426 protein-coding genes, 3 tRNA genes, 12 pseudogenes, 5 riboswitches and 1 other annotated feature (2 of these 447 running past the window's edge) are annotated in these 461,373 nt (G+C 37.3%); of the genes and pseudogenes, 300 read left to right on the top strand and 141 right to left on the bottom strand.

Annotated features, from left to right (window positions below):
* The 11 genes and pseudogenes from PYW42_RS05055 to PYW42_RS05105 form a co-directional block, all read left to right on the top strand.
* Nucleotides 1–887 carry the 3' portion of a UDP-N-acetylglucosamine 1-carboxyvinyltransferase gene (locus PYW42_RS05055; RefSeq protein WP_002409855.1) on the top strand. 406 nt of this gene lie to the left of the window's left edge, so 887 of the gene's 1,293 nt are visible here — the last part of the coding sequence; its start codon lies beyond the left edge, outside the window; its stop codon occupies nucleotides 885–887.
* Entirely contained in the window at nucleotides 884–2,176 is a 1,293-nt protein-coding gene (gene rho, locus PYW42_RS05060; RefSeq protein ID WP_002357968.1) for a transcription termination factor Rho, read from the top strand. Before PYW42_RS05055 ends, rho begins: the two co-directional genes overlap by 4 nt.
* A gap of 99 nt (nucleotides 2,177–2,275) precedes the next feature.
* Complete coding sequence (locus PYW42_RS05065; protein ID WP_002357967.1) at nucleotides 2,276–2,545, top strand: type B 50S ribosomal protein L31; 270 nt, start codon at nucleotides 2,276–2,278, stop codon at nucleotides 2,543–2,545.
* 316 nt (nucleotides 2,546–2,861) lie between these two features.
* Nucleotides 2,862–3,974 carry a teichoic acid biosynthesis protein TagB gene (gene tagB, locus PYW42_RS05070; RefSeq protein WP_002378198.1) on the top strand — a complete coding sequence of 371 codons (1,113 nt, stop codon included), beginning with the start codon at nucleotides 2,862–2,864 and terminating at the stop codon, nucleotides 3,972–3,974.
* On the top strand, nucleotides 3,964–4,710 hold the full coding sequence (locus PYW42_RS05075) for a WecB/TagA/CpsF family glycosyltransferase (RefSeq protein WP_002360559.1): 747 nt from the start codon (nucleotides 3,964–3,966) through the stop codon (nucleotides 4,708–4,710). The genes tagB and PYW42_RS05075 overlap by 11 nt, the downstream gene beginning before the upstream one ends.
* Nucleotides 4,711–5,304, top strand: a complete 594-nt coding sequence (locus PYW42_RS05080) for a hypothetical protein (protein ID WP_002363732.1) — start codon at nucleotides 4,711–4,713, stop codon at nucleotides 5,302–5,304.
* 53 nt (nucleotides 5,305–5,357) lie between these two features.
* Entirely contained in the window at nucleotides 5,358–5,768 is a 411-nt protein-coding gene (tagD, locus tag PYW42_RS05085) for a glycerol-3-phosphate cytidylyltransferase (RefSeq protein WP_002384695.1), read from the top strand.
* Nucleotides 5,769–5,906: 138 nt separating this feature from the next.
* Nucleotides 5,907–6,972 (top strand): annotated as a pseudogene (locus PYW42_RS05090) (DUF916 and DUF3324 domain-containing protein).
* Nucleotides 6,965–7,177, top strand: coding sequence for a hypothetical protein (locus tag PYW42_RS05095; RefSeq protein WP_002357965.1), 213 nt, complete (start codon nucleotides 6,965–6,967; stop codon nucleotides 7,175–7,177). The pseudogene PYW42_RS05090 and the gene PYW42_RS05095 overlap by 8 nt, the downstream one beginning before the upstream one ends.
* Before the next feature lie 226 nt (nucleotides 7,178–7,403).
* Nucleotides 7,404–8,282, top strand: coding sequence for a fructokinase ScrK (scrK, locus tag PYW42_RS05100; protein ID WP_002357964.1), 879 nt, complete (start codon nucleotides 7,404–7,406; stop codon nucleotides 8,280–8,282).
* Between the two features lie 90 nt (nucleotides 8,283–8,372).
* Nucleotides 8,373–8,621: a YtxH domain-containing protein gene (locus tag PYW42_RS05105; protein WP_002357962.1), complete on the top strand. Its 249-nt coding sequence runs from the start codon at nucleotides 8,373–8,375 to the stop codon at nucleotides 8,619–8,621.
* Between the two features lie 57 nt (nucleotides 8,622–8,678).
* On the opposite strand, the gene nfsA is transcribed toward PYW42_RS05105, so the two are convergent.
* Both nfsA and PYW42_RS05115 read right to left on the bottom strand, forming a co-directional pair.
* On the bottom strand, nucleotides 8,679–9,413 hold the full coding sequence (gene nfsA / locus PYW42_RS05110) for an oxygen-insensitive NADPH nitroreductase (protein WP_002409400.1): 735 nt from the start codon (nucleotides 9,411–9,413) through the stop codon (nucleotides 8,679–8,681).
* A gap of 83 nt (nucleotides 9,414–9,496) precedes the next feature.
* On the bottom strand, nucleotides 9,497–9,955 hold the full coding sequence (locus PYW42_RS05115; protein WP_002357960.1) for an S-ribosylhomocysteine lyase: 459 nt from the start codon (nucleotides 9,953–9,955) through the stop codon (nucleotides 9,497–9,499).
* Between the two features lie 206 nt (nucleotides 9,956–10,161).
* On the opposite strand from PYW42_RS05115, the gene PYW42_RS05120 reads away from it, so the two are divergent.
* The 17 genes from PYW42_RS05120 to PYW42_RS05205 all read left to right on the top strand — a co-directional run bounded on the left by PYW42_RS05120 (nucleotide 10,162) and on the right by PYW42_RS05205 (nucleotide 27,564).
* Nucleotides 10,162–11,229 (top strand): aspartate-semialdehyde dehydrogenase, encoded by a 1,068-nt coding sequence (locus tag PYW42_RS05120; protein ID WP_002381968.1) that lies wholly within the window; start codon nucleotides 10,162–10,164, stop codon nucleotides 11,227–11,229.
* A 33-nt stretch (nucleotides 11,230–11,262) separates the two neighbouring features.
* Complete coding sequence (gene dapA / locus PYW42_RS05125; RefSeq protein WP_002361644.1) at nucleotides 11,263–12,135, top strand: 4-hydroxy-tetrahydrodipicolinate synthase; 873 nt, start codon at nucleotides 11,263–11,265, stop codon at nucleotides 12,133–12,135.
* Between the two features lie 30 nt (nucleotides 12,136–12,165).
* Nucleotides 12,166–13,854, top strand: a complete 1,689-nt coding sequence (locus PYW42_RS05130) for a ribonuclease J (RefSeq protein ID WP_002357956.1) — start codon at nucleotides 12,166–12,168, stop codon at nucleotides 13,852–13,854.
* Between the two features lie 124 nt (nucleotides 13,855–13,978).
* Nucleotides 13,979–15,361, top strand: a complete 1,383-nt coding sequence (locus PYW42_RS05135) for a bifunctional metallophosphatase/5'-nucleotidase (RefSeq protein ID WP_002409401.1) — start codon at nucleotides 13,979–13,981, stop codon at nucleotides 15,359–15,361.
* A 34-nt stretch (nucleotides 15,362–15,395) separates the two neighbouring features.
* Complete coding sequence (locus tag PYW42_RS05140; protein ID WP_002369593.1) at nucleotides 15,396–16,031, top strand: YutD family protein; 636 nt, start codon at nucleotides 15,396–15,398, stop codon at nucleotides 16,029–16,031.
* 5 nt (nucleotides 16,032–16,036) lie between these two features.
* Nucleotides 16,037–16,807: a TIGR01457 family HAD-type hydrolase gene (locus PYW42_RS05145; protein ID WP_002409402.1), complete on the top strand. Its 771-nt coding sequence runs from the start codon at nucleotides 16,037–16,039 to the stop codon at nucleotides 16,805–16,807.
* On the top strand, nucleotides 16,795–17,448 hold the full coding sequence (locus PYW42_RS05150; RefSeq protein ID WP_002381967.1) for a TIGR01906 family membrane protein: 654 nt from the start codon (nucleotides 16,795–16,797) through the stop codon (nucleotides 17,446–17,448). The genes PYW42_RS05145 and PYW42_RS05150 overlap by 13 nt, the downstream gene beginning before the upstream one ends.
* 126 nt (nucleotides 17,449–17,574) lie before the next feature.
* Nucleotides 17,575–18,144: a DUF1836 domain-containing protein gene (locus tag PYW42_RS05155; RefSeq protein ID WP_002357951.1), complete on the top strand. Its 570-nt coding sequence runs from the start codon at nucleotides 17,575–17,577 to the stop codon at nucleotides 18,142–18,144.
* Nucleotides 18,137–18,997, top strand: coding sequence for a DegV family protein (locus PYW42_RS05160; RefSeq protein WP_002409403.1), 861 nt, complete (start codon nucleotides 18,137–18,139; stop codon nucleotides 18,995–18,997). The genes PYW42_RS05155 and PYW42_RS05160 overlap by 8 nt, the downstream gene beginning before the upstream one ends.
* Before the next feature lie 117 nt (nucleotides 18,998–19,114).
* Complete coding sequence (locus PYW42_RS05165) at nucleotides 19,115–19,816, top strand: MIP/aquaporin family protein (RefSeq protein WP_002410958.1); 702 nt, start codon at nucleotides 19,115–19,117, stop codon at nucleotides 19,814–19,816.
* A gap of 173 nt (nucleotides 19,817–19,989) precedes the next feature.
* The gene (gene yycF, locus PYW42_RS05170) at nucleotides 19,990–20,694 is read left to right on the top strand and encodes a response regulator YycF (protein WP_002357947.1); all 705 of its coding nucleotides are present in this window, start codon (nucleotides 19,990–19,992) and stop codon (nucleotides 20,692–20,694) included.
* Nucleotides 20,695–20,700: 6 nt separating this feature from the next.
* A complete protein-coding gene (walK, locus tag PYW42_RS05175) occupies nucleotides 20,701–22,530 on the top strand; it encodes a cell wall metabolism sensor histidine kinase WalK (protein WP_002409405.1) in 1,830 nt (609 codons plus the stop codon).
* Nucleotides 22,527–23,837 carry a YycH family regulatory protein gene (locus PYW42_RS05180; RefSeq protein WP_002391610.1) on the top strand — a complete coding sequence of 437 codons (1,311 nt, stop codon included), beginning with the start codon at nucleotides 22,527–22,529 and terminating at the stop codon, nucleotides 23,835–23,837. The genes walK and PYW42_RS05180 overlap by 4 nt, the downstream gene beginning before the upstream one ends.
* Entirely contained in the window at nucleotides 23,837–24,691 is an 855-nt protein-coding gene (locus tag PYW42_RS05185) for a two-component system regulatory protein YycI (protein ID WP_002365516.1), read from the top strand. Before PYW42_RS05180 ends, PYW42_RS05185 begins: the two co-directional genes overlap by 1 nt.
* A gap of 56 nt (nucleotides 24,692–24,747) precedes the next feature.
* Complete coding sequence (locus PYW42_RS05190) at nucleotides 24,748–25,554, top strand: MBL fold metallo-hydrolase (protein WP_002357943.1); 807 nt, start codon at nucleotides 24,748–24,750, stop codon at nucleotides 25,552–25,554.
* Between the two features lie 210 nt (nucleotides 25,555–25,764).
* The gene (locus PYW42_RS05200) at nucleotides 25,765–26,679 is read left to right on the top strand and encodes a permease (RefSeq protein WP_002357942.1); all 915 of its coding nucleotides are present in this window, start codon (nucleotides 25,765–25,767) and stop codon (nucleotides 26,677–26,679) included.
* An 18-nt stretch (nucleotides 26,680–26,697) separates the two neighbouring features.
* Nucleotides 26,698–27,564, top strand: coding sequence for a TIGR03943 family putative permease subunit (locus PYW42_RS05205; protein ID WP_002357940.1), 867 nt, complete (start codon nucleotides 26,698–26,700; stop codon nucleotides 27,562–27,564).
* A gap of 52 nt (nucleotides 27,565–27,616) precedes the next feature.
* Here the strand turns inward: PYW42_RS05205 and PYW42_RS05210 are convergent, their stop codons facing one another.
* Both PYW42_RS05210 and PYW42_RS05215 read right to left on the bottom strand, forming a co-directional pair.
* The gene (locus tag PYW42_RS05210) at nucleotides 27,617–28,117 is read right to left on the bottom strand and encodes a threonine/serine exporter family protein (RefSeq protein WP_002382172.1); all 501 of its coding nucleotides are present in this window, start codon (nucleotides 28,115–28,117) and stop codon (nucleotides 27,617–27,619) included.
* 5 nt (nucleotides 28,118–28,122) lie between these two features.
* Nucleotides 28,123–28,875: a threonine/serine exporter family protein gene (locus PYW42_RS05215; protein WP_002379344.1), complete on the bottom strand. Its 753-nt coding sequence runs from the start codon at nucleotides 28,873–28,875 to the stop codon at nucleotides 28,123–28,125.
* A gap of 435 nt (nucleotides 28,876–29,310) precedes the next feature.
* Here PYW42_RS05215 and ireB point away from each other — a divergent pair, with 435 nt between their 5' ends.
* The 4 genes from ireB (at nucleotide 29,311) to PYW42_RS05235 (ending at nucleotide 31,691) form a co-directional block, all read left to right on the top strand.
* Nucleotides 29,311–29,580 (top strand): regulatory phosphoprotein IreB, encoded by a 270-nt coding sequence (gene ireB / locus PYW42_RS05220; protein ID WP_002357937.1) that lies wholly within the window; start codon nucleotides 29,311–29,313, stop codon nucleotides 29,578–29,580.
* Nucleotides 29,577–29,999, top strand: coding sequence for a Holliday junction resolvase RuvX (ruvX, locus tag PYW42_RS05225; RefSeq protein ID WP_002357936.1), 423 nt, complete (start codon nucleotides 29,577–29,579; stop codon nucleotides 29,997–29,999). The genes ireB and ruvX overlap by 4 nt, the downstream gene beginning before the upstream one ends.
* Before the next feature lie 37 nt (nucleotides 30,000–30,036).
* The gene (locus PYW42_RS05230; protein ID WP_002357933.1) at nucleotides 30,037–30,342 is read left to right on the top strand and encodes a DUF1292 domain-containing protein; all 306 of its coding nucleotides are present in this window, start codon (nucleotides 30,037–30,039) and stop codon (nucleotides 30,340–30,342) included.
* 500 nt (nucleotides 30,343–30,842) lie between these two features.
* Nucleotides 30,843–31,691, top strand: a complete 849-nt coding sequence (locus PYW42_RS05235; protein ID WP_002385984.1) for a helix-turn-helix domain-containing protein — start codon at nucleotides 30,843–30,845, stop codon at nucleotides 31,689–31,691.
* A gap of 71 nt (nucleotides 31,692–31,762) precedes the next feature.
* Here PYW42_RS05235 and PYW42_RS05240 read toward each other — a convergent pair whose 3' ends face one another.
* A complete protein-coding gene (locus tag PYW42_RS05240) occupies nucleotides 31,763–32,932 on the bottom strand; it encodes an NAD(P)-dependent malic enzyme (RefSeq protein WP_002409407.1) in 1,170 nt (389 codons plus the stop codon).
* Nucleotides 32,933–32,963: 31 nt separating this feature from the next.
* Nucleotides 32,964–34,289 carry a 2-hydroxycarboxylate transporter family protein gene (locus PYW42_RS05245; RefSeq protein ID WP_002363749.1) on the bottom strand — a complete coding sequence of 442 codons (1,326 nt, stop codon included), beginning with the start codon at nucleotides 34,287–34,289 and terminating at the stop codon, nucleotides 32,964–32,966.
* A 147-nt stretch (nucleotides 34,290–34,436) separates the two neighbouring features.
* Between PYW42_RS05245 and PYW42_RS05250 the strand changes: the two genes are divergently transcribed.
* From PYW42_RS05250 to PYW42_RS05260, 3 genes and pseudogenes are all read left to right on the top strand, one after another.
* Entirely contained in the window at nucleotides 34,437–35,987 is a 1,551-nt protein-coding gene (locus PYW42_RS05250; protein ID WP_002378211.1) for a Spo0B domain-containing protein, read from the top strand.
* Nucleotides 35,968–36,661 (top strand): annotated as a pseudogene (locus PYW42_RS05255) (response regulator). The gene PYW42_RS05250 and the pseudogene PYW42_RS05255 overlap by 20 nt, the downstream one beginning before the upstream one ends.
* A 185-nt stretch (nucleotides 36,662–36,846) precedes the next feature.
* On the top strand, nucleotides 36,847–38,190 hold the full coding sequence (locus PYW42_RS05260; protein ID WP_002357926.1) for an NADH peroxidase: 1,344 nt from the start codon (nucleotides 36,847–36,849) through the stop codon (nucleotides 38,188–38,190).
* 52 nt (nucleotides 38,191–38,242) lie between these two features.
* Here PYW42_RS05260 and PYW42_RS05265 read toward each other — a convergent pair whose 3' ends face one another.
* Nucleotides 38,243–39,154, bottom strand: a complete 912-nt coding sequence (locus PYW42_RS05265; protein ID WP_002385983.1) for an LCP family glycopolymer transferase — start codon at nucleotides 39,152–39,154, stop codon at nucleotides 38,243–38,245.
* A 277-nt stretch (nucleotides 39,155–39,431) separates the two neighbouring features.
* On the opposite strand from PYW42_RS05265, the gene alsS reads away from it, so the two are divergent.
* From alsS to PYW42_RS05280, 3 genes are all read left to right on the top strand, one after another.
* Nucleotides 39,432–41,084 (top strand): acetolactate synthase AlsS, encoded by a 1,653-nt coding sequence (gene alsS, locus PYW42_RS05270; protein WP_002357923.1) that lies wholly within the window; start codon nucleotides 39,432–39,434, stop codon nucleotides 41,082–41,084.
* Between the two features lie 11 nt (nucleotides 41,085–41,095).
* Nucleotides 41,096–41,800, top strand: a complete 705-nt coding sequence (gene budA / locus PYW42_RS05275) for an acetolactate decarboxylase (RefSeq protein WP_002409410.1) — start codon at nucleotides 41,096–41,098, stop codon at nucleotides 41,798–41,800.
* A 157-nt stretch (nucleotides 41,801–41,957) separates the two neighbouring features.
* A complete protein-coding gene (locus tag PYW42_RS05280; protein ID WP_002409411.1) occupies nucleotides 41,958–43,040 on the top strand; it encodes a PA2928 family protein in 1,083 nt (360 codons plus the stop codon).
* 113 nt (nucleotides 43,041–43,153) lie between these two features.
* Here the strand turns inward: PYW42_RS05280 and PYW42_RS05285 are convergent, their stop codons facing one another.
* Nucleotides 43,154–43,915 carry a WxL domain-containing protein gene (locus PYW42_RS05285; RefSeq protein ID WP_002409412.1) on the bottom strand — a complete coding sequence of 254 codons (762 nt, stop codon included), beginning with the start codon at nucleotides 43,913–43,915 and terminating at the stop codon, nucleotides 43,154–43,156.
* Nucleotides 43,916–44,145: 230 nt separating this feature from the next.
* On the opposite strand from PYW42_RS05285, the gene PYW42_RS05290 reads away from it, so the two are divergent.
* The 23 genes from PYW42_RS05290 (at nucleotide 44,146) to PYW42_RS05400 (ending at nucleotide 71,848) form a co-directional block, all read left to right on the top strand.
* The gene (locus PYW42_RS05290) at nucleotides 44,146–44,526 is read left to right on the top strand and encodes a hypothetical protein (RefSeq protein WP_002392180.1); all 381 of its coding nucleotides are present in this window, start codon (nucleotides 44,146–44,148) and stop codon (nucleotides 44,524–44,526) included.
* A 207-nt stretch (nucleotides 44,527–44,733) separates the two neighbouring features.
* Entirely contained in the window at nucleotides 44,734–45,570 is an 837-nt protein-coding gene (locus tag PYW42_RS05295; RefSeq protein ID WP_002382189.1) for an ABC transporter permease, read from the top strand.
* Nucleotides 45,563–46,342, top strand: a complete 780-nt coding sequence (locus PYW42_RS05300) for an ABC transporter permease (RefSeq protein WP_002357916.1) — start codon at nucleotides 45,563–45,565, stop codon at nucleotides 46,340–46,342. Before PYW42_RS05295 ends, PYW42_RS05300 begins: the two co-directional genes overlap by 8 nt.
* A 38-nt stretch (nucleotides 46,343–46,380) precedes the next feature.
* Nucleotides 46,381–47,421 carry an ABC transporter ATP-binding protein gene (locus PYW42_RS05305; protein ID WP_002413403.1) on the top strand — a complete coding sequence of 347 codons (1,041 nt, stop codon included), beginning with the start codon at nucleotides 46,381–46,383 and terminating at the stop codon, nucleotides 47,419–47,421.
* 26 nt (nucleotides 47,422–47,447) lie between these two features.
* Entirely contained in the window at nucleotides 47,448–48,512 is a 1,065-nt protein-coding gene (locus PYW42_RS05310) for an ABC transporter substrate-binding protein (protein WP_002357914.1), read from the top strand.
* Nucleotides 48,488–50,272 (top strand): adenine deaminase, encoded by a 1,785-nt coding sequence (locus PYW42_RS05315; protein ID WP_002409413.1) that lies wholly within the window; start codon nucleotides 48,488–48,490, stop codon nucleotides 50,270–50,272. The genes PYW42_RS05310 and PYW42_RS05315 overlap by 25 nt, the downstream gene beginning before the upstream one ends.
* The gene (locus PYW42_RS05320) at nucleotides 50,256–51,584 is read left to right on the top strand and encodes an amidohydrolase (RefSeq protein ID WP_002403222.1); all 1,329 of its coding nucleotides are present in this window, start codon (nucleotides 50,256–50,258) and stop codon (nucleotides 51,582–51,584) included. Before PYW42_RS05315 ends, PYW42_RS05320 begins: the two co-directional genes overlap by 17 nt.
* 184 nt (nucleotides 51,585–51,768) lie before the next feature.
* Nucleotides 51,769–52,659 carry a helix-turn-helix domain-containing protein gene (locus PYW42_RS05325; protein ID WP_002382193.1) on the top strand — a complete coding sequence of 297 codons (891 nt, stop codon included), beginning with the start codon at nucleotides 51,769–51,771 and terminating at the stop codon, nucleotides 52,657–52,659.
* Between the two features lie 219 nt (nucleotides 52,660–52,878).
* A complete protein-coding gene (locus PYW42_RS05330) occupies nucleotides 52,879–53,814 on the top strand; it encodes an FAD:protein FMN transferase (RefSeq protein ID WP_010708654.1) in 936 nt (311 codons plus the stop codon).
* Nucleotides 53,815–53,840: 26 nt separating this feature from the next.
* Nucleotides 53,841–54,449 carry an NADPH-dependent FMN reductase gene (locus PYW42_RS05335; protein WP_002357907.1) on the top strand — a complete coding sequence of 203 codons (609 nt, stop codon included), beginning with the start codon at nucleotides 53,841–53,843 and terminating at the stop codon, nucleotides 54,447–54,449.
* Between the two features lie 18 nt (nucleotides 54,450–54,467).
* On the top strand, nucleotides 54,468–55,724 hold the full coding sequence (locus PYW42_RS05340; RefSeq protein ID WP_002360528.1) for an NADPH-dependent oxidoreductase: 1,257 nt from the start codon (nucleotides 54,468–54,470) through the stop codon (nucleotides 55,722–55,724).
* A gap of 411 nt (nucleotides 55,725–56,135) precedes the next feature.
* Nucleotides 56,136–57,626, top strand: coding sequence for a helix-turn-helix domain-containing protein (locus PYW42_RS05345; RefSeq protein WP_002410961.1), 1,491 nt, complete (start codon nucleotides 56,136–56,138; stop codon nucleotides 57,624–57,626).
* Nucleotides 57,577–58,251: an AP2/ERF family transcription factor gene (locus PYW42_RS05350; protein WP_002410962.1), complete on the top strand. Its 675-nt coding sequence runs from the start codon at nucleotides 57,577–57,579 to the stop codon at nucleotides 58,249–58,251. The genes PYW42_RS05345 and PYW42_RS05350 overlap by 50 nt, the downstream gene beginning before the upstream one ends.
* A gap of 257 nt (nucleotides 58,252–58,508) precedes the next feature.
* Nucleotides 58,509–59,399, top strand: coding sequence for a metallophosphoesterase (locus PYW42_RS05355; RefSeq protein WP_002409418.1), 891 nt, complete (start codon nucleotides 58,509–58,511; stop codon nucleotides 59,397–59,399).
* 291 nt (nucleotides 59,400–59,690) lie between these two features.
* Nucleotides 59,691–60,602 carry an ABC transporter permease gene (locus PYW42_RS05360; RefSeq protein ID WP_002382199.1) on the top strand — a complete coding sequence of 304 codons (912 nt, stop codon included), beginning with the start codon at nucleotides 59,691–59,693 and terminating at the stop codon, nucleotides 60,600–60,602.
* A 14-nt stretch (nucleotides 60,603–60,616) separates the two neighbouring features.
* Nucleotides 60,617–61,498, top strand: a complete 882-nt coding sequence (locus tag PYW42_RS05365; protein WP_002357901.1) for a carbohydrate ABC transporter permease — start codon at nucleotides 60,617–60,619, stop codon at nucleotides 61,496–61,498.
* A gap of 17 nt (nucleotides 61,499–61,515) precedes the next feature.
* On the top strand, nucleotides 61,516–63,114 hold the full coding sequence (locus tag PYW42_RS05370) for an ABC transporter substrate-binding protein (RefSeq protein WP_002357899.1): 1,599 nt from the start codon (nucleotides 61,516–61,518) through the stop codon (nucleotides 63,112–63,114).
* Nucleotides 63,115–63,170: 56 nt separating this feature from the next.
* On the top strand, nucleotides 63,171–63,764 hold the full coding sequence (locus tag PYW42_RS05375) for a YesL family protein (RefSeq protein WP_002371283.1): 594 nt from the start codon (nucleotides 63,171–63,173) through the stop codon (nucleotides 63,762–63,764).
* Nucleotides 63,757–64,674, top strand: coding sequence for an acetylxylan esterase (locus PYW42_RS05380; RefSeq protein ID WP_002382200.1), 918 nt, complete (start codon nucleotides 63,757–63,759; stop codon nucleotides 64,672–64,674). Before PYW42_RS05375 ends, PYW42_RS05380 begins: the two co-directional genes overlap by 8 nt.
* Nucleotides 64,655–65,419, top strand: a complete 765-nt coding sequence (locus PYW42_RS05385) for an endonuclease/exonuclease/phosphatase family protein (RefSeq protein ID WP_002409420.1) — start codon at nucleotides 64,655–64,657, stop codon at nucleotides 65,417–65,419. The genes PYW42_RS05380 and PYW42_RS05385 overlap by 20 nt, the downstream gene beginning before the upstream one ends.
* A 4-nt stretch (nucleotides 65,420–65,423) precedes the next feature.
* Nucleotides 65,424–67,574, top strand: coding sequence for a glycoside hydrolase family 3 N-terminal domain-containing protein (locus PYW42_RS05390; RefSeq protein WP_010708657.1), 2,151 nt, complete (start codon nucleotides 65,424–65,426; stop codon nucleotides 67,572–67,574).
* A 17-nt stretch (nucleotides 67,575–67,591) separates the two neighbouring features.
* Nucleotides 67,592–70,867, top strand: a complete 3,276-nt coding sequence (locus PYW42_RS05395; protein WP_002410963.1) for a GH36-type glycosyl hydrolase domain-containing protein — start codon at nucleotides 67,592–67,594, stop codon at nucleotides 70,865–70,867.
* Between the two features lie 15 nt (nucleotides 70,868–70,882).
* Entirely contained in the window at nucleotides 70,883–71,848 is a 966-nt protein-coding gene (locus PYW42_RS05400; protein ID WP_002357893.1) for a LacI family DNA-binding transcriptional regulator, read from the top strand.
* Nucleotides 71,849–71,880: 32 nt separating this feature from the next.
* Here PYW42_RS05400 and PYW42_RS05405 read toward each other — a convergent pair whose 3' ends face one another.
* Both PYW42_RS05405 and PYW42_RS05410 read right to left on the bottom strand, forming a co-directional pair.
* A complete protein-coding gene (locus tag PYW42_RS05405) occupies nucleotides 71,881–72,411 on the bottom strand; it encodes a DUF5067 domain-containing protein (protein WP_002384665.1) in 531 nt (176 codons plus the stop codon).
* 270 nt (nucleotides 72,412–72,681) lie between these two features.
* Nucleotides 72,682–73,395 carry a GntR family transcriptional regulator gene (locus PYW42_RS05410; RefSeq protein ID WP_002363775.1) on the bottom strand — a complete coding sequence of 238 codons (714 nt, stop codon included), beginning with the start codon at nucleotides 73,393–73,395 and terminating at the stop codon, nucleotides 72,682–72,684.
* Nucleotides 73,396–73,637: 242 nt separating this feature from the next.
* Here PYW42_RS05410 and PYW42_RS05415 point away from each other — a divergent pair, with 242 nt between their 5' ends.
* From PYW42_RS05415 to PYW42_RS05425, 3 genes are all read left to right on the top strand, one after another.
* On the top strand, nucleotides 73,638–75,071 hold the full coding sequence (locus PYW42_RS05415; protein WP_002409423.1) for a glycoside hydrolase family 1 protein: 1,434 nt from the start codon (nucleotides 73,638–73,640) through the stop codon (nucleotides 75,069–75,071).
* 24 nt (nucleotides 75,072–75,095) lie between these two features.
* Nucleotides 75,096–76,145, top strand: coding sequence for an oxidoreductase (locus tag PYW42_RS05420; protein WP_002409424.1), 1,050 nt, complete (start codon nucleotides 75,096–75,098; stop codon nucleotides 76,143–76,145).
* Nucleotides 76,146–76,618: 473 nt separating this feature from the next.
* On the top strand, nucleotides 76,619–77,077 hold the full coding sequence (locus PYW42_RS05425) for a DUF441 domain-containing protein (RefSeq protein WP_002363780.1): 459 nt from the start codon (nucleotides 76,619–76,621) through the stop codon (nucleotides 77,075–77,077).
* Between the two features lie 38 nt (nucleotides 77,078–77,115).
* On the opposite strand, the gene PYW42_RS05430 is transcribed toward PYW42_RS05425, so the two are convergent.
* The 3 genes from PYW42_RS05430 to efbA form a co-directional block, all read right to left on the bottom strand.
* Nucleotides 77,116–77,457 (bottom strand): iron-sulfur cluster biosynthesis family protein, encoded by a 342-nt coding sequence (locus tag PYW42_RS05430; protein ID WP_002391631.1) that lies wholly within the window; start codon nucleotides 77,455–77,457, stop codon nucleotides 77,116–77,118.
* Nucleotides 77,458–77,530: 73 nt separating this feature from the next.
* The gene (locus PYW42_RS05435) at nucleotides 77,531–77,794 is read right to left on the bottom strand and encodes a hypothetical protein (RefSeq protein WP_002381957.1); all 264 of its coding nucleotides are present in this window, start codon (nucleotides 77,792–77,794) and stop codon (nucleotides 77,531–77,533) included.
* A gap of 155 nt (nucleotides 77,795–77,949) precedes the next feature.
* Complete coding sequence (gene efbA, locus PYW42_RS05440; protein WP_002410031.1) at nucleotides 77,950–79,662, bottom strand: fibronectin-binding protein EfbA; 1,713 nt, start codon at nucleotides 79,660–79,662, stop codon at nucleotides 77,950–77,952.
* A 219-nt stretch (nucleotides 79,663–79,881) separates the two neighbouring features.
* Here efbA and PYW42_RS05445 point away from each other — a divergent pair, with 219 nt between their 5' ends.
* The 4 genes from PYW42_RS05445 to PYW42_RS05460 all read left to right on the top strand — a co-directional run bounded on the left by PYW42_RS05445 (nucleotide 79,882) and on the right by PYW42_RS05460 (nucleotide 84,067).
* Nucleotides 79,882–80,541 (top strand): hypothetical protein, encoded by a 660-nt coding sequence (locus PYW42_RS05445; protein WP_002386659.1) that lies wholly within the window; start codon nucleotides 79,882–79,884, stop codon nucleotides 80,539–80,541.
* A gap of 860 nt (nucleotides 80,542–81,401) precedes the next feature.
* On the top strand, nucleotides 81,402–82,391 hold the full coding sequence (trpX, locus tag PYW42_RS05450; protein ID WP_002391629.1) for a tryptophan ABC transporter substrate-binding protein: 990 nt from the start codon (nucleotides 81,402–81,404) through the stop codon (nucleotides 82,389–82,391).
* 24 nt (nucleotides 82,392–82,415) lie between these two features.
* Entirely contained in the window at nucleotides 82,416–83,303 is an 888-nt protein-coding gene (locus tag PYW42_RS05455) for an ABC transporter permease (protein WP_002357879.1), read from the top strand.
* The gene (locus PYW42_RS05460) at nucleotides 83,300–84,067 is read left to right on the top strand and encodes an ABC transporter ATP-binding protein (RefSeq protein WP_002357878.1); all 768 of its coding nucleotides are present in this window, start codon (nucleotides 83,300–83,302) and stop codon (nucleotides 84,065–84,067) included. Before PYW42_RS05455 ends, PYW42_RS05460 begins: the two co-directional genes overlap by 4 nt.
* A 31-nt stretch (nucleotides 84,068–84,098) precedes the next feature.
* Here the strand turns inward: PYW42_RS05460 and PYW42_RS05465 are convergent, their stop codons facing one another.
* Both PYW42_RS05465 and PYW42_RS05470 read right to left on the bottom strand, forming a co-directional pair.
* Entirely contained in the window at nucleotides 84,099–84,560 is a 462-nt protein-coding gene (locus PYW42_RS05465) for a threonine/serine exporter family protein (RefSeq protein WP_002377734.1), read from the bottom strand.
* 11 nt (nucleotides 84,561–84,571) lie between these two features.
* Nucleotides 84,572–85,348, bottom strand: a complete 777-nt coding sequence (locus tag PYW42_RS05470) for a threonine/serine exporter family protein (RefSeq protein ID WP_002363785.1) — start codon at nucleotides 85,346–85,348, stop codon at nucleotides 84,572–84,574.
* 231 nt (nucleotides 85,349–85,579) lie between these two features.
* On the opposite strand from PYW42_RS05470, the gene PYW42_RS05475 reads away from it, so the two are divergent.
* Nucleotides 85,580–85,786: a hypothetical protein gene (locus PYW42_RS05475; protein ID WP_002357875.1), complete on the top strand. Its 207-nt coding sequence runs from the start codon at nucleotides 85,580–85,582 to the stop codon at nucleotides 85,784–85,786.
* Nucleotides 85,787–85,803: 17 nt separating this feature from the next.
* Here the strand turns inward: PYW42_RS05475 and PYW42_RS05480 are convergent, their stop codons facing one another.
* Entirely contained in the window at nucleotides 85,804–86,583 is a 780-nt protein-coding gene (locus PYW42_RS05480; RefSeq protein WP_002404496.1) for a Cof-type HAD-IIB family hydrolase, read from the bottom strand.
* A 214-nt stretch (nucleotides 86,584–86,797) separates the two neighbouring features.
* Here PYW42_RS05480 and PYW42_RS05485 point away from each other — a divergent pair, with 214 nt between their 5' ends.
* Nucleotides 86,798–87,517 (top strand): response regulator transcription factor, encoded by a 720-nt coding sequence (locus tag PYW42_RS05485; RefSeq protein WP_002381953.1) that lies wholly within the window; start codon nucleotides 86,798–86,800, stop codon nucleotides 87,515–87,517.
* Nucleotides 87,517–88,986, top strand: a complete 1,470-nt coding sequence (locus PYW42_RS05490; protein ID WP_002366540.1) for a sensor histidine kinase — start codon at nucleotides 87,517–87,519, stop codon at nucleotides 88,984–88,986. Before PYW42_RS05485 ends, PYW42_RS05490 begins: the two co-directional genes overlap by 1 nt.
* Nucleotides 88,987–89,023: 37 nt before the next feature.
* On the opposite strand, the gene PYW42_RS05495 is transcribed toward PYW42_RS05490, so the two are convergent.
* From PYW42_RS05495 to PYW42_RS05505, 3 genes are all read right to left on the bottom strand, one after another.
* Nucleotides 89,024–89,575: a hypothetical protein gene (locus PYW42_RS05495; protein ID WP_002360506.1), complete on the bottom strand. Its 552-nt coding sequence runs from the start codon at nucleotides 89,573–89,575 to the stop codon at nucleotides 89,024–89,026.
* Nucleotides 89,576–89,589: 14 nt separating this feature from the next.
* Nucleotides 89,590–90,291, bottom strand: a complete 702-nt coding sequence (locus PYW42_RS05500) for a hypothetical protein (RefSeq protein ID WP_002360505.1) — start codon at nucleotides 90,289–90,291, stop codon at nucleotides 89,590–89,592.
* Nucleotides 90,292–90,396: 105 nt separating this feature from the next.
* Nucleotides 90,397–92,505, bottom strand: a complete 2,109-nt coding sequence (locus PYW42_RS05505; RefSeq protein WP_002363788.1) for an LTA synthase family protein — start codon at nucleotides 92,503–92,505, stop codon at nucleotides 90,397–90,399.
* A 257-nt stretch (nucleotides 92,506–92,762) separates the two neighbouring features.
* On the opposite strand from PYW42_RS05505, the gene PYW42_RS05510 reads away from it, so the two are divergent.
* The gene (locus PYW42_RS05510; protein WP_002410029.1) at nucleotides 92,763–93,935 is read left to right on the top strand and encodes a class I SAM-dependent rRNA methyltransferase; all 1,173 of its coding nucleotides are present in this window, start codon (nucleotides 92,763–92,765) and stop codon (nucleotides 93,933–93,935) included.
* 66 nt (nucleotides 93,936–94,001) lie between these two features.
* Here the strand turns inward: PYW42_RS05510 and rnhC are convergent, their stop codons facing one another.
* Complete coding sequence (gene rnhC, locus PYW42_RS05515; RefSeq protein ID WP_002410028.1) at nucleotides 94,002–94,919, bottom strand: ribonuclease HIII; 918 nt, start codon at nucleotides 94,917–94,919, stop codon at nucleotides 94,002–94,004.
* A gap of 218 nt (nucleotides 94,920–95,137) precedes the next feature.
* On the opposite strand from rnhC, the gene PYW42_RS05520 reads away from it, so the two are divergent.
* The 9 genes from PYW42_RS05520 (at nucleotide 95,138) to PYW42_RS05560 (ending at nucleotide 105,320) form a co-directional block, all read left to right on the top strand.
* Nucleotides 95,138–97,558: a cation-translocating P-type ATPase gene (locus PYW42_RS05520; protein ID WP_002410965.1), complete on the top strand. Its 2,421-nt coding sequence runs from the start codon at nucleotides 95,138–95,140 to the stop codon at nucleotides 97,556–97,558.
* A gap of 141 nt (nucleotides 97,559–97,699) precedes the next feature.
* On the top strand, nucleotides 97,700–99,586 hold the full coding sequence (locus tag PYW42_RS05525) for an Ig-like domain-containing protein (RefSeq protein ID WP_002410026.1): 1,887 nt from the start codon (nucleotides 97,700–97,702) through the stop codon (nucleotides 99,584–99,586).
* Nucleotides 99,587–99,791: 205 nt separating this feature from the next.
* The gene (gene rimP / locus PYW42_RS05530; protein WP_002357863.1) at nucleotides 99,792–100,265 is read left to right on the top strand and encodes a ribosome maturation factor RimP; all 474 of its coding nucleotides are present in this window, start codon (nucleotides 99,792–99,794) and stop codon (nucleotides 100,263–100,265) included.
* 143 nt (nucleotides 100,266–100,408) lie between these two features.
* A complete protein-coding gene (gene nusA / locus PYW42_RS05535) occupies nucleotides 100,409–101,608 on the top strand; it encodes a transcription termination factor NusA (RefSeq protein ID WP_002357862.1) in 1,200 nt (399 codons plus the stop codon).
* 20 nt (nucleotides 101,609–101,628) lie between these two features.
* Nucleotides 101,629–101,928: an RNase P modulator RnpM gene (gene rnpM / locus PYW42_RS05540; protein WP_002363794.1), complete on the top strand. Its 300-nt coding sequence runs from the start codon at nucleotides 101,629–101,631 to the stop codon at nucleotides 101,926–101,928.
* The gene (locus PYW42_RS05545; RefSeq protein ID WP_002357860.1) at nucleotides 101,918–102,223 is read left to right on the top strand and encodes a YlxQ-related RNA-binding protein; all 306 of its coding nucleotides are present in this window, start codon (nucleotides 101,918–101,920) and stop codon (nucleotides 102,221–102,223) included. Before rnpM ends, PYW42_RS05545 begins: the two co-directional genes overlap by 11 nt.
* 12 nt (nucleotides 102,224–102,235) lie before the next feature.
* Nucleotides 102,236–104,632 carry a translation initiation factor IF-2 gene (infB, locus tag PYW42_RS05550; protein ID WP_002357859.1) on the top strand — a complete coding sequence of 799 codons (2,397 nt, stop codon included), beginning with the start codon at nucleotides 102,236–102,238 and terminating at the stop codon, nucleotides 104,630–104,632.
* Between the two features lie 24 nt (nucleotides 104,633–104,656).
* Nucleotides 104,657–105,007: a 30S ribosome-binding factor RbfA gene (gene rbfA, locus PYW42_RS05555; protein ID WP_002360497.1), complete on the top strand. Its 351-nt coding sequence runs from the start codon at nucleotides 104,657–104,659 to the stop codon at nucleotides 105,005–105,007.
* 82 nt (nucleotides 105,008–105,089) lie between these two features.
* Nucleotides 105,090–105,320, top strand: coding sequence for a hypothetical protein (locus tag PYW42_RS05560; protein WP_010708660.1), 231 nt, complete (start codon nucleotides 105,090–105,092; stop codon nucleotides 105,318–105,320).
* A 59-nt stretch (nucleotides 105,321–105,379) separates the two neighbouring features.
* Here PYW42_RS05560 and PYW42_RS05565 read toward each other — a convergent pair whose 3' ends face one another.
* Both PYW42_RS05565 and PYW42_RS05570 read right to left on the bottom strand, forming a co-directional pair.
* Nucleotides 105,380–105,865: a toxin gene (locus PYW42_RS05565; RefSeq protein WP_002382232.1), complete on the bottom strand. Its 486-nt coding sequence runs from the start codon at nucleotides 105,863–105,865 to the stop codon at nucleotides 105,380–105,382.
* 34 nt (nucleotides 105,866–105,899) lie between these two features.
* Nucleotides 105,900–106,382, bottom strand: coding sequence for a helix-turn-helix domain-containing protein (locus tag PYW42_RS05570; RefSeq protein ID WP_002360496.1), 483 nt, complete (start codon nucleotides 106,380–106,382; stop codon nucleotides 105,900–105,902).
* Between the two features lie 169 nt (nucleotides 106,383–106,551).
* On the opposite strand from PYW42_RS05570, the gene PYW42_RS05575 reads away from it, so the two are divergent.
* The 23 genes and pseudogenes from PYW42_RS05575 to rodA2 all read left to right on the top strand — a co-directional run bounded on the left by PYW42_RS05575 (nucleotide 106,552) and on the right by rodA2 (nucleotide 126,205).
* The gene (locus tag PYW42_RS05575; RefSeq protein WP_002410022.1) at nucleotides 106,552–106,734 is read left to right on the top strand and encodes a hypothetical protein; all 183 of its coding nucleotides are present in this window, start codon (nucleotides 106,552–106,554) and stop codon (nucleotides 106,732–106,734) included.
* A 45-nt stretch (nucleotides 106,735–106,779) separates the two neighbouring features.
* Entirely contained in the window at nucleotides 106,780–107,535 is a 756-nt protein-coding gene (locus PYW42_RS05580) for a DnaD domain-containing protein (RefSeq protein ID WP_002410021.1), read from the top strand.
* 18 nt (nucleotides 107,536–107,553) lie between these two features.
* Nucleotides 107,554–108,396, top strand: coding sequence for an ATP-binding protein (locus PYW42_RS05585; protein ID WP_002384644.1), 843 nt, complete (start codon nucleotides 107,554–107,556; stop codon nucleotides 108,394–108,396).
* 66 nt (nucleotides 108,397–108,462) lie between these two features.
* Nucleotides 108,463–108,855, top strand: a complete 393-nt coding sequence (locus PYW42_RS05590) for a hypothetical protein (protein WP_002360492.1) — start codon at nucleotides 108,463–108,465, stop codon at nucleotides 108,853–108,855.
* A gap of 19 nt (nucleotides 108,856–108,874) precedes the next feature.
* A complete protein-coding gene (locus tag PYW42_RS05595; RefSeq protein WP_002360491.1) occupies nucleotides 108,875–109,282 on the top strand; it encodes a RinA family phage transcriptional activator in 408 nt (135 codons plus the stop codon).
* A 221-nt stretch (nucleotides 109,283–109,503) separates the two neighbouring features.
* A complete protein-coding gene (locus PYW42_RS05600) occupies nucleotides 109,504–109,920 on the top strand; it encodes a hypothetical protein (protein WP_002382237.1) in 417 nt (138 codons plus the stop codon).
* A gap of 12 nt (nucleotides 109,921–109,932) precedes the next feature.
* Nucleotides 109,933–110,445: pseudogene (locus PYW42_RS05605) on the top strand (phage major tail protein, TP901-1 family).
* 32 nt (nucleotides 110,446–110,477) lie between these two features.
* Complete coding sequence (locus PYW42_RS05610; protein WP_002357848.1) at nucleotides 110,478–110,837, top strand: tail assembly chaperone; 360 nt, start codon at nucleotides 110,478–110,480, stop codon at nucleotides 110,835–110,837.
* Nucleotides 110,838–110,854: 17 nt separating this feature from the next.
* Entirely contained in the window at nucleotides 110,855–111,211 is a 357-nt protein-coding gene (locus PYW42_RS05615) for a hypothetical protein (protein WP_002363802.1), read from the top strand.
* The gene (locus tag PYW42_RS05620; protein WP_002410969.1) at nucleotides 111,212–114,145 is read left to right on the top strand and encodes a phage tail protein; all 2,934 of its coding nucleotides are present in this window, start codon (nucleotides 111,212–111,214) and stop codon (nucleotides 114,143–114,145) included.
* A 1-nt stretch (nucleotide 114,146) separates the two neighbouring features.
* Nucleotides 114,147–115,073 carry a distal tail protein Dit gene (locus tag PYW42_RS05625; RefSeq protein ID WP_002410017.1) on the top strand — a complete coding sequence of 309 codons (927 nt, stop codon included), beginning with the start codon at nucleotides 114,147–114,149 and terminating at the stop codon, nucleotides 115,071–115,073.
* 12 nt (nucleotides 115,074–115,085) lie between these two features.
* Entirely contained in the window at nucleotides 115,086–116,543 is a 1,458-nt protein-coding gene (locus PYW42_RS05630; protein WP_002363805.1) for a phage tail protein, read from the top strand.
* Nucleotides 116,544–116,575: 32 nt separating this feature from the next.
* Nucleotides 116,576–118,345 (top strand): hypothetical protein, encoded by a 1,770-nt coding sequence (locus PYW42_RS05635; protein WP_002410016.1) that lies wholly within the window; start codon nucleotides 116,576–116,578, stop codon nucleotides 118,343–118,345.
* Nucleotides 118,346–118,368: 23 nt separating this feature from the next.
* The gene (locus tag PYW42_RS05640) at nucleotides 118,369–118,764 is read left to right on the top strand and encodes a phage holin family protein (RefSeq protein ID WP_002357842.1); all 396 of its coding nucleotides are present in this window, start codon (nucleotides 118,369–118,371) and stop codon (nucleotides 118,762–118,764) included.
* A 118-nt stretch (nucleotides 118,765–118,882) separates the two neighbouring features.
* Nucleotides 118,883–120,007, top strand: coding sequence for an SH3 domain-containing protein (locus PYW42_RS05645; RefSeq protein ID WP_002410015.1), 1,125 nt, complete (start codon nucleotides 118,883–118,885; stop codon nucleotides 120,005–120,007).
* Nucleotides 120,008–120,160: 153 nt separating this feature from the next.
* A complete protein-coding gene (gene truB / locus PYW42_RS05650; protein ID WP_002406331.1) occupies nucleotides 120,161–121,081 on the top strand; it encodes a tRNA pseudouridine(55) synthase TruB in 921 nt (306 codons plus the stop codon).
* 25 nt (nucleotides 121,082–121,106) lie between these two features.
* On the top strand, nucleotides 121,107–122,057 hold the full coding sequence (ribF, locus tag PYW42_RS05655; RefSeq protein ID WP_002361698.1) for a riboflavin biosynthesis protein RibF: 951 nt from the start codon (nucleotides 121,107–121,109) through the stop codon (nucleotides 122,055–122,057).
* A complete protein-coding gene (locus PYW42_RS05660; RefSeq protein WP_002410014.1) occupies nucleotides 122,057–122,653 on the top strand; it encodes a GNAT family N-acetyltransferase in 597 nt (198 codons plus the stop codon). The genes ribF and PYW42_RS05660 overlap by 1 nt, the downstream gene beginning before the upstream one ends.
* Before the next feature lie 149 nt (nucleotides 122,654–122,802).
* Nucleotides 122,803–123,126, top strand: coding sequence for a PadR family transcriptional regulator (locus PYW42_RS05665; RefSeq protein ID WP_002357837.1), 324 nt, complete (start codon nucleotides 122,803–122,805; stop codon nucleotides 123,124–123,126).
* A gap of 3 nt (nucleotides 123,127–123,129) precedes the next feature.
* Nucleotides 123,130–123,471, top strand: a complete 342-nt coding sequence (locus PYW42_RS05670; RefSeq protein ID WP_002357836.1) for a DUF1048 domain-containing protein — start codon at nucleotides 123,130–123,132, stop codon at nucleotides 123,469–123,471.
* A 25-nt stretch (nucleotides 123,472–123,496) separates the two neighbouring features.
* Complete coding sequence (locus tag PYW42_RS05675; protein WP_002360471.1) at nucleotides 123,497–123,757, top strand: DUF2087 domain-containing protein; 261 nt, start codon at nucleotides 123,497–123,499, stop codon at nucleotides 123,755–123,757.
* A 158-nt stretch (nucleotides 123,758–123,915) separates the two neighbouring features.
* A complete protein-coding gene (gene ftsW2, locus PYW42_RS05680) occupies nucleotides 123,916–125,091 on the top strand; it encodes a peptidoglycan glycosyltransferase FtsW2 (protein ID WP_002357834.1) in 1,176 nt (391 codons plus the stop codon).
* A complete protein-coding gene (gene rodA2 / locus PYW42_RS05685) occupies nucleotides 125,057–126,205 on the top strand; it encodes a peptidoglycan glycosyltransferase RodA2 (protein WP_002357833.1) in 1,149 nt (382 codons plus the stop codon). The genes ftsW2 and rodA2 overlap by 35 nt, the downstream gene beginning before the upstream one ends.
* 61 nt (nucleotides 126,206–126,266) lie before the next feature.
* Here rodA2 and PYW42_RS05690 read toward each other — a convergent pair whose 3' ends face one another.
* Entirely contained in the window at nucleotides 126,267–127,154 is an 888-nt protein-coding gene (locus PYW42_RS05690; RefSeq protein ID WP_002357832.1) for a LysR family transcriptional regulator, read from the bottom strand.
* 23 nt (nucleotides 127,155–127,177) lie between these two features.
* On the bottom strand, nucleotides 127,178–128,053 hold the full coding sequence (locus PYW42_RS05695; RefSeq protein ID WP_002382245.1) for a LysR family transcriptional regulator: 876 nt from the start codon (nucleotides 128,051–128,053) through the stop codon (nucleotides 127,178–127,180).
* A gap of 252 nt (nucleotides 128,054–128,305) precedes the next feature.
* A riboswitch (M-box (ykoK) riboswitch) is annotated at nucleotides 128,306–128,476 on the top strand.
* Between the two features lie 113 nt (nucleotides 128,477–128,589).
* Between PYW42_RS05695 and mgtA (PYW42_RS05700) the strand changes: the two genes are divergently transcribed.
* The 12 genes from mgtA (PYW42_RS05700) (at nucleotide 128,590) to PYW42_RS05755 (ending at nucleotide 143,222) form a co-directional block, all read left to right on the top strand.
* The gene (gene mgtA, locus PYW42_RS05700) at nucleotides 128,590–131,250 is read left to right on the top strand and encodes a magnesium-translocating P-type ATPase (RefSeq protein WP_002410013.1); all 2,661 of its coding nucleotides are present in this window, start codon (nucleotides 128,590–128,592) and stop codon (nucleotides 131,248–131,250) included.
* A 243-nt stretch (nucleotides 131,251–131,493) separates the two neighbouring features.
* On the top strand, nucleotides 131,494–132,642 hold the full coding sequence (hemW, locus tag PYW42_RS05705; protein WP_002410012.1) for a radical SAM family heme chaperone HemW: 1,149 nt from the start codon (nucleotides 131,494–131,496) through the stop codon (nucleotides 132,640–132,642).
* A gap of 225 nt (nucleotides 132,643–132,867) precedes the next feature.
* A complete protein-coding gene (gene hrcA, locus PYW42_RS05710; RefSeq protein ID WP_002357828.1) occupies nucleotides 132,868–133,911 on the top strand; it encodes a heat-inducible transcriptional repressor HrcA in 1,044 nt (347 codons plus the stop codon).
* 54 nt (nucleotides 133,912–133,965) lie between these two features.
* Complete coding sequence (gene grpE / locus PYW42_RS05715) at nucleotides 133,966–134,505, top strand: nucleotide exchange factor GrpE (RefSeq protein WP_002357827.1); 540 nt, start codon at nucleotides 133,966–133,968, stop codon at nucleotides 134,503–134,505.
* 59 nt (nucleotides 134,506–134,564) lie between these two features.
* Nucleotides 134,565–136,394: a molecular chaperone DnaK gene (gene dnaK / locus PYW42_RS05720; protein WP_002357825.1), complete on the top strand. Its 1,830-nt coding sequence runs from the start codon at nucleotides 134,565–134,567 to the stop codon at nucleotides 136,392–136,394.
* Nucleotides 136,395–136,508: 114 nt separating this feature from the next.
* A complete protein-coding gene (locus PYW42_RS05725; RefSeq protein ID WP_002357824.1) occupies nucleotides 136,509–136,631 on the top strand; it encodes a hypothetical protein in 123 nt (40 codons plus the stop codon).
* Between the two features lie 54 nt (nucleotides 136,632–136,685).
* Nucleotides 136,686–137,855: a molecular chaperone DnaJ gene (dnaJ, locus tag PYW42_RS05730; protein ID WP_002357822.1), complete on the top strand. Its 1,170-nt coding sequence runs from the start codon at nucleotides 136,686–136,688 to the stop codon at nucleotides 137,853–137,855.
* Nucleotides 137,856–138,093: 238 nt separating this feature from the next.
* Entirely contained in the window at nucleotides 138,094–138,828 is a 735-nt protein-coding gene (locus tag PYW42_RS05735; protein WP_002361705.1) for a metallophosphoesterase family protein, read from the top strand.
* Nucleotides 138,829–138,925: 97 nt separating this feature from the next.
* Nucleotides 138,926–141,118: a Tex family protein gene (locus PYW42_RS05740; protein ID WP_002366578.1), complete on the top strand. Its 2,193-nt coding sequence runs from the start codon at nucleotides 138,926–138,928 to the stop codon at nucleotides 141,116–141,118.
* Nucleotides 141,119–141,144: 26 nt separating this feature from the next.
* Nucleotides 141,145–141,606, top strand: a complete 462-nt coding sequence (locus PYW42_RS05745; protein WP_002365561.1) for a SprT family protein — start codon at nucleotides 141,145–141,147, stop codon at nucleotides 141,604–141,606.
* Between the two features lie 68 nt (nucleotides 141,607–141,674).
* A tRNA-Leu gene (locus PYW42_RS05750) sits at nucleotides 141,675–141,758 on the top strand.
* 246 nt (nucleotides 141,759–142,004) lie between these two features.
* Complete coding sequence (locus PYW42_RS05755; protein WP_002357817.1) at nucleotides 142,005–143,222, top strand: pyridoxal phosphate-dependent aminotransferase; 1,218 nt, start codon at nucleotides 142,005–142,007, stop codon at nucleotides 143,220–143,222.
* A 65-nt stretch (nucleotides 143,223–143,287) separates the two neighbouring features.
* On the opposite strand, the gene PYW42_RS05760 is transcribed toward PYW42_RS05755, so the two are convergent.
* Nucleotides 143,288–143,464 carry a hypothetical protein gene (locus tag PYW42_RS05760; protein WP_002357816.1) on the bottom strand — a complete coding sequence of 59 codons (177 nt, stop codon included), beginning with the start codon at nucleotides 143,462–143,464 and terminating at the stop codon, nucleotides 143,288–143,290.
* Nucleotides 143,465–143,641: 177 nt separating this feature from the next.
* On the opposite strand from PYW42_RS05760, the gene PYW42_RS05765 reads away from it, so the two are divergent.
* Together PYW42_RS05765 and nagA are read left to right on the top strand one after the other, a co-directional pair.
* Nucleotides 143,642–144,469, top strand: coding sequence for a helix-turn-helix domain-containing protein (locus PYW42_RS05765; protein WP_002381942.1), 828 nt, complete (start codon nucleotides 143,642–143,644; stop codon nucleotides 144,467–144,469).
* 100 nt (nucleotides 144,470–144,569) lie between these two features.
* Complete coding sequence (nagA, locus tag PYW42_RS05770; RefSeq protein WP_002363827.1) at nucleotides 144,570–145,718, top strand: N-acetylglucosamine-6-phosphate deacetylase; 1,149 nt, start codon at nucleotides 144,570–144,572, stop codon at nucleotides 145,716–145,718.
* A 43-nt stretch (nucleotides 145,719–145,761) separates the two neighbouring features.
* On the opposite strand, the gene PYW42_RS05775 is transcribed toward nagA, so the two are convergent.
* Together PYW42_RS05775 and PYW42_RS05780 are read right to left on the bottom strand one after the other, a co-directional pair.
* Nucleotides 145,762–146,148, bottom strand: coding sequence for a hypothetical protein (locus PYW42_RS05775; protein ID WP_002360464.1), 387 nt, complete (start codon nucleotides 146,146–146,148; stop codon nucleotides 145,762–145,764).
* A gap of 13 nt (nucleotides 146,149–146,161) precedes the next feature.
* On the bottom strand, nucleotides 146,162–146,821 hold the full coding sequence (locus tag PYW42_RS05780; protein WP_002388942.1) for a DNA/RNA non-specific endonuclease: 660 nt from the start codon (nucleotides 146,819–146,821) through the stop codon (nucleotides 146,162–146,164).
* Between the two features lie 160 nt (nucleotides 146,822–146,981).
* Here PYW42_RS05780 and PYW42_RS05785 point away from each other — a divergent pair, with 160 nt between their 5' ends.
* From PYW42_RS05785 to PYW42_RS05820, 8 genes are all read left to right on the top strand, one after another.
* A complete protein-coding gene (locus PYW42_RS05785) occupies nucleotides 146,982–147,683 on the top strand; it encodes an ABC transporter ATP-binding protein (protein ID WP_002363831.1) in 702 nt (233 codons plus the stop codon).
* A 9-nt stretch (nucleotides 147,684–147,692) separates the two neighbouring features.
* Nucleotides 147,693–150,329 (top strand): FtsX-like permease family protein, encoded by a 2,637-nt coding sequence (locus PYW42_RS05790; protein ID WP_002388781.1) that lies wholly within the window; start codon nucleotides 147,693–147,695, stop codon nucleotides 150,327–150,329.
* 183 nt (nucleotides 150,330–150,512) lie between these two features.
* On the top strand, nucleotides 150,513–151,046 hold the full coding sequence (locus tag PYW42_RS05795; protein ID WP_002357809.1) for a hypothetical protein: 534 nt from the start codon (nucleotides 150,513–150,515) through the stop codon (nucleotides 151,044–151,046).
* Between the two features lie 16 nt (nucleotides 151,047–151,062).
* Entirely contained in the window at nucleotides 151,063–152,532 is a 1,470-nt protein-coding gene (locus tag PYW42_RS05800) for a flotillin family protein (protein WP_002357808.1), read from the top strand.
* A gap of 146 nt (nucleotides 152,533–152,678) precedes the next feature.
* On the top strand, nucleotides 152,679–152,912 hold the full coding sequence (locus tag PYW42_RS05805) for a DUF2969 domain-containing protein (protein WP_002357806.1): 234 nt from the start codon (nucleotides 152,679–152,681) through the stop codon (nucleotides 152,910–152,912).
* A gap of 96 nt (nucleotides 152,913–153,008) precedes the next feature.
* Nucleotides 153,009–153,089: transfer RNA gene (locus PYW42_RS05810), tRNA-Tyr, on the top strand.
* Nucleotides 153,090–153,098: 9 nt separating this feature from the next.
* Nucleotides 153,099–153,170 (top strand) — tRNA-Gln (locus tag PYW42_RS05815).
* Nucleotides 153,171–153,324: 154 nt separating this feature from the next.
* Complete coding sequence (locus tag PYW42_RS05820) at nucleotides 153,325–153,504, top strand: hypothetical protein (protein WP_002357804.1); 180 nt, start codon at nucleotides 153,325–153,327, stop codon at nucleotides 153,502–153,504.
* Between the two features lie 55 nt (nucleotides 153,505–153,559).
* Here PYW42_RS05820 and PYW42_RS05825 read toward each other — a convergent pair whose 3' ends face one another.
* Nucleotides 153,560–154,171 (bottom strand): TetR/AcrR family transcriptional regulator, encoded by a 612-nt coding sequence (locus PYW42_RS05825; protein WP_002357803.1) that lies wholly within the window; start codon nucleotides 154,169–154,171, stop codon nucleotides 153,560–153,562.
* 175 nt (nucleotides 154,172–154,346) lie between these two features.
* Between PYW42_RS05825 and PYW42_RS05830 the strand changes: the two genes are divergently transcribed.
* The 8 genes and pseudogenes from PYW42_RS05830 (at nucleotide 154,347) to PYW42_RS14150 (ending at nucleotide 165,132) form a co-directional block, all read left to right on the top strand.
* Nucleotides 154,347–158,594: a 2-hydroxyacyl-CoA dehydratase gene (locus PYW42_RS05830; protein ID WP_002410008.1), complete on the top strand. Its 4,248-nt coding sequence runs from the start codon at nucleotides 154,347–154,349 to the stop codon at nucleotides 158,592–158,594.
* Nucleotides 158,595–158,799: 205 nt separating this feature from the next.
* Entirely contained in the window at nucleotides 158,800–159,507 is a 708-nt protein-coding gene (locus tag PYW42_RS05835; RefSeq protein ID WP_002357800.1) for a GntR family transcriptional regulator, read from the top strand.
* A 659-nt stretch (nucleotides 159,508–160,166) separates the two neighbouring features.
* A pseudogene (locus tag PYW42_RS05840) lies at nucleotides 160,167–161,164 on the top strand (ThiF family adenylyltransferase).
* Complete coding sequence (locus PYW42_RS05845; RefSeq protein ID WP_002363835.1) at nucleotides 161,128–162,000, top strand: hypothetical protein; 873 nt, start codon at nucleotides 161,128–161,130, stop codon at nucleotides 161,998–162,000. Before PYW42_RS05840 ends, PYW42_RS05845 begins: the two are co-directional and overlap by 37 nt.
* Nucleotides 162,001–162,022: 22 nt before the next feature.
* Entirely contained in the window at nucleotides 162,023–162,967 is a 945-nt protein-coding gene (locus tag PYW42_RS05850) for an ABC transporter ATP-binding protein (protein ID WP_002388944.1), read from the top strand.
* Nucleotides 162,945–163,703 (top strand): ABC transporter permease, encoded by a 759-nt coding sequence (locus PYW42_RS05855; RefSeq protein WP_002388867.1) that lies wholly within the window; start codon nucleotides 162,945–162,947, stop codon nucleotides 163,701–163,703. Before PYW42_RS05850 ends, PYW42_RS05855 begins: the two co-directional genes overlap by 23 nt.
* An 8-nt stretch (nucleotides 163,704–163,711) precedes the next feature.
* Nucleotides 163,712–164,426: pseudogene (locus tag PYW42_RS05860) on the top strand (ATP-binding cassette domain-containing protein).
* A complete protein-coding gene (locus PYW42_RS14150; protein WP_002382255.1) occupies nucleotides 164,398–165,132 on the top strand; it encodes a hypothetical protein in 735 nt (244 codons plus the stop codon). The pseudogene PYW42_RS05860 and the gene PYW42_RS14150 overlap by 29 nt, the downstream one beginning before the upstream one ends.
* Nucleotides 165,133–165,153: 21 nt before the next feature.
* On the opposite strand, the gene PYW42_RS05865 is transcribed toward PYW42_RS14150, so the two are convergent.
* Both PYW42_RS05865 and PYW42_RS05870 read right to left on the bottom strand, forming a co-directional pair.
* Nucleotides 165,154–166,464 carry a sensor histidine kinase gene (locus tag PYW42_RS05865; RefSeq protein ID WP_002388830.1) on the bottom strand — a complete coding sequence of 437 codons (1,311 nt, stop codon included), beginning with the start codon at nucleotides 166,462–166,464 and terminating at the stop codon, nucleotides 165,154–165,156.
* Nucleotides 166,464–167,168, bottom strand: coding sequence for a LytR/AlgR family response regulator transcription factor (locus PYW42_RS05870; protein ID WP_002399975.1), 705 nt, complete (start codon nucleotides 167,166–167,168; stop codon nucleotides 166,464–166,466). Before PYW42_RS05870 ends, PYW42_RS05865 begins: the two co-directional genes overlap by 1 nt.
* A 574-nt stretch (nucleotides 167,169–167,742) precedes the next feature.
* Here PYW42_RS05870 and PYW42_RS05875 point away from each other — a divergent pair.
* The gene (locus tag PYW42_RS05875; protein WP_002388871.1) at nucleotides 167,743–168,165 is read left to right on the top strand and encodes a cupin domain-containing protein; all 423 of its coding nucleotides are present in this window, start codon (nucleotides 167,743–167,745) and stop codon (nucleotides 168,163–168,165) included.
* A gap of 178 nt (nucleotides 168,166–168,343) precedes the next feature.
* Entirely contained in the window at nucleotides 168,344–169,258 is a 915-nt protein-coding gene (trxB, locus tag PYW42_RS05880) for a thioredoxin-disulfide reductase (protein WP_002357780.1), read from the top strand.
* 42 nt (nucleotides 169,259–169,300) lie between these two features.
* On the opposite strand, the gene PYW42_RS05885 is transcribed toward trxB, so the two are convergent.
* From PYW42_RS05885 to PYW42_RS05895, 3 genes are all read right to left on the bottom strand, one after another.
* Entirely contained in the window at nucleotides 169,301–169,762 is a 462-nt protein-coding gene (locus PYW42_RS05885; protein WP_002388803.1) for a hypothetical protein, read from the bottom strand.
* A 196-nt stretch (nucleotides 169,763–169,958) separates the two neighbouring features.
* Nucleotides 169,959–170,459, bottom strand: a complete 501-nt coding sequence (camE, locus tag PYW42_RS05890; RefSeq protein ID WP_002355961.1) for a plasmid sex pheromone cAM373 precursor — start codon at nucleotides 170,457–170,459, stop codon at nucleotides 169,959–169,961.
* A 118-nt stretch (nucleotides 170,460–170,577) separates the two neighbouring features.
* On the bottom strand, nucleotides 170,578–172,917 hold the full coding sequence (locus PYW42_RS05895) for an ABC transporter ATP-binding protein/permease (RefSeq protein ID WP_002360456.1): 2,340 nt from the start codon (nucleotides 172,915–172,917) through the stop codon (nucleotides 170,578–170,580).
* Between the two features lie 124 nt (nucleotides 172,918–173,041).
* Here PYW42_RS05895 and PYW42_RS05900 point away from each other — a divergent pair, with 124 nt between their 5' ends.
* Nucleotides 173,042–173,551: a MarR family winged helix-turn-helix transcriptional regulator gene (locus PYW42_RS05900; RefSeq protein WP_002365578.1), complete on the top strand. Its 510-nt coding sequence runs from the start codon at nucleotides 173,042–173,044 to the stop codon at nucleotides 173,549–173,551.
* A 37-nt stretch (nucleotides 173,552–173,588) separates the two neighbouring features.
* Here the strand turns inward: PYW42_RS05900 and PYW42_RS05905 are convergent, their stop codons facing one another.
* From PYW42_RS05905 to PYW42_RS05915, 3 genes are all read right to left on the bottom strand, one after another.
* A complete protein-coding gene (locus PYW42_RS05905; protein WP_002360454.1) occupies nucleotides 173,589–174,452 on the bottom strand; it encodes a sugar ABC transporter permease in 864 nt (287 codons plus the stop codon).
* Nucleotides 174,453–174,455: 3 nt separating this feature from the next.
* Nucleotides 174,456–175,799 carry a carbohydrate ABC transporter permease gene (locus tag PYW42_RS05910; protein ID WP_002357775.1) on the bottom strand — a complete coding sequence of 448 codons (1,344 nt, stop codon included), beginning with the start codon at nucleotides 175,797–175,799 and terminating at the stop codon, nucleotides 174,456–174,458.
* An 85-nt stretch (nucleotides 175,800–175,884) separates the two neighbouring features.
* A complete protein-coding gene (locus tag PYW42_RS05915) occupies nucleotides 175,885–177,135 on the bottom strand; it encodes an extracellular solute-binding protein (protein ID WP_002382263.1) in 1,251 nt (416 codons plus the stop codon).
* Nucleotides 177,136–177,394: 259 nt separating this feature from the next.
* Here PYW42_RS05915 and PYW42_RS05920 point away from each other — a divergent pair, with 259 nt between their 5' ends.
* From PYW42_RS05920 to lpdA (PYW42_RS05960), 9 genes are all read left to right on the top strand, one after another.
* A complete protein-coding gene (locus PYW42_RS05920) occupies nucleotides 177,395–179,161 on the top strand; it encodes a glycoside hydrolase family 13 protein (protein ID WP_002389026.1) in 1,767 nt (588 codons plus the stop codon).
* Between the two features lie 27 nt (nucleotides 179,162–179,188).
* The gene (locus PYW42_RS05925) at nucleotides 179,189–180,814 is read left to right on the top strand and encodes a glycoside hydrolase family 13 protein (RefSeq protein WP_002389254.1); all 1,626 of its coding nucleotides are present in this window, start codon (nucleotides 179,189–179,191) and stop codon (nucleotides 180,812–180,814) included.
* Between the two features lies 1 nt (nucleotide 180,815).
* Nucleotides 180,816–182,429 carry a glycoside hydrolase family 13 protein gene (locus tag PYW42_RS05930; protein ID WP_002389169.1) on the top strand — a complete coding sequence of 538 codons (1,614 nt, stop codon included), beginning with the start codon at nucleotides 180,816–180,818 and terminating at the stop codon, nucleotides 182,427–182,429.
* 170 nt (nucleotides 182,430–182,599) lie between these two features.
* A complete protein-coding gene (locus PYW42_RS05935; RefSeq protein ID WP_002389019.1) occupies nucleotides 182,600–183,181 on the top strand; it encodes a TMEM175 family protein in 582 nt (193 codons plus the stop codon).
* 81 nt (nucleotides 183,182–183,262) lie between these two features.
* Nucleotides 183,263–183,430: riboswitch (M-box (ykoK) riboswitch) on the top strand.
* 223 nt (nucleotides 183,431–183,653) lie between these two features.
* A complete protein-coding gene (mgtA, locus tag PYW42_RS05940) occupies nucleotides 183,654–186,266 on the top strand; it encodes a magnesium-translocating P-type ATPase (RefSeq protein WP_002388982.1) in 2,613 nt (870 codons plus the stop codon).
* A 598-nt stretch (nucleotides 186,267–186,864) separates the two neighbouring features.
* Nucleotides 186,865–187,980, top strand: a complete 1,116-nt coding sequence (gene pdhA, locus PYW42_RS05945; RefSeq protein WP_002357768.1) for a pyruvate dehydrogenase (acetyl-transferring) E1 component subunit alpha — start codon at nucleotides 186,865–186,867, stop codon at nucleotides 187,978–187,980.
* Nucleotides 187,981–187,982: 2 nt separating this feature from the next.
* Nucleotides 187,983–188,960, top strand: coding sequence for an alpha-ketoacid dehydrogenase subunit beta (locus tag PYW42_RS05950; RefSeq protein WP_002357767.1), 978 nt, complete (start codon nucleotides 187,983–187,985; stop codon nucleotides 188,958–188,960).
* Between the two features lie 142 nt (nucleotides 188,961–189,102).
* Nucleotides 189,103–190,722, top strand: coding sequence for a dihydrolipoyllysine-residue acetyltransferase (locus PYW42_RS05955; protein WP_002357766.1), 1,620 nt, complete (start codon nucleotides 189,103–189,105; stop codon nucleotides 190,720–190,722).
* Between the two features lie 7 nt (nucleotides 190,723–190,729).
* Nucleotides 190,730–192,136 (top strand): dihydrolipoyl dehydrogenase, encoded by a 1,407-nt coding sequence (gene lpdA, locus PYW42_RS05960; RefSeq protein ID WP_010816110.1) that lies wholly within the window; start codon nucleotides 190,730–190,732, stop codon nucleotides 192,134–192,136.
* Nucleotides 192,137–192,249: 113 nt separating this feature from the next.
* Here the strand turns inward: lpdA (PYW42_RS05960) and PYW42_RS05965 are convergent, their stop codons facing one another.
* Nucleotides 192,250–193,236 (bottom strand): PocR ligand-binding domain-containing protein, encoded by a 987-nt coding sequence (locus PYW42_RS05965; protein ID WP_002389077.1) that lies wholly within the window; start codon nucleotides 193,234–193,236, stop codon nucleotides 192,250–192,252.
* Between the two features lie 160 nt (nucleotides 193,237–193,396).
* On the opposite strand from PYW42_RS05965, the gene PYW42_RS05970 reads away from it, so the two are divergent.
* From PYW42_RS05970 to PYW42_RS05990, 5 genes are all read left to right on the top strand, one after another.
* Nucleotides 193,397–194,536 carry a glycerol dehydrogenase gene (locus tag PYW42_RS05970; protein WP_002363858.1) on the top strand — a complete coding sequence of 380 codons (1,140 nt, stop codon included), beginning with the start codon at nucleotides 193,397–193,399 and terminating at the stop codon, nucleotides 194,534–194,536.
* A 12-nt stretch (nucleotides 194,537–194,548) separates the two neighbouring features.
* Nucleotides 194,549–194,947: a dihydroxyacetone kinase phosphoryl donor subunit DhaM gene (gene dhaM / locus PYW42_RS05975; protein ID WP_002357762.1), complete on the top strand. Its 399-nt coding sequence runs from the start codon at nucleotides 194,549–194,551 to the stop codon at nucleotides 194,945–194,947.
* Nucleotides 194,948–195,931 carry a dihydroxyacetone kinase subunit DhaK gene (dhaK, locus tag PYW42_RS05980; protein WP_010816111.1) on the top strand — a complete coding sequence of 328 codons (984 nt, stop codon included), beginning with the start codon at nucleotides 194,948–194,950 and terminating at the stop codon, nucleotides 195,929–195,931.
* A gap of 12 nt (nucleotides 195,932–195,943) precedes the next feature.
* Entirely contained in the window at nucleotides 195,944–196,546 is a 603-nt protein-coding gene (dhaL, locus tag PYW42_RS05985; RefSeq protein ID WP_002360441.1) for a dihydroxyacetone kinase subunit DhaL, read from the top strand.
* Between the two features lie 123 nt (nucleotides 196,547–196,669).
* The gene (locus tag PYW42_RS05990; protein WP_002389139.1) at nucleotides 196,670–197,452 is read left to right on the top strand and encodes a peptidylprolyl isomerase PrsA family protein; all 783 of its coding nucleotides are present in this window, start codon (nucleotides 196,670–196,672) and stop codon (nucleotides 197,450–197,452) included.
* A gap of 72 nt (nucleotides 197,453–197,524) precedes the next feature.
* Here PYW42_RS05990 and PYW42_RS05995 read toward each other — a convergent pair whose 3' ends face one another.
* Nucleotides 197,525–198,676 carry a hydroxymethylglutaryl-CoA synthase gene (locus PYW42_RS05995; RefSeq protein WP_002361740.1) on the bottom strand — a complete coding sequence of 384 codons (1,152 nt, stop codon included), beginning with the start codon at nucleotides 198,674–198,676 and terminating at the stop codon, nucleotides 197,525–197,527.
* A 185-nt stretch (nucleotides 198,677–198,861) separates the two neighbouring features.
* On the opposite strand from PYW42_RS05995, the gene PYW42_RS06000 reads away from it, so the two are divergent.
* A complete protein-coding gene (locus PYW42_RS06000; RefSeq protein ID WP_002389149.1) occupies nucleotides 198,862–201,273 on the top strand; it encodes a hydroxymethylglutaryl-CoA reductase, degradative in 2,412 nt (803 codons plus the stop codon).
* 19 nt (nucleotides 201,274–201,292) lie between these two features.
* Here PYW42_RS06000 and PYW42_RS06005 read toward each other — a convergent pair whose 3' ends face one another.
* The 7 genes from PYW42_RS06005 to PYW42_RS06035 all read right to left on the bottom strand — a co-directional run bounded on the left by PYW42_RS06005 (nucleotide 201,293) and on the right by PYW42_RS06035 (nucleotide 207,462).
* Nucleotides 201,293–202,345 carry an AI-2E family transporter gene (locus tag PYW42_RS06005; RefSeq protein WP_002357754.1) on the bottom strand — a complete coding sequence of 351 codons (1,053 nt, stop codon included), beginning with the start codon at nucleotides 202,343–202,345 and terminating at the stop codon, nucleotides 201,293–201,295.
* A 16-nt stretch (nucleotides 202,346–202,361) separates the two neighbouring features.
* Nucleotides 202,362–203,567, bottom strand: a complete 1,206-nt coding sequence (locus tag PYW42_RS06010; protein ID WP_002409998.1) for a YdcF family protein — start codon at nucleotides 203,565–203,567, stop codon at nucleotides 202,362–202,364.
* Between the two features lie 155 nt (nucleotides 203,568–203,722).
* Nucleotides 203,723–203,923 (bottom strand): cold-shock protein, encoded by a 201-nt coding sequence (locus PYW42_RS06015; RefSeq protein ID WP_002357750.1) that lies wholly within the window; start codon nucleotides 203,921–203,923, stop codon nucleotides 203,723–203,725.
* Between the two features lie 297 nt (nucleotides 203,924–204,220).
* A complete protein-coding gene (locus tag PYW42_RS06020) occupies nucleotides 204,221–205,342 on the bottom strand; it encodes a baeRF6 domain-containing protein (protein WP_002365588.1) in 1,122 nt (373 codons plus the stop codon).
* 288 nt (nucleotides 205,343–205,630) lie between these two features.
* Nucleotides 205,631–206,434, bottom strand: a complete 804-nt coding sequence (locus PYW42_RS06025; protein WP_002389147.1) for a hypothetical protein — start codon at nucleotides 206,432–206,434, stop codon at nucleotides 205,631–205,633.
* 20 nt (nucleotides 206,435–206,454) lie between these two features.
* Nucleotides 206,455–206,766: a hypothetical protein gene (locus PYW42_RS06030; protein WP_002389141.1), complete on the bottom strand. Its 312-nt coding sequence runs from the start codon at nucleotides 206,764–206,766 to the stop codon at nucleotides 206,455–206,457.
* A complete protein-coding gene (locus tag PYW42_RS06035) occupies nucleotides 206,767–207,462 on the bottom strand; it encodes an ATP-binding cassette domain-containing protein (RefSeq protein ID WP_002389056.1) in 696 nt (231 codons plus the stop codon).
* Nucleotides 207,463–207,605: 143 nt separating this feature from the next.
* Here PYW42_RS06035 and PYW42_RS06040 point away from each other — a divergent pair, with 143 nt between their 5' ends.
* Nucleotides 207,606–207,974: a hypothetical protein gene (locus PYW42_RS06040; RefSeq protein ID WP_002389200.1), complete on the top strand. Its 369-nt coding sequence runs from the start codon at nucleotides 207,606–207,608 to the stop codon at nucleotides 207,972–207,974.
* Nucleotides 207,975–208,134: 160 nt separating this feature from the next.
* On the opposite strand, the gene PYW42_RS06045 is transcribed toward PYW42_RS06040, so the two are convergent.
* A complete protein-coding gene (locus PYW42_RS06045; protein ID WP_002365589.1) occupies nucleotides 208,135–208,485 on the bottom strand; it encodes a helix-turn-helix domain-containing protein in 351 nt (116 codons plus the stop codon).
* Between the two features lie 191 nt (nucleotides 208,486–208,676).
* Between PYW42_RS06045 and PYW42_RS06050 the strand changes: the two genes are divergently transcribed.
* The 5 genes from PYW42_RS06050 to PYW42_RS06070 all read left to right on the top strand — a co-directional run bounded on the left by PYW42_RS06050 (nucleotide 208,677) and on the right by PYW42_RS06070 (nucleotide 213,737).
* Complete coding sequence (locus PYW42_RS06050; protein ID WP_002389187.1) at nucleotides 208,677–210,110, top strand: MFS transporter; 1,434 nt, start codon at nucleotides 208,677–208,679, stop codon at nucleotides 210,108–210,110.
* Between the two features lie 204 nt (nucleotides 210,111–210,314).
* Nucleotides 210,315–210,989: a metal-dependent hydrolase gene (locus PYW42_RS06055; protein ID WP_002409994.1), complete on the top strand. Its 675-nt coding sequence runs from the start codon at nucleotides 210,315–210,317 to the stop codon at nucleotides 210,987–210,989.
* A gap of 9 nt (nucleotides 210,990–210,998) precedes the next feature.
* The gene (locus PYW42_RS06060; protein WP_010816112.1) at nucleotides 210,999–212,318 is read left to right on the top strand and encodes a DRTGG domain-containing protein; all 1,320 of its coding nucleotides are present in this window, start codon (nucleotides 210,999–211,001) and stop codon (nucleotides 212,316–212,318) included.
* A gap of 13 nt (nucleotides 212,319–212,331) precedes the next feature.
* Nucleotides 212,332–213,285 carry a DHH family phosphoesterase gene (locus PYW42_RS06065; protein WP_002389219.1) on the top strand — a complete coding sequence of 318 codons (954 nt, stop codon included), beginning with the start codon at nucleotides 212,332–212,334 and terminating at the stop codon, nucleotides 213,283–213,285.
* A 113-nt stretch (nucleotides 213,286–213,398) separates the two neighbouring features.
* A complete protein-coding gene (locus PYW42_RS06070) occupies nucleotides 213,399–213,737 on the top strand; it encodes a zinc ribbon domain-containing protein YjdM (RefSeq protein WP_002357741.1) in 339 nt (112 codons plus the stop codon).
* 60 nt (nucleotides 213,738–213,797) lie between these two features.
* Here the strand turns inward: PYW42_RS06070 and PYW42_RS06075 are convergent, their stop codons facing one another.
* A complete protein-coding gene (locus PYW42_RS06075; protein WP_002382283.1) occupies nucleotides 213,798–214,196 on the bottom strand; it encodes a hypothetical protein in 399 nt (132 codons plus the stop codon).
* Between the two features lie 55 nt (nucleotides 214,197–214,251).
* Between PYW42_RS06075 and PYW42_RS06080 the strand changes: the two genes are divergently transcribed.
* The 33 genes and pseudogenes from PYW42_RS06080 (at nucleotide 214,252) to PYW42_RS06245 (ending at nucleotide 251,532) form a co-directional block, all read left to right on the top strand.
* Nucleotides 214,252–215,433 (top strand): VanZ family protein, encoded by a 1,182-nt coding sequence (locus PYW42_RS06080; protein ID WP_002357739.1) that lies wholly within the window; start codon nucleotides 214,252–214,254, stop codon nucleotides 215,431–215,433.
* A gap of 53 nt (nucleotides 215,434–215,486) precedes the next feature.
* Nucleotides 215,487–216,845: a DEAD/DEAH box helicase gene (locus PYW42_RS06085; protein WP_002385937.1), complete on the top strand. Its 1,359-nt coding sequence runs from the start codon at nucleotides 215,487–215,489 to the stop codon at nucleotides 216,843–216,845.
* 547 nt (nucleotides 216,846–217,392) lie between these two features.
* A complete protein-coding gene (locus PYW42_RS06090; protein WP_002389199.1) occupies nucleotides 217,393–218,073 on the top strand; it encodes a helix-turn-helix domain-containing protein in 681 nt (226 codons plus the stop codon).
* Nucleotides 218,074–218,421: 348 nt separating this feature from the next.
* Nucleotides 218,422–221,064, top strand: coding sequence for an alanine--tRNA ligase (gene alaS / locus PYW42_RS06095; protein WP_002389036.1), 2,643 nt, complete (start codon nucleotides 218,422–218,424; stop codon nucleotides 221,062–221,064).
* Between the two features lie 202 nt (nucleotides 221,065–221,266).
* A complete protein-coding gene (locus PYW42_RS06100) occupies nucleotides 221,267–221,983 on the top strand; it encodes a tRNA (adenine(22)-N(1))-methyltransferase (protein WP_002357733.1) in 717 nt (238 codons plus the stop codon).
* Nucleotides 221,967–223,085, top strand: a complete 1,119-nt coding sequence (locus PYW42_RS06105) for a Nif3-like dinuclear metal center hexameric protein (RefSeq protein ID WP_002374954.1) — start codon at nucleotides 221,967–221,969, stop codon at nucleotides 223,083–223,085. Before PYW42_RS06100 ends, PYW42_RS06105 begins: the two co-directional genes overlap by 17 nt.
* A 29-nt stretch (nucleotides 223,086–223,114) precedes the next feature.
* The gene (gene pepT, locus PYW42_RS06110) at nucleotides 223,115–224,344 is read left to right on the top strand and encodes a peptidase T (RefSeq protein WP_002360428.1); all 1,230 of its coding nucleotides are present in this window, start codon (nucleotides 223,115–223,117) and stop codon (nucleotides 224,342–224,344) included.
* A 145-nt stretch (nucleotides 224,345–224,489) separates the two neighbouring features.
* Nucleotides 224,490–224,756 carry a DUF1294 domain-containing protein gene (locus PYW42_RS06115; protein WP_002360427.1) on the top strand — a complete coding sequence of 89 codons (267 nt, stop codon included), beginning with the start codon at nucleotides 224,490–224,492 and terminating at the stop codon, nucleotides 224,754–224,756.
* A 19-nt stretch (nucleotides 224,757–224,775) separates the two neighbouring features.
* Nucleotides 224,776–225,804, top strand: coding sequence for a lysylphosphatidylglycerol synthase transmembrane domain-containing protein (locus PYW42_RS06120; RefSeq protein ID WP_002357727.1), 1,029 nt, complete (start codon nucleotides 224,776–224,778; stop codon nucleotides 225,802–225,804).
* Nucleotides 225,805–225,944: 140 nt separating this feature from the next.
* Nucleotides 225,945–226,520: a molybdenum cofactor guanylyltransferase gene (gene mobA, locus PYW42_RS06125; protein ID WP_002357726.1), complete on the top strand. Its 576-nt coding sequence runs from the start codon at nucleotides 225,945–225,947 to the stop codon at nucleotides 226,518–226,520.
* Between the two features lie 15 nt (nucleotides 226,521–226,535).
* Nucleotides 226,536–227,360 carry a formate/nitrite transporter family protein gene (locus tag PYW42_RS06130; protein WP_002410981.1) on the top strand — a complete coding sequence of 275 codons (825 nt, stop codon included), beginning with the start codon at nucleotides 226,536–226,538 and terminating at the stop codon, nucleotides 227,358–227,360.
* Nucleotides 227,350–227,931, top strand: a complete 582-nt coding sequence (locus tag PYW42_RS06135; RefSeq protein WP_002389158.1) for a hypothetical protein — start codon at nucleotides 227,350–227,352, stop codon at nucleotides 227,929–227,931. Before PYW42_RS06130 ends, PYW42_RS06135 begins: the two co-directional genes overlap by 11 nt.
* Nucleotides 227,919–228,407, top strand: a pseudogene (locus tag PYW42_RS06140) (NADH-quinone oxidoreductase subunit NuoE family protein). Before PYW42_RS06135 ends, PYW42_RS06140 begins: the two are co-directional and overlap by 13 nt.
* A gap of 11 nt (nucleotides 228,408–228,418) precedes the next feature.
* Entirely contained in the window at nucleotides 228,419–229,717 is a 1,299-nt protein-coding gene (locus tag PYW42_RS06145; protein WP_002410982.1) for a complex I 51 kDa subunit family protein, read from the top strand.
* Nucleotides 229,718–229,719: 2 nt separating this feature from the next.
* Nucleotides 229,720–232,448 (top strand): annotated as a pseudogene (gene fdhF / locus PYW42_RS06150) (formate dehydrogenase subunit alpha).
* An 18-nt stretch (nucleotides 232,449–232,466) separates the two neighbouring features.
* Nucleotides 232,467–233,669 carry a molybdopterin molybdotransferase MoeA gene (locus PYW42_RS06155; RefSeq protein WP_002389343.1) on the top strand — a complete coding sequence of 401 codons (1,203 nt, stop codon included), beginning with the start codon at nucleotides 232,467–232,469 and terminating at the stop codon, nucleotides 233,667–233,669.
* Nucleotides 233,670–234,134: 465 nt separating this feature from the next.
* On the top strand, nucleotides 234,135–234,644 hold the full coding sequence (gene moaC / locus PYW42_RS06165; protein WP_002389148.1) for a cyclic pyranopterin monophosphate synthase MoaC: 510 nt from the start codon (nucleotides 234,135–234,137) through the stop codon (nucleotides 234,642–234,644).
* Nucleotides 234,641–235,615, top strand: coding sequence for a GTP 3',8-cyclase MoaA (gene moaA / locus PYW42_RS06170; protein WP_073340157.1), 975 nt, complete (start codon nucleotides 234,641–234,643; stop codon nucleotides 235,613–235,615). Before moaC ends, moaA begins: the two co-directional genes overlap by 4 nt.
* Before the next feature lie 2 nt (nucleotides 235,616–235,617).
* Nucleotides 235,618–236,052 (top strand): MOSC domain-containing protein, encoded by a 435-nt coding sequence (locus tag PYW42_RS06175; RefSeq protein WP_002357714.1) that lies wholly within the window; start codon nucleotides 235,618–235,620, stop codon nucleotides 236,050–236,052.
* Nucleotides 236,045–236,527, top strand: a complete 483-nt coding sequence (locus PYW42_RS06180) for a MogA/MoaB family molybdenum cofactor biosynthesis protein (RefSeq protein WP_010816113.1) — start codon at nucleotides 236,045–236,047, stop codon at nucleotides 236,525–236,527. The genes PYW42_RS06175 and PYW42_RS06180 overlap by 8 nt, the downstream gene beginning before the upstream one ends.
* 3 nt (nucleotides 236,528–236,530) lie before the next feature.
* Nucleotides 236,531–237,502 (top strand): molybdopterin-binding protein, encoded by a 972-nt coding sequence (locus tag PYW42_RS06185; protein ID WP_002389186.1) that lies wholly within the window; start codon nucleotides 236,531–236,533, stop codon nucleotides 237,500–237,502.
* An 18-nt stretch (nucleotides 237,503–237,520) separates the two neighbouring features.
* Nucleotides 237,521–238,321: a molybdate ABC transporter substrate-binding protein gene (gene modA, locus PYW42_RS06190; protein WP_002357711.1), complete on the top strand. Its 801-nt coding sequence runs from the start codon at nucleotides 237,521–237,523 to the stop codon at nucleotides 238,319–238,321.
* An 8-nt stretch (nucleotides 238,322–238,329) separates the two neighbouring features.
* Nucleotides 238,330–239,001 carry a molybdate ABC transporter permease subunit gene (modB, locus tag PYW42_RS06195; protein WP_002389208.1) on the top strand — a complete coding sequence of 224 codons (672 nt, stop codon included), beginning with the start codon at nucleotides 238,330–238,332 and terminating at the stop codon, nucleotides 238,999–239,001.
* A complete protein-coding gene (locus PYW42_RS06200; protein WP_002409985.1) occupies nucleotides 238,998–240,002 on the top strand; it encodes an ATP-binding cassette domain-containing protein in 1,005 nt (334 codons plus the stop codon). Before modB ends, PYW42_RS06200 begins: the two co-directional genes overlap by 4 nt.
* Nucleotides 240,003–240,123: 121 nt before the next feature.
* Nucleotides 240,124–242,226, top strand: coding sequence for a heavy metal translocating P-type ATPase (locus tag PYW42_RS06205; RefSeq protein ID WP_002389213.1), 2,103 nt, complete (start codon nucleotides 240,124–240,126; stop codon nucleotides 242,224–242,226).
* Nucleotides 242,227–242,494: 268 nt separating this feature from the next.
* Nucleotides 242,495–242,938, top strand: a complete 444-nt coding sequence (gene zapA, locus PYW42_RS06210) for a cell division protein ZapA (protein WP_002357706.1) — start codon at nucleotides 242,495–242,497, stop codon at nucleotides 242,936–242,938.
* 19 nt (nucleotides 242,939–242,957) lie between these two features.
* Entirely contained in the window at nucleotides 242,958–243,506 is a 549-nt protein-coding gene (locus PYW42_RS06215; protein WP_002357705.1) for a CvpA family protein, read from the top strand.
* 110 nt (nucleotides 243,507–243,616) lie between these two features.
* The gene (locus PYW42_RS06220) at nucleotides 243,617–245,983 is read left to right on the top strand and encodes an endonuclease MutS2 (RefSeq protein ID WP_002366632.1); all 2,367 of its coding nucleotides are present in this window, start codon (nucleotides 243,617–243,619) and stop codon (nucleotides 245,981–245,983) included.
* Nucleotides 245,984–246,080: 97 nt separating this feature from the next.
* Nucleotides 246,081–246,395: a thioredoxin gene (gene trxA, locus PYW42_RS06225; RefSeq protein ID WP_002389349.1), complete on the top strand. Its 315-nt coding sequence runs from the start codon at nucleotides 246,081–246,083 to the stop codon at nucleotides 246,393–246,395.
* A 164-nt stretch (nucleotides 246,396–246,559) separates the two neighbouring features.
* On the top strand, nucleotides 246,560–248,356 hold the full coding sequence (uvrC, locus tag PYW42_RS06230) for an excinuclease ABC subunit UvrC (protein WP_002357701.1): 1,797 nt from the start codon (nucleotides 246,560–246,562) through the stop codon (nucleotides 248,354–248,356).
* Nucleotides 248,357–249,015: 659 nt separating this feature from the next.
* Nucleotides 249,016–249,273, top strand: coding sequence for a DUF3884 family protein (locus PYW42_RS06235; protein ID WP_002384565.1), 258 nt, complete (start codon nucleotides 249,016–249,018; stop codon nucleotides 249,271–249,273).
* 104 nt (nucleotides 249,274–249,377) lie between these two features.
* Nucleotides 249,378–250,277 (top strand): ABC transporter ATP-binding protein, encoded by a 900-nt coding sequence (locus PYW42_RS06240; RefSeq protein WP_002357699.1) that lies wholly within the window; start codon nucleotides 249,378–249,380, stop codon nucleotides 250,275–250,277.
* Complete coding sequence (locus PYW42_RS06245) at nucleotides 250,270–251,532, top strand: ABC transporter permease (protein WP_002389296.1); 1,263 nt, start codon at nucleotides 250,270–250,272, stop codon at nucleotides 251,530–251,532. The genes PYW42_RS06240 and PYW42_RS06245 overlap by 8 nt, the downstream gene beginning before the upstream one ends.
* Before the next feature lie 35 nt (nucleotides 251,533–251,567).
* On the opposite strand, the gene PYW42_RS06250 is transcribed toward PYW42_RS06245, so the two are convergent.
* Complete coding sequence (locus PYW42_RS06250; protein WP_002363900.1) at nucleotides 251,568–252,566, bottom strand: LacI family DNA-binding transcriptional regulator; 999 nt, start codon at nucleotides 252,564–252,566, stop codon at nucleotides 251,568–251,570.
* A gap of 141 nt (nucleotides 252,567–252,707) precedes the next feature.
* On the opposite strand from PYW42_RS06250, the gene PYW42_RS06255 reads away from it, so the two are divergent.
* Nucleotides 252,708–254,102: a 6-phospho-beta-glucosidase gene (locus PYW42_RS06255; protein ID WP_002389128.1), complete on the top strand. Its 1,395-nt coding sequence runs from the start codon at nucleotides 252,708–252,710 to the stop codon at nucleotides 254,100–254,102.
* A gap of 25 nt (nucleotides 254,103–254,127) precedes the next feature.
* On the opposite strand, the gene PYW42_RS06260 is transcribed toward PYW42_RS06255, so the two are convergent.
* Nucleotides 254,128–254,634, bottom strand: coding sequence for a hypothetical protein (locus PYW42_RS06260; RefSeq protein WP_002357693.1), 507 nt, complete (start codon nucleotides 254,632–254,634; stop codon nucleotides 254,128–254,130).
* Between the two features lie 245 nt (nucleotides 254,635–254,879).
* On the opposite strand from PYW42_RS06260, the gene abc-f reads away from it, so the two are divergent.
* Nucleotides 254,880–256,346 carry a ribosomal protection-like ABC-F family protein gene (abc-f, locus tag PYW42_RS06265; RefSeq protein WP_002409983.1) on the top strand — a complete coding sequence of 489 codons (1,467 nt, stop codon included), beginning with the start codon at nucleotides 254,880–254,882 and terminating at the stop codon, nucleotides 256,344–256,346.
* Between the two features lie 40 nt (nucleotides 256,347–256,386).
* On the opposite strand, the gene PYW42_RS06270 is transcribed toward abc-f, so the two are convergent.
* Entirely contained in the window at nucleotides 256,387–257,673 is a 1,287-nt protein-coding gene (locus PYW42_RS06270) for a BaiN/RdsA family NAD(P)/FAD-dependent oxidoreductase (RefSeq protein ID WP_002357691.1), read from the bottom strand.
* A 137-nt stretch (nucleotides 257,674–257,810) separates the two neighbouring features.
* Between PYW42_RS06270 and gdhA the strand changes: the two genes are divergently transcribed.
* Together gdhA and PYW42_RS06280 are read left to right on the top strand one after the other, a co-directional pair.
* A complete protein-coding gene (gdhA, locus tag PYW42_RS06275) occupies nucleotides 257,811–259,157 on the top strand; it encodes an NADP-specific glutamate dehydrogenase (RefSeq protein ID WP_002360402.1) in 1,347 nt (448 codons plus the stop codon).
* Between the two features lie 181 nt (nucleotides 259,158–259,338).
* Nucleotides 259,339–260,688, top strand: a complete 1,350-nt coding sequence (locus tag PYW42_RS06280; RefSeq protein ID WP_010816114.1) for a glucose-6-phosphate isomerase — start codon at nucleotides 259,339–259,341, stop codon at nucleotides 260,686–260,688.
* Nucleotides 260,689–260,753: 65 nt separating this feature from the next.
* On the opposite strand, the gene PYW42_RS06285 is transcribed toward PYW42_RS06280, so the two are convergent.
* Both PYW42_RS06285 and nrdI read right to left on the bottom strand, forming a co-directional pair.
* Nucleotides 260,754–260,933 carry a hypothetical protein gene (locus PYW42_RS06285; protein ID WP_002357684.1) on the bottom strand — a complete coding sequence of 60 codons (180 nt, stop codon included), beginning with the start codon at nucleotides 260,931–260,933 and terminating at the stop codon, nucleotides 260,754–260,756.
* A gap of 58 nt (nucleotides 260,934–260,991) precedes the next feature.
* A complete protein-coding gene (nrdI, locus tag PYW42_RS06290) occupies nucleotides 260,992–261,435 on the bottom strand; it encodes a class Ib ribonucleoside-diphosphate reductase assembly flavoprotein NrdI (protein ID WP_002389303.1) in 444 nt (147 codons plus the stop codon).
* 208 nt (nucleotides 261,436–261,643) lie between these two features.
* Nucleotides 261,644–261,691, top strand: a sequence feature (sodium ion sensor (DUF1646 type); this cis-regulatory element may regulate processes involved in with the transportation of sodium ions).
* A 116-nt stretch (nucleotides 261,692–261,807) separates the two neighbouring features.
* Between nrdI and PYW42_RS06295 the strand changes: the two genes are divergently transcribed.
* From PYW42_RS06295 to PYW42_RS06350, 12 genes are all read left to right on the top strand, one after another.
* The gene (locus PYW42_RS06295) at nucleotides 261,808–262,131 is read left to right on the top strand and encodes a V-type ATPase subunit F (protein ID WP_002381927.1); all 324 of its coding nucleotides are present in this window, start codon (nucleotides 261,808–261,810) and stop codon (nucleotides 262,129–262,131) included.
* Entirely contained in the window at nucleotides 262,121–264,100 is a 1,980-nt protein-coding gene (locus PYW42_RS06300; RefSeq protein WP_002389054.1) for a V-type ATP synthase subunit I, read from the top strand. Before PYW42_RS06295 ends, PYW42_RS06300 begins: the two co-directional genes overlap by 11 nt.
* A gap of 27 nt (nucleotides 264,101–264,127) precedes the next feature.
* The gene (locus PYW42_RS06305; RefSeq protein ID WP_002363905.1) at nucleotides 264,128–264,601 is read left to right on the top strand and encodes a V-type ATP synthase subunit K; all 474 of its coding nucleotides are present in this window, start codon (nucleotides 264,128–264,130) and stop codon (nucleotides 264,599–264,601) included.
* Nucleotides 264,602–264,617: 16 nt separating this feature from the next.
* On the top strand, nucleotides 264,618–265,199 hold the full coding sequence (locus PYW42_RS06310; protein ID WP_002389295.1) for a V-type ATP synthase subunit E: 582 nt from the start codon (nucleotides 264,618–264,620) through the stop codon (nucleotides 265,197–265,199).
* Nucleotides 265,200–265,215: 16 nt separating this feature from the next.
* On the top strand, nucleotides 265,216–266,217 hold the full coding sequence (locus PYW42_RS06315; protein WP_002389115.1) for a V-type ATPase subunit: 1,002 nt from the start codon (nucleotides 265,216–265,218) through the stop codon (nucleotides 266,215–266,217).
* Entirely contained in the window at nucleotides 266,207–266,518 is a 312-nt protein-coding gene (locus PYW42_RS06320) for a V-type ATP synthase subunit F (protein WP_002357676.1), read from the top strand. The genes PYW42_RS06315 and PYW42_RS06320 overlap by 11 nt, the downstream gene beginning before the upstream one ends.
* A gap of 17 nt (nucleotides 266,519–266,535) precedes the next feature.
* Nucleotides 266,536–268,317 carry a V-type ATP synthase subunit A gene (locus PYW42_RS06325; RefSeq protein ID WP_002357675.1) on the top strand — a complete coding sequence of 594 codons (1,782 nt, stop codon included), beginning with the start codon at nucleotides 266,536–266,538 and terminating at the stop codon, nucleotides 268,315–268,317.
* Nucleotides 268,310–269,686, top strand: a complete 1,377-nt coding sequence (locus PYW42_RS06330) for a V-type ATP synthase subunit B (protein WP_002357674.1) — start codon at nucleotides 268,310–268,312, stop codon at nucleotides 269,684–269,686. Before PYW42_RS06325 ends, PYW42_RS06330 begins: the two co-directional genes overlap by 8 nt.
* 4 nt (nucleotides 269,687–269,690) lie before the next feature.
* Entirely contained in the window at nucleotides 269,691–270,326 is a 636-nt protein-coding gene (locus tag PYW42_RS06335; protein WP_002357673.1) for a V-type ATP synthase subunit D, read from the top strand.
* A 74-nt stretch (nucleotides 270,327–270,400) separates the two neighbouring features.
* The gene (locus PYW42_RS06340; RefSeq protein ID WP_002360394.1) at nucleotides 270,401–270,790 is read left to right on the top strand and encodes a hypothetical protein; all 390 of its coding nucleotides are present in this window, start codon (nucleotides 270,401–270,403) and stop codon (nucleotides 270,788–270,790) included.
* A gap of 138 nt (nucleotides 270,791–270,928) precedes the next feature.
* Nucleotides 270,929–271,438, top strand: coding sequence for an RNA polymerase sigma factor (locus PYW42_RS06345; protein WP_002360391.1), 510 nt, complete (start codon nucleotides 270,929–270,931; stop codon nucleotides 271,436–271,438).
* Complete coding sequence (locus PYW42_RS06350; protein ID WP_002389013.1) at nucleotides 271,439–272,536, top strand: hypothetical protein; 1,098 nt, start codon at nucleotides 271,439–271,441, stop codon at nucleotides 272,534–272,536.
* Between the two features lie 110 nt (nucleotides 272,537–272,646).
* On the opposite strand, the gene PYW42_RS06355 is transcribed toward PYW42_RS06350, so the two are convergent.
* Nucleotides 272,647–273,534, bottom strand: a complete 888-nt coding sequence (locus PYW42_RS06355; protein ID WP_002357668.1) for a serine hydrolase — start codon at nucleotides 273,532–273,534, stop codon at nucleotides 272,647–272,649.
* A gap of 154 nt (nucleotides 273,535–273,688) precedes the next feature.
* The gene (locus PYW42_RS06360; protein ID WP_002380260.1) at nucleotides 273,689–275,569 is read right to left on the bottom strand and encodes a fructose-bisphosphatase class III; all 1,881 of its coding nucleotides are present in this window, start codon (nucleotides 275,567–275,569) and stop codon (nucleotides 273,689–273,691) included.
* 197 nt (nucleotides 275,570–275,766) lie between these two features.
* Between PYW42_RS06360 and lysA the strand changes: the two genes are divergently transcribed.
* Together lysA and PYW42_RS06370 are read left to right on the top strand one after the other, a co-directional pair.
* A complete protein-coding gene (gene lysA / locus PYW42_RS06365) occupies nucleotides 275,767–277,077 on the top strand; it encodes a diaminopimelate decarboxylase (protein ID WP_002360386.1) in 1,311 nt (436 codons plus the stop codon).
* A gap of 145 nt (nucleotides 277,078–277,222) precedes the next feature.
* Entirely contained in the window at nucleotides 277,223–278,215 is a 993-nt protein-coding gene (locus PYW42_RS06370; protein WP_002389103.1) for an alpha/beta hydrolase, read from the top strand.
* Between the two features lie 15 nt (nucleotides 278,216–278,230).
* On the opposite strand, the gene PYW42_RS06375 is transcribed toward PYW42_RS06370, so the two are convergent.
* Complete coding sequence (locus PYW42_RS06375) at nucleotides 278,231–278,764, bottom strand: hypothetical protein (protein WP_002360384.1); 534 nt, start codon at nucleotides 278,762–278,764, stop codon at nucleotides 278,231–278,233.
* Nucleotides 278,765–279,049: 285 nt separating this feature from the next.
* Between PYW42_RS06375 and PYW42_RS06380 the strand changes: the two genes are divergently transcribed.
* Together PYW42_RS06380 and PYW42_RS06385 are read left to right on the top strand one after the other, a co-directional pair.
* Nucleotides 279,050–279,904, top strand: coding sequence for a hypothetical protein (locus PYW42_RS06380; protein WP_002389293.1), 855 nt, complete (start codon nucleotides 279,050–279,052; stop codon nucleotides 279,902–279,904).
* Nucleotides 279,905–280,116: 212 nt separating this feature from the next.
* On the top strand, nucleotides 280,117–280,656 hold the full coding sequence (locus tag PYW42_RS06385; protein ID WP_002389346.1) for a GNAT family N-acetyltransferase: 540 nt from the start codon (nucleotides 280,117–280,119) through the stop codon (nucleotides 280,654–280,656).
* Between the two features lie 97 nt (nucleotides 280,657–280,753).
* Here PYW42_RS06385 and PYW42_RS06390 read toward each other — a convergent pair whose 3' ends face one another.
* Nucleotides 280,754–281,098 (bottom strand): metal-sulfur cluster assembly factor, encoded by a 345-nt coding sequence (locus PYW42_RS06390; RefSeq protein ID WP_002357660.1) that lies wholly within the window; start codon nucleotides 281,096–281,098, stop codon nucleotides 280,754–280,756.
* Between the two features lie 275 nt (nucleotides 281,099–281,373).
* Between PYW42_RS06390 and PYW42_RS06395 the strand changes: the two are divergent.
* The 18 genes and pseudogenes from PYW42_RS06395 (at nucleotide 281,374) to fur (ending at nucleotide 304,207) form a co-directional block, all read left to right on the top strand.
* Nucleotides 281,374–282,439: pseudogene (locus tag PYW42_RS06395) on the top strand (dipeptide epimerase).
* Nucleotides 282,440–282,455: 16 nt separating this feature from the next.
* Nucleotides 282,456–283,832, top strand: coding sequence for a transglutaminase-like domain-containing protein (locus PYW42_RS06400; RefSeq protein WP_002389165.1), 1,377 nt, complete (start codon nucleotides 282,456–282,458; stop codon nucleotides 283,830–283,832).
* A 17-nt stretch (nucleotides 283,833–283,849) separates the two neighbouring features.
* Nucleotides 283,850–285,502, top strand: coding sequence for a peptide ABC transporter substrate-binding protein (locus PYW42_RS06405; RefSeq protein ID WP_002389253.1), 1,653 nt, complete (start codon nucleotides 283,850–283,852; stop codon nucleotides 285,500–285,502).
* A gap of 309 nt (nucleotides 285,503–285,811) precedes the next feature.
* Entirely contained in the window at nucleotides 285,812–286,645 is an 834-nt protein-coding gene (locus PYW42_RS06410; protein ID WP_002357655.1) for a PRD domain-containing protein, read from the top strand.
* Between the two features lie 36 nt (nucleotides 286,646–286,681).
* Nucleotides 286,682–288,679, top strand: a complete 1,998-nt coding sequence (nagE, locus tag PYW42_RS06415) for an N-acetylglucosamine-specific PTS transporter subunit IIBC (RefSeq protein ID WP_002389273.1) — start codon at nucleotides 286,682–286,684, stop codon at nucleotides 288,677–288,679.
* 240 nt (nucleotides 288,680–288,919) lie between these two features.
* The gene (locus PYW42_RS06420; protein WP_002389096.1) at nucleotides 288,920–290,401 is read left to right on the top strand and encodes a BglG family transcription antiterminator; all 1,482 of its coding nucleotides are present in this window, start codon (nucleotides 288,920–288,922) and stop codon (nucleotides 290,399–290,401) included.
* Nucleotides 290,391–290,843: a PTS sugar transporter subunit IIA gene (locus tag PYW42_RS06425; RefSeq protein WP_002389217.1), complete on the top strand. Its 453-nt coding sequence runs from the start codon at nucleotides 290,391–290,393 to the stop codon at nucleotides 290,841–290,843. The genes PYW42_RS06420 and PYW42_RS06425 overlap by 11 nt, the downstream gene beginning before the upstream one ends.
* Nucleotides 290,843–291,160 (top strand): PTS fructose transporter subunit IIB, encoded by a 318-nt coding sequence (locus tag PYW42_RS06430; protein WP_002357651.1) that lies wholly within the window; start codon nucleotides 290,843–290,845, stop codon nucleotides 291,158–291,160. Before PYW42_RS06425 ends, PYW42_RS06430 begins: the two co-directional genes overlap by 1 nt.
* Before the next feature lie 19 nt (nucleotides 291,161–291,179).
* Entirely contained in the window at nucleotides 291,180–291,629 is a 450-nt protein-coding gene (locus PYW42_RS06435; protein ID WP_002389129.1) for a PTS sugar transporter subunit IIA, read from the top strand.
* A gap of 109 nt (nucleotides 291,630–291,738) precedes the next feature.
* Nucleotides 291,739–292,839 (top strand): PTS fructose transporter subunit IIC, encoded by a 1,101-nt coding sequence (locus PYW42_RS06440; protein WP_002369426.1) that lies wholly within the window; start codon nucleotides 291,739–291,741, stop codon nucleotides 292,837–292,839.
* A gap of 137 nt (nucleotides 292,840–292,976) precedes the next feature.
* On the top strand, nucleotides 292,977–293,666 hold the full coding sequence (alsE, locus tag PYW42_RS06445; protein WP_002389188.1) for a D-allulose 6-phosphate 3-epimerase: 690 nt from the start codon (nucleotides 292,977–292,979) through the stop codon (nucleotides 293,664–293,666).
* 290 nt (nucleotides 293,667–293,956) lie between these two features.
* Nucleotides 293,957–294,574, top strand: coding sequence for a lysozyme family protein (locus PYW42_RS06450; protein ID WP_002357646.1), 618 nt, complete (start codon nucleotides 293,957–293,959; stop codon nucleotides 294,572–294,574).
* A gap of 128 nt (nucleotides 294,575–294,702) precedes the next feature.
* Nucleotides 294,703–297,039 carry a cation-translocating P-type ATPase gene (locus tag PYW42_RS06455; RefSeq protein WP_002366662.1) on the top strand — a complete coding sequence of 779 codons (2,337 nt, stop codon included), beginning with the start codon at nucleotides 294,703–294,705 and terminating at the stop codon, nucleotides 297,037–297,039.
* A 316-nt stretch (nucleotides 297,040–297,355) separates the two neighbouring features.
* Nucleotides 297,356–299,242 carry a DNA primase gene (gene dnaG / locus PYW42_RS06460; protein ID WP_002380276.1) on the top strand — a complete coding sequence of 629 codons (1,887 nt, stop codon included), beginning with the start codon at nucleotides 297,356–297,358 and terminating at the stop codon, nucleotides 299,240–299,242.
* A 108-nt stretch (nucleotides 299,243–299,350) separates the two neighbouring features.
* Complete coding sequence (gene rpoD, locus PYW42_RS06465; protein ID WP_002360364.1) at nucleotides 299,351–300,457, top strand: RNA polymerase sigma factor RpoD; 1,107 nt, start codon at nucleotides 299,351–299,353, stop codon at nucleotides 300,455–300,457.
* 151 nt (nucleotides 300,458–300,608) lie between these two features.
* Nucleotides 300,609–302,687 (top strand): cell division site-positioning protein MapZ family protein, encoded by a 2,079-nt coding sequence (locus PYW42_RS06470; protein ID WP_002409976.1) that lies wholly within the window; start codon nucleotides 300,609–300,611, stop codon nucleotides 302,685–302,687.
* Nucleotides 302,688–302,760: 73 nt separating this feature from the next.
* Nucleotides 302,761–303,642 (top strand): CvfB family protein, encoded by an 882-nt coding sequence (locus PYW42_RS06475; protein ID WP_002361792.1) that lies wholly within the window; start codon nucleotides 302,761–302,763, stop codon nucleotides 303,640–303,642.
* A gap of 115 nt (nucleotides 303,643–303,757) precedes the next feature.
* Nucleotides 303,758–304,207: a ferric iron uptake transcriptional regulator gene (fur, locus tag PYW42_RS06480; protein WP_002357640.1), complete on the top strand. Its 450-nt coding sequence runs from the start codon at nucleotides 303,758–303,760 to the stop codon at nucleotides 304,205–304,207.
* Nucleotides 304,208–304,257: 50 nt separating this feature from the next.
* Here the strand turns inward: fur and gap are convergent, their stop codons facing one another.
* Nucleotides 304,258–305,268 carry a type I glyceraldehyde-3-phosphate dehydrogenase gene (gene gap, locus PYW42_RS06485; protein WP_002389291.1) on the bottom strand — a complete coding sequence of 337 codons (1,011 nt, stop codon included), beginning with the start codon at nucleotides 305,266–305,268 and terminating at the stop codon, nucleotides 304,258–304,260.
* A 287-nt stretch (nucleotides 305,269–305,555) separates the two neighbouring features.
* On the opposite strand from gap, the gene obgE reads away from it, so the two are divergent.
* The 5 genes from obgE to PYW42_RS06510 all read left to right on the top strand — a co-directional run bounded on the left by obgE (nucleotide 305,556) and on the right by PYW42_RS06510 (nucleotide 309,919).
* Entirely contained in the window at nucleotides 305,556–306,872 is a 1,317-nt protein-coding gene (obgE, locus tag PYW42_RS06490) for a GTPase ObgE (protein ID WP_002384537.1), read from the top strand.
* Between the two features lie 138 nt (nucleotides 306,873–307,010).
* Nucleotides 307,011–307,313 carry a hypothetical protein gene (locus tag PYW42_RS06495; RefSeq protein ID WP_002374891.1) on the top strand — a complete coding sequence of 101 codons (303 nt, stop codon included), beginning with the start codon at nucleotides 307,011–307,013 and terminating at the stop codon, nucleotides 307,311–307,313.
* Between the two features lie 26 nt (nucleotides 307,314–307,339).
* Entirely contained in the window at nucleotides 307,340–308,638 is a 1,299-nt protein-coding gene (locus PYW42_RS06500) for a PTS sugar transporter subunit IIC (RefSeq protein ID WP_002363934.1), read from the top strand.
* A gap of 218 nt (nucleotides 308,639–308,856) precedes the next feature.
* Complete coding sequence (locus PYW42_RS06505) at nucleotides 308,857–309,402, top strand: TetR/AcrR family transcriptional regulator (protein ID WP_002409973.1); 546 nt, start codon at nucleotides 308,857–308,859, stop codon at nucleotides 309,400–309,402.
* Nucleotides 309,403–309,544: 142 nt separating this feature from the next.
* The gene (locus PYW42_RS06510) at nucleotides 309,545–309,919 is read left to right on the top strand and encodes a YxeA family protein (protein ID WP_002357632.1); all 375 of its coding nucleotides are present in this window, start codon (nucleotides 309,545–309,547) and stop codon (nucleotides 309,917–309,919) included.
* 43 nt (nucleotides 309,920–309,962) lie between these two features.
* On the opposite strand, the gene PYW42_RS06515 is transcribed toward PYW42_RS06510, so the two are convergent.
* On the bottom strand, nucleotides 309,963–310,712 hold the full coding sequence (locus PYW42_RS06515) for a peptidylprolyl isomerase (RefSeq protein ID WP_002374887.1): 750 nt from the start codon (nucleotides 310,710–310,712) through the stop codon (nucleotides 309,963–309,965).
* 181 nt (nucleotides 310,713–310,893) lie between these two features.
* Between PYW42_RS06515 and PYW42_RS06520 the strand changes: the two genes are divergently transcribed.
* From PYW42_RS06520 to PYW42_RS06555, 8 genes are all read left to right on the top strand, one after another.
* Nucleotides 310,894–311,985 carry a DUF871 domain-containing protein gene (locus PYW42_RS06520; protein WP_002360357.1) on the top strand — a complete coding sequence of 364 codons (1,092 nt, stop codon included), beginning with the start codon at nucleotides 310,894–310,896 and terminating at the stop codon, nucleotides 311,983–311,985.
* A gap of 194 nt (nucleotides 311,986–312,179) precedes the next feature.
* Nucleotides 312,180–313,109, top strand: coding sequence for an alpha/beta hydrolase (locus tag PYW42_RS06525; RefSeq protein ID WP_002357629.1), 930 nt, complete (start codon nucleotides 312,180–312,182; stop codon nucleotides 313,107–313,109).
* 168 nt (nucleotides 313,110–313,277) lie between these two features.
* Entirely contained in the window at nucleotides 313,278–314,168 is an 891-nt protein-coding gene (gene xerD, locus PYW42_RS06530) for a site-specific tyrosine recombinase XerD (RefSeq protein ID WP_002360354.1), read from the top strand.
* A 64-nt stretch (nucleotides 314,169–314,232) separates the two neighbouring features.
* Nucleotides 314,233–315,027 (top strand): segregation/condensation protein A, encoded by a 795-nt coding sequence (locus PYW42_RS06535; RefSeq protein ID WP_002390627.1) that lies wholly within the window; start codon nucleotides 314,233–314,235, stop codon nucleotides 315,025–315,027.
* On the top strand, nucleotides 315,024–315,629 hold the full coding sequence (gene scpB, locus PYW42_RS06540; protein ID WP_002357625.1) for an SMC-Scp complex subunit ScpB: 606 nt from the start codon (nucleotides 315,024–315,026) through the stop codon (nucleotides 315,627–315,629). The genes PYW42_RS06535 and scpB overlap by 4 nt, the downstream gene beginning before the upstream one ends.
* A 3-nt stretch (nucleotides 315,630–315,632) precedes the next feature.
* Nucleotides 315,633–316,349, top strand: coding sequence for a pseudouridine synthase (locus PYW42_RS06545; RefSeq protein WP_002357624.1), 717 nt, complete (start codon nucleotides 315,633–315,635; stop codon nucleotides 316,347–316,349).
* A gap of 151 nt (nucleotides 316,350–316,500) precedes the next feature.
* A riboswitch (FMN riboswitch) is annotated at nucleotides 316,501–316,620 on the top strand.
* A gap of 71 nt (nucleotides 316,621–316,691) precedes the next feature.
* Nucleotides 316,692–317,357 carry an ECF transporter S component gene (locus tag PYW42_RS06550; protein ID WP_002409971.1) on the top strand — a complete coding sequence of 222 codons (666 nt, stop codon included), beginning with the start codon at nucleotides 316,692–316,694 and terminating at the stop codon, nucleotides 317,355–317,357.
* Nucleotides 317,358–317,612: 255 nt separating this feature from the next.
* Nucleotides 317,613–318,944, top strand: a complete 1,332-nt coding sequence (locus tag PYW42_RS06555; RefSeq protein WP_002394441.1) for a zinc ribbon domain-containing protein — start codon at nucleotides 317,613–317,615, stop codon at nucleotides 318,942–318,944.
* A 22-nt stretch (nucleotides 318,945–318,966) separates the two neighbouring features.
* On the opposite strand, the gene PYW42_RS06560 is transcribed toward PYW42_RS06555, so the two are convergent.
* The gene (locus PYW42_RS06560; RefSeq protein WP_002357617.1) at nucleotides 318,967–319,185 is read right to left on the bottom strand and encodes a ferredoxin; all 219 of its coding nucleotides are present in this window, start codon (nucleotides 319,183–319,185) and stop codon (nucleotides 318,967–318,969) included.
* Between the two features lie 35 nt (nucleotides 319,186–319,220).
* On the opposite strand from PYW42_RS06560, the gene PYW42_RS06565 reads away from it, so the two are divergent.
* The 10 genes from PYW42_RS06565 to PYW42_RS06610 all read left to right on the top strand — a co-directional run bounded on the left by PYW42_RS06565 (nucleotide 319,221) and on the right by PYW42_RS06610 (nucleotide 329,811).
* Nucleotides 319,221–320,255 carry a YpbB family protein gene (locus PYW42_RS06565; protein WP_002389101.1) on the top strand — a complete coding sequence of 345 codons (1,035 nt, stop codon included), beginning with the start codon at nucleotides 319,221–319,223 and terminating at the stop codon, nucleotides 320,253–320,255.
* Nucleotides 320,256–321,698, top strand: coding sequence for a RecQ family ATP-dependent DNA helicase (locus PYW42_RS06570; protein WP_002409970.1), 1,443 nt, complete (start codon nucleotides 320,256–320,258; stop codon nucleotides 321,696–321,698).
* 75 nt (nucleotides 321,699–321,773) lie between these two features.
* Nucleotides 321,774–322,400, top strand: coding sequence for a LysM peptidoglycan-binding domain-containing protein (locus tag PYW42_RS06575; RefSeq protein ID WP_002360346.1), 627 nt, complete (start codon nucleotides 321,774–321,776; stop codon nucleotides 322,398–322,400).
* Nucleotides 322,401–322,636: 236 nt separating this feature from the next.
* Nucleotides 322,637–323,317 (top strand): (d)CMP kinase, encoded by a 681-nt coding sequence (cmk, locus tag PYW42_RS06580; protein WP_002357612.1) that lies wholly within the window; start codon nucleotides 322,637–322,639, stop codon nucleotides 323,315–323,317.
* A gap of 113 nt (nucleotides 323,318–323,430) precedes the next feature.
* Nucleotides 323,431–324,642 carry a 30S ribosomal protein S1 gene (rpsA, locus tag PYW42_RS06585; RefSeq protein ID WP_002389025.1) on the top strand — a complete coding sequence of 404 codons (1,212 nt, stop codon included), beginning with the start codon at nucleotides 323,431–323,433 and terminating at the stop codon, nucleotides 324,640–324,642.
* Between the two features lie 173 nt (nucleotides 324,643–324,815).
* Complete coding sequence (der, locus tag PYW42_RS06590; RefSeq protein WP_002357608.1) at nucleotides 324,816–326,126, top strand: ribosome biogenesis GTPase Der; 1,311 nt, start codon at nucleotides 324,816–324,818, stop codon at nucleotides 326,124–326,126.
* Nucleotides 326,127–326,373: 247 nt separating this feature from the next.
* On the top strand, nucleotides 326,374–326,649 hold the full coding sequence (locus PYW42_RS06595) for an HU family DNA-binding protein (protein ID WP_002357604.1): 276 nt from the start codon (nucleotides 326,374–326,376) through the stop codon (nucleotides 326,647–326,649).
* Between the two features lie 306 nt (nucleotides 326,650–326,955).
* Nucleotides 326,956–327,996: a hypothetical protein gene (locus tag PYW42_RS06600; protein ID WP_002389276.1), complete on the top strand. Its 1,041-nt coding sequence runs from the start codon at nucleotides 326,956–326,958 to the stop codon at nucleotides 327,994–327,996.
* A 9-nt stretch (nucleotides 327,997–328,005) separates the two neighbouring features.
* Nucleotides 328,006–329,262 carry a tetratricopeptide repeat protein gene (locus PYW42_RS06605; protein ID WP_002409969.1) on the top strand — a complete coding sequence of 419 codons (1,257 nt, stop codon included), beginning with the start codon at nucleotides 328,006–328,008 and terminating at the stop codon, nucleotides 329,260–329,262.
* Nucleotides 329,263–329,271: 9 nt separating this feature from the next.
* Entirely contained in the window at nucleotides 329,272–329,811 is a 540-nt protein-coding gene (locus tag PYW42_RS06610) for a ReoY family proteolytic degradation factor (RefSeq protein WP_002389031.1), read from the top strand.
* Nucleotides 329,812–329,848: 37 nt separating this feature from the next.
* Here PYW42_RS06610 and PYW42_RS06615 read toward each other — a convergent pair whose 3' ends face one another.
* Nucleotides 329,849–330,733, bottom strand: coding sequence for a YitT family protein (locus PYW42_RS06615; RefSeq protein WP_002357595.1), 885 nt, complete (start codon nucleotides 330,731–330,733; stop codon nucleotides 329,849–329,851).
* Between the two features lie 123 nt (nucleotides 330,734–330,856).
* On the opposite strand from PYW42_RS06615, the gene PYW42_RS06620 reads away from it, so the two are divergent.
* The 23 genes from PYW42_RS06620 (at nucleotide 330,857) to queG (ending at nucleotide 352,888) form a co-directional block, all read left to right on the top strand.
* Nucleotides 330,857–331,207: a nucleotide pyrophosphohydrolase gene (locus tag PYW42_RS06620; protein ID WP_002363944.1), complete on the top strand. Its 351-nt coding sequence runs from the start codon at nucleotides 330,857–330,859 to the stop codon at nucleotides 331,205–331,207.
* The gene (dapB, locus tag PYW42_RS06625; RefSeq protein ID WP_002389245.1) at nucleotides 331,200–331,979 is read left to right on the top strand and encodes a 4-hydroxy-tetrahydrodipicolinate reductase; all 780 of its coding nucleotides are present in this window, start codon (nucleotides 331,200–331,202) and stop codon (nucleotides 331,977–331,979) included. Before PYW42_RS06620 ends, dapB begins: the two co-directional genes overlap by 8 nt.
* Nucleotides 331,976–333,196, top strand: coding sequence for a CCA tRNA nucleotidyltransferase (locus PYW42_RS06630; protein WP_002389070.1), 1,221 nt, complete (start codon nucleotides 331,976–331,978; stop codon nucleotides 333,194–333,196). Before dapB ends, PYW42_RS06630 begins: the two co-directional genes overlap by 4 nt.
* Nucleotides 333,196–333,570, top strand: a complete 375-nt coding sequence (locus tag PYW42_RS06635) for a thioesterase family protein (RefSeq protein ID WP_002361804.1) — start codon at nucleotides 333,196–333,198, stop codon at nucleotides 333,568–333,570. The genes PYW42_RS06630 and PYW42_RS06635 overlap by 1 nt, the downstream gene beginning before the upstream one ends.
* An 89-nt stretch (nucleotides 333,571–333,659) precedes the next feature.
* On the top strand, nucleotides 333,660–334,115 hold the full coding sequence (locus PYW42_RS06640) for a hypothetical protein (RefSeq protein ID WP_002389317.1): 456 nt from the start codon (nucleotides 333,660–333,662) through the stop codon (nucleotides 334,113–334,115).
* Between the two features lie 488 nt (nucleotides 334,116–334,603).
* Nucleotides 334,604–335,470 (top strand): shikimate dehydrogenase, encoded by an 867-nt coding sequence (gene aroE / locus PYW42_RS06645; protein ID WP_002357585.1) that lies wholly within the window; start codon nucleotides 334,604–334,606, stop codon nucleotides 335,468–335,470.
* A gap of 36 nt (nucleotides 335,471–335,506) precedes the next feature.
* Nucleotides 335,507–336,532 (top strand): 3-deoxy-7-phosphoheptulonate synthase, encoded by a 1,026-nt coding sequence (gene aroF, locus PYW42_RS06650; RefSeq protein ID WP_010816116.1) that lies wholly within the window; start codon nucleotides 335,507–335,509, stop codon nucleotides 336,530–336,532.
* Between the two features lie 22 nt (nucleotides 336,533–336,554).
* Nucleotides 336,555–337,631, top strand: coding sequence for a 3-dehydroquinate synthase (aroB, locus tag PYW42_RS06655; protein WP_002369401.1), 1,077 nt, complete (start codon nucleotides 336,555–336,557; stop codon nucleotides 337,629–337,631).
* A gap of 1 nt (nucleotide 337,632) precedes the next feature.
* A complete protein-coding gene (gene aroC, locus PYW42_RS06660; RefSeq protein ID WP_002357582.1) occupies nucleotides 337,633–338,799 on the top strand; it encodes a chorismate synthase in 1,167 nt (388 codons plus the stop codon).
* A 33-nt stretch (nucleotides 338,800–338,832) separates the two neighbouring features.
* Complete coding sequence (locus PYW42_RS06665; RefSeq protein ID WP_002389318.1) at nucleotides 338,833–339,927, top strand: prephenate dehydrogenase; 1,095 nt, start codon at nucleotides 338,833–338,835, stop codon at nucleotides 339,925–339,927.
* Nucleotides 339,928–339,933: 6 nt separating this feature from the next.
* Entirely contained in the window at nucleotides 339,934–341,220 is a 1,287-nt protein-coding gene (aroA, locus tag PYW42_RS06670; protein WP_002374853.1) for a 3-phosphoshikimate 1-carboxyvinyltransferase, read from the top strand.
* A 19-nt stretch (nucleotides 341,221–341,239) separates the two neighbouring features.
* Nucleotides 341,240–341,746 (top strand): shikimate kinase, encoded by a 507-nt coding sequence (locus PYW42_RS06675; RefSeq protein ID WP_002389048.1) that lies wholly within the window; start codon nucleotides 341,240–341,242, stop codon nucleotides 341,744–341,746.
* Nucleotides 341,747–341,753: 7 nt separating this feature from the next.
* Nucleotides 341,754–342,602 carry a prephenate dehydratase gene (gene pheA / locus PYW42_RS06680; RefSeq protein ID WP_002389216.1) on the top strand — a complete coding sequence of 283 codons (849 nt, stop codon included), beginning with the start codon at nucleotides 341,754–341,756 and terminating at the stop codon, nucleotides 342,600–342,602.
* A gap of 143 nt (nucleotides 342,603–342,745) precedes the next feature.
* Complete coding sequence (locus PYW42_RS06685) at nucleotides 342,746–343,918, top strand: LCP family protein (RefSeq protein WP_002411182.1); 1,173 nt, start codon at nucleotides 342,746–342,748, stop codon at nucleotides 343,916–343,918.
* A 75-nt stretch (nucleotides 343,919–343,993) separates the two neighbouring features.
* Complete coding sequence (locus PYW42_RS06690) at nucleotides 343,994–344,842, top strand: DegV family protein (protein WP_002382324.1); 849 nt, start codon at nucleotides 343,994–343,996, stop codon at nucleotides 344,840–344,842.
* Nucleotides 344,843–345,035: 193 nt separating this feature from the next.
* Nucleotides 345,036–345,230 (top strand): hypothetical protein, encoded by a 195-nt coding sequence (locus PYW42_RS06695; protein ID WP_002357574.1) that lies wholly within the window; start codon nucleotides 345,036–345,038, stop codon nucleotides 345,228–345,230.
* A gap of 11 nt (nucleotides 345,231–345,241) precedes the next feature.
* Nucleotides 345,242–345,718 (top strand): hypothetical protein, encoded by a 477-nt coding sequence (locus PYW42_RS06700; RefSeq protein WP_002357573.1) that lies wholly within the window; start codon nucleotides 345,242–345,244, stop codon nucleotides 345,716–345,718.
* A gap of 77 nt (nucleotides 345,719–345,795) precedes the next feature.
* Nucleotides 345,796–346,128: an ACP phosphodiesterase gene (locus PYW42_RS06705; protein ID WP_002357572.1), complete on the top strand. Its 333-nt coding sequence runs from the start codon at nucleotides 345,796–345,798 to the stop codon at nucleotides 346,126–346,128.
* A gap of 35 nt (nucleotides 346,129–346,163) precedes the next feature.
* A complete protein-coding gene (locus PYW42_RS06710; protein ID WP_002360309.1) occupies nucleotides 346,164–348,218 on the top strand; it encodes a cation:proton antiporter in 2,055 nt (684 codons plus the stop codon).
* Nucleotides 348,219–348,328: 110 nt separating this feature from the next.
* Nucleotides 348,329–350,218: an ABC-F family ATP-binding cassette domain-containing protein gene (locus tag PYW42_RS06715; RefSeq protein WP_002398297.1), complete on the top strand. Its 1,890-nt coding sequence runs from the start codon at nucleotides 348,329–348,331 to the stop codon at nucleotides 350,216–350,218.
* Nucleotides 350,219–350,235: 17 nt separating this feature from the next.
* On the top strand, nucleotides 350,236–351,183 hold the full coding sequence (locus PYW42_RS06720) for a thymidylate synthase (RefSeq protein ID WP_002384508.1): 948 nt from the start codon (nucleotides 350,236–350,238) through the stop codon (nucleotides 351,181–351,183).
* A 17-nt stretch (nucleotides 351,184–351,200) separates the two neighbouring features.
* A complete protein-coding gene (dfr, locus tag PYW42_RS06725) occupies nucleotides 351,201–351,695 on the top strand; it encodes a trimethoprim-sensitive dihydrofolate reductase (protein WP_002360302.1) in 495 nt (164 codons plus the stop codon).
* A gap of 23 nt (nucleotides 351,696–351,718) precedes the next feature.
* The gene (gene queG, locus PYW42_RS06730; protein WP_002389298.1) at nucleotides 351,719–352,888 is read left to right on the top strand and encodes a tRNA epoxyqueuosine(34) reductase QueG; all 1,170 of its coding nucleotides are present in this window, start codon (nucleotides 351,719–351,721) and stop codon (nucleotides 352,886–352,888) included.
* 13 nt (nucleotides 352,889–352,901) lie between these two features.
* On the opposite strand, the gene lexA is transcribed toward queG, so the two are convergent.
* Nucleotides 352,902–353,522, bottom strand: coding sequence for a transcriptional repressor LexA (gene lexA / locus PYW42_RS06735; RefSeq protein ID WP_002389348.1), 621 nt, complete (start codon nucleotides 353,520–353,522; stop codon nucleotides 352,902–352,904).
* A 150-nt stretch (nucleotides 353,523–353,672) separates the two neighbouring features.
* Between lexA and PYW42_RS06740 the strand changes: the two genes are divergently transcribed.
* Nucleotides 353,673–353,915 carry a DUF896 family protein gene (locus PYW42_RS06740; RefSeq protein ID WP_002382327.1) on the top strand — a complete coding sequence of 81 codons (243 nt, stop codon included), beginning with the start codon at nucleotides 353,673–353,675 and terminating at the stop codon, nucleotides 353,913–353,915.
* A 71-nt stretch (nucleotides 353,916–353,986) separates the two neighbouring features.
* Nucleotides 353,987–355,981, top strand: coding sequence for a transketolase (tkt, locus tag PYW42_RS06745; RefSeq protein WP_002389001.1), 1,995 nt, complete (start codon nucleotides 353,987–353,989; stop codon nucleotides 355,979–355,981).
* A gap of 51 nt (nucleotides 355,982–356,032) precedes the next feature.
* Here tkt and PYW42_RS06750 read toward each other — a convergent pair whose 3' ends face one another.
* Complete coding sequence (locus PYW42_RS06750) at nucleotides 356,033–357,223, bottom strand: MFS transporter (RefSeq protein WP_002389157.1); 1,191 nt, start codon at nucleotides 357,221–357,223, stop codon at nucleotides 356,033–356,035.
* Nucleotides 357,224–357,577: 354 nt separating this feature from the next.
* On the opposite strand from PYW42_RS06750, the gene PYW42_RS06755 reads away from it, so the two are divergent.
* The 4 genes from PYW42_RS06755 (at nucleotide 357,578) to PYW42_RS06770 (ending at nucleotide 361,819) form a co-directional block, all read left to right on the top strand.
* Nucleotides 357,578–358,438, top strand: a complete 861-nt coding sequence (locus PYW42_RS06755; RefSeq protein ID WP_002357562.1) for a glucosaminidase domain-containing protein — start codon at nucleotides 357,578–357,580, stop codon at nucleotides 358,436–358,438.
* A gap of 228 nt (nucleotides 358,439–358,666) precedes the next feature.
* Nucleotides 358,667–359,599, top strand: coding sequence for a cysteine synthase A (cysK, locus tag PYW42_RS06760; protein WP_002366697.1), 933 nt, complete (start codon nucleotides 358,667–358,669; stop codon nucleotides 359,597–359,599).
* Between the two features lie 138 nt (nucleotides 359,600–359,737).
* Nucleotides 359,738–360,181 carry a Fur family transcriptional regulator gene (locus PYW42_RS06765; RefSeq protein WP_002357560.1) on the top strand — a complete coding sequence of 148 codons (444 nt, stop codon included), beginning with the start codon at nucleotides 359,738–359,740 and terminating at the stop codon, nucleotides 360,179–360,181.
* Nucleotides 360,182–360,478: 297 nt separating this feature from the next.
* On the top strand, nucleotides 360,479–361,819 hold the full coding sequence (locus PYW42_RS06770; protein WP_002369384.1) for an NADH oxidase: 1,341 nt from the start codon (nucleotides 360,479–360,481) through the stop codon (nucleotides 361,817–361,819).
* A 47-nt stretch (nucleotides 361,820–361,866) separates the two neighbouring features.
* Here PYW42_RS06770 and PYW42_RS06775 read toward each other — a convergent pair whose 3' ends face one another.
* The gene (locus PYW42_RS06775; RefSeq protein ID WP_002389166.1) at nucleotides 361,867–362,475 is read right to left on the bottom strand and encodes an NUDIX hydrolase N-terminal domain-containing protein; all 609 of its coding nucleotides are present in this window, start codon (nucleotides 362,473–362,475) and stop codon (nucleotides 361,867–361,869) included.
* Between the two features lie 176 nt (nucleotides 362,476–362,651).
* On the opposite strand from PYW42_RS06775, the gene PYW42_RS06780 reads away from it, so the two are divergent.
* Both PYW42_RS06780 and PYW42_RS06785 read left to right on the top strand, forming a co-directional pair.
* Complete coding sequence (locus PYW42_RS06780) at nucleotides 362,652–363,152, top strand: GNAT family N-acetyltransferase (RefSeq protein WP_002409964.1); 501 nt, start codon at nucleotides 362,652–362,654, stop codon at nucleotides 363,150–363,152.
* A 19-nt stretch (nucleotides 363,153–363,171) separates the two neighbouring features.
* Complete coding sequence (locus PYW42_RS06785; protein ID WP_002357555.1) at nucleotides 363,172–363,699, top strand: GNAT family N-acetyltransferase; 528 nt, start codon at nucleotides 363,172–363,174, stop codon at nucleotides 363,697–363,699.
* A 54-nt stretch (nucleotides 363,700–363,753) separates the two neighbouring features.
* Here the strand turns inward: PYW42_RS06785 and PYW42_RS06790 are convergent, their stop codons facing one another.
* The gene (locus PYW42_RS06790; protein ID WP_002357554.1) at nucleotides 363,754–364,572 is read right to left on the bottom strand and encodes a helix-turn-helix transcriptional regulator; all 819 of its coding nucleotides are present in this window, start codon (nucleotides 364,570–364,572) and stop codon (nucleotides 363,754–363,756) included.
* Between the two features lie 136 nt (nucleotides 364,573–364,708).
* Here PYW42_RS06790 and PYW42_RS06795 point away from each other — a divergent pair, with 136 nt between their 5' ends.
* The 5 genes and pseudogenes from PYW42_RS06795 to PYW42_RS06815 all read left to right on the top strand — a co-directional run bounded on the left by PYW42_RS06795 (nucleotide 364,709) and on the right by PYW42_RS06815 (nucleotide 371,630).
* Nucleotides 364,709–366,457 (top strand): ABC transporter ATP-binding protein, encoded by a 1,749-nt coding sequence (locus PYW42_RS06795; protein WP_002389362.1) that lies wholly within the window; start codon nucleotides 364,709–364,711, stop codon nucleotides 366,455–366,457.
* Nucleotides 366,450–368,228 (top strand): ABC transporter ATP-binding protein, encoded by a 1,779-nt coding sequence (locus PYW42_RS06800; RefSeq protein WP_002363967.1) that lies wholly within the window; start codon nucleotides 366,450–366,452, stop codon nucleotides 368,226–368,228. Before PYW42_RS06795 ends, PYW42_RS06800 begins: the two co-directional genes overlap by 8 nt.
* 88 nt (nucleotides 368,229–368,316) lie before the next feature.
* Nucleotides 368,317–368,742, top strand: coding sequence for an 8-oxo-dGTP diphosphatase (locus tag PYW42_RS06805; RefSeq protein ID WP_002385906.1), 426 nt, complete (start codon nucleotides 368,317–368,319; stop codon nucleotides 368,740–368,742).
* A gap of 139 nt (nucleotides 368,743–368,881) precedes the next feature.
* A complete protein-coding gene (locus PYW42_RS06810) occupies nucleotides 368,882–369,892 on the top strand; it encodes a hypothetical protein (protein WP_002389351.1) in 1,011 nt (336 codons plus the stop codon).
* A gap of 302 nt (nucleotides 369,893–370,194) precedes the next feature.
* Nucleotides 370,195–371,630, top strand: a pseudogene (locus tag PYW42_RS06815) (catalase).
* A gap of 212 nt (nucleotides 371,631–371,842) precedes the next feature.
* Here the strand turns inward: PYW42_RS06815 and PYW42_RS06820 are convergent.
* The 4 genes and pseudogenes from PYW42_RS06820 to PYW42_RS06835 form a co-directional block, all read right to left on the bottom strand.
* A complete protein-coding gene (locus PYW42_RS06820; RefSeq protein ID WP_002389161.1) occupies nucleotides 371,843–373,276 on the bottom strand; it encodes a cryptochrome/photolyase family protein in 1,434 nt (477 codons plus the stop codon).
* Between the two features lie 132 nt (nucleotides 373,277–373,408).
* Nucleotides 373,409–374,290: a helix-turn-helix domain-containing protein gene (locus tag PYW42_RS06825; RefSeq protein WP_002378272.1), complete on the bottom strand. Its 882-nt coding sequence runs from the start codon at nucleotides 374,288–374,290 to the stop codon at nucleotides 373,409–373,411.
* 272 nt (nucleotides 374,291–374,562) lie between these two features.
* A pseudogene (locus tag PYW42_RS06830) lies at nucleotides 374,563–376,492 on the bottom strand (sucrose-specific PTS transporter subunit IIBC).
* A gap of 16 nt (nucleotides 376,493–376,508) precedes the next feature.
* Nucleotides 376,509–378,182: a glycoside hydrolase family 13 protein gene (locus tag PYW42_RS06835; RefSeq protein ID WP_002389053.1), complete on the bottom strand. Its 1,674-nt coding sequence runs from the start codon at nucleotides 378,180–378,182 to the stop codon at nucleotides 376,509–376,511.
* A gap of 242 nt (nucleotides 378,183–378,424) precedes the next feature.
* Here PYW42_RS06835 and PYW42_RS06840 point away from each other — a divergent pair, with 242 nt between their 5' ends.
* Both PYW42_RS06840 and PYW42_RS06845 read left to right on the top strand, forming a co-directional pair.
* Complete coding sequence (locus PYW42_RS06840; RefSeq protein WP_002409961.1) at nucleotides 378,425–379,885, top strand: sucrose-6-phosphate hydrolase; 1,461 nt, start codon at nucleotides 378,425–378,427, stop codon at nucleotides 379,883–379,885.
* Between the two features lie 18 nt (nucleotides 379,886–379,903).
* A complete protein-coding gene (locus PYW42_RS06845; protein WP_002409960.1) occupies nucleotides 379,904–380,884 on the top strand; it encodes a LacI family DNA-binding transcriptional regulator in 981 nt (326 codons plus the stop codon).
* A 59-nt stretch (nucleotides 380,885–380,943) separates the two neighbouring features.
* Here PYW42_RS06845 and PYW42_RS06850 read toward each other — a convergent pair whose 3' ends face one another.
* The 8 genes from PYW42_RS06850 to PYW42_RS06885 form a co-directional block, all read right to left on the bottom strand.
* A complete protein-coding gene (locus PYW42_RS06850) occupies nucleotides 380,944–381,105 on the bottom strand; it encodes a hypothetical protein (RefSeq protein ID WP_002361843.1) in 162 nt (53 codons plus the stop codon).
* A gap of 109 nt (nucleotides 381,106–381,214) precedes the next feature.
* Nucleotides 381,215–382,624 carry a glycoside hydrolase family 1 protein gene (locus tag PYW42_RS06855; protein WP_002389221.1) on the bottom strand — a complete coding sequence of 470 codons (1,410 nt, stop codon included), beginning with the start codon at nucleotides 382,622–382,624 and terminating at the stop codon, nucleotides 381,215–381,217.
* Nucleotides 382,624–384,504, bottom strand: a complete 1,881-nt coding sequence (locus PYW42_RS06860) for a beta-glucoside-specific PTS transporter subunit IIABC (RefSeq protein WP_002389331.1) — start codon at nucleotides 384,502–384,504, stop codon at nucleotides 382,624–382,626. The genes PYW42_RS06855 and PYW42_RS06860 overlap by 1 nt, the downstream gene beginning before the upstream one ends.
* A gap of 338 nt (nucleotides 384,505–384,842) precedes the next feature.
* Nucleotides 384,843–385,661 (bottom strand): metallophosphoesterase family protein, encoded by an 819-nt coding sequence (locus PYW42_RS06865; RefSeq protein WP_002389125.1) that lies wholly within the window; start codon nucleotides 385,659–385,661, stop codon nucleotides 384,843–384,845.
* Nucleotide 385,662: 1 nt separating this feature from the next.
* Nucleotides 385,663–386,445: a PhnE/PtxC family ABC transporter permease gene (locus PYW42_RS06870; protein ID WP_002381897.1), complete on the bottom strand. Its 783-nt coding sequence runs from the start codon at nucleotides 386,443–386,445 to the stop codon at nucleotides 385,663–385,665.
* The gene (gene phnE / locus PYW42_RS06875) at nucleotides 386,442–387,221 is read right to left on the bottom strand and encodes a phosphonate ABC transporter, permease protein PhnE (RefSeq protein WP_002360273.1); all 780 of its coding nucleotides are present in this window, start codon (nucleotides 387,219–387,221) and stop codon (nucleotides 386,442–386,444) included. Before phnE ends, PYW42_RS06870 begins: the two co-directional genes overlap by 4 nt.
* The gene (gene phnC, locus PYW42_RS06880; protein WP_002381895.1) at nucleotides 387,218–387,991 is read right to left on the bottom strand and encodes a phosphonate ABC transporter ATP-binding protein; all 774 of its coding nucleotides are present in this window, start codon (nucleotides 387,989–387,991) and stop codon (nucleotides 387,218–387,220) included. The genes phnE and phnC overlap by 4 nt, the downstream gene beginning before the upstream one ends.
* 38 nt (nucleotides 387,992–388,029) lie before the next feature.
* On the bottom strand, nucleotides 388,030–388,953 hold the full coding sequence (locus PYW42_RS06885) for a phosphate/phosphite/phosphonate ABC transporter substrate-binding protein (protein WP_002381894.1): 924 nt from the start codon (nucleotides 388,951–388,953) through the stop codon (nucleotides 388,030–388,032).
* A 196-nt stretch (nucleotides 388,954–389,149) separates the two neighbouring features.
* Here PYW42_RS06885 and PYW42_RS06890 point away from each other — a divergent pair, with 196 nt between their 5' ends.
* Nucleotides 389,150–389,815, top strand: coding sequence for a cyclic nucleotide-binding domain-containing protein (locus PYW42_RS06890; RefSeq protein ID WP_002389190.1), 666 nt, complete (start codon nucleotides 389,150–389,152; stop codon nucleotides 389,813–389,815).
* 94 nt (nucleotides 389,816–389,909) lie between these two features.
* Here the strand turns inward: PYW42_RS06890 and cls are convergent, their stop codons facing one another.
* Nucleotides 389,910–391,370: a cardiolipin synthase gene (gene cls / locus PYW42_RS06895; RefSeq protein WP_002381891.1), complete on the bottom strand. Its 1,461-nt coding sequence runs from the start codon at nucleotides 391,368–391,370 to the stop codon at nucleotides 389,910–389,912.
* Between the two features lie 180 nt (nucleotides 391,371–391,550).
* Between cls and PYW42_RS06900 the strand changes: the two genes are divergently transcribed.
* Nucleotides 391,551–392,102, top strand: a complete 552-nt coding sequence (locus tag PYW42_RS06900; protein ID WP_002361848.1) for a DUF2179 domain-containing protein — start codon at nucleotides 391,551–391,553, stop codon at nucleotides 392,100–392,102.
* A 58-nt stretch (nucleotides 392,103–392,160) separates the two neighbouring features.
* Here the strand turns inward: PYW42_RS06900 and PYW42_RS06905 are convergent, their stop codons facing one another.
* The 29 genes from PYW42_RS06905 to PYW42_RS07045 all read right to left on the bottom strand — a co-directional run bounded on the left by PYW42_RS06905 (nucleotide 392,161) and on the right by PYW42_RS07045 (nucleotide 421,457).
* Nucleotides 392,161–393,045: a DUF1803 domain-containing protein gene (locus PYW42_RS06905; protein ID WP_002388980.1), complete on the bottom strand. Its 885-nt coding sequence runs from the start codon at nucleotides 393,043–393,045 to the stop codon at nucleotides 392,161–392,163.
* A gap of 71 nt (nucleotides 393,046–393,116) precedes the next feature.
* Nucleotides 393,117–394,043, bottom strand: a complete 927-nt coding sequence (locus tag PYW42_RS06910; protein WP_002389230.1) for a manganese-dependent inorganic pyrophosphatase — start codon at nucleotides 394,041–394,043, stop codon at nucleotides 393,117–393,119.
* Nucleotides 394,044–394,138: 95 nt separating this feature from the next.
* The gene (gene pflA, locus PYW42_RS06915) at nucleotides 394,139–394,903 is read right to left on the bottom strand and encodes a pyruvate formate-lyase-activating protein (protein WP_002357530.1); all 765 of its coding nucleotides are present in this window, start codon (nucleotides 394,901–394,903) and stop codon (nucleotides 394,139–394,141) included.
* A gap of 76 nt (nucleotides 394,904–394,979) precedes the next feature.
* Complete coding sequence (gene pflB / locus PYW42_RS06920; RefSeq protein WP_002389267.1) at nucleotides 394,980–397,226, bottom strand: formate C-acetyltransferase; 2,247 nt, start codon at nucleotides 397,224–397,226, stop codon at nucleotides 394,980–394,982.
* 289 nt (nucleotides 397,227–397,515) lie between these two features.
* Complete coding sequence (gene parC, locus PYW42_RS06925; RefSeq protein WP_010816118.1) at nucleotides 397,516–399,978, bottom strand: DNA topoisomerase IV subunit A; 2,463 nt, start codon at nucleotides 399,976–399,978, stop codon at nucleotides 397,516–397,518.
* Nucleotides 399,979–399,990: 12 nt separating this feature from the next.
* Nucleotides 399,991–402,048: a DNA topoisomerase IV subunit B gene (parE, locus tag PYW42_RS06930; RefSeq protein WP_002409957.1), complete on the bottom strand. Its 2,058-nt coding sequence runs from the start codon at nucleotides 402,046–402,048 to the stop codon at nucleotides 399,991–399,993.
* A gap of 204 nt (nucleotides 402,049–402,252) precedes the next feature.
* The gene (locus tag PYW42_RS06935; RefSeq protein ID WP_002389215.1) at nucleotides 402,253–402,681 is read right to left on the bottom strand and encodes a CoA-binding protein; all 429 of its coding nucleotides are present in this window, start codon (nucleotides 402,679–402,681) and stop codon (nucleotides 402,253–402,255) included.
* A gap of 88 nt (nucleotides 402,682–402,769) precedes the next feature.
* Entirely contained in the window at nucleotides 402,770–403,213 is a 444-nt protein-coding gene (locus PYW42_RS06940) for a cupin domain-containing protein (RefSeq protein ID WP_002357522.1), read from the bottom strand.
* 12 nt (nucleotides 403,214–403,225) lie between these two features.
* Entirely contained in the window at nucleotides 403,226–404,326 is a 1,101-nt protein-coding gene (eutH, locus tag PYW42_RS06945; RefSeq protein WP_002357520.1) for an ethanolamine utilization protein EutH, read from the bottom strand.
* A 12-nt stretch (nucleotides 404,327–404,338) separates the two neighbouring features.
* On the bottom strand, nucleotides 404,339–404,602 hold the full coding sequence (locus PYW42_RS06950) for a EutN/CcmL family microcompartment protein (RefSeq protein ID WP_002389016.1): 264 nt from the start codon (nucleotides 404,600–404,602) through the stop codon (nucleotides 404,339–404,341).
* A 12-nt stretch (nucleotides 404,603–404,614) separates the two neighbouring features.
* A complete protein-coding gene (locus PYW42_RS06955; protein WP_002366718.1) occupies nucleotides 404,615–405,214 on the bottom strand; it encodes a TIGR02536 family ethanolamine utilization protein in 600 nt (199 codons plus the stop codon).
* A gap of 14 nt (nucleotides 405,215–405,228) precedes the next feature.
* The gene (gene eutD, locus PYW42_RS06960; protein ID WP_002357516.1) at nucleotides 405,229–405,864 is read right to left on the bottom strand and encodes an ethanolamine utilization phosphate acetyltransferase EutD; all 636 of its coding nucleotides are present in this window, start codon (nucleotides 405,862–405,864) and stop codon (nucleotides 405,229–405,231) included.
* 3 nt (nucleotides 405,865–405,867) lie between these two features.
* The gene (locus PYW42_RS06965; RefSeq protein WP_002378263.1) at nucleotides 405,868–406,437 is read right to left on the bottom strand and encodes a hypothetical protein; all 570 of its coding nucleotides are present in this window, start codon (nucleotides 406,435–406,437) and stop codon (nucleotides 405,868–405,870) included.
* Nucleotides 406,438–406,504: 67 nt separating this feature from the next.
* Nucleotides 406,505–406,795: a BMC domain-containing protein gene (locus PYW42_RS06970; RefSeq protein ID WP_002357513.1), complete on the bottom strand. Its 291-nt coding sequence runs from the start codon at nucleotides 406,793–406,795 to the stop codon at nucleotides 406,505–406,507.
* A 123-nt stretch (nucleotides 406,796–406,918) separates the two neighbouring features.
* Nucleotides 406,919–408,397: an acetaldehyde dehydrogenase (acetylating) gene (locus tag PYW42_RS06975; protein WP_002357511.1), complete on the bottom strand. Its 1,479-nt coding sequence runs from the start codon at nucleotides 408,395–408,397 to the stop codon at nucleotides 406,919–406,921.
* The gene (locus tag PYW42_RS06980) at nucleotides 408,388–408,906 is read right to left on the bottom strand and encodes a BMC domain-containing protein (RefSeq protein ID WP_002357510.1); all 519 of its coding nucleotides are present in this window, start codon (nucleotides 408,904–408,906) and stop codon (nucleotides 408,388–408,390) included. Before PYW42_RS06980 ends, PYW42_RS06975 begins: the two co-directional genes overlap by 10 nt.
* 13 nt (nucleotides 408,907–408,919) lie before the next feature.
* Entirely contained in the window at nucleotides 408,920–409,573 is a 654-nt protein-coding gene (gene eutL / locus PYW42_RS06985; protein WP_002357509.1) for an ethanolamine utilization microcompartment protein EutL, read from the bottom strand.
* 13 nt (nucleotides 409,574–409,586) lie between these two features.
* Entirely contained in the window at nucleotides 409,587–410,498 is a 912-nt protein-coding gene (gene eutC / locus PYW42_RS06990) for an ethanolamine ammonia-lyase subunit EutC (RefSeq protein ID WP_002363986.1), read from the bottom strand.
* Between the two features lie 17 nt (nucleotides 410,499–410,515).
* The gene (locus PYW42_RS06995; RefSeq protein ID WP_002357506.1) at nucleotides 410,516–411,880 is read right to left on the bottom strand and encodes an ethanolamine ammonia-lyase subunit EutB; all 1,365 of its coding nucleotides are present in this window, start codon (nucleotides 411,878–411,880) and stop codon (nucleotides 410,516–410,518) included.
* A 17-nt stretch (nucleotides 411,881–411,897) separates the two neighbouring features.
* Nucleotides 411,898–413,346 carry an ethanolamine ammonia-lyase reactivating factor EutA gene (eutA, locus tag PYW42_RS07000; RefSeq protein WP_002409955.1) on the bottom strand — a complete coding sequence of 483 codons (1,449 nt, stop codon included), beginning with the start codon at nucleotides 413,344–413,346 and terminating at the stop codon, nucleotides 411,898–411,900.
* A 66-nt stretch (nucleotides 413,347–413,412) separates the two neighbouring features.
* Nucleotides 413,413–414,846 (bottom strand): sensor histidine kinase, encoded by a 1,434-nt coding sequence (locus PYW42_RS07005; protein ID WP_002357504.1) that lies wholly within the window; start codon nucleotides 414,844–414,846, stop codon nucleotides 413,413–413,415.
* A complete protein-coding gene (locus tag PYW42_RS07010) occupies nucleotides 414,847–415,419 on the bottom strand; it encodes an ANTAR domain-containing response regulator (RefSeq protein WP_002357503.1) in 573 nt (190 codons plus the stop codon).
* 27 nt (nucleotides 415,420–415,446) lie between these two features.
* Complete coding sequence (gene eutS / locus PYW42_RS07015; RefSeq protein WP_002345864.1) at nucleotides 415,447–415,794, bottom strand: ethanolamine utilization microcompartment protein EutS; 348 nt, start codon at nucleotides 415,792–415,794, stop codon at nucleotides 415,447–415,449.
* Nucleotides 415,795–415,953: 159 nt separating this feature from the next.
* A complete protein-coding gene (locus PYW42_RS07020) occupies nucleotides 415,954–417,084 on the bottom strand; it encodes a 1-propanol dehydrogenase PduQ (protein ID WP_002409953.1) in 1,131 nt (376 codons plus the stop codon).
* A 292-nt stretch (nucleotides 417,085–417,376) separates the two neighbouring features.
* Nucleotides 417,377–417,526: riboswitch (adenosylcobalamin (AdoCbl) riboswitch) on the bottom strand.
* Between the two features lie 44 nt (nucleotides 417,527–417,570).
* The gene (locus tag PYW42_RS07025; protein ID WP_002409952.1) at nucleotides 417,571–418,152 is read right to left on the bottom strand and encodes a cob(I)yrinic acid a,c-diamide adenosyltransferase; all 582 of its coding nucleotides are present in this window, start codon (nucleotides 418,150–418,152) and stop codon (nucleotides 417,571–417,573) included.
* Nucleotides 418,149–418,592, bottom strand: a complete 444-nt coding sequence (locus PYW42_RS07030; RefSeq protein WP_002363995.1) for a EutP/PduV family microcompartment system protein — start codon at nucleotides 418,590–418,592, stop codon at nucleotides 418,149–418,151. The genes PYW42_RS07025 and PYW42_RS07030 overlap by 4 nt, the downstream gene beginning before the upstream one ends.
* A 141-nt stretch (nucleotides 418,593–418,733) precedes the next feature.
* Nucleotides 418,734–419,501, bottom strand: coding sequence for an ABC transporter ATP-binding protein (locus PYW42_RS07035; protein ID WP_002409951.1), 768 nt, complete (start codon nucleotides 419,499–419,501; stop codon nucleotides 418,734–418,736).
* Nucleotides 419,498–420,505 carry a FecCD family ABC transporter permease gene (locus tag PYW42_RS07040; protein ID WP_002360246.1) on the bottom strand — a complete coding sequence of 336 codons (1,008 nt, stop codon included), beginning with the start codon at nucleotides 420,503–420,505 and terminating at the stop codon, nucleotides 419,498–419,500. Before PYW42_RS07040 ends, PYW42_RS07035 begins: the two co-directional genes overlap by 4 nt.
* Nucleotides 420,498–421,457, bottom strand: a complete 960-nt coding sequence (locus PYW42_RS07045) for an ABC transporter substrate-binding protein (RefSeq protein ID WP_002391812.1) — start codon at nucleotides 421,455–421,457, stop codon at nucleotides 420,498–420,500. Before PYW42_RS07045 ends, PYW42_RS07040 begins: the two co-directional genes overlap by 8 nt.
* Before the next feature lie 187 nt (nucleotides 421,458–421,644).
* Nucleotides 421,645–421,804, bottom strand: a riboswitch (cobalamin riboswitch).
* Between the two features lie 205 nt (nucleotides 421,805–422,009).
* Here PYW42_RS07045 and plsY point away from each other — a divergent pair.
* Nucleotides 422,010–422,639 carry a glycerol-3-phosphate 1-O-acyltransferase PlsY gene (gene plsY, locus PYW42_RS07050; protein WP_002360243.1) on the top strand — a complete coding sequence of 210 codons (630 nt, stop codon included), beginning with the start codon at nucleotides 422,010–422,012 and terminating at the stop codon, nucleotides 422,637–422,639.
* A gap of 41 nt (nucleotides 422,640–422,680) precedes the next feature.
* Here plsY and PYW42_RS07055 read toward each other — a convergent pair whose 3' ends face one another.
* The 12 genes from PYW42_RS07055 to PYW42_RS07110 form a co-directional block, all read right to left on the bottom strand.
* Nucleotides 422,681–423,556, bottom strand: a complete 876-nt coding sequence (locus PYW42_RS07055; RefSeq protein ID WP_002411055.1) for an aldose 1-epimerase family protein — start codon at nucleotides 423,554–423,556, stop codon at nucleotides 422,681–422,683.
* Between the two features lie 33 nt (nucleotides 423,557–423,589).
* The gene (gene codY / locus PYW42_RS07060; protein WP_002357492.1) at nucleotides 423,590–424,372 is read right to left on the bottom strand and encodes a GTP-sensing pleiotropic transcriptional regulator CodY; all 783 of its coding nucleotides are present in this window, start codon (nucleotides 424,370–424,372) and stop codon (nucleotides 423,590–423,592) included.
* A 20-nt stretch (nucleotides 424,373–424,392) separates the two neighbouring features.
* Nucleotides 424,393–425,796 carry an ATP-dependent protease ATPase subunit HslU gene (gene hslU, locus PYW42_RS07065; RefSeq protein ID WP_002409948.1) on the bottom strand — a complete coding sequence of 468 codons (1,404 nt, stop codon included), beginning with the start codon at nucleotides 425,794–425,796 and terminating at the stop codon, nucleotides 424,393–424,395.
* Nucleotides 425,797–425,810: 14 nt separating this feature from the next.
* Nucleotides 425,811–426,359: an HslVU peptidase proteolytic subunit gene (gene hslV / locus PYW42_RS07070; RefSeq protein ID WP_002357489.1), complete on the bottom strand. Its 549-nt coding sequence runs from the start codon at nucleotides 426,357–426,359 to the stop codon at nucleotides 425,811–425,813.
* Between the two features lie 28 nt (nucleotides 426,360–426,387).
* A complete protein-coding gene (xerC, locus tag PYW42_RS07075) occupies nucleotides 426,388–427,287 on the bottom strand; it encodes a tyrosine recombinase XerC (protein WP_002357488.1) in 900 nt (299 codons plus the stop codon).
* Between the two features lie 211 nt (nucleotides 427,288–427,498).
* Nucleotides 427,499–428,806: an FADH(2)-oxidizing methylenetetrahydrofolate--tRNA-(uracil(54)-C(5))-methyltransferase TrmFO gene (gene trmFO, locus PYW42_RS07080; RefSeq protein WP_002409947.1), complete on the bottom strand. Its 1,308-nt coding sequence runs from the start codon at nucleotides 428,804–428,806 to the stop codon at nucleotides 427,499–427,501.
* 107 nt (nucleotides 428,807–428,913) lie between these two features.
* Nucleotides 428,914–430,992, bottom strand: coding sequence for a type I DNA topoisomerase (gene topA / locus PYW42_RS07085; protein ID WP_002357484.1), 2,079 nt, complete (start codon nucleotides 430,990–430,992; stop codon nucleotides 428,914–428,916).
* Between the two features lie 184 nt (nucleotides 430,993–431,176).
* Nucleotides 431,177–431,830: a CPBP family intramembrane glutamic endopeptidase gene (locus PYW42_RS07090; RefSeq protein ID WP_002407055.1), complete on the bottom strand. Its 654-nt coding sequence runs from the start codon at nucleotides 431,828–431,830 to the stop codon at nucleotides 431,177–431,179.
* Nucleotides 431,831–431,920: 90 nt separating this feature from the next.
* On the bottom strand, nucleotides 431,921–432,784 hold the full coding sequence (dprA, locus tag PYW42_RS07095; RefSeq protein ID WP_002409946.1) for a DNA-processing protein DprA: 864 nt from the start codon (nucleotides 432,782–432,784) through the stop codon (nucleotides 431,921–431,923).
* Nucleotides 432,785–432,844: 60 nt separating this feature from the next.
* A complete protein-coding gene (locus tag PYW42_RS07100) occupies nucleotides 432,845–433,612 on the bottom strand; it encodes a ribonuclease HII (RefSeq protein ID WP_002409945.1) in 768 nt (255 codons plus the stop codon).
* A 1-nt stretch (nucleotide 433,613) separates the two neighbouring features.
* Nucleotides 433,614–434,465: a ribosome biogenesis GTPase YlqF gene (gene ylqF / locus PYW42_RS07105; protein ID WP_002357480.1), complete on the bottom strand. Its 852-nt coding sequence runs from the start codon at nucleotides 434,463–434,465 to the stop codon at nucleotides 433,614–433,616.
* A gap of 276 nt (nucleotides 434,466–434,741) precedes the next feature.
* Nucleotides 434,742–435,683, bottom strand: coding sequence for a 2-dehydropantoate 2-reductase (locus PYW42_RS07110; RefSeq protein WP_002357479.1), 942 nt, complete (start codon nucleotides 435,681–435,683; stop codon nucleotides 434,742–434,744).
* A gap of 176 nt (nucleotides 435,684–435,859) precedes the next feature.
* Between PYW42_RS07110 and PYW42_RS07115 the strand changes: the two genes are divergently transcribed.
* Entirely contained in the window at nucleotides 435,860–436,750 is an 891-nt protein-coding gene (locus PYW42_RS07115) for a LysR family transcriptional regulator (protein ID WP_002378358.1), read from the top strand.
* 8 nt (nucleotides 436,751–436,758) lie between these two features.
* On the opposite strand, the gene PYW42_RS07120 is transcribed toward PYW42_RS07115, so the two are convergent.
* The 8 genes and pseudogenes from PYW42_RS07120 to ptb all read right to left on the bottom strand — a co-directional run bounded on the left by PYW42_RS07120 (nucleotide 436,759) and on the right by ptb (nucleotide 444,625).
* Complete coding sequence (locus PYW42_RS07120) at nucleotides 436,759–437,811, bottom strand: PTS sugar transporter subunit IIC (protein ID WP_002409472.1); 1,053 nt, start codon at nucleotides 437,809–437,811, stop codon at nucleotides 436,759–436,761.
* 143 nt (nucleotides 437,812–437,954) lie between these two features.
* Nucleotides 437,955–438,890: pseudogene (locus PYW42_RS07125) on the bottom strand (dihydrolipoamide acetyltransferase family protein); the annotation flags it as partial.
* Between the two features lie 192 nt (nucleotides 438,891–439,082).
* Nucleotides 439,083–439,253 (bottom strand): annotated as a pseudogene (locus tag PYW42_RS14175) (biotin/lipoyl-containing protein); the annotation flags it as partial.
* A 23-nt stretch (nucleotides 439,254–439,276) separates the two neighbouring features.
* A complete protein-coding gene (locus tag PYW42_RS07130) occupies nucleotides 439,277–440,263 on the bottom strand; it encodes an alpha-ketoacid dehydrogenase subunit beta (RefSeq protein WP_002357475.1) in 987 nt (328 codons plus the stop codon).
* A gap of 21 nt (nucleotides 440,264–440,284) precedes the next feature.
* Complete coding sequence (locus tag PYW42_RS07135) at nucleotides 440,285–441,277, bottom strand: thiamine pyrophosphate-dependent dehydrogenase E1 component subunit alpha (RefSeq protein WP_002360226.1); 993 nt, start codon at nucleotides 441,275–441,277, stop codon at nucleotides 440,285–440,287.
* A 10-nt stretch (nucleotides 441,278–441,287) separates the two neighbouring features.
* Complete coding sequence (gene lpdA / locus PYW42_RS07140) at nucleotides 441,288–442,697, bottom strand: dihydrolipoyl dehydrogenase (protein WP_002391793.1); 1,410 nt, start codon at nucleotides 442,695–442,697, stop codon at nucleotides 441,288–441,290.
* A 5-nt stretch (nucleotides 442,698–442,702) separates the two neighbouring features.
* Nucleotides 442,703–443,785 (bottom strand): butyrate kinase, encoded by a 1,083-nt coding sequence (gene buk, locus PYW42_RS07145; protein WP_002365701.1) that lies wholly within the window; start codon nucleotides 443,783–443,785, stop codon nucleotides 442,703–442,705.
* Nucleotides 443,786–443,803: 18 nt separating this feature from the next.
* The gene (gene ptb, locus PYW42_RS07150; protein WP_002409471.1) at nucleotides 443,804–444,625 is read right to left on the bottom strand and encodes a branched-chain phosphotransacylase; all 822 of its coding nucleotides are present in this window, start codon (nucleotides 444,623–444,625) and stop codon (nucleotides 443,804–443,806) included.
* Between the two features lie 281 nt (nucleotides 444,626–444,906).
* Here ptb and PYW42_RS07155 point away from each other — a divergent pair, with 281 nt between their 5' ends.
* Nucleotides 444,907–445,941, top strand: coding sequence for a YdcF family protein (locus PYW42_RS07155; protein WP_002409470.1), 1,035 nt, complete (start codon nucleotides 444,907–444,909; stop codon nucleotides 445,939–445,941).
* Nucleotides 445,942–446,000: 59 nt separating this feature from the next.
* Here PYW42_RS07155 and PYW42_RS07160 read toward each other — a convergent pair whose 3' ends face one another.
* Entirely contained in the window at nucleotides 446,001–446,723 is a 723-nt protein-coding gene (locus PYW42_RS07160; RefSeq protein WP_002409469.1) for a TraX family protein, read from the bottom strand.
* 253 nt (nucleotides 446,724–446,976) lie between these two features.
* Nucleotides 446,977–447,522, bottom strand: a complete 546-nt coding sequence (locus tag PYW42_RS07165) for a DUF7006 family protein (RefSeq protein ID WP_010708704.1) — start codon at nucleotides 447,520–447,522, stop codon at nucleotides 446,977–446,979.
* Nucleotides 447,523–447,772: 250 nt separating this feature from the next.
* Here PYW42_RS07165 and PYW42_RS07170 point away from each other — a divergent pair, with 250 nt between their 5' ends.
* The 4 genes from PYW42_RS07170 to PYW42_RS07185 all read left to right on the top strand — a co-directional run bounded on the left by PYW42_RS07170 (nucleotide 447,773) and on the right by PYW42_RS07185 (nucleotide 450,712).
* A complete protein-coding gene (locus tag PYW42_RS07170) occupies nucleotides 447,773–448,567 on the top strand; it encodes an SDR family NAD(P)-dependent oxidoreductase (protein WP_002409468.1) in 795 nt (264 codons plus the stop codon).
* A gap of 128 nt (nucleotides 448,568–448,695) precedes the next feature.
* Entirely contained in the window at nucleotides 448,696–449,124 is a 429-nt protein-coding gene (locus PYW42_RS07175; RefSeq protein ID WP_002380343.1) for a MarR family winged helix-turn-helix transcriptional regulator, read from the top strand.
* A gap of 10 nt (nucleotides 449,125–449,134) precedes the next feature.
* Nucleotides 449,135–450,097: a ring-cleaving dioxygenase gene (locus PYW42_RS07180; protein WP_033627148.1), complete on the top strand. Its 963-nt coding sequence runs from the start codon at nucleotides 449,135–449,137 to the stop codon at nucleotides 450,095–450,097.
* A gap of 12 nt (nucleotides 450,098–450,109) precedes the next feature.
* Nucleotides 450,110–450,712, top strand: coding sequence for an alpha/beta hydrolase (locus PYW42_RS07185; RefSeq protein ID WP_002361880.1), 603 nt, complete (start codon nucleotides 450,110–450,112; stop codon nucleotides 450,710–450,712).
* Between the two features lie 78 nt (nucleotides 450,713–450,790).
* Here the strand turns inward: PYW42_RS07185 and PYW42_RS07190 are convergent, their stop codons facing one another.
* From PYW42_RS07190 to PYW42_RS07205, 4 genes are all read right to left on the bottom strand, one after another.
* Nucleotides 450,791–451,759, bottom strand: coding sequence for an NADP-dependent oxidoreductase (locus PYW42_RS07190; protein WP_002409467.1), 969 nt, complete (start codon nucleotides 451,757–451,759; stop codon nucleotides 450,791–450,793).
* Nucleotides 451,760–451,849: 90 nt separating this feature from the next.
* Entirely contained in the window at nucleotides 451,850–453,133 is a 1,284-nt protein-coding gene (locus PYW42_RS07195) for an ABC transporter permease (RefSeq protein ID WP_002357458.1), read from the bottom strand.
* Complete coding sequence (locus PYW42_RS07200) at nucleotides 453,134–453,814, bottom strand: ABC transporter ATP-binding protein (protein WP_002357457.1); 681 nt, start codon at nucleotides 453,812–453,814, stop codon at nucleotides 453,134–453,136.
* 192 nt (nucleotides 453,815–454,006) lie between these two features.
* Nucleotides 454,007–454,774 (bottom strand): hypothetical protein, encoded by a 768-nt coding sequence (locus tag PYW42_RS07205; protein WP_010816120.1) that lies wholly within the window; start codon nucleotides 454,772–454,774, stop codon nucleotides 454,007–454,009.
* A 57-nt stretch (nucleotides 454,775–454,831) separates the two neighbouring features.
* Here PYW42_RS07205 and PYW42_RS07210 point away from each other — a divergent pair, with 57 nt between their 5' ends.
* Complete coding sequence (locus PYW42_RS07210; RefSeq protein ID WP_000221326.1) at nucleotides 454,832–455,791, top strand: IS30-like element IS6770 family transposase; 960 nt, start codon at nucleotides 454,832–454,834, stop codon at nucleotides 455,789–455,791.
* Nucleotides 455,792–455,807: 16 nt separating this feature from the next.
* On the opposite strand, the gene PYW42_RS07215 is transcribed toward PYW42_RS07210, so the two are convergent.
* From PYW42_RS07215 to PYW42_RS07255, 9 genes are all read right to left on the bottom strand, one after another.
* Nucleotides 455,808–456,662 (bottom strand): ATP-binding cassette domain-containing protein, encoded by an 855-nt coding sequence (locus tag PYW42_RS07215; RefSeq protein WP_002409464.1) that lies wholly within the window; start codon nucleotides 456,660–456,662, stop codon nucleotides 455,808–455,810.
* Nucleotides 456,659–457,027: a GntR family transcriptional regulator gene (locus PYW42_RS07220; protein WP_002365712.1), complete on the bottom strand. Its 369-nt coding sequence runs from the start codon at nucleotides 457,025–457,027 to the stop codon at nucleotides 456,659–456,661. Before PYW42_RS07220 ends, PYW42_RS07215 begins: the two co-directional genes overlap by 4 nt.
* Nucleotides 457,028–457,175: 148 nt before the next feature.
* A complete protein-coding gene (locus PYW42_RS07225) occupies nucleotides 457,176–457,625 on the bottom strand; it encodes a hypothetical protein (RefSeq protein WP_002380347.1) in 450 nt (149 codons plus the stop codon).
* A gap of 114 nt (nucleotides 457,626–457,739) precedes the next feature.
* A complete protein-coding gene (lepB, locus tag PYW42_RS07230; RefSeq protein WP_002382369.1) occupies nucleotides 457,740–458,294 on the bottom strand; it encodes a signal peptidase I in 555 nt (184 codons plus the stop codon).
* Between the two features lie 18 nt (nucleotides 458,295–458,312).
* Nucleotides 458,313–459,755, bottom strand: a complete 1,443-nt coding sequence (locus tag PYW42_RS07235; RefSeq protein WP_002411057.1) for a S41 family peptidase — start codon at nucleotides 459,753–459,755, stop codon at nucleotides 458,313–458,315.
* Nucleotides 459,756–459,842: 87 nt separating this feature from the next.
* Nucleotides 459,843–460,061: a YozE family protein gene (locus tag PYW42_RS07240; protein ID WP_002364020.1), complete on the bottom strand. Its 219-nt coding sequence runs from the start codon at nucleotides 460,059–460,061 to the stop codon at nucleotides 459,843–459,845.
* 5 nt (nucleotides 460,062–460,066) lie between these two features.
* Entirely contained in the window at nucleotides 460,067–460,582 is a 516-nt protein-coding gene (msrA, locus tag PYW42_RS07245; protein WP_002357448.1) for a peptide-methionine (S)-S-oxide reductase MsrA, read from the bottom strand.
* A 16-nt stretch (nucleotides 460,583–460,598) separates the two neighbouring features.
* The gene (locus PYW42_RS07250) at nucleotides 460,599–461,252 is read right to left on the bottom strand and encodes a YpmS family protein (RefSeq protein ID WP_025189133.1); all 654 of its coding nucleotides are present in this window, start codon (nucleotides 461,250–461,252) and stop codon (nucleotides 460,599–460,601) included.
* On the bottom strand, nucleotides 461,245–461,373 hold the 3' portion of the coding sequence (locus PYW42_RS07255) for an SGNH/GDSL hydrolase family protein (RefSeq protein ID WP_002365717.1). The gene runs 771 nt beyond the window's last position; 129 of the gene's 900 nt are visible here — the last part of the coding sequence; the start codon falls outside the window, past its right edge — the gene reads right to left on this strand; the stop codon is at nucleotides 461,245–461,247. The genes PYW42_RS07250 and PYW42_RS07255 overlap by 8 nt, the downstream gene beginning before the upstream one ends.

A 461,373-nucleotide genomic window follows, 5' to 3' on the forward strand; every position in this document is an offset into this window, starting at 1 on the left:
ATGTAACCAACGAACATGGGGCGATGTACTTGAGAACAGACGAAGCTGGCTTACAAGGAACACGAATTTTTATGGATATGGTATCTATTGGCGCTACAATCAATGTCATGTTAGCCGCAGTTAAAGCCAAAGGCAAAACGATTATTGAAAATGCTGCGCGTGAGCCAGAAATTATTGATATTGCTACATTATTAAATAACATGGGTGCAAAAGTTCGAGGAGCTGGAACGGATGTTATTCGGATTGAAGGAGTCGAAGAATTACATGGCTGTCGTCACTCGATTATTCCAGATCGAATTGAAGCTGGGACTTATTTAGCTATGGCAGCAGCTATGGGTGAAGGAATCAAGGTTCGAAATGTTATTTATGAGCATTTAGAAAGCTTCATTGCGAAATTGCAAGAAATGGGCGTTAAGATGACAATTGAAGAAGACATGATTGAAGTTCATCCGTCACATGATCTGAAAATGACGACGGTGAAAACCTATCCGTATCCTGGTTTTGCCACAGACTTGCAACAACCGTTAACGCCATTAATTTTAAAAGCGCAAGGAACTGGTGAAATTATTGATACGATATATGCTCAACGAAATAAGCATATCCCTGAGTTAGTGCGGATGGGGGCTGATGCTTCGGTTGAAGGCAATATGATTATCTTAAATGGCCCAAATCAATTGCACGGTGCAGAAGTAGTCGCCTCTGATTTACGGGCAGGCGCTTGCCTAGTCACTGCCGGCTTGATGGCTGAAGGTACGACCACGATTTATAATGTAGAATATATTTTACGTGGGTACGACCACATTATCGAAAAGTTAACTGCTTTGGGTGCTGATATTCAAATGCTAGAAACCGAAGAACAAGAAGGTCCGTTTGAGGTGGATCAATGAGCGACTATTTAACAATGGCTGAATTGGAAAACAGTACGTTAAAAGATATTTATGCGTACGCGAAAGAGTTTAAAATTCCTTATTATAGCCAAATGAACAAAAAAGAATTGTCTTTAGCTGTGATTCGTGCACAAGCTGAGAAGCAAGGGTTTTTCTTCATGGAAGGAATTTTAGATATTGTTTCTCAGGATGGTTATGGCTTTTTGCGGCCAATTAATTATGGACCAAGTGCAGAAGACATTTATATTTCTTCTTCTCAAATTCGTCGTTTCGGATTGAGAAATGGGGACAAAGTAGCTGGCAAGGCGCGTCCGCCAAAGGAATCAGAACGTTACTATGGACTCATGCATGTTGAAAGTGTCAATGGGAAAGATCCTGAAGAAGCGAAAGAGCGGCCACATTTTCCAGCGCTAACACCGTTGTATCCTGAAAAACAATTAACGTTAGAAACAACGGCTGGCAGATTATCAACACGAATGATTGATGTATTTGCCCCAATTGGTTTTGGGCAACGTGGTTTAATTGTAGCGCCGCCAAAAGCGGGGAAAACAAGTGTTTTAAAGGAAATTGCTAATGGGATTACAGAAAATCATCCTGATGTGGAATTGATTCTGTTGTTAATTGACGAGCGTCCTGAAGAAGTGACTGATTTAGAGCGAAGCGTTAAAGGCGATGTAGTTTCTTCAACTTTTGATCAACAACCACAAAATCATACGCGAGTTGCTGAATTGGTTCTGGATCGAGCAATGCGCTTAGTTGAAGACAAACGGGACGTAGTTATTTTAATGGACAGCATCACTCGTTTAGCAAGGGCCTATAATTTAGTGGTCCCGCCTAGTGGTCGAACCTTAAGTGGCGGAATAGATCCAGCTGCGTTTTTCAAACCTAAACGATTTTTTGGTGCTGCCAGAAATATCGAAGAAGGGGGCAGTCTGACTATTTTAGCCACGGCATTGGTGGATACAGGTAGCCGAATGGATGATGTCATCTATGAAGAATTCAAAGGCACAGGCAACATGGAGCTCCATTTATCTCGTGAATTAGCAGAGCGCCGTATTTTCCCAGCAATTGATATTAAAAAATCAAGTACGCGAAAAGAAGAGTTGTTAATGACACCAGAACAACTAGAAGAAACGTGGAAATTGAGAAATAATATGTCAGGAGACTCGCTGGAATATACGGATCAATTCATAAAAATGTTGAAACGGACCCAAAATAATCAACAATTATTTGAAGTTTTCCATGATGTTTCGTTTGGCAAACAAATTAAAAGAAATCCAAAAAGATAATTGCATACCAACTGAAAACATGGTAAGATAGCATTGTTGTATACCGACAAAATAACTCTGATACAGCAAATGGATCAGGGCAAAGGAGCGAAAAAACGTATGAAACAAGATATCCATCCAAATTACCAACCAGTAGTATTCATGGATTCAACAACAGGTTTCAAATTCCTTTCAGGTTCAACTAAAGGATCTTCAGAAACTGTTGAATGGGAAGATGGCAACACTTATCCATTATTACGTGTTGAGGTTACTTCAGACTCACACCCATTCTACACTGGTCGTCAAAAATTCACACAAGCCGACGGACGTGTGGACCGTTTCAACAAAAAATACGGTCTCAAAGACGAAAACGCAAATCCAGACGCATAGTCTTTCAAAACATTGTTATGACAAGGTTTATAGAGGTTTTCCACTGTGGTGGGAAACCTCTTTTTTTGTTGGATAGGCAGTTTTAAATTCAGAGAAATTATTTAAATATTATTTTATTTAACTGAAAGTATAGCTAGTCCGTATACCGTATAATTTAAATTATTTGGATAGTATACATATTGTAAAGTGCAATTGTCTTTTTAGAATCTTTAAGGTATAATTTGTTTTAATGAGTTTATATGTAAGCTTTTTCTTTTTAAAGACTTTGATCATATCTTTTTTATAAGAAAACTATTGTTTGTGAAAGGATATAAAAGTGCTAAAACAATTGTACTTAACAGTATTAAGATGGAGACCGTACAAGCATAAAAAAGTAAAAATTGTGTACATAATGAGTTTCCCAAGAAATGATGGACATTTAATTGAACAATTAGAACAACAATATCACGGAATGATAATAGTACTTTATACAAAAAATTGTCAATCATACGCAGCATCCTTAAATCAAAAAGGCATAAAGACGATACTTTTTGATAAGAAAACTTTGTTGATTACAACGGCGATTTCATACTTGAAGTCAGCGCCGTTAATTTTTGTAGATAATTATTTTCCAGAATTGGCAATTTTAAAAAAAAAGCAAGTAGTTATCCAATTATGGCATGCTAATGGGGCTTTAAAACAGTTTGGCTGGGGTGCTTATCACACGAAACATAGAAGTAGCAAGGATCAAATCAGGTTTCAAAAAGTTTACGATAAAATGAATTATTTTATCGTTAATTCACTAAAAATGGAAGCAATTTTTAGAAACAATTATCGTCTCGAGAATGCTCAATTTTGTCATTTTGGTTCGCCGCGTCTTGCTTATCTTGAAAAATTAGAGGTAGGAGAAACAAATCAGAATAATAAAGTTTTATATGCACCAACTTATCGAGAGGGAATGAATGAAATGATGCTTGTGATAAATCAAGCAATAAAGGCTTTTTCTGCTATGCCAAATTTTCATTTTTATATGAAATTACATCCATCAATCCAGTTAGATGCCATTGAACTACCGAGAAATGTTTCTATTTGGGAAAAGCATATTTTTGAAAGCTTTAGTGAAATAGGCTACTTGATTACTGATTATTCGAGTGTGGTCTTTGAATACATGCATGTTAAAGAGCAACCGAATATTTTATTTTTTTGTCCAGATTTAGAAAAATATGCATTAAATCCTGGAATTGAGCCTGATTTTTTTGAATATTTACCAGGACCGTTAGTTGAAAATGAAAAACAGTTGATTGTGGCATTGTCAAATTTTTCAATAAATAGTTATAAAGATAATATTACTAGAATTAACGAAGAATGGAATCAATATCAGTCAAAAGAGACCATTAATAAAATAGTAGAGTTGGTAGAGAGAATCTTGGGGGGATTTTGTGAAAAGTAAGGTACGCACTGAATATATTGGGGGATTACCAGTTGACGTATTAACACATCAAGAAATTATGGATGACTTAGAAAGTTATCTCAAAGCTAAAGAGAAAATGATTGTAACTAGCGTTAATCCGCAGATTTCATTGTTAGCATTTGAACATCCAGAAGTTAAGTTATATTTGAAAAGAGCAACTCATCGGATTGCAGATGGGATAGGTGTGGTCAAGGCATCGAAGCTAATGGGTGGGTCTATTCGTGAAAGAGTTACAGGAATTGATGTCATGGATAATTTTTTAGAGTATGCAAATCAACATAAGGAACGAATCTTCTTGTATGGTGCAAAGCAAGAAGTAGTTGAAGCAGCAGCTAAAAATATTCAACGACAATATCCAGGGATTGTTATTAGCGGTATTTTACATGGCTATACAAAGAAAAAACAGCAAGAAATTGTGGAACAAATTAACAAAGCTGAACCAAGGTTTGTCTTTGTAGCATTAGGTTCACCGAAACAAGAGATTTTTTTGGAACAAACAATTGATCACCTGACAGCTAATGTATTTTTAGACGTAGGCGGTACTTTTGACGTATTAGCTGGATCAGTAAAAAGAGCGCCAGAATTTTATATAAATCACAATTTGGAATGGTTATATCGTTGTTTGACAATGAAGAGATACGATCGGTTAATGCAAATTCCTAAATATATTTATTTGACTATTAAGTATCGGAACAACAAGTCTAGGGGGCAGTAAATGATTATTTTGTTTATTTGGGAAAATGACTTAGACACAACTTTTTATATCGTGAAAATAGAGAAAGATGAGAAGTTCATTTTACGAGTACCACCTATTCACAAACTAAGTAAATTTGTTCAAAATAATCAATGGAATAGTTTGATAGAAGAATTAAGAAAATTGTCTTCATATGAAGTAACTGAGTACATAATTATAAAAAAAGCAATGCTTTTTTCGTATCTTTTTGAAGACGATAAAGAAATTGTTATTTCAAATCAAAGTGAGCGGCATCTAATAGATCAAAATGGCAAAGAATGGTTTTTACCAAAAGGAAAAGTTGCTGTAAATCAAGAGGTGCTTTCAGAATATCTTCGTTTTAGTCATTCAGATGCTGAACGTTCATTTGAGCATCAGGAACACATTTTTCGTTTAACGAAAATTAAATTATTAAAAGATAAAAATCCGTTAAAATTGCAAAAGCAGTTAAAGCAATTAAAAAAAGCTACAACAACGTCTTTCTCTATAAAATCTCTGAGTAAGTTATTACTAATCTATACTGCTACAGAAAATAAAAAATTTGATCGAAAAACCATCAAAGTCAATCAAGAGTAGCCTTTTTTCTATTCATAAAAATTGATAATTAACGAAGAAATATCAAAGTACAAATGGAGGTTTTTATGAAAAAAATACTTACTTACGGCACATTTGACCTCCTGCACTATGGTCATATTAATTTGTTGAAAAAAGCGAAACAACAAGGGGACTACCTGATTGTTGGACTATCAACAGATGCTTTTAATTTAGAAAAAAAGAAACAAAGTTATTTTTCATATGAAAAACGTAAACAATTATTAGAGGCAATTCGTTATGTTGATTTAGTTATTCCTGAAACTAGTTGGAAACAAAAAGTTTCCGATATTGCTGAATTTAAAATTGATACTTTAGTCATGGGCGATGATTGGCAAGGGGCTTTTGATTTTCTAGAAGTTGAAACAACCGCAAAGGTTCTTTATTTGCCACGAACGCCAGAAGTATCAACCACACAGATAAAAAAAGAATTATATTATAGTGAATAATAAAAAGTCTCCTTGGTATTTTTCAAGGAGACTTTTTTCAAGATTATCCTTCCCAAAAGTCAAAGATTAATCAGCATTGTTTCGCTGATTTGTTAGACTAGTAGGTACATTCAGCTTTATAAAGGAGATCTTGAAGAAATGAGTAGAAAAAAAGTCGGTGTTTTCTGTCTATTTCTGTTTTTCACATTTTTTATTATTGTTCCAAAAGTAGAAGCTACAGAAGAAATGAAGACTAAATTTACAGTAACGCCTGTTTTACCAGAAAATCAAGTGTCAGGAACATCAAGTTATTATGATTTAATTCTGGCACCAAAGCAATCTTCCACTATTGTCTTAGATATAAAAAATAAGACAGACGAAAAATTGTCCCTCGTATTGACTCTAGCAAATGCATCAACAAATGATAACGGGTTGATTGTGTACAATGATTTTGATAAACCACTTGATTCATCGTTAAAGGTTCCGCTGACAGACTTGGTTACTTTAGAAAATGAGGAAGTGAGTGTGCCGCCTCATCAAACAGTATCAGCAAAGATGAAGGTGAAGGGACTTGATCAGCCTATCAAAGGAGTTGTTTTAGGCGGGGTTTATGCGCATCTCAAAGATGAAAAAACAGAGGAAGAGAACCAAACAACGGGATTAACCAGTCGCTACGGGTTTAATGTTGCGATTGCCATGAGGAGTGCTGAGAATGCTCCTTTAACAGAGGTGAACCAACTGAAATTAGCGAAAGTAACACCTACAATTGCTTTAGGGGCCAAATCACTAAAGGCGGTCATTCAAAATCCATATGCTGCTATTTTTCCAGAAGTTCGTTTAGAAGGTCAAGTGATAAAAAAAGAATCCTCTAAAAAAATTGCACAACGGACACTAAAAAAATGTTCGCTTTGCCCCAAATAGTTCCATGAATTTTCATCTTGATTTGGGTAAACAACCGCTAGATGCTGAGACTTATATATTTACAGGACGTGCTATTTTACAACAAGATGAACAACAGTCTTGGCCTTTTCAACAAGAATTTACGATTAACACTCGTGAAGCAAAAAAATTGAATCAAGAGGCTACGGTCAAATGGGTCCTACCTACATGGTGGTTACCGACTTTCTACACGTTGTTAGTAATCACAATTGGGGCAATTTATAGTGTCATTTGGCGCAATAATTATCAAAAAACAAGCGAAAAGGAGAGTGAGAATAATGGCTAGTTGGTTTTGGTTATCTGGCGGTTTAGCGGTCATTTGTTTTATGTTTTTCCTCTTTTCTTTGCTGACTAGTATGAGTTTTATTCAGCATGCAAAAGAACCCAGAAGTATTCTAAAAGAAACGCTTTTAAGTTGGTTAATGCTTTTACTTAGTGGTGGGTGGATTACAATCGGACTATTGTTATATTTTTCGCTAAAGAATCAATAAACAAAAAACGAGCATTCATTGTTAGATAACCGTGAATGCTCGTTTTTTTGTTTTAGGAAAATGCTCTTTAGCAACTTGCCAGATTTCATTGGGCAACCTGACTGAAATTGTTAAATTGTTCTGTCGAAACGACAAAAAAGTGGTAAACTAAACGTGTATGTTAGTTATTTAATCAAAAGTAATGTATCCGCTTACTTATAAAATGGAAACGAAGGAGCATATTGCAATGACAGAAAAACTTTTAGGAAGTATCGAAGCCGGTGGCACAAAATTTGTATGTGGCGTTGGGACAGATGATTTGACCATCGTAGAACGTGTCAGTTTTCCCACAACAACCCCAGAAGAAACAATGAAAAAAGTAATAGAATTTTTCCAACAATATCCTTTAAAAGCGATTGGGATTGGTTCGTTTGGTCCGATTGATATTCACGTTGATTCTCCTACGTATGGTTATATCACTTCTACACCAAAATTAGCTTGGCGTAACTTTGACTTGTTAGGGACTATGAAACAACATTTTGATGTGCCAATGGCTTGGACAACGGATGTGAATGCTGCGGCATATGGTGAGTATGTTGCTGGAAATGGGCAACATACATCTAGTTGTGTATATTATACAATTGGAACTGGTGTTGGCGCTGGAGCGATTCAAAACGGTGAGTTTATTGAAGGCTTTAGCCACCCAGAAATGGGGCATGCGTTAGTCCGTCGTCATCCTGAAGATACGTATGCAGGAAATTGTCCTTATCATGGAGATTGTTTAGAAGGGATTGCAGCAGGACCAGCAGTTGAAGGTCGTTCTGGTAAAAAAGGACATTTATTGGAAGAGGATCATAAAACTTGGGAACTAGAAGCTTATTATTTAGCGCAAGCGGCGTACAATACTACTTTATTATTAGCGCCAGAAGTGATCATTTTAGGCGGCGGCGTCATGAAACAACGTCATTTGATGCCGAAAGTTCGTGAAAAATTTGCTGAATTAGTCAATGGATATGTGGAAACACCGCCTTTAGAAAAATACTTGGTGACGCCTCTTTTAGAAGATAATCCAGGAACAATTGGTTGCTTTGCCTTGGCAAAAAAAGCTTTAATAGCTCAAAAATAACCATTTATTCGCAGTTCATGCATTATATTTGAAGGAAATGGCTAAGAATGATACTCTTATTATGTAATTAATTATTTAGGAGGGATTAGCATGGCAGATTTAAAAGGACGTTTTGACGATGCAAAAGATAAAGTAGAAGGTACTGCAAAAGAAGCGCAAGGCAAAGTTACGGATGATAAAGGCAAAGAACTTGAAGGAAAAGCTCAATCAACCTTTGCTGACGTAAAAGACAAAGCACGTGATGCCGGCGATGACCTTAAAGAAGGCGCTGAAAAATTAACTGATAAAGTTAAAGAAGGCTTTGAAGACTTAAAAGACAAATTTAGTAAAGATAAATAAAAATTAACAAAAGAGCGTGGGCTTACGTTGAAATAACGTAAGCCCACGCTCTTTTGTTTAGATATCAAATCCTTGCTTCTGTAAAAATGTTTTTACTTCTGGCCGACGATTATAAGAAAAATAGGACAAAGACTTCTGTGACCAATCCGCTGTTTGGGCGTTACTTGAGCGGCTGGCATAATAATCTTTTAATAATTCATCATATGTGTGCATATCTGTCAATTTGTCTGATTGGTAGTGATTTTCGCTTAAAATATTTTCAAAAGGCATCCGTGGTTTTACACCATTTAACGTTTCTGGTACACCGATTGTTAATCCGAAAAGTGGTACAGTTAATTCAGGCAAAGATAAGCGTTTGGCTACTGTGTCTAAGTCATTTCGAATGCCGCCAATATAACAAATCCCTAAATCCATAGATTCAGCCGCAATGGCCATGTTTTGGGCAGCAATCGTTGTATCAACGGCAGCTACTAATAATGATTCTGGTGTCTTTAAGGGTTCCAATGATTGCCCCTCTTTTGACAAAATCGTTGCATGACGATACAAATCAGCAACAAAAACATAGAACAAACCAGTGTTAACGACATAGTCTTCACAATTCGCTAAACGTCCCAATTCTCTTCGTAGCTCAGGATCTTTGATTTCTATAATTGTATAAGCTTGTAAAAAATTGGAGCTTGATCCTGCTTGAGCTGCAGTAATTAACTGTTGTTTCTGCTTGTCCGTTAACGCTTGCTTTTTAAAATGACGAACGGAACGGTGACTTAGTAATTGTTCGATTGTTTGATTCATAAAAAACCTCCGTTTAAATTAAGAAAGAGGACAGAAAAACCCACAGCTTAATAGTGGGTTTCTCTGTCGTTAATTGCTAAAGATTACAGAATACGTTCAAATGGATCTAAACTAATTCCTTGGTCTAAGACGATTTTTGCGTATTCTTTCGCTGCAAATAAAGAATGATCTTTGTAGTTTCCGCACTCTTTTGCAGAGACTGCTGGAACAACTTCTGTATTGATTACTTTGTTTAAAACGTTGACTAATGCATCACGGATTTCTTGTGGTGAATGTTGATCCCACATAATCATATAAAAACCAGTGCGGCAACCCATTGGCGAAATGTCAATGATTCCTTTTAATTCATCACGCATGTTAACTGCTAATAAATGTTCCAACGTGTGTAATGCGCCTGTTGGTAGGGCATCTTTGTTTGGTTGTAAGAAACGTAAGTCATATTTTTCGACTAACGCATCACCATTTTGTTCTGTGCCAGCAAGGCGAACATATGGTGCTTTTACTGTGTTGTGATCTAATTCAAAACTTTCTACGCGTGCCATGAAATTTCTCTCCCTTTATAATTAAATTCGTTTTAACTATAACAAATTTAAGTCAAAAGTCAATGGATAGTCCTTTGATGGGTAATAGTTTTAAAATATCATGGGAAAATAAAAAAATCATTTTTTTGACTATGTAGGTTTTTTCAATACTATGGTAAAATAGGACAAGTAGCTTTTACAAGAAGGTAAGAGGGGAGTATGAAAATATGGGAAAAGAATATCATGTTGCCGTGGTAGGAGCAACAGGTGCTGTCGGGACAAGAATGATTGAATTGTTAGCAGAGACAAGTTTGCCAATTGCCAGTGTGAGGTTATTGGCGTCTAAGCGTTCTGCTGGACAAGAGATTCAGTTTAAAGGACAACCTCTTATCGTGGAAGAATTAGTCCCGGAATCATTTGAAGGAATCGATTTAGCATTATTTAGTGCTGGTGGGAGTATTTCCGAAAAGTTTGCACCAGAAGCAGTTAAGCGCGGAGCTGTCGTTGTTGACAACACTAGCCATTTTAGAATGGCAAAAGATGTTCCTTTAGTTGTTCCAGAAGTGAACCCGGAAGCCTTGAAAAATCATCAGGGAATCATCGCAAATCCCAATTGTTCTACGATTCAAATGATGGTGGCCTTAGAACCAATTCGGCAAGCGTTTGGCTTAGAACGAATCATCGTTTCAACGTATCAAGCTGTGAGTGGCGCAGGTATCCGTGCAATTAATGAGCTAAAAGAACAAGCCGAAGATTTTTTAGAGGGAAAACCTGTCAGTGAATGGTCAGCTGAAATTTTACCAGCTGGCAGTGACGAAAAACATTATCCAATTGCTTTTAATGCGTTGCCTCAAATTGATGTTTTTTCAGAAGCAGGGTATACCTACGAAGAATGGAAAATGATGAATGAAACAAAAAAAATCATGGGAGACAACAAGCTAAAAGTCGTTGCCACCTGTGTCCGTATTCCGGTAATTTCAGGACATTCTGAATCTGTTTATATAGAAGTGAAACAAGCAGATGCATCGGTCTCAGCCATCCAAGAATTAATGGCGCAAGCTCCAGGTGTAATTTTGCAAGATGAGCCAAGTGAACAACTATATCCACAAGCGCTAAATAGCGTCAACCAGAAAGAAACATTTGTCGGCCGTATTCGTCAAGACGTTGACGTGAAGAACGGTTTCCATTTATGGATTGTGTCAGACAACCTATTAAAAGGAGCTGCTTGGAACTCGGTCCAAATTGCTGAAACGCTACACGAAATGAATTTGCTTCGTGTACCTGAAAACGACTAGAAGGTTTGTATTGTATACTCGGGAGGGAATAGGATGGATTTAACGAATGCAACAATTATTACGGCAATGGTTACGCCGTTTCAAGAATCGGGAGAAATAGATTTTGATAAACTACCGCAATTGGTAGACTATTTATTGGCCAATCATACAGAAGGCGTTATTTTAGCAGGAACAACTGGTGAATCACCCACGTTAACTCATGAAGAAGAATTACAATTATTCCAGCGAATTATTGAACTGATCGATGGACGTATTCCGATTATTTGTGGTGTAGGTACGAATGATACACGTGACTCAGTCGCTTTTGTGAAAGAGTTAGCGACAATCGCTGGTATTGATGCTGTTTTGGCGGTTGTTCCTTATTATAATAAACCAAATCAAGAAGGTATGTATCAACATTTTAAAACCATCGCAGAAGCAAGTGAACTGCCAATTATTTTGTACAATGTTCCTGGTAGAACGGCTGCATGCCTAGAAGTGGAAACTACTTTGCGCTTAGCACAATTGGAAAAAATTGTGGCGATTAAAGAATGTGCAGGGTTAGATGCAATTACTGAGTTGATTGAAAGAGCGCCAAAAGACTTTCTAGTGTATACTGGAGAAGACGGGTTGGCTTTTGCCACCAAGGCACTTGGCGGACAAGGGGTTATTTCGGTAGCCAGTCATGTCTTCGGTTCGTCAATGTATGAGATGTATCAAGCGCTGGAGCAGGGGAACTTGCCGGAAGCGGCTAAAATTCAACGACAGTTATTACCAAAAATGAATGCATTGTTTTCAGTGCCTTCGCCGGCACCCGTGAAAGCTGCCTTAAATCATTTAGGTATTCCTGTTGGAAATTTACGGTTACCTCTAGTTGCTTGTACACCAGAAGAAGAGCAAAGAATTATTCGCACGTTAGAGATTTAAAGAACGTGTAATCATAGAGAGGTGAAAAGAGTGAGTACAATAAAAATCGTTCCATTAGGCGGCGTTCGTGAAAATGGAAAAAATATGTACGTTGCTGAAGTGGAAGATGAAATTTTTGTACTGGATTGTGGATTACAATATCCAGAGAACGAACTTTTAGGAATTGACGTTGTCATTCCGGATTTTACGTATTTAGAAGAAAATAGTGAACGAATTGCAGGGGTCTTTTTAACACATGGCCATGCAGATGCAATTGGGGCCTTACCGTATTTGCTTTCAAAAATTCAAGTGCCTGTTTTTGGGACAGAATTAACGATTGAACTAGCAAAACTAAGTGTCAACAGTCATGCGGAAACGAAGAAATTTAAAGATTTCCATGTGATTGACCCGCATACAGAAATTGATTTTGGTCAAGCAACGGTGAGCTTCTTTAAAACAACGCACACCATTCCAGATTCGATTGGTGTTAGCATCAAAACAAAAGAAGGTAACATTGTTTATACTGGTGATTTTAAATTTGATCAAAGTGCGATTGAGATGTATCAAACCGATTATGGCCGCTTGGCTGAAATTGGGAAAGAAGGCGTCTTGGCGCTACTTAGTGATTCATCAAATGCTGAAAACCCAGCCCAAGTTGCATCGGAAGCCCAAATCGCTGATGAAGTGTTCGACACGATTCGCTATTGGGAAGGACGAATCATCGTGGCATGTGTGGCAAGTAATTTGCAACGGGTTCAACAAGTATTGAATGCAGCGGATCGTTCTGGTCGTAAAGTCGTTTTGACAGGCCAAGATTTTGAACGGATTATTCGGACGGCGATGAAATTAGAAAAATTACAATTGCCAAGTGAAGATCTATTAGTGAAACCAAAAGAAATGAAAAAATATGCACCCGAACAGTTATTAATTTTAGAAACAGGCCGGATGGGAGAACCTATTAAGTCACTTCAAAAAATGGCTAATAATACACATGGTGTCGTTCGAATTGAAGAAGGCGATTTAGTTTATATTACGACAACGCCGACAACGGCCATGGAAACAACGGTTGCCAAAACAGAGGATATTGTCTATCGGGCCGGTGCTACGGTGAAGCAAATTTCCGACAATTTACGTGTGTCTGGTCACGCTAATCCGAATGACTTGCAATTGATGTTGAACTTAATGAAACCAAAATATTTCATTCCTGTCCAAGGTGAATACCGTCAGTTAGCTGCGCATGCGGACTTAGCACACGAAATTGGCATGCCTTATAAAGATATCTTTATTACAGGTCGTGGGGACATTTTAGAGTATACAAAAGGTAGAATGTCGGTAGCTGGCAGCACAACGGCCGAAAATATTATGATTGACGGGATTGGTGTCGGCGATATTGGTAATATCGTTTTACGAGATCGTCGTATTCTTTCCGAAGATGGTATTTTTGTGGCTGTTGTGACAATTAATCGCCGAGAAAAACGAATTGTTTCACCAGCTAAAATTACTTCTAGAGGTTTTGTTTACGTTAAAACAAGTAAAGACCTAATGAAAGAAAGTAGCAATATTGTCACAGAAATTGTTGAAAAGCATTTAGAAAGTGACGATTTCGAATGGAGCAAACTGAAACAAGAAATCCGCGAAAACTTAAGCCGTTATTTATTTGAACAAACCAAACGTCGTCCTGTGATCTTACCAGTTATCATGGAAGCGACGCAACGCAAGCGTCCCAAAAATAACGCATAGTTCGTCCTGATCAAAGCAGGTGATTTTAGGAGAAATTCTTCTAAAGTCATCTGTTCTTTTTTGTAACTTTCTTCTATAAATATGGTACTATTAATCAGAGCGCTGAATAAAGGAGGCGATTTTAGTGGAAGAGATTGTGTTGTTCCATACCAATGATCTTCATTCTCACTTTGAAAATTGGCCCAAAATACGGCGTCTGGTTAAAGCCAAACGTTCGCTGTACCAAAAAGAGGGCAAAACAGTCGTAACCATTGATTTAGGTGACTTTTCAGATCGGTGTCATCCTTTGACCGAAGCAACAGATGGTCGAGCAAATGTAGCTATAATGAATACATTAGCGTATGACCTGGTTACAATTGGAAATAATGAAGGAATCGGCAAATCAAAGAAACAATTAGAGCATTTATATGATCAGGCAACATTTGAAGTGGTCTTAGCTAATTTAGAAGAACCAAAAACCCAAACGTTACCAGATTTTTGTCAAGCATATAAAATTATGACAACTAAAGAAGGCACAAAGTTAGGGTTTATTGGCTTAACCGCACCATTTCCTTTAACGTATAATCCCAATGGCTGGACAATCAAACAAGTGGAAGCAGTCCTTCCTCAACTGATTACAGAAGTTGCGCCTCAATGTGATGTTCTCATTTTGCTTAGTCACTTGGGGATAGATACTGATTTTATGATTGCGGCGAATTATCCTGAAATTCAAGTGATTTTAGGTTCCCATACACATCATTTATTTAAAGATGGTGAAAAAATTAATCATGTGCAACTAGCAGCTGCTGGCAAATATGGACAGTATATTGGTGAAGTGCATCTGTTTGTGGATGCCGACACGAAGCAAGTCACAAGTTATGCGAAAACGATTGAAACAGCAAGTTTAGAAGAGCAAGCAACGGATGCCAAGGAAATTGCGGGTTACTTAACGGAAGGTCATCGACTATTGCAAGCGCAGCAAATTGCACAAATCCCTGAAACCTTGTCAACGGACTTACGGCAACCGCATGCCTTTATAACTGTTGCCTTGAAGGCGTTAAAAGAAGCGGGGCAGACCGAAGCGGCTGTGTTGAACAACGGGTTATTTTTAGCAGATTTACCAGAAGGAATAATCAATGCAGACCAATTACATGAGGCCTTGCCTCATCCAATGCATTTAATCAAGGTTACCTTGAAAGGGTCAGACATGAGCCGTTTGATTCGTGAAATGGAAAAAAGTCGTCAATTTCTGCGGAAATTTCCGATTCGCGGGATGGGCTTCCGCGGGAAAATTTTTGGCGAATTATGTTATGATGGGATTCGTTTTGAGCGAAATAGCCAGACCGTTTTTTGGCAAGGGAAACCTATTCAGCCAGAGCAGAAGTATACGCTGACAACAGTGGATCACTTTCAATTTGTTCCGTTTTTCCCAACGATTGAGTTAGTTGGAGAAGTCGAATTTTTATTTCCAGACGTTTTAAGAACTGTCGTGGCGAACTATCTGCATGCCCACTATCCAATCAAATAAAAACAAGGTATAATAAAAACTAGGTGGTGAAAAAATGACAGACAAAAAGACAACCGAAAAAAAAGAAAAAGAAACAGAAACTGCTGCAACCTTTACAGAAGAACTAACAGCAGTTCTTGAAGAAATAAAAGAAGAACCTGTAAAAGAAAAGAAAAAAGGGGAAATTGTCACCATTGTGAATGAAACAGATATTCAAATTGGTGAAAGAGAGTACCGAATTGTTAAAAATCATCGTGATGCCTTTGATCCTGAACGCTTAGGTGAACGGTTTAGTGAAGTATTAGCGCGTTATGATTATATCGTAGGAGACTGGGGCTATGAACAGTTACGCTTGCGTGGCTTTTTTGATACTTCTAATCGTCGGGCAGCGCCGGATCAACGCATTGATACACTAGAAGACTATTTGTATGAATATTGTAATTTTGGCTGTGCCTATTTTGTAATTGAACGAACAGGGGAACGTAAAGAAAAAACAACGCATCGTCGTCGTCGCCATAAAAAGAATAATCGTTCTAACGCGTTTGTCGAGGAAAAGAGTGCGCCCGCTAATAAAAATAGCAAGCCAGTGATTCGTACGCGAAAAGAAGAAAATAAAAAAACGACTACACCCAAACAGCCTAGTTCCAAAAAATCTGGCAAAGGCTTTACGATTCGTCAACGTGAGGAGTAAACAGAGTGAAAAAAGACTATCAAGGATATTTAATTGATTTAGATGGAACGATTTATTTAGGAAAAGAACCAATTCCAGCCGGAAAACGTTTTGTCGAGCAGTTACAGGAAAAAGATTTGCCTTTTTTATTTGTAACGAATAATACCACTAAATCTCCTGAAACAGTGGCACAACGTTTAGCAAATGAATTTGATATTCATGTCCCAGCATCCCTTGTTTATACAGCGACTTTAGCGACGATTGATTACATGAAAGAAACCAATCGAGGCAAGAAAGTCTTTGTCATCGGCGAGGCTGGTTTAATTGACTTAATTTTAGAAGCAGGTTTTGAATGGGATGAAACAAATCCTGATTATGTTGTCGTGGGACTTGATACAGAATTATCTTACGAAAAAGTGGTTTTAGCTACCTTAGCCATTCAAAAAGGGGCGTTGTTTATTGGGACCAATCCAGATAAGAACATTCCGACAGAAAGAGGCTTATTACCTGGTGCAGGTTCAGTTGTGACGTTTGTGGAGACAGCTACTCAAACAAAACCAGTTTATATTGGCAAACCAAAAGCGATTATCATGGAACGAGCGATTGCGCATTTAGGCGTGGAAAAAGAGCAAGTAATTATGGTTGGAGATAATTATGAAACCGATATTCAATCAGGGATTCAAAATGGTATTGATAGCTTGTTAGTTATATCAGGTTTTACCCCTAAGTCAGCTGTTCCAACTTTGCCAACGCCACCAACCTATGTTGTTGATTCCTTAGATGAATGGACTTTTTGAGTATGATGAGGTCGAAATTGCGTTTAAGGGAAACACTTGGACTCATTTGTTTGTTTTTAACGATTGTGGCTTTAAGTATCACGATCACGATTAATTTTCGTCCATTGTATCTTTTTGATATCCAACACTTAAATATTTTAAAAGACGTAGAGGTTGATCGTGTGACCTTGATTAAAAATTACGATCATTTAATGATGTACTTAAACAATCCTTTTGAAAAAACATTAGTATTTCCTGATTTTCCAATGTCTGATAGCGCGGCTTTTCATTTTTATGAAGTGAAAAAATTGTTTTTATTGTGCTATGGCGTATTACTAGTTACGTTGATGCCTAGTGTCCTTTATTTAAAATATTTGGTAAAAAATCAGCGTTTATGGACATTGATACGGCCATTTCAGTGGGGAATGTTTTTGCCTGTGCTTTTTGGCTTTTTCATGCTGATTGGCTTTGATCAATTTTTTATTGCGTTTCATGGATTATTTTTTAACAACGATGCTTGGTTATTTAATCCGCTGACTGATCCGATTATCAATGCCTTGCCTGAAGCCTACTTTATGCATTGTTTTATCTTGTTTTTTGTTTTATTAGAAGGCCTGTTTTTGATAGGTGTTTTAATCGGAAAACGTTCTTTAAAAAAATAAAGAGAGAAAAGTGAACAATTCCAAAATTGCTCGCTTTTCTTTTTTATTCAATCTAGTTTTAAAAACTAGATTGAATAATTGTCAAAAGTATGATATTCTTTTTTAGAAATGGTTAGGAGGGTTTTTATGGACGAGATAGAAAAATCACTACAAAATTGGGGCCAACAATTGGAAAACGTTCATTTGCCAAGATGGCATGAGTTACCAGACATTGAATTATATATGGATCAAGTGATTACTCTGATAGAAAAATACTTATCCCCATTGATTACACTGGAAAAACATACTTTGTTAACGTCCTCAATGGTTAATAATTATGTCAAACACGGGTTAATCCCGGCCCCAGTGAAAAAGCGCTACAATCAAAAGCATTTAGCGTTTTTAATTGCGATTACGTTGTTGAAACAAGTGTTAACATTGCCAGAAATTAAGCAAGGCATTTTATTCCAAGGAGCCACGGTTGGTATTCGTGAAGCGTACAATTTATTTTGTCAAGAACAGGAGCGAGCGATTTATGTGATTGCTGCTCAAGCGCAAGAAAAAGAAGTTCAGGCCAAATCACAAGAACCTATGGGGATTGAATATTTGGCTGTAAAAGCAGCGACAATGTCTTTTGCTACTAAAATGTTTAGTGAAAAAGTGATTGAATTGGAACAAGAATACTTAAAAGAAATGGATGAGATGACACATGAATAAAGAAAAGATCGCACTACTGGTTGATTCTGGGACAGATGTTCCAGAGGCATTAGTCAAACAATACGGCATGTATGTCTTGCCTTTACAGATTATTTATCCTGAAAAAACCTATACAGATAAGGTAGATATTACACCAGAAGAAGTGTATCAACGTTTAGAGAAAGAAATCCCTAGTACTTCATTACCTGATGGTGCAACAATCCAAGCTATTTTTGACAAAATTAAAGAAGTGGGTTACGAAAAAGTCTTAGCGGTGACCATTTCTAGTGGTTTAAGTGGAACGTATAATGTGGTTCGCTTGCTTGGAGAACAAACCGAAGGACTAGATGTATTTGTTTTAGATACAAAGAACATTGGTATCGGGGCTGGCATTCAGGCGATACGAGCAGCAGAATTAATTGAAACAGGATTAGGATGGCAAGAATTACAACAAAAATTAACAGAAGAAGTAGCCAACGCAAAAGTATTTTTTAATGTAGCCACTTTAGAATATCTACAAAAAGGTGGACGAATTGGTTTAGTCACTTCTATTTTAGGGAATGCGCTAAAATTAAACCCCATTATTTCTTGTAATGAAGAAGGCATTTACTATACGGTGGCTAAGTCTCGCGGCCGTAAAAAAAGTCTTGATAAAACGTTTGAGTTGGTGACGAACTTTATAGGTGAGGCACCCCGTTTCCGTTTGGCAGTCGCTCACGGTGCGGCAGAGGAAGAAGCAAAAGCAATGATGGAACGCTTGAAAGCAGCTTTTCCACAAGCAGAAGAAATTTACTTTGGAACAATTAGTCCGGCATTAGTTGTTCATACAGGACCAGGACTTTTAGGTGTTGGCATACAGTTATTAAATGATTAATTAAATGAAAAATCCCCTCAAATTTTTTTGAGGGGATTTTTCATTTAAGATTTCTCTTTTTCATAGAAATATCATTTTGCTGGAAAAACAACGAAAATTATATTGAAAATTTCACGAATGTGTTACAATTCATCTACAAAGGGGGAATTTTTTGTGAAAAAAGCAATAGCAGAATGTTTAGGAACATTTATTCTTGTCTTTTTTGGGACAGGAACAGCCGTTCTAGGAAATGGTATGGAAGGGATTGGAACAACGGGGATTGCCTTAGCATTTGGGTTAACAATCGTTGCTGCTGCCTATAGTATTGGCACAATTTCAGGTGCACATCTAAATCCAGCTGTTTCTATAGGAATGTGGCTTAATAAACGAATAACAACAATGGAACTAATCTACTATGTAGTGGGACAAATTGTTGGCGGCTTGATTGCCTCATTTGCATTATTAAGCATTCTAAAAGGTGCTGGTAAAAGTATTGAGAACTTAGGTCAAAATGGCGTAGGGGAATTAAGTGTTGCTGGTGCAATGACAGTCGAAATTATTTTAACATTTATTTTTGTTTTAGTTGTCATGACAGTTACAAGTGCTAAGAAAGGCAATGCTTCATTAGCAGGAATCGTAATTGGGTTAACACTAACAATGATTCACTTAGTCGGCATTCCTTTGACAGGAACTTCTGTCAACCCAGCTCGTAGCATCGCGCCAGCCGTTTTTGCGGGTGGTTCAGCATTATCTGAGTTGTGGATTTTTATCGTTGCGCCATTAATTGGTGGATTATTAGCCGCTCTTGTAGCTAAATTCGTCTTAGATACGGAAGAATAGATTAGCGGAAGAAGAATCTTTGATAACAAGCGTCAATTGTTGTCAGAGATTCTTTTTTTGTTATACTAGGAGAACCTAAAGGCGCATTTTTAACCAAAGATGAAAACATCATCAAAATAAGGTATAATAGGAAAGTATCAAATAAGATTAGAAGGAAAAAGAGGTGTCTCTTTGTGAAGAAAATTTTAGTAGTTGATGACGAGAAGCCAATTTCAGAGATCGTTAAATATAATTTGGTTAAAGAAGGATATGAAGTATTTACTGCTTACGATGGAGAAGAAGCACTTGAAAAAGTGGAAGAAGTGGAACCAGACTTAATTATTTTAGACTTAATGCTCCCTAAAATGGATGGCTTAGAAGTCGCGCGAGAAGTGCGCAAAACACATGATATGCCAATCATTATGGTGACTGCCAAAGATTCTGAAATTGATAAGGTTTTAGGATTGGAATTAGGAGCCGATGACTATGTAACGAAACCATTTTCAAATCGTGAATTAGTTGCTCGTGTAAAAGCCAATTTACGGCGAGGTGCAACCAATGCGAAAGAAGCCGAGGTGACAACGCAATCTGAATTAACGATTGGTGATTTAACCATTCATCCTGATGCATACATGGTCTCAAAACGGGGTGAAAAAATTGAATTAACCCACCGTGAATTTGAGTTACTTTATTACTTAGCAAAACATATCGGACAAGTGATGACTCGTGAACATTTATTACAAACCGTTTGGGGTTATGATTATTTTGGTGATGTGCGGACAGTGGACGTAACCGTACGTCGTTTAAGAGAAAAAATTGAAGATAGTCCAAGTCATCCAACGTATTTAGTTACTCGTCGTGGGGTTGGTTATTATCTAAGAAATCCTGAACAGGAGTAATCAGGTATGAAGAAAAAAGTTCACTTTTTTCAATCTGTTAATTTTAAGATTGCTTTATCATTTATTCTGCTGTTACTGATTGCGATTCAAATCATTGGTGGCTACTTCATTCGTGAATTGGAAGCCACTACAATTTCCGATTTTAAGAAAAATATGGATTCCCAGGTTGTCCAATTGTCAAATACGTTAAGCACGCAGATGAGCAATAAAGATCTCGAACGTAGTGACGTTGATGCAAATTTAAAAAAAGCGTTATCTGATTTTTCAAATGCAGACATTTCTGAAGCGAGAATTGTCGATGATAAAGGGATTATTCGGGCAACCAATGATTTAAATCAACAAAATATTATTGGGAAAAAGAATGATTATCGTGATTTAAATGACTTTACGAGTAAAAAATATCAAGCTTTAGATAATGATAAACGCGTGTATGTGAATGTCCAGCCGATTCAATCGCCTACTGGAGAAACAGTGATTGGTGTCCTTTATGTGAAAAGTAATTTAGAAAATAAATACCAAGAAATTACTAACACAGCAAGTATCTTTTTCACTGCTTCTATTATTGCCGCAGCAATCTCGATTATTGTGACCCTACTGATTGCACGATCAATCACGAAGCCGATTGGTGAAATGCGCGAGCAAGCCATTCGAATCGCTCGTGGTGATTACGCTGGAAAAGTAGAAGTCCATGGAAAAGATGAATTAGGCCAATTAGCAGAAACATTTAATCAATTATCAGAACGGATTGAAGAAGCACAAGAAACAATGGAAGCAGAAAGAAATCGTTTAGATAGTGTCTTAACGCATATGACAGATGGTGTCATTGCGACGGATCGCCGCGGAAAGGTGATTACGATTAATGAGATGGCCCTTTCATTATTAAATGTAAAAAATGAAAATGTGATTGGGACCTCGTTATTAGAGTTGTTAGATATTGAAGAAGATTACACATTGCGGAAGCTGTTAGAAGAGCCAGATGAACTGCTGATTGATCGCTCAACGTCTGATCGTGAAGAAGACCAAATGATTATCCGGGTAGACTTTACGATGATTCGTCGGGAATCAGGATTTATTACTGGCTTAGTTTGCGTACTTCATGACGTCACAGAACAGGAAAAAAACGAACGGGAAAGACGGGAATTTGTTTCCAATGTTTCTCATGAGTTGCGAACGCCTTTGACAAGTATGCGTAGTTATATAGAGGCTTTGAGTGAAGGAGCTTGGGAAAACCCTGAGATTGCGCCGAATTTCTTAAAAGTCACGTTAGAAGAAACCGACCGGATGATTCGTATGATTAATGATTTGTTAAATTTATCTCGGATGGACTCTGGGAATACACATCTTCAATTAGAGTATGTGAATTTTAACGAATTGATTAATTTTGTCTTGGATCGCTTTGATATGATGATTGAAAATGAGCAAAAAAATTACAAAATTCGCCGTGAATTTACTAAACGCGATTTATGGGTAGAGTTAGATACAGACAAAGTAATTCAGGTTTTTGACAACATTTTGAACAATGCGATTAAGTATTCGCCAGATGGCGGCGTCATTACCTGCCGACTAGTTGAAACACATAATAATGTCGTCTTTAGTATCTCGGACCAAGGTTTGGGCATCCCTAAAAAAGATCTCGGGAAAGTCTTCGAGCGTTTTTATCGTGTGGATAAAGCACGTGCGCGAGCACAAGGTGGGACTGGTTTAGGTTTAGCAATTTCTAAAGAAGTAATTCGGGCCCATAACGGGAGTATTTGGGTGGAAAGTACAGAAGGTGAAGGATCAACTTTCTATATTTCACTACCATATGAACCTTATGAAGAGGATTGGTGGGAATGATGAAATTATCAGAATGGATTACAAGAATTGGCTTGATTTTGATGGTCATTTTAAGTATATATTTTTCAGTCAATATCTGGCTGAATTCTGCCAAAAAAATACCAGAAATGAAGTCGGGAAGCCAAGTCACAACAGCTGTCAATGAAAAAGCCATTGGCGATGTCTATTTACCTTTGCAATTGATTCGAATAGCCGATGGAAAAGCGATGCAAAGTAATCGTGAAACATTAATTAGTAATGTTCAAAATGATATTAAAATGGCTACGTTTGGTAAATTGACACAAGTTGTGACAAAAAATGCAGAGCAACTTAAGCGCTACAACCAAATGGAACAAGGCATTGAACTTCTTTATCAAGGTCCCTTTTTAATCTCGGACTATGCTTCGATTTATAATCTATCCATTAATTTTACTAACTTTAATGAGTTGACGGACCAGTATTTTACGAAAATTCAATTGGATTTTAACGAAAATAAGATACGTTTTTTAGATTATGATCAATCCAACGTCTATGAAGCGCCCATGACTGTTAATAAGGCGCGCTTAATGGGAATTATCAATAAAGAGGGATTGCAATATCAAGACGTTTCCGAAAATACGCTAACCAAACAAGGACAATGTTATTTAACCAATGATATGAAGTTGAAAAAGTACAGTTATATCTTAGCTTCGCAACCAGTTACTCGTTTTAGGAATGCTTTTTTCAATGAAACGGAAGATATCCAAACCAATGAAGACAGTCAAGACTTAACCTATACGAGTAAAGAAGAACGATTGTTTGCAGAAGAAAAACTGGGGAAAATCGATTTTAAAGGGACCTTGCCAGAAGAGAATAAACGGGACTCAATCTATAATCAAAGCTTTTCTTATGTAAAACGTTTAGGAACCAATATGGGGAATTTACGTTACTTTGATCGAACGAAAGATAGTGTCAATTATCGGACTTTTGTGGAAGGTTTCCCAGTGTTCAGTAATGATTTAAAAGGCCAAGTGGATATTCGCATCACGAACAACGATGGTGCTGCACCAAGCGTAACCATTAACACAAGTGTGAATACGATCCAAGTGCCGATTCCTTCAGAAGAAGAAGTGACGCTGGAAAGCACGGAAAAATTGATTAAGCGTTTAGAAACGGCTGGTGCTAAAAAGGAAAAAATCCAATCGGCTGTTATCGGTTATACGTGGCAGACAATTGAAGAAGTCAAACAAGTCGTTGATTTAAGTCCGGAATGGTATGTCCTTTATAACAACAATTGGTACACTGCAACGGACTTGGTAAAACAATTACCAAGCTTGGAGGTGGGCTAATGGATTTTAAACGAATTGAGTGGATTTTCTTCTTAGCGTTTTTAGGATTAAATATCTTTTTATTTGGAATTTATCGGGAAGGTCAACAAGAGGAGAGCAACGTCTCTTCTTCCAGCCAAACAGAATCGATTGAAAGTCGGTTGGAAAAAGATAACATCTCGTATAAAGGGACACTTTCTTCAGAACGATTGGAAGGCTATTATTTAAGTGGCGAACAAACCAATTTTTCTGCTGCTTTAAAAATCCAACGTGAAAAGAATAAAAACTTTTTGAGAAATGGGCTGCAAATTGCGGATAATACTTTAACGAGTGTGCCTAGTAAAAACTATTTTATTGATCCTAAGAAAATTGATAAAGATTTAAGTACCTTTTTAAATGAAAAAAATGCTTTATTATTCGGAGACGAATATCAATACTTACCAGAATTTTCTCATTTAAAAGAGCCGACGGCAGAAATTGTGGCTGCACAATCGTATAAAGGAATTCCTTTTAGAGACGACACGGCAAAATTAAGTATTTTAGCAGATACGTCAGGTGAATTATGGAAAATTAGTAAATATTCGCAAACGCACATTGAAAATATTGAAGAGTTACGGGACAAAACGGATTTATATTCCAATCGTGATGCGATAGACACGCTCTATATGAATAACCGGATTCCTAGTAATTCCAAAATAACATTCATTAAATTGGCCTATTCAAGAATTTATAAAATTCGTGAGAAAAATGTATACGTTCCAGTCTGGTTTGTAGGAATTTCTACTGGTGAAGATTCAGTTGAAATTGAACAGGTGAATGCCGTAAGTAATACCATCATCACAAATAATACTGTGCCAAAGGTGGAAAAACATTAAGGTCCGTTGTATAATGAAACACGTTAATGTTGTAATGTAGAAGGGAAGAGTTTTAAATGGATTCAGAGTTTGCTTTTAATATCAGTGTTCTTGCCAGTGGCAGTACAGGCAATTCCCTTTTTATTGAAACCAACCAAAAGAAAGTATTAGTAGATGCGGGTTTAAGTGGCAAAAAAATCACTTCACTGTTAGCAGAAGTCAATCGCAAACCAGAAGATTTAGATGCGATTTTAGTTACACATGAACATCGGGATCACATTCATGGCGTTGGCGTGTTAGCGCGAAAATATAAGTTAGATGTCTATGCCAATGAAAAAACGTGGCAAGCGATGGATCCCATGATTGGCAAAGTCGATGTCGCTCAAAAACATATTTTTGAAATGGGCAAAGTTTTGACCTTGGGAGATATGGACATTGAAAGTTTTGGTGTCTCACATGATGCGATTGCGCCTCAATTTTATCGTTTTCATCGCAATAATCGTTCCTTTGTTGTTCTAACGGATACAGGTTATTGTAGCGATCATATTCGTGGTACGATTGAAAATGCAGATGCTTATTTAGTCGAAAGCAATCATGAAATTGAAATTTTGCGAGCAGGACCTTATCCATGGAGTCTTAAACAACGGATTTTAGGAGATAAAGGCCATTTATCCAATGATGATGGTGCTCTTGTGATGGCGGATGTGTTAGGTGATAAAACAAAACGCATTTATTTAGGTCATCTTAGCAAAGAAAATAATACGAAACTTCATGCGCGAATGGCAATGGAGTCTACTTTGAAGCAAAAGGATTTAGGCGTCGGTGAAGCATTTAAGGTATATGATACAGACCCCGATTCAGCCTCAGAGTTATTTCAAATTTAGAATAATGGTGGTTTATCAGTTTTTGAGCGTGGAGCAAAAATCCAAAGTGATTTTTGTCCCATGCTCATTTTTTGTTCTTTTATCCAGCTGGTTTGACAGAGACATCGGTGATAATACTTTTAAACTCTTAGTTAATTTTTTGACAAATACTTGTGTTTGTCTGGTGTTAGGAGTATAGTTAACTAGATTTTTACTAGTGGGAGGTCTATGATGTTTCAATTTTTACCAAACTCTGTTTTACAGATGAGCACTATTTTTCTTTCGATTATTATCGAAGCATTGCCTTTTGTCATGTTAGGTTGCTTGATTTCAGGCGCTTTACATGTTTTTTTAACACCAGAACGAGTAAAAAAAGTGTTACCTAAAAATAAATTTTTATCAATTTGTGTAGGTAGTTTCCTAGGGTTTTTCTTCCCTTCTTGTGAATGCGGGATCGTCCCAATTGTGCATCAATTTGTTAAAAAAGATGTACCAACACATACCGCTTTTGCTTTTATGTTAACGGCACCAATCATTAATCCAATTGTGCTATTTTCAACATACGTAGCCTTTAGTGGCGCAACAAAATTTGTGATTTGGCGAGTTTTAGGCAGTATGATTGTCGCGTGGGTTATCGGCATTTGGTTAGCTTATTTTCGAAAAGAATCAATTTTAACAGAAAAAGAGTTGGCGCAGATTAAAGAAGAGCAGGTTGCTCATACGCATGAACACGTTGATGAAGCTCGTTCATTTTGGAAAAACGGCTGGTCAGCGTTAACCCATAGTATTGATGAATTTTTTGATACGGGTCGTTATTTAATTTTTGGTTCTTTGTTGGCAGCAATCATGCAAACCTATATTCCAACTGGTGCGCTTATGCAATTGGGCCATTCAAAGATTTTAGCGATTCTAGTCATGTTAGTCATCGCTGCCACTCTATCACTTTGTTCAGAAGCAGATGCATTTATTGGTTCTTCTCTTTTGAGTTTGTTTGGAACAGGACCAATTGTCGCCTTCCTAGTTTTTGGTCCAATGGTAGATATTAAAAATTTATTGATGATGAAACGTTATTTTAAGATGTCATTCATTGTACAATTTGTTTTGATAGTGGCGCTTGTCGTAACTATTTATGCGGCAGTAGTTTAGAAAGGAGGCCTACAATCGATGATACGATTTATTATTTTAATTGGATATATGGGGTTGATGATGTATCTTCAAATTTCAGGTGAACTGAACCAATATATCAATATTCATTATAATTACTTAGCTGTTTTATCAATGGTTTTAGCTTTTATTATGGCGATTGTCCAATTGATTTTGTGGAACCAAGCAGATCCATCAATGCAAAAAAAACATGAAGACATGCACCAACATGGGGGACATGAACATCATGGCCATCAGCATAATTTGGAAAAACCCAGCCAAAGAGGGCTTGCCTATTTACTACTTTCTTTACCATTGATTGTTGGCTTATTATTTCCGACAGTTAGTTTAGACACAACAATTGTTGAAGCAAAAGGATTTAACTTTCCAGTAAGTAAAGAATCAGTAGGGGATCCTGATATGCAAACGCAATATTTGAAACCTGATACAAGTATGTATTTCAATAAGACGGATTATGACAAGCAGATGGCAAAAGCCATGAAACAATATGATGGCCAATCTGTGATTTCAATTACGGATGAAAACTATTTGGAAATTATGGAACTAATCTATAATTATCCAAGTCAATTTGCAGGGAAAAGGATTTCTTATAAAGGCTTTGTCTATAATTCAAAACGAGAAGAAAGTGTTGACCAGTTTGTCTTCCGTTTTGGGATTATTCATTGTGTCGCTGATTCTGGCGTTTTTGGCTTGTTGGTTCATTTTCCTGAACATACGCAATTTCAAAACAATGATTGGGTAACGATTACCGGAACGGTTGAGTTATCCTATTATCCACCGTTTAAACGGCAAATACCAACTGTGCAAGTGGAGAAAGTCAAAGCAGATCAAGCACCAAAAAATCAATATGTCTATCGTTCCTTTTAAAAAAAAGTTGGTTGCTTCCTTATCAAATGGAAGCAACCAACTTTTTTGCTGTCTATTTTTTAATTTTGTTGCGCTTACGACGAATAAAACCCAAAGATTCTCTTTTTTCCCGAAAGCTGCGGATATTCTGATTGAAAACCTCAGAAGCGACTAAGCCTAACGCAATTGCCCCAGCAATCATTACAGCTTGCACGGTAAAATAGGCGCCTTTTTCATAATTGCCAATTACGATATTCCGAACAGCTTGATAGGCTAAGCCACCAGGTACCAATGGAACAATACCAGGAATATTAAAAATCGTGACAGGCATTTTTAATATTTTTGAGAATAGATAGCTTACTGCCGCAACACCGACAGCACCGATGAGGGAACCTAATGCCGCATTCCCACTAAAAACTTCAACGATTACCCAATAAAGCATCCAGCTTACACTACCAGTTAGACCACAAGCCACCAGTGATCGTCGAGGAACATTAATAATAATCGCAAACGCCGCAGAAGCTAAAAAACTAAAGATAAATTGTACCAAAACGATTCCTAGCAAGTAAGTCACTCCTTTTAATAGAAAAGTTGAAAGACAAAAGCAATGCCAAAACCAATCATTCCTGAAGTCATTAATGCTTCAGTCCCACGAGAAACACCCGATAAGTAGTGTCCAGCTAGCAAATCGCGAAGAGCATTGGTAATTTGCACACCAGGCACTAAAGGCATGACACAACCAATGATGATTAAATCTTGTGATTGTCCGAGTCCCAATTTGACTGAAAGAATAGCGGCTGCACCAATGAACAACGAAGCTAAAAATTCAGATAAAAATTTAATCTTGAGAAACTTTAAACTAAAATAATAAAGACTATAGCCGCAACCACCAATCAGAGAAGTCAAGAATAAATCGGACCATACACCACCAAAAAGAATCATAATTGTAGCGCTGACAACGGCCGCACTAACAATGCGTGCGCTAATTGGAAAATGTCGGTGTTCACTATCAATCACTTTTAGTTTATTCAGTAATTCCTCTAAAGAAAAATCACCAGCCACATAAGCACGAGACAGCTGATTCACACGAGAGATTTTTTCTAAATCAATGCCACGTTTCATTACTTGAACCATACGAATCGTGGAGGTTCCATCTATGCCAACAAATAACCCGGTTTGTGTCACATAGCTAACCATTCGATAGTTGCCAGAAGCAAGCGCAATTCGGCTCATTGTATCTTCAACACGGTACATTTCTGCATCGCTTTCTATCATAATTTTACCAGCTAACAAACAGGTTTCTAAAAGTAAATCCAAATGAGCAGGAGTCATTGAGCAAGCCTCACTTTATGTATTTTCTTCTAGTGTACTACAAACGAACCAAAAAGAGGAAATAAATAACAGCTGCAATCGAAAATTTACATCGTAAACAGATTGTTAGCGAATTGTAACATTAAAAGGCTGATATTATTTAATCATAGATATTTAAAAGTTTTTAAAAGAAAAACGTCGATTTTTTCGCAAAATGAATTGGAGGGAAAGGTGATATTCTGGCGATTTAGCAGAGCTTTATTCTTGTTTTATAAAGTTGTGTATTTGTTTTTATAATTTTAAAATTATTGATGGCTGTCATTTTTTTACGAAGCCTTTATTAATAAAAGACTAAGAAATAACAAAAAAGAGAGAAGGAGAAGAAATTTTGTTTGTAGTTTCGGTTCTTTTCTAGTAAAATGAAATTGTATAAAAGTAGAAGTGAGGTGTAGTAAAATGGGTTTTACAGACGAAACAGTACGCTTTGATTTTGATGATAATCGAAAAAAAGCAATCAGTGAAACGTTAGAAACCGTATATCGGGCATTAGAAGAAAAGGGATACAATCCTATTAACCAAATAGTAGGGTATTTACTTTCTGGGGACCCGGCTTACATTCCTCGTTATCAAGATGCTCGAAACTTAATTCGTCGTCATGAACGTGATGAAATCATGGAAGAATTAACCAAATATTACTTAGCGAACCACGGAATCGATATCAAATGAGGATCATGGGGCTAGATGTAGGTTCACGGACAGTCGGTGTGGCTGTTAGTGATTTATTAGGTTGGACAGCACAAGGCATCGAAATTATTCGCATCAATGAAGAGGAAGAGAACTTCGGTTTTGAGCGATTAGGTGAATTGGTGAAAGAATACGAAGTCACGAAATTTGTCGTAGGTTTACCGAAAAACATGAATAATTCCATCGGTCCTAGAGCTGAAGCATCCATGGCATATGGTGATAAGATTCAAGAATTATTTCAATTACCTGTTGACTATCAAGATGAACGATTAACAACTGTCCAAGCAGAGCGTTTCTTGGTGGAGCAAGCAGATGCTTCAAGAGCCAAAAGAAAGAAAGTCATTGATAAACTAGCGGCAGTAATGATTCTACAAAATTATTTAGATGCACATAGCCGATAATTATCGAGCTTTGAATACATCAAGGGAGAGAAGAAGAATGACAGAACACAACCACGATCATGATCACGAAGGACATGAACACATTACTTTAGTAGACGAACAAGGAAATGAAACATTATACGAGATCTTACTAACTGTTGACGGTCAAGAAGAATTCGGTAAAAATTATGTTTTATTATATCCAGCAGGAATTCCTGAGGATGAAGATGTTGAATTGCAAGCTTACTCATATGTGGAAAACGCAGAAGGTACAGAAGGCGATTTACAGCAAATCGAAACAGACGCTGAATGGGATATGATTGAAGAAGTTTTCAATACATTCATGGCTGAAGAAGAAGAGTAAAACTTTAACGAGAGAAGCGCTACTTCTCCTATTGAGAAGTAGCTTTCTTAATAATAATTGTTATAATGTACATGTTGTTTCTATCATAAGATACTATCACTATCATTGAGTGTGGTGGATAAAGAAGGACAGCATTGTCTAGTTTTACAAGATGTTGTAAAAACGTAACATCCTTGTAATGACGTTAATTTGGCAACTATCTAGCATAATTTATAATTTGTGTTATACTAAGTATGAGGTTTTGGAAATACTGTTAATTTTATAATATTAAATAAAAAAATGGCTCCACCTACTGGCATAGGTAGAGCCGTCAGAAATTCAGTTAAACAAACACGTAATTATTGGTGTGGTGCATTGCCACGAACTGAAATTCCAGTTAATAAAGCAAGTAAATCAAACATATATTTCACCTCCTTTATTATGATAGCTTCATTATAACATTATCTGTAAAATGATGGTATGTTTAATACAAAAAAAATAGAAAGATTGGAGTTTTGACTGTGAGAGTAGCGGGAGAAAAAATCAAAACAGCGCGTAAAAAGAAAAAATTATCGCAAGCTGAATTGGCAAAAGGAATTTGTACACAAGCAACAATTAGTAACATTGAAAACAAAAATGTGTGTGACAGTTTAGACATTTTCTCATCTGTATGTCTACGTTTAGACTTACAAGTAGAAGAATGTATCGAAGGTTCTAGTGAGAAAAAACTCGAAAGCTTATTAAATAAAGTAGAAGAATTATGCTTTTACTTTAAGCACGATGAAGCCTATGATTTGTTGAAAGACTATCCAGATGATATCGAAAGTTCAAACAGAATTTTAGAAACAAAATTTTTCTATTATAAAGGAATTACGAGTTTATTAGGTAAGAAAAATAATAGCGAAGCATTGTTCTATTTACATCGTGGTTCTGAAATTAGTCGTGATATTAATATTTATAATATTTTGAGTATGAATGCGATCGGTATTTTATATGAATTAGAAGATGATATTGAAAAAGCAAAAGTTTATTACGATAAATCTTTACAATTGCTAAGCGAATTCAAATTAGATTATCCATTAGAGCAATGCCGTATTTATTATAATACCGCAAAATTCTATTCATTAATTAAAGACTATGCAAAGAGTATTGAATTAAGTGATAAAGGAATCGAAATTAATCGGACGCACAGTTCTATTTACTCTTTAGATTGCTTATTATACGAAAAAGCGTTTAATAAACAAATGCTAGGACTAGATGCTGTTGAAGATTATCGTATTGCGTACTACTTTACACGTTTCTTTGAAAATAAAAAATTACTTACTTATATTGAAAAAGATATGCAAGAGTTTAATATCAGTTTTAAATAATAAATTATTGTTTCAGATTTTAAAAAGAACAACCTAACTCAAGAGGAGTTAGGTTGTTCTTTTTTCTCTTTTTAATTTGTTTCTTTGACAGCGTTACGGACGCTTTCGGCGACGACTTTTGCGACTCCTTCTTGGAATGGATCGGGAATAATATTGGTCGGCGTGAGTTCATTATCGGGAATCAATTTTGCAATACCTTTGGCAGCGGCAATTTGCATTTCAATCGTAATCTTTTTCGCTCGAGCATCTAAGGCACCGCGGAAGATACCAGGGAAGGCCAACACATTATTAATTTGATTCGGAAAGTCACTACGACCAGTTCCGACAATATAAGCGCCTGCCGCTAAAGCTTCATCAGGAAAAATTTCAGGAACTGGGTTAGCCATTGCAAAAATAACTGGCTGCTCATTCATCTGTTGAATCCACTCAGGTTTTAAAACACCTGGTGCCGAAACACCAACAAAGACATCAGCTCCTTCAAGAGCAGTAGCTAAATCACCGGTACGGTGTTCCCGATTGGTTAGCTTCGCAATTTCTGCGTGGTGTGGTGGCAGAGCTGTATCTGTTTCGCTCAGAATCCCTGTACGGTCAACAATGATAATATGTTTTACGCCAGCAGCTAAAAATTTTCTTGTGATCGAAAGACCAGCGGAGCCACCACCGTTGATTACCACATGAATGTCCTCTATTTTCTTGTTGATTAATTTTAAGCTGTTGTACAAAGCCGCTAGAACAACAATCGCTGTCCCGTGTTGATCATCATGGAAAACGGGAATATCTAGTTCATCGATTAAACGCTGTTCAATTTCAAAACAACGAGGAGCGCTGATATCTTCCAAGTTAATTCCCCCAAAGGTTGGAGCCAAAAATTTCACCGTTTGAATAATTTCTTCGGTATCTTGTGTATCTAAAACAAGGGGAATCGAATCCACACCAGCAAAGCGTTTAAACAATGCAGCTTTTCCTTCCATGACAGGCATCGCTGCTTCAGGACCAATGTTACCTAAACCTAAAACTGCTGAACCATCACTGATAACGGCGACGGTGTTTTTCTTTGTCGTTAATTCGTAAGCGCGTTCTTTTTTTTCATATATGGCAGAAGAAACAGCCGCAACACCTGGTGTGTAGGCAATTCCTAAATCTGCTTTTGTTTCAATCGGAACTTTAGGACAGACTTCTAATTTTCCCCCAAATTTTTTTGCTTGCTCAATCGCTAATTCTTTTACATCTTTTGTTGACATATCATTTTCCTCCTAAATAATTCACTTATAGTTAAAAAAGCATTCTAAAAATAGCAGTCATTGTTATTACTGTAATGGCACCGCCTAAACGTGTCGCAACTTGTGCAAACGGCATTAAGTTCATTCGATTGGCTGTACTTAAAATAGCCACATCGCCAGTCCCACCCATACCACTCTGACAAGCGGAGACAATGGCAGCCTCGACGGGATTCATATTCATGAAGCGTGAAACGAAAAATCCTGTAGCAATAACAGTGAAAACGACACTAATTACCACAACAAAATATTGCCAGCTAAGCATTCCTACGACATCTTTTAAAGGAATATATAACATACCTAAGCCGACCATTAACGGGAACGTAAAATTGCCAGAGATAAATTTATAAAGCTGTTTTGATCCGCGTTGGGTTTCTTTCGGTACTACGTTTAAGTATTTTAAAAAGGCTGCGACAACAATCATCAAAACAGGACCAGGAAAGCCTGTTAAGTGTTGCAATAAACCGCCTGTAATAAATAAGGTACATGCAATTAAAACACCAGCGCCCATTAATTTTACATCAATTGGTGCTTTGTCTTCTTCTAAAGCATCACTTAAATCATCTGAATTGGTAATTTTAATCAACTGACCTTGTCCAGAAAGTTCAGGGCGTTTTTCTCCTAAACGACTAAGTAAACCTGAACACATGATAGCAAAAAAATTACCAATAATGGTTGCGGGAATTAATTGCCCCACTAATTGTTCACTTGGCAACCCAGTAATGGCACTATAACCAAGGGATAAAGGAAGAATACCTTCACCGATTCCACCAGCTAAAACAGGAGTGACGATATAGAAAAGGCTATGTTTCCAACCGAGACCTAACAGTGTTCCAACAAGGGTCCCAACGCCCATTGCTAAAATCATTCCTAATGCCATCGGGACAATCATGCGCATTAAACCTTGGACTAAAATTTTGCGATTCATTCCAAGGATACTTCCACAAACTAAACAAGCAATATAGAAATAGAGAAAGTTTGCTTGTTTCATTAAAATATCTGTTGAGTCTAAGACATTTTGGTTGAGTAAATTGAAAAAGACCATAATTGATGGTACTAATAAAGATAAAATTGCGGGACCGCCAAAATGTTTCAAAATAGGAATATTTCCACCAATTGTTCCAAGTAACCAACCCATTGTTAAAATTACGGCAAAACCACCTAACATATTGACTGGTAGTTGTTCTAATAGAGCCGTAACAAGAATAATGCTAGCTGTTACAAGATAAACAGGTAACGTAACCGAACCAATCCTCGTTTTGGTTAATTTGTTGCGCCAATCTGTTTCATTAGCAGCTGTTGCGGGCAATTTCTTTTCCATGCTATTTCCTCCTATAACTTTAATCTATATTCATCTTAATGTAAACGTTTTCTGTAGAGTAGATTATTTAATTAATTTAACTAAAGAAAAGTTTTTTAACCAAATCTTCCTATGCTATACTTTATTTGAAGAGAAAAGAGGGATGGCATGAAGCGTGGCGGGAAATTATGGTGCTTCTTATCAGTGATTTTTATTGCAACATTAATTATTATGATTACTTTCTTTTACGGAGTAACGACGGTTCAAACAATTAAAGAAGTTCGTAAAAACCAAGAGCAAGCACTTTTAGCCGTCGGGGAACAGTTGGCTATTGAACCGAATGTTATTGAAGCCTTAAAGAATGATCACTATTCAGATGAATTGGAAGCGTATACGGTTCGTTTAGGTGAAATCCATCAGTTGGATTTTATCGTGATTATGAATATGCAGGGGATTCGTTTAACACATCCTGATCGCCAAAAAATAGGTAAGCATTTTGAAGGTGGCGATGAAGTGCGAGCATTAAAAGGGGAGGAACATTTGTCTGTTAGTCAAGGGAGTTTAGGAGAATCATTACGAGGTTTTGTCCCAGTCTATGATCAAGGAAAACAAATTGGGGTTGTGGCAATGGGCATTAAAATGACCTCGCTTTCACAATTGATTGAACGAACAAAAAATGATTACACAGTGAGTGTCCTTTTAAGTGTTGGTTTTGGCTTTATATTAGCCATCGTAGTTTCTTATTATTTAAAAAAACAACTTCACGATTTAGAGCCAAGAGAAATTGCTCGTCTATTAGAAGAGCGAAACGCCATGCTTGAGGAAACGAAAGACGCAATCCTTGTGATTGATACCGATCAAAATATTTTATTAGCAAATATTGAAGCAACTAAAATGTATCATAATATAACAAATAGTGAAGAAAATTTACTAGGAAAGAAACTTTCAGCATTGGTTTTATCTCCTGAAAAATTAATCGTACATTCAAAAACAGAGCAATTCTATCGCCAAAATGGCCAGGATTATTTCGTCTCAATCGCCCCGATTAATGTCCGTAAAAAAACAATTGGGCATGTTATCTTTCTGAAAAATGCGACGGAAACGTTTATTGTCGCAGAACAGCTTGTCAGCACAACAACATATGCTTCGGCATTACAAAGTCAATCACACGAATTTATGAATAAGATGCATGTCATTTATGGCTTAGTCGATTTAGAAGATTATGAGGCGCTAAAACATTATCTAGCCGATTTATTGAAACCAGAAAAGGAATTTGCACAGCGCTTAGCTATTTTGGTCAGAAATCCTATTCTAGCAGGTTTTTTAAGTGGGGAAAGAATCAAGTTTGCAGAAATTAAAACACAATTAGCTATTGAAATTTATCCAGAAATTCCACCAAATAAACGAGATGAAGATACGCAAAATTTGATTGCTATCTACCGTTATATTCATCGTTTCCTGATGGAGCAAACGTTGCCAGAAGAGATCATTGAAACCATTGATTATCAGCCAGGAAGTTTGACGACGACTTATTCGTTTGCTTATCCAAAAGAACAACTGGAACGCTTTGAGCAAGAGTTTTTCACTTCTTATTTGGCAAGATTATTAGAGAATGCGGAAGCGACATTGACTTGGGAAAACCAACAAAACAATTGGCTTGTCCTTCGCATAAATGTTCATTACGAAGGAGCAGAGGAAAATGAACCTATTGATTATTGAAGACGATCCTATGGTTGCATATATACATCAAAAATATCTTGAAAAATTAATTCACCAACCGACTATTTTTACGGTTGCAACAATTGCTGAAGGTCTACAATTAACGAAAGAAAAACAACCAGTACTTGTTTTATTAGACGTTCATTTAAAAGATGGCAACGGCTTGACCTATCTGGCAACAATTAGAGATGAAAAAATTGATACAGAAGTTATCCTGATTACGGCTGCCAACGAGTTGGAAAATGTTAAACGAAGCTTACATTTAGGCGTTTTAGACTATTTAGTTAAACCCTTTTCTTTTGAGCGATTTCAACAAAGTATCGAAAACTATCAGAAAAAAGCTGCTCAATTCACGCTGGAAACGAAGGAGCTTTCGCAAACAAAAGTGGACCAATTGTTTCATTCTTCACAGACAAACGCACGTAAAAATGAACAAGCTCTTCAAAACCTGTCCTTAGAAAAAGGACTAACACAAGCAACATTACAATTATTGTTAAAAAAAAATAGACGAATTTACCGACTATTTTACGATTCAAGAATTATCAGAAGCGAGTCAGCTTTCACATGTTTCTGTTCGCAAATATGTGTTGTTTCTAGAAAAAAATAACCTTTTAGAAAGTAAAAATAGCTATTTAAAAGTGGGGCGTCCCTATCAATCGTATCGGAGAATTTAGTATTTTTTATTTTTTAGTAAATAAAAAAAGTAATTGAAAAGTGGCGAAATACAGCGGATACTCCTTTTTATTCTCATTTAAAGAACTTAATTGAGAATGGAAAAGAGGATATTATTTGTTATTTTTTGAGAATATATGATATTCTTTATTATGTAAGAAATAATATTATATGGGAGGAACGAGCGATGAAAGTTATTGTTTTAGGATCATCACATGGAGGTTATGAAGCGGTAGAGGAATTACTAAATCTTCATCCTGATGCAGAAATTCAATGGTATGAGAAAGGTGATTTTATCTCATTCTTGTCTTGTGGCATGCAGTTGTACCTAGAAGGAAAAGTGAAAGATGTTAATTCTGTTCGCTATATGACTGGCGAAAAAATGGAGAGTCGTGGTGTGAATGTCTTTTCTAATACTGAAATTACAGCGATTCAACCAAAAGAACATCAAGTGACAGTGAAAGATTTAGTGTCAGGTGAAGAACGTGTTGAAAATTATGATAAATTAATCATCAGTCCCGGAGCTGTCCCATTTGAATTAGATATTCCAGGTAAAGATTTGGATAATATTTACTTGATGCGTGGTCGTCAATGGGCCATTAAATTAAAACAAAAAACAGTAGATCCAGAAGTCAATAATGTGGTTGTGATTGGTAGTGGTTATATTGGGATTGAAGCTGCCGAAGCATTTGCAAAAGCCGGCAAAAAGGTTACTGTTATTGATATTTTAGATCGTCCATTAGGGGTGTATCTAGATAAAGAATTTACAGATGTTTTAACAGAAGAGATGGAAGCTAATAATATTACCATTGCAACTGGTGAAACAGTTGAACGTTACGAAGGCGACGGTCGTGTGCAAAAAGTCGTTACAGATAAAAATGCGTACGATGCTGATTTGGTCGTTGTAGCGGTGGGTGTCCGTCCAAACACTGCTTGGTTAAAAGGTACCTTGGAATTACATCCGAATGGCCTAATCAAGACGGATGAATACATGCGGACAAGTGAGCCAGATGTATTTGCAGTAGGGGATGCTACGTTAATTAAATACAATCCTGCAGACACAGAAGTAAATATTGCCTTAGCAACGAATGCTCGTAAACAAGGTCGCTTTGCTGTGAAAAACCTAGAGGAACCAGTTAAACCTTTCCCTGGTGTTCAAGGATCTTCTGGCTTGGCCGTCTTTGATTATAAATTTGCTTCAACAGGGATTAACGAAGTCATGGCTCAAAAATTAGGAAAAGAAACAAAAGCGGTGACAGTAGTAGAAGACTACTTGATGGACTTCAATCCAGACAAACAAAAAGCTTGGTTTAAATTAGTGTATGATCCTGAAACAACACAAATTTTAGGCGCTCAATTAATGTCGAAAGCAGATTTAACTGCAAACATTAATGCTATTTCATTAGCGATTCAAGCCAAAATGACAATTGAAGACTTAGCCTATGCGGACTTCTTCTTCCAACCAGCGTTTGACAAACCTTGGAATATTATTAATACAGCGGCTTTAGAAGCGGTGAAACAAGAACGTTAATAGAAGAGAAAATAAAACCCATGAGTATTTATAGTACTCGTGGGTTTTATTTTTATTTTGTATTCAATTGATTTTTCAACTCTTGTTGGACACGAGTTAATTCTTGTTCATCCACACGTTGATAGGAAACACCATCTTGCATAAAACCAGTACCTTGAAGTTGGTCTTGTTTCACTTTACCAAAGGCACTGCGATAATCTAAGGCAATTTTTTTCATGTCATCAAAACTTAAATCTGTCTTCATATTATCAGAAACAGCTGTTAAAATTTCTTGATAGTTGCTTACGCTGTTAAGACTTAAGACTTTTTGGACGATGCCTTCAATCACTTTTCTTTGACGTTCTTGGCGGCCGTAGTCACCATTAGGGTCTTCGTAACGCATTCTTGAATAGGAGAGTGCTTGTTCACCATCCAATGAAATTTTACCAATCGTAAAATCATATCCGTCTTGAGAAAAAGTCAGATTATTGTTCACTTCGATTCCGCCAACCGCGTTGACTAATTCTTTTAAACCAGCCATATTAATTGAAACATAATGATTAATAGGTATGTTTAAATAGTTTTCAACTGTGTCCATTGCTAAAGATGCCCCACCAAAAGCATAGGCGTGATTCAATTTATCTTGTTTTCCTTGACCTGGAATATCTACATAGGTATCGCGAGCAAGACTGACTAAGGTTGTTTGCTTGTCACGAGGATTAACTGTTGCAACAATTGTTGTATCCGAACGACCTTGCTCGACACGCCCATCATCGCCTGTATCGATCCCTAATAATAAAACAGAAAAAGGCTCCTTATTGTTTAAATTGACCTGACTTTTTTTAGATCGTTCTACTGTTTCATAGGTTTTATCCATTGATTTAGAAACATCCCAATAAAGTTTTGCTCCCATTCCAACAACTGCAAGAAATAGAACCAAGATAATTCCAAAGATAATGGCAAAAATTTTCTTCCCTTTTGACATATTTTTCCTCCAATAATTTATCACAGGTTGTGATTTTTTTCTTATAGGTTAATCTTACTAATTTTTAGTGAAGAAGTATATAATAATTGTTGAAAGACTATAAAACTTTAAGGTATTTTGCATTATTTTTGCTTAATCTTTTGAAATATCTCAATTCTATTAAAATATGCGAATTAGTATATTACACGTTTTCAAGGTGTTTCATTGTTGATTAATTAGAATTTTAGTGGTATTTTTGTATTTGTAATTAGTACAGATTTTAATTGGAGGTATAACAGTGAGTAAAAAAGGATCAGATATCATAGTAGAAAGTTTAATCAATCACGAAGTGCCCTATATTTTTGGGATTCCCGGTGCAAAAATTGATGGGGTTTTTGATGCATTAGTTGATAAAGGCCCAGAATTAATTTTAGCTCGACATGAACAAAATGCAGCCTTTATGGCACAAGGGATTGGTCGTTTGACGGGAGAGCCTGGCTTAGTTATTGCAACTAGTGGACCTGGTGCCAGCAATTTAGCAACTGGGTTAGTAACTGCGACTGCAGAAGGGGACCCTGTTTTAGCATTGGCTGGACAGGTGAAACGGTCCGATTTGTCAAAATTAACTCACCAAAGCATGAATAATGCTGCATTATTTAGTCCAATAACAAAATTCAGTACAGAAATTCAAGATCCAGAAACATTATCTGAAAATATTGCCAATGCTTACCGTATCGCCAAAACAGCGAAAAAAGGCGCAACATTCTTATCGATCCCACAAGATGTCACAGATAGTCCGGTGACAGGCGAAGCAATTAAGCCTTTGTCGGCTCCGAAACTGGGCCATGCATCAGCAGAAACAATCGCAGCTTTAGCTGAACGAATCAAGCAAGCGAAATTACCTGTTTTACTTTTAGGAATGCGGGCCTCTGCACGAAAAGTTACCGCAGCCATTCGTGAATTGGTTGCTATAACTGGTTTGCCAGTCGTGGAAACGTTCCAAGGAGCAGGAATTATTTCAAAAGAATTAGAAGAACATTTCTTTGGGCGTGTTGGTTTATTTCGAAACCAACCTGGGGATCGTTTGTTAAAAAGAAGTGATTTAGTGATTGCGATTGGCTATGACCCAATTGAATATGAGGCACGTAATTGGAATGCAGAAAAAGATGCGCGCGTTATTGTTATTGATGAAGTTCAAATGGAAATTGACCAATATATGCAACCGGAAGAAGAGCTAATTGGTGATATGTCTAAAAATATTTTGAAATTATCAGAAGCATTTAGTGAACCAATATTAACAGAAGATGCGCAAGATTATTTAGAAACGCTTCAAGAAAAATTAACGATTAAAGAAGTAAAAACAAGTACAATTGAAAATCGATTACATCCATTAGAAATTGTTCAAACGCTTCAAGAAAAAACCACGAATGAAATGACAGTTACTGTTGATGTAGGGAGCCACTACATTTGGATGGCTCGCCACTTTAGAAGTTATGAACCGCGTCATTTATTATTTAGTAACGGTATGCAAACATTAGGTGTCGCTTTGCCTTGGGCAATCTCGGCTGCGCTGGTTCGTCCGAATACACAAATTATCTCTGTTTCTGGGGATGGCGGTTTCCTATTTTCAGCGCAAGAATTAGAAACAGCGGTTCGGTTAAAGCAAAATATCGTGCATATTATTTGGAATGATGGTAGTTATGATATGGTTAAATTCCAAGAAGAAATGAAATATAATCGATCCTCTGGCGTAGATTTTGGTCCAGTTGATTTTGTGAAATATGCTGAAGCTTTTGGAGCCAAAGGGGTTCGAGTACATTCACAAGCAGAATTTGCCGCAGCTTTAGAAGAAGGAATGCAAACAGAAGGCCCAGTGATTATTGATGTTCCTGTGGATTATTCAGATAATCAAGAATTAGGTAAAACATTGTTACCAGATCAACTTTATTAGGAGATGGAAAAATGAGCGAACAATATGTTTATCAACATGGTACGCTAGGCGGTTTAATGGAAAGTTTGATGGCAGGAACGGCAGAAATTGGTACGTTACTCACGCAAGGTGATTTTGGAATTGGGACATTAGAAGGCTCAAATGGCGAAATTATTTTATTGGACGGTACATTGTATCATGCAAATCAAACTGGCGAAATTACTATTCTAGAAGGCGAAGAATTAACGCCATATGCCGCAGTTACTCGTTTTCAAGAAGATGGCGCATTCCCTGTATCAACAGAAACCGATGAAAATATTAAAGCACAAATTTTAGAAAAAATTAGTCCTAATTTTTTTGCGGCAATTAAAATTAGCGGTCTTTTTGCGAAGATGCATGTCCGTGTGGCACCTAAACAAGAAAAACCGTATCCACCATTTGTAGAAGCAGCACGCAATCAACCTGAATTTACAGCGGAGAATATTCAGGGAAAAGTTGTAGGGTTCTTTACACCTAAATTATTTCATGGTGCCTCTGCCGCAGGGTTTCATTTGCACTTTATCAGTGAGGATCACCAATTTGGTGGGCACATTCTTGATTTTGGCATTAAACAAGGGACTGTTTCGTGGATGGAAACAGCAGAATTGCGACAGCATTTTCCAGTTCATGATGCTGATTATCGGAATAAAGAAATTGATATTGCAAAAGCTTTGTCCGCAATTGAAGAAGCGGAATAACTGAATAACAAGGCACATTTCTCCACGCCCATTCAAGTTGACTAACTAGGTCAACTTGAATGGGCTTATTGCTGTTCGTCGCTTTTTGTTGTTATTTTTCAAAAAAAAATAGTATCCTTTTTATAATAAGCAAATAACAATTGGAAAGGATGGCGTAATGGACACACTTTATAGAAGTTGGCAATTGTCTGGTTGGCTCTATCATGATATTTTTGTTATCATTGTAGCAATTATTTTTATAGTAATTAGTGGTATTTTGGTTATTTCCTTAATAAGAAGGCGGAGTACAAGGAGACTGGTTCCCTATGCGTTAATTTTGTTGGTTTATCTTGCAGTGATACATTTTGCTGGTTTAATATTTTTCGGAATGTTTCGTTCAGTAACGATTGAAGAGAAAAGTGCGACGTTTTATTCTGAAAAAACGAAAGGCTTAACTTCAATCGAGCGAATGATTATTCCAAATGGACGAACGAATGGCATTAGCACTAGTAACTCATTGTTCCAAGTGATTTCTGTTAATAGTCAGACGGGCGAACGAATGTGGAGTAAACGTTTAGGCTGGCGTGATTATTTAATTGGTCAAACAGATCAATATGTGGTTTTGAATAATGCTGATAACGAGGCCATTTACTTACTAGATACAAAAACAGGGAAAAAACAGTTTTCTGAAGCGGATTTAGTGAAGAAATTCCCTGAATTAAAAGACTATTTAAGCTCTGATTTCGTTGATTATCGTTTTATGGATAATCGCTATCTCTATATTTATGGATTAAACAATCGATATTATCAATTAGATTTGAAAAATTGGCAGTTAAAACAAGACCCAACTTTCAAAGAAGTCTTTCAAACACAAGAAGCGCCTAAATGGACGGTAGATTCAAATGAGAGTCAAATTGGTCAAGAGCTGTCATCGGAAGAGCGTACAACAGTGCAAGGAAAACTAGAAGAGCAACTAATAGCACCAGTTTTATTAGGCAAGAAAGATGAAGCAAATTATTATGTTCTGTCATATAAGAAAAGACAAAGTAATCAAGCGATAGTTGGCTTATACAATTGGCAGAAAAAAACATACGAGTGGCAAACACCGTTGCTTTTAACTAAAGAAAATGTACCTATTGAAGCTTTTCAAGTAGAGGATGCGTTATTCATTAAAGTCCCGCGTTATTTATACAAAATTAACCTGAATAATGGTAATCAAGAGTATCAGTTTGATTACCGTTGGGGCCAAGTGATTCGTTAAACGAAAAGTGGTAAAGCATGCTTAGACAAATAGAAGGAGCAAATAGTCCTTATGATATAAAAAAACGCTTAGAAGAGTAGTGATTCCGCTAGTTTTCTAAGCGCTTTTTTATTTTATGCAGGTCCAGAGATTAAATTCCAGATAATCGAACCTGTATATGCGCCAGGAAATAATTGTGAAACAGGGGTTTGGATTGCAAGAGAAATATCGGTCATGCGGCCGCTCCACATTCCTTGTCCTTTTTTATCACCAGCGTTACTCATTAAAGTGGCACCGTTACCGATAATAATTGGGTTGGTCGGGAAGTCGGGTGCAGCAGGATCTTCTGAAAAATCCAGTCCATACATTGTATTTGTCATAAAGAAACGCCTTAACGTTTTGTCATAGCGAGCATAGCCGCCTGTTAATTGAAACGTAATGATGCCTAGTAAAGAATGAGCTTCGTTTCGCATGTGTGGGATTTCAGCAGTGACATGCCAACCAGTTAAGGCTCCGCGAACATCCCCCATCCCGAAGTGTCTCATTGTATGAGTATTGCCTTCAGAAGGTCGTATAGGAACTGCCGTTAAATCACCAGAAATCGCTTGGGTTTCAAAAGTAAATTCTTTCGGAATAAAGAGCAAGTCAAAACTAGTGTTAGGATTTTCTAAATCAGGATAAATGGCATCGTCAACCGATTCATCACCAGGCAGCCCTCCAATTTCTAGTTCAACTGAAACGGGCGTTTTTCCAGAACGGGTGGCAAAAGAAACCGATGGGTCAAAACTAAAGAGACTGAATACTAGCAACAAGGCTGCAAGTGATTGATAAGTGAGTAGATTTTTTTGTTTCAAGAAAGTTCCTCCTTTAGGTGCTGATAATATAAGTATACGCAAAAGGAGCTGTTTTTATTTATCAGTAATTTACAGGGAATTCGAAAATATTGAGACAGATAGTGTTTAATATTAGTAGAGAAAGATGAGTCGACAATTTTTACTTGTTGATTCTGTCTTTTTTGAGCACAATTCGTTATATCAAGCATGCTAAAATATAAAAGAAATCATCAAGTATCACTAATCAAAATGGAGAGGAGGAGAAAACTTTGAGTAAGTGTTTCGGGTTGTTGATGATTTTATTTGTATTATCTGGCTGTTCAGGAAGTAGGAATTCGCAACAGGAAGTCGTTATAGAAAAGTCTGCTAATAATGACAAAGCAAGACAATTTGTTGATCAAAAAAATCCGCATTTAGGAACGCAATTAGAAGCAGAATCTTATACTAAACAGGAAGCGATTGAATTTTTACAAAATGGTTTAGGGATACCAACGAATGACTCGGCGTTTCATTATACGTTTAAGCAGTCAAATAAAGGAAGTTATGTTGTTCAAATTATATCTGAAAAGAATAGTGTCTCAAAAGAGAATGAATTGTTCGGATATTATCAGGTGTATCAAGATGGTATTATAGTGAAAATGATGGAAAAGGATCAAACGTTCCAAGAAAATTAAGTGATAAATAAAAAAGTTGACAAAAAACACAAACAGTCTTGTTTGTGTTTTTTTGTTTAATGTTCGTGTTTTATTTTTTAATAACCTTTTTCGAAAAAATATACGAACGTTCGGGTTTAAAAACGAACAAAAAGATGAAAATGTGTTGAAATATACGTTTTCCTTGCGTATACTGATGAAGTGAAAAAACGAACGAGGAGTGTACGAATGAACAAGAAAGTTCCTTATTTAATTGTGGCACCGGGGCTAGTACTATTATTATTTTTCTTAATGATTCCATTAATTACTAGCATTTTGCCAACCATTTTTACTGATCATGGCTTGACACTAAATCAGTATGTTACTTTTTTTAAAGATGACTATAATGTTTCAATTTTCTGGCGAACGATAAGAGTTTCGTTAATTGTGACGGGTATTTCAATCGTGTTGGGCATTCCAACGGCATACTTTATTGCTGGGGTTTCCAAAAAATGGCGTGGGTTTTTAATGGCTATGACCTTGTTTCCACTATTAACCAATTCAGTTATTCGAAGTTTTGCTTGGATTAACATTTTAGGAAAAAACGGTGTAGTGAATACGTTGTTATTAAAAACAGGCTTAATTGAGCAACCGCTGAATTTATTGTATACAGAATTTGCAATTATTATCGGTTCAGTGTATTTATTTTTACCAACAATGATTATGACCTTAGTTGGGGTTATGGAAAACATTGAAGGAGAAATGCTAGAAGCGGCTGAGACGCTAGGCGCCAATCCAATGACGGCTTTTCGGAAAATTGTTTTACCTTTATCAATTCCAGGCACCATCGTAGGAAGTATATTAGTGTTTACAGGAACTTTAACGGCTTATACGACGCCACAGCTGTTAGGTGGTAACCAAAAAATGATGATGTCGACCTTCTTATATCAAAAGGCTAATACTTTAGGTGATTGGCAATCGGCGAGTGTTCTTGCATTTATTATGATTTTAACAACATTAATTGTGATGAAAGGCCTAGACATGGTCGCTAAGAAAGTAGATCGGAGAGAAGCAAATCATGCGTAAGCAAAAAGGACTATCTGTTATTGCAATTCTAGTTTTTCTGTTTTTATTTTTACCATTATGTTTGATTGTGGTGACTTCTTTTGGAACAGCCGCAGCGATTCAATTTCCGATTAAAGGATTTACTTTAGATTGGTACGCCAAAGCATTACAATCGGAAACGTTTATGGACAGTTTTAAGTTAAGCTTGTTGATTGGGGTATTAGCGACTGTTTTAGCATTAATAGTAGGGATTCCGGCTTCCTATGCGCTGGCACGTTATTCCGTTCGCGGGCGCAACTTTATTAAAAGCTTTTTCTTATCCCCAACTGTGATTCCAGGAATTGTGGTCGGGTATACGTTATTTCAATATATTGTTATTAAATTAGGTTTGCCTGTCTTTCAAGGATTATTAATGGGGCATTTTTTAATTAGTTTGCCTTATATTATTCGAGTGGTTGGGTCAAGTATGGAACAACTAGATTATTCAATGGAAGAAGTAGCTTGGACATTAGGTTGTACAAGATTGCGAGCTTTTATTCAAATTGTTTTACCCAATGTGTCTTCAGGAATTTTTGCAGCCTTTATGTTAGCATTTGTCAATTCGTTTAACAATGTTCCTGTATCGATGTTTTTATCAGGTCCCGGTGTGACGATGCTGCCTACTTCTTTATTAAGTTATATGGAATACAATTATGATCCAACTGTTTCAGCAATTTCTGTATTGTTGATGCTACTAACAATGGGCTTAATGTTTTTAATTGAAAAAACGTTGGGACTAGCTTCCATTGCCTAAAACATGGAAGAAGCACGAGATAGAAAGAGGAGAAAATTTTGACTTTTGTGGATTTAAAAGATATTCGCGTCAGCTATGACGGAAAACAAGATATTTTAAAAGATTTAAATATTTCAATGGAAAAAGGAGAGTTAGTTTCTTTATTAGGACCGAGTGGTTGTGGTAAAACGACTACGTTAAGAGTGATTGCTGGATTAATTAAGCCAAACGACGGACAGTTTTTCGTTGACCAAGAAGAACTAACAAAGGTTCCTGTCCATAAAAGAAACTTCGGGATGGTTTTTCAAAGCTATGCGTTATTTCCCCATTTAACGATTGCAGAAAATGTCGCTTTTGGGCTGAAATTACGCAAAGAAAACAAACAAACCATGGACCAAAAAGTCACGGAAATGCTAAAAGTATGTGGTTTAGAAAGCTTGGGCGACCGTTATCCAAAACAATTATCTGGTGGTCAAAGACAGCGGGTTGCGCTAGCACGTGCTCTGATTATTGAACCTAAACTATTACTACTAGATGAACCGTTGAGTAATTTAGATGCAAAATTGCGAGTGGCAATGCGGATTGAAATCAAACGGATTCAACAACAATTAGGCATTACGACAGTTTTTGTCACACATGACCAAGAAGAATGTTTTTCTATTTCAGATAAAGTGGCCATTATGAATAATGGCGTGATTGAACAATATGATTCACCAGAAACGATTTATCGTTTGCCTCGTACTAAGTTTGTTGCAGAATTTATCGGTTTTGAAAACTTTTTCTCTGTCGAAAAAATGGAAGCCGGTCATTATCGGACACAAACAAATCAAATAGTGAAAACGACTAATCCTGAACCAAATGTTACAACGACGGTGGCAACGATTCGTCCAGAGGACATTGAGATTGTTTCAGAAGCTGCTACTAATACTGTCGCAGGTACTGTCGCTGTCCGAACATTTTTAGGGAAAAGCTATCAATATGAAGTGGAAACAGCGTTAGGTACATTGCTGGTTAATGGAACAAGTGAACAGTTATATGAAACAAACGAAACCATTCACTTGGCTTTTCCAGCTGAGAAATTAGTTATTTTAGAAAAATAAAAACCATTTTGGAGGAAGATTTAAAAATGAAAAAACGCGTAATTTTAGGGACATTAGTCGCTGCAACGTTATTAATGACTGCTTGTGGAAACAGCGAAGCAACTACGAAAAGCGAGAGCAAAGGTGGAAGTAATGCTTTAGTCGTTTCAACTTTCGGATTAAGTGAAGATATTGTCAAAAAAGACATCATCGCTCCATTTGAAAAAGAGAATGAAGCGAAAGTTACCTTAGAAGTAGGCAATAGCGCAGACCGCTTTACGAAATTAAAAAATAATCCCAATGCGGGAATTGATGTCATTGAATTAGCACAAGCAAATGCAGCACAAGGTGGAAAAGAAGGGTTATTTGAAAAAATTACAGAAAAAGAAGTACCTAATTTAAGTCAGTTAACGCCGGGAGCAAAAGAGGTTTTTGAAAGTGGTGCTGGCGTACCAATCGCTGTAAACAGTATCGGGATTGTTTACAACAAAGAAAAATTAGGCAAAGAAATTAAGAACTGGGATGACTTATGGTCAGCTGATTTGAAAGGTAAAATTTCTGTTCCAGACGTTGCCACGACGGCAGGTCCTTTAATGTTATACGTTGCTAGTGAACATGCTGGTCAAGATATTACAAAAGATAACGGGAAGGCCGCTTTTGAAGCGATGAAAGAATTAAAACCAAACGTTGTTAAAACGTATTCAAAATCGTCAGACTTAGCTAATATGTTCCAATCTGGTGAAATTGAAGCAGCTGTGGTTGCTGATTTTGCGGTTGATATTATTCAAGGCGCAGCAGAAAACGTGACGTATGTCGTCCCAGAAAGCGGCACGTATGCCAACTATAATACAGTCAATATTCCTAAAAAAGCACAAAACAAAGAAACCGCCTTTAAATTTGTTAACGCACGGATTAGTGAAGAATCACAAAAGGCCAAAGCGATTTCATTAAATGAAGGACCTACAAATCAACAAGTAACGCTAAGCGAAAAAGAAGCGAAAAATAAAACATATGGTGCCATTGCCGAACGTGCCAAAACAGTCGATTTTAATTTTATTAATAGTCAACTAGCGGATTGGATTGATCAATGGAACCGGACGATGAATCAATAGTTTTAGAAAAGAGGGACAAAATGAACGTCGATGTATTACTAAAAAATGTGTGGCTGTATCAAACAGTCACTCAAACATTCGTTCAACGAAATGTTGCGATTAAAAATGATAAATTTTATTACATTTATGAAGAAGAGAACGTCAATTTGCAGCCCAAAAAAACAATTAATGCCGAGAATCAATGGATGATTCCCGGCTTAATTGATGCACACATGCATATTGAAAGTTCCATGACGACACCTACTATTTTTTCTAAAGCAGTAGTGCGTTACGGTGTGACAACGGTGATTGCCGATGCCCATGAAATGGCTAACGTATTTGGCTTAGAAGGCTTAAAAGCTTTTATGGCCGCTGAAACAGAACTAGATATCTTTCACGCAATTCCTTCCTCGGTTCCTTCGACCACTCCCGAATTAGAAACAACTGGTGGGATTATCGGCTTAGCAGAAGTAGCAGAATTACTCAAAGAGCCAAAAGTGATTTGTTTAGGGGAAGCCATGAATTTTAAAGGGATTTCCTATGAGCCAGATTCTTTAATTCGTCAAATTATCGATTTGTGTCAAAAACAACGACCAACCATGCCTTTAGAAGGCCACTGTCCTAAAATCGAAGATCAAGAGTTAGCAGATTTTCTATATAGTGGTATCACTTCAGATCATACCCATCAATTTCCTAAAACGTTAAAAGAAAAAATTGAAGCGGGCGTCTTTATTCAATTTCAAAATAAATCAATCACTCCTGAAAACATTCAGGTGATAGTAGACAATGACTTCTACAATTATGCAAGTATTATCACGGATGACGTGATGGCTGATGATTTGCTAAAAGGTCATCTAAATGAAAATGTCAAAAAAGCCGTTCAAGCAGGGTTGCCTATCGAAAAAGCCATTTATATGGCAACTTATACGCCGGCCAAACGAATGGGTCTCCATGATCGTGGCGAAATTGCACCTGGTAAAAAAGCTGACTTTTTGTTATTAAATGACTTAGAAAGTTTTGATATTAATACGGTTTATAAATCTGGAAAGGTCGTTTTTGAAAAAGGCGAGCCCTTCCATTATCCAGAAAAAATCGAAGAGTTTCCAGCCACTTATCAACAAACCATCCAATGTAAAAGGTTAACAGAAGAAGATTTACTTTTAAAGGTGGCTACAACAAAAGAAACAGTTCGTTGTAATGTGATTCAAAAACAAGAAATTGGCACATTTACAGAGCGAATTACAAAAGAAATTCCTGTTGAAAATGGATTGTTGCAATGGCAAAAAGCCAACTGTGCCTTATTAATTGTGATGGAACGTTACGGAAAAAATGGTAATATTTCTTTTTCTTTAATGGATCAACCCCTTTCCGAGAAAGGAGCCATTGCGACAACCTGGGCCCATGATCATCATAATTTAATGGTGATGGGTAATACGATTGAGGATATTCTGTTAGCGCAGAATGAATTATTAGCGATGCAAGGCGGCTATTTGGTTGCTTCGGATCAGCAAGTGATGGCAACTTGTCCTTTACCAATTGGTGGGATTTTATCGCAAGCACCGATTGAACAATTAGGCGCTTCTTTACAAAAAGTTCGACAAGCTATGCAAGCGTTAGGCTATCAAAATATGAATGAAATCATGTCCTTTTCCACACTATCATTGCCTGTCTCGCCAGCCATTAAAGTGACAGATTTTGGGATGATGGATACGAAGTCACAACGTTTCTATCCATTAGTTTTTCCAGAGGATGGAGTTCTTTTGCATGAAAACACTCATTAAAAATGTGCATATACTAACAATGGATGAGCAATTTTCAGAAATCAAAGCCGGCTATTTAGTGATTGAAGAAGACACAATTGTGGAATTAGCACCAATGACCACACTTGATGAAAAGCGAATGGCTGCAAATCAAGTAATCGATGGTCAAAATGGAATTTTAATGCCTGGGATGATTAACACCCATACCCATGTAGGCATGATTCCGTTTCGTTCGTTAGGAGACGATGTGCCAGATCGACTCCGGCGTTTTCTTTTTCCATTAGAACAATTCATGACAAAAGAATTAGTAGGATGCAGTAGTGATTATGCAATTGCCGAAATGTTACTGAGTGGTATTACGAGCTTTTGTGATATGTATTATTTTGAAGATGAAATTGCTAAAAGTTGTGAAAAAATGAGTGTTCGTGCTTTGCTCGGAGAGACGATCATTGATATGCCCACTTGTGATAGTCCGGAGCCTTCAGGCGGTCTTTTTTACGCGGAAACCTTTATTCGCAAGTGGCAAGGCCATCCGTTGATTACGCCTATACTTGCGCCACATGCACCGAATACCAACTCACCAGAAGTGTTGGCAAAAATTATTGAACTTAGTCGGCGATACCAAGTTCCTGTGACCATGCACGTTGCTGAAATGACTTATGAAATGGCTGAGTTTGAAAAAGCCTATCAAAAAACACCAATTGCTTTCTTAGAAGAACTGGGTTATTTGAGCGAGCCGTTTATTTTAGCGCATTGTATTTTGGCAACAGATGAAGATCTTGCGAGTTTAGCTGCGACTAATGGAAAAGCGCGTGTCGCTCATTGTATCGGTGCGAATACTAAATCAGCCAAAGGCGTAGCGCCGATTAAGCAAATGCTTGATCAAGGGATTATTGTCGGTTTAGGCACGGATGGACCTAGTAGTGGGAATACATTAGATTTATTCACCCAAATGCGCATGGTTGCGAATTTTCATAAGACAGCACACCAAGATCGCTCCTTGTTTCCTGCGAAAGAAATTGTTTATCTGGCAACGATGGGGGGCGCTAAAACATTAGGTTTGGCGGAGCAAGTCGGCTCATTGGAAGTGGGCAAAAAAGCGGATATAACATTAATTGAAACGCAATCAGTTAATATGTTTCCGATTTTTGATGCCTATTCAGCGTTGGTTTATTCAGCAAATGCTAGCAATGTTGAAGCCGTTTGGGTGAACGGTCAACAGTTAGTTGCCAATAAAGAATTACAACAAGCTAATCTCAAAGAAATCAAGGAAAAATTATATCAGGCCATGAATACGTTTGTGAAAGAAGCTAAAAAAAGAGCTGCTCTCTAAACAAAGCAAGTATGACGTATCGGATTGATTAAATAACGCTGAATTGACGTTTAGTGATTCAGGTTCTAATAGAGCTCAGACAAACTTTTAATGAAAGAGTTGTCTGTGTTCTTTTTTGTTATAAACATTTTTCTTTTTCTATATATATTTTTAAGGTAAGTTGTATTATAGTAAGTTTGAGAAGATGAGAATGAGAGGAAAAGCAATGAATATACAACGGTTTATAGAAAAACGCAAAGCACGTGGTTTGTCGCAAAGTGAATTAGCTAAAGGGATTTGTACGCAAGTTACGGTTAGTCGCTTTGAAAAGAATGGTCAAGTCCCAACTTTAAAAATATTGATCCAACTATGTAATCGTTTAGAGCTACCTTTGGGGGAACTCTTCCCGCGCGTAGGGATTAAACAACCTGAAATTCTTGAAAAAATGGAAGAAGCAGAATTCTTCTTGATTACCAGCGAACATGACCAATTGCAAACAATTTTAAAAAATATTCCTTTTGATGAAATCAAAGATTCCCAACTGTTATTAGAATATTATTATTTACAAGGCTTTGTCATGATTTTTCAAAATGCTTCGTTGATGGATTGCTTATTTACCTTTGAAAAACTTCTGTTTGAAGAGCAAAAATACACGAGCGATATTTACCGTTTGTTAGCTTTTACTGGAATTGGCATGGCCTATGCCAAAGAAGGCGAAATTGAGAAAGCGGAATTTTATTTCAATAAGGTCTTCAAGGAAATATATCTTTATACTATTCAATCAATGGAAGATACTTGGCGAGTATTAAATGTTGTCTTTCACTGTGGTGTTTTTTATGCAGAAAAAGGCGATTTAGAAACAAGTGATGCTTTGTTAGAGTATGCGATTTCCATCTGTTCTGATAATCACGTCACATATTACTTGGCAAGAGCAGCTTTCCAACTTGCGAAAAATGCCTTAGCTGAAGAAAAGCCGCAAGAGCAAATTTTAGAACTACTACAAGATGCCCGCGCGTATGCAAAAATCAATAAAAACCGCATCTTGTTGGAAGCAATTCAAACATTGAAAGAAACAATTTTATCTAAGAATAATTAGTTTATATAGAAAATTATATATTTATTTTCAAAATATAATAAAAAAAGCGTTTTTTAAAAGAGTTCAAGACATGTTACGACCTTAAATGAAAATTTTAAGGTCGTTATTTTATATAAAAAAATATATAAACGACTTGACTGGCATCAAATAAAGGCGTATGATTCATTTGTGAATAAATGTGAAATAAAACACAATCTTTCGTGGAGAGGAAGTCTTGAGGTGCAACAAAGTCAAACTATTTATTTGATGGGCACAGTAATAGATGTATTTGTAGACCATGAAGAACCTGAAAAAATTCTAGAAGAAGTGCATCAACGATTGATCACTTATGAACAACGATTTAGTGCAAATGATTCCACTTCGGAACTGATGGCTGTCAATCAACAAGCTGGGCAAAAACCAGTCAGCGTTCATCCAGAGTTGTATCAATTAATTGCATTAGGGAAAAAACATAGTTGTGATCCAGCTAGTCATTTGAATGTTACCATTGGCCCGTTAGTTCAAACATGGCGAATCGGTTTTAAAGATGCCCGTGTCCCGTCAGAAGAGGAAATTAAAGCCTGTTTGAAAAAAATTAATCCAGAAAAGATTCACTTAAATCCCTTAAAACAAACGGTTTTTTTGGAAGAAGAAGGAATGAAATTAGATCTGGGGGCTTTAGCAAAAGGCTATATCGCTGATTTACTAATTGCCTATTTGAAAGAAGTCCATGTGACGTCTACTTTGATTAATCTGGGCGGCAATATTGTGACATTGGGGCCCTCTACGCATCAAAACAAAAAATGGCGAATTGGTATTCGCAATCCGCAAAAATCCAGAGAAACAATCAGCTTACTTGTCGAAGTGGCTAATCAATCGGTTGTGACGTCGGGCATTTATGAAAGAAGTTTAACCGAAGCTGGGCGAGTCTATCACCATTTGTTGGATCCGACAACCGGTTACCCATTGGAAACTGAAATGGCCAGCCTTACAATTATCTCGGATGCTTCAGTGGATGGTGAGATTTGGACAACGCGTTTATTTGGCTATCCAATTCCAGAAGCGCTTGAAATCCTCAATCAACTAGATGGGATTGAAGGAGTCATCATTACACAAGACCAGCAAATTTTATATAGCAGCGGGTTAGCAGATACTCTTCACATTATCCATTCATAGAACCGAAAAAGAAAGGACAGCTCATTATGAAAAAAATTATCGGCTTAGTAGGAACGAACTCAGAGCAATCAACCAATCGTCAACTTTTGCAATTTATGCAACACTATTTTGCGCAGGAGGCTGATATTGAACTAGTTGAAATTGTTGACTTTCCTATGTTTAACAAGCCAGAAGACAAAGTTTTGCCAGAAATAGTTAAAACGGTTGCTGAAAAAATTGAAGCAGCAGATGGCGTCATTATCAGTACGCCTGAATATGACCATGCGGTGCCGGCTTCTTTGATGAATGCCCTAAGTTGGTTATCTTACGGGATTTTTCCGTTTGTTGATAAACCAGTTATGATTACTGGTGCATCCTATGGCACGTTAGGTTCCTCTAGAGCACAAGCACATCTACGTCAAATTTTAGATGCTCCTGAATTGAAAGCACGAATTATGCCAAGCTCTGAATTTCTATTAGCGCATTCCTTACAAGCTTTTGATGAAAACAATGCGTTAAAAGATTCAGAACAAATAGATAAACTAGCTGGTTTGTTTGCAGATTTTTGTGTATTTATTGAAATTACAGAACAGCTGAAACATGCGCATGCGCAAAATAAAAAAGAAGCAGAAAATTTCTCATGGGAAACGATTTAACGAAATGGAGTGAATAAAATGAAATTAATTGGGATCGTCGGATCAAACGCTGATTCTTCTTATAATCGGTTACTACTGCAATATATTGGCAAAGAGTTTTATAAAATGTTCGACTTGGAAATTTTAGAAATTAAAGATATTCCAATGTTTAATCAAAGTAAGGATCAAACGAACAGTGTCTTGATTCAGAATATGAATCGCAAAATTTTACAAGCAGACGGCGTAATTATTGCGACGCCCGAACATAACCATACCATTCCTGCCGGTTTGAAAAGTGTGTTAGAATGGTTATCTTTCAAAATTCATCCGCTGGAAAATAAACCAGTAATGATTGTTGGTTGCTCTTATTATGATCAAGGAACCTCGCGTGCGCAATTACATCTCCGTCAAATTCTTGATGCACCTGGTGTCAATGCAATCGTGATGCCTGGAAACGAGTTTTTATTAGGAAAAGCGAAAGAAGCATTTGATGAAAACGGCAACTTAATTGCGGAGGGAACACGTCAATTTTTAGAAAGCACATTACAAAAATTCGTGGAATTCATTGATGTGATTTCAAAATTAGAAGGGGCTAAGCCAAAAGACTTACCTGAGGATTTACATGCAAAAGGAACCATTGAAACAACGATCGAAGGGGTTGATATGGCAGCAGATGATTGGGTAGAACAAGCAGCAGAAGCGGTTCAGGCTGTGGAAGGCGACACATATGTAAAATTAGATCGAGGCATTTTAACCGTAGATCAGCTAAATTATTTCTTAAAATCAATGCCAATGGAATTGACTTATGCAGACAGTAACAATCAATTTTTATATTACAATAAAAAAATGGCTGCTGAAGAAATGTTTGCTAAACGGCAACCAGGACAAGTTGGTAATCCATTAGCGAATTGCCATCCGCCAAAAGCATTGAAAAATGTAGAATGGGTGATTCAACAATTACGGTCAGGAAAAACAGATGCTATTCGCGTTCATGTTCCAATGCACGGACCAGATACCTATGTAGTGCATAATTATCAAGCGATGTATGATGATAATGGAAATTACGCGGGAATTAATGAGTATATTTTAGACTTTAAACCAATTGTTGATTGGTATTTAAAACAAACTGGGCAAGAATTAGTCGGTGGAAAAAACGTCGATGCAGTCAGTGGTGCCTCCAAAAAAGAAGCGCCAGAAACGGCAGATAGTGTATCAAGTGCATCAGTCCATGAAGAAGAGTCAGCGACCGAAAAGCCAACAGTTGACAGCGTTTCTAGCGCTTCAATTAAAGAGTAAAATAACAGCAAAAAATAGCGGCAACAAGTAGTCATACTGTATTCAGATTAGCAATGCCAAATGAGGACTTTTATTGACAGAAGCTGATACTTAAAAGAGTAAGAACTTTATAGGAAGATAGTATAGAAGACGAACCAAAAGTTTCAATCATTTTTGACGAATAGGCTAGAAAAGAAACAGAAAATTAGTCAAACAAATCAGCTTTTCTTTAAATTTAAAGTAAAAAAATAACAAAAAAAGCCTCCTTGGTGACGCAAGGGGGCTTTTTTTGGTTAAAATAATACTTTTCTATGAAGATTCCTAAATATTGAAAGAATCATTTTTAAATTTGTGGAAAAAATAAGCAAGATTGACACTCACGTCTTGTTAAAAAAATAGATACTTAAGGCGTGATAGTTTGGAGTTGAAAATGTGACTACTTTGTTAGATGAATTATTAGACCAAGAATTCCGAGATAAATTACTTATTTATCAAACTTTTATGAATAGTGAAGGTCCATTATTAAAAGAAGAATTTTATGGATATTTTGATTTATCCACTCAAAAGTTAGAATCGTTGTGCCGTCAAATAAATTATGAATGTACACAGATTTCTTCAAGGAGTCAAATTCTTTTTCCAGCTAAAGGACTGATTAGTGCGCAAAAATTATCGCAAATTGATTATCAAGCCTTAAGAAAATATTATTTTGATCAATCACTAATGGCCAAGTTGTTTCTTGATGTGGGCCTCTATCAAAAGCACACGATTCAAGAATTTTCTCAAATTCATTTTATGAGCAAAAGCAAAATTTATGCCTTCTCGTATAAACTAAATCTGATTTTAGCTAATTGGCGTATTAAATTAAAGTCAACAGGCTTGGTTGGAGAAGAGAAAAATATCCGAAGTTTTTGTTTTCAATGCTTGTATTATTTTTATGGAAGTAATCAAGAAAGGCTGCCTAACATTTTGCTGGAAAATAGTCCTGGCATTAAACAATTTATAAACGATCTACAATTGATGTATCAAAGAACGTTTAGTCTTAATCAAAGCGCACAACTATTTATTCTTTTAACGATTCAACGTTTTCGTGTATTTTCTGATCATGTAGTGGACTCTTTTACGGAAGTTCATGTGCCTAGCTGTTTACAGCATGCGTTTGAAAAAATTTATACAAGCGAAACCCCTCTTTTTAAAGAGGATTTTGGCAAAGAGACTTCATATATTTTTCTTTTTTTAAGTTTAAATGAATACATTGATAGTCCGATTGTTTTTCCAGACAAGTTAACCATGTTAGACGAATTTATTGATCATATGAATAGTGTTATTCCTTTCTTTGAAAAGCGAATTACGGTGGAAACAAAAGAAAAATTAAAGTTGATTTGTTATCGCTGGGACCGCCTATACTTTTCAGTGGCTGCATTTATTCCCGCCAAGCAGAGCAGTTTCTTTGAAGAGCGGTTTCCTCAAATTCATCGCGCCTTAGATGGTTTTATACAAAAGACAGAGTCGCTGTATCAAAAACGATTTTTAATGTATGAACGCGTGCATCTATACTATGATTTTATGTTTTGTTTGTTAAATGATCGGTCTTTTTGCGCAATTGAAAAAACGATTCATGTATTTGTTGATTTTTCTGGTGGGGAGGATTATAACCGCTTTATTGCAAAAATTATTGCTTCTTTCAATTATATGGATGTGATGATTGATCACAAATTAACCTTAGAAACCGATTTGTATTTGTCCGATTTTTATAGTTCGAAAGTACGGTGTCGTCAATTGACATGGCGTCATTTGCCGGAAACAAAAGATTGGCAAGTATTTGCTGAGGTAGTCAGAGAACTAAGAAAGGGAGAGACTCAGAAAAATGAGCACTATGGGAGAGACCCAATCGAGATGTGGCGAGAACAAGAATACGAAGGATAGTCAATTGAGACAAGCAGGTAACTATAAAGATTTAACTGGTCAAAAGTTTGGTGAGTTGACAGTAGTAGCACCAACGGCAAAAAGAAAAGAAGGGCTAATTGTTTGGGCCTGTCGCTGTTCTTGTGGGAGCTATACAGAAGCTTCAAGAAGACAACTAATTCGTGGGTATCGAACCAAATGTGCGCACCATCGCTATCAAACAATGTTGAAAAAAAACTATCATGAATTAGTCGTGGTACGGATCGAAAGTATTCAACAGACAATGAAAGCGTATTGTCTGTGTTCGTGCGGACAATCTTGCTGGGTTCGCTGTGAAAATTTGTTGAATGGCCATACCAAAAGTTGCGGTCATCGTAAAAAGAAGGATTACCGACAAAGAGTTGCTGGTGTAATTCCAGGGAAGTTGCAAAGTAAACGCCCCAAAAATAATAGCAGTGGACACAAAGGGGTGAGCCAGACCGCTTCTGGGAAATGGCTGGCTTATATCTCTTTGAAAGGCAAGCGCCATAACTTAGGTATCTTTACGAAAAAAAGTGAAGCAATTTTAGCAAGAAAATTAGCAGAACGTCGTCTATTTCAACCAATTTTACAACAAGAAATAGTGACTATAAATAAGGAAGATTAGCAACAGAGAGGATGCGAAAGATGTTAGCAGGCTTATTTTCAGTAACTGGAATGATTTTATTGGGGATTTTATTTTGCTTAATTGGTTATCAAACGTTTCGAAAACATCATCATTAAGAGAAGAATGTTCTAGCTAGATAATTTCATCGACAGATGAAATTATCTAGCTTTTTTTATAAAAAAGCTAAGAAAAGGATAAGAGATTGTGGAAATTCTTTAGGTTGTTTAACAAAGCCTTAATTTCCTTTGTTTTAGATTGTGGTTAAAAAGATTTTTCTCTATACTAAGTCTTCGGAAATCAAAGAAAAGAAAGGAGCGAGTGATGTGGTTAAAAAAATTGGTTTAAGTATAATGCTCTTATTTTTTTTCTTAATTATCGCACTCCCAATCTATGCGTGGAAGATTGAGCCGAATTTAGTTCACGTTAATCAGGTGACTTTGGGAAAGAAAAATCAACGAGAACCATTGAATGTTGTGCAACTTTCGGATATACAAGTTTCAGAATTTTATGAGACGAAGCGGTTAGATAAAGTCATAAAAAAAGTCAATCGTGAAAAACCAGATATTATCGTTTTTACAGGTGATTTATTTGACAATTATGCCAAAAATCCGCAACAAAAAGAACCGATGATTGAAAAATTAAAACAGTTGCAAGCGACAATTGGGAAATATGCAGTTTGGGGAAATCATGATTACGGTGGCGGTGCTTCTTCGGTGTATGATGAAGTCATGGAGGCCAGTGGCTTTACCGTTATGAAAAACCAAGGAGAAACAGTAACCTTAGCAGATGGACGCCGTCTTTTTATTGGTGGTTTAGATGACTCGTTATTAGGAAATCCTTCCGTTTCAGAAACATTGTCCTATCGAGAAACGTATGACTATGCGTTATTAATGACCCATGAACCAGATGTCGCGGATGCATTTGTTGGTACGGGTACACAGTTAGTTTTAGCAGGACATAGCCATGGCGGACAAATTTGGATTCCTTTATATCCAATCACAAATGTTTTAGCTGAAAAGTATACCAGAGGATTGTATCAGTTGGATCAAGAAACGCAACTATATGTTAATACAGGCTTAGGGACGACCGCCATTCATGCCCGTTTTGGGGTGATCCCTGAAATTACACATTTTACTATCTATATTTAAAAAGTCTGGTCAATCCGACCAGACTTTTTTCTGTTATTTAACAGAATTATTTTTAAGAAAAAGATGTTCATATTTTGGTGAAACGTTTCTATAAAATGCTTTAAAATATCTAGAAAAGAGTATTTTTATGGAAAAAGAAGCAGGGGAAATAATTTCTTTATAAATGGTCTATAGCGCTTTTTAATGCTGTTATTTTTAAATAAAACCACAATGTAAGGGTTTACAACCGTTTGAAGTGAATGTATAATCTGTTTGTAGAAACGTTTCACTAAAAAGAAAGGAACCCTGCTTATGAAAAAACTAAAAAAGTTTTATGATCAGCGGCAATTGCATTGGATGGTACTTCCGGGTGTAGCATTCATGATTGTCTTTAACTACATTCCAATTTATGGAATTATCATTGCTTTTAAAAATTATACGATTGTTGACACGGTTTCTTCTGCACCATGGGTTGGACTTGAAAATTTTCGAATCATTATGGAAGATAGTTTTTTTTGGGAAGCAGTTCGTAATACCTTAGCGATTAGTTTAATGAAACTTTTTTTAGGATTCGCTATTCCGATTATCTTAGCGGTAATGATTTTTGAAATGAGAGATGGACATTTAAAAAAAGTGATTCAGACAATTTCTTATATTCCGCACTTTTTTTCTTGGATCGTTTTAGGCGGGATGTTGATTTCGTGGCTTTCAACAAATGGCTTTATCAACCAAGTCATGATGTCGTTAGGCTTAATGAATCAGGGCGTCAATCATTTGTTAGATCCTGATAAGTATTGGTGGATTGCTGTTCTTTCTGATTTGTGGAAAGAAGTAGGTTGGGGCACGATTCTCTATCTTGCTGGTATGTCTCGCATTGATCCAACGTTTTATGAAGCCGCGAGAATTGATGGTGCTTCAAAATTAACACAAATCCGAACGATTACTTTGCCCTTATTAGCGCCGATTATTTCGTTGAACTTAATTCTAAATGTTAGCGGTTTATTGGGATCGAACTTAGATCAAACGTTGGTTTTAATGAATGCTCAAAACCAAAACAAATCAGAAGTAATTAATTCATTTGTTTATCGTATGGGGCTAACGCAAGGGGACTTTTCTTATGCGACGGCAGTTGGTTTAGGGATTTCTGTTATTTCAATTGTTTTATTAGTCATTACAGATCGCATTACTAGAAAAATGAACAATGGTCGGTCGGTTATTTTATAAAGGAGGCAACAGCTGTGATTAAAAGAAAATCAAAAGAAAACAAATGGTTTTACTTTTTCAATACGTTAATTCTTGTGTTGTTTTCTTTATTAATTATCGTGCCAATTTGGAATATTTTAGTTTCCTCAGTTTCGTCAAGTTCGGGTTTAGCCGGTAAAGGCTTGGTTTTATGGCCGAAAGGATTTACGCTAGAAAATTATCGGAAAGTTTTTTCGGATAGTAGCATTCCGCGAGCGTTTTTGATTTCTGTTTTAAAAACAGTCATCGGTGCGTCGACGCATACGCTGTTCTGTGCAATTGTTGCTTATGGACTTAGTAAATCTAGACTAGTCGGGCGTAATATTTATACAACGATGGGTGTCATTACAATGTACTTTGGTGGGGGCATGATTCCCACGTATCTTTTGATTAAGTCATTAGGACTCTTAGATACCTTCTGGGTATATATCATTCCAGCTTTATTTAGCTATTATGATGTAGTTATCTTAATGAACTTTTTCCGAGAAATTCCACCATCTTTAGAAGAATCCGCCAAAATAGACGGCGCCAGTGAATTTCAAATTTTTTATAAAATCTTTTTACCTTTAACAAAACCGGCATTAGCCACCATTATTTTATTTAACGGGGTAGGTCAATGGAATGACTTTATGACCACGAAATTATACATTACCAAAGAATATCTGTATCCATTGCAGATGAAAATTTATGAAATTATTGTTCAATCCAACTTGAGTACCATGACAGAGAGCGGCAGTACAGATATGGTGGTGCAGGCAACGACACGTGGTGTTCAGCTGGCAACAATTGTCATTACAACGATACCAATTTTAATCATTTATCCATTACTACAAAAACACTTTATCGGCGGTATGATGGCCGGTGCAGTAAAAGAATAAAGAAAGTAGGGAACAATATGAAAAAAGTTTTAGGCGGTTTATTGGTGGCAACGGCGGTCGTTAGTTTAGCGGCCTGTAGCGGTGGGGAAAAGAAAGCTAGCTCAGATGTCTCAATTAAGGATCGGTATGAATTAGATGAAAAGACGCCTGCTTGGAAGTTAGATAAGAAGAAAGAACCGACCAAGATTAAATGGTATATTAACTCAGATTGGACGGCATTGCCTTTTGGAAAAGATGTGACCACCGCGCAGATTAAAAAAGACTTAAATGTGGATATTGAATTTATTTCCGGCGATGATTCAAAATTAAATGCCATGATTTCAAGTGGAGATATGCCTGATATCGTGACATTAACTGAAAAAACTGGACAAGCAGCATTGAAAGCAGATTCTTGGGCCTATTCTTTAAACGATTTAGCTAAAAAATATGACCCCTATTTAATGAAAGTTGTTAACCAAGATACGTTTAAATGGTATGCCTTAGAGGATGGAAAAACATATGGTTACCCTAATTACTCTAATACAAAAGCGGATTATGAAAGTGGAAATATCCCAGTAAATGATAATTTTGTTATTCGTGAAGATGTCTATAATGCATTAGGCAAGCCAGACGTTTCAACACCAGAAAATTTTGAAAAAGTCATGCAACAGATTAAAGAAAAATATCCTGAGATGACCCCAATGGGCTTCACCACAGTGGGCGATGGTGCAGGACCATTTTTAGACAAATTACAAGACTTCTTAGGTGTTCCTTTAGAGGATAAAAATGGTAAATACTATGATCGAAATTTAGATAAAGAATACTTAGAATGGTTAAAAACATTTAATGATGTTTACCGAGCAGGCAATATTAGTGATGATAGCTTCACAGATGATGGGGCAACGTTTGATGAAAAAGTGAAACAAGGAAATTATGCAACCATGCTCGTTGCTGGAACCAGTGGTCAAGGTGGGAACTTTACAGAATTTATGAAAAAATCTGGCACACGTTATATAGCCATTGATGGACCAAGTAGCACTTCTGGCCGAAAACCAACATTAAATCAAACCGGCATTTCAGGTTGGTTAAGTAATTACATTACGAAAGATGCGAAAGATCCAGCGAAAGTCACTCAACTATTCACATATTTAATTGATGAACCGGGACAAATTTTAACAAAATATGGCGTTGAAGGAGTTACTTATGCGTACAATGATCAAGGGAAAATTGATTATTTACCAGAAGTGAAAAAATTAGAACAAACAGACAATGATGCCTACAACAAAAAATATGGCATTAGTCGTTTCCTATACTTTAACAATGACCGTGTTAATAAACTAAAAGTGCCAATGGAAAGTGCCTTAACGCAAATGCAAGAATGGGGCAAAGGAAAATTAGTCCCACATTTCGTAATTGAAAATATTAATCCAGATGCAGGAACGCCGGAAGCTCGGGCGAATGAAGCGATTGAAACCAAACTAAATACAACCGTTATTTCAATGATTCGTGCGAAAGATGATAAAGCCTTTGACAAATCTTTAGAAGACTACAAAGCATTCTTAAAATCAAATAAATGGGATGCAATTGAAAAAATAAAATCTGAGAAAATGGCGGAAAACAGAGACAAACTTAAGTAAGAGAGGAGGAGAGAAAAGCGGATAAAGCAACGAGAAATCCGCTTTTCTCTTTTAATATGAATAAGCTATTTGCATATGAAGGTTGGTATTATCGGATTTTTTCTTTTATTGCCAACTTGATCATTATTAATTTTCTCTTTTTAATTACCTGTATAACAGGCATCTTTAGCGGTGTCGGCTTAATTGCGTTGTATCGAACGATTTATCGTTTGTATCGTGAAAAAGATATTCCTGTTTTACGAACGTTTTGGACAGCGTTAAAAAATAATATCATGCGAGGTTTTATTTTAACAGGTGTCTTGTTCGTTGCTTTTTTACTAGGCGGTATTGCCGTAACAAGTTTATTTAAAATAGCCACCAGTTTAGGTTTCTTAGCTATTTTTCTATTAAGTTTTGTTGCATTATTTTTGACGAGTTTTCTTTTTCTCTTTTCCGTTTTTAATTGGTCCGTTAAAAAGACACTAGGTGAGACGGTTTATGTGGTCTTAAGTAATAGTGCCAATGCGATTATTTTGTTTATTTTACCTCTTTTAACGTTTGTTTTTTTCTATAAGCTTAATTTGTTTTTATATATTGCGTTAGGATTCGGGACAACGGCTTTTCTTCAAGTTGCGTTTTTTCAGAAAGTGTTAGGTGTGGAACATGAATGAGTATTTTGAGTTTTGGCAAAAGACCAAGGAAGAACTTCAAAAAATACCGCTAGATATCCATCGGCGGGTCATTGACTATCCATTGGAAAATGTTCAAGTGGAACAGGTCGACTTTTTAAGTTTCCTAGGTGAGCGCATCTTTGGCTATTTGTTACTTCCTAAAACGGCGGGGAAACAGCCAATAGTGATTGACTGTTTAGGCTATATGAATCATATTCAAGAACCTTGGCAATTTGCTCATTGGACACAAATTGGTTGTGCTTGTTTTGTCATTGATAATCGAGGTCAAGGGGGATTAACCAAAGATCGCGTGCCATATCAAACAATTTGGCATGAAGCACCAATGGGACGAGGATTTCTAGACAAAGAAGATTGGTACCAACGCCGCTTGTTTGCCGACCATTTACGTAGCGTAGAAGTGGTGCGTACCTTTACTGAAATTAATCAGGACCAAATCATTCTTCGTGGTGGTTCCCAAGGGGGTGGCGTAGTGTTAATGGTGAACAGTTTAGTCGACTTCCCGATTTTAGCTACTTTTGCAGATGTTCCAAGTCATTCTTGTTTAGAAAATCGAGTAGCAGAAGGAACGGGTTCGTATCAAATTATTCATCAGTACTTACAAGAGCATCCTCAAGCGCATGAAAAAATTGCCGCGGTTCTTCCTTATTTTGATAGTCGCCACTTTGTTTCGCAAATTAAAAATCCAGTCTTTGCTTCTGTTGGGAGTCACGATCCGATATGTCCAATGAAAGATTTTTTCCCTTCTTATCATCAGATAAAGGCAAGAAAAGCAGTCAGAGTGTATTGGAAAAAAGGCCATGGTGGCGGTGAAACAACTCAGATCCGTCGTGAAATGCGTCAAATTCAACAACTATTGCAGGAGGTTAAAAATGAAAATAGCTACGTATAATGTCCGGGTAGATACAGAGTATGACCAAGATTGGCAATGGTCTTTTCGTAAAGAGGCTGTTTGTCAGTTAATCAATTTTCATGATTGGAGCCTTTGTTGTATTCAAGAAGTACGACCGAATCAAGTCAGGGATTTAAAGGCGTATACAACATTCACCTGTCTTTCTGCGGAAAGAGAAGGGGATGGTCAAGGAGAAGGACTAGCGATTCTCTATAACGAACAAAAAGTTCAGACTATTGATACAGGGTATTTTTGGTTATCTGAAACACCTCAGCAGCCAAGTATCCATCCTGAAGCTGGCTGTCCAAGAATTACTTTGTGGGGACTATTTAAGGAAACGACTCAAAATACGCCTTTTTTAGTCATCAATGTTCATTTGGATCATATTTCAGCTCATGCTCGTTTAGCAGGAATGACCGTTATCTTAGAGGAGTTACATGACAAAATTGCACAGTATCCAACTTTATTAATGGGAGATTTTAATGCAGAGTCGGGGGAAGAGGTTCATCAACTTGTTCAAAAAAAATTTCAAGATAGCAAAAATTTAGCTACTCATTATGGCCCAAGAGGAACATTTCAAAATTTTACTTACACAAAACCTTGGGCGGAATTAGAAGAAATTGATTATATTTATGTAAAAGGTTGGCAAGTACAGCAAACCGCAAGTTTAACAGATAGTATTGATGGACGTTTTCCCTCCGACCATTTTCCTTTAGAAGCAGAAGTATGTATTGAAGAAAGGTGAGAGTATGAAAGAAAATCAACTGATTCAATTAGTCGAAGAAATGACAATTGATGAGAAAATTAATCAATTATTACAATTAGCAGCAGCGTTTTATTCAGATAAAGCAGAAGAAAAGACCGGCCCTATGTCAGAGCTAGGACTAAGTCAAGAAACGATTGATACGGCGGGGACAACACTGGGTGTTTCTGGTGCAAACGAAGCAAAACGTGTTCAAAAAGAATATATGCAAAATCATCGATTAAATATTCCAACACTTTTAATGGCGGATATTATTCATGGTTTCAGAACCATCTTTCCGATTCCTTTGGCTTTAGGAAGCACTTGGGATGAAGCAGCGGTTGAAAAAATGGCGGAGATTTCAGCAAAAGAAGCTGCTGTTTCAGGATTACATGTAACCTTTTCACCAATGGTTGATTTAGTGCGCGATCCACGTTGGGGACGTGTCATGGAGTCAACAGGTGAAGATCCATTACTCAACAGCCGCTTAGCTGCTGCAATGGTTAGAGGTTACCAAGGAGAAAATTTAAAAGAAGACAATTGGCGAGTAGCCGCGTGCGTGAAGCACTTTGCGGCATATGGTGGTGCCTTAGCTGGTCGGGATTATAATACGGTAGATATGTCTGAACGGCAGCTAAGAGAAATGTATTTACCTGGCTATAAAGCTGGATTAGATGCGGGTGCAAAACTTGTCATGACGTCCTTCAATACAGTGGATGGGATTCCTGCTACAGGCAACCAATGGCTGTTTAGAGACGTATTACGAAATGAATTTGGATTTGAAGGGGTTGTGATTTCAGACTGGGGAGCGATTAAAGAATTAATTCCTCATGGCGTTGCCAAAGATGAAAAACAAGCGGCAGAATTGGCTATCAAAGCTGGTGTAGATATTGAAATGATGACCACGTGTTATCCAGATTATTTAAAAGAATTACTTGAAGAAGGCCGGATTGCTGAAACACTTATTGATGAAGCAGTTATGCGAATTTTAAAACTAAAAAATGAGCTAGGCTTATTTGAAAATCCCTATCGTGGTGCGGATGAACAAGCGGAAGCAGAAGTGATTTTAAGCAAAGAACATCGAGAAATAGCTAAAAAGATTGCTCAAAAATCAATGGTTCTTTTAAAAAATGAAAATATTTTGCCTTTTACACCGCAAGAAAAAATCGCGCTTGTCGGCCCAGGGGCCCAATCACAAGATATTTTAGGGGCTTGGTCATGGCAAGGAAAGAAAGAAGAAGCCATTTCCCTCGTGGCTGGGGCCCAAAAATTAACCACAAATCTTCTAGTTGCCCAAGAACCCTTTGATTACTTTGAACCGACCGCGGCGGCCATTGAAGAGGCTTTAACGTTAGCTAGTCAAGCAGATAAAGTAGTAGTGGCACTAGGCGAAACAGATTGGATGAGTGGGGAAGCTGCCAGTCGCAGTGATATTCGTCTACCCGAAAAACAATTAGCGGTAGTTGCACAAATTATTGAGAAAAATCCCAATGTTGTTGTCACGGTCTACAGTGGCCGGCCCTTAGATTTGCAAGGGATAGATGTTGCAAAAGGAATTGTGCAAGCTTGGCAACCTGGAACAGAAGGGGGCAATGCGCTAGCAGAAATTTTGTGGGGACAGTACAATCCAAGTGGTCGTTTAAGTATGTCGTTTCCAGAAACGGTTGGTCAAGTGCCAATTTTTTACAATGTCGACAATACTGGGCGTCCTTATGAGTCAGCACCAGAAGAAAAATATGTTTCTAAATATTTAGATGTCTCTAATTACGCTAAATATCCCTTTGGATTTGGCTTAAGTTATAGTCATTTCTCTTATCAACCAATTCAACTAAGTGCATTAACATTTACCAAAGAACAACCAGTCACGGTCTCTGTTTTAGTAAGAAATAACAGTCCAATCGCTGGAGAGGAAACCGTGCAATTTTATGTACGTGATTTGGTGGGACAAGTGGTTCGCCCAATTAAAGAGTTAAAAGATTTCCAAAAAGTTTGGCTGGAACCAAAGGAAGAAAAAGAAGTTCAGTTTCTTCTTTCAGAGGATATGGTGTGCTATGTTCATTCAGACAATCAGGTAACCAGTGATGCAGGTGAATTTATCGTAATGATTGGTGGAAATAGTCGCGATGTACAAACCGCAACAGTCACGTTAAATGAATAAGATGGGAAGGATAAGTTATGCAGATAAAGAAGCTTAAGCAAGCAGACACAGTTGCTACATTTCTAGAGACAGGTGATTTAAAAGAATTGAATAGCTGTGGCATGATGATTAATCAATTAGAAGGTAATCCTTTAGACGGCAGTATGAACCAACTCTATTTGCGGATAATTACAGGGGACACAATTAATTATCGACCAATGATTGGTTCCAACAGTCAAAGTGATTTTTATCTTTCAGATAATCAATTGACATGGCGGGGTGAATTTGAAGCGGTTCGTTACCAAGTTGACTTTCGTTTGGGGCCAAGCAATCAATGGTTCTGGCGGGTTAATGTCACTGGAACTGGCTTAGTAGATATTGTTTATGGTCAAGATATTGGCTTAGCGACAAAAGGAGCCGTTCAGTCAAATGAAGCGTATGTGTCGCAGTATCTTGATCATCACATTTGGCAAGAGGGCGAAGAGCTTGTTGTTTTATCAAGACAAAATCAACCGCAAAATGAGAAGTTTCCAGCCCTTATTCAAGGGAGTTTTCAAAAATTAGTAGGCTACTCAACGGACGGCTATCAATTTTTCGGACGTTCATTTAAACAAACAAACACACCAGAAGCATTGGGGAAAAGATATTTAGCAAATGAAGTCTATCAATATGAATTTGCTTACATCGCTTTACAAACGGAAGCCGTCCAATTAACGAATGAAAGTAAGGAATTTGTTTTTTATGGTGCGGTAACAGAAACACATCCGCAAGCATTAGCTGAACCTTTTTTATCGAAAGAAGCCTTACAAGCTATTTATGAAACTGTGACATTCGATTCATTAGAAGGAACACAGGACTATCCTCCGAAACTTTTAGGAGAACCTATCACAGGAAATCCATTAACAGAAGAAGAATTGGCCGCACTTTATCCCCTTCAGACACAAATTGAAAAAGTAGGAGGTCAGACGTATTCCTTTTTCACGGAAAATTACCATCATGTTGTTCTTCAAGAAAAAGAAATTGCCATGGAAAGAGCGCATGGCCACATTTTATTAAGTGGTAAAGGCTTAACGGTTGATGAACCTTTGCTTAGTACGACAGTGTATATGTATGGCATTTTCAATTCACAAGTAGTTTTAGGAAATACGACCATGAACAAATTAATGAGTAATAGCCGAAACGCTTTAAACGTTATGAAACGCTCTGGTCAACGAATCTACATTTTAGAGAATGGCTTATGGCGCTTACTAACAATGCCTTCTGCTTTTGAAATGGGGTTGAACTCTGCTACGTGGTATTATAAGTTGCCAAAGGATACAATTCGTGTACGCACTTTCACTTCGCCTGATTCAAGAGTGATTCAATTGGAAGTGACCAGTCAAAAGGATGTATATATGTGGGCTGTTTCTAACCATTTGTTATTAGGACCGGAAGAAGTACCAACCTATCAATTAGAACAAGCTGGCAAAACGCTTCGAGTGACGGGAAATCATTCTGCTACAGAAAATTATTACCCAGAACTAACCTATGCATTGACAGTTGATAAATCATTTCAAGTAACCGATAGCACATTATTTGGTGGAGCTGAAGCGGACTTATTAGTCTTGGCAATCGAAAAGACCCAAAAATTTTCACTACTTATTACGGGCAGTATAGAGGACCAAGCATTAGTTAATACACCATTAGATTTTGAAAAAGCAGAAAGTCAATATTTGGCATTCATTAATGGCTTGTTGCATCATTTTGAGTTAACACACACAGACTCAAGTGTGCAGCAAATGAATCAATTAACTCGTTGGTATACTCATAATATGCTCGTTCATTATTTGTCGCCACATGGCTTAGAACAATATGGTGGAGCAGCTTGGGGCACACGAGATGTGTCGCAAGGACCGACAGAATTTTTCTTTGCGACGCAACAGCCTAAGATCGTGGCCTCCATTATTCAGCATCTATTTGAAAATCAATTTGAGGACGATGGCAACTGGCCGCAATGGTTTATGTTTGACCGATACGAAGAACAAAAAGCCAGTGAAAGCCATGGCGATATTATCGTCTGGCCATTGAAAGTAGTGACTGATTATTTGGAACAAACTGCAGATTATTCAATCTTAGCTACGGAAATCCCTTATACAAGTCGCAAAGATAATCACAAAACAAAAGAAACAGCATCTTTATTTGAACATTTGAAAAAAGAAATAAATTATATTGAACAACATTTTTTACCAGAAACTTTTCTATCCTGTTACGGTGACGGCGATTGGGATGACACGTTACAACCTTATGATAATCGTCTTAAAGAGCAAATGGCTAGTAGTTGGACCGTTGCCTTAACGTATCAAGTGTTGAAAAAATTTGCGGCTTTAATTACGGAAATCGATGCTACTTATAGTCAGCACTTAACAATTTTAGTCGCAGGAATAAAGAACGATTTTCAAAAATATATGTTGGCGGATGAAACGATTCCAGGGTTTATTTATATGGAAACGCCAGAAACTTTTGAACAAATGATTCACCCAAATGACCAAAAAACAGGAATTCAATATCGATTATTGCCAATGACTCGTAGTATGTTAGCTGAATTATTAACACCGGAACAAGTAAGTCATCATTTAGAAATTATTGAAAAAGAATTAACGTTTCCTGATGGCGTGCGCTTAATGAACAAACCAGCGAACTATCGAGGCGGTGTGAGTACTAATTTTAAACGAGCAGAACAGGCGGCTAATTTTGGTCGCGAAATTGGCTTACAGTATGTTCATGCGCACATTCGCTATACAGAAGCGATGGCGAAAATTGGTCAGCGAGACAAAACCTGGCAAGCATTAATGCAAATCAATCCAGTTCAATTAAAAGAAGTGGTACACAATGCAGAGTTACGCCAAGCCAATGCCTATTTTAGTAGTTCCGATGGCGATTTTAAAACAAGGTATGAATCACAAGAAAATTTTGGTAAACTAAAAGATGGAAGTATTGGGGTAAAAGGTGGTTGGCGAATTTATTCAAGCGGGCCGGGAATTTATTTAAATCAATTAATTACAGCTGTTTTAGGGATTCGGCAAAAGGCCCAAAGTGTGGTTTTTGATTCCATGTTACCAGAAAAATTGTCTGGTTTAACACTAACTTACCAATTGTTTGATAAACCTGTCACATATAAATTTTACCCAAATCAGTCAGCGAAAATAGTTATCGATGGTCAAGAAGTTCCGTTTAAGTTTGAAGAAAACCCTTATCGAGAAGGGGGAATGGAAGTTCAAAAAGACGAGGTGCTTTCATTATTAAATGAAGCAAGTGTTATTGAAATTTACCATTAGAAAGGAGAGTAGTCCATGGTAGGAATTAAAGATATTGCAAAAAAAGCAGGCGTATCAATCTCGACCGTTTCTTACGCATTGAATGGTAGTTCAAAGGTAACTGAAGAAACACGAACGCGCATCCAAGCAATTGCTGAAGAGCTAAACTATGTTCCTAACATGGCCGCTCGCACATTAAAACGTCGTCAAACCAATATTATTGGTGTCTATTTGGCCGATTATGGCGGTAGTTTTTATGGTGAATTGTTGGAGGGAATTAAGAAAGGCTTAGCACTGTTTGATTATGAGATGATTGTCTGTAGCGGTAAAAAGTCACATCTTTTCATTCCTGAAAAAATGGTGGATGGGGCAATTATTTTAGATTGGACATTTCCAACAAAAGAAATTGAAAAGTTTGCTGAACGTGGCCATTCGATCGTTGTCCTTGATCGAACCACTGAACATAGGAATATCCGGCAAGTTCTCTTGGATAATCGTGGCGGTGCCACGCAGGCAATTGAGCAATTTGTCAATGTGGGTTCAAAAAAAGTTCTTCTGCTTTCTGGACCAGAAAAAGGTTATGATAGCCAAGAACGATTGGCTGTTAGTACACGAGAATTAACTCGTTTTGGGATACCTTATGAAATTATCCAAGGCGATTTTACCGAACCTTCTGGCTATGCGGCTGCTAAAAAAATTTTGAGTCAACCACAGACAGAACCAGTCGATGTTTTTGCTTTTAATGATGAAATGGCGATCGGTGTCTATAAATATGTTGCAGAAACAAATTACCAAATGGGGAAAGACATTCGGATTATTGGTTTTGATAATTCTGAACTAGGTGCGTTTGTGCAACCGCGATTAGCAACAATTGCCTATTCTAAACATCGATGGGGCATGGTGGCTGCAGAGAAAATTATTCATTTAATGCGGGGAGAACTTGCTGAGAGCGAACACATTTACACACGTTTTATAGAAGGAGAATCTTTTCCATCTGAATAATAAATAAAAAGTTTGGTCCAATGCTAGCTAAGCTAGCGGACCAAACTTTTTTCTGTAATGGTAATTTCTTCTGATGCAATGGGTTCATCCAGACTGAGAAGGCGATCTCTAAATTTAAAATGGACCGGCTTGTTCTCATTAATAAATTCATACGGGTAAGCGCCTTGGATTGTTTCACCAGGATTGATTTCATCTGCTAAACGATCTAATTTGTCTTGGAAAGGTGAATCTGTTAAGACTGCATATTGTAAATTTTGGGCTTTTCCGTGGACAGTTTGACTAACTTCCATAAAACTTTGAATCATTAGCTGAATATTTTGTGTTTTTTCGGTTGTATTGGTTAATTCAAACAGGACATAAAACATTGGTTTGCCTTGATAATCTTTTCCTTTATGCAAGGCAGTTAAGGCTAAACGCCCATCTGGAACCAACAATGTTCGATTTTCATACGTCCCAATACTTGTCGCCAACACTTCATCAGGTGCGGGCGCACTTTGACTTGCTGGGCTGCCACTTACAGTTGAACAAGCACTTAATAAGGTACTTAGAACGAGTAAGCTCATTAAAATGTAGGGTTTCCTCATATAAAGTCCTCACTTTGGTTGATTGACTATGTAAAAAACAAATTGCTTGTATCTATATAAAAAAGAGTGCTACAAGCAATATTTTAATCGTAGTTCTAGTAAATAGCAATACTTTTATCAAAATTCATGTTTGGAAATATAATTTGAAAAATATTTTTAACTAGCAGAAAAACATTTCTAACAAAAAGTATTGGCTCAAAGTAAAGAGATCATTTTGTTAGAAATGAGAAATGGCAACATAAAAGTTTTCTATTTTTCTGCAATTAAGACAGTTTCAAAAGTGAATTCACTAGGAATATGATTCGCAATTGAGTATTCAAAAATATGTCCATTGCCTAGGTAAGCAATTTGTTCTGCACGCATCAGGAAATCATTATCGGTTAAGTTTAAATATTTTTTTTCCAACGGAGAAGGACGGATCCCAGAAATGCTGACCCGCGCACTTTGAATTTTTTGATGCAATTGTTCCGAAATATATTGATAAATGGAGACTTTCAATTCTTTCATTGTCAAGTTCGGAATTAAAGCAACGGGCATCCAAGTGTATTCAATAATTGAGGGCACATCTTCGATAATCCGTAAGCGAATAATTTTGTAGACTAACTCTTCTTCTGTAATACTTAATTTTTCAGTCACCCAAGGCTCAGGTACTTCTGTTGCAAAGCCTAAAACCACGGATTCAACTTTTCCATCGTAGGTTGAGTAAGTGCCGGTTAACGGAGAAAATTTAGTAATGGTTCGATTTTGAAAGTCTTGAACAAAGCTGCCCGAGCCACGTCGTCTGACAACATAACCTTCTTGCACAAGCAAATGTAAGGCTTTTGTAATGGTTAGTTCGCTGACTTGATATTTTTCTGCAAGAAGACGACCTTGGGGTAACTTTTGATTAATTGGATAAACACCTGCTTCAATATCCTGTTTTATAGCTGCATAAATTTCTTTATAACGTGTATTTGTCCGCATCAGAGTCCTCCTTTATCACCAGTATTTCTCTCATTATACCATGAATTTAACATGTTAAAACTATATATTTATTTTTAACGTAACCACTTAATAATCAAGTACTTAAATAAAAGTAGTTGACTTATTCTTTTTAAAACTATATAGTTTTAAAAGTAAACAGAAGAACTTATTGATCTGATTGGTACTTTTTGTGAAAACCTTTTACAATAAAAGGGCAGCACAGAAAAGAGGGAGGTATGACAATGGAACATCACCAACTAAAAGCATTTCCGCAAGATTTTTTATGGGGCTCTGCTTCGGCCGCTTATCAAGTAGAAGGTGCTTGGAATGAAGACGGCAAAGGCGCATCTGTTTGGGATGAATTTGTTCGGCTACCAGGAAAAACGTTCAAAGAGACAACTGGCGATTTAGCCGTCGATCATTATCATCGTTTTAAAGAAGATGTGGCTTTAATGAAACAACAAGGTTTAAAAGCATATCGTTTCTCGATTGCATGGACACGAATTTTACCTGAAGGGCGTGGTCAAGTAAATCAAGCGGGACTGAAATTTTATTCAGATTTAATTGATGAGTTATTAGCGGCAGGAATTGAACCAATGGTAACTTTATATCATTGGGATTTGCCAGCTGTTTTGCAAAAAGAATATGGTGGCTGGGAATCAAGAAAAATTATTGCTGATTTTGTGGCCTATGCGAAAATTTTATTTGACGCTTTCCGTGGCAAAGTTCGCTATTGGATTAGTTTAAACGAACAAAATGTGTTTACTTCGTTAGGTTATCAATTAGCCGTGCATCCTCCCGGCGTAACAGACAATAAACGGATGTATGAGGCCAATCATATTGCTAATTTAGCCAATGCAGCAGTGATTAATGCGTTTCATGAATTAGAAATGCCTGGCAAAATTGGCCCTAGCTTTGCTTATACGCCTGTTTATTCCGTTGATGCGCATCCTGCCAATGTTTTAGCGGCTGAAAATGCAGAAGATTTGCTGTCGCATTTTTGGTTAGATGTCTATCTTTGGGGAGAATACCCAGTTGCCGCATTAAATTACTTACAGGAGCAAGGTGTGGCCCCAACGATAAAAGAGGGCGATTTAGCGTTACTACGTTCAGCCAAACCTGATTTTCTAGGTATTAATTATTATCGGACGGATACGGTTGCTGCTAATCCATTAGATGGCGTCGGAATAGGGAAGATGAATACAACGGGTGAAAAGGGTTCTGAAACGGAATCTGGGGTACCGGGTTTATTTAAAAAAGTAAATAATCCATATGTTGAACGAACGAACTGGGATTGGGCCATTGACCCGCAAGGTTTGAGAATTGCCTTACGACGATTAGCTAGTCGCTATCAAGTGCCTATTTTAATTACTGAAAATGGGTTAGGCGAATATGATACCTTAACAGAAGATAAACAAATTCACGATACGTATCGCATTGATTATTTGCGAAGCCATATCCAAGCGATTCAAGAGGCGATTACGGATGGCGTTTCAGTTATTGGTTATTGTACATGGAGTTACACCGATTTACTGTCGTGGCTTAACGGCTATCAAAAGCGTTATGGTTTTGTCTATGTGGATCAAGATGAAACACAAAAAGGTTCCTTAGAAAGAATCCCGAAGGACAGTTATTATTGGTATCAAAAAGTCATTGAAACAAATGGACTTATCTAATTATAAGAAAAGAGTGTGGAAAATATGACAGTAAAAATGGGGTTTATTGGATTTGGTAAAAGTGCCAACCGCTACCATTTACCTTACGTAATGATTCGAGAAACACTAGAAGTGAAAACGATTTTCGATTTACATGTTAATGAAAAAGCAGCAGCGCCCTTTAAAGAAAAAGGCGTAAATTTTACCACTGATCTTAATGAATTATTGACGGATCCAGAAATTGAATTGATCACAATCTGTACACCTGCGCATACACATTATGATTTAGCCAAACAAGCCATTTTAGCTGGTAAATCAGTGATTGTGGAAAAACCATTCTGTGATACGTTAGAACATGCAGAGGAATTATTTGCTTTAGGGCAAGAAAAAGGGGTAGTAGTGATGCCTTATCAAAATCGACGTTTCGACGGCGATTACCTAGCGATGAAGCAAGTAGTAGAGCAAGGCTTTTTAGGAGAAATCAATGAAGTGGAAACGCATATTGATTATTATCGACCAGGAAGTATCACGGAACAAGGACCTAAAGAAAATGGTTCGTTTTACGGACTAGGCATTCATTTAATGGATCGCATGATTGCTCTTTTCGGGCGTCCAGATCAAGTCACTTATGATATTCGTAATAATGAAGTGAGTGAGGCAGTCGATAATTATTTTGACGTTGATTTACATTATGGTTCAAAATTAAAAGTAAAAGTTAAAACGAATCATTCTGTCGCTAGTCCGTATCCACGTTTTATTGTTCATGGCAGCAATGGCTCGTTCATCAAATATGGCGAAGATCAACAAGAAAATGATTTAAAAGCCGGAATCATGCCGGATGCACCAGGCTTTGGAGAAGATTCACCAATGTATTATGGAGAAGTGACCTACCGTAATGGCAATGGCGACTGGATTAAAAAACAAATTAAAACGCCTGTAGGTGATTACGGTCGTTATTATGATGCCGTCTATGAAACGTTGAAAAATGGTGCACCGCAACTAGTAACTAAAGAGCAAGCATTAACTAACATCGAAATTTTAGAAGCAGGTTTTCTTAACTCAAGTCCAAGTGTTTATCGTTTGAAAGAAAACTAAAGCGTGTTTAAATGACTTGAAAAGCGCCTGCCCCACAGTCCAGACAACTGTGGGGCAGGCGCTTTTATTTATAAAGAATTGTGAATTTTAATATAAGAAACGTATATTGTTAGTAAAAATAAAAAAAGGAAAGACATCTTAGTAGCACTACTTCCCCAAGAATTGCTACTAAAATGTCTTTTGTGATGCTCGCTCAATTGAAGAGCCTTAAATAGGATATCGAATATCCAGTATAAATGCAAGTAAACTACTTTATAGTTAATATTAGTATACTTCATAAAATAATTTTTCAAAGAGAAAAAGGCTTGTTATGAGAAAAAATTAATTTTTAACTCGTTTTTTCTAAACAAGATTCGGGTGAAAAAGACAATAATTACTGAAGCTGAATGGTAATTAAAGAGGTTCTTTGCTAAAATAGGAAAGACAAGAAAGTTTGGTTAACGAAAGAACCAAATCAGAAAGGAGGACAACCAGTGGAGAGTTGGCTTTTTTTACTACTGATTGCCTTGATTGCGTTTGTTGCAAAAAATCAAAGTTTATTAATTGCGTCAGTTGTTGTGCTTGCTTTAAAAGCTTTACCAAATAGTGCGAAAATCATGTCGTGGTTGTCAGATAAAGGCATTAATTTAGGCGTCACAATTATTTCAATTACCATTTTAGTCCCGATTGCTACAGGACAAATTGGCTTAAAGGATTTAATCCAATCATTCAAAACACCGATGGGATGGCTGGGGATATTTTGTGGAATTCTGGTGGCTGTTTTATCCTCAAAAGGAGTAGGTTTAATTAATCAATCGCCTGAGATTACGGTGGCCTTAGTTTTTGGAACGATTCTTGGCGTCGTTTTTTTAAAAGGAATTGCAGCTGGTCCGATTATTGCATCGGGGATGATGTACGTAATCATTACTACCTTTCAAGCCTTTCAACACTAAAAAAGCAAACAAAACGCGTAAACGTTTTGTTTGCTTTTTTAGTGTTGATAAATGTCCACATTACTATCTAATATGCCACTTTCATTTTTTAAAGTAATGGTTCCCGCATTCGGATGAATCACTAGCTGTAAATGCCCTGTTAAAAACATTTGGTCATACGTCGAAGTATAGACGTGAAAAGAATCATTAGCAATTGTTTCGGTATAAGGCGCTTCCGCTTGATCAACAGGAACGATAATGAAACGATCGCCAATCATACAACAACCTTCTGCGGAAGAATAAGGATTAGAGCCGTCATTTGCTACCAACAAGAAGGTGTTCGTTTCAGTTAAGAAAGGGGCTAAACGTTGTTTTACTTCTTCAGAAATAGTCAGAGACATTTGCCTCACTCCTTTAAATAGTATATAAAAGGAAGAGGGTAGCTTGTCGCTATGCCGCTCTTCAAAGGTTTTGTTATTTGCTTGTTTCTTTACTGCTTTTTTTGAAAAGAGCAATAGAAAAGGCGACAACTAAGACAACTGTTGCAGCTAAAACAAATGGATTTTTTGTTGCTGATGTGAACCCTAGGACTGTTGAACCAATCGCACCTACGTAAGATAAAATAATCGCTGCTTTCTTTGGTGTTGAAAGTTCTGTAAAGCTATCGCGGAAGGCGACACCTAAACCTAAAGCGCCAATAAAGGCAAACATCCCAAAAATAATGTGTAAAAAGACCATGAATTTCACCTCCAACAGTCAGTATAGAGAGAAATGGCTAGTTTGTAAACTAATTGAGCTTACTTGTGTTATTTATCACTTGATAAATGTCTTTGCCAATGCAAAAAAACAACGTACGATCAATCGGCAGTACGTTGTTTTTTAGTTTAATATAATTAGGAAGCAGAATCCTTATTTTGCTGGATTTTTTTGATCGATTTTTCTGTTGGCGTCACATATAACGTTCGTTGGTTTTCATAAATCACATAACCTGGTTTTGCTCCATTGGGTTTGTGCACATGTTTTACTTTGACATAGTCGACAGGCACTTGTGAAGAAAGTCGATATTTTGAAAAATAAGCTGCTAGAAGTGCGGCTTCAGTAAGGGTTTCTTCGCTAGGATGTGCGTCACGAATAATTACATGAGATCCAGGAATATCTTTGGCATGGAGCCAATAATCAGTTTTTTTAGCGGTTCGTAAAGTCAATTGATCATTTTGCAAATTGTTTTTTCCAACGAGAATAGGTGTGCTATCTGTGGCATAAAAAAGATCGGGTTGGCTTTTTTTCGGCTGTTTTTGTTTTTTATTTTTTTTACGTTTTAAATAGCCTTGCTCAATCAGTTCTTCACGAATCACTTCAATGTCCATTGGTGTCGCAATTTCAAGTTGTGCCACAACTGACTCTAAATAAGAAATTTCTTGTTGCGTTTGCTGAATTTGTGTCTTAACAACTCGGACAGCATTTTTCAATTTTTGATATTTTTGAAAATATTTTTGTGCATTTTGATTAGGTGAAAGTGCAGGATTTAGCGAGATACGCAACGGTGCATTTTCTTCATAATAATTTGGTAATTCCACCTCGGTGGCTCCTTTTGGGACTTGTGCCATGAAGGTTGTTAATAGTTCTCCGTCGCGACGGTAATTTTCAGCGTTTTCTGTATCGGCTAAGGTTTGCTGTAATTTTTTAAGTTTCTTTTGATTTCTTTTTAATTCATTTTCAATTTTGCGAATTAGTTCGCCGCCTTGTTGTTTGACACGGTCTTTCTCTGCTTTACCAGAATAAAAGGCATCTAGTAATTCACTGAGTGTCGGATACGTTGTTTGTTCACCAACTAATGATTGATAAGGAATGGGCGTAAAATATTCTTTTTTTTCAGTGACTGTTAATGTCGGTACAACAGCTTCAGTGACTGAGGACCAAAATTCCGTCCAGATGGCCATTTTTTCATTTGGTTGTGCAAGTAAACGGGCGCTTAATTCGTCTGCTGTATCTTTGCCTAGACCTTGGAAATGCTGTTGTAAATAGCGTCCGTTTAATTCAGGAGCTGTAGAAAGAAGCGCAAAGACTTCTTCTTTTGAGGCCGTGAGCGGATTAAGTCCCAGTGGTTTTGGCGGTTCAATATAAGTTGCTCCAGGAAGCAACGAACGATAACTATTTTGGCTCATTCCAATGTGTTTTATCGCATCTAAGATTTTTCCAGAAGATTGGTTAACTAAAACGATTGTACTGTGACGTCCCATTAATTCAACAATCAAAACAATATTTTGTAAGTCACCTAGTTCATCTCTTTTTGAAAAGGTGAAGTGAATCACGCGGTCATTTTCTATTTGTTGAATCGTTTCTAAAATGGCACCGTCCAGAAATTTTCGTAACATCATCACAAAATTAGGAGGTGTTTCTGGATTGCTATAGGTAATTGTAGATAGTTGTATGCGCGCATAACTAGGATGTGCTGATAATAGTAATTTATGGTTTTTACCTTTCGCACGAATGACTAAAACGACTTCGTTTTCATAAGGCTGATGGATTTTTGAAATCCGGCCACTTACGAGTGTTTCTGTCAACTCATGAACCATGCTATGAGTAAATACGCCATCAAATGACATAATAAATCCCTCGTTTCTTTCCGACTAATAGCTTTATTATAGCGGAGTTTTTGAATTTAAGAAAGAAGCTTGTTAAAAAGGAGTTGGGTTTTCCTTAGAAAGCTGGGGAAGTTTGCTGGTTTTTTTAGTAATTAAAGCGCAAGGGTAGGCAAGAAAGAAAATGATTAGTATAATAGATAAGAACTAAAAGCGAGGAGCGATTAGAAGTTGAATAATTTTATGGAAGAACTAAAAGAGGCACTTTATGAATTAAGACAAAGAAAACTGTTAATGATTACCGCTATTGTAGCATTAGTATTAATAATTGGCTCAATCATTTTTATTCCAACGATGCAAAAAAATATTCGAGCTGCTCAAGTTGAATCGTTAGTCGCAGGACCCATCAAATCAGAGAAAGTCAGTGTCTTAGATTACAAAACAGCAGACAAGAAAATCCAAGAAACAGGAGCCATGTCAGTCATGTTTGCTAAACCATCTGGCAAGCAATACGATCAAATGGTGAAGCTGTTTAATTCAGATAAAATGAATGAATTTCATCGTTCGCTGTATATCTATCCGTTAATTTATAATGCTGGCAAAGCACAAGAGCAATACAATGTTAGCGGCGATGAGATTACGCTTGTTTTCTTTGAAAACGGCAAAGAAAAGACACGGACGGTTGTCGAAAAATCTATGGATTTAAAAACACAATTAATACCAGAATTAAATCGATTACCAATGGCTGGCGTTTTGAAAGACCAGCAAAAAGCGGCGCAAGAAGCTGAAAAAGAAGCAGCAAAGACCGCTGAAACACAGACGACGACCAGCACGACTGGCGTTGCTCAATCTACTGAAACGACGACAGAAAGCACTGATACAGTACCAGAAACTGGTGAATAATAGCTAGCTATGTTAAACTTAGATTGTAGAAAGTTTTAAGGAATTAGAAAGAGGGGATTTTCGATGGCATTAGTAATTTCAATGACGATTTTAGTAAGTTTATGGCTGATTCAATCGCAAAAACAAGCAGTTAAAGTTCCCGTGAAAATTGAAAGAAACCGAAACAATTAAGTGGTAAATATGCTGAAATAAAGAAAAACGAGCCTCTCATAAGAGTGGCTCGTTTTTTAGAAGTAAAAGAAATGCAAGAAAATAAAAACTTTTTCTTGACGAACAAAATCAATATAGTGTAGACTACCTTTAACAACATAACTAGGAGGGAAAATACATGACACAATTATCTAACGTAAAAGAAATGCACCAATCATGGCAAAACTGGCGTAGATAGTTGTATGTATGATTCTTTCATAGATACAACTTTAGAAGACTTATTCTAAAAAGTGTATCTATGCTGGTTATATTCAAGAAGAAAAAACGACCACATAGAGGACCCATCTATGTGGTTTTTGTTTTGCATAAAAACAACGACCACTCCTAAACACTTAGGATAAGTCGTTGTTTTTTTGCTACGAATCACTACGATTGGCACGAAGTGACAGAGTAGATGATGAGTAGCACAAGGTGAGCGAAGAGAACGTTGTCCCATTCGTAGAAAAAGTGCTCCTGCGATTCTCACCAAAGTTGCGATTCTCGTCGCAGTTAAATCCTGACATTTGTAAAAAAGTGTTCCTAGGATTTTGACTAAGCAGAGGATTACGAATCTCAGTTTCACTTTCAACGGAAGAAACGCCCTATAGATAATGGTTTTATTATTAAAAAGAAAAAGTTGCCAAACAAAAGGGCAGTTAGGAGAATGCAAAATGAAAAATAAACGTTTAACGTTTGTCGTGTCTTTATTAGCTATTTATTTAATTGGTGCTTTTTTTGTGAATCAAAAAGTGACAAATTCAAAGAAAGAAACAGTTACTGTAGGGGTTTTGCAGTTTGTCAGTCACCCCGCATTGGATGAAATTTATAAAGGTGTTGAAGAAGGGTTAAAGGAAAATGGCTACGACAAAGGCAAAAACTTAGAAATTATTTTTCAAAATGGTCAAGCCGACCAGAGTAAGTTAGCAATCATGAGTCAACAATTAGTACAAAAAAAGGCAGACGTTTTAATTGGTATCGCCACGCCAGCTGCGCAAGCGTTAGCCAACACTACCCAAGAAATCCCGATCATTTTAGGCGCCATTACGGACCCTGTTAGTGCTGGATTGGTGAAAGACAATCAAAAGCCAGGCGGTAACATCACGGGTGTTAGTGATCAATCACCTTTGTCAGCCCAGATGGATTTACTAAAAGAATTGATACCAGCTGCCAAAAAAATAGGTATTCTCTATGCTTCCTCAGAAGAAAACTCTCGATACCAAGTAGCTGAAGCGCAGAAAGCAGCTGAAGCCAAAGGATTGACAGTGAAAACATATGCTGTGCCATCAAGTAATGAAATAGCACAAACGGTTCAAGTGATGACTAAGGAAACAGATGTGATTTATATACCAACTGATAATACGATTGCTAATGCTATGCAAACGGTAGTCGGAGAAGCAAATCGAACCAAGACGCCGATTATTCCTTCGGTGGATACAATGGTAGAACAAGGCGGTTTAGCAACTGTTGGGATTAATCAACATGCGTTGGGGGTACAAGCCGGCAAAATGGCAGCAGAGGTTCTGTCTGGGAAAAGTCAACCAGCAACTACACCCATTTATACCTTTAATACAGGCGACACAATTATCAATGAAAAACAAGCTCAAAAGTTAGGGATTACGATTCCCGCAGAGTTAGCAAAAAAATCGAAATTGATTAACTAATTATCAAAGAAAGTAGGAGAAGCGATGATTGTTTCAGCAATTGGACAAGGAATGTTATGGGCCTTGTTAGGACTAGGTATTTTTATGACTTATCGTATTTTAAATTTTCCAGATATGACCACAGAAGGTTCATTTCCGTTAGGAGGGGCGGTTTGTGTAACTGCCATTACAACAGGGGTTTCACCATTTGTAGCGACTCTTTTAGGGGTCGGAGCAGGAATGCTTGCCGGTTTAGTGACTGGTTTACTATTTACAAAAGGAAAAATTCCAATTATTTTAGCAGGAATTTTAGTGATGTCTGGTTTAAATTCCGTGATTTTATTTGTGATGAAATCGCCAAATAAGTCTTTATTAAACCAACCGAAGATTCAAGATGTTTTTCAAAAAATGGCCTTACCAGATTATTATGATACTATTTTTTTAGGGATTAGTGTTTTGGCTGTGGTAATGATTTTACTGTTATTTTTCTTTAACACTAGTTTAGGACAAGCCTATATTGCGACAGGTGACAATGAAGAAATGGCTCGCTCGATTGGCATTCAAACGGATCGCATGAAAATTTTAGGATTGGTTTTATCGAATGGCTTGATTGGCTTATCTGGCGCTTTGATTGCTCAAAATGATGGATATGCGGATGTAAGTAAAGGAACCGGTGTCATTGTGATTGGCTTAGCTTCACTCATTATTGGTGAAGTACTGTTTGGAGAATTAACGTTTGGTGAACGGTTGATGGCGATTGTTGTAGGGAGTATTATTTATCAACTATTGATTTTATTAGTGATTAAATTAGGCTTTGATACGACATATTTGAAAATCTTCTCAGCAGTGATTTTAGCAATCTGTTTAATGATCCCACAATTGAAAAAAGCATTACGACTACATGGCTTTTCTGATAAGGGGGAAACGAAATGAAACCAGTTGTTGAATTAAAAAATGCGACAAAAATCATTGATAATGGGATGAATGAAAAAAAAGTGATTTTGGATCATGTGAACTTAGCCATTTATCCTGGAGACTTCATTACTGTTTTAGGTGGAAATGGCGCAGGCAAGAGTACGCTATTCAATAGTTTAGCAGGAACTTTGACACTAACAGAAGGACAATTTTTAATTGAAGGAGTCAATCGCACCAATCTTTCTGAAGTCAAACGGGCCAAATCTCTAGCGCGTGTTTTTCAAGATCCTAAAATGGGGACAGCACCAAGAATGACTGTGGCAGAAAATTTATTGCTTGCCATGAAACGCGGACAAAAACGTCCCTTAACATTACGGAAGATAAATGAGCAACGCGCCTTGTTTACAAAAATCTGCCAAGAAGTTGGCAATGGCTTGGAAAATCATCTGGATACACCGACAGGTAACCTTTCTGGCGGTCAACGCCAAGCCTTAAGTTTATTAATGGCCACTATCACAAAACCAGAATTATTACTTTTAGATGAACATACTGCTGCCTTAGATCCCAAAACATCCAAGCAGTTGATGCACTTAACGGAACAACGGATTGAAGAAGGGAACTTAACTTGTTTAATGATTACCCATCGAATGGAAGATGCTTTACGATATGGCAATCGTTTAATTGTTTTACAAAAAGGTAAAATTGTTCAAGATTTAAACGCTGCTGAAAAAGCACAATTAACGCTACAAGATTTGTTGCTGTTCTTTGAAGAAGTAGAGTAAAAAAACAAGCTCAGAAAATGAGCTTGTTTTTTTATTTTTTGACCAATCGGAAGAGTCGCTTTGGGAAAAAACGTTTGACAATTCGTTCCAGTAGCGATGTCACCATAAAGCCCGCTGCGATAGCTGCAGCAGTAAAGACAACTTTTAAAATCAACTGCAAACCGTCATCAATATTTCCTAACAAAATGCTCCGAACTGCTTGATAGGCAGGGCCTCCTGGCACTAAAGGAACCAAACTCGGAATATAAAAAATAATCATCGGCATTTTTTTGTAACGGGAAAAAAAGATACTAGCGATTCCTAACCCGACCGTTCCTAAAAAGTTTGCAAAGGTTTGACTAGCATCAAAAGTTTGCGTTAAGAGATAATAAATCATCCAGCCTGTCATGCCAGTAATGCCACAAGCCACCAGTGCTTTACGAGGAATGTTCGTAATAATACCAAACGTCACAGTCGCTAAAAAACTAAAGAGAAGATGAAAAATTAGTTCCATTTGAACACTCCTTACATAAATAATTTAAAAATCAAGGCAATTCCCAGGCCAACAGACCCAGCAATAAAAATAGCTTCTGTCCCTCGCGCCGTCCCGCTGATGAGGTGGCCCGCTAAAATGTCGCGAAAAGAGTTCGTAATCGCCACACCTGGAACTAACGGCATTACCGCACCAATAATAATATTATCGATGTTGACCGCTAAGTGAAAATGCACAGCCAAATAGGCCAACAAACCAATGACAAAAGCGGCTGCGAATGAATCGAGGTAAGGAACTTGGAATAACTTTTGGGTAAAAAGATAACTGGCATACCCAATCACGCCAACAAAAAAAGTTGCAATAAAATCTTGCCAAGTGCCACCAAAAATGTACATTAACGTACAACTAACAATCCCGGCTGCTAACAAGCGTAACGAAATTGAAAAAGTGGGGGTATCTGTTTCTAATAGAGTTAAGCGCTGATAAAGCTCTGGCAAAGTAATCTCCTTTTGCGCAAATTCTCTTGATAATTGATTGACAAGGCTAACTTTTTCCAAATTAATCGAGCGCTGGGGGATGTTTTCTAATTGCGTATAATTACTGGAACGAAAGCCCACGAAAATCCCTGTAGCCGTCGTGTAACAAACGCTCTCTGGCTCGCCAGCATTTGTAGCAATCCGAGTAATTGTATCTTCGGTTCTATATACTTCAGATCCGCTTTCCAGCATAATTTTTCCAGCTAAAATGCATGTATCAATAATTAATTGTTTTCTTTTTTCGCTATTAACCAAAGGAATGGCTCCTTTCATTTCGAGTTCACTTTTAGTGTATCATTTTTTTTAAGAACTGTACGCAATTTAAAATAGAGATAGAAAAAAAGTGTGATTTTTTACAAAAATGAAACGAATCTTAAGAATAAATGAAAACAAATAAGGAATTAGTAAAAATTATGGGTTAGTTGTAAGAATCTAGGATCTTTCCTTGCATTTTAGTAGGAAACATCCTATCCTAAACATAGAAAAACAAAGGGGTCAATAAAAATGGACAACCAATGGTTACTCTACGGAATTAGCAGTGTTGTATTAATTATTTTAATCAGAAGAACAATCCTATCAGGAAACATCGTATTAAGTTGTTTGTTGGGAGCGATTTTGCTGATTCAAGTAGTGGGAGTAGCTCTCTGTGCACAGCAGAAAAAGAAAAATGAACATACAAAAGAACTACCTTCTTCTAAAGTACATCAATAGAAGAAGGTAGTTTTCTCTTATAGTAAATCAAATTTTTTCAAGCCATTAACAATGCCATTCTCAGTATTTTTAGTTGAAATAAAGGTGGCTTTTTCTTTTAGTTCTTCTCGCGCATTACCCATGGCAATTCCATAATCACAGGCCTCAAACAGCGCCAAATCATTGATGCCATCACCAAAGGCATAAGTGGGAATGCCGTTTAATCCCAAGGTGTTAAAAAGATTTTTGACACCAGAGCCTTTAGAGACCCCTTTACGAACAATATCAATTGAAAAAGGACCATTGCGATAAAAGGTCAATTCAGGAAACCGCTCATAGTAATATTCATCATCATCGCCATGTTGACTTAAGACCAACATCATGTTGACGGCATCATTCTCATAACCTGTGGGATCAATTTCTGGAACAGCTGAATGAATATAATCATAGGCTTGTTTCACTGTGCCAGTATGCCCTGTACAAAAAATACGGCGCTCATTGTAAAAAGCCAATTCATGACCACGCTGTTTGACATGTTCATGCAGTAAAACACATTCCTCTGTTGTAAATTCATCTGAATAAATCGTTTTTCCTTCATAATGAATAAATTGCCCGTTCATTACAATCGCAGAATCAATGCCACTGGCTTTCATGATTGGCTGAATCTCACACAAGGTCCGACCTGTCGCAATTAAAGGTAAAATTTGATTGTCTTTCAAGGCCGCCACTGCTGCGGTAATCTCAGGAGTTATTTGCGATGTTCCATCTAACAAAGTTCCATCTAAATCAAAAAAAGTAATAGCTTTCATTTTATCCATACCCTAACATCCTCTCTACGCTTGTTATTTTAACAAACTTTTCTGAAAAGACAATGGGTTCCTTTCGTTTTCTTTAAAAGAGCAGGAAAAAAAGTGATTTTTGATGGTTCTGTAAAGGATTTTTGAAGAAATATAGAATCGGTTGGTACAAATTCAATTTTAGAGTATACTACAATAGAGCAGTTTTATGAAAAGTGAATAAGGAGTGAATGAAATGAATATATTAATGATTGAAGACAATGAATCCGTCTCAGAAATGATGCAAATGTTTTTCTTAAATGAAGGGTGGGAAGCTACCTTTAAAGATGATGGCAAAGAAGGATTGGCAACTTTTCTTGCTTCGCCAGAAAAATGGGACATGATTACGTTAGATTTAAACTTACCTAGTATGGATGGGATGGCTGTTTGTCGTGAAATTCGCAAAGTTTCAGCCAATGTTCCCATTATTATGTTGACCGCTCGTGATTCTGAAAGTGACCAAGTAATTGGCCTTGAAATGGGTGCGGATGATTATGTGACAAAACCATTTAGTCCATTAACTTTGATTGCACGGATGAAAGCTCTACATCGTCGTGCCGAGGTGGCAGAGGCTGCGCATGATACGTCTGAGAATACAGATGAAACGTTTGATGTGATTACGGATCATTTTAAAATGAATACGAAAACACGAGAAACATATTTAGATAATCAATTAATTGAAGGCTTAACACCTAAAGAATTTGATTTGCTATACACTTTAGCAAAAAAACCACGCCAAGTCTTTTCACGCGAACAACTACTAGAATTGGTTTGGGACTATCAATACTTTGGCGATGAACGGACAGTTGATGCCCATATCAAAAAATTACGACAAAAAATTGAAAAAGTGGGTCCTCAAGTCATCCAAACGGTTTGGGGCGTAGGGTATAAATTCGACGATTCAGGTGTTGCTTAATGAAGTATTTGTATCAACAATTACTTGCTTTTATAGGTGTGATTGCTCTGATTATTCTCATTGTCGGAACGTCTTTCACACAATTGACCAAGCGCACAATGCAAGAAAATAACTATGAACAGCTGTATGGTTATGCAGAATCGGCTTTAGAAACACGTGACTTTTTTATTAATGTCGCAGGCGTTTCGGATCGAGATGTTTTATCCTATTCATTTCAGTTGACTGAACGTGTACTCCAGAAGCAAGATGTGCAATTTGTGTTTATTAACAAGGACCGCGAAGTGCAGTACCCACCAGTTGATAGCACGAAAAAATTAGACTTTTCCTTAATCGATAAAAATTGGGATCAAATCATGAAAGGCAATCGTGTTTATGCAACAGAAAACATTGATATTTACGGGGCCCGAAATACTTCGTCCTATGTAATGTTACCGGTGTATGCATCAAATCAGTCTTCTGATAAAAAAGTGATTATTGGTTCACTCGTTATTACACAACCTGCCAAAAACGTTGACCGAAGTGTTCAGTCCGTGACACAAAACTTGATTAAAGGCTTTATTTTTTCTGGTGTGATTGCCTTGTTACTAAGTTATCTATTTGCGACTTTCCAAGTGAAACGAATTAATCGGATGCGTAAAGCTACCAAAGAAATTACTAGTGGAAATTTTGATATTCAATTACCGGTTCATGACAAAGATGAATTTGATGACCTAGCAGAAGATTTTAATAAAATGGCTGCGTCTTTAAAAGAATCACAAGAAGAAATCAATCGGCAAGAAGAGCGTCGTCGTCAATTTATGGCGGATGCCTCTCATGAAATGCGGACGCCTTTAACAACTATTAATGGCTTGTTAGAGGGATTGCAGTATAATGCTATTCCTGAAAATCAAAAAGAGAATGCGATTAAACTGATGCAAAATGAGACCGCTCGCTTGATTCGCTTAGTCAATGAAAATCTTGATTATGAAAAAATTCGGACCAACCAGATTCAAATTGTTGTGAAGAAGTTCAACGGAACAGAAGCTTTAGAAAATATTGTGACTCAACTAACGGCCAAAGCTGAAGCCGCTGGTAATCAATTGTATTTAGACACCACCGAACCAATTGATGTGTATGCCGATTATGATCGTTTCGTTCAAGTAGTTGTCAATATTGTTCAAAATGCTATCCAATTTACTGAAAATGGCGAAATTCATATTGCTTTAGAAAAAGGCTATTTAGAAACTATTGTCCGTATTTCTGATACAGGAATCGGCATGACGGAAGAGCAAATTCTGAATATCTGGGATCGTTATTACAAAGTAGATCCATCCCGTAAAAATACGAAATATGGAGAATCAGGATTAGGCTTACCAATCGTTCAACAATTGGTCCGCTTGCATAAAGGAAAAATCAATGTTGAAAGTGAACCTGGTAAAGGCACCACATTTATTATTTCATTTCCTGATGTTGAAATCACTGAAAACTAAAGAAAACGTCTGGTCATAATCAGTGCCAGACGTTTTTTTAGTTTAATAACGCATGTAGAGACAGGGGGTGCACATAGGGACTATCAATAATTTGTGGATCCTTTGTCAGAAATAGCAAGCGCTTGTTTCTTTTTTGAACTGCTATTTTTAATTGAGGTAAAATTTCTTGACGTTGTCCAATCGTTAATGAAGAAAAGATGTCATCAATCACTAACGTACTTGTTTTTGAAAGCAAAAGTTGTATTATGCGCATTTTAATTTTTTCAAAAGTCGTAAAAGAAGTAAAGGAACGACCAAGTAAGGCAGGTTCTAATTGGAACACCTGGAAAGCTTCGGCTAGAACTACTTTTCGATCCCGTTCTTTGATCGTACTAGCGATAAATAAATTTTCTTCTAATGGCAAGTAGGGCAGAAAGGTTTCACTAGAAGAAAGCCTAGTAATGGTTAGTTGGTTTGTTTGGAAAAAATCGGCCAATGCGAGTTCTTGTTCTGGAGCAGAATAAATGATTCCATAAACTTCTCGCAAAGCTAACGCGTCGAATGAGGATTTTTTTTCGGTTGTTTTTTTGAATGATGGTGTGACATTCATAGAAAATCCCTCCCTTATTTCTTATGTGTACGTAAATAAATCAACGTGAAAGGAGTCCCGCAAACAAGAGGAATGCCAAGCAAGATTAAGCAGTTAACAAAGCAGTTACGGATTGTATAAAGTGACTGCATACTTTTAAAATCAAAAGAAAACGCTTGGATCGTTTGAATCCCTAAATGCTGGATATTTGTAATCGTGACATCCTGGTCGGTACTTTTAGCTAAAAATGCTGGAGTTTCCAAATGAGACCACTGTAAAATAGCATCACGAGCAGCCCAAAGAACAGTATTATACGTTTCTTGAAACATTAAAGTGAAAAGTAAAAAACTGAAAATTCCTAATAGAGCCGGTAAACATAACTCTAGTAAGAGCTGTTTGGTGACATACATATTTGAAAAGTGCATGTGATACCATGTATGTATTTCTTCCTTTTTTATGCGTAATGTCACATACATCAACAGAAGAAAAGTAACACCAAAGAAAATGACACTACCTAGATAGAGGTGCCAATAGTATTGGATCAGTTGGTAATGGTAACTAGTTTGTTTTTCAATATCGACAAAGTCTGGCATCGTTCGTAAAAACTCTTTTTCAAAATCAATTAAGTTAAACAGCCCAGTCAATAAGAAAGAGAACAGGAAGAAGAAGAGTGCAGTGATTAACGTGATTTTTTTATGATAAAAACTACTAGCTGTAGCGTAACGGACACTTCTCATCAACTTTCACCTCTCTAAACTATCTTTAGTATAGTGAAATAATATGAATTAATTATGAAAAAGTAGCAAAAAAGCTTGAGCAAATTGCTCAAGCTTTTTGAAGATTTATTTACCCGTTTTTTGATAGCCTTGATAACTGTCAGTGTGATATTCATCAACGGTTGATTTATTATTGTTTTTACTGTAAACACTCGTTGATTTTTCACCTTTTTCTTTTTCAATTGCTTCCAGTTGTTGCAATTGGTTCTTGTAATCATAGTCTTCTGGGTTAACTGGTTTTAAGCCGCTATTGGTATAGAAACGAAGCAAGTCACCGTTAGTAATTTGGTCAGACGTTTCTAATTGTTTCGTCGCTTTGGCTTTTAAATCAGCGACTTCTTTCTTAACTTCTTCGGTTGGTTCTGTAATTAAAGTGCCTGTTTTAGTATCGTAAATGCTAGAACCTAAAATAGTATATTTAGGTGTTACAACATTGCCGTTGCGGAAAGCAACGATTTGATTGTGTTGTTTAGAGAATAAATCTTGGCCTAGCTGAATGTAGTTTTTCGTATCGACACCAAGTAAGTGTAGAAGGGTTGGTAAGGCATCAACTTGGCCACCATACGTATGGTTCACACCACCATTTTCTTGACCAGGAACGTGAATCATATAAGGAACACGTTGCATATTGGCGTTGTCAAAATCGTTCCAATCTGCTTTGGTTTTACCTACTAACTCTGCTAAGTTTTGGTTTCTTGAATTAGAAACCCCATAGTGATCGCCATAAAGAACAATGACTGAGTTTTCATAGAGACCTGAAGATTTCAAGTAGTTAAAGAATTCTTCGACCGCTTTATCTAAATAATTCGCTGTTGCAAAGTAACCATTAATTGTTTCGTCAGAGGTTTTTGCAATTGGGAATCCTGCTTCATCGTTTGTAAATTGAGAATAAGGATAATGATTGGACACAGCAATAAATTTAGAATAGAAGGGTTGTTGTAAATGTTCTAAATATTGAACGGATTGATTAAAGAATGGTTTATCGTGTAACCCATATTGGAATGAGTTATCTGAATTAACATCATAATAACTAGCATCAAAGAAATAGTCATAGCCTAAACGTTTATAGGTTTCATTTCGATTCCAGAAGTTACCGGCATTTCCGTGGAAAGCAGCGCTAGTGTATCCTTGCGTTTGTTTTAAAATATCGGGTGCTGCTTCAAACGTATTTTTCCCACCAACTTGTGTAAAGAGTGAACCTTGGTCTAAACCAAATAGTGAATTTTCAAGTAACGTTTCGGCATCACTTGTTTTTCCTTGACCAACTTGGTGGAAGAAGTTATCAAAGCTAAAGGTACTTTTACTATTGTAAAGACTATTGATAAATGGTGTGACTTCGTGTTCTACGCCATTTTCATCTTTTAATTTGTAATTAACTAAAAATTGTTGGAAACTTTCTAAATGGATATAAATTACATTTTTGCCTTTTGCAATACCAAACTTACTATCATCGGGTGCCGCATATTGTTGTTTCACGTAATCTTCAACTTGTTTCATATCGTTAGCACTGGCTTCGGCACGGACTTGGTTTGTTTGGTAAGTTGTAATGCCATCGTATACGGTAAAGGCATTTAAGCCTAAGAATTTCACGATATAGTCACGAGAGAATTGACGTCCTAATAATTGGGGACGTTCTGTTTCAGCCATAAATAGATTGAATAAGAAAAAGACAACAGAAAGGAGTGTGACAGAGACTGCTACACGTGCGCGGACTGGACGCGCATCTGTTTTAATTTTATTCGTTAATAATAATACGCCAATAATAATGAAGTCTAAGAAATAAATGACGTCATAAGGTCTAAAGAGACGTAAGGCACTTTCGCCAAGACCGCTAGCTACTTTGCCAGCACCAAGCATCGTATTAACTGTGATGAAGTCAGTAAATTCTCGATAATACACGACATTTGAGAAGAGCAGTAAACTCATCAAGAAGTAAATAATCATCATTGTAATATAAGAAGCTTTTTTACGGCGAACATACAAAGCGATGGCTAATAAAAAGACCGTTGTGGCAATTGGATTAATTAAGAGTATGAAATACTCGTTAATATTTTCCAAACGTAAATGGAAATCAACGGCGTACGCAAAGAGGTTTTTTAGCCACAGTAAGATGGCGATTAGCGAGAATAACCCCAGTCGCGTGTTCAAAATATTTGTTTTAAATAATTTTTTCAAAATAAACGTCCTTTCTAAACGATGATTCTATAAAAGTAAAATTAGGTAAATTTCGTATTTTACAATATCGCTTTAATTTTACTCTTTCACAAATTTTATGTCAATTCTTACCGAAGTGAGGAATGGTGATGTTAAAGAAAACTTACTATTTCCTTAAACTTTTTAGTTCGTTAAATGACGTGAAGCTTGAATCCTTTAAAGACAGATGGGCCTTTTTTTGCTATACTAGATAGGACTTTGAAAAGTAGGTGTACAGAATGAAACTTCAAGTAACTAAAAAAGCAGAACATAAATTTAAAAAAGGATATCCTTTAATTCAGAAAGAAGATTTGCAACAAGTGCCGGCGCCGTTACCAACAGATTGGCTTACTTTGATTGATAGTAAAGGCCAGCGCTTAGCTGAAGGATATTTAGGCGAACAAAATAAAGGAATTGGTTGGTTGCTGTCATGGCATGGACCAATTAATCAATCTTTTTTTCAACAACTCTTTGAAATAAGTCGTAAGAAGCGGACGTCTTTTGAAAAGGATTCGCTAACAACCGCTTATCGATTATTTAATGGAGAAGGGGATGGCATTGGGGGTCTAATTATCGATCGCTATGCAGATTACGCCGTTTTTTCATGGTATAATGAAACCCTTTATCAGAAAAAAGCCGAACTTTTGACGGCGTTTCGCACAGTTTACCCTGACATTATTGGTGCCTACGAAAAGATTCGCTTTTCCACAAAAAATTTACCCGAATCACAGTTTTTGTATGGCGAACAAGCACCCGAGCCATTACTTGTCACTGAAAATGGCGTTCAATTTGCTACCTATTTAAACGAAGGATTAATGACAGGCATCTTTTTAGATCAAAAAGAAGTTCGTGGTCGATTAGTAGATGGTTTTGCAGTAGGGAAAACAGTCTTAAATATGTTTAGTTATACAGGTGCTTTTTCAGTAGCTGCCGCTATGGGGGGTGCCGTGGCCACCACTAGTGTGGATTTAGCTAAACGAAGCTTACCGAAAACGACTGAGCAATTTGAAGTCAATCATTTAAATCTTGCCCCGCAAAAGATTATTGTCATGGATGTTTTTGACTACTTTAAATATGCTTCACGTAAAGGCTTGAGTTATGATATGATCATTTTGGATCCGCCGAGTTTTGCTCGCAACAAAAAGAAAGTTTTTTCCGTTGCTAAAAATTATGGGGAGCTAGTGAAAGATTCTATTGATATTTTAACGGATAAGGGAACGCTTATTGCCTCAACCAATGCGGCAAATTTATCCTTAGCCAAATATAAAAAAATGGTGATTACTGCCTTGCAAGAGAAAAATGTTCGTTACAAGATTACGGACACGTATCAATTACCGGCAGACTTTCAAGTGAATCCTAATTTTCCAGAAGGTAATTACTTAAAAGTCCTGTTTATCGAAATTGAAAAATAATTTTTTACACCAAGCAAAAGTCCCAGCGCCGCTAATCGGCATTGGGACTTTTGCTTGGTTTTTATTTTATAGTAACTTTTGGGCTTTTTGGGTGTTTGCAAAATGCAGCTTCGCGTAGTTCGCTAATAAGTCTAGGCCGCCTTTTTTCAAAATACGGGCGGCTACTTGGTCTGATTTGCTGCCAGCACCAGAGGGCACAGAGAAACCCAATTCTGCAGATTCTTTGTCTAACTCTTCTAAAAAAGCAGCGCGGCTAATAATAGAGGCGGCAGCAACAGCAACATGATACTGCTCTCCTTTAGTGACGAAGAACAATTTTTCAGTGACTTGATTTTTTTCATTACGAACATATTTCCGATAATTATTTTCAGGGGTGAACTGGTCAATCAAAATCCCTTCTGGCTTTGTGGGAGCCAACTCTTGTAGCAACAGATAAATCGCTTGGTTATGCAAAGCAACTTTCATGTGTACAGCATTGTAGTTTGGTTGGATCTCATTGTATTTTTTTGGTTCAACGATTAATAACTTGTAAGGAATCAGTTCTTTAATGACATGTGACAATTGAATAATTTGTGGGTCGGTTAATTCTTTGGAATCACGAACACCTAATGATTTTAGTTTGCTAATCATGCTTTTGTCAACATAGGCAGCACAGACAGTTACTGGACCAAAATAGCTACCATTACCGACTTCATCGGAACCTATCACAGACCAGTTGCCAAAATCAGCAGGCAGTGTAGTAGTCTGGGCAGAAATTTTTTTCTTTGGTGTGGTACTCGTTCCTTCCCAACGAGCGGCCTCTTTTTCAGCTTGAGGTCCCTGAAACATGACTTTACCTGATTGATAAGCAGTGATAGTAGTGGTGCCAACCTTGGCCACAAAGACAGTATAAGGGACCGTTTTATTTAAACGATTGGGTTGATAAACAGTGGTCATCTCTGCTAATGTTTTTTTACTAACTTTAATTACGTGATTCTGTGCCATCAATTGTTCCTCATTTCTTGATATTTCTTCTTTACTATAGTAAAGGAAAAACAAGTAAATGAAAAGGTTTTGCGTTAGCTTGTTCCTGAAAATGACAATGTTTAGGAAATGTATAATTTTTTTCTATAGTTGGGCGCTAGTTGTTATCTAAATTTTTATTCAGTGCTATACTGTGGGAGAGAAGGAGACGATGAAAGAGTCGACTAGAACAAGGGGTGATGTGTTTGAGAAGAAAAAAAGAAATGCAAGAAAATGAACCAATAGCAGTGACTGCTAACGCGGAACGCTATTATCCAGAAGATAAACAAGGCTTGACGGCCGCACAAGTTGAAGAAAGACAGCGAAAAGGCTTAGTCAATGCTGCCGTCGATACAGAGTTTATCACAACGAAACAGATTGTTATTAATAACGTATTTACGTATTTCAACTTAATTTTTGTGGTACTAGGTGTGTTATTAATGCTGGTACAATCTTATAAAAATATGACCTTTTTGCCAGTAGTAATCATTAATACGGTCATTGGAATTTACCAAGAAATTAAGTCGAAGAAAGTATTAGATAGCTTAAATATTCTAAACGCTACAAAAGTAACCGTTGTAAGGGATGGCCAAGAACAAGAAATTTCGCCAGATGAACTGGTTTTGGACGATGTGGTGCTCTTTAAATCGGGTGAACAGATTTCTGGGGATGCAATTGTCTTATCTGGTGAAGTCCGTGTGAATGAATCTTTGTTAACTGGGGAATCTGATGAGATTACCAAAGTAGCATATAGCCAACTTTTGTCAGGTAGCTTTATTGTGTCAGGTTCTTGTTATGCAAGAATTGATAAAATTGGCGCTGAGGCCTATGTTCATCAATTGACGCTTGAAGCGAAGTCAATTAAAAAAGGGGAACAATCAGAGATGGTCGGTTCCATTAACCGTTTGGTGAAATGGGTAGGGATTATTATTATCCCGATCGGCTGTGTTCTATTTTTCCAAAGTTATTTCATCAACCACCAAGGGCTTCATGACAGCATTGTCTCCATGGAAGCTGCCTTGATTGGGATGATTCCAGAAGGGTTGTACCTTTTAACAACCGTTGCATTAGCTGCCAGCACAATGCGCTTAGCGAAGCGCGGCGTTTTATTGCACAACATGAAAAGTATCGAATCCTTAGCACGTGTTGATGTGTTATGTGTAGATAAAACAGGAACAATTACTGAAAACACGATGGAAGTCCAAGAGTTGGTTCCTGTGGTGAGTATCGAAAATGATGGTACAGACTTAACCAATGTCGAAAAATTAATTGGCGATTTTTGTCGAACAATGTCAGCTGACAATGATACGATGAAAGCGATGAAAGAATTTTTTGTTACTAATAATCAGAGGGAAGCCGTTAGCTATACCTCGTTTTCGTCTGTCGAAAAATTTAGTAGCGTGACTTTCCCAGAAGCGACGTATATTCTTGGAGCGCCAGAGATGATTTTGAGAGACAATTATGAAATGTATCAATCTGAAGTGGAACATTATACAAGTCAAGGCTATCGCTTATTGGTGTTCGGAAAGTATTTAGGAGAATTTCAAGAAACGTTGGCAGCAGAGGTTCAACCTCTAGGCTACATTCTTCTTTGGAATCCGATTCGTAAAGAAGCCAAAGCAACTTTTGAATATTTCGCTGAACAAAATGTGGCTATTAAGGTCATTTCTGGTGATAATCCTTTAACAGTATCCAATGTAGCACAAGCGGCAGGCATTATTGGTGCTGAAAATTATGTGGACGCGCGAACATTAACTACAATGGAAGCCCAGACAGAAGCTTTAGAAAAATACACCGTTTTTGGTCGTGTCACGCCAGAACAAAAGAAACAATTTGTACTATTGTTGAAAAAATTAGATCATACAGTGGCGATGACAGGGGATGGAGTCAATGATATTTTAGCCATGAAAGAAGCAGATTGTAGTATTGCCATGGCTTCAGGAAATCAAGCTACAGCACAAGCCTCGCAAGTTGTGTTGTTGGATTCTGATTTTTCAACGATGCCGGAGGTTGTCTTTGAAGGCCGCCAAGTAGTTAATAACATTGAACGTTCTTCAAGTTTATTCCTTGTAAAAAATATTTTCTCCTTGCTGATGTCTGTCTTTGCTATGATTTTTGCCGTGACATATCCTTTACAACCGACACAAGTCACATTGATTAGTTTATTTACAATTGGGATTCCTTCGACATTTCTAGCTTTGGAACCAAATCATCGTCGCATTGAAGGGAAATTTCTTTTCAATGTGTTATCAAAAGCAATTCCTGGTGGGTTAACGGATATGTTAGTAGTCGGTGCCTTACTAATTTGTGGTGATATTCTTGCACTTCAAAAAACGGACATTTCAACGACTGCAACATTGTTGCTAGTTTCAGTCGGCTTTATGGTTCTTTATAAAATTAGTTCACCAATGAATCGTTACCGCAAGCGCGTAATGATTGGCTGTTTAATCGGAATGGTTATTACAAGTATTTCCATGAAAAACTTGTTCTCGTTAACTTCGGTATCGCCAACAACCTTGTTACTTTTAGCCATTCTTTTCTTTGCAGCAGACTCAACTTTCCAACATTTATCAACCATTTCTGAAAAAGTTCAATTATGGTTTTATAAGAAAAGACATTAGGAGAAAAACACCGAGCCAAAATTATTTTGGTTCGGTGTTTTTTGTTTTTTATTGTTGGGAAAAATAAAAACACTTGTACCTAGTTAATCCTTGATAGTATAAACCTAACCAATTATTTTAGGTAGGAAGGATTGAATAAAAATGAAAAAAAGAAGTTTTGTCTATTGGGGAATGTTTTTCATTCTTTTGTCGACGCTGATAACGCCTTTTCTGAAACTTGAAACAGGATATGCACAAACGGAACCAACTAGTACCAGTGAAACCAATCAAATTTCTGCTACGCCAAACGTAGTACCGCGTAAGCAAGTGGGCAACATTGTGACAGCGATTCAGCTAACGGACAAAGAGGGAAACCCACTTGGGACCATTAATCAATATACAGACATCTACCTCCGAATTGAGTTCAACTTACCGGATAATACCGTTAATAGTGGGGATACGAGTGTGATTACTTTACCCGAAGAGCTACGTCTCGAGAAAAATATGACCTTTAATGTAGTAGATGATACAGGTGCTGTGGTTGCAATTGCACAGACCGATGTAGCAAATAAAACGGTCACGTTAACGTATACAGATTACGTAGAAAACCATGCCAATATTAGTGGGTCTTTATATTTTACAAGTTTGATTGATTTCGAAAATGTGGAAAATGAATCCAAGATTCCTATTTACGTCACGGTTGAAGGGGAAAAAATATTTGCTGGCGATCTTGATTACCAAGGTGAAGGCGATGATGTTAACGAAAAATTTAGCAAGTATTCGTGGTTTATCGAAGACGATCCAACCGAAATTTACAATGTACTACGGATTAATCCAACAGGGCAAACGTATACTGATTTAGAAGTGGAAGATGTGCTAAAAACAGAAAGTTTAAGTTATATGAAAGACACTATGAAAATTGAACGAGGACAATGGACACTGGATGGAAATGCTATTTGGCAGTTCACGCCAGAGGAAGATATAACTGATCAGTTGGCTGTCCAGTATGGTCCTGGTGACCGCAATTTTTCGGTGCATTTTGGCAATATTGGGACTAACGAATATCGTATCACCTATAAAACCAAAATCGATCATCTTCCCGAAAAAGGTGAAACCTTCACAAATTATGCAAAATTAACAGAAAATCAAACGGTGGTGGAAGAAGTCGAAGTGAGTCGTGTCTCACAAACAGGTGGTGGAGAAGCTAATGGTGAACAATATGTTGTTGAAATTCATAAAGAAGATGAAGCAGGCCAGCGTTTAGCAGGTGCAGAGTTTAAACTCATTCGTAACTCAACCAATCAAACAGTGGCCAAAATCACAACAGATCAAAACGGAACAGCGATTGTTAAAGGCTTGTTAAAAGATAACTATACTTTAGTAGAAACCAAAGCACCTACCGGTTACCAACTTTCGCAAAACAAGATTTCAATAACACCTGAAGACTTTGGTAAAAACTTAGTTGCACTGAAAACTGTTGTGAATCATAAGATTTCATATCAACCAGTCGCTGCTTCATTTTTAGCTGGAAAAGTTCTTTTAGGAAAACCACTGAAGGATGCTGAATTTCAATTTGAATTGTTAGATGAGAAAGGTACATTACTAGAAACGGTTAGTAACGATACTTTAGGGAAAATTCAATTTTCACCATTAACCTTTGAAACTCCCGGAAACTATCAATACACCATTCGGGAAGTAAACACGCAACAGGCAGGTGTTTCCTACGATACGCACAACCTTCAAGTTCAAGTAACCGTCGAGGCGCTTTTAGGAAATCTTGTGGCGACTACTCAGTATGATGGAGGTCAAGTATTTACTAATCACTATACGCCAGAAGAACCTATAGAAAGTACCACACCACCAACGAGTGGGACAACAGATACTACCACGAATTCAACCACAGAAACTACTTCAATAACCATTGAAAAACAGGCGGTTCATAATAAGGAATTGCCAAAAACAGGAGAAACAAAAGAAAACGCGTTTCTTTTCTTAGGTAGCCTTCTTTTGATTCAAGGATTATTTATCTATTTTAAAACGAAAAAATAATCGCTTAGATAGTTTCAGTAATCGAGACAAAATGTGCAAATTTCGAGAGATTTAGCTTGTTCATTTGAGTTTGGAGTGGTTCTGTGCTATACTATCTTTAGCGTAATGATACTAGTTGGGAGTGAGCGGATTTCTGCTCACTCTTTTTGATGGAAAAGTCATCAGGACACGGTTCGTTACATCAATCTCGAAGGAGGCGAAAATTTTGAGTAGTGCTGTGGAAACTGTAACAAAGTTAGTCACACCAATCTTAGAAGAACAAAATTTTGAACTTGTGGAAGTAGAGTTTGTTAAGGAAGGAAAAAATTGGTTTTTACGAGTATTTATCGATAAAGAAGGTGGCATTGATATTGAGGAATGTGCCTTTGTCAGCGAAAAATTAAGTGAAAAACTAGATGCAATGGATCCAGATCCAATTCCGCAAGCGTACTTTCTGGAAGTTTCTTCTCCGGGAGCAGAACGTCCGTTAAAGAAAGAAAGCGATTATGAACAAGCGGTAGGTAAGTACATTCATATTTCTCTTTATCAAGCAGTTGATGGAGAAAAACAGATTGAAGGTACCTTAGTCCATCTTGATTCAGAACAATTAACATTAAGTGTAAAAATTAAAACCAGAGTGAAGGAAATGACTTTTGAACGTAAAAATATCGCAAAAGCTCGTTTAGCCATTCAATTTTAATCAACAGACTCGAATGTAAAAAAGGGTCCACTAAAAGTTTTACTTTTAGCTGGGCCTGTGACAAGTTTTAACGAGAAGTTTTTCCCTTGGAAGAAGAACCACTCGTTCAGCTTTAACGAATCCATAGGAGGAAAAGAAAAACAATGAGCAAAGAAATGTTAAATGCATTAGACGTATTAGAAGCTGAAAAAGGGATTCCTAAAGATACGGTGATTGAAGCGTTACAAGCAGCTTTAGTTTCTGCATATAAAAGACATTATGGACAAGCAAGCAACGTCGAAGTTGAATTTGAACCAAAAAAAGGCAATATTCATGTGTATGCTGTCAAAGAAGTAACAGAAGAAGTATTTGATTCACAATTGGAAGTTTCATTAAAAGATGCCGTTGCATTAAATGGTGCATATGAAATCGGCGACAAAATTCGTTTTGAAGTTACGCCAAAAGACTTTGGCCGCATTGCTGCCCAAACAGCAAAGCAAGTAATTTTACAACGTGTCCGTGAAGCAGAAAGAACAATTATTTATAATGAATTTAGCGAATACGAAAATGACATCATGCAAGGAATTGTTGAACGTCAAGATCGTCGTTATATCTATGTAAACTTAGGCAAAATCGAAGCAGTCTTATCAAAACAAGATCAAATGCCAAATGAATTTTACCAACCGCATGATCGGATTAAAGTTTACGTATCACGTGTTGAAAACACATCAAAAGGCCCACAAGTTTTTGTAAGCCGTAGTCATCCAGATTTACTAAAACGTCTTTTTGAACAAGAAATTCCAGAAGTTTATGATGGAATTGTTGAAATCGTAAGTGTCGCTCGTGAAGCTGGCGATCGTTCAAAAGTAGCCGTTCGTTCAACAGATCCTAATATTGACCCAGTGGGTACCTGTGTTGGTCCAAAAGGCCAACGTGTCCAAGCGATTGTGAATGAATTAAAAGGCGAAAATATGGATATTGTGGAATGGAACGAAGATCCAGCTATTTATATTAGTAATGCCTTGAATCCAGCTCAAGTATTAGATGTTATTTTTGATCCAGAAAATAGCAAAGCATGTACAGTTGTTGTACCTGATTATCAATTGTCATTAGCAATTGGTAAACGTGGTCAAAATGCGCGCTTAGCTGCTAAATTAACGGGCCATAAAATTGATATCAAATCAGAATCTGATATGGCTGAATTTTATGAACAACAAGCCAATCAAGAAGTTGCCGAAGTGGCAGAAGAAATGGATGAAGCAATTATCCATTCAGATATGACGGCAGATGATTACGAAAACTTGGCTGCTGAAGAAGCAGTTGTTGAAGCAGAAATTACAGAAGAATTACCTGAACAAGAATAACGTTTTTGGAGGGTGAAAAAATGAAAAAGAGAAAAATTCCAATGCGTAAATCGGTTGTTTCAGGCGAAATGAAACCGAAAAAAGAATTAGTCAGAATTACTCGCTCCAAAGAAGGCGAGGTGGCCTTAGATCCAACTGGTAAATTACCTGGACGTGGCGCTTACGTTGATTTGGATCCTGCGGAAGTCCAAAAAGCTTGGGATAAAAAAATTCTTGATCGTGTCTTAGAAACAAAATTAAGTGATGAATTTTATCAAGAACTATTGGATTATGTAACACATCAAAAAGCCCGCAAAGAGTTGTTTGGCGATGGAAAATAAAACCAAAATTTTGAACCTTTTAGGTTTAGCAATGCGCGCCGGTAAATTAGTCACAGGCGAGGAATTAACCCTTAAAGATATTCGTGCAAACAAAGCGAAATTTGTGTTTGTTGCGCAAGATGCCAGTGAGAATACTAGAAAGAAAATCAAGGACAAAAGTTCTTATTATAATGTTCCTGTTAGCGAACTGTTCAGTCAATTCGAGCTCAGCCAAGCGATTGGGCGACCACGAATGGTTATCGGAGTAACTGATGCAGGATTTGCCACCAAAATCAAGGAATTACTAAAAGGTTAGGAAGGTGATTGCATGGGAAAAAAAAGAATTTATGAACTAGCAAAAGAAATGAATAAAGCAAGCAAAGACGTTGTCGATAAAGCGCATCAATTAGGTATGGATGTTAAAAACCATATGGGCGCAATTAGTTCCGAGCAAGAAACAAAGCTTCGTCAAGCATTCGGAGGAGGAAGTACCGTAAATACTCAATCAAAAGCAACAAACAACCAAAAGCAACAAACAACACAAAATAAACCAGCCAATAAGAAACCAATGAACAATAAACCTGGTGAACAAAGAAATAACCAAAATCGTCCAAACAATCAATCAACGAATGGACAACAAAGAAATAACAACAACCAAAATCGTCACGGCCAAAGCAACACACAAAACCGTAGCAATCAAACAAATACAAACAATCAAAACCGCAATACCCAAAACAATAACGGTTCTACAACGAATCAAAATCGGACCAGCCAAAATAACAATGGCGGGAACAACCAAAACCGTGGCGGCCAAAACCGTAACAACAATTTTGGTGGCGGTCAAAATCGTAATAACCGGAATAACTTTAATAACCAAAACCGCAATCGTTTCAATAAAAAAGGGAAAAAAGGCAAACATCAACAAGAATCAGCGAAGCCAGCAGTACCAGCACGTAAATTCCGTGAATTACCAGATGTTTTAGAATATACAGAAGGTATGAACGTGGCGGATATTGCGAAAAAAATCCACCGCGAACCAGCGGAAATCATCAAAAAATTATTTATGATGGGTGTCATGGTTAACCAAAACCAAGCCTTAGATAAAGATACAATTGAATTATTAGCTGTGGACTATGGCATGGAACCGCAAGAAAAAGTTCAAGTTGATATTGCGGACATTGATAAATTCTTCGAACCAGAAGCAGTTGTTGAAGAAAACTTAACCACACGTCCCCCTGTTGTCACAATCATGGGACACGTAGACCACGGGAAAACAACATTATTAGATACATTGCGCCATTCTCGTGTGACTTCAGGTGAAGCAGGCGGAATCACGCAGCATATTGGTGCCTATCAGTTAGATATTGATGGAAAACCAATTACGTTCTTAGATACACCAGGACATGCGGCCTTTACAAGTATGCGCGCGCGTGGTGCCAGCATCACTGATATTACCATCTTAGTTGTTGCAGCGGACGATGGAGTAATGCCACAAACAATCGAGGCGATTAACCATGCCAAAGCGGCAAAAGTGCCGATTATTGTAGCAGTTAACAAAATTGATAAGCCTGGTGCGAACCCTGATCATGTGAAACAAGAATTAAGTGAACATGAATTAATTCCTGAAGAATGGGGCGGAGATACGATTTTCGTCAATATTTCAGCGAAATTCAATCAAAACATTGATGAGCTATTGGAAAATATTTTATTGATTGCTGAAGTAGAAGACTTAAAAGCTGATCCAACGCAAAAAGCAATTGGAACAGTGATTGAAGCACGCTTAGATAAAGGTAAAGGTCCGGTTGCGACATTACTCGTTCAACAAGGAACTTTACATGTTGGTGATCCAATCGTTGTTGGTAATACTTATGGACGTGTTCGTGTGATGACCAATGACATGGGCCGCCGTGATAAAGAAGCAGGACCAGCAACTCCTGTGGAAATTACCGGATTAAATGATGTTCCTCAAGCGGGTGATCGTTTTGTGGTCTTTGAAGATGAAAAAACAGCACGTCAAGCAGGGGAAGAACGGGCTAAACGTGCGTTGCTTGAACAACGTTCAGCAAGTAGCCGTGTGACATTGGATAACTTATTTGAAAGCCTAAAAGAAGGCGAATTAAAAGAAGTTAATATCATTGTCAAAGCAGACGTACAAGGATCTGCCGAAGCCGTTTCAGCAAGTTTACAAAAAATTGATGTAGAAGGCGTTCGTGTGAAAATTGTTCACGCGGCAGTTGGGGCCATCAATGAAAGCGACGTAACTTTAGCTGCAGCAAGTAATGCGATTATTATCGGCTTTAACGTTCGCCCAACACCACAAGCAAAACAACAAGCAGAACAAGAAGAAGTTGATATTCGTTTACACCGTATTATCTATAAAGCCCTAGAAGAAATCGAAACAGCGATGAAAGGGTTATTAGATCCAGAATTTGAAGAAAAAATTACGGGTCAAATGACGGTTCGTGAATTGTACAAAGTATCTAAAGTTGGCACAATCGCTGGCTGTTATGTTACAGAAGGCTTTATTCGCCGCGATAGTGGCGTGCGTGTCATTCGTGATGGTATTGTTATTTATGAAGGTAAATTAGCAAGCTTGAAACGTTTTAAAGATGACGTGAAAGAAGTCAAACTTGGTTTTGAATGTGGCGCTATGATTGAAAACTTCAATGATTTACGTGTAGATGATGCGATTGAAGGCTTCATTATGGAAGAAATCAAACAATAATTTTAGTAATTGGAGGAAGACACTATGGCAAATTATCGTGACCGTCGTGTAGGTCAAGAAATCATGCGTGAAGTGAATGATATCTTGAACAAACGCATCAGAGATCCACGCGTCCAAGGCATCACTATTACAGATGTTCGTGTGACCGGTGATTTACAACAAGCAACGATTTATTACAGCTTGTTATCTGATTTAGCTTCCGAACAACAAAAAGCTCAACAAGGATTAGACAAAGCCAAAGGACTGATTCGTAAAGAATTAGGACAACGGTTAACCTTGTATAAAACACCAGAGTTGATTTTTGAAAGAGACGAATCTGTCCAATACGGAAATCACATTGATGAGTTGATTCGTAAGTTGAATCAAGGCGAATAATTAAAAAGAAAAAGCACACCAGACGAATGGTGTGCTTTTTCTTTTCATGATTTCTTGATAAAATAGTCATGGAGGTGCAAAGATGAAAAGAATTGTTGCTTACTATAAAAATGGAGATCGTTATTTAAAAGAAATGGGTTCAGGCAAGAGTTCCCTGCACTTTTTTCTTTTCTTCTTTGTACTACATAGTATGCGGGAACATATTATTCAGTTCATCGGATTTTGGCCGTCATTTATATTCGTCCTCATACTTGTCCCAAATCTTATGCTTGGCGTCGGACATATTAACCATTGGTACAAAAACCGCTCTTGAATTTTCCAGAATACTTTTAAGCATGGAACAAAATCCTTATTGATTTTGTTCCATGCTTTTTAAGTTAACCCAGTATTTAATACCATCACAGAATAATCCCTAAATTCAAAAATCCGTCCTTTATAAAGATAAGTGGCGCCATACTTTTGTCGATAGTACGTAATCACATTTTTTAATGTTTCAACATCGATTTCCAAAAATTCAGCACAAGAATAATGGTTGCTTAAGCCAGCTTCAGAGCAACGAATTAAATCGTCTAATGTAACTAATTGCTCTAAGGCCACATTGCGGGCTTTCAACTCTTGCTTCCGATTTTCTGTACAATTTTGATTTAAAATAGTGCCAACGGATGTTTGATAATGCCCGTATTCCTCGGCTAAAATATTCTTCTTTTGACGGGTACTCAATGTTTTTTCAATATAAATTTTGCCATTTCGATACAACCCATAACAACCTGTTTGATTGTATAAATCAATTTCTAAAACCGTCACATCCTTTTGAATGGAACTGACAAGTTTTTCATAATCATTCACTTTACCATTCACCTGCCATTACTTAATAAAAAGAGTAGATGGGAAGTTAATCCTCTTTTTTGTCAGAAGAAATTGATTGTTGATATTTGGCATCAATTTCATCCAAGTAATCGTGAATTTTCTCGATTTCTTCTTTTGAAAATATCTTTTCTGGATCCCCAGCGTGGGCAGCCAGTGTCATTTCGTCACGGCGAGGGAATGAGAGAATTTCTGCTTGCGTTTGTTGTTCGTGTAATTGTTGTTCGGCAAATTGATAAACGATGGCTTGTCGTTGGGGTTCTAATTTTTTATAAATGCGGTCGATAGTTGAGGCATTTTTTTCCATGGGAACTTCTTGTCCCATCAACCAGGCCTCATTAATGTCTAATGCATCTGCAATGCGATAAACTTTGTCTTGTTTTGCTTCGTAACGACCAGCTAGCCAATCGCTGATCGAAGATTTACCGATGCCAGTTTTTTTCGCTAAATCACTAGGTTTGATGTTCTTGGCTGTTAAAGCCTCTTTTAAACGGACAGCAAAAATGTTCATATTTCCGAACCTCCTATTGCCTCAAAGTATACTATATCTGTTTAGAGAAGGCAAGTAACAATCGCAATTAAATTTAGAAGTTCATAAAACCGAACTTATGAGTTGACAGTGAAAATATTTGATGCTAAGATAGAGCCATTCAAATGTTCGGTTAACTGAACAATTTTTTTTGAACGCTTTGTTCGGAAAACCGTATTTTTTTAGAAAGGGTGAAGAAATGAGTCAGAACTATAAAAAAACGTTGTCGGATATGTTACTTTTAGCAATTATTTTATTAATAAGCAGTGTCTCAATAAAAATTGGGGCCATCGTGATTGGTATGATTGGCCTCATGGAATTACTAACAGAGTAACAATAATTTAGTCAAAAGGAGAGAAGCGGATTGGCAGAGCGACGCATGTTTGCAAAAACGATTATTGATAGTGATGCGTTTTTAGATATGCCCTTATCAAGTCAGGCCCTGTATTTTCATTTAGCGATGCGTGCCGATGATGATGGATTTATCAATAATCCCAAAAAATTGCAGCGAATGGTCAGTTGTGGGGAAGACGATCTAAAATTGTTGATGGTTAAAAAATTTATTCTAGTATTTGAAAGTGGTGTGATCGTTATCAAACATTGGAAAATTCATAATTATATTCGCAGTGATCGTTACAAACCAACCTTGTATCAAGAAGAGAAAAATCAGATTGTTGAAAAGAATAGCAAAGCTTATAGGTTTAAAGGAGAATCGTCTGTCAGTGGTCAACCAGCTGACTACCAACGGTTACCACAGGAAAGCATAGTCCAGTCTAAGTTAGGTCAGAGTCAAGGTAGTAGTTCAGAAAACGATTGTTTAAAGATGATTTATCATTTTTATGAGGAAAACGGCTTTGGCACACTGGCCTCAAAAACAAGCCAAGATTTTAAGTATTGGTTGCAAGATTTTATACAAAAAGGGTCTAGCCAAGAGGAAGCATGCCAATTAATCTTGCATGCTTTAGGAATTGCCGTCGATCGAAATAAACGGAATTACGGCTATGTAAATGCTATTTTGAAAAGTTGGGAGCAACAAAATTATTTATCCGTACATGAAGTTCTGGTAAATGATAAAAAACAAGTGTCGGAGCATGCGCCGCAAATGACAGAAGAATATCAAGAGTTAGGTTTTTAAAGAAAGGAGGAAATCAGTATGCATGCGACAGATCAAACTTTTCAAATACTATTGAGTCAATTGTTAGAAAAAGTTGAAGACCGTTGTCCTGAATGTGGCAGTGAACAATATGTTTGGCAACAAAAAAATAAAGATGGCACAGAACGTTGTGCCCCAACTTGTTGGTCGTGTGGGTATAAAATGCTAAAAAAACATGAACAAGAAGCCACTCAACAACGTTCTCAAGAGAGTTTTATGGCACGTACACAAAAATTTTTTCATCAAGGGTCCTTAATTGCTGATGATGCGCTACGGCAATGTCGTTTAACCAATTACCAAACCACTGAATTAGAAACAAGACAAGCAAAAGAACGGGCCTTAGCAGCAGTTTCAGCGATTGTTGAAGGAAAGCCAATTCACGTTATTTTTTCAGGGAAACCTGGTGTCGGTAAAAGTCATTTGGCTATCAGTATTTTAGTTGAAGTCTTAGAACGCTCTGCATATCAAAAGTATTGTTTATTTGTCAGCTACTCTGAGTTATTAGAAAAACTAAAAATGTCCATGAATGAATCGGCCAAAAGCCAAGCAAAGGCTCAAGCGTATATTACTAGAATGAAAAAAGCAGACGTTTTGGTCTTAGATGATTTAGGTGCTGAATTAGGAATTAAAAATAAAGTTAGTACGGATTTTAATAATGATATCTTAAACCGAATTTTAGAAGCTAGACAGAATAAAGCAACTATTTTTACTACTAATTTTTCTGGAAAACAACTGGTGGAGGCCTATGGAACACGCATTATTTCTCGTCTAATGAAGCACGCCAGTGGCTATGTTTTCCAATATAAAGACACAACAGACAAACGAATGAGGAGTGTGAAATAAATATGTTAACAATTATTATTGGGTTTATCTTTTGGACAATGACACTAATGTTAGGTTATCTAATTGGTGAAAGAGAAGGCCGTAAACATGAGTAATTTAACAAAACGTAAAAAAGATTTATTTGAAATGAAAAGCGTTGTATTTAAAGATATTTCAAAGCAACAAAGCGAAAAAGCACAAAAAAGAAAACGACTCTTACAACTAATGAATCAATATCCCGATTGGGCAAGTCAAAAAAATAAACTTATTATGCAGGAAATTCAAGAATTAGGACAAGCAATCGGTAATTGGTCGATGGATCAATCAAGACCCATCCAATCCATCAAGGCCGCATCGTTTACAAAAAGCGAGTATCTCTATTTAATTTGGCTCGGTTATTCAGATGAAGCGATTCGTCACGGCTTAGACATGTCGAAAGAGTGTTATTTTATTTATCGATTAACACTTTTAAATGAATAAAAGTAAAGGAGATTAACCAATGCGTACGTCAACATTTAATTATATCAAAGATATTTTAGCAGACTTTTATAAAACAGATGAGTATATCCGTCAACGGGAAGAAGAATTACGGCACCCTTATCAAGAAGCAGATTTAAATGCTGGTATTAGAGGACAAGGACTTCACTCTGTAGTGACCGAACGAATGGCGATTACGATAGCTATGGATCGTCGTCTGTGGAACTTAGAGAGAAATCGAGACATTATCAAAAATTGTTTAGCTGAAGCGGATGAACAAACGCGCGTGATTATTGAAGAACTATATATGAAAAAACGGCCCTCTTTAACATTAATTGGACTTGCCCAGCAATTATTTATTAGTAAAAGCCAAGCCTATAAATTAAGAAATCATTTCTTTGAAGCGGTGGCGGATGAACTAGGGATGTAAACATGGAAAAAGCGTGGAATTTTTTCAGGTGTCAACATGGTAAATTAATAGTGTCGAAAGAGATAGATAAACGTGAGGCAACCAAAAAAATGAAGACACGGAATTCTATGATTTTGACTGCTTTCTTGTGTCAGCTATGAAGGAGCAGAAAATGCCGGCTACTTTCAAGATCCTTCATTTTGACTAGAAGAGAGCCAATTTGTTAACCAATCCTGAATTTTTTGAATGGAAAGGTGGCGCTAAAAATGAATGAAGCGGAACAAGAGTTATATGAAGCCCTTGTTGCAATCTGCCAGACGTCAGGATTTTTGTTGCTAGAGGAACTGCCGACAGATTTACCAGATCAGCCATTTGTTTACTTAGGTGATAGTAAAGAATTACCTAAGCCAACTAAATCAGCTATTTTGGGAGAAATTGAATTAATAATGCATGTTTACGGTGCGTTATCTGAACGACAACAAATTTCTACAATTAAAGGAACGATTTTACGGCAGGCAACCAGTAACTTAAAACGAACGGCTCATTTTAATTGGGGTATCAAACATCAAGAAGTCAAAGCACAAATGGTAAAAGATACCAAACAAATGAAAAAAACAATTTGGCATGCTGTACTACCATTACACATGCAATTTTACTAGGAGGAATTATCAATGGGAGAAGTTATGCAAGGAAAAGACCGTATTTTATTAGTTCGTCGCTTGGATGAAGCAGCGACAAAGAAAGCAATGAAACCCTTATTTCAAATTGAACATGAATGGGAATTCTCACGTGAATCGAGCGGTACGCAAACAAAAGATGGCGTTGCGAATGCTGTTTCTGGTTTAGAAGTTACGTTATCGTTAAGCGGTTTAGCCTCTCGAGATGATGAAAATTTATACATGAAAGACGCAGTTGAAGATGGCATCTTAATGGAATTTTGAGATGTTGATTTAAAAGGTGAAAAAAATGCGGAAGGTAAATATCCAGCAATTTATGCCCAAGGTTATGTAAATTCATGGAGTTTACCAGCCAATGTAGAAGAATTAGTAGAAATTGAAACAGAAGCCTCTATTAATGGCAAGCCACAAGATGGCTTTGCAACAATAGAAGCAGATATTATTGCGGAAGCACAATATGCGTTCCAAGATACCGTTCCAGAGAAAGCATCACAACCTGGCGCATAATCAAAAAGTGTTGAATTTTAGGAGGATAAAAAATGAATTTAGAGATTAACGGAAAAACAATTGAAGTGAAATTTACGATTGGCGCGATTCGCGAATTAGATAAACGTTACCAAATTGAAAATGGCGCTGCCAAATTCGGCATGGGCATCAGTTCAGCAATGATTTATTTACGCCAATACAATCCAGTAATCTTAGTTGACATCATGGAAGCTTTACAAAGTGGGCAATTAAAAATAGGTAAGTCGGAAATTGAAGCATGGTTAATGACCCAAGATGTCAAAAAACTTTCAGATGATTTGCTTAAAGAAATGGGAAAGCAACCTCTTACAAAACCAATGATCGATCAGTTCAGCAAAGAAGCGAAGAAAGCAGAAGCACAAGCGACCAACTAATTAAAACGAGCGATGACGTGTATCACGACATCGCTCTTTCTGCTTTTCGCTACTTAGGCTGTCGTTCATTTGAAGAAGTGGATCGGATGACCATGTCTGAATTTGAATTACGAATGATTGCTTTTAATTTAGCAGAAGTAGATGAAGAGCGGAAAAGGCACGAGCTTGCCTACTTAAATGTTAAAGCGCAAGCGACAAACAAAAAAGGAAAACCCGTTTTTGAAAGCTTTAAAAGTTTTTATGATTATGAAAAACGAGTTGCTGAAGTTCTGGCAGCTAACCAGCCACAACGAACAAAATTAAATGAGCGGAAAAAAACGCAACTTGCCACTGTGGCAGAGCGTCTACGCCGCTATCGGAAGGGAGGAGAGTAGATGGAGAATGACAAAGAAAAAACGCCGTTATCGGAGGCAAAGAAAAGCCTTGCAGGCGTCCAACAAGCATTAAAAAGTATGAGCGGTGAGTATGCCTTATTAAGTGGATATTTAGGGAAAATTAGTGCGGGTGTCAATCAGTCAGCCACGGTCATGAACACATTTAAAACCGTCATGCAACAATCTGGAGAAACAGTGAAAAAAACAGGAGACGAAACAGCAAAGGCAGCAGATCAAATGAACACAGCGTTAACAGATTCTGCTGAACAAGCCGGTGAAGCAGCTAAAAAAGCGGGGAAAGAAACCTCTGATGGCTTTACTAATGCACAAAATAATATGCTGAGCTTTGGGACGGCCATGACTAGTGCCGTTTCCTTACCTATGCTGAACGTTTTAAAAACAGCTATGGGCGTCGGTGCTGGGGTCAGTGGCGAATTTCAAGGAATGCAAGGACTGATTATGGCCAGTGCAGGAGGGATTTCTGATTCATTGCAAGGCGAGTTGCAAGGGGCATTGACTCAGATGAATCAATCATTTGAAGCGGCGGCACAAGTGATTCAAAGCGTGATGGCTCCAGGAATGGAAATTTTGGTTCAAGTGGTTATCACAGTCGTCAAAGGCATTACAGCTTTGGTGAATTTATTTATCAAATTACCAAAACCCGTCCAAGTTTTTATTGTTGCCATTATGGGCATTTTAGCCGCCATTGGCCCCATGTTGATTATGGTAACGATGGCTCAGCAAAAATTTCAACAGTTTAGTGCTGGTTTGGCTCTTGTACAAGGAAACATTGGGAAGTTAGGTGGTGGCTTATCAAAACTAAGTGCTAGTTTTAGTGCCTTAGGTGGAGGACCATTAATTTTAATTGTAGCAGCCGTTTTAGCAGCGGTAGCAGCGTTTATTTATTTCTATAAAACCAATGAAACATTTAGAAATAGTATCAATAGCTTAGCTAGTGCCATTCAAGGAGCTGTTTCAGCGGCGTTTGGCAAATTGGTAGGATTGCTACAACAGATCCAGCCGGCCTTTCAACAAATAATGGCAGTTTTTAAACAATTTTTTGCAGTAGGCTTAGAGAAAATGGCGACTATTTTTTCAACAATTGGTTGTGTGCTAGCAGGCGTTTTTGCCAGCGGTTTGCAATTAGGTAGTAACTTATTAGGGCAATTTGGTGGCACCTTTGACAAAGCTGGTTTAGCGGTTGGTCTTTTGGTAAAAGTTCTGACAAAGGTTGCACTGGCTGCATTAGGAATTTCTGGGCCGTTTGGTCTAATTATTTCCTTGATTGTTTCATTCGTGACGGCCTGGATGAAAACCGGTGATTTGAGTGCGGGTGGTATTACCCAAGTCTTTGATAATTTAGGTAACACGATTACATCGGTTACAACAATGCTTGCGGCTAATCTACCGAAAGTTATACAACTTTTTACAACAGTCTTAACCAGTATTCTCGGGAAAATAACAGAAGCTATTCCAAGCATCGTCACCGCGTTATCTAGTTTAATTACGTTAATTGTTGGTGCGATCGTTGCCAATTTGCCAGTCTTAATTGAAGCGGCAACACAAATTATTACTACGTTGATTCAGGGGATTACAACAGTCTTACCAATGTTGATAGAAGTTGGTTTGAGCTTATTAATGACTTTAGTTAATGCGATTGTCACCGCCTTGCCAACAATTACAACTGCAGCGATTAATATCATCACTACATTAGTGACAGCTTTTGTCACAGCGTTACCAATGCTAGTTACAGCAGGTGTTTCAATTATCACAGCCTTAGTCAATGCATTTGTTACTATGTTACCGTTGATTTTGACTGCTGGTTTACAAATTTTGATGGCATTAATCACTGGGATTATGACGATTTTACCTCAGTTAATTCAATCAGCGCTGACGATTATTCTAGCGTTAGTGACTGCGTTGGTAGGTGCCTTACCACAGATTATCAGCGCAGGTGTCAAATTGTTAATGGCGTTAATTCAAGGGATTATTTCGATTTTACCAACCTTAGTTGCGGCAGCTATTACCTTAATTTTGACATTGGTAAATGCCTTAATTGGTGCCTTGCCACAAATCATCAGCGCAGGCGTCAAATTGCTAATAGCTTTGATCCAAGGGATTATTTCAATTTTACCGCAACTGGTTACTGCAGCAATTACGCTAATTACCGCTTTAATGGGTGCGTTTATCAATGCGTTGCCACAGTTGTTAAGTGCTGGGATTCAACTGATTCAAGCCTTAATTAATGGTGTACTCAGTCTATTGGGTACCTTGCTGTCCGCAGCAGGAACATTAATCTCACAAATGATCACGAAGATTGGTTCTTATTTTGGTCAACTGTTAGCTTCGGGCGGACAGTTAGTTGAAAATATCAAAAATGGGGTTACCAATGCAGCCGATCAGGTAAAAAATGCCATTGGTTCTGTAATTGAAGGTGCTTGGCAAGCAATCCAAGGTTGGTTTTCAAAATTCACCGATGCCGGTGCGAATATTGTCGGCATGATTGCTGATGGAATTACAGGCGCAATAGGAAAAGCCAAAGAAGCAATCGATGGGGTCGTCAGTAAAATTCGTAACTTTTTACCATTTTCACCAGCAAAAGAAGGTCCCTTATCTGATTTGCATAAATTGAATTTCGGCGGCACGATTGCCACGGGGATTTATGCAGGCGAAACAGCCGTTAGTAGAGCAATGGCTTCTATTTTAGATTTACCGCTGTTAAATGATTTTGCCTTGGACTTAGCTGGTCGAGGAAACTTCACGGCAACGATTGACCATCGTTTAGAAAATGATGCATACAATCGACCATTATTTGTGACAGTAGAGTCAACGTTAGATGGAAAAGTTGTCGCAGCAACTACGGCGCCTTATTTAGCAACAGAGTTACAACGACAACAAGTGAAACAAAATAACCGCTTAGGAAGGAGAGGATAACATGTATAAATTTGTTGATACCAATCAAGCAACTCATTCAACGCCTCTTCCTTCAGAAGCGTTGAATTTTAACGGTCAATTTTTAGAAAAAGTCATCCCTGGCTATCAAACATTATCAGTTTCAGGACGAGAATTAGTTCCAAGCGAAATTGAAAGCTATCAATTAGGGATTCGTGATGGTAAACGTCACGTTTATGCGCGAATTCCAGAACGAGAATTAACAGTCAAATATCGCCTTTCAGCTGTGAATAATGAAGCGTTTCGAGATGCATTTAATCATTTAAACGTTGCTTTGTTTACGGAAAAAGACGTTTCTATTTGGTTTAACGATGAACCGGAAATGCTGTGGTTTGGCAGTAAGTCTTCAGTGAGTGATGTACCCGAAGGTGTTAACCAAGTAACAGGCACCTTTACTTTATTGCTTTCTGATCCGTATAAATACACACGGAGTGATGCGACTAGTGTGATGTGGGGTTCGCCAACCATTACATTTCAAGCGAATTACTTAATGGGGAATACAGGCTCAGGTGCAGTTGATTTTCCAATTTTAATTGAAGGCGGGGCTTATTGGGGATCAACCATGATTACCTTTCAAAATCGGGCTTACACGATGGGGGATTTAGGTAAAGAAGTTCGGCCAATTGAAATTTATCCTACGGTCGAAGGATTAAAAGTCAAACCGATCATTATTTTAACAGGAACCGGACGTGGTGTTTGGATTAAAACACGGAACGATACAATTAACTTAGGAGACTTTGATCGTTCGGAAATTATCATTGATACTGAAAATTTTTATCTGACAAAAAATGGTGCATCGATGATTCGACCAATGAACGATTTTTATCTATATCCCAATGAACCGCTGTATATTCAAGCCAAAGATAGCGACTTCCGCTTGACGATTCGCTATCCTAACCGATTTGTGTAGGAGGGTGATTAAATGTTAATGGCGCTGGATTTGAAAAGAACATATACGGCAATCTTGGATAATGCCTATCAAGTCAGTTATGAAAAAATAGAGAACAAAATTGGCAGTTTAGATTTTACCATGCCGCTAGATGATCCTAAAAATGAATTTATTGCAGAAATGCAATGGGTGGAACTGACCGACAATGAGAATGAATATATTGGTTTATATCGCGTGATGCCAACCACAATTAAGAAAGATGCGAACAATAATCAAATTCACTACTCTGCCACAGAAGCACTATGTACCTTAGGCGATACTGTCCTTTTTGGTTGTCACGAAATTAAAAACAAAACAACGAAAGAGGCCATTCAATTTCTATTGAATAAACAAAAAACAAAGCATTGGGTCCTAAAAAAATGTGATTTTTCAAGGAAATTAACCTATAAATGGGAGAATGAAAACGGGCTAGTCGAGCCTTTATTTAGCATCCCAGCCGATTTCGAAGAGGAATATCTTTGGCAATGGAATACAGAGGTCTATCCTTTTGAACTTTCATTAGTCAAACCGCCAACAGAACCAGTTGCGCGAATTCAAGAAGGTTACAACATGCAAGGATTTGAAATAGAACGTAATCCCAAGATGCTAATCAATCGGATTTATCCATTAGGTTCAGGCGAAGGTGTTAACAAAGTCAATATTCGCTCGGTCAATCAAGGGGTTCCGTATTTAGAGAACAAGGCCGCAATTGACCGCTATGGTTTATTAGAGTCAATTTGGGTGGAACAGCGTTTTTCTGATCCCAAGGCATTAAAGGAAAATGCTTTGCGAATGTTAGAAGAATGGACCAAACCACAAGTTTCTTGGGTAGTGACTGCAGCTGATTTAATTAAATTAACAGATCAACCTTTGGCAATCGATCGTTTGCGGTTGGGTACGGTTATCATGATTAATACGAATGAATTTGGGAGTGTCAACCTTCGTATCAAAAAAGAAAGTAAAAAAGATGTCTTTGGTGCCCCCCAAGACATTCAGCTAGAGTTGGGAAATCTGCAAGAAACAATTCATAGTACCATGACAGCTTTCAGTCGGAAACAAGAGATTAGCGAAACTTACGCACAAGGGGCGACGACACTTTTAAATCGTTCAATACAAGGAGAACTTAACAAGACACAGCCAGTGGAGCTAAATTTATACTTTGACGAGGACATTCTTTATGTAAACACCGCAGAATTAACGTTCAAGGCAACTGCTAAAGGACCTTCGCATTCTGTAACGAATATTGATTTGGTAGTGGATGGCAAAAAATTACCCCAACTATCATTGCAACAACAACGGCTAAACATTTTGAGTTATTTACGAAAAACAACAGATGGAAAAATCGAACGCGGCAATCACACGCTTCAATTTTTCTCTCATCAGCCACTATGGTTGGATGCTTCGGTCATCTGTCGTGTGTATATTCAATCCCAATTGGGTGGCCAGTTTTAATAAAATAATGAAAACTAGAGGAGTGTGACGAAATGTCAGTAGAACATATTGAAGAATTAGATACCCTGAATCAAGGTCGCCTTAAAATCAATGCAATCTTGGATCAGTCGAATGCATCAGCTGAGAAAGTAGATGCTTACCAAGTCCAGTTAACGAATGGAATTTCTGAAGCGAAAAACATCGCAGATGAAGCTGGCAAAGAAGCCGTACAAATTGCCACCGATGCAGGCAATCAAGCAAATGAAACAGCCAACCAAGCGATGAACAATGCCAAAACAGCAATTACGATTGCAGGAAATGCAGTTTCAACGGCAAATAATAATAAACAAGAATTTGATACTTTGCGAAATGATTTCGATCAATTAGTAGCAGAAGCAGGTGATAGTAATCCAGAAATTGTCCAAGCACGCACAGATACACAAGGCATCAAACAAGCTACCTTAGCGAATCGTCTTCAAATTGATTTGAATAACCGTATGACAAAAGCAGACGGTATTTCTTTATTGGCTAAGCCAACTACTGTCAAATTGAAGTTAGACTTTAACGGTAAAACGGCCGGCAATACAGCCACCAATGCAAACAGTTATTCCACTGATTTTACGGCTAAAATTCTTAAGAAGCCAACAGACGTTTGGGAGGAAGTTTCCCAAGCGGACTACAATAAAATGGCCAGCCGTGATGATGAGGGTGTGAAAACAGGTTCCACCCAAAGTGGTGTAATTCCACAACAGTTAGCGGCCTTCAATCTCGTTGAAGCCGCAAAAAAATTAATTCCACAAATGTTTGAAACATTCACAACTGACGAGGCGGTGGCATTTATTCGCCAGAACGTTCAATTTTTTACGATTAATCAACGTGTGAAAGCCGCTGCGCCGAATAATCAAACGATTAAAATCGCTGCGTATTTACCAACTACGGATAATTGGGTAACTCAAATCCAAGAATCAGCAAAAGAGTTCGGCGATTTTTCAATTCAAATCAATGATCAGAATTTTATCACAGATGAAGGTTTCATTTATTTAATGAGCTATACAGATTCATCGAATGGGGTAACGCCAGCTAGCTTAGAAGTTGATTACATGGGGCTTCATATTGGTCTGTCTGTTGATGCCCAAGCGGTTTTAGCGAAGAGTGGTTTTGTTCAAGCGGAGCAACTCAATACCCATGTGGAAAATCAGGATAATCCGCACCAAGTAACCGCTGAACAAGTGGGGCTAGGCAATGTAGAAAATTATGGCTTCGCATCAGACAGCGAAGCAGTCGCGGGAACTTTAACGAGTAAATATATGCACCCGAAAAACGTTGCGGAAGCGATTAAAGGTCAAGCTGTGACACAAACAGGTGATCAAGAGATTGCTGGGGTGAAGAATTTTGTAACTATGCCAACCGTCAATGGTTTGCCTTTGGAATCCTCTAGAATGGCCATTTATGAAGCTAGTGGAGTCGGTGAAGTCGAGGCAAAATATCAGGCGGCCTTTAATAAGGATAATATGAAATTTGTATTAATTAGGGTGGGAAATCGTGTCGATGCATTTGTAAGATGTAATTTGAGTGATCCAACGAAATTGAATACCCACATGCCTAAAATATTTAATATACCAACTGGGTACAAAATGTCCTCAAAAATAAGTGCTAGTGTCTGGAATATTCCGCTGTCAGTTGCACCTGCCGCTTTTCCGTATCCTAATTGTAATGCACTATATGAAATCGGGAATCAAGGGATAATTTTTGCCTCAAGCAGAGCTGGAAATATTTACCTACAAGGAAGTTGGTACACGGACGATCCGTTTCCGACAAAATAACAAGCTAGTTTAGGAGACTTTTTATGGAACGTTATCTCAACACAATAACAATGCTTTTAAGCATTTTCGGTGGGATTGTCGTACGTTTATTAGGTGGATTAGATCAATTGTTGGATGTCTTCCTCTTTTTAATTATTGTCGATTTCATCACAGGTTGGATTAAGGCAATCGCCACAAAAGAATTGTCCAGTCGGATTGGTATGCTCGGAATTGCGAAAAAAGTGACGATGTTATTTGTGGTTGCCGTAGCGGTTCGTGTTGAAAAAGTTGTGGGGAACAATTTGCCAATTCGGGAAATGGTTCTGATTTTTTACATTGCGAACGAAGGACTTTCTTTTTTTGAAAACATTGCGACCTTTATTCCTATGCCGAAAAAGTTAAAAGAGTTATTTATTCAGTTAAAAAATAAAGATGATTAAGTAGAAGTGGTCGGGACAAACGTAGAACTTTCGGCTGATTGCCGAAGAAATTACTTCTGTCCCGCCATTTATCTGCGGGTTTAAGCCGTGGAAGGGAATTTGTTTTGACTTTCTTTTCATGGCTTTTTTAAGAAAGGAGCATGCTATGTTTAAAAAATTAATGATTCAACTTGCTTTAGTAATTGGCTTAAGTTTAACGATTCCGATGACGGCTTGCGCTTACACCATCGAAGCGGATCCAATCAACTTTACTTATTTTCCCGGCTCTGCAACCAATGAATTAATTGTTTTACATGAATCAGGAAACGAGCGGAACCTAGGACCACACAGTTTAGACAATGAAGTGGCCTATATGAAACGAAATTGGTCAAATGCTTATGTCTCATATTTTGTCGGATCTGGTGGACGAGTGAAACAATTAGCTCCTGCTGGCCAAATTCAATATGGCGCAGGTTCTTTAGCTAATCAAAAAGCCTATGCGCAAATCGAATTGGCTCGAACGAATAATGCGACGACATTTAAAAAAGATTATGCTGCCTATGTTAATTTGGCCCGTGATTTGGCTCAGAACATTGGTGCTGATTTTTCGCTGGACGATGGAACAGGTTATGGAATAGTCACTCATGATTGGATTACAAAAAATTGGTGGGGAGATCATACAGATCCTTATGGTTATTTAGCGCGTTGGGGGATTAGTAAAGCGCAGTTGGCACAAGATTTACAAACGGGCGTTTCTGAAACAGGTGAGACTGTCATTATTCAGCCAGGTAAACCTAATGCGCCAAAATATCAAGTAGGACAAGCAATTCGTTTCACTTCAATCTATCCAACACCAGATGCTTTAATCAATGAACATCTATCAGCAGAGGCACTTTGGACACAAGTAGGAACAATTACAGCGAAATTACCCGACCGACAAAACCTTTACCGTATTGAAAATAGCGGACATTTGTTAGGCTATGTGAACGACGGCGACATTGCTGAACTTTGGCGCCCGCAAACGAAGAAATCATTTCTAATTGGTGTGGACGAAGGCATTGTTTTAAGAGCGGGCCAACCTAGTCTGTCAGCACCCATTTATGGTATTTGGCCTAAAAATACTCGCTTTTATTACGATGCGTTTTATATTGCAGATGGGTATGTTTTTATTGGTGGGACAGATACGTCAGGCGCGAGAATTTATTTGCCAATCGGACCAAACGATGGCAACGCACAGAATACATGGGGATCATTTACTAGCTAAAAAAAGCCACAAACTCTGCTTTTATCAGAGTTTGTGGCTTTTTTTGCATTTAGCAGAGATTTTGCCAAAGGGAATAAGCAACGGAGACTGCGAAGCTAGGTACTTTTATGCTATAATGACAAAGTTAGTATTATCGGAACTGGAGGAACTATAATGGACGGCATTTTACCGTTATGGAAAGAACGTGGCATGACAAGTCATGACTGCGTATTTAAATTGAGAAAAATTTTACATACCAAAAAAATTGGTCATGGTGGTACGCTAGATCCAGATGTCGAAGGGGTCTTACCCATCTGCGTTGGCAAAGGAACGAAAGTGATCGAATACATGGTAGATTCTGGCAAAACCTATGAAGGTGAAATTACACTTGGATTTGCTACGACAACCGAAGATGTTAGTGGCGAGATTGTTGAAAAAAAACCAGTTACAGCACCTTTGTCAACTGAACAAATTGATCAAGCAATGGCCGAAATGACAGGTGAAATCACACAAATCCCACCGATGTTTTCTGCGGTGAAAGTCAATGGTAAACGTTTATATGAATATGCCCGGAACGGGGAAGAAGTTGAACGGCCCCAACGAAAAGCTATGATTTATTCATTTGAACGTACTAGTGAACCAATTTTTAATGAATCTGCTCAAACACAAAGTTGGCGGTTTAAAGTGGTCTGTGGCAAAGGAACCTATGTGCGGACACTATCCGTGGATACTGGCAAAAAATTAGGCTATCCTGCCCATATGTCGGATTTAACGAGAACGGCAAGTGGCGGTTTGCAAGCTGCGCAATGCTTAACGTTAGAAGAAGTAGCCAAACAAATGGCTGCTGAAACAATCGATCAATGCCTGTTGCCCATTGAGACAGCAGTAGAACAATTCCCACGAATTGATTTATCAGATGAATTGTATCAAAAAGTAAAAAATGGCATGCGTTTGCACAAAAAAGAATTAGGAATAAAGGCAATGCCAGAATCCTTAGTTGCCTTATTTTACCAAAATCAAGTGGTTAGTTTATACATGCCACACCCAACGCATGATAAATTATTGAAACCAAGTAAAGTTCTACGGAACAATTAAATAAAAAAGAAGGAAGTTTTTGCACATGCAAGTTATTCAACTACATCATCCCTATGAACCCAATCAAATTCCTAATGAAGAAGTCGTGATGGTCCTAGGCTTTTTTGACGGTGTCCACAAAGGCCACCAAAAAGTAATTGAAACAGGCAAAAAGATTGCTGAGGAAAAAGGCTTGAAGTTAGCTGTGATGACCTTCAACCAACACCCATCAATCGTTTTTCAAAAAGTTTTACCAGAAAATATGAAATATTTAACTAGCTTGGAACAAAAAGAACGCCTAATGGCCAACTTGGGCGTTAATATTTTATATATTGTCGAATTTACTTCAGCGTTTGCTCAATTAAAACCGCAAGATTTTGTCGATCAGTATATCGTTAATTTAAATAGTGCAGTGGCAGTCTCTGGGTTTGATTATACGTATGGTCCTAAAGAAATCGCTGGAGTCAAACAGTTACCAACTTATGCGCAAGGCCGTTTTGAAGTAGTGACAGTACCAAAAGAAGAAATGACTGGTGCCAAAATTAGCTCAACAAGAATTCGCGAAAAAATGGAAGCCGGCGAAATGGAGGAGGTCACGGAGTTGTTAGGATATATTTATGAAACAGAAGGAACAGTTGTCCATGGCGATGCTCGTGGCCGTTTATTGGGTTTCCCGACCGCTAATGTCAAAGTGAAAAGCACCGTGCGCTTACCAAGAATTGGCGTCTATGCTGTGCAAATCGAAGTTGGTGGCAAATGGTATGTCGGCATGGGCTCAATTGGTCATAATGACACCTTTGGAGAAGGACGCGATTTAACCGTGGAAGTCTATATTTTGGACTTCCATCAAGACATCTATGGCGAACAAGTGGTGGTTCGTTGGAATCATTACTTACGTGACCAAGTGAAATTCAATGGGGCTGAAGCCTTGATCGACCAATTAAAACAAGATGAACGAGATACGGCTGACTATTTCCAACAATCTGAGGACAAATAATGAAGATTCGTCAAGAAAAACCTGCAGAGTATCAAGCTGTAGAGCGTTTAACGTATCAAGCGTTCAAGGAATTAAACTTGATCGAAAACTGGCGTCCCACAGAGCATTTTATCGTGCATTTATTAAGAGAAAGTGCCGACTTTATTCCGGAGTTGTCCTTAGTTTCAGAAACTGATCAAGGAAAATTAACGGGTCATATTATGTCTTCAGAAGCCAAACTACGATTACCTGATCATACAGAAAAGGCTGTTTTGACCGTTGGGCCGCTAAGTGTCCATCCAGAAGCACAGAACACGGGCGTAGGCTCAGCGTTAATTAAGCATTCTGTTCAGAAGGCCAAAGAATTAGGCATCGGCGGATTGATTATCCTGGGCCATCCAACTTACTATACGAAGTTCGGTTTTGTTCCAGCGACTACTTTTCAGATTACGTTACCGGAAAAAGAAACATCAGAAGCATTATTGGCTTTGGAATTACTGCCAGGTTATTTTGGCGCAAGTGGTGGGGAGTGGCATTTTTCAACATGCTTTGCTTATCCAGAAACACACCTTGTAGAATTAGAAGCCTTTGAAGCAGACCTCGGAATAAATGAATAAAGAATAATAAGACGCGACAACTACTAGTTAAGTACTGATGGTTGTCGCGTCTTTACTACTTTTTATTACAAAGTAGTTGACAGAATCGGTACTCAGTATTATTATGTAGTGATACATAGTACTAAAGAGTAGTTTAGGGAGGGAAAGCAGTGAAGCAGACAGAGTTGCTAAAAGGCATTTTAGAAGGTTTAGTTTTAGCCATCATCCAAAGGAAAGAAACATATGGTTATGAAATTACAAAAATTTTAAATGACCAAGGGTTTACTGAAATTGTTGAAGGAACCGTTTATACGATTTTACTGCGTTTAGAAAAAAATCAATGGGTTATAGCTGAAAAAAAGCCTTCAGAAAAAGGGCCAATGCGGAAGTTCTATCGCTTAACCTCATCAGGAGAAGCAGAACTCGCTGATTTTTGGCAGCGGTGGACGTTGCTTTCAAAACAAGTAAACAAGATGAAAAAAATGGAGGGATAGAGCATGTCAAATTTTAAAGCGTTGATCAAAAAAGTTGTTGGGGATAAAAAAGAGTACAAAGAATATAAACGACGGATTGCAGCATTACCAGCAGAGTATCGACAAGTATTTCAAGAAATTGAAAAATATGCATGGCATTTTTCAGATCATAGCGGAGCCAATATGTTCAATGCGTTGACTGATTTACTTGATTTGTTTGAAGAAGGAGCTGCTAACGGAACACCTATCAAAAATATTACGGGAGAAAAAGTAGGCGATTTTGCTGAAACAATTGTCAATGAAGTCGCTGGCAAATGGACTGATAAACAGAAAGAAAAACTGAATCATCAATTTTCTAAACAATAGTCAAAACAAAAAAAGGAGAATAAACATGGTTGAAAATTTTTTTAAAGAAGGAAAGTTGCTGGTTATTCCCAAGAAAAATGCGAAAAAAGTCCAAGTGTTTCAACGTGTGGCCAACCAATTTGAATTTGGGAAAGAATATACGGAAAAAGAAGTCAATCAGCGACTTAGAGAAATCTATGAAGATTATGCACTTTTGAGACGGTATTTAGTAGATTATCAGTATTTAGAAAGAGATAAGTTTGGAAAAATTTATCAGAAATGTGAGCAACACACAAAAATTATATAAATGGCTTTTTTTAAAAGTAGCGAAACTAGGTGAAATGAACCAAGTCTAGCTACTTTTTGTTATGTAAGCTTAGTAATAGTTCTATAAAAAACTCTCTATTTGTTTTCTAACTCAGACTGGTAAAATTGATTTAATTAGAAAAAGATAGAGGTGAGAGAATGAATCTACGTACTTTAGGTCTAACAAAAATTCTTTTGACCTTTATTATATTAAGTATTATTGGCGCGTTAATGATTTATAGCGCCAGTAGCTATGACTTGCTGATGCAAGGCGTGAAGCCCACTGCTGTGTTTATTAAACAAGGCATTATTATGTGTCTCAGCTGGGTGCTAATGTTCGTGATTTACAAAGTTCGACTAGAAGTGTTATTTAATAAAAAAATTGCGATTGGACTGCTTTTAGTTTCGGTACTATTACTGTTAATGGTTCGACTACCTTTTTTTGGTGTAGCAGCGAATGGCGCACAACGTTGGATTTCTCTCTTTGGAATCCAGTTTCAGCCATCAGAACTTTGTAATTTTGCGATTATTTATTACTTGAGCTGTTATTTAGGTGAAAAAGAAAATGGCTTGACAACGAAGCAGTTAAGGAAACAATGGCTGTTTGTTTTGGTCGTTGCATTTTTAGTTTTGATTCAACCCAAAGTTGGCGGGGCTATTCTCATTTTAGTTATTGGCAGTGTCTTGATTTTCTCAGCAAGTATTCATGCAAAATTTAGTGTAATTGCTGCGGGGATTGTCGTTGCTAGCGCGGCGCTTCTTTCTAAAATAATTATTTTTCTAGGCGATCACCGCTACTTACCACATTTTTTTGCGCATGTGTATGACCGCTTAGTTGTTTTGAAAAATCCGTTTTTATCTTTTCATGATCGCGGATTTCAGCCTTCAATGGCCTATTTAGCAATGTATAACGGTGGGTTTTGGGGCACTGGATTAGCCAATGGTATGGTAAAAAAAGGTGGCTTGCCAGAAGGTCAAACCGATTTTATTTTTGCGGTGATTGTGGAAGAACTTGGTTTGATTGGCGGCTTACTATTACTATTTCTTTTGTTATTTTTAGCGGCCTCGATTTTGCGGAGTAGTTGTGTAATAAAGAATCATTGTTACGGCTTGTTTTTGTTAGGGGTCGGGACCTTGATTTTAGCTCAAACGGCGATTAACATTGGTGGCGTTTTGGGTTTGATTCCAATGACGGGAATTCCTTTACCGTTTGTTAGTTACGGTGGGACAAGTTATTTAATCTTTTCAGTGGCATTAGGAATCGTCATTAAAATTATTGCAAACGAAAGGCGGCAGTTAAATGGTCAATACAAAAAAATTCAACTTACATCTTAATTATGATTTATTATTGCCCATTTTTTTACTCACACTTTTATCTTCTGGTGTGCAATATTGGATTGCCGTTAATGAAGGAAAAGATGGAACTGTGCCAGCATTAAAACAACTTTTCTTTATTTTTGTTGGCTATGCAGGCATGTTTTTAGCTAGTCGGCTGTCACAGAAATTTATTTGGAAAGTAGCTCCTTTTTTCTATGGGTTTTCATTAATCTTAATGAGTGCTTTGTATTTTTCCTATGACAAAGGAATGTATTTATTGACGGGCACAAAGCGCTGGTTAGATTTAGGGTTTATTAAATTTCAGCCATCAGAAATTGCGAAAATTGCGTTTATTTTAATGTTGGCAAAAATTATTGTCCAACATGAGCAACAAGACTGGTCTGATAAATGGCGTTCAGACAAGCAACTTCTAAAAAAAATCGTTGCGGTTAGTGTCCCTGTTTTTTTCTTGATGGCGGTACAAAAAGATTTTGGAACATCCCTTGTTTTCGTAACGATTATTCTATCTCTTTTAGTTATTTCAGGAATTGATCGCAAAATTTTAATCATTATTTTCAGCGCTTTAGCAACGTTAGGCGTGGTCTTGATTCTGTTAGTCTTTACAGAGTGGGGGCACAAAGTACTCTTCTTTTTACATTTTAAACAATATCAATTGGATCGAATTTTAGCATGGATTCATCCCTATGATTATGTCGATAAAATATCCTATCAACAAGTACAAGGTTTATTGGCAATTGGTTCGGGTGGTTTATTTGGCAAGGGTGTGCATGGGATTGAAGTGTATGTTCCTGTTCGTGAGTCTGATATGGTTTTTACTTTTATCGGGGAAGCCTGGGGCTTTGTGGGCAGTGCCACTGTTGTTTTTCTCTATTTTTACTTGTTTTATCAAGTTTTAGTAGCTGGCTTGCGGAGCAATTCGCGTTTTTGTATGTACATCTGTGTCGCCCTCATTTTTTCGCTGGTCTTTCAAACGGTGGAGAATATCGGTGCGGTGATTGGACTGTTGCCGTTAAAAGGTATTCCGCTTCCGTTTTTAAGTCAAGGAGGCACTTCGTTAGTGATGGCTATCACTTCTTTAGGATTTGTCAAAGGAAGAGAAGCCGCTACCTGAAAACACAAATAAAAACCAAGACTGGAACTCGCTTGCCGACAAGCTCTAGTCTTGGTTTTTACTATTGAAATTGTTTTTGGCATTCAGCCAAAAGTTGTTGAAGTTGTCGACTCATGTAACGTTCTTTTAAATAATAAACTGCCATGTTTCGTTTAGGTAGTTCTTGGTAAGTTAGTGTATGGATCGAATTGTCTAAAAGTTGAATATTTGTGTATTCGGGGACAATAGCGAAACTATCGGAATGAGACACCAAGTGAGTAATAAGTGAAAGAGTATCCACTTGAATGACTTTCTCTGGAGAAAAATTAGAAAACGTAGTATCTAGCCAATTGGTTAATTTGTTTTGCTCGGAAAATTCGGTATTTAAACGGACGAAGGGGTACATTGTTAGTTCTTTTAAAATTTCTTCCGTCGTGGCTTTTGCCAAAGCTGGATGATCGTTTCTTAAAATGAATTGATAATTTGCTGTAAATAAATCAATTTTACCAATATGTTCAGGTAATGGTAAGTCAGCAAAGGAAATACCAAAATCTGCATCCATTGTTTCCAAGGATTGAAGAATATTTTCTGTAATAATAGTGTGGACTTGTAAGTTGGATGAACGATCCGTTAATGTTGTCATTAGTAAGTCATTCAATTTATATTCTAAATCACAGAGATAAGTGGCCACATAAATATGGTTGGAAGAATGATTAATTTCTTTTAGCTCTTCTTCAATTGAGACCAACTCATTGGTGATGCGCCAACAATATTTTTCTAAAATTAATCCAGCTGGCGTTAAGGTGGTAGTTTGGCCTTGGCGATTAAAAAGTTCAGCGCCTAACGTTGCTTCAAGAATTTTTATTTGCTTACTTAATGCAGCTTGAGAAATTGCTAAATTTTCGGCTGCTTTAGTAAATTGTTTCACTTTGCATAACTCTAAAAAATAATGTAAACGAAATAGTTCCATGGGAATTCCTCCTTTTTCTATTCCTAGAATAAATAACGTAATTGTTCAAATAAATAACGGTGTGCTTCACAATGTCCGTGATGATTATTCTGAACTAAATAGATGGCTCGTTCTGGACTATCTTCCAGAGGAATACCAACTAAGTTACGTCTGTTTAGTTCATCAGTGAGTGAATAGGGAAGGATGCTACAGGCTTTTTCTCGTTGGACCATGTCTAAGACTAAATGAAGAGAAGGAAGTTCGATGACGATTTGCCGATTTTCCCAATTGATTTTACGTTCCCAACGTTTAAACACTTTTTTTTCATATACTTGATCGGAATATGCAGCAAAAGGTAAAGAACGAATTTCGTCAATCGTTACGCTATCGGCATGGGCTAAAGGATGATTTTTATTGACACAAAGGAGATAGCTTTCTGTATAAATTAATTCTTTCTCTAATGGAATCGAGGTATCCAAAAATATCCCAATCCCAATGTCAATTAAATCTGTTTCCAAGGCTGTTTCAAGATCGTAATAATACTTAAAATCAATACTTACATACGGATAGGATTGATTAAATAACAACAAGACTTCTCCAAATGCTTTATCTATATCAATTAAGTTTGTTCCAATCCGAATGGTCGTTGTCGATCCTTGGGTCACTAATTCATTAATCTCTTCTTGCGCTTCCTTAATGAGTGCAAAAATCATTTCTGTTCGCTTGGCGACGACTTCGCCTGCTGGAGAAAGCCGACAATGTTTCTTGTCTCTTAAAATTAATGAAGCACCTAATTCACGTTCCAACTCCTTGAGCTGGGTACTTAAATAAGGTTGACTCGTATGGAGCTTTTGAGAAGCTAAAGTAAAACTCGCATACTTTGAAACTGCCATAAAATATTCTAGTTGTTGTAATTTCATTTTCCTCACCGCCGTTTCTTTAACTATACAAAAAATAGCAGAAGAAAAGCTTCTCGACAAGGCTATCTGACGGTCTTTAGATTAATTTAACCAGTTATGATTCTATGAATAAATACGAATCATAACAGAAAACCATAGTAAATAAGCGGATTATTTTTCTTTTTGTTACTGAATGGACAAAAAGTTATCTGCTAAAAACTTTTTCTATATCGTTATTTTTTCAAGGAAGAATTATACTTGCTGTTGTAATTAAATAAGATTTGTTAGGTGAGGCTCCTATACAAACATAGGCTACTGCCCAAAAATGTCGAGAGACGCCAATGGGTAGAACAGGAACTGTCGAATGAAGGCTTTTCTTAAGGTAGCTAAAAGCAATCGCTTTTTACGTTGTATAGTGCTAAAGCTCAACGATAAGAACGATTATTCTTTGACACGTTGAGTTTTCAGCGTGTCTTTTTTTGTGGAAAGGGTGAGGAAAATGGAAGATGAACCGATCGTCAATTCAAGTCAACAACAGATAAATGAGGTGAAAGAAAATGGAAAAGAAAATGCGTCACTTGGGCCATGACTATAGTTACAAAAAGTTTGCCCACTCAGAAGCAGAAAAAGTTTTACAACGTTTCGGCTCAACTTGGGATGGCATTAAACACCAAGATATTGAAGAATTACAAGAACGTTATGGCCGCAACAAAATTATGAATGAAAAAAAAGCTTCACGGCTGCGACTTTTTATAAAATCGTATATCACGCCGTTTACTTTGGTGTTATTAGCACTAGCCACGATTTCATTTTTTACAGAATATGTCTATGCTACGCCAGAGGAAAAAGATGTTACTGGCGTGTTAATTATGTTAGCGATGGTCATCTTAAGCGGCACGATGAGTTTTGTCCAATCAGTCAAATCAAGCAATGCAGTTGAAAAATTACAAAATATGATTAAAGTTACAGCGACAGTCATTCGCGACAAGAAGCAAATGGAAATTCCTATTGAGGAAGTTGTGTGTGGCGACCTAGTCCAACTATCCGCTGGCGATATGATTCCAGCCGATTTACGTTTAATCCAATCTAAGGACTTATTTGTTTCCCAATCATCCTTGACTGGAGAGAGTTTTCCCATTGAAAAACACGCGACTCATCAAAAAGATAGTGATCAAATTGATACAGAATACGACAATCTTTTGTTTTTAGGAACAAATGTAATTAGTGGCACTGGTTTGGGCATTGTCATTAAAGTTGGTAATCAAACTTTATTCGGACGGATGGCTTCTGATAACGGAGAAGAGCAGCAGCAGACGAGTTTTGAAACAGGAATTAATAAAACAACGTGGGTGCTGATTCGCTTTATGTTGGTCATTACGCCAACTGTTTTTCTAATTAATGGGTTAACAAAAGGCGATTGGGTGGAAGCGTTAATGTTTGCGATTGCCACAGCTGTCGGCTTGACACCAGAAATGTTACCTATGATTGTAACAACCAATTTAGTCAAAGGTTCTCGAGAAATGGCTAAAGAAGGCACGATTATGAAAAATGTCAATGCCATTCAAAATTTTGGCGGGATGGATGTACTTTGTACGGATAAAACAGGTACCTTAACACAAGATAAAGTAATTTTAGAATACCACTATAATATTGGGTGCCAAGAAGATCAAAAAGTCTTGGATTTAGCATTTCTAAACAGTTATTTTCAAACAGGTTTGCGTAATTTAATGGATAACGCCGTTATTCAAGCGGCGACACAAGAAAGTGATATACAATCAGATGATTTTTATAAAGTAGATGAAATTCCTTTCGATTTCAATCGACGTCGAATGAGTGTGATTATCAAAGAGTTTAAAACGCGAGAAACACGCTTAATTACCAAAGGTGCGGTTGAAGAAATGCTCTTGGTCTGCACACAGGTACTTTTAGATGGCGAAATTGTGCCCTTAACAGAGACGCTGCGTCAAAAAATTACCAAAGACGTTGAAGCTTTAAATCGAGATGGTTTGCGCGTTCTAGCAATTGCCGATAAAAAAGTCGAAACGGCTGAATGGGAGTATACAACTAAAGATGAATCAGAGTTGATTTTACAAGGTTATCTTGCCTTCTTGGATCCGCCAAAAGAAACAGCAGCGGCAGCTATTCACGCCTTACATCAACATAATGTAGCTGTGAAAGTATTAACGGGGGACAATCAGTATGTGACACATTCTGTTTGTAAAGAAGTTGGTCTGGCTGGCGAAAAAATTATTACAGGAAATGAACTTCAACAATTAAACCAAGAAGAATTAAGAAAAACCGTTCAAGCGTATAATATTTTCGCCAAAATTACGCCTGACCAAAAAGTTCGTATTGTAAATGCGTTAACTGAAAATGGTCAAACTGTTGGCTTTTTAGGTGATGGAATAAATGATGCTGGAGCAATGCGTGCTGCTGATGTAGGAATCTCTGTTGATACAGCTGTCGATGTGGCGAAAGAATCGGCGGATGTAATTTTATTGAGAAAAGATTTAATGGTTTTGGAAAAAGGAATTTTATCTGGACGGCGCGTGTTTACGAACACGATGAAGTACGTCAAATTAACAGCAAGTTCTAATTTTGGCAATGTTTTTTCCGTGATCCCAGCAAGTATCTTTTTACCATTTTTACCGATTGCTCCGATTCAATCGCTATTATTAAATCTAATTTACGATACTTCGTGTATGTCAGTTCCTTGGGACAAAGTAGATGAAGAATACGTAGAAAAACCAAAAAAATGGGAACCAAAATCAATTGGTAATTTTATGCGTTGGTTTGGTCCAACGAGTTCTATTTTTGATATTGTTACCTATTTATTTATGTATTTCATTGTGTGTCCGGCTATCCTAGGTGGCTCATTCTTTGAATTAAATGGAGCAGATCAATTGCTCTTTATCGGTATTTTCCATGCAGGATGGTTCATTGAGTCCTTATGGTCCCAAATGCTCGTCTTGCATTTCCTACGAACAGAAAAAATGCCTTTCCTTCAAAGTAGTGCTTCTGGAATTATGACGTTAGTCACTACAGCAGGGATTGTTCTCGGAACTGTTTTACCCTTTACCGCTTTCGGTGCAGAACTAGGATTTGTCGGTTTATCACCAAGCTATTTCTTGTATTTAATCCCGACAATTGTTGCTTATTTAGCACTGGTTGCGTTCATTAAAGTTTTATACGTCAAACGTTACGGTCAATTACTGTAACTGATTTGTACTATTATATATAGAAAAATTTTTTTACTTTTCTTTCAAGGTTGAGGAGGTGTCGGTTTTTATGACAGCTCCTCGTTGTTGTTTTAAGTGACTGTGCGAATTTTTTTATGGATTTATTTGTCATTTACAGTTAGTATGGCTAGTAGAGACTTTCCAAAAAGAACGAGCTTTTTGGTAATAAGGAGATAAAACGAGCTAATGACCAAAACAAACCAACTTTCAACTTCAACGCCGATGTTCGATCGGTCGGCCTATATTCATATTCCATTTTGTGAGCATATTTGTTATTATTGCGATTTTAACAAGGTCTTTTTAGAAGGACAACCAGTTGATGAATATATTCAGAGTTTATTAAAAGAAATTCGACTTACGCAAGCATTGTATCCAGAACAAGAAATGAAAACCATCTATATTGGCGGAGGCACGCCAACTTCATTATCAGCGAAACAGTTAGATGTGCTACTAAAAGGGGTTCGCGAACAGCTAACGTTTGATGACCGAAATGAATTTACGGTGGAAGCAAACCCTGGTGATTTAACCCAAGAAAAATTACAAGTCATGAAAAACTATGGCGTCAATCGTCTTTCGATGGGCGTTCAGACATTTGATGATCGCTTGCTCAAAAAAATCGGTCGCAAGCACACCGCCGCAGATGTTTATGAAACAATGAAATTTTTAGAGAAAGAAAATTTTACCAATGTCAGTATTGACTTAATCTATGCTTTACCTGGACAAACATTGGAAAGTTTTCGCGATACTTTGACAAGAGCCTTAGCATTGGACTTGCCGCACTATTCGCTTTATTCATTAATTCTTGAAAATAAAACAATGTTCATGAACTGGGTTCGTCAAGGACGGTTACAGCTGCCTGAAGAAGAAATCGAAGCACAAATGTTTGACGAAACGATTGAAGCAATGGAGAAAAAAGGACGTCACCAATATGAAGTCAGTAATTTTGCTTTAACAGGAAAAGAAAGCCAGCATAATCTGGCTTATTGGAATAATGACCACTACTATGGATTTGGCGCAGGTGCCAGCGGCTATCTTGGGCAAACTCGTTACAAAAATCACGGTCCAATCCAACATTATTTGAAACCCTTGCGAGAAAATCAATTGCCAATTGTGGAGACTGAAGAATTAACTCGTCTAAATCAAATAGAAGAAGAGCTATTTTTAGGCTTACGTAAAAAAGTAGGCATTTCTAAACAAAAATTCCAACAAAAATTTCAGGAACCAATTGAAGCAATTTATGGAGAGGTCATTCAACGCTTAATCAAAGAAGAATTATTAATTGAAGAAGCAGATATCTTACGTTTAACGAAAAAAGGGCTATTTGTGGGGAATAATGTTTTTGAAGCATTTTTGTTAAGTGAAAAAGAGTAAAAAAATAAAAAAATCATCGAAGTGTGACAAAGCATTTCGATGATTTTTTTATTACAAAAGTTGGTATTGATGGTTTTTGAAGGTGGTTTGCAGCGATTAGCACTCTTTCATGAAGAGTGCTAAAAAGTTGCGTATTTCCCTTGACAAAAAGGTAAGGACTTGTTATATTAGTATATGTAGTTAGCACTTAGATGTTAAGAGTGCTAATGAAGGGTGGTAATAACGATGATTACAGAAAGACAACAAAATATCTTGAGACTTATCATCCAAAATTACACGAACACGGGCTTACCTGTCGGTTCTAAGAAATTGATGGAGGATGGCATTGCCTCTAGTTCTGCCACAATTCGTAATGATATGAAAGCATTAGAGGAATACGGCTTATTAGCTAAGACCCATTCTTCTTCAGGGCGAATCCCCTCAATGGCTGGTTATCGTTACTACGTGGATCATCTTTTACAACCAACACAAGTAGAAGAGAACGAACTTAGAAGAATCCGTCAATCTTTTGGAAAAGAATTTCATGAGATTAATGATATTATTCGACAATCAGCTGAAATTCTATCAGAATTGACAAGTTATACTGCTTTTTCATTAGGACCTGAAGTGAAAGAACGGAAATTAACCGGCTTTCGAATGGTTCCTTTGAATGATCGGCAAGTCCTTGCTATTATAGTGACAGATAAAGGCAATGTTGAAAACCAAGTATTTGCCATTCCTGCCGCTGTTTCTAGCCAAGATCTTGAAAAAATGACACAAATCATCAATGATAAGTTGGTTGGACAACCTTTGTTGACCGTTTATCATCGTTTGCGGACGGAGATTCCGATGATTTTACATCGCTATTTCCAAACGCCAGAAGGAATGATGAACTTATTCGATGAGATGTTAGGACATGCCTTTGAAGAAAAAGTCTTTGTCGGTGGTCGCATGAATTTGTTAGATTTTGGCATCAAACAAGATATTGAACAATTGAAATCTGTCTATTCCTTTATGCAAAATTCTGATGAGCTGACGCATTTATTAAATGGTTCTGCAACAACAGAAAATCCAATTGTTTTTCGTATCGGCTCAGAAATTGGCAACAATCTCTTAGAAGATATGAGCATGATCACTGCTACGTATGAAGTATCAGGACATGGCAAAGGAACAATTGCCCTGCTAGGACCAACCAGTATGCCGTATTCAAAAATATTCGGTTTGGTAGACACGTTTCGACATGAGCTAGCTTCACAACTAGGTGACTATTACCGTTTTTTAGGTAATTAAGCAAACCTTGTTAGGATAAGAAGTAGATGCATAAAGAGAAAGGAAGTTGCTGAAGTGAGTAAAAAAGAAGAGAAGCAAGAAGAATTACAAGAAGAAATGGAAGCTGTTGATGCTGCTGGCGTTTCTGAAGTAGAAGTTGAAGCAACAGAGATTGAAAATCTTAAAGCAGAGCTTTCCGAAATGGAAGACAAGTTCTTGCGGGCAAGAGCCGAAATTGCTAATATGAGCAATCGAAATAAAAACGAACGAGAATTATTAGTTCGTTACCGCTCACAAGATTTAGGTAAAAAGATTTTACCATCTATTGATAATTTAGAACGAGCAATGGCTATTGAAGTATCAGATGAACAAGGCGAAAGCTTGAAAAAAGGTATTTCGATGGTGCTAGAAAGTATTACTGTGGCTTTAAAAGAAGAAGGAATTGAAGAAATCCCAGCAATGGGTGAAACCTTTGATCCAAATTTACATCAAGCCGTTCAAACAGTCCCTGCTTCTGAAGAAACCCCAGCAGATACCATTGTTGAAGTTCTACAAAAAGGGTACAAATTACAAGATCGTGTGTTACGACCATCAATGGTCATTGTTGCACAATAACAAACGTTAATTAAAAATATATTATTATAGAAAACTAATACAGATTGGAGATATTCACTATGAGTAAAATTATTGGTATTGACTTAGGAACAACAAACTCAGCTGTCGCAGTGCTAGAAGGCGGCGAAGCGAAAATTATTGCAAACCCAGAAGGTAACCGCACAACTCCTTCGGTCGTTTCATTCAAAAACGGTGAAATTCAAGTGGGCGAAGTAGCAAAACGTCAAGCTGTTACAAATCCTAACACGATTTCATCTATTAAACGTCACATGGGTGAAGCTGGCTACAAAGTTGATGTTGAAGGAAAATCATATACACCACAAGAAGTTTCTGCAATGATCTTACAATATTTAAAAGGTTTTGCTGAAGACTATTTAGGTGAAAAAGTTGAAAAAGCAGTTATTACAGTTCCTGCATATTTCAACGATGCGCAACGTCAAGCAACAAAAGATGCTGGTAAAATTGCTGGTTTAGAAGTAGAACGGATCGTTAACGAACCAACAGCAGCAGCTTTAGCTTATGGCTTAGATAAAACAGACAAAGATGAAAAAATTCTTGTCTTTGACCTTGGTGGTGGTACATTCGACGTGTCAATCCTTGAATTAGGCGATGGCGTTTTCGATGTATTATCAACAGCCGGTGATAACAACCTAGGTGGGGATGACTTTGATAATAAAATCATTGACTACATGGTTGCAGAATTTAAAAAAGAAAATGGCATTGACTTAGCTAACGATAAAATGGCATTACAACGTTTGAAAGATGCTGCTGAAAAAGCGAAAAAAGACTTATCAGGTGTAACAAGCACACAAATCAGCTTGCCATTTATTACTGCTGGCGAAGCAGGACCATTGCACTTAGAAATGAACTTAACTCGTGCAAAATTTGATGAATTAACAAGTGATTTAGTTGAACGTACAAAAGTACCAGTACGTCAAGCCTTGAAAGATGCTGGATTAAATCCTTCTGAAATCGACGAAGTTATCCTAGTTGGTGGTTCAACACGTATTCCAGCTGTAGTTGAAGCTGTTCGCAAAGAAACAAACAAAGAACCAAACAAATCAGTTAACCCTGACGAAGTAGTAGCAATGGGTGCTGCAATCCAAGGTGGCGTAATCACTGGTGATGTTAAAGACGTTGTCTTATTAGACGTAACACCGTTGTCATTAGGGATTGAAACAATGGGTGGCGTATTTACAAAATTAATTGATCGTAACACTACGATTCCAACAAGTAAATCACAAGTATTCTCAACTGCTGCTGACAATCAACCAGCTGTTGATATTCACGTTTTACAAGGTGAACGTCCAATGGCCGCTGATAATAAAACATTAGGTCGTTTCCAATTAACAGATATTCCTGCGGCTCCTCGTGGTGTGCCACAAATTGAAGTAAGCTTTGACATTGATAAAAACGGGATTGTAAATGTTCGTGCGAAAGACTTAGGCACTCAAAAAGAACAAACAATCACGATTAAATCTTCTTCAGGTTTATCTGATGATGAAATCGAACGTATGGTGAAAGATGCTGAAGCAAACGCTGAAGCAGATAAACAACGTAAAGAAGAAGTTGACTTACGTAACGATGCAGATGCTTTATTATTCACTGTTGATAAAACATTGAAAGAATTAGAAGGCAAAGTAGATGCTGAAGAAGTGAAAAAAGCAGAAGATGCGCGTGATGAATTAAAAGCAGCCATCGAAGCAAACGATATCGAACAAATGAAAGCAAAACGTGATTCATTGAATGAAATCGTCCAAAACTTAACAGTAAAACTTTACGAACAAGCTGCGCAACAACAAGCACAAGAAAATCCTGAAGCTGCCCAAGGTGGCGCTGATGATGTTGTTGATGCTGATTTTGAAGAAGTAAATGGTGATGACAAATAATCAATAACAATTGATTTTAGGGACTGGATCATTAGTACAATGACTAATGTCCCAGTCCCTTGTCTTTTGTGAGAAAATCAACCACAATCAAGTTAGCAAGAAACTATTTAGGTTTTGAAAGAACTGTGGTATGATTACAACGATGTTAAACAAGCTGAAAATACCTATTCACAGCTAGTAACACTGATTCAAGGTGTGACAGATAATCCAACCAGAGAGACCGAAAGCAATCGATGAATTTGGCTGGTTCTAAACACATTGTAAAGTTTGAAGAAAGTTGGAGGGAAGTCAATGGCGACGAAACGAGATTATTATGAAGTGCTAGGATTAGCAAAAGGTGCTTCAGATGATGAAATTAAAAAAGCATACCGCAAACTTTCCAAAAAGTACCATCCAGATATTAACAAAGAAGCCGATGCGGAAGAAAAATTTAAAGAAGTTTCTGAAGCGTATGAAGTATTAAGTGATCCACAGAAAAAAGCGGCCTATGACCAATATGGCCATGCAGGAACTGATCCTAATTACGGTGGCGGCGCTGGTGGCTTTGGCGGTTTCGGTGGCGGCGGATTTAGCAGTAGTGGTTTTGGTGGATTCGAAGATATTTTCGATTCATTCTTTGGTGGCGGCGGTGGCCGTTCTGTTGATCCAAATGCACCAAGACAAGGCGCCGATTTACAATATACAATTCAATTGAAATTTGAAGAAGCTATTTTCGGTGTAGAAAAAGAGATTAAGTACAATCGAGAAGATACTTGTGCAACCTGTGGCGGTAATGGCGCCAAACCAGGCACACACCCAGAAACTTGTCATAAATGTCATGGCTCTGGAACAATCAATGTTGAACGTCAAACGCCATTAGGTCGTATGATGAGTCGTCAAACTTGTGATGTGTGTCATGGCACAGGGAAAGAAATTAAAGAACCATGTCCAACTTGTCATGGCACAGGTCATGAGAAAAAAGCACATACTGTCAAAGTAAATGTGCCTGCTGGAGTAGAAGACGGTCAACAAATGCGCTTAGCTAACCAAGGAGAAGCGGGTACCAATGGTGGACCATATGGTGATTTATATGTAGTCTTTCGTGTTGAAGATAGTGATATTTTCGATCGAGATGGCGCAGAAATCTACTATGATTTACCAGTAAGTTTCGTCCAAGCGGCTCTAGGGGACGAAGTAACTGTCCCAACTGTTCATGGTGACGTGAAATTAAAAATTCCGGCTGGAACACAAACTGGCACAAACTTCCGCTTAAGAGGCAAAGGTGCGCCACGTTTACGTGGTGGGGGCAATGGTGATCAACACGTGAAAGTGAAATTAATAACACCAAAAAATCTTAATGAAGAACAAAAGGATGCCCTACGAGCTTTTGCAAAAGCTGGCGGACAAAATGTAACTGAACAACAAGAAGAAGGCTTCTTTGATAAAATGAAAGATGCGTTTGGCGGTAAGAAGAAAAAATAAACCAAACGAGTCAGAGACAAAAGCAGTTAGCTCCAAGTGTTCATCACTCTCGAAGGCTAAATTGCAACGAGTAATTGTAGGTGCTGCTTTTGTTCAACTGATTATTTTAAGATTTAGAGAGTGGGACATAAGTCGTTTTGACTTATGTCCTATTTTCGTTTTTTATTTCCAAACATTTTACGAGAATATTTTAAAATTTAGCGTATACTTAATATAAGCAAGTTAGGAGGGCTTATTTATGAAACCATATGTTTATGTAATCAGTGATATTCATGGACAAGCAGATTTGTTTGATGCCTTACTCACAGACTATGACCCAGTCGAGCATCAGCTAGTTTTAATTGGTGATTTAAACGACCGTGGTCCGCATTCTAAAGCCTGTTTTCTCAAAGGAAAAGAACTTGTCGAGCAACACGACGCTGTTTATTTACGAGGCAATCATGAAGAATATTTTTTGCAGTTTCTTCAAAATCCAGAGGACTGGTTTGCAGGATATGTTCGCAATGGTGGCAAGGAAACAATTGAAAGTCTCTTGCATCCAGGAGCTACTGCAGAATACTCACCAACAGAAATGGCCTTAATGATCCGTAGTCGCTATCCAGAGTTAGTTGATTTTTTAACAAAACGACCGCTTTATTTTGAATGGCAGCATTACTTATTTGTGCATGCTGGGGTTGATTTAACGATGGAAGATTGGCGGCAAACAGCACCTAAGGATTTTTTGTGGATTCGCGAACCCTTTCATCAAGGGAAAAATAATACAGGCAAGACCATTGTTTTTGGTCATACCATTACTCCGATGTTACATGGTGATATGCAGACCACGGACCTTTGGCAAAGTGATGGAAAAATTGGGATAGATGGTGGTGCTATTTTTGGTGGCTCTGTGCATGGTGTGATTTTTAATGAAAAAGGCATTGTCCAAGATATCGAATATCAAAAACGCACCCCTGCGTGGCAACCAGAATTTTGATTCCTTAATCGTATGAATCAGTTACCTCACTTCTATATTTAGAAGCAAAAATATGCTAAAATAGATAAGTATGCATAAGAAAAGAGGTATCTAGTTAATGGCAGAAGCTTATAACGAAGAAGTAGTAGCGCTACTTCAAAAAGAATTGACAACGTATCGTTCAAAACAAATAACAACGGTTTTAACTTTATTAAATGAAGGAAATACAGTTCCTTTTATTGCCCGTTACCGGAAAGAAATGACTGGAAGTTTAGATGAAGTCCAAATCCGTGAAATAGAAGAACGTTATCATTATTTACAAAACTTGAAAAAGCGGAAAGAAGAAGTTCTCCGTTTAATTGAAGAGCAAGGAAAACTAACAAAAGAACTCAAAACAGATATTCAAAAAGCAGTAAAAATGCAACAAGTGGAAGATTTGTATCGACCATATAAACAAAAACGTCGGACCAAAGCGACTATCGCGAAAGAAAAAGGGTTGGAACCATTAGCAGATTGGTTGCTCTCTTTACCTGAAAACGCGGATATCTTAGCTAAAGCGGCTACTTTTATTAATGAAGAAAAAGAAGTTGCAACCGCCGAGATAGCCTTGCAAGGTGCTCATGAAATTTTAGCAGAACGTATTAGCGATGAACCAAAATACCGAACATGGTTACGTGATTATATGGTTAAACATGCGCAATACGTTAGCGTAGTTAAGGATGAAGAAAAAGACGAAAAGCGGACCTATGAAATGTATTACGATTTTGCAGAACCAGTTAGCAAAATGGTGCCGCACCGTGTCTTAGCAACGAATCGTGGTGAAAAAGAAGACATTTTAAAGGTTTCCCTTGTCGCTGATGAAACAAAAATTAATGATTATTTCCAACGTCAACTAATCGGCAAGCAAGCAACAAGCTTAGCTGCTCCATACATTGAGGCTGCTTATTTAGATAGCTATAAACGATTCATTGGACCAGCGATTGAACGGGAGATTCGCAATGAATTAACAGAAAAAGCTGATGAACAAGCGATTGCAATTTTCGGTGAAAATTTACGTAATTTATTATTACAGTCACCACTTAAAGGAAAAGTTGTTCTAGGATTTGACCCGGCTTATCGGACAGGCTGTAAATTAGCAGTTGTCGATGAAACTGGTAAAGTTTTAGCAATTCAAGTGATTTATCCACATAAACCAGCGACTGCTGCGAAACGTGAAGCCGCTGGTCCAGCCTTTAAAAAGATCATTGAAGACTATCAAGTGGACATGGTAGCTATTGGAAACGGAACGGCAAGTCGTGAATCTGAATTGTTTGTGGCAGAGCAATTAAAAGCGGTGAAGCGTGACGTCTTTTACGTGATTGTTAATGAAGCAGGGGCTTCCGTTTACTCTGCGAGTGAAGTGGCTCGTAAAGAGTTTCCTGATTTACAAGTCGAAGAACGAAGTGCGGTCAGCATTGCACGTCGTTTGCAAGATCCGTTGGCAGAATTAGTAAAAATTGATCCCAAAGCAGTCGGGGTCGGTCAATATCAGCATGACGTATCGCAAAAACGTCTTGCCGAGCAATTGGATTTTGTTGTAGAAACTGCGGTAAACCAAGTTGGTGTTGATGTGAATACAGCGAGTGCTCAACTTTTACAACATATTTCTGGCTTAAATAAAACAACGGCGCAAAACTTAGTCACTTATCGTGATGAAAATGGTGTCTTTACAGCACGAAATCAAGTCAAAAAAGTACCTCGTTTAGGACCAAAAGCATTTGAACAAGCAATTGGCTTTTTACGAATTCCTAATGGCAAAAATGTGTTAGATAACACTGGCATTCACCCAGAAAGTTATCCAGTAGCACAAGCAATTTTAGAAAAAGCAGAGATTGCTTCTAAAGAATTAGGGACAGCAGAAGCTATCGAAAAATTGAAACAGTTACCAGTGAATCAATTAGCTACTGAGTTAGAAGTAGGTTCAGAAACACTCACAGATATTATTGCTAGTTTAATCCAACCAGGTCGTGATATGCGCGATGAGATGTCAGCGCCACTTTTACGTAAAGACGTGTTGACGATGGAAGATTTGAAACCAGGAATGGAAATGCAAGGGACTGTTCGAAACGTAATTGACTTTGGCGCGTTTGTCGATATTGGTGTGAAGCAAGATGGCTTAGTCCACATTTCTAAGTTAAGTACTAAATTTGTTAAGCACCCAACGGATGTTGTTGCGGTGGGGGATGTAGTCACAGTTTGGGTAGAAGATGTTGACTTGAAAAAGGGGCGTATTAGTTTAACCATGTTGCCTCGGGCTGATAGAAAAGAGTAACAATGAAAGAGTCTCAACCAGTCTTGATGACAGATCAAGCGCTTCAAACGCTAGTGGAAAAAATTTCAATCGTATTTTTTCAGAAACCTTTTCTGCATCAAGCTACATTTAATCGGCGGTTAAAAACTACGGGCGGTCGCTATCATTTAGCTTCGCATCACCTGGATTTTAATCCAACTGTCTTTTTAAAGTATGGACAAGAGGAACTGGAAAAAGTCATTAAGCATGAGTTATGTCACTATCATTTACATTTAGCTGGCAAAGGCTATCAGCATAAAGATAAGGACTTTAAAGAGTTATTGGCTAAGACTGGCGGTGCCCGTTACGCACCGCCTCTAGTAGAACGGAAAAAAGCAGTTTTCCATCAGTACCAATGTCAGTCTTGTGGAGAAGTCATCCTCAGAAAACGACGAATTGATACGACACGATATGTCTGCGGAAAATGTCATGGGCGTTTGTCCTGGCAAGCGAAAAAAGAACAAATCTAACGATTCTGGTCTTTGTTATCTTGACAAAGACCAGTAATTATTTTAGGATAAATAAGTGCTCTTAAAATGCAGATGTGTTGGAATTGGCAGACAAGCATGATTGAGGGTCATGTGGACAGATGTCCGTGTGGGTTCGAGTCCCATCATCTGCATCAGCTAGTATAACAAGAGGTCGGGACAGAAGTGTTTAACTCCGAGAAATAATAAGGAGTTGCTTCTGTTCCCGCCGTTTATCAGTTTTTGAGCGTGGAGCAAAAATCCAAAGTGATTTTTGTCCCACGCTCTTGTTTATTACGGAAAAACCATCAATTTTTTATTAAATTCTGATATTTATTATTGCTTTTTCATTATAGTTGGCGTAACTTTAGAGTATAAATTTGTGAAGCGAGGGAGTCCGTGTGAGAAATTTTAAAAAATCTGATAAATTAAATAACGTAAGTTACGATGTCCGTGGTCCTGTTTTAGAAGAAGCAGAACGCATGCAAGAAGAGGGCATACGTATTTTGAAATTAAATACAGGGAATCCAGCGCCATTTGGTTTTGATGCCCCAAATGAAATTGTGCGCGACATGATTGTGAATGTTCGCGATTCAGAAGGTTATTCCGATTCAAAAGGTATTTTTTCTGCAAGAAAAGCGATTGAACAATATTGCCAATTAAAAAAATTTCCTAATGTAACGATTAATGATATTTACACTGGTAATGGCGTGAGTGAACTAATTACCATGTGTATGCAAGGCTTGTTAAATAACGGCGATGAAGTACTTGTGCCAATGCCAGACTATCCTTTATGGACTGCTTCTGTTTCTTTGGCGGGCGGTACACCCGTTCATTATATTTGTGATGAGCAAGCAGAATGGTATCCAGACATTGATGATATAAAATCAAAAATAACTTCGAATACAAAAGCAATCGTTATTATAAATCCAAATAATCCGACTGGTGCTTTATATCCGAAAGAGTTATTACTAGAAATTGTCGAAGTGGCACGTCAAAATGATTTAATTATTTACTCCGATGAAATTTATGATCGTTTGGTCATGGACGGTTTGGTTCATGTACCGATTGCTACATTAGCACCTGATTTATTTGTCGTAACATTGAATGGTTTGTCAAAATCACATCGAGTGGCAGGCTTCCGATGCGGTTGGATGGTGTTAAGTGGAGATAAATCACGAGTAAAAGGGTATATCGAAGGGCTAAATATGCTTGCTTCCATGCGGTTATGCTCAAATGTGTTGTCACAACAAATCATTCAAACTGCATTAGGTGGCTATCAAAGTGTCGATGATTTACTTTTGCCAGGTGGCAGAATTTACGAACAACGAGAATTTATTTACAATGCGATAAATGATATTCCTGGTTTATCAGCCGTGAAGCCTAAAGCAGCTTTCTATATTTTTCCGAAAATTGATACGGCCAAATTTGACATTTATGATGATGAAAAATTTGTTTTAGATTTCTTACACAAACATCATATTTTATTAGTCCATGGTGGTGGGTTCAACTGGCAACAACCCGATCACTTCCGTATTGTTTATTTACCGAAGATGGAAGACTTAAAAACTACAGCAGATAAAATGCGTGAATTTTTAAGTACCTACAAACAAAAATAAAAGAACTACCAAAAAATAGCCTCTAACGAAGCTATTTTTTGGTAGTTCTTGTTTTATCAACAATACTATTCTGCGGTTTCACATGCTTTTTTACTAATAATCATTCGGTTGGTATATTTTTCTTCCATATCAGGACTAGGATTTGCTACTACGATGAGATAAGAATTTTCATACTCCTTCTCCACAAAGCCTGAATAATTTGTTTTTTCCCAAATGAAGTGAACTTTTTTCTCTTCGGCCATACAATAACACTCCTTTTTAATAAAAATGAACCTATTTATTTTCTAAGAAAACCTTAGATAATGTTCTTGCAGTATATTATGCAATAAAGTACAATAAAAGCATAATGCGAATTCGCATATTTTGACAAAATCCCCATTTTGCAAGGAAAATGGCCGATATAAATAGGAGCTATTGTGATGAATTCTTTAGGTGCAGTTATTAAAGAAATTAGAAAAAATAGAAAATTGACACAGAAAATGTTATCAGAAGACATCTGTTCGCAAAGCGTTTTAAGTCGCATTGAAAACAATGAAGAGTTGCCAAACGTTCTCGTAATGCAACAACTTTGTGATCGTTTAGGTGTGACTGTTGATCAGATTATGCGTTATAAATCTGGTGATGTGCACGTTGTTACGTATTCATTTGAAAAAATGGCTGAATATTTTCGCCATAAAAAATATCAATTATTATTAAATTATTTAAAGGAAAATCGTATTGAAGAACAATTGTATTTAGATACGGACTGGCAAAAATATTATTATTATTTAGGTAGTTGTGAATTGTTTGTTCTAAATGATTATGAAAAAGCTATTGCTAGCTTGCGTAAAGGGTTATCTTTCACCTATAAAGCCGATAAGTTAAATGTTTCTGATTTAGAGATTCAATTAATTAGTTGTCTAGGTGCCACTTATGGTTATATGGGCAATCGAGTAGAAGCAGAACGATTTTTAAGTTTGAGTATTCATTATTTTAATCAATTGCCAAATGAACGCAGTAATGCAGAGTTAACGAAAATATTTTTTAATTATGCTGATTTCTTATTTAAAAATTATACAGAAAAAGATGCCGAAATTTATGTGGATCAAGGAATTACTTGGGCCCGCAAAAAAAATAGTTATTATTATTTAAGTGAATTATTAAATCTAAAATATTTAGTTTTAATGAGAAAGAATAAACACGAAGAAGCAGAACGTTATCTGAACTTAGCACAACAAATGAAAAATGTGGAAAGTGGCAATCTTTAAAAAATCCTCAGAATTGCTTAAAAGGTCTACACCATTTCTTGACTTTTGTACTGATTAAGAGTACTTTTGAAGTAAGTAAAATAAAGAAAGAAGGATGAAGATGAAAACATTTATCTTTGCAGACAAGTTCTTTTTAAAAAGCGATGTTAAAGGACCTGGTTATTTAGAAATCACGGATGGTATCTTTGGTAATTATACAAAAGATGAACCGCAAGGGGACGTAAAAATTATTCGTGAGGAAGGCAAATGGATTGCCCCAGGTTTAGTCGATACTCATATTCATGGTTACATGAATCATGACGTAATGGATAACGATGCAGAAGGCATTAAAGTGATATCTGAAGGCTTATTATCTTGTGGTGTAACTTCATTTTTACCAACAACGTTAACTTCAAGTAAAGAACGTTTAACAGACGTTGCACGTACGATTGGTCAAGTCTACCAAGAAGTACCTGGTGCAAAAATTCAAGGGATTTACTTTGAAGGACCTTTCTTTACTGAAGAACATAAAGGCGCACAAAATCCAAGTTATTTTGGAGATCCAGACCTTGATACATTCCACGAATGGCAAGAAGCTTCAGGCGGAATTATTAAGAAAATTGCGTTGGCACCAGAACGTAATGGTGTGAAAGAATTTGTTGAAACCGTTACAGATGAAGGTGTCGTTGTTGCTTTAGGCCATAGTAATGCGACCTTAGAAGAAGCTGATGTGGCAGTTGAAGCAGGCGCTAGCGTTTTTGTTCATGCATATAATGGGATGCGCGGCTTAAATCACCGTGAACCAGGGATGGTTGGTGCATTGTTAACGTTACAACACGTTTTCTCTGAATTAATTTGTGATGGACACCATGTACATCCGCAAGCGGCTGAAGTATTGATGGAAAAAGCGGGCCATGATCACGTTGCGTTAATTACAGACTGCATGATGGCTGGCGGTATGCCAGATGGCAACTACAATTTAGGTGAATTTCCTGTTGTGGTAGCAGAAGGAACGGCTCGTTTGGATACTGGGAACTTAGCAGGTAGTATTTTAAAACTAAAAGAAGCAATTAAAAATGTAGTTGATTGGGGTATTGCAACACCTGCACAAGCAATTATGATGGCTTCATTAGTTCCTGCGATTAGCTGTAAAATTGATGATCAATGTGGCATGATTGCAAATGGTCGTGATGCTGACTTTATCGTATTAGAACCAACCATGGAATTAGCAGCTACTTATTTAGATGGCGTTGAACGTTATCGAGCATAAGACACAAGAAAAAGCTTGCGGAAATTTATCCGCAAGCTTTTTTTTATAATTCTTTTGGTAAAATCGCAGAAGTGATTTCTTTGTTCTCGTAGGCAATAAAAAAATCGATTAATTGCTTGTCAAATTGCTCAATATCCTCTTTGTAAAGGGAGCTGGGAATCACAAAGGTTTGCTCTAGGGTGCCTGCTAGATAATCGCCATCTAAACTTTGGGCGACAACTAAAAATTCTTGTTTGCGCCAATGTTCCACATCTGTTTCAGAAATGGTTTCTGGAGAGGCTAAAAATTTACAATTTTCGACAAACTGTTCATCAATTTCTTCACTGAAAGTTAATTCAGCATCCTCTTCTTGAGGTTGAGAGAGGATTGCTTGCAAAAATGTTTGTGGTTTTGCATCGGGTAATGTTTCTTTTAGCTGTTCAAAATCCAATGAAAGTTCCTCCTTATTGTTTGTTTAAAATAGTTACTGAAAAATCAATGGGTGAATTTGTTTTAAGGCTTTTGGCTTCTAAGATGATTTTTTCAGCCAACAAATCGTTTCCGTTATATACAGGTGTCACGCGATAACGAACGGTTTCGCCGCGATCAAGAGCTGCCCGAATCTGATTTTCATATTTCGTCATATAAGGAGTGTTGACAGGATTCTGATACAAGGTGGTTAAGTTACGTGGATCATCACCACTGCCTCCCATTTGACGGCCGATTAGGTGGCCACGCGAATGATTAGCTTTTCCTGAAATGAAACCAACTGGTCGAATATCTTTATTAGCGGAAGTTCCTGTATTGACCATTGCGGGTTTTAATAGCGCATCAGCGCCTGTCGCTCGTTTTAGACGATCTAGAGAATGATAAGTAATCCAGCCGTTTGAGCTATCCTTTAATTCCTCTGCTGAAAATGTGGCTTTACCATTTTCAATGGGTCCAGGATTATCTCCTTTTGGTGCTGGTGTGCTTGAGGGGGTGGTTGTTTGTGGTTGAACATTAAATAAATCTTGTAAAGCATCAGGAACTTTAACGCCAACCGCGCCTAAAATTAAAATGATTAATGCGCCAATCAGCATGATGGTTGAATTAAATGGTGGTTTCTTCTTTCTGTTTGCCATAACGTGCTCCTCTAATTTTATACTTGCAATAGTCCAAATTTAAGTGGACCATCTTTTCTATTATACGTAAATTTGCTAAAAAATCAAAAAAGGCTTTTCTTTGAAAGACTTGTATTCTCAGATATGTTACTATTTTAATGTAGAAGGGAAGGGATAGTGGATGGCCTATATTGAAGTCAAAAATGAATACAAGCGTTACCAAATGGGAGAGACAACTATTACTGCGAATGACGGCATTTCTTTTGAAGTGGAAAAAGGAGAAGTAGCGGTTATTTTAGGCCCCAGCGGTGCTGGAAAATCAACTGTTTTAAATATTCTTGGTGGAATGGACAGCTGTGATGAAGGGGAAATTATTATTGATGGCACAGATATCGCTCAGTTTTCAGAGAAACAATTAACCACTTATCGACGAAATGATGTCGGGTTTGTTTTCCAATTTTACAATTTAGTCCCAAATTTAACGGCAAAAGAAAATGTCGAATTGGCTTCGCAAATCGTTGCGGATGCGTTGGATTCGACCAATGTTTTACAATCGGTGGGTTTAGGGGAACGTTTAGATAATTTTCCAGCGCAACTTTCTGGTGGTGAACAACAACGAGTAACCATCGCCCGTGCGATTGCTAAAAAGCCCAAGTTACTTTTATGTGATGAACCGACAGGAGCACTGGATTATGAAACAGGGAAACAAATTTTAACTATTTTGCAAAATACTGCTCGTGAAACTGGAACGACCGTCTTAATTATTACCCACAATTCAGCCATTGCAGAAATGGCCGATCGGGTAATTCGAATTAATGATGCAAAAGTTCGCGAAATGACTGTGAATGATCAGCCTAAATTGGTTGCTGAAATTGAATGGTAGGTGCCTAAAATGAAGAAAACAGCGCTAATTAAAACAAGCTTACGTGAAATTAGACAATCTACTACACGATTTTTATCGATTATGGGGATTATTTTCCTTGGTGTAATGGTTTTTGTTGGTTTGAAAGCTACTGGACCAGATATGATTAAAACCGCGAATAATTATTACCAGAAAGAGCAGCTTCCAGATGCGCGAATAATTTCTACAATGGGACTGGAAAAGAAAGATTTAACAACTCTACAGTCTTTAAAAGATGTCGAAACAGTTGTGCCGCGGTATACAATAGATGCCACGATTGGGCCGCAAAATAATGCAGTAAAATTGTTTGGCTATCGAAAAAATCAAGCAGGATCGGTTAACTATCAAGTAGTTGACGGTCGGTTACCTAAACAAACAAATGAAATTGCATTAGATACATTAGCGAAAACTAGATATGACTATAAAATGGGTGATAAAATCACTTTAAACGATGTAGCGATTAAAGAAAAAGGACTGACGCAAACTCATTTTACTGTTGTTGGATTTATCAATTCAGCAGAATATATTGATAATACATCCAGGGGAACCACAACGGTCGGTTCTGGAACGTTAAACTTTTTTGGCGTGGTTTCGGAAAAAGCCTTTGACAGTCAACGATATCCAGAATTGCTAATCTCATTTCGTTCATTAAAACATCAAAATACGTATTTCTCTGATTATGAAAAGAAAAGAGAGCAGGCCTTAAATCAGGTAAAAGAGGCACTGAAAAATCGGCCAGAAGAACAGATTGCGGCTCTGCGTGATTCGGCTCAGCCGGACATTAACCAAGGTCGGCAAGCGCTGGAAACGGGAAAACAAGCGCTTGCGCAGTTGGAGCAACAACCAGGAATTCCAGCTGAGATGCTTGAAAAGCAAAAAGACGAATTGGCTAAACAAGAACAACTGTTGGCTGAAAAAGAAACAGAGCTAGCCAATTTGAAAGCCCCAACGTATTATTATTTTACTAGGGAAGACAATCCAGGATTTTCTGAATATCAAGATAACGCTGATCGGATTTCTTCTTTAGCCACGCTGTTCCCGTTGTTCTTTTTCCTAATTGCGGCATTAGTCAGCTTAACTACCATGACACGTATGGTGGAAGAAAAAAGAATGGAAATTGGTAGTTTGAAAGCTTTAGGTTATCGTAATCGTGAAATTGCTTCGATTTTTATTACCTATGCAACGGTTGCTAGCCTAACAGGTGCATTATTAGGATTGGCAGTTGGCTATTATCTATTCCCTAAAATAATTTTTGATGCCTACGGTCAAATGTACAATATTCCTGATTTAGTTACACCGTGGTACTTAAATTACAGTTTATGGGGCATCATTGTAGCCTTAGCTTGTACTGTGGGAGCGGCCTTAGTGACATTAAGAATCGATTTATTAAGTACCCCAGCTACCTTGCTAAGACCCAAAGCGCCGAAAGCAGGCCAACGGATTTTATTAGAACGAATCCGCCCTTTATGGCAACGCATGAGCTTTATTCAAAAAGTGACCGCTAGAAATCTGTTCCGCTATAAACGACGGATGCTGATGACCGTTATCGGAATAGCTGGTTGTATGGGGCTGTTAATTGTTGGTTTTGGTTTACGCGATTCAATTGTGGATGTCGCTACAATTCAATTTAATAAAATCTGGCATTACCAAGCAGTCGTGACTTTTAAAGAGCAAACAACACCTGAAGAGACAAAAGAGTATCAAGAAACGTTGCGCAAACTGGATGGTTTGAATAAAACAATTCCGTTATATTCAGAAATCTTTAAAACGAAGGGCAAAGGCGCACCAACTCAAAATATTACTCTTTATGTGCCACAAGATCCTTCGAAAATGGCTGATTTTCAGTTATTTAATGATCGAGTCACTGGAGAAAAATATTCCCTCAACGATGACGGTGTAATCATTAATGAAAAATTAGCTAAATTATTTGGCTATAAAGTCGGAGATCAATTAAATTTAGAAAATAGTGATAATCAAACCTATCACGTGAAAATTGCCGCGATTGCAGAGAACTACACGGGTCATTTTGTCTATATGACGCCGAAACTCTACCAGACGATGACGAAACAGAAGCCGGAGTATAATACAGAATTCCTACTTTTTGACAAAAAGTTATCCTCAAAACAAGAAACCTCAATCGGAGAGGCGTTGACAAAACAGCCGAAAGTGTTGAACATTACGTTTTTAACTGCGATGAAAGGTTCGTTTGATGATATGCTGAAAAGCCTTGATATTGTCATTTGGGTACTAATTGCTGTTTCTGGTTCTTTAGCGTTAATTGTGTTATATAATTTAACCAACATTAATGTTTCTGAACGGATTCGAGAACTTTCCACGATTAAGGTTTTAGGATTTTACGATCGTGAAGTCACTACCTATGTTTACCGTGAAAACATTATTTTAACGTTCATTGGTATTATTGTTGGCTGCTTCTTTGGGAAAATTTTGCATCAGTATATTTTAGCAACCGTTGAAGTTGATTTAATTATGTTTTCGCCAATTATTCATTGGCCAAGTTATCTATATTCCGCAGTCATCACCATGTGTTTCACGTTGTTTGTGATGGTCATTATGCATCGGAAATTGAAGAAAATCAATATGATTGAAGCGTTAAAATCAAATGAATAGCACATTTCAAAAAACGAGGAGTCCGTAGAAGTTCGATAATTCTAGGGCTGCTCGTTTATTGTTGCTTCTTTTATTAAGAAAAAATAGGTCTTAAGATGTATCTTTTGAGATTTATTTGGAAATTACTACTCTTTTTATTTAAAAATTGGTACACTATTACTAGGTTATAGCACAGAAAGGAGTGTGGGAAAAGTGTTAGAAGGTCTACCATTGGAAACGGTTTATTTTTATGCATTAGTGGGGAGCGCGGTCCTCGCTTTTTTACTAATTATTTTTGGGGATGTTTTTAATTTTGATGGACCGGTTGACCCAATGCTGATTATTCCATGGATTGCTTTTACCTCGCTGTTTGGGTACCTTGGGGAAGAATTAACAGCGGTAAATAGTTGGCTTATTTTAATTGTCAGTGGTATTCTTTCAACCATTATTGTTTTCTTCCTAAATTTTTATGTGTTGGTCCCTTTGAAAAATTCGGAGGCCACAATTTCTATTTCGGAAAAAGACATGGAGGGTCGTGTTGCTACTGTGATTACCCCAATTCCTGTCCGGGGAATGGGCGAGATTCAATTGAAGAGTGTCACAGGTTCGTTAAGTCGACCAGCAGCATTTTATGTGCCACAAGAAGTGGCTGCGCCAAGAGGTAGTGAGGTATTGATTATTGAATTGAAAGAACGGGTTTGTTATGTCATTCCTTACGAAGGCAGTCTAAAAATATAGAGTAGGAGAGAAGAAAATGGGGATTTTGTTACCGATTATTATTGCAGTTTTAGTATTATTAATGTTATTAATTGTGTTTGTTTCTAAATATCAGACAGCCAAACCTGATGAAGCGTTAATTATCAGCGGGAGCTATCTAGGCTCTAAAAATGTTCATGTAGACGAAGGTGGCAACAAAATTAAAATCGTTCGTGGCGGTGGTGCGTTTGTCTTACCAGTGTTCCAACGTTCAAATCGAATTAGTTTGCTTTCAAGTAAATTAGATGTTTCCACACCAGAAGTGTACACAGAACAAGGGGTTCCTGTGATGTGTGATGGGACATCAATCATTAAAATTGGTTCGTCAGTTGAAGAAATTGCGACAGCAGCGGAACAATTTTTAGGAAAAACAACGGAAGAATTAGAAAATGAAGCACGTGAAGTATTAGAAGGACATTTACGTTCGATTTTAGGTTCAATGACAGTGGAGGAAATTTACCAAAACCGTGATAAATTTAGCCAAAGTGTACAAGAAGTTGCCAGTGTTGACTTAGCTAAAATGGGCTTAGTTATTGTGTCGTTCACAATTAAAGAAGTTCGTGATAAAAATGGATACTTGGATTCATTAGGGAAACCAAGAATCGCTCAAGTTAAACGTGATGCAGATATTGCTGAAGCAGAAGCTTTGAAAGAAACTCGCATCAAAAAAGCGGAAGCAGAAAAAGAATCACAACAAGCGGAATTGCAACGTCAAACAGAAATTGCAGAAGCTTCAAAAGAAAAAGAATTGAAATTAGCGTTATACAAACAAGAACAAGATATTGCCAAAGCCAAAGCAGACCAAGCCTATAACTTGGAAAGCGCGCGTGCACAACAACACGTGGTGGAACAAGAAATGGAAGTCAAAGTTGTTGAACGTCAAAAACAAATTGAGTTAGAAGAAAAAGAAATTACGCGTCGTGAAAAACAATACGACTCAGAAGTGAAGAAAAAAGCCGATGCAGATCGTTACGCACGCGAACAAGAAGCTCTTGCTCAAAAAGCACGCGAAGTAGCAGAAGCCGAAGCAGAACGCTTCAAAGTTGAAGCATTAGCCGAAGCGGAAGCCAATAAAACGCGTTTAACAGGTCAAGCGCAAGCCGAAGCTATTTTAGCTCGTGGTGCAGCGGAAGCCGAAGCCAAACAAAAGATTGCTGATGCCTTCAAAGAATATGGTGAAGCAGCTGTGTTAAGTATGGTGATGGAAATGTTACCACAATTAATGAAAGAAGCAGCACAACCATTGGGCAACATCGACAAGATTTCAGTGGTAGATACAGGCGCAGGTGGCGAAAATTCTGGCGCCAACCGTATTACCAATTATGCAACAAACTTGTTGGCTGGTACACAAGAAACACTAAAAGAAACAACGGGCCTCGACGTGAAAGAGCTAATTGAAAACTTTTCTAAAAAAGGTACCTCAAATAGCGTGAACTATCATGCAACAGAAGGTTCAGAAAAAGAATAAAAATCAGCCTTTAAGGAGTAGCGAATCGCATTTCGTTACTCCTTAATGCTGCATTGAAACGATAAACGAACAAGCTGACAGAAAAATAGCGAGTGCTTGTTTTGTTTCAAAGATTCTGATAACATAGAGTTCTTGGAGGGATAGAGATGTCAAAAAAGAATAAAGATATTGAAGTACGTGTCGAAGAAGAAAAAGCCCAATACAATGGAGCAAATGTTTTAATGAACAAATTATTTATTGGTAAAAAAGAAATCGGTCGTGTCATTCCGCAAAATGATAAAAAATTCATCATTGAAATTGATGGCAAGCAAGAAGGTACAGCAAAAAATCTGGACGAAGCCTTTGAAACAATTATTCGTCAATGGAATTTAAGTGAATAAAAAATAAATAACAATTTTTTTAAAAAAAGGGTTGCTTTTTTCTGGAAAAGATTGTATTATAACTAAGTCAGGTCGTTACAGCGACAATGACTTTTTGGAGGAATAGCGAAGTGGCTAAACGCGACGGACTGTAAATCCGTTCCTTAGGGTTCAGTGGTTCGAATCCACTTTCCTCCATTTTCTTTTTGGGGTATAGCCAAGCGGTAAGGCAACGGACTTTGACTCCGTCATGCGTTGGTTCGAATCCAGCTACCCCAGTTTTCAGAACATTTCTGGTAGAGAGATGTTCTTTTTTTGTATAATTATATAACAAAAATGAGGTAAGATTTTCCTCATGTACAGGCTAGAAAAGTTTTCATTTATATAAGAATATGCTAAAGTATTAAGAAAGAATAGTCTGGAGTTGATAAGAATGAACTTTAAAGAAAAAATTACAGAAATGGTTGAAAATGTTTACGATTTAGCACGCGATGGTAAGTATGATGTCAAAGTTGACTTAATTCCTCGTAAAAAAGGCAACATCAAAAGTGGTGTTAAAGTCACTTCTTCAAGAAATACAGCCCACAATATCAAATGGCGTTCAAAAAACTAACTCGTCTTTAACAGAAACACCGGAGCAGACAAAATTATTGTCTACTCCGGTGTTTTTATTTTTCTAATTCGATGCCTAAGACAGTTAAATGACCATTACCAACTAATTTGATAACTAATTGGGCTAAGTGGTTGGGTGTCATATCCGTTTCGCTAGTAATCCACCAATGAAGGGTACCGATGAAGATAGAGGTCATATATTCAATAACAAAATCTATCGGTACATCAATATCATTTTCGGTAATACGCAACTGCGAAAAAATCGTCGCATATTTTTCTTCGATAATTTCAGCTAAGCGTTTTCGAAAGTGTTCGTTGAAATTATTGTCCATGATAGTTAAGAAGAAAGATTTGTTCTCTTGAATATTAATATAGAGTTGCGTCAGAAGTTCTTCAATGTGCTTCACGCGGACACGGTTGCCATTAACCAGTTGTTGCGAATCAAGAATAGCGGTAAAAGCACTAAGCGTAAAGGTGAAGATTGCATCATATAAATGCTGTTTGTCTTTAAAATGAGCATAAAAAGTCGCACGATTAATCATAGCTTCATCAGCAATATCCTGAATCGTCACCGCTTCGTAGCCTTTCGTTTCTACAAGTTTAAAAAAAGCTTCAATAATCATTTTTCTGGTTCGTTGTACTCTAAGGTCTGTTTTCTTTGCCATCATAAATTCCTTTCGAGATAGTCAACATTCGCAGAAACTTTGTTGTTTATCTCACAAAATAGGGTAAATTGCTTGTTGCAAATCATTTAGAACCTTTCTAAAATAGGTATATCTATTATAACAAACAGTTTGTATAATAATCAACAAACTGTTGGGAAATGAAGGGGTATTTTAATTGATGGTTATGAGAGCAGGGATTGATGTTGGGTCAACGACAGTAAAATTAGTATTTTTAAATAAACAAAATCAGCCTATTTTTACAAAATATGAACGCCATTTTTCAGATGTCAAAGCAGCAACGGAACGCATTTTAAAAGAAGGGCTAGCAAGGATCGGTGCAGACCAACCTGTGGCAATGAGCATAACTGGCTCTGGTGGTATGGGGCTGGCTGAGGTATTAGGGATTCCCTTTGTTCAAGAGGTTATCGCGTGTACACGAACTGTTGAAACAATAATACCAGAAACGGATGTTGCTATTGAACTTGGCGGAGAAGATGCAAAAATCACTTTTTTTGATGGTGCTTTAGAGCAACGAATGAATGGTAGTTGTGCAGGTGGGACAGGCGCCTTCATCGATCAAATGGCTGTTTTACTTAAAACGGATGCCAATGGAGTAAATGAATTGGCGAAGAATTATCAAACTATTTATCCGATTGCTTCCCGCTGTGGGGTTTTTGCCAAAACGGATGTTCAACCTTTAATCAATGAAGGAGCAGCGAAAGAAGATATCGCGGCAAGTATTTTTCAAGCGGTAGTTAATCAAACAATCGCCGGGTTAGCTGCTGGTCGCAAAATTAAAGGTAAAGTAGCGTTTTTAGGGGGACCCTTATTTTTCATGTCAGAATTGAGAAAACGGTTTATTGAAACCTTAGCAATTCAGCCAGAAGATGTTATTTTTCCAGAACAACCGCAACTGTTTGTAGCAATGGGAGCAGCACTTTATTCAGAAGATGCAGCCGAATGTACATTGGAAGAATTAATTCAGCGCTTAGTGAACAGCCAGGCTACTGATTTACAGCCGAGCGACACGTTACCACCGTTATTTAACAGCGCAGAAGATTTAGCAGATTTTCGAGAAAGACACGCGCAAGCCCAAGCAAAGGAGAAACCTTTATCTCAACATACTGGCGTGACCTTTTTAGGGATTGATGCAGGCTCTACAACGACAAAAGTCACATTGATTGATGAAGATGGCCATTTGTTGTTTTCTTTTTATGGTAATAACCAAGGGCAACCTTTAGAAACCACCATGACAGTACTGAAATCACTTTATCAACAACTGCCTGAAGAAGTTTTTATCGGAAAAGCGGCTGTTACAGGATATGGAGAACAGCTAATAAAAAATGCGTTAAAAGTCGATATTGGTGAAGTTGAAACGATGGCCCATTACAAAGCAGCCAACCATTTTCAGCCAGGTGTGGATTTTATTTTGGATATCGGAGGACAAGATATGAAAGCGATGACCATTAAAAATGGCGTGCTTTCCTCGATTCAATTAAATGAAGCTTGTTCTTCTGGGTGCGGTTCTTTTATCGAAACCTTTGCGCAATCTTTAAAATATAATGTGAAGGATTTTGCTTTGGCGGCTTTAGAATCGCAAGCGCCTGTTGATTTAGGTTCTCGGTGTACTGTTTTTATGAACTCAAAAGTGAAACAAGTTCAAAAAGAAGGGGCCTCTGTCGGCGATATTTCTGCTGGACTATCTTATTCAGTCATCAAAAATGCCATTTATAAAGTCATTAAGGTTCGCCGACCTGAAGAGTTGGGAGAAAAGATTGTCTGCCAGGGAGGAACATTTTACAATGAAGCGGTCTTGAGAGCTTTTGAAAAAATTAGCGGTCGTGAAGTGGTTCGTCCTTCTATTGCTGGTTTGATGGGGGCTTATGGGGCAGCGCTGATTGCTTTGGACGCTTATGAAATTGGGGAAGAAACCACGCTTCTTTCTTTAGGAGAGTTAGCGGCATTTACCTCTGAAAAGGAATTTACTCATTGCGGCTTGTGTGAAAACAATTGTCAATTAACGGTCACAGTGTTTTCGGATGGGCGCCAATTTATTACGGGAAATCGCTGTGAACGTGGTGCACGAATTAAAATTAAACGAGAAGAACGCAAAGTGAATTTGGTTGATTATAAGTACCGCAAGTTATTTAAGTACCGACCTTTGCGGGAAAATAAAGCGTTTCGTGGGCGCTTGGGTATCCCTAGAGTCCTAAACATGTATGAAAATTATCCTTTGTGGCATACATTTTTTACTGACTTGGGCTTTCGGGTCGAATTATCGCCACGTTCTAATAAACAAATCTATGAACAAGGCCTTGAAACGATTCCCAGTGATACGGTTTGTTACCCAGCGAAAATGGCGCATGGACATATTCAAGCATTAATTGATGCGCAAGTGCCAATTATCTTTTATCCTGGTGTTGTTTTTGAACAGCAAGAAACAGTGGAAGCGGATAATCATTTTAATTGTCCAATTGTGCAAAGCTACCCAGATGTTATTCGAAATAATGTGGATGCCATCAGAGAGGGCCAAGTAGATTATCGAAATCCCTATCTTAATTTAGCGAATGAAGCAGCAGTTGCCAAAGTTTTAGCTGAAAATTTTGCTGATTTAGGGATTTCCTTAGAAGAAATTCAAACAGCGCTACATCATGGTTATCAAGAATTAGCAGCTTTTAAAAAAGAAATTCAAGAAAAAGGCGAAGAAACGTTAGCCATGTTAACTGAAAAAGGCCAGAGAGGGATTGTCTTATCGGGGCGACCGTATCACTTGGATCCAGAGATTAATCACGGCATTGCCGAAGTCATTACACAGGAAGGATTCCATGTCTTGACAGAAGACAGTATCTCGCATCTTGGAGACGTGCAGAATTTACGTGTGGTGAATCAATGGGTCTATCATTCTCGCTTATATGCGGCGGCTAAAGTAGTGGCTAAGACGAAAAATTTAGAACTTGTCCAACTGAATTCCTTTGGTTGCGGCTTAGATGCTGTGACAACCGATCAAGTAGAAGAAATCATGGATCGGTCTGGCAAAATTTATACAGTCCTCAAAATCGATGAAGGCGCGAATTTGGGCGCAATTCGTATTCGGTTGCGCTCCTTGAAGGCGGCTGTCAATGAGCGGGAGAAGCAACAGTTTGTTCCGCATATGCAAATGGAAGAGCCAGAGAAAATTGTGTTTACAAAACAAATGAAAAAAACACATACCTTACTGTTACCAATGCTTAGCCCGATTCATCAATCTGGATTAGTCGATGTAGCATTACAAGCTTCTGGCTATCATGTCGTCTGTTTGCCTGCGCAAGACAAAGAAGCTGTGAATGTCGGGTTAAAATATGTCAATAATGATGCGTGTTACCCAGCAATTATTTCCATCGGACAACTAGTTGAAGCTTTGGAAAGTGGTCAATATGATTTGGATAATGTCAGTGTCTTAATGACGCAAACAGGGGGCGGTTGCCGCGCAACGAATTACATTCCATTATTACGAAAAGCCTTAAATGATGCTGGTTTTTCTCAAGTTCCTGTAGTTTCAGTTTCGATGGGCAATAAAGGAGTCGAATCCAATCCAGGATTTAAATTTACGTTGCCAATGATCAAGCGCTTAGTAGTTGCCTTTTTATATGGTGACTTATTCGAACGAGTAGTTTATCGAACAAGACCTTATGAAACAGAAAAAGGAATGGTGGATCAGCTGCACCAAGATTGGCTAAAAAGAGTGGAAGCCAATGTCCGGAATGGTTCGCTGACACAATTTAATCACTTCATGAAAAAAATTATTCGGACGTTTGATGAAATTCCTTTACAAGAGATAAAAAAACCAAAAGTCGGTGTGGTCGGGGAAATTTTAGTGAAATATTCGCCGACAGCGAATAATGATATTGTGCGTTTGCTAGAAGAAGAAGGTGCTGAAGCAGTTGTGCCAGATATTGTTGGCTTTATGAACTATTCTTTGTACAATCAAATTTGGAAATACGAAAATATGGGCATGTCAAAACAAAGCAAACGTTTAGCAGAATTTGCGATAAAAATCATTGAATTGGTAGAAAAACCAATGGATAAGGCATTGAGAAAATCGGTCCGTTTTGATGGTATTCATTCCATTTATGATATGGCAGCAGATGCAAGTAAAATTTTATCAATTGGTAATCATACAGGTGAAGGTTGGTTTTTAACAGCTGAAATGATTGAGCTCTTAAAACATGAGGTGAATAACATCGTTTGTATGCAGCCGTTTGGGTGTTTACCAAACCATATTGTTGGAAAAGGGGTCGTGAAAGAGCTACGACGTCAATATCCGCAAGCAAATATTGCGGCGGTGGATTATGATCCAGGGGTATCTTTGGTCAATCAGTTGAACCGAATCCGTTTGATGATGGCCACAGCGAACAAGTTGTTGAAAGAAGAAAATGTAAAAAGATAATAACTAATAGAAATTCGTTTAAAAACATTTGACTTGGTCACTTTTTACTGACTAAGCCAAATGTTTTTGTTATAAAAGAAAGTATGCAACTAGACCAACTTTGATAAAAATTCCAATTTCTCTTTTATTTATCATTTTTTGGTTGTTTACACGGTCTATACCAGTTATAATAGAAGAGGAGATGAACGAAGAGGAGGAAGCGTAAATGGTTCAAAATATACCAATTTATATTCAAATTCACGATAAAATCAAAGAAGATATTGAAAAAGGTGTCTGGAGTATCGGGGATCGTTTGCCCTCTGAGCGAGAATTAGCCTTGAAATTTGATGTTAGTCGAATGACCTTACGCCAAGCCATTCAGACTTTAGCAGACGAAGGGATTTTAGAACGAAAAATTGGTTCAGGAACGTATGTAGCACGTAAGAAAGTTCAAGAAACAATGACAGGTACCACTAGTTTTACAGAAATTACCTTGTCTCAAAATCGCGTTCCTTCTAGTCGGACGGTGTCTTATTTTGTAGCGAAACCTAGTTCTAGTGAGATGGAAAAATTACAACTAGGTCCAGAAGATTCAATTTTACGAATGGAAAGAATTCGTTTTGCGGATGACATTCCGATTTGTTTTGAGGTGGCGAGCATTCCTTATTCATTGGTCTCGCAATATGGCAAATCTGAAATCACGAACTCTTTTTATAAAACACTTGAAGCCAAATCTGGCCACAAAATTGGCCATTCTAACCAAACAATCTCTGCTGTTCAAGCATCGGAACAGATCGCAGAATATTTAGAGATTAAACGCGGCGATGCGATTCTGCGTGTGCGCCAAGTATCCTATTTTGAAAACGGACTACCTTTTGAATATGTTCGTACGCAGTATGCAGGAAGTCGATTTGAGTTTTATTTAGAGAAGTAGAGAAATGATAAGTATGGAAAAATGCCAAGAAATAGGCTGAGGTAAGATATTTTAACCTCCAAAAGTTGTATCTGAAAAATACAATTTTTGGAGGTTATTTTTTATGAACTTATCAGGTAGAATTCAAATTAAAATTAGTGAAAGCATCTCAATTCAAATAAATATTGAATAGAGTAGCAAGTCTGAATACCAAAAAAGTGAGATGGTTTGTCCCGCTATAAATATTGTTAAAAATAAACTTATAATAGCTGCTAGTTTATTTGCTTTTATTCTTTTTTTGGCTGTAGTTCATTTTTGTCCATTTTTTACATTTCTTTTTTAAACTGTAACCTAATATAAGATATACCCGTTCAACGCTTTAATCAAATAGTTGCAAAATCAGCAGTTGTTTTGCAAATTGTTACATTGAAATTGTTAGTTATTACCAATCAATAATACTTATGATTGTCAAAGTTATTATATAGATATACTGAAAGAGAAATTTATTTTTTTCAATAAAAAGTTTAGCGGAAGGAGTGATGCGGAATGAAAAAAATTAACGTACGTAAAGCCGATACAGTTGATGCAACAGCATGGTGGATTATTATCTAATTTGATAACCAAATAACGGTTAGACGAGATAGAAATATCTCGTCATTTTTTAATAAGGAGTGAAAAAAATGAAGTATAAATATCCCAGAATAAAACCAATCTATCCATTATATCAATTAACTAAAGAGAGATTTAGAGTTGGGCCCAATTAGGAATCACTATTGAATTTGATGATGATGAAGGTCTAATCGAGGAGACGTTTCCTGGTAGAATGATTGAAGATAGATACTTAGCTAATGTGAATTACTTTAGTAGGTACTGTAAAGCTGATGATGATAGATTTGAAATTCAGGAAAAGATAAATAACTTGAAAATACTATTATTAGGTCTTGGTGGAGGAGGATCAAATATTCTAACGTTACTAGCGGGTCTTGGCCCCAAGATGATTAGAATGGTGGACTATGACCGAGTTGAAGCAAGTAATTTAGGTCGTCAATTACTATATAGAGAAGCAGATATTGGTGAGAAGAAAACTGTAGTTGCTAAAAGAGCCATTAATGAAATGAACTCAAATATTAACGTTGAAACTGTAGATAAAAAAATAATAGATGTGAATGATGTTGTTGAATTGACAGAAGGAATAGATATCATTGTTTGCGCTATTGATGAACCCCCTTTCCTTATACATAGAATTGTGAATGAAGCTATTGTAAAAGTTGGTTTGCCGTGCGTGTTTGGTGCCTCACAGGTTAGCCGAGGAAGAGTATACACTGTAATACCCCAGAAAACAGGATGCTTTGATTGCATGAATTTGAACTTCAGTAAAAATGACCCTAAATTTGTTGAACAATTTGTAGGTTTTAGAAATATTCAATTTACTCCCCCATCCATAGCTTATGGTCCTGGTATCTTTCAATTAACAGCATCAATTATAGATGAGTTAATAAGAGTGGTAACAAGATATGCTGAGCCAAAAAGTTTGGGAACGCAATATGAAATTAACTATGAGGACGGAAACTCGTTCACGCATAAAACTTGGCCAAGGTTTGAGAGTGAATGTCCAACTTGTGGTAAAGGAGATGTCTCCCAATGGGAAATATTTCAATATTATCAAGAGAAGAAATAGGCCGAGACTATACCGAAGCTCGTACGTTAAAACGTAAGCTAAACAATGGCGATTGGGTTTATGTATCAGAAGAAAATCAACTATTAGTGTTGAGTGATGAAGTGGCGAGACAAATTAATTCATCCGAACTAATCGAAGAAGAGGTACTTAATGAATTAGTTGAAAATAAAATTATGATAAAAAAAGCCGATCAGAGAGATGATTATAAGCCGCTATTTGTCGAGCCTAAGAATATCTTATTTAAAAGCTCCTCTTTCCTGATTGATGTTAACGGTATTGTTGCGTTTACGATTAGCATATTTTTATTCGTAATCAAGGGGTCTCCTTTTGGAAGTGCAGTAAATGTTTTGTTTACAAATCCTTTAAAATTTCTTCTAATTGCTATTCTTGTCTCAATCGTATCTACAACTTTTCATGAATTTATGCACATTATATTTTCAAGGAATTCAAGGAAAATCAATTTAAACATAGTTAAAGCCGTTGCTACGATACCTATGACTCATGTATGGACGTGGAGTAGGTTTGGTAGAATCACGGCGATCACCTCTGGAATGTCGTCGGATGCAATATTCTTGTTAGTTTTTTTGATTATGAATAATAAAAGTGTTGGAGTTAATTCTATTGCGGCATCAATACTTATAACAAGGATATTGTGGCAATTTATCATTATACAAAAAACAGATATTAACATTTTGATTTCTTTTGTGGTTGATAATCCTTTCTACTTTGAAGAGGTCGCAATTATGAAATTAATCATTATTAAAGTAATAAGTATAAGTGTGCTAGCAATGATAATTTGGTTATGGTTCCAACCTGTTATCAATCAATTTAATTAAGTCTAAATATAGGAGGTTTGCTTTGAATCAACAGTTAGAATTACATTCGCTAAGTAAAAAGTACAAGAAATCAGAGAGCTGTGCAAATGATAATATAAATTTGCGCTTTAATAAAGGTGAAATAACTGCCATAGCTGGACATAACGGCGCTGGTAAAACAACAATGTTGAATCAGATTATAGGTATAACGAAATCAACAAAGGGCTCTATAACATTTAATGGTCTATCATTTGCGAGAGATAGTAAAATTGCAAGAGAATATGTCTCTATGATGCCTCAACTACATGCTCCCTTGGCAGGTATAACGATGGCTCAATCTGTCGAGTCAATAATAAGAATAAGAGGAGGCAGTCAGAAAATAGCTGAAGAAGAGTGTATTAAAATTTTAAAAGAATTAAAAATAGATGGATGGAAAGATATACCAGGACAGAAACTTTCAGGCGGACTTAGAAGGCTCGCTTCATTTGCAATGGCCGTTGTATATCCTTCTCCAATAATAGTCCTTGACGAACCTACTAATGATGTGGATCCTATTAGACGGCAAAAAATATGGAGATATCTGAAAAAATTATCTAATAAGGGGCATATAATCATCGTGGTCACACACAATATTTTAGAAGTTGAAAAATATGCTGATAGATATATTTTAATGAATCATGGAAAGGTTCTTGAGGATAAGAACTTAAAAAAACAGTCTATAAAAATAAACGATCGAAATTATATGACTGTTAACTTTCTTAATCTAAGTGATTTGAAGAGTGTAATAGTACCGAGTGCAATTCAGACTAACATAAACGATGAGGAATTAATGATAGAAATGGAATTAGAGAACAGTCAAGTGTTAGAAGCAGTTGACTGGGTCATGAAATTAGTAATAGAAAGAAAAATTCAAAATTATAAAGTTTCCCCAAAATCCTTAAATGAAACCTATGGAGAGTTAATAGATGAAAATGATAAAAAATTATAAAAGAAAATCAATGATTAAGGAATTATTTGCTTTAGTAGGGTGGAGTTTATTAAGACATAAATACTTATTGCCTGTTTTTACATTAACTCAAGTATTTCTATCATTAGCAATTGTCTACGGGTTAGCACTTCTAATACCAGATGTGAATAATCAGACAGCTATCTATCTGTCATCTGGAGCAACTACTCTTGGGATTATTGCGGTAGGGTGCGTTCTTGCTGCTCAAATAGTAAGTACAGCAAAACAGGAGGGCATTGTGGACTATCAAAGGACATTGCCAGTTTCTCGGTTGAACATATTAATTTCCGACTTTATAATTTGGGGAATGGCCTCACTACCTGGGGTGTTTATGTCATTTTTAGCGGCATATTTAAGATTCGATGTCCAAATTAGATTCTCAATGAAGGCCCTAGCTATTCTTAGTCTAATTCAATTATGTATGATTTCTATAGGTTTTGCTTTGGCATATTGTTTAACACCTAATGTAGTAGGATTAGCAACTCAGATAATTATGATAGGTGGACTTTTATTCTCGCCTATTACTTATCCAACAGATAGATTGCCTTCTGCTTTAGTGAACTTTTTTGAATTTTTACCATTTGTTCCATCGAGTAATTTGATAAGATCACTGTTTTATGAACAGAATACTGTTAATGTTTCTAATATTATTGTAGTTTGTTTTTGGTTCGTGTTAACTACATTACTTTCACTTATTTCATTGTCAAGAAGGGACTGAATTGCAAAATGCAAACAATAAATATAAATAATTTATATAAAAAAGTAAGTGATACATTCAATTTAAAGGTTGATCAATTAGATTTAGAAGTAGGGAAAATTTATGGATTAGTTGGTCCGAATGGTGCAGGTAAAACAACTTTGATGAAATGTCTATGTAGTTTGCTTAGACCTGATAGTGGAATACTTAAAATAGACAATCGGCAAGTAGAAATAGCAGACCCTAAAATATTATTGCAGGTGGGTACTAACTTTGTTAACTCAGATAGTTTAAATGGATTTATGCTTGAAGATATATACAATGACCATGCTTTTTATTACAAGTTAAAAAATTTGTTAATGATAGAGACTCTATTAATGGATGTTGGTCTAAATGTAAATAAAAAAAGAAAGTTTAATACGATGTCTTTAGGAATGAAACAAAGGTTTTTGCTAGGTCTTGCTACAGCTCACAACCCTTCATTAGTATTATTAGATGAGCCATTTAACGGTTTAGATCCTGATGGTGTAGAGTTATTTATTGAGAATGTTAAGACCTTGTCCGAAAATAGAGTGTTGATAATTAGTAGTCATATATTGAGAGATATGGAAACATTTCTTGATGACGTTATATTTATAGAGAAAGGCAATGTACAAGAACCAAAATCAATTGGTTGAGATTCGAGAAGAGTATAGAGAGGGGTTGAAAGAGTATTATGATGAACAAAAGAGAAAACATGATTAGTGACTCAAAATTGAATGTTTATAGATATGAATTAGATAAAATTAAAAATGTTTGGTTTAAAGTTTTCTTAATTACACTGGTAATCCAAATGTTATTTTTTATGTTTTTCTCATTTGTGGGAATATTTGATGAAAGTGCTGATACGATCTCGTCATTTCAAGGAATTATAGCATTATCGAACACTGTTTCTATGTGCGGCATATCAATTTATGGAGCTGTATTACTAAGGAAAGAGCTTGTACGATTTTATGTTGGCAATCACCGGAATAGAACGTTTCTTTTTCCGATTGATCGAAAAGAGCTTCTCGTAAAAAAAACAAGTTCTTTTTACGTGATAATCTTATCTAGCTTTGGAAGTGCGCTTCTTATTTCATTTGTGACTGAGGTTTTGCTTAACTTAATTTTGAAGTTTCATAGTTCAAATTTATTTTTTGAAATTTACCTTGGTCTTATTACCATAGTTACAAGTTGTAGTCTACTATTCGTAATTTTGATATTGTCAGAAATAATTTCAATTTGGAAACAATCGGAAATTGCTTCAATAATAACGTCAGTGGTACTAATGCTAATATATTCGAATTTTTCTGCTATGGGTCTTATGAATTTTCCAACTATAACGTTCCTATTTTCAACGATTATGGGATTGATGCTTGTTTGGTTATTTTTGAAATTTTCTGATAAATTATGCGACATGGAAGTATACTAAAAAATGCGGTGATTTACTTGATTAGTTATCACCGCATTTGTTTCCTTTGTATACATTAAATATAACTATAGTTACAAAATATCTACGTTCTTTCGTCCAGTGACGTTGAATACCACCTAATTGTTGTAAGAGATCACCAATGTTTTTCATTCCTAAACCTTTATTTTTTCTATGTTTTCTTGTAAAAATTTCTTCAGAATTATAGTTATTAGATACTTCAATAAATAAATCATTATTGACTTGCTTGATAATTATATTGACATATCTGTCAATCGGCTTGATTCTCTTCGATGCTTGTATGGCGTTATCAATTATATTTCCAATTACAATAGTTAGAACGTCATTATTAATTTTTATATTTTTAGAGACAAATATCTGATGATCAACATTAATTTGATTCTTTCTTGCTTCAGCAAGCTTTTCATTCAATAGGTAGTTTAATACTCCATCGGCAGCATAAGTTTTTGTTGGTGGTTCTAAAATATCAAAACTACTCTTAATATAATCGATAGCTTCATTAACTTCTTCATTTTCGATAAGTCCGAGGATTGTTAAGTATTGATTCTTCAAATCATGTTTTAATTTTAAAACGTTAGTTCTGTTTCTCTTTATTTCATTTAAAATTCTATACTCCACTTCGATATTTTTTTTTCTCAAAGTAAGATCATATTGATTTTTTTGATATTCTATAGTGATTTTATAAAGAAAAATTACACAGATGTTTAAAAATATGACACTAATCGTAATAGTAATCTCAGAAATTTTGTCATTGTTGTTTCCTATTAAAAGCCCAAATAAAATGATTATTGATAGTATGGGAATAGGTAATAAAATCACAATAAATGATAAGTTTGTCGATAATTCAGACTTTGCTTCTTTAACTATTGAAAATTTAAGTATGACTATCCAGGCTACCCCAATCAAAGTTGTAATTGTTATTGAAGTTATGAAAAAAGTAGGGCTACCATAGGATGTTAATTCTGCATTTAAAATTATTTTCGTAAAGTGTAACGACAATACTTCACAGATTAAATTTATTGATATAAGTGTCATTGTCCATACGGCCGAGTCGAGATAAGGGACCGAGTGTAGCATAGCAATAGTGTAAGTTAAAATGAAACTTAGTAATAAGTTAAGATACGGTAAATAAATGTTCGGTATGTAAGCATTGGATAATATAATCGTAACCATGGCTGATATGATTATAACAATCCAGATGACATTATAAAATTCTCTATGACTTTTAATAGCTGTTGACCAATTAGAAAAAAAATAAGAGATAAGAAATAAATAAACTAACAAACTTAGGCTTCGTAATGTTATATCAAGCATTATATCTTTCCTCTCATGGACATAACTATACTTTTATGAGCGGCGGCTTTGAAGCGCCTACTTATTGGTATTTCAATACATTTTTCTTTAGAATCCATTAATAGGAAATTTTTTCCTAACTCTTTTATATAAGCGCAATTTATTATGAAAGAAGAGTGGACTTGCACAAAATTCGTATCAAGTTGTTCGTTTATCTGATTCGTTGACATATAGGGTTTGTAGATTTCTCCAACTGTATGAATCAATACTTGTCTTTTATCTTTTTCGAAATAAATGATATCTTTGGTTGGTATTTTATAAGTAACTTTGTTACTAGAAAATACAAAGTAATTTCTTTTTTTTTCTAGCTGTTGTCTCAGTTTTTCCAAAACTTGGTGCAACCGATCTTCCGTAGGCGGTTTCAATAAATAATCAAAAGTTTGTACTTGGAAGACTTCTTCCATGTATTCTTTGTAACTCGTCAAAAAAACGATAGGTGATAAAATATCACGTTCTCGGATTTTTTTTGCCAAGTCTATTCCGCTCATTTCACTCATTTCTATATCTAAAATAAAAAAGTCAAAATTTTCTTGGTCAAGTTGATTGACTAACTTGAGAGGATTGTAGTAGGTATAGGTTTCAAATATATTTGGGTTATAATTAAATAGCATCGTGTTTATTTTTTCGGTTAACGTTGGATTGTCATCACAAATAGCAACTTTCAACAATAAAACCTCCTTTTTTTCATTCTATATATATTATGAATTAAATTATCTTTAAAAACAATCATTTTTTGTTAGCACAACTGATAAACCGACATAAGTAATCTGGATAAAAATATCAAAAATTCAGGTTACTGACAAACATTTAATTAGCATCTAAAAAATAATCATGTAAATTAAATGAGCAACGAAAACATCTGTTAGGGTGCTATCAATTTTTTAAAATCTACATATGATTAAAACTTGATGCTATAATGTTACTAGTAAGGTCAATGTATACCATAGCAGTACTTGAGAAAAGTAGAAGTGTTTCTGATGTTAGATATGTGGGCTGTGTGTTGACTGATTTTCCTTTGAAGTTGAATAATAAGTTCGTGAATAATCGGAAATACTATATTTTTTCTGGTGAACAGATGGATTAGTGAAGATTGATACTGAACAGTCAATTGTTTTAAAAAAAGTGATTTTCAAATGGTAATAAAAGTATATTTAAAGGAATTCGAATTTTCAGAAAGTAGCTTCAAACTTAGTTTGAAAGAATAGCTTTCGGCTATAAAAAAGTTAAAAGGAGCCTGCCATGTTACAGAAATATATAGAAATTTTAACAAGAGACGAGGTCATCTTTCGTAAAAAGCCAGATGGAACAGAAGTAAATTATTTTCTATTTCCAGAGTTTGAAATACATATAAATAGCTTGCCAGGAAAAACTGTGCAAGGTTGGCATAAGCATCACGAAATCGAAGAAGTTTTACTTGTGCAGTCGGGAAAAGTGAAAATAGAAGAGGTAGAAAATCAGCAAATTGTTTCAAGAATTTGTGCAGAAGGAGAACTTATTCGGATGTATAATAGTCTTCATCGGATTAGTAATCCTGATACGTTATCTGCATCATTTACAGTATTTCGTTTTGTTCCACAAGGGCAAAACCAACAGGAATGCATAAAAAATGATAAAGAAGAATTCTCTGATGCGACAGTACAACGGCTTCTAAAAAATAAATGATTCGTTGTGATCGTTATTTTTAAACTTTTCTTTTCCCCCTCCTAGAAAACACAAAACCGTGGTACAATAACTTACGTAATAGACACACCTACTCCGAATGTCAAAAAAGGGCAGAAAAGTAGACAAGAAATTGTTTAAGGAGTAAAGTAAACTTACTTAAAATTTTGGGGGAAATAAAATGTATGATGTAATTATCATTGGTGCCGGTCCTGCTGGGATGACGGCAGCACTTTATGCATCACGGTCTAATCTTTCTGTATTGATGATTGAACGCGGTGCGCCTGGTGGGCAAATGAACAACACTGCTGAGGTAGAGAATTACCCAGGCTTTGATTCTATTATGGGTCCAGAATTGGCCTATAAAATGTATGAAAATGTAGAAAAATTTGGTACGGAAAATGCGTATGGCATTGTGATGGGTATCGAAGACCACGGATCCTATAAAGAAGTGATTTGTGATGACAAATCTTATGAAGCTAAAGCGGTAATTATTGCAACAGGCTGTGAACACCGAAAATTGGGTGTAAAAGGCGAAGAAGAATTTGCTGGCCGTGGTGTTTCTTATTGTGCCGTTTGTGACGGTGCCTTCTTTAAAAATAAACGCTTAGTAGTTGTTGGTGGCGGCGATTCTGCAGTTGAAGAAGCAATCTATTTAACACAATTTGCTTCTGAAGTAGTGATTGTTCACCGTCGTGATGAATTGCGTGCGCAAAAAATCATTCAAGATCGTGCCTTTGCAAATGAAAAGATTTCCTTTGTTTGGGATACAGTTGTCGAAGAAATTGTTGGCAATGAAATGGTCGTGACAGGTGTGAAAGCACGGAATGTCAAAACAGATGAAGTTTCTGAAATTGAAGCAAACGGCGTGTTCATTTACGTGGGGCTAGATCCATTAACAGAACCATTTAAGAAAGCTGGTATTACGAATGAGGCTGGTTGGATTGAAACAGACCAAGAAATGAGAACAAAAATTCCTGGTGTTTATGCCATTGGTGATGTCCGTGAAAAAACATTGCGTCAAATCACGACAGCGGTCGGTGAAGGCGGTATTGCTGGACAACAAGTATTTAACTATATTGAAGAATTAAAATAAAAAAATGCTTTTGCCTTTAATAATAAGGGCAAAAGCATTTTTTTAATAGGTTCCTTTAATGACAAAATAAGAGCCGCGAATGGTTCCAGCTAATTTTGATTTTTGACGAGCAAATTTGAATTTTCCTTCAAATTCTGCAGGAATTGCCATACCATCTGAAAGTTTAAACCCAACGGCACGTTTGCCTTCCTCGGCTAATGTGTACATCACGTTAACTGCTAAGCCGTTTTCATAAAATACATAGGCCATTTTTATGCCATCTAAAGTGAAAGAAGAAATTTCAAGTGGCTTGTAAAAGAAATGTAACGCTCGTTCCAATAAAATTTTTTCAATCCAGGCCAATGTTTCTGGAGCTTCAGAGGCAGGGACGGTCGTAAAGCGATGTTTGTATTTATTCCAAAAATAGCGAGCTTCATTCGCTCTTAGTCCAGCAAGGGCAAGTGCCACTGGTGAACTTTCTAAACCAATAGTGGCTACTTCTTTAAAATCAACTGTATAAACCATGAATTGATACTCCCATCTTTTCTTTTAAACTAAGTATAACGGTAGCAGGGGTAACGAACAATTATTATTACTTAAAAGAATGAAATTGGGACAGAACGATCGGCTTCAGAAAATGTTAAGGTTTCCGAATGCGTAGGTTCTGTCCCAAAGAGTATTTTAAGATTTGGTTATTTCGTGATAAGTTATACGCTTGTGCTTATTTATTGGCATCTAAGGTAACTTTTTCATCTGCCGTAGTTGTTTTAACATCTACTGTATAAACAAGTTTATTGTTATTTTTGGTTAACTTCCAAGTCAAAATACGTGGAGAAAGTCCTCCAACTTCTTTTTTTGCTTTGGCTAAAACGTCGTTAACAGCGCCTAATTCTTTGACTTCAGCAGCTGAAAAGGCTGTCTCGTTTTCGCCAAGTTGATTTGCTTCAGTATTTTTGGTGACTTTTCCTGTTTCAGGATTCACGTAAAGTGTTTCTGTCTCGTTGGTAAAGATATAGCTGTAGTCACTTGCTGGTTCTGTATCAAATTGGACATTTACTAATGGTTTGCTGTTGCCAGCTTCTTTTTCGTAGATTTCAGCAGCTTGCTGCAAACTAACTTTGTACTTAGTATCTGTGACAGCATCTTTTCCTATGCCACAACTAGCTAAAATAAAAATAGCTCCTAAAAGTGAAAAAAATAGTAAAAATGGTTTTTTTAACATGAAATTACCTCGTTTCTTTTTATTAAGCATTCACAATCATTTAGTATACGGTGGTTTTATAAAAATTACAAACAAAAAATAATCCTTTAAGAGAAATTAAAGGATTATTTTTTGTTATTTATTCTGCACGTAAAGCAACTGCCGCATCTTTTTTCGCTGCCATTCGGGCAGGAATATGGCCACCAATCATGGTTAAGATTGTGCTAATTACAATCAAAATAATTCCGTGAATTGGATTTAAGGTGGCAACATTTTCTAAATCAGTCAGGTTATAGAGCACTGCATTGATCGGAAATGTTGCGAGAAAGGCAATCACAACACCAAGAATACCAGAGGCAACGCCTAAAATAGCAGTTTCGGCATCGAACACCCGGGTAATATCTTTTTTACGAGCTCCTAACGCTTTCAGAATACCGATTTCTTTGGTCCGCTCAATGACAGAAGTATAGGTGATAATCCCAATCATAATCATACTTGTAACAAGGGAAATCCCAGCAAATGCAATCAGCACATAGGTGATGGCATCCATTAAACCACCTGTTAAGCGGGTCATTGTTCCAGCTAAATCAGAATAGATGATTTGGTCTTTTTTATCTTTTCCTTTGTTATAAGCATCTAAATAATCAAGAATTTTATCTTTTGATTTGAAATCGTTTGGATAAATCATAATACTTGAAGGGATTTCGTTCGCTCCTAAATAAGACAACAGGTTTTCTTTCGCGGAAGCATCTAATGTTTCGTTAGTCATAACGTTAGTGTTGCTGGCTTCTTGCGCTTTAACAATGTCAGAGGTTTTGTTTTTGGCAATCATATTAGTTGAAAGTGCATCGCTATAAGCAATTCCAGGTGCTAATAGATTCATTGTTGAAGAATCTTTAATTCTCAAAATCCCTGAAATTGTTAATTCGGTATTTTCTGGATTATCGTAAACAGCTTGCAAATCTTGGTTAGGAATGAAGTTGCCTGTCGGTAATTTGGTGTAAAATGCATTATTATTGGCTAATTTCATTTTTGTGCCAACAATGTCTGAAAAGGCAATCTTTTGATTGTCTTTCACGTCAAAGCCAAGATTTTTTAAAGCATTAATATTGGTGGTATTGTTACTATCGACGATTAAAACGACATCGGTTTCTTTTTCTGGATAATTTCCTTCAAGCAACGAGTAATTGTCTTTTAAGAAATTGTTTTTTCCATTTTCTAGTTGTTTAGGAAAAGCAGAAACGCCGACGCCAGTTTGGGCAGCCATCATAGAAGCCATCGCGTTTGATTGGCCGTCGGGTGCATCGTTTGAAAATTTGACAGCTTGTGCTTTCCCGTTGATTTCTCTTAATAGGTTCATATTGACTAGACGAGTATAGCCGATATTATTACTTAATTCAGGATCAATGTGATTGACATAGTCAATAAACTTTTGATCAATTAAATTCGTGTGTTGCGCACGGTCTGCATCGCTAATTTTAGCAGTCACTTCTTTTTCTTTCGGGAAGGTGCCTTTTTTGTCCTGATTGTTGAAACTTTCTGGATCTTGATCTGTCGCTATTTTAGAAATGGTAATCGGAAATTGCGCTAACGTTTCCGACTGAGTTTTATCAATTTGTTTCTGGAATCCTGTTGAAAGAGAAAGGACAATCGCAATACTGATAATTCCGATACTTGAAGCAAAGGCGGTTAAAAAAGTTCGCCCTTTTTTAGTGCGGATATTATTAAAAGATAAACGCAGCGCAGTCGTGAATTTCATTTTGGTGCGTTTCAATTCGAAAGGTTCTTTTTTTTCATGTTCAATATGAGGACGCGAGTCATGCCGAATTTGGCCATCTGAAAATTCAATAATTCGATCAGCGTATTCATGAGCTAATTCAGGATTGTGGGTCACCATAATGACTAATTTTTCTTTCGAAAGTTCTTGGATAAGTGCCATAATTTGCAGACTGGTTTCTGAATCCAATGCACCAGTTGGTTCATCACAAAGTAAAATATCGGGATCATTAGCTAAAGCGCGAGCAATGGCAACCCGTTGCATTTGACCGCCAGATAATTGGGAAGGTTTTTTATGGATATGGTCCTTCAAACCGACACGGATGAGTGCATCTTCGGCTTTTTGGCGTCTTTCTGCTTTTGAAATACCACTCAGTGTCATACCAAGCTCGACATTATCCAAAATCCCTTGATGACTAATTAAGTTGTAACTTTGAAAAATAAAACCAATTGAGTTATTCCGATAAGCATCCCAATCGGCTTCTTTAAAATTTTTTGTTGATTTGCCGTTAATGATTAAGTCACCAGAATCGTAATTGTCCAATCCGCCAATCACATTCAACATCGTCGTTTTACCAGAGCCGCTGGGACCCAGAATGGCTACAAATTCTTGTTTTCGAAAAGCGACAGAGACGCCATCTAAAGCTTTAGTGGTCGTTCCGCCGACAGTATAATATTTTTTTATCTCTTTGAGTTCTAGCATATTTTTCGCATCCTTCTTCCAATTTATCAACAATACAACCTTAAGTTAGTGTATAACGTAACATAATAGTTAACAAAAATCAATCATTACCATTTGATAATCAAGTGAATTTAGTATACACTAGGTGGGAAACGAGGGAGAACATATGGATAAAGAGAAGCATTCATCAAATTTAGATATTAGTGTCTTTACTGAAATTTTTTCATATATGAGCCAATTGCTTTTTAAAGACCTAGACTTGGAGGATCTAAAATTAACCAAGTTAGACATGTTAATTTTATTAATTGTGGCAACGAATGAAGGAATCAGTATGACAGAGTTAGCCAACCAAGTAGGAACGTCGAAAGTTCAAGTGAGTCGCTCTATTGCGGGGTTAGAAGAACGAGCGATTGTTCAACGTCGCCATAATCAAGAAAATCGCCGCGTGGTTAATGTTTATACAACAAAAGAAGGCGAGAAGCTCTTTAAGCAAAAAGAAAATCAAGTAAAACAGCAACTATCTGAAACGCTTAGTGTTCTTTCCTTAGAGGATTATCAAGAGGTCAATCAACACTTTTTGGCGGTCATGAAAATTTTGTCCAATTATCAAGCGCTACGAAGAAAAACGTGTAAGGAAAACAACGCCAAAAAATAAAAAACATCGTTTGGCTATAAACCAAACGATGTTTTTTCTAGCCTTTGACAGAGCCAGAAGTCACGCCTTCTACATAGAAACGTTGCATTAATATAAATAAAATAGTAATTGGAATGGCAATTAGCACACATCCTGCTGTAAAAGCCATGAATAGTGAATTGGCTGTTGATTTGGTCATCATCGAAAAGAGACCAATCGCAACGGTGTAATTTTCAACTTTATCACCCATAATAACTTTTGCGAAAATAAAATCCATCCAAGGGCCCATGAAGGCGGTTAAAGAAGTATAGACAATAATTGGTTTCGACAATGGCAACGTAATTTTTGTGAAAATTTGCCACTTGTTGGCACCGTCAATCATAGCCGATTCGTCTAAAGCCATCGGAATGGTATCGAAGAAACCTTTGGCGATGTAAAAACCTAGCGCCGAGCCTGCAGAGTAAACCAGAATTAAAGCGAATAAACTTTCAGTTAAATTTAAGGCTTTTAAAATATAGTAAACGGCAATCATGCTCATAAAACCAGGGAACATATTTAAAACGAGCGCCACTTTTAAAAATGGTTTTCTTAAGCGGAAACGCAACCGTGACAGCGCATAAGCCATTGCGATTGTAATAAAAGTTGATAACAGACAGCTTGCGATGGAGACGAACAAGGTGTTCAAAAACCAACGGACAAAGGGGAAGTTGCCAGTCTGATTTGTTAATAATACTTTATAATTTTCTAAAGTGAATGTTTTGGGAATGATATAGGGAACAAATGCACCGCCTTCGCCACGAAAACTTGTTAAGATAATCCACACAATGGGGAACATCCAAAAAACTGCTAAAATGGTTAGAATGATGTAAACGCTGGTAAGTGCAGTGCGTTGTTTTTTCTGGTAACTTTTTGCTTTAGCCATAAGTTACGCCTCCTTAAATGAATTCGTCCGTGTATAGGCAATTAAACTGAAGACTGCGGAGAGAATGAAGATTAAAATACCAATCACAGAGGCTAAATTGTAATCCATTGTATCGACAGTCAATTTGTATAGCCAGGTAACTAAAAGGTCAGTTGAGCCTGCACCGTAGAAGTTAGAATTGGCTGGCCCACCGCCTGTTAATAGATAAATGACATTGAAGTTATTGATGTTGCCAATAAACTGTTGAATCAGCGCCGGGGTCATCACAAATAGAATTTGTGGAAATGTAATACTTTTAAAAATTTGCCATTTATTGGCACCGTCAATTCTAGCTGCTTCGATTTGATCTTCAGGAAGATTTTGGATAATCCCTGTAGAGATTAACATCGTAGCAGGAATACCAATCCACATATTGACAACAATAATGGTTAATTTTGCCCAATTCGGATCTGTTAAGAAGGGGATAGAAGAATCGATTAAGCCCCAGTTTAACAACAGAGCATTGATAGGTCCGGAACCATTTAAGAGGTTTCGCATAATTAAAAGTGAAACAAACGGAGGTACGGCCATCGTGATAACAAAAATAGTCCGCCAAAACGCTTTATATTTTAAGCCTTTTGTATTGATAAGCAAGGCTAAAATGATTCCAAAAAAGAAACAAGTTGCGGTTGCGAAAACAGCCCAAATCAAGGTCCAGCCAAGTACTGGAAAGAACGTTGAAGCCATATCGCCTGTGATTACATTGCCTAGATTTGCCAATCCAACCCAAGTAAAAAGGTTTTTCGGTGGCAAATGGTTATGGTCGTAGTTGGTAAAGGCAATTGAAATCATATATAACAACGGCAAGATGGTAAAGAAAAGAACGCCTAGTAAGGGGATCGTCATTAAAGTTGCATGGAAACGTTCGTTTAACAAGCTACGTAAATCATCCATAGTTGTTGGAATTTTTTTGCCGGCTGTCTTTAATTCATATAGGTGACGGGCGCTTTTTAAATTGATTACATATAAAATGATTAGCGATAAACAGACTAAAATTGCTGCAATTCCGAATAATAATAAGAGCATTGAATTATCGCCTTCTTTTAGAACTTCAATCCCTAAAGAATCATCATATACTAATCCTTGCTGTTGGGTCCCTAGTGTTCCTAGCATCATTAATGCATGGAAACCATTACGGATTAACCAATAGATAAAGCCAATTTCAGCTGTTAAAAAGATGATTCCCTTTAACCACTGCTTGTTGGCGAAGTTTGCAGCACCCATAACTAAAAAAGATAGTTTTGTAGCGAAGTCGCCTTTTTTAAAGACCTCTCGAAATGACGTCTGGGCTTTCTTTTTCTTGAACATCTTCGTTCACTCACTTTCTACTTAAATAAAAAAGATAGAGGAAATGGGACAGCAGATTGAAGCTCGTCCCATTTCTTTACTCTTTTTATTCTTTTGCTTCTTTTGATGTGTCTTGGACTAATTTATCTAATTTTGCTTGATAATCCGCAGGTTTGATATTGCCTTTGTACGTATCATTGATCACTGCATCCATCGCAGGCCAGAATGAAACGATTTCTGGGATTTTTGGCATTACCACAGAGTGGGTTGGTTGCGCCATTTCTAAGATAGCTTTTGCAACAGTATCTTGTGTGATTTCTTCGTTTGTTTGTAATTTTTTGTTTGAAGGGACAAAGCCGATTTCTTTGAAGTAAGTCATTTGTGCTTTTTCACTGGTTAAATAGTTTGCTAATGTCATTGCGGCCAATGGTGCTTGTGTTTGTTGGTTGACAGCAAAACTACGAACGCCCAAGAAAGCTTTCATTTGTTTTTCTCCATTGCCAAAATCAATGGTTGGATAGGCAGCAGCCCCCATTTTGTCGCCAAGAGCTTTTTCTACATCGTTTTTAGACCAAGGACCAGAAAGGAAGGCATCCGTTTTGCCAGAACCTAGATTAGACAATGCTTCTGTATTTGATTGGATCACACCAGGATTATTTTTTTGATCGGCAATCCATTGTAATACTTCTATACCTTGTTGGTTGTTAAAGTTGGTACCTTTCGGATCTTCGCCATTTTCACCATATAAGTAATCGCCGTTACTCATAAATAGAGGACCGAAGATATAATTTGCGCCATCTTCGCCAAAATTGGTACCGATTTTGCCTTTTTCAGTTAAAGACTTCCAAGTTTTGATTTCCTCTGGAGAATACGTATCTTTGTTATAATAAAGAACTTGTGACTCTACGGCATAAGGGTAGGCATAGACTTTGTCTTTCCAAGTGACCCCTGCAACTGCTGAGTCGATATTGTTTTCTTTGACTTCTTTTTCATATTTTGTGTTAGGATAAATCAGACCAGCTTCTGCCATTTGACCAATTTGATCATGTGGCATCATGAAAACATCTGCGGCAGCTTTAGGATCTTTTGCAATGTCTTTTTTAGCATCTGCCGAATTTCCAGCAGTTAAGTTAACTTTAATATCGGGGTTTTCTTTTTCAAAATCGGCGACAACTTTTTTAAAGACGCCCATATATTCAGTATCAACCCATAATTTTACGTCACCAGCTGCTTTATTTGCTGAACCGCTTTCATTTTCAGCTTTCGTTTTTTCTGCGCCACCACAGGCAGTAAGTAAAACCGCGGAAGCACTTAAAAGGATACCGCCCATTAAAATCTTTTTCCAATTCGCTTTCATTTTTGAACCCTCCAAAAATTATTTTTTACAAGTCTTATTATGCAACCGATTGCGGAAATAATCAAGTGTTTTTCATCGAGAAAGTTAAAAAAGTTTTTTTGTTATAAATAACATACTGTTTATTTAAAGTGGTGTATACCACTAATTGAGCATTTTAAATAAAAAAATAAAAAAGGGTATACAAATGCAATCGTTTGCGCTAAAATGTGTTCGAGTATTAGAAAATACACGAAAAGCGACAATTAAAGGAGAGAATTAAATGAACACTGCTGCAATCTACCATCGTCCAGAAAGTGAATTTGCTTATCTTTATACAGAAGAAACCATGCATATTCGTTTGCGTACGGCAAAAGGCGACATTGCCTCTGTCCAATTAGTGCAAGGAGATCCTTATCTTTTAGGGAAAGAAAAGTGGTACCAACAGTCGTTAACAATGAAGAAGTTAGTATCTACGGAGTTATATGATTACTGGTTTATTGCATTAAGTGCAAAATTTAAACGCCTTTCATATGCTTTTACTTTAGTAGGGACGGATGGCTTGACGGCGTTTTATGGCGAACACGGCATTTATCCTTTAGAAGAAAAGTATTTAGCGATGGCGAATAATTATTTTCGGATGCCGTATTTTCATGAAATCGATCGTTTTAAAGCACCTGAATGGGTAAAAGAAACGGTTTGGTATCAAATATTTCCAGAGCGTTTTGCAAATGGTGATCCCGCGAATGATCCTGAAGGGACGTTGCCGTGGGGATCTAAAAGACCAGATCGACAAGATTTTTTTGGTGGGGATTTGCAAGGGGTGCTAGATCATCTTGATTACATTGAAGATTTAGGTGTTAACGGCTTATATTTTTGCCCAATTTTTGAAGCGTTTTCTAATCACAAATATGATACGATTGATTATTTAAAAATTGACCCAGCTTTTGGTGATGGCGCTACCTTTAAGCGTTTAGTCGAAGAGTGTCATCGACGGGGCATTAAGATTATGTTGGACGCCGTTTTTAATCATATGGGGGACACTTCGCCTCAATGGCAAGATGTGTTAAAAAATGGCCAGGACTCAATTTATGCCGATTGGTTCCACGTAAATGAGTTTCCAGCTAGCTATGAAGAAAGTGCTGATTTTGAAGAAGCAAGCAACATTACCTATGATACTTTTGCATTCACTCCGCATATGCCTAAATTAAATACAGCAAATCCAGAAGTGCAAGCCTATCTTTTAGAAATTGCTCGTTATTGGATTGAGGAATATGATATTGACGCCTGGCGTTTAGATGTGGCAAACGAAGTGGATCATGCGTTCTGGAAAAAATTCCGGCAAACATGTGATGACGCAAAAGAAGATTTTTATATTTTAGGAGAAATTTGGCACTCGTCGCAAAGCTGGCTCCAAGGAGACGAATTTCATGCAGTGATGAATTATGCATACACAGATGCGATTATGGGCTACTTTGTCAAGCAAGAACTGTCCTTGGAAAAGATGCTTTCTGAAATGAACAACCAGTTAATGCTCTATCGACAACAAACGAATCAAATGCAGTTTAATGTTTTAGATTCCCACGATACACCACGCTTATTGCATGAAACGAAAGAGGATAAAGAGCTGATGCGCCAAGTATTAGCGTTTACGTATATTCAACCAGGCGTCCCTTGTCTTTACTATGGTGATGAAATTGGTATGACAGGTGATATGGATCCTGATTGTCGTCGTTGTATGGTTTGGGAGGAAAATCAGCAAGATTTGGATTTGAAGGAATTTGTAAAATCATTGATTGCCCTTCGCAAAAAGTATGCGGCTGTTTTTTCTGGTGGAACAATCGATTGGACAGGCACTTCTTTTGAAACGGGGTTGATTAGACTCGCTTGTCGTTTGGAGGAACAAACGATCTATGGGATTTTTAATACTGGCCAAGAGACACAATTTGTCGATAGAACTGATCGAGAAGTTTTGCTAAGTTCTTTTATCGAAATTGCTTCAGAACAGATAATGGTTTTACCAAAAGGTTTTCTTTTATATCAAGCATAATAATTAAGCAAAGGAATGTGAAGAAGAATGGAAAAACATTGGTGGCAAGAAGTCGTGGTTTATCAGATTTATCCTCGCAGTTTTAAGGATAGCAGTGGAGATGGCATTGGAGATTTACCAGGAATTATTGAAAAATTGGATTATTTGGAAACGTTAGGCATTGGGGCTATTTGGTTATCACCAGTTTATCAATCACCCAATGATGACAATGGTTATGACATTTCTGATTATGAAGCGATTATGACAGAGTTTGGGACGATGGCGGATATGGATCGTCTAATTGAGGAAGCGAAAAAGCGAAAGATTGAAATTATTATGGATTTAGTGGTTAACCATACGTCAGATGAACATCGTTGGTTTATTGAAGCGAAAAAAAGCAAGGAGAATCCCTACCGAGACTATTATGTATGGGCTGATCCTGCTTCAGATGGCGGTGTGCCTAACCGATTGAAATCTGCCTTTTCGGGTTCGGCGTGGACGTTTGATGAAGCGAGTGGGCAATACTATTTGCATTTGTTTAGTAAAAAACAACCAGATTTAAATTGGGAAAACCAACAAATGCGTCAGTCGGTTTACGAGATGATGAATTTTTGGATTGATAAAGGAATTGGCGGTTTCCGTTTAGATGTAATTGACTTAGTGGGTAAAATTCCAGGAGAAGAGATCACCGCGAATGGACCTCATTTACATCGTTATTTACAAGAAATGAACGCCGCGACATTTGGAGGCAAAGAGCTGTTAACTGTGGGTGAAACATGGGGGGCCACACCTGAAATTGCAAAAATGTACTCTAGTCCAGAGCGTCATGAATTATCTATGATTTTTCAGTTTGAACATATGAGCTTGGATCAACAACCAGGTAAAGAAAAATGGGACCTTCAGCCAATGGAAGTTGCCAAGTTGAAACAGGTTTTTGCAAAATGGCAAACAGAATTAGGAAATGATGGCTGGAATTCTTTATTTTGGAATAACCATGATTTACCGAGAATGATTTCACGTTGGGGAAATGATCAGGAACATTGGTTGGAAAGTAGTAAGTTATTCGCTATTTTACTGCACATGATGAAAGGCACACCTTATATTTATCAAGGGGAAGAAATTGGTATGACCAATACGCCGATTACAGATATTCGTGAAGCGCGGGACATCGAAACGATTAACATGTACCATGAGTATCTAGAAAAAGGATATTCTAAAGAAGAAATTTTGCTGAAAATTAATACTAAAGGTCGTGATAATGCACGCCGGCCTATGCAGTGGACCGCTGAAAAAAATGCGGGCTTTACGACTGGTACACCTTGGATTGATGTTAATCCCAATTATCAAACGATTAACGTCGCTGCTGCTTTGGCAGATAAAAATTCACTATTCTATACGTACCAAGAAATGATTCGTTTGAGAAAAGAACATCCTTTAATTGTTTGGGGCGACTTTGAATTGCTGGAAACAGTGGACGAAGTGATCAGTTTTTATCGTACCTATGGTGAGGAACGCTGGCTTGTTGTAACAAACTTTTCTGACAAAGTTCAGCCATTTTCTGCAGACGTTCATGTAGAACAAGTAATGATTGAAAATATGCCGACAGATGTCACTGCTTTAGCAGACTATTCGTTAGCGCCTTGGCAAGCATTTGTTGTGAAAGTGAGTCAATAAGATGGAACAATGGTGGAAAAATGCTGTCGGTTATCAAATTTATCCTCGGAGTTTTAAAGATAGCAACGGGGATGGCATTGGTGATTTGCAGGGAATTATTGAGAAATTACCGTATTTAAAAGAACTAGGGGTCGATTTTTTATGGTTAAATCCGATTTACACTTCGCCAAACGTTGACAATGGTTATGATATTGCGGATTATCAAGGGATTCAGCCAGAATTTGGTACGATGGAAGATTTTCAAGAACTTTTGGACCAAGCGCATCAATTAGGTTTGAAGATTATTCTTGATTTAGTGGTCAATCATACAAGTGATCAACATCCGTGGTTTGTTGAAGCGAAAAAAAGTTTAGATAATCCGTATCGTGAGTATTATTTATGGGCCGATGCGACACCAGATCGTATGCCGAATGAATGGCAAAGCTTTTTTGGTGGCTCGACTTGGACGTATGACGCGGGTACAAAGCAAGCATATTTTCATGTGTTTGCAAAAGAGCAACCTGATTTGAACTGGAAAAATCCTAAAGTTCGTGAAGAGATTTATGCGATGATTCGCTGGTGGTTAGATTTGGGAATTGATGGTTTCCGATTGGATGCGATTAGTCATATCCAAAAAGAACTTTGGGATTTTAAAATTACCACGAATCCGTGGGCTCCATTTATGAATGTAAAAGGCATTGAAGACTATATGCTAGATTTGAAAGCTATTTTTGCTGAGTATGACATCATGACAGTGGGGGAAGCTAGTGGCGTTTCAAGTAAAAAAGCGGTGGAATGGACCAATGATGCGGGCTATCTGAATATGATTTTTGAATTAGAGCACAATGTTCGAGAAGGAAAGCCAGGAGAAGAACGGTTAAATATTTTAGGCTATAAAAAAGTAATGGCTCGCTGGCAAAAGCATTTAGGGACAGAAGGCTGGAATGCATTATATGTAGAAAATCATGATAATCCCAGAATCAATTCAATTTTAGGCAATGAAACCTCTCATTCTGCTAAGGCGATTGGAACAATCGCCTTGCTCTTGCGAGGAACACCGTTTATTTATCAAGGACAGGAAATCGGCATGGTTAATTATCCGTTTCAACAGATTGACGAGTTAGATGCTAAAGATTCTCATAACCATTATCGTTTGCTTATAGAAAGTGGCTACGATGCGAAACAAGCATTAAAAGAAGTGGCGCATTGGACGCGGGACCATTCGCGTACGCCTATGCAGTGGACGAGTCAAGAGGCAAGTTCATTCACCTCGGGGCATCCGTGGTTAGCAATTCATCCCAATTTCAAAGAAATAAATGTGGCTGACCAAGAAACGGATGCGCAATCCGTGTTGAATTATTATAAAAAGTTAATTGCGTTGCGGAAAGACAATCCGGTCTTTACAGATGGACAGTTTGAACTATTAGCGCCCAATCATCCGTCTGTTTTTGCTTTTTTAAGAAAAACAACTGAGGCAACAGCGTTAGTGATTGTCAATTTAAGTGGAGAAAAGTGCCAATTTGACTTGTCGAATAAATTACTAGGCAGAAAGTGGCAACAATTATTAGGGAATCAAGATTTTACGGTGAAGAAACGGATGCAGTTAGCACCTTATCAGGCAGGCGTATTCCAATAACTGATTTGTTCTATAACGAGTGCAAGAGGCTTACTTTTAAGTGGGGCTCTTGCACTCGTTTTTAGGAACTTCAACAACCGAGAGACTTCATAAATAATTGAATTTTTACAGAAATGCGTTATACTTACTTTGGGTAAGTTATTTAATTTTTATGAAAGTAGGGGGAAATGATGCCGAAAACACGTGTAGAAGCATTTACAGATGCAGTCATTGCGATTATTTTAACGTTATTAATTTTAGAATTAAAAATTCCTGAAAAAGCAGATTGGTCTGCTCTGACTCAATCTGGACACAAAATCATTATTTATTTAATTAGTTTTGTTACTTTATTGATTTATTGGAACAATCATCATCATTTATTTCAAAGTGTCCGTAAAATTGATGGACGTGTCCTTTGGATGAATAATTTTCTAATTTTGACGTTGACGTTTTTCCCGTTTGTTACTGGCTGGGTAGGTGAACATCCATTTTCTTGGCCGCCACAAGCTTTGTATGGCTTATTAGTATTAGGAGCTGATGTTGCTTATTATCTAGTGGTGCGGGCATTGATTCAGGCAAATGGGCCCAAATCCGAAGTACAACGTTTGTTCGGCCACTATCCAAAATTAACGCTTTCGATTGTGTTGAATATTATTGCGTTGATTGTAGGCAAACTAGTAGCGCCAATCGCTGTCCTGATTATTGATACGATTGTTTTAGTCATGTGGTTTATTCCTGAGCGAAAAGCAGAAATAAAGGGGATTTTAAAGTAGTTATTTTTTATTTATAACAAAAAAATCATAAATCTTTTGACAAGAATGTCAAACTCCTCTATTATAAGAAGTGGATAAAAACTGAATAATTGTTAGGTGAGGCTCCTATTTGGACAAATGCTGCTGCCGCGAAAGGATCGAGAGACCCTTAGTTGGTTGAACAGGAATAATCGTGAAGGTTATTCATAATGTAGCTGATACATGTTATCTACGCCCTATAGTGCTAAAGCTCAACGATAGAGAATCTTATTTAAAGATGGTATTTTGGGACGTACTCTATTGTTGAGTAGGTCCTTTTTTGTGTGTTTGGCAAAAAAGCAATTATTCACTGGAAGTATAAATAAGAAAAAGAAAGGATGACTGTCATGGAAGACCCTGGAAGTGAACAGAGAAACAAAATACAGTCACCAACGAAAGGAGAAGATTTTAGCGCTCTTTTCGGCAGGTGACCACAACCTTGGAGGAAAATAAAATGATGAACAAAAAAACAATGGATATGAGAAAAGCCACCAAAGATCAAGAATTACGTAAATTGGCGTTGCTTTCTGAACGGGAATTAATGATGGAATTACGGACATCTGAAAAAGGACTCTCGAATGAAGATGCCGAAAAAAGATTAGAGGAATTTGGACCAAACGAAGTTTCTGCACAAAAGCCAACCCCAGCAATTATTTTATTTTTAAGTGCATTCAAAGATCCGTTTGTCTATGTCTTAGCCTTATTGATGGTCGTTTCAACTTTAACGAAAGATTTCGAAGCCGCTATCGTGATGGGCGTGATGATTTTAGCCAGTGTCTTGATTGCTTTTATACAAGAGTATCGTTCTCAAAAAGCGAGTTTGGATTTAAAAGAATTAATTGAAAATACCGCTGCAGTGACACGGGAAGGGATTACGAAAGAAATTCCAATGGACGAAATTGTTCCAGGAGACATTGTAACTTTAGCTACAGGAGACATGATTCCTGCAGATGCCGTGTTGATTTGGACCAAAGATTTATTCGTTAATCAATCGTCGCTAACAGGCGAATCCATGCCTGTCGAAAAATTTGTGGATGCAGGTGTGGATCGTCAACAAACAGAGGTTTCTGCATTAGATATGCAAGACCTAGTGTTTATGGGTACAGATGTCTTGAGTGGACAAGGAAAAGCGATTATTTTAAAAACTGGGCAACATACATTTTTTGGTGATATTGCTAAAAATGCTACAACACAACGAGGAAAAACTAGTTTTGACTTAGGCTTAGCAAAAGTCAGTAAGTTTTTATTACGAATGGTAATGATTTTGTTTCCAATCGTTTTCTTGATTAATGGTTTAACTAAAGGTGCTTGGGGCGAAGCGTTTTTCTTCGCGATTGCCGTTGCAGTTGGTTTGACACCAGAAATGTTGCCAATGATTGTTACGAGTAACTTAGCCAAGGGTGCATTATCCTTATCGAAACATAAAGTCATTGTTAAAGAATTAGCGGCTATCCAAAATTTGGGTGGTATGGATGTGCTCTGTACAGATAAGACTGGAACGATTACCGAAGATCGTGTAGTTTTGGTTCAACATTTGAATCCATTAGGTGATTTGAGTGACGAGGTTCTAAATTTAGCCTACTTAAATTCTTCTTATCAAACAGGTTGGAAAAATTTAATGGATATTGCCGTTATTAATTTTTATGAAGAGCATCAATGGAAAACGCCGTTTAAAAATGTCACTAAAATTGATGAAATTCCTTTTGATTTTTCCAGACGCCGCTTAACGGTTGTCGTAAATGCAGATGATCATCAATTGATGATTACGAAAGGCGCCGTGGAAGAAATGGAAGAAGTGTGTACGCATGCGCAAATTAATGGCGAAATTGTACCATTAAGCACTGCTGTACGAGAAGAACTACGCCGAGTGAATGTTCAAATGAACAAACAAGGGATGCGTGTGTTAGCGGTAGCTGTAAAAAAAGATGTCCATAAAGAAGCAGTTTATTCAGTTGAAGATGAAAAAGAGATGACATTGATTGGGTTTATGGGTTTTCTTGATCCAGCAAAAGAGTCAGCCGTCAGCGCTATTCGCTCCTTACATGAACATGGTGTCAACGTGAAAGTGCTAACGGGCGATAATGACATTGTCGCCAAAAAAGTCTGTAAAGATGTAGGCATTGAAGTTTCCCATGTGTTATTAGGTTCTCAAATTGAAGCAATGACAGATGAAGAGTTGCGGGCGCAAGTAGAAGAAACTAATTTATTTGCCAAATTAAATCCGATGCAAAAATCTAAAATTATTGAATTGCTACAAGCAAAAGGTCATACGGTTGGTTTTATGGGGGATGGCATTAATGATGCACCGGCATTACGAAAAGCTGATGTGGGCATTTCAGTAGATACTGCAGCTGATATTACTAAAGATGCTAGCTCGATTATTTTACTGGAAAAAAGTTTAAATGTACTGGAATCTGGTGTGATTGAAGGACGAAAAGTATTTAGCAATATGATGAAATATATTAAAATTACCATCAGTTCCAATTTTGGGAATGTCTTTTCAATTTTAGTAGCCAGTGCCTTTTTACCATTTCTACCAATGCTTTCCTTACAACTCTTGATTCAAAATTTGATTTATGATGTGGCTCAGTTGACAATTCCTTGGGATAATGTCGATGAAGAAGAGTTATTAAGCCCTGTTCGGTGGGAAACGAACGGACTAGCGAAATTTACAGTATGTATTGGCCCGGTAAGTAGTATTTTCGATATTCTAACGTATCTTGTCATGTGGTTTGTGTTTAGCGCCAATAGTTTGGCAACTCAACATTTATTCCAAACAGGTTGGTTTATGGTGGGACTTGTTAGTCAAACGTTAGTTGTTCATATGGTCCGGACGCGGAAAATACCATTCATTCAAAGTCGTGCGTCAATGCCTGTGATGTTAAGTAGTTTAGGCGCAATTTTACTCGGTTTCCTAATTGTAGCAACGCCTATAAGAGAGGTTTTTGACTTTGTGAAACTTCCGGCTAACTACTGGCCATGGTTCTTTGGAATCATCATTGCGTACATGTTAACTGTTGAAGTAGCTAAACGTTTATATATTAAAATTACTAAGGAATGGATTTAGTAAAATCTACTGAAAGAGAAAAGAAATTGCTAAGCTGTATTACTCGTTTTGCGAAAATTTGGTGATTTTAAGCAATGAATGTTCGTGATAAAACCTAAGGCAAAGTATTTGGCAAAAAAACGAGCCAAAAAAAATAAAAATTAACGAAAAAAACTTTGTTCTCTAAAAAATAAAAAACCGCATGCTGAGTAGGTTACTCGGCTGACGGTTTTTATTTTTTGGTTTTTTCAAGATAATTTTCATGAAAACGCAAAGTTCGGAAATCAGATTACTAGCCAGCTCGGGGATGAGGGGGCTCGAATTAATAGAACTGTTATATAATATTTTCAAAATAGAATATAACAGTTAGGAGAAAAATAGTACAGAAGAAGTGTGGAACAGAAACCGTTTTCTTGTTTGTGAAAATTATCACTAAACCGCAAAAACATGCGGTTTTGCTCTTTTGTGAAAAAATGAAGAAATTAGAGTTTTTTTCTTGCGCTTTTTCGAATTTAGTGATAATTTGTTAAGTGTAGTCGATAAAAAGTAATACAGTTTCGCACTCTGTTTTACTTTTATCGAAATTAAAGAAACGTAATAGAGAGGATTGTGTGACAAAATGGCAAAGGCTAAGAAACAAAAACCTATTGACTTTAAAGAGCTAATGGCTAAAGTCGACGCTGATTTCCCAACTTTCCAAATCTTGGATCAAGATGGAAAAATTGTGAATGAAGATTTAGTACCTGATTTATCGGATGAGGAATTAGTTGAATTAATGACACGCATGGTTTGGTCTCGTGTGTTAGACCAACGTTCTACTGCATTAAACCGTCAAGGACGCTTAGGATTCTTCGCGCCAACAGCTGGACAAGAAGCAAGCCAATTGGCAAGTCAATTTGCAATGGAAAAAGAAGACTACTTACTACCAGGTTACCGTGATGTACCTCAATTAGTACAACATGGTTTACCATTAAGAGAAGCTTTCTTATGGTCTCGTGGTCACGTAGCAGGGAACTACTACGCGGAAGATTTAAATGCATTACCACCACAAATTATCATTGGTGCTCAATACATCCAAGCAGCTGGTGTTGCTTTAGGATTGAAAAAACGTGGAAAAGAAAATGTTGTCTTCACTTATACTGGTGACGGCGGTTCTTCACAAGGGGACTTCTATGAAGCAATTAACTTTGCTGGTGCTTACCAAGCAAACGGTGTCTTCATTATCCAAAACAATGGTTTTGCGATTTCTACACCTCGTGAAAAACAAACAGCGGCTAAAACTTTAGCTCAAAAAGCTGTTGCAGCAGGAATTCCTGGTATTCAAGTTGATGGTATGGATCCGTTAGCAGTTTACGCAATTGCAAAAGAAGCACGTGATTGGTCAGCTGCAGGAAATGGTCCAGTTTTAATTGAAACATTAACCTATCGTTATGGTCCACATACTTTATCTGGAGACGATCCAACACGTTACCGTTCAAAAGAAATGGATGACGAATGGGTACAAAAAGATCCATTGACTCGTTTCCGTAAATATCTAACAGATAAAGGCTTATGGTCTGAAGCAAAAGAAGAAGAAATTATTGAAAAAACAAAAGAAGAAATCAAAGTAGCGATTGCAGAAGCGGATAAAGCGCCAAAACAAAAAGTTTCTGATTTCTTGAAAAATATGTTTGAAGTTCAACCTCAAACAATTAAAGAACAAATTGCATTTTATGAAGCGAAGGAGTCGAAATAAAAATGGCACAAAAAACTATGATCCAAGCAATTACAGATGCCTTAGCTCTTGAATTAGAGAAAGACGAAAATGTCTTAATCTTCGGTGAAGACGTTGGTAACAACGGTGGGGTTTTCCGTGCAACTGAAGGTTTACAAGAAAAATTTGGTGAAGACCGCGTCTTCGATACACCTTTAGCTGAATCTGGTATCGGTGGATTGGCTTTCGGTCTTGCCTTGCAAGGTTACCGTCCAGTTCCTGAAATCCAATTCTTTGGTTTCGTTTTTGAAGTATTTGACGAAATCGTTGGTCAAATGGCTCGTACGCGTTACCGTATGGGGGGAACTCGTAATATGCCAATTACTGTTCGTGCCCCATTTGGTGGTGGTGTTCATACACCAGAACTTCACTCAGATAACTTAGAAGGATTAATCGCACAATCACCAGGTGTTCGTGTTGTTATTCCATCAAACCCTTACGATGCAAAAGGACTATTAATTTCATCTATTCGTAGCAACGATCCAGTTGTTTACTTAGAGCACATGAAATTATACCGTTCATTCCGTGAGGAAGTGCCAGACGAAGCTTATGAAGTGCCTTTAGATAAAGCGGCTGTAACTCGTGAAGGAACAGACGTATCAATCATCACTTACGGTGCTATGGTTCGTGAAGCGATTAAAGCAGCTGATAGCTTAGCGAAAGACAATATTTCAGCAGAAATCATTGACTTACGTACAGTGGCTCCTTTAGATGTGGAAACAATTATTAACTCTGTTGAAAAAACTGGCCGTGTGGTTGTCGTTCAAGAAGCACAAAAACAAGCTGGCGTTGGCGCTATGGTTGTTTCTGAAATTTCTGAACGTGCCGTATTATCATTAGAAGCACCAATCGGACGTGTATCTGCTCCAGATACAATCTTCCCATTCGGACAAGCAGAAAATATCTGGTTACCAAATGCGAAAGATATCGAAGCAAAAGCTAGAGAAATCGTCGAATTTTAATAGTTATTCGAAGTAGATAAACGAAGAATTAAACAGGTGGAATACGGCTATAGGCATGAAATGTTCAGCTACTATAGTCGTTTCCCCGCGTTTTACTCCTAAGAAAATAGACAGATCCAACGAAGAAGGGAAGACTTAAAAAATGGCTTATCAGTTTAAATTACCGGATATCGGTGAAGGGATTGCCGAAGGCGAAATCGTTAAATGGTTTGTAAAACCTGGCGATACAATCAACGAAGACGATACGTTATTAGAAGTACAAAATGACAAATCAGTGGAAGAAATTCCATCACCAGTAACAGGTACTGTAAAAAATATCGTTGTACCAGAAGGAACAGTTGCAAACGTTGGTGACGTGTTAATCGAAATCGACGCACCTGGTCACGAAGATAACGATGCAGCACCAGCAGCTCCTGCACAAGAACAAACACCAGCACAACCTGCTGCTGTACCAACAACCGAAGCAGCTGGCGGATTTTTCCAATTCAAATTACCAGACATCGGTGAAGGAATTGCCGAAGGCGAAATCGTTAAATGGTTCGTTAAAGCGGGCGACACAATTAATGAAGATGATTCATTATTAGAAGTACAAAATGACAAATCAGTAGAAGAAATTCCATCACCAGTAACAGGTACTGTAAAAAATATCGTTGTACCAGAAGGAACAGTTGCCAATGTGGGTGACGTGTTAGTTGAAATTGACGCACCTGGTCATAATTCAGCAGCACCGGCAGCCGCAGCACCAGCTACTGACGCTCCTAAAGCGGAAGCATCAGCTCCAGCCGCTTCAACAGGCGTAGTTGCAGCCGCTGATCCAAACAAACGCGTTTTAGCAATGCCATCTGTTCGTCAGTATGCGCGTGAAAAAGACGTTGATATTACACAAGTAACTGCAACTGGTAAAGGTGGCCGTGTCATTAAAGCGGATATTGATGCCTTTGTTTCTGGTGGCTCTCAAGCAGCACCAGCTACTGAAGCTGCCGCAACAGAAGCAGCACCTAAAGCGGAAGCAGCTGCACCTAAAGCAGCGCCAAAAGCCTTTACTTCTGATTTAGGCGAAATGGAAACACGTGAAAAAATGACACCAACACGTAAAGCAATTGCTAAAGCAATGGTTAACAGCAAACACACTGCTCCTCACGTAACATTACATGATGAAGTAGAAGTTTCTAAATTATGGGATCACCGTAAGAAATTTAAAGATGTTGCTGCTGCAAATGGTACAAAATTAACATTCTTACCATACGTTGTAAAAGCATTGACTTCAACTGTTCAAAAATTCCCAATCTTGAATGCATCAATCGATGACGCAGCACAAGAAATTGTTTACAAAAATTACTTTAACATTGGTATCGCTACTGATACAGATCATGGCTTATATGTACCAAATGTTAAAAATGCTAATACGAAGAGCATGTTTGCTATCGCTGATGAAATCAACGAAAAAGCAGCATTGGCTATCGAAGGCAAATTAACTGCACAAGATATGCGTGATGGTACAATCACAATTAGTAACATTGGTTCAGTCGGTGGCGGCTGGTTTACACCAGTAATCAACTACCCTGAAGTTGCTATTTTAGGCGTTGGTACAATTGCACAAGAACCAGTTGTTAATGCAGACGGCGAAATCGTTGTGGGACGCATGATGAAATTATCATTAAGCTTTGACCACCGTATCGTTGACGGCGCAACTGCTCAAAAAGCAATGAACAACATTAAACGCTTATTAGCTGATCCAGAATTACTATTAATGGAAGGATGATTAACAAATGGTAGTAGGAGATTTCGCCATTGAACTAGATACAGTCGTAATCGGAGCTGGTCCTGGAGGATACGTTGCCGCAATTCGTGCCGCAGAAATGGGTCAAAAAGTTGCGATTATCGAACGTGAATACATCGGAGGCGTTTGTTTAAACGTTGGATGTATTCCTTCAAAAGCTTTAATTGCTGCTGGACATCATTACCAAGAAGCACAAGATTCTTCAACTTTTGGTGTAACAGCTAAAGGAGTCAAATTAGACTTTGCAAAAACACAAGACTGGAAAGATAACACAGTTGTTAAATCATTAACAAGCGGCGTTGGCATGTTATTGAAAAAACACAAAGTAGAAATTATTGAAGGCGAAGCATTTTTCGTTGACGAAAATACATTGCGTGTTATTCACCCAGACTCAGCACAAACTTACTCATTCAATAATGCTATTGTAGCAACAGGTTCTCGTCCAATTGAAATCCCAGGATTCAAATTTGGCGGACGCGTGTTAGATTCTACAGGCGGTTTAAACTTAAAAGAAGTTCCTAAAAAATTCGTTATTATCGGTGGCGGTGTCATCGGTGCTGAATTAGGTGGCGCTTATGCTAACTTAGGTTCAGAAGTAACAATTTTAGAAGGTAGCCCATCAATTTTACCAACTTATGAAAAAGATATGGTTAAAGTTGTCACAGACGACTTCAAGAAGAAAAACGTAACAATCGTGACTTCTGCAATGGCTAAAGAAGCTGTTGACAATGGCGATAGCGTCACTGTTAAATATGAAGTTAACGGAAAAGAAGAAAGTGTTGAAGCAGATTACGTAATGGTCACTGTTGGACGTCGTCCAAACACAGACGACTTAGGCTTAGAACAAGCGGGCGTTGAAATTGGCGAACGTGGTTTAATCCCAGTTGACAACCAAGGACGTACTAACGTGAAAAACATCTTCGCAATCGGCGACATCGTACCAGGTGCTGCGTTAGCGCATAAAGCAAGCTACGAAGCAAAAATTGCTGCTGAAGCAATTTCTGGTAAGAAAGTTGCAGTTGATTACAAAGCAATGCCAGCTGTTGCCTTTACTGATCCAGAATTGGCAAGCGTTGGTATGACTGTTGCAGAAGCAAAAGAAGCGGGAATCGAAGCAAAAGGCTATAAATTCCCATTTGCTGGTAACGGCCGTGCAATCTCTTTAGATAAAACTGAAGGATTCATGCGTTTAGTTACAACTGTAGAAGACAATGTCATCATCGGTGCACAAATTGCCGGTGTCGGTGCAAGTGACATGATTTCTGAATTAGCTTTAGCTATTGAATCTGGCATGAATGCAGAAGACATTGCTTTAACAATCCACCCACACCCATCATTGGGCGAAATCACTATGGATACAGCTGAATTGGCTTTAGGTTTACCAATTCATATTTAATAGTATCACTTTGTCGCACGACAGATATAATGCGCCTTTTGCACTTGTTGCATTAGCCACAGCAAGAGCAAAAGGTGTAAAAAAACAACGACTTCTAGGAGTCGTTGTTTTTTTTATGCTCTGTTCTTTCTTTTACGGTATTTAAGGGGTGTTTCACCCGTTTCTTGTTTAAAGATCCGGACAAAATAGCTATCTTCAACAAACCCTAAATCTTCACTGATTTGGGCAATTGTTTTATCTGTCTCCAAAAGAAGCTGTTTAGCCCATGTGATTTTTAATTGTCGATAAAATTGACTAAAGGGAATACCAAACTCCTCTTTTAATAAACGACTTAAATACGTCGGTGTCAAATGAACAAGGTCTGCCAGTTCTTGTAAATTTAAACGCAGCGATTTGTTTTCCCAAAGGGCATCTAAAACCGGTTGTAATTGCTTATTTTTAGTTTGATAGGCACTTGAAGGAGTTAATTGAGCAGTTAATAAAGTTTGTTGAATATCTTTTTGGATCATATTCAATGGCTCCAGCTCTTCTTTTCGCGAACTAATCTGTAAGGACTGTTTGTACGTATTGATTAAATAATCTTTTTTGATGGCTTCAGAAATAATATATTGGCTTAGATCAGCGATTAATGTCGCGCTCTTTTCTAAGTCTGCTAGTTCTAAAACAGGGTATTGTTGATACAGCTCTTGGTGTGTTACTAAAAATTCTTGAATGAAGGCATCATTCATGGTTAAAACCTGTTCTAACTCTTCTTGGTGATCTTCGAGCAAAACTTCACCAGCCATAATGGCTCCTACATACTGGTCATCAACAATAATGGGGATGGCCATATCAACGATGTTAAAGTGACAACGGTAGGTAAAAGGCTGACCAGTGCGAACAGCTTCCAAGCCACCACGAGCATCACATTTTTCACAAAGTTTTGAGAGCTCAGGGGAGTGACGTACCAGTTGGCAAAAGGGTTGAACTTGACTATGTTTCGTCACAGGACGACCTTTATAATCGACTAAAATAATAGCTAAACGAGTGCTTAAGGCCAATGATTCTTGCAATTTTTCCCACTTTTCTAAATCTAAAATATTTTTTAATTCTACAGTCATAAGGCAATCCTTCAATCTAAAGTTTAAAAATCATAATATTTTATTATTTCACAAAATAATTCTATCATTTTTTGCAAGAAAACGATACCAAAAGTTCAATGCTTTTTGAATGAAAGCGTTTTATACTATGTATGTAAACAAAATATAGGAGGCTATCAACATGAGAAAAGCATTGATTTTACCAACGAAATATGTTCAAGGGGAAGATGAATTACTAAACTTAGGTTACTTCGTTTCAACTTTTGGAAAAAAAGCGTTACTAATTGCAAATCCTGCTGACGTTGATCGTGTACGTCCACAATTGGAAGAAACAGCGAAAAAGTTTGACATTACCTTCGTAGAGGGTGGCTTTAGTGGAGAAGTAACGCGTGAAGAAACAAAGCGCTTGCAAAACGTTGGACAAAAAGAACAAGCAGACTGTATCATTGGTTTAGGTGGCGGTAAAGCAATCGATGCTTCAAAAGTCGTAGCAGAAGGTGAAAACTTAATTATTGTACCAACGATTGCGGCTCAAGATGCACCAACTTCGCATTCAGCTGTACTATATCATGAAGATGGCTCATTTGATGATTATGCTTACTTTAAACAAAGTCCAAGCGTCGTTATGGTTGATACAAAAGTGGTTGCCAAAGCGCCAACTAGATTTTTAGTTGCTGGAATGGGGGATGCCTTATCCACATATTTTGAAGCACGCGCAACACACAATTCATATTCTCGGGTTAATGCTAGTTTGCCAATGGGTTCAAGAGAAGGCTTAACGCCTGCTGCTAGCGGCACATATGCAGCTTTGGCCATGGCAAAACTTTGCTGGGAAAACCTCCAGGAAGATGGGTTAAAAGCGAAATTAGCTTGTGATGCAAATGTGGTTACTGAATCATTGAATAAGATTATCGAAACAAATATCTTACTTTCAGGCTTAGGTTTTGAAAGTGGCGGTTTAGCTGCAGCGCATGCGATTCATAACGGTATGACAGTCTTACCTGGTGCGCACAGTTATTTACATGGTGAAAAAGTAGCCTTTGCAACGATTGCACAACTTGTATTAGAAGATGCAGCAAAAGACGAATTAGAAGCTGTTTTAGACTTTAGCGCTTCTGTAGGTTTACCATTAACGCTTTCAGACATTGGTGTCGATGAAATCACTTATGAAGAAGCATTGGAAGTAGCCAAAATTGCTTGCATTCCAGAAGAATCAATTCATTCAATGCCATTCCCAATTGTCGTTGAAGAAGTAGCGAATGCAATCATTGTTGCAGATAAAGTCGGACAAGAATATAAAACAAGACATAAATTAGATTAAGGAAGTGTCCACATGAAAGCAGATATTTTACTCGTTTCACATAGCAAAATGATTACAGATGGTATTAAAGAGATGATTGAACAGATGAACGCCAGTGAAGAAATTACAATTCATTCACTTGGTGGTACATCAGATGGTTCATTAGGTTCAGATCCAATGAAAATCATTGACACGATTAACGAAGCGGACTCTGACCGAGAATTTTTAATTTTTGCCGATTTAGGCAGTGCCGTTTTAAGTTCAGAATTAGCTTTTGATATGCTAGAAGAAGACCAACAGAAACATTATCATTTAGTCGATGCACCATTGGTTGAAGGTGCCTTTGCGGCAGCAATTACTGCAGGTGTCTCAGATGATTTGACGCAAATTTTAGCAGAAGCTCAAAATGCTGGTAAGAAAGGGTGGAACTAAATGAAAAAAATTATTAATGAACCTGGTAAAATTGTCGAAGAAATGCTCCAAGGAATTGTGAAAAGCTATGGAAACCTTGTTCATCAAGTCGAAGATTCTCGCGTGATTGCTCGCAACGACTCAAACAAACAAGTTGGGTTAGTATCTGGTGGCGGAAGTGGTCATGAGCCTGCACATGCTGGGTTTGTTGGTGATGGAATGTTAAATGCCGCAGTTTTAGGTGATGTCTTTACTTCACCAACACCAGATCAAATTTTAACAGGGATCCAAGCGGCAGACCAAGGGGCCGGTGTTCTGTTAATCGTAAAAAATTATACAGGCGATATTTTGAACTTTGAAATGGCCAAAGATATGGCTGATATGGAAGACATTCATGTAGAAATGGTCGTTGTCGATGACGATATTGCTGTCGAAGATAGCACCTATACCGCTGGAAAACGCGGCGTTGCCGGGACTGTTCTTGTCCATAAAATTTTAGGATACCATGCCCGCCAAGGTGCTTCTTTAGAAGAGCTAGTTTCTTTAGGAGAAAAGATTGTAGCAGCCACGAAAACAATTGGAGTGGCTTTAAAAGCAGCCACTGTGCCTGAAGTTGGCAAACCAGGTTTTACTTTACCAGAAGATGAAATTGAATTTGGCGTAGGGATTCACGGAGAACCAGGCTATCGTCGTGAAAAAATCCAACCATCGAAAGAGTTAGCGAAAGAATTAGTTGAAAAAACATTAAGTAGCTATGAGCAACAACCACAAACAGTGGGGGTACTTGTCAATGGCATGGGCGGCACGCCATTAATGGAACAATTTGTATTTATGAACGACGTGCTAACATTATTAGAAGATAAAGGTGTTCAAGTGACCTTCCATAAAGTGGGTAACTATATGACGTCTATTGACATGCAAGGATTATCTTTAACGATGATTGACTTGGCGACAAAAGACTGGCAAACAGCGCTAGAAAGCAATGTAACAACAATTTCTTGGTAAGGGTGATAAAAGATGGAATTAACAGTAAAAGACATTCAAACATGGTTAGACAATTATTCAAAAGTTATTGAAGAAAAAAAAGACTATTTAAGTGAATTAGACACGCCGATTGGTGATGGGGATCACGGTAACAACATGGCTCGTGGTATGGCTGAATACAAAATTGCGTTTGACAAAAAAGTACCAACAACAATCACGGAGACATTTAAAGTCCTATCCATGGCTTTGATTTCAAAAGTTGGCGGAGCTTCTGGTCCTTTATATGGTACTGCGTTTATGAATATGACTAAAGCGACAAAAGATTTGGAAACCATCAGTTCGCCAGAGCAATTAAAAGAAATTGTTCAGCAAGGTCTAGCTGGGATTCAGATGCGTGGCAAAGCTGAACCAGGAGATAAAACGATGGTTGATGTCTGGGCACCTGTTGCTGAAGTAATTGGAACGGAACAATTTAATGAAGAAAAAATTGAACAATTTGCTGAAGCAACAAAAGATTGGGTGGCGAAAAAAGGACGTGCCTCTTATTTAGGGGAACGAGCAATTGGTCATATTGATCCAGGAGCAGCATCTAGTGCATTATTATTTGAAGAACTAGTCAAAGTAATCAATCAATAACAGTGAGAAAAAAGTTTAGCAAGTGCCTCTCTTGAAGCGCTTGCTAAGCTTTTTTATAAATAATGGTTTCTTTTGTTCATCTATGGGATAATTTAAGTAACAAAAAATAACAAAGATAGACAAATGGGGGATTTAAAAATGAAAAAGCATGTGATTGTGGGATGTTTATTAATCGTTAGCTCAATGTTTGTAAGTGCTTGTGGAAATTCATCAGACGTGACCACAGAAAAAACCAGTGTCACAAAACAAGTCGAAGCTACGGGACAAAGCACATCCTCTTCCGTAGACCAAACCAAGTATGATGCCATTATTACAGAAGCTAAAAAGTTAACGGCAGAGGGGCAATATAAAGAATCAGAAGAAAAATTAGCTACGATCCCTGTTAGCGATTTAGGGAAACCTCATTATTCGATCGTTAAAGAAACGGTTGAGAAACTAAATAATCAAAATAATGAAGGCTTAAAAAGACAAGAAGAAGTCGCGGTTGAAAAGCAAACGAAGTCGAGTCCGGCACCAACGGGATCACTTAAACCAATTCCAGATGAATTTGCTAAATGGGCAACCACGTATCTTTTTTATTATCCACGAGGAGATCAAAAGCAAGCGGGTTTAATCATTGAAGCGAATGGAGCGGTCACGCAGACGAATACGAATGGCGAAATTTACACAGGAAAAGCCGAAATAAGTGGAGCTTCGGGCACTATTTTAAGTTATGATACGACTAGTTATCGCCCGACGACCCAACCAGCTACAAAATCGATTACTCCAAATGTTAAAATCACTGTTACTTGGAACAATGGCGGCGGTGTTGATGTTTATTATGGCTACGTTTCTTATTCACAACGTTTAGCTTTGACAGATGGTATCGCCGTGACAGACGGGGTCAAAGAAGTTTGGCTTTCATAAAAAGAGCTAGACATTCAAGTTTTTGCTTGAATGTCTAGCTCTTTTGTTGATTGAATCGGGGGATTTAAATACTTAGTTTCGATAAGAACGAACGGTATTATTAATAGCAGAAATACTATATTTTAATTCATCTTCTAACGTTTGATCAATGTCTGTGTCTAAAGTTTCTGCAAACATGGCTTCATATTCAGCGATAGAAAGTTCTGTCCGATTATCCAGGAGTGCTAAATGAGTTTCTTTTTGTAAATGATTTTGATAACCAGCTACTAATTCACCAGTGAAAAATTCAGCGACAGCACCAGAACCATAACTGAATAACCCAATTTGATTGCCTGCGGTTAAAGTCGTTGCATTTTCTAAAAGGGAAATGAGTCCCAGATAAAGTGAACCCGTATACAAGTTTCCTACGCGACGACTATAGACGATGCTTTCTTCATAACGGGCTAAAATTCGTTCCTGTTCTGCTTCAGTTTGGTCGGAGATTTTTGCTAATAAGGCTTTTTTGCCCATTTTTGTGTAAGGAATATGGAACGCTAAAGCATCATAATCTGCAAAATCAAGACCGGTTCTTTTTTTATGTTCATCCCAGACTTGGGCAAAAGATTGGATGTAGGTTTCGTTTGACAAAGGACCATCGACCATAGGATACGGATGGCCTGTTGGACGCCAAAAGTCATAGATATCTTGCGTCAGCATCACATTATCCTCTTTTAAAGCCAAGATGCGCGGTTCACTAGCAACTAACATTGCAACCGCCCCAGCTCCTTGTGTAGGCTCACCGCCAGAATTTAATCCATATTTTGCAATATCTGCTGCTACAACCAAGACTTTTTTATCTGGATGTAAGGCTACGTGATTCTTAGCTAACTGTAAGCCTGCTGTTGCTCCGTAACAAGCTTCCTTGATTTCGAAAGAGCGAGCGAAAGGTTGAATCCCCATTAAACGATGTAAGACAACTGCGGCCGCTTTTGACTCATCGATACTGGACTCAGTCCCGACAATCACCATATCAATGGCCTCTTTATCTTCTTTGGTCAAGATCGCTTCTGCGGCATTGGCTGCAAATGTCACAATATCTTGGCTGATTGGGTTCACCGCCATTTGGTCTTGCCCAATACCAATATGAAATTTTCCAGGGTCTACATTTCTGGCTTCAGCCAGTGCCGTCATATCAATATAATAAGGGGGCACAAAAAAACTAATTTTATCAATCCCAATTGTCATTTCTTTAACTCCTTTACGATAAATAGATTCATTATATAAAATAGCACGAAATGAACCAAAATGGGGAATTTTTGTATTAACTTCATAGATTATTAAAAAATATCTTATAAGTCTGTTAACATTCAGTAATTGGCACTTGTGATTCTGGGATTTTATGATATATTTCAAGATGGAGGTGCATTTAGTTGAAAACAGTAGTTATTATTGATGCATTACGAACACCAATTGGAAAATATAAAGGCAGCTTAAGTCAAGTAAGTGCCGTAGACTTAGGAACACATGTTACAACACAACTTTTAAAAAGACATTCCACTATTTCTGAAGAAATTGATCAAGTAATCTTTGGAAATGTTTTACAAGCTGGAAATGGCCAAAATCCCGCACGACAAATAGCAATAAACAGCGGTTTGTCTCATGAAATTCCCGCAATGACGGTTAATGAGGTCTGCGGATCAGGAATGAAGGCCGTTATTTTGGCGAAACAATTGATTCAATTAGGAGAAGCGGAAGTTTTAATTGCTGGCGGGATTGAGAATATGTCCCAAGCACCTAAATTACAACGATTTAATTACGAAACAGAAAGCTACGATGCGCCTTTTTCTAGTATGATGTACGATGGGTTAACGGATGCCTTTAGTGGTCAAGCAATGGGCTTAACTGCTGAAAATGTGGCCGAAAAGTATCATGTAACTAGAGAAGAGCAAGATCAATTTTCTGTACATTCACAATTAAAAGCAGCTCAAGCACAAGCAGAAGGGATATTCGCTGACGAAATAGCCCCATTAGAAGTGTCAGGAACGCTTGTGGAGAAAGATGAAGGGATTCGCCCTAATTCGAGCGTTGAGAAGCTAGGAACGCTTAAAACAGTTTTTAAAGAAGACGGTACTGTAACAGCAGGGAATGCATCAACCATTAATGATGGGGCTTCTGCTTTGATTATTGCTTCACAAGAATATGCCGAAGCACACGGTCTTCCTTATTTAGCTATTATTCGAGACAGTGTGGAAGTCGGTATTGATCCAGCCTATATGGGAATTTCGCCGATTAAAGCCATTCAAAAACTGTTAGCGCGCAATCAACTTACTACGGAAGAAATTGATCTGTATGAAATCAACGAAGCATTTGCAGCAACTTCAATCGTGGTCCAAAGAGAACTGGCTTTACCAGAGGAAAAGGTCAACATTTATGGTGGCGGTATTTCATTAGGTCATGCGATTGGTGCCACAGGTGCTCGTTTATTAACGAGTTTAAGTTATCAATTAAATCAAAAAGAAAAGAAATATGGAGTGGCTTCTTTATGTATTGGCGGTGGCTTAGGACTCGCTATGCTACTAGAGAGACCTCAGCAAAAAAAAAACAGCCGATTTTATCAAATGAGTCCTGAGGAACGCCTGGCTTCTCTTCTTAATGAAGGCCAGATTTCTGCTGATACAAAAAAAGAATTTGAAAATACGGCTTTATCTTCGCAGATTGCCAATCATATGATTGAAAATCAAATCAGTGAAACAGAAGTGCCGATGGGCGTTGGCTTACATTTAACAGTGGACGAAACTGATTATTTGGTACCAATGGCGACAGAAGAGCCCTCAGTGATTGCGGCTTTGAGTAATGGTGCAAAAATAGCACAAGGATTTAAAACAGTGAATCAACAACGCTTAATGCGTGGACAAATCGTTTTTTACGATGTTGCAGATCCCGAGTCATTGATTGATAAACTACAAGTAAGAGAAGCGGAAATTTTTCAACAAGCAGAGTTAAGTTATCCATCTATCGTAAAACGGGGCGGCGGCTTAAGAGATTTGCAGTATCGTGCTTTTGATGAATCATTTATATCTGTCGACTTTTTAGTAGATGTTAAGGATGCAATGGGGGCAAATATCGTTAACGCTATGTTGGAAGGTGTGGTCGAGTTGTTCCGTGAATGGTTTGCGGAGCAAAAAATTTTATTCAGTATTTTAAGTAATTATGCCACGGAGTCGGTTGTTACGATGAAAACGGCTATTCCAGTTTCACGTTTAAGTAAGGGGAGCAATGGCCGGGAAATTGCTGAAAAAATTGTTTTAGCTTCACGCTATGCTTCATTAGATCCTTATCGGGCAGTCACGCATAACAAAGGAATCATGAATGGCATTGAAGCTGTAGTTTTAGCTACAGGAAATGATACACGCGCTGTTAGCGCTTCTTGTCATGCTTTTGCGGTGAAGGAAGGTCGCTACCAAGGCTTGACTAGTTGGACGCTGGATGGCGAACAACTAATTGGTGAAATTTCAGTTCCGCTTGCTTTAGCCACGGTTGGCGGTGCCACAAAAGTCTTACCTAAATCTCAAGCAGCCGCTGATTTGTTAGCAGTGACGGATGCAAAAGAACTAAGTCGAGTAGTAGCGGCTGTTGGTTTGGCACAAAATTTAGCGGCGTTACGGGCCTTAGTCTCTGAAGGAATTCAAAAAGGACACATGGCTCTACAAGCACGTTCTTTAGCGATGACGGTCGGAGCTACTGGTAAAGAAGTTGAGGCAGTCGCTCAACAATTAAAACGTCAAAAAACGATGAACCAAGACCGAGCCTTGGCTATTTTAAATGATTTAAGAAAACAATAAAAAAATAGTTCAGCAGAAATTATTCTGCTGAACTATTTTTTTTCACATTAGGTAGCCGTTTCAGGCCACGAATTGGTTTTACTTTTAAGACATCTAAGAAGAAAGTGAACACAGGGATTCCTACAATAAGTCCCCATACACCAAAGAGACGCTCACTAACTAATAAAATGACAAACGTATAAAAGATTGGTAACTCTGTTTTACTAGACATGAATTTAGGATTTAGCACGTAAGATTCAAATAAATGGACGATTGTAATTAAAGCTAAGATATAAATCACATCGTTCAAGCCACCTTGGGAATAAGCGATGAAACTTAGCGGAATGCAGGAAATAATCACACCAGCAACTGGGACTAAGCTCAAAATGAAGATCATAATAGCTAAACTAGGTAACTGAGTAAAGCCGATTATCGCCAAGGCCAAGGTAGTAATGACTGTATTCACCACAGCAATGAAAAACTGAGCTTCCATTACGACACCAAATGTGTTGACGAACTTGTTGGCAAAATAATAGATATCCTGAAAAAACCAATCAAAATCACTTTTTAAAAATAACTTAGAAAAATCGGCCATTTGCTTCTTCTCAATCATAAAGAAGAAACTTAAAATAAAGGACATGACAAATGATAAACCGACAGCGCCAATATCTTGAATGTAGCGTAAAATCATTGAAGCACCATTCTGGAGTTGAGAGAGTAAGTTAGATTTTTCCAAGTATTGATCAATAAATTGCAATACTTGATTTGTATCTGTATGTGGACTTTGATAAAAATCAACTACAGAATTAATCATTTGAGTCGTTTGGTTAACTAGAACGGGAACATATTTAGTAATCGCTAAATAGATTAGAAAAACAACCAATGCATAGGTTAAGAGAACGATGACAATCGTCGGGATTTTCATATAGCGTTGAACAAAATGAACCAAACGAACAGCTAAATAGGTAAAGATAAATGTTAAAAGAATTGTTGTAATCATGCTTCTGGATAAATAAAGCACAAAAATAATCAAAGCAAGGACGCAAAAACGTCGCAAACGTTCATTTTGAATAAATTTTTGATACAAACTCATAGGGGAAACTCCTTCTTTACTGAATAATCAATCCTGTTAAGAATAACATAACCATACCGATGGCAGCTAGGCCGCAAACAATAATATGGCGACGTTTGTACATCACTACAATGGCGATGAACTCTCGAATAAACGCGTTAGATAAAAAATAAAAAGCGGTTTTTGCACCAATGCCATCAGCTTTTAAGCCAGCCATTCGAGCGAAAAGACCCGCTCGGAAAAGGTGATAATTGTTTGTAGTAAAAATGGCTTGGAAATTAGCATTTCCAAAATCCTCAATCATTGTTTCTTTGGAAAAACGCATATTTTCTAGTGTGTTTTTTGAATGAGCTTCTACTAAAATATCATCATCAGGAATACCTTGTGTCAAAGCATACATTTTCATCGCGACACTTTCAGGAAGTAATTCATCGGGGCCTTGACCACCAGACATGACGATTTTTGGCGGATTTAACGTTGCGCGATTTTGAGCCTTGTAAAATTGAATGGCTTTGTTGATGCGGGCTTGCAATAACGGCGGCACAATCTCACCATTGATTAACCCCGAACCTAACACAACAATATAATCCTGTGTATATTTTGGCTGATTAAATTGATACAACGTAGAAACAGTTAAAAAATTATAAAAAACAAACGCGAAATAAGTCAAAATAAATGGCGCAATAGTTAATGGTAAGGAGAGCCAAGTTGGTAACAACGATTGAAAAAAGAAATTATAAATTAATAGTAATGTTAAGCCAATTGCTAGCAACAACGTCAACAAGTTTCCTAGAGACCGACCTTCTTTTCTCATAACAACGACCGCATTCCAATAGAGGAAAATAATTAAGGCATAGAGTCCTAAAGCCAAAGCGATAAAAATTGCCAGCAGGGCAATAATTGCTAAGGTGATTAGAAAGTAGTTGTTTGTACGAATCGCAGTAATCCCTAAATAAGTCGCTAGAACCACAAGAAAAATATTAAATAATGTTCCATTCAGTAAACGCCTTTTTTCTTTGAAGTAGAAGAGCGCAAACAAGCCAAAAAAAGCAATGGGAATTAAAAAGAAGGCTGTGCCACGAATGATTTCTAAATATAAAACATATGAGAAGAACATAAAGACAGTCCAGCCAAACATCCACGGCAACCAATCGTGTTCTTTTTTCTTTTTCCGCCACGAGGGAATGAAAAAGAGACCCAATAAATAAACACCTAAAAAGGTTAAATCACCATAAAATTGCATAAATAAACTCCTTTAAAACATTTTTCCTCTTCAGTATAACGAAAACTCTTCAAAAAAAATAGAGGAAGCACTTAGTTTCAGAAAGTTTTCTTGTTCTTTTTTTTATAAAAAAAACCTGACGATTAACGTCAGGTTTTTGAGTCAGTATTGTTTAATTAAGCTTTAGTAACGTTAGTTGCTTGAGGGCCACGTTGACCTTCTTCGATTTCGAAAGTTACTGCTTGACCTTCTTCTAAAGTTTTGAAGCCGTCACCTTGGATAGCTGAGAAATGTACGAATACATCGTTTCCGTTTTCTGCAGTGATGAAGCCAAAGCCTTTGTCTGAGTTAAACCATTTTACTGTACCTGTTTCCATAATAAATATCCTCCTAGATGTGTGTTATAACACATTCATATTTTGCAATTACTTGAAAGGTGAAAAATGTGGAAGATGTTTATTTGAAACAGCTACCCATATTACCGAACAAAAACTACATCTATTACTATAGCATACTAACTGGTTTTTGTATAGCAATAACCTTATTTTCTTTTTTATCGGATGTTTTTTAAAAACTAGAAAGTGAAGATAAGGCTGTTATAGTGCTGTTTCAATAAGGCTCAGAAAAAAAGCCCATTGTAAGGCGCTTTCTTACAATGGGCTTTTTGCCTGTTTTTAATAACGGAGGATAGCCGCTAAAGATTTTTCATCTGGTGCAGCTTTTTGGTCTAAAACAAAAACTTGACCGCCGTTTTGAATGACTTGGTAAGCAATGGTGTTTAAAAGTTTGCGACGATCATACTCTTCAGATGACATTTCATTGTTTTCAGTAACAAAGAGTGATGTTGCAATAAAAAGATGGGAAATTTTGCCGTCAGCTGCCGCTGGCGAAATATCTGTAAATTGATCTAAGAATTTACGATCTAGTAATTTGTTATAAGAAGCTGTTTCTTTTTCTGTTAACTCTGCAGCTATTTTTTCACTAGCGCTGCGGATATCTTGAATGGTTGCTTGTGCAGGTGAAGCAGCAACTGAAATTGAGCAATCATAATAAGGATTTTTAGCAATCTTTTTAAAGAGTGTTTGGTTTTCTGGTAAAGCATAAAGATAAAGCGGTAATTTTTCAGGATTATCCAGTTGATCTTTTAAGAAAGTATCGACTGCTTGATAGTAGTTCACCCAATCAATTTCAACTTCTTTATCTTTAGTATTGATGCTATGATAAGCGACACCTTCTTTAGAACCGTTAGAACTACCTTGAGTTGAAAAGTTTAAATTACCACCCGTTAATTCATCACCTAAAGCTGTGACCACGTCTGTTGGCGCGTCTTTAGGCAATTCAACAGGAGTCACAGTCGTATGATCAACCTTGTAAAGTTTCATTGAATCGCGATTTAGAGCAAGTAGGTAATAATGGTAGTTAAATTGTTTGTCTTTGACTAGTCCAAGTAAATAAGGAATCGTGTCCACGTAATATTGATCGTCAACGGGCACATCTAATCGTTGAACAAAGGTGTTTTCTGGAGATAAGATGATTGAAACACTTGCTGTGCCGTTGCGCCAGAAGGAAGCATCAGCTAGAAGTGCGTCAATTTTTTCTTGGAAAACAGACCATTTTTCCTCAGGAAATTTTTTTTCAAAGCGTGTTTTTGCCGCTTTTGCAAAATTTTTCAAAACAAGCGAATCTTTTTCTACGTTTTGATGAGCGACATGGGTGTTAAACAAGAAAGTAACAAACGGTCCATGAACTTCTTCAGAAAATAATGTTGATAAGCTATCTTTTTTTTGATTTGCCATAATAAAATCCCCCTTCTAAAAGTAAGTGTAGCACAGGAAATCGAATGTTTAAAACAATATGTTCAATAAAAGAAAACGCTTTAAAGAATTTAAATAAAGGACTGTTAATGGTGTTCTAATAAAAGTTTTATAAAAAATATAGCTGAAACTCATGATAAAAAAGGCACAAACTACTATACTTACGTTATGCCAATTATCCCGAATTGGTTTTTTCATACTTACTCCTACCAAGAGTAAATAACAACCTTCATTTCCACCACAGACGACGGTCGTGGTGGTTTTTTTTGTTTAGGTTCTAGTTTTTTTTGCTATTAACTTTTGAGAAGGACAGAGTAAGATAGTTAGAGAGATTATGACAAGTACGAGAATGGTGAGAAGAGTTATTAAGATCCCGTTTTGATAGGTTAACAATGGATTTCGCAAAGGTCTCATAATGTCACCACCTAATAGAATATGAGGCATATCCAAGTAGCTTAAGAGAATGTAAGGTTTTAAGTTCTCGTTAAGTAACGTATTGAGTACATCGTATTGTCCAATCACTAATGGAATAATTAAAACAGAGAGATTTAGAATTAAATTACTTGTTAGAATGCTGAATACTAAACTTAACAATGCTAGAAATACTAGAAATAATATAAAAAAGAAGATTGTTTTAACGACAAAGTCATTTGTTGCTATCAAACTGACTTCCGTATTTTTCGAACTGGTGGCAATCGGGTAATTAAACACACCCAGTCCATTTTTCAGAAAGACAAATGCAAGTACAAGGAGAAATGCGCTGAGTAGGTTTGCAAAGAGCGACAAAACAATGGCAAAAAGTTTGGTGTAATATGTTCGTACATAAGAGTTAGGAGAAACACAATACCAAATGAAATTATGTTTTTTATAGTCTAAATTAAATAAATAAGCAATCTGGAAACTAATCAGAATTAAAATAATTTGCATTAATTGAGGAGAAGAAAAAACCAAATTTAGATATTGGATCACGCCCATCTTTTTTGGATTATCACTCGTTTTATTTAGCCCATTGTTTTTTAAATACTCCAGTACGGCCACTATACTTTTTTGTTCACTAATTGATCTAGCTTGCAAACTACCATCTAGAATTCCTTCTAGCGTTTTTTTTCCAAGTTATACTCATTTTCAACAATCGCTTTTTGATCTCCTTTCTTTAGAGAATCAATGAGTTTTTTTAAATAACCATTTGTTTCCTTGATGTCTTCAACGATTTTTGTTGCAGTTGGGTCATCTTTGATACTTTCAATCGTTGTTATGCCGGCATAGTAATTATCTTCGTAATATTTTACATAATTAAAATTGGCATTTCCTAGAAAAAAAGGAACGCTAATAACGAGAACGAATAATGCAAACAGAAAATAAGTGGTTTTCTCTCGAAAAATTTTAATTAGTTCAAATTTTATCATTTAGGCACGACCTTTCGTTGCATATAGTTCGTAGTATTCTTCTTTTAATTGTAGATAGTCTAGTGACGCTGATTTCAGAATACCGCTATCTAAAAAATAAATTGCATCACAAAGCTTGCTTATTTCGAAAATATTATGAGATGACAAAAGTAATGTTTTTCCTTGCTCTTTTAAAGTAAGAAAGACGGTTGTTAGGTACTCAACATTTTCAATATCGAGACCATTTAATGGCTCATCAAAAATCAGAAAAGACGCACCACTAGCGATGGCGACTGAGAGCAAGGCTTTTTGCTTCATACCTGCAGAAAGGTGTTTAATTTTTTTGTTTATGTACGTGTTAACACCGACTAAGTTAGTGATGGATTCAAAATTAGCATCATGTTTCCATAACTTGGCCGCTACTTGCATATTCTCGTAAACGGTAAGATTTGCAAATAATTGATTCGCGGATTCTATGAAAAAGATTTTTTTATTGTAGTCAGTTCTGTTTTTGATTGATGTTTTGTCAACTATTACTTCACCAGATTCGAGCGGGATAAGTTGGACGATTGATTTAAAAAAAGTCGTTTTTCCTGTACCATTTGGGGCAACAACACATGTGATTGATCCCGTACTTAATGTAAGCGACAAGTTATTCAAGATGTTTTTATTGTTCAATGCTACGCAGATCTTGGTTATTTCTATTGAATTATTCAATTTTTTTCCTCCTTTTATTAGAAATTAGTTATATATATTATATTAACATTAAATTAAAGAAATAGAAAGGTTGTTTTTCGGATAATTATTTGGTGGTATAAAATTATAAATAGTGAAAATATATTATGTTAGGAGTAGAAACAATGGAAAAGAAAGTTGTGTATGGTTGTGTTCTAACAAATTTGTTGGGTGTTAGTTTGGTGTTTAATTCACCAGTAGAGGCAGAAGAAGTCGTTCAAAATGATGCGTTAGTTGAATTGCAAAACGAGATTGGTAGTCAATCTGTTAACCCAAGAAACAGAGCTTATGTTGGTTGGGTCGTGAGGTATTTCCATCAATATCAAACTCGAGCAACAGGGAACTGGGCGCCAAATTTACATGGATATGTTTATGGGAAAATCAATGTGCGTAATGGTTATTCTGCGAATGGATGGACGTATTTGGGAACAACGAATAATTCTAATTGGTTTACGATTGAACACAAGTTTAGACAAAATTATCGAGTATGGTAAATCGATTATTTTATAAGTAAGGATAAATAAAGAAGATAAACCAAATAAATGCCAGAAGGTGTCTCCTTCTGGCATTTATTTGGTTTATTACAATGAATATGCTAGTGGCTGAATAAATTAATAAGTACAAACAACACAGAGCCGCTGACTGTCGCATTACTTAAGAATTTGTCATTTCAAATTTACGGAACCGCAAGAAACGATTTGCTTCTTCCTCTAACTGAGTAATTTCTTCTTCTGTTAACTCTTCCGTAGTAATGTGAATATGTAACTCTTTTTGTGTGCTTGTCATAGGTGCCTGATGATTAATCTCTGTTTGTTGGGTGCGGCCCATTAAATAGTCCAAGGAGACAGAAAAATAGTCTGCTATTTTTAAAAGATTCTCTACTTTAGGCGAAGAGGTATCCCAACGACGAATTTGTCCATTGGAAATGCCGACGTTTCTTTCTAATTGGGCGAGGGTTAGTTGCCTTGACTGAGCTAATTGTTTAATGCGAGAAATTAAGGTCATTTCAAGTCCTCCTTGTGTTTTCCGTTTGCTAATTTTAAATTAGCGTAAAAGCGAATGGTTGTCAATTGCGAGCGTGTAATAAGAAGGTGAACATCTCATGAGTGATTTTTTAGAAAATTTCCGATGAAAAAAAGAAGAAATAGAGTTATTATTAGTAAGTAAACTGTTTTGGAGCGAGAGGGGATGAATCAATGGAGAAAATTAAAAGTTACCAAGAGGATTCTGAAGTGCAGAAAAATCGTTGGTGGATATTAGTTTCTGTGGCTATGTTTACCTTCATGTCTACATTAGATTCCAGCATTGTAAATATTGCTTTACCGACTATTTCAAAAGAAATGTCCGTACCCATGAATCAAGCGGAATGGGTCGTATCTATTTATTTAATGGTTGTCTGTGCTTGTTTATTATTATTTGGAAAAATTGGCGACAGTTTTGGAAAAATAAAAGTTTATCGAATTGGCACGGTTATTTTTACGATTGGTTCGTTACTTTGTGGCTTTAATCAATCGCTGAGCTTTCTATTATTTGCGCGAGTCGTTCAAAGTATTGGTGCTAGCATGACCATGGCGACCAATTCAGGAATTATTACGGAAGTATTCCCTTTAAATGAAAGAGGGCGGGCGCTTGGTGCAGTAGGAGCCTTTGTCTCTTTAGGCGCGATTGCTGGTCCTGGGATTGGTGGATTGATCTTATCAAACTTTTCTTGGTCGTATATTTTTTGGATTAATGTTCCTGTGGGGCTAGTTACAATTTTAATTGGTGAAAAGTTTCTACCAAAAGATATTACAAAAACAAAAGAAAAAATCGATTTTTCAGGATTTGCTTGTATTGCCATTGCGATTATGACGTTCTTCGGCGGGATTTTCCTCGGACAAGAGAGCGGGTTTGGCTCGTTACAATCCTATTTATTGTTCATTATTGCAATAATCGCATTAGGATTATTTATAATGGTTGAACGAAAAAGAAAAAGCCCACTTATTAAGTTCGCAATTTTTAAAAACAAAATTTTTACTTTAAGTTTATTGTCCGCCGTTTTAATTTTTGCCTCAAACTTTTTTGTAAATGTTGTCATTCCATTTTATTTGCAGGATGCACGCAAACTAAGTGCTAGTTATGCTGGTCTATTAATGATGGTATTTCCGTTATTAATGGTGGTTGGGGCTCCTCTGAGTGGCTATTTGACGGATAAAATTGGCCCAGGTATTTTAACATTTGGCGGATTGTTGCTCTTGTGCTGTACGTCGTTAATGTATATGTTTTTAGATATGAATTCGCCTATCTGGTATTATGTGATTGCAACAGCCATTATGGGCTTGGGAAATGCACTTTTCCAGTCTCCAAACAATACAATGGTTATGAGCAGTGTTGAAAAGCAAGATTTAGGTGTAGCAGGAAGTATGAATTCTTTTGCTAGAAACTTAGGAATGGTCATTGGGATTGCGTTGTCAACGACCATTTTATATCGTGGTATGAGCGAAGCCTATGGTGAACGAGTAACCACGTATCTGGCTAATCGCCCAGATATATTTATTGTGGGAATGCGTGAAACCTTTTTTGTCGCCTTTCTATTATGTGTGGCGGCCTTTATATTAACGATTTTACGTTTTCGGAAAACAACCAAATAAGTAAAAAGAAGCAGACGAGAAAGATTCATGATTTTTCTCGTCTGTTTCTTTACTAGCTAAGAAAATAAGCAAATGCGATTGTATATTTCTAATTCTCTGTTACAATAAAGAAAGTAAACTGTACTAAACTGTACTACTTTTAAGAATGAATTTGACGATTAATTATCATAAGAGTGTGTAGAAAATACCGTAGGAGGAATACAAATGGAACTGATAGGACATGGACATTCATGTATTGAAATTCGTCTAAACGACGGCACGAACCTTTTATTTGATCCTTTTATTAATGGCAACCCTTTAGCGGACGTTTCACTTGAAGATTTACACCCTGATTACATCTTAATCACCCACGGACACAGCGATCATATTGGCGATATGCTAGCAATTGCTCAAGCCAACAAGGCAACGATTATTGCGATAGCTGAAGTGGCTACGTATGCACAGTCGCAAGGGGTAAAAGCGCATGGAATGAATCTAGGTGGGCGTTATGTCTTTCCTTTTGGTTCGGTTAAATTTGTGCCAGCTTTGCATAGTTCCGGTTATGAAATAGACGGCGTAATGACCTACATGGGCGAAGCAAGTGGGATTATTTTAGAAGCAGAAGATAAAAAAATTTATCACGCTGGTGATACGGCGTTGTTTTCAGATATGCACCTTTTTGCAAAAGACAAATCCATTGATGTAGCGTTCTTACCAATTGGCGATAATTATACGATGGGACCAGAGGATGCGCTAGAAGCAGTCTCTTACTTAAATCCTGAAATAACCATTCCAATTCATTACAATACCTTTCCTGTTATCCAACAAAATCCAGCAATATTCGTAGAGCAAGTAGTTGGCGGGAAAGTATTAAACCCAGGAGAGACGATCCTAGTTTAGGAGGAAATTATGGCGACGAAACATGATCAAATTTTAAAACATATTGAAGAATTACCAATTGGCGATCGAATCTCTGTTCGAAGCATTGCCAAAAGTTTAAGTGTTAGTGAAGGAACAGAGTATCGGGCCATCAAAGATGCAGAAAATATTGGGCTTGTTTCCACCATTCAACGTGTTGGTACGATACGAATTGAGCGGAAGTTAAAAAAACATATTGAAAAATTAACATTTGGTGAAGTGGTCCGGATTATTGAAGGGGATGTGTTAGGCGGTAGCTCTGGTCTAGACAAAGTCCTTAATAAATTTGTAATTGGTGCGATGACAGAAACCGCAATGACGCGATATATTACTCCCGGATCCTTAATGATTGTTGGTAACCGCCAAGGCGTGCAAAAGCTTGCTTTAGAAAATGGGGCAGCCGTTTTAATTACAGGTGGATTTGAAACATCTGAAGAGATTGCGCAGTTAGCAGATCGTCTGGGTATGCCTGTCTTGAGAACCACATATGATACATTTACTGTGGCTACTATGATTAACCGTGCTTTAAGTGATCAGCTGATTAAAAAAGACATTTTACTCGTCAGTGATATTTATACAGCGCTTGAAAAAACCAATTATTTGTTGACAACTCAAACGATTGCAGATTATCAGGCATTATCTGAAAGTACCCATCATTCTCGTTTCCCAGTAGTAAATAAGAAATTACGTTTAGTGGGGATTGTCACAGCCAAAGATGTCATTGGTAAAAGTGAACATTTAACCGTGGATAAAGTCATGACAAAGGATCCCAATGTTGTGAAAAAGATGATGAGTGTAGCGAGTGTCAGTCATCAAATGATTTGGGATGGTCTAGAAGTCATGCCGGTGGTGGAAGATGATTTAGCGCTTGTTGGGATTGTTTCTCGCCAAGATGTGATGAAAGCTATGCAATTGGTGCAACGACAACCACAAATTGCAGATACAATTTCAGATCAAATTTCCGGGGAAGTGATGCCTGTTGAAGAAAATGGCAAAGAAACAACCCGTTTTCGTTTTTCGGTTGCGCCCCAAATGGTTAACAGTGTTGGTACCATCTCGTTCGGTGTCCTAAGTGAAATTATTTCTAACGTGACACAACGAACAATGTTGATGAATCAAAAAAGAAATGTACTAATTGAACAAGTGAATCTACATTATTTGCGGCTAATCCAGTTGGAAAGTGAATTGGACATTCGTCCACGGATTTTAGAAATTGGTCGTCGCTCTGCAAAATTAGATATTGAAGTTTATTTAGAAAATGTCATTGTGGCAAAAGCAATTGTTGTTTGCCAAGTGATGGAGAGAACGTAGGAGGCTACAAAGAATGGACGTAGTAAAAGAAATTATGGCAGCAATTAAACAATATGAAACAATTATTATTCATAGACATCAAAGGCCCGACCCAGATGCAATTGGCTCACAGGTTGGGTTAGCAGAACTCTTAAGAGCGAGCTTTCCTGAAAAAAATATTTATCAAGTAGGCGGACCAGTGGAAGGCTTAGAGTTTTTAGCTGAAATGGACGTTATTACTGACGATGTCTATCGAGGTGCATTAGTCATTGTAACAGATACTGCAAATGCTCCAAGAATTAGTGATGCGCGTTTTTCTTTAGGCGATCAATTAATTAAAATCGATCATCATCCGAATGATGAACCCTATGGAGATTTAGTTTGGGTGAATACAAATGCAAGTAGTTGTAGTGAAATTATTGTTGATTTTTGGCAACAGCATTTAGCAGAATTAACGATGACAGATAATGCAGCTCGTTTATTGTATGCTGGGATTGTGGGGGATACAGGACGTTTTCTTTATCCTTCCACTTCGGCGCATACACTCGCTGTCGCTGCGCAATTGCGTACGTTTAACTTTAATGCCGCAGACTTAAATCGTGAGTTAGACCAAATGCCTTTAAAGGTTGCTAAATTAGCGGGTTATATTTATCAAAATTTAGAAATCGACGCAAATGGCGCTGCTCGTGTCGTTTTACCACAAAGTATTTTAAACAGTTATGATATTGTCGATTCTGAAACGGCAGCCATTGTTTCAATGCCAGGAAAAATTGAAGATGTTCTCTCATGGGCAATCTTTGTTGAACAGCCAGAAGGTTATTATCGCGTTCGGTTACGTTCCAAAGGACCAATCATTAATACAATTGCTAAAAAACATCATGGCGGCGGCCATCCTTTGGCAAGTGGCGCTAATGCACGTGATGCGGCTGAAATTGAAGTGATTTACCAAGAAATCCAAGCAGCTTGCCAAAAGTGGGCTCAAAAATAAATAAGTAATTAGAAAGTAGTTATCGGACGTTGATAAATCATTAGGACTACTTTTCATTCACTAGAAAATAAGGTAAAATGAAAAAGAATTATTTTTTACAAAGGAGAACGTTAATGACAGAGCAATTACCAAACTGCCCTGAATGTGGGTCGGCATATGCCTATGAAGATCGCGGATTATTTATTTGTCCAGAATGCGGTCATGAATGGTCACCAACAGAAGAAGTTGCAGAAGAAGGCTTAGTAGTTAAGGATTCAAATGGCAATCTTTTAGCGGATGGTGACAGTGTTACTGTAATCAAAGATTTGAAAGTTAAAGGTGCCAGTGGCGCAATTAAACAAGGCACAAAAGTGAAAAACATTCGTTTAGTGGAAGGTGATCATAACATCGATTGTAAGGTAGATGGTTTTGGTCCAATGAAGTTAAAATCAGAGTTTGTTAAGAAAAATTAAATTTCATTTGAATGATGAGACAGTAAGAGTCTAGGACACAACCATCGTCCTAGACTCTTACTAATGTTTATCGGTCTTGTATTTTATCATTGTACGAAGGCCGTGCCAAGCGTTGTAAAGTGTGAGGATTAACCCGATACCTAAAGGAATCCATAACCATTGCGGAGAATAAGCGGCATCTTTTAACGTTTCAGGGTTGATGGTCCATGATTCTTGCAATACTTGGAAACTAAAAACCATGAGAAATGTTGAAATAAGTAACAAAATAAACCGTAAATAATGAATCGTTGTTTGACGGTGAATCAGTGCAAAGAGTAAGTAGAGCACAAGTAAAAATAGCGGCACTCCAAACGCAAAATATGGCTGTAACATGAGAACGTCCTCCTTTTTCTTAATGATACTGCAAAGGAGAGGATTTGCAAAATAAAATTTATTGTTGGTACATTTTTTTAGAAACAAGTATAGTGTTATTGAGGCATTCATACTTGAAATTGTTTATTTTGGAGGAATTTTTATGGCAGTATATAGCGAACCAATTAAATGGGCAATCATTATTTTCCCGTTTCTAGCATTTTTTATTTCTGGGGCATTATTAATATATGAATACCGCAAATATGGTTCATTTGTTTGGACACGAGCAATGATTTTGTATTCATTTGTTTTTTATTTATTATGTGCCTATTTCTTGGTAATTTTACCGTTGCCATCTCGGGCAGAAGTGGCTCAATACACAGGACCGACAATGGAACTGCGGCCTTTTCATTTTATTTCAGGGATTTTAAACGAAACTGTTTTTTCGCTCAAAGATCCTAGTACGTATTTGCCAGCATTAAAACAGCATGCCGTTTTAGAACCACTGTTTAATGTTTTATTAGTTTTACCTTTTGGTGTGTATTTACGGTATTATTTCAAATGTTCATTTTTAAAAACAGTTCTTGCCAGTTTTTTATTGTCATTATTTTTTGAATTAACACAGTTATCTGGCCTTTATTTTATTTATCCACGTTCGTATCGCTTGGCGGATGTCAATGATTTAATTAATAATACCGTCGGAGGCATAGTTGGTTATTGGTTGACGCCGCTCTTTACCTTTTTATTGCCAACACGAGAAGAAATTGATGCCACCTCTTATGAAAAAGGGCAGACAGTTAGCCTGTTGAGACGTTTCTTTGCATGGGGGATTGATTGGTTGGTGATTGGCTTTGTGCAAGGCCTGCTCGTTTTTGGACTAAATTTCATTCCAGCTTATAAAAATTGGGCAACCAATTATCCGATTTTTTCAGATCGGATGTGGTTCTTTATCATGGTGTTTGCGGTCTTTATCGTCATGATGAAACTGACAAATGGTCAAACGTTAGGGAAAAAAGTTGTTCGCATTCGGGTGGTTGAAACAGGACATGAAAAAATTCGTTTAAAAGCCTTGTTTGTTCGCTACGGTTATTTGTATTTTGTGTATGGTTTAATTAGTATTTATCTAGCCAATGCCACTGATTTATTGAATTCTTCTAATCGGATGTTGCAAATGGTGTCACTGCTTCTGTATTTGTTCTGTTTAATTTTATATTTACTGTTTTTGATCAACGTTTTGTTAACCTTGATTCGTAAAAAACGGCGTTTGTTTTATGAAAAAGCCAGCCATACTTATACAGTCAGTACATTAGAAGTTGCGAAAACAAAGGAATCAGCAGGTGAGTAAAAGTTGTTTTTGTGTTATAATGCCAAAGTGCATAAAGAATTTAACGAGAAGAGGTGAGGCAAGTGCCTTCATTTAAACAATTTCAATTTCAACCTTTTATCAACGAAGCACTCGCAGAAAAAGGGTTTGAAGAACCAACAGAAGTCCAAGAAAAATTAATCCCAATCATTAAGAAAGGGAAAAGTGTCATTGGACAATCGCAAACAGGAAGTGGAAAGACGCATACTTTTTTACTTCCATTAATGGATAAAGTTAAGCCAACTATCGACGAAGTACAAATTGTGATTACTGCGCCTAGTCGTGAATTAGCCAATCAAATTTATCAAGAAGCGCAGCAATTGGCTCGTTTCAGTCAACCAGAAATTCGAGTGTCAAATTTTGTTGGCGGAACAGATAAACAACGTCAATTAAATAAATTAAAGCATCAGCAACCTCATGTGGTGATTGGTACACCAGGGCGGATTTTAGATATGATGAATGAACAAGCCTTGAAAGTGCATACGGCTTTTGCCTTTGTTGTCGATGAAGCAGACATGACATTAGATATGGGCTTTTTAGCAGAAGTCGATCAAATTGCTGGTCGTTTGCCAGAAAAATTACAAATGCTCGTTTTTTCTGCAACCATTCCAGAAAAATTACGACCATTTTTAAAAAAATATTTAGAAAATCCAGTGATTGAACATATCAAACCAAAAGCAGTTATTTCAGAAACAATTGACAATTGGTTGATTTCCACCAAAGGAAAAAACAGCAATCAAATAATTTATCAATTATTGACTATCGGGCATCCTTATTTAGCGATTGTTTTTGCAAATACTAAACAAAGAGTTGATGAAATCACCGATTACTTAAAAGATCAGGGCTTAAAAGTTGCCAAAATTCATGGAGACATTACACCACGCGAAAGAAAACGTGTGATGCGTCAAGTTCAAAATCTTGACTACCAATATGTGGTAGCTACTGATTTAGCCGCACGTGGGATTGATATTGAAGGGGTTTCACATGTCATCAATGCAGAAGTTCCACATGAATTGGACTTCTTTATCCATCGGGTTGGCCGCACAGGACGTAATGGATTGAATGGGACTGCCATAACATTATATTCACCAGCAGATGATGAAGCGATTACTCAGATTGAGCAGTTAGGTGTTTCTTTCAAACCAAAAGAAATTAAAAATGGTGAGATTGTAGAGACGTATGATCGTAATCGTCGAACAAAACGAGAAAAATCTCGAGAAGAATTAGACCCAACGTTAATTGGTTTAGTGAAAAAGAAAAAGAAAAAAATTAAACCAGGATACAAGAAAAAAATTAATTGGGCAATTGAAGACAGCAATAAGAAAAAACGTAAAATTGAACGTCGTCAAAAAGATCGTTCTGCTAGAAAAGCAAAAAAGAATTCTTCTAACTAAAAACGTTGTGGATTATAAAAAGTAAGGGACTAGAATCGTAAAGATTTTAGTCCCTTACTTTTTATATGATAAATATTTAAGTCACTTTTAAAATAACTCTTTTTTAAAAGTAGTTATCGTTAAAAGTAGAGAAAATTACCGATTAATTGTAAAGATTTTTGTCGAAAACATCAAAATATTAGTGTTAAACATCAACATTTTGATGTTTTCTCGAGAAAAAAATAATAAAATTACAGAATTTTTGGCGTGTTTTAGCAAAAAGTAGGAAGTTTCGGCACTTTTTTTGTTAAAAAATCAGCTTTATTAGTTGATATTAAAGGAAATTCATTTTTTTTTACGGAGGATAAAAAAATTTCACACACAAAAAAATGCATTTTCTAATATAATATAAATAACCACTAAAATAAAGAATAAAGGAGCGAAGAGAGATGAATATAAAAAGGTATTTATTAATCAATCGCTGGAGGAAACACGCGATTTGGTAACGTATTTTGATCGGTGCGTTTAGTTATGGGTAACAGAAAGAAGTTCTAGGAGGAAAGAAAAAATGAGAAGGATTTTGGTATTAACAAAGAACATTTTAGTTGAGCAAACATTTCAGCAGCAATTACAATATTTAAATTATGAAGTCTTTTGTACAAACTGCTTTGAAGAAACTGTAGAACACGAGTTAACTTTTTTTAATTATTTTGATGCAATTGTGTTAAGCGAAACACTTTCTCAGAACGATTGCTTGAGATTATTAGGAAGTCTTTCATCATTAGAGAAGCCGATTTATCGACGTTCACAATCGATGTGTAACAAACGTGAAGCGGAGATTTGGCAGGAAAGAGGCATTATCCGGTGGTTGGGCCTCAAAGATTCATTGGAAGAGATTCGTGAAAAAATTGACACGGTGGATCAAAGTTTTGCCGAAGCAACAGCCGAGCTACTTGATGACCAAGTAAAAAAGATTCGCTTTACAAAAAACGAGCAACGCTTTTTAAAAATCTTGTATCAGCATGCCCACGAAGGGTTGGATCGTGATCAAATTTGTCGCTTGCTTTGGCAGAAAGAACCAGATGCTTCTACAAAATCGCAGCTGTCTTTTGTATGTAAACGAGTGAAACAAAAATTTAGTGATGCAGGTATGAATGAAGAGATTATTACGACCTCTTGGGGAAAAGGGTATCAAATAAATGAAAAAATTTTGCCTTATTTAGAGCAAACGTTGTTTGAAACAGCTTAGTAAGGAAAGATTCCTACGAAAACAATTGACTTTTCGGTAGATTTTTCTTATACTTTTGACTATAAGCTAAAGGATATGAGGAATCTTATTTGGATCACAGAAAGCCGTTCATTGCTGAGAGAAGGGCATCAGATAAATTTACTTGCTCCCTTTAGATGGACTTGATAGAAATATCAACGCGACTCTGCGTTATAGAGCTTAAGAGGTAATGATCCAACATCATTGCAATCAAGGTGGTACCGCGAGCAATCGTCCTTGACTGCAATGGTGTTTTTTGTGTTCACAATCTGCCACTTAAGAGGGTACAAAATATAAATAGTTAATTATTAATAGAAAGTAGGAAAATCAATGAAAGAATTAACAAGTAGTCAAGTTCGCCAAATGTATTTAGACTTCTTTAAGTCTAAAGGACATTCAGTAGAACCAAGCGCTTCTTTAGTACCAGTAAACGATCCAACATTATTATGGATTAACTCTGGTGTTGCAACCTTGAAAAAATATTTTGATGGCTCTGTTGTGCCAGAAAATCCAAGAATTACGAATGCTCAAAAATCTATTCGTACAAATGATATTGAGAATGTTGGGAAAACGGCTCGTCATCATACAATGTTTGAAATGTTAGGGAACTTCTCAATTGGAGATTATTTTAAAAATGAAGCGATTCACTGGGCTTGGGAATTTTTAACTGGTGCTGAATGGCTTGCTTTTGACCCAGAAAAATTATATGTGACTGTTTATCCGAAAGATACAGAAGCAAAACGCATTTGGCGTGATGAAGTTGGTTTATCTGAAGACCATATTATTGATGTAGAAGATAACTTCTGGGATATCGGTGCTGGTCCAAGTGGTCCGGATACGGAAATCTTTTATGATCGCGGCGAAGAATTTTTAGATATTCCAGAAGATGATCCAGAAAATTATCCTGGTGGCGAAAATGAACGCTATTTAGAAATTTGGAACTTAGTGTTCTCTGAATTTAACCATACACCAGAAGATACGTACGAACCATTACCACATAAAAATATTGATACGGGCATGGGCTTGGAACGTGTTGTATCTATCATTCAAGATGCACCAACAAATTTTGAAACTGATTTATTTATGCCAATCATTCATGCGGTAGAAGCTTTAGGAACTAACGTGAAATATGGAGATGCACCACAAACGGATGTTTCCTTTAAAGTGATTGCTGACCATATTCGCGCCTTGTCCTTTGCAATTGGTGATGGTGCGCTTCCTTCAAATGAAGGTCGTGGCTATGTGTTACGTCGTTTATTACGTCGTGCGGTAATGCACGGGAAAAAATTAGGCATTAATGAAGCCTTTTTATACAAATTAGTGCCTGTTGTTGGCGAAATCATGGTAAGCTACTATCCAGAAGTATTACAACAAAAAGACTTCATCGAAAAAGTGGTTCGGACAGAGGAAGAACGTTTCCATGAAACCATCAATGAAGGTTTAAGCATGTTAAATGAGGTTATTAAAGAAGTTAAAGATGCAAAAGGCGATACATTAGATGGAAAAATTATCTTCAAACTTTATGATACTTTTGGCTTCCCCGTAGAATTAACGGAAGAAGTTGCAGAAGATGAAGGCTTGAAAGTCGACCATGCTGGGTTTGAAACAGAAATGGAAGCACAGCGTGAACGTGCTCGTTCTGCCCGCAGTAAAGAAACTTCAATGGGTGTTCAATCTGCTTTATTAACAGATATTAAAGTAGAAAGTAAATTTGTTGGCTATACAGAATTAACACATGATAGTGAATTATTTGTTATTATTCAAGGTGACGCACTAGTAAATGAAGCATCTGCAGGAACAGCCGAATTAATTTTTGCTGAAACACCATTTTATGCTGAAATGGGTGGACAAATTGCTGACCGCGGCTATGTAAAAAATACCGCAGGGGAAGTCGTTGCCAACGTGGTGGATGTGAAAAAAGCACCAAACGGTCAATTTTTACACAAAGTAGAAGTTTTGGCGCCATTAGCAGAAGGTCAAATTTATCAATTGCAAGTGGACGAACGGATGCGGACACGTATTTTGAAAAACCATACGGCAACCCATTTATTGCATCGTGCTTTAAAAGATGTGTTAGGGGAGCATGCCAACCAAGCAGGCTCATTAGTTGCACCAGGACATCTACGTTTTGACTTTACTCATTTTGGGCAAGTTACATCAGAAGAACTAGCGCGGATGGAAGCCATCGTTAACGAAAAAATCTGGGAAGCTATTCCTGTTGTCACAATTGAAACAGATATTGATACAGCGAAAAACATGGGCGCAATGGCGTTATTTGGCGAAAAATATGGCAAAGAAGTCCGTGTAGTTAATATTGGGGATTACTCTATCGAATTATGTGGTGGAACACACGTTGCTAATACAGAAGATATCGGGATTTTCAAAATTGTTTCCGAATCTGGGATTGGTGCAGGAGTACGCCGTATTGAAGCAGTGACGAGTAAAGAAGCGTATCAACTTTTACAAGAAGAAGAACGTCAATTGAAAGAGATTGCTACATTAGTTAAATCACCTCAATTAAAAGAAGTGGTTACGAAAACAGAGCAATTGCAACAACAATTACGTGATCTACAAAAAGAAAACGAACAATTGGCAGGCAAATTAGCGAACCAACAAGCTGGTGACATTTTTAAAGATGTCAAAGACATCAACGGTGTTCGTTATATTGCCGCTCAAGTCAATGTTAAAGACATGAATCAATTACGCCAATTGGCTGACCAATGGAAACAAAAAGAATTGTCTGATGTACTAGTTCTAGCAACTGCACAAGATGAAAAAGTAAGCTTGTTAGCGGCTATGACAAAAGACATGAACGGAAAAGGCTTAAAAGCCGGTGACTTAATCAAAGCAATTGCGCCAAAAGTTGGCGGTGGCGGCGGTGGTCGTCCTGATATGGCTCAAGCTGGTGGGAAAAATCCAGAAGGGATTGCGGATGCCTTAGCAGAAGTTGAAAACTGGTTGGCAAATGCCTAATTAAAAATGTTTTCCCTATTATTAATATAAGGAGAATGCTCTTTATAGCAATAATGACAGCCCTCTTCAAAGTTATGAAATTGATTTTGAAGGGGGTTCTTTTTTATAAGTGATTACGGAGAGAAAACAGTAGATTGCACGAATGTGTAAGTTTTCATCTTCAATTGACAATGGTATAATAAGCAACGGAGGAATCAAAAATATGAATGAAAATCAATTATCAAAACGTCTCGCAACGGTTGGTGATTTAATCCCTAGAGGAAGTCGCTTAGCAGACATTGGTTCAGACCATGCTTATTTACCAGTTGCTTTAATGTTAGAAAATAAACTGTCTTTTGCTGTGGCTGGGGAAGTGGTAGAAGGCCCTTATCAATCTGCCAAAACCCAAGTCAGTAAATCCAATTTGACGGATAAGATTATCGTACGTTTAGCGAACGGGCTAGATGCAATTGAACCTGAAGATCAAATAGACGTCATTAGTATTTGTGGAATGGGCGGCACATTAATCCGAGATATTTTAGAAGCTGGACGCAAAAAAAATCGTTTAACAGGGAAGGAACGCCTTGTTTTACAACCGAATATTGGTGAACCAACTTTACGCCGCTGGTTAATGGCAAACGACTACAGTATTATTGATGAAACAATCGTGGAAGAAAACCGTAAGTTGTATGAAATTATCGTAGCCGAAAAAACAGAGCAATCCGTTTCTTATACGGACCAAGAATTACTATTTGGGCCAGTTTTAATTAAAAAACAAGGACCGGTTTTTACTAAAAAATGGCAACGAGAATTAAAACAGCGCAAAACTGTTCTTGCACAACTAGCAAAAGCAAGTGGAGAACATATTGAAAAACAAGCGAAACTACAGCAAGACCAACAATTAATTGAGGAGGTGCTGGCCAATGGCTGTGAACGGTAAGACATTGATTCGACGTTTCAATGACTATTGTCCCGAGTGGCTAGCTGAAACGGGAGATCCTGTGGGCTTGCACATTGGTACGTTAGATAAACCAATTGAAAATGTGATGGTTACCTTAGATGTTCGTCCTGAGGTCGTTGCAGAAGCAATTGAGAAGCAGGTTGATTTAATTATTGCGAAACACCCACCTATTTTCCGCCCAGTTAAGCGATTAACCACAGATAATTTTCAAGAAAAAATGTACGCTGATTTATTAAAACACGATATTGCTGTTTACGCAGCGCATACTAATATGGATATTATTGACAATGGGCTAAATGATTGGTTTTGTGAATTATTGGGAATTAAACAGACCACCTTTTTAACTAAAACACATACTGTTCCTTATAAAAAATTAGCCGTTTTTGTGCCAATTGATGAAGCTCCGCAAATGAGAGAAGCTTTAGGTCTAGCTGGCGCCGGGTCTCAAGGTGATTATTCTAAAACAAGTTACTCTTTAATTGGAACAGGACGTTTTACACCAACACAAGGAGCAAATCCCACGATTGGCGAAATTGGTCAAGAAAGTGTCGTCCAAGAAGCAAAAATCGAAGTGATTTTCCCTGAAACTAAGCAAGAACAAGTTCTTGCAGCTATGTTACAGGCGCATCCTTATGAAGAACCGGCGTATGATGTTTATACCATTGAAAATCAATCAAAAGAATTTGGTTTAGGTCGGGTTGGAGTATTAGACAAGCCTGTGAGACTCTCTGATTTTGTACAGCAAGTCAAGGAAGCTTTCCAATTGGACGGCTTGCGGGTCATTGCAAAAGATGATACTAAAATGATTCAACGGGTAGCCATTTGTGGTGGAAGTGGTGAAAAGTTCTATCATGATGCATTACGTAAACAAGCCGATGTCTATATTACTGGTGATGTGTATTATCATACGGCACATGACATGATTGCTGAAGATTTACCAGTTATCGATCCTGGTCATTACATTGAAGCGCTTTGTAAGCCAAAACTTGTGGAATTAATGAATCAATGGAAACAAGAAAATGAGTGGGCTGTATCCATTTTTGAATCAGAAGCGAATACCAACCCATTTCGTTTTAAATAAAAAAATGAAGATTAAAGGAGTGTTCTTTTATGTATGAAAATCTATTACCTCGTTTTTTACGCTATGTGAAAACAGAAACACGCTCAGATGCAACTAGCACAACGACACCATCAACACAAACACAAGTAGCCTTTGCACAAACCTTAAAAAAAGAATTAGAAGAATTAGGAATGAGCGATGTTATTTATAACGAAACAAATGGTTTTGTGATTGCTACGTTACCTAGTAACGTGGAGAAAGACGTTCGTTCAATCGGCTTTATTGCCCATATGGATACCGCTGATTTTAATGCAGTGAATGTTTCTCCGCAAATTGTTGAGAACTATGACGGAGAATCAACGATTCCTTTAGATAAAGAAGGCAAATTCACTTTAAATACGAAAGACTTTCCTAACTTAAAAAATTATCGTGGTGAAACACTTATCACAACAGATGGTACCACTTTATTAGGGGCTGATGATAAATCAGGTATTGCGGAAATAATGACAGCCATGGAATATTTAATTAATCACCCAGAAATTAAACATGGCACCATTCGTGTGGCTTTCGGTCCTGACGAAGAAATTGGTGTAGGTGCCGACAAATTTGATGTCGCTCAATTTAACGTGGATTTTGCTTATACAATGGATGGCGGACCAGTAGGTGAATTACAATTTGAAACGTTTAATGCGGCGCAAGCAGAAATTACAATTCAAGGGAAAAACGTTCATCCAGGAACAGCAAAAAATACAATGATTAATGCGTTACAATTAGGAATTGATTTCCATAATGCCTTACCTGCTGACGAAGTTCCAGAAAAAACAGCAGGTGAAGAAGGCTTTTATCATTTAGCAGCGTTTGCTGGAACGCCAGAAGAAGCTACAATGACGTATATTATTCGCGATCACAATCGCGAGATTTTTGAAGCACGTAAAGCTAAAATTAAAGAAATTCAGCAAACATTGAATGCACCATTTGATGAAGAACGAATCAAAGTTGATTTATTTGATCAATACTATAATATGCGAGAAGTGATTGAAAAAGATATGTCCATTGTCGAAATTGCTAAACAAGCAATGGAAGAATTGTCAATTCAACCAATTATTGAACCTGTTCGCGGTGGAACGGATGGCTCAAAAATTTCTTATTTAGGGATTCCCACACCAAATATCTTTGCTGGTGGCGAAAATATGCATGGCCGTTTTGAATTTGTTTCATTACAAGCCATGGAAAAAGCGACCAATGTGATTATTAAAATTGCTGAATTAAATGCAAAATAAATGAGGTACTCAATAGGAAAGTAAGAAAACGGGCAACCGAGAACTTACTTTCCTGTTGTAGTTTCATGAGTCATTGAAAAAATTTTTGCAATTAGAATCAGAACAAGGTATCCTAGTACAGTAACTAGTTAGGAGGCCAGAAAGAATGCTTCAGTGGATAGTAATCATTTATTTCCTCGTCATTAATTTAGTATTGTTTAGTATGATGGGTTATGATAAAAAACAAGCAAAACGTGGGAACTGGCGTATTCCAGAACGCCGCTTATTGACGATAGGACTTGTCGGTGGCGGTCTAGGTGGGCTAATGGGACAAAAGAAATTTCATCATAAAACCCAAAAACCAGTTTTTGCATTGTGTTATTCAATTGGCGTAATCGCGATGATTAGTTGCATCTATCTAACGTTTAAGTAAGAACAAAAAAGGAGAAGCGATGAAAGGAAAAGTAAAAATTGGCTTAAATATGTTGTTAATGATTATCGTTTTAGGCGTAATCTTTTATGTCATGGATAATTCATTAAGTGATATTTTTGCTCAACTGATGGAAACGAGTTGGCTGGTGCTGATTGCTGTTATTTTTTTTGGTGTAGTTTATCAATTTGCAGAAGGGCGCTCAATCAAGGAAATAGCTCGTTATTTTAACAAAGACTTTACAACAGTGGATGGTTTTTTTACTTCTTGTTATGTAGCATTTTATCGGATTATTTCATTTGGCACGGGAACCTTGCTTTCAGAAATTTATTTTTATAAGAAAAAGGGAATTCCTGTTTCTAAAAGTGTGGGGATAACGGCATTACATATGATTATGTACAAAGCAGCTGTGATTTTTTTAGCAATTATTGGTTTGATTATTCAATTTTCCCTGTTTTATGAAAATGCGCCTAAGATGATTCCATTCATTTTAGCAGGTGTTATTTTAACATTAGTAATAATTGCAGCATTACTTATTTTATCTAGTAGCTTAAAGTTGCAAGTTTTATTGGTTAAGTTTGCCAATCGTTGGTTTAAACGACCAAAACTAAGAGATTGGGTGGATAATTGTAATTTACAAATCTATTCCTTGCGGGCAGCTGTCCAAACAATTACACAAGATCACTCAGCGTTGCTTCGAATCTTTTCATGGAATGTATTTAAATTATTATTTTGGTACATTATTCCTTACATTGTTTTAGTAGAAAATCACCCGAATATTGATTTATTATTAGTGATGTCCTTTACCAGTTTTGCTGTTATTCTTTCAGGAGTTATTCCGACACCTGCTGGCATTGGTCCATTTGAATTTGTTTACTTATTGTTGTTTAAACCATTGGTCGGCAATGTTGATGCTGTAGCATCTGTTTTACTGTATCGATTTGGTAGCTTTGTGTTACCCTTTTTGATTGGCTTGGTTTATGTCGCCATTGAGAAACGAAAATCATTACGCATTGAGATTGAAGAAATAAAACGTCAAACAGATGAATAAGGTAGAACGAGAAAAAGAGCGACTCTTTTTCTCGTTCTTTTTTTTTAAAAGGAATTGACTTGTACGAGGGATGTCTTATAATAGACTTAATACATGACTAAAAAATATTTTTTTGAACTAATAAAAATTATGGTAAAGGGGTGGCGAAAATTATTGCTGATTGTACAGCAGTGCTGTTATGCGGCGGGAAAAGTTCACGGATGGGATTTGATAAAGCATTATTGAAAATTCAAGGCCAATACGTGATCTTGCAAACAGCTGAAAAGTTAATGGAACTGTTCGAAGAGGTTATTTTAGTAACGAATGATAGTCAAAAATTTCCTAAGGCGTTTAGAAAATGCACAATCATTCAAGATATGTATCTTGGAAAGGGGCCATTAGGTGGGATTGTGACAGCAATGAACTATACTCAGAAAGCTGAAGTGTTTGTAATTGCCTGTGATATACCAACTTTTTCTCCTAAACTTGTGTATCAGTTAGCCTCTAAGCGTGGACAAAATCAAGTAACAATCTTTGACTTTGAAGGTCGTCAAGAACCATTATTTGGCTTTTATCGATGTTCTTGTTTACCAACATTTCAAAAACAGCTTGCGCAAAATAACTATCAGGTTCGCCAAGAATTTGAGCGTCTATCTGTAAAAACGGTGCAACTATCAAAAGAGAATCAACTTAAAAATGTCAATCGAAAAGAAGAATTGTCTCAGTGGTATCGATAAAAAGGAGGAATCGTAATGGATTTTTTCAGTAGTGAAAAAATAGTTGCAAGCTTAGGTGATAAGGCAGAAATGAAAGGTAAATTATCGTTTGTTCGACTCTGTATTTTAGGCATCATGGCTGGTTTTTGTATTGCACTGGGTTACTTGGCGTTTATTCGTATCACTGGAACTGCCCCCACAGAATGGGGAAGTTTTAACAACTTTCTGGGTGGAGCTTTATTTCCAGTTGGATTGATAGCGCTTACTTTTGTTGGTGGTGAGTTAGCAACAGGCAATATGATGGTAATGACATTAGGTGTATTACAGAAAAAGGTTAGAGTGGGCGCTCTTTGTTATAACTGGCTAGTTGTTTTATTGACCAATTGTCTAGGCGGATTTCTTGTGGCGTATTTATTTGGCCATATTGTTGGGTTAACTGAAGGTGCGTTTCTGGATAAAACAGTCGCAGTTGCTCAGGCGAAAATTGCTGATCCACCGATAGTTGCTTTTGTTTCAGGGATTGGCTGTAATATTTTTGTTTGTTTAGCGGTTTATCTCGGAGCGTTGGCAAAATCATATTTAGGTAAAATGTTTGGCTTATGGTTTCCTGTCATGGTTTTCGTTGTTTGTGGGTTTCAACACGTGGTCGCCAATGCATTTATTATTCCAGCGGCAATTTTTTCACAAAGTACCACAATCAGTTGGTGGGATTATTTGCAGAATACATTATGGGTATTTTTAGGCAATGCAGTAGGTGGCAGTCTTTTTATGGCCGTACCATTGATCTTTATGACAAAACCAACAACTGTCAAACCAAGAGTTGAGAAAACGATTCAGACGGAGGAGCTCTATGGCAATTGAGATACCAAACATGATTCAAATTGGTTCTACTGGTCGGAATAGTGGCAAAACGACATTAGCCGAAGCTCTTATTAAACAGTACCAAGAAGTCTATCCAATTTATGGCTTGAAGATTATTACGATTAGTGGTCAACGAGGGGTGTGTCAACGAGGCACAAAAGGATGCGGAATTTGTACCAGTATTACAGCTGGTTATGAATTAGTAGAAGAGCAAGAGACGATTGGCAATAAAGATACCATGAAATTATTAGCTACAGGCTGTCAAAAAGTTTTTCTATTGAAAGTTTTTCAAGAAAATTTGGCGGAAGCCATTCAGCAATTTCTGAAAGCTGTGCCGGCCCAAGCATTAATCATTTGTGAATCAAATTCATTACGTAATGTTGTGCAGCCAGGACTATTTCTTATGATGAATAACCAGAATCGCCAAAAAGAATCAGCAAAAAAAGTCATAGATAAAGCCGATTTTTGTTTACTATCTGCTGAAATACCAAAAGAATTGCGTATCTATTATCAAGGAGAACAACTTCAAGTTTCACTAAAAAGGGGGAATAAAAAGGAATGTGTGCATTAAGCTTAATTGAAAAAGAAGCGATTATTCTAGAAAACGATGCTGATCCACAACGAATTTTAAATATTTTAATTGAATTACAATTTGCTTCAGAAGAAGGGTATATCGATCAGGAGACAGCTCAATTAGTTGCAGAGCATCTACATTTAACGGAAGCGCGAGTCTATGAAATCGTCAGTTTTTATGCCATTTTAAAGACGGAACCGCAAGCGAAGTATGTCTTGAAGATTTGTAACAGCACACCGTGTCATTATACTGGTGGGGCGATGGTTGCCGAAGTTTTAGAAACCATTTTAGAAGTGCCAGAGAATTAGCCGACCCCAGATGGCTTATTTATGTATCACAGTATTCCTTGTATCGGCGCTTGTGATTTGGGTCCAGTAATTAAAATTAAGGACACCGTTTTTAGTCAACTAACAGAAGAGAAAATTTATCAATTAATTCAACATTTACAAAATGATTGCTATGAAGGACTGTAGGAGGTGAGTCAATGCTTAAGAGAAACCAACCAATGTTATTAGAGAGAATGGGAAAAATGCAATCTGCGACCGATGTTGCTGAATATTGTAAATACGATGGATTTGATGGTTTAAAAAGAGCAATTTCACTATCGGATGAAGAAATTTTAAACGAACTGGATGTTGCTCACTTAAGAGGTCGCGGTGGAGCAGCCTATCCTTTAGGAAAAAAATGGCGCCATCTTTATCATGCAAAAGGAACCACAAAGTACATTGTTTGTAATGCTGATGAAGGCGAACCAGGGACCTTTAAGGATAAAGTACTTTTATCTGAAGATCCATTGAGTGTGATTGAAGGAATGATCATTGCTGGTTATTTATTTTCAGCAAAAGCAGGTTATATTTATATGCGAGGAGAATATCGCAGAATCCAAAAAACATTTCAAGAAGCACTGGATAATGCACGACAAGCTGGCTTTTTAGGGGAAAACATTTTAGGAATTGAAGGATTCAATTATGATATTACGATTATTTCTGGTGCTGGCGCCTATATTTGTGGGGAAAATTCAGCACTTTTAAATTCAATTGAAGGAAAAACGGGGCGGCCGCGTGTTAAACCACCACACTTAGCAGATGTTGGTTTATATTTGCAACCAACATTAGTAAATAATGTTGAATCATTTGCAAGTGTTCCTGTAATTTTACGAGAAGGTGGACAAACCTTTTTAGAGATGGGTACTGCCGATGGTGGCGGAACAAAGCTAATTTGTTTGTCTGGACATATTAAAAATCGGGGCTTATACGAGGTCAACCTTGGAACACCATTAGAAGAAATAATTTATGGCGAGCAATACGGCGGAGGCTCTGCAACTGGTCGATCATTAAAATTTATTCACTTCGGTGGACAATCCGGTCCAATTGGTGCTGTCGCAACGTTAAGGGATTGTTTGTATTCCTACGAAGATTTATGGGCCCATGACTTATCTGTCGGCTCTGGTGCAATTGTAGTAATGGATGATTCAGTCAATGTTGTGGACTATTTAGTACACGTGGCGGCCTTTTTTGCTCATGAGTCCTGTGGTAAATGCACCCCTTGTCGATTGGGAACAACTAGGATTTTGGAATTATTGAGTAAATTCAATCGGAACGAGGCAACAGCTAGTGATTTGCCACGATTGGAAAAGATGCTCACGCATGTCACGCGATTATCAGCTTGTGGTTTGGGCCAATCCGTCGCAAATCCAATGAAGAGTGCATTGGCTTTGTTTCCAGAAGAATTTGAAACGACTGCTGAAACAGAAATCTATGCCACTAGCAAAGGAGGTTGGTAAAAATGAAAACAAAGTTGCATACGCAAACAGTTAAATTGTCTATTGATAACCAAGAAGTAACTGTGCCTAAAGGGACTACCATTCTCTACGCAGCGAAAGGACTAGGTGTTGAAATCCCAACGCTCTGTCATTTAAAGGAATTAGCGCCTGATGGTTCTTGTCGGATGTGCGTGGTTGAGGTGGAAGGCGGCCGACGTGGTGGCTTAACAACTGCTTGTACGGCACATTGTCAAGAGGACATGGTTGTGGCAACACATTCTGAAAAAGTTGCTGATTCCAGACGTTTTATTCTTGATTTATTATTGAGTAATCATAAATTAGAATGTTTTTCTTGTGGAAAAAACGGGGATTGTCAATTACAACAGTATGCGCTAGATTATGGGATTGATGGCACTAGCTTTACCGAGGGAAAAAGAATGCCTTGCCATCAAGAAGATACCAGTAATCCATTTTTCTCTTATGATCCAGAAAAGTGTATCATGTGTCGTCGTTGTGCCCGTGTCTGTCAATTGCGGCAGGGAAGAGATGTACTTAGTATTGCTAATCGTGGCTTTGAAACAAAAATGATGCCGAGTTATGGGCAGGCGTTTGATCAATCTATCTGTGAATCATGTGGCAATTGTGTCTCTTCCTGTCCTACAGGTGCGTTAACAGCAAAAGATACAAAAGAGTACCGCAAATGGGAAACCCAGAAAATTCCTACAACTTGTCCGCATTGTGGGACAGGCTGTCAGATGAATTTACTCGTTAAAAACAATCGTTTGGTGGGTGTTGAACCCATAGATGGACCAGCTAATAAAAATTTACTTTGTGTGAAAGGAAAATTTGCTTCATATAAATTTGTTGGGTCAGGAGATCGCTTAACGGAGCCATTAATTAAACGGAATGGCATTTTTGAACCTGCTTCTTGGGAAGAAGCCTTAACGCTTGTTTCGTCAAAATTTAACGAAATTAAAGCAGAAAACGGTCCGGATGCTCTTGCTGGTTTTTCGTGCTCTAGAGCGACAAATGAAGATAATTATGTCTTTCAAAAAATGGTGCGTGCTGCTTTTGGTACCAATAATGTTGATAACTGTGCCCGTGTTTGTCATTCGGCTTCGGTCCATGGTTTAGCCCAAACCTTAGGCTCTGGTGCGATGACTAATCCTATTGCTGATATCACTGAAGATGTCGACATGATTTTATTAGTAGGTTCCAATCCAGAAGAAGCTCATCCAGTTATTGGTGCGCAAATTCGCCAAGCCATCCAAAGAGGAACGCAAGTTGTTGTTGTTGATCCGCGGAAAATTAACTTAGTGAAGGATAGTGCGTTGCATTTACAAGTTCAGGCGGGAACGAATGTCGCATTTGCTAATGGCATGATGCATGTGATTTTGAAAGAAGGTTTAGCAGATCGCCATTTTATTGAAGAACGGACAGAAGGATTTTTAGATTTAGAAAAAATGGTGGCTGATTATACGCCGGAACGCCGGAAAAAGTCGCAGAAATTTGTCATATTCATCCAGAAGATTTAATTCAAGCAGCACGCATGTATGCAAAAGCAGAGAAAGCACCAATCATTTATTGCTTAGGCGTAACGGAACATTCGACAGGAACTGAGGGTGTTATGAGTATGTCTAATTTGGCAATGTTGGTTGGTAAAGTTGGAAAACCAGGCTGTGGTGTCAATCCTTTGCGAGGTCAAAATAATGTTCAAGGTGCTTGCGATATGGGCTGTATGCCTTATGATTTCCCAGGCTATCAAAAAGTCAATAATCCAGAAGTAATCGACAAATTTGAAAAAGCTTGGCATGTGCCGTTAAATCGAAACACAGGTTTAACTTCTACTAAAGTCTTGCCAGCAGCAACGGCAGGAAATGTCAAAGGCCTTTATATTTTTGGAGAAGATCCAATTGTTACGGATCCAGACACAGGACATGTTCGTCAAGCTTTAGAAAGTTTAGACTTTTTAGTTGTTCAAGAATTATTTATGACAGAAACGGCTGCTTATGCAGATGTCGTTTTACCAGGCATCAGTTATGCAGAAAAAGACGGGACATTTACAAATACAGAACGGCGCGTGCAAAGAGTCCGTAAAGCTGTTGAACCAAGAGGACAAGCGCGAGAAGACTATGAAATTTTTTGTGAAGTCATGACACGAATGGGCTATCCTTGTGCGTATGAATCTGCAAAAGAAATTATGAAAGAAATTTCAGCTGTGACGCCTTCGTTTGGTGGAATTAATTATGAACGATTAGAGAAGGAGAGCTTACAATGGCCTTGTCGTAGCTTGACAGATCCAGGTACGCCGATTATGCATGTGGGCAGTTTTGCTCGTGGGAAAGGTTTATTTAAAGCAATTCCGTATAAGCAAGCACAAGAATTACCAGATGAAGAGTACCCGTATTTAATGTCGACAGGCCGAATGCTTTACCATTACAATACGCGAGCAATGACAGGACGAACGGAAGGGATTAACCAAATAGCGAATCACTCTTATATTGAGATAAATGCAGTCGATGCACAAGCTCTGGGAATCCAAGAAGGTGACAAAGTGGAAGTTCATTCTCGACGTGGCAAAATTGAAACCTATGCGGCTGTCGGAAATCGAGTATTTCCGCAAGAAGTCTTTATGACATTCCACTTTCCAGATGGGAATGTTAACGAAATCACCAATGCTGTATTTGATGATATCGCCACAATTCCTGAATATAAAGTTTGTGCCGTTGCGATTAAACCAGTGAATAAATAAAAAAAGGATGGTTAAAACATGATCGAGTTGGAAGAAGCACGAGAGAAAATGACCCAACATATGAAGAGTCAATGTGAAACAGAAGAAGTGGCGCTGCTTGATTCCTTGGGGCGGATTAGCGGAGAAACCATTTTTGCAGAGACAGCGATTCCTCATTTTCCTCGTGCCGGGATGGATGGGTATGCCGTTCGTGCAGTAGAAACACGAGGTGCGACTGCTGAAAGCCCAAGTTGTTTAAAAGTCGTCGGTTCTTTAGTGGCAGGGGATTCCATGTTTTATTGTAATCAGACGAATAACTGTGCGATTAAAATAACAACAGGTGCTTTTATTCCAACCGATTTTGATGCTGTAGTGCCACAAGAATGGACGGATTTTGGGCAAGACCATGTTAAAATTTTTCGCTCTGTCACTGCGGGCCAAAACTATGCGGAAATTGGAGAAGATATTGCTTTTCAGCAAAAAATTTTAGCAAAACATCAACAGATTAATAGTCGCATGATTGGTTTGTTGGCAATGCAAGGGATTGATAAAGTTGTTGTTTTGAAGCGCATGAAGGTGGGGATTTTAGCGACCGGTAGTGAGTTAGTTTCTTTGGAAGAACCACTGTCAGTTGGGAAAATTTATAATAGTAATCTCTACATGTTAGTAGCTTTTGTCAAAGCGAGTGGCAATGAAGTAATCCACCTAGACCATTGTTCAGATGACCCTGAAGAATTAGCGAAGAGGCTGATTGAGATTTCACCAAAACTTGATGTATTAATTACTTGTGGTGGTGTTTCGGTAGGTGAAAAGGACAATTTACCTTTAGCGATTAAACGTATAGGAGGAACAGAGTTGTTTCATTTTGTAAACATGAAACCTGGAACCCCAGTTATGGGAAGTCAATTTCAAGAAACACTCATTTTAAGCGTTTCAGGCAATCCGTTTGCGGCAATGGTTAATTTACATCTTTTTTATTGGACATTATTAGCTACTTTTTTTAATTGTGTCGAGTTAAATCTCAAGGAACGAACAGTAATTTTAGCGCATGAATTAGCACCAAGTAGACTACGTCGATTTTACCGAGCGAAAGAAATAGATGGCACAGTAAATTTAGTGACAAAAAGTCATCTTTCATCCAATTTATCAAATACTTTAGAAACAAATTGCCTGCTAGAACAACCAGCTAGTGTACTACTCAAAAAAGGCGCGCTTGTAAAAGTCTATTATTGGCAAACTTGATGACAACCTGACCTAAGATTAGTATGAAAGTAAGAGCCTGGAACAAAAATCACTTTGGATTTTTGTTCCAGGCTTAAAAATTGATAAACGGCGGGAACAGAAGCAACACTACGCGTTGCTCCGATCTCAACAACTTCTAAGAGCTAAAGCTCTAAGAGTTGAAGGTCCTTCGGAAATAAGCCGAAATTCTCCAAAAATTAAAGAACAATTTTCGGAAATTACTTCTTATTTCTCGGAGTTAAGCACTTCTGTCCCGACCTCTTATTGCTTATCAAGTTTTAAGACTTAGACAAAAGTCTGGTCAGGCTAAGCGAAGCACGTAATTTTTGTCGCTTAACATTTTTAACTTCGATTTCTCACTAAAAAAAATTATGGATGCCAGATTGTTTTTTTGATGCAAGAGTGATACACTTGAAAAAGAAGTATTGTGTAAACGTTAACAAATGTCAAATGTGAGGTGGAGAAATGGTTCAAAGTAAGGAATTTACGCACTTGAATACACAAGGAGAAGTGCATATGGTTGATATTTCGGAAAAAAATGACACTGAAAGAACAGCCCTCGCTTATGGAGAAATTCACATGTTGGAAGCGACAGCAGAAGCGGTTCAGACCCAAATGATTAAAAAAGGTGAAGTATTACAGGTAGCAAGAGTAGCTGGGATTACCGCCGCAAAACGAACGTTTGAATGGATTCCTTTGTGTCATTTGGTTGCTTTGACAAAGTGTGAAATTCAGTTTGATTGGCGCAATCAAACTTGTTTAGAAGTACGTTGCTTTACAAAAACAGTGGGTTCAACTGGCGTTGAAATGGAAGCGCTAACAGGTGTGCAAGCAGCACTCTTAACAATTTATGACATGTGTAAAGCAATTGATCGAGGAATGACAATGACAAACATTGGTTTATTAGAGAAAAATAATGGACGTAGTGGTCATTTCATTCGTTCTTCAATTAAATCAAAGGAAAGTGATGAGTGAACAGCATGAAAGATGCATTTAACCGTGAAATTGATTATGTTCGTTTGTCTTTAACAGATCGTTGTGACTTACGTTGCACGTATTGCATGCCAGCAACAGGTCTTTGCTTTTTAAAAAAAGAGCAGCTTCTAACAGATGATGAGATTATTTTTTTACTGAGGATATTAGCGAAAGAAGACATCAAAAAAGTTAAATTAACAGGTGGTGAACCGCTTGTTAGACCAAATTTACTCTCTTTAATTAAAAGGATAAAGCAAATCTCAGGCATCGAAAAAGTAACCTTAACGACTAATGGCATGAAGTTAGCTCGTGAGGCTCAAGGATTAAAAGAGGCGGGCTTGGACGGCATTAATATTAGCTTAGACACTTTGGATCCAGAAGAATTTCGAGAAATAACAAGAGTTGGTCAGTTAAGGAATGTTCTGGCGGGCTTAGAACAAGCGATTGATGTGGGATTACCTAATATCAAAATTAATACTGTAGCTAGGAAAGAGCTAAGTGAAGCAACAATTGTAGAACTGGCTGAAATCGCTAAGAAAGAGACTGTGCATCTTCGTTTCATTGAAATGATGCCAATTGGATTAGGGAAGGAGCATCCAGGTAAGCAACAAGAAGAAGTAGAAGCCATTTTAACCAAATATTATGGAACGTTGCAACCATACCAAAAACCATTGGGCAATGGCCCTGCTAGTTATTACGCCTTAAAAGATTTTAAAGGGAAAATAGGTTTTATTAGTGCATTAGGGCATTGTTTTTGCGAGACGTGCAATCGAATCCGAATTACTGCAGACGGCCATTTAAAAACGTGCCTGCATTCTGCAGACGGCTACTCGTTAAAGGAAGCTTTAGCTAAGGAACAAACAGCAGAATTGTTAGGGATTATCAAGAGTGGCATTGCCTGTAAGCCTGAAAAACATCTTTTCTTGGAACAACAAGGAGAACAACGATTTATGTCACAAATAGGAGGGTAAGTATGAAAACAGGAGAAATTATTGCAATAAATATTAGCCCGCGAAGAGGCACACAGAAAAAGGAAATTCCTGAAGTCAACTTAATTAAAGGTTTCGGATTAGAAAATGATGCGCACGGCGGGAATTGGCATCGACAAGTCAGTTTGTTATCTTTTGAAGAAATAACGGCTTTCAATGAAAAAGGAGCTCGGGTTGGCAATGGTGCTTTTGGGGAAAATATAATCGTATCAGGGATTGATTTACGTCAATTACCTGTTGGAACGAAAATGAAAATAGGCGATTCCGAATTGGTGGTTACTCAAATTGGGAAAGAGTGCCATAAACACTGTCAGATTTACGCGCGAGTGGGCGATTGCATCATGCCTAGAGAAGGAATCTTTGCAGTCGTTGTGACAGAAGGTCATATTAAAAAAGGAGACCAGTTAGACGTTGTTTAAAGTGGGCATTGTAACATTAAGTGATCGTTGCTTTCAAGGGCTTGCTGTCGACCAATCGGGTCCCTTGATTCGTGAACAGTTACCTGCGCTCTACCAGGTAACCAAACAAACCATTTTACCAGATGAAGAAAATCAATTAGTAGAGCTATTGCAAGAGTGGTCTAAGACCTGTGATTTGATTTTAACGACAGGCGGCACAGGGTTGAGTGAACGGGATCGGACCCCAGAAGCTACCTTACGTGTAGCAGAGCGAATCATTCCTGGGATCAGTGAGGGCTTGCGTCAACTTAGCTTGGAAAAAACACCATTTGCTATGTTAAGTCGAGGCGTTTCTGTTCAAAGAGGACGCACGCTCATTGTTAATTTGCCTGGTAGCCCGAAAAGTGTAACAGGACATTTGCATTTTTTGTTGCCTGTTTTGCCCCACGCTTTGAATTTAATCACAAATAAAAAAATCATACATGAGGAGGAATAAACCATGAAAACAATTCGAACAGAAGAGGCAGTTGGCCTTCCATTGAGTCATGATATTACGCGAATTGACTATGGGAAGACCAAGGAAGTGTGTTTTAAAAAAGGACATATAGTTGTTCAAGAAGATATTCCAATTCTTTTATCATTAGGGAAAAAACATCTGTTTATTTCCTTGGATCCAGCAGAAATACATGAAGAAGAGGCAGCGACATTTTTGTATAACCTGTTAACAGATGACTCATGTCAGCCGAGTGAAGTCCATGAAGGAAAAATTGTTGCTAAAGCTAGCACGAGAGGTCTTTTAAAAGTCAATCGAGAAAAATTAATTGCTTTAAATGAAATTGAAGGTCTCGCCTTGTCAACTAAAGTTACCAATATAGAAGTTCAGAAAGATGAAAAAGTTGCAGCCTTTCGAGTGATTCCACTAACAATTTCTAAAAGCCAATTAGAAAAGGCACGCCAGTTCAGCACGTCTGAGCCACTAATCTCTGTGAAACCTTTCAAAAAAATACGGGTCGGGATTGTAACTACTGGCAGTGAAGTTTACACAGGATTGGTTGAGGATGCTTTTTACCCTGTGTTAAAAGCCAAGTTCTCCGCGTATCCTTTAGTTACGATTGTCAAGCAAGAAATTGTCGATGATCAGCCGCAAAAAATTACTGTTGCGATCAAAAAGATGTTAGCACAAGGGCTTGATCTGATTGTTTGTACAGGTGGTATGAGTGTAGATCCTGATGATTTGACACCGTTAGCAATTAAGCAGACAGGTGCTGAAATCGTAACCCATGGGACACCAGTCTTACCAGGCTCAATGTTTTTGCTAGCTTATAAAGGAGAGCAAACGATCATTGGCTTACCAGGTGGTGTTTTATTTTCAGAAAAAACGGTTTTTGATTGGTTGTTACCAAGATTAATGGCCAAAGAAGTGATTAAAAAATCTGAAATTATTGACTTGAGTTATGGCGGGTATTTATAAAAGAAAAGAGGCGTTCAAATGTCTAAACAAAAAAAGACTGTGTTCTTGCTTAGTTTATTCAGTTTAGTTGCCCTAATTGCTGCATGTACAAATCAGCCGCAAAAAGAAACAGTTTCAACAAAAAAAGAAGAAATAACCCTTGCGGCAGCAGCTAGCTTAGAATCAGTCATGGAGAAGAAAATTATTCCAGCCTTTGAAAAAGAGCATCCAGATATTCAGGTAACTGGAACCTATGATAGTTCTGGAAAATTACAGATGCAAATTGAAAAAGGCCTAAAAGCCGATGTATTCTTCTCGGCTTCGACAAAACAAATGAATGCATTGGTTGCAGAAAAACTAATTAATAAAAAAAGTGTCGTTCCTTTATTGGAAAACCAGCTTGTTCTTATTGTGCCTAACCAAGATCAAGCAAAGTGGCATGATTTTTCTGATTTAAAAAAAGCCCAAATGATAGCAATTGGTGATCCTGCGAGTGTTCCAGCTGGTCAATATGCCGAAGAAGGCTTAAAAGCTTTAGGCGCTTGGTCTTATGTAGAAAAACACGCAAGCTTTGGCACGAATGTAACAGAAGTCCTTGAATGGGTAGCGAATGCAAGTGCAGAAGCTGGCTTGGTTTATGCGACAGATGCAGCAACCAATTCAAAAGTAGCGATTGTTGCGGCCATGCCTGAAGCTGCTTTGAAAAAGCCAATCATCTATCCAGTTGGTAAAGTTGCCGCCTCTAAGAAACAAAAATCAGCGGATGCTTTTTTAAATTTTTTACAGAGTCAACAATGCAGAAAATATTTTGAAAATATTGGCTTTAAGTTAACAAAGTAGGTGGGAAAATGGATGTTCGACCAATTCTTTTATCTTTTCAGACAGCAATAATCGCCATTTTATTTACTTTTGTTTTAGGAACAGGCGTTGCGTATATTGTTTTTCGTTTGAAAAATCGTAAATTAAAAATTCTTTTGAATAGTTTATTTACGTTGCCATTAGTTTTACCGCCGACTGTTTTTGGTTTTTTTCTCTTAACTATTTTTGGTGTTCAGCAACCAGTGGGCCGGTTTTTACTTGATTTTTTTGCCATTCAAGTTGTTTTTTCGTGGCCAGCTACGGTTATTGCTGCCGTTGCTGTTTCATTTCCTTTAATGTATCGTTCAGCCTTAACGGCGTTTGAACAAATGGATAGTGAATTGTTGGCGGTAGCCCAGACACTCGGGTTTTCGGAAAGTCGATATTTTAGAAAAATTGCGTTACCTTTGTCGATGAACGGTCTCTTGGCCGGTGGCGTGTTAGCCTTTGCCCGTGGGTTAGGCGAATTTGGAGCGACGACAATGTTAGCAGGGAATATTGCTGGCAAAACAAGAACGCTTCCTTTAGCTATCTACTCTGCTGTAGCAAGTGGGGATTGGCGTTTAGCCAATCAATATGTTGTGATTATGTTATTACTTTGCCTGATTATTTTATTTTTTACGGAATTTTTTAGTCAGCGCGCTTGGAGAAGATCGGAATGAGATTAATTGTTGATATTCAAAAAGAATTGAAAAGTCATACTTTGCAAATTCAGTTTGAAACAAAGACTCAAACAACAGGAATTTTAGGTGCTTCTGGTTGTGGCAAGAGTATGCTGTTAAAATGTATTGCGGGTGTTGAGACTGCGGATAAAGGTCAGATTGTTTTAAATGATCAAGTCTTATTCGATGCTGAACAAAAGATCAATTTGTCGCCGCAACAACGAAAAATTGGTCTTTTGTTTCAACAGTATGCGTTGTTTCCTCATTTGTCGGTAGTAGAAAATCTGACGTGCGTGACAAAAGATTTACAATTGGTCACTCAATTGCTTGCGTCTTTTCACTTAACTAAAGTCCAACAACAATATCCTAGTCAACTTTCTGGAGGACAAAGACAACGAGTGGCTTTTGCGCGAATGCTAGCGGCTCAGCCGGCTTACCTGTTATTGGATGAGCCATTTTCCGCATTAGATGCACCCTTAAAGGAAGAGCTGCAAATTGAACTTCAACAGCGATTAAGTAATTTAAATCAACATACCTTAATTGTGAGTCATAGTTTAGATGAACTGTATAAGTTATGTCAGAGTTTAGTGATAATCACAAAAAACCAAACACTTTTTGGTGCAACAAATCAATTATTTAACCAACCTCAAACGATTGAAGCAGTTAAACTCACTGGTTGTAAAAATATTTGGCCTGTCAAACGCATAGATGCGCACAGAGTCCAAGTGATTGGCTGGCAACAAACACTAACGGTTACACAAGAAGTTCCTAGTTCTTGTCATTTTATTGGAATTCGGGCCCATGATTTCACAACAGAACCGCAGGCAACCAATCAGATCGAAGTGCATCACTTACAAACATTGTCAGCACCTTTTGAACAAAGTGCTTGGTTTCAACACCAACAAACCAAAATTTGGTGGAAAGGCAGCAATAGACTCAATCCGAAAGTTATTACTCAGTTATCCATTCCACCTACAGCAATTATGCCATTATGTCTATAAAATAGAAAAAGATTACGTGAAGCGGTTGACATATGATTGCATCTTCATTTATAATAGATTCATGAAAGGTTATTCATGTAAACGGAATAATCGCTATTATATAGGGAGTGAAGGTGTTTAAATGCAAAAGAGTTATAAACTAGAAGGACTTGATTGTGCAAGTTGTGCAGATAAAATTGAAAAATCTGTCCAAAAAATTCACGGAGTAGAAAAAGCGCGTGTGGACTTCATGGCTGAAAAGATGACACTGGAGGTTGAATCAGGACATGATTTAGAAGTCGAAAATGAAGCGCGTGCAGTGATTGGTAAGTTAGAACCAGATGTCAAAGTTATTTCTTTAAAAGATGTCAAAGAAGAAGAGGGACGTAATCCAAATAAGAATCGCTTAATTCGTATCATTATTGCATTTGTTTTATTTTTAGCACTTATTATCATTAAACCAAGTAATAATTGGGTTGCTTTGGCGTCTTATTTAGTCGTTTATGTCTTAATTGGTGGCGACATTGTCAAACGAGCGGTAACGAATATTTTTCGTGGGGAAGTGTTTGATGAAAATTTCTTAATGTCTGTGGCAACGATCGGGGCATTCTTTATTGGGGAATATCCCGAAGCTGTGGCAGTAATGTTGTTCTACCAAGTCGGCGAATGGTTCCAAAGTGCTGCGGTTGATCAATCCAGAAAATCAATTGCCAAATTAATGGATATTCGTCCAGATTCAGCAAATCTTTTAGTAAATGGACAAATAAAAGCGGTCGCTCCAGATACAATTGAAATTGGGCAACAAATATTAGTGAAACCAGGTGAAAAAGTTCCATTAGATGGTCAAATTATTGATGGATCAAGTATGGTAGATACCTCTGCGTTGACTGGTGAATCCGTTCCAAGAACGGTCAAAGTCGGCGATGAAATCTTAGGTGGTTTTATCAATAAAAATGGGGCCTTGACCATTAATGTTACGAAAAAATTTGGGGATTCAACAGTTAGCAAAATTTTAGATTTAGTTGAAAATGCTAGCAGTAAAAAAGCCCCTGCAGAAAACTTTATTTCTAAATTTGCTCGTTACTATACACCAGTTGTCGTTGTTTTAGCTATCCTATTGGCAGTGATTCCACCATTTATTTTCCCTGATACTTCTATTAATGAATGGGTTTATCGGGCATTAACGTTCTTGGTTATTTCTTGTCCATGTGCCTTAGTCATTTCTGTTCCTTTAAGTTTCTTCGGTGGAATTGGCGGAGCCAGCAAACTAGGTGTTTTAATTAAAGGAAGTAACTATTTAGAAATTTTAGCGAATACAGAAACAATTGTTTTTGATAAAACTGGTACGCTAACAAAAGGAAATTTTGTGGTTCAAAACATAACTAGTGTTGTCTTACCCGAAGAAGAGTTGTTGCGTTTAACAGCAACAGCAGAACAATTATCCACTCATCCAATTGCTATTTCTATTAAAGAAAGCTATGGCAAAGAAACTGTTCCAGCAACAGCAATTGAAGAGGTTGCCGGACACGGTATCAAAGCCACAATTGAAGGTAAAACAGTTTTAGTCGGTAATGCGAAGTTAATGAAACAATTTGGTATCGAAGCACCAGAAGTGAAGGAAGCGGGAACTTTAATTTTTGTCGCTATTGATAATCAATTTGCAGGCTATTTAGTGATTGCGGATCAATTGAAACCAGACGCCATTTCAGCAATAAAAGAATTAAAGGCTGAAGGGGTCAAACAAACTGTTATGCTGACTGGAGACAATCAACAAGTTGCAGAAGCTATTGCAAAAGAAGTTGGTGTTGACAAAGTTTATGCAGAACTTTTACCAGATGGTAAAGTGGATCGTTTAGAAGAGTTGTTAAAAGCATCTTCACCTAAAAACAAAGTTGCCTTTGTTGGTGATGGTATGAATGATGCACCTGTTTTAGCCCGGGCTGATGTTGGGATTGCCATGGGTGGTTTAGGAAGTGACGCGGCAATTGAAGCTGCTGATGTGGTGATTATGAATGATGAACCAAGTCGTATCGCCTCTGCGATTAAATTATCAAGAAAAACATTGAGAATTGTTAAACAAAACATTATCTTTGCGATTGCTGTTAAAATCATTGTCTTGGCACTAGGTGCATTAGGCTTGGCTTCAATGCAAGCAGCAGTGTTTGCTGATGTTGGTGTAACTATTATCGCTGTTTTAAATGCTATGCGTTGTTTACGTGTAGAAAAGATGAAAGATAATAACTAAGCCTTAAAAAGTACAGCTGAGACGAACGTTTTTAGCTGATTATCAGGTTTTGAGCGTGGGACAAAAATCACTTTGACTTTTTGTTCCACGCTTTTTCTCCTACACAATTTCTATTCGTTCTTAAATTGCCAGAGTTCTTGTAAAGAAATCTTTAAATTTTTCGCTTTGTGGCATATAATAAGAAAGAATTTGTACGAAAATTGCGCTTCGCTTTTTTTTCATGGTACAATAAGCAAGAATGGATTGATTTACAGGAGGGAACCTCAACATGGCATCAAATGAAAAAACACGATATAAAGCAATCATTGCAGACCATACGTATACAATTATTGGCCAAGAGTCAAAACAACATATGGATTTAGTCACAAAAATTGTCAACGAACAACTGGCGGAAATTAAACATCTTTCTCCGCAAACTGATACGGAACAAGCTTCTGTTTTATTAGCAATTAATGCAATTTCAGATCAACTAAAAAAACAAGAATATGCTTTAAAATTGGAAAAACAAGTAGCAGATTTAAAACAGAAAACCATTCGTTTGGCTGAATTAGAGAATCGTGTGCGCCGAATGGAAATTATCGAAGAAGAAGCACGGGATGTTTTGAAAAAGAATGGACAAGAAGATGTAGAAATTCATAATCATGTGGAAGCCCAACAAATTTTGAATGAAAATCGAAAACAGCAGATTCAAAATAAAGGTGTTTCGGAGTAGTTCCTGAAAGGATGACAAGATGTTAACAATACTTATTTTATTACTTTTAGCCTTTGGATTTTATACAGGAGCTAAACGAGGCTTGATTTTACAAGTGCTCTATTCGGTAGGTTACTTAATTTCATATTTTGTTGCTCGAACCTATTACAAAGAGGTCGCTTCTCATTTAGAATTGTATATTCCATATCCATCGGTTACGCCAACGTCAAAGCTTGTCTTTTTTAATCAAGAGATTTCTTTAGACTTGGACAAAGCCTTTTATTCAGCGGTTGCGTTTCTATTATTGCTGTTTGCAGGCTGGTTGGTCGTTCGTTTTTTAGCTATCTTTTTACATGGATTAACATTTATTCCAGTTTTGAAACAGGTAAATGGACTATTAGGTGGCGTATTAAGTGTTCTTGTGTTATACGTGGGTCTTTTTCTAGTGTTAGCTACGGCGTCAATGATTCCGTCAGATATTGTCCAAAATCAGTTTCGGTCAAGTGGCTTGGCACGAGGCATTGTAAAAAATACCCCAATTCTAACAAAACAAGCATATGAATTATGGGTTGAACCAATTACGAAATAAAGCTGAATGGGACTGAGATAGAGATAAGAAGTAAGTGAGCAAAGCGAAACTTCTTATGTTATGTCTCAGTCTTTTAAACAAATGAAAAAGTTAGAAAAGTAGGTGGAAAAATGAATCAGCGTATTCTATCAACATTAGGGTTTGATAAAGTAAAACAACAGTTGTTGCAATTTATTGTGACAGCTCAGGGGACAAACGAAGTTTCGGAATTATTACCGATTGCTGATGAAAATAAAATTCAAGCATGGCTAAATGAAACACAGGATGGTTTAAAAGTTCAACGATTACGTGGTGGAATCCCCATTCCTAAATTAGAAAATATCCAACCACACATGAAACGGATTGAAATTGGTGCGGATTTAAATGGCATAGAATTAGCACAAGTAGGCCGTGTCTTGTCGACTACTTCAGAACTGACTCGTTTTTTTGATGAGTTAAGTGAAAATGAAGTGGATTTTGAACGTTTATATATGTGGCGAGAGCAACTAGAAGTTTTGCCTGAATTAAATCGCCAACTCAAACAAGCCATTGATGATGATGGCTACGTCACAGATGAAGCTTCGCCAGCCTTAAAGGCAATTCGGCAAAATATTCGACGTAGTGAGCAGACCATTCGAGAAGAACTAGATAGTATTATTCGTGGGAAAAACGCACGTTACCTTAGTGATGCCCTTGTTACTATGCGAAATGAACGCTACGTGATTCCAGTCAAACAAGAATATAAAAATATTTTTGGTGGCGTGGTTCACGACCAAAGTGCTTCAGGACAAACCTTATTTATTGAACCTAAACAAATTTTAGAAATGAATAATCGCTTGCGACAACAACAAATTGCCGAAAGAAATGAGATTACTCGCATCTTGGCAGAACTGTCGGCCGAGTTGGTCCCTTATCGCCGTGAAATTACGCATAATGCCTATGTCATCGGTAAACTTGATTTTATTAATGCTAAGGCACGACTAGGAAAAGAACTAAAAGCAGTTGTTCCAGAAATTAGTCAAGCAAATCATGTAGTTTTTAAACAAGCCCGGCACCCGCTATTGGATCCAGAAAAAGCTGTAGCCAATGACATTGTGATTGGAGAAGAATATCAAGCAATTGTGATTACAGGGCCTAATACCGGCGGGAAAACCATTACTCTGAAAACGTTAGGTCTTTTACAATTAATGGGTCAAGCTGGATTACCTATTCCAGTTGAAGAAGAGAGTAAAATGGGGATTTTTACAGAAGTATTTGCGGATATCGGGGATGAACAATCGATTGAACAAAGTTTAAGTACTTTCTCTTCACATATGACGAATATCGTGTCTGTCTTAAAGAAAGTCGATCATCAAAGTTTAGTACTATTTGATGAATTAGGTGCTGGGACAGATCCGCAAGAAGGGGCCGCTTTAGCTATTGCCATTTTAGATTCATTGGGTGCTAAAGGAGCCTATGTGATGGCAACAACCCATTATCCTGAATTAAAAGTGTATGGCTATAATCGAGCTGGAACAATCAATGCCAGTATGGAATTTGATGTAGATACCTTGAGTCCAACCTATCGTTTATTAATTGGCGTGCCTGGCCGAAGTAATGCTTTTGAAATTTCGAAACGTCTTGGATTAGACAACAGTATTATTGAAGCTGCAAAACAAATAATGGACGGTGAAAGTCAAGATTTAAACGAAATGATTGAAGACCTGGAAAACCGTCGCAAAATGGCCGAAACTGAATATTTAGAAGCTCGCCACTATGTCGATGAATCGGCGGCTTTGCATAAAGAACTGAAAGAAGCCTATCAAGTGTTTTTTGAAGAACGAGAAAAAGAATTACAAAAAGCGCGGAAAGAAGCGAATAAAATTATTGCAGAAGCGGAAGAAAATGCGGAAACTATTATTTCTGATATTCGCAAAATGCAATTGGAAAGTGGCCAACAAGGTGGTGTCAAAGAACATCAGTTAATTGATGCGAAAACACAACTTTCTCAATTACACCACGAAGAAACCAAGCTTGCTAAAAACAAAGTGCTGAAGAAGGCGAAAGAACAGAAAAAATTAAAAGCTGGCGATGAAGTAATTGTCAATACTTACGGCCAACGAGGGACATTATTAAAAGACAACGGCAAAGGACAATGGCAAGTCCAATTAGGCATTTTAAAAATGAACGTATCTGAAGAGGATATGACGCCTGTCGCTCCACAAAAAGAAGCAAAACCAAGAGTTACAACGGTTCGTTCTGCAGAAAGCAGTCATGTTGGCACACAACTAGACTTACGTGGCAAACGCTACGAAGAAGCATTGGCAGAAGTTGACCAATACATTGATGCTGCGATTCTAGCGGGCTATCCACAAGTAACCATTGTTCACGGCAAAGGAACAGGTGCATTAAGAACTGGAATAACGGAATTTTTAAAAAATCACCGCAGTGTGAAAAGCTATGAATTTGCGCCACAAAACCAAGGTGGTAATGGTGCGACTGTCGTAAAATTCCAATAAACAAGGACTTACAATAAGTAAGCAGAACACTCGCTATCTTAGAGATGACGTGTTATACTAAGCATGTAATAAGAGTAAAGAGTAGGAGGTTTGTGAAATGACACAAGCAATTACCGATAAAGATTTTGCAACAGAAACAGATGAAGGATTAGTCTTAATCGACTTTTGGGCAACTTGGTGTGGCCCTTGTCGTATGCAAGCACCCATCTTAGAACAATTATCTGAAGAATATGATGAAGACGAAGTGAAAATCGTCAAAATGGATGTGGATGAAAATCCTGCAACACCAGCAAGTTTTGGAATCATGAGCATCCCAACATTGCTATTGAAAAAAGATGGCGAAGTTGTTGAAAAAGCAGTCGGTGTTCATACAAAAGACCAATTGCAAGCAATGATTTCCAAACACTTATAAACGTTGATTAGTCATTACGAATAGTCTGATTCAGTCTGAAGGGAAATCTTTAACGATTGTCTTTTCAGGCTGTTTCTTTCGTACATAAAGTAGCGGCTTTTTTTGTTTAATTACAAAAAGAGGTGTATAATAGACGAAGCATTTTGTTAGAAAGGAAGTATCGTATGAACGAACGAATAAAAAATAAATTAGCACTGCTTCCTGATCAACCTGGTTGTTATTTAATGAAAGATAAAAACGGCACGATTATCTATGTTGGGAAAGCCAAAATTTTGAAAAACCGTGTCCGATCTTATTTTCGTGGTAGCCATGATACTAAGACAGAACGATTAGTCAGTGAAATCGATGATTTTGAATATATTGTGACAGAATCGAATATTGAAGCACTTTTATTAGAAATTAATTTAATCCATAAAAATAATCCCAAATATAACATCATGTTAAAAGACGATAAAACCTATCCTTTTATCAAAATCACAAACGAAAAATATCCTCGTTTAATGATTACTCGAAAGGTTTTAAAAGATAAAGCGTTATATTTTGGCCCATATCCAGATGTAAATGCAGCGAATGAAACAAAGAAACTGTTAGATCGGCTTTTTCCTTTGCGAAAATGTAATCCGTCGCAAAAAACACCTTGTTTGTATTATCATTTAGGACAATGTCTGTGTCCCTATGCTTTTGATGTGGATCCGCAAGTCTACAAAGATATGGTGGAAGAGATTAAAGGATTTCTCTCTGGTGGACATACAGAAATTCAGGACCGCTTACAAGAAAAAATGGCTTATGCAGCTGCACATATGGAATTTGAAAAAGCTGCAGAATTTCGCGATCAAATTAAAGCGATTGAAACAGTTATGACCCGCCAAAAAATGACGAATGTAGATTTAATTGATCGTGATGTGTTTGGTTATGCTGTTGATAAAGGCTGGATGTGTGTCCAAGTATTCTTTGTCAGACAAGGAAAATTAATCGAACGTGATGTATCGATTTTTCCATTTTATGATGATGCCAGTGAAGCATTTTTAACTTTTATTGGACAATTTTATCAAGAGAATGAGCATTTTGTGCCAAAAGAAGTCTTGATTCCTGATGACATTGATAAAGAAAGCGTCGAAGCTTTATTAGCTACGAAAGTCTTGCAGCCGCAACGGGGAGAAAAGAAAAAACTGGTTAAATTAGCCAGTAAAAATGCTGCAGTTGCTTTAAATGAAAAATTCGATTTGATTGTACGGAAACAAGAACGAACAATTGGCGCAGTTGAAAAATTAGGCAATGCGATGAACATACCTGCGCCCATTCGAATTGAAGCATTTGATAATTCAAATATTATGGGAACAAACCCTGTTTCTGCGATGGTTGTGTTTATTGACGGACGGCCAGCTAAAAATGAGTATCGAAAATATAAAATAAAAACTGTGCAAGGTCCTGATGATTACGCTTCTATGAGAGAAGTCATTTATCGCAGATATTCACGAGTTTTAAAAGAAGGCTTGCCTTTTCCTGATTTAATTTTAATCGATGGTGGTAAAGGCCAAGTCGATGTTGCTAAAGATGTGTTAGCCAATCAACTAGGAGTCGATATTCCTGTAGCTGGATTAGCCAAGAACGACAAGCACAAAACGAGTGAACTTTTATTTGGTCCAAACTTAGAAGTTGTACCATTGGAAAGAAACTCACAAGAATTTTTCTTGTTGCAACGAATCCAAGATGAAGTCCATCGTTTCGCCATCACATTCCATCGTCAATTACGTAGTAAAAATAGTTTTGCTTCCAAATTAGATAACATTGAAGGCTTGGGACCAAAACGCAAAAAAAATCTTTTAAAAGAATTTAAATCGCTTAAAAATATTACGGCAGCCAGTGTTGAAGAATTAAGAAAAGCTGGGTTACCTGAAACTGTCGCGAAGAATGTGTATCGTCATTTGCACCAAGAAACAACCTCTGAGATAGAAAAATAAATGAAAACAAGCCAGAGGTCGGGACAGAAACGTTTAGCTCCGAGAACCAAGTAGGTACTGTTCAACATCTATTTGCTTTGCAAATAGTGTTTCTCAGCAATAAGAAGGAATTTCCGAAAATTGTCATAAAACACAACGAGGAACGAGTTGATGTTGCATGATACACTACACTCCGTTTCGTTCGCATCAATTTCTAAGCATGGAACATGCTAGAATTGAAGGACCCGGTGCTCTTTAATTTTTGGAGACTAAGTAGGTATTGTTCATCATCGAATCACTACGTTCTTCGTGATTCTCAACAATTTCGGCTTATTTCCGAAGGACCTTCACCAAGTAGGTACGATGATTTCATCTGTTCATGCTTCACAGTGAAACATCGCAACTCTTAGAGCTGGAGCTCTTTTGAAGGCTGTACTGTGACGAGACGCATGTCGAGAAAACACCTTAGAAGTTGTTGAGATCGGAGCAACGCGTAGTGTTGGTTCTGTTCCCGCCGTTTATAAGGTTTTAAGCCTGGGACAAAAATCCAAAGTGATTTTTGTCCCAGGCTCTGTTTTTTTTATTCAATTTTTTCATGAAAAGTTGAACTCTCAAGAAAATATGATAACGATTTCTTTCGTGATATACTAATACTAACTTAAAAGAGAGGACGTCTGATCATGAAAATACTAACGCCCGTTTATCAAATAAAATTTAAAAAAGTATCAAATCAATTACTGATTGATGAGCGTTTAATGAATGAATTGGGTACGTGGCTGAATCGTACAGGTCGAATTTGGGCCTGTCAATCATCAAAATCGGCAAAGGAATTTAAAAATACATTTTATGAAAGCACAGGCTTGACCGCAAATGAAGTGCATATTTCTGCCGAGACGGATGGTCTTTTTCGCTTAGCAGAAAATAAAGCGTCTGATTAAAGTGCAACATCTTTCCATAACAATTGTCATTGACAAGCCAACACAGGAAAGATACGATATGAGTAACTAAACAGCGGTTTAGAAAAAGTGAAGGGGGCGTTTATGTGTTAGAGGTAAAAGAGTTAGTCAAAACCTTTGGGGATTTTAAAGCAGTTGATCATGTATCCTTTACGATACCAGACGGGAAAATTTTAGGATTAATTGGCCAAAATGGTGCCGGGAAAACAACTACGTTTCGCTTGATTTTAAATTTTTTAACACAAGATAGCGGGTCGGTTTTATGGAATGGTCAACCATTAAATGAAAAAGAGTACAATATTATTGGTTATTTACCAGAAGAACGGGGTTTATATCCTAAAATTACGATTGAAGACCAACTAATTTATTTCGCTTCGTTGCGGGGAAAAACTAAAAAAGAAATTGAACCTAAAATTGACTTTTGGATGGAAAAATTTCAAGTTAAAGGCAAAAAAACAGATAAAGTTAAATCTTTATCAAAAGGAAATCAACAAAAAGTTCAATTGATTGCGACACTTATTCATGAACCGAAGTTAATTATTTTAGACGAACCATTCAGTGGCTTGGATCCAGTTAATGCAGAATTATTAAAAGACGGCATTATTGAATTGAAAAATCAAGGTTCTTGTGTCATTTTTTCCAGTCATAATATGGACAATGTGGAAAAAATCTGTGACCATTTAGTCATGTTAAAAAATGGACGCATGGTTTTAGATGGTCAGGTTCATGAAATTCGACAACAATTTGGTCGAACAAAATTATTTTTAGAATCACCGTTATCTGTTGAGGAAGTTGCTGCTACAGCAGGTGTGAAAGAAGCACACTTGCGACAAGATGGCGTCTTAGAAGCGACATTAGAAAACGCTGAAGTGGGCAAAGTGTTGTTTGATAAAGCGACAGCCAACGGCTACATTCCAATGTTTAATCAACAACCACCAACATTGGAAGAAATTTTCAAAATGAAAGTAGGTGGGCAAGATGAGTAAATTTTGGATTATTGCGACTGATGTCTATAAGAAAAATGTGAAGTCGCTGTCTTTCTTAATCATGATTTTAGCGCCATTTCTTCTTGTAGGAATTGTTTACTTAGCGGGCTCTCTAGCTAGCGGTTTTTCAGGAGATACTACCATTGGTCTGGTTTCGGAAAATCAAGCGCTCGTTAAAGAGTTGACAAAGAATAAAACAGAGGACTTTTCTTTCAAAGCTGTTTCTTCTGAGAAAAAGGCCCAAGAACAATTAAAAGACGAGAAAATTGATGCCTATTTACTTTTGGACACTACAGATAATCAGATTTCTGGTCAGCTTTACTCTGAACGCTCTTTAGGAAATGCAACCGAGATGCTAATTCCTCAAATGTTAAACCAATTACAAACAATGGTGAATGCCAATCGTTTAAACCTAACAGCTGAGCAAGTTGCCATGTTGAATCAACAAGCAACATTTAAAAAAGCCAAAATTAGTTTTGATGAAAATGGTAAAATAAAAACAGGAGAAGATAACACAGGGATTCAAATGGCGTTAGCAATGGGGATAACAATTTTGTTATTTGTCTTCATCAGCAGTTATTCTTCAATTATTGCCCAAGAGATTGCTTCTGAAAAAGGCACTAGAATCATGGAAGTTATTCTCTCTAGTACAAAAGCGCAAACCCATTTTTATGGCAAATTAACTGGGGTTATTCTAGTAGCTTTAACACAAATTTTCATTTACGGAGTGGCGTTTGTTCTCGGCTATTCTCAATTGAAAAATCTTGATTTTATGAAAAGTCTATTAAGTGGTATTTCACCACAAAGTATTTTTTCATCAACCTTTATTTTTACATTAGGCTTTTTCATTATTGGTATTCTCGTTTTTGCTGTTTTGGCAGCACTTTGTGGTTCTCTTGTTTCCAAACCAGAGGATACAGCAAAAGCAGTTCAGCCCATCATGTATATTGGTTTAATCGGTTATATGATCGGCATTACGTTTGGGACGAATGATCCACAAAATATCGTGGTGAAAGTGACTTCCTTTATTCCGCTGATTTCGTCATACATTATGCCAGTACGCTTGGCGACCGAAACGGCATCAACAATGGAAGCAATTGTCTCATTAGTGATTTTGGCAGTTTTTGGAATTATTTTAACAATCTTCTCTGCTCGTTTATACAAATCAAACGTTCTTGTATACAGTGAAGGCGGCATGATTCAATCTTTAAAACAGTCAATTTCTATTTTAAAAAATGAACAAAAGCATAAATAATCCTTGTTTAACTCTAAAAGGACCCGGTAAATCAGTCAAAGTGACTGATCTGCCGGGTCTTTTTTAGGCACCGTTCGTCGTTCAACTAGACGAACGGTTAATTTTTTTTCAGGAATGTTCGTCTGATTTAATTGGTTGTATAGGTAAATAAATGAGTTTTCGGCTTGATACTGAATGGCATAATCAACAGTCGTAATATGCATCAACTCACTGACATAACTATTATCAAAGCCAATGACAGCGACATCGCGAGGAACGGCATAATTTAGATTTTCAAGTTCTGAAATAAACTCAGCTGCTACGTGATCATTATAAAAGGCCAAAGCTTCTGGCTTGTCGGTTAATTGTTGCCAGTAATGGGCAATTTTGCGACCAGAATGGTTAGTATACTGATCATTAATCAGCCACTCAGCTTGCCAAGGTGCCTGAGTGTTTTCATAAAAATCTTTCATTGCACGTTTTCGTGCGTGTGTGTTTAAATTTTCGGGATTACCGAGGACATGACCAATTTTTTGGTATCCTTGTTGTTGTAAATATTCTAAGGAACGATAATAACCAGAGTAATGATCAATGTAGGAAGAGTATATATTAGGTGAATCGATACGATGCCAGGTTGCTAAAGGACCATACGCGCTGTATGGCTCAATCACTGACCATTCATTTGTTCGTGTCAATAAAAACAAGCCATCTAATTGTTTGTATTTTAATTGGTTCAAGGCATCAATTTCTTTCTGCTGATCGCCATCTGTAAAAAATAAGGTTACGGAATAATTGTATTTTTTGGCAATTGAAATAAAGCGATTCAAGAAAATACCTAATGAACCTAAATAGCTAGGGGCTAAAAAGCCAATGGTTTTTGTGGCACCTGCTCGTAAATTCCGCGCCACATAATTCGGGGTATAATTTAATTCTTTCATTGCTTTGAGAATTTTTTCTTGACTATCGGCACTCACATATCCTTTTCCAGAAATTAAGCGAGAAACAGTCGATTTCGAGACACCGGCAACTTTTGCTACATCAATGATAGACGTCATTTTTTACCTCCAAAGTGGAATGTATTCTTATAAGAAGTATAGCATACATTTTTTTGAAAATAGTGCTTGACATGGGAACATTCCCATAATTTATCCTAAATATGTAAACGATAACAATTTAATCAAGGAGGAAGAAGACGGATGACAAGAGGAGCATTAAAAATTGCAACAATTGGTGGCGGTTCTAGTTATACACCTGAATTAATTGAAGGATACATTAAAAGAAAAGATGAACTGCCAATTAAGGAAATTTGGTTAGTCGATATTGAAGCTGGTAAAGAAAAATTGGAAATCGTAGGTGCAATGGCGAAGCGCATGATTAAAGCTGCTGGTTTAGATTGGGAAGTTCATTTAACATTGGACCGTGAAGCAGCCTTAAAAGGGGCGGATTTTGTTTCAACACAGTTTCGTGTAGGATTATTAGATGCTCGCATTAAAGATGAACGGATTCCTTTGTCCCATGGAGTATTAGGCCAAGAAACAAATGGCGCGGGAGGAATGTTTAAAGCATTTCGAACAATTCCTGTCATTTTAGCTATTATTGACGATATGAAACGCCTTTGCCCAGATGCTTGGTTAGTGAATTTTACTAATCCAGCTGGAATGGTTACGGAAGCTGCAATTAAACATGGCGGTTGGAAAAAAACAGTTGGCTTATGTAATGTGCCGATTGGTCATAGAAAACAAGCGGCCGAAATGCTGGGAATTCCAGAAGAAGACTTATTCTTTAAATTTGCTGGAATTAATCATTTCCATTGGCACCGCGTTTGGGACAAAGAAGGACAAGAGCGAACACAAGAACTCATTGATTTAATTTACGGACCTAAGCAAGAGCAAGAAAGTCATTTGAAAAATATTTTTGATGCGCCGTTCCATTATGAACAGTTAAAAGATTTAGGAATGTTACCATGTGGTTATCATCGCTATTATTATATTGAAGATGAGATGTTGAGGCATTCCATCGAAGAGTATGAACGGGGCGAAACAAGAGCACAAGTGGTTAAAGAAACGGAAGGTCGTCTGTTTGAATTGTATAAAGATCCCAAACTAGATTACAAACCAAAAGAATTAGAAGAACGGGGCGGCACACACTATAGCGATGCAGCTTGTGAAATGATTGCATCAATTTATAATGATAAACGAACGGATATGGTTGTTTCTACTGAAAATAATGGGACAATTACTGATTTACCGTATGATTGTGTTGTAGAAGTATCTGGACCTGTGACAGCACATGGCCATGAACCTTACAACTGGGGGGCCTTTCCACCAGCAGCACGAGGAATTATTCAAAATATGAAAGCTATGGAAGAAACGGTTATTCGAGCAGCCATCAATGGTGATTACGGCGCAGCATTGCATGCTTTCACTATTAATCCATTAGTTCCTGGCGGCGTCATGGCGAAGACCTTGTTGGACGAATTATTAATTGCCCACAAATCGCATTTACCGAATTTTGCAGATGCGATTAATAAAATTGAAGAAACACAACCAGAAACAGTCACATATGTGGCCGAATTAATGAAAAGTAATTAAAAAATATCGCACGCTAAAGATTCGTTTAGTGTGCGATACTTTTTTTAGAATAGGAAGCAAAGGATTCCGTTTTTTTCTTGACAGTAAAATGATAGGTTTGTTGCCGGAACAGCCATTGAATACCAGAGTAAATTAAAATTTCAGCAATAATAAACGTCGAAAGTTTCTGTGCGGAAAGGAATAATAGCGTTAAAATTAAAAATAAGACGACACAGGTATAAAAAACATGTTGCAATTTTTTAGAATTGATAATCGTGATTTCTTTGGTATCTTCAGTAACTTCAATGCGCCGATAAAATTGGAACCAGCCTTCATAGAACGTTAAAACATCTCCAGGATCAGCCTCAATTTCAATAGGTACATTAGTAAAAAGTTTCCCTTGATGCACACCATTTTTATAAAATGTAAAATAGCGTAACGCGCCCCAAGCTGATGTTTTTCGTGTCAATGTAATCTTCATGGTTTTCACCTCCGTCTTTATTTTGCCATAGTTTCGGTAAAATTGTATCCTACTAAAGTCCGATTCTCTCATTTTAGGGTCAGAATTGACAAAAGAAAGCAGAGGTGTTAATGTGGGAGTAATTAAACGAGGAGGTATAATTGTATGTTGGCATCTATCAGAATTTGGATTGACTTTTTGACAAAATAAATTGAATAAATCTTATCAAAAAGTCTGAAATTAAAATTCATGGGTGGCGTGTGTACTTTTATACGAAACTACAAGGATAGCGATTAGGCTGTCCTTTTTTGCGTACCCAAGATTCTTTCGTTTCAGAAATGAAAGAAGAGGGCAAAATGAAAAAATTAAGTATTCATCTGAAAGAAGTAAGTATTCACTTTTCGGGAAAACCAATTCTAGAAATTGATGAATTATTTGTATATGAAAATGAAAAAATTGGGATTATTGGTAAAAACGGTGCAGGAAAATCAACACTGCTCAATTTAATTATGGGTAAGATTCAATCAGACAAAGGAAAAGTTCAAAGATTGAACGACTTTCATTACTTGGCACAAGTAGCTGAAGAAATAACGAATGAACCAGAGAAAACTGACAAAAACTGTTTGCTAAATCAGAAAAATCAAAAACTAAGTGGTGGCGAAAAAGTCCAAAAACGCTTAGCAACATTATTTTCAGAGTATCCAACCGGGGTTATTTTAGATGAACCAACCACACATTTAGATAAAGAACATCGTCAGTTGTTAGTGGCAGATTTAACGTATTATTATGGGACCGTTTTGTTTGTTAGTCATGATCGCTTTTTCTTGAATCAATTAGCAGAGAAAATTTGGGAAGTTTCGGATGGACATGTCAAAGAATATTTAGGAAACTACGATGCGTATTGTCGTCAAAAAGAATTGGAACAGCAAACACGATATAATGTCTGTCATCAGTATCAAAAGGAAAAGAAAAAATTACAGGAATCTTACGCAAAGAAACAAGCACAAGCGCAAAAATCTAGTCATGTTTCAAAAAAACAAAAACAAAAGCAAATTAAACCTAGTCGGTTAGCTGGTTCTAAACAAAAAGATACCGTACAAAAAGCACTCCAAAAACAAGCGAAAGCGATTAATGCCAGAATTGACAGATTACCCGATGTTGCGCAAGCAAAACAAGAGCGAAAAATTATTTTTCCTACTAATAATCAGTTCTCTTTATACAATCCATATCCAATTAGAATTGAAAATTTAACTTTCGCTTATGAGAATCGAACAATTCTTAACCAAGTGAACGTTCAAATTCCTGTAAACGAAAAAATAGCACTTTGTGGAAAAAATGGTGCTGGGAAGAGTACCTTCCTTCAACAAATTGAAGCCCGTCACCCAGCCATTTACTTTTCTCCCAAAGTTCGGTTAGGAACGTATCATCAATTAGATTATCGATTAAAAAATGATGAACCACTGTTGACTTATTTATTGAAGCGGACAAATTATTCTGAAAAGATTGTGCGTTCACTTTTATATCGGCTAGGTTTTCAACAAGAAAATTTACAGACAAAGATATCTTCTCTAAGTGGTGGCGAAGCCATAAAAATTACTTTGGCGCAATTATTTATAGAACCAAATAATATCATCTTATTGGATGAACCCACCAATTTTCTTGATTTAGAGACAATCCAAGCACTTGAAGAATTTATAAGTGCCTATCAAGGAACAGTAATTTTCACTTCGCATGATGAAACGTTTGTGGAAAAAGTAGCCACCCGCACTATTTATTTAGAAAACGGGAAAATTATTGATAAATAAAAAAAGCAAACAAAAAGTCGCTAAAATAGCGACTTTTTGTTTAGACTTCTTCAATTGGTAAATAGGTGTATTCTGCAATTTCTGCGGCATGGGAGCCAGCAACATGTCCAGTGACAAATGCAGCTGTAACATTGTAGCCTCCAGTATAGCCATTAATATCTAAAAGTTCACCAGCAAAAAATAAACCATTGACTAATTTGCTCTCCATTGTTTTAGGGGTCACTTCTTTGAGGGAAATCCCACCGCCTGTGACAAAAGATTTTTCCAAAGGCAATGTTTTCGTAACAGTGAACTGAAAGTCTTTCAGTAGTTCCACAAAGGAAAGACGTTGCTTTTCTGTTAGTTGTTTGGCAGGCACTTCTTCAATTGCTAGTTTCTCTAGATAAAAAGTGAGCAGACGTTCTGGTATTAAAGAATGGAAGGCATTTTTTGCCACTTTATTTGGCTGTTCCTCAATCATGTAATCAACATTTTTCAGCACTTCTTCAAAAGATTTTGTCGGAAACACATCCAAGGCTACCGTGACAGGTTGATTACCGTTGCGAGTTAATTCTTGGTTAATAAAACTAGAACAGCGGAGCGCGGCAGGTCCTGAAATGCCAAAATGTGTAAACAGCATATCCATTTGATGATTAACTAAAGGTTTTCCTTTTTGGTTCAAAACAGTTAAATTAACATCTTGTAAAGAGAGACCTTGCAACGTTTTATCAAGGATAAAAGGTTCTTCAGAAATAATAGGTGATTCGGTAGGGTAGAGTGGGCTGATGGTATGCCCCATTTTTTTGGCTAGTTTATAGCCATCACCAGTTGCTCCTGTGGAAGGATAAGTGCGGCCGCCAGTTGTTAATACAACACACGGCGCATAAATTTTTTCCAGTTCGGTTTCAACGCCAATTATTTGATCGTCTTTTCGTAGTAATTTTGTGACCTGTGTTTTTGTAAAAACAGTGACTCCTAATTCGTTAATGCGGTTAAATAGCGCATCAACAATTGACTTCGATTTATCTGTAACAGGGAACATGCGTCCGTGATCTTCTTCTTTTAAGTGAATACCATTGGATTCAAAAAAGTTCATGATATCATAGTTATCAAATTGTGAAAATGCGCTGTATAAAAATTTTCCATTCCCAGGAATAAATGAAATGATTTCTTCTGCGGGCCGATTATTAGTTACATTACAGCGGCCGCCACCAGTCATTAATAATTTTTTCCCAACACGGCGATTTTTTTCAATCAATAATACTTGAGCACCAGCTTCTGCGGCCGCAATCGTGGCCATCATACCACTCGTCCCAGCACCGACAATAATTACATCAAATTTCTTCATAGTTCTCCTCCAATTCAATAGGTAGTGTACCATAATTACAGGATTTTTTCTGGATTTAAGGAAAAAATAAACGTTTGACTATGGTAATTTTTGAATTTTCAGTTAAAATAAACCTATAACAATGAGAGGATGATTAAATGGACGCAAAACAATATGTTAAAAATATTCAAGAAAAAATTCACCAATTAGACCAAGGTCAAACAGAATATTTACAAGCAGTCGATGAGTTTTTACCAACCGTAGAAGGTTTTTTAGAAAAAAATCCTCAATACATTGAAGCAAATGTTTTAGGTGTCTTGATTGAACCTGAACGTATTTTTCAATTTCGTGTGCCGTGGCAAGATGACCAGGGCAATTGGCATGTGAACAGAGGCTATCGTGTCCAATATAATTCAGCGATTGGACCATACAAAGGTGGTTTGCGGTTTCATCCAAGTGTGAATTTAAGTGTGATGAAGTTTTTGGCCTTTGAACAAATTTTTAAAAATAGTTTAACTGGTTTGCCAATCGGTGGCGGCAAAGGCGGTAGTGATTTTGATCCAAAAGGTAAGTCAGATGCTGAAGTGATGCGCTTTTGTCAAAGTTTCATGACCGAACTTCAAAAACATATTGGTCCAAGTACAGATGTTCCAGCAGGCGATATTGGCGTAGGCGCTCGTGAAATTGGTTATTTGTTTGGCATGTATAAACGCTTGCGCAACTATGATGCAGGAGTGTTGACTGGAAAACCTTTAGGATACTGGGGAAGCCAAGCAAGAACAGAAGCGACGGGTTATGGAACGGTTTATTTTGTTAAACATTTATTAGCAGATAAAAACGATACGTTTGAAGGCAAAAAAGTCGCTGTTTCTGGTAGCGGGAATGTCGCAATTTATGCCATGGAAAAAGCAACTGAGCTAGGCGCCACAGTAATCACATGTTCCGATTCGTCTGGTTTTGTCTATGATCCAGAAGGAATTGATGTGGCGTTAGTAAAAGAACTAAAAGAAAAAAATCGTGAACGCATTTCAAAATATGTTGAAACACGTAAAGGCGCAACTTATTATGACAAAGAATCTGTTTGGGATTTCGAAACAGCGTATGACATTGCGTTACCATGTGCAACACAAAATGAAATCAACGAAAAGCAAGCTGCTATTTTAGTGAAAAACGGAGTGAAAGTCGTGGCAGAAGGCGCAAATATGCCTTGTACACTAGAAGCAGTCGCCGTTTTTGCTAAATCAGCTGTAATTTATTGTCCAGGCAAAGCCGCTAATGCAGGTGGTGTTGCGGTTTCTGCATTAGAGATGAGCCAAAATGCTGAACGTTTAGCTTGGTCCTTTGAAAAAGTTGACGGTATGCTAGATCAAATTATGCAAAACATTTATGAGACTTGTCGTGATACAGCTAACGAATATCAGGCACGAGATAACTTTGTTTTAGGTGCGAATATTGCTGGCTTCGAAAAAGTAGCGGCAGCGATGCTAAGTCAAGGACTCGTTTAATAACAAAAAATGCTAGGATTTCCTAGCATTTTTTCTTGGTTTGTTTGATTAAGAGAATAAATATCTCTAATTAAATAGTTAAAATTAAACAATTGGTCTATCCAAAAGAATTTGCTTGAAAAAATGTCTAAAAACACGTAAAGTATACATGTAGTAAGTTTACTTTCGAGGAGGAAAAGGAATGTCACACATTCAATTAGATTATTCCAAATTAGCACCATTTGTTGCTGACCATGAATTGGAATACATGCAAATACAAGTCACTGCAGTGGACAAAGCATTACGTGAAGGTACAGGAGCTGGTAATGATTTTACTGGCTGGATTGATTTACCAGAAAACTATGACAAAGAAGAATTCGCGCGCATTAAAAAAGCAGCAGCAAAAATTCAATCTGACTCTGAGGTATTAGTAGTCATTGGTATCGGTGGTTCATATTTAGGTGCCCGTGCAGCAATTGAATTTTTGACACATTCATTTAATAATCTATTATCCAAAGAAGAACGGAAAGCGCCACAAATCTTCTTTGCTGGAAATAGCATCAGCTCAACTTATTTAGCTGATTTAATCAATGTGATTGGTGATCGTGATTTTTCTGTCAACGTTATTTCAAAATCTGGAACGACGACAGAACCAGCGATTGCTTTCCGCGTCTTTAAAGAGTTATTAATTAATAAATATGGCAAAGAAGAAGCCAATAAACGTATTTATGCGACAACTGACCGTGCTAAAGGAGCAGTAAAAGTTGAAGCTGATGCGGAAGGTTGGGAAACATTTGTGATTCCTGATGATGTGGGCGGACGTTTCACTGTTTTAACGCCAGTAGGTCTTTTACCAATCGCTGTTAGCGGTGCGGATATTGATCGTTTAATGGAAGGTGCAAATGATGCACGTAAAGAATACGGCGCAACGAGCGACTTAAAAGAAAACCAAGCCTATCAATATGCTGCGTTACGTAACATTTTATATCGTAAAGGTAAAACAACTGAAATGTTAATTAACTATGAGCCTGGCATGCACTATTTCTCTGAATGGTGGAAACAATTATACGGTGAATCAGAAGGAAAAGATGGCAAAGGTATTTTCCCAGCAGCCGCAGACTTTTCAACTGACTTACATTCCATGGGTCAATATGTTCAAGAAGGTATGCGTAACTTATTTGAAACAGTAGTTAAAATTGAAAATCCACGCCATAGCATTTCAATTCCAGAACAAAATGAAGACTTAGATGGCCTAGGCTATTTACAAGGAAAAGAAATTGACTTCGTCAATACAAAAGCGTTCGAAGGTACGTTGCTTGCTCACACAGATGGTGGTGTGCCAAACATGATCGTTAAAGTGCCAACAATGGATGCTTATTCATTAGGTTATGTTATGTACTTCTTCGAAATTGCAGTGGGCATCTCAGGTTACTTAAATGGGGTTAATCCATTTGACCAACCAGGTGTTGAAGCTTACAAACGCAACATGTTCGCTTTATTAGGTAAACCAGGTTTTGAAGAATTAGCAAAAGATTTAAATGCACGTCTATAATTTGTAAATAACAGAAGAAAAGAGCCAGAAACACTTACGTTTCTGGCTCTTTTCTTCTGTTTAAATTATTTTTCCAATGGTTCGTTCCATTTTTTAGGACTCCAAATGGTTCCTTCCAATGCAACTTGAAGACTTTCATTATCATCTTCTAATTGTTCAATATATTTGATGGTTTCCTCGATAATAAAAGAGTTGGGTTCTTCGCTGATTGACTGAAGTTGTTCTGCTAACCATGTATTTCTCATTTTTCTTCACCTCAAAATGTAGTCTATCATAGGTGAGCTTTTTAGTAATGAAACTTGCTTATTGGTTTTCCTTTAAAATAGCATAAATTCGTTCAATATCCGCTTGGGTACCTCTTAATTCATAGTCAGCTAAGAAGGGGAAGTTAAATTGTTCCGCATACTGTTTAGCTGTCAGGCAGTATTGGTGGTTAAAGTTTTTATTGCCGCTGCCCACCACGCCAGAGCAATAACGATAATTATTTTCAAAAGCAAGATATTCTCGCATGACTTCTGTTAAAATTTCGGTATTGCCGTTGTTGATGCCATCGCCACCATCTAAATAGGTAGGCACAAAGGTAAAAAATGGTTCTGTTTCTACTTCTAACGGAGAATTTTCCGAAATTTCTTTGAAAGTAATCGTAGGATTTTTTTCGTTTTGCTGATGTTGCTCTTCAGCATAAGTTGTTAAACGTTGAACAAATGAGCGTGTATTACCAGAGATTGAAATATATCGTATATTCATCAGAGATCCCTCCAAATAAATTTAATTGTTTACGTAAGTATAGCACATCTATGTGAAAAAAATTCAAGATCAATAATTATAAAGCGAAAAAAATAATGCCTTTTTATTACCTATTATAAAAGTGAAAATTTGTTATTTTAATTCATTTGGGTAAGTATTGAATTTTGCGAAAAACTTTGCTAAGATGGTAGAGTATTGAATAAAGAATGGTTGGGCGAAAGCTTCAAGGATTCAGTTCTTCAAGGGGTGAGAAGAACAATTTTTGAGTTTGCGCCTTTTTGCATACCTAAAACAAAAGGGCTGAGCGTATCTCTATTTCGCTAGTCCTTTTTCTTATATGCTAAAGGTGTAAAAACTAAGGAGGTGGAGACAATGGTACAAGAAGTACTAGAGCAAATCAAGGCAGCGGAAGATGCGGTGGAAGAGCATCGGCAACAAGCTAAGATGAATTGTCGTTTATATGAAGAGCAGAAGCAAGAACGTTTAGCTGAACTACGTCAAGAGAGTGAAGAAGCTGTTGAAAAAGTGCTGACGGATTCACTAGCAACGCAAGAAAAGATGTTACAACTTGAAAAAGAACAACTTTTAGATGAAACAAAGCGCACTGAACAAGCGCTTCACGAACGTTATGAAGCGAACAAAGAACAAGTCATTGATTCAATTATTGAGAGGGTGAAAGACGTTTATGGCAGTTAGTAAAATGGAAAAAATGACAATAATTGCCGCTGCCGAAAAAGAAGCAGCAATTCTACAAGCCATTCAAGGCTTGCAAATTGTCGAAGTAAAACGGATTTTTCATTCGCCTGAAGAAGAACAAGCCATAAAGAGTCAATATTCTTTTTTACAAGCAGAACAGTCAACTGAACAGCTACGTAAATATGAAACGATGCTACAACAATTGCAAGAGCTTCTTTTGTTTTTGACACGCTCTTCAGGAAAAGGCTTAAAGATAAAAAGAAAAGTCTATACCTTAGAAGAGTTGGAACAAACCTTTGATGAAGAAACATTACAAAGCTATTTGACGGAATTAAAGAATATTCAAGAATCTTTGAAACAAATTCAAACGGATCGTCAAGGATTAGAAGCAGAAGAAGAATTATTAGGCCGCTGGCAATATCTGGATGTTCTACCGCACAAACAGCAGTTAAAAAGTAGTTATGTCGTTCATGGTTCGATAAATCTAGCCAATAAAGCCAGTTTCTTGAGCGCTTTGTCTCAATGGCCAACGGTTTATTTTGAAGAAATTTATCAAAGTATGCATCATAGTTACTTTACACTCGTTTACCTGAAGGAACATCAGCAGAGTGTAACCGAGTTATTAAACCAATATAGTTTTGAACCACTCCAATACCGTTATGATGTTCCGCCTAAAGAGGCATATCAACAAGTCAAAGAACGATATGAAATTTTACAAAAAGAAGAAAAAATCTTAAAGCAACAACTGGCTTCTTATCATGATTTTTATGAATCGTTTTGCTTGGCTGAAGAAGTCTTATTGGCGGTTATCCAAAGAGAACAAGCACGTCAACATTTGTTAAATGCTTCATCATTTTTCATCTTGCAAACGTGGATTCCAGTCGAAGAAAAAGCCGAGATTTTGACAGCGATTGAAGAAAAAGTTCCTAAGGACGAAATAGCTCTTACTTTTGAAAATCCTACGAAGGCGGAAATTGAGACAGATATACCAGTTAAACTAGCGAATAATAAATTGGTGCAGCCGTTTGAAATGTTAACAGAGATGTATAGCTTACCAAAATATGAAGAAGTTGATCCGACACCTGCGATGATGCCGTTTTATCTAGTCTTTTTTGGCATGATGGTAGCGGATATTGGCTATGGCTTACTGATGCTACTCTTGTCTATTATTGCTCTGAAAGCATTTGTTTTACCGAGAGGCATGAAACGTTTTGCCGACTTTTTCTTGATTTTATCATTTCCAACAATTATTTGGGGCTTCATTTACGGTTCGTTTTTCGGTGCAGCATTACCGCCAACAATGTTTGGGATCAAATCACCATTTCCGATTTTATCAACGACCGAAGATGTAAATACGATTCTTATTTTATCGGTTATTTTTGGGTTTATCCAATTGGTTGTCGGTTTAATGATTAATGGGATTCAGTTATCAAAACAAAAGCGCTATTTAGATAGTATTAACGAAAGTTACGCTTGGTTAGGGATTTTGTTTGGTTTAGCATTGTTAGTCGTTGGTAAATTAGTGGTTAAAAATGAAGGCTTATTTACAGCAGGTGCGATTTTAGCTAGCCTTTCTGCCATTGCAATTATTGTGATTCCAATGATTCAATCGAAGGCCAAATTAAAAGGCTTAGCCAAAGGACTGTATGGACTATACGGTGTGACAGGTTATGTCGGTGATTTAGTTAGTTATACACGTTTGATGGCGTTAGGAATTGCTGGGGGAAGTATTGCTTCAGCGTTTAATATGCTCGTAGAGTTCATGCCGCCAGTTGCCCGTTTTAGCGTGGGCATCTTGCTGTTAATTGTTTTACATGCGTTAAACATATTCTTATCGTTATTAGGTGCTTATGTTCATGGCGCACGTTTGCAATATGTTGAGTTCTTTGGAAAATTTTACACAGGCGGTGGCCGGGCGTTTAATCCGCTAAAAACAAAAGAAAAGTATGTCAATGTTGAGAAAAAATAGAAAATTATTTATTGGAGGAAAATAGAGATGATGGATTACTTAATTAATAATAATGGTGGAATTGTTTTTGCAGTATTAGGAATGGCGATGGCGACAATTTTTGCTGGGATTGGATCAGCCAAAGGGGTTGGCTTTACTGGGGAAGCAGCAGCAGCTTTAACGACGGAGCAGCCAGAAAAATTTGGTCAAGCGTTAATTTTACAGTTATTACCAGGTACACAAGGACTATACGGTTTCGTTATTGCTTTCTTAATTTATATTAACTTAGGAAACGATATGAGTATGGTTCAAGGATTGAACTATTTTGTAGCAGCTTTACCAATTGCTTTTGCAGGATTGTTCTCTGGGATTGCCCAAGGTCGTGTAGCCGCTGCGGGGATCCAAATTTTAGCGAAGAAACCAGAACATGCAACAAAAGGAATTATCTATGCTGCCATGGTTGAAACTTATGCCATCTTAGGGTTCGTAATTTCCTTCTTACTTGTATTGAACGTCAAATAATTGAGGAGGCAGATGGATGGATGCCATTGAAAAAATCATCAGTGAAATTAAGCAACAAGGAAAGCAAGAAGTCGAAGCCTATGTCACCAGTGAACAAACGCGCATCGATCAAGAATTCCAAGCAGCACAACAAGAAATTTTGCTGAAGCAAGAACATGAAATAGAAAAACGACAACAACAATTATTAAAAGAATTTAAACAACGCCAACAACGGCAAACACTAGAAATTCGTCAGGATGCATTAAATAAAAAACAAGCATATCTTAACCAATTATTTGACGAAGTGGTCTTAAAGATGAGTGAATGGTCAGCGAAAGAATTTCAAGAATTCATGAAAGCACAATTAGGTTCACTTGAATTAACAGGAAAAGCGACCATTCTTTTAGGTGAGTATTCTCAAACGAAAGTGACGCAAGAATGGCTGACCGCTCTTTCTGATGCTACTGTTCAATGGGAACTTTCAGAGGAAGTTGTTCCAAAAGAAAGTGGCTTTATTGTTGCAAAAGACGGTTTGGATTATAATTTTCTCTTTTCAGCATTAGTTGAAGAGATTCAAAAAACAGAAGGCTTTAAAGTAGCAGAAAAACTTTTCAGTTAAGAAGGGAGGACGTAGAATGAGAAAACCAACGTATCATCAAATTAATCCGCTGATTCGTTTAAAAGAAACGGAGCTGCTTTCTGAGCAACAGTTTCAACAACTTTTAGAAGCGGAAACAGTTGAAGACGTTAAAAATATGTTAAAAAGTACGGTTTATCAACCTTATTTAACCGAAACTTTTGAAGAAAAATTTGACTACCATTCTTCTGAAGCGCTGGGAAGTCTTTATCGCTGGTTATATGAAATGGCTCCAGAACCAGCTGTAGTAACGTTGTATACGATGCGTTTTACCTTCCATAACTTGAAAATTTTGACGAAAGCTGAGCGAACAGGTAAAGATTTTGATTATCTTTATTTAGAAGATGGTCGTTATTCTCTAAACAAAGTCAAAAGTGCCATTCATACAAAAAACTCTTCCGAACTTGAGCCAGCATTATTAGAAGTGATCCGTGATGTTTTTGCCTATCTGGAAGAGGGCGGTTTGCCGCAAGCAATTGATATCCTTTATGATCGAGCATTTTTAAAGCAACAACGAAAATTGGCGGATGAATTGGGCTATGAAGAGTTAACGAAGGAAGTCATCGCTTTTATTGATTTAACCAATCTATCAACGATGGCTAGAGGGATTGTTCAACATCAAAACAGTAACTTTTTATCAACCGTGATTTCTAGCGCTGGCAGTCTCTCAAAGAAAGAACTGTTGACCTATGCGGAAAAGTCACTTGTAGAATTTACAGCATTTGTCAGAACAACGAATTACGGACAACTATTAGAAAAGATTATCAATAAAGAAACCAATGAATTAAATTTATTGGCTTTTGAAAAACTCAAAGATGATTACCTGACCTCAATGTATGAAAACGGTCGGACGGTTGCTTTTGGGCCGCTCCCATTACTAGCCTTTTTGAATGCGAAAGAAGTTGAATGGAAAAATTTGCGTTTAATTTTGGTCGGAAAACATAGTGGGTTTTCAAATGAAAAAATTCGAGAAAGGATGCGAAAAGTCAATGGGGTATAAAATTGGTGTCATTGGAGACAAAAATTCAATCTTACCATTTAAACTGTTTGGCTTTGAGGTCCATCATGCCATTTCAGAAATGCAAGTTAGAGAAGCCATTGAAACTATGGCAAAAAATAAGTTTGGGGTCATTTTCATAACGGAAGAAGCCTCTACTTTAGCAGAAGAAACGATTGAACGATACAAAGAACAAGTGACACCAGCGATTATTTTAATCCCAAGTCATAATGGTACAATCGGAATCGGTTTAAGTGAGATTGAAAAAAATGTTGAAAAAGCAATTGGACAAAATATTTTATAATGCAAAGGAGAATGAGCGTGCAAATTGGAAAAATTGTCAAAGTTTCAGGTCCTTTGATTTTAGCTGAAAACATGTCAGATGCTAGTATCCAAGACATTTGTCATGTAGGAGATTTAGGCGTTATCGGAGAGATTATTGAAATGCGAGGCGACGTCGCTTCGATTCAAGTATATGAAGAAACAACAGGCATTGGACCAGGAGAACCAGTTATTTCAACAGGAGAACCATTATCTGTTGAATTAGCCCCAGGTTTAATTGCCGAAATGTTTGATGGTATTCAACGACCATTGGATACATTTCAAGAAGTAACCCACAGTAACTTTTTAGGCCGTGGCGTTAAAATTGATGCGTTAGATCGTGAGAAAAAATGGACGTTTGAACCAACTGTGGCAGTTGGTGAAGAAGTGTCGGCAGGTGACATCGTCGGTGTGGTTCAAGAAACACCGATTATTCAACATAAAATTATGGTGCCTTTCGGCGTTTCAGGAACGATTGCCGAAATTAAAGCAGGTGACTTTGCCATTGATGAAACAGTTTACTCAGTGAAAACGGCTAAAGGAACGGAAAGTTTTAGCATGATGCAAAAATGGCCCGTTCGGCGGGGACGTCCCATTTTAGAAAAACTAAGTCCCAAAGTACCGATGGTGACCGGACAACGCGTAATTGATACCTTTTTCCCAATTACGAAAGGCGGAGCGGCAGCAGTTCCAGGACCATTTGGCGCTGGAAAAACAGTCGTTCAGCACCAAATTGCCAAGTGGGCCGATGTCGACTTAGTCGTTTACGTTGGTTGTGGGGAACGCGGGAATGAAATGACAGATGTTTTAAATGAATTTCCAGAATTAATTGATCCAACAACTGGTGAGTCTTTGATGAATCGGACGATTTTAATTGCGAATACGTCAAATATGCCGGTAGCGGCACGGGAAGCCTCGATTTATACAGGGATTACCATTGCAGAATATTTCCGTGATATGGGTTACTCAGTCGCAATTATGGCGGATTCTACTTCTCGTTGGGCAGAAGCGTTACGAGAAATGAGTGGTCGGTTAGAAGAAATGCCTGGTGATGAAGGCTATCCAGCCTATTTAGGTAGTCGCTTAGCTGAATATTATGAACGAGCAGGACAAGTCATCGCGTTAGGAAAAGATCATCGTGAAGGAAGCATTACGGCGATTAGTGCGGTTTCGCCATCTGGTGGGGACATATCAGAACCTGTCACACAAAATACGTTACGCGTTGTTAAAGTATTCTGGGGCTTAGATTCTCAATTAGCACAAAAACGTCATTTTCCTTCTATTAACTGGTTGCAAAGTTATTCTCTTTACTCCACAGAAGTAGGGCAATATTTAGACTTGGAATTGCAAGGAAACTGGGCCGCTATGGTAGCTGAAGGGATGCGGATTTTACAAGAAGAATCTCAACTGGAAGAAATTGTTCGCTTGGTTGGGATTGATTCCTTGTCGGATAAAGACCGTTTAACGTTGGAAACAGCCAAATCATTACGGGAAGACTATTTGCAACAAAATGCTTTTGATGACGTGGATACGTTCACTTCTCGAACCAAACAAGCGAAAATGTTACAATTGATTCTAACTTTTGGTGAAGAAGGTCAAAAAGCCTTAAGTTTAGGCACTTATTTCTCTGAGTTAATGGCGGGAACAGTTGAAATCCGTGATCGCATTGCTCGTAGCAAGTATTTACCAGAAGAAGAATTAGAAAAATTGGATCGTTTACAAGCAGAAATTAAAACAACGATAAAAGAAATCATTGCTGAAGGAGGAATGACGAATGATTAAAGAATATCGCACAATCAATGAAGTCGTTGGTCCTCTGATGATTGTTGAAAAAGTGGCAGGCGTAAAGTACGAAGAATTAATTGAAGTACGCATGCAAAATGGCGAAATTCGCCAAGGGCAAGTTTTAGAAATCAATGGAGATAAAGCGATGGTCCAAATTTTTGAAGGAACGAGTAACATCAATATTCGTGATTCAAAAGTTCGCTTTCTGGGACATCCTTTAGAATTAGGGGTTTCGCCAGATATGATGGGGCGCGTTTTTGACGGCTTAGGTCGCTTAAAAGATAATGGACCAGAATTATTACCTGAGAAAAAATTAGATATTAACGGCGAAGTTATCAATCCAGTTGCTCGTGATTATCCCGATGAGTTCATCCAAACAGGAATTTCAGCGATTGACCATTTAAATACCTTAGTTCGTGGTCAAAAATTACCTGTTTTTTCAGCATCTGGCTTACCTCATAAAGAATTAGCGGCACAAATTGCCAGACAAGCCAACGTGTTAAATAGTGAAGAAGAATTTGCCGTAGTTTTTGCGGCCATTGGGATTACCTTTGAAGAAGCGGAATATTTTATGGAAGATTTCCGTCAAACAGGCGCAATTGATCGTTCAGTCTTGTTTATGAACTTAGCGAATGATCCAGCCATTGAGCGGATTGCAACACCTAGAATGGCTTTGACAGCCGCTGAATATTTAGCTTATGAAAAGGGCATGCATGTCTTAGTTATCATGACGGATATGACCAATTATTGCGAAGCGTTGCGAGAAATTTCAGCAGCACGCCGTGAAGTTCCAGGACGTCGTGGTTACCCAGGTTATCTTTACACGAACTTAGCAACGTTGTATGAACGGGCAGGCCGAATTCGTGGCTCAAAAGGTTCCGTAACACAGATTCCTATTTTAACAATGCCAGAGGAGGATAAAACACATCCAATTCCCGATTTAACTGGCTATATTACGGAAGGGCAAATTATCTTGTCCCGGGAACTATATAAGAGCGGTATCCAACCACCAATTGATGTATTGCCATCACTTTCCCGTCTCAAAGACAAAGGAACTGGCGAAGGCAAAACGCGCGGGGATCATGCAGCAACGATGAATCAATTGTTCTCAGCCTATGCACAAGGGAAACAAGCCAAAGAATTAGCTGTCATTTTAGGAGAATCAGCTCTTTCCGATGTCGATAAAATTTACGCAGCTTTTGCCCAACGTTTTGAAGAAGAATATGTCAATCAAGGATTCGATACAAACCGTTCGATTGAAGAAACGTTAGATCTTGGGTGGGAACTATTAAGTATGCTACCGAGAACAGAACTAAAACGAATTAAAGAGGATATGCTCGATCAATATTTAACTGAAGGGAAGTAGAAAAATGGCTCGATTAAATGTTAATCCAACCCGTATGGAACTTTCCCGATTGAAAAAGCAGTTAACTACGGCCACGAGAGGTCATAAGTTGCTGAAAGACAAACAAGATGAATTGATGCGACGGTTTATTGCGCTAGTCAAAGAAAACAATGAGTTACGTATTCAGGTTGAACAAGAAGTGACGGATGCGTTATCAAATTTTGTATTGGCAAACGCAACGTTGAACGAAGCCTTTATTGAAGAGTTAGTGGCAATTCCAGCCGAAAAAGTTGAATTAGAAATTATTGAACAGAACATCTTAAGTGTGCCAGTTCCTAAAATGATTTTTGATTACGATGAATCTGTTCAAGAAGCACCCTTAGATTATGGCTACGTGAATTCAAACAGCGAGCTTGATCAAGCTTTTGCTAAAATTTCAAGCATTTTACCGAAATTATTAGCACTTGCAAATGTTGAAAAGACGTGCCAATTATTATCAAAAGAAATTGAAAAAACGCGTCGTCGTGTCAACGCCTTAGAGTATATGACGATTCCACAATTAGAAGAAACAATTTACTACATTCAAATGAAATTAGAAGAAAATGAACGTGGCGAAATTACACGTCTAATTAAAATTAAAAGCATGAACAAAGAAAATTAATGGTTAGAAAGAACGAGTGCGAAGCCAGTTGGTAGCTTTCGTGCTCGTTTTTAATAAAAAAGGGAGTGGAAAAAATGAAAAATGAAGAACGCCGCAAAGCGATTGCACTGAATTGTCAAAAATACGAAAGTGACTATGCTCGCTTGGTGGAACCAATCAATGAGCTACTGTTAAACTTGGGAGCGGCTATTTCAGAAGAAGCCGCGAAGCAAATCATTCTGAATGTAAAACGATATCATCACGGCGTGAAATATCTTCCTGAGTGTCATTTAGATGAAAGTAACCAGTTTATCGAAGATGGGCTTGAAGCCCTTAAAAAGGGAGATTTAGGCAACGGTGCGTTACAACTATTTGGGGCTGGCTTAAACTTTGCTAGTTTTGTAGCAAAAGCACAAGGAACCAAAAAAATTGATGCCCACCAAATGTTGGCAGAACGTTTTACGAAGTTGTTGTCTGTAAAGTAGCCAGCTACTCATTGTGAATTTTAGTATCTGGGACAGTAGTCAAAATGACTTTTGTCCCAGATATTTTTTTTATAAAAATATGAAACCTTTTACAGATACTTAACGTCTAATAGTTAGTTAAATGAAAAGAGGTGTTTTATGGATAAAATTTCAACAAAAAAATTAGTTCAGAAAGCAAAAAAAGGAGATGGACAAGCATTTGTTCACCTTTGTCAAAAATATGAAACAGTTTTATACAATGCTGCATATAAAATGCTATTAAACGAAGTCGACGTTGCTGATTGTTTACAAGAAACTGAACTATGTGCATGGGAAAAAATAACAACATTAAAAAATGAATATGCGTTTAATTCATGGATTTTTAAAATAATGTTAAACCAAGTTCAAAATATTTTTAGAGAAAAGCAGAAAACAACTCACTGGATGGATACTTATTCTCCTGTTCCTGCTTTTGATGATTTATATGATTTGGATAAAGGATTACATAAATTACCTGATAATTATCGCGTTCCGCTAGTTATGTACTATTATGTTGGCCTTAGTATAAAAGAAATCGCTCAGCAACTTGATGTTTCAACAAATACCATCAAAATTCGTCTTTCTCGTGGTCGAAAAAAATTAAGGACATATTTAAAGGAGACATGGTAAATGGATAGAAAACAAAGTGATATATTAAAATATGAAAAAAAGATGCCTTTAGAAACAGTGGAACGTTTAAACACACAAAGAACTAAGATATTAATGGGAGAAATAAAACAATACAGACAGCCAAAGAAAAAGATATCGCGTAAACATTTAATTATAGGGCTAATTAGTATTGCTACCACTTTTACTTTGATAGTAAAAACACCCATTGGACGTGCCATAGAAGAGGTATTGGGGATTAGTCAAGATACCGGTGTTCAAACAGTAGAATCTTCTGGTGTTCCAACAAAACTAGAATTGCGGAGTGTACAAAATGAGCGAGAAATCGTATTAACAAAATTTGTATCGACAAAAAATAAAATGGCGTTTGATTATCAATTTAAGATTAAAGATCAGAAATTAAAAGAGTTATTACAGAAAAAAATCGCTAGAAATAATTATTCTCAAGATATTCAACTAGGGTTATTTAGAGAAGGAAGCAAAGAAGATTTATTTGGGGGTGTAAGTTCAACATCGTTATATAGAATCGAGAAGGATGTTTTTTATGGTTCAGTGATTTCAACTTTCAATAAGCAAAAACTTGTTAGTCAAGATCAATTAACGCTTCATATCTACCGATTAGCTTGGGAAGATCAAGAACAGCATGATAATGAATTAAAAGAAGCAATCAAAGCAAGTAGCCGATCTTTTAGTGTTGAGAATGCATTAGAGTATCAAGGCGATTGGACGTTTAAAATTCCTTACCAACCCATTATGAAAGAAACGATACCTAGCATTAAAAACGTGAAAAAAATTAAAAATATTAAGGCCCAAAGTGATGCGCTTCAAACTACGCTGATTATGGATGTTCCAAATCCAGAAAAAAATAAAAAAAGTCGTGATATTCTAATTTCAGTTTATAAAAACGGTCTTGAGATACCTATTGCACGTCAAATTGGTAGTGGCTTTAATAAAGGGGAAGATGCTACAATTAACATTTCTTTTGACTTAAGTAGTTTGGATCATAAGTCATTATATAAAGTAATCGTTAGAAATTCTTATGAAGATGATGCAGCAGGAAAAGAATTAGGTTCGTTGGAGTTAAAAAATACTCAGAAATAATTGCTAAAAAGGTTATGGGAAATACAAATATTTTAATTAATATAACTACTAAAAAAAGCATCTTTTTTATTGAGCGTTGTCATTAAAAAAAGATGCTTTTATTTTCATTATCAATGGTTATCATTAGGATATTCAGACACCTGTAATTGCCATAGCTTATCTGTCACTGAAGCAATAAACGCAGCACTCTTAGCATTATCAGGTCCTTTAGTAAAAATTGCTAAAGCAAAGGGATGAGGTGTTTCTAAAATCCCCATATCATGAATAAATTCATCATAGGAACCAATTTTATGAGCAACTTTTCCTTGAGTTGTGGGAGTTTCCATTCTTTCATGGAAAACACTTTGTTTCATAGAATCATAAATCGCTTGGTAATCTGGTTTTGTTGCTTTTTCAGTATATAATTTTTGTAGAATAACAAGCGCATCTTCAGAAGAAAATTGTGGCTCTTCAATCGAAGGTGTCTTGTGCAAATAACGCTGATACATTTCTCGTTTTGCTTTTGCATCACCACCCAATGTGTCATAGAGCATATTTTTAGCGATATTATCAGAATAGGTGATGGCATATTCTTGTAACGTTTTTAATGGATATTCTGGTTGGATATTATAGGCAATGATCCCAGTTCCTTCTTCATAATCTTCTTCGGCGTTATAGGGAATCAGGTCTGTCCATTTTTTTTGACCAGAAGCAACCGTGTCAGCGACTAACATCGTCAGTGGCACCTTAATAGTACTAGCTGTATAAAATTCATGTTGGCCATTCACGGAACGCTGTTCGCCAGTTTCTAAATCCAAATAACTAATCCCGACCGTTCCTTCAAATTCTTTGACAGAAGCGACGAGCAGGTCATTTATTTTATCAAAAAATACTGTATTTGCTGAATTATTTTCTTCCTTGTCTTTCGTATGCTTCTCATGTTTGGCGGAATCAATTGTAACTTTTTGTTCAGATTCTTTGGCATAATCTTCGCCACGACTTGAGAAGAAGAAGCCCACAATTAGGAAAAAGCAAAGAAAGAAAATGATGCCGTAAAGTGAGAGTTGCTGTTTCTTCAATGTAAAACCCTTTCCGTTTCTCTAATAGATATTTTTCTCAACTCCTCCATTTAATCATTTTTCGGATAAGAGCGCAAGCGTCTTTTTAACGGCACTACTGGTTTTGTTTCATTTGTTTTTGGAGTGCTTGCGATTGCTTTAATAGCTCTTTGCCGATAGTGGTATCTTTCACCAATAGCCGCTGTAAGGGACGATCGATGACTTGTTTGATGGAATGAATGTCTTGATTATTTAAAATGGCTGTTTCTTTACTAGAAAAAGATTTATGCGCGGTCAGTTGTAAACCAAACGAGTTGTACAACAATGTATAACCAGCAATTCCAGTAATTGTCTGATAAGATTTTGAAAAGCCGCCGTCAATTACGAGAAGCGTGCCATTTGCTTTGATTGGCGATTCGCCTTTTGTTCGTTTAACTGGTGTATGGCCATTAATGATATGTCGATTTTCACCAGTCACTTCAAATTCATCTAGGATTCTTTCACAAACTTCAACCGTATCACGCAAAGAGTAATAAGGATTCTTTTCTTCGTAATGTGTTTCTTTTTCAGCGAGAAAATAACGCTCGAAGGTTTTCATAGCTCGTTTGCCAAATAATGAGGAACCTTCGCCACACCAAAGATACCATAAACAATCTGTCGCATAGTCATCTGTACTAGCAGGCTGAGCGTAAGCTTCTTCTAACATTTCCTGAAAGAAGTCAACTAAAGCTTTTCCTGAATAGGAGTGGCCTTTAAATGTGTAAGCTTGAAAAGTACCGTCCGCATTCAAGGGAAGACAGCCGTGGATCAATAAATTTTGATTATACACAAGGTAAAGAGAAGCTTTTTCCATTAGAAAGCGCATGTGTTTTGTTAACCGCGGCGAAGACTGAAATTGCGTTAATAAATCATCAATTATCTGTTTTTCCTCACGTGTTAATTGGTAAGGCTGCTCTTCAGAAACGGTTTGGAAACAGCTGTTAATTAATGTATAACGACATTCGTCAAAAGTAATAGTTTCCCCTTGAATCTTATCTAAGCGTAGCCGATGTGCCAAGTTAAAATCAGGGCGTCGACCAATAATTTGCCCTTCTAGTTTTTCTTGAATAATGGCAATGGCTTGTTGCACACGCATCGCTACTTGTTTTTCATCTTCAGTTAACGCACGATAGGGATTTTTCTTGGGTTCAAAAGCAGGATTTTCTTTATATGTTTCTAAACTAAATTTTTTTAAGGCGGTTAAATCGATAGCATAACGTTCTTCTAACAAATCTAAATTTCCATAGCGAGCACAAATACGTACTACATTGGCTAAACAAGCCAGTGAACCACTATAAGCAGCCAGCCAAATCATATCGTGATTGCCTAGTTGAATATCCAAGGAGTGATAGGACATTAATCGGTCCATAATTTTATCTGGTGCTGGCCCCCGGTCATAGATATCCCCAATAACATGTAGGTGATCGATAATCAGACGTTGGATTAGATAAGCTAATTCTGTCACGAAACGTTTGGCTTCACCTAGTAAAATAATTTTTTCAATAATTTGTTGATAGTAACCGTTTTTGGTTGTTGTTTCATCATATTGATAAATCAATTCTTCGAGAATATACCCATAGGTTTCAGGAAGGGCTTTGCGAACTTTAGAACGTGTGTACTTCATCGAAGAAGAACGGACGATTTCAACCAGACGGCGAATCGTTAATAGCCACCATTCATAAGAGAGGGCGCTTTCATTTTCTAAAAGTGTTAATTTTTCTTCTGGATAGTAGATAATAAAACAAAGCTCGTCCATCTGATGGGCATTTAATTCTTGTTTAAATAAAAATTGAACTTTTTCTCGGATTCGCCCAGAACCATTTCTTAAAATATGGTCAAAAGCTTCAAATTCACCATGTAAATCACTGACAAAATGTTCTGTTCCTTTCGGTAAATTCAAAATTGCTTCCAAATTAATAATTTCTTCAATTTGTTGATCGCGGTTCAGTGTAGCCAAGTCATCTGCCTTCTTTCTTTTTCGTATATACCAATTTTAATTTAAAAGTTTAAAGTCTTGATAATAAAGGTTTTTTATTCGTATGCCAATTATTGTAGGCTATTTGGCGAAAAAAAGCAACAGGAGAAAGTCAGAGAAAAATGTGGAAAATTATAGGAAGCTACTGGGTTTTATGCTATGATTTTTAATAAAACAAAATGAAGGGGCGGGAAAACATGTTATTTGGTACAGCAAAAATGAATCGGGAAAATCATTTAGAAATCGGTGGTTGTGACACCGTAAAGTTGGCGCAAAAATTCGGGACGCCGTTATTTGTCTATGATGTCGCTCATATTCGCGCACAAGCACGTGGTTTTAAACAAACGTTAAATCAATTAGGTATCAAAAATAAAGTGGTTTATGCAAGTAAAGCATTTAGTTGTTTAGCTATTTATCAAGTGTTAAAGGAAGAAGATATTGCTTGTGATGTTGTCTCTGGTGGAGAACTATTCACAGCTTTAAAAGGGGGCATGGAGCCAGCGGAAATTGAGTTCCATGGAAATAATAAAACCCCTGAAGAATTACGTTATGCTTTGGATAACAAAATAGGTACAATTGTCATTGATAATTTTTACGAAATTGACTTGTTGGAAGAATTATTAGCTACACGAAACCAAACACAAAAAGTTCTTTTTCGAGTGAGTCCTGGCGTGGATGCAGAAACACATGATTACATTTTGACAGGCCAAGAAGATTCAAAATTTGGTTTTGATGTTGCAAGTGGCCAGGCAACAGAAGCGCTTGTTCGCCTTTTATCAAATCCCTCTTTTGATGTGCAAGGGGTCCATTGCCATATTGGCTCGCAAATTTTTGCTGTGGAAGGATTTTTAGCTGCTGTTGAAAAAATGTTCACTATTTTAGAAGACTGGCGGCAAGTCCATCAATTTACAGCACGTGTTTTAAATATGGGTGGTGGTTTTGGTGTGCAGTACACGCAGCAAGATGAGCCATTAGCACCAGCAACATTTGTTGAAAAAATTGTTTATTCCTTGAAAGGTCATTGTGAACAATTAGGGTATCCACTGCCTGAGCTTTGGATTGAACCAGGACGCAGTTTAATTGCCGAAGCGGGCACAACGATTTATACAGTTGGCGCGCAAAAAGAGGTTCCTGGTGTTCGTCATTTTGTTTCCGTAGATGGTGGCATGGGTGATAATATACGGCCTGCTTTGTATCAAGCAGTTTATGATGGTTTTCTAGCGAATCGTGAGGGACATGATTCAGTCAAGAAAGTCACAGTGGTTGGTAAATATTGCGAATCAGGAGATGTCTTACTTCGAGATATTTTATTGCCAGAAGTTAAAGCAGGGGATTTATTGGCCATTAGTAGTACGGGGGCTTACGGTTATTCAATGGCAAGTAATTACAACCGAAATCCTCGACCAGCGGTGGTTTTTGTCGAAGATGGACAAGCAAAATTAGTTGCTCGCCGTGAGACATATGAAGATATGACAACGTTGGATTGTTGATAGATTAAAAGTAGCCGCCTCTTTTTGAGACGGCTGCTTTTTTTCAAAAAATAACAAAATGTAAGGGTGATTTCTTTCAGAAATGAAAAATCCATAGTATATTAAATGAAGAAGGAAATACTTTAGAAGAGGGTGTGATTTGCAGATGAAATGGCTCCTCGGGTTACTGATCATTTTTGCAATAATTGGCGTTGTTTTTTCTTTTTACATTGCCAATTATTTTTTGAAAATTGCGTTGCTTAAAGACAACCCTTGGTATCATAAAAAAGGGCATCGGTTATTAAATCCTGATAATTTTCAAGAACGAGAAACAAGATATACTAAAATAGAAGAACAACAAAAACAAGAAGGCGAAGCTTTTTGGACAGAGTCTTTTGCTGAAGATCGTTGGTTGAAAATTAAAGATGAAACATTGTATGCACGGTGCTTTATTCCTTATCCAGATAACCATCGTTGGGCGATTTGTGTGCATGGTTATCGTTCAAACGGAAAACGCGATATGGCATATACTGCATTACGTTTTGCAGAAGAAGGCTATAATGTTTTAGTTCCCGATTTGCGTGCGCACGGGAAAAGTTCAGGGAATAAAATTGGGATGGGATGGCTGGATCGGTTAGATTTATTAAGTTGGCTTAGTGAAGTTCTTGCCATTGATATGGAAGCAGAAATTATTTTAGTGGGCGGTTCCATGGGAGCGGCTACTGTCATGATGGCAAGTGGTGAAAAGTTACCAACGAATGTCCGCGGATTAATAGTGGATTGTGGCTATACTTCTGTTTATGATGAATTTAAATATGTCCTACATGAATCTTTTCATTTACCCGCTTTTCCTATTTTAACAATTGCTAACCAATTAGCATTAAATAACTATGGCTTTCAATTGAAAAACGCTTCTTCCGTGAGACAATTACACAAAAATACGTTGCCCACATTCTTTATTCACGGTACAGGTGATCGCTTTGTTCCAATGACAATGTTTGAAGAAAATTTAGCGGCAACTCAGGGGATAAAAAAAGGTCTCATTGTTGCTAAAGCACCACATTTATCTTCAAGTGTCTACGAACCTGAAAATTATTACAGTAGTATTTTTGAATTTTTGGAAGAAAACTGTCCTGCGGTAAAAACAATATCCGACTAAAAAAGACATGGATTTTCATGATTCCATGTCTTTTTTTTGTCTGACTCGTTTAGTTAAATTTAAAGTGCTTAAAAAGAAAAATAACGGCGCCAAACTACCAAGGCAAAGAAACCATTTCATTGAATAAGTTAACTCTTGCTGTAAAAGAGATTCTCGTATATAGCTGAAACCTTCGCCATGGACCCGCAAATAAATATAAATGTAAGCAAAAAGAATCACTAAAGGCAAAATACAGACTTCTAATATTTCCAAAAGATAAGGAAAGGTTTTATTTAATAATTTGAGGCGTGTCTTATTCAATAGATAAGCAAAAATGAAAATTGACCATAAAAAACCAAAAAAACTAATCAAATAAAAAATCAGATTCGCACTTCCTGCATTCATAAAAGCTTTCGGGAAAAGTAGTCTGCCGATGAATGTATTTTTAATTGTAAAAGGAACATCAAAAATGGAAATATAAAGACAAAAAAGTACTAATGTTAACAAGGCATGCCAAATCTTTTTCTCCATTTCATTTAAAAAATATCTAATTACTTGGTACATTTCCATAAACTGTCGCTCCGTGTTTGAAATAATCGTAGTTTTGACTATACCATAGCTGTTCTCAATTTTCTTGAAAAAAATACACGCAACCAGCCTCGACTATACGAAACACACAGAGTGTCTAAAAAATAAGTTGCGATCGCATTTTTTCGCATGCTAGTGTTGCACTTCTGTTTCGCTGGTGTTTTCTAATTGCTGATTTGTTGATTAAAAAAGGGCAGGAGGGAGCGTTTTTTTAGTATAATAATATAAAAGAATATAGAGAAAATCGTAGGATGGGAGTTATTCAAAGTGGCGGAAATTACAGTTAAGACAATTTCAGCGAAAGATGATTTAAAGAAGTTGTTTTTGGGTCAAGAGTATGACCAACAGCAGCCAGTTAAAAATATTTTAAAAGCTAGAACATCGAATGTCCATATTGAAAAGTACGAGGTTGTGGAGGATGTTTTTTTAAAGTTAACTGGGAAGGCGACCGCGCACAAAGATATTATGAACTCATTTTGGACAACGTATAAAATTATGTTACAACTTGTTTATCCCGATTTCTTTAGACCAGCGGAGGTAATTGGGGAAAATCAAGAAAGCTATTTAGAAAAACCTTCTGAACAGAATTTTCTTGCAGTAAATAGCAAGTATCCGCCTCATGATTCCGGGGCATCGGCTGTGATTTCGGACCGATATTTAACTTATTTTGACCAAGTTTTTCCTGACTATTTACCAAATCCTGTACCAAAAAAATATACATGGAATGAATTTCTTCTCGACAATTTTACTAAATTTGAGCGAGTTCATCAGGACCCACAATTAAAGCGTTTTGCCGAACTTACCCATTCAATTGGAAACATTACAGTAGTTCCACTAGGATTTAACAGCGGAAGAAGTTTATCGTTTAAAGATTATTGGGATTATTCTTTAGAACAACTTTCGATATTTTTAGCTTCATTTCATTCATGGGAAAGCTACGTTCATACGTATGAGATGCAACCATTTTTAAATGAACAGTATCAACCAGTAGCGCTATGGAAAAATCATTTGAAAAAAGACTCGTTTATCTTACCTCAGAATATAGAGGAGATAAATGAATATTTAGTTCAAGTAAATCAACGAATAGAAAAAAGAGGGCAGCGAATAGTGAATCGGTTGTAATGAAATAAGAATCGCCTTTTCGCTAAATGTTGAAAGACTCGAATCGTGTGCTCTTTTATTGACTCAGAAACAGAGAACAATTAAACTACTAGATTAGTATCAAAAAATAATTGCGTATAGGGATAACCAGTCGCATGTTTAAATAACTTTTAGGTCTTATGTAAGTAACAAAAGTTATTAGTACGAAGCAATCATTTTAGAAAGGAGATTTTATGCAATTCACATTATTAAATCAAGGAAATCAAGCCTATTGGGAAGCAACCTACATAGAAGCTTTTCCAGAAGAAGAGAGACTGCCGTTTGATCGATTATTGACGTCTTCTCAAGCAGGAAAATTTCATTTGTTTGTTATTCAAGAGGCGGATGAGAACGTGGGGATTTTGTTAAATAGTCAAATTGCACCTGAAGCAACCTATGTCTTTTTCTTTGCAATTGATCAGCACCACCGAAACAAACGATTAGGTTCAACCGTGTTAGCGTTATTGAAGACACGTTATCCTAAGGGGGTTCTTTTGGAGAGTGAAGAAATTGGCAAAAATGCAGCGAATGAAGCCCAAAGAGAAAAACGTTATCAGTTTTATGAAAGAAATGGCGTGCTGGATACAGGGTATCTGATTATGGATAGAGGGCTCACTTTTCATATCATGTTTGCTGGAGCGTCAGGCTTCGGTGGAACGCAGCTACAGTTTTTATTAGACTTCCATCCAGTAGCAAAAATTTGGAAAAAGCCAAGTATTGATGGCATCAGGTAGTTTTTTTCAAATAAGTAAATTAAACAAACAAAAAAACATATGAAAGAACGGACCAATCGGTTCTTTCATATGTTTTTTATCATTAGTCTCGAAATAACTAGCGAATACCCAAAGCAATTCGTGCGTAACGGCTCATTTTATCCGTTGTCCAAGCAGGGTACCAGACTAATTTTACTTCGATATTATTCACTTCAGGAATATCTTTTAAAACACCATGGATTTGTTCTGTTAAAACATCTGCTAACGGACAACCCATTGTGGTTAAGGTCATTTTGATGACAGTATCACCAGTTTCTTCTGCAAATTCAACTTCATAAATTAGTCCTAAATTAACAATATCGATGCCTAATTCAGGGTCAATCACTGTTTCTAATGCAGTTAAAATATCTTCTTTAATTGCTTCAACTTCTTCGGTTGAACGTTGTTGAGGTTGTTCACTCATTCGTCTTCTACTCCTTTGCAAGTTGCCTCTTTACTATCATACCTTTTTTAAGAATGTTTGTAAATGAGAAGTATCTCACATGTCATGGAATTTACTGATTTATTAAAAAAGCTCATAAAATTCGAAATTCATTTTATTTTAATCTAAATCTCATTATTTTATTGACATTAGAAAACAATGAGTTTAGAATGATCGATAACAATCTAAATTTAATTTTTGGATATTTTTAAAAAACTGAATTTTCAGTCAATTGGAAATATCAAAGGGAGGATTTTATGAAAATTAAGCAGGTACATGTTAGGGCATCGAAAATTAAACTGAAAGAAACATTTACGATCGCTTTTGGGGACGATAGAATCAGCGGATAGTGCAATTGTGGAAATTGAAACAGAAGAGGGATTAGTTGGATATGGAGAAGGAGGGCCAGGCATTTTTATTACCGGTGAAACGTTGGCTGGCACGCTTGAAACGATCGAATTATTTGGCCAAGCAATCATTGGCTTAAACCCCTTTAATATTGAGAAAATTCATGAAGTGATGGATAAAATATCTACTTTCGCTCCAGCAGCAAAAGCAGCAATCGATATTGCTTGTTATGATTTGATGGGTCAGAAAGCTCAACTGCCTCTTTATCAATTGTTAGGCGGCTATGATAACCAAGTAATAACGGATATTACACTAGGTATTGATGAACCAAATGTGATGGCACAAAAAGCCGTCGAAAAAGTCAAACTAGGTTTTGATACATTAAAAATTAAAGTCGGAACAGGAATTGAAGCTGATATCGCAAGAGTAAAAGCGATTCGTGAAGCAGTTGGCTTTGATATCAAGCTCCGCTTAGATGCGAATCAGGCTTGGACGCCCAAAGATGCAGTTAAAGCGATTCAAGAATTAGCAGATTATCAAATTGAATTAGTGGAACAGCCAGTTAAAAGACGCGATTTAGAAGGTCTAAAATACGTTACCTCACAAGTCAATACGACAATTATGGCTGATGAAAGCTGTTTTGATGCCCAAGATGCGTTGGAATTAGTTAAAAAAGGTACAGTCGATGTTATCAATATAAAATTAATGAAGTGTGGTGGCATTCATGAAGCGCTGAAGATTAATCAGATTTGTGAAACAGCAGGTATCGAATGCATGATTGGGTGTATGGCGGAAGAAACAACCATTGGCATCACGGCTGCTGCCCATTTAGCTGCTGCTCAAAAGAAAATCACACGAGCAGATTTAGATGCGACATTCGGTTTAGAAACTGCGCCCGTAACTGGGGGCGTATCCTTAGAAGCAAAACCATTATTGGAATTAGGAGAAGTAGCTGGATTAGGCATTTCTCATTAAAAAAGGAGTAAAGCTAATGAAGTATGATTTAAAGTATCTTAGTGTCCCTTTGCCTGAGGAAATTCAAAGGGTGAAAGAATTTGGCGATTTTGCAAGTGCGGATACTGCCATTGATTTTTGGTTGACAAAAGAACTTCCGCAGGCATTAAAAGAACGTTTGATAATTGAAAAAGATGTCATTAAAATGATGCGTATGAATGAGTATCCTCATAGCTTTGCAAAAGCTGATCAAATGATGAGAGATACTTTTCAGGATTATCAAACAGAGGAATTAATTCGTTTAAAAGAAACGGGTTTAGCGGACTGGGTTTATATTGACGGTGAACCGTATTTCCAACTTCGATTTTTGGCCAATTTAATTAAAACAAATGCGGCATATGTTGCACGTTTGCGGGAAGCAGAAAGCAATCAATTAGAAATTCTCCGCAAAAAAGAACTAAAAGAGAACATCGAACAAATGCAAAAAAACGGTGGTAGAAAAGTGAGAACAACAATTAAAGCCACCATTCAGGTGAAAAAAGAATTTGAGCGTCCAGGTGAACGTGTTCGTGTCCATTTGCCGCTACCCAAAGCGTGTCAACAACAATCAGAAATTGAAATCCTAGCTACGTCACCTGAGGCAACCTATATTGCGGCAGAAGATGCGCCTCAACGAACACTGTGTTTTGAAACAATCTTAAAAGAAAATCAAACGTTTACAGTTGAATATTGTTATGTTAATCGGATGGTTTACCAACAGTTAGAAGAAAGTAACGTAGACAAAATGCAACCAAGCTTTGATTTAGAGGAACAGTTACCGCATATTCGATTCACGCCTTATTTAAGAAATTTAGCAGATGAGATTATGGGCGATGAAAGTAATCCCTTAAAAAAGGCACGCTTGATTTATGACTTTGTGACGACAAAGATTCATTATTCATTCATGCGTGAATATTTTACAATTTCCAATATTTCAGAGTATGCTGCAACTAATTTAAAAGGTGACTGCGGCGTGCAAGCGATTTTGTTTATCACGCTTTGTCGGATTGCAGGGATACCAGCCAAATGGCAATCGGGATTATATGTTTCTACACATTATACAGGCTGTCATGATTGGGCACAATTTTATATAGAACCGTACGGCTGGCTCTTTGCGGATTTATCTTTTGGCGGAGGTGCTTACCGAGACGGGGATAGACAGCGGTGGAATCATTATTTCGGCAATTTAGATGTTTTTAGAATGGTCGCAAATAGTGAGATCCAGGCAGACTTTCAGCCGGCGAAAATGCAATTGCGTGCAGACCCAATTGACAACCAGCGGGGAGAATTTGAGTACGAAAATGAGGGCTTGCCCTACGCATGCTTGATAGTTTCGCAAGAACGGCTTTCCATGGAAGAGTTGCCGTTTGATTGACACATAGGGGGAATAGTATGAAAAAGTTAAAAATGATGGGGATTATGTTATTTGTTAGTACGGTCTTGGTAGGTTGTGGCACAACAGCAGAAACAAAAAGAGACGAGAAAGCAACTGAGAAAACCAGTGTCTCGAAAAAAATTTTAAATTTAATGGAGAACTCGGAAATCGGTTCAATGGATTCTATTTTTACACAAGATGAAGCCAGTATTAACGCACAGTCCAATGTCTTTGAAGGGTTATATCAATTGGATGAAAAAGATCAACTAATACCAGCTGCCGCTAAAGAGATGCCTGAAATTTCTGAAGATGGCAAACGATATACCATTAAACTAAGAGAAGATGGTAAGTGGTCCAATGGTGATGCTGTAACAGCCAATGATTTTGTTTTTGCTTGGCGTAAATTAGCGAATCCCAAAAACCAAGCCAATTACTTTTTCTTGTTAGAAGGAACGATTCTGAACGGAACAGCTATTACAAAAGAGGAAAAAGCACCAGAGAAATTGGGTGTCAAAGCGCTTGATGATTATACTTTGGAGGTTACTTTGGAAAAGCCTGTACCGTATTTTACGTCGTTATTGGCATTTTCTCCATTTTTCCCACAAAACGAAGCATTCGTGAAAGAAAAAGGACAAGCCTATGGCACTTCTAGTGAAATGATTGTATCTAATGGTCCGTTTTTAATGAAAAATTGGGATCAGTCAGCGATGTCGTGGGATTTTGTGCGTAATCCCGACTATTACGATAAAGAAAAAGTAAAATCAGAAACGATTCATTTTGAAGTTCTTAAAGAAACCAATACCGTTTATAATTTGTACGAATCAGGTGAATTAGATGTGGCTGTCTTAACAGGAGATTTTGCTAAACAAAATCGAGACAACCCAGACTATGAAGCAATCGAACGGTCAAAAGTCTATTCCTTACGTTTAAACCAAAAAAGAAACGAAAAACCATCCATTTTTGCAAATGAGAATGTCCGCAAAGCTTTAGCTTATGCTTTGGATAAAAAAAGTTTAGTCGATAATATTTTGGCAGATGGTTCAAAAGAAATTTATGGGTACATTCCAGAAAAATTTGTATATAACCCAGAAACAAATGAAGATTTTCGTCAAGAAGCAGGCGCCCTTGTCAAAACAGACGCCAAAAAAGCCAAAGAGTATTTAGATAAAGCAAAAGCAGAGCTAAACGGAGATGTAGCCATTGAACTTCTTTCAAGAGATGGTGATAGTGACCGAAAAGTGGCTGAATTTATCCAAGGCCAGTTACAAGAAACGTTGCCAGGTCTCACTATTAATGTCAAAACAGTTCCTTTAAATAATGCGATTGAATTAATGAGAAAAGGGGATTATGAATTGTCTGTTGGCATGTGGGGACCCGATTATCAGGATCCAATGACTTTCTTAGAAAGCTCAGTTAGTGGTAACCGTATGAACTATTCTAGCCCAACGTTTGATCAACTAATTGAAGAAGCAACAACTAAATACGCAAATGATCCTGAAACTCGTTGGCAAACATTAATTAAAGCTGAAAAAGTATTGGTGGAAGAAGATGCCGCTTTAATTCCTTTATACCAAGAGGCCCGTAGTCAGCTTATACGACCAGGTGTCAAAGGCATTCAGTATCATAACTTCGGTGCAACGAGCACATATAAGTATGCCTATAAAGAATAAATTAGTGAACAAAAGTACCTTTAGCTGAAGGTACTTTTTTCCCGATAAGAGCTTCTTTTTTGTTAATAGTCAACAATTAATAAAAAAATAATTGAAAAAGGTTGACAAAAATAATGATACTCGTTAGAATAAGCACTGTTAACAAATGAATAGCGTTTTCATGTGACTAGATAATACTAGGCATGGAAGAATTTCGTAATACAATGTGGTGTACAATGGTTACGCAACATGTTTAACGGGATTGTTCTATGCTTTTTTTGTTGTTTTCACTGAAGATGTTAGAATTACTTCTGCAGAAGAGGGTCATTTATGAAAATTAAAAAGGTGCTGAATCAAAATGCTGTACTTGTTCTTGACGAAGGACAGGAGAAAGTAGCTGTCGGTAAAGGCGTCGGGTTTAATAAGACTAAAAATGATGTCTTATCTCGACAATTGGTGGAGCGGATGTTTGTGATGGAGCCAGAAGGACTGAAAAAACTTCAAGTACTGCTATCACAAATTGAAGACAAATACTTTTTAGCGAGTGAAGAAATTATCCAACATGCTGAAACGGTATTGGGTGAAAAGTTGAATGAACATATTAATATTGGGTTGAGTGATCACATTGCTTTTGCAGCTGAAAATATTCAAAATAATATTATTGTTCGGAACAAGCTTTTAAGTGAAATTGAGATTTTATATAGTGAAGAATTTGCTATTGCTCAATGGGCTGTAGAATATTTAACACAAACCTTAGAGATTCCATTTAGTTATGATGAAGCGGGATATATTGCAATTCATATCCATAGTGCTCGCAGCGGGCGTACTGATAATAGTAAAAGTATCCGTGAAGTTACAATCGTTTCTGAAATTATTCATTTAATCGAGCAGGAATTGGCTATTGATATTCATGATGATAAAAATAGTCTCAGTTATTCACGTTTGGTGAATCATTTACGTTTGTTTATTCATCGCTTCCAACAAAATCAATATGCTGTTTTAGATGAAGAAATTTTGGAAGTCGTAAAGAAAAAGTATGCTGAAAGCTATGAAATCTCAAAAAAAGTACAAGTCTTATTAATGAGAAATTTTCATTATCAAGTACCAAATGAAGAACTTGGTTATTTATCGATTCACATTGAACGATTAAGAATGACCAAATAATAAAAATTAAATAGTTTATGTGAGGAGTTACGTATAATGAAAGCGTATATGCAAAGAATGGGACGTTCGTTAATGTTACCAGTTGCTGTATTACCGGCGGCTTCTTTATTAGTCGGTATTGCCAACTGGATCGTGGGAACAATCGGCGCTAGTCCAGCCACAACTTTTCTAATGAATGGTGGTTTGGCTATCTTAAACAACTTAGCATTATTATTTGCGGTTGGTTTAGCGTTAGGAATGTCAAAAGATAAAGATGGATCGGCAGCATTAGCTGGTTTAGTCGCTTATTTAGTGCCAAAAACTGTTTTAGCGCCTGCTTCTATCCAAGCCATTAAAGGCTTCAAGGATATTGCTGAAGTAAACCCAGCCTTCAACAGCATGGACAACAATGTCTTTGTCGGGATTGTCGCTGGTTTAGTTGCTGCGGCAATGTATAATCGTTTCTCTGGTGTGAAATTGCCAATGGCTTTATCATTCTTTAGTGGAAAACGTTTAGTTCCTATTATGTCAGCTATTTCGATGTTAGCAATCTCAGCTGTCTTATTCTTCTTCTGGCCAGTTGTTTATAACGGATTAGTTGCTTTTGGTAAAGGAATCTCTAGCTTAGGTTTCGTAGGAGCTGGCTTGTATGGTTTCTTTAACCGACTATTAATTCCAACAGGCTTACACCATGCCTTGAATTCTGTTTTCTGGTTTGATGTTGCTGGTATCAATGATATTGGGAACTTTTTAGCTGGTCAACAAGCGTTAGATACTGGTAAAGCAATTGTAGGACAAACAGGGATGTATCAAGCTGGTTTCTTCCCAGTAATGATGTTTGGTTTACCAGCAGGCGCGTTTGCTATTTATCAATGTGCACGTCCTGAGAAGAAAAAAGTTACAGCTTCATTAATGTTAGCTGCTGGTTTTGCGGCTTTCTTTACAGGCGTTACTGAACCTTTAGAATTCTCATTTATGTTCGTTGCTTGGCCTTTATATGTTTTACATGCGGTCTTTACAGGTATTTCTTTAGCATTCGCTGCGTTTATGCATTGGACAGCTGGCTTTGCCTTTAGTGCAGGTTTTGTAGACTTCTTCTTAAGTTTGAAAAACCCAGTCGCAAATCACCCAATGATGTTGGTGGTTCAAGGACTTGTCTTTGCGGCAATTTACTACTTCGGTTTCCGTTTTGCAATCACTAAGTTTAACTTAATGACACCAGGACGTGAAGAAGGCGCTGGCGAAGAAACGCCAGATGTTGCAGAAGGTGACAACAAATTTGCTTCTCTAGCTCGTCGTATTTATGATGGTTTAGGCGCTGATGCTAATGTAACTTCTATTGATAACTGTACAACTCGTTTACGCTTAACAGTGAAAGATACAGGCAAAGTGGATCAAGCAAAAATTAAAGCAACTGGGGTTCCAGGTGTGAAAGTCATTGATGACACCAATATCCAAGTGATCGTTGGTACGGAAGTACAATTTGTTGCTGACGAAATGCAACGATTATATAACCACCAAGCGCCAGCAACACCAGTCAAAGAAACACCTGTTTCTCAACCAGTTGTTGAAGAAAAAGCACCAGTTTCAACAAAAGAAACTGAATTATATTCTGTAGCGAATGGGAAAGTTATTCCTATTTCTGAAGTACCAGATGATGTTTTCTCAGCAAAAATGATGGGTGACGGTTTTGCTGTCGTACCAACAGACGGCGAAGTTTCAACACCCGTTGCTGGTAAAATTACTAGCATTTTCCCAACAAAACATGCGTTAGGTATCCAAACAGATTCAGGCATTGAAGTATTATTACACATGGGTCTAGATACTGTTGAGTTACAAGGTGGACCATTTACATTACATGTTGAAGAAGGCCAAGTTGTAAAACAAGGCGATAAAATTGCAACCATTGATTTAGCGGCATTAGAACAAGCTGGCAAAAAATCAGATTTAATTGTTGTTTTCACAAATCAAGATATCGTTGCTCAATACGATTTACAAAAAGCAGGTCAAACGACTTCAATGAATGATGTAATCGGAAATGTTACCGTAAAATAAAAGTAAAAAAGGGCTAGCCGTAAGGCAGCCCTTTTTTGTATTCTTTGAAAGTATTAGTGTCTGTAGAGCCAGTAATTCAAAATCGCTTGCTCTACAGATTTTTATTTATAAATAGCCTTAGAAAGTTTCGCATAATTGAACACTTTAACCACTCACAAAAATGGCCAATGTAACGGACAGAAAACAAGGAAGCGTTTTCTTTTATATGGATTATAATAAATATATCAAGGAGGGGTTGCTATGAGTTCGAAAAAAGAACGTGGACAAAAATTGTTGTTACTTCTCTCAAAAAAACAAGATTATATGACTGCAGAAGAATTGGCAAACTGCCTAAGTACTTCTCCTAAGACAGTTTATCGTTTGATAAAAAAAATTAACGATGAATTTTCAGAAGGTTCACTCATATTATCTGAGAAAGGACGAGGATACAAGCTAGACTATGAACGATTTATGGAACAGAATCGACATTTAGTCGAAAAAGAAAGTGATTTTTCGCCAAGGGAAAGACGCAATCGAATTCTGGAGGAATTGTTGTTAGCTTCTCCACAAGCTAAAAATGTTTATGAATTATTTGCAAGATATTATGTTGGCGATTCTGTGATATTTAGCGATGAACAACAATTATCCGAAGATTTAAAGAAATATGATTTAACACTCAAACGGAAAAATCGAACGTTGGCAATTATCGGTGAGGAAAGAGCTATCAGGAAAGCCATTTCCGATAGAATACAACTGTTGAACATTATCGATATTGAGGATCTTCGAAACAACAAAGCATTAAATTTTAATAATTATGATGTCCTTTTTACGTTAGATCAAGTCAGGAACATTGAAAAAAAACTGGATATTACTATTCCACATCCATATAACGTAAACATCTTTTCGCATCTTTATATCTTAATTAGTCGTTCACGAAAAGTAGCTATTTCTGAAAAATACCAATTATCTAACGAAGAAGAACAAGAATTAACAAAGGACTTAGTACTCAAAAAGGTCGCGCAAACAACGATTCAACAGATTGAAACTTATTTAAATAAGAGACTGCCTAACGTTGAAATTTATTACTTATATCAATATTTGGTTTCTTCTAGGATGCAAGGTTCGTTTAGTAAAGTAACTAATTTTTCTTTCAAAGTAATGCAAGTTACTCAATTTTATTTAGAGGAAATGAGTGCACAACTAAAAATTTTAACTGATAATGATCAGCTACTTCTTGAATTGGCTAGTCATATAAAACCAATGATAAATCGTCTTGAAAACGGCATACATGTTAAGAATAGTTTATTGGATCAAATAAAAATGACGTATGAAACAATTTTCGGAAAAATTGCGCAAGTTTCTAAGCAAGTAAGTAAAAACTATCAACTGCCGGCTATAAACGAAGATGAGAATGGGTTTATTACATTGTATTTTGCGCGAATGATTGAAACCAATCAGTTACCTATTCGTACTTTGATTATGTGTACCACTGGAATTGGAACTTCAGAACTATTGAGAGTAAAAGTTGAAAAGAAATTCCCTGAATTACAAATTGTTGAAATTATTGCCACACGAAATATAAAGAAATCATTAAAAGATTATTCTGATATTGAATTGATTTTGACAACGATTCATTTACAGGAAAAGGTCCCCATTAAATCATTGTTGGTAAGTGCCATGTTTACAATGGATGATCAGTATCGATTACAAAGAAAAGTTGAGGAAATCTATCATGAACGTTAATCCTTTATACCAAGTTTTCCTAAACCAAGAACTTCTTTCAAAACAGCAAGTATATCAATTCATTGCAGAAACAGCAGCACCTTGGTTAACGCCCGAAGAAAAAAAGCAGATTGAGGAATCTTTGGTAAATCGTGAGAAGATGGGAAGTAATCAGATTGCAGAGCAAGTTGTCTTGCCACATTTAGAGAATGCACTCTTGAAAAAAAGTGAAATATATCTGATTGGCTTAAAAACAGAAATCCAAGAATGGACGGCAGACATTAAGCAAGTGAAATTAATTATTGTCATCTTACTAAAAGAAAATGAACAGTTAAAAGTAAAAAAAGAAATCAGTCGATTTACTAGAAAATTAGCAAATGAAGACTTCTTAGAAAAGTTGTTGCGTTTAAAAACAGAAACAGATTTTTATAAAAATATAGAAAAATTTGAGGAGGAAAAATAATGAAGATAGTCGGCGTAGCAGCCTGCACAGTAGGAATTGCTCACACATATATCGCACAAGAAAAATTGGAGAACGCTGCAAAAAAAGCAGGAGTTGAGATCCATGTAGAAACACAAGGGACCATTGGGATTGAAAACAAACTAACGGATGAACAAATTAAGGAAGCGGACATTGTTATATTAGCCATTGATGTAAAAATTTCTGGAAGAGAGCGTTTTGATGGGAAACGAATCATTCAAGTACCTACAGAAGTTGCTGTAAAATCACCCACTAAACTAATTGAAAAAGCAGAAGAAGTTATGACACAAGAAAAGTAATCTTCTAGGAGGAATTGTAATGGAAGTAAAGGATATCATTGACTTAAAAACCGTTAAAACGAATATGAATGTAAATACAAAAGAGGAAGCGTTAAAAGAATTAGCCAATCTTTTGCTTGAAAATGGCAATATTTCAGATGAAAAAGGTTTTATAAAAGATATCTATGATAGAGAGGCGGAAGGTCAAACGGGCATCGGAAACTATCTAGCCATTCCACATGGCAAAAGTGCGTATGTAAAAAAAATAGGCGTGGCCATCGGTATTAACAGTACAGAAATTCCTTGGGAATCTTTAGATGATAATGGCGTAAAAGGAATCATTCTTTTTGCTGTGGGTAATGATCATAAAGAAACAACTAGCCATCTTAAACTATTATCATTGTTTGCCAGAAAACTCGGAAATGATGAAGTAGTGAGAGAATTCCTTCAATCAAAATCGCCAGAGGATGTAGTAAAGGTATTCTCTTAATGAAATTACTAAGACAGCATATTGTGGATATTTTCTACAGAAGAATCCACAACAGTAATTTTTTTAAATAGAAAATAAAATGAAAAGAACAATGTTTAGGAGGATAAAAATGAAAAAACTAAAAGAGTTAAATCTTAAAGGTCATTTATTAACAGCAATCTCATATTTAATTCCAATTGTCTGTGGCGCTGGCTTTTTAATTGCAATTGGTATGGGGTTTGGTGGCTCAAGTCAAGGAACCTTGGTACCAGGTGAATTTTCGCTTTGGGATGCTTTAGCTACTATGGGTGGCGCTGGCTTAGGCTTACTGCCGGTTGTTATATCTACTGGCATTTCCTTTTCAATCGCCGGTAAACCTGGAATTGCTCCGGGCTTTATTATTGGTTTAACTGCGAATGCAGTTGGCGCTGGCTTTATTGGTGGTATCTTAGGTGGTTACTTGGCAGGATATCTTGTATTAGCTATTTTAAAATATGTGAAATTACCAAACTGGGCGAGAGGGTTAATGCCAACATTAATTATTCCATTTTTAACCTCAATTACTGGTGGATTAATCATGGTATATATTATCGGGACCCCAATAACGGCATTTACTTCATTATTAACGAACTTTTTAGATAGCTTAGGTAACTCGTCATTATTAATTTTTGGTGGTGTAATTGGTTTATTAAGTGGTATAGACTATGGCGGACCCATTAACAAAACTGTTTTTGCCTTTGTTTTGACAATGCAAGCGGAAGGACTTAATGGACCAATTACAGCATTGCAATTAGTAAATACAGCAACGCCAATAGGCTTTGGATTAGCTTTCTTCTTTGCTAAATTATTTAGAAAAAATATTTATACAAAACTAGAAGTTGAAACGTTAAAGTCTGCCGTACCAATGGGCGTGATTAACATTGTTGAAGGTGTTATTCCTTTAGTTATGAATGATATTGTCCGAGGAGTCATTGCTACAGCGATTGGCGGCTTCGTGGGTGGCGCAACAACAATGATCTTAGGGGCAGATGCGACAGTTCCATTTGGCGGTGTTTTAATGATTCCAACAATGAGTAAACCGCTGGCTGGCATTATTGCAATTGTTGTAAACGCTGTGGTTACCGGTTTAGTTTTAGCTATTATTAAGAAAGATGTAACTGAGAAAGATATGGAAGCTTTAGTAGAAAAAGAAGAAGAGGAGATAAACTTGGAAGATATTCAGATTTTCTAAACAAAATGAAAAAGCGCAACAAAATTAATGCAATTTATATTGCCCGTCAGAGATGTGTCAACGTCTGAATATAACGAGTTAGAAAAATTTTCAAAAACATCAACCAAATAATCAGATAGAAAGAGTTGAAAATTAGAATGAACAAAGTTGAATTTTCTCCGTCACTAATGACGATGGATTTGGACAAGTTTAAACAACAAATCACCTTTTTGAATGATCATGTTGCTTCGTATCACATAGACATTATGGATGGTCACTATGTGCCAAACATTACATTATCTCCGTGGTTTATTGAGGAGTTAAGAAAAATTTCGAAGCTCCCAGTATCTGCCCATTTAATGGTTACGAATCCAAGCTTTTGGGTACAACAACTAGTAGATATCAAATGTGAATGGATTTGTATGCATGCAGAGGTTTTAGATGGTCTAGCATTTCGCCTAATTGACCAAATTCACAATGCTAATCTTAAAGCAGGGATCGTCCTTAATCCCGAAACGCCTATTGAATCAATCTTTCCATATATTGAATTGTTGGATAAAATCACAATCATGACCGTTGATCCAGGCTTTGCTGGCCAGCGATTTATTGAAGGAACACTTGATAAAATTGTTGCTCTTCGTAATTTACGTAAAGAAAAAGGGTATCGTTATGTAATTGAAATGGACGGCTCATCGAATAGAAATTCATTTAAGCGAATTGATGCTGCAGGACCTGATATTTATATTGTTGGTAGAAGCGGATTGTTTGGATTGAATGAAGATATTGAAAAAGCTTGGAGAATGATGAGTAGAGACTATGAAGAAATGACTGGGAAAAAAATTCCATAAAACATTTGACTGTTTGTTAAAAGAATAGATAAGTTGTATAAAGTCAAGCCTAGAAAAGAATTTTGTTCATTCTTATCTGGGCTTTTTTGATGCAATAAATAAGCGCCAATAGAACAAAATTACTTGTTATTCTATTCTAGGTGAAAACGTTCAATCTTGCGAAGTTACGGTTTGTTCACAAAAAAGTTACTTTTATTAAATAAAACTAAAGAAGTAACAAAAACTTCGCTTTTTTCAGTTATTTCAAGTAACATAGAACGTATCTTAAAAGAAAAAGTTTGGATGATTCGATGCGTAGAGTAAGAAAAATAATTTATAAAATCATGCTACTTTTGTTTGTTGGTTTAGTTGCTGGTCTTGGCTATCTTGGCTATAAAATACATCAAAATGTTGAAACGGTAATGACCTTTGAAAAACAAGTAGAAGCAGAAGTCAAAAAAAATAAAATACCTGAATACAAAACATTAGCTTTAGCGATTATCTATACAGAATCTAAAGGGAAATCTGGCGATATTATGCAGAGCAGTGAAAGTGTTTATGGACAACAAGAAGTGATTGAAACACCAGAGGAAAGTATCGCACATGGCGTCAAATTTCTCGCGGAAGCGTTAGCGAAAGCAAAAGAAGCTGGCTGTGATGAGTGGACAGGCGTACAAGCATATAATTATGGACTGGATTATATTCAGTTTGTTAAAGAACGCGGCGGGAAACACACGACAGAGTTAGCAGAAGAATATTCAAGAGAAGTCCTTTCACCGTTGCTAGGAAATGACCAAAATACGAAATATCGTTATTATCGTTGGCAAGCGTTAGTTTACAATGGTGGTTACCTTTATCAAAATGGTGGCAATATGTTCTATGCGGAAATTGTCAAAATGAATCGTTGGTTTATTGAAAAGTTAAATTAAAACGAGAAAAGTCTAAAGAATTCTTTCAACTTACAGGAATTTTTTAGGCTTTTCTTGCAGTTTCATGAAAATGCAAGTAAACTAGAAGGGATGTAACTGATTAATTGAAAAGGTAGGGAAAGAGCTGGATGTTGAATAAAGTCGACCTGAAAAAAGGGTTAAGTACAGAAGAAGTTGCCAAGCAGAAAGAGTTAGGCCTTCAAAATAATTATGAGGAAAATGTAGCAAAATCTACAAAAGATATTATTTTTGATAACGTCATGACGTTATTCAACTTTTTAAACTTTGCAATCGCTGTTTGTTTACTATTTGTCGGAGCGTATTCCAATCTGGCTTTCTTAGCGATTATTATTGTGAACATGTCAATCGGGATTTTCCAAGAAATTCATGCCCGTAATTTAGTTCAAAAATTATCTATTGTGGCAAAAGAAAATGTTCATGTTGTTCGAAATGGCGTACAACAAGAAATTGATACAAAAGAACTAGTTATGGAAGATATTGTTATTATCTCTGCAGGGGAACAAGTTCCTTCTGATATGGAAGTTATTGACGGTAAAGTCGAAGCGAATGAAGCGTTGTTAACAGGTGAATCAGATTTAATTGAAAAGGAAATCGGCGATACCTTGCTTTCTGGAAGTTTCATTGTTAGCGGACAAGCCTATGCCCGTGTTATCCACGTTGGTGCCGAAAACTATGCTGTGAAAATCACCCAAGAAGCTAAAGTGCATAAACCAATTCAATCAGAGTTAGTCAATTCGATTCGTAAAGTCTCTAAATTTACAAGTTGGGTGATTATTCCTCTAGGGATTATTTTATTTGTTGAAGCTTTTTGGCTAAGAGATGCTGGCATTAAAACATCTGTTGTTGCTTCTGCAGCTGCTTTGTTAGGGATGTTACCAAAAGGATTAGTACTATTAATTAGTATTGCGCTGACAACAGGTGTCATTAAGTTAGCCAAAAAACGTATTCTAGTACAAGATATGTACTCAATTGAAACATTGGCCCATGTGGACACTTTGTGTTTAGATAAAACTGGAACGATTACAGAAGGTAAAATGAAAGTGCAAAAGGCGATTATCTTGCATGACAAATATGAAGAACTCTTCCCGCAGATTATCGGAAGCTACCTATCTGAAAGTACAGATAATAATATTACAATGCAAGCAATTCGTGATCATTATGAAGTATCCAATCGATTTGGCGCAAAAGAAGTCTTGGCTTTTTCTTCTGAACGAAAATGGGGAGCTATTGAATTTCCAGAAATTGGGACGGTTTATTTAGGGGCTCCTGAGCGTTTGGTAGACGATAGTCGGTTGCCGGAAGCTGTTTTTACAGCACAAGAGAATGGGTATCGCGTCTTGATGTTAGCCATTGCGGAACAACAACCGTTAAACGAAACCAAAATGCCTTACTTAGAGCCATTAGCAATTCTAGAAATTGATGATCCAATTCGCCAAAATGCCAAAGAAACACTGGCTTATCTAAAAGAAGAAGGAATCGACTTAAAAGTAATTTCTGGTGATAATCCGGTGACTGTTTCAAATATTGCTCGTCGTGCTGGGCTACCCGGTTATGAGTCTTATATTGATTTGTCGACCAAAACGACAGAAGCAGAAGTGCGTGAAGCAGTTCAGCAATACACAGTGTTCGGACGTGTATCGCCTCAGCAAAAACGAACCATTGTACGTGAGTTGAAAGACACAGAGCATGTGGTGGCGATGACCGGCGATGGCGTTAACGATGTTTTAGCGTTACGAGAAGCGGATTGTAGTATCGCTATGGCAGAGGGAGATGGCGCTACTCGGCAAATTTCTAATCTAGTTTTGCTAGATTCTGATTTTACAACGTTACCAGATGTCTTGTTTGAAGGACGACGTGTGGTAAATAATGTAACCCGAGTTTCCAGCGTTTTCTTCATTAAAACGATTTATTCGTTTATTCTCTCAATCATTTGTGCCTTAACGGCCATTGCGTTCCCGTTCATTCCGATTCAAGTGACCTTGATTGATTTAGCAATTGAAGGATATCCTGCTTTCTTCTTATCTTTCGAAGGGGACAAACGAAAAGTTGTCGGGAAGTTTTTACCAACGGCTTTGAAAAATGCGTCTGTTAATGCGCTTTTAGTTGTAGCGAATATCATTGCTGTTTATCTGATTGGACAAAATCAAGGATTTTCTTCTTTAGACACCACGACGTTAATGTATTATTTATTAGTTGGAATTAGCTGTATGGCTGTTGTTCGAGCATGTCTGCCTTTAAATCCATTACGCATTTTCTTGGTTTTCAGTACCATTATTGGTATTTATGTAGCAGCTATGTTATTCCACAACATTTTAGAAATTGGTTTCTTAACTTCGCAAACAATGGGTCTCTTCTTTATTATGATGGCCATTAATATTGTAGTGCGTGTAGCAATTGGTTTCGTACAAATGAAACGTGCTGGAAAAACAATTAAAGATTTATAAAAAGCAGAGGTTGAGCTAAAAGCATTCGTCTCCAGAAATGCAGTTCTTCTTTAAATCTTGAAGGAAGTCGGAGCAAGCTTGATGTTTAACTGATTATTTTAAGAGTTAGTGTCTGGGGCAGGAGTCAGGATGACTTTTGTCCTAGATACTTTCTTTTTTTGTTGAGTTGAAACAAGATACTTGAAAAACAGCGATTATGTGATACAATAAATCATGTGTAAATGTGTCCATTGGAATTCGCACTGAAATGACAGTGCGTTTTTTAAACGGTCAATCACATGAGTTAGCACAATGCTATTCTTAGGAGGTGAGGACAATGGCACAACGCATTCCTCAGGAAGTCATTGAGGAAGTTCGTCACCGAACGAATATAGTAGATATTATTGGGCAGTATGTCCAGTTAAAAAAATCCGGTAAAAATTATATGGGTTTATGTCCGTTTCACGAAGAACGTTCCCCTTCATTTTCAGTAGCAGAAGACAAACAAATTTTTCACTGTTTTGGCTGCGGGAAAGGTGGAACTGTTTTTAATTTCTTGCAAGAAATTGAAGGCATTAGTTTTCCAGAATCCGTGAAACGTGTTGCAGATTTGGAACATTTATCTGTGGACTTTGATTGGTCAGAGCCGCGTGAAGTAGCGGATACCCCAGAAAACCAACAAAGACGGAGTTTGTTACAACTGCATAGTAAAGCCGCAGAACTTTACCATCATATTTTAGTGAATACTAAAATTGGCGAACCCGCATTAAACTATTTATTAGAGCGGGGATTAACACAAGAACTAATTGAGACCTTTCAAATTGGATTTGCGCCGCAAAAACGTGATTTCTTAAGTCAAGTTTTTAAAAACGAACAACTGGATGAAACGCTTTTTGAGCCTTCTGGGCTGTTTGTCCAAAGAGATAACGGTACGTTTTTGGATCGTTTCTATCAACGAATCATGTTTCCAATTAATGATCCCCAAGGCAATGTCATCGCCTTTTCTGGTCGCTTGTTAAAAACAGCTGATTTTCCAGGGGATGAGATGCCTAAATACTTGAATAGTCCTGAAACAACACTTTTTAATAAGCGAGAAACGCTGTTTAACTTTGATAAAGCCAGAAAAGAAATTCGTAAAGAAAATACAGTCTTGCTTTTTGAAGGATTCATGGATGTTATCGCTGCTTGGCAATCAGGCGTAAAAAGTGGGGTGGCTTCAATGGGGACTAGTTTGACCAATGAACAAATTCGGCGTTTGGAACGGGTCGCTAAGGAAGTAGTTATTTGTTACGATGGCGATAATGCCGGTGTTCAAGCCACAAACCGTGCGATTCAATTATTGCAAGAAAACAGTCATTTTGACTTGAGTATTGTCAGCATCCCTGAAAAGCTGGATCCTGATGAATATGTGCGGAAATATGGCGCAGAAGCTTTTCAAAATTTAGCCAATCATGGCCGAGAAACAGTTTTTAGTTTTAAAATGAACTATCATCGGTTAACTAGAAACATGAATAACGAAAAAGAACAATTGGATTATGTGAACGAATTGTTACGGGAGTTAACCAATGTTCAATCTCCCTTGGAACGTGATCGTTATTTAAACCAAATTGCTCAGGAATTTCAACTTTCTGTTCATAGTTTAGAAGAACAATTCAATCAATTGAAGCAAGAGCAACGTTCAGTCCAACGGCAAGAAAGGCAACAATTTTATCAAGATGAAATGATGCCACCACCAATGGAAGAACCTGTTTTTGAAGAGAATCACGTCCAAAACAAGTTACCGTTAACACAAGTTCAAAAAGCAGAACGTTCTTTATTATTTCGTTTAATGAATGAACAAGGAGTACGGCAAACCGTTCAACAATTGCCAGATTTTTCGTTCGCTCATGATGAATACCAAGAATTATATTTCTTGCTAGAAAGTTATGCGACACTGCATCAAAGTTTCGACATTGCCGATTTTATTAATTTCTTGCAAGATAATCAAACCAAACAATTAGCAATTGAAATTGCGTATCAGAATTTATCGGAAGAAAGCTCTGAGCGAGAAGTTGCCGATTTATTACATGTAATTGCCTTATCAAGTATTGCAGAGGCAATTGAGCAGAAAAAGATTCAACAGCAAGAAGCAAAACGAGTGGGCAACCAACAGCTTGAAGCCGAATTAACAATGGAGATTATCCAATTGGCTCGACAGCTTAAAGCTCAACGAACATTTACTTAAGCAATATAATGAATAGAACTAAGCGTTTTGTTCATTTTATTTTGATAAGTCCCAGTGATTTATCAGTTATTTCAAGCGTGAACCGAAAAATGAAGGGGGCCTTCTTTCATGGAAAAAGAAACAAGTAAAAAATATGAAGCTGCAGTGGCAGCATTTATCAAAGAAAACAAGCCTAAAGGAACAGTGGTTTATGATGATTTAGCGAATCAATTAGCCACACCGTATACTTTGGATGCAGAAGCTATGGAAAAATTGATCCAAAAAGTTGAAGATGCTGGTATCAGTGTGGTCGATGAAAATGGAGACCCAAGTGAACATAGCTTGAAAAAAGATGAAAAAGAAGCGGAAAAGGCCCAAGCAGAAGACTTATCTGCGCCAACAGGTGTTAAAATTAATGATCCCGTGCGTATGTACCTAAAAGAAATTGGGCGCGTTCAATTATTAACTGCCGCAGAAGAAGTTGAATTGGCACTTAAAATTGAAGAAGGCGATCAAGAAGCAAAACAACGTTTAGCAGAAGCCAACTTACGTTTGGTTGTTTCAATTGCCAAACGATATGTAGGTCGTGGTATGCAATTCTTGGATTTAATTCAAGAAGGTAATATGGGCTTAATGAAAGCTGTTGAAAAATTTGACTACCGTAAAGGGTTCAAATTCTCTACGTATGCTACTTGGTGGATTCGTCAAGCGATTACGCGGGCAATTGCGGACCAAGCTAGAACGATTCGAATTCCTGTTCACATGGTTGAAACAATCAATAAATTGATTCGGATTCAACGCCAACTATTGCAAGATTTAGGTAGAGAACCAACGCCAGAAGAAATTGGTGCGGAAATGGATTTACCAACAGAAAAAGTTCGTGAAATCCTAAAAATCGCACAAGAGCCAGTCTCTTTAGAAACACCAATTGGTGAAGAAGATGATTCACATTTAGGTGATTTCATTGAAGACCAAGATGCTACAAGTCCTGCTGAACATGCAGCTTACGAATTGTTAAAAGAACAACTAGAAGATGTTCTGGATACTTTAACAGACCGTGAAGAAAATGTTTTACGTTTACGTTTTGGTTTAGATGATGGTCGGACACGTACGCTAGAAGAAGTCGGAAAAGTTTTCGGTGTCACTCGCGAACGTATTCGTCAAATTGAAGCAAAAGCGTTAAGAAAACTAAGACATCCTTCTCGTTCAAAACAATTAAAAGACTTTTTAGAATAAACATACCGTTTAGCGGCTCTTTTCGTGCATGCGAGAAGAGCCGCTTTTGTTTTTTAAAAAGTCTCTAAATGTCATTGCTAGTTATTGGAAGAAGGCGCAAGTTGTGGTAAATTAGAAGTAATGGAATATTAGCAGAATGTGAGGCGGAAGAATGACAAAAAAATGTCCGAAGTGCGGGAACGAATTCGATGCAGAATTAACGACCTGCCCAACATGTGGCTATTCACTAACTGACACAACAGTTGATAAAGAAGAAGCGGAAACGACTTCAACAAATATAGATTTTGAAACACAGGAAAATGAACAACACGAAGATCAATTAAATGAGAATATTGAATGGTCTGAGTTAAAAGATATGAGCTTAGGCCATGTGATGGAACTGTTTGGCGAATCACCAGAAGAAGAAAGTAATGATGACAAAAAAGAAGAGTCGACAGAAGATAACTTAATAGTCTCTGATTCAGAGGATGTTTCTGGTCTAGAAACATCGCTTCAAGAAGGGGCTAGTGAGGAGACTCATGATTCGGTGGAGGAGTCGACACCAGCGACAGAAGAGACGCCTACTCATTCAACAGAAGAAAAACTAGCAACGGACGAAGCAGTTAATTTAGAAGAAACAACGGAAGAAACAACTACTGTTGAAGCAGAAACAGCTGAGGTATCTGAGACGGTGAAGTCTGAAGAGGAAGCTTTAACAGAGATTTCAGGAACTGAAGTTATCTCTACCACTTCTGAAGAAGAAATTTTTTCACAACCACCGATAGAAGATCAAGATGTAACACCAAACGAAACTTTGCAAGCTTATATTCAAGCGCATCGAGCAGATACAGAAATGTCTGAAAATCCATCAGAAGAAACTGCAGAGACCCAAGAGTTAGAAAACAGCGGTGAGGCAGTATTAACCCAAGCCGAAACACCAACTGAATCCATTTCAGATTCTGAAGAAGGGTTAACAAGTGCAGCATCGCTAGAAGCACCAAGTGAAGCTGATGCAACCGAGGAAAAAGTTTCAGATTCAGGTGTGATACCACCGATGAATGAAACTGGGAATGCTCAACCAGCGCCTGCTCCGAAGAAATCATCAAAAAAAGTGGCTTTCGTTGCGCTTGCGGTTGTTTTATTAGCTGGAGGTAGTGCTTGGGCGTATCATGATCAAACGCAAAAAGCTGCCGCACAAGAGGCGGCGGCACTAACCAAGAAAACAGATACGCTGAAAGATGAACTAGCAGCCTTTTATACCACGAAGGAGCAAGTTTTTATTAAACCAGATATGGTGACTGTTAGTCCAGAAAAACTCTCAAAACAAGTCGCGGAAATTAAAGATTCAGAAGAGTATTCTCAATTAAATAAACAAATTCAAACATTGAAAGTGAAGCAACAAACCATTCAACAAATCAACCAATTATTTGAGGCGCCGATTGTCAATGGCAATGAGTTGAAACCGGCGATTTTAGCTGCTGATCAACCAATTTCCGTAAAGAAATTAACAGGAAATGATCCATTTGACCAATTGATGAACCAAGCAATCGATCAAGCGAACCAACAATACAACCAATTACAAAAAGCTAAAAAAGCGGTTGAGGTCATTTATAAAGATGGAAAAACTACCAATCAGCTGAATCGAGACACGTATCAAGCTGCTAAGGCAGAAGTAGATAAAGTAACAAGTGATAAGCTGAAAAAAGAACTGGTCAAACAAGTCACGACAGCTGACCAAGCGTTAACCAAGGTTGAAGAAGAACAGAAAAGAATTGCAGAAGAACAAGCTGCCGCAGAGCAAGCTGCCGCAGAGCAAGCAAAACAAGCAGAAGAACAAGCGAAACAAGCTGCTGCCGCAAAAAAAGAGGACGCTAAGAAGGAAGAAACAGCAAAAACAGAAGCGAATGGCTACACGGCGCCGAATAGTGACGGGGTTTACACTAGTCCGCTTTATGCGCCAGATGCTGCCGATATCGCTGATAGTAGCAATCCAGCGTGGACATGGGCACCAGGTGTGAAAGAAAAAGTCTTAGACACAGTGATTGCTCGTGGCTATGTGGTTCCTGGCGGATATTCTTTAGAACCTGCCAAAATTGTGAATGGCGAAGGTTACTACAATCTTTATGCAACAAACAATCAATCAAAATTATTAGAAGGCACTACAGAGAAAAATGTTCACATGTATTTAGTTACAATCAATGCTAAAACAGGTTGGTTCAAAGGGAACGCTTCTCGTAATGCAGGGCAATAAAAGAAAATAGAAACAATCGAACAAAAGCGGAAATCTTTTGTTCGATTGATTTTCCTTGAGGAGTTAATGATAAATGAGAGAATTACTAGCAACAACATTTACCGGCATTGTGGTCGATGAAAATGAACAATTTTATTTTGTTCAAAAAAATGGCATCACATTCCGTTTAAAAAAAGAAGAAGGTACGCATGCTATAGGGGAGGCTGTAGAAGGGTTTGGTTATTTAAATCAAAAACAAGAGCCAGCACTGACAACTACAATTCCTACTGTGCGTATTGGTAGCTATGGCTTTGGTACTGTCACGGGAACGAGACGTGATTTAGGTGTCTTTGTGGATGTTGGCTTACCAGATAAAGATGTCGTTATTTCGTTGGATGAATTACCAACTATGCGGGAACTTTGGCCTAAAAAAGAAGACCGAGTAATGGTTACTTTAAAAGTGGACAGTAAAGACCGCATTTGGGGCGAATTAGCAGATGAAAAAGTCTTTAAAGCAATGGCAAAACGTGGGAATGCTGAAATGCAAAACCAAAACTTAACCGGGCATGTATATCGTCTGAAACTTGCAGGAACGTATATTTTAACTGATGATTTATACATTGGATTTATCCATCCTTCTGAACGATTCCAGGAACCACGTTTAGGTGAAAAAGTAGTGGGGCGTGTGATTGGCGTGCGGCCGGACGGCGTATTGAATCTTTCATTAAAACCAAGAAGTCATGAAGTAATCAGCGATGATGCGTTAATGATTCTAACTTTCTTAGAAAGAGCAAACGATCACCAAATTCCTTTCACCGATAAATCAAGCCCTGATGAAATTAAACAAACCTTTGGCATTAGTAAAGCTCAATTTAAACGCGCCTTAGGCCATTTAATGAAACAAAAATTAATTAAACAAGAAGATGGTAAAACAATTCTAATTGGCTCGTTGGAACAATCAAAAGAAAAAAATTAAGGTAGCTAATTGAGAATATCTTGCAAATTACAGTTATTTCTTTTATAATTATTTTAATTTGATTGATAAATTAAGTTTCTTAATTTATAATCATTCTAAACAAGGAGCTGTAATAATGGATTCGACTGCTGCTTTAAAAAAGACAAAAAAACAATTACATGAATCAGGCTTTAAATTAACACCACAACGGGAAGCAACCGTACTTGTATTATTGGAAAATGAAAAAGATCATTTATCAGCAGAAGAAATTTACTTCTTGGTAAAACAAAAAAGTCCGGAAATTGGTCTAGCAACAGTCTATCGAACGCTAGAAATTTTAACAGACTTAAAAGTCGTTGATAAAGTGAGCTTTAACGATGGTTTAGCTCGCTATGATTTAAGAAAAGAAGGCGCCAAACACTTTCACCACCATTTGTTATGCTTAGAATGTGGCACAATTGAGGAAGTGGAAGAAGACTTGCTTGGTGAAGTAGAGCAAATTGTTGAAAGTCGGTATCATTTTTTAGTCAAAGATCATCGCTTAACTTTTCATGGTATTTGTCAAAGTTGTCAAAGTAAACATTAAAAAAACTGCCTTGCATTAATTTATGCAAGGCAGTTTTTTATTCATTGGAATTATAAATTAGCGAATTTTTCCAATAAGCGAATCATTTGGCAAGTAAAACCATATTCATTGTCATACCAAGCCACAGTTTTCACTAATTGGAAATCGCCAGCTGTCGTTACTTCTGTTTGCGTTGGGTCAAAAATCGAACCTTCTGTCGTGCCGATTATGTCTCCAGAAACAATTTCACGATTATCATAACCGAAAGAAGGGTTATCAATGGTGTGTTTTTTCATTGCTTCATTTACTTGATCAGCTGTTACTTTTGTTTTTAAAATGCTAACTAATTCTGTTAAGGATCCATCCACAACGGGAACACGTTGGGCATGGCCTTGTAATTTTCCATTAAGTTCTGGAATAACTAAGCCAATTGCTTTAGCAGCACCAGTTGAATGGGGAATAGTATTGTCTGCAGCAGAGCGTGCCGCACGAAGATTTCCGCCACGAACAGGGCCATCTAATAGCATTTGTGTTGATGTGTAGGCATGGACAGTTGTCATGGTACCAACTTCAATACCGAATTCATTATTTAAGAAGTAAGCCATCGGTGCTAGACAGTTTGTCGTACATGAACCAGCAGAAATGATTTTATCGTTGGCATCAAGTGTATCATCATTGACGTTGTAAACGATTGTTTTCATTGCGCCTGCAGGAGCAGAGATAACCACACGTTTCACACCTGCATCTAAATGAGCTTGTGCTTTTTCTTCAGAGGTATAAAAACCTGTACATTCAAGGACAATGTCTACTCCGTTTTCTTTAACCCAAGGGATTTTACTTGCATCTGGTTCTGCGTAGACACGGGTTTCTTCGCCGTCAACCACAATGCCATTTTCAGTGGCTGTCACGGTGCCAGGATAGGTGCCATGCGTAGAGTCAAATTGTAATAAGTGAGCCAACATTGTTGGGCTAGTCAAATCATTGATAGCCACAACTTCAATATCATCAGAAACTTCTTTTATTCGGCGAAAGGCTAAACGACCAATTCTTCCAAAACCGTTAATTCCTACTTTGACTGTCATAACAAAAATTCCTCCTTTAGATGTTTGTGTTTCTTTGGACCCTTGCTGAAAAAGTGATTTTCTTCAACTATCTATAGTATGAACCTCTAAAATTTTTTTGTCAAAAGACTGATAGCGAAGCGACAAAAAGAAAGCGAAAGATTCATGAGAAATTTTGCTTTTTCCAACGATAACTAACTAGAATTGCTAGACAAACGGTTGTTTTCCCGATACAATAATAAAGACTTTCGAATCACGCTTTTTGAGGTGATTAAAGATAGTAGAAGTAGAATAGGAGGACAAATTATATGTCCATGTTTTTAGATCAAGTGACGATTGATGTCAAAGCTGGTAAAGGCGGCGACGGAATGGTTGCTTTCCGTAGAGAAAAATATGTACCAGACGGGGGTCCCGCTGGTGGTGATGGCGGTCGCGGTGGCGACGTTGTTTTAGTTGTTGAAGAAGGATTACGCACATTAATGGATTTCCGGTTTAATCGTCATTTTAAGGCGACACCTGGAGAAAATGGTATGAGTAAAGGAATGCACGGTCGTGGTTCAGAAGATTTACTTGTCAAAGTTCCACCAGGTACAACAGTTCGTGATGCAGAAACTGGAGCCTTAATTGGGGATTTAATTGAGAATGGTCAGACCTTAGTAGTAGCGAAAGGCGGACGCGGTGGTCGTGGGAATATTCGCTTTGCTTCCCCAAGAAACCCTGCACCAGAAATTGCCGAAAACGGCGAACCGGGTCAAGAACGTAAAATCGAATTAGAATTAAAAGTCTTAGCAGATGTTGGTTTAGTTGGGTTTCCTTCTGTAGGAAAATCAACGTTACTCTCTGTTATCTCGTCCGCTCGTCCGAAAATTGGTGCCTATCATTTTACGACGTTAGTTCCAAACTTAGGGATGGTGACTACTAGTGACGGTCGAAGCTTCGCTGCAGCAGATTTGCCAGGCTTAATTGAAGGAGCTTCTCAAGGTGTCGGCTTAGGAACACAGTTCTTACGCCACATTGAACGGACGCGTGTTATTTTACATGTCATTGATATGAGTGGCATGGAAGGACGCGATCCTTATGAAGATTATTTGGCAATCAATAAAGAATTGGCTTCACACAATTTACGTTTGATGGAGCGACCTCAAATTATTGTTGCCAATAAAATGGACATGCCTGAAGCAGAAGAGAATTTAGCGAAATTTAAAGAGCAACTTGCGAAGGAACGCACCGATGAGTATGCTGATGAGCTACCTATTTTCCCAATCTCTGGGGTTACTCGTAAAGGTATTGAACCTTTATTAAATGCAACAGCTGACTTGTTGGAAGTAACGCCTGAATTCCCATTATATGAAGATGAAGTGGTAGAGGAAGAAACCGTTCGTTATGGCTTCCAACCAGAAGGTCCAGAATTTACGATTGATCGTGAACCAGATGCTTCATGGGTTTTATCTGGTGAAAAATTAGAAAAATTATTTGAAATGACGAATTTCGATCATGATGAAACAGTAATGCGTTTTGCACGTCAATTACGTGGTATGGGTGTCGATGAGGCATTACGAGCACGTGGCGCGAAAGATGGCGACATTGTTCGGATTGGTAATTTTGAATTTGAATTTGTCGAATAAGCATAAAACCAGTTCACTCAGTGAACTGGTTTTTTATTTTAAAATTAGTATTAAATTAGCGAATAGATTGAAATAATATTTTTAATAGCTTATAATTTTAAATGTAACAAAATAACAAACGAAAGGAGCGAAATTGAAATGGAAAACAATCAAGCAATGGTTCCTAAGTTTTCAGTTAAAAGTGCCGGTTTTCTTTTTAGTATGGGGTTCTTATGTGGTGTCCTGTTGCCGAGTGTTTTATTATGGACTTTCAGTCTGCCGTTTAATATTGGTGCCATGATTTTTTTGCCTGTTGGGATTGCTTTTGCGTTAGCGTATAGTCATTATTTTATTGAAACGAAAACAGGTTTTTGTAAGCGTTTTATTTGGTTGTTTTTAATTTCTCTTATTTTATTAGAGCTTATCTCTTATTTATGGCTGATTAAAGGAGTTATTTTTTAAGAGAAAAACAGAGGAGAGTGTTATTTATGTTAGATAAACTGACTGTTTGGATTGAAAATCATCTAGCTGGACCAATGGCTAAAATTGCCAATCAGCGCCATTTACGTGCGGTGCGGGATGGGATTATTGCGACATTACCTTTAATTATTGTCGGTTCTTTTTTTCTAATTATTGCGTTTCCGCCGTTACCAGAATCTTGGGGCATTACTCAATTTTTAACAAGTAATGCTGCTACAATCTTATTGCCTTACCGAATGACAATGTACATTATGGCGTTATATGCGACTTTTGGCATTGGCGCTAGTTTAGCGAAATCATATAATCTTGATCAAGTCTCTGGAGGGATTTTGGCTACGATTGCTTTTTTATTAACATTAGTACCTGTAGCGATTCCTGAAGAAGCCAGTAAAGCAGCTGGCGTTTCAGGGTTTGTTTTACCAATGGCTAATTTGGGTGGTGCAGGGATGTTTGTCGGGATTGTGACGTCAATTATTGCTGTCGAAATCTATCGAGTGACAGATAAGTCTAAGTTCAAAATTACAATGCCTGATAACGTTCCACCTGCTGTTGCTCGTTCATTTGAATCGTTGACTCCGACGTTAATTGTCATGTTATTGATTGGTTCAATCACTTATTATTTAGGCTTTGATTGGCACACATTTGTAGGGAACTTAGTAGGACCACTAGTTCAAGCAGCGGACTCTTTATTGAGTGTCTTGCTGTTGGTCTTTTTAACCACATTTTTCTGGTTCTTTGGGATTCACGGCGCTTCAATCGTAGGATCGTTGGCGCGTCCTCTATGGCTACAACTATTAGAGGAAAACACGACTGCTAAAGCAGCTGGCGAAGCATTACCTCGGATTGCGGCAGAACCTTTTTACCAATGGTTCATTTGGATTGGTGGTGCCGGAGCCACAATTGGTTTAGCCATATTATTAGCCTTTCGGGCAAAATCAGAATATGGTTCAAAACTAGGAAAAGCTATTTTAGCACCGTCTATTTTTAATATTAATGAGCCAGTTATTTTCGGTGTACCGATTGTCTTAAATCCTATTTTAATGATTCCTTTTATCTTTGCACCAATGGTTTTAGCAACGATTGCTTGGTTTGCCACAAAATTAGGTTTAGTAAGTGAAGTTGTCTTTACCGCTCCTTGGACCTTACCAGGACCAATTGGCGCCTTTATGGCGACAGGCGGCGATTGGCGTGCTGCTGTTTTGAATATTGTTTTAATTCTAGTGGCCATCTTGATTTACTATCCGTTCTTTGTAGCTTATGATAAAAATGAGCTTGCCAAAGAACAAGGCAAACAAATAGAAGAATAAAGAGTGCAGCCGTTTAGTGTCCAGAACAAAAGGTGATGACCTTTTGTTCTGGACCTATTTGTTTATAGGCGATGAAAATTCTCAATTTTTTTGAAATGTATAGAAAATTTTGAGAAAAGAAACGCATAAAAAAGTGTAAAATATTATATATATAATGAAAATGGTTTTCTTTTGTGTGAACATAATAAAGTTATTGTTAACTAAAAGAGAAAAGGGGTATGAAAATGGTTAGAACGAAGGTATATACAAAGGAAAAAATCTTAAACGTAGCTGAAAAAATTTTAGTAGATAAAGGTTTTTCTAATTTAACTGCTAGAAATATTGCAGATGCTATGGGGATTTCTACGCAGCCAATTTATTTAGAATTTGTCAACATGGACGATTTAAAACGAACCTTAATTAAATCGTTATTTCATCGTATGCAATTATTTTATAAAGCAGATGTCGGTGCCTCAGACCCAGTGATTGCATTGGGTCTGAACTTTATATTATTTGCCCAAAAACATCAAAAAATCTATACGGCGTTATTTATGAAAGCACATGGTTATGAAGAAGAATTGCAGCAAATGCTTCAAACTTTTTTTGAAGAGCGTTTATTATTGGATAAAAAATATGTACAAATGGACAAAGGAAAATTTGTCGAATTATTTCCTAAAATGGTGGTAATCTATTTAGGTTTAGCCACAGCGGTTACAATGAAAATAATTGACTTAACTAAGAATCAAGAAATTCAATTATTAAGTCAATTATTGATAGAAGAGTAGTGTTTTGTTATTTATTCAAAATAACAAAAATACGACATAAGTCTGAGGAAAAACTGGTCGTTGCGCCCGAGGAAGGATTGTTTAAAACTTGCTATACTTTGGAAGAAGTAACAGAGAATAATTACTCGGGAGGATTTATGTGATGAAATTTATTAAATTTTTAGTGGTGACAGCAATTGTTATTGGTGGTGGTTTATTTGGGGCCAAGTTTTACGCAGAGAAGAACTCTGGCGAATTAGCTGGTGTGTTAGATCAATTAAATCCATTGGTTAAAGAAGGAAATGTGTATGTTAAAACAAAGAAAGCCGATAGCGTTAATGGCTACGGAATTGCTAGTTATACGCAAGTAGCCGCAGATGAGGAAGGCAAAACGCGAGAAATAACTTTCACAGCGGACCATGAATTAAAAACAGATCATTATCTAAAAGTCTCAAATAAAGGGGCCCACATCAATACGTATGAAGAGGTCAATCAAGACCAAGTACCAGAAAAGGCATTACAAGCGATTCAAAAATAACAAAAAGTCAGAACGTATCTTCAGCGTACGTTCTGACTTTTTGTTATTTTTTTGCTTCTTGAAGAATATTGATTTTTTCAATTTTAACATCAGTTTTTGGTTTATCGTTGGCACCAACTTCGACTTTGGCAATTTTATCGACAATATCCATTCCTTTGGTTACTTGACCGAAAACAGTATGTTTTTTATCAAGAGAAGGATAGCCGCCTTTTTTGTAAGCATCAATGATTGCTTTTGGATAATCATCATATAAAAGACCATCAGATTGATCATCTGTATTTTGGACAATAAAGAACTGACTGCCGTTAGTATTAGGTCCTGCATTCGCCATTGATAACGCGCCACGAATGTTATATAACTGGTTTGAAAATTCATCTTCAAATGGTTTATTCCAGATGCTGTTTCCGCCAGTTCCATCACCGCTAGGATCGCCACCTTGGATCATAAAGTTATTGATGACGCGGTGGAAAGTCAAGCCATCATAATAGCCATCTTTGGCATGTTTCATAAAGTTCTCGACAGTTTTTGGAGCCTGTTTAGGAAATAGTTTGATTTCAATATTTCCCATTGAAGTAACCATTTGGACTAAGTCTTGATCTTCGGCAACTTTGTCATCTAGTTGTGGTAAATCTAGTGAATTTAAGTCGACCGAATCCTTTGTTTTGCTTTCACTGGATTTAGCGACAGAATCACTCGTTGCGGTCGTGCCTTTATTATTGGTTGTGTTACAGCCTGCTAAAAGCAAGGTGAATGCTGCAACTGAAGCAACAGCAAGCATTTTCTTATGTTTCATCTGTTTTCCTCTTCCTTTCACACTGACAATTAGGTTCTTTTTTATCATAACAAAAGAGAAGATAACAAACCAGTGGAATTTTTATAAGATTTCCTATAGGAAAGGTGTAGACCACTTTTGTTTTTTTTGTTACAATGTAAGCAGATACATTATTATGTTTTACAATTTAGGAGGCAATCACATGGGAAAATTAGGTATTTCAATTTATCCAGAACGTTCAACATTTGAAAAGGACAAAGCATATTTGGATTTGGCTCATAAATACGGCTTTAAGCGTGTCTTTACTAGTTTATTGCAAATCAATGATGATCGGGAAAAGGTATTAGCAGAGTTTAAAAAAGTCGTAGATTACGCCAACCAATTAGGTATGGAAGTGATGGTCGATATTAATCCTGCATTGTTCGAACAATTAGGCATCTCTTATGATGATTTATCATTTTTCCATGATATGGGCGCTTACGGTATTCGTTTAGATCTTGGTTTTACTGGGCAAGAAGAGGCGAATATGACAAGAAACCCTTATGGCATTAAAATCGAAATTAATATGAGTTCAGGGACAAGTTATGTAGATAATATTATGGCCTACTCACCAAACACAGAAAATTTACTAGGCTCACATAATTTCTATCCACATCGTTATACAGGCTTAGGCTATGAGCATTTTGTTTATTGTTCAGAAAAATTTAGAAAATATAATTTAAATACGATGGCGTTTGTGAACTCACACGATGCTACATTTGGGCCATGGCCGACACAAGATGGGTTATGTTCTTTGGAAGACCACCGCGATTTAGAAATTGCAACGCAAGTTAAGCATTTAGTTTTAACAGGATTAATCGATGATATTTCTGTCGGAAATGCTTATGCCTCAGAAGCAGAATTAGCAGCAATGGCAGAAGCCTTTCATGCACCGTATCCTTCGATCAAAGTGGATACAGAACCAGAAATCACAGAAGATGAAAGAATTGCATTGTTCGATAACTTACACAGTTATCGTGGAGATCGTTCTGATTACGTTTTGCGTTCAACAATGACACGTGTTTACTATAAAGATCGTCCTTTCCCAGCTCATACAACGAGAGATATTGTTCGAGGCGATGTCTTGATTGACAACGTTGGCTATGGACAATACAAAGGGGAAACACAAATTGCTTTAAAAGAAATGAAAAATGATGGCCGTGTAAATGTGGTTGGTCGTATTTCTGATGACGAACGTTTCTTATTAGAATTTTTGAAACCATGGTCAAGTTTTAAACTTATTGAAAATAAATAATTTTTAGTTTCCTATAAATAGATAAGTGGAGCATAGCGCAAGAGGTAATATTTTTGTGCTATGCTTTTTTTGTCGCAACAAAATTGTCTCATTGTAGTGGTAAAGAAAGATGGCTGAATCTTTGAATGGTAGTTGTCAAAAAAAGGGCGACAACTTATAATGAATCATACAGTTTAAATAAAAGGAGTACGTAGATGAATCGATGGTTAAAAATTTTGATTGCGCTTATTGTAGTAATTGCAATTGGTTTAATTGCGGCAGGCTTATATTTTTATAATTATGCAGTAGTTCCAGGAAAGAAAGACTTTATAAATGAGAATACCCCAGGGTCAAAAGTGGTCCAGACACCTGAAGGCGCGTGGTTTAAAGATGACAAAAATCGACAAGAATGGTCAATTACTTCGGAAGATGGGCTACGTCTAAAGGCCATTTATTTACCAGCCGACAAGAAAAGTAATCGTACCGTTATTATGGCGCATGGTTATATGGGTTCGGCAGAAACGATGTCTGTCTTTGCGAAAATGTATCATGATTGGGGCTACAATGTGTTAGCGCCAGATGCGCGTGGTCACGGAAAAAGTCAAGGAGATTATATTGGGTTCGGCTGGCCCGATCGTAAAGATTATGTCCAATGGATTGAGAAAGTTTTAACCGAAAATGGTCAGCAAGAACAAATCACTTTATACGGTGTCAGTATGGGTGCTGCTACAGTCATGATGACGAGCGGGGAAAAATTACCAGATAACGTGAAAGCCATTGTGGAAGATTGTGGCTATTCTACAGTCAATCAGGAGTTGCAATATCAATTGAAAGAGCTTTTCAATTTACCAAGTTTCCCATTAGTTAATGTTACTAGCGGGATTACGAAACTTAGAGCTGGCTATTTCTTTGGGGAAGCAAGCGCTGTTAAACAATTACAAAAGAATCATTTACCAATGCTCTTTATTCATGGTGAAAATGATACGTTTGTGCCGTTTAGTATGCTAGACGAAGTTTATAATGCAACCCAAGGACCTAAAGAGAAATATGTCGTTCCTGGAGCAGAGCATGCGAAAGCTTATAATAAAAACCCAGAAAAATATAAGGAAACAGTAGCTGCTTTTCTAGATAAATATATAAAATAACAAATTTATTCTTTACTAATAGTAGCAAAAACAAAAGACTTGTTCTTAAGTTAACGACTTAGTGAACAAGTCTTTTGTTGTCAGTTGATTTTTTTTAATAAGTTGGAATTTACCCATGCAATCTAGGGCATAATCTGATAGGATAGTACTAGAAATGAGGGAAGGATAATGGAAGAACAATTAGTCGATTATTTACACTATTTACAAATAGAGCGGGGCTTATCAAATAACACACGACGGAGTTACGAACGAGATTTAAAAAAATACGTAGCCTTTTTACAAGAACAAGGCCTGCATTCTTGGGACGAAGTTGACCGTTACATGATTACAGAATTTTTGCAATCCCTTCACGAAGAACAGCAAGCTTCAGCAAGTGTGATTCGGATGATTTCTAGTTTGAGAGGATTTCATCAATTTTTACGTCAAGAACGCTTAAGCGAACATAATCCGATGCAACATATTGACTCCCCCAAGAAAGTTCAAAAATTGCCAAGTACATTATCTGTTGACGAAGTGACTCGATTAATTGAAACGCCTGATACAAGTAAACCACTAGGTATGCGGAATCGTGCTATTTTAGAAGTGATGTATGCAACGGGCCTGCGAGTTAGTGAGCTAATTGAAATAAAATTAGGGGATCTGCATTTATCCATTGGTTTATTGCAAACAATCGGAAAAGGGGACAAAGAACGAATTATTCCTTTAGGCGATTATGCGATTCAATGGATTGAGCGCTATATGAACGAAGCCAGACCTCAATTGATTAAAAATCATCCGAATGAAACACACCTGTTCGTTAACCATCATGGCGAACCGTTATCTAGACAGGGCATTTGGAAAAATTTAAAACAGATTGTTCGAGAAGCCCAGATAGAGAAAAATATTACCCCGCATACATTACGGCATAGCTTTGCGACACATTTGTTGGAAAATGGCGCAGACCTTAGAATCGTGCAAGAATTATTAGGACATGCAGATATCTCCACGACACAAATTTATACACATATTACCAAACAACGAATGGCAGATGTTTATAAGGAACATTTTCCTCGGGCTTAATTTGCGAGAATGCCCACAAACGAATAAATTTATGGTAAACTAGGAAGTCGAGAAAAGAAAGTAGGTGTCGTTTTTGCAAGAAATTAATTTAAAACTAGATGTCTTTGAAGGACCACTGGATCTTCTACTACATTTAATTCAAAAATTAGAAATCGATATCTATGACATTCCCATTACAGCAGTAACTGAACAATACATGTCTTATATTCATGCGATGCAAACCTTAGAGTTAGAAGTCGCTGGAGAATATCTAGTCATGGCTGCCACCTTAATGGCTATTAAAAGTCAGATGTTGCTTCCAAAACAAGAGCTTGAAATCATTGATGATGAAGATTTTTTTGAAGAGGAAGACCCACGGGAAGCTTTAGTAGCTCAGTTATTGGAGTATCGGAAATTTAAATATGCAGCGACTGTTTTACATGAAAAAGAAGAAGAACGTAAACTCTATTATACAAAAGAACCAATGGATATGGATGATTATAAAGAGGAAGATACAACACTACCGCCTAATCAAATCAATACAATTGATTTATTTCTAGCCTTTCACGCCATGTTAGAAAAGAAAAAAAATCGCCAGCCTGTTGAAACAACTGTTGCTAGTGACGATGTTTCCATCGAAGAAAAAATCACCGCTATTTCAGAGCGTATGCGTCAAGTACAGAAAGGGAAGGCAGTGTCGTTTGATTCTTTCTTCGATTCTTATTCCAAACAAGAAATTGTGACAACGTTCATGGCTCTTTTAGAATTAATGAAAACAGGCGTGATTTATGCTGAACAAGAAAATAATTATAGTGAAATTTTGTTATTTAATACAGAAACCCAGCAGGAAGATACAACAGAGGTGGAGGAAACACAGTGACATTAGTTAGTCAAATTGAAGCAATTTTATTTGTGGTTGGCGAAGAAGGAATTGGCTTGGAAGAGCTGGCGTACTTATTAGAGAAGTCAACAGCAAAAACCTATGAAGAATTAACGAAATTGAAAGAACATTATGCTTCTGACAATAAATCGGCGTTGAATATTTTAGAAGTCGGCAATCATTTTGTCTTAACAACGAAGAAAAAATATGCCTCATTACTAAAAAAATATGCGCAATCGCCTATGTCGAACGCCTTATCACAAGCGGCGCTAGAAACATTATCCATTATTGCTTATAAGCAACCAATTTCGCGTATTGAAATTGATGAAATTCGTGGCGTACAGACTTCTGGCTCTATCCAAAAGTTAGTTGCCCGTCAGTTGATAGAAGAAAAAGGCCGCGTAGATGGTCCTGGCAGAGCAATTTTATATGGCACAACGAAGTATTTTATGGATTACTTTGGGTTGAAAAGTTTAGATGAATTACCAGATATCCAACAAATGGAAGATGAATTAGAAGAAGAACTACCAATGGATCTATTTTTTGATCGTTATCAAGAAACGAACCCAATGTCTGAAACAACAGAAGGCGAGGAAGCTTAAACAATGGAAAGATTACAAAAAGCAATTGCTCATGCTGGGGTGACTTCGCGTCGCAAAGCAGAGGAATTAATTGTCAAAGGTCGCGTAAAAGTCAACGGCCAAGTGGTCAAAGAATTAGGAACACAAGTAAGTAAACAAGATACCGTTGAAGTTGATGGTGTACCAATTTATCAAGAAGAATATGGTTATTATTTATTCTATAAACCAAGAGGGGTTATTTCTGCGGTGTCTGACGATAAAGGCCGTAAAGTAGTAACGGATTATTTTACAGATGTTACTGAGCGAATTTATCCAGTCGGTCGTCTGGATTATGATACTTCTGGGTTGTTACTTTTAACGAATGATGGAAGTTTTTCACAAAAATTAACCCATCCTAAACATGAAGTAGATAAAGTCTACGTAGCAAAAATTAAAGGTGTACCAACTAAACGGGATCTATTGCCATTAGCCAAAGGCATTCGCATTGATGGCAAACGCACAGCACCAGCCAATTTTCAAATTCTTTCAGCGGATATTAAAACAGGTAGCAGTGTCGTGGAATTAACGATTCATGAAGGACGTAATCATCAAGTGAAGAAAATGTTTCAAGCTGTTGGTTTCCCTGTTCAAAAATTAAAACGTGAACGTTACGGTGAGTTGACCTTACAAGGTTTGCGACCAGGGCAATATCGTGATTTAACTAAAAAAGAAATCAGTCAATTATTAAATCAAGCTAAATAAGATAAAATGACTCGATCTCTTCGCGCTTATGGCGAAGGGATTGTTTTTTTTGAGAAATGAAACAATCAATGAAATTTAATAAAAAAGCTTAGTTAGTTGCATTCATTGTTCAAATCGGTTACACTAAGTAAGTAAAAAAATATAATACAAGGTTCGTCTTCAGGGGCAGGGTGTAATTCCCGACCGGTGGTTATAGTCCACGACTCGTTTTTAACGATTGAATTGGTGTAATTCCAATACCGACAGTATAGTCTGGATAAAGAAGATAGGGCTTATTTGAGACGCTTTTTCATCAGATAATCCTACTCTATTTTTCCCTGCAGAAAAATAGGGTTTTTTTGTATGACAAAGAAGCGAATCAAAAAGTTCGTTGAAGATGGGTCCTTAATTGGAGGATTTCAGATGAACAACAAGGTACAAAAAATGGTCAGCATTGCAATGTTGGCTGCAATCGGTACAGTATTACAATTTGTGGCATTTCCGATTATGCCGGCGTTTAGTTTTTTGAAAATCGATTTTAGTGATATTCCGATTCTACTCGGAATGTTCTTGTACGGACCGTTAGCAGGAGTAATTACTGCTTTTGTTCGTTCGTTGCTACACCTGTTCTTAACCGGACTAGCACCGCAAAATATGGTGGGAGATTTCGCTAGCTTTTTAGCAAGTAGTATCTTCACCTTGCCAATTTTTTATTTCTTTGGTAAAAAGAAAAATATCCGTACAAATCGGATATTGGGCTTAGTAAGTGGGATCTTAGCCTTGACAATTTTCATGAGTATTGCGAATTATTTTGTCATTACACCCATTTACTTACAATTATATGGTGTGACCACACAACAATTTTTAGGAACATCTTTAGCAAGCTATGTGGCGATTGGTATTGTGCCATTCAACCTTATTAAAGGCCTCTTAGTCAGTGGTGTTTTTCTAGTACTACATGCGAAGTTATTGCCATGGCTATCAAAAAAGCAACATACTATTCAGAAAAAAACACCGTTAACAAAATAAATGATAAAAAACCTGCTGTTGAACAATGTTTGACAGTGGGTTTTTAAAATTTACGCCTAAAAGAAAAGAGGTTGTCATAATCTGTCATCATTCTGTTAAAAAATACTAAACCATCTGCATTGTAATTTTAACTTTCCCTTGGTATGATAGAAATCATCAAAGAAAGAGGAGTTTTCCTGAGTGAAAAAGTGTAAAAATTGTCGTCACGTGAATCGTGATACGGAGTCCTTTTGTGAAGAATGCGGCGCTCCGCTAATGAATGAATCAATGCATCAAGAGGAAAACCAAGCACAACCATCAATGAATAAAGGGAACGAATCTACTCCTCTCAGATCAAAAAGAAGCTGGATCTGGGTGTTTCTTTTTGTGTTCATCGTTCTTGGAGCGGGTAGCTATTTTCTCGGGACGCATTATTTTTCTAAGGAACAACAAATTTCTCATTTTATTGAAGCGATTGAGAATGGTGATGCCCAAGAATTAAGTAAAAAAATGAGGACGAACGAGTCTGAATTTCAAGTGAATCCGCAAAGCATTAAGCCCTTAATCACTTATTATCAAAAAAATCCAACTGAGCTAAAAAAATTAGAAAAAGCGCTATTAAAGGATAAAAAGCTACATGGTTTAACTATTCGTGAAACAAGTCAAACAGCATTTTTCTTTCACCGTTATCAATTCATTTTAACGCCTGTTTCTGTTCAGTTAACGACGAATCAACGCGGTGTGACGCTGGCAATGAATGGTCGGGAAGTGGGAACTTCCGACTCAACCACTTATCAAAAAGAATTGGGACCCTTAGCGCCAGGACAATATACCTTTACAGCCACAGTGAAAGATAGCACCGGCGAACCTGTTATCACAGAAGAGTATCGTTTATTAGAAGAGGAAAATTATATTTCTAGTATTCCTTTAGATTTTAAACGAATGAATTTTGTTGTGGAGAGCAATCTGCCAGACGCAGATATTTATATTAATGATCGGAAAGTTGGTACGCTAACGAATGGAAACAAAACGATTGGCCCTTTGTTCTGGTCCAAAGGGATGACGATTCAACTTAAAAAGACGATTAATGGAGAAGAAATTCAAACATCAAAAGAAACGATTGGTGAAAATGATTTTGTCGAAGCGCTCTCCGATAATCCAACGCTACAATTGAATTTTCCGTTAGCTAGCGACTATGATGCCCGCAAAGCGCTAGAAACCTTTTATCAAGCATTTGCCAAACAAGTGAAAAGTCATACGGATAGTACAGAATTTGCTAAAAAATATCTCGTTGGTGGGGAAAATAATCCTCAATTTCCTTCTTTTATTGAAGCACTTGAACGATTACGTGAAAAGAAATCGACCGATGTTTCACCAGATTTTGAAGTGACCATTAATACGCTACAATTGGATGGTAAAGAAAATTACCATGTCAATTATTATTTAGAAGCTAAAAATTCTAAAGCAAAAGAAAATGGTCTTCGTTATGAATGGATCAATGGCCTAAATGATCAAATTCATTTAGTCAAAGAACCGCTAAAAGAAGGACAATTACAGTTTGTTTCGATAGATGAGCAAACACTTGCTTGGCTCGAAAAAATACTCTAAGCAAAAATGAGTGCTAAATTATTTAGCACTCATTTTTGCTTATTTCTATTGCACGCGTGGGACATTTGCGGTACGCTTTTAACACATTCTCGCGTTCGTTTTCTGGAATAAATTGTTGTCGAGCATGCGGCTCGTCTTTAAAAAGGACAATCCCATGATCATCATAATCAAATATATTGGGCGCATAAACTTGACAAAGTCCACAAGCAATACATTTTTCAGGAACTAAACGTGATTGCATAAACAGTGACACATCCTATCTAAAAGAGGTTTACTATGGAAGCAACTTTTATTTTAGCGTTATTATCTCATGGATACAAGGTACGTGCATCAACTTTGTATCATCTTTTAAAAGGCAAACGGACTAGCTCTGTTTTGATTTATGGGTTTTTATATGATTGTTTACGATTCATTGGCTGGTGGCCAACGATTTCCGAACAAGCCTATTTTCAATTTCTTGAAAAACTTTCGAAGGCGAAACAAATTCAGTATCACAAAGAGACAAATGAGATTCAACTAACAAAAGAAGGGCAACTATTTTTAAAGGAGCACCATTTTTCGTTGCTGGATTATCCTGCAATTGATCTTTATCGTTTTGGCAGAAGTGATCGAGAAAGTTGGCAACTCATTCAATTTGCCGTGCAAGTGACTTCGTATTTATCATTTGAGGAAAAACAGTATATTCCACTTTTATCAACACCGATTCCGCAACTATATTTGAAACGATGGTTACAAAAAGACAAGAAAGAGCAGCGCATTCAATCAATCAAAGAAGAACTGTTGCGAGGGTTTGAGTTACTACCTGAAGCAGAAAGCGACTATTTGGTTGCGCAACTTTCTGGTTATCAGCAAACTGGCAAAGTTCCTCAGCAATTAACAAGCGATAAGACAGCTCTTGAACAGCGTTTGTGGCACACGCAAGCGGTTCATCATTTACTGCAGTTGATAATGTACGGAGGAAACTATCCTGCTTTACAAACGCTTGTATGGCCGTATCTAGAAAAAAATCTAAACAAAAGTATGCAAGAAACCCAACGATTGTTAACGGAAGGCAAGACGCTTCAAGAAATTGCTGAGCAACGAAAAATAAAACTGAGTACCATTCATGATCATCTATTAGAGTTGGCTATTCAAGGGCAGCTGCAGGCGTCTGTTTATCTTGAAAAGGAGGCAATACTCCAAAACTTGGCTCAAACAGAACAAAATCCGCGGTTGTGGGTGTATCGGGATTGGCGAGCGCAAGAAGCGACGCTTTCTTATTTAGATTTCCGCTTATATCAAATCCAACAAATTTGGCAAGAAAAGGAGTGAGTGTTGTTGACATTAGAACAAGAATTATTCACTCGATTTGGTTATGCAGCGTTTAAGCCTGGTCAAAAAGAAGTGATTACAAACTTACTTGACGGTATGAATACATTGGCTGTTTTGCCAACAGGCACTGGCAAATCATTGTGTTATCAATTTGTGGGCCAAAAGTTAGAGGGACTAACGGTAATTGTTTCTCCCTTACTTTCGTTAATGGAAGATCAGGTGCGTCAATTACAAAGACAAGGAATTAAAGGTGCGGTTGCCTTAAACAGTACGTTACAGTATTCAGAAAAGCGTTATATTTTAGCGAAAATGTTCCAATATGATTATCTGTTTTTAAGCCCAGAAATGCTTTTGCAGCAAGAAGTACTTAGTGTGTTACAACGCCAAAAAATTGCATTATTTGTGGTGGATGAAGCCCATTGTGTTTATCAGTGGGGCGTCGATTTTCGCCCTGAATATAGTAAATTAGATCTGGTCCAAAAACAGCTAGACTTTCCTTTGACCTTGGCGTTAACTGCCACAGCGACACCCGTTGTACAGCACGCAATTATAAAACAATTATTTTCTCATGGTAGCTATCAAGAAGTTCTTTCTTCAGTGAATCGAAAAAATATTGGCTTGTTCGTGAAGGAAACGTCAGAAAAAGAAGAAGTGTTACTAGATTACTTATCTAAAACGGCTGGTAAAATCATTATCTATTGCGCCACGCGCAACAAAACAGAACAAATTAGTCAACTTATTCAGGCGAAAACCAGTTTTAAGGTAGCCTATTATCATGGGGGCTTGGAGGCTAGTGAACGTAGTCGCTTGCAAGAACAATTTATTGATAATCAAATCGATATTCTTTGTGCAACGAATGCTTTTGGGATGGGAATCGACAAACCTGATGTTCGTGGAGTGATTCATTTTGATTTGCCTGATAGCTTAGAAAATTACCTGCAGGAAATCGGGCGAGCTGGACGTGATGGTCAAAAAAGTTGGGCGCTATTATTGTATAAAAAAGGGGATGAATTTATTCATCGGTTTTTCTTAGAAGAGACAAGAGCGAATCGAGCGACCTTAAAATCGCTGATTGAAGGAGAAGAACAAGCAGGTTTGTTAGAAAATGCCACCGAGTTACAACAAAAATGGGTTCAAGGCTATTTAGCCAAGGATTATTCTTTTGAAGAGCTAGAGCATCGTTTAGAGGAGAAAGAAAAAGATCGTCAAGCACAATTAAGAGGGATGCTGACGTATATTGAAACCACAACCTGTCGAAGAACGTTGATTCAAACTTATTTTCAAGAATCGATTGTAAAACAATCACTGGAAACTTGTTGTGATAATTGTGCGTTATTCTTTGACATTTACCAAGATTCAATAGTAAAATCGAACAAGACTAGCAATCAAAATGAAGAAGGTTGGCGTTCTAAATTTCTAAAATTATTTAAAGAACGTGATTAATTCATTTTTTTAGTCGGCAGTTGGCAAAAGCTATGATATAATAACAAGCGAGAGAAGTTTAGGAGGAAATTAGCAGTGAGTAAAAAGGACAAAAAGAAAAACCAAGCTCGTGAGCCATGGGAACAATCAATTTATGAACCTGATCAAAATGGTGGTGGTTCTCGTTTAGCAAAACGCCAACAGCAACGAGGAAATTCATTATTTCTAACTGTTTTAGTTATTTTGCTATTATTAATTATTGCCATTCCAATTGGGACTTTCTTATGGATGATGCAAGACAAGAAACCGAACGAAAGTGCTAGCAAAAATAGCCAGCCATCTTCTTCATTAGTCCAATCATCATCAAAAGAGAAGAAAAAAGAAAGTACGTCAAAATCAGTGGAAAGCTCAGAACCAGCAAGCAGCCAACCAGCTGAAAATACAACACCTTCAAGTTCTGATGCTGCTGCACAGCAACAACAGGACCAACAAGCACAACAACAGCAACAGCAACAACAAGAGCAGCAACAACAACAAGAAGCTCAAAATCAACAACAGCAACAAGCGCAGAACCAACAACCTGTTTATGATACCGTTCAAAGTGGTGAAGGGGCACGTCAAGTTGCCGAACGTAACGGAATGACATTAGAACAAATTTTAGCGTTAAATCCTGGGATTGATACATCTGTGTTTTATCCGGGACAACCATTACGTATTAAATAATCCAGAAAAAGAGGTTTGGACAGCACTTTCAAGGGCTAAACCGCGACGGATGATTACATGAGAATGCCAATAAGCAGAAATTTCCGAAAGATGGTTTGCGTCTTTCGAGGGATTTCGGCTTATTGCTTTTTCGTTAGAAACTCGTCATCAGTTTAAATCCAAGTTCTTTTCTTCTGATTTTAATATAAAAGAAGAAGCGCATTTTAAAGGATGCATATCAGTTAAGGAGTTTTTTCATGGGGAAAATCAGTATTGCTATTGACGGACCAGCTTCGTCAGGCAAAAGTACAGTTGCAAAAATTTTAGCAAAACAATTGAATTATGTGTATTGTGACACGGGTGCCATGTACCGAGCGATTACGTATCTGGCCTTGCAAAATCAAATCGACATTCAAGCGGAAGAGCCATTAGTAGCGCTTTGTGTCAACCACACTATTTCTTTTCAGCAAGCAGAGAATGGCCAACGTGTTTTTATCGACGGTCATGAAGTGACCGAAGCGATTCGCCAGCCAGATGTAACGAATGCTGTTTCAGCTGTTTCAAAACATGCAAAAGTTAGAGAAGAAATGGTGGCGTTACAACAGAAAATTGGTCAAGCCGGCGGAGTTGTCATGGATGGTCGAGATATTGGTACTGCAGTTTTACCAAAGGCCGAAGTAAAGATATTCTTGGTGGCTAGCGTTGAAGAACGTGCAGAACGTCGTTTTAAAGAAAATCAAGAAAAAGGGATTGAGACGGATTTTGAAACCTTGAAGGCGGAGATTGAACGTCGGGATTATTTAGATTCAACCAGAGAAGTATCACCCCTTGTCCAAGCAAGTGATGCTGTGAAAATCGATACAACAGGGTTGACGATTGAAGAAGTCGTCGCCGCCATACAAAATGTGATTAAACAAAAAGGTTTTGAACTTTTTTAAAGAATTTTAAGAAAAATAGAAGAAATCGCTTTATTTTTTTACAAAAATCTCGTACTATGTAAGTATATATAGCTAAGTTTTGGAATTTTTGTTGGCATAGGAGGATAAGAGGCATGACAGATTTTGAAGACAAACAAGTAGCAAACAACGAAACAATGGAAGATGCAATGAACAGCGTTCAAGAAGTCAGTGTTGGCGATATTGTTAAAGGCGAAGTTTTAGCCATTGAAGACAAACAAGTTGTTGTCGGCATTGAAGGAGCGGGCGTTGAAGGCGTTGTTCCTGCAAAGGAATTATCGACTTTACCAGTTGAAGATGTACACGAACTTGTGAAAGTCGGTGATGTGTTAGATTTAGTTGTTATCACATCAATTGGCAAAGATAAAGAAAACGGCAGTTATTTACTGTCAAAACGCCGTTTAGATGCTAAAAAAGTTTGGGAAGAAATTGAACAAGATTTCCAAGCGGGCAAAGTAATCGAAGCACCTGTTACAAATGTTGTTAAAGGTGGTTTGGTTGTTGATGTCGGTGTTCGCGGATTTGTTCCTGCCTCAATGGTTGAAGATCATTTTGTTGCAGATTTTTCTGAATATAAAGGTCAAACACTAGCATTTAAAATTATTGAAATCGAACCTTCAGAAAACCGCTTAATTCTTTCACATAAAGCAGTTGTTGAAGCTGAAAAAGAATCGAAAAAAGAAGAATTACTTTCTTCTTTACATGACGGAGACGTTGTTGAAGGGAAAGTAGCTCGTTTAACAGATTTCGGCGCATTCATTGATTTAGGTGGCGTGGATGGTTTAGTTCATGTTTCTGAAATTGCTCATCAGCATGTGGGCAAACCAAGTGATGCGTTAACTGTTGGCGAAGACGTTCAAGTAAAAATTCTTTCAATTAATCCAGAAGAAGGACGTATTTCTTTATCTATTAAAGAAACATTGCCTGGACCATGGACAGATATCGAAACAAAAGCAGCCGCTGGGACTGTTTTAGATGGCACAGTAAAACGCCTAACAAGCTTCGGTGCCTTTGTGGAAGTTTTCCCTGGTGTGGAAGGATTAGTGCATATTTCTCAAATTTCTCACAAGCACATTGCAACGCCTCATGAAGTCCTTCATGAAGGGGATCAAGTACAAGTGAAAGTTTTAGAAGTTAATCCAGAGGAACATCGTATTGCTTTAAGTATCAAAGCGTTAGAACCAAAACCTGAGTCTCAAGAAGAACCAAAAGAAGAACAGGAATATGAATTGCCTGAAGAAAATATTGGCTTTACCATGGGCGATATTTTAGGTGACGCTTTATCTGATGCGAAAGAAGAGGAATAACCCGTTACTTTCTTGAAATTTATGAGTTTGACATAGCCGTAAACAGATCGGCTATGTCAAACTCATTTTTTCTTGAATTGGTTAGAAAATCAGCAGAAACTAAAACTTTTCTTGCACTTTAAGGTTTGATTAGGTAAACTAGTAAGGATTGAAATTCTCAAGGAGGGAATCAAATGGCAAATCCAACTATTGCGATTGTCGGTAGACCGAATGTCGGTAAATCGACTATTTTTAACCGCATTGCCGGTGAGCGTATCTCGATTGTAGAAGATACTCCTGGCGTAACACGCGACCGTATTTATACAACTGGAGAATGGTTAGGGCGTGAATTTAGTATTATTGATACAGGTGGGATTGATTTAGGTGACGAACCATTTATGGACCAAATCAAACACCAAGCAGAAATTGCGATTGATGAAGCAGATGTGATTATCTTTGTTGCTAGTGGCCGTGAAGGAATTACTGATGCAGATGAGTTAGTAGCAAAAATTTTATATCGTAGTAATAAACCAGTGATCTTAGCTGTTAATAAAGTTGACAATCCTGAAATGCGTAATGATATTTATGAATTTTATGCTTTAGGACTAGGGGATCCTTTCCCAGTTTCTGGTAGTCACGGGTTAGGCATTGGCGATGTGTTAGACGAAGCAGTTAAACATTTTCCTAACACTTCAGAAGAAGAGGACGAAGATACAATTAAATTTAGTTTAATCGGGCGTCCAAATGTCGGTAAATCATCATTGATTAATGCTATTCTTGGTGAAGATCGCGTGATTGTTTCAGATATTGAAGGAACAACGCGAGATGCAATCGATACGTATTTTGAATCTGAAGAAGGTCAAAAGTTCTTAATGATTGATACAGCTGGTATGCGTAAACGTGGAAAAGTATACGAATCAACTGAAAAATATAGCGTCATGCGCGCAATGCGGGCGATTGAACGCTCAGACATTGTTTTAATGGTCTTGAATGCAGAAGAAGGTATTCGTGAGCAAGACAAGCGTGTGGCGGGCTATGCCCATGAAGCAGGTCGCGGTATTATTATCGTGGTCAACAAATGGGATACAGTCAAAAAAGATACAAATACAATGCGTGATTTTGAAGCGGAAATTCGTGATGAATTCCAATATTTAGATTATGCACCCATTATTTTTGTGTCTGCATTAACCAAACAACGTTTAAACAAACTGCCTGAACTAATTGAAACAGTAAGTATGAATCAAAACTTACGAATTCCTTCAGCGTTGTTAAATGACGTTGTAATGGATGCTGTAGCAATTAATCCAACACCAACCGATAAAGGAAAACGTTTGAAGATTTTTTATGCAACACAAGTGGCAGTCAAACCACCTACATTTGTTATTTTTGTCAACGAAGAAGAACTAATGCACTTTTCTTATGCCCGGTTTTTAGAAAATCAAATCAGAAAAGCATTTACGTTTGAGGGCACGCCGATTAAAATCATTCCGCGACGCCGAAAATAGTGCATTCTACCATACTTTTTTTAGATATTCAAATAAATTTATCAACTTTGAGAAAAAATGATTATTTTTTGAAAAAACTGGTTAAAATACACTAAAAACCTTGCTATTACAACTTTCTTATGCTATCTTGTTAACAGAATATTGAACCAGATCAATATTTGCTGTCTGTTTTTGGACCACTCAAAAATAGACGGAACTTTAGGTGTGTAAAAACATCGTATCTCTTATAGAGGAGGTGAAATGATCCATGGCAAATAAAGCAGAATTAATCGAAAACGTTGCATCTTCAACTGGTTTAACTAAAAAAGATGCTACTGCAGCAGTAGACGCTGTCTTTTCAACAATTCAAGAAACTCTTGCTAAAGGTGAAAAAGTTCAATTAATCGGTTTTGGTAACTTTGAAGTTCGCGAACGCGCAGCTCGTAAAGGACGTAACCCACAAACTGGACAAGAAATTCAAATCGCTGCAAGCAAAGTACCTGCATTCAAACCAGGTAAAGCATTGAAAGATGCAGTGAAATAAGACAGACAATTAGAACCCTTGGTTTCCAAGGGTTCTTTTTTGAATCATACATAAAAAATGTTATTTTAAGAGGTGGTCGAAACAGTACGCTAAAAGGCTAAATTGTAACGAGCCTTGGGTGAGAAAAACGTGCTTCGCTCCGAGAATCAAGCGGGAACGGTTCGACACTCGCTCCTTGCTTTTTTGATAAAAAGAGAAAGATTTATGAATGAAGGACAAAAATAAGTTGTTGCCAGTAGCTGTTTTTTAGTGGTTATGCTAGACTTGGGGTGAAGGAAGAGGAAACAGTCTTAAGGTGGTGAATCAATGAAATACAACTATTCTAGAGGGGAAAACAAGGTCGCTATTATTTATGGAGAAACATTTGCTTCCGTCCTAAAAAAACGACCAGTAACGACGGAGTCAATCGTTGTTTTGGCGAATCAGCGTTACTATGATCTTTTTTCGGAGAAGATTAATTATGCCTTTGGGGAACAGTTGGGATTAAACTGGTATATTTGTCGCAATGATGTTCATTGCAATGACTTATCAGAATTAGAAAGTGTGTTACGTTTCTTAGCTGATTGGCCAGAAAATCAGGATGTTTTATTGATTGGTTTAGGTAATGAAGGGGTACTACAATTAACCGCATTTTTGCACCAAGTAAGTAAGTGTTCCTCCAAATGTTGGCTGATGCCTGTGTCTGTTCAAGCGTTACGGCAAGGACTTTTACCAAGTGTCACAATTCAGCAAGCACAGCATGCAACCATGCATATAGAAAATCATTCAGAAGAAATTTTGTTTGATAGTACCTTGACCAATAAAAAAGGTGCCGCTCCTTTAATTGATTTGCTCGTTTTTATTCGAGCGGGTCTTGTCTGTGATTATGCTTATTTACAAATGCTATACCAAACGTATCCAGATAAAAAACGGTTGAATCAAACGTCATTTAATGGTATTTTAGACGAGTTGTTATCTTTTTATGAACAAGCAGGGGAAAAAGTGGATCAATTTGGCCGAGTTTTTGAAGCGGCCTTTGCTACAACCGAAAATGGCCATTTGTTATCAGGTCCCATGAAACGATTATTGGGATTATTGTTACAAGTTTTATGGAGCCAGCAAGTCAATCACTTTGACTTTCAATTTAAAAATTTTATCGTTTGGTTTATTCGCTTAGGTTTTCCGGTGGCGTTTCCAAAAGAAATTTTAAGTGCTGATTACGCAGAACAAGTCTTGGCTCACACAGAAACACTAGGTCCTCCTATGGTGTTGGAAAAAATCGGTCAACTAGGAGCAGCTTTAAAGCCAACGCCCGATCAACTGTTAACAACGATTGAAAGATACCAAGAAATTTTAAAAGAGATTTGAGGGGAAATTATGTCATATAGTGAAAAAATGGTTCAAGCATTACAAGCTGAAAATTTAGCAGAAGCACAGTTAATGTTTGAAGAAGCATTAAAGAAAGATGATGAAAATACCTTAGCTGATTTAGGGGAAACGTTATTATCTTTAGGTTTTCTAGAAGAAGCCAAACAAATTTTCCAACAATTGTTGGAACAATTTCCCGATGCAGATGGCTTAAACATTCCATTAGCAGAAATCGCCATTGAAAATAATGAAATAGATGACGCATTCATCTATTTAGAAAAAATTCCAGAAACTAGTGACAGTTATATCCAAAGTCTCTTAGTCACTGCGGATTTGTACCAAGTTTTAGGGATTTCAGAAGTCAGTGAAGCGAAATTAAAAGAAGCAGCCAATCTTATGCCAGAAGAGCCGTTAATTCAATTTGCTTTGGGAGAACTATATTTTACAAATGGTCAATTTGTTGAGGCTATTACTCGTTATCAAAGCATTGTAGAAAGTGGGACAGCGCAAATCTCTGCTATTTCCTTGAATGAACGCTTAGGAAGTAGTTACAGCATGTTAGGTGATTTTGAAGAAGCAGTTCCTTATTTGGAAGCCGCGGTCAAAGAAGAACAAACAGACGATCGTTTATTCCAGTTAGCTTTCACTTATTTACAGTTACATGAGAATCAAAAAGCCATTGCGTTGTTCCAGCAATTAAAAACACTAAACCCACATTATCAATCACTTTATCTATATTTAGCGGAAGCGCTCCAAGAAGAAGAGCAATTAGAGGAAGCAAAAGCGGTGATCGAAGAAGGAATTGCTGAAAATCCCTTCCAAGTAGAGTTATACCAATTTGCCTCTGAAAATGCCTATCGTTTACACGACATTGCTGGTGCTGAAAACTGGTTGTTAAAAGCTTTGGAATTAGGTGAGAAAACAGATGAAAGTCGTTTGACCTTAAGTAATCTCTACCTCACGGAAGAGCGTTTTGAGGAAGTAATTACTATCTTAAATGATTTAGAGGAAACGGATCATCCTTATGCTGAATGGAATTTAGCAAAAGCGTACAACGAATTAGAAGACTTTGCCGTCGCTAAAGTTCATTATGAACAAGCAGCGCAAGAATTGTCTCACGAACCAGAATTTCTAAAAGAATACGCATTGTTCTTACGAGAAGAAGGCGAACTTGAAAAAGCAAAACACTTGTTATACCACTATTTGGAACATGAACCTGGTGATGTCGACATGCAATCTGTGCTAGCAGATATGGAAGAAAGATAGGAAACGACGATGTTTGTTAGTTTATCAGAAAAGAAAAAATTTTTAACTTGGTTAGTGAATACCGTGCCTTTTGGAAGAAGAGAAGTACTGTGGATTTTAAATTACTTATTAACGCACGATGCGATTTTAAATAATGTTCATTTTGTTGAGAACGTAGAGAAAACCGATCGGGGGATCCGTGTGGTAGCGGATGGTTTAGGTAAGGAGCCGTTATTGCTTTTTATCCAAGCACAAGAATTTACAGATCCGGAACAAATTTTTCACGAGATTCGGATGAATTGGCGGAAAGCTCTTTATTTAGAATGTGTATTTCCAGAGGCTTGGCAAACGAGCCAGTATTTATCTGTTTTAGAAGACAATCCGTTTGCGCCATGGAATGAACAAGTGGATCAGGAAGTTGCCAGAGCGATTGATCAATACTTTAAGCAAGAAGAACAAACGCAACGAATGGCATTACTTAAAGCTCAAATTAATGATGCTTTAGAAACAGGCAACAAAGAAGCGTTTTTAGAATTATCCGATGAATTAAATCGTTTGAAGCAACAATAAATAAAACCCAGCATTTATTGAAAATGCTGGGTTTTATTTATTGTTTTAATTTAAAACGCCGTTGTTTGCTGGGTTTTGCATAAGTAAAGCCTTCGCCAATTGCTTCATGTACGTTAATGATGGACACAAAGGCTTTTTCATCTATTTCATTAGCAATCCGTTTGACTTCCATTATTTCTCGAGGACTGACTACCGTGTAGAGAACCCGTTTTTCCACTTGTGAATAAGCACCTTCACCATTTAAATATGTTACCCCACGTTCTAAAGAAGCCATTAAACTTTGACCGATTTCTTCGGAATGATTGGAAACAATTAAAATTCCTTTCGCAGCATAGGCTCCATCGAGTACAGAATCAACAACACGACTGAAAACAAAGGACACAATTAAAGTATACATCATTCGTTTGACATCAATATAGGTCAACGAGAGGAGTAAGACTGCAACATCAAAAAGTAACAACGAGCGGCCCATGCTAATCCCAAAGTATTTTTCGAAAATGCGGGCAATGACGTCGGTCCCACCAGTGGTTCCGCCTACGCGGTAAACAAGGCCACTACCGAATCCTGCGGCCAAACCAGCTAAGAGAGCAGCAATCAATAAATCATGATCTAAATTAATTTCAACAGGAAATTTTTGCCAAAACCACAAAAATACCGATAACGACACGGTACCAATTAGCGTATAATAGAGGGAACGTTTGCCTAAAATTTTCCCACCAATTAATAAGAGCGGAATATTGATTAATAATGTCGTATATGCTGGGTTAAAATGAAATAAGGCTCTTAAAATCAAAGTAATCCCCGTGACACCACCTTCGGCCAGGTCATTGGCAATATTGAAAGTAACCAAACCAAAGGCATAGATACAGCTTCCTAATACAATAAATAACACATCTTTAAAATAAAATCTTTGTTCTTCCATTTAATCACGTCCTTTTACAGTATAAACTGTATCATTCTCTATATAAAACAACAAGTAGAACCTTTCCAGATAGCCAAGTTTTTGATAAGATGTAGGAGGTAGAGTAAGAAAGGTTGGGGTAAAATGTCAGAATCAGAACAACGTAGTTTGCAATCGATGCAAACGGAAGTTGATGATTATATTCAACAGTTTAAAACAGGCTATTTTTCACCATTAGGACAAATGGCTCGTTTGACGGAAGAGGTCGGAGAATTAGCCCGTGAAGTCAATCATTATTATGGTGAAAAACAGAAAAAAGCAGACGAAAAACCAAAGACAGTATCAGAGGAACTTGGAGATGTCTTTTTTGTATTGATTAGCATGGCAAATTCTTTAGAGATTGATTTAACCGAAGTTTTTGAAGAAAATATGGCCAAATTTAACAAGCGGGATCGCTATCGCTTTGAAAGAAAGGATGGGAAAACACATGATTAAAATAATTGTCGCTGGGTTTAAAGGACGGATGGGCAGTACTGCTACACAAATGGTCTTAGAAACCGCAGACTTTGAATTAGTAGGTGTGTATGATCCTCATGAAGCACAAGAAACTGTTTCTTTCAATGATGAAACAGCAATTCCCGTTTTTCAGCGCTTAGAAGAAGTCCTAGCTGTCAACCCAGATGTTTGGATTGATTTTACGGTTCCTGAAGCCGCCTATCCAAATACACGTTTTGCGTTGGAACATGGTATGGCGCCAGTTGTTGGGACGACAGGCTTTACGGAGGAACAAATCAACGAATTGACAAACCTATCTCGAGAAAAAGCCATCGGCGGCTTGATTGCGCCAAATTTTGCAATTGGGGCAGTTTTAATGATGCAATTTGCCCAAAAAGCGGCGCAGTATTTTCCAGATGTGGAAATCATTGAATTACATCATGATAACAAATTGGATGCACCGAGCGGAACGGCTATAAAAACTGCAGAAATGATTCAAGAAGTTCGGCCAGCAAAAAAACAAGGGAATCCGCAAGAGGTAGAATCAATACCAGGGGCACGCGGGGCTGATTTCGAGGGTCTGCGAATCCATAGTGTCCGCTTACCTGGTTTAGTGGCACACCAACAAGTCCAATTTGGCAGTGTAGGTGAAGGGCTCACTATTCGGCATGATTCTTATGATCGGCGTTCCTTCATGACAGGAGTAGCGTTAGCTTGTCGGCAAGTGGTACAGAGAACAGAACTACTTTACGGATTGGAACAGATGCTATGAAATTGACAACTATTCCAAACGAATTTAAAGAAGCCGCTCCCGTTATTCGTGAAATCAATGCACAGGGCTTTGAAGCGTATTTTGTCGGGGGCAGCGTCCGTGATGCTTTATTAAATAAACCAATCCATGATGTCGATATTGCGACAAGTGCCTATCCAGAAGAAATTAAGCAAATTTTTAAACGAACCGTTGATGTGGGCATCGAACATGGCACAGTCCTTGTATTGATGGAAGACCAACAGTATGAAGTAACAACCTTTCGTACCGAGTCAACTTATCAAGACTTTCGCCGACCAGATGAAGTCACCTTTGTTCGCTCCTTGAAAGAAGATTTAAAACGGCGAGATTTTACGATTAATGCCTTGGCGCTTGACAGCACAGGCGAAATCATTGATTTATTTGATGGTATCGAAGATTTAACTAATCAAACCATTCGTGCAGTCGGTAATCCCCATGAGCGGTTTCATGAAGATGCTCTGCGGATGATGCGGGGCTTACGCTTTGCTAGCCAATTAGATTTTAAAATTGAAGAAAAAACCTTAGCCGCTATCGCTGAATTTCATCCTTTATTGGAAAAAATTTCAGTAGAACGCATTACGATTGAATTTGTAAAAATGCTTTTAGGGGTTAATCGACAAGGTGGCTTAGCTCCGTTTATTGAAACAGAATGCTATCAATACTGTCCCAAATTACGAGAACAAGGGGCTGGACTTTTTCGTTTAATGGACTTGCCTGCTCGTCAAATTGAAACAGAAGTAGAAGCGTGGACGTTACTTATCCAATCATTGAATTTACCAGAAGCAGAAATCCGCTCCTTCTTAAAGGCTTGGAAACTTTCAAATCAATTAATTCAAAACGTTTCACAATTAGTACGTGGTCTGCGTTTTCGTTTGAATAACGACTGGCAGCCAATGATGCTTTATGAATTAGGCGAAGAATCAGCCGTACTTGTTGAAAGGCTTTTATATTATTACCAACAAGAGAGTCAAGTACAAGTAACAAAAGAGTTAGTTAAGGCATTACCCATCCATCAAAGACATGAATTGGCCATCACAGGAAAAGACCTTTTAGCCGTCTTAGAAGAAACACCAGGCAAATGGTTAGGGGAACTGATTGCTGAAATCGAGCAACACGTTGTTGAAGGTAGCTTAGAGAATAAACAAGAAGTTCTGCTTTCGTTTGCCAAAAAACAACGTTCAAAAGGAGAGAAAGCATAATGCCAACAGAAATGTTTACAAAAGAATTTTTGGTGAAAGAATCACAAACGGCTAAAATGCTCGGTTCTGGTGACTTAGAAGTTTTAGGAACCCCTGCTTTAGCTGCCATGATTGAACAAACAGCCAAAGAAGCTGTGAAGGACCAATTATCAGTTGGGGAAACAACTGTCGGAACGGTGTTAGAATTGCGCCACTTATATCCATCCGCGGTAGGGGCGACAATCGTTGTTACGATGACCAGCATTGAACAGACTGCACACAAAATACGCTATGAATTTGTTGCTTATGAAGGAGAACGACAAATTGCCAAAGGTTCTCACCAACGTGCAGTAGTTGAGATTGATTCTTTTTTAAAAAGAATAACAAAAGATTAAGAATCTACAGCGAAAGTTTGTGACCGTTTATCAAAAGTATGGTAAACTAATAATGTAAGAAATTATTTTTAAGTAAGGAGATTTGTGCTATGGCTAGAGAAATGACAGGACTTAAATTTTATTTCAGAAATGGTGAAACTTGGACGATTGATCGTCGTTTTATTGGTGATTTATGGATCAAACATATTACAACAAGTTTTGGCCGTATCCATGGTAGTGAATTTGTTGAAATTCATCCATGTGAAGGGTTCAAAATTGAAATTTTCCAAGAAGGAGATCATGTTCAAACCCACGATATTAACTTAGGTGGCTTAGAATTAGGGATGTTCTCTCGTGCTTTAAAATATGAAGATATCGAACGTATGGAAATTCTTTACAAAAATGGCACACCAGATTTAGTTTATTTCCCTTACAAAGATAAAACAGATGAGGGCTTGGATAACATCTATCAATCTACAAAAGTCAGCGAAAAAACTAAAAACTTATACATTGTTATCGACCCAACACAAACAGTTAATGATGTATACGCTGAAGAATTAAAATAATTTTTGCTCCACAGGAATCAGTGAAATGACTGGTTCCTGTGGCTTTTTTCAGTCTTTTGACGAATAAAATAACATTGGTTTTAATGGAATAGTCGAAAAAATAAGCGAATAAGTGTTGACACATGTTTTTTCTAGCGGTATACTGTTAACAATTCTTAATTAAATCAGTTTTGGAGTGATTCTTATGACAACAACGAAGAAAAACCATACACAACTGAATAACTTTTACTTTAGCTATTTTAGATAGGTTTGTATTCATAACATTATGGGTACAGACAACAAACGTTTGTATCTATAATGGCTAGGGAAATTTAAGATGACTTTCAGCCATGTAGATTTAAGAAAATCTATAGTGGCTTTTATATTGCTTTTTTGTAGGGTATTCACTGTAGATTTTTCTTAAAATTTACTGTGAATATCCTTTTTGTTTGGCCAAAAATTAGGATTTCAGAAACTTACTAAAAAAATTTCGTAAAGGAGCACACAGGATGAAAGAAATAACTGGAGCCACTCGTTTAGCTGGGCTATTCGCGAAACCCAGCCAACACAGTATTTCACCGTTGATTCATAATACAGCATTTCAAAATTTAGGAGTTGATGCTCGGTATCTGGCGTTTGACGTTGGACAAGAGACATTGCCACAAGCAATTGAAGCGATTCGAACGTTTCACATGTTAGGGGCCAACTTATCAATGCCCAATAAAGTGGCGGCTGTAAGTTATATGGATGAACTAAGTCCTACCGCTCAACTGGTTGGCGCAATTAATACGATTGTCAACAAAGATGGAAAACTTTACGGAGACAGCACGGATGGTACTGGTTTTATGTGGAGTTTGAAAGAGAAAAAGGTTGACGTTTTTCAGAATAAAATGACCATCTTAGGAACAGGTGGTGCAGCCTTATCAATCATTGCCCAAGCTGCTTTAGATGGCGTGAAAGAAATCGCCGTTTACAACAGGAAAAGCGCGGGGTTTAACGACAGTCAAAAAAAACTGGCAAATTTCACTGAACGAACCAACTGTGTAATTCATTTAAACGATTTAGCGGATACTGAAAAACTAGCAAAAGATGTTGCTGAAAGCGTCTTGTTAGTTAATGCAACGAGTGTGGGTATGCATCCACATGCACATAGTAGTCCTATAGAAAATTATGCAATGATTCAACCGAAGTTATTCGTGTATGATGCTATTTATAATCCCAGAGAAACACAGTTATTAAAAGAAGCCCGTTTACGTGGCGCAGAAACAAGCAACGGCTTGGACATGCTACTTTATCAAGGCGCTGTTGCTTTTGAACAATGGACAGGACAAAAAATGCCTGTATCAGTCGTAAAACGTAAAATTGAAAATAGATAAAAAGAGCGCCGTTTAAAGGCATGAGGAGAGAATATAATGATCGTAATTATGAAAGAAAATGCAACCGAAAAGCAAATGAAACAAGTCATTGATTTAGTAACAGGTGCAGGCTTAACTACTCAAACAAGTCAAGATAATGGAAAAACAGTGATAGGCTTGATTGGTGATACAGAAAAATTAGTTGAAGCAGAGTTAACAGCATTAGAAGGCGTGGAAAAAAGTGTTCGCATTTCGTTGTCTTACAAACTAACGAGTCGTTTATTTCATCCAGAGAATACAGTGGTTGATGTGAACGGTGTTAAAATCGGTGACGGCAGTATGACCATGATGGCGGGCCCTTGTTCAATCGAAAGCTTAGATCAGATTCGTGAATGTGCGCGAATTGCTAAAGCTGGCGGTGCAACAATTTTACGAGGTGGTGCATTCAAACCTAGAACGTCGCCATACGCTTTCCAAGGACTAGAAGAAGAAGGACTGAAATACATTCGCCAAGCGGCTGATGAATTAGATATGCAAGTCATTACAGAAGTGATGGATGAAGCGAATTTAGAACTTGTCGCAAAATACAGTGACATTTTACAAATCGGTGCGCGCAACATGCAAAATTTCAAGTTATTACAAGCGGTTGGTAAAACTGGAAAACCTATTGGCTTAAAACGCGGGATTGCTGGTACGATTGATGAATGGCTAAACGCAGCTGAATACATTGCTGCGCAAGGAAATTTCAATGTGATCTTCATTGAACGTGGGATTCGTACGTACGAAACCGCTACGCGCAATACACTTGATTTAAGTGCGGTGACTTTAATTAAAAAATTAAGTCATTTTCCAATTATTGTTGATCCGAGTCATGGTGTTGGTATCTGGGATTTAGTACCGCCAATGGCCCGAGCAGGTGTTGCTTCAGGTGCGGACGGCTTGATTGTAGAAATTCACCCAGACCCAGCGAATGCGTGGTCAGATGGGCCACAATCCTTGAATGAAAAAACTTACCTACGTATGATGAAAGAAGTTCATATCATCGAAAAAGCAATGAAAGAAATTAATGCTTTAGAAGATTAGTAAAGACAGAGGAGTAGAGGACATGAAATTAACCGTAACGTTACCTACACATTCATATGATTTAACCATCGAAACAGGTGCCTTAGATAAAATTGGCACCTGGGTACGTAGCCTGTGGCAGCCACAACGGGTAGCGATTATTACCGATGAAACGGTGAATAAATTATATGGCGCAGCTGTTGAGAAAGAATTGCAAGCTGCTGGTTTTGAAACATCATTGATTGCTGTAGCGGCAGGTGAACAAAGTAAGAGCCTCGAAACAGCTCAGCTGCTTTATGATTTTTTAGCGGAACAGCAATTGACTCGAAGTGATGGTCTAATTGCTCTAGGTGGAGGCGTTGTGGGAGATCTAGCTGGATTTGTCGCTTCAACCTATATGCGCGGTATTCACTTTTTGCAAGTACCAACAACCTTACTGGCACAAGTAGATAGTAGCATTGGAGGTAAAACAGCGGTTAACACTAAAAAAGCCAAAAATCTTGTCGGTACTTTTGCCCAACCAGATGGGGTTTTAATTGATCCTAATACACTTAAAACATTAGAACCTAGACGTGTGCGTGAAGGAATTGCAGAAATTGTAAAATCAGCAGCTATCGCTGATGTTGAATTGTGGCACCGTTTATCCTCTTTGGAAAATGAACAAGATTTAGTGGCACATGCAGAAGAAATTATCACGGCCTGTTGCAAGATTAAACGTGATGTCGTCGAAGAAGATGAATTAGATTTGGGCTTACGTTTGATTCTGAATTTTGGGCATACGATTGGCCACGCATTAGAAAATACAGCTGGTTACGGGGTGATTGCTCACGGTGAAGGCGTTTCTTTAGGAATGATTCAAATAACTCAAGTCGCAGAACAACGAGGGCTTTCCCCACTTGGGACTACCCAAGAGTTGGTCACCATGCTAGAAAAGTTCGATTTACCAGTAACGACAGATCGTTGGCCAGAAGAACGTCTCTATCAAGCAATTACACATGATAAAAAAACACGTGGGGGACAGATTAAAATCATTGTCTTAGAAAAAATTGGTCAAGCGAAAATTGTCTCTTTACCAACGGAAGAAATTCGAGCATTTTTAAACAGAGAAGGAGGAATTTAAGATGCGCTTTATTACAGCAGGCGAATCACATGGACCTGAATTAACTGCTATTATTGAAGGCTTACCAGCCGGCTTGCCTTTAAGTAGCGAAGAGATTAACCGAGAATTAGCAAGACGTCAAGGCGGTTACGGTCGTGGGGGACGGATGAAAATTGAAAAAGACCAAGTACGTATTACTTCGGGCATTCGGCATGGTAAAACACTTGGCTCACCAGTAACGTTGATTGTCGAAAACAAAGACTGGAAAAATTGGACCTCCGTGATGTCAGTAGAGCCAGTTCCTGAAAAACAAAAGAAAATCCGCCGCGTCAGCAAACCACGTCCAGGACATGCTGATTTAGTCGGTGGCATGAAATATCAACATGATGATTTACGGAATGTTTTAGAACGGTCTTCGGCACGAGAAACAACGATGCGTGTGGCGATTGGTGCGGTTGCTAAAAAACTCTTAGCTGAACTGGATATCCAAGTCGCTGGGCATGTCGCGGTATTAGGCGGGATTGAAGCTACGATTCCTGAAAATTTAACGATTCGTGAAATTCAAGAACGATCTGAACAATCTGCCGTTCGCGTATTAGATCCTTCCGTAGAAGAAAAAATGAAAGAACTAATTGACCAAACCAAGAAAAATGGCGATACAATTGGTGGGGTAGTAGAAGTACTTGTGGGTGGCGTTCCAGCTGGCTTAGGTAGCTATGTCCAATGGGATCGTAAACTAGATGCCAAAATTGCGCAAGCTGTTGTAAGCATCAATGCTTTTAAAGGTGCTGAGTTTGGCATTGGATTTGAAATGGCGCAACGCCCTGGTAGTCAAGTGATGGACGAGATTGTTTGGGACGAAAGTACAGGTTATACCAGAACTTCCAACAATTTAGGCGGTTTTGAAGGAGGAATGACCAATGGAATGCCAATCATCGTTCGTGGTGTCATGAAACCTATTCCAACCCTTTATAAACCATTACAAAGCGTGAATATTGATACAAAAGAGCCTTATAAGGCCAGTGTTGAGCGCTCTGATAGCACGGCGGTACCGGCCGCTAGCGTTGTTTGTGAAGCCGTTGTTGCAACGGAAGTAGCGAAGGCTATGCTCGAAAAATTTGATAGTGACTCATTTGAACAAATGAAAGAAGCAGTGAAACGTTATCGTCTATATACTCAAAACTTTTAATGGAAGAAAGTCGCAAGTATATGGAGGGAAAAAATGAAGAAACGTATTTTAATCGTAGGATTAGGGCTAATCGGGAGTTCACTGGCTTTGTGTATCAAAAAAGGGCATCCAAACAGTGAGATTATCGGTTTCGATAATCAAGCGGAGGCAACTGAATTTGCTAAGAAAACGGGTCTAATTGATGAGATAGCTGAATCTTTAACAAGTGGGGCAAGACGAGCAGAGATTATTTTTCTTTGTTCCCCAGTTAAAGCAACTTTAGTGCAACTAGAAGAATTAAACCAATTATCACTAGAAACTGCTCTGATCACAGATGTGGGTAGTACCAAGGTGGAAATTAATCAGTTAGCAACAAAACTTAACATGAAAAATTTTATTGGTGGTCATCCAATGGCTGGTTCACATAAATCCGGCGTAACAGCCGCTGATGAACGTTTGTTTGAAAATGCCTACTATATTTTTACCGATGACCATGGCGAAAAAAGCAAACAGATTCAGGAGTTACAAACGTTACTAAAAGGAACGCATGCGAAGTTTATTACGATGCCTGCACAGGAACATGATGAAATTACTGGTGCTCTAAGTCACTTGCCACATATTGTTGCCGCAGCTTTAGTGAACGAAAGTCAGCAACTGAATACCACTTACCCTAGAGCACAGCAGCTAGCGGCTGGAGGATTTAGAGATATTACTCGAATTGCTTCCTCTGATGCAACGATGTGGACGGATATTTTATTAAGCAATCGCTTAGTATTATTGGACTTACTAGAAAATTGGCAAAAAGAGATGACTACTGTTTGCCAATGGTTAACGGAAAAAAACGCCCCAGCTATTCGTAATTTTTTTGATAAGGCCAGAGAAACACGTGCTCAGTTGCCCATTCATAAAGAAGGCGCAATCCCAGCTTTCTATGATCTGTTTGTTGATGTACCAGATCAACCAGGAATCATTGCTGAAATTACGCAAATTTTAGGCGAAGCGGACCTTTCTCTTACAAATATTAAAATTTTAGAAACGAGAGAAGAAATCTATGGGATTCTTCAATTGTCTTTTAAAAATCAATCAGACTGCCAAGCTGCAAAACAAATTTTATCTAAAAAAACGAACTATACGTGTTACGAAAAATAAGAGGTGATGAGGGTGCAACTACGTACAAATGTGAAACATTTACAAGGGACTCTGATGGTTCCTAGCGACAAATCGATTTCCCATAGAAGTATTATGTTTGGAGCGATTTCTTCTGGAAAAACGACGATTACAAATTTTCTAAGAGGCGAAGATTGTTTAAGTACCTTAGCGGCGTTTCGTTCTTTAGGTGTGAACATTGAAGATGACGGGACGACAATCACCGTTGAGGGGCAAGGATTTGCAGGCTTAAAAAAGGCGAAGAATACAATTGATGTTGGAAATTCAGGGACAACAATTCGTCTGATGCTGGGCATTTTAGCTGGCTGTCCCTTTGAAACGCGCCTAGCTGGTGATGCGTCTATTGCCAAACGACCGATGAATCGTGTGATGCTTCCTTTAAACCAAATGGGAGCGGAATGTCAAGGGGTTCAGCAAACGGAGTTTCCGCCAATTTCTATTCGCGGGACTCAAAATTTGCAACCGATTGACTACACAATGCCTGTTGCAAGTGCTCAAGTTAAATCGGCTATTTTATTCGCTGCTTTGCAAGCCAAGGGCACTTCTGTAGTGGTTGAGAAAGAAAAGACACGTGATCATACAGAAGAGATGATTCGACAATTTGGTGGGACGCTTGAAGTAGACGGTAAAAAAATTATGTTAACTGGACCGCAACAATTAACAGGTCAAAATGTGGTAGTTCCTGGTGATATCTCTTCTGCAGCTTTCTTTTTAGTTGCGGGTTTAGTAGTCCCAGATAGCGAGATACTTCTGAAAAATGTTGGCTTAAATCAAACGCGGACAGGTATTTTAGATGTGATTAAAAACATGGGTGGTTCCGTCACTATTTTAAATGAAGATGAGGCCAATCACTCTGGCGATTTACTTGTAAAAACGAGTCAATTAACAGCTACAGAGATTGGTGGCGCTATTATCCCACGTTTAATTGATGAGTTACCGATTATTGCTTTGTTAGCTACTCAGGCTACTGGCACGACAATCATTCGAGATGCAGAAGAATTGAAAGTCAAAGAAACCAATCGGATTGATGCAGTAGCGAAAGAATTAACAATTTTAGGCGCCGACATCACGCCTACTGATGATGGCTTAATTATACATGGACCAACTTCTTTACATGGTGGAAGAGTTACCAGTTATGGGGATCATCGTATCGGGATGATGTTACAAATTGCTGCATTACTTGTAAAAGAAGGCACTGTTGAATTAGATAAGGCTGAAGCAGTTTCAGTTTCTTATCCAGCATTTTTTGACGACTTAGAACGTTTAAGTTGTTAACGAAGGAGGATAACGAACCATGGAAAGCATTGTTTTAATTGGTTTCATGGGTGCGGGTAAAACAACTATCGGCCAAAGTTTGGCCAATAAACTAAAGATGTCTCATCTTGATTTAGATACAGCGTTAATTGAAAAAATAGGACGCTCAATTCCTGACTATTTTGAAAAATATGGTGAAGCAGCTTTCCGAGAACAGGAAACCCAACTTTTAAAGGAGCTGTCAAAAAATACAGCCGTCCTTTCAACTGGGGGCGGGATTGTTGTCGGACCAGAAAATCGTAGCTTATTAAAATCTTTTCAGCAAGTGATTTATTTACATGCGACACCAGAAGAGCTGTTAAAAAGAATCAAAGAAGATACTGAAAACCAACGACCCTTAGCTATAGAACGTTCTTCAAAAGAAATCATTGCTTTGTTTGAGTCTCGTAAAAATTTTTATGAAGAATGTGCGAAGATGACAATTGATACGACCAATCGCTTGCCAGAAGAAATTATCAATGAAATTCTGCAACAATTAAAGGAGTAGAGAAACGATGAAAGTTGGTTATTTAGGTCCGATTGGTTCCTTTACGTACAGTGCAACGTTGGCTGCTTTTCCTGATGCTACATTGATACCGTACGCATCGATTCCAGCTTGCTTGAAAGCAATTGAACAGCAAGAAGTGGCATGTAGCATTATTCCAATAGAAAACACGATTGAAGGAACAGTTAACGCATCGATAGATTATTTGTATCATCAAGCGCAGTTACCTGTCCAAGCAGAGTTGGTTTTACCGATTCAACAACAATTAATGGTGGCAAAAGAGAATCAATCGATTTGGCAACAAAGTCAGAAAATTTTATCACATCCGCAAGCATTAGCTCAATCGCAGATGTTTCTAGAGAAAAACTTTCCAGAAGCGATTTTAGAAGCAACGCCTTCAACAGCTTACGCCGCCAAATACATTGCAGAACATCCAGAATTACCTTTTGCAGCTATTGCACCAAAACTTTCTGCGGAAATGTATGATTTGACCATTGTTGAAAAAAATATACAAGATTTATCGGTAAATCAAACCCGATTTTGGGTTCTTGGTTCTGAAAATTTAGCGATTTCTTTCCCGCTATCTGAGAAAAAAATAACGTTGGCGATTACGATGCCAAGTAATGTTCCTGGCTCTTTACACAAAGCATTAAGCGTGTTTAGTTGGCGAGGGATTAATCTTAGCAAAATAGAATCGCGGCCGTTGAAAACAAAGCTCGGAGAGTACTTCTTTTTAATGGACTTAGTGAATGATCAACCAGAAAAACTAATTGAAGCAGCTTTAACAGAACTGGAACTGATTGGCGCAGAAATAAAAATTTTAGGGGATTACCCGATCTATGTTTTGTCCACACTTTAAAGAGTTAAAAATGAAAATGAAGCTTACTTATTAGATAAAGTGAGTTTCATTTTTTATTAAATTACATATTTGTAATAGGAATTTCCTGCGAAATGAGGTATCCTAAGAAAGGTGATAAAACACAGAGGTAAAGGAGTGACACGATGAGTCGTGTAGATCGTTATAAACATATTCATGAAAAATCGAGACCAGCAGAGCATAAAAAGACCTTTAATCCCCGAAAATCAATGGGTGAACATAGAGAAGAAGAACCAGAAGAACTAGCTGAAAGCCTTCAAGAGCCAGTTTACGAAGACAGCTATACTGAGGACAGTCGCAGAAGTGAGAGGCGACATCAAACAGATTCAGGTGGTGGCAACGGTTCTGACCAACCACCCCGCGGAAAAAAAGACAAGAAACCAAAAAAGAAACGTAAAAAATCAAAAACAAAACGCTTTTTCAAATGGCTAGTGATCCTATTGATTCTGTTATTTGCCTATAGTACAGTCATGTTTTTAAAAGGAAAATCTGCAGCAGAACATGATGACTCGTTGCCTCAAGAAAAAGTAGAAACATTTAATGGTGTCAAAAGTAGCAACGGGGCTAAGAATATTTTAATTCTTGGCAGCGATACACGTGGGGAAGATGCTGGACGAGCCGACACAATAATGGTTCTCCAACTAAATGGACCATCAAAAAAACCGAAATTAATTTCATTTATGCGTGATACATTCGTGGACATTCCTGGTGTCGGGCCGAATAAAATTAATGCCGCATACGCTTATGGCGGTGCTGAATTGGTTCGTGAAACGTTAAAACAAAACTTTAATTTAGATACGAAATATTATGCTAAGGTAGATTTCCAATCATTTGAAAAAATTGTTGACTCTATGTTTCCAAAAGGTGTCAAAATCGATGCAGAAAAATCACTGAATTTAGATGGCGTTGATATTGAAAAAGGGCAACAGGTCATGGATGGACATGTCTTACTTCAATACGCTCGCTTTAGGATGGATGAAGAAGGCGACTTTGGTCGGGTTCGTCGCCAACAACAAGTTATGTCAGCTGTAATGAGCCAAATGAAAAACCCAATGACTTTATTAAGAACCCCAGAATCACTTGGGAAATTAGTCGGCTATATGTCGACAGATGTGCCTGTTAGTTTCATGTTAACGAACGGACCATCATTGCTGATTAAAGGAAAAGCAGGGGTTGAGTCATTATCGGTTCCGGCACCAGATTCTTGGAATTTTGGTGAATCCTCTTATGCAGGCAGTATTTTAGAAGTAGATGAACAAAAAAATGCTGACGCCATCGAAAAATTCCTGAACGAATAAGGAAAGCATTTTAAAATATCCTTTTTTATGCTATATTAGAAACAACGTGGAAAATTAGTGAAACGAGGTTACAAAATGAAAATTGCTATTGTGACAGATAGTACAGCTTATTTACCCGAGCGCATTAAAGATCATCCGAATCTTTTTGTAATTCCCATCCCAGTCATTTTAGATGGAAAAATATACAACGAAGGCATTGACATTGAAGCAGATGAATATTATGCATTGCTAAATAATAGTAAAGAATTTCCGACGACTTCACAACCTGCTTTAGGAGAAGTGTTAGAGCTTTACAAATCAATCGCTGAACAAGGGTACGACACCATCATCAGCATTCATCTTTCTTCAGGAATCTCTGGTTTTGTTCATACATTGCACGGACTTACTGATGAAATCCCAGGCGTTGCTTTGTATCCATATGACTCAAAAATTACAAGTATGCCAATGGGACACATGGTAGAAGCTGCTTTAGATTTAACAGAAGAAAAAGCCAGCTTAGAAGAAATTTTTGCCAAATTAGATTTAATTCGTGACAATACGTATGCATATCTAATTGTAGAAGATCTGAACAACTTAGTTCGTGGCGGTCGCTTAACGAATGGCGCAGCCTTGATTGCTGGACTATTGAAGATTAAACCTATCTTGACTTTTGAAGATGGAAAGATTGTATTATTTGAAAAAATCCGTTCAACAAAGAAAGCTTTTGCTCGTGCAGAAAAGATTATTGGTGAACGAAACGCAGGGATTGAAGCACCAGTTAAACTGTACGTGATTCATGCCAATAACCGCATCGTTGCTGAAAAAGAACAAGCAAAATTACAAAAGCTATACCCAAATGCAGAAATTGAAATCGGTCATTTTGGTCCAGTTATCGGGACCCACCTAGGGGAAAAAGCAATTGGTTTAGCGATTTCAGCTCAATAATAAAAGATGAGACAAAAGTAAACTACTTCTGTCTCATTTTTTATTCTATTATTTTATCGTTCGCTACTGTTACTCAGCCGAATACTTTTTGTTTATAAGAAAATGTAAAATTACTCCTTTTTATTAGAAAATATCTTGCAAATTAAGCAATTCCTTACAAAGTAATGTATACTAAGGAAGAGGAGGCGGTTAAATGAAAAGAAATATAGCCTTGTTGCAAAGCGAAAAAATGAAAAAAGTTCAAGCTTTAGCAAACTACTACCAAGAATCAATTGACTTACCGCCTGGAAAAAACCGTGAGGCGGTTATCAAAAAGATTAACGAATCAAAAAAAGAAATTAAAGAAATAAATGATATATTAACAGATATTCAAAAGAAAAAGAAATAAAGGAGTCGTTTGTGATTATCGATGGATTTACGTTATTGCTATTTTTATTTGTCGTCGTTATGTATGGTTACTTTTACTTCGTACGTAAAAGTATTGTAATTCCGGCTGCAAAACATCCTACAACAAAATATTTAGTTGCTTTTTTTAGTTTAATGATTCTGGCCAATGCATTTTCGGCAGGAGATAAAATTGAAATGATTCGAAGTGTGTTATATATTTTGATTATCTTCAGTTTTCTTTACGATGCAAGAGGTTTTGCGGAGGACTGTATTATTACGCATCCTTTTGACAATCGGGGCACGGCCTTTAAAGATATCGAAAAGATTGTCCTTGTTCAAAAGTCGAACGGTATTCGTTTAGGGTATTTAAAAAAAGGCAGAAGAGGGGTGGTTTTACGCTTTTCTGCGCCACTAGAAGAAATGGTTCTTTTTCTTTCAACACGGATGAATGAAGAGGCAGAAATTGATATTATTGTTAATGAAGATTAACCATGTTCAGCTCCTAGAAATCAGCTTTTCCCGCGTTAAGTTTTATCTGAATTTCTTTTGAAAAAAAGAAAGCAATTTTGCTTGTACTTTTGGTAAAATTTGTTATAATTAGTCAGATTAAATTTTGGAAGGAAGTTGTTTCGGTGAGTGAAGAATTTGAAAAGTGTGTCGCTGACTTGAAAAAGAAATATCAAGCAATCCCTGAAGAAAAACGACAACACTTTGCAGAACGTATGCAAAAGAAAAATTTCTTACGCTACAAAAAAATTGAATTAATTAAAGGAGAACTTCTTCGTTTAGAAGCACGACGCGCTCAATTGGAACTTTGCGAACGCAGTTCTGAGTTAGAAGAAGTCGAAAAGAAAATTATTCTTAAAAAGAAAAAATTACTTAAATGTTTTGATCGGTAAGTCAATAAAAATTTAATATAGAAGGGAATGATAGGATGGAATTTACCTTTCTAATCATTGTTTTTGCACTGTCTATTACCTTCTCAAACATATTCAACCGGATTGTTCCCGTCATTCCGCTGCCAATTGTGCAAATTATTGTAGGCGTTCTAATTGGTTTAACTAAAATGGGGCAGGAAATTGAATTTGAGCCTGAAGTGTTTTTAGTAATGATTATTGCACCGCTTTTATTTAGAGAAGGGGAGCTAATCAATCTGAAAGCAATGATGAAAAATTTCGGGATGATTCTTTTCTTGGCCTTTTTTGGTGTGTTAATTACCTTAGTCGGAGTCGGCTGGACCCTGCATATGATTTTGCCTACTTTACCATTAGCCGCTTGCTTCGCTTTTGGAGCGGCTCTAGGACCAACGGATGCGGTGGCGGTAGGTTCGTTATCAGGACGAATTGACATTCCTGAACGTTCGATGAACATTTTATCTGGTGAAGGGCTCATTAATGATGCATCAGGCGTTACAGCCTTTCAATTTGCGTTAGCGGCTTTATTAACGGGGTCATTTTCGCCGGTGGAAGCGGCAGGGACCTTGGTTATTTCCAGTATTGGTGGAGCGGTAGTCGGAATCGTGTTAGTTCTATTAAAACAGCAAATTGTTCATTTACTTGAAACTGCAGTGGCAAAAGATGTTACAGGCTACTTGTTGATTGAATTACTCTTGCCATTTATTGCTTATTTAATTTCAGAGTTGATTGGCGTTTCTGGAATTATTGCCGCTGTGATTGCTGGAATTATGCAAGCGTCTAGTTTGAAAAAAGTTTCGCTTTTTGAAGCAGAGCTGTCAAATGTTGGCGAAAGTATTTGGAGTATGATTGAGTTCACTTTAAATGCCTTAGTTTTCTTATTCTTAGGAATTGAACTTTCTCAAGTGTTTTCGCCAATTTGGATTGACCAACAATATTCAAACTGGTTCCTACTAATGGTTGTTCTAATTATTAGCGCCGTTGTCTTTTTGATTCGTTTCTTAGCCATTTTCAGTGTTTACACGCTTCAACATGGCCTTAAGAAAGTTAAAAACGCAATGAATGAAATGCTGATTTTAACTTTTGGCGGTGTTAAAGGAACAGTGAGTTTAGCCACCATCTTTATTTTGCCAACAGCGATTAACGGCGAGCATTTTAAAGAACGACCGTTATTACTATTCATTACGGCTTGTGTTATTTTGGTGACTCTGATTGGCGGGATTCTAGTTTTACCATTTTTAACTGATTCAGAGACGGAAGTGGAAAATGAAGAGTCAGTCGAAATTGATTTATTACGTGATGTCATTGATGTCTTAAAACAGCAAAATGAAGAGAATCCTCGTGGTGAAATGAATGCGGTCATTGAAAATTATCAAGATCGTTTAAAAGAATTGTATACCGAGCAGCTAAGTGCGGAACGAAAACAAGAAGTGCAAGAGTTGCGGACGTTAATTGTGTCCATTGAACGAGACGGCTTAGAAGAAAGTCTGAAACAAGGAGAAATTAGTGTCAGAAGTTATCGTATGTATCAACGCTTGATTACACGGATGCAACGGTCGATTGCCAAACAATTATTATCGATTGTAGGCTTTTGGTTATTATTTGCTCGACAAATCATTTCGATTCTTTTACATCCTAAGCTATTTTTCAATCGTGGTGAAGCTTCTGAAGAAGAAAAAGAATTACGAAATGAAGAACTAGAAAATATTCGCCAAGTTTTTCTAAGAAATTCTCAAGTTATTCTGAAGAGTTTAGATAATTTGCGCGGTGTCTATGATGATGATTTAATTGATTTCTTCATTGACGGACGCTTGGATTTAGCCCATAAGTTTGAAAAAGGCGAATTTATTGATTCGTATATTGTTCATACGGAGACAGACTATGTCAAAGACCTATTATTAGGCTTCCAAGAAGAACGACGGATGATTGATCATTACGAACAATCTGAACGCATTTCAATTATCGAAGCGAACGAGTTACGAAAAAATGTCAATTTATTAGAGAGTTATTCGATTAGCGGCGAAGTGAATAATGTTCCGCTGAAACGATTTGTTAAAAATTTTAATAAAGAATAAGTAATAGTGTATGAGATGAAACCAAGACGATTTTTATCTCATGCACTTTTTTTATAATCCAATTTTTGATACAATAAGCAAGACCAAAATAGAAGGAGTTGGTAGTGTCGGTGAAAGAATTAAAAGTAACAGATTTAACCAAAACATATGGGGAAAAAACACTATTTGATCATCTTTCTTTTTTGATTCATGAAAAAGATCGCATTGGTTTAATTGGGATTAACGGCACAGGGAAAACCAGTTTATTAAATATTATTGCAGGCGTAGATAGCGGTGATGGTGATCTTGCTGCGATTCAGCAGCCAAGTGATTATCAAATTGGGTACCTTTCCCAGAATCAAACATTTGACGAGAATATTACGATTGCAGAAGCCGTGTTTCAGGGAGACAGCCCGATCATAAAAGCAGTCAAAAATTATGAATTAGCGTTAGCTGCTTTAAGTGAGAATGGTTTAGACGAAGGGGTTCAAAGACGTTACACGCAAGCAGAAGAAGCCATGAATAAACAAGATGCTTGGACAGCAGATACCAATGCAAAAATTATTTTACAAAAATTAGGCATTCCCACATTGGAAAAGAAAATAGGGGAGCTTTCTGGTGGGCAGTTAAAACGAGTAAGCTTGGCGCAAGTCTTAATTGAAGCGCCTGATTTACTGTTATTGGATGAACCAACGAACCATCTGGATTATGAAACGATTGAATGGCTGGAAAACTTTTTAAATAACTATCGTGGTGCGGTTTTAATGGTGACCCATGACCGCTACTTTTTAGATCGAGTAACCAATCGGATTTTCGAACTTTCTTTTGGAAAACTGTATGAATACAAAGGAAACTATGAAACGTATGTGATGGAAAAAGCCGAACGTGAACGTGTCGCTGTAGAACAAGAAGAAAAAAGAAAACGCCTCTTCAAACAAGAACTTGCATGGATGCGAGCAGGCGTTCAAGCACGAGGAACGAAACAACAAGCAAGAATTGATCGGTTTCAGGATTTAAAAGAAAACTTGCATCAGGTACAAACCAATGGCACCTTAGAAGCAGACTTTGCCACGCAGCGTTTAGGGAAAAAAGTTCTGGAAATCAAGGAAGGAAATTATGCCATTGATCATAAACAGCTTTTGAAAGACTTTAATTTACTCATTCAAGCAAACGATCGAATTGGCATTACTGGTAAAAACGGTGCAGGCAAATCCACGTTATTAAATATTTTAGCTGGACGCATTCCTTTAGAGAGTGGCCTATATAGTATCGGTGAAACCGTCCGAATTGGCTATTATACCCAGCAAAACGAAGAAATGGATCCTAATCAACGGATGATTGCTTATTTGCAAGAAGCAGCAGAAGAAGTGAAACGAAGTGATGGAAGCAGCGTTGGGGTCGCTGAAATGTTAGAGCGCTTTTTATTTCCTCGTTTTATGCATGGCACACTGATTGGCAAACTGTCTGGTGGAGAAAAACGCCGGTTATATCTCTTAAAATTATTAATTAGTCAGCCTAACGTGTTATTATTGGATGAGCCAACCAACGATTTGGACATTGATACGTTGACCATTTTAGAAGATTATATCCAAACGTTTAAAGGAGCGGTAATTGCGGTTTCTCATGACCGTTATTTCTTGGATAAAACAATGGATAAATTGTTAGTTTTTCAAGGAAATGGTCAGATCCTATCATTTTATGGCACGATGAGTGAATATTTGGCGAACCAAAAAGAACAAGAAAAGGTCAAAGAAAAACCGCTCAATAAACCATTAAAAGAAGCATCGACAGAAAAGAAAGAAAAAACAAAGCTGACTTATATGGAACAAAAAGAGTGGGCAACAATTGAAGAAGACATCACACAATTAGAAACGAAATTAGAAACATTAACTGAAGAAATGAATCATCAGGGTGATGATTTTGTTCGTTTACAAGAATTGCAAGAAGCAGTAACAGCAACGGAACAATTGTTAGAAGAAAAAATGAATCGTTGGGAATACTTGAGTGAATACGCGGATTAAGAGACGGAGGGAATAAGATGGAAGAAGCATACTTAGCGCTAGGAAAAAAGATTTTAGAAGAAGGTCATTTTAAAGAAGACCGTACAGGAACTGGGACGTATAGTTTATTTGGCTATCAAATGCGTTTTGATTTGGCCAAAGGATTTCCCTTACTAACAACCAAACGAGTACCGTTTGGCTTGATTAAAAGTGAGTTATTGTGGTTTTTAAAAGGCGACACGAATATTCGCTATTTGTTAGAGCGAAATAATCATATTTGGGATGAATGGGCGTTCGAACGTTACGTAAAAAGCGCAGATTATCAAGGACCAGACATGACGGATTTTGGGCATCGTGTCTTACAAGATCCAGCGTTTGCAGAACAATACAAAGAAGAACATCAAAAGTTCTGTGACACCATTTTAAATGATGCAGAGTTTGCAGAAAAATATGGTGAATTAGGGAATATTTATGGTGCGCAATGGCGTCACTGGGAAACCAAAGATGGTAGCTTTATCGATCAATTAGCTAATGTGATTGAAATGATTAAAACCAATCCTGATTCTCGTCGTTTAATTGTTTCCGCTTGGAATCCAGAAGATGTGCCTTCAATGGCGTTGCCGCCTTGTCACACTATGTTTCAATTTTATGTAAATGAAGGAAAATTAAGCTGTCAACTTTATCAGCGCAGTGCCGATGTTTTTTTAGGTGTTCCTTTTAACATTGCAAGCTATGCTTTATTGACACATCTGATTGCACATGAAACAGGTTTAGAAGTGGGGGAGTTTGTACACACGCTAGGAGATGCCCACTTATATCAAAATCATGTGGAGCAAATGCAAGAACAATTATCACGAGAAGTTCGTTCTTTCCCAACGCTCGTTTTGAATCCAGACAAGGCTTCTGTTTTTGATTTTGATATGGAAGATATTAAAGTAGAAGGCTATGACCCACATCCAACGATTAAAGCGCCGATTGCCGTATAAAAAAGGAGAGAGAAGCTATGTTAGCAGCCATTTGGGCCCAAGATGAACAAGGAGTGATTGGTAAAGAAGGCAAATTGCCTTGGCATTTACCCAACGACTTGAAATTTTTCAAGGAAAAAACAATTCATAATACATTGGTCTTAGGACGTGCAACTTTCGAAGGCATGGGATGTCGTCCGTTACCAAATCGAACAACGATTGTTCTTACCAGTAATCCGGATTACCAAGCTGAAGGCGTTTTGGTTATGCATTCCGTAGAGGAAATTCTTGCGTATGCTGACAAGTATGAAGGCGTGACCGTTATTGGTGGAGGTTCTGTCGTTTTTAAAGAACTGATTCCCGCATGCGATGTCTTATATCGGACAATGATTCATGAAACGTTTGAAGGCGACACTTTCTTTCCAGAAATCGACTGGTCTGTTTGGGAAAAAGTTGCCACTGTTCCCGGCGTCGTGGACGAGAAAAATCTCTATGCACATGACTATGAAACGTATCATCGAAACGATAAATAATAAAATGAAGGGAGGCATGAGCAATGCCGACATTGAAAGAAAAAATTATTCAAGAGAGTCAACGTTTAGGCATCGATAAAATCGGCTTTACTCATGCTGAACCATTTATTGAATTAGAAGATTCTCTGCATGAACAACGAGAGCGAGGATATAACTCGGGGTTTGAACATCAAAATGTGGAAGAACGAATTTACCCAGAAAAAACGTTTGAGCATCCTAAAAGTATTATCTCCATTGCTTTAGCTTATCCCACCAAAGCTCAGGGAAAAATGCCTAGAGATGAAAAGCGTGGCCAATTTGCGCGAGCCTCTTGGGGAATTGACTATCATCACATTTTGCAGGATCGGTTGCAAAAATTAATTGCTTTTATTGAAGAGCAAGCTGCCACTGAAGCAGAAAAAGAACACTGGCGCTTTCGGCCGCAAGTGGATACTGGCGAATATGTCGACACCGCTGTTGCTCAGCGGGCGGGTTTAGGATTCATTGGTAAAAATGGTCTACTGATTACCGAAGAATTTGGTTCCTTTGTATATTTAGGTGAGGTGACCACCAACATTCAATTTGAGCCAGATGAACCTGTTCCAAACGGTTGCGGTGATTGTACTCGTTGTATCACAGGGTGTCCTACAGGGGCTTTGTTAGGGGACGGTCGAATGAATGCTCAAAAATGTTTGTCTTATCAAACGCAAACAAAAGGCATGATGCCTGAAGAGTATCGGAAAAAAATGCGTAACGTCATTTATGGTTGCGACATTTGTCAGCTGGTTTGCCCTTATAATAAAGGAAAAGATTTTCATTTTCATGAAGAGATGGAACCAAAGATTGAAGAAGTTTATCCCAAATTGGCACCGTTATTAACTATTTCCAATAAAGAATTTAAACAGCAATTCGGACACTTAGCAAGCTCTTGGCGTGGTAAAAAACCATTGCAACGGAATGCTTTAATTGCGTTAGCGAATTTGGGCGGCCGTGAAGCTATCCCACAAATTATTCTCTGTTTAAATGATCAGCGTCCTGTCATTCGCGGAACAGCTGCTTGGTCGTTAGGTCAGCTCGCAAAAAGAGAACCCGAGCAAAGTTTAGAAGCTTTAAATTATCTACTTTCTGTAGAAACTGAAGCAGAGGTTATCGAGGAAGCTCAAAAGGCTATTTACTTGTTAACAAGCAAAAAAGGAAGCCGCTCAACAGAGTGACTTCCTTTTTTTATTAAATATGATTGCGATATAAACCAACAACTTTACCTAAAATTGTAACGTTATCTAAAAGAATAGGCGCTAATGCATCATTTTCAGGCTGCAAGCGGATATGATCTACTTCTCGGAAGAATCGTTTACAGGTTGCTTCATCTTCATCGGTCATTGCGATTACGATGTCGCCATTATTGGCATTCGATTGCTTACGAACAATCACTTGGTCGCCATCTAGAATACCTGCGTTAATCATACTTTCTCCTCGAATCATCAACATAAATAAAGCATTTTCTTCTGTACGTAAATCAGGAGGTAACGGGAAGAAATCTGATGCTTCTTCCACCGCTAAAATTGGTTCACCAGCAGTTACGACACCTAACATCGGAATAGTTGTCGGCTGAATTCCGATCTTTTCCAAGCCTTCTGGTGTTAATTCGATTGCTCGCGGTTTTGTTGGGTCACGTAAGATTAGACCCTTTTTTTCAAGACGAGCTAAATGTCCGTGAACGGTAGAAGTTGAGGATAAATCAACAGCCTTCCCAATTTCGCGAACGGTTGGCGGATAGCCCTTTAATTCGACTTGTTCGTATATATATTTAAGTACTTCTAATTGTCTTGTTTCTGTACGTTTCGCCAAAACCCGCACCTTCTTTCAATTGATAAAATTAGTGTACCATAAAATGCGAACGAAATCAAACAAGCGTTCGTGTTTTATAAATATCAGAATATAGTTGTTTTTTTAAGGCAGTTCTTATAATATAGACAGTGAGAGTAAGGAGGGATTTTGATGTTATCGAAAGAAAAAATTGCCCGTATAAATGAATTAGCGAATAAAGCAAAAGTGGAAGAACTTAGTGCGAAAGAAAAAGTCGAACAACAAGAATTACGTAAAGAGTATTTAGAAGCATTTCGTGGAGGGATGCGTCACCATATCGAAGGAATGAAGGTCGTGGATCAAGAAGGGACCGATGTGACTCCTGAAAAACTAAAAAAAATTCAGCGTGAAAAAGGACTTCACAACAGAAAGTAATTGCTTTCATTGTCGAAATAAGCTACACTATGAATAAAGGTAAAAAAAACCTAAATTAGGAGATGATTTTTTTGTTTGACAAGACAGATCAATTGGGCGTTAATACAATCCGGACATTAAGTATTGAAGCCGTACAAAAAGCGAACTCAGGACATCCTGGTTTACCAATGGGTGCTGCCCCAATGGCGTATGCACTTTGGACAAAACATTTAAAGGTGAACCCAACAACTTCTAGAAACTGGGTTGATCGTGATCGTTTTGTACTTTCAGCAGGCCACGGCTCTGCAATGTTGTACAGCTTATTACATCTATCAGGATACAACGTAACAATTGACGATTTGAAAAATTTCCGTCAATGGGATAGTAAAACACCAGGGCATCCAGAAGTGCACCACACAGATGGTGTTGAAGCAACAACAGGACCTCTAGGACAAGGGATTGCTATGGCTGTTGGTATGGCAATGGCTGAAGCGCATTTAGCTGCAACTTATAATCGTGATAGTTTCCCTATTATGGATCATTATACGTACGCAATTTGTGGTGACGGCGATTTAATGGAAGGTGTTTCTCAAGAAGCAAGTTCAATGGCTGGTCATATGAAATTAGGTAAATTAATTGTCTTGTACGATTCAAATGACATCTCATTAGATGGACCAACTTCTAAAGCCTTTACTGAAAATGTTGGGGCTCGTTATGAAGCATACGGATGGCAACATATTTTAGTTAAAGACGGCAATGATTTAGATGAAATAGAGGCTGCGATTGAAGCGGCTAAAGCTGAAACAGATAAACCAACACTGATTGAAGTTAAAACAGTCATCGGTTACGGAGCACCAAAAGAAGGAACATCTTCCGTTCACGGCGCGCCAATTGGTGAAGAGGGCATTACAGCGGCTAAAGCTGTTTATGGTTGGGAATATCCTGACTTTACTGTGCCAGAGGAAGTCGCTGCTCGTTTTAAAGAAACGATGATTGACGAAGGCCAAAAAGCTGAAGAGGCTTGGAATGAGATGTTTAAGAACTATGAACATGCGCATCCAGAATTAGCCAAACAATTTAAAGAAGCTTTTGCCAACCAATTACCTGAAGGTTGGGAACAAGAATTACCTAAATATGAACTAGGAACAAGTGCCGCAAGTCGTGTAACAAGTAAAGAAACGATTCAAGCTATTTCAAAAGTTGTTCCAAGTTTCTGGGGCGGTTCAGCTGATTTATCTGCCTCAAATAATACAATGGTTGCTGCAGAAAAAGATTTCGAACCTGGTCAATACGAAGGCCGTAATATTTGGTTTGGTGTTCGCGAATTTGCAATGGCTGCAGCAATGAACGGGATTCAATTACACGGTGGTAGCCATGTTTATGGCGGAACATTCTTCGTCTTTACTGACTACTTACGTCCAGCAATCCGTTTAGCCGCTTTACAAAAAGTTCCTGTAACTTACGTCTTAACGCATGACTCTGTTGCGGTGGGTGAAGATGGGCCAACACACGAACCAATTGAGCAATTAGCAAGTGTTCGTTGCATTCCAAATGTTCATGTGATTCGTCCAGCAGACGGCAATGAAACTGTTGCTGCTTGGAAAATTGCTATGAATTCTACGGAAACACCAACTATTTTAGTTCTAAGTCGTCAAAACTTACCTGTTTTAGAAGGAACGTTAGAACACGCTTCTGATTCTGTTCAAAAAGGTGCTTATGTATTGTCACCACAAAAAGGTGAACAACCAGCAGGGATTTTAATTGCGACTGGTTCTGAAGTAAATCTAGCAGTGGAAGCACAAGCTAAATTAGCGGAAGAAGGCATCGATGTATCTGTCGTGTCAATGCCAAGTTTTGATTTATTTGAAAAACAATCTGCTGAATATAAAGAAAGTGTGTTACCTAAAGCTGTGACAAAACGTGTGGCGATTGAAGCTGCAGCAAGCTTTGGTTGGGAACGCTATGTAGGAACAGAAGGCAAAACAATCACAATTGATCACTTCGGCGCTTCTGCACCTGGCGGTCTAGTTCTTGAAAAATTCGGCTTTACTCCTGAAAATGTGGTTAATACCTATAAATCACTATAAATAAACATTAAAAAACCTGAATGCTTGTGATAGCATTCAGGTTTTTTTGCTTCATTTCTTTTTGGGAGCAAAGAGCATAAAGTGAAAAAATAATGCGAACAATTGGAACCCAATACCAGTTAAAGTAACACCAGACCAACCATAGTTTTGCCACATTAATGTACCAATCAATGAACCCAGTGAACCGCCGATGAAATAGAAAAACATAAAGACGGTATTGTTACGATTGCTGGCTTCTTCTCCCAAATTTTGGACGCGTGTTTGATTGGCTACTTGCCCAAATTGAGTACCGATATCTAAAACAATAATTGCTAAGATTAGTAAGACCACATGTGTTCCACCTAGAAAAAGTAAGATAAAACTACCGAACTGCATCAACAGGCCAATCAAAACAATCTTCCGCTCTGGATAATAATCGGATAGACGACCAATGATGGGTGCTACGAATGCTCCCGATAAACCAAAAATTGCTAAAATACCGACTTCTTTCGGTCCCCAATAATAAGCTGGACTACTAACAAAGAAAATTAATGTAGACCAAAAGATTGAAAAGGTTGCAAACATAAAAAAGCCATTGACAGTTGCTTCTCTTAACAAAGGTTGCGATTTGATTAGCTTAGGAAGACTTTTCAAAGAACCTAAATAAGTTAATCGATTTGAAGTTTGAGTATGTATCACTGTTTTGGGCAATTTTAATTGAAGTAGAACGACCAATGCTAACACGAATATTACGGCGATTAGGTAGACTGTTCGCCAAGAAGCTGCACTAGCAATGAAACCCGAGATCGTTCGAGACAATAAAATTCCTGTCAATAGTCCGCCCAGCATTCGACCTGTTACTTTACCACGGTTCGCTGGTCCCGCCATGACCGCAGCATAAGGAATAATAATTTGGGCGACAATAGAGAGCAACCCGATAAAAAAAGAAGAGAGTGCAAAAAGGAAAAAACTTGGTGCAAAAAACGCAGCACTTAGAGACAGCGAGGAGAGCGCGGCTACTCGAATGATTAATTTGCGACGATCAACGACATCGCCTAATGGAACAAGAAAAAGTAAGCCTAGCGCATAGCCTAATTGGGTCAGCATAGTAACAAAACCAATAGAACCAATACTGACTTGAAAGGCCTGAGCAATTTGGGTGCCAATTGGTTGAATATAATACATATTGGCGACCACGACCCCGCAAGTTAACGCTAATAAAAACGTCACTTGATTTGTTAAACCCGATTGTTGTTTCTTCATCTAACCACCTACATTTCTATGTAATTCATTTTGTAATACAACAACTACTCGGCAATAGTTGTTTTGATTACAAAAACAGACTTCTCTTATAAAGTTTGTTCAAAAAGTGACAAGTCCATTAAAAATTTTATCACAATAAATAAAGAAAAGTAAGAGGATAAATAACAAAAATCTCATCAAATTGAAAAGAAGAAGTGGTTGTTTTCACAAGTGTGAAGAGGGTTAATTAAATACAAACAAGATTTCAATTACATTACAGAAATTTTAAAACTCAAAATTTAATACGTTTATTTCTTGTTTCAATAGGAAATTAACGGTAAAATAGAAAAGTGAGACAGTGAGGAGGAAAAATGAATGAGCGAACAGTTAACAAGAAGTAGTAAACATATTCAAAAAGCTCTTAAAAAGCAAAAAGCTTATAAACGTGCTACCGCCGTTGCGGGGACTTCAATGATTTTAGCACCTGTGGTTGGTGCTGCGGTACCTGCCCAAGCAGAATCAAGCCAGCAAGCATTTATTAATGAAATCGGAAATTCAGCAGCAGCCGTTGCCAATAGCAATGATATGTATGCTTCCGTCATGATTGCTCAAGCGTTGCTAGAAAGTAGTTATGGTAGTTCTGGGTTAGCATCTGCACCGAACTATAACTTGTTTGGTGTAAAAGGAAGTTATAATGGACAATCTGTTTATATGCCAACAAAAGAATATTTAGACGGACAATGGGTGACCGTCACAGCAGCATTTAGAAGTTATAATTCTTATGCGGAATCGTTCCAAGATCATGCCAATGTTATTCGTTCCACTGCTTTTGGGGATACATACCATTATTCAGGCGTTTGGAAGAGTAATACTAGCAGTTATCGCGATGCAACAGCCGCTTTAGCTGGAAGTTATGCAACTGATCCAGGCTATGCCGAAAAATTGAATTGGTTAATTGAAGCATATAATTTAACTCAATATGATTGGGGAGCACCAGTCGCTCAAACCACTAGTTATTCAGATACAACGGGAACCGTTGATACAACAATCGATACAGCGGCTTCTGCAACAGCAACAGCAGAAACTGTAGCTAGTCAAAGTTACACTGTCGCAAACGGCGACACATTGTGGGACATTGCTGCACGTTTTGGAACGACAGTTGATAATTTAATGTCACTAAATGGATTAACATTGGATTCTGTTTTATCGGTGGGTCAAACCATCCAAATCGGTTAATTTTGCAATTATTTAGTTGAAGAAGGACCTTACAAAAGCAGTAGTTTTTGTAAGGTCTTTTATCGTGAAAATAGGTAGGGCCAGCAGCAATTATTGGATGAGTATAATCCGTTTTTTTATTTAATTTTTCACAAACTAAAATTCGTTTTTCTGGTAGAAATCGTTTTTTTGAGCTATGCTTAGAGAAAGAATTATTATATTGTTTGTAAAATTGGAGGATGTAGGATTATGACTAAAGGTTATGTAAAATCAGTAACAGAGTTAATTGGTCAAAGCCCAGTTGTGAAATTAAAACGGATGGTACCAGAAGGAGCTGCAGATGTTTTTGTTAAACTAGAGTTCTTTAATCCTGGTGGCAGTGTGAAAGATCGAATTGCTTTAAGCATGATCCAACAAGCCGAAGCAGATGGTCGCCTAAAACCTGGACAAACGATTATTGAGCCGACTAGTGGTAATACAGGCATTGGGTTAGCAATGGTAGGTGCTGCGTTGGGATATCCAGTTAAGATTGTGATGCCAGATACTATGAGTATTGAACGCCGCAAATTAATGCAAGCATATGGGGCTGATTTATTATTAACCCCTGGTGCCGAAGGAATGAAAGGGGCAATTGCAAAAGCTACAGCATTAGCAGAAGAACACGGATACTTCATGCCTTTGCAATTTAATAATCCAGCTAATCCAATGGTACATGAACAAAAAACAGGAAAAGAAATTGTTGATGTCTTTGGTAAACGTGGCTTAGATGCGTTTGTTTCTGGTGTTGGCACTGGAGGAACCGTTACAGGAGTTGGCCATGAATTGAAACGGATTTTTCCAGATATTGAAATTGTTGCAGTAGAACCAACGGAGTCGCCTGTTTTAGAAGGTGGCGAACCAGGTCCACATAAAATCCAAGGAATAGGCGCTGGCTTTGTCCCAGACGTTTTAGACACCACCGTTTATCAAAAAGTTGCCGCTGTTTCTAGTGAAGACGCATTAGAAACTGCTCGTTTAATGGGGCCAAAAGAAGGCATCCTTGTGGGGATCTCAGCAGGGGCAGCAATTAAAGCTGCCATTGATTTGGCAGTTGAATTAGGCGCAGGCAAACGTGTCTTAGCGCTGGTTCCGGATAACGGCGAACGTTATCTTTCGACAGCTCTTTACGAATTTCCAGAATAAAAAACACGCCAAAAAACGAGCATTTCTCTTAGTTTAGTAAAATGCTCGTTTTTTCCACGAGAATCCTACAATAATTCTTGTCAATCGTAATAAGAAATAGTATTATTTAAGAAAGATAGACAGGGGAGGGATACAAAGATGGACAACGTATTGGTTAAAAATGCACTTGCTGAATTAAAAGAAGCCAATATCCGAATTACTCCGCAACGTTATGCTATCTTGGAATATTTAATCGAAAATCATACACACCCAACAGCTGATGAAATTTATCGCGCACTAGAAGATCATTTTCCAAATATGAGTGTAGCAACGGTTTACAACAATCTACGTTTATTTACTGAAATCGGTTTCGTTCAAGAAATGAGTTATGGCGATGCATCTAGTCGTTTTGATTTTAGTTCGAAGAAACATTATCACGTGATTTGTCAAAAATGTGGTAAAATCGTTGATTTTCATTATCCAGGGTTAGAGGACGTTGAAATGGCCGCTAGTAAATTAACAGGCTTCGAAATTAATGAACATCGTTTAGAATTATATGGATTATGTCCAGATTGCCAACAAGCACAACAGGAGAATGTGTAAAAAATTACATACTGTTAAAAATTTATCAAAAGATAAGTCACTTGTCTAGGCAAATTTCACAAGCGTAAGAGTTTTCACTCTTATGCTTGTTTTTTTGTGTGGTTATTGACTTTTAAATTCTTAAAAACAAAAAATTAACTAGCTATTATTAAGAATTAGCAACAGTTTGTGAATTTTTTTATATGCGATTCACAAGCATAAAACTCGAATAAGCTTGATTCCTCTGATATATTTTAAACAGACAGAGGGAGACGTCACCTCTGCAAAACAAAGATTGTGAAAGAAGGGATTTACAACATGAAAGTCGTAGTCGTAGGATGTACCCATGCTGGAACTTCAGCAGTTAAAAGTATTTTAGCAAATCACCCGGAGGCGGAAGTCACTGTATATGAAAGAAATGACAATATTTCCTTCCTATCTTGCGGAATTGCCTTGTACGTTGGAGGCGTAGTTAAAAATGCTGCTGATTTATTTTATTCAAATCCAGAAGAACTGGCTTCTTTAGGAGCAACAGTGAAGATGGAACACAATGTTGAAGAAATCAACGTGGACGACAAAACTGTTACAGCGAAAAACTTACAAACGGGCGCAACTGAGACCGTTTCTTATGATAAATTAGTAATGACAACTGGTTCTTGGCCAATTATTCCACCAATTCCAGGAATTGATGCTGAAAATATTTTATTATGTAAAAACTATTCACAAGCCAACGTAATCATCGAAAAAGCGAAAGATGCCAAACGTGTCGTTGTCGTTGGTGGCGGTTATATTGGTATTGAATTAGTAGAAGCTTTTGTAGAATCAGGTAAAGAAGTTACTTTAGTTGACGGGTTAGACCGCATTTTAAATAAATATTTAGATAAGCCATTCACAGATGTTCTAGAAAAAGAATTAGTTGATCGTGGCGTTAATTTAGCTTTAGGTGAAAATGTCCAACAATTCGTAGCAGATGAGCAAGGAAAAGTAGCAAAAGTCATTACACCAAGTCAAGAATTCGAAGCAGATATGGTGATTATGTGTGTTGGTTTCCGTCCAAATACAGAATTATTAAAAGATAAAGTTGACATGTTACCAAATGGTGCAATCGAAGTCAATGAGTATATGCAAACAAGCAATCCTGATATTTTTGCTGCGGGTGATAGTGCAGTTGTTCACTACAACCCAAGTCAAACAAAAAATTATATCCCATTAGCAACGAATGCTGTTCGTCAAGGTATGCTAGTAGGTCGTAATTTGACTGAACAAAAATTGGCTTATCGTGGCACACAGGGAACTTCTGGCTTATATTTATTCGGTTGGAAAATTGGTTCAACAGGTGTGACAAAAGAAAGTGCCAAATTAAACGGACTAGATGTCGAAGCAACTGTTTTCGAAGATAACTATCGTCCAGAGTTTATGCCAACAACTGAAAAAGTTCTGATGGAATTAGTCTATGAAAAAGGAACACAACGCATTGTTGGTGGTCAATTGATGTCTAAATATGATATCACACAATCTGCCAATACTTTATCATTAGCGGTCCAAAATAAAATGACTGTCGAAGATTTAGCGATTTCTGATTTCTTCTTCCAACCACATTTTGATCGCCCTTGGAACTACTTAAACTTATTAGCCCAAGCCGCTTTAGAAAATATGTAATTAATAATAGAAAAAGGATGAAGAACAGAAGTTCTTCATCCTTTTTGTTAGTCACTAAGCGCTCCAGTTGTTTGGTTCATTAATGCCATTAATTGCTCTTTCGTTGTTCGTTTGATAGAAAGAGGGGGGAGATTATCTAAAGAAAAATAAGCACAATTCGAGGTTTCAATGTTTTTTTCAAAGGGATGATTTTCTAAAATCTCACAAGAAAAGATCATTTTATAGTACTGAAATAGTTGAGGAATGTCTTTTCGTTTATCTGTATCATAAACAGCAAGCAATTCTTTTGCTGTAACAACTAAGCCAGTTTCTTCCAATACTTCTTTTTCAATATTTTCTTTAGGGGAGCAGCCAATTTCGGCATAGCCACCAGGTAATGACCATTCTTTGGTCCGTAAATCTTCAACTAATAAAAAACGATTCTCTTTTTTTATTAAACCGCGAACATCTACTTTCGGTGTTGGATAACCTTCCTCTTTAGTTAAGATTTTTTCTAAGTCGGGCAAAACAGCCGCTTCGTGTCCGGTTGTGCTAACAAGTTGTAACGTAAGTTCTCGTAGTTCTTGGTAACGTTCTTGATCAAAAGCATCTTTCCCGTAAAAAAGACCTGCATCTGCCAATGCTAGCAACCGCTTATAGGTGTTCAGATAATCCATATACGCACGCTCCTCATAGACTTAATACGTTTAGTTTAACAGAAAAAAACAAAGGAAGGGCAGATTTAGCGAGAAAAGGCGTCGGTTTAAGGAAATAATAAAGAATAAATGACTAACTTACATTTTTAAACTACCTATGCTATTATTTAATAAAAAAGATTGGGTATACAATAATTTTGTTATGTAAACAAAAAGGGGGTTGTAAATTGAAAGAATTTATAATTATAAGGGAAAAAAATGCAGATAAAAAAACTCAAGCAGCACAAGAAGTATTGTTTAATCTTCCAGAATGGTTTGGCCTTGAAAAAGAGACCCGCAAGTATATCGATATAGCTAGCACTTTACCTATGTGGGTGGCAAAGGATGTAGAGAATAAAATACTCGGTTTTATAACACTTTCAGAAACAAGTAAAGATACAGTAGAAATCCATTGTATGGCAGTTAAAAAGCGGTATCATCGCAAAGGTATCGGCAAGTTATTGATAGAAAGCGTGGAAACGTATTCTAAAAATAACTATTTTTTTATTCAAGTCAAAACAGTTGACGAAGGAAATTATTCCGTGTACGATCATACTATTCGTTTTTACGAATCATTGGGTTTTAAGCGCCTTGAGGTTTTTCCGACATTATGGGACGCTTGGAATCCTTGTTTAATTTTAATTAAACACTTGATTTAATCTACAAAGGAGTTTTAGTATGTCAGTATTTATTAGAGAGTGTACCGTCGCAGACGTACCAGAATTAGAGGCCATTTGCCAAGAGACTTTTGCAGATACTTATGGAGATGGCGAAAACGAAGAGGATTTACAGGCACATTATGAGAGGAAATTTAGTCCAGCAGTTTTAGAAAGCGAAATCTTACATAAAGATTCGCAATATTTCTTTGCTTTTTATAATAATGAACTTGCAGGTTATGTGAAATTAAATCACGGTGATGCTCAGATTACCTATCAACATCCACAAGCGTTACAAGTTGAGCGCATTTATATTCGTAAATCTTTTAAGCGTTTAGGCTTAGGCAAACATTTGATTACGAAAGCAATTGAATTAGCGGAAGAAGCAGAAAAAGAGACGGTTTGGTTAGGTGTTTGGGAACATAATCATCCAGCGCAAAAATTTTATCAATCATTAGGCTTCGTCAAAACAGATGAACATGATTTTTATATGGGAAATGAACGCCATACCGATTATACAATGACGAAACAGTTAAAAGAGTCAACGTAAAGCAAAAACAAGGAAACGGACGCAGTGGAGCCGACGATTCCTTGTTTTTTTATCTTAAAATTGTGAAGGAGATTTTCCATAATATTTTTTGAATAATTTACTAAAATGATAGGCATCTTCGTAACCAACCGTTTTTGCCACTTCTTTGACACTTAAAGAATCATTTTTCAACAATTCTTTCGCATGGTTTAAGCGGATTTGAATTAAATAATTGATTGGCCCAACGCCTGTGGCCGCTTTAAAGGTTTTCGACAAATAAGTCGGGGTAACATATAACATTTCAGCTAACTGTTCCAAAGTAATTTCTTCGTCATGGTGCGTTTCCAGATAATAAATCGTATGATTGACTAAATTTCGTTTTCTTTTTTCCGTTTTCGATAGCCGAGTTTCAATTTTATTTTCTTGATCAACTGCTAAGCTTCTTAAAATATAGACCAATAGTTCAATAACTAAAGCTTTAATTTGTAACGCTGATTCAACTTCTTGATGGTTTAATTCATGAACAATTTGCCAAGCTTTTTCTAAAAAAGCACCATGTAAATGACTTAAATCTAATAAAGCTGATTTATTTGGAAATACGTTTCGCGCTAAGCCTTCTAAATAGAGATTTGAAATGCCAATGTGTAGTTGATGTGAGTAAGTTCCTGCTTTTTGTTGCTCACCATGTTCCGTTCGCGGATTAAAAAGAAACACCGTACCAGCAGTGGCATGGTACTGTTGCCCTTGAACAATATATTCAGATTCACCTTCTAAAAGAATAGATATTTCCAGAAATTCATGATGATGACAATTATAAGGGTGGGTCTCTTCGTTCCAAGGATCGAAGGCATATAAAATTTCAGGATTAAACGTTCGACTATTTGTGTAGTTCATAAAAAATCACTCCTACTTGTATCCGCTTTCTATACTATATTGTACATCAAAATATACAAGAATGCCCATTTCTTTTCCTATAAAAAAACAGTAATCTTATACACGTCCATAAAAACAAGAGAGAGTAGGGGAGAAAATGAATAGTTTTGAATGGATTTGGCAATATGCTAAAAAAAATAAGAATAAGTTACTGCTAGCTGTTATTTTTGTCGTTATTAACGCTATTTTAATTGTTATTATTCCATTGTTAACTGGCAGAATTGTAGACCAAGTAATCAATCAGGGGAAGATTGAAGAACTTGTCCCAATTCTTGGGACTATGATTGGGGTGACCGTTATTCGGACAGTTGTTCGTTATAGTTATCAAGTCTTGTTTGAATCGGTTGGACAATCTGCGTTATTTGACTTAAGAAAAGATATGTATGTCAAACTTCAAGAATTAGATTTTGATTTCTTTAATCATACACGTGTTGGCGACATTATGGCGCGAATGACAGGGGATACAGACGCTATCCGCCATTTTGTTTCTTGGGTCACTTATAACCTCTTAGAATGTATTTTATGGTTCATCGCAGCCGTGATTGTGATGGGGACGATCAATTGGCAATTGATGCTGGCATTAATTTTAATTACGCCTTTGATTTTTCTGTTAACACAAAAAATGTCGAAGGAATCGCATCCGGTATTTTTTGAGATCCGGGAAAGTTTTTCTCGGCTAAATTCGATGGTCGAAGAAAATATTGGTGGAAATCGGGTGGTTAAAGCTTTTTCTCAAGAACCTTATGAAATTGAAAAGTTTAACAAGCACAATGAAGACTATAAAAAATGGAATATGGCTTCTGCAGATGTCTCAAAAAAATATTTACCGTGGTTAGACGGTTTTGCAGGTAGTTTAAATGTTATTGCCTTAGTTCTTGGTGGCCTCTTTGTAATTCAAGGTCGGATGACAATTGGTGATTTAGTTGCCTTTAACGGCTTTCTCTGGATGTTGAACATGCCGATGCGAATGAGTGGCTGGTTGATCAATGATGTGCAACGCTTTACGGCATCGTCCATTAAAATTCGTCAGTTATTAGCAACGAAACCGAAGATTCCCATTGCTCGGGAAAAAGAAGCAGAACCAATCCAAGGTTATGTGACGTTTGATCACGTGTCCTTTCATTTTTCAGATGATCCAGAAACCCCCATTTTATCGGATGTTTCATTTTCAGCAAAACCTGGTGAAACAATTGGTATTTTAGGGGAAACTGGTTCAGGCAAAACCACTTTAGTTAACTTAATCGCTCGGTTCTATGATCCAACAAAAGGCACTGTTTATATTGATGGAAAAGATGCTAAAAGCTATTCTGTTCGTAAATTGCGAGAAAATATCTCCATGGTTATGCAAGATGTCTTTCTTTTTTCCAATACAATAGAAGATAACATTGCTTTTGGTAACACATTGGCTAACTTGGAACAAGTGCAAATGATGGCTGAAATTGCTGATGCCCATAGCTTTATTTCCAGAATGCCCGAAGGTTATGCAACAATTGTTGGTGAACGCGGCGTTGGCCTATCTGGTGGCCAAAAACAGCGGATTTCACTGGCCCGTGCCTTAACCAAAGATCCAGCTATTTTAATTTTAGATGACACAACTTCCGCTGTTGATATGGAAACAGAATCAAAAATTCAAAAAGAACTAGGTCGTTTGACGGAAAAGAAAACGACATTTATTATCGCCCACCGAATTTCTTCTGTGAGAGAGGCCAATTTAATTTTGATGATGGAAAAAGGCCGTGTGGTGGAAAGCGGTACGCATAGCGAATTAGTCGAACAAAAAGGCAAATATTTTGACGTATATCAAAAACAATTAGGTCTGACAAAGGAAGGTGAGTCGCGTGGCTAGAAATACGTTTGATGTGGATGAGACTTTAGAAAAAGAATTTAATTGGTCTCACTATAAACGATTAGGCGCCTATATTAAGCCTTACAAAAAAGCTGTTTTTAAAACATTATTTGTCATCATATTAGCTAATCTGGCAAGTATGTTAGGCCCTTACTTTACTAAAATTGCGATTGACCAAGTAATTCCACAAAAGAATCTCTCGTTACTCTTGATACTAGGAGCTATTTTCCTATTTTCCTTGGTAATTATTGGTTGGTGTATGCGTTATCGGATATATGCCATCACAGAAATTGGACAAGATATTTTAAAAGATATGCGTTTTTCAATTTTTGAGCATCTACAAAAATTACCATTTTCTTACTTTGACAGTCGGCCGCATGGAAAAATCTTAATTCGGGTGGTCAATTACATCAATACGTTAAGTGATTTACTAAGTAACGGATTGATCAATTTAATTTCTGATTTATTTAATGTGATTATCACCTTAATTTTCATGTTATTTATTGATGTGAAATTAACCTTATACAGTTTACTACTATTGCCTGTGTTGTTCGTGATGGTTCTGTTTATCCAAGGGAAACAACGGAAAGCTTACCAAGAGCTTAGCAATAAACAATCAAACTTAAATGCCTATATTCATGAAAGTATTTCAGGAATTAAAATTACACAATCTTTTGCACGAGAAGATGAAAATTTCCAGATTTTTAACGAGGTAAGCGAAGAATATCGTCAATCCTTTATGAAAGCTGTGCGTGTCCAGTATTTATTATGGCCAGCAGTGCAAAATATATCCGTCATTACGACTTGTTTTATCTATTTCGTAGGAATCCGTCAATTAGGTGTGTCCGTTACTACTGGGACGCTAATTGCTTTTATCGGTTATATCAATAACTTTTGGAATCCGGTCATCAATATTGGTAACTTCTACAATTCTCTGATTACTGCAACTGCCTATTTGGAAAGGATTTTTGAAACGATGGATGTTGTTCCAGAAATTCAAGATGCGCCGCATGCTATTGCGTTGCCGCCAATTAAAGGAACCGTCGACTTTCAGCATGTTTATTTCCGTTATGAAGAAGGAAAAAATATTTTGACCGATGTTAGTTTTCATATTGAGCCAGGACAAACAATCGCCTTGGTTGGGCCAACAGGTGCGGGTAAAACAACAATCATCAATTTGTTAAGTCGTTTTTATGATGTGAATGAAGGGGCCGTTAAAATTGATGGTTATGATGTTCGCGATGTGACACTCCGTTCGTTAAGGAAACAAATGGGGGTAATGCTTCAAGATACGTTTATTTTTTCAGGAACAATTATTGAAAACATTCGGTACGGAAATTTAACAGCCACAGAGGAAGAAGTTATCCAAGCCGCAAAAATTGTTCGTGCGCACGACTTTATCAAGGATTTAAAAGATGGCTATGAAACAGTTGTGGAAGAGCGGGGTAGTACACTCTCGGCAGGACAACGCCAATTAATTTCATTTGCTCGTGCTTTACTGGCAGATCCCAAAATTTTAATTTTAGACGAAGCAACCTCCAGTATTGATACAAAAACAGAAGAATTGTTACAAGAAGGACTACAACAACTTCTAAAAGGACGGACATCGTTTATTATTGCTCATCGACTTTCTACCATCAAAAATAGCGATAAAATTTTCTATATTGATGGTGGTCGTATTGTGGAAGAAGGATCTCATGATCAACTAATGGCAAAACATGCGTTATATCATCATTTATATCAATCGCAATACGACTTATTAAAGAGTTAGATGATAAAACAGAGAAAATTATTAGTTGAATCTTTCTCTGTTTTTCTGTATCGTAACCTTAACAAAGGAAAAAATGATGAGGTGCCAAATGAATCGGAATTTTGAAGTAGAATTAACAACATTATGTATGATTAGAAATCAGAAAAATGAAATCCTTGTGCAAGAACGACAAAAAAAGGATTGGCCTGGTTGGACGTTTCCTGGCGGACATGTTGAAAAAAACGAGGGCATGGAAACAGCCATGGTTCGCGAACTCCTTGAAGAAACAGGATTAGTGCTGAAGCCACAATTAGTAGGTGTTGCAGAATGGCTGAATGATTGTTCAGGTGCGCGGGAATTAGCCACATTATTCATTGCAGAAACAGCGGATGAACTACCAGAAGAAACGGAACAACCCTTGTTTTGGGTCACTGAAAAAGAATTGCGAGAAGGTCCTTTAGCTGGCAGTTTAGCAGAACTTTTCCCAGTATTTTTTGGCGAAAAGCAATTTTATTTTAAAAATAATACAGCTTAATGATTCAAACCTAAAAGATTAAATCAATCCCACTTATTAAAAGAGAGGAAATCTAAAATTAAACATTGCTATTTATAAGCAATGTTTGCTATTCTTAATAAAAGGGAATTAATTTTTTATATAATGAGGGGGAAAAAGTGTGTTAAAAAGAAAAGTGGGGATTGTCGCAGGCGTTTTCTGTTCAGCTTTGTTACTGACAGGTTGTGGCAAAAGTGCGAAAGATGAGTTCATTCAAGGGATTGGCAATCAAAACGCACAAGAATCTGGGGTTTGGGATTTCTCTATGTCAATTAGTGACATGAAATTTTCACAAGAAGATAGTGCACAAACGAATCCTATGATTGGGATGCTCATCACGCAAATCAAAGACGCATCGCTTTCTGGGAAGATTCAAGTAGATGCCAAAAAAGAAAAAGCATTCAACTTAGAGATGAAATTAAAAGCGATGGGAATGGATGTACCGATTTCATTGGTTGGATCAGTAGATAACGAAGGCAAAGAGCCAAAACTCTATTTAGCAACAGATATGATGGAATATATTGTCGCTGTCGCAGACTCAATGACTGACGGTGCTATCGATAGTTCTCAGTTAGATACAGAAAAACTAAAAGGAAAATACATTGATCTTTTAGCCATGAACGAGGAAAGTACGAAAGAATGGCAAGATACAATCAAAGAGTATCAAGAATCGGAAAAAGAACGAAAACAGTCTGCTAAGGAATACAAAGAGTTTTTAGAAGGATTAGACAAGGATACGTTCGAGAAAAAAGGGGATACCATTACCCATACGTTTACAAAAAAAGAATTACAAAAGTTAATCAAAATTACGACAGAAACATCTGAAAAAGGTAAAGAACAAGATCCTTTCGAAAAAATCAAAGATGTTTCTGCCAAAGTTTCTGTTAATACAAAAGAAAATAAAACAAATATGTTGATTAATGTGAAACCGCAGCAAGACAAGAACGTTGACATGGGACTTGAATCATTATCTAGTAAAATTAGCATTACACAAAAAGCCAAAAAAGCGACGATTTCAATGCCTAAGAAAGAAAATATTTTATCAGAACAAGAAGTTGAAAAAATATTTTCCGATAGCACCTCTATGACAGGTCTATCGACTGAAGACACGACTGTTGCGATCAATCAATAACGCTGAATGACCAATAAAAACGGTCCCTCAAAAAAAGTAACGAAAGACCTAGCATGATTGGGATGCTAGGTCTTTTTTGAATAAAAAAACAGCATTTTAGTTTTCTTTGAATTGTTGGTTGTTATTTTAGATGGTGTAAACAGTTTAAAATTAATACATTTGTTTTTGATTTAAATTCTACTGCTATTTTTAATCATTCTATTAAATAACAAATGTTTTCGAGTGTTTTTAAGCATTATTTTTGTTATGCAGAGTGGTTTTTTTATACAATGAGTATAATTTTAGATGAAGGAGTGTTTTAGGTGAAAAATCAACATTTAACTACGTCACAAGGAAGTCCAGTTGGCGATAATCAAAATTCGCTAACTGCAGGAGAATTTGGACCTGTCCTAATCCAAGACGTTCATTTATTAGAAAAATTAGCTCATTTTAATCGTGAGCGCGTACCAGAACGGGTTGTTCATGCCAAAGGTGCTGGTGCTCATGGTGTTTTCAAGGTGAGTTAATCAATGGCACAATATATAAAGCCGATTTTTTATCTGAAGTTGGCAAAGAAACACCTTTATTCGCTCGTTTTTCAACTGTAGCTGGAGAGTTAGGTTCATCAGATACATTGCGTGATCCTCGCGGTTTTGCGCTTAAATTCTATACAGACGAAGGAAATTACGACTTAGTTGGCAATAATACGCCCATTTTTTTCATTCGTGATGCAATTAAGTTTCCAGATTTTATTCATAGCCAAAAAAGAAATCCACGGACGCATTTGAAAAGTCCAGAAGCTGTTTGGGATTTTTGGTCTCATTCACCTGAAAGCCTTCATCAAGTAACAATTTTAATGAGTGATCGTGGCATTCCGTTGTCGTTCCGTCATATGCATGGTTTTGGTAGCCATACATTCAAATGGGTCAATGCTGCTGGAGAAGTATTTTTTGTTAAATATCACTTCAAGACGAATCAAGGAATCAAAAATCTAGAGAGTCAATTAGCAGAAGAAATTGCTGGGAAAAATCCCGATTTCCATATTGAAGATTTGCATAATGCAATTGAAAATCAAGAATTTCCTTCTTGGACATTATCTGTGCAAATTATCCCGTATGCAGATGCGTTAACAATGAAAGAAACTCTTTTTGATGTAACAAAAACGGTTTCTCAAAAAGAGTATCCGCTGATTGAAGTTGGCACGATGACTTTAAATAGAAATCCAGAGAATTATTTTGCAGAGGTTGAACAAGTAACCTTTTCACCAGGGAATTTCGTTCCTGGTATTGAAGCTTCTCCAGATAAATTATTGCAAGGACGTTTGTTCGCTTATGGGGATGCACATCGTCATCGTGTGGGCGCTAATAGTCACCAATTGCCGATCAACCAAGCAAAAGCGCCTGTAAATAACTACCAAAAAGACGGCAATATGCGTTTTAACAATGGCAATAGCGAAATTAATTACGAACCAAATAGTTATACTGAAACACCAAAAGAAGATCCTAAGGCGAAAATTAGTTCCTTTGAAGTTGAAGGAAATGTTGGTAATTATAGCTATAATCAAGATCACTTTACACAAGCAAACGCTTTGTATAATTTGCTGCCAAGCGAAGAAAAAGAAAACTTAATTAACAATATAGCGGCATCTTTAGGTCAAGTGAAAAATCAAGAAATCATCGCGCGTCAAATTGATTTGTTCACTAGAGTAAATCCAGAATATGGAGCACGTGTCGCACAAGCCATCAAGCAACAAGCATAATTTATATCACGTACGTGACAAAACCAGTCTAGATAAACTAAAGACTGGTTTTGTTTGCTTTTCAATGCTTTTTACTCTACTTTGTATAATGTATATTATGTAAACTATAATAAAATAAAAAACTTTAGACGATAAATTGCACTTCTCTTTCGACTAATTAATTTACCCAACTAACCTTACAAGTTGTTTGCTAAGCTAGTTGGGTTTACTGTTTATTGAAACGTTGGATTGTTCATTTCTTGATGAATTTCTTTGCTCGCTTCATATAGAAACAATGTTTGTTTTTTACTTGATGCATAATCGACAATGGGTTTTGGATAATTTTCTCCTAAATGTACATGATATTGCGTTTGTAAGGCTTCGTTCATTAGATTTGGTTGATGAATATACTTTTGTGGCACTTGCTTAAGTTCTGGAACATATTTTTTGATGAACTGGCCGTCATTATCAAATTTTTTTGACTGGATAATTGGATTAAAAATCCGAAAATACGGGACAGCGTCCGTTCCTGTTGAAGCAGCCCATTGCCAGCCACCGATATTATTGGCAGCATCATAGTCAATCAACATTTTTTGAAAGTATTTTTCACCCCAACGCCAATCGATGTGTAAATTTTTAACTAAAAAAGAGGCAGTAATCATTCTTAAGCGATTGTGCATCCAACCAGTTTGATTCAGTTGTCGCATTGCGGCATCAATTATAGGGTACCCCGTCTCCCCTTTTTGCCACTTGACAAACATTTCTGGGTCATTTATCCATTGAATATAACGAAATTTTTCTTGAATAGCTTCCTCTTTTTGTTGTGGAAACGCACTATAGATCATATTGTAAAAGTCGCGCCAAGCTAATTCTTTTTTGAAGGTTTCTTTACTTAAGCTAGAAGGCACAGATGCAAGCTCTTGCCAAATGGTGCGAATCGAAAGTTCTCCCGTTCTTAAAAAAGTAGACAGATGACTCGTTTGATCCTGATAAGGAAAATCACGCTTATTTTCATAGGATTGAAGTTTTTGATCAATAAAAGTATTTAAGCGCCTTCTGGCTGTTTCTTCGCCGACACTATAGTGTGTTAAAGGAATCCTCGCAATCTGTTCACGATAAGCTGCTTCCTCTTCTGGAAAAAGACACGCACTAAAAATTTTTTCAGCTGTATAGGAAACAGGAATCGGTGTTTCTTTAGGCGCCTCTTTCCATTTATTGTAATAGGGCGTAAACACTTGGTACTTGCTGCCATCGTTCTTCTTAATTTCTTCAGAGCCATGCAAATAGGCATCTTGAAAAGAGAAAGACTGAATATTATTTTCTTCAAAAAAGCGCATAGCTTGCTGGTCCCGCTTTGCCCCAAAGCCACAAGTATCTTCATTAAAATAAATGGCCTGCCAATCGGGTAATTTGCGTTTCAAACGTGAAAATAAATCTAATGGTTCGCCGACCATGATTTGTAAATGTGCCTCTTGATCGATTCGTTCTTTAAGCGAGGCTAAACTTGCAAAAAAAGCGTTATGATTAGCACTTTCTTGAATAAATTGTTGAGGATTCATTTGGAATAATAAAATCAATTCATCAGCTGCAGAATTTTGTAACGCGTGTGCTAATGCTTTATTATCCTGTAATCGTAAATCACGTCTAAACCACATTACTCTTTTCATTTTTAAATCCTCCTAAATACTTCGTCTTGCTTATCGTAACCGTGACTGCTGATTTTTAAAAGCAACTTGCCTAGACTTTTCAAAAAGCCGATAAAAACTGGGTTTTCAGCTTTTATCGGCTTTTTGATTAAATTAATAGGAAATATTAAAAGCTTTCATATCTTTCTCAATATATTGTAGGACTTCTGTATTGCCAAAAAATTGTGTAAAATAATAGGCTTGACGATAGTCATCGGCTGTGTCTTCCCCGAGCATTTGTTTATTAAAGGCTTTTTCATATAAAAGATAATCTAGCAAATAAATGGAGTGTTTGTCACGACAAATCTGAATCCCTTTTTCGCTTAAAATGACACTTTTTTGGTAATCTTTTATTTCCGAGTAGAATTTAGCAGAATTATAATAAATTCTACAACGCTCCAAAGAACATTCTAATTTAAATTGTTCCAATTCTTGTAATGATTTTTCGTAATACACTTGCGCTTTTCTCATATCTTTTTCCAGTTCGTATAGCGTACCTAGCGCATTCAGGCTTAAAATGTTGTAAATATTGACTTTACGGTCAATTTCCGCGCCCCGGTATAGGTAAAACAAGGCCTCTGCTTTATCTTTTTTTCCTAATAAACAAGTAATTCCCTTATAATATAACAATTTAGTCGTTAGTTCATTATTAGATAAGATAAGACCTTCAGGCACTTCTTGTAATAATTTGTAGGCCTCTAAGTGAAATAACCGTAAAGATAAATCCTCGACTTTGTTTAGTAGATTTTCAATTTTCTTTTCTTCAGAAATCATCATACATTCTTCTACTTCTAAATCTAATCGGAGGCAAATAGATGAGAAAATATCTAAACTGTCACATAGATTACGGTTTTCAATATTACTAATTGTTGCTTGCGTACAGATGCCGTTAGCCAGCTCTGATTGTGTGATTTTTTTAAGTTTTCTCGCTTGTTTTATTTTGTCTCCTGCTACCTTCACGAACAGACCTCCACTTGTATTATTATGTAAATTCATTAAAAAATGTTATACTTTGATTATCAATTAAAGGAGGTACATGCTATGTTTGATTTACTTGCATTATTGACTGGAACATCAACTTATGGCAACGTTCCCCATGTTTAATTAGTCAATGCGTGTCAAGTATGGTCTTCCATACTTGGCATGTTTCCTTTAAAACTGACTCAATCATACTACAAACGGATAGACAAATACAACCGAAAATCATTGGTTTTTTATTAAGAAAAAGAACAGCAAGAAGTAGTTATCACTTCTTGCTGTTCTTTTGTTTAGTTAGGTGTATTTAGATTTAAAATGATTTGTTCCGGCGTAATTTCATTATGATCTGACATCATTGGCTCTACGCTTAAATAACTTGAAGTATTTGTAATGATAACCATGACAGTTGAGTCAAGCCCAGCTTCTTTAATGGCTTTTCGATCGAACGTTCCTAAAAGATCTCCTTTTTTAACACGGTGACCTTGGGTTACTTGTGTCTGAAAGACCTCCTGCCCCAATGTGACAGTATCAATTCCTATATGAATTAATACTTCAGCTCCTGCGTCCGTTTGGATACCATAAGCGTGCCCAGTTTCTGCAACCAAGTTTAATAAACCATCTGCAGGCGCGTAAACCTTGTTCGCTGTTGGCATGATTGCTAAACCTTTGCCCATCATCTCGCTTGAAAATACCGGGTCATTAACAGCAGTAAGATTCATGGCGTAACCAGTTACCGGAGAAAAAAGTTGTTCATCTAAGGTATTGTGTTGCATTTCAAAGACTTCGCGTTCTTCCTCTTCGATTACTTTATCTGAAATCAAAACCTCTTGCGGAATTGCAAATAGACTGGTTAATGCATAACATACACCGACAGATAAAAGTGCGACTAATAAATAGATCACTAATTGATGTGCACTATAGATATACATTAAGAAAGAAGGAATAACGGCTAAGCCATAAGAATTTGATTGAATATGAAAAATAGCTAAAATTGCTCCGCCTAAACCTGATGTAAACAAGACACATAGCAGCGGTTTTAAGTTCCAACGAATAAGTAATCCAAATAACACAGGCTCACTAACTCCAAATAATTGAGACAACATAGAACCAATGGCTGTCGACTTCACTTTGCTATCTTGCGCTTTTTTCGCAAAGGCTAAACAACTGCCAACGTTAGCAAACCCATACATGGCACATATTGTAATCAATGCATTAAATCCTGTATTTGCTAATAATGATGTTTCTACCATAGTTAGTGTATGATGAATACCAATCAAAACCATTAAAGGATATGAGGCACCAATCACGAAACCACCTAGTCCTAAGGGCAACCCAATCAACCATTGGACAACATCTACCATGCCTAACTCAACGGTATGCAAAATTGGGCCAATTCCGAGAATCATGATTAAAAAAGTAATTAACATAGTCATAAAAGGTGTAAAAATTTGATCAAGAATATTCGGCATCTTTTTTCGGAAAAAAAGTTCAATCTTTGCGCCAATTATACCAGCAGCAATTGCACTTAAAACGGACCCTTGTGCACCGACAACTGGGATAAAACCAAAAGCCATAATAGCTTTCACGCCAGAATCTGGTGTTGCAACTGCATAAGCGTTTGGTAAAATGGGTGATACCATCATTAAACCAATAACAATCCCGATTACAGGTGTCGCATTAAATGCTTTAAAGGTAGACCAAACAATCAAAGCTGGCAAAAAGGCAAAGACGGTATCTGTAATGACAGAGACAATTTGTTGAAAGCTTTCAGGAATATTGGCTACACTTGCTCCGAATAATTGTAAAAAAGTGTCGTTAAAAATAACACCTTTTAACCCTAGGAACAATCCTGTTGCTGCAATTACCGGAACAATTGGAATGAATATTTCACTTAAAATGCGCATTGTTTTGCGCATGCCCGTTTCATTATTTTTTAAAATTGCTGTTTGCTCTGCTTTTGACACAACATTGATTCCAAGTTTTTCTATTTCATCATACACTTTAGTCACAATACCAGTTCCTAAAATCACTTGGTATTGACCACCATTATAAAAAAGCCCCCTTGACTAAATCGATTTTTTCTAGTTGTTTACCATCTACTTGTTCATGGTCCTTCAAAATAAAACGTAACCGCGTTTGACAATGGGTGACCGATATAATGTTATCCATACCGATTAATTGAATAATGTCTTTGGCTGCCTGCTGATAATTTTCTGCCATGTTATACTCCTCCTAGCTACTCATTTATAGTAATCAATAGTCCTTGATAGCTTTTTAATAATGTTCCCTGCTGAACTAATTGCTCTCGTTCTTCAGACTGTGTATCAAAAATAACTGTGCCATTAACTAAATAATGAGGGATTGGAACCGCCTCACCAAAATTAAAAAAGGCGTAAATCGTTTTTTCATTTAATTTGCGTTTATAAGCAATAACATTATCTGGAAGATTTGATAGTCCCTCAAATGTTCCATAAAGTAAGATGTCTGTATAGGGACTCTTTTGACGAAATGCAATCATCCGCTTATAGAAATGAAAAATACTTTGACTATTTTTTATTTCTGCTTCGGCATTGATTTCTTTATAATTATCCACCATTCCTAACCAAGGTTTGACGCTTGAAAAACCGCCATACATAGAATCATTCCATGGAAAAGGCGTGCGGGCATTGTCTCGACTACGCAAATTGACAAGTGACAAGGCTTCTTTGGGCGTAAATCCTTCTTTTATTGCTCGATAGTATTGATCAATGCTAGAAATATCATCGAATTCATCAATCGAACCCCTTTCAAAATTGGTCATTCCTAATTCTTGTCCTTGGTAAATAAAAGGCGTGCCCCTTAAAAAGAAATACATGGCGCCGAATGTTTTAACCGCATTTGGCTGTTGAGCCTGTTCTTTTAAATATTTTGTTGTCGCTCGAGGTTGATCATGATTTTCAATAAAATTTGCACTCCAACCAGCCTCTTGCATGGCTTCTTGCTGTTTGAAAATTAATGTGCGTAAATCATTCCAAGACCAATTGATTCTATAAAACCATTCGCTTCCTGATTTCACATCCAAATCAGCCCATTTGAAGTCAAAAATCATGTCGAAATACCCTGTTTCTCCAATAAATTCTGATAAATTTGGATAATTGACGCCGGCCGCTTCAGCAACTGTGACAATATCAAAACCAGCAAAAGCTTTTTCTTTTAATTCGTTCAGAAAGTCACTCATTCCTGGCATGTTTCTACTAGCTTTTGTTACTTTGGCTAATTGATCTGCCCCATCAGCAGGTAAGTTTGTCCAAGTCAAATCTTTCTTAATAAAATTAATCGCATCTACACGAAAACCAGCAATTCCTTTGTTTAACCAAAAACGAATCATTTGATAGATTTCTTTGCGTAGTTCAGGATTTTCCCAATTTAAATCCGGCTGTTTTTTATGAAAGGCATGAAAGTAGTAGGCATCTTCCCCAGGTAATTTTTCCCAAACACTACCACCGAAGTTAGACCGCCAATTTGTAGGTGCTTCTCGTCCTTCTTTTATAATATAAAAGTCTCGAAAACGACTTTGAGGATTTTTTAAAACATCTTGAAACCAAGCATGTTCATCAGATGTATGGTTTACCACCAAATCTAAAATAACTTTTATGTTTCGTTTTTTTGCTTCTTCAATGAGTTCATCGAAGTCTGCCATTGTACCAAAATCGCTAGAAATACCATAATAGTCTGAAATATCATATCCATTGTCAGCCATTGGCGACGGGTACATTGGACTCAGCCAAATCAGCGTAATTCCTAAATTTTCTAAGTAATCCAGTTTTTGAATAATGCCTTGTAAATCACCAATTCCGTCATTATTACTATCCGAAAAGCTACGTGGATAAATTTGATAGGCCACTTCTTTTTGCCACCAATTTCTGTTCATTCTGGTTCTCCTCACTCTTAAACTAGTCCTGTTAATTTTTTCTGTAACCGTTTTTACATTTTGTATGATACTCGTTTTTGCGTAATATGTCAAACGTTTATCATAAATAAATGTAAATTATAATATTCTTTTGATTTAAATAGATTTATATATGTTATACGTTTGACTTTTTTCTGATTTGTTTATACTATTAGACTAACTACTATTTTCTAATAAAGGAGACATTACTTATGTCAAGCATCATGAACCAATGGACTGATGAATTACGTTATGCGCCTTATTCTTCTTGGACATCTGCTCACCTCGAAAATCTAACTTCTATTATCGCGCAATCTAGTTGGCGTTTTAAGTATCATATTCAACCACAGACAGGACTACTAAATGATCCCAACGGTTTTTCGTATTTCAATAACCAGTGGCATTTATTTTATCAAGCGTTTCCTTTCGGGAGTGTTCACGGACTAAAAAGTTGGGCCCACTTAACTTCCTCCGACTTAATTCACTGGGATTATGAAGGAATTGCCCTTTATCCCGACTCTGAATATGATTCTCATGGCGTCTATTCAGGCTCAGCTTTACCAATAGATAACCAACTATGTTTATTTTATACAGGAAATGTTCGTGATCAAACTTGGCAACGATTTGCATATCAAAATATTGCATGGCTGAATTCTTTAGGTGCGATCACAAAGGAATCAACACCATTCCTACCTATTGACCCCAATTATTCTTCCCATTTTCGTGATCCGATGGTATTTCCTTATCAAGAAGGACTTGTTTTATTAATTGGTGCTAGTGATTTAAATGGACAAGGAAAAATTGTGGTCTATTTTTCTAAAGATCGAAATGTACACAATTTTCATCAACTTGGCGAATTGACGTTCACCAACCAAGAATTAGGCTACATGGTTGAATGTCCTAATTTGGTATTTATTGATGGCCAGCCTGTCTTATTATTTTGCCCACAAGGTCTATCTCCATCTGTAAAAAGTTATCAGAATATCTATCCGAATATGTACACATTGGCCGAAACGTTTGATTTGGAAAATCTTTCTTTAGTTCAGGCTGGGCCTTTTGAAAATTTAGATGAAGGATTTGATGTCTACGCCACTCAAGCCTTTAATGCGCCAGATGGTCGTGCACTTGCGGTCAGTTGGATTGGGTTGCCAGAAATCACTTACCCAAGTGATGTGGAGGGTTGGGCAAATGGCTTAAGTCTGGTTAAAGAACTCACAATTCACAACGGGAAACTATTTCAATATCCAGTTTCTGAAACAGAAATGCTTCGTCAATCCGCCACTATTTTATCAAATGGCTGCCATTTTTTATCTACTGCTTCTTTTGAATTAGAAGTGGATATTCCCAAAAATGAGATTGCTTTTATTCGGCTTTTAGCGAACGAAACGGGTTCAAAAGGACTTTTAATTACAATTGATACGATTCATGGTAAAATAACCCTTGATCGAACATTTGCTGGCCAACCTTTTGCTGAAAAGTATGGCACAATTCGTGAAACTAAAATTAGGAAAAATAAGTCAGTTCAGTTAACTATTTTTGTTGATTGCTCTGTTGCAGAAATCTATGTAAATAAAGGTGAAAAAACGATGACTGGTCGCTTCTTTCCAGATAAAGCGCAACAGTATCTTCATCTATCCAAGACGGCAAAAGCTTGTTTTTATGAGCTGGAAAATACGAATAATTAGGAATGATGGTGAATTTTGATGGTGGTTAAATTAACGGATGTAGCAAAGCTTGCTGGGGTGAGCCCGACAACGGTAAGCCGCGTGATTAATAATTATGGTTATCTTAGTCAAAAAACAATTGATAAAGTTCATCAAGCGATGGGAGAATTAAATTATCAACCTAATGGATTAGCCAGAAGCCTCCAAGGAAAAAGTACGCAGCTGATTGGTTTAGTCTTCCCTTCTGTTAGTCATCCATTTTTTGGTGAATTAATTGAAACACTGGAAAGAAAGCTCTTTGTTCAAGGATATAAAGTGATTTTATGTGATAGTGAAAAAGATCCAGAAAAAGAGCGCGCCTATTTACGAATGCTCGCTGCAAATAAAGTGGACGGTGTAATCACTGGTAGCCATAACTTAGCTATTAACGAATATGAAAATGTTTCACTACCTATTGTTTCCTTTGACCGTTTCTTGGCACCTGGCATTCCAATTGTCTCTTCGCAAAACTTTCAAGGTGGCCAAAAAGCCACTGAAGCCTTATTTGCAAGTGGTGCACAAAAGATTGCAATTATTACTGGTGCTAATAACACAGGCGCACCTAGCGATTATCGATTGGCTGGTTATAAACAAACAATGGAAAAATATGGCGCAGAAAAAACGATTCTACAAATTGATAATGGGACCTCAACAACATTAAAAAATCTAGAAATCGAACGTTTGCTTCAAAATAAAACTGTGGACGGCATCTTTTGTACCGATGATTTGACAGCAATTACAGTTATGAATATTGCTCAAAAATTGAAGATATCCATTCCTGAAGAATTAAAAGTAATTGGTTATGATGGGACAAAATTAATCAAAAGAATTGCCCCACAACTATCAACCATTGTGCAGCCAATCGACGAGATGTGTGACGTTATGATTGACTTACTGCTTCGTAGAATGAAGGATCCTGATGTTGCGCTCGAGGAAAATTATCCTATTCCAATTCAGCTATCATTGTCTGAATCCTGTTAAAAAAGACACCTGAAAAGGTGTCTTTTTTTATTCTTAATTCCTCATTTGCCCATTTTCCCTTAATTCCAAAGCACAGAGATTAAATAATACAACAACATGATCCCTACAAATACACCGAGCATTAGTAAAACATACCACCAATTTTTGGCGCTATAGGTTTCATTTTTATCTTTTTCGGTTCGTTTCCCGGCAGCCCATTTCCATAAATCGTAATTATTCATCTCTCTCACCACCTTTAATGGGTTTATTAACTTAAGCCTAACACGGAACGACAAAACTTGAAAACAAAAGGATCACCCGCTTATGCCAACGGATGATCCTTTTTGGTCATTATTCTTCTGGTAAACCGTTATTTTTAATCACTGATTGGTACCAATAAAAACTATCTTTTTTAATGCGTCGTAAATCTTTTAACTCATGGTCTTCACGATTGACGTAAATAAAACCGTAGCGTTTTTTGAATCCTTGATGAGAACTTAAAATATCCATGACCGACCAAGGGCAATAGCCAAACAACTCAACACCGTCAGAAATAGCCGCATGACAAGCAGCAATATGGTCATGCAAATACGCAATTCGATAGTCATCATGAACTTTTCCGTCCTCTGTTAGGCGATCTGGTGTGCCTAAGCCGTTTTCTGTAATGATTAACGGTAAACGGTATTGACGATAATAATCATTTAAAACTAAACGTAGACCAGTTGGATCAATTTGGGCACCATACTTAGAGGTTTTTAAATGTTGATTTTTTTCGATTTTGAAATAACCGTATAGATCAAAATCAATGTCCTTTTCTTTCGTACCCAATGGGTGTTGCTCATCTGTCGGTAAATAGCTAGCAACTAACGTCCGATAATAATTAAGGGCGATAAAATCTGGTTTAGCGGCTTTCAGAATTGCTTGATCTTCTGGCTGTGTTTCGGGATAAATGCCGCATTTGGTTAAATACTCTTGATAGTAACCAGGGTATTCGCCAAGACAATACATTTCTAGAGCATAATTTGTTTTAAAGTTATCATTCATACGAGCTGCCCAAACATCCTCAGGTTTATTGGAACTAGGATAAGTCATCGTTGAGGAAACAGAGGGACCGACTTTTCCCCCAGCGACCAATTGGTGACAATCATTCGTCGCTAACGCATGGGCAACAAACATATGGTAATCCATTTGTGCACGAATTTTTTCAACATTTTCTGGTGCAACATCGTACATATTCATTCGTTCATCAACACGAATCATTAAGTTTTGTTCGTTCGTAACTTGCCAATTTTTGACTCGATCACCAAATGCTTGATAACAGACTTGCGCATAGCGTTGAAATGCGGAAACGCAGCGACGATCCGCCCAACCATTGTATTTTTCCACCAACGCAAAAGGTAAATCAAAATGATAAAGTGTGACAAACGGCAAAATATCGTTTTCTAAAAGTGTATCAATGACAGCATTATAAAAATCGATGCCGGCTTGATTGATTTCGCCATCACCTGTTGGAATGATTCGTGCCCATGAAAGAGAAAAACGATAGGTTTTTAAGCCTAATTCTTTCATTAACGCAATGTCCTCTTTGAAACGATGGTAAAAATCGCTGGCGACTTTCGTATCTGCTTGTACAGCTGACTTTTTAAAAGAATTGTAATCAGCGACTGTTAGGCCTTTGCCGTCCTCATTCCAAGCGCCCTCAATTTGAAAAGCGGAGGAAGAAGCGCCCCATAAAAAATCGTTCTTAAATTGTTTAACCATTAGTTTTGCTCCTTTACTTGCATGAAAAATAAATTTGTTTGTGGTGTAATCTCTGTTTGTTTGGTTGTCTCAATTACAGCCATTTCCGCAGTATTTGTTACGATGACTAAGACGGTTGGATCATAACCAGTAGCTTGGATGATTTGTTTATCAAAAGAGAGCAGTTTTTGTCCTAGTCTGACCCTTTCTCCTACTTTTACGAACGTTTCAAATCCCCGCCCTTTTAATTCGACTGTATTGATTCCAATGTGAAGGAGGATTTCAGCACCATTGTCTAACTTTAAGCCAATTGCATGATGAGTTGGATATAAAGCCGTCACTTGCCCATTTCCTGGTGAAACAATTTGTTCCTCTGTCGGATAAATAGCTAGCGTTTTTCCCATTTGTTGAGAAGCAAAGACTTCATCGTTGATTTGGTCTAAAGATACGAGTTGTCCTTGAACAGGTGCTTGAATCCGTTGTTTTTCTTTGACTGTCCCTGCCTCTGTCTTTAAGCCGGGTTCTTGACGTGACTCGTCAAGCGGTAAATCATTAAAGCCTAGAAAAATCGTTAATAGAAATGCACCAAAAAAAGCAATGCCACAACCTAATAAATAACAAATAAAGGCTTTGGTTCCTGCTTCTGCGTAAACTGGGATGGTCAAGAGTCCTTGGTTAGCGAAGGCTGTCCCGTAGGAACCGCCCCAGCCCATTAAGGCCCCGCCTGCTGCTCCGCTAGCCACCGCATAAATCATCGGTTTTTTTAGCCGCAAGTTTGCACCATAAATGGCTGGTTCTGTGATACCAAATAATGCAGTCACTGTTGCAGAGGCAGCAACAGCTTTCAAGTCTTTATTTTTTGTGCGGACAAACACGCCAAATGCGGCGCCCGCTTGAGAAAAGTTTGCTGCACCAGCAAACGCTAGCAAATTTTGCCGTCCTGTTCGAGCGACATCATTAATCCCAATTGGCACAAGCCCACGGTGAGCCCCAAAAATGACTAAGACACACCAAATTCCCCCGATAAAACCGCCTAACAAGATGGGACTCAAATTCATTATATAATAATACAACCAATTCACGCCGTCACCTAAATAAATCCCTATCGGTCCAAATAATAATAAAGTGGCTGGAATCATTAAAAGTAATGACAGCGTAGGAACCATAATAATTTTTAGAACTTCTGGAATGACTTTTTCCAAAAAGCGTTGCACATAAGCTAAAATAAAAATTGCAAGAATAATAGGAATTACTGTGGAAACATAATTGGCTTTGGTCACATGTAATCCAAACAAGGTAACCGCTGATTCTTCAGTCATTAATGAAACGATGGTTGGATAACATAAGGTGGCACCAATTACCATGGCGATATATTCGTTTGTTTTGAAAACCTTAGCAGCTGAATAACCTAAAATAACTGGCATAAAATAAAAAAGTGCATCGGAAGCGGCGCTTAAAATAATATACGTATTCAAAGGTTTTAAATCGACCTGGTAAAAATTGTTTGCGACCATCACAGCAATAGCTAAAATTCCTTTTAACATGCCTGAAGCGGCAATTGCTGGTACGACAGGCGTGAAAATCGCGGCAACAGTATTTAAAATTCGATTACCTAATGAATTTTTTTCTTCTGTAGATGTTTTGGTCGTAAGTTGCTGAGCCAACAAAGGTTCTAGAGCATTATAAACATGCGCGACTTTATTGCCTAAAACCACTTGATACTGCCCGCCACTTTCAACAACAGAAATGACACCTTCTGTTTGTAGTAAGGCTTCTTTGTTCGCTTGTTTCGTATCTTTCAATACGAAACGCAATCGTGTATAACAATGTGTGACATCCACGATATTGTCTTTGCCACCTACGTCTTTCAAAATTTCTTTTGCTATTGCTTGGTAGTCCATGATGACCACTCCTTATCTATAAAATAACAGCTCAATAAAAAAGACCAAATCACACATGCACGTTTCAGCAAACACACTCAATATTTGCTCGTCGTGAATGTCCCTTTGATCTGATCTACGTAATAACTATGTTTCTCACGATAGAATAGCTGATTGAATTTATTTTTAATTTACCATTATTTAGAGGGATTATCAATGAATTAGGTGTACGAACCTAAGATAAGCAGATGAAGATGAAATTGTCGTGCACTACACTCTATTTTAATCTTTTTCCACATAGCAAATACCATAGCAAACTGATTTTTTATGACCAGTTACTATGGTATGTTATTGTGTAATTATAAAACAGAGCTATCTATCTGCATGTTTAATTTAGCTAATAGTTTGTCTGTTCTATAATAATTTACTTGAAAATGGGTAAACCGACCTTTGTCAATAGAATATAGGTTATAGCCATAATTTTCTTCAAACCTTACAATCCCCTGACCTTCATCTTCGCCAACAAAAGACATGCCAGCTACCGTATAATAGGGAATCCCGTTTATGTGGTGTAAATACGGATGATGTGTATGGCCAGTTAATACACCTAAAATATCAGAACCTTTTAATAATTGAATGGTTTCCTCTGCTTCTGGCAATGTCGGCATACTACTTTGTTCCCTTAACAAATGATGATGCATGACTAACAGGATAGGCTTATCTGACAATTTTTTTAAAGTTGTTTGTAACCAATCTTTTTGTTCCTTATTCATATGGCCATCAGGATTGTCATGTTCTGAATTATCTAGACTAATAATGTGAAATTCTGGATAAGTTTGTACAACGTTATACGGTCGTTCAGTTCCTATTTGATTAAGCCAACCAATTCGAAAGTTTTTCTTTATATCATGATTTCCTAATGTCACAATCATCGGAATTCCCTGTAAGATAGTTTGTAACTTTTGTTTTAAAAAAGCGTAGTCTTCTGGCTCACCGTCTTCTGTGAGATCACCACTGATAATTACTAAATCAATTTTTTTTATTTTTAATAGACTGGTTAAAGAGGACTCTAAGCGAATCAACGGATTTTCCATTTTGGTTAACATTCCTTTATAACCATCTTTTGCTTTTTCATAATTTCTACGAAAATGAATATCTGATAAATGTAAAATATCCATACTATCTCAATTTCTTTCTAATTAATTCTGTTACTTGATCTAAAACAAAAATTGTCAATACAACACCTATTAATAGAATACTCACTTTACTCCAATTTCTTGTTTGGATCGCAAAAATTAATGGTGCTCCAATGCCCCCAGCACCTACTAAGCCTAAAGTAGCTGCACTTCGAATAGCAATTTCAACATGATTTAATATCAGAGAGCTATAAATAGGTAGTAAAGAAGGGATTCGCACATAAAATAACTTTTGCCAAAAATTTGCCCCCACAGCATCCATACTTTCGATCAATTTTTCATCCATACTTTCTAATTCTTCTGTGAACAACTTACTCAACATCCCAATTTGGTGAACACCAATTGCCATTACTCCAGCAAATGGGCCGGGCCCCAAGACTTTTACAAAAATAATTGCTAAAATTAATTCTGGAAAAGCGCGTAAAATATGGCTACCAAGCTTGCCAATCTTTGTTAAAAAAGGTGCAGATGGCCACAAATTAACGGCACTAAATAAAGTTACTGGTATTGCTAATACAGTTGCAAAAGAAGTACCCAAACAAGCAATTGCAACCGTTAAAATAAGTAAACTTACTAAATCTTCCCCACTCCCATCGTAGACAAAGGACCAATCTGGATGCCCCAATCCAATAAATACATCTATCGCCATTTTTAAAGAAAATGTTTGAAGTCCTGTATAATCGATTCGTGTAAGTGTAATGAAAAATAGTAAAATTAGTACTACTGTTGATACTATTTTCTTTTTACTTATTTCTGTTATGATCATAATAACGTTCTCCTAACATATGCACTCAACCAATCAACAACTATTTCCATTACCAAAATGACTAGAATGATGATACCCACGCGATCATATTTAGCTAAAGAAAGGGAGGTGTTTAAAATAATCCCAATGCCTCCAGCACCTACATAACCCAATACTGTGGATGCACGAACATTTACTTCAAAGGCGTAAAAAGCATACCCAAAAAATTGACTGGCTACTTGCGGGAAAATAGACCATACAGCAATTTGTAATTGAGTGGCTCCTGTTGCTTCGGTAGCTTCAATTGGCCCTAAATCAATTGTTTCAATTGCCTGAAACATTAATTGTGATAACATACCAAAAGTAAAGATGGTAATTGTCAGGACACCTGTTGCTTCACCAATACCAAAAATCGCCACCATTAATGCCGCAAGTAAAAGTGTCGGAATTGTCCGAATCAAACTTAGAAAAAATCTTAATATTAACAACCCTATTCTGTTTTTTGTGACAACATTTGAGGCTAAAAAGCTAAAAGGAACTGCTAAAAGGAATCCTAGTATCGTGCCTAAAAAAGAGATTTCCAATGTCTTGATTAAAGGTGTAATAATTTTGGGTAAAAATGAAAAGTCTGGTGGGAAAAATTGCTGCAAAAAGCGACCAATTTGGCTGAAATTAGTAAGAATTTCAGTAAAATCCGCACCAGTAACAGCAATACTACTTTCTATACAAATAAATATAATAAACAATATAAATAGTTTTTTATACCATAGAAAATGGATAGTATCTTTTATCTTCATACGTTGTTCTCCGCCATTTCTACTTCTTCAAAGATTGCCATTCCGTAAATTTCTTCTAAACGAGTATCAGTCAATTGTTCTGGAATCCCATCAAAAACAACTTCACCACTTTTTAAAGCAATAATTCTTGTGGCATACTCCCGTGCTAAAGAAACAGAATGTAAATTTATAACGATAGTTTTCCCTAGTGTCTGATTAATCGTTTGTAAATCGTTCATCACTTTTTTTGTCATAATAGGGTCCAATGAAGCTACGGGTTCATCTGCCAAGATGATCGGCGCCTGTTGAACCAACGCACGTGCAATAGAGACACGTTGTTGTTGTCCGCCACTTAATTCATCACTACGTGTATGCAGTTTATCCACAAGTCCGACAGCATTTAAAGCTGCCGTTGTTTTTTGATAGTCATCCTTAGTAAATAAGCCAAAGATACTTTTCCAAGTAGAGTAATAGCCCAAACGCCCAGAGAGAACATTTTTTTGTACAGAGCTGCGTTTTACCAAATTAAAATTTTGTGAAATAAGACCAATTTGTCGGCGAATCAAGCGCAGCTTTTTTTTCTTAGCCTGAGTAATTGACTGATTGTTTATATGAATTTCACCTTCCGTTATTTCCACTAGTCGATTAATCGACTTCAAAAAGGTGCTTTTCCCAGCACCACTCAAACCAATAATGGCAACAATTTCGCCTTCCTTAATTGTCAAGTTAATATTTTGTAATCCTTGTACCCCGTTTGGATAGGTTTTAGATACATTAGTAAAAACAATCATTTTGATACTCCTTTAATTGATTAGATTAGTCTTAGTGATTATTCTGCTGCTTTTTCTGTATATGCACGGATTGTATTATATGCATCATCTGCTGCTTCTTCATAACCTAAATGCCCCCATAAATTCATAGCTTCTTTTCCTTCAGGGTCATTTTTCATCTCTAAAAATGTTTCTTTGATCTTTTCTTTTAGATCAGTTGACATTTTTGGATTGACTGCAATTGCATCGTTAGGGATATCACCTTTTGTTAAATAAAGGACACGTAATTCTTTGGTTAAATCTTTATCTGGAAAGGCTGCATTAAAAACATTTCGCGCTCCTTCAAAAACAAAGGCTGCATCCATTTGGCCGTTTAAAACGGCAGTAATTTCGCTGGGAATATCATTTACCGTAGTTAAAGTAGCTTCTTGTACGGGATCAATTCCTAAATCTTTTAACTCAGCGACAGGATAAATATAGCCGCTTGCAGAATTAGGATTCAATGTTGCGATTTTTTTATTTTTTAAATCTTTTAATTCTTTTAAATTACTATCATTACGGACTAAAACTTCACCTTTAAAGGTTGTCGCTAAAACATTGTCTAAAGGCTTCCCTGTTTTTTGATCATAATCTTTCAACTGTGAAGTTAAAATCGCTTGCGCCGCGTGCATATCTTTTGCACGTACGTAGGCTGCAGGTGGCATGATTCCTAAATCTACTTTTCCAGAATCCATTGCTTCAGAAATCGTCGAGTAATCTGTTGCTAAGGTTACTTCCACTTCACGATCTAATTTTTTTGACAAATATTCTGCAAAAGGTTTTGTCTTCGCTTCCATACTGCCATCATTATTCGTAGGCACAAATTGAACAACTAATTTATCTGATGTTACTTCTTTTTTCTTTGCTTGACTCATGCCACAACCGCTTAACCCTAGAATAAGTAAACTTCCCAAAACAATTGATGTCACTTTTTTTAAACGCATTTTTTCTCCTCCTAAAAATAAATGTTTCGTTTACAAAGGAAATCATAGCAAACTTTTAAAGTATTAAATAGAGACACAAGTCCTTATTTACACTTTATTTACATACAATTAACAAAAATAACAAAAAAATATTCGTTTTTTATCTGGAAATATTTTATAATGAAGCTAACAATAAATAAAGGTGCTGACAGTTTTTATGAAATATTTGAAAAATAGACAGAAATTACAAGAATATATTGATTTATATCAATTGCAGAGTTACATGGATACACCATTAGCAGAAATTGGCCAATTAGTAACATTTGAAAAATCCGAACATTTAATTGAACTCGATCAATCCTCTAACCATTTATACTTTCTTTTGGAAGGAAATGTTATGATTTATACGCCTACATTAGAAGACCAGAAAGTTTGCATCAGCTATACTCACCCAATTGCGCTCTTAGGCGAAGCCTCTTCTTTATGGAAAAAATCACCAAAAAGTAATGTTTTGGCTAATACTGCGTGTCTTTGTTTATGTATTCCGTTAAATGAACACCGCACAGTGTTACAGAATGATTTACTTTTTTTACAAACCATTTGTCTTACCTTAAGTGAGCGACTTAACTCTGGTGCACTTCTGGCTTCCTCTTTGATAGAGCCTGTTGATGTTCGCTTAGCAAAATATATTTTAGCGCATCAAAAGAATAGTTATTTCAATTGTAAACTAACCACTTGTGCAACTACATTAAACGTTAGTTATCGTCATTTAACACGCCTCATTACACAATTTAAAAAAGAGGGCATCATTCAAAAAGAGCAACAAGAGTACCTCATCCTTAATCCAGAAAAATTGACAGATATAGCAAAAATGAAACGATAAAAAAAAACTAAGAAATTAGATTTTTATCTAATTTCTTAGTTTTTTATTAGTTAATCATTCTTTGACTAGCGTACAGCTGTTTAAAAGATATTTTTTACAAGACTGGTGACAACAAGCGTGAAAAGTTTTGCTTGAAGCGTAGCCAGTACCCTTGTTTTTTAATTATCTCGTCGGTTAGTAAGACACTTTTTTCTATATCTTCTTCAAAGACTTGCGCTAACATCCACGCAATGTCAGGATTGTAAATAAACGTACTTACCTCAAAATTCAATGAATAACTGCGAATATCTTGGTTTGTTGTCCCAACCATAGCTAATTCATCATCAATCACCATTGTTTTTGCATGAATAAACCCACTATCATAAATATAAATTTTAATGCCGCGTTTGTGTAAGTAATTCGCGTAATATTGTGTTGCGCGGTAAATAAAGGGATGGTCAGGCATACAAGGAATCATAATTCGCACGTCGACACCTGAACGAACCGCCACTAACAACGCATTAATCATACTATCGTCAGGGATTAAATACGGTGTTTGAATCCAGACACTCTTTTCTGCAGAAAAAATCATCCGAACAAACCCGCTTTTCAAAATTTCTTCTTCTGAATCAGGACCATCTGAAACAACTTGTAAGGACAAATGCTCCACTTCATGATCTTCTGGTAATTTAAAATATTTTTCATGATACGTCATACGTTCTTCAGGATATTTGACTGAAGCATTCCAATCCATGATAAATATCTCTTGCAATGAAAATACGGCCGTCCCGACCAAACGAATATGGGTATCTCGCCAGTAACCAAATTTTTCGGTGACATTCAAATATTGATCCCCAACATTGAACCCGCCGGTCCAGCCAATTTTCCCATCGATGACAACAATTTTCCGATGCAAGTGATAATTTAGACGTGTTTTACGGATCATATCGCGAGAAGTAATAAAGGGAGCTACTTTTCCTCCAGCGTCAACGTAACGAGCAAAAAACTTTTTATTTGCGCCGGGTGAACCCCAAGGATCGTAAATTAAGTAAACTTCCACGCCTTCATGCAACTTTTCGATTAATACATCTAAAAATTGATTGCCAATCGTGTCATTAAAAAACGCATAATATTCCACATGAACGGTTTCTTTCGCTGCACGAATATCTTCAAATAATGCTTGGAATTTTTCTTGGCCATCTGTGAATAATTGCAAACTATTTCTTTTGGCCAACGGTGATGCGTCCATATTCCGGAAATAACGATTTAAAACTTTCGCATCATAAAGTAAATCATAACGTTTATCGCGCCCTGCTTTTTTGTTATCGATGTCCACTTTTTCTTTAATTCGTTGAACCATTTGTTTTTCATCATCAGACAATTTAAAAACTTCTTGTCCATCGATACCTCGCCCACAGAATAAGTAAATAATAAAGCCGATACCAGGCAAGAAAATCAACGTCATCATCCATGCTAAAACGCTGGAAATACTACGAGGTTTTCTAAAAACAGTAATTAAGGCAGCAATAACGTTAATTACTAATAAAAATAACAAAATCCAAACAAAAATTTTCATCGCTTACCTCCTTTTTACTTCATACTAAGATTATATCAAATAACAGTTAAATTAGGCGAATAATATGAGCGAGTATTCAAAAAAGAATTCATTTCTATAAGTGTTTCGCCTTTGATTCTCAGTTTTTCTGTACTATAATGAGGGCTGGATGTAAAGATTTTGAAAAGAGGTACTTATTTTATGGTCGTTGATTTGAAAATGTTAGCTATGATTTTTATCATTAATTTTGCGTATATTACCTTAAATACTATTCGTTTTATGTTAACGATGAAAGGTTATCGGGTTATTGCACCGCTGGTTAGTATGGCTGAAATAACAATTTATGTCTTAGGGCTAAGTATGGTTCTGAATCGGTTAGACAATCCTTTAAATTTACTTGTTTATGCGCTTGGTTACGCTGTTGGCATTAGTGTAGGAATTAAAATCGAAGACTATTTGGCCTTGGGTTATATTATGGTATCAGTTATCCTCCCTTCTACTACTGAACAATTTCATTTACCAGAAACACTTCGTGAACACGGCTATGGTGTTACGCAAAGTGTCGCCTACGGACGCGAAGGAGAACGAATGGTTTTAGAAATTCTTTCCCCAAGAAAAAACGAACGTACATTGTACAAATTAATCAATCAATTAGAGCCGAGAGCATTTATCATTTCCTATGAGCCTAAGTTCATTTCCGGTGGTTTTTGGACGAAAAAAGTTCGCAAAAGAAATGACGCCATTTCTCACTAAGAAGCGGCGTCATTTCTTGTTATTGATTTTTAGTTTACATAATAAAATTATCGTAACTTTAATTTATTCTAAGATAACTTAGAGAGTTCGTACCTAGTTGCTCAATCAATTGTTGCATAAAAACTAAGCGTTCGATGGCCGATCGGTTAGCAATTTTTTCATAATAAAATGCTAGAATATTCGACTGTGCTTCTAAAGGCTCGGCTTGTTCCGTTGCTACTGGTAAAAGGAGTTTTAAGTGGTCCTGGTCAATCGTAATCACTTGGGTCAAGTGCAAACTTTCTTGAAAAATATTAGGCACAGTACTGACTTTGCGGCCTCGCAGAGCTTGTTTAATGACTCTTCTCGCTTGCGAAAGATAGTATTCAGGATTTACGTCCCCTAGCAAGTCATATAAAGCGCTGAAGGCTTCTGGCAAGGATTGCTCTTTGCCCAAGTAATCAAAATAACGAGGCATTGTTGGAACCTCTGTCTTTTCTTTTTCAAGCGTAATTATAGATAGTTGTGCCGAGGCCAATCTTTGTTTTTGATAAAATGTGAGGCCACCGCTCACGCCAAAAAAATAGTCTTCCTCTTCTGGAAACACTTGTGGCCAAAAAGATTCAGCTAGCCAAAATAATTGCTCTGTTACAGTTCCTTTAAACTTAGGAAGTTCGTCTTCAGCCAAGGGCAAACTCGCAACTTCAGCTGCCGTATAGATAGGAAAATTCAAACGATATTGACGATTTTCCCGAATGATTAACTGACAATCAATCATTTCTGATAAAAATTGTTCTAACTTGGCTTCTGTTGCAAAGGCCGCTTTTAATTGTCTTAAAATGATTCTTTCTTCCCGATGTTCATACATAAAAGTAACAAGAGGGAAAAAAAGTGATTGGTTGAGCAAATGATTGTATTGTTTCGTTTGTTGCGGAGAATGATAGTAAATTGCTAAATCATTCATGTTAACGCCCCTTTACTATTGAAGCGCCTAAGCAACAAGGAATTTATCGCGTTGCTTAGGCGCTTACGGTTTTAGTTAAAGACTTCTGTTAATTGTGGTACTACTTGTTTTTTACGAGAAACAACGCCTGGTAAGAACGCACGATTGTTAACTAATGTTACATTAAACGCTGCTTCAATTTTGGCTTGTTCCGCACCAATCGCTAATAATTCAGAATCACTGTCTAGGATATTCGTAATAATTAAGACAAACAAGTCATAATTATTGGCTGCATTTTCTGCGGCCATAGCTGCTTCTAATTCAGCTTGACGATCTAAAAATTCTGCTAAGTCGACGGTATTTACTTGTGCAACGCGAACTGTTTTGCCGTTCATTGGGAAGCTCTTAGCATCTAAATCTAAAAGAACTTCAGCTGATTTATCGCTTAAATTTGTTCCTGCTTTTAATAAGTCAAGACCATAGCCTTCTAAATTAATTTCAGCAATATCAGCTAGGGCGTGCGCTGCATCGATGTCTTCTTGTGTGCAAGTTGGTGATTTAAATAATAATGTATCAGAAATAATCGCTGAGACCATCATACCAGCAATTTGAGCTGGAATTGTCACGTTATTTTCTTTAAACATTTTATAGATGATTGTACTGGTACACCCTACTGGTTCTGCACGATAATACAATGGATCTGCTGTTTCGAAGTTGGCAATCCGGTGATGATCCACTACTGCTAAAATGTTTACTTCAGCGATATCTGAAATGCTTTGTTGGAATTCGTTATGATCCACTAACATGACTTGGTTTGTTTCGCTAGCTGCTTCAGTGACAACACGTGGTGCTTCAATATTGAAGTAATCTAAGGCATATTGTGTTTCTTCACTTGGTGTTCCTAAAGCGACAGCTTCTGTCTCTTTTCCTAATTCTTTTTGTAAGTAAGCAAAACTAATTGCTGCTCCGATAGCATCTGTATCAGGATTTTGGTGTCCAAAAACTAAAATTTTTGACATAATACACACTCCTTGGTTTTGATTCACTCTTAATGATAACAAAAAATAGAAAAGAAACAACAAAAAAATTGTCTTCTTTTCTATTTTTTCGTTTGTTAACGTGCTAGATAACCTTGATAGTCCTCGACATGTAGTAGTTTTTTCGCATTTTCAACACGATCATTTTTAGGAGGCTCAATTCCTTCTAATGGATAAGGAATACCTAGTTCTTCCCATTTGTACTTGCCCATCGTATGATAAGGAAGCACTTCAACTTTATCTACATTGTTTAATGTTTTTATGAAGGCATCCAGACGGATTAAATATTCGTCGTAATCACTACGTTGAGGCACCAATACGTGGCGAATCCAAACAGGTTTGTCAATTTCAGATAAATAGGTAGCCATTTCCAAAATATTATCATTTGATTGCGTTGTTAACAGTTTATGCTGCTCGTTATCAATATGTTTGATGTCGAATAAGAGTAAATCTGTGTACTTCATCAATTCATCAAATTGACTAATGAAGGGTTCTTCCCGAGTAAAAGGTTTGCCACACGTATCTAAGGTTGTATGAATGCCTTGTGCTTTGGCTTTTTTAAATAAATCGATTAAAAAGTCCATTTGCAATAGCGGCTCACCACCACTGACAGTGATACCACCCTTTTCGCCCCAATAAGAGCGAAAACGTAATGCTTCCTCTAATACTTCGTCAGTCGTCACCACACGACCACCGGAACCAATTTTCCAAGTATCTGGATTATGACAGAATTGACATCTCATGCGACACCCTTGTGTAAATACGATAAAACGGACACCTGGACCATCAACGGTACCAAAATTTTCTGTTGAATGAATTCTACCTGTAACTGGTGTTGTCATAATGATCCCTCTTCTTTCAAACGAAAAGGATGACACGTTAAATGTCACCCTTTCAGTTAAATAATGTAAATGTTTTTTATAGTCTGTCGTGTGAAGTTCTTGAAATAACGTCTGCTTGTTGTTCAGGAGTTAAGTCACGGAATTTCACGGCATATCCAGATACACGGATAGTTAAGTTTGGATATTTTTCTGGATGTGCTTGTGCATCTAATAATAATTCGTTTGTAAATACGTTTACGTTTAAGTGGTAACCACCTTTATCGAAGTAGCCATCTAATACGTTACGTAAGTTGTTAATTCTTGTGTCGTCGTCTTTACCTAAACCATTAGGGTTGATGGTTTGTGTATTAGAAATACCATCTAAAGCGATTGTATATTCTAAACGAGCTGTTGAGTTTAATGAAGCTAATAAGCCATTTTTCTCACCTAAGAATTTACCGTCTTGATAACTTGGGTTCGCACCTGGTGCAAGAGGTTTGCCGGCACGACGTCCGTCAGGCGTGTTCCCTGTTGCTTTACCATAAACAACGTTTGAAGTGATTGTTAATAATGAAGTCGTTGGTTTAGAGTTACGGTATGTGTGTTGACGTTTAATTTGTGTCATAAAGTAATCTAAAATCCAGTTAGCCATTGCATCGGCTTCTTCGTTATCGTTTCCGTATGTTGGGAATTCTTTTGTTGGTACATAATCAATTGCCATACCATCTTCGTCACGGATTACTTCTACTTCACCGTGTTTAATTGCCATGATACTATCAGTCGCATGAGAGATTCCGGCAATACCAGTTGCGAATGTCCGTTGTAAATCAGTATCCATTAAAGCTAATTGTGGTGCTTCATATGCATATTTATCATGCATGTAATGAATAATGTTTAATGTGTTAACGTACAATTCAGCTAACCAGTCTAAGATGTCTTTATAGCGTTCCATGAATTCATGGTAATCTAATTTGTCACCAGTCATTGGACGATATTTTGGTGCTACTTGCATTTTAGTTTTTTCGTCGACCCCGCCGTTAATTGCATAAAGAACAGCTTTCGCTAAGTTCGCACGAGCGCCGAAGAATTGCATATCTTTACCCATAACTGTTGCAGAAACACAACATGCGATTGCGCAGTCGTCAGAACCCCAGTTTTCACGTAATAAGTCATCGTTTTCAAATTGGATAGATGAGCTTTCTTTCGCGATTTTAGCTGCATATGTTCTGAAGCCTTCTGGTAAGTGAGAAGAATATAATACAGTTAAGTTAGGTTCTGGAGATGGTCCCATGTTTGTTAATGTGTGTAAGATACGGAAGTCATTTTTGGTAACTAATGAACGACCGTCAATACCCATACCAGCAATAGATAATGTTGCCCAAATTGGATAACCAGAGAATAATTGGTTGTATTCTGGTGTCCGTGCAAATTTAACCATACGTAATTTCATGATTAAATGGTCAATCATTTCTTGTGCTTCAAATTCAGTGATTAAACCAGCTTCTAAGTCACGTTGGATATAGATATCTAAGAATGCTGAGATACGACCAATTGACATTGCCGCACCATTTTGAGATTTAATGGCACCTAGGTAACCAAAGTATAACCATTGGATTGCTTCTTGCGCATTTGCAGCAGGACGAGAAATATCGAAACCATAAGAAGCAGCCATTTGTTTTAAGTCATTTAACGCACGGTATTGTTCAGATATTTCTTCACGTAAGCGAATAACATCGTCTGTCATTTCTTTGTTACCAGTGTTATCATGATCTTTTTTCTTTTGTTCCATTAAGTAGTCGATACCATATAATGCGATACGACGATAGTCACCGATAATACGGCCACGGCCATAAGCATCTGGAAGACCAGTAATGATTTTGTTTTTACGTGCTAAACGCATTTCAGCTGTGTAGGCATCAAAAACACCTTGGTTATGTGTTTTTCTGTATTCTGTGAAGATTTTTGTCATTTCTTCGTCAGTTTCATAACCATTTGAAACTAAGGCATTGTTCGCCATTTTAATACCACCGAATGGCATAAATGCTTGTTTTAATGGTACATCTGTTTGTAAACCGACAATTTTTTCTTCTTCTTTGATTAAGTAACCAGGTTCATGTGACGTAATAGTTGCTGGGATATCGCTATCCATGTCATAAACGCCATTTTTTTCATGTTGGATTTCAAATAATTCTTGTAGTTTTGCCCATAATTTGTCAGTGCTCGGAGCGATTGGTTCTAAGAAACTGTCGTCGCCTTTGTACTCTGTGTAGTTGTTTTGAATAAAATCACGAGTGTCAACGCTTGTTCTCCATTTGTCGCCTTTAAAGCCTTCCCATTGTTTCATGAAGTGTTTGCCTCCTTAGTTAACTGCTACTTGATTGTATGTAACAGCTTTATGTGATTAGTATAACACATAACCTTTTAGATGCAAGCGTTTTTTTATTATTTATTGCACTTTCTTAATAAATAAATGGGAAGTGAAGATTCTAAACGCTGATATATAAACATTTATACTTGTGAAAATAAGAACGATTTATAGTTGTTATCACTTGTGAAAAATGTACTTCTGTATTAAAAACAGCAGCCATCTGTATTAATACAGATGGCTGCTGTGGAGATATTTATAACACAGTTTAGTTTGTTTGTTCTTCTTCAATCACTGCAGAATGCATCTCGTGGACTTCCATTACTTGGCCATCTTTTTGTTCATCGATGACAAAGGAACCGTTGGATGTTCGTTCACTGATTGGATAGTTTTTCGACTGAATAACTTCTTGTGTGCCTTTTTGCGTAGTAACTAATAAATCTAAATCGGTACTTTCAGACATAAAGACAACACGATGTGGATTTTTCTTCAATTCCCGTAAGACCATTAATCCACGTTTTGCTCTTCCTAATTGTGTTAATTCTTGGGCTAACATGCGTTTAACACCGCCACGTTGGGTAACGATGACAATCGGTGTATCCCCTTCAGAATGAACCAGTAAACCATTAACGACATAATCGTCTTCTTTGAGGTTCATTGATTTAACTCCAGCCGCTTTACTACCCACGACTGGTACTTCATATAATGGATAACGTAAGCCAAAACCGCGATTGCTAACGAGGAAAACATCCAATAAGTCTTGATCATTTGTTAAATAAACATTGGTAATTTCATCTTGGTCTGATTTTAATTTCATACAAGATGTCGGGCGGCTCTTATAAGTGCGCCAAGGCTCAAAATCAGCCATTTTGGTTTGTTTAATCATGCCAGCTTTTGTAATGAAAACAAAGGTTTTTGTCGGACTTAACTCTTTATAAGGATATACAGCAATAATCGATTCATCGATAGCAAGATTTAAAATGGTTTGAGAAATATGTTCGCCAATTTCTTTCCAGCGTAAATCTGGCAACTCATGGACGGGGCGATAGATCATATTCCCTTTATTTGTTACTAGTAAAAGATGATCTAATGTATTGACTTCGCCAGCATATAGTAAAAAGTCGCCTTCTTTCATGCCGATTTCTTCTGGTTTTGATGCTGTATAAGAACGAATATTACTCCGCTTGATATAGCCTTCGTGCGTCACAGTTACGACCACGTCTTCCTGCGCAACTAACACGGCTGTTTCAATCTTGATTTCTTGGATTTCCTCTTCAATTTGAGTTAAGCGCGGATTGCCATATTGCTTTTTAACTTCGCGAAGTTCTTTTTTCATGACTGAGAATAGTTCTTTTTCATTGTTTAAAATGTTCAATAACTCAGCAATTTGTTGTTCTAAAGTTTTCGCTTCTTCTTGTAAATCAGTAATATCCGTATTGGTTAAACGGTATAGCTGTAAAGTAACGATTGCTTCTGCTTGTTCTTCAGTAAACGCGTAGTCGGATACTAAGTTCTTCTTCGCATCTTTTTTATCTTTACTGCCACGAATTGTTGCAATCACTTTATCTAAGATAGACAATGCTTTAATTAAACCAGCAACAATATGCTCACGTTTGCGAGCTTTGTCCAACTCAAATTGACAACGGTTAATGATAACTGATTTGCGATGCGTAATGTAACTTTCTAAAATCCGTTTTAGTCCCACTTGTTGCGGGGTCATGTTGTCAATGGCTACCATGTTAAAGTTGTAATTGATTTGCAATTCAGTGTTTTTAAATAGATAATTTAAAATACCTTCTGCATTGACATCTTTTTTTAGTTCAACAACAATTTGCAAGCCAGTTCTGTCACTTTCGTCACGAACTTCGGCAATGCCGTCTACTTTTTTATTTAAACGGATTTCATCCATCTTCTTCACTAGCGTTGCTTTATTGACTTCATAAGGAATTTCAGAAATGACAATTTGTTGTTTGCCGCCTTTTAAGGGCTCAATCTTTGTCTTCGCACGTAAAATTACTTTACCACGGCCGGTTTCGTAGGCTTTTTTAATTTCTGCTTTTCCTTGTAAGATCCCACCTGTTGGAAAATCTGGTCCTGGAATGTATTCCATTAATTTCTCTAAACTTGCATTAGGATGATCAATTAAATACACGGTCCCATCAATAATTTCCGCTAAATTATGTGTAGGAATTTCTGTTGCATAACCTGCTGAAATCCCCGTTGAGCCATTTACCAATAAATTAGGATATTTGGCTGGTAAAACAGTGGGTTCTTTTTCTGTATCGTCAAAATTCCAGACGAAATCGACGGTATTTTTGTCGATATCTTTTAACAACTCACCACTTAACTGTGATAAACGAGCTTCTGTATAACGCATCGCCGCTGGTGGGTCGCCATCCATACTTCCGTTGTTTCCGTGCATTTCAATTAGTACTTCCCGTAATTTCCAGTCTTGACTTAGACGGACCATTGCTTCATAAATACTACTGTCGCCATGGGGATGATAATTCCCCATAATGTTTCCGACAGATTTTGCTGATTTACGAAAGCCTTTATCAAAGGTATTGCCGTCTTTATTCATTGAAAAGAGAATGCGGCGTTGTACTGGTTTTAGCCCATCTCGAATATCTGGTAGGGCCCGTTCTTGAATGATGTATTTGGAATATCTTCCAAAACGATCGCCCATTACTTCTTCAAGGGTTAATTCTTGAACTTCTTGGCGTTTTTCCAAAATTGTCACTCCCTACTCTATGTCAAACAAACTGATTTCAGTGTCATCGGTTTGTTCTACTTCTTTTGTTTTTTCCGCATCTAAAAGACTTTCTCCTGTTGGTGCAGAAGTGTCTTCTTCTGAACGATCTAAAATACTGCCATCTTCTTCCAATGTAAATTGAACATGTTGTTCAATCCATTTTCGACGAGGTTCGACTTTGTCGCCCATTAATGTGGTCACACGGCGTTCTGCTTGAGCTGCATCATCAATCCGAACACGAATTAAGGTTCTAGTTTCAGGATCCATCGTTGTTTCCCAAAGTTGTTCTGCATTCATTTCACCCAAACCTTTATAGCGTTGGAGCATATAGCCTTTACCAACTTTATCAATCACTTCTGCCAATTCACCATCGGTCCAAGCATACTCAATGACTGATTTTTTTCCAGTTCCTTTAGAGACTTTATAAAGAGGTGGTAAGGCAATATAGACTTTGCCGGCTTCAATTAATGGTTTCATATAACGATAGAAGAACGTTAATAGCAACACTTGAATATGGGCACCATCGGTATCCGCATCGGTCATGATGATGATTTTATCATAATTACAATCTTCAATTGAAAATTCAGGACCAACGCCTGCGCCAATCGTATAGATCATAGTATTGATTTCTTCGTTTTTCAAGATGTCTTGCATTTTCGCTTTTTCCGTATTAATGACTTTTCCTCGTAGCGGTAAAATGGCTTGAAACTTCCGATCGCGTCCTTGTTTTGCTGAACCACCGGCCGAGTCTCCTTCGACAAGATATAGTTCATTTTTCTTAGGATTTCTAGATTGAGCCGGTGTTAATTTTCCAGAAAGTAACGATTCACCTTTTTTCCGTTTTTTACCGTTCCGGCTTTCTTCACGAGCTTTGCGAGCCGCTTCACGGGCTTCACGGGCTTTAATCGCTTTCCGAATTAATGATTGACTCATTTCACTGTTTTCTTGTAAATAGAAGCCCATTTGTTCGCCTACGACGTTATCGACAACGGTTCTTGCTAAAGGTGTACCTAATTTTCCTTTGGTTTGGCCCTCGAACTGTAGTAAGTTTTCTGGTACTCGAATAGAAAGGACGGCTGCTAAGCCTTCACGGAAGTCGCTACCTTCTAAATTTTTATCTTTTTCTTTTAATAGTCCTACTTTACGTGCATATTCATTGTACGCCTTTGTCATTGACGTTTTCATACCGACTTCGTGGGTACCGCCATCTTTTGTGCGGACATTGTTAACGAAAGATAAAACATTTTCAGAATAGCCATCGTTGTATTGATAGGCTAATTCAACTTCAATACCTTCTTTGGCTCCTGAAAAATAAACAACGGGTGTTAATGTATCTTTTTCTTCATTTAGATAGGCAACAAATTCTTTAATGCCTTCTTCGTAGTGAAAGACTTCTTCTTTGGGTTCTTCTCCACGTTCATCTGTTAAAGTAATTTTGACGCCTTTTAATAAGAAAGCTGATTCTCTCAAACGTTCTGCTAAAATTTCGTAAGAAAAATTTGTCGTAGAGAAAATAGTGTCGTCAGGTAAAAAAGTAACAGAGGTACCGTTGCGTTTTTTTGTTTTGCCGATTTTTTTTAAGGTACCAACTGGTTTACCGCCGTCCTCAAATCGTTCCATGTATTCTACGCCATCACGAACAATATGAACTTCTAACCACTTAGATAAGGCATTAACAACACTGGCACCTACCCCATGGAGTCCGCCTGAAGTTTTATAGCCACCTTGGCCAAACTTACCACCCGCATGTAAGACAGTAAAAATTACTTCTACTGTTGGGATACCAGAAGCATGCATCCCTGTTGGCATTCCGCGGCCAGAGTCTGCAACACAAATACTATTATCTTTTTGGATAGTTACGTTGATTTCATTCCCGTAGCCAGATAACGCTTCATCGACTGCGTTATCGACAATTTCATAGACTAAGTGATGGAGTCCACGGCTATCGGTTGAACCGATATACATACCAGGTCTTTTCCTCACTGCTTCCAATCCTTCTAGGACTTGGATAGAGGCATCATTGTACTCATTGTTAATTTTTTTAGCCAAAGAAAAAACTCCTTATACTTAGATTCTCGTTTAGTTAATAAGCGTACATTAACTATTTCTTAAAGAATTAGAAGAAGAGTGAGCGGGTTTCTTGCGTTTTCCGTTCGCTCCTTCTAAAACCATCATTACAATAATACTCTATCTGGGTCAAAAAAAAAAGAGCTTTCCGTTCAGGACGCTCTTTCTTTATAAAATTACACGTGTTTATTCAGCATCTGCCATTTTTGCCAATTCAATTTTAATACAACGGTTCATAATAACTTGACGACCTTCATTTAATAACAAGTTCGCTGCCTCTTCATTTTCCAAACCTAGTTGGGCCCAAAAGACAGGCGCTTCTGTTTTCAATGTTTCTGCGGCCACTTCTGGCAAAAATTCACTCCGCCGAAAGACGTCAACAATATCAATCTTTTCAGGAATCTCTGTTAATGTCCCATAAACCGTTTCGCCAAGCACCGTTTCACCTTTTAAAACTGGATTGACAGGTAACACACGATAGCCATGTTGCTGTAAAATTTCCGCAATTTTGTAACTCGTGCGGTCGGGCTTGTTACTCAAACCAACTACCGCAATATTTTTTTCTTGTTTTAAAATATCAAAAATTTGATTTTGACTTGGATTCTCAAATGTCATTCACTCAACCCCTTTTTTTCGTTCTTATCTATTATAACGCTGAGTAAAGGGTTTTGGCAAAATTATTCTCTGACTGCCGGTAAAATAATTATTGGCTTTGCCAATCTGCTGGATAAGTCACGTAGACAAAGCGGGCATCACCCGTCACTGAAAATTGAATTTTGCTACTTTTCGGGATTAAAATAATTTCGCCGGCTGTTGCAGAAATTTTACGTCCGTCAATCAGTATATCTAGTTGTCCTGAAATAATATAATCAATTTCATCGTATTCTAGTGTCCAATCGAAGGTGGTATCTTTCATCACCATTAAACCGCAACCAAGGCGCGGGCTTTCTTCTAAAGAAAACAGATCTTTTGTGTAAACAATGTCCGCTGGGTTGCCTGTATCTAAGCGATCGTCTTCTGTTACGTCGATTTCGGGTAATTTGATGGACATAATTCCACTTGGATCCACTTGTTTAGTCGGCATTAATTTTTCTGTGACAATTTGTCGAACAAGCGTTTCAATCATTTCACGATTTAATTCTGTCATATTTACACCTCATTATTTCACTTCTGTTTCGGGTTTCCCTAGCATTCGATTTGCCATAAAGATAGCCACAAAAATGGCGGTAATCCCTCCAACTAATTTGCCAACAATCATTGGAAAAATCATTTCTTTTGCTACGCCTGCAGTAAAACCAAGGTGGTCACCTAAAACGAAAGAAGCCGAAACAGCAAAAGCGATATTAATAATTTTTCCTCGATTATCCATGTCTTTTAACATTTGGAACATAGGAATATTGTTAGCTAATGTAGCAACCATTCCTGCAGCCGCTACTTCATTCATTCCTAAAACTTTTCCTAGTTTCATCAATGGTTTATTAAAGACTTTCGTAATCACAGCTACTAAACAGAAAGCGCCAGCTAAAGTTAAAGCAATCCCGCCAACGACTTCAATTCCTTCAGTAACTGGTGCAATGCCAGGAATCACTGTAATTCCTAATAATAGTTGAATCGCCCCCACAACTAAACCAAAGATAGCGACAATCACTACGCCTTGACCAAAAATTTGGAAGCCTTTAATCATGCCTTTTGGCGCTAACCATAAACCTAAAATAATTAAAGCGGCAACAATAATAATTGGAATTAAGTTAGGAATAATCAATGACAATGGCATGCCCGCTGTTAAACCACCTGCTAATAAACCAAAAGGAATTGTAATAATCCCGCTCAAAACACCCGTTGCTAAGAATTGTTGGTCGTCTTTTTGGATAATGCCAAGCGCTACTGGAATTGTAAAGACTAACGTTGGCCCCATCATTGCGCCTAAGATTGCCCCCGCAAATAAACCAGCTTGTGGATCATTGGCTAATTGTTGCGCTAACGCAAAGCCGCCCATATCATTAGCCAATAAGGTTGTGGCAAACATTGCTGGATCAGCCCCTAGTAATTCATAGACAGGAACGACAATCGGACTTAAAAGATTGGCTAAGACAGGCGCTAAAGTGATAATCCCTACCATAGAAAGCGCTAGAGAACCCATAGCCATAATCCCTTCCTCAAATTGCTCCCCTAAACCTAGTTTGTTGCCAATACATTTATCGATTCCTCCAATAATCATGAAAAGAACCATAATATACATAATAATTTCATTAATGCTCATGTCTCGTCCTCCCTATTCGTCCTCTGTAGAATCAATGACACCAACAATCATTGCATCAATTGGGACATTCGGATCTTCTGCCGAAATACGGGCAGCATTGCCTTGACTAATTAACACTTTGTCCCCGACACCAGCTCCAGCGTTGTCAGCAGCAATTAAAAATCCTTGCTTTTCGTCCTCTTGATTCAAAATATCAACCATCATAAATTTCCAGCCATTTAATTTTTCATCTTTTCTTGTTGACCAAAGGCTACCAGTCACTTTTCCTAAAAGCATCGTTTTTCCTCCTTACGTCAGCAATTGATGTTTCCTAGCATAATCTTTCGCTAACGGGGTTAAATAGGCGTTTTTACTTAAAGAAACACCTGCTTCTGTCATTCTTATCAATTGTTTTTCAGTAATGTAGGTTCGTTTGGTCTCAGCCAAAGAACGAAGTTGTTTTTGACAGGCCGCCTGAAACACAGCGTAATTTTCTGAATCATGATAAAAAATCAGCCCAAACTGTTGGCACATGTCCACGTTTTCCTGAATCGTTTGTTTCAAACGATACTTCAATCGTGAATTTTTAGTCACTGAAGGTATTGGGGTTAAAACCAATACCGGCTTACCTTCAAATAAGAATGCTAAGATGTTTTTGACTAATTCATCCGTTTCCTGTAAATGCGCAATCGCATTTACTTGGGAAATCGTTAGCCTCTTTACAACCAAGCCTCGTGCTAGCTTCTGCTCCTTGGTTACCCAATTTACATCAGGAAAACGAACAAACATTTCTTCAGGAAATGCTTCTTTTGCTTCTGCTAAAGCCACTGAATAAGACGACGACAGCAATTGTTGGCAAATTCGATCAGTAATCTGTTGAATCAAATTTTCCATTTCAGAAACGTTCATTGTCCTTCCTCCTTTTACTTAAGAATATAGCCACGAGCTCCTTTGGTTAAGCCGCAAGCGTTGGCTTCATCGTAGTCAATGTGCATGTACGTTGCAAATCGCGGACTGATTCGCACAACTACATCATCAAAGATTAACGGACGTGTGCCTTCCACTTTGACTTGCACAATTTGGCTATTGCTTACTTTATTTTTCAAGGCGTCTTCGGGTGTCATGTGAATATGACGTTTGGCAACAATTAAGCCGTGACTTAATGTCACAACTGCTGATCCGTTCATCAACGTGACGCCTGGCGTCCCTTCTGTCTTGCCACTCTCTCTAACTGGGGCGTTAATTCCTAAAATACGTGTATCCGTCATAGAAACTTCGACTTGTGATTCGCTACGTTCAGGGCCTAAAATAACCACATTTTGAAAAAGTCCTTTAGGTCCAGCAACCGTAATTCGTTCTTTACAAACAAACTGTCCAGGTTGTGATAAATCTTTCACTTTTGTTAGTTGATATCCTGGTCCAAATAATGCATCAATCTCTTGACGAGACAAATGAACATGTCGGCCAGAAGCTTCAACTTCAAAAGTATTTTGTTGTTGTTGCTGAATTCGTTTAACAACTTCTTCAACAATTTCATTCATTGAATCCAATTTGTTCATCTCCTAGTTTCGTGATATTTCAGCCATGGTGCTAATTAATTCTGTAGCCCAAGCTTGAAAAAGTCCGAACAGTTGTGATTCTCCTTTTAACTGGAGAATAATTTTATCTAGTTGTAATTGAATTTCTTTTGAGGAATAGCGCCATTGTCTCTGTTGGTTAGTTAGAATAGTTACCTTTGATTCCAAAATGACTGGTTCCATTACAAGCGACTGTTCTAAAATAAATTTCTCTAACCACTGTTGTTGTTGTTCGAAATATAACCAACCTTCTGTTGATAACGCTTCATTCGTTAAGAAAGGCAAATACAATAGATGGCTTAAGTGCCGAATCTCATAAATTGTTTCTTTTGATAAATGTTCTTGTTTTTGTTTTTGTGAGGAGGCCTTCACTGAATGAACCTCAGAAAGCAATGGGTTTGTTGAAGAGAAGCTGCTATTAATCCGATGCTCGCGTAGATAGCTTTTGGCGGCTGGCGTCAGAAAACTGCCTACAGGAAACACAAAATCCGTGCCATCTTCTAGTTCTTTTTTTAGCCTTTTGATGCGAAGCATATCTTCTGTAATAACTGTCATAACACCCCTCCTCAATGAAAGTTTAGGACAGAAGTAATGAACCTACCTCTGCCCCAAAAAATCAAAATTATAATTCAGTTGTTGCGTGTGGTAAAATAGCGTCTACTTCTGTATGTGGACGTGGAATTACATGGACAGATAATAATTCGCCAACACGTTCTGCTGCAGCAGCACCAGCATCTGTTGCTGCTTTCACGGCACCAACGTCACCGCGAACCATTACTGTAACTAAACCGCCACCGACTTGTTCTTTTCCAATTAAAGTAACGTTTGCCGCTTTCACCATTGCATCGGCTGCTTCAACAGCACCTACTAAACCACGAGTTTCGATCATTCCTAAAGCATTTGTACTTGACATTATAATTTCCTCCTAAGATGTATGTTTTATTTTTAAAAATTTGGGACAATTAGCAATTTGACTTAGGTCCCAAACCCTAAATCCAATAATTTATTTGTTTTACTCTTACTCGCTCGTTTCTTGTTAGTTTAAGCGAGCTAAAACTTGGGCTACCACGGCATTTACTAGTTCTTCTTGATTGGTTGTTTCACAAGAAGTAGCCACAGATGTGGTTGATGTTTGACCAAATTCTTGACGAATCTCTTCTAAATCACGCACGCCATAAGCAACACGACGTAAATTGAACAGATTTTCAACCCCAATATTATCAGAAGTTGAGCTGCCACCAACTGCGCCACAACCAAGTGTTAATGCTGGCACTAAGTTAGTTGAAGCACCAATTCCGCCAAGTGTACCAGAGGTGTTAACAAGCAAACGAGAGACGGGTTTTCTTAAGCCAAATTCACGAATGACTTCTTTGTTTTCTGTGTGAATACCCATCGTATGACCCGCACCTTCACCTTTCAAAATTTCAATTGATAACGCGCAAGCTGCTTCCCAGTTTTCAACTGTATAGAAAGCAATAATCGGTGCCAATTTTTCTCTTGAAAATGGATATTTCAAGCCTACATGTGTTTCCTCGGCAACAATTAAGCGGCGATCTTTTGGAATAGATAAACCAACTAATGAAGCAATATGTTGAACGGAACGACCCACGATTTGCGGGTTCATTGTACCGTTTGGTCGTAAAATAAATTTAGCTAATTTGTCGGCTTCGGCTGGACTTAAGAAATACGCTCCCTGCTTAATTAACTCTTCTTTGACCGCTTCACGGTTGACAGTTTCAACAATAATTGATTGTTCCGATGCACAAATTGTACCGTTATCGAAAGTTTTTGAATCCATTATTTGTTTCACTGCATGAGGAACATTTGCGCTTCGTTCGATGTAGGCTGGTCCATTACCAGGCCCAACACCGATTGCTGGTGTTCCAGAAGAGTACGCGGCTTTAACCATTGCGTTTCCACCAGTAGCTAAAATTAAATTTGTTTCTTTATTTTTCATTAATTCGCTGGTCGCTTGCATAGTTGGCGTTTTGATGACCGAGACACAACCTTCTGGTGCCCCTGCAGCAATAGCCGCTTTTTGGATAATTTCCACTGTTTCAATAATCGATTTCAACGCATTGGGATGTGGTGAAAAAACAATGCTGTTGGCAGCTTTTAATGAAATTAATGCTTTGTAAATGACTGTTGATGTCGGGTTGGTAGAAGGAATTAATCCTGCAATCACACCAACTGGGACAGCAATTTCAGTGACTTTTTTGGCAGCATCATCATGGATCACACCAACTGTAGCTTTGTCCTTCATTTCGTCATATACTACTTTTGAAGCGAAAGCATTTTTGATGATTTTATCTTCATAGATACCAAATCCTGTTTCTTCATTGGCCATTTTCGCTAACTTTTCTCGTTGGTTAAATGTAGCCTCTGAAACCGCTTGGACAATCGCATCGATTTGTTTTTGCGAAAATGTTGCTAATACTTGCTGTGCCTCTTTGGCTTTTCTGATTAAATTTCTTGTTTCTTGGATGGAACGTAAGTCTTTATCTACTAATTCCACTCGTCTTCACTTCTTTCTATTTCAGCCATGATTGCTTGAATTAAAGCTTCTTTATTGGCAAATTTAATCTCACTTTTCTTTAAACTACTTAGGTTCATTTTGTAGGCTTGTTTGCGTAAATCAACCACGCGTTGTGTTTCTAATTTTTGGCGTGTGCCAGTGTGTTCTTCCAAATCTGGTGTTTCAATCTCTTCTTCAATTACTTCTACTTGTTCCATCGGTTCAGGTGCTGACTTAGGTTCTGGATCTGATAAAATTACTTCCGTTTGAGCATCAACCCGTGAGATCACATGATGAGCAATTAAACAATTTAATTCTTTAGCTACTTCCGTGCCTACTTCAACGGCAGCTTGAACCGCGGCAACGTCACCAATCAGTTCCACAGTTGTTAAACCGCCATTAATAATTTCAGCTTTTAACAAAGTAACGTCGGCGGCTTTCAATGCCGCATCGGCCACACTAATGGCACCTAAAAATCCTTTGACTTCGACCATTCCTAATGCTTTCATTCAGGTCACATCCTTAATAACTCAACGGATTGTCAGCGATATTTTGAATGACTTGTTCAAACGCACTGCAAGCAGCTTTACATGCAGATTGACTACCTGTCAATAAGGCGCCGCCAAAGTTCGTTTCAGAAGGTGGGCCATAAAAGACACCCATTTGAACATCGGCAGCTTTCATTGCTGCATCTAAGCCAACCATTGCTTCTAGCGGTGGAGCAATCAGATAAGCAATCGCTTCACCTTCAGGAATATTCGCTTGTTCAGATAAAAAGCTACCCGTTCTTGATACTACATGTGCAAAATAAACAATACTGTCATCTTCGTTAGCACTATAGAAGCTGGCTTCTTCTTCAATGACTTGCGTAATGACACTCAAGCCACTATTGACTTCGGCAGGACTCGGACCAGCAATAATGCCAATCACTTCACCGGCTAATTTGGTTGAAGCATTTGCTGCGCCAGCATACATACTTTTACCGTAAACTACAGTAACATCGGCGGCTTTGGTTGCTTCATCTAATGCAACATAAGTGACATCATCACAATCGGAAGTAACAATTCCTAATGAGCGATGTTCTGGTTTCAATGATAATTCTTTTGCTAATGCCGGATCGACATTGGGAATGACTTTCATACTTAGGACATTTGCGCCTAGACGATCATTTTTCATGAGAAATCCTCCTTTATTCAGCTTCTTTTAAATCAATACCAGATTTTTTCTTGTCTAACATTTTTTTGATAATTTCGGCAATGTAGGCCCCTGCTTCAACAGCCGGTGTCCCACCTTTGTGAATATTTGAAATAACTGTCCGCCGTGCTTCTGGCATACCGACAGTTGGTTTGTAGGCAATATAGGCACTCATAGATTCTGCTGTTACTAAACCAGGACGTTCGCCAACTAGTAAGCAAACAACATCAGCGTCAGTGATTTCACCAATTTTATCCATTGCTGGCACGCGACAATATTTAACAAAAACAACATTGTCGAAATCTAAGTTGTACATGTTTAATCCTTGTTTAATTGCTGGTAGGACTTCTTTAATATTCGCTTCGATAGCTGCTGAACTAAGGCCATCCCCTACGACCATTTGGATTTTGGCTTTTGGTGTCGTATTTTTTCGAATGATTTCACTATTTTCTTCATCAAATTGACGACCATAATCTGGACGTGTTAAATATTCATCTTTACTGTTACAGATTGTTTTTGTAGAAATAAAATTCATTTCTTTTACCAAGTCTTCGCTTACGTCTGAAAAGACCGCATCTTGTGCTGCCGCATGGTCCGCTCGGAAACGTAATGTTGAACTAGTCATATAACGCGTCCCTGCACGACCAACGCCTAAACGAGCTGGCGAGAAAGCTTTCATTTTTAATAGTGCTTCAGGATCAACGGCATTTTTCAATAGTAATTGTTTACGTAAATCTACTTCAGTAATGTCAGGAATTAGGCCTTCTTCAATTTCTGTCGTTTCAGTGACGTGTGTTGTGACTGGTTTTTCTTCAGCAGTCACAGTGGCAGTCGAAACCGCTTGATTGTCAGCGACCATTTCTGTTAAAATTCCGGCAATCATTTCTTTTAATTCTTTTTCGTTCATTTGTATTCTCACCTCGTTTATTTAATAAATACAGATGCATCGCCAGCGCGACTTGTTAATTTTCCGTTTTCCATTAAGCCCATTTTTTCCATCCATTCTTCAAATTCTTTAATTGGACGTAAGCCTAATGTTTCACGAATCGTCGCAGTTTCATGGAACCCAGTTGTTTGATAATTTAACATGACATCATCGCCATGAGGAATCCCCATGATATACGTACAACCAGCTGTTGCTAATAACATTGCTAAGTTTTCCATATCATTTTGATCAGCTTTCATATGGTTGGTGTAGCAGACATCACAACCCATTGAAATTCCTGTTAATTTGCCCATGAAATGATCTTCTAAACCAGCGCGGATGACTTGTTTTGAATCGTAAAGATATTCTGGTCCAATAAAGCCGACAACGGTATTTACAATATACGGATCAAATTTTTTGGCTAAGCCATAACAACGCGCTTCCATTGTGACTTGGTCTGCGCCAAAGTTCGCTTCAGAAGAAAGTTCTGAGCCTTGACCTGTTTCAAAATACATCACATTAGGACCAGCTGCTTGACCACTGTGAAGGGCTAAATCTTGTGCTTCAGCTAAAATTTCTGCATTTAAACCAAATGCTGTGTTCCCTTTTTCTGAACCAGCGATGGATTGAAAGACTAAGCCAGTTGGCGCGCCTTGACGCATGGCTTCCATTTGTGTCGTTACGTGAGCAAGCACGCAAGTTTGTGTTGGAATTTCCCATTCGCTGCGGAACTCTTCAAATTTGTTTAAGATTCGTTTAACACTTTCTGTAGAATCATCAACAGGATTCAAACCAATTAAAGCATCACCGGCGCCATAAGAAAGACCTTCCATAACTGATGCCATAATGCCATCGACATTATCGGTTGGATGGTTTGGCTGTAAACGATTCGAAAAAGTTCCGGGACGGCCAATCGTTGTGTTGGCGGTTTTTTCAATATTGATTTTTTTTGCGCCAACAATTAGATCCATGTTGGACATTAATTTACAGACAGCAGCAATCATTTCAGAAGTGAGTCCACGGGAAATTCGTTTGATATCAAAATCGGTTGTTTCCGAAGATAAGATAAATTCGCGTAATTCTGCAACTGTCCAATGTTTAATACTTTCAAAAATTCGCATATTGACTTGGTCAATAATAATGCGTGTCACTTCGTCTTCGTCATAATCAACGACGGGATTGTTAAACAAGTCATTTAAGGACAATTCTGATAAAACGACTTTCGCCGCCACGCGTTCTTCGGCTGAATTAGCAGCTACGCCAGCTAACTTGTCACCAGACTTTTCTTCATTGGCTTTGGCTAAGACTTCTTTAACGGATGTAAATTGATAGACTTTGCCAAATAGTTTGGTTTTTAAAATCATCTTTGTGTCGCTCCTTTTTAATTAAATACTAAGGTCTTAACAATGACTGGAAGGACTGCTCCTTCTGCCACTGGTAAACCGATATCTACATAATCACCGTTTTCTACTTTGACCGAATCAAGACAGATAAACGGATAGTCTTTTGGCAGATGGGCACTTAAGGCATGCCCTAAAGCTTTCGCCATGTCTTCATCCACCATAACAATAATGGGAATTTGTTCAGCAACTAAACTAGCTAATCCTTCCACAATCCCTTGACCATAGCGTTGAATATCAGCAAATGTTGGATTGCTCATGCCTCTAATTGCTAGGGCAATCTGGGGCGTTTCTTCAATACGATGCCAATTGAGTTTTTCTTGGATTCGCTGGCCTAATTCTGTCACAGTAAGGGTTTCATCCTCTTGCGCTAATTTTAGAATTGGGATATTTTTTACCGGCAAAATTTGCTCACGATAAGCGATCGTGCTTCCGCTAATTTCAGCAGTGTGTGAACCTGCTCCGACGACCGTCGCTCGGATTGTTTCTGCGCTTTCTAAGACTTCTTTTTCCGAAATAATCAGTGACTTTCTCAAGTATTTCCCTAAAAGCAAGCCGATGTCTCCATATTTAAAGAGATTCGTACTTGTCGTATTTAAGCAATCAGCCACACCACCAGAAAATGTTACAATTGGTAATTCCTCAGCTTTTCGTAGTGGATGGTTGGTTACTAATAACTGGTAGAACGGACTTTGTGTCCCCAAGCCAATGCTATTTTCTAACACGGCAACTAATTCCGAAATAATTGGCAGTAAGTTTTGTTCGGTGGCTTGGTCACCAAGGTGCAAGGTTAGCCCTTTTTTATTTATAATTTCTTGAATCTTCGGAGCTATATAGGTGATTTTTTGTTGTTGATCTAATTTAATTAAGCGTCCGCCAATGTCAAAACAAGCCGTGTCAATCACTTCGCCATCTTTAAAGACAGCTAAATTTGTCGTTCCCCCACCAATGTCTAAATTAACCACCGGTTTGCGTTTCGTTTCAGAATAAGTTTGAGCACCAGCGCCTTTCCCGGCAATGATACTTTCTAAATCAGGTCCAGCCGTAGCAACGACAAAATCACCTGCATAGCCACTAAGTGCTCGTAGCACATTGTTGGCATTGCTTTTTCGAGCAGTTTCACCTGTGATAATTACCGCACCCATTTGAATATCTTGTTTATGAATGCCTGCTTGGCGATATTGCTCCGCTACAAACGCTTTGATAGGTTCTGCATCAATTTCTGATTGGTTAAGTAAGGGTGTAAAGATAATGTCACTTCGATAAATGACTTTTTTATCAGAAATGCTGATACGTGGTACTGTAAACGCAGAGGCAAAATTTTCAACAGTTAATTCTGACAAGACTAATTGGGTTGTAGACGTCCCTAAATCAATCCCTACGGTTAAAAGTGTTTCCTTCGACATCGCCTGACTCGCCTCCTTTTGCATACAAAAAGGCACTTAAAGAATCGTTAGAAAATTTCTTTCTACTTTTCTTTAAGCGCCTTTGCTTAATCAATGAACAACATCACTGGTGTTCTGTTCGAAATAGAAACAGGTTTTAGTTCCCTGTTTATTGGATTCAATTGTAATTTTTCCTTTTAATTTATCTTTTACGTAGCTTTTGACAATCATCAAACCTAAACTGGTCTCGTTACTTTGATGAACATCATAGCCTTTACCATTATCTGTAACAGTAATGGTAATCATTTTATTATCTAATGTTCCACTAAGTTTAACAACGCCACTTGTTTGTGGCTCAAATGCATGATCAAAAATGTTTTGTAATAGTTCGTTGACAACAAGGGAAATGGTAACCATTTGTTCGCTAGAAACCATAATGGCTGGATCAACATCCATCATCATCTCAATGGGTTGTGCGCCTTGAAAAAGATGTCTAAAATTATACATCACTGCTTCCAATGTTTGCCGTAAAGCAACGTCATCTTTGACTTGTTTTGACAGCAATTCATGGGTGGCTGCAATCGCCATAATTCGATTGACACTTTCATGAAGGACTTTCTTTGCTTCGGGGCTTTGCGTTCGCCGTTCTTGAATACGCAATAAGGAAACCACCGATTGCAAGTTATTTTTAACACGATGATGAATTTCACGAATCGCAACAGATTTGGAAATAATTTCCGCTTCTTTTTCTTTAAATTCTGTATTGTCTTGAATAATCATAATCAGTTGTTCTTCTGATGCCAACCACACTTTCCGAACCTTAAAATAATAATTAAGGTAGGTCGTTTTGCTTTCAATTGGTTGATTACTCATTTTATATTTCATTTGATACAACACATATTCAAAAGTTGTATAATCGATGGACAAATTGTCATAACTCATTCCAATGATATTATCCCGATAACCAAGTTTGCGATAAAGCTCTTGTGCATTGTGATTGGTAATTAATAAGTGACCCGCCGCATCAAAAATCAAAACGGCTTCTGCCAATTGATCAATAAATAATGCGTCGACTTGACTAGTTGATTTCGCTACTTTTGCTAACTGGCAGTTATTTAGCTCCTCTTTTTGTAAGTCCGCTTGAATCTCTTCATCTGCCGCAATCTCGACAATAATGACACCAATCGTTCGATGTTCATTGCGAATGGGATAGATATTTTGCTTAATCAAACGATTTTCCTGAGTCACTGCTAACAAACCAATGCTATTTAAGCTAGTTTGCATGGTACGCAGAACACCAGGTTCATTTTTTAATAAAGCTTCCATCCCGACGACATCTCCGCTATATAAAGAAGTTGTCTTCGCAGGCGGCTTATGATAAACGACTAGTGCTTGCTGTGACATTTCCTTATACACATCAATAAAAACATCTGCACTTTGGTAGAGTGTCGTCGAAGAAAGATAACGTGCTGTACGTTGTAATTCTTTAATGTCTGATTCTGAAAGATTGGTATATTGGTGACATAATTGTTCTAATCGTTTCATTTATTCATCATCCATTACAATCAATTCTGCAATTTCACTCATACGTGCGCGTTTGTTCATGCTTAACGTACGCAACATTTGGTAGGCTTCTTCTTCCGATATATGATTTTCTTTTACAAGAATACCTTTGGCTTTTTCGATAATTTTACGTTCTTCTAATTTTAAACTTAATTTATCGATTTGATTTAGTAACAGCTGCGTTTGTTTGCCTCGTTCAATGCTCATTTCAATTGTAGGTATTAATGATTTTTCATCTAGAGGTTTAACTAAATAACCCAGTGCGCCTAATTTTTTAGCCTTGTCCGTATTTTGTACGTCACTGTATGCAGATAAAAAAACAATACTACTGGCTAGTTGGTCTTGAACAATTTTTTTACCTGCTTTTAGACCATCTAAAATTGGCATTTGAATGTCCATTAATACTAGGTCAGGTTGTGTTTTTTTACATACTTCAATTGCTTCAAAACCATCAGCTGCTTCACCGACTACTTCGTACCCTGCTTCTATCACAATATCACGAATATCGAGTCTCGTAATAGGTTCATCATCGACTATTACAATTCGTCCATCCATTTTCTTCACGCCCTTGTCCTTTCAACGCTATGTTCTGGTAATTTTACAAGTTACAGAAAAGTTTAAAATCTGTTGTAAACCTTCAATCACCGCTTGTAAGGCTGCTTCCACTGAGCTTACGTCACCAGAAATGACTACCGATCCAGAAAAACGATCAATAAAACCGATTTGGATATCTCCGCTTTTAGTCGCAATATCAACAGCGATAATTGCCGCTTCGCTCGGAGTGATTGTCAAAATACCTAGTGCATTGCTGGTGCCTTCTGGCAATCCTAATTTTGTATAAATTTCTTTATTAGGACTAGCAATGATGTGCGCTAACGTTACTTGTTTCCCAGGAACATATTCTTGAATCATTCGTTGTTTTTCTTCCAACCAGACTCGCTCCTTTAATTTAGCAAATAAAAAATCCTCAATAAAAAACGTAAAGGTTCCACTTTCGCTTTCTACTAAGGAGCTTCTTTGCTCTTAAATTTTGAAGCACGCCGTTGTGCTACCCACATTATATGTTATCGATTTCATCCTGTCAATCGCTTATAAGATAGAATTTAAAATTTTTGTCACTTCTGCTGCTGTTGGTTGGACAGGATTTGTTTTGGTGCAGCCATCCATCAATGCGCCTTCAGCTATTTTTGGGATTGCAGCCTGGACTTCTTCTTTTGGTAAACCATAGTCACTAAAAGTGGCAGGCATGTTTAATTTTTGACGGAGTTGCTTGATTTGTCGAATAAATTGTTGAACACCAATCCGTGCATTGGTTGTCTGTGTATCATTTAGACAATTTGCTAACTGCGCATAACGTTTAGCTGTTGGTTCGTTGGTGACTTTGCCATTCGCTAAGCCACTGTTATATGCAATGACTTCAGGTAAGAGCATTGCATTCATTCGTCCATGTGGCACATGTAAACGCGCACCGGCCGCATGAGCAATACCGTGATTCAAGCCTAACGAAGTAACATTAAACGCCATCCCTGCCATACATGAAGCTAAATGCATATTTTCACGGGCTTGTTGGTTGCTACCCTGATTAAAGGCTATTTCTAAATTGTCGAATACCAGGCGAACGACTTTTTCGCACAACGCATCTGAAATCGGATTTGCTTCTGTTGAAACATACGCTTCAATAACATGCGTTAAGACGTCCATTCCTGTATCCGCTGTGATTTTTGGTGGCACACTCATCACTAAATTTGTATCTAAAATCGCAATTTCTGGTTGAATTTCATCCGTTACAAGCGGGATTTTGGTGCCAGTTTCAGCAACCGTAATCACTGAAAAATTCGTAACTTCTGAACCAGTTCCACTAGTTGTAGGAACCGCAATAAACTCAGCAATCTGAGTTTGCAAAGTACGTTTGCCAAAAAATTTCATTGCTTTGGCCGCATCAATAGCGGATCCCCCACCTAAAGCTAATATCGTATCTCCTTGAAATGTCGCTAACTGCTTAATTCCCGCAGCAATCTTATCAATTGGTGGATCGGGGATGATATCACTAAAAATTTGCCATTCACTTTTTGTTAAATGCTTTGTCACTTCATTCACAAATCCAGAGTCAACCATGAATGGATCTGTGACAATGAAAACACGTTTATCATGAAGTGTTTCCAAATTGGCTAATGCGCCTTCTCCTACCCATAGTTCGGTAGGGAAATGAATTGTTTTCATCTCAATTCCTCCTTAATAAAATACAAAAAGACACTTCAAACAAACGAAAAATCATCTGTCTGAAGCGTCTTTGCTTCCTTATGTATACGCCATTGTACACGAAACCTTATCCATAGAGTACAACGCCTTTAATTAATTGTCAATAAAAAAAGGGAATATAGCAGTACGTCATTGTACCTGAAATCTCCTTCAACATTGAAAGACCAGCCCAAAATTTCCAAAAGCACTTCCTCGTGCCATTAATTGGATTAATACAAATATCTTGGGCTGGATTTTCAACACAAGCGTTGTTAAGAAACATCCTGTTTTGCCTCGAAACAGCATGCCCAATAATGAAAAAATGAAAAGACCTGACTTAAAAGCAACCTTGCTTCTTCACAGTGGCGGGACCGTGCCAGATTCTCACTGGCTTCCATTCATATTTTTCATAAAATATTCGTTTAATCTATCTGAAATTTACCATAAGTTTTTTAGAAAAGCAACTGTTTACAATCCATCTTCTTTAATTTTATGGAAAACCTTTTCGCTTCGTTCATAAAAAACATCAGGTCGTTGTGCTTGAACATTTAAATAGCGAGCCAACGCATAAAAATAATCTGATAAACGATTGGTAAAAATTAATACCTCTTCGTTAATTTTGGCTGTCCAATTTAAACGAACAATGATGCGTTCTGCGCGCCGTGCAATCGTCCGAGCCACATGAACCATACTGGCTGCTGGGGTTCCGCCAGGTAAAATAAAACGATCAATATCTGGTGATTGTGCAGTGTAGAAATCAATCCGCTGTTCTAGCCAATGCACACTTTCCTTTTGTAATTTAAATGGTCGTTGTGCTTCAATCGGTGTTGACAAATCTGTTCCCGCATCAAAAAGTAAATGTTGTAAAGCTTCTAGTTCTTCTTTAATTTCTTGATTTTCTTGTGGAAGTTGGCTGATAATATAGCCCACCCAAGAATTCAATTCATCAATCGTTCCATAACTTTCAACTCGATCAGAATCCTTAGCGACGGTTGAGTTGCCGACTAATTTCGTCATTCCCTTATCGCCAGTTTTTGTATAAATTTTCATTCTGCTTCATCCTCCTCTAAATAATCTACTAATTCTTGCAAGCCAATTTTTTCAACAGAAGAAATTTCAAAAATTCTTGTTGCACCCGCACTTTTTAATTGTTGCCGAACAATCTCTAACTGCTGAGAATCTTGTGCTAAATCAATCTTGGTTAAAATACCAATGATTTCTTTCGGGAAAATACTACCAAATCCTGGTGAAAAAACTTGTTGTGTTTCTACAGCACTTTGAACCAAACCAATCACATCTGCTTCTGCCGCTGTGACGTTTAATGCATTATAATATTGTCGATGCAAAATAAACTCGCCTGGTGTATCAATCATTTCTGTATGAAATTCCACCGCCTGTGTTTTATCATAAATTAATTCTTTGCCTTGCAGAGCTTGACATAACGTGGTTTTGCCACAACCGATAGCTCCCATTAAAATGATTCGTTTCATCGCTACCTCCATAAAAAAGGAGCCCAAAGCAAGTACCATCACGTACTTAGTCTTGGGCTCCTTTGCCGATTTGTTAAAACACGCCATTGTGTTTCTGATTCTTTGCCTTTATCTTACCTGTTTCCAAAAAACTTGTCAAAATTATTGAATAGTTTCCCAAACTTTATGTTGTTTCTGAAAATAGGAGACAATATCTGTTTCAAAAATCGTTTGTAAAAATTCTTTGGAAGCCAACGTTTGAAAATCACCTTGCGCGGCCACTTTCCCTTGCTTCATAAACACAATTTTTTCACTTAGCGTTAACGCTAAACGGATATCATGAAACACCCCGATTAACGTTTTCCCTTCTTGCGCACTCCACTCATTTAACTGCTGAATCAATTCTTGTTGATACCGAATATCCAAATGATTATTGGGTTCATCCAATAAAATAATTTCTGGATCTTGTACAAATAATTTAGCCAAAAATACTCGTTGTTGTTGTCCTCCTGAAAGCTGATTGACAACTTTATCTTTTAAAGGCAATAAACCCGTGCGTTCTAAATAATAAAGGACTCGTTCTTTTTCTTGTTTAGAAACAATAGGTAAAAAACGTTGTGCTTGTTGTTGATACGCCCCCATCAAAACTGTTTCGTAAACCGTATAATCAAAAGCAACTGTCGTGAATTGACTCATCATCGCTACTTTCGTTGCCAATTCCTTCCGCTTTTGTCCATGAACTTCTTGACCATCAATTAAAACAGAACCACTATAAGGGACAAGTCCGGCAATCGTTTTTAAAAGTGTCGTTTTACCGCAACCATTTGGACCTAAAATACAAGTTTTACTACCTGTCGGAAAAACGAGGGAAATATCTTTTAAAATGGGGGTTTGTTGGAGTGTTACAGCTGTTTCTTTTAATTCAATCATGCAGCAACGCCCCTTTTTTTAAAGTAAATATACAAGAAGAATGGCGCTCCAATCAAGGCTGTTACGGCCCCGATGGGAATTTCTCTTGGTGATAAAATCGTGCGGGCAATTGTGTCCCCTAGTACCATGATGGTCCCACCTAAGATTGCTGAACCGGGAATCAGCCAGCGATGAGTCGCCCCTAAATAGCGACGGACAATATGTGGTGCTATTAAATCAACAAAACCAATCACACCGACAAATGAAACCGCACTTCCTGCCAATAAACTAGCCAAAAGAATAATGCGTAGTTTTGCTGTTTTGACTTCTACTCCCGCTAACATCGCATGTTCTTCTCCTAAACCGAGAACATCCAATGCGTTGGCATCAAACCAAAGAAACAGACTGCTGACAAGCAAGATTGGACAATAAATAGCAATTTTTTGCCAATTACTGCCAGAAAAACTACCCATTTGCCAAAAGACTAATTGTTTCAAATAATCTTGGAAAAGTGCTGTAATCAACGTCAAAATAGCACCGACAAACAAGGTCATAATCATCCCCACTAAAACAACTGTTTGATTGGACATTTGACTATCCATTGTTTGCGTAAATAACAAAACTAAAAAGACCGTTGCTAAGCCAAAGATAAAACCAGTTAAAGGCAATAAAAATGCCCCTAAGATCGAAGCAGTTACTCCAGTTACCATGATTAACGCAGCGCCTAAGGATGCTCCCGCTGATACGCCCAAAGTATACGAAGAAGCTAAAGGATTACCTAAGAGTGATTGCATCACCGTGCCACTTACTGCTAAGCCTGCGCCCACGAGATAGGCCATCACGACACGCGGTAACCGTACATTCCAGATGATTCCCTCTAAAATCCCGTCTTCTGAAACCGTCTTTTTCACTAAAATTTGAAGCAAATCCGTTAACGAAATCTGAACACTTCCAATTTTAATACCCAAAAAGAGCATGCTCATACTAATCAAGAGCATCAGTATGAGACACGTTTTTTTACTCATCTTTTAAATCCTTGTATTCCTCTGGATAAACAGCTTTTGCCATTTGTTTTAATGCTTTGGTAATGTGGTTATTTGGTAAAGAGCTAGACATGTTGTCAATTTCGAAAACTTCTTTGTTTTGAACTGCAGGAACGCTTTCCCAGTTTTTACGAGCTAAAATTTCTTTGGCGGGATCTTTCATATAGTTAACATTGGTTAAAATGACTTCTGGTTTTGCAGCAATGGCCGCTTCTTCTGTCACTGGTAACCAGCCTTTTTCATTTGCCAAAACATTTTTTGCCCCAATTGTTTCAATCATTTCATTTAAAAATGTCCCATTACCAAAACTATAAATGTCTGGTAAGGCAGCTACTTCAAACAAAACAGTTTTTGGTTTTTTAATGGTTTTACCAATTTTGGCTACTTCGTCGATTTCTTGATCCATTGTTTTGATTAACTTTTGTCCTTTTTCATGTTCAGATAAGCTATCCGCGATGAATTGGACGTCTTCTTTGATTGCTTTGATGCTTGTACTAGTGGGGATATTAACGACTGTAATTCCAGCATCTTCCACTTGTTTCCAAACACTTTCTGAGCTAGCTAAATTGATGTCATTCACATAAACAATTTGTGGTTTCAAGGCAATCAATTTTTCGGCATCGACAGCCATCATATCCATTTGTGGTAATTTTTTTAAATCAGTCATCATTGTGCTACTTTGAGTATCAACTGCGATTAATTGGTCGGTTTTACCTAAGTCTTCAATCACTTCTGTTGTTGATGGCACTAGGGAAATAATTTTGGTTGCTTCTTTGGGTAAAGTAATTTCTTTGCCGCTACGGTCTTTGGTTGGTAACGTTACTTCTGTTTTTTCAGAAGAGGTAGTTGCTTTCTTTTCCTGTTTACCACACCCTGCTAAGCCAAGTGTTGCTACTAAACCTAAAGTCATCATTGTTAAAGTAAATTTTTTCATTTTTTCATCCTCGCATTCGTCTATTTTATTTTGGGGAAAATTTTCTGAAATGAACCTCCTTTGTCTCAACGTCAAAACAATACAAAAAAACCACTTTTTTCTCTAATAGAAAAAAAGCAGTCACTTAACTATGCTAATGATATACTCAGCCAGTTATCTTCAAAGCCCCTTCTTTTTCCTACAAAAGAATGATTAGACTTATCAAGCCGGTATCCTGACTTAGCTTCTTCTTACTCCCAATCCTTCCAGAATAATCTGTGGTCTTATTGGTTTCATCCACCATACAGTAGGTAGGTCTGTAGAGGATTCGCACCTCTTTCCCTGACACTTCATAAGTACATATATATTGTATCTTCGTTGATAACTAATTTTCAAACCAGTGATTAGACGTCTTTGTCTAATGACACACATTTATTATAACGGTTATCAATCATTTGTCAACGCTTCCTCAAGCAAAAGAAAAACTTTTCTTGTTTTAGTTATTAGACGTTGTTCCGTTTTTCTATTCATGATAAAATAAATCCTAGTTTGAATAAGAAAGAGGTTAACTTGATGAAAATCGTCATTTTGTTACTTGTTGCCTATTTATTAGGTTCGATTCCCTCAGGTGTTTGGATTGGTAAACTTTTCTTTAAAAAAGATATACGCCAATTTGGGAGTGGGAATACAGGAACAACCAATACATTTCGTGTCTTAGGGAAACCTGCCGGAATCACGGTATTATTAATGGATATCTTGAAAGGAACGTTAGCCACTTCATTACCCTATTTGTTTGGTTTACAAGGCGTGAATCCGCTCTTCTTTGGGGTAGCAGCTGTTTTAGGGCATACCTTCCCTATTTTTGCCAATTTCAAAGGTGGTAAAGCCGTAGCCACTAGCGCTGGCATGTTATTAGCATACAGCCCCACATTTTTTATTTATTCTGCTCTTATTTTTGTGATTTGTCTGTATCTAACCAGTATGGTGAGTTTAACAAGTATGATTAGCGCTGTACTAATTACACTTTCTACTATTATTTTGCCTTTCACTGTCCCAGCTATTTTACCAACATTTAACTGGTTATTAACCGTGATTGCGATTGCTTTGACTACTTTTATCTTTGTCCGTCATCGTGAAAACATTCAGCGAATTAAAAATGGAACAGAAAGTCGCCTCTCTTTTGGCTTACGTGCAAAAAAATAAAGAAAAAGGCTGTGAACAAATAATGTTCACAGCCTTTTTCTTTATTTTACACTAATCATATACTGTGTTTTAAATAGTTCGTTAGCTGGTAACTTATTGATGCCAAATTTTTCAGCAAGTTGGCCAGTTGCGTCGACAGCATCAGCAATCCCGCACCAAGGTTCGATACAGACAAAAGGCGCTTCTTTCGGTGTCGGTGACCAAATCCCCACAAAAGGCATTTCTGGATAACTCAAAGTGACTTGATGGTCACTTTCGTCTGTGGCAATCGTAATTGCTGTTTGACCTTTTGTTTCAAAAATCATTGCATCATTTTCAAATAATTGATGCGTTAAGTCAAAGCTGGTATTCGTTTGGGCTAGCGTTTTATTCGCTAAATCAATAAACGGGCCTGCTAAGGGAATTTGTGTCCGTGATTTTTTAGGTGAAAAACTTAGATAATAATCTTCAAACGTTAGTGAAGATTCTAAAGGTACATTAAAGGCTGGATGACCACCAATCCCAAAATACATCTCTTCTTTCCCTGTGTTTTCTACTTGGTAGTTTACAGTCAATTCTTGATGTTCTAATGTATAAGTAATCACTAGTTCAAAATCAAAAGGATACTTTTTCTTGGTTTCTTTTGTTGATTTTAGTGAAAAAGAAACTTCTTCTCCACCTTTTTCAATCACATCAAATACTTGATCACGAGCAAAACCATGTTGAGTTAAATGATACGCTTGATTTTGGTATATATACGTATCTTCTTTTAGACGACCGATAATCGGAAAAAGTACGGGCGCATGGCGGGCCCAAAATTCAGGATTTCCTTGCCAAATATATTCAATGCCGGTTTCTTTTGATTGTAAACTTACTAATTCTGCTCCTTCTTCAGCAAATGTTGCGATTAGAAATTCATTTTCAATTTGTACAGTCATTGCGTTGTCCTCCTAGTTGATACGAGCAATTGCTTATTTTTCCAACTCTTTAATAAATTGTTGATTTAACACTTTTAAATAAGTCCCTTTCATACCAAGAGAACGTGATTCAATAATTCCAGCTGATTCTAATTTTCTTAAGGCATTCACAATTACGGAACGAGTAATGCCTATTTCGTCTGCAATACTTGAAGCAGTTAAACGACCTTCTTCGCCATCTAAGGCTTCAAAAATAGCATGGACGGCTTTTAATTCACTATAGGAAAGAGTGTTGATGGCCATTTGCACGGCAGTCGCACTGCGAACTTCTGCTTCAATTGTTCTGGATTGATGATACAAAATTTGCATGCCGACAACGGTCGCACTATATTCAGCTAACACTAAATCATCCTCGTTAAAGGATTTTTCAACACGCGCTAAAATAATCGTACCCAAGCGTTTGCCAGCACCGTACAAAGGCACAATAGTGGTTAACCCAAACGGATACAGCTCTCGTGATTCAAAAGGAAATGCAGTTAAATCACTGTCTATTGGAATATTGGCTTCGGTTACTTTGAGCATATCCACGGCCTCGGTGTATCCTTGAGGAAATTTTTTCTCTTTAAACATATTTTTGATACGGGCATTATTAACATCTAATTTTTCAGTATACCCCAACAAATCCCCTGAACTGCTAATAATATACGCATTACTTTCTAAAATATCCCCTAAAATCATTGCCATTTTGTTGTACGGAAGTTCTGCTTGTACGTCAAACAGATTGTTTTTTTGCAAAAGCTCGTTCACTTGACGTGTTTTTTCTAATAATGTAGCCATCTTTTCTCCTCCAGCCTTTTTTATAAGATGTAACGACTTAAATCTTCATTTTGAACAATGTCATTCAATTTTTCATTGACATATGCTTCGGTAATCGTAATTTCACCCATTTGCATATCTGGTGCTTCATATAATAAATCTTCTAATAAACGTTCTAAAATTGTGTGTAAACGACGCGCCCCAATATTATCTGTATCACGGTTTACATCATAAGCGATGTGTGCTAACCGTTCAATTGCTTCTTTTGTAAAGATGACTGAAACATTTTCTGTGCCAATTAATGCTACATATTGTTTAATTAAAGCATTGTTTGGCTCAGTTAAGATACTTACGAAGTCATCCGCCGTTAAATCATCTAATTCAACTCGAATTGGGAAGCGGCCTTGTAATTCTGGAATCAAGTCACTTGGTTTTGACAAGTGGAAAGCACCTGAAGCGATAAATAAAATGTGATCCGTTTGTAAAGGACCATACTTCGTGTTAACTTGGGAGCCTTCAACAATCGGCAAAATATCTCTTTGTACTCCTTCACGAGAGACTTCGCCCGAATTTTGTTGACTTTTAGAGGTGATTTTATCAATCTCATCGATAAAAATAATTCCGCTTGATTCAGCTAAACGAATAGCTTCACTATGAATATCAGCGTCATTGACAATTTTTGCTGATTCTTCTTTCACTAATAATTCTTGTGCTTCTTTCACCGTTACAGAACGTTCGATTTTTTTCTTTGGTGACAGAGCGCCTAACGTTTCATTTAAGTCGATACCCATTTGTTCTAGGCCATTGTTCATAGCTGGCATCGTTTTCTTCGGTTCTTCAATTTCAATTGTTACTTCACGATTATCTAATAGACCTTTTTCCAGCTGTTCCAAAATTGTTCGGCGATTCGTTCGAATATCTTCCGTTACTTCTTCTTGTGCTTCTTGCTGTTGCTGAGCCATGTTAAACATGTTCATCATTTGTTCAAATTGATTACCGCCAGCCTGTTTTTGTTCTTTTTTAATTCCAGGCACTAATACTTTGACTAAACGTTGATTGGCCTTTTTTAATGCTTGCGCATACACGCGACTGTATTGTTGTTTTTCAACAATTTGGATCGCATTTTCTACTAAATCCCGCACCATTGATTCGACATCCCGACCAACATAGCCTACTTCTGTAAATTTGGTTGCTTCAACTTTTACAAAAGGCGCATTGACAATTTTTGCGAGACGACGAGCAATCTCAGTTTTACCAACACCTGTTGGTCCAATCATTAGTAAGTTTTTAGGCGTAATATCTTGTTGCATATTTTCTTCTAATTGCAAGCGACGATAGCGGTTACGTAAAGCTACCGCCACTGATTTTTTGGCAGCTTGCTGTCCAACAATATATTGATCTAGTTCTTTGACTATTTCTTTTGGTGTTTTGTTTAATTCATTCATGGATTTTCCCTCGCTTATAATTCTTCTACAATGATATTATGATTCGTAAATACACAGATATCTGCAGCAATATTTAAGGCATTTTTAGCAATCTCTTTCGCTGGCATTTCTTTATCGCCAAAGTTTTTCATGGCTCTTGCAGCGGACAAAGCAAAATTACCGCCTGAACCAATTGCTAAAATACCATCGTCTGGTGTGATGACTTCCCCAGTTCCTGAAACTAAGAGCATTTCTTCCTTATTCATCACAATCAGCATAGCTTCTAATTTTTGCATAGACTGTTGTGTACGCCACTCTTGGGCTAACTCAACCGCAGCTCTCGTTAAGTTTCCGTTGTATTCATTTAATTTTCCTTCAAACTTTTCTTCTAATGTAAAGGCATCTGCCACACTTCCTGCAAAACCGACAACGACTTCATCATTGTAAATACGGCGCACTTTTTTGGCCGTACCTTTCATAACGACAGATTCGCCCATTGTTACTTGGCCGTCACCAGCCATTGCAAATTTTCCATCTTTTTCGACTGCACAAATTGTTGTAGAGTGAAATTGTGATTCAACCATTATTGTTCCTCCTAGACGTTTACCTCCATTATGCACGAGGATGAAACGTTCGATAATTTTTTTGTAAACTTTCTTTTGTCACATGCGCATATATCTGAGTTGTTGATAAATTAGCATGTCCTAATAATTCTTGAACTGTCCGCATATCGGCGCCATTATTTAATAAATGTGTCGCAAATGTATGGCGTAACATGTGGGGATGAATTTCCGCATTTAATGAACTTTTTTTAATTAGTTGGTTTAAGACATATTCAATCCCTGTTGGCGTGATTTGTTCACCATGATGATTAACAAAGACATACGGATGTTTTTTTTGATATTTTGTCATTAATAGCGCGCGGCCATTCTCTAAGTAATCCTTTAAGGCGTCTTGTGCAAATGAACCAAAAGGCACATAACGGTCTTTATTTCCTTTTCCGTGAACCAATAAAACAGAAGCTTGAAAGTCAACTGCGTCCACCGTTAAGTTCGCACATTCACTGACCCGAATACCAGTCCCATACAGAACTTCTAGTAATGCTTGATTTCTCAAATCAAGCGGTTGCTCCCCTTGTGCGCTCTCAAATAATGCATCCATTTCTTTTTCATAAAAAAAACGGGGCAACCGTAACTGTTTCTTTTTCATATGAACATAGGAAAAAGGATTCTCTTGGATTGCTTCATTTTTTAATAAGAATTGATAAAAAGAACGCAAACTGGCAATTTTTCGACTAATCGAATTGCGGCTATATTCCTGATCGTATAATTCGCTCAAATAAGCCCGAACATCCAAATGTTCCACAGTCAAATAATTGTCATTACCTGAAGTCTTTAAAAACGAAAAAAAATGTTGTATATCTTCTTGATATGCTTTTTTTGTTTTTTCTGAATAGCCTCTTTCGACAATAAGATAACGAGCAAATAACTCAGGCCAATTCTTTTCTTCCATGTGATAGCCCTCCTCATTCGATTACAAAGTAACTTTAGCATAACCTTTTTCAAAAGACAATTAAGTTGTCAGAATTTAATCAATATTTCTAAATATGTTCACAATTTTAACTATTCTTTAGCTTTTGTTATTTTTTTCTAAAAATTAAAAGACTGAGTATCATCGCATTTCTTAGCAATGATGCTCGGTCTTTTCTCATATTTTTTCTAATTTAGTCTAAAGATTGGATAACTTGAGCTTGGACATCTAAGGCCCGATTAGCAATTGCTTCATAGCGTTCTTTTTTGTCACGAATTCGTTCAGGTAACTCTGGGAAAAGCCCAAAGTTTGCATTCATTGGTTGGAAATGTTTGCCTTCTGCATGTGTAATATAATAAGCCATACTTCCTAAAGTCGTTTCGCGAGGGAATTCAATCGGCTCTTCCCCTTTGGCAAGACGAGCTGCGTTAATACCTGCAAGTAAACCACTTGCCGCGCTTTCAACATATCCTTCAACACCAGTCATTTGTCCAGCAAAAAACAGATCGTCACGTTTTTTTGATTGGTAGGTTGGCTTTAGCAACTCTGGAGAATTCATAAAACTATTACGATGCATGACGCCATAGCGAACAAATTCAGCATTTTCTAATCCTGGAATCATACGGAATACTCGTTTTTGTTCGCCCCATTTTAAATGCGTTTGGAAACCAACAATATTGTATAAAGAAGCTGCAGCATTGTCTTGACGTAATTGAATTACAGCATAAGGGCGTTTACCTGTTTTAGGGTCTTCTAGTCCGACAGGTTTCATTGGGCCAAACAACATGGTTTTAATGCCACGTTGCGCCATTACTTCGATGGGCATACAGCCTTCGAAAAACTTCTCTTTTTCAAACGTGCGTAAAGGAACCACTTCTGCATTGACTAGCGCTTCATGAAAAGCATTGAACTCTTCTTCAGTCATCGGACAATTTAAGTAAGCCGCTTCCCCCTTGTTATAACGAGATTTTAAATAAACTTTATCCATGTCAATTGTTGATTTATCAATAATTGGTGCTGCTGCATCGTAAAAATAAAAGCCTTCAGAACCATTAAATTCTTGAATTTTTTGAGATAAGCTTTCAGAGGTTAAAGGACCCGTTGCAATAATTACAATCCCTTCCGGAATATCGGTGATCTCTTCATTTTTGATTGTAATTAATGGATGACTTTTAATTTTTTCAGTGATTGTTTCAGAAAAAGAATCACGGTCAACTGCTAAGGCGCCGCCAGCTGGTACAGCGGTTTGATCTGCACTACCAATAATGATTGAATTTAAACGGCGCATTTCTTCTTTCAAAACACCTACCGCATTGGTTAAACTATTTCCACGTAATGAATTAGAACAAACTAACTCTGCAAAATTTTCTGTTTGATGCGCTGGTGTCTTTTTGACAGGGCGCATTTCATATAAATCAACTGGTACCCCAGCATTGGCCACTTGCCATGCCGCTTCACTTCCGGCTAAACCGGCACCAATAATTGTGACTTTTTTTTTCATGTATAAAATTTCCTTTCTATGTCAAGAAGTTAAGAGCTGTCTCTTACAAACTCAATTCATTTTACTAAAAGAGAAGACCGAAGTAAATTCTTCGGTCTCAATTTTTCTTATTTTTGGACGTTTTCTTCATAATCGCCATTGATACAAACGACTTGTTTGCCGCCTTTAACTTTTTTCTCTACTAAATATTGCCCACATTTTGGACATGGTCGGCCTACTGGTTTGTCCCAAGAAGTGAAGTCACACTCTGGGTACCGACTACAGCCATAGAAAATCCGATTTTTCTTTGATTTGCGTTCGATAACTTGTCCTTCGTGACACACAGGACACGTCACGCCAATTTCTTTAACGATCGCTTTTGTATTCCGACAATCTGGGAAATTACTACATGCATAAAATTTTCCGTAGCGACCCAGTTTAATCACCATTGGATGTCCACATAGTTCGCAGTCAAAGCCTGCTGGTTCATCTTTAATTTGGATTTTTTCAATCTTTTCTTCGGCATTTGTTAATTCTTTTTCGAAGGGCTTGTAGAAGCGATCGACAACTTCAACCCATTTTTCTTGGCCTTCACCGACTTTATCTAGGTCCGTTTCCATTGTCGCTGTAAAATGTGTATCGACAATTTGTGGGAAAAACTCTGAAACTAGAGAATTCACAATTTCACCTAATTCCGTTGGTTCAAACCGTTTATTGGTTAGCTTCACGTAATAACGCCGTTGAATGGTTTCTAATGTTGGCGCATATGTTGATGGTCGGCCCACACCATTTTCTTCTAAAGTCCGGATTAACGTGGCTTCACTAAAACGAGCCGGTGGTTGAGTAAAGTGTTGTTTCGGTTCGATATCGACCGATTTAACAACGTCACCTTCTACTAATTCAGGTAAAATATTTTCCTTGTCTTCTTTACCATCATCGCGTCCTTCAACGTATACTTGCATAAACCCTTTAAATTTCACTTTGGAGCCATTGGCAATAAACGTTACGCCGTTTTGTTGAAGCGTGACCTTCATGGTATCTAAAATCGCTGGTGTCATTTGACTAGCAACAAAGCGCGACCAAATAAGAGTATATAATTTTAATTGATCTTTATCTAAATACTTCTTCATTTCATCGGGTGTTCTTAAAACGCTTGACGGACGAACCGCTTCATGGGCATCTTGTGCACCTTGCGTATTTTTTGCTTTGCGGCCGCCATGTGCTGAGAACTCATCTCCGTAGGTCTTTTCAATGAATTCAGCAGCTTCTGCTTTGGCGGAATCGGCAATTCTGGTTGAGTCTGTACGCATGTAGGTAATCAGCCCCACAGTGCCTTGTTTCCCTAAAGCAATTCCCTCATACAATTGTTGCGCAACCATCATGGTTTTACGGGTACGGAAATTTAATTTACGTGCCGCTTCTTGTTGTAAACTACTGGTTGTAAAAGGTAATGCAGGATTACGTTTCCGTTCTTTTTTCTCAACTTTTGTAACATCGTAATCTTTACCGTCAATTCGAGAAGTGATTTCTTTCACCGCTTCTGCATTTGGTAATTTTTTCTTTTTACCATCTACGCCCCAGAAATTTGCTTTGAATTTCTTGCGACCTTTTTGGAAATTCCCATCAATGCTCCAATATTCTTCAGGTTTAAATTCTCGAATTTCATTTTCTCGATCAATAATCATTTTTAAAGCAACAGATTGCACACGACCAGCACTCAAACCTTTTTTGACTTTACGCCATAAAATAGGACTAATCGAGTATCCAACTAAACGGTCTAAAATGCGCCGTGCTTGTTGTGCATCAACTAAATCAACGTTGATGGTTCTAGGTTCTTTAAATGCCGCTTTTACCGCTTCTTTAGTGATCTCATTGAATACCACACGGTTTTTATCTTTTAAATCAAGGCCAAGAAGATAAGCTAAATGCCAAGCAATTGCTTCACCTTCTCGGTCCGGATCGGCTGCGAGATAGACTTTTTCAGCTTTTTTTGCAGCCGCTTTTAAACTTTTGATGACATCGCCTTTTCCGCGAATCGAAATATAATGAGGTTCATAATTATTTTCAATATCAATCCCCATTTTACTTTTTGGTAAATCGCGAATGTGACCAACACTGGCAACCACCTTGTAGTTTCTTCCTAGATATTTTTCAATTGTTTTGGCTTTGGCAGGTGATTCTACAATCACGAGATACTTATAGGCCATTCAATTAGCTCCTTTCGCGTTCGCTTTCCTACTATATAATATATGTAAAAAACGCACAAATCGTAATACATCATATGCTATATAGAACAGGTTTGTCAAGACTAGGCTTTCTAACATTTCTGTCATTTCTGTTTGACTGTCCGAATTTATAAATAAAAAATGCCTATGATTTATAGATTTTATCCTAAAGCATTAAAATACCTATAACATTCCAAACAAAATGAGTCAAGACAGCAGCTTCAAAGCGACCCGTGCGTAGATAGACCCAACTTAAAGCTAAACCCATGCCCCAATAAATAACAAAACTACCTATATCTGTCGGCGTGTGCACAAGTGCAAATAAAATAGAAGAAACGAGTATGCCTATTTTTGAAGCTGGCTTGAAAAACGCTTGAATCCCGACACGAAAAATTCCCTCTTCGAAAATTGGCCCAATCACACCTGCAAAAATAAGTATAAGCCCTTTAGGAATGGCTTGGACAATTTCTTCAACACTTTGTTGGTTAGAGGTCGTCTCTAGTCCTTCCAGACGTAATAAGAAATCACCAAGTATTCCCACACAAAATATTATCACCAAACCTAACAAGACCACTGGCAAGGTTTCTTTGATTCCTAAAAAAGTCCAAGTTATGAGCTTTTTCTTTTTCAAAAAAGCAACAAATAGATAGACGAAATAGGCACCAAGTCCAACAGCCACTAATCCACTAACAAAGCGAAACCAAAAATTTTCTGTAGAAAATTGAACAACTGAGACCATCATCAAAGGAATTTGATCCAAAATCAAAAAGCCCAGTAGCTGCATACCAAACAACCATCTTTTTCTAACAACCGTTTCCATTTAGACACTCCTAACTACCAACCAAAAGATTAAAATCTGATTAAATAGTACCGAAGTGAACGTAGGTTGTCAATTCACAATTAGTAAAAGTCACAATTCTTCACAAATATCATCAATTGTCTGAACACATTTAGCGCCGTCCTGAATTAATTCATGGCAGCCTGTTGAAAAAGACTGGAAAATACTTCCCGGTACGGCAAATACCTCGCGCCCGTAATCCATCGCTGCTTGTGCAGTAATTAAAGAGCCACTATTCTTACGAGCTTCCATCACGCAGACCCCTAAAGATAATCCAGCAATAATGCGATTACGTGCAGGAAAATGATATTTTTTCGGCCCACTCCCATTCACATATTCTGTTAAAACAAGCTGATTCTGCTTCATAGTTTGCTGTAATTCTTTCTTTTCATACGGATAATATACATCTAATCCAGTGCCTAAAATTCCAATTGTCTGACCCCCGTTCTGGATGGCCATCTCATGGCTACGACTATCAATGCCTTTGGCAAGACCACTGACGATTGTGAATCCTTCTTTGACTATTTTAGGAACCAGAGCTTCAGTCACTCTTAACCCATACGAAGTGGCATAGCGAGCGCCGACGATGCCAATTTTCCTTCTACTTAACAATTGTAAATTTCCTCTATAAAAAAGAATTGCTGGTGGATTATAAATTTCTCGTAATAATTTAGGATAGACGGCATCTAAAATTGTCATAAATTGGTGTTGGCATTGTCGTATATATAACGCTTCACTATGAATCGTATGGTGTGACCAAGATTGTTCAAATAATTCACGATATTTCTTGATTTCAGCAATTCTAATAATTTCTGTACTGGAAAAATCAACACGCTTTTGTGCGATAGCTTCTTGTAACACTTTTAAGATACCTAAATTGCCAATTCCTTGGCATACCGCTAATTTAAATAATAATTGTCGTTGTAAAATTTCCAACAAAAAACACCTCTTTCACATCTTCTTAAAATAAGAATACGTAAAAAAAGTGTTTTATTTTTAAATCATATCTTTTATTGGCGCAAACGTACGTCGATGAATGGGTGTTACACCGTATTTTTCTAACCCGAGAAGATGTTCTTTTGTTCCATAGCCTGCATTGTTTTTAAATCCATATCCAGGATATAATTCATCATATTCTTCCATTAATCGATCTCTTGTTACTTTTGCAATAATACTGGCTGCTGCAATCGAAATGGAGCGTGCATCCCCTTTAATCAAACTTTCTTGTGGTTGGGGAACGTCTAACTGCATTGCATCAATTAACAAATAATCTGGTGCAAAAGCTAAATCATCAATTGCCATTTTCATCGCTTGTTTAGTTGCTTGATAAATATTAATTTGGTCAATGACTCCTTGATCAGCGATACCTAACCCGATAGCGACAGCCTGTTCTTGAATCTGGTTATATAACGTTTCCCGTTTTTTAGCAGATAGTTTTTTTGAATCATTTAAGCCTAATAATTGACAATCTTTCGGCAAAATAACTGCAGCTGTCACAACAGGACCAGCTAATGGTCCGCGGCCTACTTCATCAATTCCCGCAATTAAACGATGGCCTTTTTTATAGGCCGCTTCCTCAAATTGACTCATTTTTTTAAAAAGTTGCCACTCTTGTTCTTTGGCTAACTGGCGACGTTCCCATTGTTTGATAGCTTGTTGCACTCCTGAACGTTCATCTTCTCGCCAGCTTGCTAATCGTTCATCGGTTGCATCAGTGACCGTTAACAACGCTTCTTTGATTGCCTGAATCGACTCTTTTACCATGTTATTCGTCTCCTAGTTCTTCCCAGCGGTCCAAAGTATACGTACCTAATTTTCCACTGCGAATTTCTAAAATAATCATTTCGCTGGCTCGATTATAATCATCTCTAAAACCACGTTTTTGGCTAATTAACATCAATTGTTCTGGGGCAGGTAAAAATAGCTCTTCCTCTGTTAAACCATATCGTTCCGTCAAACGTTGCGGATAAAAACGTGCAAAAAATTCTAATCCATAAATCGCCAAATCATCTAAATGCAATAATTGATCTTTTATAGCGCCAGTTAAAGCTAATTTTTTCCCAATTTCCTCATCTTCAAATTTTGGCCAGAGAATTCCTGGTGTATCCAGTAATTCCAATTGGGAACCAGAGCGTAACCATTGTTGTCCTTTTGTCACGCCTGGCTTGTTCCCAGTTTGCGCAATTTTTTTTCCGACTAAACGATTCATTAAGGTTGACTTACCAACATTGGGGATCCCGATACACATGGCGCGAATCGCACGCGGTTTCAAGCCTTTCGCCTGTTCACGAGCCAATTTTTCTTTTAACGCTTCCTTGGCTGCTGGCACAATTTTATTGATTCCTTTATTTTGTTGGGCATTGATGACTAGGGTTTGGTACCCTTTCTTTTGAAAGTAATGTTGCCATTTTTTATTTTGGTCATTATCTGCTAAGTCCCCTTTATTTAAAAGGACTAATCGTGGTTTTTGTTGGACAATTTGGTCCATCATTGGGTTACGGGAAGAAAGCGGTAACCGCGCATCAACTAGTTCAAATACAATATCGACATATTTGATTTTTTCAGAAACTTCTCTTCTTGCTTTGGCCATATGGCCGGGAAACCATTGAATGGTCATAATCTGTTCAAATCCCTTCTTTAACACATTGTTTCTTTGATTTCAATTCTTCAACGAATCCTGTGTTCCGCGTAGATTCTTGCGAAAAAACACCTTCTCTAGTTTAACATATTTTTCACGGATTTGATTTATTTTCTGTAGTGTTCTTTAAAAAACAAAAAAGCTGAGACAAACTCACTTTGGATTTTGTCTCAGCCTTGTACACTGGTAAAGTATAGAAAGAAGTAGGTCAAGCTCTTCTCAAGACCGACTCAAGAGTATTTCTGTTTTTACTCGTTATTTCGCATGAAGTAAATTTTCTTTACAATGAATTAACTCTGTTAAAAACTGACAGTACGGTGTAGCAATCCCATAGGCTTTCCCTTTGCGAACAATTGCTCCATTGATATAATCAATTTCGGTTAAACGATGATTGGTTATTAAGTCCTGATACATCGATGGATGGTGCAAACCAATTGTTTCTCGATTATAACACGAGCGGATTTGTTGAAGAACTGCTTGTTTATCTAACGTAACTTGTTCCACTTCAGCGACTGCTAAAAATTCATTAACTATTTGTTGAACAATTTGATCTGCTTGCTCTGTTTCGCCAAAGTCTGCCATATTACAATCCAACAAAGTACATAAACCATTCATTGTTCCATTTACGCAAGCCTTCTTATAAATGGATGATAAAATATTCTCAGAATAACGTGCATTTAAGCCAGCGTTATTTAATACCTTAATGACTGCTTCTGCCGCTTGTTCACTTTGCGCTCCTAAATTTTGTAAATCAATCGAACCATTGCCAAATAATTTTACTTTGCCAGGTCCTTCTAACCCAGCGGTCCACATTGTGTTTCCTAATAAAATATTTTCGTAAGGCACGTATTTTTTGATAATATCTTCGTGACCAATTCCATTTAACAAGCATAAAACTTTCGTATTTTTATTAAGGAAATGTTCTAATGCTTCAAGCATTCCTTCCAGTTGCATTGCTTTTGTAAATAGGATAACTAAGTCTGCTGTAAAATCGATGCTTGCTACTTCTGTCTGAGGATAAATAGGAATTTTAGCGGTCACCACTTCGCCATTAAAATCAGCAACTAACCCGTTTTTTCTTATTGCTTCAATATGTTCTGGCCAACCATCAACAAAAATAACGTCATTTCCTGCTTGATGTAACATTAGTCCAAAGCGACTGCCCATAGCGCCAGCACCTGCGATAATAATCTTCATTTCTTTTCCTCCGTTCAATTTTTTATTTTTAGGTAAAAATCTGCTAAGAAAATCTCTATCTCTTACTTTTATAGCAATAAAAAGGCAAAACATATGTTATATTATAAGTGATCTATTTGTTATTTTTTATCCAAGCGCATTTATGTAAGCGCTTTTAAAAAGAAGGGGAGTTTCTGATGAATATTCAGCTTTTAAAGTACTTCATTGAAATTGTTAATACCCGCAGTTTATCGGCGGCCGCTCGCAATTTATTTGTCACCCAACCAACACTTTCTTTAGCATTGAAAAAAATGGAATCTGAGTTAGGCACAGCGTTGTTTGATCATTCTGATCAACCGTTTCAATTAACCGATACAGGTGTTTATTTATATGAACATGGCCAAGAAGTTGTTTTTCAATTCGATCAATTGGTAACAGATATTCGTGAAATGAACCAGAAACCAGTTAAAAAGCAATTGCGTTTAGGCTTAACTACTTTATTTGCTGTACAATTTATGAAAGAAATTTCACGATTTTTAACAACCCATCCACATGTGAATTTAATATTACAGCAAGATGGCTCGCCAAAATTACAAACGATGTTAGCAAATAAAGAAATTGATATGGGACTAATTTCTTTCCCAAATACCTTACCTGAAATTATTCATATTGAACCTTTAGAAACGACTACCAAAGGCTACCATGTTTATGTCGTGGTACCAGAATCAAATCCTCTCTCCCAATATGAAAAATTAACTTTTAAAGATTTGAAAGATCAACGATTTTCATCGTTAAGTGATAATTTTATGATTGGTCGCCTACTACTAGATCGGACTCGGAGCTTCGGTTATGAGCCGAATATCATTTTGCATAACGATGATTTACAAGTACTTCTTTATAGTTTACAAAAAAATAATTCGATTTGTTTGCTGCCGATTGAATATTATGAAGTGGGAAAAAGTCAGGGACTGAAATGGATTCCTTTAAAAGATAAGTTTGACTATTTCCCCATCGGCATTGCTTTGCGCCGCGATTTTAGTATGACAGAAGATGTTAGAGATTTTATACGAATCATTAAAGAAAATTAATGGATAGCCTAGCCTTGATAAGCAAAGACGACTTTACTATCATAAAGTTTCAACACTTTTTCAAATAAGAATTTTGAGAATAAACCCGCGACAATTGGAACAACAAACCAAGAAAAGAGTAAGGGTAAGATCCCTAAGCCCGCATCCAATGAAGCAAGTGGTCCCACGAGTCCAACCAAGCCAAATCCAGCCGATTGTGGGGTTCCTGAAATGTTGAATAGAACCACAGGAATTGCTGAAATAGTCGCTGTAAATAAACAAGGAATTAAAATAATTGGGTATTTAAATAAGTTAGGCATCATCATTTTCATGCCGCCCAAAGAGACAGCCAGTGTCACTCCCGATTGGTTGACATTCCAAGAATTAATCACAAGAACAACAGTTGTGGCTGCAATTCCCATTGCAGCAGCACCTGCAGACAAGCCATTCAACTGAATCGCCAAACCGATTGCCACAGTAGTGATTGGCGAAATAATCAGTGCAGCAAATGAACAAGCAATTAAAATACTCATGATAATTGGCTGGAAATCAGTAAAATTGTTAATCACTTTACCAATGGCGACCGTGATCTGTGTCACATATGGGTAAATCAACATGCCAAACAAGCCTGCACCTACTCCAATAACGATCGGTAAAGCAATGATTTCCACTGAACCGAATTTTTTATCGATGACTAATAAAAGTAAGACTGCAACAGAAGCGGTAATCATAATATTAATGATGTCACCAGTGCCTGCACCAATAAAGCCTTTCACTTCTGAATTAAATTTAATCACGCCAGAGCCAGCAAATGCTGCACCGCCAGCAATCATCATTTTCTGTGGCGTTAAGCCAAATTGAAAAGCAATCAGTCCACCAATAATTAAAGGGGTGGCTAGTTGGAAAATTTGCGCCGCATGAATAATCATTTCGATAATCTTGTATTCTGCAAAATATTTTAAAATGGCTCCTAATACAGCATTGGGAATTAAGGCGATAATGGTGCCGGAAGCTGTTCCAGCTAACACTTTGTTAAAAAATATTCTTGGGGTTAATTGAGCATCCAGTTTATCAGTGGGCATTTTCAACACTCCTATTGATTATTTTTGTTTTTTTAAAACAAGTTTGAGAATGATTGAACTTTCTGTTAGATAAAGAGCGGCCTCAAAGAAGAGCGCTTATTTCTTTGAGGCGCTTTTTATTTAACTAAAGCAAGGAACGATTTTTAATATACATCCGTATCCGCATTATATTTCGCTAAATTATCTTTAACATCTCGCAAGAACTTACCTGCTTGTTGTCCATCTAAAATTCGATGATCAATAGAAAGACATAAATTAACCATATCTGCCACTTTAAAGCCTCCATCTGCGGTTGGCACAAGGCGTTTATTAATTGACTCTACTTGTAATATCGCAGCTTGTGGATGGTTAATAATTCCCATCGATTGGACGGAACCTAGTGTTCCAGTATTATTAAGAGTAAAGGTCCCTCCTTGCATTTCTTTGCTTGCTAGCGTTCCTTGTCGGACTTCTTGTGCCAAGCGATTGATTTCTTTAGCTAGCCCTGCAATCGAATAGTTATCCGCTTGTTGAATCACTGGCACGTAAAGATGCTCGTCTGTCGTTACAGCTATGGATAAATTAACATCTTTATGATAAATAATTGAGCCATCATCCCAAGATGTATTGATTTTTGGATTTTTCTTTAACGCTTGAATGACTGCTTTGGCAAAAAATGGGAAGAAGCTTAGAGACAGGCCTTCTTGTTGTTTAAATTCATCTTTTAATGAATTTCTAAGTTGGACTAAGTTGGTCACATCCGCTTCCACCATTAACCAAGCGTGAGGGATTTCGTTGACACTTTGGACCATTTTTTTAGCAATTGCTTTACGTACAGGATCTGCAGAGACAATTTTATCTGTGGTTGTTTCAGTTGGACTAGCTGTTGCGGCGCTTTCATTTTGCGAAGCAACTGGCTCCTCTGAAATTGAAGGGCTAGTTCCTGGACTCACTGTTTTCTCAGGCGTTCTTGCCTGTGTTGGTGTAAAGTTTGTAACATCTTTTCTAGTAATTCGACCATCACGACCTGTCCCTGTAACTTGTGTTAAATCAATCTTTTTTTCTTGGGCAATTTTAAGGACTGCTGGGGAATAACGACCATTATTTTTTTGATGGGACGTCGCAGTGCTTGTTGTTTCAACCGTTTCATGTTCTTGTGCTTGTTCCGCACTTGCTTCTTTCACTGGTGCTAAAGTAGCTTCTTCTGTTTTTTCGGTTGTTTCTTCTGTCTCTAACGTCATCACCGCTGTTCCGATGGGCACATCTGTATCTAGAGAAATCAGAAATTCTTTTACTACACCATCAAAATCTGATGGGACTTCCGTGGTGACTTTATCAGAAACGACTTCCATTAAGGGATCATAACGTTTCACTGAATCTCCTGGTTTAACTAACCATTGGACAATGGCTGCCTCTGTGACACTTTCGCCTAGATGAGGCATTTTGATTTCTTTTGTGGCCATTTATTTTTTCCTCCTTGCTTCAATTAAAATTCTGCTAATTCTTTCATTGCTGCTAATACTTGCTCTTCATTGATTAAAAATTCTCTTTCTAAAGGTAATGCATAAGGCATGCTTGGACAATCAGGTCCTGCAAGTCGTTGAATCGGTGCATCTAAATCAAAGAGAGCATCTTCTGAAATCATTGCCGCAATTTCACTCATCACGCTGCCTTCTTTATTGTCTTCTGTTACGAGTAAAACCTTCCCTGTTTTCTTAGCTGCAGCTACTAATGTTTCGCGATCTAAAGGATATAATGAGCGAACATCGACGATTTCGGCATCAATTCCTTCAGCGGCTAGTTTTTCCGCCGCAGCTAAAGCTAATTGCAAGGTCATGCCGTAACTAATCACGGTTAAATCACTACCCGTTCTAACGACATTGGCTTTGTCAATTGGTACGATATAATCATCTGCAGGCACTTCATCTTTTAGTAGACGATATAAACGCTTATGTTCGTAAAAAATGACTGGATCATCGGAACGAATCGCTGCTTTAATCATCCCTTTTGCATCATAAGGATTAGAAGGGGTCACAACTCTTAATCCTGGTTGTCCACAAAAAACTTTTTCTGTAGACTGAGAATGATACAGTCCGCCACGAACACCGCCGCCATAAGGGGTCCGATAAACGATTGGCGCAGTCCAATCGCCTTTTGTTCTATAGCGCATTGTCCGAGCCTCTGATAACAATTGATTGGTTGCAGGCAAAATGTAATCCGCAAATTGAAATTCACCAATTGCGCGATAGCCCATTAAACCTAAGCCGACAGCTAAACCACCAATTAAGCCTTCTGTTAACGGTGTATTAAAACAACGCTCGTCACCGTATTTAGCAGCCAAGCCCTTTGTTACACCGAACACGCCGCCTTTGTCGCCGCCGACATCTTCTCCAAAAATAACTACTTTTTCATCACGAGCCATTTCTTCAGAAATTCCTAAGTTAATTGCTTCTAAATAAGTCATCTCAGCCATTATATTTCTTCTCCTCTTCTCTTATTTTGCATACACTTCTTCTAAAATTGATGTCGGTACAGGATCTGGCATTGCTTCTGCTTCATCCGTTGCTTGATTGATTTCTGCACGAATTTCTTCATCAATTTTGGCAATGTCTTCGTCTGTTAAATAGCCCTCTTCTAATAATTGTTTTTCAAAAAGCTTCACTGCATCGTTCTTTTTCATTTCTTCAATTTCTTCTTTTGAACGATAAACAGATTGATCATCGTCAGCGGAATGAGAAGTCAAGCGAGAAACCATTAATTCAATCAATTTTGGTCCTTTTTTCCCGCGAGCCGCTTTTACTGCTTCTTTAAATGCTAGATAGACTTCAGTAAAATCACTACCATCAACGGTTACACCTTCAAAGCCATAAGCTTTCGCGCGATCGGCCATTCGTTTATTGGCATACTGTTCTTCAATTGGGACAGAAATCGCATATTCATTATTTTCAACAACAAAAATGACTGGTAATTTTTTTACGCCTGCAAAGTTCATAGCTTCTTGGACTTCTCCTTGATTGGCAGAGCCTTCCCCAGTGGTGGTCAATGCAACAAAATCAGCTTTTTGAAGTTGCGCTGCATAACCAACACCTGTCGCTAATGGCATTTGTGTACTTACTGTTGAAGAGAAGGAAACAATATTATGCTCTTTTGAACCATAATGATTCGGCATTTGACGACCATGGGAAGAAGGATCCGCTTCTTTTCCAAAAGAACCCATTAAAATATCTTTGGAGGTCATGCCCCAAACCAAGCACGCGGTCATATCACGATAATACGGTAAAAAATAATCTTTTTGAGGATCAAAAGCCATCGCCATCGCTACTTGTGCAACTTCTGCCCCTTGACCAGAAATATTGAAAGAGGTCTTACCAATCCTTGTTAATTGCCACAACCGTTCGTCTAAACGACGTCCTCTTAGTACTTGACGATATGCCTGAATCAATTCTTCTTTTGATAAACCCGATTTTTTAAGCGTTTTCATTTTCATCAACCTTTCTCTATTTGTGAATCGCTAAGCCATAAGTATCTAAGGCTGCTTCTTGCAATACTTCTGTCATTGTTGGATGCGCATGGATTGCTTCACCAATTTCAATGGGCGCGGCATCTAAATACATGGCAGTACTTGCTTCGGCAATTAAATCCGTGACATGTGGCCCAATCATAGAAACCCCTAATAAATCATCGGTCTTCTTGTCACGAATTACTTCTATAAAGCCATCTGTTTCTCCATAAACAAGTGATTTACCATTACCATTAAAATTAAAGGTACCAATCACTACTTCTTTATCTGCTGGTAAAGTTTCTCTAGTATAGCCGACACTTGCTATTTCAGGATTTGTATAAACACCTCGAGGCACGTTTGTATAATTTAAAGGTTCAACTGTCTCGCCTAAAAGATGCTGAACAGCTAACTCTCCTTCTTTCATAGCCACATGTGCTAGTTGGAGTGTATCGATACAATCACCGATCGCATAAATATGTCCTTCTGTGGTTTGATAAAATTCATTTACTTCAATGCCTTTGTCAGTATATTTCACTGAGGTATTCTGTAACCCTAACTTATTGATATTGGGTTGACGCCCAATTGCTACCATGACTTTGTCAACAGCGAGGCTTTCTTGTCCTGCAACTTCTATTTGAACCTTCTGCCCGGTAACTTTCGCTTCTTGGACTTTGCTACCTAATAAAATGTTAATTCCTCGTTGCTCTAAACGTTTCTTTAATTCTTTAGAAATTGTTGCACTCTCATTTATAAGTAACCGATCCAAAAATTCAATGATAGTTACGTTGACACCTAAGCTATTTAATAAAGAAGCCCACTCGACACCAATAACGCCACCACCAATAATTGCAATTGATTCTGGTAGCTCTTCTAATTCAAGCATCCCATCAGAAGATAAGATAAATTCTTCATCCAGTGGCAAATTAGGTAACGTTTTAGGACTAGAACCTGTCGCAATAATGACATTTTTAGGAACGATAATTTCTTCTTCCCGTGTTGGATCATTAAACGTAACTGCCACTGCGCCAGAGACTGGTGAAAAAATAGAGGGACCTAAAATCGCACCTTCGCCTGCTAAAATTTTGATTTTATTTTTTTTGCATAAGCCTTCAACACCTTTGTGTAACTGCTCAATAATTCCTTCTTTCCGTTGTTGTATTTTAGAAAAATCAATGGACGCTGCCTCTGTTTCAATCCCAAAAGAAGCCGCTTGTTTTAAGGTATCAAAAACCTCTGCGCTTCTTAATAAAGCTTTTGTAGGGATACAGCCTTTGTGCAAACAAGTGCCACCTAATTTGTATTTTTCAACAATTGTGACGTTTAGCCCTTTTTGTGCGGCTCGAATTGCTGCTACATAGCCTCCTGTTCCGCCACCTAAAATCAGTAAATCTGTTTGTTCCGCCATTTTGATCACTCCTGCTCAATTTTTGCTTCACTATAATTTAAAGCTTGTTCTTCCCCTGTTAATACTCGATTGACGCCTTCATATAAAGCAGCCATCTCCATTTCACCTGGGTAAACCTTAATTGGTGCAATCCAAGTGATTTTTTGACTAATTTCTTGAACAACGGTTTGCGAGTAGGCTGCGCCCCCTGTTAAAATAATTGCATCAATTGCGCCTTCAAGAACCACTGCCATCTCGCCAATACTTTTTGCGATTTGGTAACACATTCCTTTTAAATAGTAATTTGCTGTTTGATCACCTGCAGCTATTTGTGCTTGGATATGCCGTAAATCTGTTTCACCTAGGTATGATTTAAGGCCGCTATTACCCGCAATTAGCTTTTTCACTTGGCTAATCGTTAACTCCTGTTCAAGTATCCATTGCGCAAATTCAACGAGCGGTAAGGCACCACTGCGTTCTGGCGTATAAGGACCTTCACCATCAAGCCCATTTACCACATCCACCATGCGGCCTTTTTGATGCGCCCCCAAGCTAATGCCCCCACCTAAATGAACAACGATAAAATTGCTTTGCTCATATGTTTTCCCTAAATCCTCAGCGATTTTTCGAGCGACCGCTTTTTGATTTAAGGCGTGACCAACGCTACGCCGGTGAATGCCTTTTAATCCGGAAATCCTGGCTAATGGCTGTAGCTCATCTACAACAACAGGATCGACAATAAAGGCTGGCACGTGATATTTTTCTGCAAACTCATTAGCTAAAATCGCCCCTAAATTTGAAGCATGGGTATTAAAGCGTTCTGTCCGCAAGTCTTCTAGCATTTGTTGATCGACAAGATACGTACCGCCAGGAATAGGCTTAAGCAAACCACCACGCCCTACGACAGCGGCTAATTGTGTGATGTTATGTGTTTCTAAAAATTCCGCGATCATTTGTTTTCGAAATGGTGTTTGACTGACAACATTTTCAAAAGGTGCCAATTCTTGGACGCTATGTCTAAGCGTTTCTTCCGCCAAGCAATCATGATTAGCAAAAAGCGCTAACTTAGTGGAGGTCGAGCCAGGATTAATAACCAATACTGTTTCCATTGTTTTCTGCTCCTTTTTTTAAACTTGTCTCATGGCAAATCTTAATGAATGGAATTTGCTTTCTGTCGAATCGCTTCTAGATGTTAAAACGACTGGGACTTTTGTGCCAACAATCGTTCCTCCCACCTTGGCGTGCCCAAACAAGGTTAATGATTTGTATAAACAATTTCCAACATCAATAGTTGGAACCACTAAAATATCTGCATCCCCCATGATAGGACCGCTGTAACGTTTATGCGCAACCGCTTCTTCAGAGGTCGCTAAATCAAGCGAAAGTGGACCAAAAACCGTAGCCTCTTGTTGATTATTAAAATGTGCCGTGACTTCTTTTGCTAAAACAGACGAAGGTATTTTAGGATTGAAATTTTCCGCTGCGCTTAACAAAGCAATTTTCGGGTGGTGCAGTCCCAATTTTTGGGCGACTTCTTTAGCATTTTCAACAATTTCAATGAGGGTCGCTTGAGTGGGGGCGATATTCATCGCACAATCGGTTAACAAGAAGGTTTTTCCCGCAGGCAGCTCCACCATTGCTACATGGGAAAGAATCGGTTTATTTTTTAATTGATGCTCACTTTTCAACATTTCTTTTAGTAATGTGTGGGTCTGAATAATTCCTTTCAATAAAATTTGTGCTTGACCGGTTGCAACTAAACTGACAGCTTCCTGTGCTACCGCGGCCTCATTTGAGCAATGAACATATTTCCAGAGATTTTCAGTATCAAGATTTTCATTTGTATCAAATACAATAAACTGCAACGGTTGCTCGGCTTCTTTTAGCGCTTTTTTAACTAGCTGTAAAATCTCTGGTTGTGAACCTCCTGCAATTGAAACAGTGATCATTTTCTCACCTCATTTTTCTTCTTTACACTTTAAATCTACCTCAGTATGTAAGCGCATACAAATTGTTAATTTTTATGTCCTTATTAATATTTTTTATAGAGAAGGAAAAGCTTAGTAAATCAAGCTTTTCTTTCTCTAAACAATTGTTATCTAATTTACTTTTCATGAAAAAACTTCTTTTCTAAGAATGAAAGGAAAACTTATGCTTCGGCACAGCTGTTTATTTATGTCAGATTCTAAAGCATGTTATACTTTAGATACTTATTTTTAGGAGGAATTAAATGGCACTACTACTATTCTTTTTGTTTATCGCCCTACTAGGATTTGGTATATTAAAAATTAATAACCGCAGTATCCTCGGCGGTATCACTCTGGCTTCTGGCACCTTATTGTCATTAGTCACCTTACTATTTATCGGACTAGACAAAATTTATTTACATTTTAAGAATGGCGACCTAATTACTTTGGCCATTGCTTATCTATTAATTCCCGCTGTGTTTATCGGCATTTGCCTTTACTTTATTTTTAACTCACGTACGATGCAAACGAAAGAAGGCAAAAGTGTCACGGCTGAATTGTCGGCGGGCTTAGGGCTGAACTTATTAATTGCTTTACCAGCCTTTCTATATTTATTATCAGTTGGCACAGCGCAAATACCTTATATGCTTTTTCTGTTCTTACTTTTTCTATTGTTAATGGATCTTTTGCTGACCTTTCTATTTGCTGCTTACGTCTTGTATTCATGGATGTACCAAATGATTCCTTTAAAAAAAGCGGTTGATTATATCATTGTTTTAGGTTCGGGAATTCGTAGCGAGGAAGTACCTCCACTTTTGAAGAGTCGGTTAGATAAAGGGATTGAATATTATGAAAAAAATCCCACCGCTAAATTTGTAGTCAGCGGTGGTCAAGGTCCTGACGAACCTGTGGCCGAAGCTTTCGCAATGAAAAAATATTTGCTTTCACAAAATATTCCTGCAGAAGCAATTTTGATGGAGGACCAATCCACAACCACTTATGAAAATATGTTGTTTTCTAAAGCAATAATTCAGGCAGATTGGCAAAAGATGCCGTCTGATTCTAAACAACCCTCTGTTATTTTTTCAACAAATAACTATCATGTCTTACGAGGAGCTATGTATGCCCATCGTGTCGGCTTAAAAGCTGAAGGTGTCGGGGCGCCAACTGCCTTATATTTTTTACCAACTGCTCTAATCCGAGAATACATTGCCTTACTGGTTCATGATAAGCGAATTGTGCTTTTTGTTTTTCTACTTGTCACTCTTCTTTTAGGAATCAGTATCTTACCCATCTAAAAAAACAGCGACTCACATTTTTGTGAGTCGCTGTTTTTATTCTTTTAATATAAAAAGGTTTAATGAACGTAATTGGCTATCAATGCAATCAGCCATAAATGAAGCGGATAGAATCCGTAAAATAAATATTTGAAAAATGGTGCTTTGCTCCCTCTCTCACCATTGTAAAGCGATATAAATGGTAACACAGTGATAAACATAAAATCAGAATTATAAGCTAACATTTCAATTGTCGTTGGCCAATCTCCCAACCATTGAAAACTTGTAACTAAGAAAAAGAGCGCTAATGCACCATATAAACAGTTCCGTAAGACAAGTCTCTTTCTGGCTAAATACGTAATCAACATAAAAGGTAACATCACAATGCCACCTTCAGCAAACATTGCTCCTGTTCCTAAAATTGCTAATATACTAATCAATAAAACAATTTTTAAACTGATTTTTGGCATCTCTAGCATCGCTTTTGTCACAATTAACATACTGACACCAAGGGCTAAGGTGAAGAAAATATTGTTGTGAACAGCGACAGCTGGATTATTCACTAAATGATTTAGCAGCGTATTTCCAACAAACATGATTGCTGCCCAAATATACAAACGACCATTGTAACGATAAACATTCCGTGTATAGTTGAACCCTTCTACAGCCATGTAACCAAAAAACACACCGACACAACGAGTAATTACATGAAAAATCAGTGCCCATTCTGGCGGAACAAAATAACTAATATGGTCAAGAACCATTAACCCCATCATCAATAACTTTAAGCGATTTGCGTTCATGAATCGTCTCCTTTATTTTTTCTACAGAAACTATCATATCTTTTTATATAACAGAAAACAACGAACATTCTTGTTAGATTCAACCATTCTTTTTGTCACTTTCGTTAAACCTGGTATCGCAAAGATAAATCTTCAAATAAATAATGTTGGTATTTAAATTGTTCAAAATGAATTTTTCGAATTTCTTGCTTAATGGCTATTAAGCATTCATCGACCGTCATCAATGATTCTTCTTTCAGAAGCGCCTCTTCTATTAATAATTTGCATTGGCAATCAATAAAAGTTGACTATAGAATGTGTAAAATGTTTCTTTATTTAATTTTTCAATCAAATTTTTAGCTTGATTCTGCAACTTTTGATAACATTTGGTCAATTTTTGATAATCCATTAAATCAACTAACTGACCTTGTTTTAACATGTTACTAAAGTCTAAATCCCAAAGCATTTCTTTAGTCGGCTGTTGCAATAAATAATACATAGAATGACTACTAATAATTTCAGTGGTCGGTTCTTCAATTGTTTCATAAAAAGTCACAAAATATTCTCGCTCAATCACAGTAATAATTTCTTCTTCTGAAAGCTCACAATCTTCTAAATTTTGATAGAATATCAATAATTTAATCCGCTCATCTATTTTATTCAGCGAAGCGACTAATTCAGGAAAAAGAACCGACTGACAATTCTCTACTAATTCTCTTGCCTTATTTTGTTCATTTTTATAAAAGTTGTATAACTTTTTCCGCTGTTTTAACGAGTTTAATAAGTTATCGGGTATATTCCAGTAATATTGTTTCTTCATAGCATTCCCACTCTTCTTTTTTATGTACAATTTTACAAAATTGGTCTTAGCCAATTTCGTCTCTAGTTATTCTATCAAAAAAGTGACGCTTTTTTACTGACAATAATTACTCGTTTTACGCCCAAAAAGTGAAAACTCAGCTGTTAAGTAATTATTGGGGCTTGTTTCTCGCGGGCCGAAAAAACTTTTTCCTTTTAAAAGTCCAGAAAAAGACCTACACTAGAGATAGACAAACGTTGGAGGGATTTAAATGGATTTACACTTAACGAATAAATTAGCATTAATTACTGGTTCAACCAAAGGAATTGGCAAAGCAATTGCGATTGAAATGGCTCGCGAAGGGACCGATGTCATTATCAATGGGCGTAATGAAGCCGAAGTAATCAAAGTTGTTGAAGAAATACAAACAATGTTTCCAGACACTCATCCTCAAGCAGGGACTGCCGATATTTCCATTGAAAGTCAACGAGCTACTTTACTTGAAAAATTCCCTAAAGTCGACATTTTAGTGAACAATATGGGGATTTTTGAGCCAATGGAATACTGGGACATCGATGACGCCACTTGGGAAAAATTTTTTACTGTGAATGTGTTGTCAGGCAATGCATTAGCAAAAGCTTATCTACCTAAAATGCTTGCACAAGATTTTGGTCGCATTATTTTCATCGCTAGCGAAGAAGCGGTGATGCCTTCTGGCGAAATGCCCCAATATAGCATGACAAAAACGATGAATCTTTCCTTAGCTAAAAGTTTATCCAACTTAACTGTCGGCACACATGTCACCGTTAACACGGTTATGCCTGGCTCAACCCTTACCGAAGGTGTAGAAAAAATGTTGGAAGATATGTACGCTGATTCAGACATTCCCAAAGAGGATTGGGAAAAAGATTTCATGAAAAATCATCGTTCTCGTTCACAAATCCAACGGCTCATTCGACCAGAAGAAATTGGTCGTTTTGTTACCTTTGTGGCCAGCCCAGATTCTTCTTCTTTCTCAGGAGAAGCCTTAAGAATCGATGGCGGCTTAGTTCCAACAATCTTCTAAAATAAACAAAAAAGACAGCCAGCAAAAATTCACATTTTTTGCTGGCTGTCTTTTTAAGCATATTAATTGATTACTTACCAAAAGTAAGTTATATTTATCTCGAATTCGAAATAAAAAGAGGTGAAACAATGACCCAACAGCAAGAAGCTTTAAAAGCCTATATCGGTTTATTAAGAACCAGCCATCGACTAGAGCAACTTGCCAAGCAAGATGTTACTTGTTATGACTTAAACATTACAGAATTTTCAGTATTAGAGCTGTTACTCCATAAAGGTCCTCAGACCATCCAAAAAATCAAGGAGAAAATTTTAATCGCTAGCAGTAGCACCACTTATGTTATTGACCAATTACATAAAAAAGGCTATGTAACGCGCACTCCCAGTGAAAAAGACCGACGCATTACTTACGTCGAATTAACAGAAGCTGGAAAAACATTAATTAAAGAAATTTTCCCGACGCATGCAAAGCGAATTGCAGAAGCATTTGAACAACTCTCTTCCGAAGAATTAACACTTCTTCAAAAAACTTTACGAAAAATAACAAATGAAACGAAATGAGGAAATAATGATGAAAAAAGAAGATCAATTATTAGGAATCCACCACGTTACAGCTATGACAAGTGATGCAGAAAAAAACTATCACTTCTTTACAGATGTTTTAGGGATGTGTTTAGTCAAAAAAACAGTGAATCAAGATGATATCTATACTTACCATACCTATTTTGCTGATGATTTGGGTACACCAGGTACAACCATGACCTTTTTCGATTTTCCCAATAACCCTAAAGGATTAAAAGGAACCAATACAATTTCAAGAACAGGGTTCCGGGTTCCTTCAGATGCAGCTTTGACTTATTATGAAAATCGCTTCAATGAATTTGCTGTCAAACACACAGGCATTTCTGAAGAATTCGGGAAAAAAGTCCTTCGCTTTTGGGATTTTGATGATCAAGCGTATCAATTAATCTCTGATGAATTAAATCAGGGCGTTGCAGCGGGCACCCCTTGGAAAAAAGGACCTGTTCCAACAGAATTTGCGATTTATGGCTTAGGACCTGTCGAAATAGCTATTTCCTATTTTCATGAATTCAAAGAAGTCTTTGAAGAAATTCTAGGCTTTCACGTAGTGGCACAAGAAGGCAATCGCTATTTACTAGAAGTTGGCCAAGGTGGCAATGGTGCCCAAGTCATTTTGGTAGACGATGATACTAGCTCACAAGCACAACAAGGATATGGTGAAGTACATCACGTTGCATTCCGCTTAGCGGATCGCAAATCACTTGGGACTTGGCAAGCGCTCTTTGATCATTTAGGCTTACAAAACTCTGGCTATGTCGATCGTTATTACTTTGAATCATTGTATGTTCGTATTGGGCATATTTTAGTCGAATTAGCCACCGATGAACCAGGATTTATGGGGGATGAACCTTACGAAACATTAGGAGAAAAGTTATCTCTTGCGCCATTTTTAGAAAACCGTCGTGAGTATATTGAGAGTGTTATCAAGCCTTTCAATACAAAACGAGCCTAAGGAGGAAAAAACATGCATTCAATTTTTAAAAAAGGACATCCTGAAGCACCTGTCTTTGTGCTACTTCACGGTACAGGTGGTGATGAAACATCTCTCCTACCAATTGCCCAAGAACTAAATAAACAAGCTACTGTGCTAAGTATTCGTGGTGATGTTTCAGAAAATGGAATGAATCGTTATTTTAAGCGCCTAGCGGAAGGTCATTATGACTTAGAAGATCTAGAAAAACGCGGCGAGGCGCTTCATAAGTTTATTCAACAAGCCGCTAACGAGCATCAATTTTCATTGGATAAAATTATTTTTATTGGCTATTCAAATGGGGCCAATATCGCTATTCAATTATTGCTTACTCATCCCGACAGCTACCATCAAGCTGTCCTCTATCATCCCATGTTTCCTGTTGAATTGACCAATCAACCAGACTTGACCGACACTTCTGTTTTATTATCTCTAGGAGAGCATGACCCGATTGTCCCACTTCCTGAGAGTATGCGTGTGATTCAACTATTTCAGAATCATGGAGCAACCGTACAAGAGGTTTGGACACAAAGTCATCAATTAACTTATCAAGAAATTAAGGAAACACAAACTTGGTTGGCACATCTGTCCTCTTAACAAAAAGTGGGTCCTAAGTCGAAATGACTTAGAACCCACTTTTTCTATTTTAAGATAATTCACTGTCTGAGCTTCTTTTTATTCTGCCATTTGAACAACTATTTTACCAACTGCATGGTGCGTTTCACTGAGTGCATGTGCATCATAAATCCCTTGTCTAGAAAAAGGGAAAACTTCACCAATAATTGATTTCACTTTTCCAGCTGCCATCAAATCAGCAATTTTTTGTAATTGTTCTCCATTTGGTTGAAGCCAAATACTTTCAGCAGAAATATTTTTTTCGGCTGCCAATTGTTTATCTTCAATGCCCACAATTGAAACAAGACGACCGGTGTTTGGTTTTAAGACGGCAAAACTATTTTTTTGAACCTCACCACCCATTGTATCAAAGACCAAATCAACATCAGCTAATACCTCTGCAAAATTCGTTGTATGATAATCAATCACTTCATCTGCACCAATTTTTCTCAGTAAGGCATGATTTTTTGCGCTAGCGGTCGTGATGACATGTGCGCCCGCTTCTTTTGCTAGTTGAATCGCATAAGTACCGACCCCACCTGCACCAGCATGAATTAAAACAGTTTCTCCTTCTTTAAGGTGACCATGATCAAACAATGCTTGCCAAGCGGTTAAACCAGCCAACGGAACGGCAGCCGCTTCTTCAAAGCTAATTGTTTCAGGGATTTTTGCTAATAAATGATCATCCACAATCGTTACTTCTGCATAGGTGCCAAAACGAGTAGTTTCAGGACGAGCAAAAACTTTATCGCCAACTTGCCAATCCGTTACTTGACTCCCCACCTCTGTAATCACACCAGCGACATCCCAACCAAGAATAATCGGAAAGGACCAATCAAACATCTGTTTTAAATATCCTTCACGCAATTTCCAATCAATCGGATTAATTGATGTCGCGTATTCTTTTACCAACACTTGATGTTCCGATAATTTCGGTAGTGTTACTTCTGCTTCTTCAAGTACCTCTTTACTTCCGTACTGATTAATCACAACAGCTTTCATAAACCAACTTCCTCTCATTTGTTTCATTTTTCACACTTTTAGTATACGCCTATTGCCTTCTTTTTATATAAGAATATGCTTTAGTTAAATTGAGAGAAAGTAGCTGTTTTTAGTCTATTATTCATAACGTAAAGATTCAATTGGATCTAATTTTGCTGCTCTTCGAGCTGGTAAAGTTCCTGCTAAAAAAGCAATAAACATAATAACTAAGATAATCGTTAGTGAAGATGGCAATGAAAATTGAATTAATTTAAATCCTGTTAAAGCCTTTAAAAAAGAATCCGTTGCCAAACGATTAACTAAATTTCCAACCCCAACAGCTCCTAAAATGCCTAATATTGAGCCAAAAAAGCCAATTAAAGCCGCCTCAACACTAAAAATTGTAAAGACTTTCCCATTGCTAAGTCCCATGGCTTTCATTAAACCAATTTCTCGCGTTCTTTCTTGGACAGACATATACAGCGTGTTAATAATGCCAAAGCTTGCAGCTAACAAGGCAATTGCACCAAACATGGTTAAGACACCAGTGATTGCATTGATTATATTACGAATCATGCCAATTTCATCTTCGACAGTAGTCGCTAAATAGCCAGCTTTGTCTAAATCTTTTTTGATGTCCTTAATCTGCTCTGGCGTGCTGTCTTTTTTAACTTCAGCAATAATCATCGCGTATTGATTTTTTAAATGTTCTGGAAGATCTGCTTGATTGATTGAGACAACTTTATCAATCAATGCTTTATTCATCAGCGAGAGCCCATTTTGAATGACACTGGCATTTCTAACGCCAACAATTTTTGCTTCAATAACTTGCTCTTGTCCTTTCAAGGAACTTGAGATACCTAATTGAACTGTTTCCCCCACGGCAGCTTTACTAGATGTATAGCCGAGCGCTTTTACATATTCTGGTGACAAATTAATTTCGAAGTCCTGGCTCGTTTGCGAAACTTTACGGCCAGCCGCTAAATCAATGGTCATCTCATCTAGCGCAGAAGTTGCTGAAAATACATATTTATGCTTATCTGCTCCTTTTATATAATCGATAGCAACGGATTTCATTGGTTCCACTGATGTAACATCCGAGATTTTTTTAATCTTCTCAATATCTTTTTCAGCAAGCATACTTTGTTGTTGAATCGTACTGGTTTTTTTCTCTGGATTATATTTACTTGGTTCTGTTCCGTTACCAACATTCATCTCCATTTTTGGCTGAATAAATAACTGATTTGCACCACCGACACTGCCGACTTGTTTGTCAATATAATCATTTACACCAATATTGACTCCTGTAGTTAAAGCTATGGTAAATGCTCCAATAAAGATTGCAATAATGGTCAATACGGTTCGACCTTTATTACGCATTAAATTGGTACTAGCTGATTTTAAAATATCTCTAAATTTCATTTACTCATCTCCTCCTACAATCAAGCCGTCTCGAACATGAACTTGCCGATCACAACGTGCTGCTAAGTCTGGATCATGTGTCACAATAATTAAGGTAATTCCTTTATTTTTATTTAAATCAAATAACAATTCTTCAATTTTCTTCCCAGTGGCAGAATCTAAATTCCCTGTAGGTTCATCTGCAAAAATAATTTGCGGATTATTAACTAAAGCACGCGCTATACATACCCGTTGTTTTTGGCCACCAGATAAATTATTCGCTTTATTTTGAACTTTATCTTCCAAACCGACTGCTTTTAACGCATCTAAAGCCATCTTTTTCCTCTTGCTACCGGAAATCCCACCGATTTTTAATGGTAAAAGAACATTATTTAAAACTGTATCCTTGGCATTCATAAAGAATTGTTGAAAAACAAAACCAAATTCTTCATTTCTCGTTTTATTCAGCACTTTCTTTCTAATACTAGTAACATTTTTACCATTTAAATAAATATCTCCTGAAGTTGGTTGATCTAGCAATGCCAAAATGTGCATAAATGTTGATTTCCCAGAGCCACTTTTACCAATTATGGCCACAGATTCACCTTTTTCAACTTTTAAATCAACACCTTTTAACGCATCAAATTTTGTTTCGTTCTTTCCATAACTTTTTTTGATATTTTTTGCTTCAATTACCGCCATGTTACCCCTCCATTTTTCATTCTTTGTCGTTTACTTATTTACAAAGTTTTTTACTCTTTTCATACTCCTTTCTTCTCTTTCTATTTTGACGGAAGCCCTTTCCTTTGTCATGGTACTTCCGATGTATCTCTCAATTAAAACAATAAGAACATGTTCCAAATTCACCTCATTGAACATGTTCTTATTAATTAGTTATGCATTTACACGTTTAATTTCACGATGTTTATTCAATAAATAGGCCAAACCAAGATTAATGCCCACAAAGCAACTGATTGTTAGAAAAAGTGGCAGGACAGTAAAACCAGTGGATTGATAACCAACCATTGTTTGCAAGATGTGGAGCATTCTCAGGCGCATTGGTGCCCCCCCTAATTGTGCAATCGTGCCCAGTAAAATAGGAATCATTAATAACAGCAATAAAACAATGAGTTTTTTTACGCCATCTATCCGATCATTAAAGACACCTGCTAACAAGCCAAGTGAGCCGCTAAGCATTAGTAAGATAAAAAAGAGCAACCATGACATGAAAAAGTTTCCTTGCGCATAGACATCAATTAATTTCATTGATAATTGAAAATGAGAAATGAAATTGCCGCTAAATACTTTAATCAGTACAAGTACAGCCAAGGATCCAACCAAAGATAAAATAGCATTACTTACAAAATTCACCAAAAAAATTGTCCAGCGGGAAAGCCCGTTTTGAATAAACAGTTTAAAATGTGTGTTTACCCCTAAAAATGATAGTATCCCCATAAAAACCAGACAAGGAATTACTGCATCAGAGCTGACAGTATTTACGTCGTTAGAAAAGAGCAACCCAATAAGAGGAAAAAGAATGCCGAACAAAGCATAAATGCCAAAATAAATTGCTAAAGAACGGGCTTGATAAATAACACGATACTGCAAAGCTGTTTTAAATTTCGCGAATTGTAAAATTAAGTTAGAAAAATAAAAAGGCATTTATGGTACACTCAAATTGTATTTCCGACGAAAGAAAACAAAGGAGTGTAACCATAAATGACCTACAAACATCTTACCATAGACGAACTGACAATGATAGAATCATATTATCTTCAACATAATAAACCGGTTGAAATCGCTAACCGAATGGGACGTGCTATACAAACTATTTATAATGTAGTCAATAAGTTCAAGCAAGGCAAGACTGCTCTTGATTATTGGCACCAGTATAAAGAAAATAAGAAAAAATGTGGTAGAAAAGTCATTCAATTACCTGCTCATGAAGTAGATTACATTAAAGAGAAAGTCACTCTTGGTTGGACGCCTGACGTCATTATCGGGCGAAAAGAAAGGCCTGTTTCATGCGGTATGAGAACACTTTATCGTTTATTTTCTAAAGGGATATTTGATATTGACACACTACCGATGAAAGGTAAAAGAAAACCCAATGGCCATCAGGAAAAACGGGGAAAACAACAATATCAGCGCTCAATCCATGATCGACCTGATAATTATCCTGATTTCAATTCTGAGTTTGGTCACCTTGAAGGTGATACGATCGTTGGCATTCATCATAAAAGTGCCGTCATTACTTTAGTTGAAAGATTATCTAAAGTCATTATCACGATTAAACCCAACGGCCGTAAGGCATTAGATATTGAAACCGCCCTTAATCAATGGTTTTCTCGCTTCCCTAAAAACTTCTTTAAATCTATTACGTTTGACTGTGGAAAAGAATTTTCTAACTGGAAAGCCATTAGTAACCAACACGATATTGATATATATTTTGCGGACCCTGGAACACCTTCTCAACGCCCATTAAACGAGAATTCTAACGGGATTCTGCGTCGTAATGGACTGCCGAAATCAATGGATTTTAGAGAAGTGAATCAGACATTTATTTCCAGTGTCAGCAATCAACGTAATCATATTCCAAGAAAATCATTGAATTACAGAACACCAATTGAGATATTTTTGAGCTATGTACAAGAAGCATTTTATTCTAACTTAATTTGACAAATCATATTTCATTTTACTTTTCCTTCTTTCTATTGGTTAATTGCACAAAATATGTTTGTAAATTTAGCGGCGCAATTTGAACCTCTGCTTTTTCAGTCGGCAAGTCGCCGTACACGTAAGCCGTAACTGCCCCACCTAAAGTGTCCATGCCTAAGATTTCCAATGACTGAGTATAGCGCTCTACTTGTTCTTTCGGCCCAGAAACAATGCGACCGTTTTTCAAAATTGTTTCAATAGATTCTGCGCGAATCAATTTTCCTTGATCAATGATGATAATATCTTCTAATAAATTCGCAATTTCTTCAATCAAATGGGTAGAAATCACAAACGTACGGGGACGTTCTTGGTATGTCTCAATTAAATAAGTATAAAATAATTCCCGATGATTGGCGTCTAAACCTAAGACTGGCTCATCTAAAAAAATATACTCACAGGGGACGGATAGCGCCACTATTAGTTTAGCAATACTCCGATAACCAGTTGATAATTTTTTGAATGTCTTTTTACTATCTAAACCAAAATCGCTTAACATTTGTTCGGCCAAAGACCAGTCAAAGGATCCATAAAAACCTTCAGTCGTTTTAAAAATATCTTTAATTTTTAACTGAGGAGGAAACAAATTATCTTCACTCATTAAGTAAATATGAGTCAAAGCAGCCTCATTATCGGTCACTGTTTCTCCCGCCAATTTAACGGAACCTGAAGTGGCAAAACTTCGATTATTTATGATATTTAATAACGTACTTTTACCAGCCCCGTTTCTGCCTAAGAGCCCATAAATCGTTTCTTTTTCAAAAGTAATTGAAATATTATCTAGTGCTTTTTTTTGATGATATTTTTTACTTACTGATTCCACCCGCAAACTCATGCTTCATACCCTCTTTCAATTAGTTGTTTTAATTGTTCAGCTGTAATCCCTAATTTTTTAGCTTCTGCGACAACTTCTAAGACTTCTTTATTTAAAAATTCTTCTTTCCGTGCACTTCTTACTCTCTCTTGAGCGCCTGGTAAAACAAACATGCCAATCCCCCGTTTCTTTTCAATCAACTGTCGTTCTACTAATAAATTCATTCCTTTTAAAACGGTGGCTGGATTGATTTGATAACTTTTTGATATTTCTGTGGTTGAGGGAATTTGTTCGCCTTCTAAGTAAGCGCCATTAAAAATTCCTTCGGCAATCTGATCGGCTACTTGCTGAAATAAAGGCTTTTCCCCCGAAAAATTAAATTCCATTTTTACACCTCACTTAAATGGTTAACTACTTATGTAACTAACTATATATCCTAGAAATTCTTTTGTCAATAAAAAAAACATTGTTTCCAAAGAAATTTTTCTTTGAAAACAATGGCGATACTTTTGAGTTTATTGAATGATTTCGTTCTTATAGGGTTCCATTGTATAACAATTCATCGGTTGTTTCGTTGACAATTTTTAAGCGATTTTGTTTTTTTATCAAAATACTTTTATAGGTCGTTCCTGTAGCCTTTTCTTCCATCACAAGAATGCGTTTATACTCATTATCAGTGACTTTCTTAATCGTTGTTTGATTTAAGGACGGGATTTTTTCTTTTAGCGTTTTTTCTTCCGCCAGACCTTTTAAGATTTCTGATTCTGTAGTGGAACTTGTGGATTTACTAGAATCGCTTGATACACCTTCGTTATTAGACGCACTTTCAGATGACTTGCGACTTGATTCGGTTACTTTAGACTGTGATGATTCACTGGTATTGGTTGAATTCATTTGGGTTTGAGTTTGGTTTCCACATGCACCAATTAGCAACCCAACGCCTAAGATAGAGCTTGCTAAAATAGTTTTTCTAATCATTTGCATGACCTCCTACATCTATCATTACTTTAACCTTAACATTTTTCAGCTAAGAGAACAATTTTTCAGATTAGAAAAGACCACTAGTCGTTATTTAAATAAACGAACTAGTGGTCTTACTTATTTAGGAATGATCTTCATATGAGTGAGTGGGTAATAAACAAATTGTGCTTTCCCTAAGATTTGATCTGCATGTATTGCACCAAAAGAACGGCTGTCTTTGGACATACGGCGATTATCACCAAGCACAAAATAGCTATCTTTAGGTAATTTTTCTTGCATTAACAATTCTTTTGAATCAAAATTCGTAGTGTAAGGCATCGTTTCATGATCTTTTTTTCTGTTTTTAGTTAAATACGGTTCAGCGATTGGCTGATTATTGACATATAATTGATCGTTTTCGTAACGCACAGCTTCTCCTGGTAAACCAATCACACGTTTAATCAGAATCGATCCTGTGTCTGTTTTAAAGACCACCACATCAAACCGTTTAATGGCGGAGAATTTTTCCATCACAATCATATCTCCTTGATTCAAGGTTTTTTGCATAGAATGGCCATCCACCCGAACAGGAATCAGGAAAAATCCTCTTAAAATAAAAACGGCTACGATTGCTGGTACTAAGATTTTCAGAAAGTACATTAAATACCCAACATAATCACGTTTCTTCTTCAACTTCGTGCCACCTTTTTTCTAGTTTTTTTGAATTTCTTTGACTGCTGTATCGTAGGCAGCGTCATTTTCAAGAATTAATTTACCTAAAGTGGCTTCAATTTTTGTGGCTGTTTCATTGTCGATTTCTCCAGTTACAGGCAAGCCATTTTTCTGTTGAAGATCGCTAACCGCTGCTTTTGTTTCTGCGGTGTAGTTTGCATTGTTTTCATCAACAAGATACGCTAATACAGCTAAAATAGCATTTAAGTTCTGAATATCTTCAGATTGATCTCCTTCTTTTAGCGTTTTATCGCGAGGAATCAATTTTAAATAGGCATACTCTGGGTAATCAGCTTTGATGGTTGGTTCAATTCCTTTTTCGTTGATCCATTCGCCTTTTGGTGTTAACCATTTTAAAACAGTCAATTTTATTTCGGTTTGGTCATTTAAATCCTTCACCGTTTGGACCGTTCCTTTGCCAAATGTTTTCGTTCCAATTAATGGGACATTCGCAGATTCATGCAGTGCTGCAGCAAAAATTTCGGATGCACTGGCACTATTGCCATCAATGATAACTGCAACAGGTTCTTTTACTTTAAAGCCGTCGTCTAATTCTTTGGAAGCAACTTCTTTCATCGTACGTCCTTTTTTGTCTTCAAATTGAACAATTGTTTCGCCATTTTTTAAAAACATACTGGCCATTCGCTCTGCTTGATCTAGCAGTCCACCAGGATTTTGGCGTACATCAATTACAAAGGATTTAGCTCCTTTGTCTCGTAAATTCGTGATTGTTTCTTTCAATTCTTGATATGTTTTTTTACCAAAGGACGTAATTTTAATCGAGCCAATTTGTGCATCTTTTTTGTCTAACTCACCAGTCACTGTTTTAACGGGAATTTTCCCACGTTTGATTGAGATATTTTTAGTTTCTCCCTCTCTTTGGATAGTCAATTCAACGGAAGTTCCTTTTTTACCTCGGACTTTTGAGACGACTTCTGCTAGTTTCATCCCTTTTGTAGCTGTACCATCAACCTTTTCAATAATATCGCCTTCTTTGATTCCCGCTTTTTCAGCTGGGGAATCTGCTACAGGGGCCTCTGCTACAACTGGTTCGCCATCTTTCATTGTCATAGTGGCACCAATTCCTTCAAAATCACCAGATAAGCTTTCGTTTAAATCATTGGCAGCAGATTCATTTAGATAAGTTGAGTATGGGTCTCCAATGGCTTCAGACATGCCTTTTAAGGCGCCTTCAACTAATTCATTTTTATCTACTTCACCTACATAATTGGTACTAATTTCATTATATAAATCCTGCACTTTGCTTAAATCAGCATTGGTAATTGCCCCTTCTTGACTCATCTTTTTAACACGATGATCAAAATAAATATAACTACTTCCTCCAGCTAAAAATGCGACACAGAGGAGCGAAATAATATATTGATAAAAAGGAACAGTTCGTTTGTTCTTCATAGATTTCATCTCATTTCTAACAAATTCGTCACTACTTTTGTTTACTATAACATGAATGAAAAAAGAGGAAAAGCTTTGTTTGCTTTTCCTCTGGATTTATTTATTGTTTTCAAGGTACTTTTCCCATAACTCATCAAAGATGTCCATGTTGCTTAAATAGTCAGCATTCATTTCTAAATAAGAAGAAAGTTCATGATAATCCTCGGTTTGTTTTGGAAACTGAATATCTTTGGCCGCTTCATTGGCAAAATCAGTTTCAGAATCTTTAGCCGGACCTTTTAATGTCATTAAGTAATGGTAAAAGCTTCGTCTCATGTAAATTAATCACTCCATTTTTCTTCAATAAATTCACTTCTACGTTGATGGGACAATCCATAACGCAAAGCGTCTTTTTTATAAAAGTCTTGATGGTATTCTTCAGCAGGATAAAATGGTGCTGCTGGTTCGATGGTGGTAACAATTGGTTCTGTAAAACGGCCACTATTAGCTAGACGTTCTTTACTTTTCTCAGCAATTTCTTTTTGTTCTTGGGAACGATAAAAAATAACTGGCCGATAATTATCGCCGCGGTCTTGAAACTGACCGAAAGCATCAGTAGGATCTGTTTGTTGCCAATAAATATCCACTAATTGTTCGTAAGAAATAATCGCTGGATCAAAAGTGATTTCTACTGCTTCCGTATGGCCTGTTGTGTGTGTTAGAACCTGTTCATATGTTGGATTAGGCACGTGCCCACCTGTATAACCCGAAACAACTGAGATAATCCCTGGTTGTGTATCAAAAGGCTGCACCATACACCAGAAACAGCCGCCTGCAAAAATTGCTTTTTCTTCCATCTCTAACACTCCTTTTTTATTTCTCTTTTGGCAAGTATATATTCATCCGAATGTCATCGTCAACTAAATTAATCTTTTCTGCTCGAACAAATAGACCATTTTGCATTCTAAACTGATCTAAACGTAATAAAACAGTTTGATCATCTGGATTGATTTCAACCCATTTAGGTAGTTTGTAAGAACGTTTAGCAAATTTCAATACTTCTTTAATTGGCAAGCCTAACGTTCCTATAGATAAACTTTTTGCTTTTAATTGTACATTACCATTCGCCGTCACGTAAGGATCAAAATATAAGTAAAAAGGAATGTCATGCCCTAACACCTGAAATGTTCCATTTAATAAAGCATCATTTTCTAAATAAAATTTATATTTGATCTCCGAACCTTTTTGAAAGTCGGCTAAATAAAAGTCAATCAGTTTGTTCACTTGTTGTTTTTTTGACTGAATGGTGACGACTGGCTCGCCTTCTTTTTCAACAATTGCTGGTATTTTCTTTAAATCTGGTTCGCGAACTTGTGTTGCTCGAAATGTTACGAAAGCTACACTACCAATGACTAAACCCACTAGAACAAGAAAAGCGATTTTCCAGGGATTTCGTTTAAGATTGGTTGGTTGTGTCTTTTTAATTGATTTACTTGTTTTTGGCTTTTCTTCATTCATTTTATTCACTACCTTCTGATTTGGTTATCCATTCTTTCTCTGTCTTGACCATTTCATCCCGGACAGCTCCGGCCATAATTTGGTAGCCAAGATTATTCGGATGGAAGCGATCTTCTTCATATAACAAATT

The organism is Enterococcus faecalis (genome assembly GCF_029024925.1).
Lineage (GTDB): Bacteria > Bacillota > Bacilli > Lactobacillales > Enterococcaceae > Enterococcus > Enterococcus faecalis.

Coding starts and splice junctions, on each gene's coding strand:
- PYW42_RS06105 (WP_002374954.1), top strand. CDS start 221,967: ATGGCTGTGAACGGTAAGACATTGATTCGACGTTTCAATGACTATTGT.
- cysK (WP_002366697.1), top strand. CDS start 358,667: ATGACTAAAGGTTATGTAAAATCAGTAACAGAGTTAATTGGTCAAAGC.
- PYW42_RS06055 (WP_002409994.1), top strand. CDS start 210,315: ATGGAACTGATAGGACATGGACATTCATGTATTGAAATTCGTCTAAAC.
- trxB (WP_002357780.1), top strand. CDS start 168,344: ATGTATGATGTAATTATCATTGGTGCCGGTCCTGCTGGGATGACGGCA.
- PYW42_RS05455 (WP_002357879.1), top strand. CDS start 82,416: ATGATTGTTTCAGCAATTGGACAAGGAATGTTATGGGCCTTGTTAGGA.
- PYW42_RS05800 (WP_002357808.1), top strand. CDS start 151,063: ATGGGGATTTTGTTACCGATTATTATTGCAGTTTTAGTATTATTAATG.
- scrK (WP_002357964.1), top strand. CDS start 7,404: ATGACAGAAAAACTTTTAGGAAGTATCGAAGCCGGTGGCACAAAATTT.
- PYW42_RS05560 (WP_010708660.1), top strand. CDS start 105,090: ATGAAAAGAATTGTTGCTTACTATAAAAATGGAGATCGTTATTTAAAA.
- PYW42_RS06870 (WP_002381897.1), bottom strand. CDS start 386,445: ATGATCATAACAGAAATAAGTAAAAAGAAAATAGTATCAACAGTAGTA.
- PYW42_RS06765 (WP_002357560.1), top strand. CDS start 359,738: ATGGACAACGTATTGGTTAAAAATGCACTTGCTGAATTAAAAGAAGCC.
- PYW42_RS06450 (WP_002357646.1), top strand. CDS start 293,957: ATGCGTAGAGTAAGAAAAATAATTTATAAAATCATGCTACTTTTGTTT.
- PYW42_RS07135 (WP_002360226.1), bottom strand. CDS start 441,277: ATGAAAATGAAAACGCTTAAAAAATCGGGTTTATCAAAAGAAGAATTG.
- PYW42_RS06060 (WP_010816112.1), top strand. CDS start 210,999: ATGGCGACGAAACATGATCAAATTTTAAAACATATTGAAGAATTACCA.
- topA (WP_002357484.1), bottom strand. CDS start 430,992: ATGGCCTATAAGTATCTCGTGATTGTAGAATCACCTGCCAAAGCCAAA.
- PYW42_RS05660 (WP_002410014.1), top strand. CDS start 122,057: ATGAAGATTCGTCAAGAAAAACCTGCAGAGTATCAAGCTGTAGAGCGT.
- PYW42_RS05295 (WP_002382189.1), top strand. CDS start 44,734: ATGAACAAGAAAGTTCCTTATTTAATTGTGGCACCGGGGCTAGTACTA.
- PYW42_RS07185 (WP_002361880.1), top strand. CDS start 450,110: ATGCATTCAATTTTTAAAAAAGGACATCCTGAAGCACCTGTCTTTGTG.
- PYW42_RS06600 (WP_002389276.1), top strand. CDS start 326,956: ATGAAATACAACTATTCTAGAGGGGAAAACAAGGTCGCTATTATTTAT.
- tagD (WP_002384695.1), top strand. CDS start 5,358: ATGGAGGTTTTTATGAAAAAAATACTTACTTACGGCACATTTGACCTC.
- PYW42_RS05520 (WP_002410965.1), top strand. CDS start 95,138: ATGTGTTTGAGAAGAAAAAAAGAAATGCAAGAAAATGAACCAATAGCA.
- PYW42_RS05875 (WP_002388871.1), top strand. CDS start 167,743: ATGTTACAGAAATATATAGAAATTTTAACAAGAGACGAGGTCATCTTT.
- modB (WP_002389208.1), top strand. CDS start 238,330: ATGGATGTTCGACCAATTCTTTTATCTTTTCAGACAGCAATAATCGCC.
- PYW42_RS05420 (WP_002409424.1), top strand. CDS start 75,096: ATGACAGTAAAAATGGGGTTTATTGGATTTGGTAAAAGTGCCAACCGC.
- PYW42_RS05620 (WP_002410969.1), top strand. CDS start 111,212: ATGGAGAATGACAAAGAAAAAACGCCGTTATCGGAGGCAAAGAAAAGC.
- PYW42_RS05570 (WP_002360496.1), bottom strand. CDS start 106,382: ATGAACATTTTTGCTGTCCGTTTAAAAGAGGCTTTAACAGCCAAGAAC.
- PYW42_RS07220 (WP_002365712.1), bottom strand. CDS start 457,027: ATGGAATTTAATTTTTCGGGGGAAAAGCCTTTATTTCAGCAAGTAGCC.
- PYW42_RS06285 (WP_002357684.1), bottom strand. CDS start 260,933: ATGAGAAATACATGGTTAGCAGAACAACTTCAGTCAATCAGCGAAGAA.
- PYW42_RS05390 (WP_010708657.1), top strand. CDS start 65,424: ATGAAAGAAAATCAACTGATTCAATTAGTCGAAGAAATGACAATTGAT.
- PYW42_RS06295 (WP_002381927.1), top strand. CDS start 261,808: ATGGTACAAGAAGTACTAGAGCAAATCAAGGCAGCGGAAGATGCGGTG.
- PYW42_RS07240 (WP_002364020.1), bottom strand. CDS start 460,061: ATGAGACGAAGCTTTTACCATTACTTAATGACATTAAAAGGTCCGGCT.
- PYW42_RS06315 (WP_002389115.1), top strand. CDS start 265,216: ATGAGAAAACCAACGTATCATCAAATTAATCCGCTGATTCGTTTAAAA.
- PYW42_RS05610 (WP_002357848.1), top strand. CDS start 110,478: ATGAATTTAGAGATTAACGGAAAAACAATTGAAGTGAAATTTACGATT.
- PYW42_RS05865 (WP_002388830.1), bottom strand. CDS start 166,464: ATGCTTGATATAACATTACGAAGCCTAAGTTTGTTAGTTTATTTATTT.
- PYW42_RS07235 (WP_002411057.1), bottom strand. CDS start 459,755: ATGAAATCTATGAAGAACAAACGAACTGTTCCTTTTTATCAATATATT.
- PYW42_RS06615 (WP_002357595.1), bottom strand. CDS start 330,733: ATGGAAGAACAAAGATTTTATTTTAAAGATGTGTTATTTATTGTATTA.
- PYW42_RS06950 (WP_002389016.1), bottom strand. CDS start 404,602: ATGCTTTTAGGAAAAGTGACTGGTAGCCTTTGGTCAACAAGAAAAGAT.
- dapA (WP_002361644.1), top strand. CDS start 11,263: ATGGATTTAACGAATGCAACAATTATTACGGCAATGGTTACGCCGTTT.
- PYW42_RS05150 (WP_002381967.1), top strand. CDS start 16,795: ATGGACTTTTTGAGTATGATGAGGTCGAAATTGCGTTTAAGGGAAACA.
- trxA (WP_002389349.1), top strand. CDS start 246,081: ATGACACAAGCAATTACCGATAAAGATTTTGCAACAGAAACAGATGAA.
- PYW42_RS05320 (WP_002403222.1), top strand. CDS start 50,256: ATGAAAACACTCATTAAAAATGTGCATATACTAACAATGGATGAGCAA.
- PYW42_RS05230 (WP_002357933.1), top strand. CDS start 30,037: ATGACAGAACACAACCACGATCATGATCACGAAGGACATGAACACATT.
- PYW42_RS05545 (WP_002357860.1), top strand. CDS start 101,918: ATGGAAAATAAAACCAAAATTTTGAACCTTTTAGGTTTAGCAATGCGC.
- PYW42_RS06205 (WP_002389213.1), top strand. CDS start 240,124: ATGCAAAAGAGTTATAAACTAGAAGGACTTGATTGTGCAAGTTGTGCA.
- dnaJ (WP_002357822.1), top strand. CDS start 136,686: ATGGCGACGAAACGAGATTATTATGAAGTGCTAGGATTAGCAAAAGGT.
- eutL (WP_002357509.1), bottom strand. CDS start 409,573: ATGAAAAATGATCGTCTAGGCGCAAATGTCCTAAGTATGAAAGTCATT.
- PYW42_RS05165 (WP_002410958.1), top strand. CDS start 19,115: ATGTGTTACAATTCATCTACAAAGGGGGAATTTTTTGTGAAAAAAGCA.
- fur (WP_002357640.1), top strand. CDS start 303,758: ATGGATTCGACTGCTGCTTTAAAAAAGACAAAAAAACAATTACATGAA.
- PYW42_RS07110 (WP_002357479.1), bottom strand. CDS start 435,683: ATGAAGATTATTATCGCAGGTGCTGGCGCTATGGGCAGTCGCTTTGGA.
- PYW42_RS05995 (WP_002361740.1), bottom strand. CDS start 198,676: ATGACAATTGGGATTGATAAAATTAGTTTTTTTGTGCCCCCTTATTAT.
- PYW42_RS06350 (WP_002389013.1), top strand. CDS start 271,439: ATGGATAGAAAACAAAGTGATATATTAAAATATGAAAAAAAGATGCCT.
- PYW42_RS06335 (WP_002357673.1), top strand. CDS start 269,691: ATGGCTCGATTAAATGTTAATCCAACCCGTATGGAACTTTCCCGATTG.
- PYW42_RS05830 (WP_002410008.1), top strand. CDS start 154,347: ATGGTTATGAGAGCAGGGATTGATGTTGGGTCAACGACAGTAAAATTA.
- PYW42_RS05185 (WP_002365516.1), top strand. CDS start 23,837: ATGGATTTTAAACGAATTGAGTGGATTTTCTTCTTAGCGTTTTTAGGA.
- PYW42_RS06005 (WP_002357754.1), bottom strand. CDS start 202,345: ATGAGTTTGTATCAAAAATTTATTCAAAATGAACGTTTGCGACGTTTT.
- PYW42_RS05585 (WP_002384644.1), top strand. CDS start 107,554: ATGCATGCGACAGATCAAACTTTTCAAATACTATTGAGTCAATTGTTA.
- PYW42_RS05670 (WP_002357836.1), top strand. CDS start 123,130: ATGTCAAATTTTAAAGCGTTGATCAAAAAAGTTGTTGGGGATAAAAAA.
- PYW42_RS06130 (WP_002410981.1), top strand. CDS start 226,536: ATGGATTTTTTCAGTAGTGAAAAAATAGTTGCAAGCTTAGGTGATAAG.
- PYW42_RS05375 (WP_002371283.1), top strand. CDS start 63,171: ATGAATAAGCTATTTGCATATGAAGGTTGGTATTATCGGATTTTTTCT.
- rnhC (WP_002410028.1), bottom strand. CDS start 94,919: ATGGCACAGAATCACGTAATTAAAGTTAGTAAAAAAACATTAGCAGAG.
- PYW42_RS05290 (WP_002392180.1), top strand. CDS start 44,146: ATGATTTTATTTGTATTATCTGGCTGTTCAGGAAGTAGGAATTCGCAA.
- PYW42_RS06470 (WP_002409976.1), top strand. CDS start 300,609: ATGACAAAAAAATGTCCGAAGTGCGGGAACGAATTCGATGCAGAATTA.
- PYW42_RS07190 (WP_002409467.1), bottom strand. CDS start 451,759: ATGAAACAAATGAGAGGAAGTTGGTTTATGAAAGCTGTTGTGATTAAT.
- PYW42_RS07035 (WP_002409951.1), bottom strand. CDS start 419,501: ATGATTGAATTAAAAGAAACAGCTGTAACACTCCAACAAACCCCCATT.
- PYW42_RS06980 (WP_002357510.1), bottom strand. CDS start 408,906: ATGAAAGCATTAGGAATGGTCGAAGTCAAAGGATTTTTAGGTGCCATT.
- nagA (WP_002363827.1), top strand. CDS start 144,570: ATGAAAACATTTATCTTTGCAGACAAGTTCTTTTTAAAAAGCGATGTT.
- uvrC (WP_002357701.1), top strand. CDS start 246,560: ATGAACGAACGAATAAAAAATAAATTAGCACTGCTTCCTGATCAACCT.
- queG (WP_002389298.1), top strand. CDS start 351,719: ATGCCGACATTGAAAGAAAAAATTATTCAAGAGAGTCAACGTTTAGGC.
- PYW42_RS05780 (WP_002388942.1), bottom strand. CDS start 146,821: ATGGCAAACAGAAAGAAGAAACCACCATTTAATTCAACCATCATGCTG.
- PYW42_RS05325 (WP_002382193.1), top strand. CDS start 51,769: ATGAGAATGAGAGGAAAAGCAATGAATATACAACGGTTTATAGAAAAA.
- PYW42_RS06620 (WP_002363944.1), top strand. CDS start 330,857: ATGTCAGAATCAGAACAACGTAGTTTGCAATCGATGCAAACGGAAGTT.
- PYW42_RS06220 (WP_002366632.1), top strand. CDS start 243,617: ATGAATCAGCGTATTCTATCAACATTAGGGTTTGATAAAGTAAAACAA.
- PYW42_RS05935 (WP_002389019.1), top strand. CDS start 182,600: ATGCCGAAAACACGTGTAGAAGCATTTACAGATGCAGTCATTGCGATT.
- plsY (WP_002360243.1), top strand. CDS start 422,010: ATGAAAATCGTCATTTTGTTACTTGTTGCCTATTTATTAGGTTCGATT.
- moaC (WP_002389148.1), top strand. CDS start 234,135: ATGGTTCAAAGTAAGGAATTTACGCACTTGAATACACAAGGAGAAGTG.
- msrA (WP_002357448.1), bottom strand. CDS start 460,582: ATGGAAGAAAAAGCAATTTTTGCAGGCGGCTGTTTCTGGTGTATGGTG.
- PYW42_RS06245 (WP_002389296.1), top strand. CDS start 250,270: ATGAGTAAATTTTGGATTATTGCGACTGATGTCTATAAGAAAAATGTG.
- PYW42_RS05415 (WP_002409423.1), top strand. CDS start 73,638: ATGGAACATCACCAACTAAAAGCATTTCCGCAAGATTTTTTATGGGGC.
- PYW42_RS06685 (WP_002411182.1), top strand. CDS start 342,746: ATGAGTCGTGTAGATCGTTATAAACATATTCATGAAAAATCGAGACCA.
- PYW42_RS06300 (WP_002389054.1), top strand. CDS start 262,121: ATGGCAGTTAGTAAAATGGAAAAAATGACAATAATTGCCGCTGCCGAA.
- PYW42_RS07005 (WP_002357504.1), bottom strand. CDS start 414,846: ATGAAACGATTAGAACAATTATGTCACCAATATACCAATCTTTCAGAA.
- PYW42_RS07045 (WP_002391812.1), bottom strand. CDS start 421,457: ATGAAAAAATTTACTTTAACAATGATGACTTTAGGTTTAGTAGCAACA.
- aroA (WP_002374853.1), top strand. CDS start 339,934: ATGAGGGTGCAACTACGTACAAATGTGAAACATTTACAAGGGACTCTG.
- PYW42_RS07030 (WP_002363995.1), bottom strand. CDS start 418,592: ATGAAACGAATCATTTTAATGGGAGCTATCGGTTGTGGCAAAACCACG.
- PYW42_RS05895 (WP_002360456.1), bottom strand. CDS start 172,917: ATGCTAGAACTCAAAGAGATAAAAAAATATTATACTGTCGGCGGAACG.
- PYW42_RS06790 (WP_002357554.1), bottom strand. CDS start 364,572: ATGAACTACACAAATAGTCGAACGTTTAATCCTGAAATTTTATATGCC.
- PYW42_RS05340 (WP_002360528.1), top strand. CDS start 54,468: ATGAAATTAATTGGGATCGTCGGATCAAACGCTGATTCTTCTTATAAT.
- xerD (WP_002360354.1), top strand. CDS start 313,278: ATGGAAGAACAATTAGTCGATTATTTACACTATTTACAAATAGAGCGG.
- PYW42_RS06305 (WP_002363905.1), top strand. CDS start 264,128: ATGATGGATTACTTAATTAATAATAATGGTGGAATTGTTTTTGCAGTA.
- PYW42_RS07040 (WP_002360246.1), bottom strand. CDS start 420,505: ATGAGTAAAAAAACGTGTCTCATACTGATGCTCTTGATTAGTATGAGC.
- hslU (WP_002409948.1), bottom strand. CDS start 425,796: ATGAATGAATTAAACAAAACACCAAAAGAAATAGTCAAAGAACTAGAT.
- rpsA (WP_002389025.1), top strand. CDS start 323,431: ATGACAGATTTTGAAGACAAACAAGTAGCAAACAACGAAACAATGGAA.
- PYW42_RS05735 (WP_002361705.1), top strand. CDS start 138,094: ATGAAACCATATGTTTATGTAATCAGTGATATTCATGGACAAGCAGAT.
- dfr (WP_002360302.1), top strand. CDS start 351,201: ATGTTAGCAGCCATTTGGGCCCAAGATGAACAAGGAGTGATTGGTAAA.
- PYW42_RS06860 (WP_002389331.1), bottom strand. CDS start 384,504: ATGGACTACCAAGCAATAGCAAAAGAAATTTTGAAAGACGTAGGTGGC.
- PYW42_RS05140 (WP_002369593.1), top strand. CDS start 15,396: ATGACAGACAAAAAGACAACCGAAAAAAAAGAAAAAGAAACAGAAACT.
- cls (WP_002381891.1), bottom strand. CDS start 391,370: ATGAAAATTTTTGTTTGGATTTTGTTATTTTTATTAGTAATTAACGTT.
- PYW42_RS07160 (WP_002409469.1), bottom strand. CDS start 446,723: ATGAACGCAAATCGCTTAAAGTTATTGATGATGGGGTTAATGGTTCTT.
- PYW42_RS05080 (WP_002363732.1), top strand. CDS start 4,711: ATGATTATTTTGTTTATTTGGGAAAATGACTTAGACACAACTTTTTAT.
- PYW42_RS05825 (WP_002357803.1), bottom strand. CDS start 154,171: ATGATGGCAAAGAAAACAGACCTTAGAGTACAACGAACCAGAAAAATG.
- PYW42_RS05675 (WP_002360471.1), top strand. CDS start 123,497: ATGGTTGAAAATTTTTTTAAAGAAGGAAAGTTGCTGGTTATTCCCAAG.
- PYW42_RS05790 (WP_002388781.1), top strand. CDS start 147,693: ATGAAGAAAACAGCGCTAATTAAAACAAGCTTACGTGAAATTAGACAA.
- PYW42_RS05335 (WP_002357907.1), top strand. CDS start 53,841: ATGAAAAAAATTATCGGCTTAGTAGGAACGAACTCAGAGCAATCAACC.
- PYW42_RS05300 (WP_002357916.1), top strand. CDS start 45,563: ATGCGTAAGCAAAAAGGACTATCTGTTATTGCAATTCTAGTTTTTCTG.
- PYW42_RS05905 (WP_002360454.1), bottom strand. CDS start 174,452: ATGGCTAAAGCAAAAAGTTACCAGAAAAAACAACGCACTGCACTTACC.
- PYW42_RS06890 (WP_002389190.1), top strand. CDS start 389,150: ATGAAATATTTGAAAAATAGACAGAAATTACAAGAATATATTGATTTA.
- PYW42_RS06015 (WP_002357750.1), bottom strand. CDS start 203,923: ATGGAAACAGGTACAGTAAAATGGTTTAACTCAGACAAAGGCTTTGGC.
- rbfA (WP_002360497.1), top strand. CDS start 104,657: ATGGCAAATTATCGTGACCGTCGTGTAGGTCAAGAAATCATGCGTGAA.
- phnE (WP_002360273.1), bottom strand. CDS start 387,221: ATGAAGATAAAAGATACTATCCATTTTCTATGGTATAAAAAACTATTT.
- PYW42_RS06345 (WP_002360391.1), top strand. CDS start 270,929: ATGGATAAAATTTCAACAAAAAAATTAGTTCAGAAAGCAAAAAAAGGA.
- PYW42_RS07055 (WP_002411055.1), bottom strand. CDS start 423,556: ATGACTGTACAAATTGAAAATGAATTTCTAATCGCAACATTTGCTGAA.
- PYW42_RS05480 (WP_002404496.1), bottom strand. CDS start 86,583: ATGGATAAAATGAAAGCTATTACTTTTTTTGATTTAGATGGAACTTTG.
- der (WP_002357608.1), top strand. CDS start 324,816: ATGGCAAATCCAACTATTGCGATTGTCGGTAGACCGAATGTCGGTAAA.
- obgE (WP_002384537.1), top strand. CDS start 305,556: ATGTCCATGTTTTTAGATCAAGTGACGATTGATGTCAAAGCTGGTAAA.
- PYW42_RS05955 (WP_002357766.1), top strand. CDS start 189,103: ATGGCTTATCAGTTTAAATTACCGGATATCGGTGAAGGGATTGCCGAA.
- PYW42_RS06050 (WP_002389187.1), top strand. CDS start 208,677: ATGGAGAAAATTAAAAGTTACCAAGAGGATTCTGAAGTGCAGAAAAAT.
- PYW42_RS05315 (WP_002409413.1), top strand. CDS start 48,488: ATGGAACCGGACGATGAATCAATAGTTTTAGAAAAGAGGGACAAAATG.
- PYW42_RS06375 (WP_002360384.1), bottom strand. CDS start 278,764: ATGGAAATGTACCAAGTAATTAGATATTTTTTAAATGAAATGGAGAAA.
- nagE (WP_002389273.1), top strand. CDS start 286,682: ATGAAAGCGTATATGCAAAGAATGGGACGTTCGTTAATGTTACCAGTT.
- PYW42_RS06215 (WP_002357705.1), top strand. CDS start 242,958: ATGTTAACAATACTTATTTTATTACTTTTAGCCTTTGGATTTTATACA.
- PYW42_RS06935 (WP_002389215.1), bottom strand. CDS start 402,681: ATGACATTTGAGAATCCAAGTCAAAATCAAATTTTTGATATTTTAAAA.
- alaS (WP_002389036.1), top strand. CDS start 218,422: ATGAAAGAATTAACAAGTAGTCAAGTTCGCCAAATGTATTTAGACTTC.
- PYW42_RS05745 (WP_002365561.1), top strand. CDS start 141,145: ATGACAGATCAAGCGCTTCAAACGCTAGTGGAAAAAATTTCAATCGTA.
- PYW42_RS05445 (WP_002386659.1), top strand. CDS start 79,882: ATGGAAGAACTAAAAGAGGCACTTTATGAATTAAGACAAAGAAAACTG.
- PYW42_RS06865 (WP_002389125.1), bottom strand. CDS start 385,661: ATGGATATTTTACATTTATCAGATATTCATTTTCGTAGAAATTATGAA.
- PYW42_RS06100 (WP_002357733.1), top strand. CDS start 221,267: ATGAATGAAAATCAATTATCAAAACGTCTCGCAACGGTTGGTGATTTA.
- ptb (WP_002409471.1), bottom strand. CDS start 444,625: ATGATCACTGTTTCAATTGCAGGAGGTTCACAACCAGAGATTTTACAG.
- infB (WP_002357859.1), top strand. CDS start 102,236: ATGGGAAAAAAAAGAATTTATGAACTAGCAAAAGAAATGAATAAAGCA.
- PYW42_RS06330 (WP_002357674.1), top strand. CDS start 268,310: ATGATTAAAGAATATCGCACAATCAATGAAGTCGTTGGTCCTCTGATG.
- PYW42_RS06610 (WP_002389031.1), top strand. CDS start 329,272: ATGTTTGTTAGTTTATCAGAAAAGAAAAAATTTTTAACTTGGTTAGTG.
- PYW42_RS06090 (WP_002389199.1), top strand. CDS start 217,393: ATGAGAAGGATTTTGGTATTAACAAAGAACATTTTAGTTGAGCAAACA.
- aroE (WP_002357585.1), top strand. CDS start 334,604: ATGAAAGAAATAACTGGAGCCACTCGTTTAGCTGGGCTATTCGCGAAA.
- PYW42_RS06560 (WP_002357617.1), bottom strand. CDS start 319,185: ATGCAATCACGTTTAGTTCCTGAAAAATGTATTGCTTGTGGACTTTGT.
- walK (WP_002409405.1), top strand. CDS start 20,701: ATGAAGAAAAAAGTTCACTTTTTTCAATCTGTTAATTTTAAGATTGCT.
- PYW42_RS05740 (WP_002366578.1), top strand. CDS start 138,926: ATGGCAGAAGCTTATAACGAAGAAGTAGTAGCGCTACTTCAAAAAGAA.
- PYW42_RS07175 (WP_002380343.1), top strand. CDS start 448,696: ATGACCCAACAGCAAGAAGCTTTAAAAGCCTATATCGGTTTATTAAGA.
- ftsW2 (WP_002357834.1), top strand. CDS start 123,916: ATGAATCTACGTACTTTAGGTCTAACAAAAATTCTTTTGACCTTTATT.
- dhaL (WP_002360441.1), top strand. CDS start 195,944: ATGGAATTAACAGTAAAAGACATTCAAACATGGTTAGACAATTATTCA.
- modA (WP_002357711.1), top strand. CDS start 237,521: ATGTCTAAACAAAAAAAGACTGTGTTCTTGCTTAGTTTATTCAGTTTA.
- PYW42_RS06720 (WP_002384508.1), top strand. CDS start 350,236: ATGGAAGAAGCATACTTAGCGCTAGGAAAAAAGATTTTAGAAGAAGGT.
- PYW42_RS06010 (WP_002409998.1), bottom strand. CDS start 203,567: ATGCAATTTTATGGTGATTTAACCTTTTTAGGTGTTTATTTATTGGGT.
- phnC (WP_002381895.1), bottom strand. CDS start 387,991: ATGATTGTTTTTACTAATGTATCTAAAACCTATCCAAACGGGGTACAA.
- zapA (WP_002357706.1), top strand. CDS start 242,495: ATGGCATCAAATGAAAAAACACGATATAAAGCAATCATTGCAGACCAT.
- PYW42_RS06235 (WP_002384565.1), top strand. CDS start 249,016: ATGAAAATACTAACGCCCGTTTATCAAATAAAATTTAAAAAAGTATCA.
- PYW42_RS05465 (WP_002377734.1), bottom strand. CDS start 84,560: ATGGAACTAATTTTTCATCTTCTCTTTAGTTTTTTAGCGACTGTGACG.
- PYW42_RS06970 (WP_002357513.1), bottom strand. CDS start 406,795: ATGTCAAGTACAAATGCTTTAGGAATGATCGAAACTCGTGGTTTAGTA.
- PYW42_RS06595 (WP_002357604.1), top strand. CDS start 326,374: ATGGCAAATAAAGCAGAATTAATCGAAAACGTTGCATCTTCAACTGGT.
- PYW42_RS05855 (WP_002388867.1), top strand. CDS start 162,945: ATGAAAATGATAAAAAATTATAAAAGAAAATCAATGATTAAGGAATTA.
- PYW42_RS06385 (WP_002389346.1), top strand. CDS start 280,117: ATGCAATTCACATTATTAAATCAAGGAAATCAAGCCTATTGGGAAGCA.
- nfsA (WP_002409400.1), bottom strand. CDS start 9,413: ATGAATCAAACAATCGAACAATTACTAAGTCACCGTTCCGTTCGTCAT.
- trpX (WP_002391629.1), top strand. CDS start 81,402: ATGAAAAATAAACGTTTAACGTTTGTCGTGTCTTTATTAGCTATTTAT.
- pflB (WP_002389267.1), bottom strand. CDS start 397,226: ATGAAACAATGGGAAGGCTTTAAAGGCGACAAATGGAGAACAAGCGTT.
- PYW42_RS06435 (WP_002389129.1), top strand. CDS start 291,180: ATGGAAGTAAAGGATATCATTGACTTAAAAACCGTTAAAACGAATATG.
- rnpM (WP_002363794.1), top strand. CDS start 101,629: ATGAAAAAGAGAAAAATTCCAATGCGTAAATCGGTTGTTTCAGGCGAA.
- PYW42_RS05430 (WP_002391631.1), bottom strand. CDS start 77,457: ATGTCTCTGACTATTTCTGAAGAAGTAAAACAACGTTTAGCCCCTTTC.
- rpoD (WP_002360364.1), top strand. CDS start 299,351: ATGGAAAAAGAAACAAGTAAAAAATATGAAGCTGCAGTGGCAGCATTT.
- PYW42_RS06250 (WP_002363900.1), bottom strand. CDS start 252,566: ATGACGTCTATCATTGATGTAGCAAAAGTTGCCGGTGTCTCGAAATCG.
- PYW42_RS07025 (WP_002409952.1), bottom strand. CDS start 418,152: ATGAAAATTTATACAAAAACTGGCGATAAGGGAATGACGAAATTAGTC.
- dnaG (WP_002380276.1), top strand. CDS start 297,356: ATGGCACAACGCATTCCTCAGGAAGTCATTGAGGAAGTTCGTCACCGA.
- ireB (WP_002357937.1), top strand. CDS start 29,311: ATGGGTTTTACAGACGAAACAGTACGCTTTGATTTTGATGATAATCGA.
- PYW42_RS05370 (WP_002357899.1), top strand. CDS start 61,516: ATGAAAAAAGTTTTAGGCGGTTTATTGGTGGCAACGGCGGTCGTTAGT.
- PYW42_RS05260 (WP_002357926.1), top strand. CDS start 36,847: ATGAAAGTTATTGTTTTAGGATCATCACATGGAGGTTATGAAGCGGTA.
- PYW42_RS05695 (WP_002382245.1), bottom strand. CDS start 128,053: ATGAAATTACAACAACTAGAATATTTTATGGCAGTTTCAAAGTATGCG.
- PYW42_RS06905 (WP_002388980.1), bottom strand. CDS start 393,045: ATGAATGATTTAGCAATTTACTATCATTCTCCGCAACAAACGAAACAA.
- PYW42_RS06045 (WP_002365589.1), bottom strand. CDS start 208,485: ATGACCTTAATTTCTCGCATTAAACAATTAGCTCAGTCAAGGCAACTA.
- PYW42_RS07120 (WP_002409472.1), bottom strand. CDS start 437,811: ATGCCCACTGATAAACTGGATGCTCAATTAACCCCAAGAATATTTTTT.
- PYW42_RS06755 (WP_002357562.1), top strand. CDS start 357,578: ATGAGCGAACAGTTAACAAGAAGTAGTAAACATATTCAAAAAGCTCTT.
- PYW42_RS05240 (WP_002409407.1), bottom strand. CDS start 32,932: ATGTCAACAAAAGATGTAAAAGAATTAGCGATTGAGCAAGCAAAAAAA.
- PYW42_RS05835 (WP_002357800.1), top strand. CDS start 158,800: ATGGTTCAAAATATACCAATTTATATTCAAATTCACGATAAAATCAAA.
- alsE (WP_002389188.1), top strand. CDS start 292,977: ATGAACAAAGTTGAATTTTCTCCGTCACTAATGACGATGGATTTGGAC.
- PYW42_RS06825 (WP_002378272.1), bottom strand. CDS start 374,290: ATGAATTTACATAATAATACAAGTGGAGGTCTGTTCGTGAAGGTAGCA.
- PYW42_RS06940 (WP_002357522.1), bottom strand. CDS start 403,213: ATGACAGAATTAAATCGTGAAATGATTGAAACGCTTGTTCGACAAATT.
- PYW42_RS06255 (WP_002389128.1), top strand. CDS start 252,708: ATGACAAGAGGAGCATTAAAAATTGCAACAATTGGTGGCGGTTCTAGT.
- PYW42_RS06430 (WP_002357651.1), top strand. CDS start 290,843: ATGAAGATAGTCGGCGTAGCAGCCTGCACAGTAGGAATTGCTCACACA.
- PYW42_RS05470 (WP_002363785.1), bottom strand. CDS start 85,348: ATGAAAGGAGCCATTCCTTTGGTTAATAGCGAAAAAAGAAAACAATTA.
- PYW42_RS06740 (WP_002382327.1), top strand. CDS start 353,673: ATGTTATCGAAAGAAAAAATTGCCCGTATAAATGAATTAGCGAATAAA.
- budA (WP_002409410.1), top strand. CDS start 41,096: ATGAGCGAACAATATGTTTATCAACATGGTACGCTAGGCGGTTTAATG.
- PYW42_RS06440 (WP_002369426.1), top strand. CDS start 291,739: ATGAAAAAACTAAAAGAGTTAAATCTTAAAGGTCATTTATTAACAGCA.
- PYW42_RS06965 (WP_002378263.1), bottom strand. CDS start 406,437: ATGACAGTTATTACAGAAGATATGCTTCGCATCAAAAGGCTAAAAAAA.
- PYW42_RS06665 (WP_002389318.1), top strand. CDS start 338,833: ATGAAGAAACGTATTTTAATCGTAGGATTAGGGCTAATCGGGAGTTCA.
- PYW42_RS05385 (WP_002409420.1), top strand. CDS start 64,655: ATGAAAATAGCTACGTATAATGTCCGGGTAGATACAGAGTATGACCAA.
- aroB (WP_002369401.1), top strand. CDS start 336,555: ATGAAATTAACCGTAACGTTACCTACACATTCATATGATTTAACCATC.
- lysA (WP_002360386.1), top strand. CDS start 275,767: ATGAAGGGGCGGGAAAACATGTTATTTGGTACAGCAAAAATGAATCGG.
- PYW42_RS05820 (WP_002357804.1), top strand. CDS start 153,325: ATGAACTTTAAAGAAAAAATTACAGAAATGGTTGAAAATGTTTACGAT.
- PYW42_RS05930 (WP_002389169.1), top strand. CDS start 180,816: ATGGAACAATGGTGGAAAAATGCTGTCGGTTATCAAATTTATCCTCGG.
- ylqF (WP_002357480.1), bottom strand. CDS start 434,465: ATGACCATTCAATGGTTTCCCGGCCATATGGCCAAAGCAAGAAGAGAA.
- PYW42_RS05215 (WP_002379344.1), bottom strand. CDS start 28,875: ATGACTCCTGCTCATTTGGATTTACTTTTAGAAACCTGTTTGTTAGCT.
- eutC (WP_002363986.1), bottom strand. CDS start 410,498: ATGAACGAAAAAGAATTAAAAGAAATGATTGCCGGAATTTTAACAGAA.
- PYW42_RS07020 (WP_002409953.1), bottom strand. CDS start 417,084: ATGAAAACAATTCATTTCCCTACCGAACTATGGGTAGGAGAAGGCGCA.
- truB (WP_002406331.1), top strand. CDS start 120,161: ATGGACGGCATTTTACCGTTATGGAAAGAACGTGGCATGACAAGTCAT.
- PYW42_RS06115 (WP_002360427.1), top strand. CDS start 224,490: ATGCTTCAGTGGATAGTAATCATTTATTTCCTCGTCATTAATTTAGTA.
- PYW42_RS05435 (WP_002381957.1), bottom strand. CDS start 77,794: ATGGTCTTTTTACACATTATTTTTGGGATGTTTGCCTTTATTGGCGCT.
- PYW42_RS05395 (WP_002410963.1), top strand. CDS start 67,592: ATGCAGATAAAGAAGCTTAAGCAAGCAGACACAGTTGCTACATTTCTA.
- PYW42_RS05190 (WP_002357943.1), top strand. CDS start 24,748: ATGGATTCAGAGTTTGCTTTTAATATCAGTGTTCTTGCCAGTGGCAGT.
- PYW42_RS07180 (WP_033627148.1), top strand. CDS start 449,135: ATGAAAAAAGAAGATCAATTATTAGGAATCCACCACGTTACAGCTATG.
- cmk (WP_002357612.1), top strand. CDS start 322,637: ATGGGGAAAATCAGTATTGCTATTGACGGACCAGCTTCGTCAGGCAAA.
- PYW42_RS06475 (WP_002361792.1), top strand. CDS start 302,761: ATGAGAGAATTACTAGCAACAACATTTACCGGCATTGTGGTCGATGAA.
- PYW42_RS06175 (WP_002357714.1), top strand. CDS start 235,618: ATGAAAACAGGAGAAATTATTGCAATAAATATTAGCCCGCGAAGAGGC.
- eutH (WP_002357520.1), bottom strand. CDS start 404,326: ATGAGCATTAATGAAATTATTATGTATATTATGGTTCTTTTCATGATT.
- PYW42_RS06390 (WP_002357660.1), bottom strand. CDS start 281,098: ATGAGTGAACAACCTCAACAACGTTCAACCGAAGAAGTTGAAGCAATT.
- dnaK (WP_002357825.1), top strand. CDS start 134,565: ATGAGTAAAATTATTGGTATTGACTTAGGAACAACAAACTCAGCTGTC.
- PYW42_RS06410 (WP_002357655.1), top strand. CDS start 285,812: ATGAAAATTAAAAAGGTGCTGAATCAAAATGCTGTACTTGTTCTTGAC.
- PYW42_RS05950 (WP_002357767.1), top strand. CDS start 187,983: ATGGCACAAAAAACTATGATCCAAGCAATTACAGATGCCTTAGCTCTT.
- PYW42_RS07115 (WP_002378358.1), top strand. CDS start 435,860: ATGAATATTCAGCTTTTAAAGTACTTCATTGAAATTGTTAATACCCGC.
- rodA2 (WP_002357833.1), top strand. CDS start 125,057: ATGGTCAATACAAAAAAATTCAACTTACATCTTAATTATGATTTATTA.
- PYW42_RS06555 (WP_002394441.1), top strand. CDS start 317,613: ATGAATGAATCAATGCATCAAGAGGAAAACCAAGCACAACCATCAATG.
- PYW42_RS05635 (WP_002410016.1), top strand. CDS start 116,576: ATGTCAGTAGAACATATTGAAGAATTAGATACCCTGAATCAAGGTCGC.
- PYW42_RS06775 (WP_002389166.1), bottom strand. CDS start 362,475: ATGGATTATCTGAACACCTATAAGCGGTTGCTAGCATTGGCAGATGCA.
- PYW42_RS06910 (WP_002389230.1), bottom strand. CDS start 394,043: ATGTCAAAAATTTTAGTTTTTGGACACCAAAATCCTGATACAGATGCT.
- PYW42_RS05785 (WP_002363831.1), top strand. CDS start 146,982: ATGGCCTATATTGAAGTCAAAAATGAATACAAGCGTTACCAAATGGGA.
- pepT (WP_002360428.1), top strand. CDS start 223,115: ATGTATGAAAATCTATTACCTCGTTTTTTACGCTATGTGAAAACAGAA.
- PYW42_RS07195 (WP_002357458.1), bottom strand. CDS start 453,133: ATGAAATTTAGAGATATTTTAAAATCAGCTAGTACCAATTTAATGCGT.
- PYW42_RS06820 (WP_002389161.1), bottom strand. CDS start 373,276: ATGAAAAGAGTAATGTGGTTTAGACGTGATTTACGATTACAGGATAAT.
- eutD (WP_002357516.1), bottom strand. CDS start 405,864: ATGAACAAATTGGATTCAATGAATGAAATTGTTGAAGAAGTTGTTAAA.
- PYW42_RS06505 (WP_002409973.1), top strand. CDS start 308,857: ATGAAAATGGTTAGAACGAAGGTATATACAAAGGAAAAAATCTTAAAC.
- PYW42_RS05200 (WP_002357942.1), top strand. CDS start 25,765: ATGTTTCAATTTTTACCAAACTCTGTTTTACAGATGAGCACTATTTTT.
- PYW42_RS06425 (WP_002389217.1), top strand. CDS start 290,391: ATGAACGTTAATCCTTTATACCAAGTTTTCCTAAACCAAGAACTTCTT.
- pflA (WP_002357530.1), bottom strand. CDS start 394,903: ATGACAACACCAGTTACAGGTAGAATTCATTCAACAGAAAATTTTGGT.
- PYW42_RS06675 (WP_002389048.1), top strand. CDS start 341,240: ATGGAAAGCATTGTTTTAATTGGTTTCATGGGTGCGGGTAAAACAACT.
- PYW42_RS06550 (WP_002409971.1), top strand. CDS start 316,692: ATGACAAAGAAGCGAATCAAAAAGTTCGTTGAAGATGGGTCCTTAATT.
- PYW42_RS06080 (WP_002357739.1), top strand. CDS start 214,252: ATGGCAGTATATAGCGAACCAATTAAATGGGCAATCATTATTTTCCCG.
- PYW42_RS05970 (WP_002363858.1), top strand. CDS start 193,397: ATGAGAAAAGCATTGATTTTACCAACGAAATATGTTCAAGGGGAAGAT.
- PYW42_RS05380 (WP_002382200.1), top strand. CDS start 63,757: ATGAATGAGTATTTTGAGTTTTGGCAAAAGACCAAGGAAGAACTTCAA.
- PYW42_RS07010 (WP_002357503.1), bottom strand. CDS start 415,419: ATGGATGGACGAATTGTAATAGTCGATGATGAACCTATTACGAGACTC.
- PYW42_RS07215 (WP_002409464.1), bottom strand. CDS start 456,662: ATGAGTTTGCGGGTGGAATCAGTAAGTAAAAAATATCATCAAAAAAAA.
- dapB (WP_002389245.1), top strand. CDS start 331,200: ATGATTAAAATAATTGTCGCTGGGTTTAAAGGACGGATGGGCAGTACT.
- PYW42_RS05310 (WP_002357914.1), top strand. CDS start 47,448: ATGAAAAAACGCGTAATTTTAGGGACATTAGTCGCTGCAACGTTATTA.
- PYW42_RS06805 (WP_002385906.1), top strand. CDS start 368,317: ATGAATCGGAATTTTGAAGTAGAATTAACAACATTATGTATGATTAGA.
- PYW42_RS05690 (WP_002357832.1), bottom strand. CDS start 127,154: ATGGAACTATTTCGTTTACATTATTTTTTAGAGTTATGCAAAGTGAAA.
- PYW42_RS06845 (WP_002409960.1), top strand. CDS start 379,904: ATGGTGGTTAAATTAACGGATGTAGCAAAGCTTGCTGGGGTGAGCCCG.
- abc-f (WP_002409983.1), top strand. CDS start 254,880: ATGAAAGAAGAGGGCAAAATGAAAAAATTAAGTATTCATCTGAAAGAA.
- PYW42_RS06605 (WP_002409969.1), top strand. CDS start 328,006: ATGTCATATAGTGAAAAAATGGTTCAAGCATTACAAGCTGAAAATTTA.
- PYW42_RS07155 (WP_002409470.1), top strand. CDS start 444,907: ATGGCACTACTACTATTCTTTTTGTTTATCGCCCTACTAGGATTTGGT.
- PYW42_RS06120 (WP_002357727.1), top strand. CDS start 224,776: ATGAAAGGAAAAGTAAAAATTGGCTTAAATATGTTGTTAATGATTATC.
- PYW42_RS06370 (WP_002389103.1), top strand. CDS start 277,223: ATGAAATGGCTCCTCGGGTTACTGATCATTTTTGCAATAATTGGCGTT.
- PYW42_RS05400 (WP_002357893.1), top strand. CDS start 70,883: ATGGTAGGAATTAAAGATATTGCAAAAAAAGCAGGCGTATCAATCTCG.
- ruvX (WP_002357936.1), top strand. CDS start 29,577: ATGAGGATCATGGGGCTAGATGTAGGTTCACGGACAGTCGGTGTGGCT.
- PYW42_RS05645 (WP_002410015.1), top strand. CDS start 118,883: ATGGCTTTTTTAAGAAAGGAGCATGCTATGTTTAAAAAATTAATGATT.
- PYW42_RS06900 (WP_002361848.1), top strand. CDS start 391,551: ATGGTCGTTGATTTGAAAATGTTAGCTATGATTTTTATCATTAATTTT.
- rho (WP_002357968.1), top strand. CDS start 884: ATGAGCGACTATTTAACAATGGCTGAATTGGAAAACAGTACGTTAAAA.
- PYW42_RS07205 (WP_010816120.1), bottom strand. CDS start 454,774: ATGCCTTTTTATTTTTCTAACTTAATTTTACAATTCGCGAAATTTAAA.
- dhaM (WP_002357762.1), top strand. CDS start 194,549: ATGAAAGCAGATATTTTACTCGTTTCACATAGCAAAATGATTACAGAT.
- aroF (WP_010816116.1), top strand. CDS start 335,507: ATGATCGTAATTATGAAAGAAAATGCAACCGAAAAGCAAATGAAACAA.
- PYW42_RS06640 (WP_002389317.1), top strand. CDS start 333,660: ATGGCTAGAGAAATGACAGGACTTAAATTTTATTTCAGAAATGGTGAA.
- PYW42_RS05805 (WP_002357806.1), top strand. CDS start 152,679: ATGTCAAAAAAGAATAAAGATATTGAAGTACGTGTCGAAGAAGAAAAA.
- PYW42_RS06070 (WP_002357741.1), top strand. CDS start 213,399: ATGACAGAGCAATTACCAAACTGCCCTGAATGTGGGTCGGCATATGCC.
- PYW42_RS06270 (WP_002357691.1), bottom strand. CDS start 257,673: ATGAAGAAATTTGATGTAATTATTGTCGGTGCTGGGACGAGTGGTATG.
- PYW42_RS06855 (WP_002389221.1), bottom strand. CDS start 382,624: ATGGTTAAACAATTTAAGAACGATTTTTTATGGGGCGCTTCTTCCTCC.
- PYW42_RS06750 (WP_002389157.1), bottom strand. CDS start 357,223: ATGAAGAAACAACAATCGGGTTTAACAAATCAAGTGACGTTTTTATTA.
- PYW42_RS06185 (WP_002389186.1), top strand. CDS start 236,531: ATGAAAACAATTCGAACAGAAGAGGCAGTTGGCCTTCCATTGAGTCAT.
- PYW42_RS06260 (WP_002357693.1), bottom strand. CDS start 254,634: ATGAGAGAATCGGACTTTAGTAGGATACAATTTTACCGAAACTATGGC.
- PYW42_RS06520 (WP_002360357.1), top strand. CDS start 310,894: ATGGGAAAATTAGGTATTTCAATTTATCCAGAACGTTCAACATTTGAA.
- PYW42_RS05280 (WP_002409411.1), top strand. CDS start 41,958: ATGGACACACTTTATAGAAGTTGGCAATTGTCTGGTTGGCTCTATCAT.
- PYW42_RS05595 (WP_002360491.1), top strand. CDS start 108,875: ATGCGTACGTCAACATTTAATTATATCAAAGATATTTTAGCAGACTTT.
- gdhA (WP_002360402.1), top strand. CDS start 257,811: ATGGACGCAAAACAATATGTTAAAAATATTCAAGAAAAAATTCACCAA.
- PYW42_RS05915 (WP_002382263.1), bottom strand. CDS start 177,135: ATGAAAGCGAATTGGAAAAAGATTTTAATGGGCGGTATCCTTTTAAGT.
- PYW42_RS06835 (WP_002389053.1), bottom strand. CDS start 378,182: ATGAACAGAAATTGGTGGCAAAAAGAAGTGGCCTATCAAATTTATCCA.
- PYW42_RS05490 (WP_002366540.1), top strand. CDS start 87,517: ATGAAGTATTTGTATCAACAATTACTTGCTTTTATAGGTGTGATTGCT.
- PYW42_RS05990 (WP_002389139.1), top strand. CDS start 196,670: ATGGGGGATTTAAAAATGAAAAAGCATGTGATTGTGGGATGTTTATTA.
- PYW42_RS06510 (WP_002357632.1), top strand. CDS start 309,545: ATGAAATTTATTAAATTTTTAGTGGTGACAGCAATTGTTATTGGTGGT.
- PYW42_RS06420 (WP_002389096.1), top strand. CDS start 288,920: ATGAGTTCGAAAAAAGAACGTGGACAAAAATTGTTGTTACTTCTCTCA.
- eutA (WP_002409955.1), bottom strand. CDS start 413,346: ATGCAAAAGGAGGCGAGTCAGGCGATGTCGAAGGAAACACTTTTAACC.
- PYW42_RS05180 (WP_002391610.1), top strand. CDS start 22,527: ATGATGAAATTATCAGAATGGATTACAAGAATTGGCTTGATTTTGATG.
- PYW42_RS05265 (WP_002385983.1), bottom strand. CDS start 39,154: ATGTCAAAAGGGAAGAAAATTTTTGCCATTATCTTTGGAATTATCTTG.
- PYW42_RS07225 (WP_002380347.1), bottom strand. CDS start 457,625: ATGCAAATGATTAGAAAAACTATTTTAGCAAGCTCTATCTTAGGCGTT.
- PYW42_RS14150 (WP_002382255.1), top strand. CDS start 164,398: ATGATGAACAAAAGAGAAAACATGATTAGTGACTCAAAATTGAATGTT.
- hrcA (WP_002357828.1), top strand. CDS start 132,868: ATGATTACAGAAAGACAACAAAATATCTTGAGACTTATCATCCAAAAT.
- PYW42_RS05965 (WP_002389077.1), bottom strand. CDS start 193,236: ATGACTGTAGAATTAAAAAATATTTTAGATTTAGAAAAGTGGGAAAAA.
- PYW42_RS05580 (WP_002410021.1), top strand. CDS start 106,780: ATGTTTGCAAAAACGATTATTGATAGTGATGCGTTTTTAGATATGCCC.
- PYW42_RS05460 (WP_002357878.1), top strand. CDS start 83,300: ATGAAACCAGTTGTTGAATTAAAAAATGCGACAAAAATCATTGATAAT.
- PYW42_RS06200 (WP_002409985.1), top strand. CDS start 238,998: ATGAGATTAATTGTTGATATTCAAAAAGAATTGAAAAGTCATACTTTG.
- PYW42_RS05250 (WP_002378211.1), top strand. CDS start 34,437: ATGAAGCGTGGCGGGAAATTATGGTGCTTCTTATCAGTGATTTTTATT.
- mgtA (WP_002410013.1), top strand. CDS start 128,590: ATGGAAAAGAAAATGCGTCACTTGGGCCATGACTATAGTTACAAAAAG.
- nusA (WP_002357862.1), top strand. CDS start 100,409: ATGAGCAAAGAAATGTTAAATGCATTAGACGTATTAGAAGCTGAAAAA.
- camE (WP_002355961.1), bottom strand. CDS start 170,459: ATGTTAAAAAAACCATTTTTACTATTTTTTTCACTTTTAGGAGCTATT.
- gap (WP_002389291.1), bottom strand. CDS start 305,268: ATGACAGTCAAAGTAGGAATTAACGGTTTTGGAAGAATTGGTCGTTTA.
- PYW42_RS07130 (WP_002357475.1), bottom strand. CDS start 440,263: ATGGCTGAGATGACTTATTTAGAAGCAATTAACTTAGGAATTTCTGAA.
- PYW42_RS06545 (WP_002357624.1), top strand. CDS start 315,633: ATGGAAAGATTACAAAAAGCAATTGCTCATGCTGGGGTGACTTCGCGT.
- PYW42_RS05625 (WP_002410017.1), top strand. CDS start 114,147: ATGTATAAATTTGTTGATACCAATCAAGCAACTCATTCAACGCCTCTT.
- PYW42_RS05760 (WP_002357816.1), bottom strand. CDS start 143,464: ATGGCCGAAGAGAAAAAAGTTCACTTCATTTGGGAAAAAACAAATTAT.
- PYW42_RS05405 (WP_002384665.1), bottom strand. CDS start 72,411: ATGAGCTTACTCGTTCTAAGTACCTTATTAAGTGCTTGTTCAACTGTA.
- PYW42_RS06955 (WP_002366718.1), bottom strand. CDS start 405,214: ATGAACGTTTCTGAAATGGAAAATTTGATTCAACAGATTACTGATCGA.
- PYW42_RS05845 (WP_002363835.1), top strand. CDS start 161,128: ATGGGAAATATTTCAATATTATCAAGAGAAGAAATAGGCCGAGACTAT.
- PYW42_RS06885 (WP_002381894.1), bottom strand. CDS start 388,953: ATGCGTTTAAAAAAAGTGACATCAATTGTTTTGGGAAGTTTACTTATT.
- PYW42_RS06455 (WP_002366662.1), top strand. CDS start 294,703: ATGTTGAATAAAGTCGACCTGAAAAAAGGGTTAAGTACAGAAGAAGTT.
- PYW42_RS05525 (WP_002410026.1), top strand. CDS start 97,700: ATGAAAAAAAGAAGTTTTGTCTATTGGGGAATGTTTTTCATTCTTTTG.
- PYW42_RS06340 (WP_002360394.1), top strand. CDS start 270,401: ATGAAAAATGAAGAACGCCGCAAAGCGATTGCACTGAATTGTCAAAAA.
- PYW42_RS06135 (WP_002389158.1), top strand. CDS start 227,350: ATGGCAATTGAGATACCAAACATGATTCAAATTGGTTCTACTGGTCGG.
- dhaK (WP_010816111.1), top strand. CDS start 194,948: ATGAAAAAAATTATTAATGAACCTGGTAAAATTGTCGAAGAAATGCTC.
- PYW42_RS05160 (WP_002409403.1), top strand. CDS start 18,137: ATGAATAAAGAAAAGATCGCACTACTGGTTGATTCTGGGACAGATGTT.
- ribF (WP_002361698.1), top strand. CDS start 121,107: ATGCAAGTTATTCAACTACATCATCCCTATGAACCCAATCAAATTCCT.
- PYW42_RS05765 (WP_002381942.1), top strand. CDS start 143,642: ATGAATTCTTTAGGTGCAGTTATTAAAGAAATTAGAAAAAATAGAAAA.
- PYW42_RS06565 (WP_002389101.1), top strand. CDS start 319,221: ATGGAAGCAACTTTTATTTTAGCGTTATTATCTCATGGATACAAGGTA.
- PYW42_RS06145 (WP_002410982.1), top strand. CDS start 228,419: ATGCTTAAGAGAAACCAACCAATGTTATTAGAGAGAATGGGAAAAATG.
- lpdA (WP_002391793.1), bottom strand. CDS start 442,697: ATGGCGGAACAAACAGATTTACTGATTTTAGGTGGCGGAACAGGAGGC.
- PYW42_RS05630 (WP_002363805.1), top strand. CDS start 115,086: ATGTTAATGGCGCTGGATTTGAAAAGAACATATACGGCAATCTTGGAT.
- PYW42_RS06850 (WP_002361843.1), bottom strand. CDS start 381,105: ATGAATAATTACGATTTATGGAAATGGGCTGCCGGGAAACGAACCGAA.
- PYW42_RS05495 (WP_002360506.1), bottom strand. CDS start 89,575: ATGAATGTCACACCATCATTCAAAAAAACAACCGAAAAAAAATCCTCA.
- PYW42_RS05410 (WP_002363775.1), bottom strand. CDS start 73,395: ATGCGGACAAATACACGTTATAAAGAAATTTATGCAGCTATAAAACAG.
- PYW42_RS06065 (WP_002389219.1), top strand. CDS start 212,332: ATGGACGTAGTAAAAGAAATTATGGCAGCAATTAAACAATATGAAACA.
- PYW42_RS06515 (WP_002374887.1), bottom strand. CDS start 310,712: ATGAAACATAAGAAAATGCTTGCTGTTGCTTCAGTTGCAGCATTCACC.
- PYW42_RS05640 (WP_002357842.1), top strand. CDS start 118,369: ATGGAACGTTATCTCAACACAATAACAATGCTTTTAAGCATTTTCGGT.
- PYW42_RS05115 (WP_002357960.1), bottom strand. CDS start 9,955: ATGGCACGCGTAGAAAGTTTTGAATTAGATCACAACACAGTAAAAGCA.
- PYW42_RS06525 (WP_002357629.1), top strand. CDS start 312,180: ATGAATCGATGGTTAAAAATTTTGATTGCGCTTATTGTAGTAATTGCA.
- mgtA (WP_002388982.1), top strand. CDS start 183,654: ATGATGAACAAAAAAACAATGGATATGAGAAAAGCCACCAAAGATCAA.
- PYW42_RS07200 (WP_002357457.1), bottom strand. CDS start 453,814: ATGGCGGTAATTGAAGCAAAAAATATCAAAAAAAGTTATGGAAAGAAC.
- hslV (WP_002357489.1), bottom strand. CDS start 426,359: ATGGTTGAATCACAATTTCACTCTACAACAATTTGTGCAGTCGAAAAA.
- PYW42_RS06040 (WP_002389200.1), top strand. CDS start 207,606: ATGGAAAAGAAAGTTGTGTATGGTTGTGTTCTAACAAATTTGTTGGGT.
- nrdI (WP_002389303.1), bottom strand. CDS start 261,435: ATGAATATACGATATATTTCAATCTCTGGTAATACACGCTCATTTGTT.
- PYW42_RS06785 (WP_002357555.1), top strand. CDS start 363,172: ATGTCAGTATTTATTAGAGAGTGTACCGTCGCAGACGTACCAGAATTA.
- PYW42_RS06155 (WP_002389343.1), top strand. CDS start 232,467: ATGATCGAGTTGGAAGAAGCACGAGAGAAAATGACCCAACATATGAAG.
- PYW42_RS07100 (WP_002409945.1), bottom strand. CDS start 433,612: ATGGTAAAAGAGTCGATTCAGGCAATCAAAGAAGCGTTGTTAACGGTC.
- PYW42_RS05120 (WP_002381968.1), top strand. CDS start 10,162: ATGGGAAAAGAATATCATGTTGCCGTGGTAGGAGCAACAGGTGCTGTC.
- PYW42_RS05475 (WP_002357875.1), top strand. CDS start 85,580: ATGGACAACCAATGGTTACTCTACGGAATTAGCAGTGTTGTATTAATT.
- PYW42_RS06500 (WP_002363934.1), top strand. CDS start 307,340: ATGTTAGATAAACTGACTGTTTGGATTGAAAATCATCTAGCTGGACCA.
- PYW42_RS06320 (WP_002357676.1), top strand. CDS start 266,207: ATGGGGTATAAAATTGGTGTCATTGGAGACAAAAATTCAATCTTACCA.
- PYW42_RS06995 (WP_002357506.1), bottom strand. CDS start 411,880: ATGATTTTAAAAACCAAACTATTTGGCAAAGTCTATCAATTTACATCC.
- PYW42_RS06495 (WP_002374891.1), top strand. CDS start 307,011: ATGGAAAACAATCAAGCAATGGTTCCTAAGTTTTCAGTTAAAAGTGCC.
- PYW42_RS06630 (WP_002389070.1), top strand. CDS start 331,976: ATGAAATTGACAACTATTCCAAACGAATTTAAAGAAGCCGCTCCCGTT.
- PYW42_RS05245 (WP_002363749.1), bottom strand. CDS start 34,289: ATGGAAAAGAAATTGCCCGCAACAGCTGCTAATGAAACAGATTGGCGC.
- PYW42_RS05920 (WP_002389026.1), top strand. CDS start 177,395: ATGAACACTGCTGCAATCTACCATCGTCCAGAAAGTGAATTTGCTTAT.
- trmFO (WP_002409947.1), bottom strand. CDS start 428,806: ATGAAAAAAAAAGTCACAATTATTGGTGCCGGTTTAGCCGGAAGTGAA.
- efbA (WP_002410031.1), bottom strand. CDS start 79,662: ATGTCATTTGATGGCGTATTTACTCATAGCATGGTTCATGAGTTGACA.
- lpdA (WP_010816110.1), top strand. CDS start 190,730: ATGGTAGTAGGAGATTTCGCCATTGAACTAGATACAGTCGTAATCGGA.
- PYW42_RS06710 (WP_002360309.1), top strand. CDS start 346,164: ATGGAATTTACCTTTCTAATCATTGTTTTTGCACTGTCTATTACCTTC.
- PYW42_RS06690 (WP_002382324.1), top strand. CDS start 343,994: ATGAAAATTGCTATTGTGACAGATAGTACAGCTTATTTACCCGAGCGC.
- PYW42_RS06635 (WP_002361804.1), top strand. CDS start 333,196: ATGCCAACAGAAATGTTTACAAAAGAATTTTTGGTGAAAGAATCACAA.
- PYW42_RS05095 (WP_002357965.1), top strand. CDS start 6,965: ATGGCTAGTTGGTTTTGGTTATCTGGCGGTTTAGCGGTCATTTGTTTT.
- PYW42_RS05350 (WP_002410962.1), top strand. CDS start 57,577: ATGGGAGAGACCCAATCGAGATGTGGCGAGAACAAGAATACGAAGGAT.
- PYW42_RS05485 (WP_002381953.1), top strand. CDS start 86,798: ATGAATATATTAATGATTGAAGACAATGAATCCGTCTCAGAAATGATG.
- aroC (WP_002357582.1), top strand. CDS start 337,633: ATGCGCTTTATTACAGCAGGCGAATCACATGGACCTGAATTAACTGCT.
- PYW42_RS06400 (WP_002389165.1), top strand. CDS start 282,456: ATGAAGTATGATTTAAAGTATCTTAGTGTCCCTTTGCCTGAGGAAATT.
- PYW42_RS05925 (WP_002389254.1), top strand. CDS start 179,189: ATGGAAAAACATTGGTGGCAAGAAGTCGTGGTTTATCAGATTTATCCT.
- PYW42_RS05500 (WP_002360505.1), bottom strand. CDS start 90,291: ATGAGAAGTGTCCGTTACGCTACAGCTAGTAGTTTTTATCATAAAAAA.
- hemW (WP_002410012.1), top strand. CDS start 131,494: ATGTTCGATCGGTCGGCCTATATTCATATTCCATTTTGTGAGCATATT.
- PYW42_RS07165 (WP_010708704.1), bottom strand. CDS start 447,522: ATGAAGAAACAATATTACTGGAATATACCCGATAACTTATTAAACTCG.
- codY (WP_002357492.1), bottom strand. CDS start 424,372: ATGGCTACATTATTAGAAAAAACACGTCAAGTGAACGAGCTTTTGCAA.
- PYW42_RS06020 (WP_002365588.1), bottom strand. CDS start 205,342: ATGGCAAATCAAAAAAAAGATAGCTTATCAACATTATTTTCTGAAGAA.
- PYW42_RS06405 (WP_002389253.1), top strand. CDS start 283,850: ATGAAAAAGTTAAAAATGATGGGGATTATGTTATTTGTTAGTACGGTC.
- PYW42_RS06795 (WP_002389362.1), top strand. CDS start 364,709: ATGAATAGTTTTGAATGGATTTGGCAATATGCTAAAAAAAATAAGAAT.
- buk (WP_002365701.1), bottom strand. CDS start 443,785: ATGGAAACAGTATTGGTTATTAATCCTGGCTCGACCTCCACTAAGTTA.
- PYW42_RS06695 (WP_002357574.1), top strand. CDS start 345,036: ATGAAAAGAAATATAGCCTTGTTGCAAAGCGAAAAAATGAAAAAAGTT.
- pdhA (WP_002357768.1), top strand. CDS start 186,865: ATGGCAAAGGCTAAGAAACAAAAACCTATTGACTTTAAAGAGCTAATG.
- PYW42_RS05065 (WP_002357967.1), top strand. CDS start 2,276: ATGAAACAAGATATCCATCCAAATTACCAACCAGTAGTATTCATGGAT.
- PYW42_RS05205 (WP_002357940.1), top strand. CDS start 26,698: ATGATACGATTTATTATTTTAATTGGATATATGGGGTTGATGATGTAT.
- PYW42_RS07210 (WP_000221326.1), top strand. CDS start 454,832: ATGACCTACAAACATCTTACCATAGACGAACTGACAATGATAGAATCA.
- PYW42_RS05885 (WP_002388803.1), bottom strand. CDS start 169,762: ATGGTTTATACAGTTGATTTTAAAGAAGTAGCCACTATTGGTTTAGAA.
- PYW42_RS05510 (WP_002410029.1), top strand. CDS start 92,763: ATGAAACTTCAAGTAACTAAAAAAGCAGAACATAAATTTAAAAAAGGA.
- PYW42_RS06770 (WP_002369384.1), top strand. CDS start 360,479: ATGAAAGTCGTAGTCGTAGGATGTACCCATGCTGGAACTTCAGCAGTT.
- PYW42_RS05155 (WP_002357951.1), top strand. CDS start 17,575: ATGGACGAGATAGAAAAATCACTACAAAATTGGGGCCAACAATTGGAA.
- xerC (WP_002357488.1), bottom strand. CDS start 427,287: ATGGAAGAAAAGAATTGGCCTGAGTTATTTGCTCGTTATCTTATTGTC.
- PYW42_RS06280 (WP_010816114.1), top strand. CDS start 259,339: ATGTCACACATTCAATTAGATTATTCCAAATTAGCACCATTTGTTGCT.
- PYW42_RS06310 (WP_002389295.1), top strand. CDS start 264,618: ATGGATGCCATTGAAAAAATCATCAGTGAAATTAAGCAACAAGGAAAG.
- PYW42_RS06030 (WP_002389141.1), bottom strand. CDS start 206,766: ATGATAAAATTTGAACTAATTAAAATTTTTCGAGAGAAAACCACTTAT.
- PYW42_RS05910 (WP_002357775.1), bottom strand. CDS start 175,799: ATGTTCAAGAAAAAGAAAGCCCAGACGTCATTTCGAGAGGTCTTTAAA.
- pheA (WP_002389216.1), top strand. CDS start 341,754: ATGAAAGTTGGTTATTTAGGTCCGATTGGTTCCTTTACGTACAGTGCA.
- PYW42_RS05105 (WP_002357962.1), top strand. CDS start 8,373: ATGGCAGATTTAAAAGGACGTTTTGACGATGCAAAAGATAAAGTAGAA.
- PYW42_RS06840 (WP_002409961.1), top strand. CDS start 378,425: ATGAACCAATGGACTGATGAATTACGTTATGCGCCTTATTCTTCTTGG.
- PYW42_RS07090 (WP_002407055.1), bottom strand. CDS start 431,830: ATGGAAACGGTTGTTAGAAAAAGATGGTTGTTTGGTATGCAGCTACTG.
- PYW42_RS07170 (WP_002409468.1), top strand. CDS start 447,773: ATGGATTTACACTTAACGAATAAATTAGCATTAATTACTGGTTCAACC.
- PYW42_RS05360 (WP_002382199.1), top strand. CDS start 59,691: ATGAAAAAACTAAAAAAGTTTTATGATCAGCGGCAATTGCATTGGATG.